The organism is Acetobacter ghanensis (assembly GCF_001499675.1).
Taxonomy (GTDB): domain Bacteria; phylum Pseudomonadota; class Alphaproteobacteria; order Acetobacterales; family Acetobacteraceae; genus Acetobacter; species Acetobacter ghanensis.
Window position 1 is genome coordinate 2,017,896 of sequence record NZ_LN609302.1, and the last position, 461,373, is coordinate 2,479,268.

A 461,373-nucleotide genomic window follows, 5' to 3' on the forward strand; every position below is an offset into this window, starting at 1 on the left:
AAGGAATGTCGTATGAAATGCGGCTCACGCTTAAATCGAACACACGGATGCAGTCTCCCCAGACCACAAACACAATACATAGGCAGGCACACACTAACCTCCCCACCAACGAAATGGCGTTAGTCGCTCACAAGAATCGTAAAACGCTCACTTACCTCTCAAAACCGAGGCGTTTTGGCCCCAAAAAGCTAACACAATTTATTACTCTAAATTTCTAACGCCATATTCGATAGCAGAGGTAACTGACTGCGCTGCCAACTCCCTTCGGCGGCAGTTACGCCCCATGCCGCCCTCATATTATCGCTCAATCCGGCACAATCGATAGCACCATACGAACAAGCCGTCAGATGCGGAAAACACTGCAATCGTGTGCCATAGTGCGCTCACGAGTAACGCTGCATTCCAGCATTGGTTTCCCTCACCTTACTTGCGGTCTTCCCTTATTTTAGCCACCTTTCCACTTTGTAAGGACAGTCCCAACACCATCCATTGGCGACATACCAAACATAATGCCGTGTCATTGCTTGGAAATAGTGTTTTCAGCCTGATTTTCTGCGGGAAAGATGATGCCTCAATCATGCCTGAGCAGACGCCCTGCCCCAAAGCGCTTCGTCCCCACCTCAATGGTGTCCGGTACACCTAATGACGGGGCCGACCGACCTTCCCGGTCTCATGATACTTTCATAAATCTGCAAAAAGACTATATACGCCTGACGTTCGACCTTCTGGGGGACGGACTAACTGCGCCGGTTGGCGCCGCCGCAATTTCTGATTTTCTTCGAATGGCCAACTGATGAACATTATGAACCCAGCCTCTGCACCCACCACGGAAGTCACGCTCCAGCCGCTTCCTTCCGCGTCTGGACAGCTCCGCCGTTACGGTGATTTTGCGACATTCCCGGATGCGCTGGATTATGCAGCACTGGGTAATGCCGGGTTCAACATCTATTCTGGCAAAGGCGTTCTGCTAGAAGCCTTGCCGTACAGTAAGCTGCGGGTACAGGCCATTGAGACAGCAAAACGCCTGCTGGGGATGGGATTGCAGGCGGGCGACCGTGTAGCCATTGTTGCGGAAAGCGACGGTGACTTCGCCCGTATCTTTTTTGGCTGCCAGTACGCAGGCCTTGTTGCGGCCCCCCTCCCCTCCCTGTCGCGTTTGGTGGCAAAGACGCTTATCTAAGCACCCTGCGCGGCATGATCACCAGTGCACAGGCCAGCGCTGTTGTTATTCCGGACATTATTGAAGGCTGGACGGATGATATTGTAAGCGGGCTCGGCCTCGTTTTTGCTGGCTCTCCCAGAGAGCTTATGGCTCGCCCCGTGCCCGATATGGAACTGAGTCCGGTTGACCCCGAGGCCCTCTCCTACCTTCAGTTTTCTTCTGGTAGCACCCGCTTCCCAATGGGTGTTTGCGTCTCGCAGCGTTCCGGCATGGCCAATGTTGCCGCCATTGCTCATGATGGGTTGCAGGTCAAAGAAACCGGCGACCGCTGCGTGAGCTGGCTGCCACTGTACCATGACATGGGGCTTGTTGGCTTCTTTCTGACCCCCATGACCTGCCAGCTGACGGTTGATCTACTGCCAACGCGTGAATTTGCACGCCGCCCGCATGTTTGGCTGGACCTTATTAGCCGCAACCGTGGCACCATCGCCTACAGCCCCTCTTTTGGCTACGAGCTTTGCGCCCGCCGCCCTGCCGCCGCTGGCCTTGACCTCTCCTGCTGGCGCGTAGCCGGTATTGGTGGCGATATGATCCGCGCCCACATTCTGCAAGAATTTGCGGAACGGTTTGCCCCTGCCGGATTTAGCGCAAAAGCCTTTGTAGCCAGCTACGGCATGGCCGAAGCCACACTTGCCATCAGCTTTGTGCCCCTCAATACGGGCATTGAAACAGATACGATTGACCTCCCTCTGCTGGAAAGCAAAGGGATTGCCCGCGCACCAACGTCCCCCTCCACCCCCAGCAGAACCTTTGTCATCTGCGGGAAGGTGCTGCCCGGACACGCCATGGAAGTGCGCGACCCGGACGGACAGGTACTCAAGGACCGTGAAATCGGCACCATTTATGTGCGTGGCCCAAGCCTTATGTCTGGCTACTTCCGTATGCCCGAAGAAACCTCGCAGGTTCTGGACAAGGACAAATGGCTGAACACGGGTGATCTGGGCTACATGCTGAATGGCCAGATTGTTGTCACCGGTCGCGCCAAAGACCTGATCATTATCAACGGCCGCAATATCTGGCCGCAGGATCTGGAATGGTCGGCCGAAACGCATATTCCAGCACTGCGCAGCCGCGACGTTGCTGTTTTCTCCTTGGAAAAAGACAACCATGAGGAAATTGTGGCGCTGATCCAGTGCCGCACAACCAACCCTGAAGCGCGCGAAGCCCTGCGCACAGAAACAGCAAGCCTCTTCCGCAGGCTGCATGGGGTTGATGTCTCGGTTGTTCTGGTTCCGCCTCACACGCTGCCGCAGACTTCCTCCGGCAAACTGACGCGCGCCAAGGCCCGTACGATGTACGTGAACGGAGCATTTGCCCAGCAGCCCGAAGTGGCCTGACAGGCATACCGTTCACCCCCTGTGAGGGAGAGGCTGGTCAAATCCGGTTTTTTCTCTCATAAGGCGGCCACAGCGGGCAGAAGCTCGGCTTGATATTACTGCCATAAAGGATGAAGGACCCAACATGAGCGAAACCGTTGAAAGCGTTTCCGCGCTGATCATCCAAAAGCTTCTTGCCAATCCCAAAGTCCCACGCGACATCGACGGCAACTGCAAGATCATGGAAGATCTGGCATTTGACTCTCTCGCAGTCATGAACTTTGTCATGGAAGTGGAAGACAGTCTGGACGTATCCGTCCCGCTCGACAAGCTGGCGGACATTCGCACGATCAATGACCTTGCCGCCTGCATTGTTGATCTGAAGAACAAAGGGTAAGCGTGCATGGCGTCTCTGTTTTCCAAATTTGAGGGCCTTGCGGGCGCTCTTGGCTCTGTTGTAGCGGCTGGTGGACGTAATCCTTTTGCCGTTGTGATTGAGAAGCCGATCTCATCCACTGTTGGGATTATCGAAGGGCGGGAAACCCTGCTGTTCGGCACCAACAACTATCTGGGCCTCAGCCAGTCGGAGCGGGCCATCAAGGCGGCGCAGGCAGCAGCGGCAACCTGTGGTGTTGGCACAACCGGCTCCCGCATTGCCAACGGAACGCAGTCTCTCCACCGCAGTCTGGAACGCCAGATCGCCGATTTTTTCAAACGGCGTGACGCCATGGTGTTCTCCACAGGGTACCAGGCCAATCTGGGCATGATATCGGCGCTGGCCGGGAAAGATGACTTTCTGCTGCTGGATGCAGATAGCCATGCCAGCATTTATGACGGCAGCCGCCTAAGCGCTGCACAGGTTATCCGCTTCCGCCACAACAGCCCGGATGATCTTTACAAGCGCCTCAAACGTCTGGATGCCCCCAACAGCGCCAAACTGATTGTTGTAGAGGGCATTTATTCCATGACGGGCAATGTTGCCCCCATGGCAGAGTTTGCCGCAGTCAAGCGGGAAACTGGCGCTTACCTGATGGTTGATGAAGCCCATTCCTTTGGTGTTCTGGGCGAGCATGGTCGTGGCGCGGCTGAAGCCGAAGGGGTGGAAGCCGATGTTGACTTTGTTGTCGGCACCTTCTCCAAAAGCCTTGGCACAGTCGGCGGCTACTGCGTTTCGGACCATCCGGAGCTGGAACTGGTTCGTCTGAACTGCCGCCCTTACATGTTTACCGCGTCACTCCCGCCTGAAGTTATTGCGGCTACAGGCGCAGCGCTTGAAGATATGATTGCGCACCCCGAACTGCGTCAGCAGCTTATGTCCAACGCAGCACATCTCCACGCGGGGTTCATGAAGCTGGGGCTGAACGCCAGCAAACGGGTCAGCCCGGTTATTGCCGTAACGCTGGATACGGTTGAGCAGGCCATTCCCATGTGGAACAGGCTTTTGAAGCTTGGCGTGTATGTCAACCTCAGCCTGCCACCTGCCACACCTGATTCACGCCCATTGCTGCGCTGCTCTGTTATGGCGACACACACGCCAGAACAAATTGATCAAGCCATTGCGGTATTTGGTCAGGCGGCTGTGGACTGTGGCGTGCCCCTACAGGCAAACGCCGCATAACCCTCTAACGCTGTTTAAAGGCCCCTTGCCGCCAGAGCTTCCACAGCACTGGCGGAGCCGCCAGAAGTGGATGCTTTTCCGCAAATGGACTAAGGGCTATTTCTATTCCGCTATGCCGCCTGACTTTCCATGCGGCATAGCGCGCACTCCCCTTGAATGTATAAACGGCCTTGATAAGCCGTAGAATATTGAGCGGACGCCCCAGACGGGCGCGCAAACGCCACTGATGCTGGGCTTTTGCCCTTTGGCTCTCCGCAATATCCGGGGCCACATTCCCCGCGTCCTGCACAAACGTTATGCCAGCAAGTTGCCAACAGGGTAGCAGGACGCGTTCATAATGGTCCTGATTGGCATCAACTATACCGCTACTCCGCCGACCGTTTTCAACCCGCAGTTCCGCTTTATAGGTGTTTGCGTATAGCGCGTTCCAGAACGCCGTAAGTGGCCCTCTGTCTGGCCCCAGCAGAGCCGCCCACCTTGCTGCCGTAACGTTGGCCCGCAGAATGCACTGCGTTATGGCATGACCAGCTTTTATATTCTGCTGCCAGACCAGACGCACAGGTTGGGAAAAGCGCGCCCAGACCGTGGTATTGAGCGTAGCAAAACCCGTTAACGTACGCAGTTGCGCCAAAGAAAGAATAGCAACCTTGGCCCGCATAGCGCGCCCCGCAACCTGCAACTCTTTATATTCAACATTGGGAGGCAGCACGGCATTGGCCAGGCAGGCTAGCCGGGAACGCGGCCAATCCGACTGCTTGCTTACAATAATGTAAAAATCGAGCAGCGTATCGTCATCAATCCCGCTCCGAAGGCCAGAGCCGTAAAACAGAACTCCCAGTGGCCGCACGGTCCCCAGCATCTGCTCCACAAACTGCGTCACCTCGGGGGCTACTGGTGTAGCCAGTTCATGCGCGAGCAAATGCATCAGCTGGTGCGTCGCCTCCCTGCGCATACTGCGTTCGGTCCCTGCCATTTGTTCAGCCATTACGCATAAAGAAAGGAAACAACTGGCCCCGCCTCAATGGTGAAGTCTTCGTCCTCTCCCGGCTCCAGAATTTCACCATCCAGCACAAACGCCTCGGCTGTGTGCATTTGGAGTGCCTGCACTGACCCACTCTGGTAAGCGGGCATCCGACGCAACCACTCAGGCGCTTTACCACGCAACAATGACCACACGGCCCTCATCAGAGAGGGCGGGTAAGCCGCCACATCCAGATAATGCATACCATGACATGCCGCGCCACCGGCCCGCCAGAACGGCCAGACACCATAGGGCAATGTGTTCAGAGCCGTGCAAAGCACCATAAAATGGTTCCGCACGTTACTGGCCTTGCCATCGTACTCCAGTCTGGCAGGCGCACCAGCCATCCAGCCATCACGCTGGCGCGGAAGCAGAAGTTGCATAACAGTCATAACCAAAGTTGCCACAACGGCCATGTCATGCGCATAGCGTTTAAGAACAGCCGGGTGGTGCGCAATGCTTATGCCACGGCCAAAAGCTCCCATTCCGCCAAAAAAGCCAAGCACATCTGCGCCATCATGCCCTTTACGCCGCACAACCAAAGGCCGCCGCTGTTTGACTTTGAGCATCGCCTGCCCCGAGCGCAATTCGGCCTGTAAAAAGCGCAAAGCCTCAGCCCCACGCTTGCCATAACCAACATCCGCAGCAATCAGGTTGGTATTGCCTGATGGAATAACTGCAACGGGCGGCCATTCGTCTTTTGGCCAGGCAGAAGCATGTAGGGCGCTCAGCACCTTGCCGACTGTGCCGTCCCCTCCGTCGACAACAATACAGGACACTCCACGCGTGCGCAGGTCCTCCACAGCAGCCTCTAGGGCCGCATGTGTGCTGGGTGCGTAAAACAGCATATTTGGCACAGCCTGAAGGCTTTGGAGGTAGTCCGGTCCGTTTTTCAGGTTTTTCCGGCTAAACGGATTGTAAATAAGGGCTAGATGGTCGGGCACGCAGGTACTCTATAATGCACATGTTGCAGGTCGGTGCTTTTGCCCCGGCTCGGCTCAGTGGTATAAAGAGCCGGAGCGCGCTTGTCACATATTGTACGCTGGCAGCGCTCCTGACTGGAGAACTAATTTTTTTGGCCAGCGTTCATATTGCCCATTTTTCCGACCCGCATCTGCCACTGACCAGCCTGCCTTCATGGCGGGAATGGCGCGTAAAGCGTGTTTTAAGCCTGTTCAGCTGGTTCTCCCGCCGCAGGCATCTGCACACGCCTCCGCCGCTGGAGCAGGTCATGCGCGATATTCATCAATTCCACCCGGATATGGTAGCCATTACGGGGGACATGACTAATCTGGGCCTCCTGTCCGAATTCCGGGCGGCGCAACGTTGGTTACAAGACCAGCATCTCCCTCCCACCCTGCTCGTACCCGGCAACCATGAAGCTCTGGTGCGTGAGCGGAGCGCCGAAAAACGCGCTCTATGGGCTCCCTGGCTCCATATGAGCGAGAACCAAAAAGCGCCCTCTGTTCTGATCCGGGATCATGTAGCACTCATTGGCCTGAACACGGCCGTCCCTTCTTTTCCTTTTCTGGCTACAGGACGCGCCGGGCGGGAACAGCTGGACCTTCTGGCCAAGACGCTGAAAAATCTTGGAGAGACTGGTTTATGCCGCATTGTGCTGCTACATCACCCTCCGGTCACCAGACTGGTGGACAAGCGTAAAGGGCTGACGGACCTGAACACCCTTCAGGACGTCCTGCGGCAGGAAGGGGCGGAACTGGTGCTGCATGGACATTCCCACCGCGCAACCTTCTGCACTATTCCGGGAACGCAGATTCCTGTTGTGGGAACAACCTCCGCTTCCCACATTGCAAATAGCCCGGAAAAAGCCGCAGGCTGGAACCGGATTACCATTACCGCCCTACCCGGCACATGGGGTATTGATGTGCAGCGCAGAGCACTTGGCACGGATGGTTTGATGCACAACTGTGAGACTGGCGGCGTTTACACACTCAATCGCCATTTACCGAAAACCACAGTATGACACCCTCCATGCTGAACGTGCCTGTTTTACGCCGCATTGCCCAGCGGTTCATGCCGACAACGCTTGACCGTTACCTGATCAATCAGGTCATCCCACCGTTTGCCATCGCGCTGGCTGTGGTCATGACGGCGCTTTTGCTTGAGCGGCTGCTTGTTCTGTTTAATCTGCTGGCAGCGGGCAACAACAAACTCGGGACGTTTGTTGAACTTCTGACTGCGCTGCTGCCCCATTATCTGGGACTTGCCATACCGGCAGCACTCTGCGTGTCGGTCTTTGCCGTCATGCGGCGCATGAGCCAGAATGAGGAAATTGACGCAGCCAACAGCAGTGGCCTTTCCCTACTGCGAATTACACGCCCCTATATCCAGTTAGGGGTCGTTCTGGGGGTCGTCTCCTTTTTGCTTTACGGGTTTATCCAGCCCCACGCACGATACGATTTCCGGGCTGCTTTTTACTTTGCCAGTCACACCGGGTGGGCACCACGCCTGCAACCCCGGATGTTCGCCCGTCCATCGTCCGATCTGACCCTTGTGGCCGAGGATGTTACACAAAGCGGGTCGGAACTGAAGAATGTGTTTATTCACGACACATCAGAGCATCAGGAACGCAACATAACCGCCCATACAGGCCATATCCGCCTTGCTCCAGATGGAAGCACCGTACAGTTGGATCTGGAAGACGGAATTATGGTGTCTGATTCGGGGGATAAGGCCCCTACCCTGACCACGTTCCAGCACTCCACGCGCTACCTGACCCACGCGGCCCAGACTGCCCCGTTCAGAGAACGAGGCGAGGATGAGCGTGAGCTAACCTCACCAGAGCTGATCCGAAACCTCATCCACCGAAGCGGGAATATTGCACAGCCGCATATGTGGTCGGAGCTACACTTCCGCCTTGCCCGTAGTTTGACCATTCCATTTATTCCCCTGCTGGCAACAGCACTGGCCATGGCCCGCAAGCGCCAGCGCAACAATGCTGGCCTGCCTATTGCTTTTATTCTGATGGTCAGCTTCGACCACATCCTGCAATTCGGGCACAGCATGGTCGCAACCAAAAAACTGTCCGTGCTGATCATCTGGCTCCCCGCTTTGGTGTTTATCGCACTTTGTGTTGCGCTGCTTCTTTACCGTTCGGGTACATTTGACCTGTGGCGCGCCCGCGGAACAAAATCGACCGCAACCCGGCCGGCATGAAGAAAACCGTATCATGAGCAAGCCCTCCCCAAACTCACGTTACGTTCTGCTGCGCTACCTGTCGGGCGCTCTGCTTTTTCGTGTGGTGTTCTGCTGCTGTGTGCTGGTCAGTCTGCTGGAAATTCTGGCTTTGCTGGAGCAGACAACCCCTATTCTGCAACGCCACCTTGGTATTTCGGGCATTGTGAATTACGCGGCCATGCGGCTGCCATTCCTGCTGTCTGGCGCGCTCCCGCTTAGTGTACTCATCGGTGCGTTGCTGATGCTGACGCAAATGACCCTTGCCAGCGAAATGGCCATTCTTCGTGCAGCGGGTCTGTCCACCCTTGGGTTATACAAATACCTTGTCCCAGCAACGCTGCTCATCGGCATGGCGGGCATTGTTCTGGACGACCAGATAACCCCACGCTCCGAGCAGGCGCTGGCCGCATGGTGGAATCGGACGGACCCGGCGCCGGAGGATGGGCACTCCTTCTGGTTCCATGAGGGCAAAAACCTAACCTATGTGGACCACGTTGCTGATGGTGGGAACGTACTAGGCACCGTTAATGTGTACATACGGAATAACCAGAACATGCTGGTTAGAACCCTACATGCCCCTAGAGCCCATTATACCGGCGCTGATGGCTGGACCCTGTATGATGTGGACGGCCTGGATATTGACCTGAAAGACCAGAAAGTCGACCGCCTGCCCCGGCTGCCAGCCATGCCGTGGAACACGACTCTGTTCCCGCGGGACTTCATCCGGCTCTCCACGGGTAACGCGCCGCTCTCCACATCCACAATTATTGGCATGTTGCGCGGGCAGGTTCCCTCCGATTCAAGCCCCGGCTTTCTCAAGGCCGGACTGATGGAGCGGTTCCTCCGCCCGGCATCACTTCTGGTTCTGTTGTTGATCGCAATGCCAGTAATCTATATCCCTCCACGGACGGGGACACGCAGTTGGTTGCCAGTATGGTGTTTAGGGGCCGGGCTGCTGTTTATTGTTGTGCAGGGACTGTTGCGGGCCATGGGTAATGCCGGCCTGCTCCCGCCTCCGGTTGCAACAGTTCCCGCGTTGATCATTTTTACATTGGGAGCACTGACTGTGCTTCTGAGGAACGAAACACGATGAGCGGAACTCTGAACAACCCCTCCCTCAAAACTGGTCGCAGTTTTGATCTGGGCAAGATGGATCTCCGGCAGCTGTGGATCGCCTATCTGACGTATCCAACCATCCTGCTATACTTTGCCCTTGTTATTGCCAGCGCATTTGTTTCTGCCCATTTTTTTGCTGGCTGGCCTAAAACTCTGTTCGCCATGCTGGCCGTGGTGCTTGTGTATCCGGTTGTATGGTACCTGCTGCACCGCTACGTGCTGCATGGACGGCTACTGTACAAAATCAAATGGACCGCGGCTCTGTGGAAGCGCATCCATTTTGACCATCATCAGGACCCGCATCTGCTGGACGTCCTGTTTGGTGCGCCAGTCACCACCCTGCCTACCATTGCGGTCATCACGCTCCCCATTGGGTACCTCATTGGCGGTGCTGGCACGGCGGCAGCCGCATTTAGCACCGGCGTTGCCATTACCTGCATTTACGAATTCTTCCACTGCATCCAGCATCTGAACTACAAACCCCGTTCAGCCTGGATCCAGCGCATGAAAGCGCGCCATGTGCTGCACCACTTCCACGATGAAGATGGCAACTTTGGCATTACCAGCTTTGTTGTAGATCGGGCTCTTGGCTCTTACTATGTGGATGCAAAGGCACGCCCACGCAGCCCCACGGTGTTCAACCTTGGGTATGATGTTGCAGAAGCATCCCGTTACCCTTGGGTCATGGAACTGACCGGCGCTCCCCCGCGTGACCGGCCCGATGGTGCCCGCCCCGAGCAGAAACGCGCGGCATGACCGCCGCTTCCGCCATTACCGCTCTGGTTCTTGCCGGCACACGCCCCGGCAAACCAGATCCGGTTGCCGTAGCTGGAGGCGTTTCCCACAAGGCACTGCTCCCTATTGATGGCGTGCCCATGGTTGTACGGGTGGTTAACGCCCTACAGGCGGTGCCCGCCATTGGTCAGATTGTGGTTTGTCTGGAAGACCCGACTGTTCTGGACGGGGTTTTGCCCGCAAGTGTGCAGGTTGTTCCCTCCCGCCCGGAAGGACCAAGTGCAAGCGTGCTGGACAGCCTTGCCCGGCTAGGCACGCCCCTGCTGGTCACAACAGCGGATAATGCCCTGCTTCAACCCCAATGGGTGGAAGAACTACTCAATAAAGCTGCCGCTCAGACCGACCTTGCCGTTGGTGTGGCAACGCAGGCCGCCATCCAGCAGAGCGTGCCACAGACAAAGCGTACCTATATCCGCCTGACGGACATGGTGTTTTCGGGCTGTAACCTGTTCTACTTCAAAACCTCAGTTTCCGCCCGCGTTGCAGACCTATGGCGAAGCGTGGAAAAAAACCGCAAGCACCCCCTACGGGTCGCATGGACCCTTGGTCTAGGTATCCTGTTACGCGCAGTTCTGGGTAAGCTCTCCACTCAAGCGCTCTATGCCCGCATCTATGCCCTAACCAGCGCACGCGCCGAGTTGGTGCCACTCTCCGATGGGCGGGCTGCGGTAGATGTGGACAAGGAAGCCGATATTATTCTGGCTGAAAAACTGGCGCCGCTCCTTAAGGCGCAATACGGAGGCTGAGCCGGGTTTATCCCGGCTTTCATACTGGCATAATACGCGCCAGCAACGTTGGAATATCCTGCATGGCAGCGGCTTTTACTACCGCCTTATCTGCCAGTTCCGGTGCTCCGTATCCCCAACCAGCAAAGACAAACGGGCAACTGGCCGCCTGAGCCGCCAGGCAATCTGGCGGCATATCTCCCACCATAACACTACGTTCCGGGGCGCTACCTGCCTGCGCAATGGTGCCCAGCAGATGCCGCGCATCGGGCTTGCGGGCGGCAAAACTATCGCCTCCTCCCACAGCGGCAAACAAGTCCTCCAACCTGAAATCCGACAATATGCGGCGTGCGGCTTTTTCGGGCTTGTTGGTGCAAACCGCAAGCAGCCACCCCTGTGCCCGCAGGGTACGCAACGCGTCTTCCGTACCGGGAAACAGGCGGGACAACCGCGTGGCGCGTGGCGTGTAGGCCGCCATAAAACGGCTGACTGCCTCCTCGGTAGAAATCGGCATGACCTGAGCCCTGCCAGACTCTTCTGCTTTTTTATCCAGACTGGCCCTGAAGGCCCGCTCCACCAAAGCCTGCACTCCGTTCCCCACCATGCTGCGTACCTGCATATCAGACAGTAGCGGCAGGCCACACTGGGCCAGAATTTCGCAACAGCACTCCGCCAGATCAGGCAAGGAATCCAGCAAAGTCCCGTCCATATCGAACACGGCCAGACGTAATGCAGACATATTGTGCCCCCTCCCCGTAAACTTCAGAAAACTTTTATGATATTGGCATGGAGTTTTTCCATAGGCGAGACGTTTGACACATGCCGGAGCTTGGCTTACCGCATCAATCATGACGTCTGATCCCGCATTCCGTCCAGCCACCGCGGTTCTTCTAGCCGCCGGGCTAGGCACCCGTATGAAGTCCTCCCGGCCCAAGGCCCTGCAACATCTTGCTGGCGGGCCCATGCTGGCCCACCTGCTTAAAAATGCAGCAGAGGTATTTGACCGTCTGGTGGTCGTAATTGGGCCGGAAATGGCAGATGTGGCAGACGTTGCCGCCCCCTACCCTGTGGTCGTCCAGCACGAACGGCTGGGCACTGCCCACGCTGCCTTGCAGGCGGCTGACTGGTTTGGGGAAGGAGATGTTGCCGTTCTTTATGCCGACAATCCCCTTATTTCCGCACAAACACTGGCAGCTCTGCTGGAAGAACGACGCAAGCCCGATGTAGGGTTGGCCCTGCTAGCCATGCGCCCGGCAGACCCAGCCCGTTATGGCCGTGTTGTAACCAATGCAGGCAATGTGGAACGCATTGTGGAATGGTCGGACGCCACCCCGGAAGAACGCAGCATAGACCTGTGTAACGCAGGCGTTCTCTGCGCCGATGCGGCCGACTTCCGCCGGTGGCTTCAGGCTGTACGGAATGATAACGCCAAGGGAGAATTCTATCTGACGGATGTTGTGGATCTGGCCGTTGCCGAGCACGTGCAGGTCCGCGCAGTGGAAGCGGCAGAAGATGAACTACGCGGCGTTAACTCCCGCAGCGAACTGGCTCAGGCCGAGGCGGCTCTGCAAAAGCGGCTGCGTCAGAACGCCATGGACAACGGGGTTACGCTTGTTGCCCCGGAAACTGTCTTTTTATCCACCGACACGCAGCTTGCCGCGGACGTGCTGGTTGAACCCAATGTTGTTTTTGGCCCCGGCGTTATTGTGCATGAAGGTGCGGTCATTCGAGCTTTCAGCCATCTGGAAGGCTGCGAGGTGCACTCTGGCGCAATTATCGGCCCGTATGCACGCCTGCGACCAGAAACCTCCGTTGGCGAAAACGCACGGGTCGGCAATTTTGTCGAACTCAAAAGTGCAGAGCTTGGCGCGGGTGTTAAAGTTAACCATCTGTCCTATATAGGGAATACACAGGTAGGTTCACGCTCCAACATCGGAGCGGGAACCATTGTGTGCAATTACGATGGTGTTTTCAAACACACCACATCCATCGGCAAGAATACGTTTGTCGGCTCCAACTCCGTGCTGGTAGCACCGGTAGAGATAGGGGATAACGCCCTTATTGCCGCTGGCAGCACCATTACGGAGAATGTGCCGCCAGATGCACTGGCTCTGGCACGCGCACGCCAGACCACCAAACCAGAGCGTGGCAAACTGTTTAAGAACGCCCTGAAGGCAAAAAAGGAAAACGGCTAATGTGTGGAATATGCGGCGTTGTCGGGTTACGCCACGCAACTCCCATTGTGCTGGAAGGTCTACGACGGCTGGAATACCGTGGATATGACTCCGCTGGCATTGCCACGCTGGTCAATGGGCAGGTGGAACGGCGCAGGGCCGCAGGCAAGCTGGATAATCTGGCCAAATTGCTGGAACAGGACCCGCTGCCGGGTAAAACAGGCATTGGCCATACCCGCTGGGCCACCCACGGCGCCCCCACAACCTGCAATGCCCACCCTCATGGCACGTCCCGCGTAGCCATTGTGCATAACGGCATTATTGAAAACTTCGAAACCCTGCGTCTGGAACTTGAAGCCGCCGGACAGGTTTTTGAAACCGAAACCGACAGTGAAACCATTGCCCTGCTGGTGGACTACTATCTGCAACAGGGTCTCACCCCCAAGGATGCAGCTCTTAAGACGCTCAAACGTTTGGAAGGGGCATATGCCGTTGCCATGATCTTTGCCGGTCATGAAGGGCTTATGATCGGAGCATGTAACAATGCACCGCTGGCTGTCGGCTTTGGGGATGACGAACTGTTCCTTGGTTCGGACTCTCTGGCGCTGGCGCCGCTAACCCGCCGCATTACCTACATGGAAAATGGGGACTGCGTTGTCATTACCCCCAAAGGGGCGGAATTCATGACATTTGATGGCGCGCCGATTGAGCGCCCCATCCAGATTACCGCTCTGACGGCTGGCTCCATTGGCAAGGATGGCTACCGCCATTACATGGAAAAGGAACTGCACGAACACCCTCTGGTTATCGGGCAGACCCTCCAGCGCATGATCGACCCGGCAACACGCAAGGTCGTACTACCCGATATGCCGTTTGACCTGGCAACCGTGCCCCGCGCGGTCATTACCGCCTGCGGGTCGGCCTTTTATGCCGGTATGGTCGGCCGCTACTGGCTGGAAGAAATTGCACGTCTGCCGGTGGATATCGACGTCGCCAGCGAAATGCGCTACCGCAACCCGCCGCTAACCGCAGGGTCCTTGGGTCTGCTCATCTCCCAGTCGGGTGAAACCGCAGATACACTGGCAGCCCTGCGTAGCCTGCGTGAAAAAGCCATCCACATCCTCTCTGTGCTCAATGTTGAACACAGCACCATGGCGCGTGAGAGCGATGTGATGTTGGGGACGGTAGCAGGACCAGAAATTTCTGTGGCGTCAACCAAAGCCTTTACCGCACAGTTGACTGTACTGGCCTGCCTGACCATTGCCACGGCCCGCGCCAGAGGCAAGCTTGACCCCTTGGGTGAGGAAGAGCTGGTAGCCGCACTGATGGACCTGCCTAGCCGCGCAGCAGAAGTGTTCAACCAAGGGGACGCCATTCGGCGGATGGCCAGCATTGTGGCCGAAGCGCGGGACGTTCTTTACCTTGGTCGGGGCAGCATGTTCCCCGTAGCCATGGAAGGTGCGCTCAAGCTGAAAGAAATCTCCTACATTCATGCAGAAGCCTATGCAGCGGGGGAAATGAAGCACGGCCCCATTTCCCTGATCGACCGTACAGTGCCGATTGTTGCCAGCGTGCCGTCCACACCTCTGTTCGACAAAACTCTGTCCAACCTGCAGGAAGCCAAGGCCCGTGGCGGCCGCCTGCTGGTGTTTACCGATACAAAAGGAGCAGAGCGGGTTTCGGCCATTGCCGAGCAGATGGTTGTTCTACCGCATGTGCACGACTTTGTTGCGCCTATACTGCAAACCATCCCTGTGCAGATGCTGGCGTACGAAGTGGCCGTGTCCAAAGGCACCGATGTTGACCAGCCGCGCAATCTGGCAAAATCCGTAACGGTGGAATAACCGAACGTACAAAAACTGGCTGTGATCGTTATGACCACAGCCAGTCTTTGTGCACACACTTACGGAACCTGTTTGGGGGTCTCGTCCAACCGCAGGACAATATGCCCCATTTTTGGATGTTCAATTTCCATTCTAACAACTGACATCCCAATATTGGGGATGTTCTCAAACCACACCCGTCCGATCTGTGGTTGCCTGAGCTTGCTGAACTGCCCGTTGGCGGTAAAGCCCTTGACCTGCTGCAAAACAAAATTGCAGGTCACAGCCTCCTTCCCCCAAGCTTTTTCTGCCCCCGCAGGGGGGCGTCCTGCCCCCGTATTGCGCACTTCCAACGTGCTCAGCCGCAATCCGTCAAAAAGCTTCTGCGGCGCCTCCTGACAACGCTTCTGGGTTTGCAACTGGTGCAGCAAGCCAACAAGAACCGCCACAACATCCTGTGCGCCCGTCCTTTCCTCCTGCGTTACCTCTTCACGGCTTCCTCTGGGTGGCTCCTGCACGGTAATCTGAGGGACACCTGCCTGATACACCATGTGCAGATGACTCTGCTCGTGGTTGTAGGTCCCGGCACTGTCATACTGGTTTGGTTCGGCCAGCCCATTGGCAAAAAACTGTCCGGTTCCCTGCATCCGCATATCTGTTTGCACAAACAGGCCAAAAAAACCGGCAGTCTGAACCTGCGCAACCCCGCTATAGGCACTGTCTCCCAACCTGTAGGAAACATCGGCGGTCAGAACATGCAGCCCATGCACGTTAATAAGGTAACGCGCGGATGTCTGGGGTAAAACCTGCTCCGCCCGCACCTGTGGCGACAAAAAAGAGGGAGCTACGGGCAGCAGACCGCTCATCCATACAAAGGCAATGCCACACGCAATACGGCAGCGGAAGTTTGTCTGGCTCCTGCTACCCAGAACACCGGCAAAAAGCATTTTCTATTCCTGTCTGCCTGCTATGGAGGCTATCAACCCGCGCGGTATCCAAGCCGGAAGGAAACAGCCTCGGCCAACCGGGATGCAACTGCCCCCAGCCGCTCCACACTGTACCGCCCCAGTTCGGTCTGCGGCAGGCTGATGCCTATACCCGCCATGGCACGACCTGAATGGTCTTTGACGGCAGCACCAAAACACCACAGCCCGTCATGCACCTGCTCATCATCCACCGCGTAACCACGTTCCTTGATTTCACCAATCTCACGCACCAGCGTTGTCACGGAGCAGATACCGTTCGGTGTTAGCGGCTGCGGCCATGTTGTAACCGGATGTAGCGCCAGCCACTCCCGAAAAGATGCGTCATCCATACCAGCCAGTATGGCATTACCTGTGGCCGTAAATATGGCAGGTAGGCGCATACCGACCCGAAAAGAAGCCCCCAGCACGGTCGCGCTGTTACGGCAGGCCACATAAACAACCTCTGCCCCCTCCAGCATGGTGAGCGTGACGGTAAAGGACTCCAGATCGGAGCGAGTCTCCAGCACATGGTAGAACTCAGTCACCAGATCCCGCTTTTCCGTCACGTCTCCTGCCCAGTCGAGCAGACGTGTACCAAGCCGGTAGCCTTGGGTAGCTGTTTTTTCCAGCAGCCCCAGCTCCTGCATGACCGCCAGAAGGCCGTGGACCGTACTGCGCGGCAGATCAAGCTGTCTGGCCACATCGGCCGCCAACGGCGGCTTGCTGGAGTCCTTGACCAGATCAAGAATGCGAACGGCCCGGCGAAGAGCGGGAACCGTATCCTGCGATTTGGACATGTTATTCTTATTTTCCGTGTTGACAGGAGAGGCTCATATCTTCATATTCCACATACGGGATCGAGTTCAATATAATGAACAACAAAAAGCAGAACACGATCTTGCCGCGCACAAGATGTGGTGGAAGTCTGGCACAAGAACCCGGAACAGGGCAGCAGGCTTCCACCCACTACAGGCAGACTTCATAACATCTCGCTCCTTCTCCTGTGGTGCGCTACATTGGGTGCCTTTCCTGCCACAAAAGCAGCAAGAGGGCAGCACCTTGGTAACAAGCATTTACGATTTTACCCTACCCGCACTGGATGGCACCAGCATTGACCTGAGTGCGTATAAAGGACAGCCGATCCTGATTGTGAACACGGCTTCCAAATGCGGGTTTACCCCACAATACGAAGGATTGCAGGCTTTGTGGACGCAGTTCCGCAAAGCTGGGTTGGTTGTTATTGGCGTACCCAGCAATGATTTTGGGCAACAGGAACCCGGAACATCCGAGGAAATCGCCACATTCTGCCAAAAAAACTATGGCGTTGACTTTCCCATGGCCGCCCGCAGCCCGGTCAAGGGGGATGCAGCCATACCACTCTTTAAATGGCTGGATGGAGAACTGGGCTATCTGGCCCGGCCACGCTGGAACTTTTTCAAGTATTTAATCGGCCGCAATGGCCAGCCCGTTACGTGGTTTTCCTGCCTGACGTCCCCAACGTCCGCGCGTGTCCGCAACGCCGTTGAACGGGCTCTGCTTCCAGCCTGACAAACCCGAAAACAGAAACAGCGGCAAAGCCCCCTCTTAAACAAAGGGCTTGCCGCTTTTTTTGTTTTACCGAGGGACTAGCTTGCCATCCCGTAGGGTCACAACCCGGTCCATCCGCGGCAGGAGTTCTTCGTTATGGGTTGCCACCAATGCGGCCAACCCCCGCTGACGTACAGCCCCCAGCAAAGCAGCAAACACCGCATCCGCCGTGTGCACGTCTAGATTACCTGTTGGTTCATCCGCCAGCAGCAAAGACGGTGCATTGGCCAGAGCTCGCGCAATGGCCACACGCTGCTGCTCCCCACCCGAAAGCTTGCCCGGCAGGTGGTTGACACGATGAGCCAACCCAAACATGTCCAACAGCCGCTCGGCTTCCTGCCGGGCTGCGCGTTTGGATACGCCCGCTATCATCTGTGGCAGAACAACATTTTCCCGCGCGGTAAATTCACCGAGCAGGTGATGGAACTGGTAGACAAAACCAATTTCATCCCGCCGCAGGGCGGTGCGCCCGGCATCTGCCATGTTCCGGGTTGATTGTCCGCTAATAACAATATCACCCGCATCTGGCGTATCCAGCAGCCCTGCCAGATGCAGCAGCGTGGACTTACCGGTGCCAGATGGCGCAACAAGGGCCACAATCTCCCCCGCGTGCAGGGTAAAGTCAGCCCCCCGCAAAATGGGCAGCACGTCGTGCTCCCCACTCCGGTAGGTTTTTTGGACGCCTTGCAGGCGTAGCACCACATTATCACTCATGACGAAGCGCCTCGACCGGGTCCGTTTTGGCCGCACGCCATGCCGGATACAATGTTGCCAGAAGCGAGAGCAGCAGCGCCATGGCAATAACCTGCCCAACCTGCCCCCATTCCAGTTTGGCAGGCAGATGCTCGAGGTAATACACCTCCGGGTTAAACAGGTTTGTGCCCGTCAGGCTTTGCAGAAGCTGGCGAATACGCTCAATGTTCATACAGAACACAATGCCAAGCGCTGTGCCCGCCACAGTGCCGGTTACGCCGACCGAGGCGCCGCACATCAGAAAAATACGCATAATGGCACCACGGCTAGCTCCTATGGTGCGCAACACCGCAATATCCGCCGTTTTATCCTTCACCATCATAATGAGGGAAGAAATGACGTTAAACGCCGCCACAACAATGATCAGGGTCAGGATCAGGAACATAACATTCTGCTCCACCTGAACAGCGCCAAACAGGGCGTTATTTGCGGTTGTCCAGTCCAGCACGCGCAGACCGGGGTCATCCACCGCTTTAACAATAGCTAAAGTGACCGGGCGCACATGCTCCGCATCCTTTGTGGCCACCTGAATTTGCGTCACCTTGCCCGGCATCTGAAAATAGACCTGAGCCGCGTGCATGGGCAGGAACACAACGCTGGAATTATAGTCATTCACACCAGCATCAAAAATAGCGCTGACATGGTAGGACCGCACACGCGGCACAGTGCCAAATGCAGTTGCGGCCCCTTCGGGCGAGACCAGTGTGAGACGTGAGCCAATAGACAGGCCAGCCCGCTCCGCCATGGTTACACCCACCACAATGGAGTCATCTCCCTGACCAAACTGGTCGAGTGAGCCTGCCACCAGAGAACCGCTTACAGCCTTAAGGTCCTGCAAACCCTGCGCCGTAATGCCGTGCACAACGCCACCTGCGCTGTACGAACCAGCACTCAGCAGCACCTGCCCTTCTATAATGGGTGTAGCACTTAACACATTGGGGACGGAGCGCACTTCCTGCGCCACATCCTCATACTGCGAGATGGTGCGCCCTGCGCCATAAACGGTCAGATCCCCGTTCAGGCCCAGAATACGCCCCATAAGATCGGCCTGAAAACCGTTCATCACCGCCATGACAATGATAAGCGTTGCCACACCCAGAGCAATGCCAACCAGCGAGAAGATGGCGATGATGGAAACAAATCGCTCCCCTCGCCGCGCGCGAAGGTAGCGGCCAGCCACTGCACGCTCGAAAGGACCGAACATGATGGTCAGCCTGCCAGAACCAGAGCCAGCGCCTCATCCACGCTCAGCTCCTGCCGTTCACCCGTTGCACGGCGTTTGAGTTCCACCCGGCCTTCCTTCGCACTGCGTGGCCCCACAACAATCTGCCACGGATGACCCATTAGATCCGCATCCGCAAATTTGACCCCGGCACGCTCGGCACGATCATCATACAGGAAGTCTTCTGGCGCCTTGCTGTAAATCTGCTCGCATACGGCATCGCACAGCTCATCCCCCGATTTCAGGTTCAGAATGACTGCGCGGAAGGGCGCAACGGAATCTGGCCAGATAATGCCGTTGTCATCATGGCAGGCCTCAATAATGGCCCCGGCAAGACGCGAAACCCCAATGCCATAGGACCCCATTTCCGGGAAGAACTGCGCACCATCAGCACCGCTGACGCTCACACCCATGGATTCCGTGTATTTGGTGCCAAAGTAGAAAATATGCCCGACTTCAACTCCGCGGCCTTCCCGCCGCTGGGCTTCCGGCACAGCTTCCCACGCAGTGGCATCGTGCATCTCATCCGTAGCCGCATATGGCGTGGTAACACGGGTAAAGAACGCTTCCAGAGCCTCGGGGCTGTTGGTGTCCACGGGCTCATCTAGCCAATCCTGATCTTCCAGAGCGGCATCATAGAACACACCGCTCTCGCCCGTTGGGGCCAGAATCAGGAATTCGTGGCTCAGTTCACCACCAATCGGGCCTGTGTCAGCCCGCATGGGCACAGCCCGTACACCCAGACGCTGGAAGGTACGCAGGTAGGCCAGCATCATGCGGCGATATGTGGCCACGGCGGATGCGTAGTCTACATCGAAGCTATAGGCGTCTTTCATCAGGAATTCGCGGCCGCGCATCACACCAAAACGGGGGCGCATTTCATCGCGGAATTTCCACTGGATATGGTACAGAACCTGCGGCAGATCTTTGTAGGACTTGACCGTCTGCCCGAACAGGTCCGTCACCATTTCCTCATTGGTCGGCCCGTACAGCAGTTCACGTTTGTGGCGGTCCTGAATACGCAGCATTTCCGGGCCATAGGCATCGTAACGGCCTGAGCGGCGCCACAGATCGGCGGACTGCAAGGTTGGCATCAGCACTTCCTGTGCATCCACCCGGTCCTGCTCTTCCCGCACGATCTGGCTGATGTTGCGCAGCACCTTAAGCCCGGCAGGCAGCCAGGCATAAATGCCAGAAGCCGTCTGGCGGATCAGCCCTGCACGCAGCATGAGCCTGTGAGAGACGATCTGCGCCTCTGCCGGATTTTCCTTGAGGGTGGGAAGAAAGCTGCGCGAAAGACGCATGTGCATTCGGCCTTGTCAGTTGGCAGACCTCCGACAAAAAGAGGTGCGCCTGTGTTGTCTGTTATTGAGCTGTAAAACAGCCATGAACGAAAGAAAACCCGGCAGAACCGGGCTTTCTTGTTCGTATCGGTATGACGTCCCTTAAACGCGCAGCACGTGCACATCCACCAACGGACGTTTTTGCAGCTTCCGCCCCAGAGCGCGGCGCAGGGCCGTTTTGGCGGCCTCACGGAAAGCATCGTCTTCATTCCGCAGTTCGTCAGGGATGACGTCCAGCGCATTGGCGAACTCTTCACGCACCCGTACGCTTTCCAGATCATCCGGGTCCAGCAGGCCGGGAGCGCTCACCTTGGGGTCGCCAATCACAAAGCCTTCGTCATCCACCGCAAAGCTGCCGATAACAATGCCGTTGAACAGCATTTTACGGCGCGCAGCCAGCACGCCACCGTTCATGGGCAGCAGGCGGTTGCCGTCCAGCGCCAGACGGCCTGTGGGAGCGGTATCCACCACTTCCAGCTTACCGGGAGAAAGACGCAGAATATCGCCGTCTTCCAGTAGGATGGGAGCAATACCCATTTCCTGTGCCAGAGCGGCCTGTGCGGTCAGGTGCCGCCATTCGCCGTGCACTGGCACCACGTGCTGGGGCTTGAGCAGTTCGTACATCTTCTGCACATCACCACCCGTGGCATGGCCAGACACATGCACAAAGTGTTCGCGGTCGGTAATGACCTTAACACCGCGCTTTGCCAGATTATCCTGCACCGCCATAATGGCCCGTTCGTTCCCCGGGATCATACGGCTGGAGTAAATGACCGTATCCCCTTCCCCGAGGGAAATATTGGGGTGCACATCCATGGAAATGCGCGACAGGGCCGAGCGCGGCTCGCCCTGACTGCCCGTGATGATCATGAGCAGCTGGTCATCGGGGACATCGTTTACGTCCTGCTCGCTCAGGAACGGCAGCACGCCAGACAGATAACCACACTCACGCGCAGCCGTGTCCAGATTACGCAGGGAGCGCCCGACCAGCACGACAGTCCGCCCCGCGGCCTGCGCCGCCATGGCTATGGTTTCCACACGCGCCACGTTGGAAGCAAAGCATGTAACCGCAATGCGGCCCTTAAGGCTGGCCACCAGTTCGGTCATGCTCACACGCACTTCGGACTCGGAGCGCGAGGGGCCGGGCTTCATCACATTGGTGCTGTCACACACCAGAGCGAGCACCCCTTCCTTACCAATTTCGGCAAGGCGGTTCAGGTCCGTTGCCGGGCCAACCAGCGGTTCTGGGTCAAACTTCCAGTCCCCTGTGTGCACCACAACGCCTGCCGGAGTGCGCAGAACCATGGACTGGGCTTCTGGCACGGAGTGCGTAACGGGGACAAATTCAATATCGAACGGCCCCACATCAAAGCGGGCTCCGGGCATGATGACCCGAATAGGCACATCCACCAACCGTGCTTCCGCCAGCTTGCGGCGCAACACAGCCGCAGCAAACGGTGTAACGTAAATGGGGCATTGCAGCATGGGCCATACATGCGCCACGGCACCAATATGGTCTTCATGCGCGTGGGTAATAACAAGCCCGGCCAGCTTGTTCCGACGCTCGACGATAAAGGCGGGATCTGGCACCAGAATTTCCGCTTCTGGCGTATCATTCCCACTAAAACCAATACCGCAATCAATAGCCAGCCATGTATCGCCCAGACGATACAGGTTGAGGTTCATGCCGATCTCACCCGTTCCGCCCAAGGGCAGAAAGGCCAGATCGCCGTTCTGTTCAGTCATATTATCCAGTTATCCTTCAGCCAAAAAATCTCGTTCTACTGTCAGTTTCGGCAGGGGATTCCGCCCCGCCAGCAAGCGCAACCCATTAAGGGTCAGCATTGAATCCACATGGTCAAAGACCGTTGTTCCTTCAGAGAAGAGCGGAGCCAGACCACCTGTTGCGAGCACCTTCATGGAAGGCCCCACTTCACGGCGGATCCTCTCGACGATCCCCTCAATCAACCCGACATACCCCCAGAATACCCCTGAGCGCATGGCTGCAACTGTATTCCGCCCGATAGCGGACTCCCCCACCGGACGCCCTATACCAATCCGAGGAAGCCGGGCTGCGGCCTGATGCAATGCCTCGACCGACAGATTAATGCCGGGCGCAATAACACCGCCGCAATAACTTCCTTCCTGGTCCACCACATCGAACGTGGTGGCTGTTCCAAAATCAATCACTGTCAGCGGGCCGCCGTACGTATGGTGCGCGGCAAGCCCGTTGAGCAGACGGTCCACCCCCACTTCATCCGGGTTGTCCATCTTTATGGCAAATCCCCAGTCCAACCGGGCAGAAGCCAGCAGAGGCTCTACAGCAAACCACTGACGGCACAACGTGCGCAAATGGTAAAGGGCTGCGGGCACCACCGTGCCAATAACGGCCCCTTCAATATCATCCGGGGTCAGACCCTGCGACTTCAGCAGCGCCAGCAACCATACCCCATATTCGTCGGAAGTCCGCTGGGGCTGCATGGTAATCCGCCAGACACCACGCCACTTCTCGCCGTCGTGCACTGCAAACACAACATTGGTGTTTCCTGCGTCAATGACAAGTAGCACTCCTAAGCGCCCTTTTCCATAAGCAGAACATCCCCTGTTGCGATTGTCTTCATCCCACCTTCCGTGTTCAGCAGCAGCCGGCCATCTTCTGCCAGACCAGCAAAGTGCCCTTTCTCATAAGTAGTCCCGCCCTGAACGACAAGAGGGGTTCCCACAGGATGCGCCCTCTCCAACCACGCAGCGCGGATAGAGGCGAACCCCTTTTGCCGCCAAAGGCCATGCCATAGTGCCAGCCCGTCCAGCACATGCCGGGCCACGCTCTCCACATCTGGCACCGCACCACATTGCGCCAGACAGGCAACAGGGCGCGCAACCAGATTCTGGGCAGGAGCGGCGGCCAGATTGGCGCCAAGGCCAATAAGAACATAGCCCCCTTCCCGTTCGATCAGAATGCCGCCAACCTTCTGCCCATCAAGCAGAAGGTCATTGGGCCATTTGATCATCAGACGGGATTGAGCAGCGGGAACAGCACGCAACAGCCCATCGTAAAACCCTAGAGACGCCACAAAAGGCCAGCCGCCCAAGGCGTCTGGCCCAGCCTGCGCTGCCTCCAGCACAACGCTGAGGGCCAGCCCCTGCCCTCCGTCCAGCCATGTGCGGCCACGGCTGCCACGCCCTTTGGTCTGCCTGCGGGCCAAAACCGCCAGACCGGCGGCATCATGGCCCGAACGACAGGCATTCAGACAGTAATCAGAGGTCGATGGCAGCTCATCAAAACAGGAGAGCCGCCAAACATCACTTTGCCCGCTCATCCAGCCAGAGCAAGCGCGGCCTGATGCGCCACGGACATGAGTGGCCCAAGAACAAGGATAAAAGCAACTGTGGCAACACCCATCCCGCCCGAAACAAACAGCAGGCTAGGAGCAGGCCGGTCCAGCGTAGCGGCTGGCGCATCAAAATACATGACTTTTACAATCCGCAGATAATAATAGGCTCCCACTACGCTCGACAATGCGCCAATTGAGACCAGCACGTAAAGGCCAGATTGCCACGCTGCGGCAAAAACCATGAACTTGCCAAAAAAACCGGCCAGCGGCGGAGCCCCCACCATGCTGAACATAAACACCGCCAATGCCAGCGCCATACCCGGGTCGGAACGCCCCAGACCGGCCAGATCGGCAATGGAGTTAACCTCCCGCCCATTCCGCCGCATGGCGGTAATGCCGGCGAACACCCCAGCATTCATGACAAAATAAGCTGCCAGATAAATAAGCGTTGCCTGTGTGCCTGCGGTAGAGGCCGCGGCCAGCCCCATCATGGCATAACCCATATGCCCAATGGAGGAATACGCCATAAGCCGTTTGATATTGGTTTGCGGGATAGCAGCAAACGCCCCGTAAACCATGGACAGGACGGACACAGTCTCAATCAGGATCTGCCAGCGAGGCGCCATAGTTCCAAACGGCCCAGCCATGACACGCAGGAACAGGGCAAAAGCTGCAAACTTGGGTGCGCCCGCCATGTAGGCCGTCACAGGTGTTGGAGCACCCTGATACACATCCGGCGTCCACATATGGAACGGAACGGCGGAAAGCTTGAAGCAGAGCCCCACCACAACAAACACAATGCCAACCACAAGCCCCATGGGCGGCATGACCGAGGCCCGGACCGCATCCACCAGCCCGGTATATTCCATGGTCCCCGCATAGCCGTAGACAAGCGAAATCCCATACAGCAGCAAGCCAGAGGCCAGAGAGCCGAGAATAAAATACTTCATGCCCGCTTCGGACGAAAAGACATTATCCCGTTCCAGCGCACAGAGTATATAAATGGAGAGGGAAGACAGCTCGAGCCCGACAAACAACGTCATCAGATTAGCGGATGACGCCATGAGCATGGCACCCAGTGTGGAAAACAACATGAGCACGGGCGTTTCAAACGGCAACGTCTGGCGCTGACTGGTGCGGTAACTGACACACAGAGCCACAGCCACAAAACCACCCGCCAGAATCATCTCCTTCATGAACCGAGCAAAGCCGTCATTCACGAATGTTCCCGCATACCCGGCCCCGGAAGGGGAAAGCAGGACCAGAAAACCACAGACCAGAAAGGCAACAAGGCTAAGTATGGCAGCCGGAAAAAAACCTTCCCCTTTACGCTGGAGCACACCAGCCACCAGAATGATGATACCCGACAAGGCAAGAACAATTTCGGGCAGGGCTACAGTCCAGTTGAACACTGTCACACTCATTGCGCTGCACTCCGCAGAGAAGAGGAAGAGAACACGGTCGGAATGGCGTCAGTCATGTTCGATCACCCACACAACGCAACAGTCAGCAACACCACAAGGCCTGCCAGCATGGTAAAGGCATAAATGGCGATGGAACCGGTCTGGAGTTTGACAGCCTGCAAGGCACCGTCCCGCGTGGCCCGCACAACGTCCAGCGGCAGACCTTCCACAACGCCTTCGTCCCCTTCCTTCCACAGCACACGCGCCAGAGCAGTATAGGGTTTTACGAAAATTGTGTTGTACAGCTCATCAAAATACCACTTGTTGAGCAGGAACCTATAAACCGGCCCAAAAGACCGCGCCAACGCGGCGGGAATATGCGGTGCGCTCACATACAGCACAAAAGCCAGTGCAATACCCGCAAGCCCGGCAAGGCTGGGCAACAGGGCGATTGCCGATGGCACATGCTCGAACGCCTCCATAATGTGGTTGGTCGCACCATTAAAAATGGCACCGTTCCAGAACATGGCCTGATGAGCGCCAATATAAAACGGCGCCAGAAGCACACCGGCCAGCACAGCCCCTATGGAAAGCACCAAAAGCGGCACGGTCATAACTGCCGGGCTTTCATGCGCAGCATCGCGGGCACGAGCATCGTGCGGCTGACCATGAAAGACAAGAAACAAAAGCCGCCAGCTATAAAACGCCGTCAGGAATGCTGTAATAGTGCCCATGGCCCATGCATAATGGCTGAACGAGGCATTGGACGCCCATAGCGCGTTGAGAATGGCATCCTTGGACCAGTATCCGGCAAAAGGAAAAACCCCCGCCAGCGCTAGACTACCCAACCACATAACCCCATAGGTCACGGGCAGTTTTTTCCACAGACCGCCCATCCGAAACATGTTCTGCTCATCGTGCATCGCATGAATAACGGACCCTGCGGCCAAAAACAGAAGGGCTTTGAAAAACGCATGTGTCGTCAGGTGGAATACGGCGGCCTGATACGCCCCCACTCCTACAGCCGCAAACATGTAGCCTAGCTGCGAACAGGTGGAATAAGCGATGGTCCGCTTAATATCCGGCTGCACCATGCCGACAGTTGCCGCAAAAAAACAGGTGGTTGCGCCAATAAGAATAACAAAGATGCGCGTGCCCGGCGCAAACTCCAGCAATGGAGACATCCGCGCCATAAGGAATACACCCGCTGTTACCATTGTTGCCGCATGAATAAGAGCAGATACCGGCGTTGGCCCTTCCATGGCATCGGGCAGCCATGTGTGCAGGAACAACTGAGCCGATTTGCCCATAGCCCCGACAAACAGTAGAAAACAGATAACTTCCAGCATACGGAAAGACACACCACAAACCGTGTAGGGCGTATTCAGCACATCTGGCACGGCAGCAAAAATGGTGTCGTACTGCACAGAATGGAACAGCACGTAAATCAGACCAATGCCGACAAGAAAGAACAGGTCAGCCACACGGTTGACCACAAAGGCCTTGATGGCCGCAGCAGCTGCGGCCGGGCGGTCATACCAGTAGCCAATCAGCAGGTAACTGGCCAACCCCACACCCTCCCAGCCGAAGAAAAGCTGGATCAGATCATTGGAGGACACCAGCATGAGCATGGCGAAGGTGAAGAGCGAAAGGTAGGAGAAAAACCGGTAAGTCGGCATGCTCTCGTGGCTCATGTAACCAATGCTGTAGCAATGCACGAGCAGCGAAACGAGCAGCACCATTGCCGTCATGGTGACGGAGAGTGTGTCAAACCGCAGGGTCCATGTTGCATCAAACCCACCGGCATGAACCCACTGCGCCAACGGCACGCTGGTATGTGGAAAACCAGCCAGCCACGCGCCATACAGCGCACCAACACTGCACAAGGTCGCCACCGCCATGCAGGCAATGGTTATAACTTTGGCGAGCGTATCGCCCATAAACCGACCACCAAGCCCCGCAACAATGGCTCCCACCATGGGCGTAAGCACGGCAACGGAAAACAGGTTGAGTTCTGTTTGCATAACGCTGCTCATCCCTTCATCATCGTCACGTCTTCGACCTGGATGGAGCCGCGGTTACGGAAGTAAACCGTAACAATAGCCAGCCCAATGGCGGCTTCCGCTGCTGCAATGGTCAGCACAAACAACACCATGACCTGCCCCGACAGATCACCATGTGCGGCGGAAAACGCCACCAGATTAAGGTTGGCGGAAAGGAGGATCAGCTCCATGGACATGAGCAGAACAATAATGTTCTTGCGGTTCAGAAAGATACCGAACACCCCCAGAACCAGAAGTGCGGCGCTGACAAACAGGTAAGGTCCAAGCCCCACAGACGCGATTGCCGTATTCATGCGCCTTTCTCCTCAGTTTCCGTCTTTTCCGGTTCACCCGCACCATAGGAGCCGGGAACCGCAATTTCGTAATAGGAGCCTTTGGGGCGCAGGAAACCACCCTGCTCAAACACGTTTTCGCCAAGTGGCAGATTAACAAGCTCCAGCGTTTCTTCACGTGTGCGTGCATGCTGCCTGCCGATGTTCTGGCGGCGACCAGTTGGGGTGTCCCGCAGGGTCAGCACAATGGCCCCTATCATGGCGACCAGCAGCACCAGCCCGCAGGCCTGAAACAGCAGCACATAATGCGTGTAAATAACCGTGCCCAAAGCCGCAGTATTGGTCAGCCCCGGCGCCACAGCCAATGGCGCCACAACGCCAGCGGGCGCCATACGCCAGTTGCTGAAGGCCATAATTAGTTCAGCCAACAACACGCCACCAATACAGACACCTAACGGTGCATAACGCTGGAACCCTTCACGCAGGCGAGTGAAATCAATATCCAGCATCATCACCACGAAGAGGAAGAGAACCGCCACCGCCCCCACGTAAACAATGACCAGAAGCATGGCCAAAAACTCGGCACCAGCGACCAGAAACAGCCCCGCCGCGTTAAAGAAGCCAAGTATCAGGAACAAAACAGCATGAACCGGGTTGCGTGCGCTAATGACCATAGCGGCCGACAGCAGCAAGACCGATGCAAAAACGTAAAAAACGAGCTGTGCCATCATTGACCAACCTCCTGCCCAAACGTGGCCTGCATCGGTTCAGCGATACGGCGCATCGAGTTCTAGCCTCCGTGCAAGCAGAGACTCCCAACGGTCCCCATTCGCCAGCAGCTTGTTCTTGTCGTACATGAGTTCTTCACGGGTTTCCGTGGCAAATTCGTAGTTGGGACCTTCAACAATTGCATCCACTGGGCAGGCTTCCTCACACAGGCCGCAGTAAATGCACTTGGTCATGTCAATGTCGTAACGCGTGGTACGGCGGGAGCCATCATCACGCTCTTCGGCTTCAATGGTAATGGCCTCAGCCGGGCATGTGGCCTCACACAGCTTGCAGGCAATGCAGCGCTCTTCCCCATTGGGGTAGCGCCGCAGAGCGTGCTCCCCCCTGAAGCGGGGAGACAGCGGACCTTTCTCATAGGGGTAGTTCAGTGTGACCTTGGGCTGAAACATCATACGGAAGGTGGAGACCATGCCCGCGGCCAGTTCCTTGAGCAGAAAAGACCGCAATGTGGTGCCAAGAGCGCTCATGAATTTACCCCTCCCATGTGAGGCAGCAGACCTGTTGCCATAAGGAACCCGGCCGTGCCGATCATCCACAGCAGAGAGAAAGGCAGGAACACCTTCCACCCCAGCCGCATAAGCTGATCGTAGCGATAGCGCGGGAACGTGGCGCGCACCCAGATAAAGACAAACAGGCAGAACAGGATTTTAAAAATCAGCCAGAGCGGGCCGGGTATCCATGTCAGCGGCGCAATACCCAGAGGGGGCAGCCAGCCACCAAGGAACAGAATGCTGACCATGGAGGACATGAGGATCATGTTCGCGTATTCGCCCAGAAAGAACAGGCCGAAAGCGAGCGAGGAATATTCCACAAAAAAGCCCGCAACCAGTTCACTCTCCCCTTCGGGCAGATCAAACGGTGCACGGTTGGTTTCTGCCAGAGCGGAAATGAAGAAGACGATAAACATCGGGAACATGGGCAGGCAGAACCAGACATGCCGCTGCGCCAGCACAATATCGTTCAGGTTCAGGCTACCAACCGCCAGCAGGACGGACACAATGACAAGCCCGATGGAGACTTCGTAAGAAACCATCTGTGCCGCAGAGCGCAAACCGCCCAGAAAGGCGTAGCGGGAATTGGAGGCCCACCCGGCAATAAGCATTCCGTAAACCCCAAGAGAGGAAATGGCGAGCAGATACAGAATACCAACATTAATATTGGCAACTGCCAGACCATTCCCCGTGGGAATAACTGCCCATGCCGCCATGGCGAGCGAAAAGGTCAGAAATGGTGCAAACAGAAACAGTGCCCTGTTGGCTCCCGCTGGAATGACCGTTTCCTTCACAATCATCTTGATTGCATCAGCAAAAGCCTGCAACAGACCGAATGGCCCATTAACGTTTGGTCCACGCCGCCGCTGCATTGCGGCCATAACCTTGCGCTCCATAAGCGTAAGGTAGGCAACACCAATCAGCAGTGGCACCAGGACCGCCAGAGTTTCCAGCAGCATAAGCAGGATCTGGCCCACCAGGGTTTGGTAGAAAAAATGTGCCATTGCCCTTACTCCGCCGCTACCGCAGGCACCGTGCCATAAACTTTTGAACATTCAGCCATGGTCAGGCTGGCACGGCTTATGACATTGGTCTGGTAATAATTCTGAATAACCGGCTGCAACGGTGTTGCCATAAGCTCACCATCACGCGCACCGGCACGCTCAGCCGGGACACCTTCTGCCCCGGCCAGACGTGGCGCACTCTTGCCTGCTACGGCAAAAACCGGGTTAACCTGCGCCATATGCGCCCTGAGTTGCTCCAGCGAGTCATACGGCAGTGTATGCCCAACCACTTCGGAAAAAGCCCGAATAATCCGCCAATCTTCCCGTGCCTCACCCGGCGCAAATACGGCACGAAAAGCACGTTGCACACGCCCTGCCGTATTCACATACGTTCCGGGTTTTTCGGTATAGGCTGCTCCGGGTAAAATAATATCGGCCCGTTTTGCCGCCGCATCACCATGATGCCCCTGATAAACAACAAATGTTTCTGGCGGAATACGGTCCAACTGTACGTCATCCGCCCCCAGCAACCACAGAATTTCTACACTCCCGCGAAGCATACTGGCAGCATCGCACCCGTGCGCACCGGGCAAAAAGCCAAGGTCCAGCGCACCAACGCGCGACGCCGCCGTGTGCAGAATGTTCAAACCATTCCATTCCGGCGTGAGCGCTCCACAGGCATGAGCCAGCTCCCGGCAGGCTGCGTAAATTGCAGGGGCGTCCCTACGCGTCAGAGCGGCATGACCTAGGATGATCATGGGTTTCTGAGCATCTTTGAGAACGTCTGCAAAAGCGCTCTTCCCGCTCAGAATATCGGCCAGAGTATCTGGCCCGGCCCCCAACATACTGACGTCATACGTCATATCTGCCGTCGGCACGCCAATCATACCTATGGGAAAACCACCCCGACCGGCCTCTACAAATCGTTTGCGAATACGCGCATTCAGCACAGGTGCTTCGTGCCGGGGCATGGTGCCAACAAGCAGCAATGCATCCGCCTGATCAATCCCGCTGACATCGCTGTTAAACAGGTAGCCGGAGCGTGTCTCTGTGTCATACCACGCTCCATCCTGACGACAATCCAGATTAGGAGACCCCAAACTTTGCAAAAGGTCTTTCAATGCACAGAGGCTTTCTGCATCACACAGATCACCTGCAATCGCACCTATTTTATCGCCTGACACACCATCAAACCGCCTAGCGAGTGCAATCAGCGCATCTTTCCATGATACAGCGGAAATTTTTCCATGCACCCGAACCCATGGGCGGTCCAGACGCCTGCGCTTGAGACCATCAACTGAAAAACGACCTTTATCAGACAGCCATTCTTCATTAACCTCATCATTCACACGCGGAACAATCCGCATGACCTCGCCACCACGCGCCTGCACCTGAATATTGGTGCCCAGAGCATCCATAACATCAATACTATCGGTTTTCTTGTATTCCCATGACCGGGCATGAAAAGCCGATGGTTTGGCTGTTAAGGCACCAACAGGGCAAACATCTATCAGATTCCCCGAGAGTTCAGATGTCAGTGCTTTTTCTACATACGTCGTAATTTCGGCATTTTCACCACGGGAGACCATGCCCAACTCCGGCGTGCCCGCTACCTCCGTGCTAAAGCGCACACACCGTGTGCACTGGATGCAACGCGTCATAACGGTTTTGACCAGTGGCCCCAGATCCTTGTCCGTTACCGCCCGCTTGTCTTCCTTATAACGCGAGATACCGGAACCATAACCATAGGCCTGATCCTGAAGGTCACACTCCCCACCCTGATCGCAGATCGGACAGTCCAGTGGGTGATTGATCAGCAGAAATTCCATAACCGCCCGGCGGGCACGACGCACCACCTCGGTATCGGTAAAAATCTGCATCCCATCGGAAACAGGAAACCCACACGATGCCACTGGTTTGGGCGCACGCGCCACTTCCACCAGACACATGCGGCAGTTCCCCGCGACTGACAGACGTTCATGGTAACAAAAGCGCGGAATTTCTTTACCTGCGGCCTCACAGGCCTGCAACGCGCTGGAACCGGGAGGAACGTCTACCGGTGTGCCATCAACGATTACCCTGACCATTGCCGTTACTCCACTGCTGCCGGAACGCCACCGGCGGGAACCTGCACCAGCCCAGTACCGCCATGCGCCGCCTTGTACTGGCGGATACGCTCTTCCATTTCAGGACGAAAATGCCGGATAAGGCCCTGAATGGGCCATGCTGCGGCGTCTCCCAGCGCGCAGATTGTATGCCCCTCAACCTGCCGCGTAACCTGTTCCAGCATATCAATTTCATCAATCTCCGCCCGTCCTTCGACCATGCGGTTCATAATGCGCATCATCCAGCCGGTTCCTTCCCGGCATGGCGTGCACTGGCCACAACTTTCATGTTTGAAAAATTTAGAGAACCTTGCGATAGCTTTTATAATATCTGTTGACCTGTCCATCACAATCATACAGGCCGTGCCCAAACCTGACCGTTCTGCGCGCAGACTGTCATAGTCCATCAAAACCGTTTCACAGACGGATTTTGGTAAAAGAGGCACGGAACAGCCACCGGGAATGACCGCCAGCAGATTATCCCACCCACCACGCACGCCACCGCCATGTTTTTCTATGATCTCTTTAAGCGGCACACCCAGCTCTTCTTCAAACACACAGGGTGTGTTGACGTGGCCGGAAATAGCCATAAGTTTGGACCCGGCATTATTGGGCCGGCCAAGCCCCGCAAACCATGCGGCTCCCAGCCGCATAATGGTTGACGTAACGGCAATACTTTCCACATTGTTTACGGTTGTCGGGCACCCATAAAGCCCTACTCCGGCAGGGAACGGCGGCTTCATACGGGGTTGGCCTTTTTTACCTTCCAGGCTTTCCAGCAAGGCCGTTTCTTCACCGCAGATATAGGCACCCGCACCACGGTGGATACGGAAATCAAAATCCCAACCGCTGCCTGCTGCATTTTTTCCTAAAAGGCCAGCTGCATAGGCTTCATCAATCGCCGCCTGCAAACGTTCAGCTTCGCGGCAGAACTCCCCACGGATGTAAATGTAGGACGTGTGCGCTCCCATCGCAAAAGATGCGATCATGGCGCTTTCTATCAGCTTATGTGGCTCATGCCGCATAACTTCCCGGTCCTTGCAGGTACCGGGTTCGGATTCATCCCCATTGATGACCAGATAATGCGGCCGTCCATCGGACTGCTTGGGCATGAAGGACCACTTCAGCCCGGTGGGGAAACCCGCCCCACCGCGCCCACGCAAGCCAGATGCCTTCATTTCCGCAACAATGGCATCCCGGCCCTTGGCAATAATCTCTGCCGTATTGCTCCAATCACCCCGCTTGCGAGCCGCTTCCAGCCGCCAGTCATCCTGCCCATACAGATTGGTGAAGATCCGGTCCTTGTCAGCCAGCATGGCCGTCTCTCCTATTCCTTGTCCGCCGTGGAAGATGCCAGCAGCGTCTTACGGCCACCCTCAGGCGCAGAAACACTGCGGTTAATGGTTGGTCCCGGTGCCGGACGCCGTCCTGCCCGCAACGCCTCTATGACCGCAGCCGTGCGCTCGGCGTTCATATCTTCGTAAAAATCATCATCAACCTGAAGGATGGGAGCATTGGCGCACGCCCCAAGGCACTCCACCTCCGTCAGAGTAAAAAGCCCATCGGCGCTGGTTTCGCCAAAATGCTGAATCCCGGTCGCTTTCTGGCAGGCATCCACCACATCATCAGAACCGCGCAGCCAGCATGGCGTGGTCGTGCAAACCTGCAAATGGTAACGCCCGATGGGCCGCGTGTTGAACATGGTGTAAAAAGACGCCACCTCGTACACCCGGATAGGCGCCATACCCAGCCGCTGGGCAATAACATCCATGGCAACTACGGGCACCCACGCACTCCCGGTCAGGCGTCCCATCTGCCGCTGCGCAATGTACAACAGAGGCATAACAGCACTTGCCTTGCGTTCCTCAGGATATTTGCTGAGAACGCCCGTAATTTCCGCTTCTGATGCAGAATCGAATACAAAGCTGTCCGGCTGTTCAGCCGGTGTCCAGGCTGCGTTCATCGATCAACTTCCCCAAACACAAGATCAAGCGAGCCAATAATGGCCACCATGTCAGCCAACATGCCGCGGCGTGAGAGTTCATCTATGGCCTGTAGATGCGCAAAGCCCGTCGGACGGATCTTGCAGCGATATGGCCTGTTGCTGCCATCTGCCACCAGATAAACGCCAAATTCACCCTTGGGGCTTTCTACCGCCGTATAGGTCGAGCCCGCAGGCACATGGTACCCTTCGCTAAACAGCTTGAAATGGTGAATCAGTGCTTCCATAGAGCGCTTCATTTCCGCCCTCGGGGGCGGACTGAACTTGGGGTCCTGTACCTTGACGTCTCCGGGCTGCATCTGGCTCAGGCATTGCTCAATAATCCTGACGCTCTCACGCATTTCTGCAACACGCACGAGATAACGGTCATAGGAATCACCCTGCCGGGCAACAGGCACATTGAACTCAACCTTGTGGTAATTGTCGTAAGGCTGGTTACGGCGCAAATCCCACGGCACCCCAGATGCCCGCAAGCAGGGGCCACTAAACCCCCATGCCAATGCCTGCTCGGTTGTAAAAACACCAATACCAACAGTGCGCTGTTTCCAAATCCTGTTTTCCGTCAACAAGCCTTCCAGCTCGTCAATCCATGAAGGAAATTCCTTGGCCCATGCGCCAATGCGGTCTTCCAGACTTGTCGGAATATCGCGCGCGACACCGCCGGGCCGAAAATAATTGGCGTGGAACCGGGCACCCGATGCTGCTTCATAAAACTCCAGAAGCTTCTCGCGCTCTTCATATCCCCATAGGGCTGGTGTAACCGCCCCACAATCCAGACCCATGGCAGTCAGATTAAGAATATGGTTTAGAATACGGGTAATTTCCGCAAACATAACGCGCAGCCACTTGGCGCGTTCGGGAATATCAACCCCCAGTAGCTTTTCCGTTGCCAGAGCAAAAGCCTGCTCCTCACACATGGGAGAGACATAATCCAGACGGTCAAAATAAGGCAGCGCTTTCTGATACGTCTTATATTCTATAAGCTTTTCCGTACCGCGGTGCAAAAGACCGATATGGGGCACCGCACGCGCAACAAGCTCCCCCTCCATTTCTAGCACCAGTCGCAACACACCATGCGCGGAAGGATGCTGCGGGCCAAAATTAAGGGCATGGGAGTCAATTTCCACAACCTTATTTTCAACTTCCAAAGCTTTCTCTTCTGGCAAGAGACTTTGGGGAATATCGTCTCGCAGGACAGTTTGCGCAAAAGCGAGAGATTCCGTATTTTTTTGCTCTGTCATCAGCCGGACCTCTTCATACCTTGCCGCACTTCATGGGCTTTCTCATCCCCCGGTAGGGTCAGCATCCCCTCCCAAGGAGAAACAAAGTCGAAATCCCGGAAATCCTGTGTCAAAGAAACAGGTTCTTTCACGACCTGTCGGCGTTCGACGTCGTACCGAACTTCCTCATACCCTGTGAGCGGAAAGTCCTTGCGCAGGGGATGTCCTTCAAACCCATTATCGGTCAGAATTCTGCGCAAATCCGGCTGGCCAGAAAAGAGCACGCCGAACAGGTCGTAACATTCGCGCTCCCACCACGTTGCACATGGCCAAAGATGGTGCACAGAAGGCACGGTGCTATATTCATCCGTGCAAACCACAACACGGATACGACGGTTATACGTGACGGATAACAGGTTATAGACAACCTCGAACCGCTCTGGACGGGCAGGAAAATCCACACCACACAAATCCATCAACTGTTCAAACCTGTAACGCGGATCATCGCGCAAAAGGGTCAGAAACGGCAGCAGATGCTCCCGCGTTGTACGCACGACCAACTCCCCCTTTTCCACCGCCGCATAGGATACATGCGGCTGGGATGAAAGGAATGTGAACGCCAGAGAGCACAACTGCCCTTCCAGCCGGGCCTGCCTTGGGTTGGGAGAAAGATCAGCCACGGAGAATGGTCCCTGTCCGACGAATTTTTTTCTGGAGCAGCATAATGCCGTAAATCAGCGCCTCGGCGGTGGGTGGGCAGCCGGGCACATACACGTCCACTGGCACAATCCGGTCACACCCACGCACGACCGAGTAGGAATAATGGTAATAACCACCCCCGTTGGCGCACGAACCCATAGAAATAACCCAGCGCGGCTCCGCCATCTGCTCGTACAGACGCCGCAGCACTGGGGCCATCTTGTTGGTCAGCGTGCCAGCAACAATCATCACATCAGACTGCCGGGGCGATCCGCGGGGAATAATACCCATACGGTCCAGATCATACCGCGGCATATAGGCATGGATCATTTCCACCGCACAGCATGCCAGGCCGAAGGACATCGGCCACAAGCTCCCCGTCCTCCCCCAGTTGACCAGTTTATCCAAGCTGGCAACCACAAACCCTTTTTCCGCCAGAACACCCGTAATACCGCGCACCACGGCATCCTGCTCCGGCCCGGGGGGCAGAGCCTCCCTATTCCACATAATGGCGTTATCGTCGTGATGTGTGGTCATGCTGGCGCTCCCTCAATCCCAATCCAGCGCGCCTTTGCGCCATTCATACAAAAAGCCTATCCCCAGCACGGCCAGAAATCCCAGCATGGACAAAAAGCCGAATAGCCCGATCCGTCCAAGGCTGATGGCCCACGGGAACAGAAAGGCGACTTCCAGATCGAAAATAATGAAAAGAATGGCGACCAGATAAAAACGCACGTCAAAACGACGCCGCGCATCATCAAAAGGGCCAAACCCGCATTCATATGCTGTAAGTTTTTCAGGATAAGGTTTCTGGTGTCCGCTTAGCAGAGCCATGCCAAGCATGGCCGCGGCAATAACAACCGAGACACAACCAAAAATCAGGACCGGGGCGTAATCGCCTAGAACAGACTGCATGGAAAGTTCCTGCACGCATGAAAAGCTGCAAACAGCTCATTTGATGCAGTCACCCTAGACCCGCAACATACGGACGGCCATGCACGAACGCGTTGGGTCGTAGCCACTTTGTTGTGAGTAACGAATTTTTATCTGGGAAATAACGGTTAGCCTGCCTTGGGCAGGAAACCATTAACAGCAGGATTATAAATCCTGCCCTCAACATAAAATGTTGGGAATGGTGGGCGATGACGGGATCGAACCGCCGACCCTCTCGGTGTAAACGAGATGCTCTACCGCTAAGCTAATCGCCCGCGCCCTATGTGTCACAAAACAAAACGGCCGGCAACCCCTTTTTTCAAAGAAATTGCCGGCCGTTCTGAAAAAAATCTGAAAGCGGGGATTAGTTGCTTACCGCGTCCTTCAGTGCCTTGCCCGGCTTGAAGCGGACAGAGGTAGAAGCCGGAATATCAATTTCCTCGCCGGTACGGGGGTTACGGCCTTTGGCGGCCTTGCGGGTTGCCGTCACGAATGTGCCAAAGCCCACCAGACGCACTTCCTGCTTTTTGGACAGAGCTTTTTCAATCGCACCGAATACGGCGTCGACCACTTCTCCGGCCTTAGCCTTCGGCAGGTCAACGGCCTCTGCTACTGCTGAGACGAGCTCCTGCTTGTTAAGCGGCTTCTCCATCTTACGCCTTTCACTTTCTTTCAATTCATAGGAGCGGCGGGCGGGTTTCGTCCGCCTCTCCGCTGCCTGAACGCACTATGAAGCCGTTTTTTCCTACGTCAACCAAGCAAACGCAAACTTCGGACTTCTCGTGCATTTTGGTTAATGTGGCAGCACGGGAACCACGGTCTGCGTGCCATTTGCTGGCACGGGTTCGGGCACGTCTTCCCAATGAATCGGCTGGGGCTTGCTCACCAGCGCACGGGCCAAAACTTCGTCCACATGCGAAACGGGTACAATTTCCAGATTCTTCTTCACCGTGTCAGGAATTTCCGCCAGATCTTTCTCATTTTCCTGCGGAATAAAGACCGTACGGATACCCGAACGCAGAGCAGCCAACAGCTTTTCTTTCAGCCCGCCAATGGCCAGCACACGCCCCCTGAGTGTGATTTCACCCGTCATGGCCACATCACGACGGACTGGAATTCCAGTCAGAACACTTACCAGAGATGTCACCATTGCCACGCCGGCCGACGGGCCATCTTTAGGAGTCGCACCTTCGGGAACATGCACATGAAAACTGCGCTTATCGAAGATGGTCGGCACGATTCCAAAACTGGCAGCCCGACTCCGCACGAACGAGAACGCCGCAGAGATGCTCTCCTTCATCACGTCGCCCAGCTTACCGGTTTCCACGATACCGCCCTTGCCCGGAACCATAACGCTCTCAATGGTCAGGATTTCCCCTCCCACTTCGGTCCATGCCAGCCCGGTTACAACGCCCACCATATCCTCCGCTTCGGTCTCACCGTAACGGAAGCGCTGTACGCCTGCGTATTTTTCCAGATTCCGTGCGATGACAGAAACCTTTTTGGCTTTCCCGGTCACGATCTCCTTGACCGCCTTACGGGCCAACTTGGCCAGTTCCCGCTCCAGATTACGCACGCCTGCCTCACGCGTGTAGTAACGGATCAGGTCCCGCAGGGCTTCCTCGTTAATCGACCACTCACCGGGTTTGAGGTTATGGGCCTCAAGCTGCTTGCTGATCAGGTGACGTTTGGCGATTTCGACCTTTTCATCTTCCGTGTAACCGGATAGGCGAATGATCTCCATACGGTCCAGCAGAGGCTGCGGCATATCCAGACTATTGGCCGTTGTCACGAACATGACATCGGACAGGTCATAATCGACCTCCAGATAATGGTCCGCAAAGGTGCTGTTCTGCTCGGGGTCAAGCACCTCCAACAGGGCTGATGCCGGATCACCACGCCAGTCAGCGCCCAGCTTGTCAATTTCATCCAGCAGGAAGAGCGGGTTGGAAACCTTCGCCTTCTTCATTCCCTGAATGATCTTGCCGGGCATGGAGCCAATATACGTGCGACGGTGCCCACGAATTTCCGCTTCGTCCCGCACGCCACCCAACGACATGCGCACATAGTGACGCCCCGTTGCCTTGGCGATGGAGCGCGCAAGCGAGGTCTTACCAACCCCCGGCGGGCCGACAAGGCACAGGATCGGCCCCTTGAGCTTCTGGGAACGGCTCTGAACCGCCAGATACTCCAGAATACGTTCCTTAACTTTTTCCAGACCGTAGTGGTCGGCATCCAGAATATCTTCTGCTTCGACCAGATCGTGCCGCACCTTTGTCCGTTTTTTCCACGGGATGCTCAGAATCCAATCCAGATAGTTCCGCACAACGCCAGATTCGGCGGACATCATGCTCATGCCACGCAGCTTTTTCAGCTCGTTTACGGCTTTTTCGCGCGCTTCCTTGGAGAGCTTGGTCTTGGCGATCCGCTCTTCAATTTCGGCCGTTTCGTCCTTGCCGTCCTCACCTTCGCCAAGTTCTTTCTGAATCGCTTTGAGCTGCTCGTTCAGATAGTACTCGCGCTGTGTCTTTTCCATCTGGCGTTTGACACGGTTGCGGATTTTCTTTTCCACCTGAAGCACGTCAATTTCTGCTTCAATATGGCCGAAAACTTTTTCCAGCTGCCCCTGCACAGTCGGACATTCAAGAATTTCCTGCTTTTCGGAAATCTTGAGCGACAGATGACTGGTCACCGTATCCGCAAGCTTGGACAGATCATTAATCTGGTTCAGCGAGACCAGAACTTCGGACGCAATTTTTTTGTTGAGCTTCATATACTGCTCAAACTGCGACACGATGGACCGCCCTAGCGCCTCGGCCTCTGGGCCTATGGCGGATTCAGCAGGCATTTCCTCAATGTCGGCTTCAAAATGTCCGTTCACCTCATGCAGCGTTTTCACGCGCACACGGCGGACACCCTCCACCAGCACTTTGACCGTACCGTCAGGCAGCTTGAGCAGTTGCAGAATGGTGGACAGCGTCCCAACCCGATAAATGTCATCGGGGGTTGGGTCGTCTTGTGCCGCATCTTTCTGGGCTACCAGCAGAATATGCCGGTCGTCCTTTGTAACCGAGTCCAGCGCACGTACGGACTTTTCCCGCCCGACAAACAGCGGAACAATCATATGTGGGAACACCACAATATCACGCAACGGCAGAACCGCGACATGCGGACTTCTGGTATCGGATTCTGTTGCCGTGTTTTCAACCGCTGGAACAGACTGCTCGGACACGACCGGAGCAACCTGATCGCTCTTGCGCCTGCGCCGTGGTGCCGGTTTTTCGTTATCAGCCATCGTCATGACCTCCCGATAAGGACGATCGGTGCCGGGCACCCGTCTGGCGGCATACCCCTGCACTGAGGGAGGCATCTCCTCTAAAAGAGATACCCCTGTGATTCTCTTATGTTGTTATGCCCACAACCCGGAACAATAGGGCAGAGGCAAGAACAGCACGAACAGGTGACCCGCTCGTGCTGCTTACATCAAAACTCAGACCTGCTCAGGCAGACTGCTCTGCTGGCACGTCCTTCTTTTTGCCATAGACATAGACCGGACTGGTTTTGCCATCCGCCACCTCGCGGTTAACAACAACCTCTTCGACCGTATCAAGCCCAGGCAGATCAAACATGGTGGACATAAGGATACTTTCCAGAATGGAACGCAATCCTCGCGCCCCCGTCTTACGAACAATGGCCCGATCGGCAATGGCCTTGAGCGCATCATCCGTAAAGGTCAGCTGAACGTCTTCCATCTGGAACAGACGCTGGTACTGCTTGACCAGAGCATTTTTGGGTTCGGTCAAAATCTTGATCAGTGCGGCTTCATCCAGATCACCCAGCGTTGCCAGCACTGGTAGCCGCCCGATAAATTCTGGAATAAGGCCGAACTTCATCAGATCTTCTGGCTCAACATCATGCAGGATTTCTCCCATACGACGGTCGTCAAGAGAGCGCACATCCGCCCCAAAGCCGATACCAGTGCCCTTACCACGCGCAGAAATGATCTTATCCAGACCGGCAAAAGCACCGCCGCAGATAAAGAGCATGTTGGTCGTATCCACCTGCAGGAATTCCTGCTGCGGATGTTTACGCCCACCCTGCGGAGGTACAGAAGCAACCGTGCCTTCCATCAGTTTAAGCAGAGCCTGCTGCACGCCTTCGCCGCTGACATCACGCGTTATGGAAGGATTGTCCGACTTTTTGGAAATCTTGTCGATTTCATCAATGTAAACAATCCCGCGCTGCGCACGCTCCACATTGTAATCGGAAGCCTGAAGCAGCTTGAGAATGATGTTTTCGACATCTTCCCCCACATACCCTGCTTCTGTCAGGGTCGTGGCGTCAGCCATGGTAAACGGCACATCCAGAATACGTGCCAGTGTTTGTGCCAGCAACGTCTTGCCGGACCCTGTGGGGCCGATCAGCAGAATGTTGGACTTGGCAATTTCAACATCGCCAGCCTTGGTCACCTGCGACAGACGCTTGTAGTGGTTATGCACCGCTACAGAGAGGACCTTTTTGGCCTGCATCTGACCGATAACATAGTCGTCCAGAACCTTGCAGATTTCCTTGGGAGTAGGCACACCCTCGCGTGATTTGACCTGCATGGTCTTATTCTCTTCACGGATGATATCCATGCAGAGTTCGACGCATTCATCGCAGATAAACACGGTGGGGCCAGCAATAAGCTTGCGCACTTCATGCTGTGATTTGCCACAGAACGAGCAATACAGCGTGTTCTTGGAATCTCCGGACTTTGTACTCATCAGCCCACTCCCCCGATCATCCCAGGCCCCACAGAACCGAGAGCCGAGTCCCAGACCTTTTCTGCCTGCCTGAGGACAGACTGCCTCCTTATTGTAACAGGAAGCGTAAAGTATGCCAGATTAAGGATGGTTTTTATCCTTTTTACCTGTTTCCGCCGCTTTGTGGTGACTGATCACTTCATCCACAATACCAAAAGACTGGGCTTCCACTGCGGACATATAACTATCACGCTCAAGCTTCTGCTCGATTTCTTCCAGTGTACGGCCTGTATGTTCACGGTAGATTTCATTCAGCCGCTGACGGATAATAAGAATTTCCCGCGCCTGAATTTCTATGTCACTCGCCTGCCCCTGTGCGCCACCAGATGGCTGATGCACCATAACGCGAGCATTGGGGAGCGCAAACCTACGCCCTTTTTCACCACCGGCCAGCAGCAGGGACCCCATGGAGGCAGCCTGACCGATGCACACTGTGCTTACCGGACTGCGGATGTACTGCATGGTGTCGTAAATAGCCAGACCAGCGGACACAACGCCCCCGGGGCTATTGATGTAGAAGGAAATTTCCTTGGTCGGGTTCACACTTTCCAGATACAGAAGCTGCGCAGAAATGAGCGAAGCAACCTGATCATAGACCGGCCCGGTCAGGAAGATGATCCGTTCCTGCAGAAGGCGGGAATAGATATCAAAAGCCCGTTCACCGCGAGAGGTCTGTTCGACCACCACCGGCACCAGTGCATTGCTGAAAATCTCAACGGGATCACGATCCCTCATACCACTCATTCCCGTACAAAAAACTTAATCATCCCCTCCCTGCCTCTGCCATGGACAGAACCAGGGTCAGGCACACTGATTCAAGATAGAGATAAAGTGGCAAGATGCCACCCCAGAAAAGAAAAACAGCCCCAAAAAGAATGTCCCGCCAGTTCACACTGGCGGGACAGAGCCGTTTTATCAGATATTAGCTGGGGGAATATCTGATAGCTCTTCCAAACTCACGTCCTTGTCCGTGACCTTGGCAAGTTCAATCAGGTAATCAACGACCTTGTTTTCAAAGATCGGTCCACGCAGGGACTCAGCAGCCTGCGGATTCTTCTGGAAGAATTCGAACACCTGCTTTTCCTGACCGGGGTAGCGCATGGCTTCGGCCCGAACAGCACGTCCAAGTTCTTCCCCGCTGACGGAAATACCGTTCTTGCGGCCAATTTCAGCAAGCAGCAGACCAAGCCTTACGCGACGTTCCGCAATTTTGCGGTAATCGGAGCGCAGGGTTTCTTCGTCCTTGTCCTTGTCTTCGTCATCAAGCTGACCAGCCTTACGGTCGGCTTCCACGCGGCTCCAGATCTGCTCGAACTCGGCTTCCACCATTCCTTCCGGAGCGGGGAAGTCAGCCTTGCCGGAGAGGATATCCAGCAGGTCGCGCTTGATGCGCAGACGAGACATCTGGTCGTATTCGCCCTCGATCTGCTTACGCACCAGATCCTTGAGCTGTTCAAGGCTTTCAAAGCCCATCTTCTTGGCCAGCTCTTCGTCCACCGGGGCATCCACAGCCTTTTTCAGCTGGTTTACCTTAATGTCGAAGGTTGCTTCCTTACCGGCAAGCTCTTCCGCGCCGTAGTCTTCGGGGAAGGTCACGGTAATGACTTTTTCTTCACCCGGCTTCATGCCTTCAATCTGCTCTGCAAAGCCCGGAATAAAGCCTTCGCCGCCGATTTCGACATTCACGTCCTGAGCGGTGCCACCATCAAACGCAACGCCGTCCTGCTTACCCACAAAATCAATAGCGACAACGTCGCCCTTGGCTGCGGGACGCACTTCTTCGATCACTTCGAAAGTACGGCCACGCTTGGCAATGTCTTCCAGAACCTTGTTTACGGCTTCGTCACTAACAGGCGCCTTCAGGCGGGTCAGAGCAAGGTCGGACAGATCCGGCAGAGTGATTTCCGGCAGAATTTCGCTTTCCACCTTAAACTCGAGGTCCGCACCCTTGCCGTCCTGACCCGAAACCAGATCAACCTTGGGCTGACCGGCGGGACGCAGGCCGCGTTCTTCAAACACGGTGCGCATGGCGTCGGACACAGCCTGTTCCAGCACTTCGCCCCAAACGGCATCGCCATAACGCTGGCGCGCCAGAGAGACAGGCACCTTGCCCGGACGGAAGCCCGGCAGGTTCAGATTGCCAGCAACTTCCTTAAGGCGCGCATCACGCTTAGCCTCAAGCTCCGCAGCCGGAACTGTAACTGTGAAACCACGCTTCAGCCCTTCAGAAAGGGTCTCGGTAACCTGCATCGGCCAGGCCTTCCTCTCGGTACAAAAAATCAGTCACCCGCTGCAATGCGCCATTAAGGCGACGGCGGACTGCGGACGGGAGCATGAAAATCCATTGGTACGGGCGGAGGGACTTGAACCCCCACGACTTGCGTCACCAGAACCTAAATCTGGCGTGTCTACCAATTCCACCACGCCCGCGCACAAAACACTCACCGTCGGCAAGATGCGTGGACTTAGCCCAAAGTCCCGCACACGGCAAGCCACCGAAATGGATTTTGCGCAACAGGCATTACCCCTGCGCCTGTTCCGCTTTCTGCCGGGCCTGCCCCAGATGGCAATCCAAATCCTCCGCCACCGGCCACGGCCCAGACTGAAGACCCGCCTCCCCGTGCAGCCAGACACCTGCGCAAGCGGCCTCCCACGCGGGCATACCAGCTGCCAGCAAAGCCGCAATAACGCCGGACAGCGTATCCCCCGAACCAGCGGTTCCCAACGCGGAAGTCGCATGAATATTAATAGCCAGCCGGCCATCTGGCGCTGCGATCATGGTGGATGCCCCCTTAAGCACAACCACGGCATTAATCTGCCGAGCTGCCTGACGGACCTGCTCCGGCGGGTTGGCACCTACGGGACCAAATACACGCGCAAACTCCCCCGTATGCGGCGTGATGACCGAGACCCCACGCAGTTTATCCGGCTGACCAGTGCAGGCCGTCAGCGCCCCGGCATCGGCCAGCACACTCCGCCCCGACTCCAGCAGCATGGGCAGAGCATCCTGCACTTCCGCCTCGGTCAGCCCCGGCCCACACACCCATACATGCCTCCGCTGATCCTCCAGCAATGTCGCCAGTGGGGCCTCATCCACTATCAACCCCGGTTGACCCAACTTGTACGCTGGCGCGGCAGAGCCTGCTGCAACGCGCACAAGGCCAGCCCCTGCAGCCCGCGCGCCTGAGGCACACAACCGCGTTGCCCCCGGCATGGACTGCCCGGCGCAGATACTTACAACACCACGCGTGTATTTATTGCTCTGCGCCCCCAGAACCGGGAGCTTCCACAACCCCGGCTCATTTTGCCATGTGTTAGCAGGCACGGAGGCCAACACAGCGTCGGGCACACCAATATCCGCCAGAATCAGCCGCCCCAGCAAACCATGCGCTGGGTAAAGCAGATGCCCCGGCTTGTACCGGCAGAATGTAACCGTCATGGCGGCCTGCGGTGCGTAGCCACGCACCTGCCCGGTTGCGCCATCCAGCCCGGAAGGTATGTCGATTGCAACAATCCTGCGCGCTGCCTTCAATGTTTCAACGGGCAACCCGGTCACGTCCCGGCTAAGCCCGGCTCCAAACACCGCATCGACAACCAAATCCACCCGAGCGGCTTCTGCGGGAGCAAACGGCACACGGGGACCGGTAAATGCCGCCGCCGCGCGCCCTGCATCTGTATTAGCTTTAGGCGGCACAAGTTCAGCCACGGCAACAGGCCAGCCCATGGCGGCAAGGTACCGGGCGGCCACGTAACCATCTCCCCCGTTATTGCCTGGCCCGCACAGCACCAGCACACGTGCGGGCTGCTCATACCGGCGTATGGCCCGCGCAACTGCTCTACCGGCATGTTCCATCAAGACGGAAACAGGCACATTCACCGCGCTCAGACGGTCCACTTCCCCCATCTGCGCTGGGGTATAAAGGCTTAGGGATGATGGGGAACGAGGTTGCATGGCATGGCTCCGCACAGTCTGTGTGAATGACGTCAGGCACAATAGCCCCTTGCACCCGCCCCGTCCCCTTGGCAATCAGGCAGGCAGATACGCACCGCGCATGACGCTCCCCAAAAAGCAGCCTCATACGCCCTATCCCTGCCCAACCGTGCCAATGCGGAGACACCATGCCTCATTCCATCATCTGGAGCCTTGTTCTCGCTCTTCACCTTGTCAGCATCATCATGTGGGTTGGTGGTGGCGCCTATGCGGCCGTCATTCTGCGCCCCAGCCTGAACCTGCTGGACCAGACTCAGCGTAATTCCGTGCACCTGCAGACCATGGCCCGCTTTTTTAAGGGTTTGACCCATGCCATTCCCACAGCCCTGATTACCGGCTGGCTTCTGGTGCTGCATGAAGGGGGTTTCTCAAACGCACCGTGGACCACCAACATCATGCAGTTGCTGGGCATTATCATGGCTCTGCTGTTCGTGCGGATGTACATGGGCAGCTACCAGAAGCTGCGCCGGGCCATCCGCCCGCAGGCATCTGGCTTCGACTCGGTTCGTAAACAGGTGCTGGTTATTGTGGCGCTGGGAATCCTTGCCGTGCTCTCAGCCTGCCTCGGCCACCCTTTTATGTGAAGAAAGCAAGTATTCCTGCCAAAAACTTGATTTTAGGCAGAAAGACCTTTATCGGGACTAGCGCCTGAGTGGCTTTGAATTTCCATGGAACAACTGGCGAATGATCTGTGCCAGAACATGAGCAAAGCCACCAGTAAGCTGACAACGACAGACCTAGTTCCGAGAGCATATTGACAGCCAAGACAACCGCCCGCCCCCGCAAGACGACAACTCGCAGCCGGAAAAAGGCGGCGGTTCCCGCCAGTTCAGCCGTATTGGACGCACAGAGCGCAGAGGTGGAAGACACCGCGCCTCCTGCCGATGCAGATGCCCCGGTCGAGGCCAAGCCTGCTCCCAAAAAGCGCGCGCCCCGCCGCCGCTCCACTAAAGCCGATTCGGCTGTGGAACCTGTAGCGCCCCCCACTGCTGAAGAAGCCGTGGCCGAAGAAGCCGCTCCCCCCAAAAAAGCTGCCCCGAAAAAAACACGCGCTCCCTCCAGACGGCGCACAAAGGCTGAACCTGCTGTAGACGCTGCCCCTGCACCGGAAGCACAGGACGCATCCCCCGCAGAAAAACCTGATGCAGCACTTGTAGAGGTCACAGAACCCGCACCGGCCAAGACCGAGGCACCTGCAACACCTCCTGTGGAAGAAGAGCCGACCATCACCTTTGCGGATCTGGAGCTTTCCAAGCCCATTCTGCAAGCCATTGACGAGATGGGTTACAAGCACCCCACCCCCATTCAGGCACAGGCCATTCCTGCCGTGCTGATGGCGCGTGATGTGCTTGGCGTTGCCCAGACCGGAACCGGCAAAACTGCGTCCTTCACGCTGCCCATGCTGGAAATCCTGAGCGATTCCCGCGCACGGGCCCGCATGCCGCGTTCGCTCATTCTGGAGCCCACGCGTGAGCTGGCTCTGCAGGTTGCCGAGAACTTTGTGCAGTATGGCAAGCACCTCAAACTCAACCATGCCCTGCTCATCGGCGGCGAGAGCATGTCTGACCAGAAAGAAGTGCTCAACCGTGGCGTGGATGTGCTAATTGCAACCCCCGGCCGGTTGCTTGACCTGTTTGAACGGGGTGGCCTGCTCCTGAATCACACCAAAATTCTGGTCATTGATGAAGCTGACCGGATGCTGGATATGGGCTTTATCCCTGACATTGAAAAAATTGTCAGTCTGCTTCCCCCGACCCGGCAGACTCTGTTCTTCTCCGCCACAATGGCTCCGCCCATCCGTAAGCTCGCGGATGCGTTCCTGCATTCCCCCAAGGAAATTACGGTTGCGCGCCAGTCCTCCGTGGCTTCCACCATTACAACCGGTCTGGTCATTGTTGATGAGTACAGCAAGCGCGAAACACTGCGCCTGCTCCTTAACGACCCCACACTGCAGAACGCCATTGTGTTCTGCAACCGCAAGCGCGATGTGGATGTTCTGACCAAGTCTTTGACCAAGCATGGTTTTTCCGTCGGCGCGCTGCACGGGGACCTGCCTCAGTCCGTGCGTTTTTCCACGCTGGAAAAATTCAAGAATGGTGACCTGAAGGTGCTGGTCTGCTCGGATGTGGCGGCACGCGGTATTGATATTGGCGGCCTGTCGCATGTGTTCAACTTCGATCTGCCGTTCCATGCGGAGGATTACGTTCACCGTATTGGCCGCACAGGGCGCGCAGGGCGCGAAGGTCATGCCTTCAGCATCGCAACGCCTTATGACAAGACGCTGGTTGAAGCCATTGAAAACCTGACTGGCAAACCCATTCCTCGCCTGTCCATTGATGGTGTGCAACAACTGGAATGGTCGGAAGAAAAACGCCCCCGCGGTGGCCAGTCCCGCACTGGACAGAACCGCAAAGACAAAGCGGCTCCACAGCGTGAACGCGAGCCTGCGCGTACAACGCGCGAAGCGCCACAGGAACGCGAAGCAACGCGTGAGCGGGAACCCCAGCGTGCACCCCAGCAGCAGCCCGCAACACGGGGTCAGAACCACAAGGGAGGCCGCAACCAGCGTGATGAAATTCCGCCCGCACCCGCTGGCGAATTTACAGGGTTTGGTGACCAGACACCTGCCTTCATGCTGCTGCCCCGCCGCAACTCATCGCGCCCGGCCACGCCGGGAACGCTCGAAAACACCGAAACAGCGCAGGATGTGGCTCACGTTTCTGACGTGGCATCCTGACCTAAGGAAAATTTGTGTCTGACATACTGGAAGTCACCATCTCCCACCTTGCGACTCAGGGAGATGGTGCCGCACGCCTGCCTGACGGCCACACCGTATTTGTTGCAGACACACTCCCACAAGAGCGGGTTACTATCCGCCTGACATCCGGCGGACGCGGCCAACTGGTCGACATCCTGACCCCGTCTCCACACAGAACAACCCCGCCCTGCCCGTTGTTTGAGCGCTGTGGCGGCTGCACATTGCAGTATATGGACCTACCTGCCCTGCTTGAATGGAAGACGGGCCTTGTAGCCCATGCGCTGGAAAAAGCAGGGTTTGAGGTTCCCACCACAATCCAAAGCTATCAGGTCCCGCTCCATAGCCGCAGAAGAGCTGATCTGGCCGTACGCCGGACCGAGCAGGGCATTGTTATCGGCCTACATGCCAAAGGCAGTCAGGACGTAACAGACATGACAAGCTGTGCGGTGCTGCACCCAACTATTGTCGCCAGCCTGCCCGCTCTTCGGGCAACGCTACGCAGCCTGCGTGCTGTACACAAAGCTGCCGACCTGCACATCAACCTGCTGGATTCGGGGCTGGATATCCTGCTCAGCACCGATTCGCCGCTCATCGCTACAGACCGGCAACGCCTGACAGCTTTGGCAGAAGAGCTGGATATTCCCCGCATTAGCTGGCAACGGATGAAGACCACGGGTCAGTCGGAAACAGCCGTGCAGCGTGCCCCCGTCTTCCAGACGATTGCCGGGCACCAGCTTACACCGCCGCCGGGCGCTTTTTTACAGGCGACACCCCAAAGCGAATCCGCCATTCAGAACGCTGTTCTAGAGGCCCTGCCAGCACGTCTTGGCAAACGCGCAACCGTAATTGAGCTTTACGCAGGATGCGGTACGCTCAGCCTGCCCTTGGGCGAGCGTTGTCAGGTACAGGCTTACGAAGGGTACGAGCCGGCTCTGACCGCTCTTAAAAGTGTAGGCAAATCACGCATTACTTCCATCTGCCGAGACCTCAATCGCCAACCTGTCATGGGTAAGGACCTTGGTAAGGCAGAAGTTGTTGTGCTGGATCCACCCCACGCAGGGGCCAAGCTGCAAATGCGGCAGATTGCGCTGGGCAAGCCTGATTATGTTATTTACGTCAGCTGTAATCCGGTCGCCCTGAGTAACGATACAAGCCTACTGGCCTCTGCCGGATACAGACTGGAAACGGTTTCGGTCATTGACCAGTTTTTATGGTCAGCCGAAACCGAGGCAGTGTGCTGCTTTAAACGTGAAAGCTCTCGCCGCAGCCGCAACGCCCTTTCTCATTGGGGTTAATGAACACAAACCCCTCTTCCAGATCGCTCTCCCGGTAGTCCATTTCTGAACCGATGAGGAAGAGGGTGGCCTTACGGTCCACCAGCAGGGTGAGGCCCTGATCTTTTACAACCTCGTCCCCTTCCCCCGGCTGGGCCACAAACGCCATATCGTAGGCTTTGCCGGAGCACCCTTTGGTGGACACAGAAACACGCAGCAACTCACCTGCATGAGCCGTGGCATACAGATGCCGCAGGCGTGTTGCCGCAGCCTCTGTCAGACGCATAAGGGGTGGCAGTTCCCTTTTGGTCGATGAAATGGTCGCACTTTGTGACATGTCACTTCATCCTTTCCGTCAGAACATATTCAGAGCAAGGCGGGCCTCATCGCTCATACGCGACATGTCCCACGGTGGATCCCACACCACTTCCACTTCGGCCGATTTGACGCCGGGCACTTTTTCCACCGCGTCCTTAACCTGAATGGGAAGTTCCTGCGCACTGGGACAATTGGGGGCGGTCAGCGTCATTTCAATCCGCACGCGCCCGTCATCATACAGGTCGATGGCGTAAATCAGCCCCAGTTCGTAAATATTGACCGGAATTTCCGGGTCATGCACGGTTGCTATGGCCTCGATCACGGCATCTTCCGATGCAGGACCGGCGACCTTGCTCTCCGCCTCTCCGGTGCTGGGCTGGGCAGCATCGTCACCTTCTGGCGTCCACCCTTCCACCTTGGCAGCGGATGGTGCTTCCGTCTGGTCATGCCCTGCGTGCAGAACATTCTCAACCGGCAGGCTCTGCGCCTGTGATGATGCCTCTTTTTGCACCTGAACGCCTTCTTCAACCATCGACATGAGAAAAAGCCTCCTCCAGCGCAACCCAAGGCAGTTCTGCGCAGCGTATTCGTGCTTTGTGGGACCGTAGAGGCGCAAAAACCTCCAGAGGCCCCAAGGAAACAAGGTTATCTTCCGCACCAGCAGAAGACGGCGCACCTACCAGCAAAGCCTTAAACCGGTCGGACACCTGACGGGCCTGTGCAACAGTACTCCCCCGCAACCGTTCCGCCATAAGGTCCGCCGCAGCAGAACAGATGGCGCAACCACGGGTCTGATGCCTGATCTCCTGAATATGGTGCCCGTCCAGAGCAATATCCAGATGCGTTTTGTCCCCACAGAGTGGGTTACGACCATCCCCCTGCACATCCGGCGCATCCAGCCGTCCGGCGTGGCGTGGTGTGCGGGCACGGTCCACTATATGCCGGTCATACAGGGCATCACGCTCGGCTGCGGTGGTGTTCACACAAAAAAGTCCCTGATGCGCACCAACGTATCGGCCAGCACGTCAATTTCTTCTTTCTGGGTGTAAATACCAAAGCTGGCCCGTGCCGTGGCGGTCAGGCCCAAACGACGCATAAGGGGTTCGGCACAGTGGTGTCCGGCCCTTATGGCAATACCGTTGCGGTCCAACAGTGTTGCAATATCGTGCGGGTGCACATCGGCCATAGTGAAGGACACAACCCCACCCCGTACGCGCGGACTGCCGACAATGCTCAGCCCCGGCACTTCGGCAAGCCGCTGGAGCGCATGGGCCGTCAGCTCAGCTTCGTGCGCGGCAATGGCCTCAAACCCAATTTTGCTCACCCATTCTATGGCAGCACCCAGACCAATGGTTTCCACAATGGCCGGTGTTCCCGCCTCAAACTTGTGGGGCACATTGGCCCATGTGGAGCGCTCGAACGTTACGGTGGAGATCATATCCCCGCCGCCCAAAAAAGGAGGCATCTGCTCCAGCAGGTCCCGGCGAGCCCACAGCACGCCAATACCCGTGGGGCCATACAGTTTGTGCCCGGTAAAGGTGTAAAAATCCGCCCCCAGCGCCTGCACGTCCGTTTTGTGATGCACAACGGACTGGCTGCCATCAAACAACACCTGCGCACCAGCGGCATGGGCCAGATCTGCTATCTGCTTTGCTGGCGTTATGGTGCCCAGCACGTTGGACATGTGTGTAATGGCCACAAGGCCAACTTTACCGTCTGCCAGCAGAGCCTTGTACGCGTCCATGTCCAGATCGCCTGCATCGGTAATCGGGGCCACACGCAGCTCAATGCCAGCACGGTCACGCAGCATCTGCCACGGCACGAGGTTAGCGTGATGCTCCATCTGGGAGATCAGCACAGCCTGACCGGGCTTAAGCAATGCACCAAAGGAATGGGCCACCAGATTGATGGCTTCCGTGCTGTTGCGGGTAAACACAATTTCCTCGCGCGAGGGCGCGTTGAGGAAATCAGCTACCAGATCACGCACACCTTCATACGCCTCGGTCGTGCGTTCACTCATCCAGTGCAGACCGCGATGAATATTGGCATACTGGTGGCGCATGGTGTTGGCCATGCAGTCGATCACCGCATTGGGCTTCTGGGCCGATGCGGCGCTATCCAGAAAAACCAATGGGCGGTCATGCACCTTTTCCCCCAGAATGGGGAACTGCTGCCTAATGGCCTGCACATCCAGTTGTGGCGCGGTATGGGTTGTTGATGAGGTCATGCCACCTCTCCCTTATGCGCAAAGCGGGCCGCCATAACAGAACGGCAGAAAGTCTGGGCCGTTGCATCCACCACAAGAGCGATGGCCTCATCCAAAAACGCATCGATCAGAATCTGACGGGCTTCCTGCTCGGGTATGCCTCGGCTGCGCAGATAAAACAGTTGGTCATCATCCAGTGCGCCAACGGTCGCACCATGGCTGCACCGCACGTCATCCGCATAAATTTCCAGCTCCGGCTTGGCGTCAATCTCCGCATCGGGAGACAGCAGCAAAGCCTGATTCATCTGGTAGCCATCGGTTTTCTGGGCGATCTGCTCAACCAGCACTTTGCCCTGAAAAACACCGCGCGCGTGGCCATCCAGCACGTTGCGCACGGTCTGGCGGGATGTGCAGTCGGATGCCGCATGGGTAATGACGCTGGTAACATCCCCAACCTGATGCCCAGCCAACCGCTGCGCACCATTAACGTGGACAACAGCACGGGGGGCACTCAGACGGGCATGAACCTCGTGCCGCACAAGCTGGCCACCCAGCCCCAGCACAAAGCTGTCATACACACTCTGGTGGCCAACATGCGCATACAGGGTGCCAAGGCTGATGGCCTGCGCGCCCTCCGTCTGCAATGTTACGTGTTCCAGCGTTGCGTCATCTTCCACCCGAATATCCATAACGGGATTATGAAGATACGCCCCCTGCCCGGCCTGCACACAGATCAGCCGCAGCTTTGCATTCTTTTCCACGGCAATCGTGTGTCTGGGATGAAAGGATACAGGCTCCTCCCCCGCCACACCGAGGGAAATAAGCATGACATGCCCTGCATCCACCCCGGCTGGCACGCGCAACACCGCACCGTCTTCCGCCAGTGCCGTATTCAGGGCCACCAGCGGGTCCCGGTCAGGAGCCGCCTGCAAACCGAACTGCGGTGTCTGGGCAAAAAAGGACAGGTCAACCTCATCCGGCAAAGCGCTGAACGCGGGCGCATGACGGCCGTTGACAAACACAATACGGGGCAGCGCTGCCATGGCCGGATGTGCCTGCAAGACGCCATCCAGCAGAGCACGAACCGCATTATCATCCACCTGCGCAGGCGGCGCTCCATAGTCCCGTTTACCCAGCGCGCGCAGAGCCGTGTACTTCCACGCCTCCGTCTTACGGTCGGGCAGACCTGTTCTGGCCAGAGCACCAACGGCGGATTGCCGCTCTGCTCCGGTAAGAGTGTTCAGCCTGTTGGCAAACAGCGCTAACGGGCCGGACATATCTTTGCTGAGTGCGTTCACGCCACCTCCGCCAGAAACTTGGTGTAACCTTCCTGATCAATCTGGCGGGCCAGTTCCGGCCCACCGGACAGGATGATCCGCCCACGCGCCATAACGTGAATACGGTCTGGCACCAGATAATCCAGCAGCTTCTGATGATGCGTGATCACCAGCGCCGAGAAGGTAGGAGCGCGCAGTCGGTTCACGCCTTCTGCCACAATGCGCAGGGCGTCCACGTCCAACCCACTGTCCGTTTCGTCCAGAATGGCGAAGGTCGGCTGGAGCAGGGTCATCTGCAACACTTCGTTGCGTTTTTTCTCACCGCCCGAAAAGCCGACATTCACATTGCGCTTGAGCATGTCCGGCGCCATGGAGAGGGACTTGGCTGCCTCGCGCGCCATTTTCAGGAACGCCACGGCGTCCAGTTCGTCCTGCCCGCGGGCGCGCCGCACGGCATTAACCGCGGTGCGCAGGAAGTTGGCGTTATTGACGCCCGGCAGTTCGATAGGAGACTGAAACGCCAGAAACAGGCCAGCAGCCGCACGTTCCTCCGGCTCCATGGCCAGCAGGTCCTGCCCGTGGAAGCTTGCCGTCCCCGCCGTAACCTCGTAGTCCTCGCGCCCGGCCAGAACATAGGACAGCGTGGATTTACCAGAGCCGTTAGGCCCCATGATGACATGCACTTCACCCGGCGGAATGCTCAGATCCACGCCACGCAGAATCTGCTTTTCCTGTCCGTCTGCGTCAATCTGCGCGCACAGGCCGGAAATTTCCAAAAACTGGCTCATACTCTGCTCTCCTTTAACCCACGCTGCCTTCAAGGCTGATCTGCAACAGTTTTTGCGCTTCCACGGCAAACTCCATGGGCAGTTCCTTCAGAACATCCCGGCAAAAACCGTTCACAATCAGGCCGACGGCGTCTTCCTCAGACAGGCCACGCTGGCGGCAGTAAAACAGTTGGTCTTCTGAAATTTTGGATGTTGTTGCTTCGTGCTCAATGCGCGCGTTCATGTTGCGGCTTTCAATGTAAGGCACGGTATGTGCCCCACACTGGTCGCCAATAAGCAGGCTGTCGCACTGGGTGAAATTGCGTGCACCAGATGCTTTGGGCTGCACCCGCACCAATCCACGATACGTGCTGTCTGACTGGCCCGCACTAATGGTCTTGGCAATAATGGTGGAGCGCGTATTGCGGCCCAGATGGATCATTTTGGTGCCGGTATCGGCCTGCTGGTGGTTATTGGTCACCGCAACGGAATAGAATTCCCCAACAGAGCCCTCGCCCTGCAGAATGCAGGAAGGATACTTCCACGTAATGGCGGACCCGGTTTCCACCTGCGTCCAGGATATTTTGGAGCGGGCACCACGGCATGCGCCGCGCTTGGTCACAAAATTATAAATCCCGCCACGCCCATTCTCATCACCGGGGTACCAGTTCTGCACCGTGGAGTATTTGATGGAGGCATCATCCATGGCCACCAGTTCCACCACTGCGGCATGGAGCTGATTCTCGTCCCGCATGGGGGCCGTGCAGCCCTCCAGATAGGAGACGGACGCGCCTTCCTCCGCCACAATCAATGTGCGTTCAAACTGCCCGGTATTTTTGGCATTGATGCGGAAATAGGTGGACAGCTCCATGGGGCAGCGTACCCCCTTGGGCACGTACACGAACGAACCATCCGTAAACACGGCAGAATTGAGGGCGGAGAAGAAATTATCACCCGCAGGCACAACCGTACCAAGGTACTGCCGCACGAGGTCTGGATGTTCCTTAACCGCCTCGGAGATCGGGCAAAAAATCACCCCCGCCTCTTCCAGCGTTTTGCGGAAGGTGGTGGCAACGGACACGCTATCAAACACGGCATCCACGGCAACTGGCGCGCGCTCGCCCTCGGGCACTTCCACACCGGCCAGCAAAGCCTGCTCATGCAGGGGGATACCCAATTTTTCGTAAGTCCGCAGCAGTTCTGGGTCTACTTCGTCCAAAGACTTGGGGCCGGGCTTCTTGCGCGGTGCTGCGTAGTAATGCGCGTCCTGATAGTCGATCGGTGGGTAGGCGACCTTGGCCCATTTGGGCTCCTGCATGGCCTGCCACGTTTTATAGGCAGCCAAACGCCATTCCAGCATCCATTCTGGCTCTTCCTTACGGCTGGAAATCAGACGGATAATGTCTTCATTCAGCCCTTTGGGAGCCATATCCATTTCAATATCGGTCTCAAAGCCCCATTTGTACGTGGACTGGCCCAGCTTTTCGACTGCTTCACGCGTTTGTGTGACTGCTGGCATTGTTCAGGCCCCTTCCCGCATTGTCTGGGTGGCATTGAGCTTATTGATCTGGGAGAGAACCGTGGAGCACGCCTCTTTTGGGCGCATACTCTCGAGCGAGATCCCTTCCAGCGTCGTCTGTATTGCCGTGTTGATAACATCCCAGCTACCGCACAGCCCGCAGGATAGCCCGGTATCGCACTCGCGCCCACCAACGCAGGCGGTCAGGGCAATCTGCCCATCCACTGCGGCAATCACACTGGCAACAGACATATCCGCCAAAGGCCGGGCCAGACGATAACCACCTTTTGCGCCACGCTGGGACAACACAAAACCATGCCCGGACAGAACCTTGAGCACCTTGGCAACCGTAGGTTCAGGCACACCGGTAATGGCAGCAAGAGCAGGAGACGTTACAACGCCTTCCTGTTCTCCCAGTTTCACAAGTATGACGATCGCATAGTCCGCCAGACGGGAAAGTTTCAGCATAATCCGGCTTTCACCTAATTAAAGACCTGAATGGTCCTGTTTCGGATACATGGCGAGAAGCGTTGCCAACGTCAACCCAAAACGTCCTGTTACAGGCGGACCATTCCTGCCTTCCTACGCATATGTGATCTGCATCCGTCCTGAACGGGTGCATTTATCCGAGCTTACGCCCATCCCTACGGCACAAGCTCTTCCATATCCGCTCAAGTGCCATGCACCCAGCAAGGCGGCTGTGCCTTACTGCGCGTTAATACCGAAGGTCAGTCTAAGAACAGCAAACAGAAGCGCCCCCACGGCAAACCCCACCAAGGTGCCGTTAAAGCGAATGAACTGGAGGTCCTTACCCACGCGTAGCTCCAGCTTTTCCGCAATTTCCACTGCATTCCAGCCAGAAACGACGCGGGCAATAAACTCGGACATCTGCTCGCGCACAAACGGCAAGGCCTTGCCTATTGTGCCATCAACCCGTGCCACTATGCGCTGGCGCAGCACGTCATCATTCCGCAGTTGCCCTGCCATGCGGGTCAGCACATCACGCAACAGGTTCGCCGTGCGGCCCTGCGGGTCTTCCACATCGGCCTCCACCATGCGACGAAACCGGAGCCAGATATCCGCCCACCAGCTCACAACACTTTCGTGCGACAAGACGGATGTTACAGCCTGCGTAAACTCCCGGCCGCGTTCGGGGTCTGTTTCTATGCGGTCGATCTGGAGTCTGACCCAACTGGTAAAGCCTTCACGCAGACTGGAATTTTCCGGATCGATTCGGTCCAACTCCTGCGCGGCAGCCGTCAGCACCTTGGTGGCGATGGACCCACCAATCGCCCACCCCAGAATACGCCCGCCCTGCTCGCGCACACGGTCCTCAATCATATCCCGCAGGGCGCCTTCCTTGGCCTTGAGGCCATCCTTGAGCTGACTCAGAAAGTAGGAGAGCACCTCCTGATGCCGGTCATCATCCACAAGGCTCCGCAAGGCTTTGGCGATAACGGGCGAGAGGTCACTCCCCCCCAGCAAACCGGGTATAATCCGACCAATGGCGTTACTGGCCCGGCCATCTTCCAGCCTATCCAGAAGCTGCGGCATGGACCGGGCCATGGCCCCCACCACCGCATCCTGCGTGGCCGGGTCCTCCAGCATGTTAGCTATAAACCCCGGAACATCCACCTTGGAGAGGACGCACTCCACCTCTTTGGCTGTAAAGACCTGACTGGCCACAAACCGCCCAAGGGCACGGGCAAGCCGGTCCTTTTGCGCAGGCAATATGGCCGTGTGTGGAATGGGCAGCCCCAAAGGGTGGCGGAACAGGGCGACCACAGCAAACCAGTCCGCTACCCCGCCCACAACACCCGCACGTGCACCGGCGCGCAGCATTTCCAGAAAAAAGCCATCCTCTACCCAGCCGGCGGCAGGGGCGGCATAGCCCAGAACCGTCACCCCTCCCATAACCACCAGCAGGCCTGTGGCTGCATTCTGGTATCGCCGAAGTGCCTGCCGGGCGGCGATGTCCCCTTCCTTATCGGTATGCGCTGTCATGCAGGTATGAATAGCACTCCACCCGCCCCACCCCAAGTGTGCGTGAGGCGGTTGCGCACAGAAAGCAGACATGGAAAGCTGCACATAAATTATTACCCTACCGTTTTGTTTCTTTTCCGATTCAATCCGCAAGGATATAGAGCGCGCATGAACACGGATTTTTCTTCCCTTCCTCCTCGCATCGGCAGCGTGCTCGCCTCCATTGCCAACACGTCGTCTGCCGGAACTCCGGCTGAGGGCACCAACCCCGTTATGGGCACGGCCCTGCGCCTGAGCGATGCGGTGGAAAGTGGGGCCATTACGTTTGAGGATGTGACCCAACTGGTGCACACCCTGCGCGATGAGGCCTTTCTGAGCCGCTCACGCCGCCTGCACCGCTACGTAGGAGGCGCCGCACTGGATACAGCGCAGGACAAACTGCGCCATGTTGCCGAGCAGATCTGCGCTGATCTGCCTGCCTCCTCGTTTGAGGCGTATCGCCAGCTTGTGTCTTCCATCCGTTTTGCGGCTGTTTTTACGGCCCATCCGACCTTTGCCCTGAGCAACCCGGTTTATGATGCTCTGGCAACAAGCGCCTCGCAGGAAGTCCCGCCTGAAACGGCACCATTTTTTACAACACACCGCCGCGCTGCGCCCCCAACGCTGGAAGAAGAATTTACTCTGGCGTCCCAAGCTATTACCCGCGCGCGGGACGCCATAGACCAGTTGAATGTGGCTCTGTTGACCACGGCCCAGAACACATGGCCCGACCAATGGAGCACGCTCTCCCCCTGCCCTGTCATTGCCACCAGTTGGGTTGGTTACGATACGGACGGACGGACGGATATCGGGTGGTGGGATACGCTACGCCTGCGTTTACGCATGAAGCTTTTCCAGCTTATGCGGCTGGAGCGCCAGATTGCCCATGAAGGAATTCTGGCCCCCGACCTGAGCAATACGCTGCATCGGGCCATAGACTGCGTTAAGGAACAGATCAGCGCTGTGCCCGCTGGTCCTTCGGACGGGCAAGCCGTAGCCCGCTTTGCGGAACTGATGGTTAACGGGCGCAAAACCGCCCTGAGCGCAGCATCGGACCTGAACGACCTATTGCAGGCCGCCATAGATGCTGCACCGCCTTCTGCGCAGGTGCCACTCGCCGTAGCCCGTGCTGGGTTTATGGCCCACGGCCTTGGATTGGCCCACACGCATGTGCGGCTCAACGCCAGCCAGATCCATAACTTTGTCCGCCAGAAGCTGAACCTTCTGGACGACCCGACCAATCTGGCCCAGCGCCGCGCCCTGCTCAACCGTGTTAACGAGGCGCTGGACGCGGTTACGCCCGTACCGGTGGACTTTGGAGCCCTTCTGAGCGACCCCTCCTCTGCCGGGCGCCTGATGATGACCATCGCCCAGATTGTCAAATACGTGGATTCCGCAACCCCTGTGCGCTTTCTGATTGCGGAAACCGAAACAGGCTACACCCTGCTGGCCGCACTGTGGATTGCCACCTACTTTGGCGTTGCGGACCGTATTGAAATTTCTCCCCTGTTCGAAACCGAGGATGCTCTGGTCAAAGGGGAACACATCGTTGAGGAAGCTCTCCGCTCCTCTGCATGGCGGGATTATGTGCGCCGCATGGGCCGGATATGCTTCCAGTTCGGCTATTCGGATTCGGGGCGCTATATCGGCCAGCTTGCCGCCTCCTACCAGATCGAACGCCTGCGCCTGCGCATTCATGACCTGCTGGTGCGTTGGGAACTGACCGATGTGGAAGTCGTGTTCTTTGATACGCATGGCGAGAGCATTGGTCGGGGTGCCCACCCGTTCCGCATGGCTGACCGGCTGGACTACCTCTCCCCCGCCCATGTGCGGAAACGTTTTGCAAGCAGCGGCATCCACTGCCGTGAGGAAACCGCTTTTCAGGGAGGAGACGGCTACCTGCTGTTTGGCAGCCCCGAACTGGCAACCGCCACACTGGCAACCATTGCTGAAAACCTGTTCCTGAGCGACCAGCAGAAAAGCGACCCGATTTACGACCACCCGGACTTTTCGGCCGACTTTTTCTCCAGCGTGATCGACACTATGAAAGGTCTGGTCGCAGACCCCGGCTATGCGGCTCTGCTGGGTGCTTTTGGCCCGGCCCTTATCGACCGTACAGGGTCGCGCCCCCCAGCCCGCCAGAGCGCCGAGGCCGCAACGCGCAGCCGGATTACGCACCCCAGCCAGCTCCGGGCCATTCCCAACAATGCCATTCTTCAGCAGTTAGGCTGGTGCGCCAATACGTTGCAGGGCCTTGGAGCTGCCGTCCAGCGGCACCCAGAAACATTTGAAACACTGAACACCTCCAGCCCGCGCTTTCATCGTGCGTTGGACTTTGCCCGCCATGCTCTTGCCTGCTCGGATGACAAGGTGCTCAAAAGTGTTGTGTGCATGCTGGACCCCGGCTTCTGGCTGGACCGCGCTTCGGAGGAAACTTCTCCCCAGAAGCAGAAAGCTTTTCTGGCCATTATGGGTGACCTTGAGCGCCTGAACCTTTCAGCCGAATTGCACACCATGTTCCGCCGCATTCAGGCAGACCACCTTGCCCTGCGCGAGGCATGGCAACACGCCCCCCGTACGGAACCGCGCATTCGCCTGCTTCATGCCATACGCATTATGCTGATCGAACGAATCTGGCTGCTGGCATGTCGCATTCCATTCTTCATGCCGCGTGGGGGCTTCAACCACGAAATGATGATGCAGCATATCCTGTGTCTGGATATTCCAACCGTCCTAAAGGAAATGAAGCATATTTTCCCCACCGGCACGGGACCATCAGATCTGGATTTTCATGAACCCCGAGGGCCGCGTGAGGAAGGCATTTACGTGCGTGAGCACCGGGACATCTTCACCCCTATGGGCGAAATGTTTGAACTCCTGCGCGAGATCAGCGTCGCGCTTATGCACGATATCGGAGCATTTGGTTAATTACCTCCGATCTTCCGCTGGCGGCGGATACTCCACACATTTGCCGCCAGACTGACTGGCGAAAACGCCACCAATAAAAACAGAAAGGAAGCGCTGTATTCAACAGCCCTTCCTTTCCCTCCCCATCAAAAAAATAAGCTGTAGTGCTCTGGCTCTGGCTCTGGCTCTGGCTCTGGCTCTGGCTCTGGCTCTGGCTCTGGCTCTGGCTCTGGCTCTGGCTCTGGCTCTGGCTCTGGCTTGCGCAACGCAATCTGGCAGGATGCACAACAAAAAAGCCGCTTCCCCGAAGGAAAGCGGCCTTAATGTTCTTTTCAACCCTAAAGCTGAAAGACTTATTTGGACTGTGCCATAATCTCGTCTGCCACGTTGCGCGGCACCGGATCGTAGTGATGGAACTGCATGGTGAAGGATGCACGACCCTTCGTCATGGAACGCAGATGAGAAATGTAACCAAACATTTCCTTCAGCGGCACATGTGCACGCACCATAACCGTGGAACCCGAGGTTTCCTGACTCTGGATCATACCACGACGACGGTTCAGGTCACCCACAACGTCACCAACGTGATCGTTCGGGGTAGTGATTTCCACGTCCATGATCGGTTCCAGAATAACCGGACCAGCGTTCTTCATACCGTCACGGAAGCAAGCCTTAGCCGCGATTTCGAACGCCAGAGCGGACGAGTCAACGTCATGGTACTTACCGTCGAGCAGCGTGAACTTAAAGTCCACCGTGGGGAACCCAGCCAGCACACCCGTGGAAGCCTGCATGCGGATACCTTTTTCAACCGCAGGAATATATTCCTTCGGAACGGTACCACCGACAACCTTGTTCTCAAACGTAATACCTTCGTTCCGTTCAACCGGTTCAAAGGCAATCTTCACTTCTGCGAACTGACCGGAACCACCAGACTGCTTCTTGTGGGTGTAGGTTTCCGTGTGCGGCTTGGAGATGGTTTCGCGGTATGCAACCTGAGGCGCACCCACGTTTGCATCCACACCATATTCACGACGCAGACGGTCGATAATGATGTCCAGATGCAGTTCACCCATACCGGACAGAATGGTCTGACCCGTTTCCTGATCGGTCTTGAGCTGCAGGGAGGGATCTTCACCAGCCAGCTTCTGCAGGGCCAGCGTCATCTTTTCCACTGCGTCCTTGGTTTTCGGCTCAACAGAAATGTCGATAACCGGAACCGGGAAGGACATACGTTCCAGAACAACCGGATCGGCAGGATCGGCCAGCGTATCACCCGTCTGGGAGTCTTTCAGACCAACAAAGGCAGCAATATCACCAGCATGAACTTCGCTCAGTTCAACGCGCTTGTCAGCGTGCATCTGGTAGATACGACCAATACGTTCCTTGTGGCCCTTGGTGGTGTTCAGAACGGTGTCACCGGTCTTGAGAACGCCACGATAGACGCGAACAAAGGTCAGCGTGCCGTATTTGTCGTTGATGATCTTGAACGCCAGACCAGCAAACTTGCCGTTGGGGTCAACCGGCAGGATGGGCTGAGCGGCTTCGTTTTCTTCTTCACCTTCCGGCGGAGCGCAACGAATACCTTCAACGTCGTTCGGAGCGGGCAGGTAGTCGATGATCCCATCGAGCAGCGGCTGCACACCCTTGTTCTTAAAGGCCGTACCACACAGAACCGGACGGAACTCGCCGGAAATGGCACCTTTTTTGATGCAGCGCTTCAGGGTTTCGACGGAAACGTCACCCTTTTCGAAGTATTCTTCCATGGCGGCTTCATCAACTGCCAGGGCCGTATCCAGCAGGTTCTGGCGTGCTTCTGCAGCCTTTTCCTTCAGGTCGGCAGGAATTTCTTCGTCGTGGAACTTCGCGCCCAGTTCACCACCTTCCCAGATGATGGCCTTCATTTCCACCAGATCGACAACGCCGAGGAACTGGTCTTCCGCACCAATCGGCAGCTGCAGGGGAATAGCAACGATGTCCAGCTTTTCCTTCAGCGTGTCGAATGCACGGTAGAAGTCAGCGCCAGTACGGTCGAGCTTGTTGATGAAGATAAGGCGGGGCACGTTGTAGCGGTCAGCCAGACGCCAGTTGGTTTCGGACTGCGGCTGAACACCGGCCACACCTTCAATAATGAACACGGCGCCATCGAGCACACGCAGCGAACGGTTCACTTCGATATTGAAGTCGATGTGTCCGGGGGTGTCGATGATGTTGATCCGGTGATCTTTCCAGTCACAGGTCACGGCGGCGGAGGTGATGGTAATACCACGCTCACGTTCCTGCGCCATGTAGTCCGTGGTGGTGTTGCCTTCGTGCACTTCACCAATCTTATGGGACACGCCGGTGTAGTACAGAATGCGTTCGGTCGTGGTTGTCTTACCAGCGTCAATATGCGCGGTGATACCGATATTACGGATCTTGGACAGATCAGATGTGGCGGACACGAAAACCTCCAGAAAACAGGTAAGGCGCGACAGGAAAACCCTCGCGCCTGTGGCCGCCGAACGCCGTAAATGCCACCTGAAAAAATATTTCTTCAGGAAGCCGGCTGCCGGACACCGGCCGATAGACAGAAGCGCCTGACAAGAAAAGGCAGACGCCTGAACCGCAGAAACCGGGCTCTGTCACCTAATGTGCCAGCCCCCGGTCCATACGGATAAACAAAGCCCTGAATCAGGCGCCAGCGGCGGCCTGCTTCTTGGCCTGCACGCGCAGCACGCGGCGCTTGATGACCTGTGCTTCCGTGGGGAGCTTGCGGTTAGGCGTGCTCAGCAGGAATGCATCCAGACCACCATTGTGCTCAATGGTGCGCAGGCCGCGCGTGCTAACACGCATACGGACAGCGGAGCCCAGAATTTCGGACGTCAGGGAAGCTTCCTGCAGGTTGGGCAGAAAGCGACGACGGGACTTGTTGTTGGCATGACTGACGTTGTTTCCGGTCAGCACGCCTTTGCCGGTGATCTGGCAACGACGGGACATTGTCTCATCCTTGTCTTAAACAAAAAAGGAACTAGAGGGCCGAGACAAATGCCCGGCGACCACATTCAGGATTGGCGCGGCTTATGACTTAGCCATCGCTTCCAGTCAAGGGTTGAGCTTAGGCTTTCTCGCTTTCATCACCACCATCGGCCATGACAGAGGCATGAACATCGCCCGAACGCACGCTTTGTGCGGCAGAGTCGAGAATGCGCAGAATGGTCTCCTTGTCCATGCTGCGCGCCATGACACCCAGCGATCCGCCAAGCAATGCCGAGGCCACAGCCAGTGGCGGGAACTTTTCGCTCCGCAGGTGGTCAATGGCGTGTTCGATCACCATTGCACACCGGGCGAGGTCTTCGGGCACTTCTGGCCGTGCGCCTGCGCCGGTTGCATTTTCTGCCTCTGGCGTGGCGTGTGCGTGCGTATCCGCCATGTTTTTACTCCTTCGTTTTTTGCAACATCCGCCGGATTCGGCAGGATGGCAACGACCTACTGGTCAGGCCTCCCCCGTGGCCTGTGCAGCCCACATGGCCGCGTACTGGCCCTGTGCGGCCAACAAATCGGCGTGTGTGCCGCGTTCCACTATCAGCCCCTGCCCCATGACCAGAATTTCGTCCGCATCCACAATGGTGGACAGTCGATGGGCGATAACAAGGGTGGTCCGCCGCGCCGAAACAGTCTTGAGGGCAGCCTGAATTTCTTTTTCCGTATGTGTGTCCAACGCGCTGGTAGCCTCGTCAAGCACAAGAACGCGTGGGTCTTTCAAAATCGTGCGGGCTATGGCGACCCTCTGCTTTTCCCCACCTGAAAGCTTTAACCCCCGTTCCCCCACCTGCGTTTCATACCCTTCGGGCAAGGTCATGATAAAATCATGTATCTGGGCCAGACGGGCCGCTTCCTCCACCTGTGCCGGAGATGCCCCCAAACGGCCATAGGCTATGTTGTAGCCTATGCTGTCGTTAAACAGCACGGTATCCTGCGGGACTACACCTATGGCCGCCCTGAGGTCTGCCTGCCGGTATGCGCGCACGTCATGCCCATCGACCAGCACAGCCCCCGACCACGTATCGTAAAAACGAAACAGCAGACGACTTATGGTCGATTTACCGGCCCCGGTACTGCCCACAATGGCAATCTTGTGGCCGGGCAGAACATCAAAGCTGACACCATGCAGAATTTCCCGGTCGGGACGGTAACCAAAATGCACGTCACGGAACGCAACCCGCGCAGGAGCGGACTCTGCCAGCCTTGTTGCTATAGGGAGCGGATTGGGCGGATCGGCCACCTCCACGCTCTCCTCCGTCAGGCTCAGCATATGCTCCAGATCCACCAGTGCCGTGCGGATTCCTGAATATACGGACCCCAGAAAATTGAGCGGCCCATAAAGCTGGAGCAGGTAGGTGTTGACCATAACAAACTCACCCACCGTAATCCGCCCCGTTTCCACATCATGCCCGCCAAGCAGCATGATAGCCGCCAGAGATATGGCAATAATGGCAGCCTGACCGAAGTTGAGCAGCCCCAGCGAGTACTGGGTCTTCATGGCGGCTTTTTCATACCGGGCTTGTGCATTATCGTAGCGTCTGGCTTCGTGCTCCTCATTGCCAAAATATTTTACAGTTTCATAATTCAGCAGGCTGTCCAGCGCCCGGCCGGATGCCTCGCTGTTGGTCTCGTTCATGCGGCGGCGAATACCCAGCCGCCATGACGTAAAGCGGACCGTAAACACAATGTAGGTCACGATCATCAGCGCAATCATGCCCACATAAGTCCAGTTAAACAGCCGCCAGATCACCACCATAACCAGCAACGCCTGCAAAATGGTGGGAGAGATGGACATCAGCATCCGCAGCAGCGTTTCCACCGCCTCGGTCCCACGCTCTATGGCCCGCGTTACCCCACCCGTGCGCCTGTCCAGATGAAAGCGCAGGGAGAGGCGGTGCATATGCTGGAAGCTGCGATAGGCCGCCTGCCGCGCCACCCTGAACCGTACAGGCGCAAACAGGGAATCCCTCAGGTTAGTCAGCGCGCCAGACACAAGGCGTACCAGCCCGTAACCAACAATCAGCAAAGCCGGAGCCATCCCCAAGCTATGGGGATGCACAAACCGGTCCACGACCTGGCTGTACACAATGGGCACAGCCAGCGTGGCCAGTTCACCTGCAACAAGAACCACCAGCACCAGCACAACACGCCAGCGCAGTCCTCTGTTTTCCTGCGGCCACAGATATGGCAGCAAACGGGCAAAGGTATAGGAAACCGGCCTGTTAAGTGGGCCTGACACTGCTCTACGGCGGGACATGCTTCCGGATGTGACACGTCAGACGGTTTTTGCAACCCCCCGGCACCTTGCCATGCCTGTTTTATGCCCCGATAACAACAGTCGTGTTTTGGCACAGCAAGACAGGACCATTGCCCTTATGCCCTCCGATGCAAGCCCGTTCCTCCGCCACCTGAAAAACTGCAACACTGCCACTCTTCCGGGAGGACGCGCCCCGCTTGCCCTTGGGGGGACTCCCTCCGGCTGGCTGACGCCAGAACTGTTTGCCCGTATGGAAAAGGCAGGCTTTGGCACACCCACCAAAGGGTTTGACATACCTAACCCCGCCGACCTTGAAGCCTTGGGAGAAACTCTGGCGCAGGAAGGGTTTTACAAATCCCACCACGAACTTTTTGACGTCTATCCGGATATGGACAGGCCTATTGTCGGGCGTATTGACCGTGGCGCCCTCCCCCTGTTCGGGTTTGTCGCCACAGGCGTGCATATGAACGGGCTGGTGCGTAAGGCTGATGGACTTTACCTGTGGACGGGCCGCCGGGCTGCCAACAAGCGACTGGACCCCTCCAAACTAGACCATCTGGTTGCAGGCGGTATGCCAGCAGGCCATACCCCGCGGGAGGCGCTGATTAAGGAAGCAGCGGAGGAGGCCAGCATTCCTGCCGATCTGGCTGAGCAGGCCGTGCAATCCGGGCGCCTTGTTTACGCGCTGGACCGGCCAGAAGGGCTACGCCGCGACATTCTGTACTGCTACGACCTGTACCTGCCTGAAAGTTTTGAGCCGAAGGCTGCGGATGGCGAGGTTGAATCCTTTGCCCTTCTGCCGTTGGCGGAAGCCTACCGCATTGTGCGTGATACGGATGAATTCAAGTTCAACGTCAATCTGGTGCTGATCGACCTGTTCTTGCGCACAGGGCTAATTGACCCAACCAGCGCGGAAGGCATGACCCTGCGGACCGGGCTGGACAAGGGGCTTTCCCCCGCCAGCCCCGGCCGAAGCAGTGTTTCAGGCTGAATACCGGGCATCGGCACAGGCGTTGGCTTCGGCCTCCGCCTCTTTCAGCCCGGCCAGCAGACGTTCACGGATTTCTTCCAGCCGCTTCTTGTCCGTAATTTTCAGCCCGAACAGGTCCTTAACGTAAAACACATCCACTGCCCGCACGCCGTAGGTGGTGATATGGGCAGAAGCGATCTGAAGGTTCTCGCGGCTCATGGCGGCCGTTACGTCATGCAGCAGGCCGGGCCGGTCGCGGCCGTTAACCTCGATCACCGTGTAGGTGTTGGACACACCATTATCCACCACCACGCGTGGCGGAACATGAATGGCCCGCATACGCAGCGGCATGTGGCCAAAGCCCGCCCGGGCTATTTCCGCCCCAATATCCAGGTGCCCGCTCAATCCCTGCTCAATCAGCGATGTCAGGCGCGCCAGACGATGCGTTTCCTCATAAGCCTGCCCTGATGTGTCCTGAATCCAGAAGGTATCCAGCGCCATGCCGTGGGTCATGGTATGAATGCGCGCATCCACAATGGACGCCCCGGCCAGTGCCAGCGCCCCCGCGATCTTGGAGAACAGGCCCGGCACGTCCACCGTATAAACGGTGACTTCTGTTACACCGCGCGCGGGCAGAGGCAGAACTTCAACCGTCAGCGGTGCCTTGCGTGCATCGGCATCGCGGATCAGGCGGGCGTGGCGGCTATGCGTCTCATAATCGAACGACAGCCAATACCCTGCATACCCCAGCCCCAGAAAGTGCTCGATGTCACGCGGTGGCACGCCTTCTTCACCCAGAATTTCGGCTGTTACATCCTTGGCATGGCGTACACGCACGTCCCGCTCTGTGGTGGACAAGCCACCGGCCAGAACTTCCGCCACACGTAGATACAGCTCGCGCAGCAACGTGGCCTTCCACGCATTCCATACGCGCGAGCTTACGGCGCGCATGTCCACAATGGTCAGCAGCAGCAAAAGGCGCAGCCGTTCGGGCGACTGCACAATATCTGCAACGTCCAGAATGGTTTTGGGGTCGTCAATATCCCGCTGGAAAGCCGTGTGGCTGAGCAGGAGGTGGTGCAGGACCAGCCACGAAACCGTTTCCGTCTCCTCGCCCGACATGCCTAGGCGGGGGCAGAGCTCAGCGGCAATTTCAGCCCCGATTTCCGAATGATCCCCACCACGCCCCTTCGCCACATCATGCAGCAGCACGGCCATATACAGCGCACGACGCGAATGCAGCCCTTTGATCAGCTCATAAGCAATGGGAATTTCGTCCGCCATACGCCCGGCGGCCACTTCGTCCAGAATACGAATGGCTTCCACCGTGTGCTCATCCACTGTGAACACATGGTAGGTATCAAACTGCATCTGCCCGACAATACGGGCCCAGTCGGGGATAAGGCGGCCAAAAATCCCCGTCTCGTTCAGAATATGCAGCCAGTAGGAATGGCCCGATGGCGGGTGACTACCGTAGGCTGCGGAGTACACAGGGGTATTTTCTTCCGCAGCCGGAGGGGCGGCAACGGCCCCAGCACGCCTGCGCGGACGCTCCTCCTCCGATGTATCTCCACACAGCAGATCCAAAAAGATCCGTGCGGCTTCGGGGTTGTCGCGCAATGTAATGGCGCGCCGCTCCCACCGGATAAGCTGGTGCCGCGCCAGAGGATGCAGCGGACGACGGCGTATGCGTGCCCAATCCAGAATCTGCATCATTTTAATGGGGTCCTGATCGAAAGATACGCCCCGATCAGGCAGAATCTGGCCATCCAGCAGAGTAAACCCGGCCTCACGCATGGCCTCGTCCGGCTTGGCCGCATTGGCGACCGGCCCCTGCGCCTGCCGTAGCACGGCAGGTTCGAGCACGTGGGTCAGACGCATGACCTCCCGCGCGGTCAGGAAGTAGTGGCGCATAAACCGCTCAACGCCGTTCTGGCGTCCATGGCGGGTATAGCCCATGCGCGCGCCAATAACTGGCTGCATATCAAACGTAAGGCGCTCTTCCGCCCGGCCTGCCACGTAGTGCAGATGCAGACGCACGGTCCACAGGAAGTCCCACGAGCGACGGGCGCGGGCTGCCTCCTGCTCCGTTAACAGGCCCATCCATATAAATTCGGGGGCAAGCAGATCCCGCACATGGCGTGTGCCAAAGGTGTTGCGGCACATCCAGTACAGGGTTTGCAGGTCCCGCAGGCCACCGCGCCCTTCCTTGATGTTGGGCTCGACCAGATAGGGGCTATCCCCAAACCGGCGGTGCCGCTCCAGCCGCTCACGCCGTTTGTCGTGGATAAAGCCCGCGGCTCCCGCCTCCACGCAGGAGAGGATGTAACGAGCCTCGAACATGGCGAATAGAGCCGTGTCCCCTTCCAGCAGCCGCGCATCCAGCAGCGCCGTACGGACCGTTGTATCCTTGGACGCCTCGGCAATACATTCCTCAATCGTGCGTGTGGCGTGCCCGACCTTAACGCCCAGATCCCACAGGAAATACAACACGTATTCGACCACAGGGTGCGCCCGCTCCCCGGCACCTTCCGCAATCAGGAACAGCAGATCAATATCGCTGAACGGAGCCAGCAATCCGCGCCCGTACCCCCCGGTTGCCGCAACGGCAAAACCGGACCGCCCGACCAGAACGGCAGATTCATCCGGTGTGGTTGCCCTTACCGCCAGATCAACAATGGCGCGCAGCATCACATCAGCAAAGGATGCAAGAGTCTTGGCTGCAGCAGCTCCCTTGAGTTCATACTGCTCAAAACGCTTGCGTATGTCCGCTTGGTAACGCCCCAGATGCCGACGGAAAATGGCAACGGCCTCATCCCGCTCAGGGATGGCCGCATCGTCAGGCGTGGCGTCTCTGAGCTCCCGCGTCAGGCACGCGGCAAGGGCTTCAGGCGTCAGGGTTGCCAGAACGGACATGTCGGTCTGCTGCCCGGCGGCAGGCTGTGCGGAAGAGGTGGGCATAGGGTTACGGGTTCAGCTCCTGAGGGTGATCGGGAATTAGGCGGAATCAGCTACTGGCGGGCTGGTCTGTCTCCTGCCCGGCCTGCTTGTGCAGATCGTACAGAATATCCAACGCGGCCCTTGGGGTCAGACTGTCCGGGTCAATCTCCATCAATCGTTTCTTTAGCGTATTTTCGCATGGTGGGGGTAATGTCTTCTGTGTGTCAAAAAGCGGTAGCGGTTCGGGTATGGTATTTTCAGCACGTTCAAGTTCCCGCAGCAGCCGACCGGCCCGCTCCACCACGGCCACAGGCACGCCAGCCAGACGCGCCACATGCACACCCCAGCTTTTTTTTGCTGATCCTGCAAGCACTTCGTGCAGGAAAACAATCTGCCCACGCCACTCCCGCACGGCCATTGTATGCAGGCACAAACGGGGAAGCGTATCGACCAGACGGGAGAGTTCGTGGAAGTGGGTTGCAAAAATTGCACGACAGCGCACCGTTGAATGCAGAGCCTCCAGCACGGACCATGCAATGGCCAGCCCGTCCAGCGTTGCCGTGCCACGCCCGATTTCATCCACCACCACAAGTGATCTTGGGCCAGCCTGATTGAGGATGGCGGCTGTTTCGGTCATTTCCACCATAAAGGTGGAGCGCCCGCGCGCCAGATCGTCCGATGCCCCCACGCGGGAGAAAAGCTGATCCACAACACCAATCTGCGCCCGGTCCGCCGCTACGGGAAAACCGCCCTGAGCCAGAATGACGGCCAGAGCCGTCTGCCGCAGAAAAGTGGATTTACCAGCCATGTTTGGCCCGGTTAGCAGCATAACGCGCCGTTCGGGCGCCAGCACGCAGCCATTGGGGGTAAAGCGCGCGCCCGGAGGCAGGGCTGCCTCCACCACAGGGTGGCGGCACCCTTCCAGATGGAAGGCCGTGTCATCACTCACCTCCGGCCTGCACCATGTGCCACCCGTGGCCAGAGACGCACAGGACTGCAACACGTCCAGCACAGCCAGAGCCTGTGCCAGTTCGGGCAGTTCACGCTCCGCCAGCACCTTGGCGGTCAGTTCCGCAAAAACCAGCTTTTCGCGCTGGGCTGCTTTTTCTGCCGCCTCCGTAATACGCACGTTCAGGCTGGCCAGCTCTTCCGTAGCAAACCGGGCCGTGCTGGCCGTGCCCTGCCGCAGAATAAGGTCCGGGTTGTCCTTGAGCCGCGCACTGGCGGCTACCGGCACCTCCATAACGTAACCAAGCTGGGCATGGTGACGGATCTTGAGGTTGGGCACCCCAAAGCGGGTTGCATAATCCGTCTGCAAAGCAGCAATCAGACGGCGGGAATTATCCCGCAATGTCCGATATTCATCCAGCTCCGCATCATACCCTTCGGCAATCACACCGCCATCGTCCAGACGGGCGGGGAGTTCCTCGGCTAGTGCTTTTTGCAATTCGGCTTCCAGCGCCTGTGCTGCACCCAACCAGCCTACGGCATGGGTCAGGAGGGTTGGCAGCACGCCCTGAGAGGCGGCTTCCGGCTGCGCCAGAATACGTGCGGCTTCCCGTGCGGCCCTCAGCCCGTCACGTATGCCTGCCATATCCCGCGGGAGCCCCCGCCCGAGGGAGAGCCTACCCAGCGCACGGGCTATGTCTGGGGCCTTCTTCAGCGCCTCACGCAGTGCTGCGCACCGGGCGGCATGGTCCTTGAGCCACCACCAGCCATCCTGCCGGGCGGCAATAGCGTCCACCTCAGTGAGCGGAGAAGCCAGCCATTCCGCCAGCATTCGCGCCCCAGCGGCACTGACCGTGCGATTGATAGCCGTAAACAGGGTGTGTTCCACCCCTCCGTCCCGCGCCCGTAAAATGTCCAGACTGGCGCGAGTGGCCGGGTCTATGCCCAGAACCCCGCTCTGACTTTGAGGGATGGGGTGCGCCAGACGGGGCAGCTTGCCTGCCTGACTGCGGCGCACATAGTCCACCGCCATGGCCGCTGCCAAACTTTCCTCGTCCGAAAACGTGCCAAAGGCTTCAATACTCGCCACATCAAAGGCGGTAGCCAGCCGCTGCCGGGCGGTGCCGGGCGCTGGCAATGTGGCCTCTGGCGCGCGCCTGCCCTCGTAGTCCCCCAACTCCACGTTTGATGTCGCCAGAATTTCCGCCGGGTCCAGACGCCCAAGCAGGGCTGGCAGGGCTTTGGTCGGCAGGCTGGCCGTCTCAAACAGGCCGGTGGACACATCAATCCACGCGGCTCCAAGCTGCTGCACGACTTCGCCTGCTTCGTCCTTCCTGCGCTTCCCTTTGGTAGCGCTCTCCAGCCAGACCAGGGCCAGCAGCAGGTTGGACCGCCCCGGCTCCAGCAGTTCATCCTCTGTCAGGGTTCCCGGTGTTACCACCCGCACAATGCCGCGTGCCAACGGCCCTTTGCTGGCGGGCCTACCCTTGCGGGGCGTCTCTGTCTGCTCTGCCACCGCCACCCGGAACCCGCGCCGGATAAGGCGGGAAAGATAGGCTGGAGCCGCAGCAACCGGCACGCCACACATAGGTATGGGCTCGCCACCGTGGTTGCCTCGGGCTGTCAGGGCAATATCCAGCGCAGCCGCGGCGGCTGTGGCGTCATCAAAAAACAGTTCGTAAAAATCACCCATCCGGAAGAACAGAAGGGCTTCGGGGTTTTCCGCCTTGAGTGTGAACCACTGCGCCATAGCTGGAGTGGCGCCATCGGGAGAGATACGTGTCATGCCTGCATCATAAAGCTACATTGTGTGGGAGCAACAGCCCGCCCCTTTACTCTTCTGCCGCCTGCGCCAGCCAATGCGCGGCAACTGCGAGTGGGTGCTGCCAGCTGGGTTTTTCCTCAACCGGAGCAGGCTGCCGAACGATCTGCACCGATGGGTACCACAAACTGCGCGCAAGCGCACCGGCTGGCTGAGCCTGAGCAATAGAGCCACGCGCCCAGCGCCAGTCCCCCCCATACCGGTCTAGCAGAAGGGTGGGCTTACCCAGTAAGCCTGCCAGATGCACGACCATGGTATCCACGCTCACCACCACATCCAGCCCGGCCACCAGCTTTGCTGTTGCCAGCAAATCCCCTTCCGGCAGAGGAGCTATGGGCATCGGCACTTCCAACAAATCCGCAGAGGGTTGCAGAGCCTGAAAACGCACGCCTTTCACCCCCGCCAGCGGAGCAAGCAATGCTGGTGCAATGGAGCGCCGTCGGTCAAACTGGTAACGCGGGTTGCCCGCCCAGCACAGCCCCACACGCAATTCTGCCTTCCTGCCCGGCATGATGTGCTCTGCAAAAAGAGCCGTATCCGGTTGCCATGCAAACGGCTTCACCACACCCAGCCTGTGGGGCAGGCTTAACAGACTGCAACAAACCTCCGCCTCGCCCACCTGTGCGGGCGTGCATAGCTGGACGCGCCCGGACCACACAGGCAGCGGGCAATTTACAAAGCTGCGCAGGGCCTCTGGCACCAGCAGCATAATCCGCGCCTTTTGCGCTGCCAGCCCAACGTAGCGCAGGAACTGCAAACTATCGCCCAGCCCCTGCTCGGCATAAAGCAGCACGGTTTTTGCTGTAACATCCCCGTCCCACTCAGGCAGGGAGGACACGCCAACAGGTGGGGGCAGCAGGTCCCTGCGGGCTTCAAACAGCGCCCAGCCTTCCACAAACCGACCGAGCGACAGGCAAAGGCTGGCAAGGTCCAGCGTAGCCCGCGCCTTGTCCTGCACAGTGGTAGCCCGCTGCATGGCCTGTTTGAACAGAACTTCGGCCTCCTGCGTGCGCCCAAGGTCCTGCAAAACCGTACCGTAATTGAGGGCAAGACGGGCATCCTGCTCTCTTAACCTGTAGGCGGCCCCCAACTCCCGCTCGGCCCCATGCAGCCTGCCCTGCGCCATCAGAACCAGCCCAAGGTTGGTGCGGGTTTCCGCCACATCCGGGGCCAGTGTGGCGGAAGCGTGCAAAATATTTTCCGCTTCCTCATACCGATGTTGAGCAAACAGGGCTGCACCGTGGTTTGCCAGCGCTTGGGGGTTATCTGGCATAGCGCGTGCCACGACACCAAAATGCGGCTCAGCCTGTGCCATGCGCCCCGCCTGTTCCAAAATCATGGCATGGAGGTTGTGCGCCATAACGGCATTCCCCTCTAGCGCAACGGCACGGGCTGAAACAGTTACGGCCTCCGCCACCCGGCCACAACGCGCCAGAAAAGCGGCGAGCGCCATATGCCGCTCCAGCTCCAGTGGACGTAGGGAGAGTGCTTTTTTCAATGCCCGTTCGGCATCAGGCAACCGCCCCATCTGCTCCATAATGCGTGCCATGGCATCATGCGCACGAGGGTCGGTTGGCGTGGACAGCACGGCCACATTGGCTGCTGCCCGAGCCTGCTCCACATGCCCCAGCTCCAGTAACGCCAGAGCTAGCGTGATATGAAAAAACGGTTCTGGTGCCAGCGCGACCGCCCGACCCGCCAAAGCGACCGCCGCCGTGGCGTTACCGCCTGCCCGCGCAACACACGCCATGGCGTGCCAGCCCTGCGCATCCTTCGGATTCAACCGCAGATGTGCGCGCAAAAGGGATTCGGCCTGTTCCGCATCCCCTTGCGCCAGCAGAGCCAATGCCGCCTCGGCCGGGGGCAACACGCTGGCGGGCGCTTCTTTTTTACCATCCATGCGACCTGTAGCACCCTCGTTTTGCAGCAAAACCCCGTATTAAGACGTGCCATTGCACGATCAGATACTTTTCGTCCGCCTGCATGATGCTGTACCATGACCCGCATGAATAAAGCCTATCTTTCCCTCGAACGCCACTTTGCGCGCCTGTCCTCCCTCAACGATGCCCTTGGTATTCTGGGGTGGGACAAGGAAGTCATGATGCCCTCTGGCGCAGCGGAGCGCCGGGCGGAAAATCTGGCCATGCTTGAAGGCCTGCGACACGAAATTCTGACCGCGCCGGTCATGGCCGACCTTCTGGCCGAAGCCGATGCGGGTGATGACGTATGGCGCGCCGCCAATCTGGAACAGATGCGCCGGCAGCACATACAGGCCACCGCCCTGCCGGGTGAACTGGTGGAAGCCAGCGCACAGGCCACCTCCCGCTGTGAGATGGCCTGGCGGACTGCGCGGGAAGAAAGTGACTTTAAAAGTCTGGAACCGCATCTGGCCGAGGTCCTGCGCCTGACCAAAGAAACAGCTGTGGCCACGGGCGAGGCCATGGGGCTGAATGTTTATGATGCCCTGCTGGATTCCTTCGACCCCGGCACGCGGCAGGCCGATATTGACCCTATTTTTACAGCTCTGGCCGCAGACCTGCCGGAACTGATTGGCGCAGTCATAGACAAGCAGAGCAGCCTGCCCGACACGCCAGCCCCCACAGGCCCATTCCCCATTGCCCGGCAGGAAGCCCTTGGACGCCGCCTGATGCAGCGGATGGGTTTTGACGTAACGCGCGGCAGGCTGGACGTTAGCGCGCACCCATTCTGCGGTGGCGCCACGCATGACGTACGCCTGACCACACGGTATGTAGAAAGCGACTTTATTCCCGCCATGATGGGCGTGCTACACGAGACAGGCCACGCCCTGTACGAAATGGGCCTCCCGGCCGAATGGGCCAGTCAACCTGTTGGCCAGTCCGGCGGTATGACACTGCATGAGAGCCAGTCCCTGCTGATGGAAATGCAGTTCTGCCGCTCCCTTACCTTTACAAACTGGCTGGCCCCGCAGGTCCGCGCAGCGTTTGACGTAGCCGACGGAACCGCAGGCTGGGATGCCGCCAGCCTGCACCGGCATCTAACACATGTTGAACCCGGCTTTATCCGCGTTGATGCAGATGAAGTCACATACCCTGCCCATATTCTTGTCCGTTACGAGCTGGAAAAAGCCCTGATATCCGGTGATCTGGCACTGGCTGACCTGCCTGCCGCGTTTAACGAGCGCCTGCACGCCCTGCTGGGGCTACATGTCCCAGATGACCGGCGCGGTTGTTTGCAGGATATTCACTGGCCTGCCGGGCTATTCGGCTACTTTCCCTGTTATGCCCTTGGCGCCATGACGGCGGCACAGTTGCGCAACGCCGCCTGCACGGCCAACCCGGCCATTATGCCCGCCATTGGTCAGGGAGACTTTGCGCCCCTTCTGGCCTGGCTGCGCCAGAACGTGCATGGCCGCGCCCGCAGCGCCACCATGCCGCAGATTGTGCAGGATGCGACCGGCAAACCGCTGGATGCCACCGCCTACCTGACCCACATCCGCCGCCGTTACCTTGAGCGCGCACCTGATGCCTGATCTGCCTTTGGCACCGACCAACCTGCCCGCCTCCAGTTCCACGGCACGGCCGCCCTGCGCAGAAGGCGTTTGTGTGGCCTCGCCATCGGGCGGAAACTCAGGCCACACTTTTATGCCTGAAGCCTCATCAACCGGATGCCTGCGCGCATGACCCTGTCTTTTTTTCGTCCGCTTTCCCTCCGCCGCCGCGCAACTTTTGGCCTGCTGGCAACCGTGCTGGCGCTGCCACTAGGGGCGCCCCCCTCATGGGCGCTGCACATGCCCAAGGTGGCGGAACTGCCAGCCAACGCGCTCCAGCCCTTCATGCAGTCCAACTCTCAGATATGGGATGCCATTCTCCCTCTGCCGGATGGACGTATGCTGCTGGAAGCCCCGGCATGGGTGGGTAATACAGGCCCGCAGCTTTTTGTGCGCAACACCAATGGGCAACTGGAACCGTGGCCCAACGCGGCATGGAACGCTACCGAGGGGGATGTAAACACCCGCTTTGTCGCCCTTGGTGGGCTGACCAGAACAGCAGATGGGCACATCTGGGTGTTGGATAGCGGCGTACCCAACCGCAAACAGCCCCCCGTAGCCGCCCCCAAGCTGATTGAAATTGACCCGACCGAAGGCACCGTGCTCAGAGTGGTGCCGGTGGAAGCCAGCGCCCTGCGGCAGGGGAGCATCCTCTCCGGCATTGCCGTGCATGGGAACACTGCCTACGTGCCGGATTCCGGGGTAGCCGGACTCTTGGTGATCGACACGGCATCCGCCAAGGCACAGCGCTTTTTAGACCACCACCCGGACCTTATCGCCAGCCGCCCCATTGTCACGCCCAACGGCCCTGTACGGGACAACACCGGGCGTTATGCCGCGGTTGACGCCAGCATGATTGCCGTCAGCCCCGATGGATCATGGCTTGTGCTTCAGGCTCCGGGGCAATACCTCTCCCGCGTCTCCACCTCCATCTTCACGGACCCGGATATAACCCCCGCCGCGTTTGAAGAAAGCGTGACACAGTGGTTCAAAACCCCCTCACTGGGCGGTATGACCATTGATAATGACGGAACTCTGTACTGGTCCGACATCACAACTTCCAGTATCCTCAGCTACACAACCGGGCGTGTTCCGCGCAGACTGATAACAGATCCACGCCTGCAATGGCCCACAACCCCCGGGCTGGACGGGCACGGCCATCTGTTTGTTTCCGCCAGCCAGATTGACCACAGCACGGCTTTTGGCGCCCCCGCAGCTTCCATTACATGGCCCATCACCATTTATGAGCTAACCCTGCCAACCACGCCACCGCCGGGCTAGGCACACCCTTAATTTATCGTACAAGGCCACTTCGCGGCATCTGTCATTCAGGATATAAACGCCCTCATGCGCTACATTTCCACACGCGGGAATGCTCCCGTTCTTTCCTTTTCCGATGTTCTGCTGACAGGCCTTGCCGAAGACGGCGGACTGTACCTGCCCGAAACGTGGCCCGAATTTTCGCTGGCCGACTGGCAGGCCATGCGTGCCCTGCCCTACCCGGAACTGGCCGCACGTATTCTGGCCCGGTTTGCAGCCCCGGATATTGATGAGGAAACGCTCAAAACCCTGTGTGCCAAGGCTTATGCGGGCTTTGACCATCCGGCCATTGTGCCGCTGACACAGGTTGAAGACGGGCTGTTTGTGCAGGAGCTGTTCCACGGCCCTACCCTTGCGTTCAAGGACATGGCCATGCAGGTGCTCGGCCAGCTTTTTGAACATGTGCTGACCCAGCGTGACGACCATGTGACCATTGTGGGCGCAACATCGGGCGATACCGGCTCCGCCGCCATTGAGGCCTGCCGTGGCCGCAAGCGCTTGTCCGTTATCATCCTGCACCCCAAAGGCCGCACGTCGGAAGTGCAGCGCAGGCAGATGACCACCGTGCGTGAACCCAACGTGACCAACCTTGCGGTTGAAGGCACGTTTGATGACTGTCAGGATCTGGTCAAAGGCCTGTTCGCGGATATTCCTTTCCGCCGGGAAATGCACCTGTCGGCCGTCAACTCCATCAACTGGGCCCGTATCGCCGCCCAGATTCCTTACTATGTGCACGCAGCTCTTGCGCTGGGCGCACCGGAGCGTGAAGTCTCCTTTGCTGTCCCCACGGGCAACTTTGGCAACATTCTGGCAGCTTGGGCCGCGCGCAAAAATGGGCCTGCCCATCCGCCAGCTCTGCGTAGGGTCCAATCGGAACGATATTCTGACCCGGTTCCTCAACGCCAATGACATGACCATCAAAGGGGTTGTGCCCAGCCTCTCCCCCTCCATGGACATTCAGGTTTCCTCCAACTTCGAACGCCTGCTGTTCGAACTGCTGGGCCGCGATGCAGCTGCCTGCGCGCGCACCATGACCGGCTTCCGCAGCACAGGCCACATGGATGTGCCCGAGGAAGTCTGGCAGAACGCCCGAACCCTGTTCTCCGGTCTGGCGCTGGATGATGCCCAGACGGAGGCGGAAATCCGTACCCTGCACCAACGTTCCAACTATATGGCCGACCCGCACAGCGCCATTGGCATTGCCGCCGGCCGCCGCTTCCGCCAGCCGGGTATTCCCATGGTAGCGGAAGCCACGGCTCACCCAGCCAAATTCCCGGACGCCATGGTGGCAGCCACGGGTATTCACCCCGCCCTGCCGCTCCATCTGGCTGACCTGTTTGAGCGTGAAGAGCGTTACCGCACAGTCCCCGCGACCGAAAACGCCATAAAGGATGCGGTTCGCGCGGCGGTACTGTCCAACGCCAGCTGATCCTACACCCTATCCCATTGCAGGGCTGCCCGCGAGGCAGCCCTGCTGTTTTTCAGGACGAGAATGACAGACCCCATCCAGCTGACCCGACTGCCCTCCGGCCTGACTGTTGTGACCGAACGCATGGACCGTGTGGAAACTGTTTCCTTCGGTGCCTATGTTTCTGCCGGAACCCGTAATGAAACTGCGGCCGAAAATGGGGTCTCCCATTTTCTGGAGCACATGGCCTTCAAAGGCACGGCCCGCCGCTCCGCCCTGCAAATTGCGGAAGAAATTGAGAACGTGGGCGGGCACATAAATGCCTATACCGCCCGCGAACAGACGGTCTTTTACGTCAAGCTGCTCAAGGAAAACATGGGGCTGGGGATCGACATTATTGGCGATATTCTGACCCATTCTACATTTGACGCAGCCGAACTGGAACGCGAACGCGGCGTGATCCTGCAAGAAATCGGTCAGGCGAACGACACCCCCGATGATGTAGTGTTTGACCATTTTCAGGAAACAGCATTCCCCAACCAGCCCATGGGCCGCCCCATTCTGGGCACGGAAGGGTTGATCCGGGATATGCGCCGGGACACGCTCATGTCCTACATGCGCACGCACTACAACCCGTCCAACATGGTCGTCGCGGCGGCTGGCAATCTGAACCACCATGAGGTTGTGCAGCAGGTGGAACGGCACTTTGCCGATCTGCCGACCACACAGGCCCCGGTCATGGACGCGGCACAGTATGCTGGTGGTGAATTCCGCCAGATCAAGGACCTGGATCAGGCCCATATTGTGCTCGGGTTCCCTTCCACCGGTTACCGTGACCCGGACTATTATGCCGCTCTTATCCTTTCCACCCTGCTAGGTGGTGGCATGTCCTCCCGCCTGTTTCAGGAAATCCGGGAAAAGCGCGGGCTGGTCTATTCCGTCTATTCCTTTAATGCACCGTTTGAAGGCGGTGGCGTGTTTGGCATTTATGCTGGCACGGGGGAAAAGGAATGTGCGGAGCTTATTCCAGTTACGCTGGAAGAACTTCGCAAGGTTCAGCTTTCCGTCAGTGCGGATGAACTGGCGCGCGCCCGTGCGCAGCTCAAGTCCTCCCTGCTCATGTCGTTGGAAAGCACGGGCAGCCGGTGCGAACAGATTGCGCGGCAGTTGCAGATTTTTGGCCGTATTATCCCCACGCAGGAAACGGTTGATCGGATAGAAGCTGTAACGCAGGAAGACATCTGCCGGACGGCAGCCCGTATTTTTGCTGGCACCCCCACGCTTGCAGCCCTTGGCCCCATCGGCCACATTCCTTCCCTGCAGAGCATCAAGGAGACACTGGCAGCATGACGCAACAGACCCTCGACCTTATTGCCGATCTGGTCAAACACGCTCGCTCCGCCGGAGCCGATGCCGCAGATGCCGTTTTTGTCAGCAGCACCGCTGTTGGAGCCGGTGTACGCAACGGCGTGACAGAAGAACTGGAACGCTCGGAAACAACCGATCTGGGTCTGAGGGTCTTTGTCGGCCGCAAGAACGCCATTGTCTCCACCACGACCCCCGACCGCGCTAAATTTGGCGCATTGGTGGATCAGGCGCTGGCCATGGCCCGTGTTCTACCCGATGACCAGTATGCAGGCCTTGCGCCGGGGGCGTTGCAAGGCACCGTCCTGACCAACGAACTGGAACTGGCAGACCCGGCCGAACCCGATACAGCCGCCCTGCTGGAGCGGGCCAAGGCGGGCGAAGACGCTGCCCTAGCCATAAAAGGTGTGACCAATAGCGCAGGCAGCAGTGCCTCCTGGGGGCGCACGGACATTACACTGGCAACGTCCGCCGGATTTGCGGGGACTTATAGCCGTACAAGCCATTCAAACTCGGTCTGCGTTCTGGCAGGCACGGGTGACGGTATGCAGCGTGATTACGACTACCACGGCACCGTCTGGCTTAAGGACCTGAAAGACGCAGCCACACTGGGCCACAGTGCCGGACAAAAAGCCGTTGCACGGCTAAACCCCGGCCGCCCGAAAACTGGCCATTACCCCGTCGTGTTCGACCCACGCGTTGCCGGGAGCTTTCTGGGCCATTTTGTGGGAGCCATTACAGGCACCGCCATTGCGCGGGGAACATCGTTCCTCAAAGACAAAATGGGGCAGCCCATTTTTGCTGACACAGTCAGTATTACTGACGACCCAACCCGCGCAAAGGGTCTGCGGTCCCGCCCATTTGATGGGGAAGGCATGGCAGTTGCTCCCCTCTCCCTCGTGCAGGGAGGCGTTCTGCAAAACTGGGTTCTGGATAGCCGCAGTGCACGCCAGCTTGGCCTGCAAAGCAATGCCCGCGCAGCCCGAGGCACGGCAAGCCCGCCCGGCCCATCTGCCAGCAACCTGTTTTTTGAACCCGGAACACTCAGCCCTACAGAGCTGATGGCGGACATAAAAGAGGGCCTCTACATTACAGAAATGATGGGTTCCTCCATTAATGGCCTAACGGGGGATTACAGCCGAGGCGCCTCCGGCTTTATGATTCGCAATGGCCAGATTGCCGAACCTGTGGCGGGCTTTACTCTGGCGGGAAATCTGCTGGAAATTTTTGCTTCCATCACATTGGCGAACGATCTGGTATTCCGTTTTGGCACTGACGCCCCCACATTACGAACAGATGCCCTGAATACCGCTGGGGCGTAACTGTTAGCCGGAGACAAAAAGCCTGTGAAATCACGTCTGCTGCGTTCTGTTCTGAGTGCGTTCCTAGGGGCCAGCCTACTGGCTGGGCCATTGGCCATGCAGGCCGATGCCCGGCCCGGTCAGGGCGGGTCCATGGGAAGCCGTGGCAGCCATACATGGAGTGCTCCCCCTGTTACGCGCACAACACCGTACAGCACAGCCCCCATGGAACGCTCCATTACGCCCCGGACCTCACCTGCAACGCCGGGCTATGGCGCATCCCAGATGGGAGCACCCTTTGCGCGCCCGATGGGCTACCCTAACCGCCACCCATTCCTGACCGGTCTTGCCGGAGGTTTTCTGGGAGCCGGGCTATTTGGCATGTTGAGCGGACACGGCTTTATGGGGGGGATGCACGGCTTCTTCAGCCTGTTGGGGCTGATGGTCCAGATTGCCTTGGTTGTTATGGTTGTTATGTGGCTGGTGCGCCGCTTTAGCCGAGGCAACTCGGGTGGCAACAGCTTTGGCATGGCTCCCTCGGGGGGGATGCCCGGTGTGGCCCCGGCCTCTCCCTCCCCCGGTGGAGCACCGATCCAGATCACCACGGCAGATTATCAGTCCTTCCAGCAGACGCTGATGGATATCCAAAGCGCATGGAACCAGCAGAACATTCCGGCCATGCAGCAGATGGCAACGCCGGAAATGGTCTCCTACTTCAACGAACAGCTCGCTGCGTTGGCAAGTCAGGGCGCGCGCAATGTTGTGTCTGACGTACGCTTCCTTCAGGGCGATCTGGCAGAAGCGTGGCGTGAAAACGGCATGGACTATGCCAGCGTTGCCATGCGCTACAGCCTGATAGATCTGACCACTAATGCTACAGGGCAGGTTATTGATGGCAGTTCGACCTCACCTGTCACTGTAACAGAGGTCTGGACCTTTGTTCGGCCCTCGCGCGGCGGCCGATGGTTACTCTCAGCTATTCAGCAGGCCCGCTGAATAGCCACACTCCCCGCCGAACAGGTCATAATAAAAAGCTCGCCATTCCAGTTGGAGTGGCGAGCTTTTTTAATACATGGAAGGCACGATGCTCCCGACAAATTATCTGGAACATCCACCCATCGGATTATGGATGGAACAGCGTTAAACCGAACATGATGACTGCCAGAAACAGCATGAACGCAACCATGCCACGTACACGCTGGCTCTGGCGCTTCTGCCGTTCCAGTTGTTCGGGTGTCTGGGTTATGGGCGCTGCGGTCATATCAGTGCATCCATAGCTGATAAAAGTGGTCGCCCAGAAGGCCACAGAACAGGAAGAAAAGGTAAGCCAGCGAGAAGCGGAACGAAATGCGGGCTGCTTTATCCCCATTCCGGCTGACACCGTTTTCGTCCTGCGGTTCCAGCAACACGCGCACGGCACAGGCGACAAAGCCAAGCCCCAGCACCACAGCTGTTACCGTATAAATCCACCCACTTGCCCCAACAAAGGATGGCACCAAAGATACAGCAAGCAGGACTAGCGTATATATAAAGATCTGCCAGCGTGTATGCCGTACCCCATGCACCACCGGCAGCATGGGAATACCCGCGCGCCCGTAGTCCTTGCAGGCATAAAGAGCCAGAGACCAAAAATGCGGTGGCGTCCAGAAGAACACAATACCGAACATGACGACCGGCATAACCGCCATATGGCCTGTAGCCGCAGCCCAACCGATCATGGGGGGGAAGGCCCCTGCCGCACCACCGATAACGATGTTCTGCGGCGTCGAGCGCTTGAGCCACATGGTGTAAATGACGGAATAAAAGAAAATGGAAAACGCCAGTATGGCGGCAGCCAGCGTGTTGGTGGCAATCCACATCAGGCAGACAGAAAGGCAGGCCAAGCCCACCCCATAGGCCAGTGCCTCGTTTTCTGGAATACGACCAGAAGGCACGGGCCGTGTAATGGTCCGCTGCATGACCGCGTCTATATCCCGGTCGTACCACATATTAATGGCCCCGGCAGCGCCCGAGGCCAAACAGATGCAGAATATGGTCACCATGCCTACAAACGGGTTCATATGCCCCGGTGCCATGAACATGCCCGCAGCACCCGTAAACACAACAAGCGAAATGACCCGAGGCTTAAGCAGTGCCACCCAGTCTCGCGCCTGTGTGCCAACCTGCTCCGTTTTAAAGCGGGGGCGTCTGGCCTGCGGGGCGGAAAGGCTTGCTTCGCTCATACGGAAGTCCTCCCGGCAGCCTGCATTTCTGCCACCCGCGCATTCCCAACCCTAACGGGGATATCACGCTGGAAACTAATCAACGCCGCCAACACAAAGACCAATGCCGCCGCACCATACAGGGCGCAACCCAGCACCTGCATACCAGAAACAAACAGGCAGAGCGTTGCCACAGTCGTCAGCGCAAAGTGCAGGTGCGCAAGTTTTTGGGGGTACCAGAACCCACAGGCCTCGCCTCGCCACAGGTAAAAACCACCACACACGGCATAAAGCGCACCAAGCTGCAAAGCAGGATGCAGGCCAGTACCCTGAACAAGCTGAACGAGCCAGCCACCGGCCACTACAGCCAGAAAACCCATGCCCCACAGCAGAGGCGTCCGCAGAGAAACACGCGCGCGCCACGTGCCAGCAAGCCACAGACCGGCGAGGCATACAGCGGAAAGCGAGCACAGACCCAGCAGAGTATTGCCAACCATCTGCGCGTTCAGGCTTTCCGCCCCATGCTCCAGACTACTTTTGGCCCATGCCACAACACCAGATGCTGCTGTTGCCGCCATGATATAAGCCACTGGGCGGGTTTGGACCTGCCCAATCCGGGCTGCCATTTCAAACACAATACCAAACCCGGCGAGCAGAACAATTAACCCGACTGGTGCAGCAAAATATTCAGCCCCAATGGCAGGGCTAACTGCTGGCCACAGCCATGTCCGCATGGTTGCTGCGGCAAAAACAGGCACTGTCAGCAACAGAACGGCAGCAGACAGCATTTCCCCCCACACAAAAGGTGAAAAAGAAGTCTGGTCCCGACTGTCGGCACAGCTATCAAAAATCGTAGTCAGCACGGTCATGGCGGACATAAGTGCGCCCAATGACCACAGAATATTTGCGAACCGGGCATCGGCCAGTGTGCAGGTCAAAACCGCTGCTACAGCAAGCAGGGCAACAGCCAGCAGGTTAAGCCGACCCAGCAACATGTGCTCGCGCCCCAAAGCGCGTGGCAACCAGAGGGTGCCAAAACCACTCACCAGTGCAGGCACCACAACATAAAGCAGCATCAATGCCGGATGAGCCTGCACCAACCGTGCCCCAAGGCCAGTCGCTGGTAACACGCCCATGCCCGCCAGCACGGAAACACCACCGCCCGCCAGGGCAGCCAGAGCGGCAAGCAACAGATAGGCTGTCCCGATGGCGGAATCCTGCCGTTGGCTCTGGGTTTTCTCAACTGTAGCAGATTGTGGGTAACGCCGGCTGTGAGCGGAGATCATGCTCCATGTTCCATATTCTGTGCAGGTGTGTGATGAAGAACTTTGAACCTGCTAGACAAAAAACGACCATATTCTAGCGTTTTTATTGCACGGAAACGACCCGCCAAGCCACGCATGTCTAGCGCCCCTGCCAAAACAGGAGCGCACATGTGTTTATTTTTCCGGCAGGTTTTCCAGCGTGACCAGCGTAAACAGGCCGAATGGCTGAACTGGCTGGATGTAGGCACGTGCAATATCTTCCTGCGGGAGCAGCGATTCCATTGCAAAATCCGGGTGCCAGCCGAGGGAGTGGGACGCACGCGCCATGGCGTGTTCCACCGCGCCACGCAGCCCACCGGGAGCCAGAAAGTGGTTTACAAACAGAATGTAACCACCCGGACGCACAACACGTTTGAGCTCACGCAGCAGTTTACGCGGATGCGGCACAACAGATGCCACGAACATGGCAACGGCCACATCAAAGGAATTATCCTCAAACGTGGTGTCTTCCGCATCCATTTCCAGCAGAGCGTTCACGTTTGTCAGATTGTCGCGCTTGACGCGTTCACGCGCCTTGGCCAGCATATCTGTTGAAAGGTCAATGCCCGTAATGGCTTTGTTTTTGGTATAGTGCGGCAGGGCAAGGCCGGTGCCGACGCCAACCTCCAGCACATTGTTGCCGGGCAGGCCATTAACGGCGTCCACCGCCCGCAGGCGCCCAAAACGGGAAATGCCGCCAAACGCCACGTCATAAACATTAGCCCAACGTCGATAGGCCTGTTTGACGGCCTCCGCATCAAGCGCAGAGCGCGATGGAGGAGGCACGGGGCTTTCCCCTCCGCCGGAGGGGTATTCTTGGAGAACGTCACTCATGTTCTCTCTCTGCCCGCTGACGGTCATTTCTTCAAGAGCCACTATACTCTCTTCCTTCCTGCTTGCAGCACACACCACAAAAGCGCCCTTGTGTGGCAGCATACTTTTTCCGGCATGGTGCCGCCCAACAGGCCCTGACAGCTCTTATTGGACAGACAACTTACGTTCAATACAATCCCATATGCTGGCGGCACCATTAATGCCATCAAACCGTTCCAGTTCCTGCAAACCGGTAGGTGACGTCACATTGATTTCCGTCAGATACTGCCCAATAACATCAATACCCACAAAAATCAGGCCGTGTTCTTTAAGAAACGGCCCAATCGCTTCACAAATCTCGCGGTCCCGCGCTGTCAGCTCCACTTTGCACGCAACGCCGCCCACATGCATGTTAGAGCGGTGGTCCTCCCCCGATGGCACACGGTTAATGGCACCTATCGGCTCTCCATCCACCAGAATAACGCGCTTGTCGCCTGCGGTCACCGCGGGTTCGTACCGCTGGATCATAAGCGGTTCGCGCGAGCGGGCAAAGTGCATTTCCAGCAGGGCATTCAAGTTCTGATCATCTGCCTTGATCCGGAAAACGCCGCTCCCGCCATTACCAAACAGCGGTTTGACAATAATATCTTTCCACTTAGCCCGGAATGCGCGAATCTGCTCGACATCCCATGTAACCAGCGTAGGCGGCATAAGCTGGGGAAAGTGCGTAACCAGCAGCTTTTCCGGGCTATCACGGACCCAGCGCGGGTCATTAACCACCAGAGCCTGATCCGGCCCTGTGCCATGAATGTGGTCGAGCATATGCGTGGCAGTAATATATGCCATGTCAAAAGGTGGGTCTTGGCGCATAAGCACCACATCCATCCCCCGCAAAGACTGGCGTGATGCCTCGCCAAAGGTTGCATGTCGTCCCTTTTCCCGGCGCACAGTTACGGGGCGCAGCAAGGCTGTAACATCGGTCCGCATGGGCTGCCCGGCCTCAACCGTTCCCTCGTCCAATGCGAGGGAACTGACTTCGTACACAAACAGACTGTGGCCCCGCGCCTGTGCTTCCAACATCAGGGCGAAGGTTGAATCTCCATCAATATTAACATGCTCAAGTGGGTCCATCTGGACCGCCACAAGCCGTGGAGAAGCCATAAACGGGGGTTCCTGTTCCTGCTGACAGAGCGATTATCCGCTATCCTGCCTTTTTTCAGATCAACACGCAAACGACATGCTTACCGCCCACCACCGGGAAGGTAGGCTGCATCATACATACTCCCCTCGGCTGAGCAGCGCAGCCGCACATGGAACAGCGCATAGGTATCGGCCACAACGCCCCTGCGTGCACGGGCCATATCCGGCAAAGTGTTCAGCACTTCAAAAACCGTTCATCTGGCAGCCCCTTCCGCCTGTGACTCTGCACCAGATAGGCGTCCAAACCACAGTGAGGGCGCGGCAGGTCAAACAGTTGCCAGCGTGGCTCAACCGCCAGAACCGAACGCGTTGGTGCATAAAACGCCAGTTCCGACGCCAAGCCATATTCGTCCGCCACCAGAGGGGCATCATTAGGCACAACAGCGGCAACAGACTGCGCAAAAGCTGGCCAGCCACCTAATTGCCTTAGCGTCATGTCCATATGTGGAGAAAGACGGAACGGCATGAAAGCGGCTTGCACGCATACAATACCCGCGAGCCCAATACCCACAAAACTGGCCGTTTTCCACCACGGCCATGTGACCCATGCGGCAGCCAGAGCCATAATGGGATACAGCACCACCGGCCAGTTAGCCTGTACCCGCGCCCCTAGTGCGTGCTGTACAAACACCCCCACAGGCAGCGCGATCATGCACAGCAGAAGCGAGAAAAAGCCATCTCGCCGCTTCCACAACAGCCAGACGCCACCCGCAAAAACGCAAAAACCAACGGAGTGGCCAGTCCGACCTGCCCACCCAGCAGTTCTCCCATAAAGGACACTGCACGCGCTGGATGCCAGTCCGCGACCCGCCCCCCTTGTTTGAAGAAGCTGGCCCATGCGTGGTGTGCGTTCCACCAGATAACAGGGCTAACACACACACCGGCCACAAAAGCCGCCCCCCAAGGCCAGGGTGTACGCAGCCACGCCCGCCCCTGCTTGGTGACGAACAGCCACAGCACAAGTCCTGCCACAGGCAATAGCACCGTATATTTGCTATCGAACCCCAACCCGGCCGCCAGCCCCACAAGCAGCCACATTCTGGGCCGTTGGCACACACAAACCTGCACCAGCGCCCAGAGCAGAAGCACCATAAACAGCAGCAACGGCGCATCTGGCGTCATGACCAGAGTGCCGAGCTGAATGGCCAATGTTCCATTGAGCAGAGCGCCTGCACGCAGCGCCCCCATACAGGCCAGAGCCTGATCACCCTGCTTTTGCAGCCAGCAATATGCAGCGTGAGCAATTAAGAGTGTGCCAAGGCTGGCAGAAACTGGACCTAGAAGACGCACCCCCTCGGCCGTATCGCCCGCAAGGAACATGCCAAGACGCACCCACACAGCCACCATGGGAGGGTGGTCCAGATAACCACTCGCGGGGGCTAGCGCCCATATGCGGTAATAAGCCTCATCAGGGGAAAGCGGAAGACTGGCCGCCAGCACAAGGCGCAGAAGGGTGAGAACAACAAGCCCCCCTCCCCAATATACCCAGAGTCTGGCCTGCCTACCCAAGGCTACCTTGGCCTCCAGATAAGGGTGGAGGACATGGTGTAATTCCACACCACGGCCAGCACGGCCCCCGCCAGACTGGCTTCATCCAGTCGGTAACTCTGCGCGTACATCATATGCGCCACCCCGACATTAGCCAGAGCGCCAATGGAGCAGACCAGCATAAACACCAGCAGACCCCATACACAGCGCTGCCCATGCAGACGTCGGTCCCGATAGGTGAAATTGTTATCCAGAACGAAGTTCACAATCATGGCCACAACGGTGCCCACGGCCTGCGCTACGGAGAAATGCACCCCAAAAAACCGAACCAGATGCATGACACCAAAATTGGTACCGACCCCCGCCAGCCCCACAAGGCAGAAGGCGACAAACCGCAAGGGCACCAGACCGTGAGAGAATTTTTCCAGCAGTAGAGCCACAAACTGGAGCATCACCAAGGTGTCCAGCTTGCTCTCACCCGCTACGCGGGGGCGGAACCCACAGGCAATTTCCTGCACTTTCAACGGTTTTGCCGATGACAGCAGCAGATCAAGCAAAATTTTAAACCCAGCGCCTGACAGGCGCGGCGCAATGGCGGCAAATGTTTCCTGCCGCACTGCAAAAAAGCCGCTCATTGGGTCCGTGAGTTTGACGGGCAGAAAACACTGGGCCAGCCAGATTCCTCCGTTGGACAAGGCATGCCGCCACGCATTGGCCAGCCCAGCATTGCTGCCGCCTTCCACATGCCGACTGCCAACGGCAACATCGCAGCCCCCGTCAGCCACAGCATCAATGAGCGCAACCAAGCGGGTTTCATCGTGCTGCTGGTCGCCATCCATCACCGCCACAACCTGCGCGGAGGATGAGAGAACGCCCTCAATAACCGCGCTGGACAGCCCCCTACGCCCAACACGACAAATGCCACGCACGTAGGACTTCTGCCTTGCCTGCGCGCGCACGGCCTCGGTTGTGCCATCGGGGGAGTTATCATCAACAAAAATAACTTCCCAGTGCCGCCCCTCCAGCGCTGTTTCCAGCTTGGCGACAAGCGGCGCTATATTGGCAACCTCATTGTAACACGGGACAATAATACTGATTGCGGGGCTACCAGCCGTCCCCCCACTGCCCTGCGCACCCGGTGCGGACATTACTCGTGCGTTCCTTCCCGCACGACCGGCAGCGGCACCCCTTCACGTTCCAGACTGGTCCGTATGGTCTGCAATGTCTGCACCCGAATAACATGGGCGGCTTCGGTCAACTGGCGGGTCAGTGCGTTTTCATGCGCGGCATCGCGTGCGATCAGGCGGACAAGAAAGTCCCCTCCACCCCGGATCATGTGGCACTCGCGCACTTCCGGCCATTCGGCAAGTTGCTGCTCAAACTCGGAAAGCACCGTTTCCTTCTGGCTATCCAGCCCGATGAGCGCAAAAAAGATGATTGGCCAGCCAAGGGCGGTGGCATCGGGCTGGGCATGATAGCCACGGATAACCCCCTCGTCCTCCAGCCGCCGGACGCGCCTGAGGCATGGAGGAGCGGAAATACCAACACGCCGTGCCAGTTCGACATTGGTCATGCGACCGTCATCCTGCAACTCGGCTACGATACGAAGATCAACAGCGTCCAGATCCGTCACCTTATCCGACCTATCCTGTGCAAGATGCAACTCCCTGAAAGAGGGGCGAGTATATGCCACGCTCCCCGCCATGCCGCAAACTCATCTCTTCAACACTTGCTCAACGCCAAGTCACCCGTCATATCCTCTTTTCAACACCATTCTGAACCATGCTTGCGCGGCATAACAACGTCCGCACTTCATTGCTTTGGGGAACTCTTCTGGCATGACCGAGACCATCACGACTGACCTGCTCGTTATTGGCGCAGGCCCGGCAGGCTACACCGCAGCCATTTATGCTGCGCGCGCCAACCTCTCCCCCGTTCTGGTCGCTGGCCTGCAACCGGGTGGGCAGCTGACCATTACAACAGACGTGGAAAACTACCCCGGTTTTGCCAAAGCTGTGCAGGGCCCATGGCTGATGGAGCAGATGGCCGAACAGGCCCAGAATGTTGGCACACGGATTGAATACGACATTATTACATCCGTGGATTTTGCCTCCGGCTCCCCTTTCCGCCTGACCGGGGATTCCGGCACCGTATATGTAGCAAAGGCGGTTATTATTGCGACGGGCGCACAGGCACGGTGGCTGGGCTTACCCAACGAAAAACGGCTACAGGGTGCGGGTGTTTCGGCCTGCGCAACGTGCGATGGCTTTTTCTATCGTGGCAAAAAGGTTGCCGTTGTCGGCGGCGGCAACACAGCGGTGGAAGAAGCCCTGTATCTTACACACCACGCATCCCACGTGACCCTGATCCACCGCCGCGACTCCCTGCGCGCCGAAAAAATCCTGCAGGACCGCCTGCTGAACCACCCCAAAATTTCGGTCATATGGGATAGCGAGGTGGCGGACATTCTCTCTTCAGGCACGCCGGAAGTGGTCTGCGGGGTGCGCCTGCGCAACATCAAGAACCAGAGTGAATCCACTGTCGAAACCGATGGGCTGTTCATTGCCATTGGACATGCCCCGACGACTGGCATCTTCAAAGGCCAGCTTACGCTCGACAACGAAGGGTATATTGAAACCGCTCCCGGAACGACCCGCACATCCGTCCCCGGCGTTTTTGCAGCTGGTGACGTACAGGATAAAATATACCGTCAGGCGGTTACCGCAGCGGGCACCGGCTGCATGGCAGCACTGGATGCGGAGCGGTATCTGGCAGAAGTGCCCAAAACGTAAAGCTGCCCATACCTTGACCACGTGCAGTAATTACTGCACGTAGTAGCTTCGAAAGCATGGTATTGTGCTTTTGTAATTTCAGTCAATTTAGCAGGAGGCGTGCGTGGACTGGGACAAACTCCGGGTTTTCCATGCCGTAGCGGAAGCCGGTTCCTTTACCCACGCGGGGGATGTGCTTAACCTAAGCCAGTCTGCCGTATCCAGACAGATTTCTGCTCTGGAAGATGTTCTTCAGGTACCCCTATTCCACCGTCATGCGCGTGGATTGATCCTGACTGAGCAAGGGGAAACCTTGCATAAAACAGTGCGGGAGGTGTTCTCCAAACTGGAGATGACACAGACCTTGCTGACGGAGAGCAAGGAAAAAGCCGCAGGCCGCCTACGGGTTACGACCACAACAGGTTTTGGTAATTGCTGGCTTATGCCACGACTCCATAAATTCATGGAAGCCAATCCTGAAATTGATATTTGCCTTATTCTGGAAGATAACGATCTGGACTTGGGTATGCGTGAGGCCGATGTGGCCGTACGAATGCACGCCCCCCGCCAGCCAGACCTGATCCAGCGGCATCTGGCAGACTTTAATCTGCCCATTTTTGCAGCCCCCCATTATATTGAACGCTATGGCATGCCTTCCAGCCTGGAAGACATCAAGAACCATCAACTGGTTCTGTTTGGGGAACATCATCCGCCGGTTGCCCACATCAACTGGCTGACCGAAGCGGGACAGGTTAGCAGCCACACACGCCCGGCCAGACTGGAAGTTAACAGCATGGCAGCCATGGCCTCCGCCATAGCAGCGGGTCTGGGCATTGGCTCCATTCCCTCTTATGCGGCAAGTAAATTCCCGGATCTGATTCAGATCCTGCCAGAAATTACGACCCCAACGGTTGATGCTTACTTTGTCTACCCAGAAGAACTGCGAAGCTCCAAACGCGTGGCAGTCTTCCGGGACTTCCTGATGAGCGAACTCGGCATTCGTTAAGCTAATACTGAGTTTTCATTTAATCCCGGCTGTTCCTTTTAACGAACATGCCGGGATTAAATGTATTCGCAGACTATACTTCATAAAAACAAGACTGATATTCCCAGAACACAACTCTTCCTGCGGAATAGAAATACGCCTCAGATATTTAATTGATACGCTTTTCGTCTCCGATGCCAGATCAATGCTGCATTGCAATAAAACAGTATTATTAATTCCAATTTATAAAATACAAGATGTTAATCAGAACATGGTCCGCGCATACGCCACCGTTTCAACATCTGTGTAATCATCAAGTGTGATTACCAAAAATATTACAGATAATTTATGCGAATTCATCCAAATACTCAAAAAATCAACTGTGACTTCTAACATTTTATACCTCTCAACCTCAATTTTGTTTTTTTGTATATTTGGTAGTTCACAAACATTAAATAATTGAGTATGGTTCTCATTATTCACACTGAATTTTAAAATTAGGCCTGTCATGAGTGAGATCCAGAACTATTCGCCTCTCCTAGATCTTGTATCCGAGATTGTGTCTGCACACGTCTCGAACAACCAGACGGACCCGGCTGCCATTCCGGTACTGATCAAGGACGTTTTCCAAGCTCTTAAAACGGCTGACCAGCCCCAGAGCGAACCGGAAAAGCTGCAGCCAGCTGTTCCCGTCAAGCGTTCGGTATTCCCGGACTATATCGTCTGCCTGGAAGACGGTAAAAAACTGAAGATGCTCAAACGCCATCTTCAGAGCGCCTACGGCATGTCCCCCGAGCAGTACCGCGAACGCTGGAACCTGCCTGCGGACTACCCGATGGTTGCCCCCAACTATGCGGAACGCCGCTCCACTCTGGCACGTGAAATCGGGCTGGGTCGCAAGATCCATGCAGCTGGGGATGAAGACGAAACGTCCGGTCGTGCAAAGCGCGGCAAAAAGGCAGCTACAGCCTAAGATAAATTCCTGTGTGCATCGCGGTCTGACCTCCGTGTCAGACCGTTGCGCATTTTTATCTTGACGACCTGCCATAGAGAACGGAATGCTTACATCTGTCTGACACAGAGACTAAGTCAGACCATCTACTCTACCCTAATCGGCAGGGGGCTCTATGACGCGGTCAGAACTTATTGCCATTCTAATAGAAAAAAACCCACACTTGCAGCTTAGAGAGGCAACGCTGCTGGTGAATACGGTTTTTGGCGGCATAACAAGCAGTCTGGCCGCGGGCAACCGCGTTGAGTTGCGTGGGTTTGGTGCTTTTTCTGTAAAAGAAAGAGAGCCACGCTTAGGCCGCAACCCCAAAACAGGGGAGCAGGTCAAAGTGAGCAAAAAGCTGGTGCCTTTCTTCAAAACAGGCAAAGAACTGCACCAGCGCCTTAACAAAACAGAATCGGCTTAACCCGCTTTTATTCGGCGTTACGCTTTACGGTCTGGGCTGCATAGTTAGCTGCCAGCCGCAAATCCTCTACAAATCGGGCATATTCACGCTGTTTACTGGCCTCATCTGGCAACCGTAGTAAATAAGACGGATGCACCGTTACCAACCCCTGCGTTTGTTCCTCCAGAGGGAAAAGACGGGAGCGGGTGCGAGAAATTGTAACCGGCTTTTGCAAAATACTCTGAGCCGCCGTGCCCCCTAACATCACCACCAGAGCAGGCCGAACCAGCCGACGCTCCGCATTCAACCATATGCGACAGGCGGCTATATGCTCGGCCTCGGGTTTCTGATGCAGGCGACGGCTGCCAGTCCATTTAAAATGAAAATGCTTGACCGCATTGGTCACGTAAACCTGCTCACGCTGTATTCCGGCATCACGCAAGGCGTCATCCAAGACCTGCCCTGCTGGCCCGACAAAAGGACGTCCCTGCTGATCTTCCTGATCTCCGGGCTGTTCCCCAACCAGCATAATTGGAGCGTGCTCCGCCCCCTCACCAAAAACCGTGCGGGATGCTGGTTGCCACAAAGCACAAGCGCGACAATCCATGGCCTCGGCCCCAAGCTCTGCAAGTGACTGTGCCGCTTCTACATCCTTAAGTTGGGGTGGCAGAACGCTTAATGCGTAACCACGCCATACGCCACTACCATCTGCCTGCCACGCAACTAATGCGGGATCGGGAATAGTCTCTGTTCCGGCCGCAAATCTTATACCGTTACCAGTCCATTCCATCCGCCTGTAAGGAGTCACAACCTGCCACGGCCGCGCGTTACGCCGCGAACAGTAGCTGGAATTGGCCTCAAGAATATAATGAGCGGGAGTATAAGGTAGTAACGCATTTGTTATCTGAGCACTAAAAGCCGAGAATGCTATGCGAAACTTGAGGGTATCTGCTCTAACGGCAGTCACAAGCTGCCTGAGTTGCTGCAAATCAGAGTCATGTCCATCGGTCAGAGCCAGCTCTTTGCGCGCCAGACGATAGACGATGCGGTACATCAGCGTAAACCGCTCTGGATCACTTGCCTGCAACGCCTGCCCCAATATACCGACAAAGCGACGGGAAAGATTCAAAACAGGCTGATCCGCTGACTGGCCTTCCTGCTGTATTGCGGACCAAGGCTGCTCCTGCTCCGTGGCCGCAACCCGCCATGTCAGGGCTTCTGGCGGAACATTCGCCTGCACAAAGTGCCGGGCTGCGTCCCGCCATGTTACAAAATCAACCTGATGAGCCAGAATAACCTCAGGCATGATTGGCCCCCTACCCCGCTTTACGCCTTAGTCGCCCTTGAAGGCGCTCCACCGTACCCGGCAAATCCACCACGCCCAGAACATGCAGGCAGACCGCATAAATTATGCCCCCCCCCATGACCATGCCAGCCAGCCAAAGTGCGCGGGTAATAAAGATGGCGGGCAGAACCACAACGGAGCCTAGCCCCCATACCGCCAACCCCATAAAGACAGATGCAATGCCCACCCGCGCCATGCGGGACAGGGAAGAGCCATGCAGTTGCAAAGCCTTTTTCCGTTTTAGCAGGAACACCAGAAAAGCCACGTTCACACAGGCAGTCACGCTACTGGCCAAAGGCGGCCCAACATGCGCCAGAGGCTTCATGAACAGCAGGTTCAGAATAAAATTCAGAACCAGAACCCCTATACCAACATACACAGGCGTACGAGTGTCCCCCCGCGCAAAAAACGCCGGGGACAGAACCTTGACCAAAATAAAAGCTGGTAACCCCATGGCATAAGCCCGCAAGGACTGGGCCGATAACAGCGCATCATGCTCGCTAAAAGAGCCATGCCCGAACAGCACAATCATAATCGGGCCGGACAGAACAAGCAGCCCCGCAACGGCAGGCAGGGTTAGCAACATCACATATTCCATGGAGCGGTTCTGAGCGGCATGTGCGCCTTCTACGTCTCCCGCACTTAAATGCTTCGTCAATACAGGCAGAAGCGTCGTACCTGCCGCGGCCCCCAGCACTCCCAGTGGCAACTGGTTAATCCGGTCTGCAAAATACATAAGCGACACGCTACCTGCTGGCAGCAAAGTCCCGATAATAGTGTCCACCGTGAGATTGATCTGCCCTACACCGCTACCGATCAGCCCCGGCACCATACGGCGCAACAAAAGACGAATACGCGGCGTTAACATGGGCCATAGCGGACAAAGACCGAACTGCGCCTTCTCACACGCCCAGGCAAGCAGCCCCAGTTGCACCACGCCAGAGGCGGTAACACCCCATGCCGCGGCGTAGGCCACACTTGGAAAAAAGGGAGAGGCTCCAACAATGGCCAGAATACCCACCACATTGAAGGCAAGATAAGCTGCGGAGGCCACCCCAAACCGATGCAGGCCGTTCAAGACCCCCGCCAGCAACGCTGCAGCGCAGATCATGACCAGATAGGGAAATGTGATGCGGCTCAGGCTGACCGCCAGAGCGTAACGATCTCCACTTTGTAAAAAACCCGGCGCAATCACCCGCAGCACCTGCGGCATGAAGATTTCACCCAGCACACACAGGAACACCAGCCACGCCAGCATAACGCCCAGTGCCCGGCGCGCAAACAGACGCGCTTCATCCCGGCCTTCCTGCACCATGACGGTAGAAAACATGGGCACAAAAGCCGCATTAAATGCGCCTTCACCAAACAGACGGCGGAACATGTTAGGAAGACGAAACGCCACCTGATAGGCATCCTGCAAGGGGCCGGCCCCCATAAAGGCTGCAAGAAGCTGGTCGCGTATGAGTCCTAGAATGCGGCTGAGCATGGTCCAGCCACCGACTGTCAGAAAATTTCTGAGCATGGGATATCCGCTTTAATGTGCAGGCAAGCAGCGGAACACTAGAGATAAATTCAGAAAAAGATACTGGCAAATCCGCCCCTAAGCAAAGAGCAGGCATACTGTGTGCGCCCTCATGCGCTATATTATTCACACGCAACACAGTATGCTGTGCTCAACGCATAATAGAGCGGTCTACACACAACAGGACCATTGGAAAGACACACCCCGCATGCCCACTACGCCTCCATCTTCGTTAGTGCCTGCTCACCAACGCTGCGGCATGATCAAGGCCAGCCAGCGCTCCAAGCGGGGACAGGAAATGGCACGCAGTCTTCTTGCGCTCTTTATTGTGGGTGTGGCCCTCTACACCATACAGGGTTTTCTGCCTGCTCTGGCATGGGGCGGTGTATTTGCCATAGCCACATGGCCGCTTTACTCCCGCGCCTGCCGTATGTGGCCCCATGCAGCAAGGGGCACGCTGCTGCCGCTTCTGTTTACGGCCATCATGGCACTGCTTTTTGTTATTCCACTCACACTCCTGACACTTGAAGCCATAGGAGAGGCCCAGAGCGCGCTGGAATGGGTGGACCATGCCCGCAAATTTGGTGTTCCCGTGCCGGACGTTATTCGGCAACTCCCCCTAGGGGCCACATCCATTGCGCATTTGTGGGAAACACACCTCTCCAACCCGCGTGATGTTTCCGGCCTGCTAGGAGCGCTGGATAATAAGGGCGTTATGGTCACGCGCGCTCTAGGTAGCCAGATTGCACATCGCGGCACGCTATTCTGTTTTTCCATCCTGACACTGTTTTTTCTTTACAAGGATGGTGTTTCCGTCATTCGCCAGTGCCGCGTTGCCTCCTGCCGGGCTTTTGGCCGCAGGGGGGAAAGCATTGCCCGCCAGATTGTTGCGTCCATCCACGGCTCCGTACAGGGGCTGGTGCTGGTTGGTATTGGTGAAGGTGTGCTGATGGGGCTTGTCTATCTTTTTGCCCACGCACCACACCCGGCCCTGTTTGGGGTCATTACGGCTGTAGCCGCCATGATTCCTTTTTGCGCCATGATTGCGATTGGCCTGGTCTCGCTCCTTATTCTCATTTCGGGAGCATCCGTAGCGGGCATCGTTACATTCTGCATTGGCGCTACGGTCATTTTTGTGGCTGACCATTTTGTACGCCCGACCCTGATTGGCGGCACAACAAAGCTGCCGTTCCTTTGGGTGTTGCTGGGCATTTTGGGTGGGGCAGAAATGTGGGGGCTAATCGGCCTGTTTATTGGGCCAGCCGCCATGGCAGCACTCAACCTGATCTGGCGGCGCTGGGCATACGGAAGCAATGCAGAAGTCTGAAAAGACTTTTGCACTTCCCCCCAAGGGTGGGGTTATTTAGCATTTTCTATTTGGAAAAAATATCGGGCAGGCGGGATTCGAACCCACGACCCCCAGTCCCCCAGACTGATGCGCTACCAGACTGCGCTACTGCCCGTTAAGTGTGGGTGGTGTTTAGCAGCCCCCTATGAAGGGCACAACCCACTCCACCTGTTTTTTTTATCTTTTTTACAATCAGGCCAAAATCTTGCGGCGCAATGCCTCAAGTTCAACCAGCACATCGCTCAGATCCGCACGCAAGCGAACATTCTGCCCCATGACCTGAACCAGAGCCTGTTCCAAACCGGCCTCTATTGCAGCTGGCAATTCAGCCACCACGGCTTCGACCTGCTCATAATCTGCCACAGCAGGCGCGTCCTCCACAGGAGCAACCTCGCTCTGGGCTACCGTCACGCCCTCATTTTCACCTTCCGGCGTATCCAACGGCTCGGTACGGGCCAAGGCTCCTTCCTGCAACAGGCGCTGTACACCTTTTACCGTGTAGCCCTGTTTATACAGAAGGTCTGCAATCTGGCTCAGCAGCACAACATCATCGGGTCTGTAGTAGCGGCGGCCTCCCCCTCTTTTCAGAGGGCGCACCTGATGGAACTGCGTCTCCCACAAACGTAGGGTATGTTGGGGAACATGCAGTTCATCTGCGACTTCACTAATGGTCCGAAAAGCTTCTGGCCCCTTCTCGAATCCAACCGACTCCGAAACTTCGGGAGAGGCGCCAAGCGTGTTTTGCTCGGATTCATAAGAAGATGAGGTGCCATTAATCGTCATATTCGACTCCCGGCTCTGTCTCCTCATGGTTGACCTCGGCCCTCAGCAACTGGCTGGACCGGAACACCAGTACGGAGCGGGGAAGAATCGGCACTTCCTCCCCTGTTTTGGGGTTACGCCCGCAGCGTTGCCCCTTTTTACGGACTGAGAACGTGCCAAAACCGCTGATTTTGACACTTTCGCCCCGTTCGAGCGCCTGCATGACTGTCTCCAGAACATCTTCTAGGAGCACAGACGACTCTTTACGAGACAACCCTACCTGCTGATAGATCTGCTCTATCAAAGATGCACGTGTGACAGTTTCCATGTGCAGAAAGGTAACACGCCTGTGCGGCGCGTCAATTCATTCACAATGATGTCACTTGTCTGTTATCGACTGATCACAGGCGGACCAGAACCGAACCCCACGTCAGACCGCCCCCAAGTGCTTCCATAAGCACCAGTTCACCCTTCTGAATCCGACCGTCACGCACGGCTTCATCAAGAGCAAGCGGAATGGATGCAGCGGAGGTGTTGGCGTGCCGGTCAACCGTGACAACAACACGCTCAGCAGGAAGGGCCAGCTTTTTGGCCACGCCTTCAATAATACGAATATTGGCCTGATGCGGTACAAGCCAGTCAACATCCGCGTAGGTCAGGCCTTCTGCGTTCAGCGCCTCATCGACAGAAGAAGACAGTTTAGCCACGGCGTGGCGGAACACATCCCGCCCGCTCATTTTCAAATGCCCACTTTTGTCCGGCTGCCCAACAGCGCCATCCACATACAGCAGATCGCCCGTTGTGCCATCGGAGTGCAGATGCGTGGACAGAATCCCGCGATCGCCGGATTCGTCAGAAGCGGAGAGCACAACGGCCCCTGCCCCATCACCGAACAGAACGCATGTGCCTCTGTCTTCCCAGTCCACAATGCGCGAATAAACTTCGCTACCAATGACTAGAGCGTGGCGCACCTGACCTGAACGAATAAAAGAATCCGCTGTTGCCAGAGCAAAAATAAAACCCGAACAGGCTGCGGCAATATCAAAACCGAAACCGTGGGTCATGCCCAACGCGGCCTGAATACGCACCGCCGTTGCGGGAAAAGCCTGATCCGGCGTGGATGTTGCAACCAGAACAACATCAATATCGTCCGCACTCAGGCCAGCGTAATCCAGCGCCCTGCGTGCGGCCTCGGTCCCCATGGTTGTTGCTGTGTCATGCGGTCCGGCAATGTGGCGACGCGTAATGCCGGTGCGGGTTCTGATCCAGTCATCCGATGTTTCAAGCCGGGTTGCCAGCTCTTCGTTCGTGACAACTCTTTCTGGCAGAAATCCACCAAAACCCACCAGAAGCGAACGTTTCGCCATGACCGTTCTTTCATTATCCGCCAGCACAGGCTGCTTACAGCCTTGCGCACGCAATACATTCGTCCCGTTTATTCAGGAAACCGGGAGGGCTGGTTCACATTCTTCCTCCACCTGCGGGCGCATCAACAACGCCCCCATATGAGAAAGGCGCTCACGAATGCTTTCGTTAAAACCATGCGTGACCATATCCATGGCCACATCGACTGCAGCGGCAAAACCCTCGGCATCCGTGCCGCCATGGGATTTGACCACCACACCATTCAGGCCCACAAAAACTGCGCCATTGTAACGACGGGGGTCCAGCCACTCCTTCATCCGCTCCAGTCCGGGACGGACAAGCAGATACCCCAACCGGGAAATAATCCCGCGCTGGAAGACCCGACGCAACAGGGTGGTTGCCATCTTCAGCACACCCTCGCCGGTTTTCAGAGCAACATTTCCAGTAAAACCGTCGGTTACAACCACATCTGTGGTGCCTGCGGTAATATCATGCCCTTCCACAAAACCATGGAACTGGGCAGCAAGAGGACTCTCGCGCAGCGTCTCGGCCGCCACACGCAGTTTTTCGTCCCCTTTTAATTCTTCCGCACCAATATTGAGCAGGCCAATTGTTGGTGCAGGCAAGCCAAGCACGGACTTGGCAAAGGCTTCGCCCATAACGGCGAATTCCACCAGATTGCGCCAGTCACAGGCAACATTGGCCCCCAAGTCCAGCATGACCACATCACCCTTGATTGTAGGGCTGATGGCCGCCATGGCCGGACGGGAAATACCCGGCAGGGTTTTGACCACAATCTTGGCTAAAGCCAGCATGGCGCCACTGTTGCCCGCAGACACAACCCCTTGGGCGCGTCCGCTAGCCACGGCGTCCATGGCAAGCCGCATGGAGGACTGACGCATCCGCAATGCGGATGTCGGCTTCATGTCCATGGAGATGGACACATCCGTATGCCAAACCGTGCATATGGACGCAGCCTTGGGATACTTCGCCAGCAAAGGTAGCAGGCGCGCTTCATCCCCGATCAGAAGCACCTTGATATTCCGGTGCCGTTCGGCGGCAACGGCAAGCCCGGCAACAACCACTTCTGGAGCCCCATCGCCCCCCATCCCGTCCACGGCAAGGTTGAACACCTCGTTAGGATCAGAAGGAAAACTTTCTGGAATCTCGGTCTTGCTCATGCCTGCTTCTCTGCCATGCCGCAGATGCCTTACCCCCATTATCCCGCGTGTTACGGATGCAACACGCGCTTTCGCGCCTGAAAAATCAGGCGCGAATGGCGACCTTGAGTGCCTTGCCTGCGGCAATCACTTCACGACCGTCATAATGACCACAATGACTGCAAACATTGTGAGGACGCTTCAGTTCGCCACAGTTGGAGCATTCAGCATGAGCTTCTGCGCGCAGAGCTTCATGGCTGCGACGCATGCCACGACGTGAAGGCGAGGTTTTCTTTTTGGGTACAGCCATAAGCCCAGCCCCTTCTCATAAAAATGGTTAGAACAACACGCCTGGTCACGCGTTAACGCACCCAGACGACATAACAGGTTTAACACCAGCACTGAGCCGCGGCCTCTAGCAGACAGCAAGCGTTTTCGCAAGCAATCCTAAAAGAAAACCCAGCAGATGGGCGATATGCGACTACGCACGCCCACCCCGCCAGCGTGCCAGACCGGCAAAGGGACTGGCTTTTTTCTCGCCCCCTTCCTCAAGACCCAACTGCTCGACCTCTTCCTCATCCATGATCAGGCCGGGAGGGAGAGCAACATCAGGCGCATGGGGATACGGCTCCAGATCCAGAGCAAACTGTTCAACCACAGCCTCGCCCAGATCAACGTTCTGCCCCTCATACGGAATTTCATCTATCGCGTCCATATCGGGGACCTCGGCCTCAACAAACTGTGCGGCCGGCACAAAGCGGACAACAAAAGACCCCGCCATAACGTCTTCGAACTCTTCCATGCTTACAACGCAGGTCTGCGTAAAGCGTGCCGCCAACGCCCCCTCGGCCGTTACAACACCTCGGCCGTCATCTTTCAGACGATAACGGCAGCGCAGCATGGCCACATCTTGCAGGCCAAGCCGCCGAGCGACCTTCTTACATTCATCCGGGGTGGCTTCCACCGTCATATCCGTTCCCAGTGTTCCGATTCGGCGCACGGCCAGAGGGCGAGAAAATTCTGGCTTTTCGGTCATGGAACTCTCCTGAAATGACGCTAAAACAAGCAAGCGGGATGGACCTGGAACAAAGCCTTGGCCACCACAGGGACAATCTACCACACAAGCCGGGCTTTATGGAGTAAGGACAACACTACAGGTGCATAAAGCTTGTTCTTTTTGCCATTCAGCAATTGACGCCCCGCGAGTGTTGGGGCATCCGACAGAAATGGCCGTTGCCAGTTGGATGACGATCATGGATCACAATCTTACGTTTGGGACACCCTGACCAGATGACGCCGCCACGCCAGAGCAAGATGATGCGCCTCAAAAGTGCCTGTGGGGCACTTGCCACAGTTCTTGTGCTGTCTGGCTGCCAGGTTTTTGGTCCCACGCCCACACCCAGAGGTTCCCTGCTTGAACCCGAGGAATACAGCCAGCTTGTTCCCGGCTCCAGCACCCGGGCAGATGCCATTGACCTGATGGGTTCCCCCACCACCAAAGGGGCATTTGACGATAACATCTGGATTTATATCTCCATGACCACCCATCTGGTGCCCATGGATTTTCCCGGCATCATCAAGCAGGACCTTGTTGTGCTCAAGTTCAACAACGCCGGAACGCTTGAAAGCATGCGCACGCTCAACCGCAAGGATGCCCTGCGCGTTGCCATGATCAACGAAATTACGCCAACACCGGGCACTAAGATCAACGCTCTTCAACAAATTCTGGGGAACGTGGGGCGTTATAACCCCATGCAGAACATGATGGGTTCTGGTGCGGCAGGTGGACAGGGCGGGATGTTTAACAACAGTTCCGGTCCGGGCCACTTCGGGTCGGGCAACTCTCTGTAACCAAATCCGGGTTGGAATTATCTGACGCCTAGTGCGGCAGATATAGCCTTACACGCAGACCGCCTTCTGGGGCATTCTGTAATTCCATTTCCCCACCGTGGGCGCGCACGATGTCCCGCGCAATGGTCAGGCCCAGACCTGTGCCCCCGCCATGCCCGCTTTCAAAGGCGCGTAGGACCTGCGCCCTGCGGTCTGGCGGAATGCCCGGACCATCATCATCCACCAGAATGCACACCCCGCCGGCAACACCCCGCGCCGTCAGCACCACGCTGGCACCATGCCTGCGGGCATTATCAAACAGGTTACTCAGGGTCCGTCGCATGGCGTCCGGGCGCATATGGGCGTGTAAACCCGGCTCCACGACCAACGCGCGAACATGCACATTGGCACGCCGGGCTGCTGCCACCACGTCCTCCAAGAAAGGCTGCATGGCAACCTGCTGAACGCTCTCTGAACCTTCCCCCCGAGCGAAGGAAAGATAGCTGTCGATCATCTGTTCCATTTCTGCAATGTCACCGATCATCTCGTCCAGATCCTCGGTCATATCCTTGGCACAGATGGTGCCTTCCCGCGGCATCATGGCCAGAGAAAGCCGCAGGCGGGTCAATGGGGTCCGCAGATCGTGCGAGACACCGGCCAGAACGCCCGTACGCTGTGCAACAAAGCGGCTTATCCTGTCCTGCATTCGGTTAAAGGCCACAGCTGCCTTACGCACCTCCTGCGCGCCTGCAGGGCGTATAGGGCCAATATCCCGCCCCATACCAAACTGCTCCGCCGCCAGCGCCAGTTGGCGGATGGCTCGCACCTGATTGCGCATGAACAGCCCGGCAATAATGAACAGCAGTAACGAACTGCCAACAGCCCACGCCACAAACAGCCATATCTGCCCCATATCCAGCCGTTTTCTGGGCGTATCTATCTCCAGCACACCATCGGGCAACTGAATGTAGATCCGCACGGTGCGATGGAAATGCCGCCAGCTAATAAAAAACGGGTAGCTAATAGCCTCCCGCAGGGCATGTACAAGGTCATCATCCATGGGCCCCAGCACATGGGTGGACCCCACGCGGGACAATTTTTCACCCGGTCGCCAGATTTCTATAAGCTGAAGCTGCTCACGCGCCTGCGCAACAAACCACTCCTTATCCGCCGGGTTTTTAAGCCGCTCCAACGCGTTGAGGGACAAAACAATTTCCGCCGTAACCGAGCCGGTAAGCCGCCGGGATACGACTTTGAGAAAATTGCCGTAATACAACTCAAGCGCGATTCCCTGCGTAATCAGCAAAGGGAAAAGCACAATCAGCAATGAGCGTCCCAGAAGGGAGCGCGGCAGCACACGCCTGATGGCTTTTTCCATCCGGAATGCACTCCACCGCCCACGCAAAAAACGACGAAAACTCTTCCGGTCGGTCATCCGCTACAGGCCCGGCTTCAACACGTATCCACGCCCACGCACCGTATGCAAAAAGCGCGGCTCACGCGGGTCCGGCTCTATGCAACGGCGCAGGCGGGTCACCTGCACATCCACCGCACGCTCGCCTATTTCGGTCATATCCATCGCCTTGGCAATATCCTCACGCGTGAATGTCTCATTCGGTTTGCGTGCCAGAACGGACAGCAGGGCTGCCTCCCCCCCGGTCAGATGGATATTCCCATCAGGGCCGGTAAGGAGGAGCCTGACGGGGTCAAATTCCTTGTCACCCAAGCGGACAATGCGCAGGTTGTCCGTTGGGGGTGGGGGCTGATGCCGCCTGAGGTGGGCCTTGAGCCGCAACAGCAGTTCCTTGGGCTCAAACGGCTTGCCCAGATAGTCATCCGCGCCAGCTTCCAGCCCAGTAATGCGGTCCTCCGGCTCGCCCCGTGCGGTCAGGAGCAGAATGGGCAGGTCTTGGCCCGCATCGCGCAGCGCACGGGTTAGCTCCAACCCGTTCTCACCCGGCATGGTAACATCCAACACAAGGGCGTCGGGCTGAATACCTTCCAGCGTATGGCGCGCTTCGGCCGCATTGGCAGCAACGCTGACCCGGAACCCGTGCTCAAACAGATAACGTTGCAGCAGACGCCGCAGGCGTGGGTCATCATCCACCACCATAACATGCGATGCCACCTCAGTTTCCGTGCCTGTCATCTGCTCAGACATGTTACCGCCCTTCCCTGCGCCCTGCGCTCTCTTCCGTCAGCAAAGCACGACTGTGCTCGGACAGCATCCCGCTTATAACCCGCCTGAACCCCTCTACCGCAGGGCCACCGGCCTCCCGGTAGGCGGCAACCAGCCTTTGCCGAATTACAGCAAACAGGCGAGCTTCCGCCGCCTTGCCCGTGGGGCTTAAAAACAGCAGTTTTTGCCTTCTATCCTGCCGGCCAACCCTGCTTTCCAGATATGCGCGTGCATCCAGTTCCTGCAACGTGCGCCCCAAACTCTGCTTGGTCACACCCAGAATATCCTGCAAGCGGCTAACCGGAATACCGGGGCTAAACGCCAGCACCTGCAAAACCCGGTAATGCGCACGCCCCAGACCATCCTCCTCCAACACGGGTGCTACAGCCTCCGCCATGTCCCGCGCAGCCAGAAACATGAGCGTCTGCGCCAGTCTCAGACTCTCCTCACGCAGGAACAGCAGGTCAGACCCCGCACGTTCATGAGGGGACGGCGGCATCACCATCGGGCGTCTTACCGGGCAGCAGCCGAGGCTGCGGGCGTAAATATGCCAGTACCAAAACGGGCCTTTATGCGGCCTATACGCAGGACATCCGCCAGTCGACGATCCACAAACGCCTCAAACCCGGCCACATCGCTGCCGCGCGCCAGCCAGTACAGGAAGACCGAAGCATACAGACTGCCAAGGGTCAGCCGTTTACTCACATAGGTTAGACCCGTGGCATCATCCTGCGCGGCCTGCCATATGGCGTTCACCGTACGCAGCCATGCCCGCCGGAACGCCTTTTGTCCCTTAATGGATAAAAACACCGCCATGCCTCGGACCGCGGCAGCGCGCCGTTTTTCATCCGGCGGAAGGCGCAGCAATATGGCCTGCCGCACCCGCTGGCTGAGGCGCGGCTCATCCGTGTCCAGCATGGCTTCGATCATGGTTCGGTCACACAGATCCGACCACGCCTCCACCATTTCCACCACTCCAGAGGGAAAAAGTAGGTCCGCATCCGGCCCCGCAACGGATTTGAGCGTCTCCATGCTCCAGCCGCGCTCGCCTGCCACCGCAGCCAGTTTCCGCAAAGCTGCATCCCGGTCCTCATCACGCTCCATCGGAGCGGGCATGACGCCCACGGCCAGCGTTGCCACCGCCAGAGAAAGAGCCTGTTCCAATTTTTCCGGCAGTATGCTCATGCTTTTACCCCATACCGTACAATTTCCGCAGCAAACCCAAAGCGCGCCATGTCTGTCATACGCATGGGATAGAGGATTCCGTCGAGATGATCCATTTCATGCTGCATAACATTAGCGCAAAAGCCAGAAGCCACACCTTCTACCCGCTCGCCATGCTCATTCCACCCGCTATACCGCACACGGCGATAACGCGGCACCTCTCCCCTTAATCCGGGAATGGACAGGCAGCCTTCAAAACGAGGCACCATCTCCGCACCATCGGGCTCCAGAACCGGGTTAATCAACGCCTGCACCGGACGGGGCGGGTCATCCTCCCCCTCACTCCGCGCAAGAGGCACTGAATAAAGAAAAAGCCGCAGCGACGCATAAACCTGCGGCGCCGCCAGCCCCACGCCACCACTCTCTGCCAGGGTTTCGCGCATATTTTGCAGCAGATCCCTGATCTGGGGAGCGTTGATGTCTTCCACCTCTGCCGCTTTTTGCAGCAGGATCGGGTGCCCCATACGGGCAATTGCAAGAACCGACATGCTGTACTGCTTTCCTGTTTTTTGCACATCCACAATAAAACACACGGAAGTGCGGGGCTGATACGCAAGAACGAATTGTATCTTGTCTTAAGGCCGTGTTATAGAGACCGCCAACAGTGGAATCGGCAGCCCGGAAGGGTAACGCAGATCTCCTTCCTTTATGGCTTCCCAAAAACCGGTTTGCCGGATTTTTTTTGAACAGGGGTTAGTGACCAAGTGCACGTTCTAGTCCGTGACAACAATGTCGATCAGGCTCTTAAAGCGCTCAAGAAAAAAATGCAGCGCGAAGGCATCTTCCGTGAAATGAAACTGCGTCGGCACTTTGAAAAGCCGTCCGAACGCAAAGCGCGTGAAGCGGCAGAAGCCGTGCGTCGCGCACGCAAAATGGAACGGAAGCGTCTGGAACGCGAAGGCTTCTAATTCAGCCTCCTCCTGTTTTGCAGGCTTAAAGGTCGGTTACCACTTGGTACCGGCCTTTTTGTTTGTCTGCACGTCAGCACCAAACATCTGCCCTTGGCGGGAAAACAGGCATAAAAAAAAAGCCACCACACTCATACGTGTAGTGGCTTTTTTAACGACTGATGGGCTCGCGCTTAGTTGCTCTGGAGCTTGTCCAGTTCGCGCACAATGGCTTCGCCCATAACGGACGTACCAACGCGGGCCATACCTTCCGCCATAATGTCCGCTGTACGCAGACCGCTGGCCAGAACATTAGAGACTGCCTGCTCGATCATATCTGCCTCCGTCTGGAGGTTCAGCGAATAACGCAGCAGCATGGCAAAGGAGAGGATCTGAGCAATTGGGTTGGCAATGCCCTGCCCTGCAATATCCGGCGCGCTCCCGTGGATGGGTTCATACAGAGCCGGACGGCGACCATCAGCCTGTTCTGCCCCCAAGGTTGCGGATGGCAGCATACCAAGGCTGCCAGTCAGCATGGATGCCAGATCAGACAGAATGTCACCAAACAGGTTGCCGGTCACCAATACGTCAAACTGACGCGGGTTACGCACCAACTGCATGGCGCAGTTATCGGCCAGCATGTGAGAAAGTTCGACATCCGGGAATTCACGGGCGTGCACATCGGTCACGACCTCTTTCCACAGCAGGCCGCTTTCCATCACGTTGCATTTTTCCACCGAGCATACGCGGTTGTCACGCTTGCGAGCCAGATCGAATGCAACGCGGGCCACGCGCTGAATTTCCGATGTGGTGTACACTTCAGTGTTAATGCCGCGCTTGGAGCCATCGGGCAGGGTTTCAATCCCACGCGGGTCACCAAAGTAAATGCCACCCACCGTTTCGCGCACGATCATGATATCCAGACCGCGCACCACATCTGGCTTGAGTGTGCTGGAGTCCACCAGTGCATCAAACACTTTGGCAGGCCGCAGATTAGCGAACAGCCCCAGCTCCTGACGCAGCTTGAGAATGGCAACTTCAGGGCGCTTGTCAAAGCCTACATGCCCCCATTTGGGGTCCCCGACCGAGCCAAACAGAACAGCATCCGCCGCCCATGCCTTCTCAATCACTTCATCACGAATAGGCACGCCATATTCCGCCAGAGACGCGCCACCCACCAAGTCCTCGGTCAGGTCAAACCTGAGGCCACGCTTCTGTTCCAGCCATGCCATAATGCGGCCGACTTCCCGCATAACTTCCGGGCCAATGCCATCTCCGGGCAGGACAAGGAGTTTAACGGGCTGCTTCTGTTCAGTCATGGCGATGCTCCGTATGGATATGTTCAGTCAAAATGAATGGTCGGCAGCCAGGATTTTTCCTGATCCAGCCTTTTTTCATAAGTTGTAATGCTGGCTTCGCGCTGGAGGGTCTGGCCAATATCATCCAGACCTTCGAGCAACAGATGCTTGCGAAAAGCGTCTATCTCGAAGGGGACTTCCTCACCATTCGGGCGAATAACAACCTGACGCGGCAGATCAACCGTCAGACGAGCGTTGCTGCCCATCTGGGCATCGCCCATCAGTTCATCGCAGATTTCCCGCGGCAGTCGAATGGGAAGAATGCCGTTCTTGAAGCAGTTGTTGAAGAAAATATCAGCAAAAGACGGCGCAATAACGCAGCGGATACCAAAGTCCAGCAACGCCCACGGCGCATGTTCACGCGAGGACCCGCAACCAAGATTGTCATACGTAATCAGAATTTCGGCTTTGCGCCACGGCTGCTTGTTCAGCACAAAATCCGGATTTTCCTTGCCATCCGGCAGGTAGCGCATGGCATCAAACGCGTGCTTACCCAAGCCCGTGCGCTGCGTGGTTTTAAGAAAGCGGGCCGGAATAATCTTGTCTGTATCAATATTGGCTTCCGGCAGAGCCGCGGCAATAGCAGACAGCGTGACGAACTTTTCCATTATGCCAGTTCCCTCACATCGGTCAGGCAGCCTGTAACGGCAGCGGCGGCCGCCATGGCTGGGGAGAGCAGATGCGTGCGCCCACCCGGCCCCTGCCGCCCTTCAAAGTTACGGTTGGAGGTGGATGCGCAGCGCTGGCCGGGGGTCAGGCGGTCCGGGTTCATGCCAAGGCACATGGAGCACCCTGCCTCACGCCATTCAAAACCTGCATCCAGAAAAATACGGTCCAGACCTTCTTCTTCAGCCTGCCGTTTAACGTTGCCCGAACCGGGCACAATCATGGCCCGCACACCCGGAGCAACCTTGCGCCCAGCGGCAATCTGGGCCGCCATGCGCAAATCCTCAATCCGGCTGTTCGTGCAGGAGCCAATAAACACTACATCCACAGGCGTACCGGCAATTTTCTGCCCTGCTTCAAGGCCCATATAGTCCAGCATACGCTGCATCTGGGCTTTGACCGCTTCATCCGTTTCCTGCGCCGGGTCGGGCACCGTATCCGTAATGGAAAGAACCGTTTCCGGGCTAGTGCCCCATGTCAACGTCGGGCCAATATCCTCGGCGCGCAGGGTCACTTCCCGGTCAAAGTGGGCACCATCATCCGATGCGAGCGTCTTCCAATATGCAACCGCCTGCTCAAACGCTTCTCCCTTAGGGGCGAATGGGCGATTACGCACATATTCGAAGGTTGTTTCATCCGGGGCTACAAGCCCAGCGCGGGCACCAGCCTCGATTGCCATGTTGCAGATGGTCATACGGCCAGCCATGTCCAGCCCGCGAATGGCCGAACCAGCAAATTCAATAACGTGGCCTGTGCCGCCTGCCGTGCCAATATGACCAATAATAGCCAGCATAATGTCCTTGGCGGACACACCAGCACCCAGCGTACCTTCCACATTGACGCGCATGTTTTTGGCAGGCCGTTGCAGAATGGTCTGCGTCGCCATGACGTGTTCGACCTCGGACGTGCCAATACCAAACGCCAGCGAGCCAAGGGCCCCATGCGTGGAAGTATGCGAGTCACCACACACAATGGTCATACCCGGCAGGGAAATACCCTGTTCCGGCCCAACCACATGCACAATACCCTGATTGGCGGACAGGAGCGGAAAGTAAGGAACACCAAATTCCTTTACATTACGTTCCAGCGTTTCAATCTGGTTACGGCTGTCCTCTTCCTCAATCGGCTGACTACGGTCAGAGGTGGGCACGTTGTGGTCCACAACAGCCACGGTTCTATCCGGGTGGCGCAGTTTGCGCCCGGCCAGACGCAGGCCTTCAAATGCCTGGGGACTGGTCACCTCATGCACGAGGTGGCGGTCGATATAAAGAATGGAGGTGCCGTCTGGAAGAGTTTCCACGACATGATCGTCCCAGATCTTGTCGAACAACGTACGCGCAGCCATGCGCATCCTCCTTACCTTTATATCTGTGCGAACAGCCTGAACACTCTGCTGCCTGCACCCTGTTTTATCAGAAAGACCCGACTGGCCACAGACCAGTCGGGTTCACACAAGCCATGTCTGGCATCGTGCCCAAAAGCCTTCCGGCTTTTAGCCTGCTGCTGCCGGAGCAACAACTTCACGCGGGCGTTCTGCAATACGGGCAGACTTACCGCTGCGGCCACGCAGGTAGTACAGCTTTGCGCGACGCACTTTACCACGACGCACAACCTTAATTTCGGCTACGGTCGGAGCGTACAGCGGGAACACGCGTTCCACGCCTTCACCGTTGGAAATCTTGCGCACCGTGAAGTTGCTGTTCAGGCCCTTGTTGGAGCGGGCAATGACCACGCCTTCGAATGCCTGAAGACGAACGCGCTCGCCTTCCTTAACACGCACGGAAACACGCACGGTGTCACCGGCATCAAAAACGGGCACTGCGCGTGCGGCTGTCAGACGTTCAATTTCTGCAGCTTCGTACTGCTGAATAATGTTCATGTCGGTATCCTTCTCAAACCCCTAGGTCTGCCTGTGCGGCCCCGCCCACAGCTGCAGCCCTGTTTCCATTCTTGCGAGCCAGCCAGGCAGACCACAGATCCGGCCTTCTTTCCCGCGTTGTCTCTTCAGCCCGTTCCTGACGCCACTGTGCTATGGCAGCATGATTACCCGAAAGCAGAACTTCGGGGACCTCATGCCCCTCCCATACAGCCGGACGGGTATAATGCGGATATTCGAGCAGCCCATCGGAAAAACTTTCCTCAACGCCACTCTGGTCACTCCCCATTACACCGGGAAGCAGACGAACACACGCATCCAGCAAAACCAGAGCCGCAGTCTCTCCACCAGAAAGGACATAATCCCCGATGGAAACCTGCTCGACACCCCGCGCCTGCAAAAAGCGCTCGTCTACTCCTTCAAACCGGCCACACAGCAGCATAACGCCCGGTCCGGCGGCATAACGCCGCACATCGGCCTGCGCCAGCGGACGCCCCCGCGGAGTAAGATACACACGCGGTATATTGGCAGCGGCCTGCGTTGCGGCAAGTGCCGCATCAGCCACATCCGGACGGATGACCATGCCTGCGCCACCACCAAACGGGGTATCATCCACGGCGCGATGGCGCCCCAGACCATGTTCCCGCAGGTTTTCGGTACGGCAGGTCCACACCCCATTCTCCAGCGCACGCCCCGCAAGGGACAGCCCCAAAGGCCCCGGAAACATTTCCGGGAAGAGTGTAACAACAGTGGCCTGCCAGCTCATGCTGGCACCCCATTCTGCCGTTTGCCGACGCCACGCCCTTCTTCCCCCGAGACTTCCTCGGGACGAACAACAACAATGGTCCGCTCATCCAGCCTGACTTCCGGCACGCAGGCCTTGGTAAAGGGGACAAGAGAGCCATCGCTCAGTTCAAGGCTGGCACCAGCACCGTAATCATGGACCATGATAACACGCCCCAGAGAAAGACCTTTTTCGAACGCTTCCATACCGATCAGATCAGCATGGTAGAATTCTTCTTCCTCTGGTTCCGGCAGGCTGGAGCGCGGCACATACAGGCGGGTATTAACCAACGCCTGCGCCACAGTCCGGTCCGCCAGAGGTTTGCCATCAGCATCCCTAATCTCGGCAACGCCATCCGCACCGCACCAACGCAGGGACCAGCGGTGGCCCTGCCCGTCCAGCAGACCCTCATACTGTTCCAGCGTAGCAGGGTCGGCCGCATAGGAATGCACGCGCACAAGGCCACGCACTCCATGCGGTTTACCCACAACACCAATCAGGATGAGGTCAGGCTGCATAACTGGCTCTGATCAGTTCAGGCTGTGGCTTCTGCTGCTTTAGCGGCAGCGGCTGCACGTTCCTGTGCCTTCTTCTTGGGAGCAGATTTTTTGGGCTGCTCGCTGAAGCTCGGCTTCGCAATAAGACCGGCATTACCGAGGAAGCGGGCAACACGATCGGTCGGCTGCGCACCCTGGGAGAGCCAGTGCGTGATGCGTTCGTTAACCAGACGCACGCGTTCAGCGTGGTCGGACGGCAGCATCGGGTTGTAGGCGCCCACTTTCTCAATAAAGCGGCCATCACGCGGGCTGCGGCTATCTGCCACAACAATGTGGTAGTAAGGACGCTTCTTGGCACCAGCGCGGGCAAGACGAATTTTAACACTCATTCGGAATACTCCAGACCGAAAAACAAAACCCGGAAAACTTAGGCAGAAACAGGCCGCATTAGCGGAAGGGAGAACCACCGGGACCACCCGGCGGGCCTCCACCCATTCCCTTAGGCATGAGCGCAGACATTCCCTGGCGCATGAGACCTTTCACGCCCAGTTTGTTAAAACGCTTCATCATTGTGGACATCATATCGAACTGCTTGAGCAGCTTATTGACGTCCTGAACTGTTGTTCCCGACCCTGCGGCAATACGCTTTTTGCGCGAGGCCTTGATGATCCCCGGCGCACGACGTTCGCCACGGGTCATGGAACCGATAATGGCAAGGTGCTTTTTAAGGACGGACGTATCAAGGTCCTTGTCCCCCAGCGCTTCCTTGACCTTACCCATACCCGGCAACATTCCCAGAATACCGGAAATGGAACCAAGCTTGTTGATCTGGCGGATCTGGGATGCGTAGTCATCCAGATCGAACTTGCCAGCCATCATGCGCTGGGCCAGACGCTCACCTTCTTCATGGTCAAGCGTATCAGCCGCTTTTTCCACAAGACCGGCAATATCACCCAGACCCAGAATACGGCCAGCCACACGCTCGGGATGGAACTCATCCAGCGCGTCCAGCTTTTCACCCGAGCCGGTCAGCTTGATGGGTGCGCCGGTAATAGCCTTCATGGACAGGGCCGCACCACCGCGCGCATCACCATCCATACGGGTCATGACCACACCGGTCACACCCACGGCCTCGTTAAACGCCTTGGCGGTGTTTACCGCGTCCTGCCCGGTCATGGCGTCCACAACCAGCAGCGTTTCCGCCGGGTGTGTTACGTCCCTGATCTGGCGGACTTCCTCCATCAGCGCTTCGTCAATGGACAGACGACCCGCTGTATCGAGGATGACGACGTCATATCCTTCCTTACGCCCGACATCGAGCGCACGCTGGGCAATTTCTACCGGCGCCTGACCCGCAATAATGGGCAGGGAGGTTACACCCGCCTGCTGAGCAAGCTGAGCCAACTGCAACTGGGCCGCGGGACGCTGCGTATCGAGCGAGGCCAGCAGCACCTTCTTGCGCTCACGCGTAGCAAGGCGCAGGGCCAGCTTACCCGATGTTGTGGTTTTACCAGAGCCCTGAAGCCCGACCATAAGCACCGGCACGGGTGGGATGGCGTTCAGGTTAAGGGGGGCAACGCCTGCGCCGCCCAAGGCATCAATCAGCGCATCGTTAACAATTTTAGCAACGGCCTGACCAGGGGAAATGCTCTCCAGCACCTCCTGCCCAACTGCACGTTCCTTAACCTTGTTAACAAAGTCCTTAACAACGGGCAGCGCCACGTCCGCATCCAGCATAGCCAGACGGACTTCGCGCATGGCCTCCATCACATCGGCTTCAGACAGCGCGCCACGTTTGGCGAGACCATCAAAAACCCCGGAAAGCTTGCCTGAAAGAGCTTCGAACAAGTGCAACACACCCCATAACGAGACGCGCCACTGCGCGAACACTCGCGGAGTGGCGGTCCTGATTTGTAACAGGGCTTACGGTACGACCGGGCCCTGAGTCAAGGAACTTCTGTCTTTTACTTCTTCTGGCTGTCTGAGGAAACCTGCTGCTCTGGATGCTGCAATGCGTTCAGCTGGCTGAGCAGGTCATGAATCCGCCGCTGCCGGTCACGCATCTGAGCGAGCTGGTCCGGCGTCAGCACATCATGAATCCGGCTGGCGGTCTGCAAATGCCGCGCCTCCCGCTCTGCCCGCAGGGCCGCCATTTTCTGCTGTACCTGAGCAATTTTGTCCTGATCAAGCGGCCCCGGAGCGGTCAGCAGGTCCTCAATCTGGGCATGAAGGTTTTCAAACTCTTCCTGCGTGTCCTGCGCCTGATCCTGATCATGCGCTTCCTTCAGAATCGTTGTGATCTGGTTGCGCTGCTTGCGGCTCAGGTCCAGCCCGTCCAGTGCATTACCGCCCGGCCCGCCGAACGTGGACCCCACGCCCATGCCACCGCCCCAGCCACCCGGCCCAGCCGCATGCGCCGACAGACCAGAGAGAGAAAGCCCCGCGACCATTGCCGCAGCCAGTACACCATTGCTGATCTTCATGACCTGATTACTCTCCTGAAAAAACAGATACCTCTGTTTGATGTGACCAGAAAAACCATGAAACTCCAAGCCCCCGAACACCTTAGCACCCTTGCGCGCATGGCATTCTGGCACCCGATGCTCAGGGCCGCTTTATAAACGCCTCAAACCGGGCTGCTGTTTCCAGCTCCTGCTGCATACGGGCAATGCGATCCGTCACCTCGGTGTCCTGCCCCCACACAGCCATCTGCTGGCGCTCATCAATTGTTGCGCAGGCAACCAGCTCCTCTACTGTGGCGGCCCCCTCCAACAGCGCCAGCCCAAGCACCAGACTCCCCAAGGCGGGAACAGCTACACCCAGAACGGCCATCTGCGCATCCGTCAGACCCTGCATAACCACCCGGAGCGCCTGCAATGCCTCTGCAGACTGGCAGATGGGCATAACCCCCCGCGTGGTCTGGAATGTCACGCCATAGGTTTTGCCAAGCCATGCCAACCAAGGGTCCCACAGAGCGGCCTGTTCTGCTGCAAGCTTGCTGCTTGCGCCATCCCGGTAGCAGATCAGGTCACTATTGGCGTAAGCCAGCAGGCTTTCCAGAACCCCGGCACGCGCTTGTGGAATACGCTCCAGCATGGACCCGGCAATACCCGTTAGCGGCAGATCGTCCGGCGTAAAATACCCGTCCGCATTCTGCCCCGCAGCATCCCATTCGGCTGCCAGCGCCTCAGCTAGCGCACGCGAGGGCACACACAGCGCCGTCTTGCCGGGTAGGCGCACGCTACGCCCATCCAACTGCACGGCAAAACCGCCCTCCTGCTGCACAATTTCCACCTGCTTCCAGAAGCGTTTGCGCCCGGCTGGCGCCCGCCCGGGCAGACCTGTTGCGCTCCCGCTCACCGGAACAGCCCCAGACCGTGCAGCATGTTCATAATCTTTTCCTCTTTACTGGCTTTTTTCTGGACCGTTGCAGGGTTGGGGCCATCAGCCCCTTCCCGCGCCGTGGCAAGGAGGGCCGTGCAGGAAGTTCCCTCGTCCGAGCCACTACCACCTATGGTAATGCCGAACCGCCCATCATTCGCCGATGCCATACTGACCTGCGGATTTGCCCACGGACCTGTAACATGGAGGGAGGATGAGGCAGACGCGCCCCCCAGCAACACCTGCGGCGCCAGTTGCATGTTCAGCTCATGCGTCCCGAGTGTAACACTCCCCTGCCCACGCAGGTGCAGAAAATCGCTCTCCAGCCCCAGTTGATCAATATGGGCCACACCGTCCGCAAACTGCGTGTGCACACCAAAGCAGCGGATGGGCATCTGCCCTTTGACCGGCACCTGCGGCCCAAGCATACGGCGTAAAAGAGCGCTGCCTATGCTACCATCCACCACAGACGCACCCAGATGCCCCGTCAGGCTGTTGCTACGGGCTGCTGCCGTGTCCCCCTGCGCTGATAGCGCCCCTACAAGCTGGACAGTCCCCTGCATATCCGGGGCAACGTGCAACCAGCTCTGCACCACAGCCAAAGGCAGGAACACGGAACGGGCAGAAGCCTCCACCTGCGGCTGCCCGCCGGACAGATCATAAACAAGGCGCGCCACCTGCTGCTGGCCATTGCCCACGGCATGAATGGGGTCCAGCGCCAGTCGGCCATTGCCAATGGCAACATGCGTTTGCACCTGCGACCATGCCACACCCTGCCAGTTCATGGCCTGAACCTGCACATCTCCGCTCATGGTTACGCCATGCAGCACATCGGCCAATGTGTGGTTTTTAAACAGCGGCTGGGTTTTGTCGCTCTCCACATGGCCCGTTACCGTCAGGCCAGATACATCCGGCCATTGCGCACCAAATGCCAGATGGTCCAGCCTGCCCTGCACATCCAGCGCGGAATGTGCGGCGCTGACCGTGCCCTTGGCCTGCACTGCCGTATCGCCCTGCGTCAACGCCAGATCGACCGGCGCTTCGGCTTGAGCCTGCATCTGCATAAGCTGTTGCAGACTTCCGGCCGTTCCATTCAGGCCAACCGGCTGCGTACCCATCTGACCATCCACATGCAGGCTCAGAGGGTCTTCTGGTGTAGCGGCATCCACCACTACACGCGTAAGTGCCGCCTGTGGCAGCCAATGTGCCAGATCGACCCGGCCCGTACGCACATGCAGGCTCTGAACCTGCGGTGCATCCCCCCGACCACCCACTGTCAGATCCACCGAGAGATTTTGCCCATCCGGCAGGCTGGCATGAGGGAAAAAGACATTCAGGTCCTGCAACTGCCCAACAGACCCGCCGAGATGCAGATTGTACACGCGTTCATCACGCGGGGCGTTAATCACACCATCCAGATGAGCCATGCCAATGGAATGCCCATTCTGGGTCAGGTTCAGCCGCAGTTGCATGGGCAGTTGGGCACCCAGCGGCCAGAATGGGCCTGTCTGCCCGGTCAGGCTAAAGCGCCCAGCCCCTTTTTCGCCCTGAATGTCCAGATCAGGGGCCGTGCCATCCAGCCCGCGCACACGTGCCCGGCTCAAACCGAATGTGCCCGAACGATGGGTTAACGCATCGTCCCACTGCACATTGGCCTGCAAAACCGTCAGGTCGGATACGCCCACATTCCAGTGCATCTGCGGCGCAACGGATTGGGATGTGCTACCCCCCTGTTCCGTCGTGGTGGGAGGGGTGAGCAGCCAGTCCGCCCGGCCATCACTCAGGCGGCGCAATGTCACCTTTGGGCCAATAACGCTGACATTTTCAAACGCGATACGGTGAGAAAATAGCGGCATGATGGAAAGCCGGGCACGCACCTGCTTGACCGCCAGCGCATCCGGGCCGCCATCCTCCACGCCGGACAGACGCACATTCTGCGCCTCCACCCACGGGAAGGGCAGCACCCACACATGCAGCGTGCCGATGCTCAGATGACGCCCCGTGCTCTGTTGCACGGCATCACTCAGCCGGGTTTTGAGCCACGTTGCATCCTGCGTTGCGGAAAAAATCGTCCCGCCACCAGCCGCCAGAACCACAACACCCGCAAGCAGGCCGATTTTCCACTTAAACCGCATATTCCCTTTTCTCCCGCGCTGTATCCGTTGTCGCTCAACCGCCCTTGCGCGCAGGGGGAGGCGTTGTTCCGGGGATGAAGCCGAGCGCACGGAAGGTCTCACGCATATGCGGCGGCAGTTCAGCGCTCACAACCAGCCGACCACCCGCGGGGTGCGGCATATCCAGCTCCCGCGCATGGAGGTGCAACTGGTCCGTAAAGCCGGAAGGATGCGCCAACGCCCCACCATATTTGGGATCGCCCAGAATAGGCGTGCCAAGGGATTCGCAATGCACGCGCAACTGGTGCGTACGCCCGGTGAGGGGGGAAAGCCCAAGCCACGAGAACTTGCGGGCAGCCGAATCCAATACTTCGTATACCGTGCGGGCGGACTGGGCGTCCTCATCCTTACGGTCTGCGGCTACAGTAATGGCTCCCGGACCAGCCCCGAGGCGGGCCAGAGGCTGGTCGATCTCGCCCGACAGCGGGTCCGGCCGACCGACAACAACAGCCCAGTATGTTTTTTTTACATCCCGCCCACGGAAGGAGGCCGCAAGCTTGGCAGCCACACCCGGCGTTCTGGCCAGCAGCAGCAGGCCCGATGTATCGCGGTCAATCCGGTGGACCAGCCTTGGGCGCGGGTCTTCGGGGTTTTCGCGCAACCCATCGAGCATCATGTCCACATGGCGGGTAATGCCCGGACCACCCTGCACGGCAAGGCCGGAGGGCTTGTTGAGCACAATCAGGTGCTTGTCCTGATAGACGACCATGCGCTGAATTTCGCGCACCAGCTTGTCGTCCAGCGGGCGCGGCACATCGCGCGAGGGCTTGGCCGCCATGGGAATGGGGGGCACGCGCACGCTCTGCCCCGGCTCCAGCCGGGTGGAGGCCTCCACCCGTTTGCCCTCTACGCGAATCTGGCCTGTACGGCACAGTTTCTGGAGCGCACCCTGGGTAAGATGCGGGTAATGACGGCGGAAATAACGGTCGAGGCGGATGCCGGCCTCGTCCTCGCTCACGGTAAGATTGACAACACTCATGCGCTGATATTCACGACTGGCGCCGTTCCCGCAAGCGGGACCATGTATCCAGCCGATGTTTAACCTCCCGTTCGTAGCCTCTACCCGTTGGATTATAGAAGGTCTGGCGGCGCATGCCATCGGGGAAATAATTCTGCCCCGAGAAGCCTTCTTCCGTATCGTGGTCGTATTCGTAGCCCTTGCCGTAGCCAATATCCTGCATCAGCCGCGTGGGCGCGTTGAGAATATGGGCTGGCGGCATAAGGCTGCCCGTGGCTTTAGCTGCGCGGCGGGCCACGTTATATGCCTTGTAGGCTGCGTTGGATTTGGGGGCGGTGGCCAGATGCACCACAAGCTGGGCCAGTGCCAGTTCGCCCTCGGGGGAGCCTAAGCGTTCATACGTCTCCCACGCGGCCACTGCCAACGGGAGCGCGTTGGGGTCAGCCATGCCTACGTCCTCGGTGGCAAAGCGGGTCAGACGCCGGGCGAGATAACGCGGGTCTTCCCCCCCTTCCAGCATCCGGGCAAACCAGTACAGCGCGGCATCGGGGTCCGAACCACGGAGCGATTTGTGCAGGGCGGAAATAAGGTTGTAATGCTCCTCCCTGTCCCGGTCATACAGGACGGCCCTTTTGGCCAGCAGACGGGCCAGAGCCTGCGCATCCAGCGGCTTGGTGTTTTTCAGGCTCAGAACCTGCTCAACCATGTTCAGCAGGTAGCGGCCATCCCCATCTGCCATGGCGCGCAATGTGGCCCGGCCATCCTCCGTCAGCGGCAGGGGATGCCCCGTTTCTTCCTCCGCTCTGGCCAGCAGGGCTTCAAGTGCCGGGTCATCCAGCCGATTGAGCACCATAACCTGACAGCGCGAGAGCAGGGCCGAGTTCAGGGCAAAGGAGGGATTTTCGGTCGTGGCGCCAACCAGCACAACGGTGCCATCCTCCACCACAGGCAAAAAGCCATCCTGCTGCGCGCGGTTGAAGCGATGAATTTCATCCACAAACAAAAGCGTGCCCACACCGCCCTGAGCAAGCTTACGGGCGGAATCGAACGCTTTTTTAAGGTCCGCCACGCCCGAAAACACGGCCGAAATCTGCATAAACCGCAACCCGGCGGCCTGTGCCAGCAGGCGGGCTATAGTGGTTTTACCCACGCCCGGCCCACCCCACAAAATCAGGCTGGGCAGCGTGCCCCGTTCGAGCATGAGCGTAAGCGTGCCCTCCGGCCCAAGCAGATGCCCCTGCCCCACCACATCGGCCAGACAGGTTGGGCGCAAACGGTCCGCCAGCGGCTGGGTTGGCGTGGGCCTGCCGCCAGAGCGTGCGGGCGCGTGCCCACCTGCGGGGGCTGCTGCGCCAAACAGATCATCCCCCGTCATGCTGCTTGATGCCGTGTGCTCATGGCATTCATACCCCCGGTCTCTCAAAATCGGCCCTGTTCGCATTATATCGCCATGCGCTGCGTGCTTTTCCAGTAGGGTGGCTATTCTTCCGGCTGTGCGGGCAGGTCAAACATGCTGGCGGGAATATCCGCCCCCGGATGCACATCAAACAGGGTAACCCGTGTCTCGCGCCCCTGCGCATCCAGCACACTCCACGACCGCAGGGCCAGTGGGGTTTCGTAAAAAACCAGTGTCAGGCTGCCATCTCCGGGGGAGGCCGTGCGCACCAGCCTGACTGCAACCAGCCCGGCCTCGTGCCGGAACGCGGTAATTGTTACCCCGTCTGACAAACTGACATGCTGGGCCAGCAGCAGCCCAAGGGGAGTGCGGTCCATGGGGATAACCGTGGTCTGGTCCAGTTGGCTGTCGCGGAACACAACCTTGCCCTGACAGGCTACCAGCAGCAACGGAGAAGGCGGGTCATACGCCAGCCGCATCTGCCCCGGTCGCTTCATCCACACCGTGCCGGTTGTGCGTTTGCCCTCCGCATCTATCTGCTGGATACGGGCCTGAAATGTGAGCGAACGGTTGAGCGCCTGCTCGATCTTAGCGACCCATGCCCGGTCAGCGGATGAAAGGTGCGCGGGCACGACGGAGGAAGACGTGGCTTCCGTTTCCGCCGCATTGCCTGCCTCCTGCGCGCACGCAACCCCTGTGGACAGGACCAGACCGGCACTCAATGCTGCAACAGCGCGAAAAACAATGTTCATAAACGTGGCATCTCACTTTGTAGGGCCAGCAAAAAACGCAACGACCTCAGACAGCCAGCAGACCAACAGCCAGAGCCAGCGCAATGGTCAGGCCAATTTCCCGGTTGGAGCGGAACTGCGCAAGGCACAATGCCGGACGGGACGGGTCAACCGCCGCAGCCTGACGCCAGAAGAGCACGGCAGGCAACAGCAGAGCGGGCCAGAACAACTCCCCAGCCCCCGCCAGCAGACCGGCCACAACCAGCAGCAGCACCGTAAGCCCGTAACACACACCAATAAAGGAGCGCGCACGGCCAACCATAAGGCGCGAGGTAGACTTAACGCCTATGCGGGCGTCATCCTCCATGTCCTGAAAACCGTAGATCGTATCAAACCCAAGCTGCCAGACAATCGTGGCAGCATAAAGAGCGGCCTGTGCCCATGCCAGATGCCCGGCCGCTGCGGCATACCCCATGGGTGCACCGAAGCCGAACGTAAACCCCATGACAAGTTGCGGCCACCACGTAAAGCGCTTGGCCAACGGGTAAAGCGCCACCAGCACCAGCGAAGACACGCCCAGCAGCCAGGACAGGCTGTTAAGCTGTACCAACACGCCCAACCCAAGAGCCAGCAGCACTATAAGGAACGCCGCAGCCTGCCCCATACTCAACGCGCCCGAAGCCAGCGGCCGCCCCGCTGTGCGCGCAACCTGCCGGTCAATATCGCGGTCCCACATATCGTTTACCACGCAGCCCGCCGCCCGCATGACCAGACTGCCAATGCCAAACAGCACAATGAGCCGCACACGCTCCAGCGGTGCAACCCCCTGCGGCAGCAGAATGCCCCATACGCCGGGTAACCACAGCAACCATGTGCCAACGGGCCGATCAAGCCGCGCCAGTAATGCGTAGGCCTGAAGGGAGGGAGGGAGGCGGGCAATCCATCCCGTAACCCGGATGTCGGTATGGCTGGGAGAAGCAGACACGATTCTGATAAGGCCTCTGGTCAATGGTAACGGGCACCGTCAATTCCCCCTCCCTATGCCACAAACTGGCGCTGTCCATAACCTCCTGCCCGCCACGCCTTTGCAAGACCGGGTGTTTCGTGCGTAAACCGACGCAGTTCCTCCGTTATGTGACTAGCCGCAGGATATATGACCGGCATGAATGGCCTCTCCCGCCTCCCCCGCCTGTATGTTGACCCCACCCTTCTGCCCGAAGCGCACGAAGGAGCCCCCTGCCCCATTCTGCCCGATCAGGCCCGTTACCTTGGCACTGTCCTGCGCAAAAAAGCGGGCGATCAGGTGCGTGTTTTCCATGCTGGCATGGGCGAATGGCTGGCCAGCATTGCCGGAATCCGCAAGGACCGTGGCAGTTTTACGTTGGAACGCCAGCTCCGCCCCCCGCACGCCTGCCCGCCACTCCGTCTGGCCTTTGCCCTGCTCAAGCGGGATGCCACCGATCTGGTCCTGCGCATGGGGACGGAACTGGGGGTGACCGAGTTTCTGCCCCTTGTAACGGAGCGCACCAACACACATCGCATCAACCCCGACCGGCTCCACGCCATAGCCCTTGAGGCCGCCGAACAGTGCGAGCGACTGGACATACCCACCGTTGCCGAGGTGCAGACCCTGCCCACACTTTTGGGCAACTGGCCACAACACACAACACTGTTTGCCGCTATTGAGCGGCTGGACGAACGGCCAGCCTCTGGCCCACAGGCACCGCCCCCTGTCGCACAAGGCGACGGACTCCTGATTGGACCAGAAGGTGGGTTGAGTGATGCCGAGTGCCAAACCCTGCTCCAGCGCACCTTTGTAGCCCCGATTTCCCTTGGTTCGCTTGTGTTACGGGCCGATACCGCCGTGGTTGCCGGGCTTGCACTGCTGGGCCACAGCTTGCGCTCTGGCACTGTTTCATCACAATAAGGCATTGCCTCCTGTCTTGCCCCGCAACCGCAAGGCTGTTTTTTTTGGGATACAGAAAACCTCATGTCCAACCCCGGTGCCTCTGACGAAACGCCTGTCCGTTCCATTTCTCAGCTTGCCGAACTGCTTGCACAGGGCTGCAAACCGCGTGATGCGTGGCGCATAGGCACCGAGCACGAAAAATTCGGTTTTGTGCGCCCTGAAGCCACTGTGGGCGAGAACGCACCGCAGGCGGACCACGCGGCTTACGCATCACCGCCCTACGCCCCACAGGGCATAGAAAGCCTGCTGCGCAACCTCCATAAATCCGAACCGGATGACTGGACCTCCGTGCTGGATAACGGCCACATTATTGGCCTTAAAGGTCAGGGTGAAGCCGCGGGCGCTGCTATTTCCCTCGAACCGGCGGGGCAGTTTGAGCTTTCTGGCGCGCCCCTGCGCACCCTGCATGAAACAGCGGAAGAACTGGCCCGCCATTTTGATGCCGTGCGCCCGCTGGCGCGCAAGCTGGGGCTGGGTTTTTCTCCCTTGGGCTTCCACCCCACTGCCACGCGCGCGCAACAGCCGTGGATGCCCAAAACACGCTACGGCATTATGCGGGACTACATGCCCAAGGTCGGCACCCTTGGGCTGGACATGATGCAGCGCACCTGCACCGTGCAGGTTAATCTGGACTTTGGCTCCGAGCAGGACATGGTGCGCAAAATGCAGGTCTCCATGGCGCTGCAACCTGTGGCCACCGCCCTGTTTGCCAACTCTCCGTTTGTGGAGGGCAAGCCCAACAACTTCCTGTCCAACCGTGCGCGGGTCTGGACCGATACGGACAATGCCCGCTCGGGTATGCCTGCCTGTGTGTTTGAAAAAGACTTCAGCTTTGAACGCTATGTGGAATGGGCGCTGGATGTGCCCATGTACTTCATCATGCGGGATGGCAAAATGCGGAACGTGGCAGGCCGCTCCTTCCGCGCATGGATGCAGGGCGACCGGCAGGACGGGCTGGAAGATGTCACCCCGACTCTGGGGGATTTTGAGGACCACCTGACAACCGCCTTCCCCGATGTGCGGCTCAAACAGTTTATTGAAATGCGCGGAGCCGATGCCGGTTCGCCCGAAATGATGATGGCCCTGCCCGCTCTATGGACCGGCCTGCTCTATGACGATGCTGCGCTTGAAGCCGCATGGGAGCTGGTCCGCACCCACCCGTGGGAAGATTACATCAAACTGCGCGAACTCGTCCCCATGATGGGGCTGGATACGCCGTGGGGTGAAGGGACGGTCCGTGATCTGGCGGCCCATATGCTGTCCATCGCCATGGATGGTTTGCAGAACCGCGATATGGTGGACGAGCACAGCCAGACGAGTGAGTGGGTGTACCTTGCTCCGCTTACCGCACTGGCCGCAGGTGCCCCCACACAGGCCGAACACTGGCTGGAACGTTATTATGGCCCGTGGATGGGAGATGCCTCGCGCATTTTCCTCGAAAGCGAGATCTGACTACAGCAGAGACAGGAGCCTCTGTTCCAGTCTGGCGGACTGGACAGACGCCCTGAGTTGCACCCGTGCGCTCTGCCGTGCGGCCTGCCCCATGCCGGTGCGTACCCCCGGACTCAGCACATGAGCCAGCGCGCTGGCCAGTGCCTGCGCGTCACCCGCAGGCACAACCATACCGCCCCCATCCAGCATGGCTGCATCCAGCCCGGCCTCGGTTGAGGCCACAACGGGTACACCACACATCATGGCTTCGGCTGCAACGCTAGGCAGGCCCTCGTGGTCCCCATTTGCGGCCCGCACGCTGGGCACAACAAGAGCTACGGCGTGCTCAAGCTGCTGGCGCAGTTGCGCCGGAGACAGCAACCCGCAAAACAGACATGGTCCAGCCCCTGCGCCTGTTGCTCCATACTGGCCCGCATTGGCCCGTCCCCCGCCAGCACAACCGGCGGCGTCATGCCCTGCGCGGCCAGAATACGCAGGGCATCCAGCAGGACCGGAAGGCCCTTTTTTTCCACAAACCGTCCGGCAAAGACCAGTCGGTCAAAAGGCCCGCGCGCCTGCGCCACATCTTCCGTGCCAATAGCCAGCACTTCCAGCTTACTGGCAGGCACTCCCCGCTCGATGAGCTTGGCCCGCACACCATCGGATACGCATAAAAACACAGCGCAGTAATCCAGCAGCGCGCGCCACCGACGCTGAAAAATGGGAGCGGGAAAAACACGTTGGTAATGCCGGTCCTTGAAGGCATCCCCACCATGAAACGTAACAGCCAGCGGCAGCCCCAGCTGCTTGGCTATGGGCAGCGCCAACGCGCCCCCCGCCCAAATTGGGCATGTACCACAACGGGCGATAGGTCAGCCACAGCGCGGCCAGCCCCCCACCCCATCTGCCTGAACGCCAGCCGCTGGAGTGGCCCCAACATGCGGCCTTCCCCAACAATGCGCATGGCGCTGGCAATATCCGCCGGAGGGTTGTCCCTATGGCAGCCGACCCAGTAAGGCAGAAGGGAATTGAACGCCATATACTGGCGGCGCATGAAGGCCTTTTCGGAGGCAGGTAAAATCCTGTCCCGGTAAACAAGGCACGTCTTCATGGCATACTCCCTTGGCTGCTGGCGCTTTTGGGCATCCTATGCCGGGCGCCGGACCAGCAGGCGGCTTGCACTCAGCATTGCGGCAAAAAATGCCACACATCCGGCTACAAACAGGCAGTCACGGTTGGCGGCATCCCCCAGCAGGGTAAAAAAGGCGGCCACACCCATGGCGCCAACCGTCTGCCCGGCCTGCCGCGCGACCTGCACCATACCGCTCGCACCACCAGACCTATGCAAAGGGGCGGCCACCATCATCGCCCTGTTATTGGGCGGCTGAAAACACCCAAAGCCCCAACCGGCCAGAGCTGTACGCCACGCAATATCCCATAATGCAGGATGGGCAGGCAGCTGCCAGAGCAGGAAAAACCCCGTAGCCGTTAGCCCCAGCCCTATGGAGGACAAAACCCCCGCTGAAATGCGGTCGGCCACACGGCGAATAACCGGGGCTGAAAGCATAATGCCTATGGGCCACGGCGTAATAAGCAACCCTGTTTCCGCCGAACTTAGCCCCAGCGCGTCATGCAGGGTAAAAGGCATGGAAACAATGTAGAAGTTGGAAGCAATAAAACCACAGAACCCAGTACTGAACGCCACCGCAAAGTCTGGGCGACGCAAAAGGTCCACAGGCAAAATGGGGTGTGTAAGATGGGCCTCCCGCCGCATAAGCCATGCCCCAGCCAGCAAACCACAGGCCAGCAGCAGGAGCGATGCCGCCCAGTTCTGGGCATGGGCCAAACCATCGCCCCCCATAATACACGCGCCAAAAGCCACAACGCACAGCACACTGCCCGTTATATCTGGCATACGGGGCGCACGGGGCGTGTTGGGCAGGGCGTAAAACGCCATACCAAGGGCAGCCGCCCCCAAAGGCAGGTTAATCCAGAACAGCCACGGCCATGAGGCAAAGGTTAAAATACCCGCAGCGGCCGTTGGCCCCAAGGCCACACCCAACGCCACAACAAGGCCGTTAAGTGCCATGCCCCGCCCAATTTCGGCCTGAGGGTAAATAAACCTGACCAGCGCGATATTCACACTCATGATGCAGGCGCCGCCAATGCCCTGCAACACCCGTGCCCCGGCTAGAACGGGCAGACTGGTCGCCGTGGCGCACAGCAGTGATGCCACCATAAAAAGCAGGATACCCGCCCTGCACAGGCGCGCAAAACCGACCCGACTGCCAAGGGCCGCCAATGGCAGAAGGGAAACAAGGCTTGCCATCTGATACGCATTAACAATCCAGATGGAAGATGAGGATGATGCCCTCAGATCCTTTGCAATGTCAGGCAGAGCCACATTGGCAATGGCGTAATCCAGCAGAGCCAGAAAAACAGAAAGGGAAACGGCCAGCATGGCCCAGTTTCTGGCCGCCCCTTGCAGGCCGTCGAGGGATGGGGGGCTAACTGGCGGCTGCTGCGGGGGCGTCATACTAGGCTCTGGCTCCTTGTTGGGGGCACCATACTACCTGTGACAGACCTGTTGGCCCTTAACCGGCCCGCAGCAGATACCCTTTTTGTGCTAACCCTGACCTGTTGCGGTCAGTTATTCGCATAAGGGTTTTTGGTACCACGCGTTTGCAGTCGGATAGGCACACCCGGCAGGTCAAACGTCTCACGCAGGCCATTAACCAGATAGCGCTTGTAATCATCTGGCATCTGTTCGGCTCTGGTGCCGAACACAACAAAGGTCGGCGGGCGAGACTTAACCTGCGTCATGTACCGCAGCTTGAGCCGCCGGCCATCCACCAACGGTGGCTGATGGCGTTCCAGCATTTCCTCAAACCAGCGGTTCAGCGCACCTGTAGGTACACGGGCGTTCCACACCATCCACGCATCCCGCACGGCTGGCAGCAGTTTTTGCACGGCCGAACCCGTCAGCGCCGAAAACGTGACAACCGGCACGCCACGCATCTGGGCCAGAGAAATGCTCAACCGGTCCAGAATGGCTTTGCGTGTGGCCGTGCGGTCTTCCACCGCGTCCCACTTGTTCAGCGCCAGAACACAAGCACGCCCTTCACGCTCGATCAGACGGGCAATCTGGAGGTCCTGCTCATGCACACCAAGGGTTGCATCCAGTACCAGAACAGCCACTTCAGCCATTTTCAACGCCTCGATAGAGGCGGAAACCGACATTTTCTCCAACGCTTCATCAATACGGGCCTTTTTGCGCAGGCCTGCCGTATCCACAATTTCGAACGTATCGTCGCCATCATGCAGGGTTACAGCAATGGAATCACGCGTAAGCCCCGGTTCTGGCCCGGTAATCATGCGTTCCTCACCCAACAGGGTATTCAGCAATGTGGACTTACCTGCGTTGGGGCGACCTACAATGGCCACCTTGAGCGGCCCTGTGGGACGAATTTCTTCCTCCTCCGAGGCCTCTGGCTCGGGTGCCCATTCGTCCACTTCTTCTTCCACCTTATCGGCGGGTAGACGCTCGGCAATTTCCCACATCAGGTCGGTCACGCCTTCGCCATGCTCAGCGGACAGACCCAGCGGATCCCCCAGCCCCAGCCTGTAGGCCTCCAGCGCAGCCGCCGTGCCCTGACGCCCTTCCGCCTTATTGGCAATCAACAGGACCGGGCGGTTCTGGCGGCGTATCCACTGGGCAAAGTGCTCATCCGCCGGGGTAACGCCCGCACGGGCATCAATACAGAACAGAATAAGGTCTGCGTCCTGCACAGCACTTTCGGACGAGGCGCGCATACGGCCAAACAGGGTATCTGGCGCGGCCTCTTCCAACCCTGCCGTGTCAATCAGCCGCACGTGGCGGCCACGGACCAGCGCTACACCTTCCTTACGGTCACGGGTGACACCGGGCGTATCTGCCACAAGCGCCTGCCTGCGCCCGACCAAGCGGTTGAAAAGGGTGGATTTACCCACATTCGGGCGACCGGCAATAACAACAACCGGAAGGTCCCCCGTTGGTACGGGCGGGAGGGGGCGCATAGGCCTACGACGTTCAACCATAAGAGATCAGGTTTCCGTCATTTGTTACGATAAGCATCTGGTTGTCCACAACAATGGGCGGCACGAAGGAAACGGCCTCCATTGCATCAATAGAGATAATTGCCCCGGTTTTCGGGTCAATACGGACCATGCCATTTTCTGGCAGAGTACTCAGGCACACAAGCTGGCCACCCGCCATGATGGGGCCAAACCAGGTGACGATGTCCTTGCTTTCCTTAATCTTGCGGAAACGGCGAAGCTGGACAATCCAGCGCACATGGCCCGAAAGACGGTCAATACACGCAACCTGCTGGTCAAGGGTCACAACGTACAGCCAGTCCCCCACGCACAGAATACTGTTCTGCCCGGCGACGGAGCGTTCCCACACACGGCGGCCTGTACGAATATCCACCGCAGCCAGAACCTGCGCCATGCTGATGGCGTAAACAACGCTCCCAACAATAACCGGCAGGCCACGGACACAGTTGAGGTTGAGCGTACTGGCCTGCGCGCCAACGTTGCCGAGCATTTCGCTCCACACCACCTCGCCACTTTCTGCACGGAAGGCAATCAGATCCCCGCCGCCAAAGCCCGCCACGACAACACCATTGGCATAGGCCGGAGCGGCCTGACCAAATACGGTTGTTTCGGCCGCTGTTGCGGCATAGGTCCAGATCTGGCGGCCGGTGGCGGCATCCAGCGCAAAGAAGCGTTCATCAATGGTGCCAAAATAGACGCGGCCTTCTGCAATGGTCGGGGCAGAACGGCCCGGCGTACCAATGTCGGTCCGCCATTTGACCTTGCCGGTCGCAGCGTACACGGCAATGGTCTGCGAAATACCATCCACAATATACAGAACGTCACCATCCACCCCGATACCACCGCCGGTATTGCTGGAGTAGGACTTTTTGGGGCGCGGGTTAAACGTCCACACATGGCGCATGGCGGGCCATGTAAAGGCACGCACGATACCCTGCGCATCCATAATAAACAGGCGGCCATTATGCACCAGCGGTACACAGGACAGCATACCACGCCCAAGGGAACCAAGTGCGGCCCAAGCCATGAAGTCCGGCTGGGAAATACCCGCACCAATGGAGTGCTTCCAGCGGCGGTTAAGGCCGCCCCATGCGTAGTTGCTACCCGTATGCTCGGGCACCCGCCCATTGATCGGCCATTCAGAAACCGTAATTGGCGCTGGCAGCGTAATGGGGGTGTGGTCTTCCTTATCCACCATCAGCCCGGCGCCAGAAGACAGCACATCTGTCCGGTGCCCAGCTAGCAGGGGCTTCTTGTCGTCATCATCATCACCACAAGCGGCCAGTATGGGGGCCAGAGCCGCACCTGCCAGCAGGCTCCTGCGGGGCAGGCCGGACCGGACAACGGCGCCAATGTGTGTCTTGCTGCTCATGGTTTTATCCTGCTGACGGATCAAGGGCCTGCATCATATCCTGCGCCCGGTTGCGCACACCTGAAGGTGTTTCGGCCGAGTCCACAAGGGCAGACAGTTTTTTACGGGCATCATCCTTATGCCCTTCACGCACATCCAGAACGGCCAGAGCTTCCGCCGCAAGGCCATTCCAGACCTTGCCCTGCCCGCTCAATAGCGTAAGCCGGGAGCGCAGGGTTGGAATATCGCCCGTATCAAGCTGGTGCTGGCACCACAGCAGGGTTGCCACGCTCCGCAGTCCGGGGTCGGCTTCTGGGTCATCCTGCACGGCGTTCCATGCGGCCAGAGCGGCCTTGGTGTCTCCACGGGCTGCCTGCACGGCGGCTTCCTGCATCCGGGCCAGTGTTGCAACGCCCCGATCACCCGAGGAAGCCAGCTTTTGCAAAGAGTCCAGACCGCTTTGCGCCTTACCCGTAAGCACGATGGGGTCGCTCCCCACCTGATCGGGAAGATGGTCCGTCTGGCGCAGAGCGGCCAGATACGTGCCTGTTGCTGCCTGATCCAGAGCCTTGTGCTGTGCGACCTTCCATGACCACACGCCAGCGCCTGCCACCACAGCCACCACAACGGCAACTGCTGCGCCAGCGTAACGCCGGGCGACCGCACGCATGCGTTCAGCCTTCAGCTCTTCGTCAACTTCCCGGTAAATATCCTCTGCCACGATCCGGCCCGTTCCTGTTCCTGCCAATGCACACCTGTCCGCTATGGGCATATCTGCCCCAGCCGGACGCATCATACAAGGCGCAGCATGTGTGTTGTGCGCCTGTTATACCGCCTTCCGGGGCAACAGGCAGCACCTCAAAAGCAGAAAAGCGCCTTAGTGGGCCGCTTTTTGCAGCTTTGCGCCACCAGCCTTGAGGGCTGATGTCAACTGGGTAAAGTTTGCACCAATGCGCTGCTGCACGGCGGTGCTTCCCTCGTGAATATGGGCAATCTTGTCCCGCGCGTCGTTACTGATTGCGGTTTCTTCTTTGACCGCAGCCTTGGAGACGCAGGCGTGATAGGTCCGGGCAGCTTTTTCGTACGCGCTGACCTTATCCACGCTGGCGTTATATTTTTCCACGCTGGACACATCGACCGCAGGCGCTTCCGGCTCCGTACCACAGGCCGAAGGCACCCAGACCCGCTGCTCCGCCGCATGGGCCGGAACACACGCCACCACAGCAGCCAACCCCATAATGGAAGCCAGCAAAAACCCTTTCTGCACCATTGCAAACACCCTTATTGTCCAAACAGCGGACCCAAACCACATGCCAGCCCCATATGAGCTGACCACCTTGCAGTTCAACACGTTATCTTCTGGCATACGCGCGGCAAATGTCCATATCCCCTGTGCTTGGAAAAGACGTAAAGAGCCAGTATAGCCCCTTGGTATGCGCATTCTTTTTATTACGGCCACACGTCTGGGGGATGCGGTTCTTTCCACCGGCATTCTCAACGCTCTTCTGCAACAGTGGCCCAAGGCCCGCATAACTGTTGCCTGTGGACCTGTTGCCGCCGGACTATTCCGCCATATGCCCGGACTCGACCAGGTTCTGGTCATGCGCAAGCGCACGTATGACCGGCACTGGCTGGACCTGTGGAAAGCCTGCGTTCCCACCCGGTGGGATATGACGGTAGATTTACGTGGCTCCATCATCACTTTTTTCCTCCGCTCTGGCCGTCGGTTGGTCATGCGTGGGGGGCGCAGACCCGGACGGAGGGTTGAGCATCTGGGGGCGGTTTTGGGTCTTTCCCCCGCGCCATTGCCGACTGTGTGGCTGAATGCGGCGGACCAGCAGGTGGCTGCACGTATTATTCCTCCATCATCCAGCAGCGCGCCGATTATTGCCCTTGGCCCCACCGCCAACTGGAGCGGTAAAATCTGGCCCACAGCGCATTATGCTCCGTTATGGCAACAGCTTGCCGCGGCCTATCCCTCTGCCCGTCCCGCCATTTTTTATGGTCCCGGCCCGCAGGAAGCGGCACTGGCACAACCTGTGCTGGAAGCCCTCCCCCATGCCATAGACGCCGGCGGACGGTTTGAACTGACGGAAACCGCCGCCATGCTGGCCCGTTGCGCCCTGTATATCGGCAACGATTCAGGATTAATGCATCTGGCTGCGGCGGCGGGCACCCCCACCTTGGGGCTATTTGGCCCCTCCCGTGCATCGGAATATGCACCGAGTGGCAGGGTGACGCGTTGGGTAGAAGCCCCCGGACCGGAAGGCCATGCCCCCATTGCCGCATTAAGCGTGGAGCGTGTGGCCAGTGCGGCTCTGGCGCTCCTGCGCGAAACCCAGCCCTGACCATGCCGCCACTGGCCCGGCAGTATGCTCCGGTCTAGAGTTTTGCATCTTTGGCCTGTCCTTGCTGTAGGAAAGACGAACCATGCCAATGCCAGCCCCTTCCCACATTACCCGGCTTGAAGGCCGCACCATTATCAAACTCTCCGGACCAGACCGCGTACGGTTCCTGCAAGGGCTGGTTACGGCAGATATTGCTGCCCTCCAGCCCGGTCAGGCCACATGGTCTGCCTGCCTGACCCCACAGGGACGCTGGCAGGCAGATTTTTTTGCCGTATCCGACCCGGATGACACCTGCCTGCTGCTGGACTGCGCCACCGAACAGGCCGAGGCGCTGCGCACGCTGCTCCTGCGGTTTAAACTGCGCTCAGACGTGCAGATGGACCTGACCTCCCTCCCCGTTTACGCAGCATGGGGCAATGCCCCCAGCGTTGCCCTGCTGGAAAACGCCATAAGCGTGCACGACCCCAGACTACCCGCAGCGGGCTGGCGCCTGATTGCCCCGCCGATGGACACGGAACAGACCGCGACACAACTGGACTACGACCTCCACCGGCTGGCTCTTGGCCTGCCCGATGGGGTGCAGGACTGCGAACAGGGGCGCACACTCGCAGCAGAAGCCAATATGGACCTGCTGGGCGGCATTGCATGGAAAAAAGGATGCTACATGGGGCAGGAAGTGACCGCCCGCATGCACTACCGTACCCTGCTCAAACGCCGCCTTGTGCCCGTTGCCAGCACAGCACCGCTCCCTGCCCCCGGCACCCCGGTTTTGTACGAAGGGCAGGAAGTTGGCACGCTACGCTCCTCGCGCGATCATATTGGTCTGGCGCTGATCAAAGTGGATGTGGTGGACAAAACCCTGACATGCCTTGGCCATAACGTAGTTGCCCGCCCCCCGCATGGCTGCTACCTGCGCTGGGCAGCGCACCAGATGCACCCGCCACCACATCGGACTAGAGCCATGACCTACACCGCCCCCGACGCCCCAGTGCTTGACGCCATGCTCAGCAGGGTCAACTACGACGCCTCCGGCCTGATTGCCGCCATTGCCCAGCAGCATGACACGGGCGAAGTGCTGATGATTGCATGGATGAATGCCGAGGCCCTGCGTGAAACACTGCTGACCGGGCGTGTCTGCTACTATTCACGCAGCCGCCAGAGGCTGTGGCGCAAAGGGGAAACATCCGGCCAGATCCAGCACCTGCATGAAGCCCGGCTGGACTGCGATGCCGATGCCGTTCTGCTACTGGTTAACCAGATTGGCGTTGCCTGCCATACTGGCCGCAGAAGCTGTTTTTACCGCGCCTTCAGCCCGACCGGACTGGTGGAACTGACCAAGCCGGAAATTGACCCGGCGGAGCTCTACCACACCCACGGCTAAGAGCGGGGCCGCCCTACGCCTTCCGCGCGGCCAGCAGGTCCATAACGGCGCGGGCCGCCGCATCGGCTGGCAAGGCGCCACCCGGCCCTTCCAGCCCATGCAGGACCGTGGCAAACGCGGCTTTTTGGGCCTGTGCCACGGTCGGGTTTTCAAACAACTTCTGCACTTCACGCGCCAAAACCTCCGGCGCACAATTTTCCTGCAACAGTTCTGGCACAATCTCTCGCCCAGCCAACAGGTTGACCATGGCAACATGCGGCACGCGGATCAGCCTGCGCGCCATAAATGCCGTAAGCGGGTTAACTCTGTACGTTACAGCCATGGGCACGCCCGCCAGCGCCAGCTCCAACGTGGACGTGCCCGATTTGGTGAGCGCCGCACCTGCCGCGGCAAACGCATCGTGCTTGTCCTGCACATCCGTCACAATAACCGGGCGGACCGGCCAGTTCCTTACCGCCTGTTCTACCGTTGCGGCCACAACGGGGGACACGGGCACAACAGGAACCACATCCGGCATACGGGTTTTGAGAAGTGCGAGCATCTGCCCGAATACCGGCAACAGGCGCGGCACCTCTGACCGACGGCTACCGGGCATAAGCACAAGGATGCGCGCCGCATCCGCCAACCCATGCGTTGCCCTAAACCGCCCAGCATCGCCATCCCGCGCGCCGGATTGCAGGACCGGATGCCCGACAAAACGGGTTTTTAACCCGTGCCTGCCAAAAAACGCCTCCTCAAACGGCAGCAGGCATAACAGTTCATCCCACAGGCCGGGGAATTTGCGCACCCTCTTTTGCCGCCATGCCCAAACCTGCGGCGCCACGTAATGCACGCGCAAAATACCCATGCCAGCAATCCGCCTGAGCAGGCACAGGGCAAAACCGGGGCTGTCTATGGTTATGACCAGATCGGGCCTGTGTGCCGCTATATCGTCCACCGCCTGATTAAGCCTGCGTGAAAGCTGGCGCACACGGGGCAGAATTTCCACCAGCCCCATAACCGCCAGTTCCCGCATGGGAAAAAGGCTTTCAAACCCCTCCGCCTCCATCCGCACGCCCCCTACACCCGCAAAACGGATATGCGGGTCCAGCGCACGCAGCGCCTGAATCAGGCGGGCACCCAGCACATCTCCACTCGCCTCTCCGGCCAGTATCCATATGAGGGGAGAAGAAGGGGAAAGACTGACCATATTCCTACACCTGAAACACAACAGGGACACGCCACCATTCCGGCCTGATGCGGGATGCGCAACCCGTGATACGCAAAGAAAAACCTTTCCGCACACAAAAAGTCCGGTTTATGGCTGGGGGCACCCAACAACCAACCCAGTGTACAGGATATCTTCTGCCTCGTGAGTGTTCAGCAGTATATGCGTGAATGGACGGAACAGCCCGTCCGTAACGTTCTGGCCGGCATGGTCGGCACTTTTGCCCTTATTCCCGAAGTTATTGCCTTTTCCTACGCGGCTGGGGTCGCGCCGGAAGTGGGGCTTTTTGCTTCCTTTGTCATCAGCATTGCCATTGCCATAACGGGCGGTCGGCCGGGCATGATCTCGGGCGCGGCCGGGTCGGTCGCACTGGTTGCAGCCGATCTGGTGCATGGGCATGGCCTGCAATATCTGCTGCTGGCGACCCTGCTGGCGGGTGCTTTTCAGGTTCTGTTTGGCCTGCTGCGCTTGCAGAACATGATGCGCTTTGTCTCACGCGAGGTGGAAACGGGCTTTGTTAACGCACTGGCCATTCTTATTTTTTCTGCCCAGATACCGCAGATGCTGCATGTTACATGGCACACTTACGCCCTTATTGCGGTCGGGCTGGCTATTGTTTACCTGCTGCCGCGGCTGAGCACGGCCATTCCCTCCCCCCTTATCTGCATTCTGGTGCTGACCGGGCTGAGCTATGCGTTCCCCATGCCTATTCACGTTGTGGCGGACCTTGGCGCGCTGCCCACCGGGCTGCCCTCCCTCACCCTGCCCCACATTCCGCTGACATGGGACACGTTCCAGATTGTGCTGCCCTACGCCTTTGCCATGGCCATGGTTGGCCTGCTGGAATCCCTTATGACCGCAGCCGTGGTGGATGAGCTGACAGACACGCACTCCAACAAACGCATGGAATGCACCGGGCTTGGTATTTCCAACATTTTTGTCGGACTGTTCGGCGGCATGGCAGGTTGCGGGATGATTGGCCAGACCGTGGGCAACCTGCGCTATGGTGGGCGTGGCCGCCTGTCCACCTTTACTGCCGGGGCTTTTCTACTTCTGCTACTGGTTGCCATGCACAGGTTTGTTGCGCAGGTGCCTGTGGCCGCCCTTGTTGCCATTATGATTATGGTGTCCGTCAGCACATTCTCATGGTCCTCACTGCGTGACGTGGTGCGCCACCCCAAGCTGGCCTCCACGGTTATGCTGGTCACTGTTGCTGTTGTTGTGCTGACGCATGACCTTGCCGCAGGCGTTGCCTGTGGTGTGCTGCTGAACGGGCTGTTCTTCTCGTTTCAGGTCATGAAGCTGGTGCAGGTCTCAACGCAGGACACAGCAGATGGCACAACCCGCACCTACACCGTGCACGGCCAGCTCTTTTTTGCCTCAAGCAGCGTGCTGACCGACGCCATAGATTTTCACGACACAGCCACAAACGTGGTGATTGATCTGGCAGATGCCCACCTGTGGGACATCAGCGCTGCCGATACTCTGGAAAAAACCGCAACACGGCTTGAAGAGCGCGGAAAGACCGTAAGCATCGTTCATGCCGATGCGCGTGCGGCCAAATTGCTGGCAGCACTGGGCCACCCCAACCTGCTGGCCTGAACACGGCAGGCCGCCCGCCCTTATGACGAGGTCGGGCGGCTGCTTTTTTGCATTTTGGGCACAAAACGTGTGGCCAGCACCGCCGCTGCAATAGCCGCATAAATAAACGGCTCTACATGCCAGACCTTAAAGGCGATGCTGTAGTGCACACAGGCCAGCACCATGGCCAGATAAACGGTTTTATGCAGCGGTGCCCACCGCTTACCCAGCCGCATAATGGACTTGCGTGTGGATGTTGCGGCCAGAACGCACAGAATAATAAATGCCAGCAGACCAAATATCAGGAAGGGGCGGGTCGTAAAGTCCGTCCAGATCAGGGCCGGGTCAAAACCGCGCGCCCAGGTCAGATAAAGGGTTATGTGCAGGGCCGCATAGGTAAACGCCAACAGCCCCAGCGGCCGACGATAGACAATAAGGTTGATCCTTGTAAAACGCCGCAGGGGCGTCACCATCAGGGAAATCAGCAGGAACCGGAAAGCATACCGCCCGAAGTCATGCAGGCACTCCCGGTAAGGTTTTGGCCCTAGCCAGCCCATCCATGCTTCTGCCAGATCAAACACGGCTGGCAACAAAAACAGACCGTAAAGCAGAACCTGCCGCGCCAATGGCGACAAAGTATTGCGCCGTGCGCGACCAGCAACTGGTGGAGCCATGACCTGCCCTTTTCCTGACTGAACGTTACCTTACCAACCCACGCACCCAAGCCATGCGCGTTAACCTTGGAAAGACTTTGTGCGTTATGTCCATAATACGCAAAAATAGGCAGGAGTCTCTGATATCATGACCACAGCAAAAACAATTGGCTTTATTGGTTTTGGCGCCATGGCCAGCCGTATGGCGGCCAACCTGAAAAAAGCAGGCTTTGCAGCAATTGCCTACACCCCATCTGGCAAGGGGGGAGATGAGAGCATTGCCTTCCTGCCCACACCGGCGGACGTTGCCAAAACAGCCGATCTTGTTCTTGTGTGTGTACCAGATGATGAGGCACTGGCCGCCAGCATGTACGGCCCGCAAGGGCTGCTGGCAGGTATGCCCGAAGGTAGCCTGCTGCTGAACACTAGCTCCGTCTCGCCCGAAGCCGCACAGGCACTGCTGGAAGCTGGGCAGAAGCAAAAGGTCAGCGTTGTGGACTGTCCGGTTTCGGGCAGCACGCCTGAGGCTGAGACCGCTAATCTGGTTGTGCTGGCTGGCGGGAGTGATGATGAACTGGCCCGCGCCAAACCTGTGTTTGACGCCATTGGCCGCCTGACCATCCACGCTGGTCCAGCAGGGAGTGGCGCGCGGCTTAAACTGGTCATTAACGGCATTATGGGGGCCGGGCTGGCCGCCGTGGCCGAAGGCATTGCCTACGGACTGGCAGCAGGGCTTGACCGCTCCATGCTGTTTGACGCGCTGGACAACATGGCGGTGATCTCCCCCCACCACAAGCGCAAGATCAAAATGGCCAAAGCGGGTGACTTCTCACCCCAGTTCCCAACCCGTCTGATGCAAAAGGACATGCGCCTGCTCATGGATGCCTGCGCCCGTCTGGCCGTGCCTGTGCCCACCATGGCAGCAGTCACGCAGGAACTCTCACTAACCCGCCGGGCCGCAGCCGATGCCGATTACTCGGCTCTGATTGGGGTTTTGGAAAACATTGTCGCCAACGACCCGTAAGGGTTTGCACACGCAAAACCCGTTTACCCCCGTTCAAACGCACGCAGGGCTTTAACGCCCTGCCACAAGACAGCAGCTCTGTCCCCCACTCCTCTGGGCTGGCCCGCCTGAGCGGAACCACGTGCCAGATCGCGCTTTGCCAGCACGGCAGGCAGCGCTGCGATCCTGACCGGTGCCGGGAGCCGGGGCCAGTCCAGTTCCGCCAGCCATGCCTGCCCCTGCTGGCGGAGTGCGCCTTCATTCGCAGGATAGATGAACCGCCCTGACTGCTGGATGGCAGGCCAATGCCGCAGCATGGCCCCTGCACCATATGCCATGCCGCAGGCCTCCAGCCTGTGCAGCAGGTCGTCATCCTCCACCCCAAGCACTTCACCAACAGCACGCTGCAAGGCTCCGGGACCATCCCGCATCACCCCCAACCACGTAGCCAGATCTCGCGAGCCGGTCAGTTCCATCTCGCAGGAGTGAACAAGCCGGAGCAGTGTTACCTGCCGGGCCTGCCCACGCTCGAGCATCTCCAGCACAAAAGGCGCCAGATCGTGCTCGGGTGGGCGCGTTTGTTCCAGCACCTCGCGCCACCATTGCAGCCGGACCAGCCCCGCCATGGGGCCTGCAACAGCTGCGGAGCGTGCAGGAGCCAGCGCGCGAATCAGCTCATTATGGAACGCCAGCAGCACCAACCCGCCCTGTTGTACGGATGCGGGCAAAAAACGCGTACAAAGCAGCCTGTCCACATCCCCCGCCGCCAGCCGCGCCAATGCCTGCATATCCGCCTGTGTTGGATGGTTTTTCATGGCTGTATCCTACTGCTCCGGCGTGGTGGCATGTTGCAAATTCCCGCTGTTTCATGCGTAATGCACATATAGCTTTCCTTACGGACTGCCGCGCCACCCCACCCCCACCAGCAGGGCAAGTTTCCGTGAGCGAGGGAAAGAGACGCGGGTTTGAACATCCGATCTCTGTGCCATCTGGCACGCCCATAGCTCTGGGACAGGCGCGTTTTACACACGCCCTGCTTTATACGACGGAGTTATGTCATGGCTTTTGAACTGCCAACCCTCCCCTACGCTCCCAACGCCCTTGCCGCCCGTGGCATGTGCCAGGAAACGCTCGAATTCCACCACGGCAAGCACCACCTGGCTTACGTAAACACCCTGAACACGCTGCTCGAAGGCAAGCCCGACCTTGCTGGCAAGTCTTTGGAAGAGATCATTCTTGCAGCACACGGCAAGGCTGACCTGACCGGCCTGTTCAATAATGCTGGCCAGCATTGGAACCACTCCTTCTTCTGGAACAGCCTGTCCACGACCGGTGGGGCTATGCCCGAAAAGCTGGGTGCCAAAATTACCTCAGACTTTGGTAGCATCGACACCTTCAAGGAAGAATTCCGCAAGGCCGCCATTTCCCAGTTCGGGTCTGGCTGGGCCTGGCTGGTGCTGGGCAAGGATGGCAAGCTGGCCATTACCAAAACCCCCAACGGCACCAACCCGCTGGCCGAAGGTCAGGGCAAGGCCCTGCTGACGGCTGACGTTTGGGAACACTCCTACTATCTGGACTTCCGCAACCGTCGCCCCGACTACATCACCAACTTCCTGGACAAGCTGGCAAACTATGAATTTGCCGAAGCCCAGCTGAACGCGGCCTAAGTTTACAGCCCCAAGCCCCAGCGGCTGGAGCAGGAAGGCGAAGCCCCTTTTGGGGTTTCGCCTTTTTTCATATCCGCCATTCCAACAGTGTGCAGCTTATGCACACATGCCTCTTGATTGTGCCCTCCCCCCTTCCAATCTTAGAATTGTCAACAAGGCAGACCCTGCCCTCCGTTGCCGCACAGCGGGACGGGGCAAGGCCTTCAGTCGCCTAAGATAAAGGGACAAGAGGGATATTATGGATATTGCAAAATTTACCGAACGCTCACGTGGTTTTCTGCAGGCAGCACAAACCATTGCACTGCGTGACTTCAACCAGCAGCTTACGTCCGAGCATCTGCTTAAGGCCATGCTGGATGATGAGGAAGGCGCTGCATCGGCCCTGATCCGCGCCGCGGGTGGCAACCCAGATGGCGCACGCGCTGCAAACGAGCAGGCTTTGGCCAAACTGCCCAAAGTACAGGGCAGTGGCGCGGGGCAACCGTCGGCAACACCCGATCTGGTGCGCACGCTGGATGCCGCCGAGCAGATTGCGCAAAAAGCGGGCGACAGCTTTGTCGCACAGGACCGCCTTCTGGTCGCGCTTGCCGCATCCGACAGCCCGGCCGGGCAGGCGCTCAAAACCAACGGCGCCACCCCCGAAGCTCTTGAAAAAGCCATTGCCACCATTCGCAAGGGACGCACAGTGACCAGCGAAAACGCCGAAGTCAATTTTGACGCGCTTAAAAAATATGCCCGTGACGTAACGGAAGTTGCACAACAGGGCAAACTGGACCCCGTGATTGGCCGTGATGAGGAAATCCGCCGCGCCATTCAGGTTCTGGCCCGCCGCAGCAAAAATAACCCGGTTCTGATTGGTGAACCCGGCGTGGGTAAGACCGCCATTGTGGAAGGTCTGGCCCAGCGGATTGTGAACGGCGATGTGCCCGAAGCGCTTAAAAACAAAAAGCTGCTCTCGCTCGACATGGGCGCGCTGGTTGCAGGTGCCAAATACCGTGGTGAGTTTGAAGAACGCCTGAAAGCGGTGCTGAAGGAAATTGAGTCCGCCGAAGGTCAGGTCATCCTGTTCATTGACGAAATGCACACATTGGTTGGCGCAGGCCGCACCGATGGGGCCATGGACGCATCCAACCTGATCAAGCCGGAACTGGCACGTGGCACGCTGCACTGCATTGGCGCCACCACGCTGGATGAATACCGCAAGTATATTGAAAAAGACGCCGCTCTGGCCCGCCGCTTCCAGCCTGTGTTTGTGGGTGAACCGTCGGTAGCGGACACCATTTCCATCCTGCGCGGGATCAAGGAAAAATACGAACTCCACCACGGCGTGCGCATTACCGATAGCGCACTGGTGGCGGCTGCCACCCTGTCCAACCGGTATATTACGGACCGCTTCCTGCCCGATAAGGCGATTGACCTGATCGACGAGGCAGCCAGCCGCCTGCGTATGCAGATCGACAGCAAACCCGAAGAACTGGACGAACTAGACCGCCGCATTATCCAGCTCAAAATTGAGCGTGAAGCCCTGCGCAAGGAAGATGATACGGCCAGTAAGGACCGGCTGGAAGCCGTTGAAGTTGAACTGGCTGATCTGGAAGAAAAATCCAACACGCTCAGTGCTGCATGGCACGCGGAAAAAGACCGTGTGAACGCGGTGCAGAAGTTGCAGGAACAGCTTGATCAGGCTCGTTCCGATGTGGAAGTGGCCCAGCGCAAGGGCGATCTGCAACGTGCATCTGAACTGATGTATGGCGTTATCCCCAACCTGCAAACCCAGATTGCCGAAGCCCAGAAAACGGAAGAAGAGGAAGCCAAAAGCGCCAACCTTGTCTCCGAAGCGGTAACGGATCAGGGCGTTGCCTCGGTTGTCTCACGCTGGACTGGCGTGCCGGTGGACCGCATGTTGGAAGGTGAACGCGCCAAACTGCTGCGGATGGAAGACGAACTGCGCAAGTCCGTTGTTGGGCAGGAACCCGCCCTGCGTGCCGTTGCCAATGCTGTGCGCCGTGCCCGCGCTGGCCTGCAGGACCCCAACGTCCGATCGGATCGTTCCTGTTCCTCGGCCCAACGGGGGTTGGCAAAACGGAGCTGACCAAAGCACTGGCTCGCTTCCTGTTTGATGATGACAAGGCCCTGCTGCGCATCGACATGAGCGAGTTCATGGAAAAGCACGCCGTGGCCCGCCTGATTGGTGCCCCTCCGGGTTACGTGGGTTACGAGGAAGGTGGTGTGCTGACCGAAGCCGTACGCCGCCGCCCCTATCAGGTCATCCTGTTTGATGAGGTGGAAAAGGCGCATGAAGATGTGTTCAACATCCTCCTGCAGGTGCTTGATGATGGCCGCCTGACGGATGGGCAGGGCCGTACTGTGGACTTCCGCAATACGCTCATTATCCTGACCAGCAACCTTGGCTCCGAATATCTAGCCAACCAGCCGGATGGGGATACACCAGCCATGGTGCAGGCTCAGGTCATGAAGGTGGTGCGCGAACACTTCCGCCCTGAATTCCTGAACCGTCTGGATGAGGTTATTCTCTTCTCGCGGCTTCAGCGGGCAGATATGGCCAAGATTGTGGATATTCAGGTCGCCCGTCTGCAAAAACTGCTCGAAGACCGCAAGATCACCCTGCACCTCGATAATCTGGCTGAAACATGGCTGGCGAACGAGGGGTATGACCCGGTTTATGGGGCACGTCCGCTTAAAAGGGTTATCCAGCGCAGCTTGCAGAACCCGCTGGCCGGGCAGTTGCTGGAAGGCACAATCCATGATGGAGAGACCGTCAATATCTCCGCCGATGGGGATGGCCTGCTGATTAATGGCAAAACCGCCGCTGAGCCCGAACTCGCTTACTAAGCAGACCCAATCTGGCCTGCTTGCTACGGCAGATAAAAAAACGGGAGGGCCCGCGCCTTCCCGTTTTTTATTATAGGAATAGGAACCAACACCATGTCCGAGCCTGAATGGCTTGTCTGGGCCAGAGAGGTTCAGGCCATCGCCCAAACAGGGCTGACCTTCACCAAGGACCCGTTTGACCGCGAACGGTATGAAATGCTGCGCCATATTGCGGCGCAGATGATGGCCAAAGGCAGTGCCGCCCCCATACAGCAGATTGAAAACCTGTTCAGCCAGCAAACCGGCTACGCTACCCCCAAGCTGGAAGTCCGCACTGGTGTGTTTGATGCCCAGAACCGGCTCCTGATGGTGCGTGAAGTGCTGGACCAGAACCGCTGGACCGTCCCCGGTGGGTGGGCGGATGTCAATCTGACCGCCTCGGAATCCGCCGCCAAGGAAGTGTGGGAAGAAACCGGCTACACGGTGCGGATTACGCGTCTGGCGATGGTGCTTGACCGGGCGCGACAGGGGCATGAACCGCCAGAAGCTTTTTCCATTACCAAAATGTTTTTTCTGGGAGAGCTAACCGGTGGCGCGCCTGCCACCAGCATTGAAACAAGCGAAGTCCGCTTTTTTGCCCGTAACGAGATCCCGCATGATCTTTCAACCGGGCGTATCTCCCGCAACCAGATCGACCGGTTGTTTGCCCATCATGCTGATCTAAGACTGATGACCGAATTTGACTGATAAAAAAATAACGGAGCGCGGTGTAAACCCCACTCCGTTATTTTTAAAACCTACTCCCCAAAGCCTGCATTCAGGCCAGTTGGGGCGTAATATGCTTGAACTGCCGCTCAAACCGGGCCCGGTCTTCCGCCAGAAGGCGAACGGTTATATCCGTATCTTCCTCCCGGTCATGGCGGTCAATCACCTCTCCATGCTGGTATAGCCATGCCAATGCTGCACCATCGGCCAGCGGCATGGCATAACGCACGACTTCCATACCTGAGGTAATGCGCTGGTCGATCCGGTCTAGCAGCCTATCAAGCCCATCGCCCGTTATGGCGGAAATAGCGACTGTCTCATCCCCCTGAGGGACCGCCATCTGTCCACCCAGAAGGTCAACCTTGTTCAGAACTTCAATCGTCCGGCTCGGCCAGTCCTGCTCCAACATGTTGTCCTTGGCCATGCTATCCAGCACACCCAGCACATCCCTTTTCTGCGCGGCACTGTCCGGATGTGCAATGTCCCGCACATGCAGGATAATGTCCGCCTCAGCCACTTCTTCCAACGTTGCACGGAAAGCGGCAATCAGCTCGGTTGGCAGATCACTGATAAAACCCACCGTGTCAGACAGGATAACCTGTCGGCCAGATGGCAGTTCAATAGCGCGCATGGTTGGGTCCAGCGTGGCAAACAACTGGTCCTGCGCATAAACCGTGGCCCCGGTCAGGGCATTGAACAGGGTGGATTTGCCCGCGTTGGTGTACCCCACAAGAGCCACAACAGGGAACGGAACCCGCTTGCGCGCCTGACGGTGCAGGCCACGCGTACGCCGCACCTGCTCCAGATCTTTTTTAAGCCGGACGATACGTTCGCCAATCATGCGGCGGTCAGCTTCGATCTGGGTTTCACCCGGACCACCCAAAAAGCCAAAACCACCACGCTGGCGTTCAAGATGGGTCCACAACCGGACCAGACGGGAGCGCTGATATTCCAGGTGGGCCAGTTCGACCTGCAACGTCCCTTCCCGCGTGGCAGCACGGGCACCAAAAATATCCAGAATAAGGCCAGTACGGTCGATAACCTTGCAACCGAACTCGGTTTCCAGATTACGCTGCTGGGCTGGGGTTAGCTTGGTGTCCACCACCAGCACGTCAATATTATCCGCTTTAACGGCAATTCTGAGGGAATCAATCTGCCCTTTGCCCAGCAATGTTGCCGAACGGCGGGTACGCAGCAAAAGAACGGCTTTACGGACAATAACCAGACCAATGGAGGCAGTCAGACCAACAGCTTCTTCCAGTCTGGCTTCTGCCGCCCTTACGTCCTGCCCGTGGGCAGAGCGCTCCCATGGCAGGATGACGGCAGCACGCGTTGCAACCGCCTTTTTCTTCTCAGTAAAACTCGTCGCCAAGAGATGGTTCCTTGTCCGCCTTTGCGCCCGCTCCGGTGGAGTCTGCAATATCTACGGGAATGCTGGGCATAACAGTGCTGATGGCATGTTTGTAAATAAGCTGGGTCTGCTCATCACGCCGGAGAAGCACTACCTGATCATCAAACCACGTAATAAAACCCTGAAGTTTGACACCGTTGACCAAAAATACGGTTACGGCCGCCCGAGAACGACGAATCTGGCCTAAAAATGCGTCCTGCACATTATGTGCACTCTCTTTTTCCACTGTGTGAGACCCTATCCCATATTATTTTTTTCTTGGAAGCCAGACCTAACGCTTTATCTGACTCGCAACAACTCACTGATCAGCCAGTGTTCCGTTCATCCGATGTTACACCAAGCTGCTTGAGTTTGCGATGCAAAGCGCTCCGCTCCATGCCCACAAACAGCGCTGTGCGACTTATGTTCCCTCCAAAACGCAATAATTGTGCCTGAAGGTACTGTGTCTCAAACAAATCGCGCGCTTCTCTCAGCGGCAGGCTCATCACATCGGTGGAGGCATCGAACTTCAGCAGGCCCGGGGCATTCTCCCCAATGGTGGCTGGCAGCATGTCTGCCCGGATCAGATCCTGGCTGCTACCGGGCTGCATAATAAGGACGCGTTCCATCAGGTTACGCAGTTCGCGCACATTGCCCGGCCAGTCATACGCCTGCAAAACAGCCACCGCATCGGGCGACAGATCGCGCGAGGGCAGCCCCGCCATTTCGGCCGCACGGTGCAGGAAGAGCGTGGCCAGCCCCGGAATATCATCCCGCCGCTCCTTGAGCGCAGGCATCCGCAAGGGGACCACCGCCAGACGGTAGTACAGGTCCTCCCTAAAGCGCCCGCCCACAACTTCAGCCTGAAGGTCGCGGTTGGTGGTGGCAAGCACACGCACATCCACCTTAACGCGGGACCCTCCGCCCAACCGCTCGAATGTCTGATCCTGTAGCGCGCGTACAATCTTGCCCTGTGTCTCCAGCGGCATGTCCGCCACCTCGTCCAGCAGCAGAGTGCCGCCATGCGCCCGCTCCAGCACCCCGGTGCGGCGGCCCACGCCATCAACCCCGCCTTCCAGCCCGAACAGTTCTTCCTCAAACCGACCGGGGGCCAATGTTGCACAATTCAGCGCCACAAACGGCCCATCTGCCCGGCGTGATCGGGCGTGGATCATACGGGCGGCCACTTCCTTGCCCGAACCCGGTCCACCACTAATCAACACGCGTGAGCCAGTGGGGGCCACTTTTTCAATCTGGTTGCGAATGGCAACAATCTGCGCGCTGTTGCCATACAGATCTGCATCCTGCCCGGCCCGGAGCCGCAGTTCCTCATTTTCCCGCGCGAGGCGTGATGCCTCCAGCGCGCGCCGAACAATGACGAGCAGCCGGTCTGCCTGAAAAGGTTTTTCTATAAAGTCATATGCGCCGTGCTGAAGAGCAGCCACAGCGGTTTCGATTGTGCCGTGGCCTGAAATCATAACCACGGGTACGGAGGCTTCCTCCGCCTTCATGGTTTGCAGAATTTCCAGCCCATCCATATCGGAGCCCTGCAACCACACATCCAGAATGACAAGAGACGGCCTTCGCGCCCTAAAGGCAGCCAGAGCAGCCTCGGAACTGGAGGCCACGCGGGCCTCATACCCCTCATCACACAGAATGCCTTCAATCAGCATCCGAATATCGGGTTCGTCATCAACGATCAGGATTTCATGCGCCATGGTCGTCTTTCACCGGCAAAACCAGAGTAGCCACAGTTCCCTTCTCTCCTGCTCTGTCTTCCAGACGGACCGTTCCACCATGATCTTCCATGATTTTTTTCACAATAGCCAATCCCAGCCCTGTTCCTTTGGCTTTGTGTGTCACATAAGGCTCCGTCAGACGGTTCCTGTCATCCGAGGGAAGACCCACCCCATTGTCAGCCACGACAATAGCAATGTTTTCCTCCTCCCGCACTATACGTACCCAGACGTCCCCCTTAAGGCCGCCCGCCTGTTCCGGTGCATCCACCTGCCGGGTAACCATGGCAATGGCGTCTGCCGCATTTTGCAACAGGTTGATCAGTGCCTGACTGATAAGCCGCCGGTCGCAACGGACCATTGGCCCATGCTCGGGCAAATCAAGGTGGTACTTAATCTCATGATGGGCATTACGTTGCAGGATGAGAACCTCCTGCGCAATACGTGAAAGGTTCTCATCCTTCATAATTGGCTGCGGCATCCGGGCAAAAGCCGAAAATTCGTCCACCATGCGCCCAATATCGCCGACCTGCCGCACAATTGTGTCCGCACACTGGGAGAACGTCTCGGGGTCTGACGTAATTTCCTTCAAGAAACGACGTTTGAGACGCTCGGCCGCAAGCTGGATGGGGGTGAGCGGATTCTTGATCTCGTGCGCAATACGGCGGGCCACATCCGCCCATGCGGCCTTACGCTGGGCCTGTTGCAGGGCGGTAATGTCATCAAAGGTCATGACATACCCTTCGGTCACCGTACCACGCAGTTCCGCCCCCACCCGCACCAGCAGGGTACGCTGGCTGGTGGCCAGACCGATCTGAATTTCCCGCGTAAAGACCGCCTCTGGGGAACGGGTAATTTCATCCAACAGTCCGGCAAATTCTGGCACACGCGTGGCCAGTGGCTCGCCAATAGCATCCGCCAGATTGGTCTGGAGCAGGACGCTGGCTGCACGGTTTGGCAGTTCAATCCGCTGCTCCACATCCAGCCCGATCACCCCGGCGGACACACCAGACAGAACGGCCTCCGTAAACCGTCTGCGTTCGTTGATCTGGCCATAAGCCCGCATCAGTTCCGAACGCTGGCTGTCCAGTTCCTCCGTCATGCGGTTAAACGCGCGGGACAGGCTGGCAACCTCATCGTCCCGGTCGGTTTCGGGCACATGGACGCGCAGATCGCCCTCACTCACCCTGCGGGCCGCCATGCTCAGCAGGCCAAGCGGGCGGGCAATCTGGTTGGCCAGCGCAAAGCCGATCAGGGCGGCAACCGCCAGCACCAGCAACGCCACCAGCACAAAGATCATGACGAAGGTGAGCTGAATTTTGGCTTTGTTGCTGTTCAGGTGTTTGTAGTCCGCCACCACATTTTCCGTTCTGTGCATATGCTCCAGAATGGAAGGGTCCACCAACCGGGTAATCACCAGCATAAGTGTGGGCGTCTGCGACAGTTCCACAACAGCGCGCACCGTGCGCTCGTCCGGAGAGTCCAGAATGGCCACATCGTTGGACCGCGCCATGAGTGTTGCTGCTGGCGGGGGAAGATCCTGCAAATACCCCGTGCGACTCATCAGCCCGCCAGCGGCAACAACGCGGTTGGTAATGGGGTCATACACAAGGGCTTCTGTCAGCCCACGCATGGTTGCCTGACTATCCAGCATCTGGGACAAGGCATCATGGTCCTGCAACAGTTCCATGCCGCTGGCGGCCAACTCGTTCTGTGCGCTCATGATGTAGTTGGACATCGAGAACGCATCTGTACGAATATTGGCGTTATGTTCCTGCAAATACCCGCGTGACGCCTGCAAGGCTTCGTTGAGTGCCGTATTGACCCGGTCTGAAAACCAGATCTGAATTCCGTAATGGAAAAACAGGGTGGCAAACACCCCCACAACCACGGTGGGAGCCACCGCCACAATACCAAACAGGGTTACAAGGCGCACATGCAGGCGCGTGCCCGCCAACCCCTTGCGATATTCCACCAGTATGGGCCAGCCACGTACCCCCATGGCCAGCAGAAGCAGAAGCAGAACCAGCGCATTCACAAAAAGTACCAGCGGTTCCACCAGCGCGTAATGCCCGAAGGACATCCCGCCCGAAAGTACAACAAAGGTTGCAAACACCAGACAAAGCGCCAGTGCGACGAGCGTTATGGCAACGCTCCTGCGTTCCAGCGCCCGCAAAAGCCATTGCAGGCGCGAGCGCGAAAACAGATGTCTCAGGGAGAACCGGGGTGCTTTAATCATGCCTGTGGCTAGACTACGCCACGCACGACGGGAATCTCAAGGTCGCGTATTTTTTTACGCAAGGTATTCCTATTCAGCCCCAACATAGCGGCGGCCTTGATCTGGTTGCCTCTTGTTTCTGTCAACGTCATCTGGATAAGGGGGCGTTCCACTTCGGCTATGATGCGGGCGTGCAGGTCATGCAACGGCATACCCTCCCGACCAGCGGCAAGGTAACGCGCAATATGGCGGGAGACGGACTCCACCAGAGGTTCCTCCGCCTGCCGTGTATCGGGCGCAAAGTCACTAGCCAGCGGTTCAGCCAGTTCGGCATCCACAACTTCCGCCGTAATGGTTTCCTGCGAATAAAGGGCAACAATCCGGCGGATCAGGTTTTCCAGTTCCCGCACATTGCCCGGCCAACGCCACGCCTGCAGGCGGGTCATGGCGTCCTCATCCAGTGTTCTGTAGCCACCGCCCGCTTCACGACATTGTGCCAGAAAATGCCGGGCCAGTAGCGGAATATCCTCCCGCCGCTCCCGCAGGGGGGGCAAACGCAGCGGCACCACGTTTAAGCGGTAGTACAGATCCTCGCGGAATGTACCGGCCTGAATGGCCTGCCGCAGGTCCCTATGGGTAGCCGCCACAATGCGTACATCTGCATGCAAGGGTGTGGACCCACCCACCGTTGTAAACTCGCCTTCCTGCAAAACACGGAGCAGACGGGTCTGGGCCTCCTGCGGCATATCGCCGATTTCGTCCAGAAAAAGCGTCCCGCCGGAAGCCTGCTCGAACCGTCCGGGCATACGGCCAAGGTTGCCTCCTCGCTCGTAGCCGAAGAGTTCGCTCTCAATCTGCTCTCGCGGGATGGCCGCCATATTAACGGCAATAAACGGCCCACTCCGGCGGCGTCCATACTCGTGCAAGGCACGGGCGACCAGCTCCTTGCCCGTACCACTTTCGCCCGTAATCATAACCGTAAGGTCCGATGTCGTCAGGCGGGCAATGCTGCGGTAGATCCCCTGCATGACCATGGATTGCCCAATAAGAGGCAGACGCTCTTCCGGCGTTTGGGGCGTGTTGGGTTTTTCCGCTTCCTGCACTGGCGTTGTCAGGGCACGGGCAACAACAGCCAGCAATTCCTTAAGATCAAATGGTTTGGCGAGATATTCAAACGCCCCGCGCTGCGTGGCCTTAACGGCTGTTGTCAACGTGGACTGCGCGCTCATGACAATAACCCGCAGATCGGGGCGGATCTGGCGGATACGCGTAACAAGTTCCAGCCCGTTCCCATCGGGCATGGCCACATCGGTAATAACCAGATCCCCTTCGCCCTCCTGCACCCACTGCCACAGGGTGGCGGCGTAGGGGGTTACCTGAACCTGATACCCCGCGCGGCCAAGTGCCTGCCCCAGCACGGTGCGAATGGATCGGTCATCATCAGCAACAAGAATGGTGGGCAGCGGTGTCATACGTTTTGGACCAGAGGAATAACAACAGGGAGAGGCTTATCAGGCGCAGGCGCCGTTCAGGTCAAGGGAGACCGGCCCTTTCTTCCGCCAACGGAAGAAAAAGGCTAATTTCCGTCCGGCCCGGTCGGCTTTCAACTTCCATCACCCCGCCGTGGTCATCCATCACTTTGCCCACCAGCGCCAGACCAAGCCCACTGCCATTCACTTTGGTGGAAACAAATGGCTCGAACAGATGCGGCCGGACTGTTTCTGAAATTCCCGGCCCCGTATCCCTTATGGTGACAACAAGCGGAAGGTGCCGCCACTGAGTAGTGCCCGGAGCCGTTACGCGGATACCGGGGCGGTAGCTGGTCATCAGGGTAATATCCCCTTCCTTGCCCGCCTCCCGTACAGCCTCCGCCGCGTTTTTGACCAGATTGAGGAGGACCTGCACCAGCCTGTCCCGATCCCCCCAGACATGGGGGAGCGACGGGTCATACTGCTCGATAATCCGCAGACCTTTGGCAAAGCCGTTGCTGGCCAGCAGCTTTACGTGTTCCAGCAGGCGATGGATGTTCAGGGCGCGGTAATCCATCTGCGCCTCCCCAAACATCCCCATCCGTTCGACCAGCGCGTCTATACGGTCCACTTCATCACAGATCAGGGTAGCAAGGTCACGGTCAGCATCGCTCACGGCCTGCTCAAGCAACTGGGCGGCCCCTTTTATGCCGGAAAGGGGGTTCCGCACCTCATGCGCCAGCATGGCCGCCATACCGGATACGCTGCGTGCCGCCGAACGATAAACCTGCTGCTGGTCCAACACCCGTGCCGTGGAAGGCTGATGGAACGTCAGCAAAATATGGTCCGGGTAATCCAGCACTTCCGCACCCTGCACGCTTACGCCCTCGTGGTGGAACCGCGGCGAGCTGAACAGCAGGTCATGCTCGGTCACGCTGCCACCCCGCTGGCGCAAATGGGCGAGCAGCAAAAAAATCGGGTGGTCGGAAGGGGCAATTTCCTCCATCCCGCCAGCCTTGATCTGTTGGCGGGACATGCCAAAAAACTCTTCCGCAGCCATGTTGACTGCAAGCACCGTATTGCCCGCCCCGACCTCCAACATAGGCACAGGCAGGCTGTCCAGTAGAAGCGCCGCGTCAGGCTCTGCCCTGTCTGGCGCTCTGGTGCTCACGCCGCGTGAGCCTGTTCTTGCTGCCGCGCCGTTTCCTGCCGGGAGGCCCGAGGCTCCCGCTCGGCTCCGGCCGCAATCTGCTGGTCATAGAAATCCGCAATCATGCGCACGGCTTCTTCTGGGGTTTCTACCCGATTGAAGGCCGCGCGGAATGCTGCGGAAGCCGGAAGGCCGGCCGAATACCATGACACATGCTTACGCGCCAGCCGCAGACCGGGCCGCTGGCCAAAATGCTCCAGCATCATGCCATAATGCTCCAGCACAATGGCTTTTTCCTGTTCCAGTGTGGGGTCAGGCATCTCCACCCCCGTGCGCAAGGCATGAGCAACCTGCGCCAGAAACCACGGGCGCCCATAGCAGCCACGGCCGATCATCACCCCATCAGCACCAGATTGCGCCAGCGCATTGCGGGCGTCTGCTACGGTCAGAATGTCTCCGTTCACAATAACGGGCAGGTCCACCGCATCTTTAACGTTGCGCACAAAGGCCCAGTCGGCTGTCCCGTTGTAGAACTGCTGGCGTGTGCGCCCATGCACCGTAATCATGCGGATACCCGCATCCTGCGCAATACGGGCCAGCACAGGGGCGTTGAGGTGGGCATGGTCCCACCCCATGCGCATTTTGAGCGTGACGGGAACAGAAACAGCCCGAACCACCGTTTGCAGCATACGCTGAGCGGCGGCCTCATCGCGCATCAGAGCCGAGCCTGCCATTTGCCCTACGGCGACTTTTTTAACCGGACAGCCAAAATTGATGTCAATCAGGTCGGCCCCACGGTCCACCGCAATGCGGGCGGCCTCGGCCATGGCATCCGGGTCGCAGCCAGCCAACTGCACGGCATTGGGGCCACCGGCATCGGCCACTTCCGCCATACGCAGCGTGGTGTCGTTCTCACGCACCATAGCCCATGAGGCAATCATTTCGGAAACAACAAGGCCGGCTCCAAGCCTGCGGGCCAACCGCCGGAATGGCAGGTCGGTCACACCGGACATGGGTGCCAGAATTACCGGCGTTTCAAGAACAACACCGCCCAGATCAATGGGACGCAGCAGAGGTTGCGTTTGCACAGTCATTTCCATTTGCCTACGAATTAGGCAGAAATACCGCTCCACGCCCCCCTGTGCAATGTTTTTCGTAGAGGTTGGGCCGTAAAAACCTTACGGCACCAGCACAGAAACCGTTGCCGCGCAGGCGATCCCTTCTTCCCGCCCGGTAAAGCCCAGACGTTCGGAGGTTGTCGCCTTAACGGAAATACGGTCCACGTCCACTTCCAGCAGTGCCGCCAGACGTTCCCGCATGGCTTGGGCATGGGGGCCAATCTTGGGGCGCTCGCAGATCAGGGTCAGGTCCGCGTTCACCAGCATCCCCCCACGGTCGCGAATACGCTGGCCTGCATGAATAAGGAAGCGCGCACTATCCGCATCCTTCCATTCATTCTGGCTGGGAGGAAAGTGGCGGCCAATATCGCCTTCCGCCAAAGCGCCATAAATGGCATCGCACAGCGCATGGATGCCCACATCGGCATCGGAATGCCCGGCAAGACCATGCGTATGGGGGATGGTAATCCCGCACATAATCAGTGGACGCCCCTCTTCAAAGGCATGCACATCGTACCCAAGGCCCACACGCGGCAGCAATGTGGGACCAATCAGCCTTTCAAGACGCACCAGATCAGCCTCGTATGTCAGTTTGATATTGTCTTCATCGCCGGGAACAAGGGCTACGCTAAACCCGGCATCTTCCAGCAATCTGGCGTCATCCGTCGCGTTTAGCGAAGCGGCTGCGCGGTGCAGGTCCAAAAACAGACCGAAGCGGAAGCCCTGTGGCGTTTGCGCACGGAACAGATGCTCCCGCGGGACTGTGCCATCAATCACACCGTCTTTTTCGCGCTTGAGCGTATCGGCAACGGGCACGGCAGGAATAGCGCCCGGATGCTCGGCCAGTGCGGCCACAACATTGCTGACCAGTTGGCCCGTCACATAAGGTCGGGCGCCATCATGCACCAGCACCAGGTCGGGCTTCTGCTCTGGGGGGAGCGCGTCCAGCGCCTCCAGCCCGGCGCGCACACTGGCCTGTCTGGTCTGCCCACCCTGTACTGGTGGCAGAACATCCAGACCGTCCAGCGCCTCGGCCAGCGAGGCCGGGTCTCCCACAGGCTGAATAGAGGTGACATGCGGCAGAAGAGCCTCTGCGGCATGACGGATAACGGGCTGACCGGCAAGCAGCACGTACTGCTTGGGTGTGGCGCACCCCGTGGTGGCGGCATAGCGGCTGCCTGTGCCGGCAGCCAGTAGAATGGCAGCTACTCGCATGTCCGAAGCAATGGAGCCACGCCCCTGCCCCGTCAAGCCTCAAAATGGCAGGAGAGACATCCCACCCTCAAATCGAAGCATACGGCGCTAACACCAACACGCCGCGCACTGGCGGCATGCGCCAGCACACCCGTCCGAAAAAAGACAGCACCGTGGTGGCGCCCCACAACAAAGAGCGCCCCACCAGCCAGAGGCAGGATGAGCGTCACAGGTTCAGGGTCTTGTCCGGCCCTGCTGTCTTTCTGGCGGAATAATACCTCAACTTAAAGAGCGGCATCCCCCGTCTCACGCGTGCGGATACGGATGACACGATCGAGTTCACTGACAAAAATTTTGCCATCCCCGATCTTGCCCGTATGGGCTGCATCCAGAATCGCTTCCAGAACCTGGTCAAGCAGGGCATCGCTCACAGCGACTTCCACCTTGATCTTGGGCAGGAAGCTGATCCGGTATTCAGCTCCACGGTAAATTTCCGTCTGCCCTTTCTGGCGACCAAACCCCTTGACCTCGGAAACAGTGATCCCCTGCACACCAAGCGGCGCAAGAGCCTCCCTGACATCATCGAGTTTAAAGGGCTTTATAATGGCGGTAATCAGCTTCATACTGCCTGCAACTCCCTGCTGCAAAACATTTCCATGACGTTACGATGTTGGCACAGTTAAATACCAATTGCCAAGAGCTTTGATGCACCTCAAAGCAAGACGGCTGGTTTTCCCTCAAAGGAGGGAGCATATAGGGGGCATGATCTTCAACAGCCTGTGCAGGCTTTTGGGTTTTATCGCCTGCCAGCAGTGTGAAACTTAAGGATAAAAACCGCATGCGCTCAATCTCCCCGGACGCCAAGCCAGAGAACGCCCACACCCATACCTCGCATCTTGCGGATGTGGACGTGTGCATTATCGGCGCAGGCCCCGTTGGCGCTGCTCTGGCGTGCCGCCTGGCCCGGGGCGGTATGCGCGTGGCCATTGTGGACAAGACCGCCCTCCCCCCGATGGAAAACCCGGATCTGGACGGACGCGCCTACGCCATTGCCGCTGGCCCCAAGGAATACCTTGAGAGCGCGGGCGTGTGGGATGCCCTGCCCGCCACGCCCTGCCCGATTGAGGAAATTCTGGTCACGGATGGCCGTCCGGGCGAACCGGCCTCGTCCCTTTTCTTGAATTCACGCGGGAGGATGCAACGCAGCCTTTTGGCTGGATGGTTGAGGCCCGCGCCCTGCGTGTGGCTTTGAACAGGTGCCTGGACGCCACCCCCGGCGTGACAGTGCTGGCCCCGGCCGAGGCAAAAATTACCCGCACAGCCCAAAGTGCTCATGTGCAGCTTAACGATGGCCGCAGCTTTCATGCCCGTCTGATTGTGGCAGCCGATGGCCGCCGCAGCCGCCTGCGGTCCGAAGCAGGTATCCCCCTGACCCGCCTGCCTTACGGGCAAACGGCCATTGTGTGCGCCATTGCCCATGAATTGCCGCATGACAACAGCGCACTGGAGCACTTCCTACCCGCTGGGCCATTTGCGCAGCTTCCCATGACCGGCACGGATGAGCACCCCTACATGTCCGCCATTGTGTGGAGCGACAAGGACGGCATCGCAGAGCGCTTTGCCGCCCTGCCGGATGATGCCTTTGCCCGGCAGGTTGAGCGCCGCATGGGCAACACCCGTCTGGGCCGCGTAACCCCTGTTGGACGGCGCTGGACATACCCTCTTTCCGCCCAGTATGCTGCACGTTACACGGATACGCGCATGATTCTGGTGGGTGACGCAGCGCACGGCATACATCCCATTGCGGGACAGGGGCTAAACCTTGGCTACCGGGACATTATTCATCTGACCCCCCTGCTGCTGGACATACACGCACAGGGCAAGGACCCCGGCACCCCCGCTGTTCTGGCGCGGTATCAGGCCTTGTGTCGCCCGGCCAATATGCTCATGCTGGCAGCAACAGATGCGCTGGACAGGCTGTTCAGTAACGACAACCCGGTCCTTCGTCTGGCGCGTGATCTGGGCATTGCGGGTGTGCACCGCCTTCCCGCCCTGCGGAAGGCCTTTGTAAAGCACGCCATGGGTTTGTAGTAACGGAGAAGCGGGGATGCAGGACGGTAATGTTGCCTCAGTCAGTTCCAGCCACTTTGAAGAAAGTAGCATGATGTGCGCGCCACAGCTTAACGTGCTGTGGCGGCAGATGACGCAACAGGCATGCAGTTGCCACGACCCGCTGGTGCGGGGTCTGCTGGCAACTGGCGTGCGCAGCCATTCCAGCTTTGCCTCAGCCCTTGCGGCCCTGATTGGCCGCAAACTGGGTGACAGATCTGTTGCTGCTGATGCTCTTTCAGAACTGGTGAAAGAGAGCTTTGACGCGGAACCGGATATTGTGTGCGCCGCAGCCGCGGACCTGCTGGCCATTCGGGAGCGGGACCCCGCCTGCCCGGACTTTGTAACGCCATTCCTGTTTTTTAAAGGCTACCATGCCGTTCAGACGTACCGGGTTGCCCGCTGGCTCTGGCTCTCTGGTCGGCGGCATCTGGCCCTGCATCTACAAAGCCGCGCCTCGGAACTGTTTGGTGTGGACATTCACCCTGCAGCCCGGCTTGGCCGCCGCATTCTGTTCGACCACGGCACCGGTATTGTGGTGGGAGAAACATCCATTATTGAGGACGATGTTTCCATCCTACAAAATGTTACCCTTGGCGGCACAGGCAAGCACTGTGGAGATCGCCACCCCAAGGTACGCCGTGGCGTGCTGATTGGCGCAGGCGCAAAAGTGTTGGGAAATATTGAAATTGGGGAAGGCGCCAAAATTGGTGCAGGCTCCATTGTGTTGGAACCCGTCCCCCCCTTTACCACGGTTGTTGGCAACCCGGCCCGCAAGGTTGGTGTGCGCCACAAAGGTATGCCCGCCCTCAATATGGACCAGACACTCCCCCCGATTGATTACATTATTTAATCATCAATCCGTGGTGGAGAGAGCATAAAGCACTCCACCACAGGCATTACGTTACAAACACCCTAATAGGGCCTAAACGCAAAAAAAGGCGGAGTTTTATCCCCCACCCTCGTAACAACTTAAAGCTATAAAAAATGGTGCGCCCTATTGGATTCGAACCAATGACCCACAGCTTAGAAGGCTGTTGCTCTATCCAACTGAGCTAAGGGCGCGGAATAGCCCCTTTCGCATAAGGGGAAAGAGGCTAAAAATCAATGCGTCCAGTTTTGGATACGCTTGTAACCAAAATTATCGGCGTAAACTTTGGGCCGACGCAGGCGTTCAGCAGGCTGCTCCACTTCGTAAGCAATCTGCTCACGTTGGGCATAAGCTTCTGCTGCTTCACACGTATCAAACATCAGGCGAAGTTGGGAGCGGGTATCTGCGCTGCCGGTCCACCCCATAAGGGCGTCCTGCTTACGTGGGGCACTTTGCCCATACTCAAACACCCACTGCCGGGTGCCTGCCAGACCAGACTGACCGGCTGGCTTGGACTGCTTATAAATACGCGCTGGCATGATGTGCCTCCCGCTTTATTTATGGTCGGGGCGCCCGGACTCGAACCGGGGGCCTCGTGTACCCAAAACACGCGCGCTACCAGGCTGCGCCACGCCCCGAACAAGCGGGAAACTAGGCGTCTATTTGCAAACTGGCAACCCTACCGCGCCAAAAAAATTACTCCGCACACTCTTTTTTGTTGCTGACCAGCGGCGGAACAAACAACGGAGCCGTATCCCACGGAAAAAGAACCCACGTATCCTGCGGGACTTCCGTAATAAACATATCGGTCAGGGGCTTACCGGCAGGTTTAGCATACAGGCAGGCAAAATAGGCTTTGGGCAGGCATTCACGCACAAAGCGCGCCGTTACGCCAGAATCGACCAGATCATCAATAATCAGGAACCCTTCCCCATCCCCTGCGGCTTCCGGGGCTTTGATAATCTGGGGGCGTCCCTTTTCTTCTTCATCATATGTCACGACGGAAATCGTTTCGATCAGCCGGCACCCCAACTCCCTTGCGGCAATGGCGGCGGGGATCAGACCGCCACGCGTTACGGCAACAATGCCTTTAAATGGCATTCTGGGCACAAGGGCCGCCGCCAGCGCTCGGGCATCCCGATGCAGTTGTTCCCATGTTACCGTGGCATAATGCACAGCCATAAACACAATCCTTTATGATCAACCTGCGATCAGGGCCCTGCCCCGCGCTCTTATGCGCCCTCTTTAGCAGGAAGATGTGCCAGTTCCTACAGAGTGTTGCGCACCCGCAATCACCCCTGTGTCACCATGGCTAGTGATTTATAAAAATATCCGTGGTCAGAAGAATGGGAGAAAAAACGGGTATTCAGTCATCATCCTCATGACCGGGAACATCCCCTATCCGCTCCAGATATTCAGGCTCTCCGTAATCGCCTATTTCCTCGTCCACCTGCATACGCACAACAACGGCACCTGCAACATGCAAGATACCAGAGCGGATTTTTTCAATCCGCCTCCGTGCATCATCCACATTCGGACACAGAATGGGGGTCCCTGCCCGTAAGACAGCCCCCTGCCGCACAAACGGCTGAAACACGATCCGCTCCGCCAAAGCCACGCTCGCCTCCCGCATACATTGTTCTTATTTTGTTCTAACCTATGTGCGCAGCAAAGCAAAGCGGATAATGCAGCCATCCGGTTACGGAATGGACTTACCTTTGCACCGTGCCCTCCGCAGCCAGATGCGGTAGCAACATGCCATATTGCTCCGCATAGCGTGCCGCGAACACATCCCGCTCCAGCCGTTCGCAATAGTCCAGATAACGGGTTAACGCTTTTTCCGCTCTGAGCGTACGGCCATACAGCCGTTTGTAATGCCGCCAAAGCATAAGCACGTTAACCGACCATGCATCGTAACTATGCTGCGTCACACGCTGCTTTATACTTGGAGGAAGCGCATCAAACGCCTGCCAGTCATTCCCATCATAGCGCCGCCAGACTTCATGCCGCAGAGTACGTTCATTTGTAGGAGGCAATGGCCGGGTCATTCTGCCTCGGCCTCCCTCCGCCATACGGGGAACGGGTCAGGCAGGTGGGCATATGCCTCGGGGTCAAACGACGTTACGGGCGCATCGGGCACGAGGCAGTCATTCAGAGCCGCCCGTATTGCAGCCTCATCCATATCCTCCGCGCCAATAAACACCATTTCCTGACGTCGGTCGCCATAAACCCGGTCCCACTTGGAGACCAGCATATCCTGCCACTCCTGATTATCTGGCCAATGCTGGGTAGGAATAGCCACCCACCAATAGCCAGCGGCCTCTGTCCGCACCAATGCACCAGCCTGCCCCAGCTCCCCCACCCAGTCCGGCCGGGTTGCCAGCCAGAAATATCCTTTACTCCGCACAACACCCGGCCATGCGTAGTCTATAAATTTCTTGAATTTTTCAGGAATAAACGGACGCCGCGCACGAAAAACAAAACTGCGAATGCCGTATTCCTCCGTCTCGGGAACATGACCCGCAAAACCGTAAAGCTCTTTGTACCAAAGCGGGTTTTTATGAGCCTTTTCATAATCAAAGCGGTGGGTATTCAAGACTCTCTCAAGCGGCACAACGGAATTGTCTGTTTCCAGAATATCTGCATCCGGATTCAGGCTTTTTATAATCTGCCGCGCTGCCACGCGCTCCTCGGGTGTGGCGCTGGAAACCTTGTTGAGCACAACAACATCTGCGAATTCAATCTGTTCAACCAGCAGAGAAACCAGCGCGCGGTCATCCTCCTCCCCCGCAATCTCACCACGATCTTTGAGAAAATCGGTTGAACTGTAATCTTTAAGCAGATTGGCAGCATCCACCACGGTAACCATTGTATCCAACCGTGCGATATCTGACAGGCTATTATCCGCCTCATCCCGGAACTCAAATGTTGCGGCTACAGGAAGCGGCTCTGCAATGCCGGTTGATTCGATAAGCAGATAATCAAACTGCCCTGCCTGAGCCAACCGGCGCACCTCTTGCAACAGGTCATCCCGCAGGGTGCAGCAGATACAACCATTGCTCATTTCCACCAGCTTTTCATCCGTGCGGGACAGATTGCCTCCGTTACGCACTAGATCCGCATCTATGTTCACGTCGCTCATATCGTTCACAATAACCGCGACCTTGTGCCCGGTCCGGTTATTGAGAATATGGTTGAGCAACGTTGTTTTTCCGGCACCCAGAAAACCGGACAGGACGGTAACAGGCAATCTGGTGGGCATGAGGGAACCTTACTGTTGCGAGAGTATGGCGTCACCATATATGTAATAATATAACATTACAATTATGCGCAGTAAAAAAAGGCTGCGCACCCTGTACGCAGCCTGCTCAGCCTCAAAAGGACATGCACGCCATGCCCTATGCCTCTTCCGTGCGTTAAGGGTTTGTAAGATGTGTATAGAGAATAGAGCAGCCAATGCCGATTAATGCGACGCCACCCAGGATTTCGGCGTAGCGGCCAATCCACACACTGGCATGGCGGCCGATAATAACGCCTAATGTGGCAACAACGGTTGTAACCCCCCCAATAACAAGGCAAGCCGCCAGAATATTAACCTGCATAACCCCCAGACTGACCCCTACAGCCGTAGCGTCTATACTGGTAGCCAATGCCGTTGTAACAAGCCCCAGCACCCCACGCTGATGCCGCGCTTCCATAACAGCCTGCTCTGAATCGTCCTGATCATCCTGCTTGAAGGCAAGCCGGATCATGTTGCAGCCAATAACCAGCAACAGGCCAAAAGCAATCCAATGATCGACGGCGGCAATCCATGTGCTGAGCGCCAACCCCAGAACCCAGCCGATAACCGGCGTTATGGCTTCAAAAAAACCAAAGACAGCGCCAATACGTACAGCATCATTCAAACGGGCGTTTTGCACTGCGGCCCCTTTGCCAATAGCAGCGGCAAAAGCATCAACAGACAGGCTGAGACCAAGAACACCCAGCGTGAAAATACCGGTCATGAGACATCCACGGGCCGCAAGAAACACAAACAGCAGATGGAACTCCCCCGGCCACATCTAGGGTATCCACTGCCGTTGGTCTTGCCTGGCGTTTTGAGACAAAACGCTGCCTTCACCATGGCCCGAAAGCCAAGCTTGTTGATGAAGGCCCCTCATAACAGAGGGTAACTACTCCCCAAGGACGGAGCGATGCCTACCAAGTGCGAAACGAGATTGCAACCCTTTGTTTATTCGCCATTCATCCACAGGCTTACCCACGCAAGCATCCTCAGAATCTGTGGATAACACGCAGGCCAAAGGGCAAGCTGGAGGCAAAAGAGGCCTGCCCCCAGCCTGTCTGGGTTTTAACGTGCCATACCGGAGGAAATAACGCCGCTCACCACACCGGCAATAACGCCACTGGTGATGCTGGTCAGCAGGTACTGGTCACCATACTGCATCCAACGGTAGCCGGAGGGAGGCGCGTACAGGCCGCGGTGGCTATGCCAATCATTAACGTACCAGCGACTGTTCACTGGCCCATCATACCGGTCCCCACGCTGCCAGCGGCGGTTCATGTCATAATTATCGGCATTAACGCCCGGACCGCCTCGCGCCCCACCACGACCGGGGCCGGGGCCTGCCTGTGGCCGGGGAGGATTATGCATACCCGCGTTCCCATGCGGCCCCTGCTCCCCACCGGAGCCACCACCCGGACCGCCCGGCCCCATGCCCTGCGCATAGGCAGAAGACCCTACCAGTAAAAAGCCATTAAGCATAACGGCGACAAGGAGCTTTGTGTTCACCTGTTCTGTTCCTTTTGGATCCAAGCCATGTATGGCTTTTCACGCTGAGTCTTGGTTAATTTTGCGGCACCATTGTGGCATCTGCCCCGGCCTATAAACATGACGTGACCGGCAATGGTTCCCTCCCCCCAACACATTGCCATGCCTCATCTTTTTTAAAAAACATTTCTCCAACCACACCAATTCCATGGCGTGTTTGACACGGATATGGGTTTAATGCCCAAAAATGATATTGCAAGTTATTCTCATTTCTATATAGCTCCGACCAAAATTTCCACCGTGTGAGTCCTATAATGAGTTTCCGTGCACTCTGCCTGAACACACTCTGCCTTTCGAGCCTGCTTTGCGGGCTTGGGTCAGGCGTCTTCTCGCCGTCTTCCGCCCTTGCTGAAGAAGGATTGCCCAAGCACGAAACCACGCAGCCGACCTCCAGCGCAAAGGCCGAGACCAAACACCCCAAACAGATACCATCTGATCAAAAACAGGCCGCTTCCAACATAAACGATCCCAAACGAGAGGATCTGGTTGTAACGGCCTCGCGCACAAACCGGATGTATGTCTCCAGCGGTGGGGATCTGGGGGCATTGGGGAATAAAAAAGGCCTTGATGTACCGTTTAATATCCGCAGCTATAATTCCAGCCTCATTCTGAACCAGCAGGCGCAGACACTCGGTGACGTTCTGCTCAATGACCCGACAGTGCGCACAACAACGGGGTATGGCAATTACGCCCAGCTGTTCCAGATCCGTGGCTTTACGCTGTATGGCGATGATATTGCCATAGACGGGCTTTACGGCGTTACACCCCGCCAGCTTGTTTCTCCCCAGCTCTATGAATCTGTACAAGTCCTGAACGGAGCAAGCGCTTTTTTGAACGGAGCAGCCCCCGGAGGCTCCGCCATTGGGGGGAATGTTAACCTTATTCCCAAACGCGCAGGCGCTACGGACATAACCCGCATTACCGGGGATTATACCAGCAGCGGGCAAGGTGGTGGCGCGTTTGACGTAAGCCGCAGGTTTGGCACGGACCGGGCTTATGGCTTCCGCTTCAATGCCGCTGGCATGGATGGAGATACGCCCATTCGTGGTGAACGCCGTGCGGATATTGCACTGGGCGGCGCCTTTGACTGGCATAATGACGACACGCGCATCAACATGAGCATGAATTACCAAAAACAGCAGGTTTTTGGTGGGCGCAGCGCCATTATTGTATCCAGCCTTGCGGCAGGTATGCCTGTTCCACGGGCCACCTCCCCTTCAGCCAACTGGGGGCAGCGCTGGGCCTATACAGACCTGTCCTATCTGTTCGGCACGCTGAACCTTGAGCACGACTTTGGAAAACACATTACTGTTTACGGAAAGTTTGGTGCGCAGGGCGGAAATGAAATGGGCGATTATGCCACAACCACGCTCAGCAATTCTCATACGGGTGATGGTAGCGTCGGCGCGATGGCAACAGCCTATAATGTGATGAACGAAGCCACACAGGCTGGCGTGCGTGCCCACGTGAACACAGGCTTTATCAAGCACGAAATCAACGCCGGTGGCTCCGCCATCTGGCAGGAGGCAGATGCAGCCTACGCCATGGACCTGAGCAGCGCAGCAGGCAACATCTACCACCCCACGCAGTTCACACCGAACGAAAGCTTTACGGGAGGCAGCCTAAGCCACCCCGGTCGCACGGCATGGAACAAGCTCTACAGCCTCTTCCTATCCGATACGATGACATTCTGGCATGACCGAATTGCTCTAACGGGGGGCTTCCGTTACCAGAATATCCTATCCGATGGATATGACTACAATACAGGTTCGCAGTTAACACACTATAGTTCTGGCGCCTTTTCCCCAGTCATTGGGCTTGTTATTCACCCGGTCAAGCATTTTGCTCTGTATTTCAACCGTATTCAGGGCCTTTCCGCAGGCACAACGGTAGGGTCAACCTATGTGAATGCTGGGCAGGTTTTTGCCCCCTATGAGAGCACCCAGTACGAAGTCGGCGCAAAATATGACATTGGGCGTTTTTCCGCCGGTGTTGCATTTTACCAGACCTCCATGCCTTACGGCATGAGCGAACCCTACAAAAACACCAGTCAGGTCATCTACACGCAGGACGGCAAACAACGGAACCGCGGCATGGAGTTGACCTTTAATGGGGAAATTATCCGGGGGTTGCGCTTCAATGGCGGCCTTACACTTATTGACGCCAAGCAGATGCGCACGTCCGACAATGAGTATAACGGCAAAACCGCCATTGGTATTCCAAACTACACCATCAACGGCAATCTGGAATACGATGTACCTTTCCTCAAAGGGTTGACCTTGGTTGGGCGGGTTGTCAGCACCGGCAAGCAGCAGTTCAACAATGCCAACACGGCGCATCTTTCTGCATGGTCCCGGTTTGATCTGGGTGCGCGTTATACCTTCCTTGTTCGCAACAAGGCTCTGACAGCGCGCTTTGAGGTCGATAACGTGGGCAACCAGCGTTACTGGGCCTCTGTTTACCAAAGCTACCTGACTATGGGTGACCCGGAAACATTCAAGTTCTCCGTAAGCGCTGACCTTTAAAAGCCCATGACTTCAGCCCCGGTGCGGACGAACCAATAGCCACGCCGGGGCAAGACTAGCCTCCCCCAAAATGACCAGAACCGTTGCGCATACACATTCACCCCTGTACTAACGGTGCATGACGTTTCAGATTCCTAACAATATCGTCATATATACATATTTGCTTTATCTGTTCTTTAATTAATACTTAAATAGCATTCTCAATTCACATAACCTTCTTACAGCCCCATAAAAACCGAATTGAAACATTAAATTATATTCTGTATTTTGCGAAAAAATTTATAGTCAAAAGAGATTATTTTGCTCCACTCCCTTACGTCCCGGATCGTTTTTGTCGGTTCCATCGTCAGCGTTAATCTCATCTGTCTTTCCGGGCTGCTCCTCTCGGCTTCCAACAGCATGATCGCGAGCTTTGAGTGGAACAGCCATAAGCAGAAAATTACCGAAATCGTATCCGAAACTCTCTCCGACCTGCGGGAAGCGCAAGCCGAAGAGCGGGGCTACCTGCTGACTACGGACCCCTCCTTTGCCAAGGATTTTGATGACCGCGTGGCATCGGCCCTCTCCAAGGTCAACATTCTGGAGCAACTGGTACAGGACAACCCTGTCCAGCACGAACGCGCCCAAAGCCTGCAAATTGCAACCAACGAACGCATTGACACCCTGACAAAACAAATTGCGCTCGCACGTCAGGGCCGGTTTGATGAGGCCAGATCCCGCGTTGTCATTGGTCAAGGCCGGGTGGACATGGCCATTATTGTCCAAAAAGCCGATGAAATCCGCCAGACAGAACAAGAGCTGCTTATTGCGCGGGAGGCCACAGCCCGGGCGCATGTTAACTGGAACCGCAAGCTGGTCATTGGCGGCTGCCTGATTATTGTGCTGTTGGTGAATGGCCTGCTGTTCATTGTGCTCAATGGTATGCGCCGCTCCATCAGCCTGATTGTGCACGCCATGTCTGACTTTGGTAATGGCAACAGAACCGTGCGCGTTAACGAACAGATGGGCTGCACCGAGTTTGACATGCTGGCCCAAGGTTACAACACCATGGCCGACCGGCTTGACGCCGCCATGCAGGCGCAGGAAGCCAGCGACCTCAAACTGCACAAAGCCAATACAGAACTCAAACGTAACAACGAAGCCATGGAACTGCTGGGCGAAATGGCGCACCGCCTCCAGGCTGCCCGCACGAGTGAAGAACTCGCAGCCATTATTTGCGCCTTTGTACCCCGTGTGCTGCCCGGCATACCCGGCGCTCTTTACACCCACAACCACACCACAAACCAGCTTGAACGCATTGCACAGTGGGGCAACGCCTCCGTTGGCTGTGACAGCCTACTCCCATCCGACTGCTGGGCATTGCGCCTTGGGCAGAGCCACTCCGTCTCCACCCCCGGTGGTGATGTGACATGCCAACATGTTGCCTGCGATGTAAGCACGTACCACTGCGAACCCCTATTTGCGAGCGGTGAGGTCGTGGGCCTTCTTTATTTGCAAAGCACTGTGGAGGAGGAAAACCGCTTCCGCCTTGTTGCTCTGGTGGAAAACATTGCCTCTGCTCTGGTCAACCAGAACCTGCAAAAAGACCTGCGTGACCAAACCATTCATGACCCGCTAACAGGTCTGTTCAACCGCAGGTACATGGAAGAAAGCCTGAAAGCCGAGATCGCCACCGCCACACGGGATGACACAGCCCTAGGCCTGATTATGGCCGACATTGACCACTTCAAACATATTAATGATGAATTTGGTCATGACGCTGGGGACATGGTTCTGCGCACCATTGCCTGCGAAATCCAGAATTCTTTTCGTAGTCATGATATTGTCTGCCGGTTTGGGGGCGAGGAATTTCTGATTATCACCACCTCTCACCCACTGGAGACCCTGATCCAGCGGACAGAAAGCCTACGGAGCAGCCTGTCTAAACTGGAACTCCACTATAACGGACAGTCGCTTGGCAAAACCACCATGTCCTTCGGCATTGCAATGTGGGACAAAGCACTCCACCACACGGCATCCGACATTATCCGCCAAGCCGACGCGGCCCTTTATCAGGCCAAAAAAGATGGCCGGAACCGCATTGTGGTCGCCTGAACGACTGTTTTCTACACCCTACAATCCAGACACTGGGCGATGCCAAGGGGCAACATTTTATAACCCCTTGATCTCCTACGCCAACCAACCCACTCTATGGTTAAAGCCATCATGGCATCCTGTGCGAGGCTTCATCTGCGGCCCAACACACGGCATTGCATGGGATAATTGAGAACGTAGGACAAAACCATGAACCTTCCGGATATTCTTAAACACCGCCATACAACCAAAGCATACGACAAAAACCGTAAAATACCGGCTCCGGTTGTGGTGCAACTTCTGGAAGCCCTGCGTTACAGTCCTTCCTCCGTTAACTCCCAACCATGGCATTTTTTTGTTGCGGACAATGATGAAGGCAAGGCCCGGATTGCCAAGGCAACCAGCGGCCCCTGCGCCTTTAATGCCCCAAGGGTTATGAATGCGTCACACGTTATTGTCCTGAGTGCACGCACCTCCCTGCCGCCAGAATATCTCGAAACACTTGCGGATCAGGAGCAGGCTGACGGACGCTATGCGGATGAAGAGGCGCGCGCTCAGGCCCACAAAGGGCGGGCCTTCTTTGTTGGGCTGCATGAACAGGCGGGAGATGTTGCAACGTGGTCCCAAAAACAGACCTATATTGCTCAGGGTTTTCTGCTTTTATCCGCAGCACTTCTTGGCGTGGATGCGACCCCCATGGAGGGTTTTGACGCCGCCATTCTCAGCGAAGAACTGGGGCTGAAAGAGCAAGGTCTGGCACCCGCCGTTATTGTTGCACTCGGCTATCATTCCGATGCGGATTTTAACGCCAAGCTTCCCAAATCACGCCTACCTGAAAAAGCTGTTTTCTCACATCTCTAGAGCAGAGCATCCTCTTCCCGGCCATGTCTTTACGGCTGGGAGGGGGACTTATTCCCCCTGACTACGACCCACCGTTTTCGTGCAGTGGATCCTCATTAATTTTCATTCTTTTGACAATATGAGCAAGCTCACGCGCGTAAGCTGTGCGGACATTGGTTACGGCTTTGTCCACCCGCTCCTTGGGGTGCTTCTGGCATTCATCACGAATAGCTTTGGATAAACCCTTGGTCACCTCATCTGGCGGCCGGGACTCTATCATTTTATCTCCCGAGTAATCACCATGCTCGGAGTTGAGGTAGTCTATACAAATACCATTGGCGTTGTTGGTTGTTTTCTCCATCAACGCTTTATAATCCCCGTCCTCTTCATTCTCCTGCGCCATGGCGGGAACTGCGCTGAAGGCAAGCAAACTACCTGCAACAAGAAGAAACAGTTGTTTACGCATTGTTCTCGCTTTCCATCTTTCTGACCGCATGGCGCACGACTACGGGAGCATAACCATGATCTGAGCCTGCCAACCGCGTTGCGCAAGACCCGACGGAAATGAAAAAAGCGTGTGTTAACCGCTACAAGATGCGAGCAATGCTGTTTATAACCTCTCGCCAATCAAGATAGCGCTTGAAAACCAACTCACAAATACGCCCCTTACAGCAGGAATAGTTAAATCCTACCATAACCTTCAAGGCTCGCTTTACTCATAACGGAGTAGCCCAGCGCGTAAATTTCTCACGATATTTTTTGAAAAACATAAGATAAATTCACATTATATACATAATGAGTGTGAAAATTATCCAGTCAGCCATTCTTCCGCTCTTCAGATGACGACCAGACAAAACGGTTTGACCTGAACCATCAAAATTAATCACCCTGTATAACCAGAGCTTCAAGGCTCTCCCTAGCAACGACTTGCCTCAACCGTTGCCATTTTAAGCCCGGCATCTGGCGGCATACCTTCCGTTACCCACACGTAGGAAGATTTTACCTGCTCGTTACCCACATAAATGCGCTCTCATTCAGAACAAGATCAGAGCGCGCGCTAAAAACAGGGGAAACAAAACGCAGTAAGACCTGAAAATCCAAGCCTATGCCGATATGTGGGAGTTTCTGGAAAGCCCAATGGCGGAAGGGGTGGGATTCGAACCCACGGTACGCTCTCACGCACGCCGGTTTTCAAGACCGGTGCCTTAAACCGCTCGGCCACCCTTCCTTACCTGCGGAGACGCACGCCTTATAAACAGGACGCAATGGGTTTGTCCAGCGGGCAAAACAGGAGAGTTCCGCCCTCCACGCTTGCCCTCCACGCCGTGGAACTGTACAAGCCCCAAACAGAATAGCCATTCCTCTCAGGAACGAAGTATGAAACAACAGGCAAACCTGATCCGCGCCGGTCAGGTCATTGAGCATGATGGCCGTCGGTGGACGGTACTGAAGCAGCAGATCATCACCCCCGGCAAGGGCGGTGCGTTCATCCAGGTTGAAATGCGGGATCTCAAGACCGGCAACAAAACCAACGAACGCTGGCGCACGGCTGACACGGTTGAACGTCTGATGACCGAAGACCGCGAATATCTGTATTCCTACACAGATGGCGAACTGCTGGTTCTGATGGACCCCGAAACGTTTGAACAGCTCTCGGTCCCGACCGAACTGCTGGGCGATCAGGCTCCCTTCATTCAGGACAACATGACCATCAACCTGCGTCTGGTTGAAGGCGACCCGGTTGGCATTGACCTGCCGCCGCACGTAACGCTGGAAGTGGTGGAAGCGGACCCGGTTGTAAAAGGCCAGACCGCCAGTTCCTCCTACAAGCCCGCCATGCTGTCCAATGGTGTCAAAACCATGGTGCCGCCGTTTATTGAAGCGGGTGAGCGTATTGTGGTCCGCACGGAAGACGGTTCTTACGTCGAACGCGCCAAGGACTGATTTTTCCAGGTTTTTTCTCTCCAGAGCAGGACTTAATTACAGTGGCCATGCGTCTCTCCCCCGTCATGATGGTGATGCAAACCGCAGCCCAGAAGGCGGCCAAGCGTCTCCTGCGCGATTTTAACGAAGTCGAGCAGCTTCAGGTAAGCATCAAGGGGCCGGGTGACTTTGTTTCCCAGGCGGACCTGCGTGCAGAACAGACCCTGCGCGAAGAACTGGAACGGGCCCGCCCGGGCTACGCCTTCCTTATGGAAGAATCCGGTGAGTCCGGCAGTGATAACTGGACATGGCGCTGGATTGTGGACCCGCTCGATGGCACGTCCAACTTCCTGCACGGCGTTCCGCACTGGGCCATCTCCATTGGTCTGCAGCGCCGGTTGCCCGATGGCAAGATCGAGCTGGCCGCTGCTCTGGTTTACAACCCGGCAGCGGGCGAAATGTTCTGGGCCGAAAAAGGCAGCGGGGCTTATCTGAACGAACGGCGTATTCGTGTTTCCGCCCGCCGGGACATGCACGAATCCCTGTTTGCAACAGGTATCCCCTTTGCCAAGGTTCCTGCCCGCCAGCGCCTGCCGTTTGCCCGCGTTCTGGGCAACCTGATGCCCCGCGTTGCCGGTGTGCGCCGCTTTGGTGCTGCTGCACTGGATCTGGCGTGGGTCGCGGCCGGTCGTTATGAAGGGTATTGGGAATTCGGCATCAAACCGTGGGACTGTGCGGCAGGTGTTCTGATCGTGCGTGAAGCGGGCGGTCAGGTGACTGACCCGGATGGCGGTGATCTGGATGACCTGCCCGATGATGTGATGATCGTTGCGGGCAATGGACACATGCACGGCAAACTGCTTGAAATTGTTGCCGACAGCCTGAAAAATACGGACTGAGTTCCCACACAACACCAGACACCGGGCTACGCACTGTTGGTGAGAGACGCAGAATGACCCAACCTTTGCCGCCTCTCACCAGCGGCGTACCGGTAACTGACAAAACAGATCAAACCACAACAACGGACTGTCCGGCCTGCCACGACCATAAAGCGTCCCTCTCCTTCAGCAAGGACGGCTACGACCTATTCCGCTGCCCGGACTGCGACTTTCTGTTTGTTCATCCATACCCCAGCAACGCCACGCTTATAGACTTTTACGAAACGACATACCGTGGCGCATCCTCCGAATTCTATCCAAAATCCTTCAGCCGTCGGTGGCGGGGCTGGTGGCGGAGCCTCCAGTTCATTCGCTACGTAAGAGGCCGGGATGTTCTGGATCTGGGATGTGGCGGCGGCTTTATGGTCGAGGCTTTTAACCGGCTCGGTGCTCGTGCGTCCGGCCTTGATATCAGCCAGAACAGCATTGCCTATGCGCGGCAGCTTGTGCCTCAAAGCCAGTTTTATTGTGAGGACCTGACGACCTTTCGCAAACGGAATCTGACATTTGACTTTGTGTTCAGTTCCGAAGTGCTGGAGCACCTCCCCGGCCCTACAGAATTTATGGAAACACTTGCCGCCATAACCAGACCCAATGGGTATGTGTATGTTTCCGCGCCAGATATAGGGCACCCGGCCGTGCCCCAGAACCTTCCATCATGGTCAGACATCTGCCCGCCTGAACATTTGCAGTTCTTCAACCACAACAATCTTCTTATGGTTTTCAGGCAATATGGTTTTGTCATGGAAAAAACCATGAAGAGCCGCACACCAGCACATTCGGTCATTTTCCGGCGCGCCTGCTCTTAATGGTCACAGTTGCTGCTCTGCTCTGGCATTTGCCGCAAGAATAGCTCATGTAACGTAAACCATGCAGCCATCTTTTCCCTCTGCCCACGAAGCACCAGCCCTTGTCTCCTATCAGGGGCGGTTTTCGCTCCTGACCGAAGATGGTGAACTGCTGACATTAACGGCAGGAGAGGTGCGGGAACGGCTGCACACCATGCCCTGCCCACTGGTCGTGTATGCGCCAGCCCTCGCCCGCAAACTGGACCTGCCTCCCACAGGCCAACCCGCACCGTGGCTGGACCTGCTTGAGCTTTTTACGTTTGTTTATCCTGCCCGCCCTGTAGCCCCCACACCACGGGGCCTTGCACTGGCCCTAGGACTGGACGAACAAAGCATAGGCCAAGCCGAGGCCGACCTGCTTCCCAGCCTGCTGTCCATCATGTTGGGTGATCTGGCGCGGCAGGCCAAAGCAGGGCAGATAGAACTGCTTGCCGCGTTTACCGTCCGGCTTGGTCAGGCAGGATGGCTGTGGAGCGGCACCGTAGCAGAAACCATAGACCTACATTCCCGCCTGAACAGTCACGGCAAGTTGGCGGAGGAGGCCACACAACCCGCAGATGCCCTGCGCGTCTGGCGTTACCTACCCAAATGGGAGGAAGCCGCCCAACGCCCTCCACCCTCATCCCACCCCATAAGTCCGGCGGAAGCGCGAGAACGACTAACCAGTATTCTGGGCAGCGATGCCGAAATCCGATCCGGGCAGGCCGATTTTGCTAGTGTCTCAACCGAGGCTTTTGCGCCCCGTACTGTGCGGGGGGACCCGTCCATTGTGCTGGCAGAAGCAGGAACCGGAACGGGCAAAACCCTAGGCTACATTGCTCCGGCCAGTTTGTGGGCAGAGCGGAACGATGGCGCGGTGTGGATCAGCACCTATACACGCCATCTGCAACGCCAGATTGAGCAGGAAACAAAACGCCTCTACCCCGACACCACAACGCACCGTCAGCATGTGGTGCTGCGCAAAGGGCGCGAGAACTACCTGTGCCTGCTGAATATGGAAGAGGCCGTAAACACTGCGACCTCCCGCCCTGCTGGCATTACCATTGCCCTGTGTATGCTAGCACGCTGGGCCACCGCCACAGCAGATGGAGACCTGTTTGGCGGAGACCTCCCCGGCTGGTTTGGGGACCTGTTTGGCCACGGCAACCTAGCAGGTGTTGCCGACCGTAGAGGTGAGTGCATACACGGCGCATGTGCCCATTATCAGCGTTGCTTTGTGGAACACTCTATCCGCCGGGCACACGATGCCTCGCTGGTTATTGCCAACCATGCTCTAGTCATGACGCAGGCCGCCTATGCCCAAGCAGGCATGAGCGATGATGACGAATCTGATGCCGATAGCAACACCCCATCCCGCTATGTCTTTGACGAAGGTCACCACTTAGCCGACGCGGCGGACAGTGCTTTTTCCGCCGAGCTTTCCGGGTTGGAAACAGCCGAACTCCGCCGTTGGCTACTGGGGGCAGAAGGCCGCCGCTCCCGCGCAAGAGGACTTAAGCGCAGGCTGGATGATCTGGTCGTAGGCCACCCCAAGCTGGAAAATCCGCTGGATGCCGCCCTGCTGGCTGCTACCGCTCTGCCCGCTCCGGGTTGGTCCACCCGTCTGGGACCGGACAATATCAATACCCCACCTCCCCCCGACCCGGCGGACCTGAGCAGCCTGTTCCCGCCGGAACCTCCGGCTGAACAACCAGTGATGGAAAACCCGACAGAGGCGTTCCTGCGTTTGCTGCGCCAGCAGGTTATGGCCCGCACGGCCGAGGGTGGCAAACAGTCCATTCATACGGCTATGGAATGTGACCTGCACCCTCTGGTGCCAGAAATGGCAGAATCTGGCCAACAACTTGCCCGTGCCCTTGGTCGCATTGTGGAGCCCCTGCGCACCTTGGCAGAACGCCTACATGCCCGGCTTGAAGACGACGCCGATGCGCTGGATGCCACCACACGGGGGCGCATAGAGGCCATGACCCGCGCCCTACGCCGCCGCGCCATATCCCGCCTTGATGCGTGGATTACCATGCTTGCCGCGCTGGACCAGCCGCCTGAGCCGGGCAGCACGCCTGCGCATGTGCATTTTATCCGTCTGGAACGGCGCGAAAAACAGCGCATGAACGAATATGATGTTGGGCTGTACCGCCACTGGCTGGACCCGACCATTCCTTTTGCCGGGATTATGGCCGTGCCCGCGCAGGGTATGCTCATGACCTCCGCCACCCTACGGGACCAGCAGGGCGGCACAAACGATAGTGATGAAGCAGAAATTGCGTGGGAGGCGGCGGAAGCCCGTACGGGGGCCAACCACTTCCCCTCCCCGGCCCTACGTGCCAGCCTCGCCAGCCCGTTTGATTACGCGCGGCAGACACGTGCGTTTATTGTCACGGATGTGGACAACAGCAGTATTGTGGATTTGTCCGCCGCGTTCCGCACGCTTTTCCAGTCATCCGGCGGTGGTGGGCTTGGCCTGTTTACCGCCATATCCCGCCTACGCGGAGTGTATGACCGTATAGCCCCAACGCTGGAGCAGGAAGGATTGCCCCTTTACGCCCAGCATGTGGACGCGATGGACAACAACACGCTGGTCGATATTTTCCGCACCGAGGAACATGCCTGCCTGCTTGGCACAGACGCCATGCGGGATGGGGTGGATGTGCCGGGCAATGCCCTGCGTCTGGTTGTGTTTGAGCGCGTGCCATGGCCCCGGCCGGATATTCTTCACCGTGAGCGGCGTATTCATTTATCAGGTGGAGACCCAAAAGGGTTTGATGACCGCATAGCCCGGCTGCGGCTGCGGCAGGCTTTCGGCCGGCTGATTCGCCGACAGTCAGACCGGGGGGTGTTTGTCCTGCTGGACCGGCGCACACCCACACGCCTGTTAAGCGCCTTCCCCAATGGGGTGGCCGTAGAACGGTGTGGCCTGGCGCAAACAGCGCGCCAGATCACCGCCTTTCTGGCAGAGCAGGGCAGCCAGACATGACCACCCCGACCCCACGACCGCTTTAGAGCGGCTTGAGGTTGGTAGCAGCCTGCTTGCCGCGTTCCTCCACCATGTCGTAGGACAGTTTCTGCCCATCATTCAACGCGCGCAGACCGGCTGCCTGTACAGCGGTAATATGCACAAACACGTCTTTTCCTCCATCATCGGGGGCAATAAAACCAAACCCTTTGGTGGCGTTGAACCATTTAACGGTACCTGTCGACATGAGCGAAGTCATCCTTATTTCGGCCAGTTACTCCTCCAGCACACGACGTGCCACGAGGAGAAAAACCATTCTCCCCCATGACCGGGGCTGCTTGTCAATCAGAATTGAGATCGCACCCTAATTTCATCTCCCTCTCAGAGCTTACGGATTGAGGGTACTTTTAAGGAACGCGATGCTGCGTTCCTGTGCCTGCAAAAAGGCCTGAGCGTTGTAAGATGCGCGCTCCTCACAGCCAAAACCATGCTCCGCGCCATCGTAAACATACAGTTCGAGCTCTGGATGAGCCGCACGAATGGCAGCAACATCAGTGTGGGGGATACTGGTATCCTGCTCACCAAAATGTAATTGCACGGGGCAGCGCGGAGTCTCGTTACAGTGGGCGGCAATGCCGCCACCGTACCAGCTTACCGCTGCTGCAAAATCATCCGTGTGGGTTGCGGCCTCCCACGCCAGAGTCCCACCCCAGCAGTATCCGATAACCCCGACTTTGCGGGCATTCAGGGCTTTGGCTGCGGCCTGAATATCCAGCAGGGTCTTGGCCAATGGAATTTGCGCACGCAGGGCCAGCCCTTTCTGCACACCATCGGTTGTATAATCCAACTCCACATCCCGCTCCACGCGGTCAAACAGAGCGGGCGCGATGACATGAAAGCCAGCCTGCGCAAAACGGTCGCAAACCTTGCGGATATGGTGGTTCACGCCAAAAATTTCCTGCAGCACCACAAGCGCATACGGATGCGCGCTCCGCTCTGTTTCCCATGCAGCAAAATGGTGCCCGTCCGCGGCCTGAAGTGTCCGAATCTGTCCCATGTTCAATCTCCTTGTCTGGGATGAAGTTAAAACAAAAAGAAACTGTTCCCCATTCCTTGACTCACCCTATGGGCATACCTACTTTCTGCCTTGGCACTCCTGATAGCGGAGTGCTAACGCGACGCGGCGTTATGTTACGCGCGGTTCAAACGGGTGGCGTTGCTTTCTGACAAAGGGCGCCATCACAGCAAATGAATGTGGAGTGATCCATAATGACGAAGTTTCGTCCCTTACACGACCGGGTAGTTGTACGTCGCCTTGAAGGTGAACAGAAGACTGCTGGTGGCATCATCATTCCTGACACGGCAAAAGAAAAGCCGATGGAAGGCGAAGTGGTCGCAGTGGGTGCGGGTGCCCGTAACGAGCAGGGTCAGGTTGTGGCGCTTGATGTCAAGGCCGGTGACCGCGTTCTGTTCGGCAAGTGGTCCGGCACGGAAGTGAAGATCGACGGCGAAGAGCTGCTGATCATGAAGGAAAGCGACATTCTGGGCATTGTTGCAGCCTGATCCGCTCTGATCCGACCGTAAATTTACAAAAGATCTTCACAGGAGAAATTCAATGGCTGCCAAAGACGTAAAGTTTGGTGCAGACGCACGCCAGCGCATGCTGCGCGGTGTGGACATTCTGGCTGATGCCGTAAAGGTAACGCTGGGTCCCAAAGGCCGTAACGTTGTTCTGGACAAGAGCTTCGGCGCACCGCGCATCACCAAGGACGGCGTTTCCGTCGCCAAGGAAATCGAACTGGCTGATAAGTTCGAAAACATGGGCGCACAGATGCTGCGCGAAGTGGCCTCCAAGACCAATGATGTGGCTGGTGACGGCACCACGACTGCAACCGTGCTGGCTCAGGCCATTGTGCGCGAAGGCCTGAAGGCTGTTGCAGCTGGCATGAACCCGATGGACCTCAAACGCGGCGTGGACAAGGCCGTTTCTGTGGTTATCGAGGAACTGAAGAAGAACGCCAAAAAGGTTACCACCCCGGCGGAAACCGCTCAGGTTGGTACCATCTCTGCCAACGGTGAATCCGAAATCGGCAAGATGATCTCCGAAGCCATGCAGAAAGTTGGCTCCGAAGGCGTTATCACCGTTGAAGAAGCCAAGCACTTCCAGACCGAACTGGACGTGGTTGAAGGCATGCAGTTCGACCGTGGCTACATCTCTCCGTACTTCGTGACGAACCCGGAAAAGATGACGGCCGATCTGGAAAACCCCTACATCCTGATCCATGAAAAGAAGCTGTCTTCTCTTCAGCCGATCCTGCCGCTGCTGGAATCCGTTGTTCAGTCCGGCCGTCCGCTGCTGATCATTGCGGAAGATGTTGATGGCGAAGCGCTGGCAACCCTGGTTGTCAACAAGCTGCGCGGTGGCCTCAAGATTGCTGCTGTCAAGGCTCCGGGCTTCGGTGACCGCCGCAAAGCCATGCTGGAAGACATCGCTATCCTGACCGGTGGTCAGGTCATCAGCGAAGACCTCGGCATTAAGCTGGAAACGGTTACGCTGAACATGCTTGGCACCGCCAAGAAAGTTCACATCGACAAAGAAAACACGACCATTGTTGACGGTGCTGGCAACAGCGACGACATCAAGGGCCGCGTCAAGCAGATCCGTGCGCAGATCGAAGAAACGTCCTCTGACTACGACCGCGAAAAGCTGCAGGAACGTCTGGCCAAACTGGCTGGCGGTGTTGCCGTGATCCGCGTTGGTGGTTCCACGGAAGTGGAAGTGAAAGAACGCAAGGACCGCGTGGACGACGCTCTGCACGCAACCCGCGCTGCGGTTGAAGAAGGCATTGTTCCCGGTGGTGGCACGGCTCTGGCCCGCGCAACCAAGGCTCTTGCCAACCTGCACTACCACAACGACGACCAGCGCGTTGGTGGCAGCATCATCCTGCGCGCCCTGCAGGCTCCTCTGCGCCAGATCGCCCTGAATGCGGGTGAAGACGGTGCTGTGGTTGCCAACAAGGTGCTGGAAAACGACAACTACAACTTCGGGTTCGACGCACAGGCTGGCGAATACAAGAACCTGGTTGAAGCTGGTATTATTGACCCGGCCAAGGTTGTCCGTACTGCTCTGCAGGATGCAGCCTCCGTTGCTGGTCTGCTGATCACCACGGAAGCCATGGTTGCAGAACGCCCTGAAAAGAAGGCTGCCCCTGCTGGCGGTCCTGACATGGGCGGCATGGGTGGCATGGACTTCTAAGTCACCCAGACCGGATTTTGAGGGTGTTGGGGTAACTGGCTCGTCCAGAAGCCCCAACCTCCTACAAAATACGCTTAAGGGCGTGCCGACCTCCGGGTGGGCACGCCCTTTTTGCTTTTTGGGGCATTATGCCGCCCGTAAACAGCACCCCTGCTTTTTTGATGGCTTTTTTAGGACATAATCCGGATTGTGAAACAATTCGGCATCAAACCGGATTGCCTCTTTAGTCATTTCGGAATAGATACGATAAGATTAGGCCCATCGCTCCTTACACGAATCTGGCGAGCGTCAATGGCTGCGTATTTTAAGGAGAACGCATCATCATGTCAGCGCGACCCTTCCTAGCTGTCAATCCGGCGAGAGGTCCTGCCATTCGCAAGACTGCGGCTGTTCTGACAGCCTGTCTTGTAGCCGCTCTTGGCTGCACACAGGCTTATGCCGCAGATGCCCCCCCACCCATAGATACGGGCGATACGGCATGGATGCTCACCAGCACCGCACTTGTGCTGATGATGACCATTCCCGGCCTTGCGCTGTTCTATGCAGGCATGGTGCGTAAGAAAAACGTGCTGGCCACGCTTATGCAGTCCTTTGCACTGTGTTGCATCATGTCCATTGTGTGGATGGTCGCGGGATACTCCCTCGCCTTCACGACCGGGTCGCCGTGGATTGGCGGATTCTCCCGCCTGTTTCTCAACGGCATTGGCGCACATATCCACAACGGGGCCGATGTTGGCTTTACCATTGGTGCGGACTCCCCCAACGCATCAACCATGACCATCCCTGAGAGCATCTTCATGATGTTCCAGATGACCTTCGCCATCATTACCCCCGCGCTGATCTCCGGCGCGTATGCCGAGCGCATGAAGTTCAGCGCCATGTGCGTGTTCTCCATCCTGTGGTCCCTCATCGTGTATGCCCCCATTGCCCACTGGGTCTGGAGCCCGATTGGCTGGCTGGCCGGGCTTGGCACGGCTGACTTTGCCGGTGGCACGGTTGTGCATATTAACGCCGGTGTGGCCGGGCTGGTCTGCGCTCTGGTGCTTGGCCGCCGCAAAGGCTACGGGCAGGATGACCTCTCCCCCTTCAACCTGACATACGCTGTTATTGGTGCGGCTCTGCTGTGGGTTGGCTGGTTCGGCTTTAACGCAGGTTCGGCTGTTGGTGCTAACGGGCGTGCAGGCATGGCCATGGCAGCTACCCAGATTGCCGCTGCCGGTGCTGGTGTCTCCTGGATGCTGGTTGAATGGCTGCGTTCGGGCAAACCGACCGTTCTGGGTGTGATCTCCGGTGCTGTTGGTGGGCTGGTTGCCATTACCCCTGCCGCTGGCTTTGTGCTGCCGGGCAGTGCGCTGGTTATTGGCCTGATTACCGGCGTTGTCTGCTACTGGGGCGCCACCTCCCTGAAGCACATGATGGGCTATGATGACAGTCTGGATGCCTTTGGCGTGCACGGCGTGGGTGGTATTGTTGGGGCTCTGCTGACCGGTCTGCTGGCTTATGGTCCGCTCTCCGCCACGGATTCCAACCCCACTGGCATTGTTGGCTCCCTGCACCAGCTGATGATCCAGACCGAAGCGGTTATCGTGACAATCGTATGGTGTGGTATCGCGTCCTTTATCATCCTCAAGGTTATTGATCTGGTGATCGGGCTGCGCGTAACGGCTGATCAGGAACTGGAAGGGCTGGATATGTCCCTGCATGGTGAGCGGATCAACAACTGATCCCCTTCACCTGACCCTTCTGCAAAAAGCCTCCGTGCCATAAACACGGAGGCTTTTTTTATGGGTGGCAGCCACGCGCCACCATGCAAACCATGCTATGCCTCAGCTATGGCCATATCGATCCTTCCCGCGCTGTCCCTCTCTGAATCCGAACTGGAGGTCAGTTACATTCTGGCATCCGGCCCCGGTGGGCAGAACGTCAACAAGGTCGCCACAGCCGCGCAACTGCGGTTTGATGCCGCACGCTCTCCCTCCCTGCCAGAACGGGTGCGGTCACGCCTGTTGGAGCTGGCGGGGTCCAGAGCCACGCGGGACGGCGTGATTGTGATTACGGCAAGGCGTTTTCGCACACAGCAGCGCAACCGCGAGGATGCGATTGAGCGGCTTGCCGCCCTGATCCGTGAGGCCGCGCACCGTCCGGCTTTTCGGGTTGCCACACGGCCCGGTCGGGCAGCCCGCCAGCGCAGGCTGGACGGCAAGGCCCACCGTGCCAACATCAAACGCGGCCGCTCCGTCCGGTTTGATGACTAACCCTCTGGCTATCAACGACTGTTCTTCCCCACGCCGCTACGCTGCACCTTTTGCCTATTAATTTTTGAATACCCGCAAAAAGCCATCAGCCGTTCATTCCTCGGTCATGACCTTTCATGATACTGGTAGCATGTTGGCAGCATGGGGCTGCCGCTCAACCGTCCTCTTTGCATGAGGTATATTCATGACAGTTGTTGCCCGCGCCGGACTGGCCGCCGTGCTGCTTGGCTGCGCCACAGCCTTTTCCCTTCCCAGCGCTCACGCCATGACGGTGAAAGAGTGCCACGAGAAGTTTAAGGAAGCTAAAGCTGCCAATACCCTCAAGGGGCAGTCCTTCAAAGAGTTCAAAGCCAGCTCGTGTGACGCATCCTCAGATGCCGCAACACCTGCGGCCGCTGCCCCAACCAAAGCAGCCCCAGCCAGTGCGGAAGCCGCCACCCCGGCCAAAACCGCGGCCACATCTGTAGCAGAGGCATCCAATGCCACGCTGCCCACAGCCATTGCCCCGCAATACGCCAAGCTCACACCCGGCAAGGCACGTATGAAAACCTGCCTTGACCAGTACAACAGCAACAAGGCCAGCAACGCCAATGGCGGGCTGAAATGGATTGAAAAAGGCGGTGGTTACTATAGCGTTTGCAACAAGCGCCTGAAGGGCGAATAAAACCCCGACCAACCGGAGCGGAGGGCATATCAGCGCCCACCCGCTCCGGCCTTCTAACGGGTGTTACGCCCCGTTGATGGCATGACGTAAAGCGTATGTGTGCGGTATGATATCCACACTTTATGCGCTGCAAACCAGTCTGACCCCAGCAGCATATCCACTGTGTCCTGCACTGGGGCTACCGTCAGCACTGGTGCTTTTTCCTGCTCCTGCCCAATCTGCATCAGACCGAACTTGTGCCAGTGGTACGGCTGCTGGTGGCCATCCACCCCCGTCGTCAGCCCTCCGGGGTCGGTTGCCAGCACATGCTGCGTCACCCCCATCCGTTCGGCCGCATGGGTGGAAACAATACAGGAGCGCGCACCACTATCCACCAGAGCCTGAAGGGCATGACCATCCAGTTCCACCCGGGCAATAACGCGCTCCCCAGCGTTCTGCAGGGGGACTGCCCGGTAAATATAGCGCCATCCTTCCGGGCCTGAACAATCGCTCCCTCCTGCCGTCCAGAAGGAAAGCGTGCCCTGCGCCACATCAAACTCCACGTCGTAACGGGAGAGCATGTCCCCTCCCACCAACCCTTCCACTGGCGGGTCGGTTCTCGGTACGGCTGGTAGGGCATCCACGGGGATGGAAACAGGCCCCAGTTCAAGCTGCGCGATTTTAAAGGACTGCACCACAGCGTTGGGAACAATGCGCCCAATACCCCCGGTTCCGTGCACAATGGTATGCATGGAGCGGTCCAGTTGCGTATCAAACAGAGACGCGGCCTCGGGCGAGAGTAGGCTCCCCTCTGACCCGGTATCCACAATCATGCGTGCAATATGCCCGTTGAGGCTGACCGGAATGTTCAAAAAACCCAGATCATTCCGCAAAGGCACCCGCGCCACCAGACGGTGGCAGGACTGGGCATTGGCGGCCCCCAAGGTTACCGCCAGACTTGCCGCTACAACCGCGCAGCACAGCCAACCCTGTTTAGGCCGCAGCATAAGCCATAAAGGCGTCATGCCAGCTCCCGCGCAAAACGGTCCGTGGCGTTAAGCAGGGCTGTTAGAATACCGGGCTCAAACAGAGCATGACCGGCTGCATCAATTAACTGGAAGTCAGCCTCGGGCCATGCCTTATGCAGGTCCCATGCCGTGCGCACCGGGGTTGCCATATCATACCGCCCTTGCACGATAACGGTTGGAATATGGCGAATACGCGCCACATTGGCGATAAGCTGCCCTTCTTCCAGCCAGCCTCCATGAACAAAGTAGTGGTTCTCTATGCGCGAAAACGCCAAGGCGTAATCTGCTTCATCATGCTGATGTTCCATTTCCGGGCAGGGCAGCAGGGTGAGCGTACGCCCTTCCCACAGGCTCCATGCCCGTGCGGCCTCCAGCCGCTCCTCCCTGTTGTCAGAAATCAGGCGTTTGCGATAAGCGCCCATCATATCCGCCCGCTCGGCCGGTGGAATGGGCGCCAGAAAGTCCTCCCATTTATCGGGGAACAACCATGATGCACCCCCCTGATAGTACCAGAGCAGTTCAGCTTTACGCAGGGTGAAAATACCCCGCAGCATAAGCGCACTCACACGCTCTGGGTGCGTCTGCGCGTATGCAAGGGCCAGCGTGGAGCCCCATGAGCCGCCAAACACTGCCCATTTTTCTACCCCGCACAAAACCCGCAGGCGCTCAATATCGGCCACCAGATGCCATGTTGTATTGGCCTCGAGCGAGGCATGAGGTCGTGAGCGGCCACACCCGCGCTGGTCAAACAGCACAATGCGATACCGCGATGGGTCAAACAACTGGCGTTGCGCGGCGGAGCACCCGCCCCCCGGCCCGCCATGCAAAAACACAACCGGAATGCCATCGGGGTTACCACACTGCTCCCAGTAAACCTGATGCCCCTCGCCTGTATCCATATAACCATGGGCATAGGGTTCTATTTCTGGCCATGGGGTGCGGTGTGTGTTGGTTGTCATAACCCTCAACCTTCTTTTTTATGGGTGTTGCGCTCCATTTGCGCACGCGGATGCGCACGCGTCCAGACATCCAGCAGGTGCGCCTCGTCCGCCAGCGTGTAACGCTGCGTGGTGGAGAGGCTGGCATGGCCCAGAAGTTCCTGAATAACCCGCAAATCCGCCCCGCCTTCCATAAGGTGTGTTGCAAAGGAATGGCGTAGCGCATGGGGCGTTACGTGGTCGGGCAACCCGTTGCTGATCCGCCATGTCCGCATGGCCTTTTGCGCTATGGCAGGTTGCAGGCGCCCCCCCCTGACCCCAACAAAAAGCGGGCTATCCGGTGCGGGGGCCGGGTGCCGTTTGCGCCATGCTTCCAGCGCCACGCGCACGGCCGGCAGAACAGGCACCAGCCGCTCCTTCCCCCCTTTGCCATGAATACGCAGCACACCGCTGCCGCTTACCGTTTGCAGGTCTGCAATATTCAGGTTCAGCGCTTCGGAAATACGCAGGCCACAGCCATACAGCAGCAAAAAGAGCGTGGCGTTACGCTGCTCCTCCATGGGGGTTAGGGCCATGCTGGCTATATCCTCTGGGGCCGCCAGTGCATCCTCCCGCCCCAACGGGCGGGGCAATGTTTTTTTGGTGCGTGGCAGACGTAGGAGGGAAACCGCAGGATTCTCCACCCCCTCCCGCCGTGCCAGATATTTAAAGAACGACCGCAGGGCGGAAACACGCCGCGCACGGGTGCGGGCGGCCTGATCGGGCGAGCTTTTCCTAACCGTCATTTTGCCCGCCTGCGCCTGCTCATGCGCAAGCCATGCCCGGAGATCCCGCAGGGTTATACCGCCAAGCCCGTGCATATCCGGCAGACCGCCCAGATGCGTGGTCATAAACGCCAGAAACCGAGCCAGATCCCCCCGGTAGGCATCTATGGTCAAAACGGATGCCCGTTTTTCCACGGCCATCCATTCCAGAAATTTTTGCACCGCATCTTCGGCCGTCATACCCGCTGTAACCCCTGTTGCATCCGCTGCCTTTACGTTCAGGCAAAAAGCCCGGCAGGCAACCCCTGTTCTTTACGCGCCTGCACGCTTAAACAGAACAACATGGCAGCGGCTCCTCCTCCCTCTCATGCTTTTGGCTCTAGCTCAGGCCTGCCCACTACCGGGGGGCAACGTGTGCCCGTGCTGCTACCCATGCCATTTGCAGGACCGTTTGATTACAAAGCTCCGGCCAGCATGGCGCTTCAACCGGGCGACATTGTGACCGTGCCGTTGGGCAACCGGCGCGAAACCGGCGTGGTGTGGGATGCCAGCAGCACCCTCCCCCCGACCTCGCCCGCCCGCCATCGGGCAAAACAGTCGCGGATAACCGCCTGCGGGCTGTAGCGGACCGGTTGGAACTCCCTCCCCTTAACGCGGAACTACGCCGGTTTGTGGACTGGGTAGCCGCCTATACACTCTCCCCCCCGGCATGGTGCTGGCCATGACCCTGCGCCTGCACATGAAGGGGGCTGCCCCCACCCCGGCCACAGGCTGGGTCGCACAGCCTGTAGCCCCTGCCGAACTCCGCATAACCCCGGCGCGCCAAAAAGTGCTGACTCTTATGCAGGATGACACCCCGCGCACCACAACCGATATTGCCAGCGCGGCAGGGGTTAGTGCTGGCGTGGTCAAGGGGTTGGCCGATGCGGGCGCGTTACGCCCGGTTCTGCTGGAACCTGAACGCCCCTTTGCCCAACCTGACCCCATGCACCAGCCCCCCGTGCTGGAAGGTGCCCAGCAGGAGGCGGCAACCGCCCTGCGCCAGAGCGTACAGAACAGGTGTTTTTCCGTTACCCTGCTGGAAGGGGTAACCGGGTCCGGCAAAACGGAAATTTATCTGGAAGCCATAGCGGCCTGTCTGGAACAAGGGCAGCAAGCTCTGATCCTCCTGCCCGAAATCGCCCTTTCCGCCCAATGGATGGACCGCTTTGCGCGCCGCTTTGGTGTGCGCCCCGCCGTGTGGCACTCCGAAATCGGGCAAAAGGCCCGCCGTCTCACATGGCTGGGTGCGGCAGATGGCAGCGCCAGAGTCGTGGTGGGGGCACGCTCCGCCCTGTTCCTGCCGTTTTGCAACCCCGGCCTGATTATTGTGGATGAAGAGCACGAATCCCTCTTCAAGCAGGAAGAAGGCGTCATCTACAACGCGCGGGATATGGCGGTGGTGCGCGGCAGACTGGCGGGGTTTCCCGTTGTGGTAGTATCCGCAACTCCAAGCTTGGAAACATTGGCCAATGCCGAGGCCGGGCGCTACCAACGCCTTGTGTTGCCCACCCGCCACGGCGGGGCCTCCCTGCCACAAACCCACCTGCTGGACATGCGCGAGGCCCCCCCACCGCGCGGGCTGTTCCTCTCCCCCAAACTGGTGGAAGACATTGCGGAAACACTGGCGCGGGAGGAGCAGGCCATGCTCTTCCTCAACCGGCGCGGATATGCCCCCCTCACGCTCTGCCGTACCTGCGGCCACCGCATGGAATGCCCGCACTGCACTGCATGGCTGGTGGAACACCGCAACCGCCACGTGCTGACCTGCCATTACTGCGACCATACGGAACCCATGCCCCCCGTATGCCCCAGTTGCAAAAGCGAACACAGCCTGACCGCCATTGGACCGGGTATTGAACGTATAACCGAGGAGGCGCGGCAGCTCTTCCCCGATGCGCGCATCCTCGTTATGTCAAGCGACACGCTGGGCGGACCTGCCGCCACAGCCGAGGCCGTGGCCAAAATTGCCCGCCGGGAAGTGGATCTGATTATTGGCACCCAGATTGTTGCCAAAGGCTGGCATTTTCCGCACCTGACCCTTGTTGGCATTGTAGATGCTGATCTGGGGCTAGGCGGTGCGGACCTGCGGGCGGGGGAGCGCACCATCCAGCTTTTGCATCAGGTTGCGGGGCGTGCGGGCCGGGCCTCTGCACCGGGGCGGGTTATTCTGCAAAGTTTTTCGCCAGAACACCCGGTTATGCAGGCCCTGCTCTCGGGCAATTTTGACGCATTCATGGAGCAGGAGGCCGAGCAGCGCCGCCCCGGATTCTGGCCGCCTTACGGACGGCTGGCTGCATTAATTATCAGCGCGGATACCCCACAGGCCGCGGATGAGGCCGCCGCTCAGTTTGGCCGCATGGCCCCTTATGGGGAGGGTATTCAGGTCTTGGGGCCAGCACCGGCCCCTCTGGCGGTGCTCCGTGGGCGGCACCGCCGCCGCCTGTTGCTGCGCACGTGGCGCAACATTGCGGTGCAGCCTATTCTGCACCGCTGGCTGGGTATGGTCCAGCTTAGCAGGCATGTGCGGGTCGAGGTGGATATAGACCCCGTCTCTTTCCTCTAACGCCTGCTATCTGGCCTATGAACACTTAGTCCCCAGCAGGCTTGGCGGAGCTGGTCAGCACGGTGGAAATGGTGTCCCGCAGGACCATAACCCGCACGTTGGGAGCAATTTCCACTTCAACTTCGCTCGACTCTTCCTTGGTGCGCTGCACAACGCCCACGATGCCACCAGCGGTTACAACCCGGTCGCCACGACGCAGAGCCTTAAGCTCTGTTTTGAGCTGCTTCTGGCGCTGCTGCTGCGGGCGAATGAGCAGGAAATACATAATGGCGAAAACAGCAACAAACGGCAGAAAGGACATAAGCCCTGAAGCACCGCCAGAGCCTCCGGCTGTTTGGGCGTAAGCAGCAGGAATAAGGAAATCGGACATAAGGTTACAGACCTTCAACAATGGCTGGTTGCGAAAACAGAAGAAGTGACCATAATTTTCAATCCTCCCGCGTCAAGCACCCATGCGGACGAAAGACCACCAGACTAACATTAAACAAGGAATAAAACTGATGGAGCAGACCCTGCAGCCAACATTAGAGCGTATTGCCGCGGCTCTGGAGCGCCTGTCTCCTCCTCCTGCAACGCTGGACGGTGTGGATAAGGCGGATGCTTTTGTCTGGCTGCCTGAGCGCGGACGCCTGCACCCCATCCCCCATGTGGCGCATGTTCCGGTTGACCTGTTGCAGGGGGTAGACCTGCAACGGCGGATACTGCTGGAGAACACATACCACTTTGCCAACGGCCTGTCCGCCAATAACGCCATGTTGTGGGGCGCACGCGGCATGGGCAAATCCTCGCTGGTTAAGGGGGCACATGCACTGGTCAACCAGGTGGATGGCAAACCCTGCGCACCGGGTGCCGGACGTGTGGCACTGATAGAAATCCAGCGCGAAGATCTGTCCACCCTGCCCCTGCTGCTGGGTCTGCTGCGCGAAAATTCACGCCGGTTTATTCTGTTTTGTGATGACCTGTCCTTCGAGAAGGAAGACCGGGACTACAAAGCCCTCAAATCCGTGCTCGATGGTGGCATTGCGGGACGGCCGGACAATGTTCTGTTCTACGCCACCTCCAACCGCCGCCACCTGATGCCGCGCGATATGATAGAGAACGAACGTTCAACCGCCATCAACCCCTCCGAGGCAACGGAGGAAAAAGTCTCCCTTTCCGACCGGTTTGGCCTGTGGCTTGGCTTCCATGCCTGCGAGCAGGATACCTACGCCGATATGGTCAAGACCTATGCCCACGAACGCAACCTGCCCATAAGCGACGATGCGCTACTGGCCCGCGCCAATGAATGGTCCATCACACGGGGGAGCCGCTCCGGCCGGGTGGCCTACCAGTTCATAGAAGCGCTGACGGCCGAACTGGCTGCTCATTAATTTGCCAAAGTTGCCCCTAATAGTCTTGCATCCAACAGGGCTATGAGTTGAGATAGCATTCGCAAATGGCGGCATCGACCTGATGCCGCGGGGGCCCCTTGATTCGAGGCGAAATGAACCAGACTGTACCGCCCAATTCTGACGATACGTCCTTTGATGCTGAGACACGTTCCAGCGCAACAGATATACGCAGGGTACGCTCCAACCCCGACTACTGGTACCCAGTCGCCTGGTCGCGCGAGCTTAAACCCGGCAAGACCATTGGCACCCGCTATGCAGGCACGCCCATAGCACTAGTACGCCCGGTGGAAGGCTCCGTTTTTGCGCTGGAGGACCGTTGCGCCCACCGGCAGGTTCCCCTGAGCAAGGGGGTTGTTTCTGGCAGTTCGGTCAAATGCTGCTACCACGGCTGGGCCTATGGCCGCTCCGGCCGGTGTATTGACGTGCCGTATCTGGGCAAGGGCAAGCTGCCCAACGGGGTGCGCACCTTCCCCTGCCGCGAGCAGAACGGCATGATCTTTATTTTTCCCGGTGATCCGGAAAAAGCCGACAGCGTGCCGCTGGCCCCGCATCTGGCCAAGGCGGATAACCCCGCCTACAAAACTCGCTATTTTGGCCGCACCGTTGGCTGCCACTACAGCTTCATGCATGAAAACCTGATGGATATGAACCACCAGTTCATGCACTCCAAACAGATGGGGCAGATGAAGCCCCGCTTTCTGGGCCAGAAGCGTGAGCCGGGGCTGGTGGAAGCCCGCTACAGCTTTGCCCGCACAAGCGGCAAGCAGCCTTTTGGCGAGGCGCTGATTTTTGGTGAACGCCGCGATGCATCGGAAAAATTCCAGCACCGCGATGTTATGACCATCCGCACGGAATACCCCTACCAGACCCTACGCATCCAGACCGGGGATGAAGACCCAGTGATGGATCTGTGGATTGTGTACACACCCCAGAGTGCTGATGAACTGACCAACAGGACCTTTGGTCTGCTCTCGGTCAAGCGCCCCAAAATTCCCGGTATTCTGGACATGGCATGGCCTCTGCTCGTCGCCTTTACCGAGCGGATTTTTGCCGAAGACCGCGAGATTGTTGAACTGGAACAGAACGCATGGCGCGAACTGGGCGGGGACCACAATGTGGAAGTCTTCCCCGTTATTAACGCGCTAAGGGCTCTGCTGGTCGAATGTGGCATTCCCCCTGCCAGCGAGTCTCATGCCTGACACCGGACCTCTGTTACTGGATGCGGGCCCCTGCCGTTTACGCCCGCTCCACCCGGATGATGCAACCACCCTGCACCACCTTGTCAACGACTGGGAGGTGGTGCGTATGCTCAGCCGCCTGCCTTTTCCCTATCCGCGGGATCTGGCGGACAGTTGGATTGCGTCCACCTGCCAGATGCAAGCAGATGGAGAGGGCTATCATTTTGCCATAACCTCGCCCGATGGTGTTTTTATGGGCTGTATCGGGGTGCGCATTCACACCCTGCCGCAGGTCGGGCGTGTTGGCATACTGGGCTACTGGATAGGCCGCCCTTACTGGGGGCAGGGCATTGCCACCCATGCGGCTACCCGCATGACGCGCTGGGCACTGGCACATCTTGATATTACAGCGCTGCACGCCACCGCCGCACAGGATAACCCAGCTTCCATCCGCGTGCTTGAACATGCGGGTTTCCGCCATTGCGGCACGGACCGGCAGATGTTTACCGCACGAGGGACGGAACTGCCTGTTGCCAGAATGGAAGTAAACCGGACTGATCTGGATATGACCACTGCCCCCTCCCCCCCCCATGCACCGCGCAAGCTTGTGCTGGTCTCCGCCGCAGCGCTGATAAATGCACAGGGCCATATTCTGCTGGCACGGCGGCCAGAGGGCAAAAGCATGGCAGGGCTATGGGAATTCCCCGGTGGTAAGGTTGAAGCGGGCGAAACCCCCGAAGCAGCCCTCATCCGCGAACTACATGAGGAACTGGGGCTGGACATGGCCCGCGCTTGTCTGGCGCCTTTTACGTTTGCCTCGCACGCATACCCGACCTTTGACCTGCTGATGCCGCTATATATCTGCCGCCGCTGGCAGGGCACCCCCACCCCGCGTGAAGGACAGAAACTGGCATGGGTTGCCCCGGCAGACCTGCGGACTTACGCCATGCCGGAGGCTGACCTGCCCTTTATTCCGCTCCTTCAGGATCTATTGTAGCCACAAACCACAGATCGGGATTGTGGAATGCAGGCTGGGGGAGACTAAAATACATTCTTGACGAATGATAAGCTCTGGCCCTAACCAGAAAACAGAATGTTTCCACCCGGAGACCTTCCCTCGTGATTTGTTAGGCCGGCTTGCGACGAGGTAAAAGAAACGCGCTAAAGAGGCTTTGACGGCGTGCATCATCCGACGTCATGGTTTCCACGGTCAATTTGAGAGACTAAGCCCTGCGGACAGACGCAAGTCCTGCGCCTGCCCCCATGGTTTGGATCAGGCACGAAAGAACCGGATACTAGTCCCATGAGTGATAACCAGACTTCCTTCTCCAAGGCGTGGCGCCCTGCCACACGTCAGCTCCATGCCGGTCTGGAGCGCACCGAATATGGCGAAACAAGCGAAGCGCTCTTCCTGACCTCCGGTTTTGTGTATGACAATGCCGAACAGGCCGCCAAAACCTTTAAAGGCGAAGTCACACACTACCAGTACAGCCGTTTTGGCAACCCCACGACCGCCGCCCTTGAACGCCGTCTGGCGGATCTGGAAGGTGCTGAAGCCTGCGTAACCACGGCAACGGGTATGGGAGCGGTGTCCTCCGCGCTGCTCTCCCACGTAACGGCTGGCGGCCGTGTTGTGGCATCTCGCGCGCTGTTTGGGTCCTGCCACTGGATTGTTAACCATCTGCTCCCCCGCTATGGCGTGGAAACCGTGTTTGTAGATGGTGGCAATCTGGCTGAATGGGACGAAGCCCTGTCCGTCCCCACAGATGCCGTGCTGTTGGAAAGCCCGTCCAACCCGATGCTCGATATTCTCGACATTGCGGCCATTTCCGAGCGTGCCCACAAGGCAGGCGCTATTGTTATTGTAGATAACGTGTTTGCCTCCCCCATCTTCCAGAAGCCACTGGAGCTTGGGGCGGATGTGGTGGTCTATTCCTGTACCAAACACATTGATGGTCAGGGTCGGGTTCTGGGCGGTGCCGTGCTGGGCCGCAAGGACTGGATAACCGAGACCCTTCAGCCCTTCACACGCAATACGGGCAATGCTCTCTCACCCTTCAACGCATGGGTCATGCTCAAAGGGCTGGAAACGCTCTCCCTGCGCGTGGAAGCCATGGCCCGCAATGCGGCTGCGGTGGCGGATTATCTGGCATCGGCTCCGGGCATCAAAATGGTGCGTTACCCCGGCCGCAAGGACCACCCGCAATACGAACTGGCCCAGCGCCAGATGAGTGGCAGCGGCACCCTTGTGGCGTTTGAAGTGGATGGCGGAGAAAAAGCCGCCTTCGCATTTATGGATGCGCTCAAACTGATCGCCATCTCCAACAATCTGGGCGATTCCCGCTCTCTGGTCACTCACCCGGCCACGACCACTCATTCCAAGATCAGCCCGGAAGAACGGGCAGCTCTTGGCATTACGGATGGCGCAATCCGCTTTTCCGTCGGGCTGGAAGACAGCGCCGACCTTATTGACGATCTTGCGCGGGGCGTTGCGGCTCTCAAAGGCCTGTAAAACACCGCGCAGCCAGCGTGTACTGCGCACCACCTCCGGCTTTAACGGAGGTGGGCACCCTCCTGAGCAGGGGCGACCTCCTGCCCAAGGAGGGTTATGCTGCTTGGCACAACAGACATGTTCATGATACTGGCACGCTCTTCACGCCGTATGCGAACCCGGCGCACGGTACGGCTGGTCAGGCCGAACCTTTTTCCATTTTGCAGGAGCTGGAGACCCATGGCCGACTGGGCCGTTGCCCCCCTTCCACAATCCCCGGAAGACGCTCTGAACGAACTGTTTTCGCCACTTCCCGTGTACGAAGCCATAACTGATGGCATTCGTGTGCAGGTGCAGGTCTTCTGGCTGTCTGACCAGTCGGAGCCTGATGAGCACTGTTACTGCTGGGTTTACCGTATCCGCATTGGCAACGACAGCAACAAGCCGGTGCAGCTGCTCGAACGGACATGGCATATTACCGACACATCCGGCCGGACAGAACACGTGCATGGACAGGGCGTTGTAGGCGAGCAACCCATTATTCAACCCGGCACACTGTATGAATATACATCCGGCGCGTCCCTTTCCACGCCCGGTGGGTTTATGCACGGGTCTTACCTGTTGCAGACCACCACGGACAGGACCCGGTTTGATGCCGCCATTCCCGCCTTTAGTCTGGACAGCCCTTTCCAGAACCACCAGCTCCAATAATTCCAAAGCAGGAGACCGGCATGAGCGTGCCTGAGCCCAACACCGACCGCCCTACCCAACAAGAGGCCGAACAGGCCGTGCGTACACTACTGCGCTGGGCGGGCGATGACCCAACGCGTGAAGGTCTGCTGGACACACCAGCCCGTGTTGCCCGGGCCTATACCGACTTTTTTTCGGGATACGCAATCGACCCTGCCAACCTGCTGCGCCGGACTTTTTCCGAAGTAGATGGGTATGACGAGATTGTGCTGCTGCGTGACATCCGCTTTGAGAGCCACTGCGAACACCATCTAGCTCCCATTATCGGGCGGGCGCATGTTGCTTATCTGCCGCGCCAACGGGTTGTGGGTATTTCCAAACTGGCACGCGTGGTGGATGCCTATGCCCGCCGCCTCCAGATTCAGGAACGGATGACAGCCCAGATTGCCAACACCATTAATGATGAGCTGGAACCGCATGGCGTGGCCGTCATTATTGAATCCGCGCACGAATGCATGACCACCCGCGGTGTGCACAAGCCCGGCGTCTCCATGGTCACCAGCACCATGCTGGGCGTGTTCCGTAATAACTCCGACACGCGGCGTGAGCTGATGGCCATGCTCAACCGCCCGGCTGTAAGCGACTACTAACAACCATCACCCCGCCCCCCGTTTATAACAGGGGGCGGAAAAACAGCTTAAATACTGACGTTGGCACCCAGAACTTTCAAAAACTGGGCCAGCCATGCCGGATGCGCAGGCCATGCGGGGGCACTAACCAGTTCACCATCCGTTACGGCATCCGTTACCGCAATGTCGGCATAGGTTCCGCCAGCCAGTTCCACTTCAGGCTTGCAGGCCGGATAGGCCGAAACCTTGCGCCCCTTGATCACACCGGCAGCCGCCAGCAACTGTGCGCCGTGGCAGATGGCCGCCATAGGCCGGTCCGCAAAGGCCCGCACAATCTCCAGCACCCGTGGATTCAGCCGCAGATACTCTGGTGCACGCCCGCCGGGCACAATCAGCCCCAGATATTCGTCCGTATCAATGGCATCAAAATCCGCAGTTAGCGTAAAGGCATGGCCCGGTTTTTCGCTATAGGTCTGCGCGCCCTCAAAGTCATGAATGGCCGTCAGAACCTTGTCCCCCGCCTTTTTGTCCGGGCAGACCACATCCACCTTGTATCCCAGCATGGACAATGCCTGATAGGGGACCATAATTTCGTAGTCTTCTACGTAGTCACCTGCCAGCATCAGCAGTTTTACATCATCAGTCATGGTGCGTGTCCTCCTTCAGTCCTTCCCGCAGGCGGGGCATCAGTTCCACAAAGTTGCAGGGCCGGTGGCGACTGTCGAGCTGAAAAACCAGAATATCGTCCCAACCATCCTTAACCGCACCGGTGGACCCCGGGAGCGCAAACAGGTATGTTCCTCCCGCTACACCCGCCACAGCACGGGACTGGATGGTGGATGTGCCTATTTTTTGGTAAGACAGCATACGGAAGAGCTCACCAAACCCTTCTATCCGCTTTTCCATAACGCGCTCAAATGCTTCGGGCGTCACATCCCGTCCGGTTACGCCCGTACCACCGTTGGTAATCACAACATCCACCAGCGGGTCTGCTATCCATGCGCTGAGCTGTGCGGCAATTCTGTCCGTATCGTCAGAGACAATGGCGCGGGCGGCAACGCTGTGCCCGGCACCTTCGATCCGCGCCACCAGTGCGGCCCCGGATGTGTCCGTTTCCAGCGTGCGCGAATCCGAAACAGTCATCACCGCAATACGCACAGGCAAAAACGGTCGGTTCGTATCAATCTTGGACATGGCTGACTGTTATATCTCCGCAAGTGTGATGCAAAAACGCATCAGAGGAATGAATAATAGCCGTCTAACGCAGAAAATAACCAAACAATGGCAACCTTTTGCCTTCAACGGCATAAAAAAACATTTAAGGATTGGGGTTGTTACACCCCGATAAACCATGATTGATCTTGGGCCTCGCGCACAAAGACCAATCCAAAGACAACAAAATTGGGATCATGACCAAACGTATTTTTTTCCTTTTCGCGCCTTCTGGCTTTTTGCCTTCCTTGTCCCCTTGCTGGCTGCGGCCATTCCTGCGCGGGCTCAGCTCCTGCCCGGGGGCAACAGTTCCATTGGTCTTTTACCCAGTCTTGAAGTCGATAACGAGGCCAATCTGGTCGAAGATCCCGGCCCCCTGTTTTCCGCCCCCTATGGCAAGGATCATTTTTTTGGCAATTGGGGCGGTGCGCAGCCCTGGCTGCTCAGCCACGGTATCCATATTCTGGCCGATGTGCATGAGGAACTGGCAGGCAACTTCCGCGGTGGGCGCAAGCAGGGCGTGACCAATGCGGGTCAGGTTGGCGTTGAACTGGATGTGGACTGGGGCAAGCTGACCAATACGGACCTGTTCAAGAACTTCTGGACCCATATGATGGTCGTTAACGGCCATGGGCGGAACCTGAGCACGGATTATATTGGGGACTCCATTGGCGGCGTGCAGCAGATTTATGGCGCACGTGGTAACGTGGTGGCGCACCTTGTTTACCTGTATGCCGAGCACTCCTTTTTGCATAACCATCTGGATGTGAGTGCTGGCTGGATTCCGCCGGGCAGCTTTTTTGCCGCTTCTCCCCTGTTCTGCATGTACATGAACGTGGCCATGTGCGGTAACCCCGCCCCCACCAAATACACCGAAGGCGCGCGGGACTGGCCATCGGGCAACCTTGGGTTTGTTGTGCGTGCCATGCCAACCAGCGAGACCTATATTATGGGCGCGCTGTTTGCCGTTTCCCCCCAGCCTTCAACGGTGGCATTTCCGGCTGGGCATGGGCGCAGGATGGTCTGGGCAAGTTCTCCTCCCCCGTGGAAATCGGCTGGCTGCCCAAATTTGGCAAAAACCATCTGAACGGGCACTACAAGGCCGGCTTTGGTTACGACAACTCCAGCTACCCGGACCTGCTTGAAGACGTACACGGCAACGCGTGGATTGAGAGCGGAATGCCCAAACGCTACCGCGCAGGCCGTGCCAGCGCATGGGTCATGGCCGACCAGATGCTGGTCCGCAATGGTGATGGCCCGACCAATGGCCTGATCGCCCTTGCAGGCTGGATGTGGTCAGACGGGCATACCACTGCCATGTCCCACCATATCTGGGCGGGCATGGTGGAAACTGGTGCTGCATGGGGCCGCCCGATGGACAGCGTGGGCGCAATGTACCAGTGGGAACTTATGAGCCGCGCCTCCACCTTGCAGCAGGAAGCCGCCGTCAATACGGGCGTGGCCTTCCCCTCCAACCAGTGGGGCACCGTATGGGGCATTCAGTCGCATGAGAACATTTACGAAGTGTTCTATAACGCTCACGTAGCCCCCGGCATTTCGTTGCAGCCGGACTTCCAGTACATCAACCGCCCCGGTGGCAGCACCGTCTTCCACGATGCGGCGGTTATGGGGCTTCAGTTCAACGCCGTTCTGTAATTAACGCGGCGACGTAAACTGTTCCATCGGGCGCAGGCTCAACAGCCTGCCCCGCAAGGGCGCAAACTGCTCGGCATGGCAGGTCAGCAACACAATCTGCAGGCGTGTTGCGGCCTCGGCCAGCACATCAAACAGGGTTTCCAGACGCTGAGAGTCTGAAAAAGTCAGCGCGTCATCCAGAACCAGAATGGCAGGCGCACCGCGTTTGTGCAGCAACTCCGCAAAACCCAGCCGCACCAGCACGGCAATCTGCTCCCTTGTGCCATCAGACAGATCCTTGACCTCCTCCGCCCTCTGGCGGGTCAGTCCGGTTAAGGTGAACTGGGTGTCCATTTCCAGCGTAACACCATGGAAAAGGGCGGAAAAAGCAGGCTGCATGGCCTGCACCAAGGGGGCCAGATACCGCTCGGTCTGTGTGGTTTCTGCCTTGAGCAGCGTGCCTTCCAACAGGGCTAGAGCTGCTCTTTCCCGCTCACATGCCGCCTGCTCGCCAGCAAGCTGTTCGGCATGGCGCTCGGCGTTGGCCAGTTGTTCATCCAGCCCCTCACCTTCCGCCTGACGGATACGCGTTTCCCGCTCACGCTTATCCATGGACAGGCTCTTGGCCTGCTCACGCATTCTGTCCATATCCTGCTCGCGGCGTGCAATGCCCTGCTCCACCACGGCCAACGGCGCTTGATTCTGCTTTGTCTGGGCAATACGGGCCAGTTCGGCCTGTGCCTGCTGTTTTTCCTGCACACTCCGGGTGGCGCGGGCTGCCAGTTCCGGCTCGGGTTCGTGCTCAAGCCATGCCGCCAGTTCACGCTGATAACGCTGAAGGTCCGCGTGCTGCTGACCTGCCTGGGCAAGAGCCTGCTCCAGCCGGGTATGCGCGGCATGGCGCTGGCTTAAGGCATCCTGCTCCTCCTGCCGGGCGGTATCTGCTGCCTCGCCTGCATCCTGCTCCAGCTGGCTTGCCTGCTCCACATCCATGGGCGGGCAGGCATTCTCCTCCTGCGCTTCTGCCTGTTCCTGCGCAAAAAGGGCTTCCTGCTCGTTAAGCTTCTGCCGTTGCATAGCCAGCGCATCTGCCACGGCACTGACATCCGGCACAGATAGCAGCGTTACGCACACAGCACTGGCCTCCGCCACCTCCCGCTCTGCCTGTTTGCGCGCATCATGCAGGCTTTCCGCCTGCTCCACGCTCTGGCAACCGGCCTCCTGCAACAGTGCGTCCAATGCGGCCTGCGCCTGTGCCAGTGCCGTATGCAATGCTTCGCGCTGTTCTGTTGCCGGGGTTATGGTAAAGCGCCCCACGCCATCCACCACCAGTTCTGCCTTGTTGGTCAGTAACTGTGGTCCCGTTGGGCAGGGCTGGCCGTTCAACCACACTGTGCCGGCCGCATCTGGCTGCAAATCGGCCACAAACCGCGTTGCCTGCGCCTGCATCCGTGCCTCGGCCTCCTGCACAGCCTGCATGGCCTTGGCGACCCGACGCATAAAGGCAGCATCCACCCGCATGACCCGCAAGGCAGCCTGTGCTTTTTCCAACCTAGCCCACGCCGTTTGAGCGCGGGCAAAAACCGTACGCTCATGCTCCAGCGCCTGCTGGCTCCGGGCCAGTGTGGCACGCCGCATTGCCCCGGCCATAACCGCTCGGGCCAGTTTGTGCTGGTTGGTAGCAGCGACCAGTCTGGCCTGTGCCTCCACCAGCCTTTGGTCCGCCACCTGCGCCAGACGTGTCAGTTCCGCCTGCTCTACCTGTGCGTGTGCCAGGGCCTGCTCAAGCCGCGTAATTTCCCCTCTATGCGCCTGACGGCGTTCCCGATCCGCCTGAACAGCCTGCAACTTGAGGTCCGCCTCACGCAGCAACGCCTGTGCAACCTGCTCCTCCGCGGCCAGCCCAAGCAGTTGGTCGCGCGTTTGCCTCAGGCCTGTCAGTTCCTGCTCCGCCTGCCGACGCCGCTCCGGGCTTTCGCTCTCAAGCAGCATACGCCGGGTCTGCTCCAGCGCTCTGATATCCTCGGCCAGCGCATCCTTGCGGGCATGAAGGCGGGCAACCTGCTCCCGCGCGGCCTCGCTCTCCTCCTGCACCTGCCGCAAGCGGCCTGTTATGCGGCCTGTTGCGGTCTGATGCTGGGCAAGCTGTTTGCGCACAAGCGCCAGCATGGCACTGGCCTCCGCCGTGCCAGTTACGCCCTGTATGGTCTGTTGCAGGCAGCTTTGCAGGCTTGTACGCCCCGCCCCAAGCAGAGGTGGCTGGGCAAAACTTTCGCCCTGCGCAACCAGCAATGCATTCCACAACCCGGCAGCCTCGCCCTTGCCCACTTTTTCCAGCTCGAACAGAGCTTGCAGCTGTTCCTCTGCCTCATCACCATCAAAGCGTTCTGGCCCGAGATCGAGGCGTGCGAGCTTGCCATTGCCAAACTTTTTTTCCAGCCAGCAGCTTCTGCCATTCCACTCAAAGGCAACGCCAACATGGGGCGACCCTCCGCCGTAGGGGAACAGGTCCTTAACCGGCTGGGCCTTGGAACTGTAGCGCAGTGTCAGCGCTGCCCTGAGCGCCATGAGCACCGTGGATTTACCCGCCTCATTGGGAGCGGCCAGAATGTTCAGCCCTGGCCCCAGCCCTTCAACACGGATGGGGGATGTAAACCGGCGTATGGCTTCGATCTGGATATCCGTCAGAATCATGCTGCCGTCCTCCGCACTTCCCCCCAGAGCAGAAAGAGCCTTTGCAACGCCTCCTGCGCCACGGCAGCCTCCGCACCTCCGGCCTGCACCTGCGCCAGCAGGGCCTCCGCAGTCTCACGCACAGGGCCGGATGCCCCCAGCATATCCAAGTCATCCGGTCCAGCGGCCAGCCCCGGTGTGCCAGACAGGCGCAGGCAGGTGACAGCACTCCGCAGCCTGCGCTCGATCAGATTTTCGTAAAGTGCCAGATCATCCACACCCAACATGCCAGACACCTCCAGCCATGCCAGAATAGTATCAGGCTGTTCGGGCGCTATGGCCCGCACGCGGTGTTCCAGCGCCTCTATGTCCGTCCCGCTGGTCAACACCACGTTTTCGAACTTACGCCAGACAAACCGGCCCGTTCTGTGCCTGCTCAGGCGCGGGGGGGCTGTGGGGCCATCAAACGCCACCACCACACATTCCCCACCACCAGCGCCACCTGTGCCAAAACGGTCCACCTCCGGCGTACCGGAATAAACCGTGCGGTCATTGATCTGGCAAAAACCATGCCAGTCCCCCATGGCCAGATAGGCAAGCCCGGCCTGTGCTGCCCGGTCAATGGCAATAGGGTTGTGCTGGGCCTCCTCCCCATTGCCAAAACCCACGACCGAGCCATGAGCAACCCCTATGCGCAATGCGCCCTCGGGTGTTGTAGCCTCGTCCATATAGGATGTGAGGTCCGACAGGGTGTGCCGCCGTTGCAAAATGGCGGGCAGCAGCCACGCATTATGTGCAGCATCCAGCATGACCGGCTCCGGCTGGAGGTGGAGCCTTACATTATCCGGCACGGCGTTATCGCGCAGCAGGCGGGTCCATACCCCCTGCGGGGTATGGGCATCGTGGTTACCGGGGATAAGATGCCAAGTAATGTCCGCAAACTGGCGCATACGCTCCATTGGCTGGCGCAGTGTGCGCTCGGAGGGCGTTTCGTGTTCATACACATCGCCTGCCACCAGTACGTGCGCCGCTCCCTCCTGCCGGGCCAGCGTGCCTATGCGTTGGATAACATTCAGCCGCTCCGCCTGAAGCGCGCCCAATGCCTCGTCGTCCACAAAACTGAAGGTCCGGCCAATCTGCCAGTCGGAGGTATGAACAATTTTCATACACACAGTTGTGCCTGTTCAGCCAATAGCTCGACAAGACGGAATATGGCATGATGCCACACGCCCAGCACACTCCCCGTAACAAAAGGGCAGCCTGCACCGCAGAGTTGATTAGCCACATTATAGTTTGCAGGCTTATGCTTCAGGTCTGATACGCGCAAGACGCAATGCCAGACTATGGGCAGAACTTTCCTCAAACATTATATTTTATTTTAATATACGTCCGTCGATCTGGATTCGGGGGCAATTCTACCTCAGTGGCCACAGCAAAAGCAGAACCGGAATGACCGCTGAGAAAACAGCTTTTATGCACAGAGCCGGATGGAAGGGGTGGTTTCTCCAGCTTCCCCCTTCTGTCTTTTCTCCGGGCTGGTTTCTGTTCTGCCTGCGCACGTGGCTGTCCGCCGTGCTGGCTCTGAGCACGGCATTCTGGCTCCAGCTTTCCTCCCCCGGCACTGCGGCTGTTACGGTCATGATTCTGGCGCAGCCATTGCGGGGGCAGGTTCTCTCCAAAGCGCTCTACCGTCTAGCGGGCACCATTATTGGTGCGTTTGTCGCCCTTTTTCTGACGGCCTGCTTCAATCAGGAACGCGGGGTTTTTCTGGGCGGGGTGGCCCTGTGGCTAACGCTGTGCACCATCGTTGGCACGCTGGAGCGCGACTTTCGTGCTTATGCCGCCATGCTCTCGGGCTATACGGTCGCCATTGTGGGGATCAGTTGCATTGATAACCCGGCAGGTATTTTTGATGTAACAGTCAACCGCGTGTCCTGCATTGTGGTGGGCATTGCCTCCACCGCTGCAATCAACGACATTTTTGGCTCCCCCACAGCATTTGAAAAACTGACCGCCAACCTGCGCCGTACATCGGACATGGTGCGCCGTATTGCCAAGGATGCACTGGCAGGCCACAGCATTCCCGACAGCATGGGCTGCGCGGGCATTGCCGGCGAAATTATTGCCCTGACCTCGCAGGTCTCCTTTGCCAAGACCGAACTGGCCGATGCCCGGCTGCGGCTGGCAGGAGCCCGGTCCGCCATGGTGGCGCTGCTGGAAATGCTGTCGTGCAGTCAGGCCATCTCCCTCGTTATCCGCAAGGGGGAGGTTTCTGACACAGTGCTCAAGCACATCCGCGATTCGTTTGGCGATGGCACCCCGGTCGATTCCCCTGCGCAGGCCGTCCATGATCTGGAAGATCTGGCGCGCGAAGCCCACGAGAACGAACTTTTCCTTGGCCCTACGCTGGATGAGGCATGGCTGATTGAGCGTTCCATGGCGCTTCTGTCTGACGCACGCTGGGCGGTGGACGGCATAGATGCGTTTGAACACGGCCAGCGCGCCCGCACACAGGCCCCCGAACTGAAAATTGACCAGCATGATGATGTGATTGCCGCATTGCTGAATGGCCTGCGCACGCTCATCGGTTTTTCCGTTGCGGCGGGGCTGTGCATCATTTCCGATATTCCGGCCACATACTCGGCCCTGTCTCAGGTCGCTATCATCCTGACCCTTGCCGCCACCACTTATAACGTGCGCGGTTTTGGCATGGGGGCACTTCTGGGCACACCGCTGGCCATTTTTGTGGCGGCTGTGCTCAACTTTGGCGTCTTGCCCAAAGGGGCGGATATGCCCTTTTTGGCCATGGCCATTATCCCCGTTATTTTTGGCGGCTGCCTGCTGCTCATGCACCCCAGAACGGCTACTATCGGGTTTAATGCCGGGGTGTTCTTTTTTGTTATTCTGGGTGTGGCAGACCAGCAGAATTACGAGCCATCGGCCTTTATAGACCGCAATGTGCTCTACCTGTTTGCGGCGATCATGATCTTTATTTCGCTCGTGCTGCTGCTACCCCCCTCCGCATCACGGCGGCGGTTCCGGGTGGGCATTACCATCGGGCATGACCTGCTGCTCCAGTTTGAAGGTCATGGGGAGCAGGCAGGCTCGGCCCTGATCAGCCGCCACTATGACCGGCTATGCCGTATTCTGGAATGGAACCGCTACCTGCCGGCCAACAAGGCGCGCGATCGTGTTTTTACCCGTCTGGCCAGCCTGGATACGCTTAACCTTGAGCTCGCCCGTGCCCGCCGCCACCTGCAACGCGCGGCCACCATTCCCGCCATTCGGCTGGATGCGGAATCTGCCTACCGTTCCACCATTATTTACAACGTGGATGCCGCTCTGGTGCGCATGAAGCACAAGGCCCGCATTCTGCTTGACCATGCCATTGCCCTGCCACATGGGCAGATGGCCACAGCCCTTGCGGCCGTTTCCGCCATGGTGGGCGCCATTCGCCTGCTGGAGCACAACCGCTCCGCCCTGCACCTGTATGACCTGCTGCCCGTGCCAGACCAACAGTGGAAGGCCCGCTAAGATGATGCAACTGCAACCTGTTCTGGATATTGGCGGCCTGCTGGTCTCGTCCTTTGTGGTCCATGCGGGGCTGGCCATTGCCACCCTGCTTGTACTGAACCCGCTTTTAGCCAAGGTGCGCGCCCGCCGTGTGGTGTGGAACCTGCCGCTGGCCGAATTTGGCATTCTTATCGGCCTTATCGGCCTTTACACCATCCTGCTGTGAAAGGGCTTTTCCGCCGTGTTTGAACGTGCGCGCCGCCTTCTGCAATTTGTCACAACCGGCATTATTCTGGCCATTGCGGCCGTAGTCTGCTTTGTGCTGTGGGATTACTATACCGCCGCCCCGTGGACCCGTAACGGGCAGGTACGTGTGCAGGTGGCCGATATTGCGCCCCGTGTCTCGGGCCAGATCATCGACATCAAGGTCCGTGATAACCAGTTCGTCCATGCTGGCGATGTTCTGTATGACATCGACCCGTTTGACTTTAAGGTCGCCGTGGCCTCCGCAACCGCTCTGGTCAACGAGCGACAGGCCGACATGGTGCTGAAGGCAACGCAGGAATACCGGCGTAACAACCTGACCGATGCGGCAGCCTCCCGCGAGGAAAAACAGGTGTTCCAAGCCACGGCGGAAGTTGCCAAAGCCCAATACGCCTCGGCCATGGCCGCGCTCTCGCAAGCCAACATCAATCTGGACCGAACCCATGTCCGCAGCACCGTAACAGGTTACATCACCAACCTGATCATGCGGGTGGGGGACTATGCTACGGCGGGCAAACCCAACATTCAGGTTATTGACGCCTCATCCTACTGGGTGGACGGGTATTTTGAGGAAACCAAGATCCGCTCCATTCATATTGGCGACCGCGCCCGGCTGGACCTTATGGGGTACCGCCAGCCCATGTGGGGGCATGTCATCAGCATTACCCGCGGGATTGCTACACCCAACGCCACACCGTCCACGCAGGGCCTCCCCTCGGTGGACCCGGTTTATACATGGGTACGTCTGGCGCAGCGTATTCCCGTTCGGGTGCAGATTGACAGTATTCCCCCCGGCACACAGCTTGCCGCAGGCATGACAACCACCGTGACCATTGTGGGCAGCAAGGGCAAACGCGCGCATGATACCCTGACCGAGGCATTGGACAGGCTACATGACGCCCTTATGGGGGGCACGGGCGGAAGCGGAACGCGGCATTAGGATAGAGTATGGACGCCTGCCCCCCATGCTGGCACAAACGCAGGTATGCTCCATTTTTCTGCCCGTCCCCTTTTTGCCCTTTTGCTCTGCGCCACCAGCCTGTGCCTGACCTCCAACGCCTTTGCGCATGAAATACCCGGCAAGCGGGTACAGGTCAGCGCGCCGTGCCTGAGCGCCCTGCATGTTGTGGCAGACAAAACTGTATCCGCAGCAATTAACATTCCGGGGGAGCAACCCGCTGGCCTGCAAAGCGCCACCGCCCCGGACGGCACCATAACCCTGACACAGGCAGGATGCCCGAGCGGCCAGAGCCTTGAGCTGCACACCCCCCCAGCCATGCCGGTTGCCATTGACAGCCCACAGGCCACACGCATTGTTATTGATGACCGTACCGGCCTGCTGTCCATTCACTCCGGCTCCGGCGCCATAGATGTTGGCAAAAGCGGGCCGATTGATCTGGCCTCTGAATCGTCCGGCCCTATCAGCATAAGCACATTGGTCAGTTCGGCACGGCTGCGCTCCACCTCATCGGCCCCCATTGCCATCCAGCAGGTTAATGCTCCGGCACTGGCCGTGTATCTGGCCGGAACAGCCAGCCTGACCGCACCTTCGGGCACGCTCAAGGCTCTGGATATCAACAATGCAGGCACGGGCAACGCCACCTTTGGCGGCACAACGGTTGTAGCCGCCCTGCATGTGCAGAACACAGGCAACATCAGCGTACGCAAGGCAACCGGCACCGTGGCGACCGAGCGGGACGGCAGAGGGCGGATAGACATTAACATACCCGCAGAAGCCTCCACGCAGCAGAACGGGCACGACTGAGCCGCCCATTCTCCAACAAAGCCAGAGGAGCCCTGCCGGTGTCGATCTGTCGGCTGTTCATCATGCGCCCCGTTGGCACAACCCTTATGGCGGTTGCGTTTATGGTGGCCGGGCTTTTTGCCTACCGCGCCATGCCGGTGGCCGATCTGCCCAATATTTCCGTCCCCGTCATTTACGTTATTGCCTCCCAGCCCGGCAGTTCCCCCCAGCAACTGGCGAGTGCTGTCACCACCCCACTGGAGCGACGACTGGGCCAGATTGCGGGCGTTAGCAGTATGCGCTCCGACACAACGGATTCCAGCGCGTTCATTCTGCTGTTTTTTGATAACAACCGGGACATTAACGGGGCCGCGCGCGACGTGGAGGCCGCCTTACGTGCCGCACGGGCAGACATGCCCCATACGCTGCTGGACCAACCCCAGTATTACAAGGCCAACCCGTCCGACAGCCCGATTATGGTTGCGGCCCTTACCTCCACCACACGCAGCGTTACAACCCTGCGCGATCTAGGGGAAACGCGCCTTAAACCCATGCTGGCCGGGGTCCATGGAGTTGGCTGGGTGGATATTGTCGGCTCCGACAAACCCGCCATCCGTGTGGAGATCAACCCGCAACTGCTTTACCAATATGGCATCGGGTTTGAGGATGTGCGCTCGGCCCTTGCCTCGGCCAATGCCAACACCCCAAAAGGTTTTATAGAAACCGGAGGGCAGCGCCTGATGCTGGAAACCAACGATCAGGCCCACAGCCCCGAACAATACCGCGATCTGGTTATTGGCTACCGCAACAACCGCCCTGTGCGGTTGAACAGTGTTGCCACCGTCCGCTCCGGGCCACAGAACGAACGCACAGCGGGGTGGTATAACAACCAGCCTGCCGTGCTGGCCATTATTCGTGCACAACCCGGCACCAATGTTATTGAAGTCACTGACGCCATACGTGCCCGTGCGGCCCTTTTGCGCAATGCGCTCCCCGCGGATGTAGGGTTTACACTGGTCTCGGACCGTTCAATTTCCATCCGTGGCGCGCTGGAAGACACGCAGGAAACGCTGCTTGGCTCCGTCCTGCTTGTGGTGCTGGTTGTGCTGGCCTTCCTGCGGAGTTGGCGGTCTACCTTTATTCCTGCGGTTACAGTTCCTGTCTCGCTGGCTGGTTCGCTAGCGGTTATGCACATGCTTGGCTTTTCGCTGGATACGCTCTCGCTCATGGCGTTGACCATTGCGACCGGCTTTGTGGTGGATGATGCCATTGTGGTGGTGGAAAACATTGCCCGCCACATGGAAGAAGGCATGGACCGTATGCGGGCAACACTGCTGGGCGCGCAGGAAATTGCCTTTACCATTCTCTCCATCACCATTTCGCTTGTTGCCGTCTTTCTGCCCCTGCTGCTGATGGGGGGCATTGCGGGCAAAATCTTTTTTGAATTCGCCATGACACTGACCATCGCGGTCTCTGTGTCCTTCTTTCTGGCCATTTCCCTTACACCTATGATGTGCGCGCATTTTCTGGCAGTGCACCCAACCGCCACCGGGCCGGATACGGCTGCGGCCTCCACCAACCCGTTTGTGCGCGCAGCCCATCTGCTGGCCGATGGAACAGACCACGCACTGGCGTGGATGATGCGCATCTATCAACGCACACTGGATGGCGCTTTACGCCACCCGTGGCTTACTCTGCTCTCCCTGCCCCTGACCTTTGCCGCGACCATCGGGCTAATCTTCATCATCCCCAAAACCATTCTGCCTGCGGAGGATATAGCCCTCCTGCAAGGCTACCTGAGTGTGGACCAGACCTCCTCCTTTTCCGCCATGTCCACCAAAACCCGCAAGGTACTGGACGCCATGCAGGCGGCTCCGGGTGTAGAGGGCGTCATCGGCTTTACGGGGGAAGATGCCGCAAACGAGGCGGAAGTATATGCCCAGCTCAAACCCAAGAGCCAGCGCACGCAAACGCCAGAGGCCATTGCCAGCGGCATTCAGCAGGCCGTGCGTACCATACCGGGGCTTACGGCCAGTATTTCCAACGCAGGCGACATTAACGGCGGTGGCCAGCGTGTGCATGAAGGGGCTTACAGCTTTGTTTTTCGCAGCGAGAACGAAGCCGATATTGAGCAATGGGTGCCACGGGTAACCGAGGCCCTGCGCAAGAGCACCATTCTAAACGGGGTTAACAGCCACACCACCGGGCATGGCATGGCGCTCCACGTTCTGATTAACCGTGACAATGCCGCCCGCTACCAGATTACACCGCAGCTTATTGGCAACGCCCTGTACGATGCGTATGGTCAGCGCACGGCCTCCAACATTTCCACACCGCTGACGACCTATTACGTCATCATGGAGGTGCAAAAACAGTTCCGTGATAACCCGGAAATGCTGAGAACCCTTTGGGTCTCCACCGCTGGCGGCACCGCCTCCGGCGCTGTTGCCTCCAACACCATACGGGTTCGCAAACCAACTGACGCCGCCGACACACGGAGTGACAACCTCTCCGAACTCTCCTTCCGTAACGCCATTGCCAACAGGCTGGCTGGTGGCGGGGCTGGCGCATCCAACGGCTCTGCCGTTTCCTCCACCGCCGAGACAATGGTGCCCCTGCCCACGGTCTCCCGTATTGTCAGCGCCCCAACGCCGCTTCAGGTCAGCCACGAGAACGGGTTCGTTTCCGGCGCACTCTCCTTCGACCTTGCCGCCGGCCATTCCCTGAGTGAAGCAGAAGCCGAAATACGCAAAACCATGCGTGACCTGCACACGCCAGAAAGCCTGAAGGGGGATTTTTCGGGCGAGGCAGGGGATCTGCATAAGGATCTGGTCAACGAACTGCTGGTGTTTGTGGCCGCCATTGCCACCATGTACATCACTCTGGGTATTCTGTACGAAAGCTACATCCAGCCGCTGACCATTCTTTCCACCCTGCCATCCGCCGCTTTTGGTGCGGTGCTCACCCTCTGGCTGGCAGGGCAGCCGTTCTCGCTCATCAGCATGATTGCCGTCATCATGCTGGTGGGGATTGTCAAAAAGAATGCGATCCTGATGATCGACTTTGCCATCCATGCCGAACGGACACAGAACCTCCCCCCACATGAGGCCATAAAAACAGCGTGCCTGACCCGCTTCCGCCCCATACTCATGACCACCATGGCCGCAGCCTTTGCCGCCATCCCCATGATTGTGGGCCGTGGGTATGGAGCAGAGCTACGCCTGCCTCTTGGCATTGCCATTCTGGGCGGGCTGGCCACCAGCCAGTTGCTAACCCTGTATTCCACGCCTGTTGTCTATCTGTTCATGCATCGGATGGCGGGATGGGCCGAAAAAAGCGCAACATGGCTCCGGCACCGGCTGACACGCAGCAGAACAGCACGGCCAGATGCCGCACCATAACGGTTGCTCCGGTTGCATGGCCTTTCTGCTCAAAAGCTTTTAAAACACCGTTTGAACACCACCCTGACCAAGGAAATATTGATTATGTCCGATGCAATGCCTGACCGCCTTTCCGTTAACCCCAACAGCGAATTCTACAACGAATCCCTGCTCGAACGCGGCGTTGGCGTGCGCTTTAAGGGCGTGGAAAAAACCAATGTTGAAGAATATTGCGTGAGTGAAGGCTGGGTGCGGGTTGCCGTTGGCAAGACGGTTGACCGCCGTGGCAACCCCCTGACCATGAAACTCAACGGCCCGGTTGAAGTTTGGCTTAAGGACTGACCTTCCGCCAAAGCATGGCACACTGACAATTAAATACTTTATTTAATTGTCAGTGTTTGGAATAGTGTCACGCATAATTCAAGGCAGACCAAGAGGGAACACACGTCATGACCCAAACAGCACCCAGCATGGAACCCGACCTGAAACACACCATTGTTATCGTTGGTGGTGGCTCCGCTGGCATTGCCGTTGCAGCACGCCTGCTGCGCGACCGCCCTACACTGGACATTGCCATTATTGACCCCGCGACCACACACGCTTACCAGCCGGGCTGGACGCTGGTCGGCGCCGGGGTCATGAAACTGCGTGACACGCTGGAACAGGAAGGCGGCGTTATTCCCAAAGGGTGCAAATGGCTGCGTGCCGCTGTTAGCACCTTCCAGCCTGACGACAACACCGTAACGCTGGAAGACGGACGCACCGTTGGATACAACCGCCTTATTGTCTGCCCCGGCCTGCAACTGGACTGGGACAAGATTGAAGGGCTGCGCGAAACACTGGGCCGCAACGGTGTGTGCTCCAACTACTCCAAGGACACGGTGGAATATACGTGGACCTGCATCCAGTCCCTTGCTGGTGGCACAGCGCTGTTCACCCAGCCGCCCATGCCAATCAAATGCGCTGGCGCACCGCAGAAAATTGCCTACCTTGCCTCCGACCACTGGCGCAAACAGGGCACGCTCAACCGCACCAATGTGGACTTCTGCCTTGCCGGTGATGCCCTGTTTGGTGTGGCGTACTTCCGCCCGGCCCTCCAGCAGGCCGTTGATTATTACGGCATTAACCTGCGCTACAAACACAACCTGGTTGCGGTCAATGGCCCCGAACGTAAGGCGACGTTTGCAGTAACCGGCCCGGACGGCAAAGTGACCAAGGTGGTTAAGGAGTTTGATATGCTCCACGTAACACCACCCCAGAGTGCACCGGACTTTGTAAAGAAAAGTCCGCTGGCGGATGCCGCTGGCTGGCTGGATGTTAATGCCTCCACGCTACAGCATACCAAATACCCGACTGTTTTTGGCATTGGGGATGTCATGAACACCTCCAACGCCAAGACCATGGCCGCCGCACGTGCACAGACCCCACTTGTTGCCCAAAACGTGCTGGCCTCGCTTGATGGCCGTCCGCTTACCGGGCAGTACGATGGATATGGCGCATGCCCGCTGACTGTATCCTACGGCAAAATCGTGCTGGCCGAGTTCCTTTACGGTGGCAAGCCCGCTCCCAGCTTTCCCTACGACCAGCGCAAGCCCAGCCGGTTTGCATGGTTCCTTAAAACCACCGTCTTCCCACATGTTTATTGGGACATGATGCTGAAGGGGCGCGATATTGAAGTGCCGCACCACCCTGAATGGACCAAAAGCTGATCTTTTTGCCATCAGAGCACTGCTTACAAAAAACCTCCCCGTTCTGCGGGAGGTTTTTTTATGTTCAGGCAAAGGCGGGAATGCTTCCGCTGGCTTACACGCCGCCAGCTTCCAACGCTGCGGGTTTTCCCTGCAAAAATGTTAAAAGGCAGTAGCGGCTTCCCCGCGTTACATCCATTGCCTCATGCAGCAAGGAGGCGGAAAAAATAACGCCACATCCGGTTTCCGGCTTATATTTCCTATCGTTATATTCCGGAAAGCGAAGCTGCCCGCCTTCAAAATCCTCGGAATTGAGATTTACCGAAAGTGCGAACTGCCTGAATTTGGTAGCAGGTGCGTTATTGTCCCTATGTCTTCTAAAATATCCACCCGAACTATCATAACGCGATATGAGTATCCGATCGACAAAAGCTGCTTCAAAATTAAACGCTTTTTTCAGATCAGGCAGGCAGATATCAACAATACAGTCAATAATTGAGGATTTTAACCTATTACTATCCTCAACAAGAAAATCCGTTCTTATTTTTTATTTTTATCGACCTTAAAAACAGCATTCCCATTTTTATCAACGCTTGCCATACCCCCAACCGTCTGCACGGAATTTTCAAATTCGTGCATAAGCGTTTGGCAGAAGCTGCGGTCAAACACGTTGGGGGAAAATATAACAGGCGCATCCCGTTCCGCATGAGTCTGCGTAGCGCGCAGGGCATTGATTAGAGCGTCAAAGCAGCCTGCCAAGTTACTGTCATCTATGCTGACAGCCTGCACCACTCTGTTTGCTCTGTCTGTCAAAAGAACATCATGGTTGCTGAAAAAATCTGGATTTTTATCCAGCCCCAGAACCATGGTGGGAGAACCATCAAAAAACGTATTATAGCAGCCACGATCCTGATTATTCAGGTTGACCATCACGATAAGGCACGCGCTTTGTTCTTTTAAAAAAGCGCTTTTATTCCTTAAAAAATGACAGAATTTTTCTGCTTCTGCAAAAGACCTACTCCCCACAAAGCATAGCAGGGCGGGTACCCCAATCTGATCTTCCGATGAAAAAAAATTATCTTCCTGATTAAGCCCATACCATATGGGAAGATAAGACCCCGCGCGCATAAAAATCGTCCTAATATATTTTTCTGAATTTCCCCATTATATCGCAAAATATAGAGGCTCAATGCACGCCCAATGCGCTGCATTCCAGCCATGCAATGGCAAATCTCAAAGTAATATCTGGACCTCTTAATGCAAAAAGGGCGGCTGGATGACCCAGCCGCCCCAAAATTGGCAGAGTGCCTTATACCTCGTCATCCGGTCGCTTGGGCAACAAGGCTGGTACAAACACCAGAGTACCCAACAACGTGCAGGCCAGAGAAAGCAGAAGCAGCCGCCCCATGCTGGCCGTACCCGGATGATGAGAAAGGGCAAGAGAGCCAAAAGCCGTGCCCGTGGTTAGCGCGGAAAACAGCACCGCCCGCGCGGTAGGAGAAGCCAGCGGATACTTCACCCCATCCCGCCAGTTCATGACGAAATAGATGTTAAAGGAAACCCCAACCCCAAGCAGCAATGGCAGCGCAATAATATTGGCAAAGTTAAGGGTCTCTGGCAGCAGCACCACCAGAATGACCGTCATCAGAGCGGAAAGCAGCAGGGGGGCAAGCACAAGCGCCATATCCTTGATCCGGCGCAGAGCAATAATGAGGATAATGGCGATCATGACCACAGCGGCGCCGGCGGCCTGTTCAAACGCACGCACGATGGAGCGCGCGCTTTCCACAATATCCACGGCTGTACCAGCCATGTTCGGCTCGACCTTTTGCAACGAACCAACAAACTTGCGCAGTGCACCGGAGCTGCTCATCACCCCTTTAGGATGCACTTCCACAAGGGCACGACCGTCTGGCAGCAGGTAGTCGTTTGCAATCACCGGCGGCACATCATGGAGGGTAACAGGACCAGCCTGAAGCATGTTCTGCAACTGAGCCAGCTCTGGCGGCAAAAAGCGTACCAATGCCGTGTTGGCTGCCAGAATGGTCTCATCTGGAGCAGTCGCCAAACGGGCAAGAGCACCCTGAATCCGGCGTAGCGGGTCATTGGCCGGCAGCTTGTCCTGCACCTCGCCCAGAGCCTTGGCCGTGCTGGCGGCAGATGCCCGCAGAGCTGCCGCATCCGGGGCCGGTTTGGGGTGCGGTACAATCAGGGTTGGCAGCAACATGGAGGCCGCATCCTGAATAAGGGCTAGTTTTTCGGGCTGCTGCGTAGGCACATAAGAGCCGAGCCACATCACATCATGCACATCCGGCAGTTCGTCCAGACGGTCTGCTTCCTTCTGCGCTTCATCCAGAGACTTAACCAGCAGTTCCGCACTGTAAGGCGATGTCTGCGGGTTATTGATGAGCAGGCTAAGGGCCCGCATCCCTTCGGAATTGGGGTTTTTAGTATGGAGCGGGTCTCCATCAAATTGCAGGGCGGGCACAAGTGCTAGCCCAACAACCGCAACCACACCAAAGAACGCCAGCAACCATTTGCGATGATGCCGGATTTTAACGTCCACAGGCTTCATCCACGCATACCCCATGCTGGGGCAGTTAAGCGGCGGATGGCAGATGCGCAGCAGAGCGGGCAGCAAGGTTGTGGTGCAGACAAACGCCACCAGCATCCCAATGCCTGCAATCAGCCCCAACTGGGCCACGCCCAGAAAAGCGGTGGGCGTAAACGCCAAAAAGCCCGCGGAAGTGGCAAGCGAAGCAACAAGAATCTGATGCCCGGTTTCCTCCCCTGTCATCCGCAGGGCTTCGTACATGCCCTCCTTACCTGTAGCCGTAGGGCTTTGCGCCCGGAACCTCACAGAAAACTGGATGGCAAAGTCAACCGCGATCCCCACAAACAGAATGGCAAACGCGACAGAAATAAGGTTGAGCGTGCCCACGGCCACAGCGGCAAAACCCGTGGTCAGCAGCAGCCCCACAACCAGCGTAACAACAATAGGCAACACCACGCGCCATGAGCGCACAGCAAGCGTAAGCCATAGCGTAACCAGCAGCAGGGAGCCCACAAGCCCAGCCACCATGCCCTCGGCCACGGTTGCAAACTCTTCGTCATCAAGCTGCACCTGACCAGTCAGATACACCTTGGCATGGCCATTCCGCACAAATTCAAGAGACTTTATGGCCTCCCGCATGGCATCCGCCGCCGCGCCACCGGGCTGGAAGGAACCATAGTCCAGAATAGGCTTGGTCATCACAAACTGGTAACGGCCTGCAAGGTCAGACAACTGGCCACCCAGCAAGCGCTGCCAGGACATGAGGTCCGCCTTGCCATTCGCCGCGTTTTCCAACGTGTTGGCAAAGCCGGTAAGCGGAGCCTGAAAACCAGCCAGATTAGCCTGCCCCGTCTTGACCCCCTCCGCAATAAGCGAGAGCGCGCCAAACAGCCCCCGTGCAGATGGGTCCTGCGCAAGGGCGGACAAAAAGGGCTGGGCGGCGATGGTGTCGTTCAGAATACCCGCCAGCGGCTTGGGCTCCAGAAACATAAGCCCGTTGCGCTCAAGGTACGGGTTGGCATCTGGCCTGTTGGCAAAGGAAAAGTGCTGATGGTCAGCACTCAGCCGTTCTGCCAGTTGGCGCGCTGTCTCCTGCCCTTCTTCCGGCAGGTCAGCCTCCACCACGGCCACCAGAAGGTTCTCCTTCTGTGGGAACAGACGCCCCATCTCATCGGACCGCTGCTTCCACTCCAGCCGGGGCGAGAGCATTTTGCTCGTATCCGTCGTAACGCCCAGCTGGGTCATGCCCGCATAAACGCCCGCGCCAGACAGCACGCAGAAAAGTGCCACGACCAGCCACGCATGGCGCGCACAAAGGGTGATAAATCGACCTATGGATGCAAAGAGCATGATAAACGACAGGATCCTAGAAAAGTCATGGCGTCAGGCACAAAACCGCCTTGGTTTGCCTAACAGCTTCGCACGACGCAAGGGACGATATACGCAGAGCACTCTTCTTTTACCGCCCGGAGTGAGGAAAATGGGACTTTTCCGCCCCATTGCCGGGGGAGGCCCATGCGTGTTCCAGCCACTGCCACAGCACAAGCGAGGGGAGACCCCATGCAATTTCCCGTAGCCGCTTGATGAGTGAGAGCGCAATGGCAACGGGGGGCGCAATGCCAAACAGGCCACCCACCACAACATAGCCCCCTTCCGACACACCCAAGGCACCGGGTACGGCAAAGCCTGCGGATTTGGCGGCTTCCCCTACGCCCTCAATCACAAAGCCAGTCGCCAGAGAGCAGTCATGCCCCATAAAATGCAGGATCAGGCACACTTCCACCGCACCAAGCGCCCACGCTGAAAACTGAATAAGCAGGCAGGCCACAGCATTGCCACGGGTCTTGTAGAGCCCCAGCACTTCCTGATGAATACCGCGAATACCCTCAACCCCGCCCCAGCCTAGATGGGCGGCTATCCGCTCAAGCAGTTTTTCCACCACGGCAACAGCACCAAGCCATTGGCTGGCAAAGACGGCAACGCCAATAATGGCCAGCACCAGAGCGCTTTCCAGCAGTCTGTCCGTCACAGGAGAACGCTGGACCAGCACCAGCAGCAAAAGCAGCCCCGCCACGGTGAACAGCACCTGACTGAGCAGTTCAATCGTAAGGTCACAAATTGTTGCCGCTGCGGCGCGGCGCAAACCCAGACCACGGCGGCCCAGCAGGCGGCTGGAGACAACTTCCCCGCCGACCTGCGCCACGGGGAGCAGATTATTCACCCCTTCCCGCACGCAGCGCAGAATAAAAAAATCACGCAGGGGCAGATGCGGAGGCAGGTCCCGCCGGGCAATAATGCGCCACGCCTGCGCGGAAAGGGAAACCTGAATACCGTGAAAGAAAATGGCGGCAAGGATTCCCCAGCCGCCAGTTACGACAAGCGCAAAAATGGCATGCACGCCAAAGCGCGACAACATCCACAACGTCAGGCCCAGCCCCAGAATACCGGCCACAAGAGTGATGCGCTTCATGCGGTCTCCCTTTCCATGCCAGAGGCTGCGCTTACACTGGCATGTTACTCTATTTATCCCTCCCTGATCTGGCGCAGGAGAGCAAGAGATTCCACGCACGCGGCCGCAGCTTCACGCCCTTTATTATGCACATCGTCCGAAGAACGCACAGTGGCCTGTTCTTCCGTATAGGTGGTTAGAATACCAAACGCGACCGGCACTTCCGTGGCAAGGCTGGCCTGCATGATGCCAATGGTCGCCCCCAGACTGATAAATTCAAAATGGGCCGTGTCCCCTTTTACCACGCAACCAAGGCAGATAACGCCCTCGTAGCGCCCGCTTTTGGCCAGCGCCTGCGCCAGCAGGGGCATTTCGAACGCACCCGGTGCGGCAAACACATCGGCATCGGATACGGTGATGCCGTGCTCACCCAGCCACGCCAAGGCGCCATCTCGCAGGCCACCCGTTACAGTTTCATTAAATCGGCTAACAACCAGCGCCAGACGGGGAGCGGGAGAAAGAGCCTTGAGGTCAGGCAAATTGACGGGGGAACGTGTACCCATAAGTCCTGTTATCCTTAATAAACGCGTCTTTTTAACAAAAATTCAGGCCGGAACAGACTGTGCAGCCGGTGCTACGGCATCGCAACTCAGGTGGTGGCCCATGCGCTTGCGCTTGGCCTGAAGGTAAGCGCGGTTGAACGTATTGGCCGGAATTTCCAGCCCGAGTCTTTTCCGCACCACAAACCCCCGGCTCTCCAAGGCACGAACCTTGTCCGGGTTGTTGGTCAGCAGGTCGAGTTGCCCCACACCAAGGCTACGCAGAATACCAGCCGCAGCCCGCCAGTCTCGCGCATCGGTGGCAAAACCAAGCCTGTGGTTGGCCTCTACCGTATCCAGCCCTGCATCCTGTAGCTCGTAAGCCCGGATCTTGTTCACAAGGCCAATACCGCGCCCCTCATGCCCACGCACATAAACCAGCACGCCACACTCGGCCTGCCCAATGGCGCGCAACGCCGCCTGAAGCTGGGAGCCACAGTCACACCGCAAGGACCCCAGCGCATCCCCCGTGACACACTCTGAATGCAGGCGCACCAACGGCACTGGCCCCGTGGGGCTAACATCCCCTTTGACCAGAGCCACGTGCTCAACACCGTTGTCATCCTTAAACGCATGGATGACCAGATCATCCCCGCCATAAACACTGGGCAGCGCCGCCTCGGCCAGATCGGGCACCGGCTTTTCCTGCGTGGCACCTGCTGCGGGCTGGGCCTGCTGTTCCAGCGGGGTTAGCCCGTGCGCTGCAATCCACTCGGCCAGTTCCGCAATGGAGATAATGGGCATGTCATGCTGCCGGGCGAACACATCCAACTGCGGGCGGCGGGCCATTGTGCCGTCCTCATTCAGAATTTCGCAGATCACGGCGGCGGGCTTGAGGCCAGCCAAACGCAACAGGTCAATGGACCCCTCTGTATGGCCAATACGCGCCAGCACGCCACCGGGGTCCGCCCGCAAAGGGAATATGTGGCCCGGCGTAGCAATATCTGCCGCGCAGGCACCATCTGCCGTGGCGACACGCACCGTCTGAGCACGATCCGCTGCGGAAATGCCAGTACTGACACCTTCTCGCGCCTCAATGGAGACTGTGAACGCGGTGCCATATTGCGCGGTGTTGTCGCTCTGGCGCACCATCATGGGCAATTCCAGTTGCGCAATCCGCTCGGCAGTAAGCGGCAGACACACCAGACCACGGGCATGGGTGATCATGAAGTTCATGGCCTGCGGGGTCATAAACTCGGCCGCCATGACAAGGTCGCCCTCGTTTTCGCGGTCTTCATCATCCACCATCACAACCATACGGCCTGCCCGTACGGCATTGACCGCACGCAACAAACGGTCCGAAGGCTGGGGGGACACTGTCTGCCCCTCTGTCATTTTGCCTGACATTGTGCCTCCACATATTTTGCAATGATATCCACTTCCACATTCACGGCATCCCCCACACTGAGTGTGCCCAGCGTGGTATGGTCCCATGTATGGGGAATAATCATGAGGGCGATGCGGAACACACCGTCATGCACCGCGCCGACCTCGTTCAGGGTCAGGCTGATCCCGTCCAGCGCGACCGAGCCTTTTTCCACCATGTAGCGGCGCAGTTCGGCTAGCACATCAAACTCAACCCGCCGGGCCTCCCCCGATGGAGACGCGCCAACAAACCGGGCCAGTCCGTCCACATGCCCCTGCACAATATGGCCGGACAAGCGGGTGGATGGTGTGACCGCACGTTCCAGATTAACCCGTGCCCCCGCCTTAAGGCGGCCCAGCATGGTGCGGTCCAGAGTCTCGCTGCTCACAAAAAAGCGGACAGGCCCATCCTGCGCCGGAGCAACCGCGGTCAGGCACACGCCATTAACGGCTATACTCTCCCCCTCCGCCACATCCGTAAGCCCGGTCTCCACTTCCAGCATCAGGGACTGCGCGCCCTGCTCCGCCTTAAGGACCTGACCGAGAGATTCTATAATACCGGAAAACATGCCTGCTCCTGCGTGCATCGTGCCCATTCTGGAAAAAGAGAAAGGGGGGAGATGTCGTGTCGGGTTGAAACAGAAAAATGGTCGCTGCCCTGTGCATCCTGCCGGATGGTCAGCCAGTCATCCCACAGCCCTTGCGTATACATGGCGCGCAGCAGAGCGGGGCCAGCCTCTACCATAACCCACAAGGCTGGCGTGCTGGTCAGCAGGGCGGGCAGTTCCTTGCAATCGGGGCAGAACAGAACGTCAAAACGCTGCTCTGCCTGTGCCAGCCAATGGGCTGGCACGTTGCGTTGCGCCCCACACACCACAAGCACACGCCGCCGGTCGGGGTGGTCTGGCACATGCCTTACGGTAAAGCCCGGCAGGTCCGCCCGGACTGTGCCTGTACCTGTAACAATGCCATCGGTTACGCGCCGCAGGGCATGAGCAAAATGGAGAGATTGCGGGGTTGTAAAGGTTGTGCAGCCAGCAGGTGGCACCATGGAGCCCTGCGCATTAACCGCCTGTTTGACCGTAATCCACGGCCGTCCATGCGTCATACGCCATGCAAATGGAGCCAGCAGCGCACGGCACCGCGTAGCCCACAGGCCCCCATTGGGCGCGTGAGCAAGCCAGCGGACGGTTCGCCCCTGACCTTGCAGATATGCAGCCCCACCGCCCTGCACATGCGGGTTAGGGTCGGCGCAGCCAATCCATATTGTTTGCACGGGAGTGGACAGCAGAGCCTGCGTGCAGGGCGGTGTGCGGCCTGTATGGTTACAGGGTTCCAGCGTGACCACGGCAGTATGCACCCGGTCCACCACACCCAGAGCACGCGCCTGCTCTACGGCAAGGCGCTCTGCATGTAGTTCTCCCGCCCGATGATGTGCCGCAATGACCAGCACATTCCCCTGCGCGTCCAGCAGAACACACCCAACAGCCGGGTTAGGCGCTGTCTGCCCGACAAACCGCCATGCCTCGGACACGGCCAGATCAAACGCCGCGCCAACACACTCCGGCACCGGGTGGGAGAAGGATTGTGGAATGCTGTTCACCCTGCTCTCTTCTGTCCATACCTGCTCGTTACAGACGGACTCAGGGCGTCAAAGAGGGGTGCCCGCTCCTTGCATCCACCGGGACTCCGGCGTGACGGACAAGAAACGAGTCTCTCTTTTTCCGTTCTCTTTCATCCGGACTGTGACCGTCGGCCCCGGAATTGCACCGGATCTGCTGACCCTGCCGAAGCAGGCGCTCGCGGGCTTGAGGCAGCGCACTGCCTCTTTACCGCCGGTAGGGAATTACACCCTGCCCTGAGAACGTCGCACCCGCACAACTGCGGCTGCTTCTCAACATGATGGGGGTAACACCCACGGGTTGCAAGGGCAAAACGCTTCACTTCTTGTTATGGCTCATGTGAGCGCACCTGATAGCTGAGCACAAACAGACCCTGACCGACCCCGTCCCCCCTTGCCTAACATTCCGGCACTGTTATGAGAGGGGGCAGATAATTTGGAAGCAAAGCCGGATAACCGGCAGTGCTCTCCTTGCTACAACCCAGACTCAGGCAGGTTTCCCTTGCACGCCCTCTGCGCCTTTCATCCCGTTGTGTTCCCATTGTATGTTGGAATGACATCAGCCTCCATGGACCAGCCATGACCCAGCCAGACCCGGCAACCAAAGCCCCCCAGACCTCCCCCGCCATGACCGGCCTTGCCGGCTGGGTGGAGGCACGCCTGCCTGTTATTTCCACCTTCCGGGCTGAATACATTGACTTCCGCCTTCCCCGAAATCTGAACGGATTGTGGAATTTTGGCGCCATTCTTACGGTTGTGCTGCTGCTTATGCTGGCGACCGGCATTTTTCTGGCCATGAACTACACCCCCACTAATGCGGGGGCCTTTCTTTCGGTCGAAGCCATAGACCGGCAGCTTGCCGGGGGGTGGCTGCTGCGGGCCATGCACATGACCGGGGCCAACCTGTTTTTGGCTGCGCTATATGTGCACCTGTTCCGTGGCCTGTACTACGGCTCCTACAAAGCCCCGCGTGAACTGCTGTGGCTGACCGGCCTTGTGCTGCTGGTTATGGTTATGGCCACCGCTTTTGCCGGTTACATGCTGCCCTGGGGCCAGATGTCCTACTGGGGGGCGGATGTGATTACCAAGGCCGTGGGTGCCGTACCCGGTATTGGTCCAGCACTTGAGCACATTATGGAAGGGGGGGACCATCTGGGCGATGTGTTCCTGCACCGCTTTTTTGTGCTGCACTTCCTGCTGGCATTTCTGGTTGTCGGCGTTGTCGGGATTCACGTTACCATTGTGCATGTCTGCGGTTCCAACAACCCGTTGGGTATTGAGCCACGTTCGCCCAAAGATACGGTCCCTTTTTACCCCTATTACATCAGCAAGGATCTGGTCGGGCTTATTCTGTTTGCCATGGTGTTTGCCGCTCTGATGTTTTTCTGGCCCAACGTGCTGATTGAGGCAGACAATTACACGCCAGCAGACCCTATGCACACACCGGCGGATATTGAGCCGGAATGGTATTTCCTACCTTTTTACGGCCTGCTCCAGTCTGTCCCTTCCAAATTCGGGGGGCTGCTGGCTTCTGCTGCGTCTCTGCTCATCCTCTTTGCCCTCCCGTGGCTGGACCGTTCCCCCGTGCGTTCCATGCGCTTTCGGCCTCTGTGCCGTATTGGCCTGTTTGGGCTGGTGGCTGCATTTATCCTGCTTGCTGCTGCCGGTAAGCACCATGCACAGGGTGGGTGGCTGATTGTGGCGCGTCTGGCGGGTATTTATTACTTCAGCTACTTTATCGTCCTGCTCCCCCTTGCCTCCCGCAAGGAAAAAACATTGCCTCTCCCCTCCTCCATTGCCGCCACTCAGGGAGACCACTGATGCGGGGTTCATTCTTTCTTCCCGCCTTTGGCCTGCTGGCCTCCCTTGGGTTTTCCGGTGTGGCGCTAGCCAGCGAGCCGGACAAGGCGCCGCCTCATCAGGCATGGAGTTTTGATGGCCCCTTAGGGCATTATGATCAGGGCAGTCTGCAACGGGGTTTTCTGGTTTTCCAGCGCGTCTGCTCCACGTGCCACGGTATGCGCGATGTGTCCTATAACGATCTGGCCGGAATTGGGCTGACCCAACAGCAGATTGCGGAAACAGCCAAAGCCAAGCCTCAGGCCGATGCGCCCGATGCCGCAGGCCGCCCAACCATGCGCCCCGGCCTGCCGGACGACCATCTGCACTCCCCTTTCCCCAGCGATGCCGCCGCTGCTGCCATGATGGGAGGCGTGGCCCCACCCGACCAGTCCCGACTGGCAATGACACACCCCGGCGGGGCTGACTGGCTCTACGCTTTTCTGACCGGCTACCGTATGCCGCCGCCAGCCGATGCGCCCATCGTGCCGGGCAAATTTTATAATGACTGGGCCACAGGGCACATGATTGGCATGCCCCCGCCCCTTATGAATGGTATGATCCAGTATCCTGATGGTACACCGGCTACGGTGGAACAACAGGCGCGCGACATTACAACTTTTCTGGTCTGGGCGTCCGATCCGCACCGCAATGAGCGCCATAGCATTGGCAAGGCCGTTATGGCTTATCTGGCCGTATTGCTGGTGCTGGCCATTGCATGGAAGCGCAAAATCTGGAAACGCCTGAAAACGCAGTAAAGAACAGAAAGCACGTACAAATCATGACACGCGAGACTGACACAACACCAGCTCCCGAACAGGCCCCCGGCCGCCGTGACTTTCTGGGTATGGTCACCACGGCTGGCACGGTCACAGGCATGGCTGCCTGCGCCATTCCATTTGTGGAAAGCCTACAACCACAAGACAGTGCTGCTGCCCACCTCCCCGTTGATGTGGATATTTCCCGCCTTGCTCCGGGCCAGCAGATGGTGGCCGTATGGCAGGGCAAACCTGTTTTTATTATCCGCCGCACGCCGGAGGAACTGGCAAGCCTGCAAAACGCCAGCCTGACTGCACAGCTTAAGGATGCTGATTCCAGCGCCAACCAGCAGCCCGGCTATGCCCGCAACTGGCATCGCTCCGTAGCGCCGGAATACGGTGTGTATGTTGGCATCTGTACCCATCTGGGCTGCGTACCGTCCTACACACCCCCGCAGGGTAGCGGGCCGGAAGCCTCTGGCGGATATGGCTGCCCCTGCCACGGCTCCAAATTCGATCTGGCAGGGCGCGTGCAAAAAGGTGCTCCCGCACCGTACAACCTGCCCGTTCCCCCTTACTCCATGCCCTCCGCCACGGTTATCCGGCTGGGCGAAAACCCCAAGGGCGAGACATTCGACTTTTCCACCATTGAGCAGATCTAACGCTGCATGACTTCCCAACCTGCCAGACCCCACTCTGGCAGGTTTTTTTTACAACAAATCCACCTTACTGCGCACAGGACCTCACACTTCCAGTGTGAAATGCTTTTGCCCAAAAGCAACTTATCAACCACAACAGACTACGCCATGCTCCGGGCATAAAACCGGCCATCCAGTCCGGCTTCATACACAGGGAACAGTTGATATGTCCGGCATTGTTGTTGTCTATCACTCAGGTTATGGCCACACACGCAAAGTGGCAGAACATCTTGCCCAAGGGGCCAGAGCAACGTTGATTGCCATTGATGAAAATGGCGATGTGCCAGAAAGTGCATGGGATGCACTGGCAGAAGCCAAAACCATTGTCTTTGGCGCGCCTACCTATATGGGAGGTGCCAGCTGGCAGTTCAAAAAATTCGCCGACGCCTCCTCCAAAATCTGGTTCATGCGCGGCTGGCAGAACAAACTGTTTGCAGGCTTTACCAACAGCGCAAGCCCGGCTGGCGACAAGGGTGTGACCCTGACATGGATGCAAACTCTGGCAGGGCAGCACGGGGGTATCTGGATCAGCCTTGGCATGCTGCCTTCCAACACAAAAGCCGCAAAAAACACGGACCTGAATGCACTGGGTGGCTCCACTGGCCTACTGGTGCAAAGCCCGTCTGACGCCAGCGTGGACGAAATTCCACAAGGCGGACTGGACACGGCAACTGCATTCGGTGTGCGCATAGCTGAAATTACGGAACGCTTTGCATAAAACGTTCCTCTTTACTGTTATAACGCACAAAATTATTCCCAAATACATCAATATTCCAAATATATAGACATCAGATTGGGCGGGTTTCACGTAACTGTGATGCCCGCCTTTTTATATTTTGTTTTATTTTGATTCCGGAACATTAAGCCCCGCCCTCGTCAACCACCTTGGCAGCACATATAAGCATAAAAACCGTGCAGGAATCTCAGCAATGAATCTGTCCAAAAAACAATCAGGTATTGCTTTTGCTCTCAGCGTTGCTTCCATTCTGGCGGGAGCGCCCATCAAATCAGCCAAAGCGCAGGTTCACCCTTTTTCCACTTTTTCAAGCGGCGGCTCAGACCTGTCTCACTGGCTGTCAGACGTTACCCTGACCGGGCAGATTGAAGGCGGCATTATGGCCAACCCGGCCCGGCCCAACCCCGGCTACAACTTTGGTGACTTTCTGGCCGACCACGCCAATCAGGTCCAGCTGAATCAGGCAGAGTTCACACTCTCCAAAGCCATTGATGCCAGCAAAAACACGTATCAGATCGGCTTCACGCTGGAAGGCCTCTATGGTTCCGATGCGCGGTACTACCATCTGGTTGGCATATCTGATCAGGAATGGAAGGCCCGCTACCAGCTTATTCCTGCTCAAGCGCATGTTGATGTGCACCTGCCGTGGCTGACATCTGGCGGGCTGGACATGCAGGCCGGTATTCTCCAAGCCCCTATGGGCGTGGAAGGGTTAGACCCCGCATCCCGCGCCTTCTACACGCTGGCTTACACGTCTGAATATTCCGTACCCTTCCAGCATGTGGGGGCCATGTTCAACTGGCACGTCACCCCCATGCTGGATATTACATTCGGCATTGATACTGGTAACCAGACAACTTTTGGTAGTTCGGACAACAACAATGCACCTGCCGGGTATTTTGGCTTCAATCTGAACAATCTGGCTGGCGGCAAACTCCGCATTGTCGAACTCAGCCGTGTCGGGCCGGAAAATGTCTGGCAGAGTGTGGGTCATTACGAAGCCAACCATGCCCAACGCTTCTGGAACGACATCAACGCCACATATCAGGTTAATGACGACCTGAGCCTGACGGCTGAATTCAACTATCTGCATGATGAGGGCATCCGGGGCATTGGAGCCCGCGGCCAGTTTGCTGGAGCCGATGCGGAGAGCTTTGTCTCCTTCCTGAGCTATAAGATCAACAAGGACTTCACCTTCAACTATCGTGGTGAAATCTATCGTGACAATAACAACATGATGGTCGGCACCTTTATTGGCAATAATTCTTACATGAATGCTATTGCCGGGCGTTCCCCCTCTACCCTTATGGCCGGTCCCGGTGGGCATGGCACCACGTATGGCGCTCTGTCCCTCAACGTCGCTTACCGCCCAGACCTTGGGCACCATGTTCGTGTCTTCCAACTCCGCCCAGAAATCCGCTTTGACCGTTCGCTTAACGACACGTCACCCTTCAATGGTGGTCGTAACAACGGGATGTTCACTTTTGGTGGCGATGCGGTTATTGGATTCTGACTACCCAGTTACTTTCGGCAGTTTTTAAATCAGCCATACGGGCACCCTTGCAACACCCTAGGCAAAGGTGCCCTTAGGAAAACAGGAACGTGTTGCATTCTGACATTTCTCCAGTTCCTGACTTACCAATAAAATTTTCCTCTCTTCGTTAACAAACGTCTTATCTTCAGCTTTATTTTTTACATTTTCATGATTGATGGAATGCGTTTCCACCTAATGCTCTGCTCTTTTATGTGTGCAATAAGAGAGTAGTCTGTATCGCTCACCGCCAGAAGCAGCACTCACTCCCAAGGCAACAGTAAAGCGGCCTCCTTCCCTCGTTCAATGCAAACTTGCCGGTGTAATCTGCCCTTCTTGGCCGCAGAGACAGCGCTGTGTTTGGCCGCCTTCATCCAACGCAAATACAGGCAATAAAATAAACCCGACACAATGTATCTTTTTTACAACACCCCCATTTCCCGCACTAATTCTCTAGAAATATCGAAAATTCATAATGTTAAAAAAATTTTATACTTGGTTTGCATAACTGCCACTCAGTTTTGGTATTGCTAATGATTCGTATTTACACCTAATGACGCAACTGCGAATCATAATCATTTATTGCAGGCCAGTTTGACATGGGCACCTATCCTATCCGTCGTTATCTTAACCCGGCTCCTTTAGCGGTTGGCTTGGCCATGAGCTGCAACATTTTACCCGCATTAGCTGATGAAACTCAGCCACAGCAGGACCCCATCAAACATAGGCATGATACAGAAAACACCAGCAAACAAGCCAATACCGAGGGGCGGGCCAGCCTTGCCAATGCCAAAGGCAAGGGGCCAGAAACCATTAGAAAAAAAGATGGTACCGAAGTCGAACAATGGACTGTTGTCGCCTCCCCCATGAACACCCTGCGTTCCTCCATCGGCTTTAGCCGTATGCAGGACGATGTGTTGCACACACCGCAGACCATTAACGTGGTCCCCCAAATTCTGATGCAACAGCAGAATGTAAAATCTCTGGATGAAGCTCTTAAAAACGTACCGGGCATTACCGCCTCGGTCGGTGAGGGCGAAGGTGGGATGTCGGGGGATCAGTTTCTGATCCGTGGCTTTGCGGCTCAGAACGATATTTACGAAAATGGGCTTCGGGACTTTGGTGTTTATACAAGAGACAGTTTTGATTACGACCATATCACTGTCATCAAAGGTCCATCCTCTCAGGTTTTCGGTAATGGCACTACGGGCGGCGCCATCAACATTTCAACCAAAACTCCTTTTGCAGGCAACCATGTTAATGCCAGCTTTTCTGGCGGAAGTGGTGCGTATTATCGCGGCACTCTGGACTTCAATCATAAGATTACAGACACCATTGCTGTCCGCCTGACAGCCATGGGGAATGAAAACAACGTCGTGGGGCGAGATTATATTTACTCTCACCGCTGGGGTATTGCGCCATCCATTATTTTCGGTCTTGGAAAAAAAGTTAACTACACTTTGGAATACTTCCATCAGACCGATAACAGAATTCCTGATTATGGTGTGCCCGTTGTAACCAAACCCGGCACGGCATATGGCAAACCTGTAACGGAATACGGCGTTAAGCGCACCAACTGGTATGGCACCACCTATGATCAGGACGACACCTCAACAGACATGCTAACAGGCCGCCTGCACTGGGAAGTCAACAAACATGTGACTGTTTATAACGATACGCGGGGTGGTCTTTACAGTCGGTATTACTCAGCATCGCAGGAAGCCTGCGGGACGGCCTGCACCAATGCCTTTTTCTCGTCTAACCCGGCCAGCGCAATGGTCTCGCGCAATGGCGGGCTGGGTGGCCCTAACCCTTACCAGCAGAATGACTGGTCTGTTCAGAACGTTGCTTCTGTTGTCGCCAATTTTAACACTGGAAAAATCAAGCACCAAATTATTGGTGGCGTGGATATTGAACACATTTACGACCGCCGCCGTAATTATGCTTATGCCAGCACACGCCCCGGCACCAGCCTGCTTAACCCCTCCATGTATGTTCCTGGCCTTGTCCTTTGCGGCGCAGGAGAATGCTCCAGCAATCTCACCAACATGCCTAATGGCGTTGGGAAGAAGGAGTGGAAAACAGGGGATGCAACGGATGTAGGCGCTTTCCTTTCTGACCAAGTCTGGTTTACCCCTTGGTTCTCTGTCAAAGCAGGGTTCCGCTGGGACCACTGGGACAGTCATTACAATGCCACAGGGGGCGACACCTCAACCGCAGACACGCACCTTGGGCAAAAGCAGGATACGTTCAACCCCAACGTCAGTCTGATGTATACGCCCAATGATCATACCATGGTCTATTTCAACTGGGCGGAATCCACCACACCATTGGGCCTATATGTTGCCAATAGTTCGGAACCCCTGACCCCAAAAAATCAGAAATTTGCCCCAGAACGCAGCAGACTTTATGAGCTCGGTGCAAAATACTCTGCATTCCATGACCGAATTGGCTTTACCGCATCCATCTTCCGTCTGGAAAAAGGGAACTCGCTGCTCACGGACCCAAGCACTGGGAGCGTAAGCTCCTCGGGTGATACGCAACGCAACCAGGGTATTGAGCTCAGCGTCTCCGGTCAGATTGTAAAAAACTGGAACATGATCGCGACCTATGCGCGCTACGACAGCCTGACCACAGGCGGCACCGCTGCCGATATTGGCAAGCAGGTGCAGTATGTGCCGCGCAATCAGGCGACAGTCTGGACCACTTATGAAATTGCGCCCAAAAAAGCCTATAACCTGCTATTTGGCGGCGGCGTAACGTGGCGTGAAGGTGTGTTTCTGGATACTGCCAATACCGCACGTGTTCCTGCCAACGTAGAGTTTGATGCTGTTGTATCCCACCACTTCGATGACCATTGGAAAGTGAGCATGAACGGCTACAACCTTGCCAACCGCCTGAACTACGGCAACCTGTTTTCCAACCGTGTAACGCCCTCCATTGGCCGGGCCTTCCTGTTCAATCTGGCGGCATCCTATTAACGAAACGGCATCTTGATGGGCAGACACACTTCCTTTCTGGGTCGCATGATAGGCAGAAGAACGCAAAAAAAACGTCCGGCCCCTCCCCCATTGCCGGACCATGTGCAGGCCATCTACCAGAAGGCGGCTAACGGCCACCTTCTGGAACAGGTTCTGTGGGGCAAAATCCTGCTTAACAGCGTTTTTGTACCTTCAGACCCGGCACAGGCTTTCTCGTGGTTTTCCATAGCCGCCCAAACGGGTTATGGACCAGCCCTCAATATGCTCGGACGTTGTTACCACTTTGGGTGGGGCGTTGAAGAAAACCTGCCTGAAGCGGCTGATTATTACGCAAAGGCCGCAGCCGCAGGAGATGAATGGGGCCGTTATAATCTGGCCATTCTGCATATGCGCGGGCTGGGTATGGCGCGTAATTTAGCAAAGGCGTTCCAGCTTTTTCAGATCGGCGCTCATAATGGACATGCCAAGTCCATGAACATTATGGCCCGCTTTTATGAAGAAGGTTGGGTGGTCAAAAAAAATCAGACCACGGCTTTTGAGTGGTATCGTCGCTCTGCGGAAAAAGGTGACTATCGTGGTTGCCATAACTACGCGACTATTCTGGCCGAGCGTGGGCAACTGCCAGAAGCTCTGGATTGGTGGCAGCAAGCCCTACCAGATGCAACGTCAGACATTCTGTTGGCCATGCAGCATACTTTATCTACTTTTGACCACCCTAGGGCTCATCTCCTTCTATTAGAGATAAAAGAGCGATTACAAACTATTCAGAACACCGAAACCAAAAAATACGACGAATAAAACGAGTTTAAGAACATCTTGGTGTTCTGGATGGCATTTCATCCCTCTTTAGCCTGTCCTCACCAGTATAAATGAACAACATCGCCTCGTCAGGATAGAAACATGTTAGTACACATTCCCGCTTTACTCACGCCTGATGAACTAGCTTACTGCCGGACAACCCTCATCAATGCACAGTGGGGCGATGGGCGAGAAACAGCAGGGCAACAGTCCGCAAAAGTCAAAAATAACTTGCAGCTACCTAGAAATTCCAAACCCTGCCTTGAGTTGGGGCAGATCGTATTACGCGCACTCGGGCGCAATGCCATATTCAACAGTGCTGTGCTCCCTTACCGGGTTAGCCCTCCCCTGTTCAACCGATATGAAAACGGGATGAGTTTTGGTGCTCATGTTGACAACGCTATTCGCGGCATTTGGGCTGGAGAGGTTCATACACGTATTCGAACTGATGTTTCTTCCACACTCTTTTTCTCAGATCCGGATGAATACGATGGGGGCGAGCTGGTCATTCATTCCAATGGGAATGAGCAGGCCATTAAACTCCCTGCTGGTGACATGGTGTTGTATTCAACCACTGTGCTGCATAACGTTACACCAGTAACACGAGGAAGTCGGCTCGCAGCGTTCTTCTGGTCTCAGTCAATGATTGCGGAAGAAAGCAGAAGACAGATCATGTTTGATCTGGACATACAGGTCACATCTTTGCGCGATCGGCTGGGAGATGAGGACCCAGCGGTTCTCTCCTTGACCAACATTTATCATAATATGATGCGCCAATGGTGCCTTCTATAATAGTCCGTTACCAGCAGTGTTTGACGGCTCCTAGTATGACTAACCAATAAACGGGCCTTCACTCCGCCTTTAGATGAACACATGACAATCCCTAACAACTGGGTTACTGTTCTGCCTGCCAACAATTCCCTTCACAGAATAAAAAAGAAATATCTTACAATATAAATAAATCATGACCAAATATATAAAACAGCATGAGGGCACAAAAAAAATACACCAGCAACAAAACTCTCATATATGAATTATATTCGTATGAATTTTTTATTTTTAATATCTCATTCAATTCGAAAAATATCTCTCGTATAATCCAATATTTCTTTGAGTATTGAGCCCCCCTCCCGGCGAGATCATTTTCTAAAGCCTAGAGAATGGCTAACCATCACCCAAAAAGGCCGAAAGATTTGACTGATTGCGCACAGAAGTTTGTTTCTCGATAAAATTTATTAGTGTGTACTATGCTGGCGTCGTCAGGAATTTTAGAAGGGTATGTGCGAATGTCTTCATACGGTCTGAAAATTAGGAATATTCTGATTTATGCAACCGTGTTTTTTGCAGGGGCAGCTGTGGGAAGATTACTGATGATGCGGATAATATCCGACCCAATCTGGAATGGGATGGAACCATAAAACCGATTGTAAGATGAGATATCGAACGCATCGGCAAAACTGTGCTCATAACGCCCGCCGTTGTCCCGGAAGAACCACCAATCTGGGGCAGCCTCCCAGAAGCAAACTATCCGCGCGCCAAGCCAACACAACTCTGGCCTCCATCCATGATGACTGTAATATTCTGTACAAATATTAGAAAATTATGAAATAGCGATACAGAATAATATGATTTATATTTTAACAAACAAGTTCCCGTTGAAATTTACAAAGAAACCGAACCCAGCATCCCACCACAGCATAAAATGACGCCCCGATCTCTTTTTTAGACTGATCCAATAGGTAAGGAATTTATTCTAAATATATTCTTTTCCCGCCAATGCGGCCTTAGACGCGACCGACATGATGAAACCTTACAACCCACGGCATTCCGATTCTGGTGAATGCTGTTGGTTAGATCAATTCCCTCATGTTCAGTAAATTGATACAAGCATTACGCATTTTGTCTTATTACCCGGGTGCATAGCATTCATGAATGATACGACACTCATTAAAAATGCAACCTGCCAGACTACGGCTTCGCAGACGATAAGCCCTTACCCTTGGACTGACATTACCCATCCACACCGCCAGACAGCTGCCATTGCAGCACTCGAGCACATTTCCCGCCTCATCATTTAAGCGGCATATTGAGGAAAGCTTGAGGCATCGGCTGTCCGTTCTGTTTATCACACAGTGGGACGCCAAAAATTTTGTTCTGAAAAATCAACCTCTTAGGTTGTGTGGCGGAGAGGGAGGGATTCGAACCCTCGGTACGATTGCTCGCACAACGGTTTTCGAGACCGCCCCATTCGACCGCTCTGGCACCTCTCCGTGGAGATGCGTTATAGGTGTGCTTGGGCAATTACGCAAGCATTCATCCATTCTTCACACAGCCCTGCTCAACTCCAGCCCAAAAGCTGCTTTTGCCACCTAGTTGCAAGTGGCGTCATAGCAACAAAATCCAAACGGAGACCGGTGCGGGCAACGTGGAATGGTCAAAATATGTGTCTGACATCCATATTAAGTGAGCTTTCTTACCTTTATTCATGCCCTTACTCAGGGGCTTGCGTCTTGACGCTGGCGGTTATCTGGCGCAAGTCAGCGGGCGATCTTGTGTCTTTACTAATGCTGAATGGTATGGGGGTCCCTACATGACGTATGCCGCCCGGCGCACCTCCCGCCTGAGCTAAGAGGCATAACTGTGCTGACCATTCCAGCGTGTACATCTTTTTTTGAAATGACAGACCATCAGGAACGCCTTCAGATCATGACCATGGGCCATCAGGACGTGCTGAAAGAACATACACCTGACAAGTCTGCGCAGCGCACGTTCAAGGTGGTCTTTCTCCTGATCGCCCAACCCCATCAGACGCTGCACTCCCTGCCCATCGCGTTTGAAATGGCCGCACGGCACCCCAACGTGGAAGTACACGTAACCTGCCTGACCCAGCGCCATCTTGACTATGTACGCTCACTTGGCAGGCTCTACCCCTCTGCCAAGGTTGTGTACGAACTGCTGCCCATTCCCTTCTGGCTGAAAAAACTGATCGAACACCACGGCCCCGGCCCGTTTGAAAAACTGGCCTCCCTGTTTTTCAGCCGCCATTACTTTGACCAGTTCCAGGCCATTGTCGTGCCTGAGCGCACGTCGCTTTACCTCAAGCGCATGGGCGTTACAAAACCGCGTTATATCTGGACAAGACATGGTGCAGGTGACCGGGCCATTGGGTTTGCCAAGGATATTAAACGGTTCGACTTTGTGCTATTATCTGGCAAAAAGGTTGAAGAAAGACTACTGGAACGTCGGCTTATAAAGCCCGGCAACTATTACATGGGCTCCTACGCCAAATTCGACATTGTCGAGCGCCTGCAAAAGCAGCCGCGCCGCCTGTTTGATAACGACAAGCCGATTGTACTGTATAACCCCCACTTCTCACGCAATCTCACATCGTGGTACCATTTTGGTGAGGCGATCCTGAACTACTTTGCCAATCAGGACCGCTATAACCTGATTTGCGCCCCTCATTACCGGCTGTTCAACAGCCACCAGAAAAAGGGCAAGGCGCTGATCAAACGCTATGCCCAGCATTCCAACATCCTGATCGACATCGGCAGCACCAGCAGCATAGACATGACCTACACCATGGCGGCCGACCTTTATCTGGGCGATGTCAGCAGTCAGGTTGCCGAATTCCTTATCCGCCCCCGGCCCTGCATTTTCCTGAATGCACACCATGCGGCATGGCAGAACAACAAGGATTACCGCTTCTGGACATTGGGACAGGTTATTGACAACCCGGCAGACCTGAAGACCGCCCTCCCCCTTGCCTTTGCCCGGCAAAGCGAATTTGCGGACCAGCAGCGCGCCTACGTGGCGGAAACTTTCGAACACTATGACCAAGGCCCCACCTCCCCCGGAGCAGCCGACGCCATAGTGCGCTTTTTGCAAAAATCTGCCTGAGGTCTGGCAGACCGACCATAGGTGAGGGGCTTCCTCCCTCGCCTATTTGTCCGATCTGTGCAAAACTTACGGCAATGAAAATCGCATATGTCATAAACTCTGTCGAAGGCGGTGGCGCGGCCTCACCTGTTCCTGCCATAACAAAAGTTATGCGGGATGCGGGGCACCATGTGGAAGTGTTCGCCTTGACCCGCCGGGACGGTCTGGCCATTGAGCCAATGCATAATGCGGGCCTTACACTGCACATCCGCCCCGGCACGCGTAAAGACCACGGACCGGCACTCCGTTGGCTAAACGGGCAGATGCGCGCCTACAAACCTGACGTCATATGGACATCGCTCAGCCGCGCGACATTACTCGGCCAGATTGTGGGCCAGTGGCGGCATATTCCGGTTGTAAGCTGGCAACATTCCGCACGCCTCAAACCATTTAATGCCTATCTGCTCCGGCGCTTTAAAAACAAAACCGCACTCTGGGTTGCAGATTCATCCTGCGTGGCCGAACAGACCCGAAATACGCTGGGCGTTACAGCCAAGCACCTTGTGGAGTGGCCTATTTTCCGCGCGGATGCAGACTTCCCAACAGCTACACCGTGGCAACCGGGCACTACTGTGCGCATTGGCACGCTCGGGCGCCTCCACCCGGTCAAAGGTTACGATACTCTTTGCGCGGCCATTGCCAAGCTTCAGTCCCATACAGACCTCCCTCCATTTGAAGTGCTGATTGCGGGGGAAGGCGAAGAACGCACCAAACTGGAAGGGCTGATTGCCCAGAATAACCTGCCAGTACGTATTCTGGGCCATGTCAAAAATCCGTCTGAATTTCTGGCGCATCTGCATTTGTACGTGCAGCCATCTTTATGGGAAGGGTTCTGTCTGGCAGCGCACGAAGCCATGCTGGCGGCTCTGCCCGTTATTGCCTCCCGCGCGGGAGAAATGCCTTCCACCATTACACCACAGACCGGACGCATTGTTCCCCCGCAGGATGTGGACGCTCTAGCCAGTGCATTGCACGCCCTGCTCAAGCACCCTGAGCATCTGGCCAGCATGGGCCAGCAGGCCCGCAGCAACGTACTTGCCCGCTTTGGAGCGCAGCATTTTGACCAAACGGGGCGCGCCATCCTTGCACGTGTCGAACAGATTGTTGCAAGCAGGCAGTAAAACTATCTGGCACAACCCAGTAAAGCCCGGCCGATTATACCCGGCCAGCCTTCATTTTATTTTCCACGGCTGTAATATACATTTGTGCGCCAACGTTAATACGAAATCTGGCAACACGCGCTTCTACCAAATGCGTAATATCCGGTTTCTTCCGTAAAGCCTGAACAAGACCATCCGCCAAGGCCTGCGGGTTATTGGGGGGTACAACAGTGCCACAGACCCCATCATAAAAAATATCATGCACGGCAGGGGTACAATCCGTTGTCACCACATAGCGCCCCGCCTCCAGCGCCTCTAGCAGAACAGCACCATAGCCCTCCCGACGGGAGGAAAGAACAAAAATGGCGTTCTGGTCCAGATATGGGCGAATATTATCCACATACCCAACCAGCTGGACGGATTTTTCTAGCTTATGTTCCTGCACCAGCTGCTCCAACGCTGACCTGTCCTCACCCTCCCCACAAATGGTGAGTTGCGCCTGCGGGAGGCTGCGCAGCACCTGCGCAAAAGCCTTGATGAGAACATCAAACCCTTTCTGCTCCGTCAGGCGGCCCGCAGCCAGAACCGAAAGTGTGGAAGGTGGCGGCGTAGGCGGCACGCTCTTTTCTTCCAACGCGGGCAGCGGAATGACCACTGTATCTGCCCTTTGTAAAAGTGCATTACTCTCCTGCGCACTCTGCTGATCCATTGCCACGACAAGATCGCTCTTTTTCAGCAAATAGCGCATACGCAGGTTAAAGAGCGCCTGCGCAAACCTAGAGCGACCGGGTTTGTAAATAAGAGAGCTAATTTGCGTTACCAGAACAGGCCGCCGGGGCAAGGGCAAGCGGGCGAGTTCATGCGTAACAAACCAGTGGTAGTTCCCCGGAATATAACAGAAGTCCACAGGATGAGACCCAAAGTACCCCCGCGCCAGCCGCCCAAGCCGATACATACTCCCATACCGGCGCGACAAGGAGGGAGATGCACAGACTACCCTGATCCTGTCAGACAACAGGCTGCGCATTTCCCCGACAAGGGAGGCGCAGAAGACGGTGACAGCAAACCCGTGCTCGGCCCAGTAATTTGCAAGCCTGATGGCTATTCTTTCCGCCCCACCAAATTTGAAATCGTGAATAACAATGCCAATGCTTGATACTGCGCACTGCTTCATACCCGCCTCCTTGGCATCTTTTTCAAACATCAAGAAGATGCAGCCATTTTTCTATAATACTATTGCGGGAAAACGCATTAGCCCGCGTTTGGGCTGCGGTAGAAAAGCTACGGCGGAGGTCCCTGTCATCCATCAGTTTTAATACATCCTGTGCAAAACAGGCTGTATCACCATCAGGCACAAGAAACCCTGTCTGTCCTGACACAATGATTTCCGTAGGCCCTGTTTCGCAATCGAACGAAACAATCGGTATTCCTGCTGCGCAGGCCTCCAACAAAACCATAGGCAGCCCCTCATACCGTGAGGTGGAAACCAGAATACCCGTACGGGCATACACGACACTCACGTCTTTTTGCGCTGGCAAAAACTGAACATTAACAAGAGGTGCTGCCTGCTCCTCCAGTTTTTTCAAATCCGGTCCGCTCCCTATAATCTGGAGAACCCAACCTTTGGCTCGCACATCCTGCGTTATTCTGCTCCATGCTTCCAAAAGCCGGTCAAATCCCTTTTGGGGGGTCAAACGGCCAATGGCGACAACACTCCGTGCATCCGGGTCATAGTGCACAGGGGGCAAGGCTGGAACCATATTGGGAATACAGACCAGTTCAGCTTTTGGAGTCATGTTTTTACGCCAAAGCGTAATATCCCGTTTTGTCAGGGTTACAACCGTATCTGCCCAGCGTGCGGCAATCTGCCGCCCCCATTTGCGCTTGCGCTTACCCAGATCAACATTGCAATTAAAGTGTTCCCACACAATGCAACGAATGCCAGCCAGCTTGCAGGCCGCAACACCATAAAAAGCATGTGTGCTTTCCACGACCACCAGAACATCCAGACGCAATGCCCGGATCTGCCTGTAGCAACGCCAGACCAGACGTGCCCAGCCACTGACCATGGAAACGTGTTTGTTGAAAAGGGATACAGTCTGCACCCTCTGATCCAGCCCATAAACTGCTGGACCTTGAGAATAAAGTTCAATCAGGGCTACGCTGGTATGGTCGGCCAGCCCGTTCATGACGGCACAGGCGGTCCGCTCGGTCCCCCCCAGGCCATTAATGTGCTGAATAAGAAACCCTACACGCATACCAAGCCGACCTTACGCACCCACCACAAAGTGCGCACCCTGCGGCCACGCAGCCTCTGCAATAATTACAAATGCGTTTTAATATCATCTATTTGGTCGTCAGGCCAATCCCTGTTGTGCACGCAGCACACAGGCAGCGGCAACATACGGGGCCACGCGCAAGAATGCTCCAGTGTAGAAAACAGGCTTAGGCGCGACGTGCATCCGTGCCAGACAGCAATAGGGACAAATAATGTCTGCCGCCATATGCAAGATGGAATGGCCGCACAGTTGCCGCCAACTTCTCACACGCAGGGGGCGGTTCAGCCTGCAGACGCAATATGGCGGCAGCCATGGCGCACGGGTCCCCAACCGACACGGCCTCCCCCACCCACGGCGCTCTCATCAGATCTTTTAATGCAGGGGTGCAACGGGTGCTAACAATCTGGCGCCCGGCGGCCAGCGCCTCGACCAGCACAGCACCATAACTCTCTGCGTGGGATGACAGGACAAACAGACGACATGCATCCAGCCACGGACGAATACTCGCAACATATCCAGGCAACACTACGTTATCCTGCAACCCAAGCATATTAATCAGCTTTTGCAGGTTGTCCCGCTCTGGCCCCTCCCCGCAAATGGTCAAACGTATTGCAGGGTGCGTTTTTTTAACCAGAGCAATGGCCTTGATAAGGATGTCAAACCCCTTGATCGGCACCAGCCTGCCTGCCGCCAGAATATCCAGCACACCGTCCGGCACGGGCTTTAGCTCCGGCTCATCCCACACGACCGGTAGGGGAATGGCCTGCACATCATGCCGTATCAGCACCGCCTGCGCATCATGCGCCAGTGCACGGCTAACAGCCACAACGTGGTCACTCTTCCGCAGCAAAAAGCGCATACGCATATTATATAGCCACTGCCCGAAGGCTTTTCTCCCCTGCCTGAAAATAGGCGAGCTGATCTGGGAGACAATAATCGGCCTTATCCCGCTTGGTAACTGCGCCAAACGCCGGGCAACCGGCCAATGCCCATTACCCGGCACATAACAGGCCTGAACCGGATGAGCCCGAAAGTACTGCCGGGCGGCACACGCCGTCTTTTCTCCCAAATGTTTATCCGAAACAGAAGCAGGCACGGATGCGGTGTGAACAGGAATGCTGGGGCATAGCAGATCCCGCATCTCACCTTCATTGCGGCCTGCAAATACAGAAACAGCAAACCCCAGACTACTCCAGTAATTTGCCAGCCCTATGGCAACACGCTCACTACCGCCCAGCCTGAAATCCCTTAAAACAACACCTATTTTGTAGCATATGTTGTTTTCAAATAAATTAAGCGCAAACATATTTATTTTTCACAAAAATACTTCTCTACAAAACATGCATTATTTATGGATGTTTTAATGTAATTATAAACCTAAAAGACGTCATATAATCCACACACACCCAAATCAATGATATAAAATTATTTTTAACCAAACGTCACAAATAGATATTATTTATGAAAAAATACTTACTTTCTCGAACAAAAATGAAAGAGGGTTATTTATATGAAATTTATATTTCAGAGCGATCATATCCAATATTTTTAACTGAATGCGCCGTTGTTGATTTTGATTTTTACTCACAACACGCGCAAGATACCAATACCCCACCCCGAATACCGTGCGTCAATTTCCACTCACCACCAATTGGTGTAAAAGCCAGCCTTCAAGCTTTTGTGTGAGATTGCATGGACCACAGCCCTCATTCTGTTTTTGCGCGTATTCTGGGGAATACAGGCATCCTCATCGGTAGCCGCGTGGTCAATGCCGTGTGCAGTTTTGTGTATGTTGCATGGGCCGCACAGGCGCTGGGGTTGCAGAATTTTGGCATTATGCTGCTCGTCACCACATTTGCCGCCATGGTCTGCGATGTAACACACCTGCAATCGTGGCAGTCCCTGTTACACTACGGCACCAGCTACTTTGAAAAAAAGCAGTTCGACCGCTTTAACGACGTGCTCATATTCTGCATTCGGGCCGACTTTATAAGCGGGCTGGTGGGAATGCTGGCCGGACTAGCAGGCGTTGCACTTCTGGGTGGCAGCTTTATGGGGTGGAGCAAGCACATCCAGTTTGATGCCGCTTTGTGTATGCTTACTATTCTGTGCATGAACACCGGCTGGTCCACTGGAATGCTCCGGTTGTGCAACCGCTTCAAGCTTGTTCCTGTTTATGAATTTCTGACCACCTGTGTGCGCACCGCAGGCACGGGCATTGGTTTTTTCTGCCATTTTGGCATTGGCTACTTTCTACTGGTCTGGTCATTAACCCAGTTGACCATGTTCGTGTCCTGTAGCTGTGCTGGCATTTACCTTGTTAAAAAGCATATTGGCCACTTTCCGTCCCTGTCCCGCATTCTTGGCACCAGAACACGCATTCCCGACATCTGGTCCTATACGGTCAAAACAAGCATCAATCAGGTTCTGGAATCTTTCTTCTCGCAAGGCGCCACGCTCCTCATCGGGGGCCGACTGGGGGCGAGTGAGGCCGCCGTTTACAAAGTGGCGCGGCAGATTAGCAATGGTCTGGCCAAACCGGCCCAGTTAATGATCCCGACACTGTACCCCGAATTCATCCGTATGCGTGACGCGCAGGACTGGAAAGGCATACGGAGCGTTATTCTTAAAATATTTGGTATTATCATTGCCTTTTCGCTCATCTCCCTCATCCTCACGGCAACGGTTGGCAACCGCCTGTTTTCCTACATGCTGCATGATGTATGGCCAGAGCAGCAGACCATACTCCTGTTGCTTGTCGGTGGGTCTTTGCTGGACATCTGCCTTATTCCACTTGAGCCCTTTCTGGTCATGGTTGGCAGAATATCCATTCTCCTGCGCTGGCGGGTTATTGTGATGTGCCTCTACTTCCCATTGCTTTTTGTGTTCATGGGAGTTGGTGGCATTAAAGGCGCATCGCTCGAAACACTTCTGGCTTCGCTGATGATGTTTGTTGTCTGCGCGCTGCCCGTCCTGCGCCTGTTGAACCGGAAAGTCGCGCAGACACCCCACATGCAATAAACCACCACACCAGACATATATGACAGACCACGCCTGAAAGACGGGAACAGCAGGCCAAACAAGGAAGGATGACGTTTATGGGACTGCGCAAAGACATCTGGCGCGTTGGCATTGTCAACAGCCCCATGCATACCATTCTGGAGCGCGGATCGCTTGAGGATATGCCAGTTGTCTGGACGCCTCCCATGCGTCGTTTCTGCTTCCGTGCCGACCCATTTGGCCTCTGGCGCGATGGCAAACTGCATGTCTTTGTAGAAGATTACGACTACCGCGTACGCGTTGGCTCCATAGATGTTTTTATCTACGATGCAGCCTTCAACCTGCTGGAACAGCGCAAGGCGCTCCAAACGCCGTGGCACCTCTCCTACCCCTATGTCTTTGAGGCCGAGGGGGAAACCTGGATGCTACCAGAGGCCCACCATTCCGGCCGTCTTACGCTTTATCGCAGCGTCCGCTTCCCGGACCAGTGGGAGGAAGCCGCGGTGATCCCCCTTGGTGAAGACATTGCCGTGGACGCCACCCCTTTCTTTCATGATGGCTTGTGGTGGCTGTTTTACACCCCGGCCATGCGGCCCCAGCCCGGTACGGTCGAACTCCACCTTGCCTACTGCCCCCACCCTGCTTGGCCCGCGGACGCGCCACCACGCCAATCCGGTGCGGCTGGACAGCGCCAGCACCCGCCCCGGCGGCACACCCTGCGTGCTTAATGGCAAGGTGGTTCTGCCCGTGCAGGACTGCACCTATACCTATGGTGGCGCCATACGCCCCCTGACCTTTGATGAATTGACACCAGAACGGGTCCGTACGCACGCGGGGTCTCCCATTCGTCGCCCCGCCAGCTACGCACCTTATACAGAGGGCATGCATACGCTTGCGGCTGTTGGCGATGTCACACTGATTGACACAAAATATACAGACCTTTCTGCCCGAGGCATCGGGTTGCAGGCATGGCGGGAAGTGAAAAAACTCTCCCGCAAGGTCCTCTCCCAAAGCCAACAAAAGGGCTAGCCAACCGTCTGACTGTCTTTGTGTGACCTGTTTGCATGGGCAGCGAGGTCATTATGCTCTGGCACGCTCATATCCATCGCCCATGCGCAAGTTCTTGTTGACGTGGAGACGAGTCTGCCAGTAAAAGCCCCGCTGATCCACGCAGATGGAAGCATGTCGTGCAAAGTCGCGACCAAAGAATAAAAAGCGAGCTGATCTTTCGCCTGTGCCAGCGGTGCCGCGAGGGTCAAGAGATCGGAAAGAGAGACAGTTTATGTTCGCAGTTATCCGCACCGGCGGCAAACAGTACCGGGTTGAGCCCAACATGGTGCTGAAGGTTGAAAAGCTGGAAGTCGAAGCCGGCTCCACAATCACCTTTGATGACGTTCTGGCCGTTGGTGGCGAGAGCGGCACAACCATTGGCGCTCCCACTGTTGCTGGCGCAAAGGTGACGGCAACCGTCATCGCTCAGGACCGCCTCAAGAAGGTCATCATCTTCAAGAAGCGCCGTCGGCAGAACAGCCGCCGCAAAAACGGCCACCGTCAGCCGGTTACCGTTCTGCGCATTCAGGAAATCAACGCTGCCTGATTCCCCCAACAGGGAATAACAGACAGGTTACGACCACGGAGGACTTAGGTCATGGCACAAAAAAAAGCTGGCGGTTCATCCCGTAACGGACGCGATAGCGCCGGACGCCGCCTTGGTGTTAAAAAGTTTGGTGGCGAGCAGGTTATTGCTGGCAACATCATCATTCGCCAGCGTGGCACAAAAGTAAAAGCAGGCGTGAACGTTGGCGTTGGCCGCGACCACACCCTGTTTGCTCTGGTTGACGGCAACGTGCGTTTTGAACGCCGTGCAGAAGGCCGCGTCCACGTTTCTGTTGATGCGCTGCCCCTCGCAGCCGAATAATCGGGCTGGTTTTTCCAGCCTACGTTTTCTAGCGTAGCTGGAACGCAAAACAGGGCCGGGCCGGAAGGTTCGGCCCTTTTTCGTTCCGGGGCGGAAGGTATGTCATGAAGTTTCTAGATCAGGCTAAAATCTACGTTCGCTCAGGCGACGGTGGAGATGGTGTGACAGCCTTCCGTCGGGAAAAATACATTGAGTTCGGTGGCCCCGATGGTGGGAACGGCGGCCGTGGCGGCGATATTATTTTTGAAGCCGTACCCAACCTGAACACGCTGATCGATTTTCGCTACACCCAGCATTTCCGGGCCCGTAAGGGTGGTAACGGTGCAGGCTCCGACCGCACGGGCGCTGCCTCCCCCCCTATTGTCATCAAAGTGCCCATTGGCACCCAGATCATGGATGATGACCGCGAAACCCTTCTGGCGGATCTGGATGAAGCCGGTAAGCGCGTCACCCTCTGCCGTGGGGGCGATGGCGGCTACGGCAACGCAAACTACAAAAGCAGCACCAACCGCGCCCCCCGCCGCTCGGACAAAGGGTGGCCGGGTGAGGAACGCTGGGTATGGCTGCGCCTTAAGCTGATTGCGGATGTGGGCCTCGTTGGTCTGCCCAACGCAGGCAAATCCACCTTCCTGTCCGTTGTCTCTGCTGCCCGGCCAAAAATTGCGGATTATCCCTTTACCACCCTGCACCCCCAACTGGGTGTGGTGCGCCTGTCCATGACAGAAGAATTTGTGGTGGCGGACATTCCGGGCCTGATTGAAGGCGCGCATGAAGGCACAGGGCTGGGCGACCGCTTTTTGGGCCATGTGGAACGCTGCGCCGTGCTGCTGCATCTGATTGATGGTGCTGCGGGCAACGTGGTGGATGCGTGGCGCACCATTCGCCACGAGCTAGTCGCCTATGGCGGTGGGCTGGCCGAAAAGCCGGAAATCATCGCCCTGAACAAGAGCGATGCCATGACCCCGCGGGAGGCATCTGCCCGCCGTGCAGCCCTGCAAAAAGCAAGTGGCGCCCCTGTGGTCATGATTTCCGCCGCAACAAGACAGGGCGTTCCGGAGCTGTTACGTTTATTGCAGGACAAGGTGACCGCGGCCCGCCGGGAAGCAGACACCGAGTCCTAACCTGCCGATCTGACAATGCCATAGCTGGAGGGGGGCCTCCCCCAACGGATTAGTCCATGACCACAGACATTCCCTGCCCTTCTCTCCTACGTGCAAAACGGCTGGTTATTAAAATCGGCAGCGCACTGGTTGTGGACCCACAAAAAGCGGCTCCACGGCAGGAATGGCTGGCTAGTGTTGCGGCGGATATTGCTACCTTACGCAAACAGGGGGTGGCCGTTAGCGTTGTCTCCTCCGGGGCCATAGCTCTGGCCCGCCACACGCTGGGGCTAACGGGTGGTCCTTTGCGACTGGCCGAAAAACAGGCCGCAGCAGCGGTGGGCCAGATCAGCCTTGCGCAGGCATGGAGCCACGCCCTGTCCGCTCATGGGCTCACAGCCGCCCAACTACTGCTAACCCCCGAAGATACGGAAGACCGCAAACGTTACCTGAATGCCCGCGCAACCCTGAACACGCTGCTGGAACTCGGTTGTGTGCCGGTCATTAATGAGAATGACACCATCGCCACGGCCGAAATCCGGTTTGGTGACAATGACCGCCTTGCGGCCCGCGTTGCGCAGATGACCGACGCTGACCAGCTTGTCCTGCTTTCGGATATTGACGGGCTCTACACAGCCGACCCGCGCACCAACCCCAATGCGCAGCACCTGCCTGTTATTGAATGCCTGACGCCAGAAATTGAAGCTATGGGAGGTGAACCCCCCACCGGGCTACTCCTCTGGCGGTATGCGTACCAAACTGCTGGCCGCCAATATTGCCACCCGCTCCGGGTGTGCCATGGCCATTGCCATTGGCAAAACCATGCACCCGCTCCAAGCTCTGATGGATGGCGCACGCTGCTCGTGGTTTTTGCCGCAAACCAACGGTCATACAGGCCGCAAACAATGGATTGCAGGCAGCCTGAACCCCACGGGTGAAATTAAGGTTGATGCGGGTGCGGTCGATGCCCTGCGCAAAGGGGGCTCCTTGCTACCAGCGGGTGTGCTGGCCGTGCAGGGTAACTTTACACAAGGGGATCTGGTGGAAGTGGTGGACCCTAACGGGCGCATTCTCGCCCACGGGCTTGCCGCTTATGACGCAGAGGACGCACGCCGCATAGCCGGACACCACTCAAGCGAGACAGCCAGCATTCTGGGCTGGCAAGGTCGGGACGAGATCATCCACCGCGATGATCTCGTTATGGTCTGACCAGACTGGTATAACCAGTCCGCCCCGCAAACAGGCTTATGGTCTGTTGCGGGATGGAAAATGCAGCACGGGTTCCGCCCGCCCCGTATGGTCATCATACCGCGCATCAGACACAGGTGAGCGTGCAGGCGGTGCATCGTGCGAGAAGTCCGGCCTGTATGCGACCTGATTAGCATCCGGCGCCTTTTGGCGGCGCAGGATTTCCGCGCCACTTTCCACTTCCCCGGTATCGGCTTCATGCCACGGCATCCGCCGGGCGGGGGCAGGTTTATACGGGTCCGCTTCCATATGTGGGGTTGGTGGGGCTTCCTGCCGGGGTTCATATGCATCCGACACCCGTGGAGCGCGCAGCTCGGCAAAGACAGGCACACTGCGGGGAGAGTGGCTCTTTTCCGCCACAGGACGGCGCACCTCCTCCACCACGGGCCTGTTGTCTTTGCCTTCCTCCCGCCGGGCAAGGGGAAGCGGCCCTTCGGGCGTACCATTGGTCCACCCGGTGGCTGCCGCATTCCCCTGCATGGCGCGCGAGCGCATTTCCGCCTGAAGTTCCTCCAACTGGAGGGACAGTTCAGCCAGCCTGCTTTTGACGCCAAAAACAGCAAAAGGCATCATCATAAACGCAAGCCCGAACACAATGCCAACCGCCAGAACCAGCAACTGGCCCCAAAGCGGCATCCATTCGGGAAAAGACAATGTCATCATGAAAAGCCGTCCCGACCTTGTGTTGCGCCTGCGCGGATGATCTTACATGCCCAGAGCACGGCGGTAGATGTCCAGCAGGGTTTCCTGCTCTTCCACTTCCGACGGTTCCTGCTTGCGCAGACGAATAATCTGACGAATGACCTTTACATCAAACCCGGCTGATTTGGCCTCGGTAAAAATGTCTTTAATGTCACCGGCCAGCGCCTTACGCTCTTCTTCCAGCCGTTCAACCCGTTCGATAATGCTTCTCAGACGGTCTGCGGCAATGCCGCCTACTGCTGCGTCCTCTTGTTCGCCATCCATGTTCGGCTCCCTTTGTTGCGCATCGTATCTCAGGCTCATGAATCCGGGAGAACAAAACCCGTATCCTGCCGGTTACCAAAGGCGCGGGCTTATCGTGCCGCGTGCATGTGGTCAATGATCACACAGCATTCTAACCCTTGCAAACACGTCTTGAGCCTTCCATAAGCTGAACAGATTTTATGCGTTGTGGCACGTCAACGCGCGTCAACACCCAGTATTGGCGGCGGCCTTGCCATCCACCCTTGCGGGAATGTGTTCTTATGGCTCTTGTCAATCACACGGGACCTTTTGACTTTGTCATTTTTGGCGCGACGGGTGACCTGTCCCGCCGAAAACTGCTCCCCTCTTTTCTGCGCCGTTTCCATGCGCAAGAATTCAGCGATGACGTGCAGATCATCTGTATTGCCAGAACCGCGCTGACCACGGACCAGTTCCGCGAGCAGGTTGAGACGGCCCTGCGCGAATTTGCCCCTGAAACAGCGCAGGATGAACAGACCCTGCACCATTTTTTGGGCCTGCTGACCTATGTGACGCTGGATGCCAGCAAGCCGGGGGAAGACTGGGAGGCTCTCAAACCTCTGCTGACCGATGCAGAGCGGCCGCGGGTTTTTTATCTGGCCACGGCTCCCTCCCTTTATTCTCCGCTGTGCGAGGCTCTCGCCAAACATAACCTCATTAGCCAGCACTCCCGCGTTGTGCTGGAAAAACCCATTGGCGTGGACCTGCACTCCGCAAGGGCCATTAACCACGGGGTTGGTCAGTTTTTCCCCGAAGAGTCCATTTACCGGATCGACCACTACCTTGGTAAAGAAGGGGTGCAGAACATTCTGGCCCTGCGCTTTGCCAACCCTGCACTGGAAAAACTGTGGTCGTCCGATGCCATAGCCCATGTGCAGATTACCGCAGCCGAGACAGTGGGCGTTGGCAGCCGTGGTCCTTATTATGATGGCTCAGGCGCACTGCGCGACATGGTCCAGAACCATCTGTTGCAAGTGTTGTGCATGGTCGCCATGGACGCCCCGGCCTCCCTCGGCTCCGATGACCTGCGAAACGAGAAGCTGAAAGTCCTTAATGCCCTGCGCCCCATGACCCCGGACATGGTGCGCCGCAACGTTATTCGTGGGCAGTATGTGGCAGGCGAGATCAAACGTCAGGACGTTCCCGGTTATAATGAGGACCTAGGCACCGGCCGCGCCAGCAATACGGAAACCTTTGTTGCCATCCGCACAAAAATTCGGACCGCCCGTTGGGGGCACACACCTTTTTACCTGCGGACAGGCAAGCGGCTGGCCAACAAGACGACCGAAATTGTCATCCAGTTCCGCCCGCAGGTCTGGCCGATCTTTACCAACATGCCCTCACCGGGGCGGCTGGTTATCCGCATTGCGCCGCATGAGGAACTCTCGTTTGTCATGGCGGTGCGCGACCCCGGTGCTGGCGGGTTCCGTGTGCGCAATGCAACGCTGGGTATGTCTTACGAAAACACGTTCCCCGTCACGTATCAGGATTCGTACGAGCGGCTGCTACTGGATGCCGTACGTGGAGACCCGGCCCTGTTCATCCGCCGTGATGAGGTTGAGGCCTCGTGGCAGTGGATCGAACCCATCCTCAACTCGTGGCGTCACGCCATGACACCGCTGGAGCCTTACCCCGCGGGGAGCTGGGGGCCTGCCTCCACCAGAGCCCTTCTGGCCCGTGATGGCGCACTGTGGCACGAAGATATGCTGACATGACAGACACCAACAAAACCCCTCCCTCCTCCATTGCCCCAAAACGTGGCCCCTTTGCCAAACGGACCCTGCGGCAGCACATCCTGCGCAGGCTGGCCATGGTGCTGCCCCTTACGCTGCTTATGATCGTACTGGCCAAAAGCGGCATACTGGAGCGCATGGTGGACCGGTACACGTTTTCTGCCCAAAGCTGGTACGATGATACGGCTCTGGTCCAGCACCTGCGCCTTAAGGTGACCCAGAACGGCATGACGCACGACCGGCCGGACTGCCTGCTGTTTGTGGTTAACGGCAACGACCAGCCCACAGCCTCGCGCATTGATGTCATGGAAAAAAGCACGGGAACATGCCCAGCCCCCAAAGGTGAGCTGAACAAACTGTTCACCCTCAAGGTGGACCGCATGAACAGGATTGTCTTTTCCGACCAAGGGTCGCCCGGCCAGTTCCACCCCATTCCCTAATTTTCGCGCAAGGCGTTACGGGCAGGCGGCAAAAGCCTTCCGTAACGCCCGCCCACCAAAGCGTAACGCCGCCTTGCCATGCGGCATGAAGGCATAAAAGTTCAGGAACGCATGAAGGGTGCCGGGGTAACAGCGGTACTGCACCGGCACCCCAGCCTTACTGAGCATCTGCGCGTAAGCCTGCCCCTCATCCCGCATGGGGTCGCATTCCGCCGTAACAATAACAGCCGGGGCCAGCCCGCTCAGGTCATCCGCCAGACCGGGCACAAACCGGGGGTGCGCCCAGTCCTCCTCCCGCTGGATGTATTGCGCGGCATACCACTCCATAGACCGGCGGGAGAGAAAATACCCCTGCGCATATGTCTGCTGCGAAGGCAGGTCATTCCGACCATAAATGGAGGGGTAATACAGCAATTGCAAAGCCGGGTTGGGGCAGGCTCCAGCCTTGCCATCCTGCGCCAGAACAGCGGCCAGATTACCCCCTGCACTATCCCCCGCAACCGCCACACGCCCACCCCAGTAACGGGCAGATGCGCGGGCAAGCCAGCTCAAGGTTGCATGGCAATCCTCCACCGCAGCGGGAAAAGGATGTTCGGGCGCCAACCTGTAATCTGGCAACAACACAGCTGCCCCCGATGCACGTGCCAGACGGCAGCATATGCCGTGGTGTGAATTCAGCCCACAATGCACAAACCCACCGCCATGCAGGTACAGAACAGCTCCGCGCACCCGCCCACGCGGAATATAAAGCCGGGCCGACAACGGCCCGACAGCCCCCGGCACCTGCAAGGACACAACACGACGCAACGGCAGGGAAGAAAGGCGTTGGGGAAAAGACGGCGTATCCATCGCCTTGCGCAAAGCACGCAAAAAATGCTGCTGCGCCTCCGCGTGTGCAGCATCCTGCGTGTCGGACGACCTAGCGGCTTCGGCCTCTGAGCGCGCGGCACTCCGGTCGGCGTGCTTCTTTTTTCGCTGCTCCTGCCATCGAATACCCCCTAGCAGCAGACGGGATGGCAGATTGGGCGAAAGCGGTCTGGAGACCGACGTGGGAACCGAAAAATCTGACATACCGGTATGATGTGCATTCTTGCCCCCTGCTGCCAAGACTGCTTTTGCACCACAAAGCCCTTGACCTGGGGCAACACCCAACGCAGGGGTCCGCAAGCCAGACGGTCGGACGGTCGCTGTTGTGCGTTTTTGCGTATGATGGAGGAAAGTCCGGGCTCCACGGGAAGAACGGTGCCGGTTAACGACCGGCGAGGGTGACCTTAGGGAAAGTGCCACAGAAAACAGACCGCCTTCCTGGTTCCGCATCATGGGAAACCATGGGACGGGCTGAAGGTAAGGGTGAAACGGTGCGGTAAGAGCGCACCGCTCCGCTGGTAACAGGGGAGGCACGGCAAACCCCACCGGGAGCAAGACCGAATAGGAACGGCAGAAACTTTAGGGTTTCGGGGGTTCTCCCGCCCCGTCGTTCGGGTTGGTCGCGTGAGGCATGTTGCAAGACATGTCCCAGAGGAATGATCGTCCAGGCCCTTTTGGGCTAGACAGAACCCGGCTTACAGACCGTCTGGCATTTACCCCCCTCCCCCTCTTTTATCCACACCCTTCATGGGCTTTTGCCTGCCCTTTTTACTACAAAAGAACATAACATGAACGAATAATGTCATCTTCACGTTCGATTCTTCTCGATCAATACATACGCTCCGCTCTTCGGCAAAGAATGAATACTTTATAAATGGCTGTTTTCTGCTGTTTTTTCTTCGCTTTTAATTTGCGTCCCATGCGGTCCCATGCTATCCCACGACAGACCATAAAACATGGTTGCGGCCCCGTGTTCCCCGCCCTCAGCGAACAGAAACCATTGGCTCAAAAGGACTTCTGAACTTCGTGAGTGTGTTCCTCGGCACGCATGAAAATCGATTCGACGCAAAAGGACGCGTCTCGATTCCGGCCGGGTTCCGCTCAGTTCTCAAGTCCCAGCAAAAGGAAGGCGACGCGCTGGTGATTCTCCGCCCCTCCCATACGCTGCCTTGCATTGAGGCGTGGCCCGCTGTGGCTTTTGCACGCCTGACCGAGCCACTGGACCGGCTGGACATGTTCTCTGACGAACATGATGACCTGGCCGCCGCCATTTATGCCGATGCCTACCCCATGGACCCCGACCGCGAAGGCCGCCTGATTCTGCCGGACTTCCTGCGCGAGCATGCAGGCCTGCAAGCCAGTGGCACCGCAGCCTTTATGGGTGTGGGCCGCATTTTTCAAATCTGGGAGCCAGAAGCCGCACGCCTGCGCCGGGCCGAAGCACGCCAGAAATCCCGCCGTGTCACCATTCCCGCGGCACCGCAAACCAGCCAGAGGGAAGATTAAGGCATGAACGCGCTCTCACTTCCCTCCGCCATTACGCCGCCCAGCAGCGGCCATGTGCCGGTTATGCTGGATGAAGTGCTGCATTACCTGACCCCCGCCAAGGGTGAGGCCATTCTGGACTGCACGTTTGGCGGCGGCAGCTATAGCTGCGCAATTCTGAACACAGCGGACTGTAATGTGTGGGCCATAGACCGTGACCCGGACGCCATTGCCCGCGGGCAGGCCCTGTGCGCAACGTTGGAAAAAGCCGAGGGCCACTCGCGCCTGCATATGCTGGCAGGCAGTTTTGGCCACATGGCCGAACTGGCGGAACAGGCCCATGCCCCCCTCTTTGATGGGATTGTCATGGATCTGGGCGTGTCCTCATTCCAGATTGATGAAGCCGAGCGTGGCTTCTCTTTCCGGTTTGACGGACCGCTGGACATGCGCATGGCCAAGCAGGGACGCAGCGCGGCGGACATCATCAACACAGCACCCGAAGCGGAACTGGCCGATATTTTCCATTTTTATGGAGAAGAACGCCACGCCCGCCGCGTAGCCCGCGCTGTTGTCGCCGCACGAACGGAAGCCCCGCTCCATACCACCTTGCAACTGGCCGAGGTTATTCGGGGCGTGGTGCCGCAGGACCGCTCGGGCATTGATTCCGCAACCCGCAGCTTTCAGGGCCTGCGCATTGCCGTGAATGATGAACTGGGCGAAATCGAACGTGGGCTGGAACAGGCTCTGACCTTGCTGAACGCAGGCGGGCGGCTTGTTGTGGTCTCCTTCCACTCGTTGGAAGATCGGCTGGTCAAACGCGCCATACAGCGCGCCCTTGGTAAGGATGTCAGCTTCTCGCGCCATGACCCGCGCGCATCCCTTGCTCCGGCGGCCCCCTCCGCGTTTGTCGCCCTTGCCAGCAAGGCCATCCGCCCGACCGATACCGAGTGCAGGGCCAACCCGCGCGCACGCAGCGCACGGCTCCGCGCCATAATGAAACGTCCTTCTCCATCCGCTTCTTTGACTAAAGGATTGAGTGCATGATCCCCCGCCCATTCACATGCTGCTGCGCTGTTCTGGCGATTGCATCGGGGTTCTTCCTTTATACAAAGAAGCACCAGACCACCCTGCTTGACCAGCAGATCTCCAGCATTGTGCAGGAGACCGAGCATGTCCGGGGACAGACAGCCATGCTCCGCACGGAGTGGGCGCTGGAAAACCAGCCCGAACGGCTGGCGGCACTGGTCAGCAAACACGCCGCTTACCTGCAGTCCATGGACCCATCGCAGTTTGTGCGCATGGCGGACTTAGTGCAGCACCTGCCTGATGTTGCCAAGGAAGCCACTCCTGTGGCCCAGTCCAGCACCCCAGCACAGGTTGTTGCACAGACCAGCAAAAGTTCTGTTGCTCCCGTGGCTATAACGGCAGTTAACACAGCTCAGCATCTGCCTCCCCCGCAGCCTGAGCACGAACGCCCCATTACCGTGGCCGATACAACTCCGGTTGTGGCGCGTCCGCTGCCCGTGCACACTGTCCGCCCACACCCCGTGGTTGTGGCGATGGAAGCGCCTACCCCGACGACCACCCATGTTCTGGCGCCCCCCACACCGCAGCCTGCCACAACGCATGAAGCACCAGCGACCCGCGCGGCTCTTGCCACGCACCGCCTGAATGTGGCGGCAACGGATGCCCCGCGCCCCGCCTTGCGGCAGAGCGTTGCCACAGCCAGCACGGATGATGCGGACACCGCCGCAGCAGCAACACGCCGCGTGGCCCTTGCGGCAACAGCCAGCCGGGCCGAGGCCATGGCCCCGCGCCGTCTGGCCCAGAATAGTGATGACATAGCGCCTGTGCGCCACCCTCTTCCTGTGGCAGCGGCAAGCTGGCACCCCGTTCGCCAGCACAGGGCCACAACGCCTGAGGGTTATATGGAAGCCCGCGCGACTTCCGGTTATACGAACGGGTCTCTGCTGAGTCGGGGTAGCGATGCGCTGCCTGCGCCTGTTCCTGTAACCAACTGATTGTCCCGGCTGAAAGTCCTCCTGATACAATATGGTCGTCCCCCCACGCCATGAGTCCGAAACAACACGCACAATTGGTGTAACGGGGGAAGACCTGCGTGCCCGCGCGCACAGGGAGCAGATGCACGTTCGGCTATTATGGGTTTCTGCCGGGTTTTGCCTGCTGTTTTCCTGTGTTGCCGTCAAACTGACCATTGCCACCGTGCTGCGCCCCATGGCGCCCGAGCAACGGCAGATTGCGCCGCAGGTCCCCAAAATTCCAAAAATCGACCCCAAGGGCAGTCTGGCTGGGGACTATGCGCTTCCACAGGTGCACCGTGCCTCCATTGTGGACCGCAATGGGCAGACACTCGCACTCTCCCTGCCGGTGGCGCAGGTTTACGCCAACCCGCAGGAGCTGATCGACCCGCAGGAGGTCGCGCATAAGCTCAAATCCGTCCTGCATGATCTGGACGAGCAGGAAACCGCCCAGCGCCTCGCCCGGCACAAGCAGTTTGTTTATGTTGCGCGTAACATCAGCCCGCAGCAGGAACTGGCCATTAACAACCTTGGCATCCCCGGCATTTATTTTGAGCCGGGGGAACAGCGGCACTACCCGCTTGGCCGCATGGCCGCCCAGATTATGGGTGCCGTGGATATTGACGATAACGGCATTGCCGGGGTTGAGCGTTTTTTCAACAAACGTCTGCTGGTGGACCGCAAGCCCCTCCGCCTGTCGCTCGACATTCGTGTGCAGTCCGCCGTGCGGGAAGAACTGGCTGCGGCCAAGGACACCTTTCAGGCCATTGGTGCGTGCGGCATTGTTATGGACGTCCGCACGGGCGAAATTATCGCCATGGTCAGCCTGCCTGACTATGACGCCAACGAGTTTTCCCACGCATCGAACGATGAGCGCTTCAACCGCGCCGTTACAGGGCTGTACGAACCGGGCTCCACCTTCAAGCTACAAACCACGGCTATGGGGCTGGAGACTGGCACCATCCATATATGGGACAGCTTTTCCTCCATTCCGCTCAAAATCGGTCGCTTTACCATCCGGGATATGAAGAACGACCATTTTGCCCCATGGTTATCCCTGCCAGAAGTCATGGCTTATTCCTCCAACCCGGCAGCGGCCCATATTGCGCTGGATGTTGGCGGAAAAAAACAGGCGGAATGGCTGCGTAACATGGGCTTTTTTGCCCCCGTCCCTGTGGAACTGCCCGAAGCCGCACGCCCGCTGGTTCCCCGCCAGTGGGGCCTTGCCACAACCATGACTGTCGGGTTTGGCCACGGTGTGGCCGAGCCGCCGCTGGCCATTGTGCGCGGCACGGCGGCTACAGTTAACGGCGGTATTCTGGTTGCCCCAACCCTGCTGGATCAGGAAAATCTGGATACGCCAGCCGCCAACACCTCCCCGGCTGACCAGTTCCAGCAAGGTGTGGAGGATGCAGCCCTGAGCCAGACATTGGCCACCCCCACCATGGGTACGGGCGCTCCCATGCCAGAAGCACCCATCATACCCCAAGGTGTGCGCGTTCTGTCCGAAAGTAATTCGGCCCTGCTGCGCAAGCTGCTCCGGCTGGACGTAACGCAGGGCACAGGTAAAACGGCTGAATCTCCAGGGTATTTTGTTGGTGGCAAAACCGGCACGGCAGAAAAAATTGGCCCGCATGGCGGGTACCTCAAGCACGTTAACATTTCCGCCTTCACCAGTATTTTCCCCATGAACGCACCGCGCTACGCGGTGTACGTCATGCTGGACAGCCCGCAGCCCACTCCGCAAACACACGGTTGGACCACAGCCGGGTGGAACGCGGCACCCACTGTCTCCCGCGTTATTTCTCGTATTGGTCCCATGTTGCAGATTTTCCCCGATCTGGAACATGCCAGCCAGATTGATGCCCAGCTTGCCATTCCCATGCACCCCGCTGTGCCGCGCGGGGTACGGCCATTGGGACCGGGGAACGACCCCGGAGACCCCCGCAAGCTGGAGGCCGAACACCGTGCGACCAAACAAGCCGCCAAGCGGGCGCAGGAGGCGGGCACACGCACACTGGCCATCCGCAAAAAAACCGCAGAGGAGAACATGGACGAATGAGCACACCACTCTCCACTCTGCTTCAAGCACTTAACCTGCCCGCCCATATGGGCGCAAACCCGCAAATAACAGCCATTACGGCCGATAGCAGGCAGGTCGGCCCCGGCATCATGTTTGCAGCCCTGCCCGGCACACGCTCCGATGGCCGTGCGTATATTGCAGCTGCCGTACAACAGGGAGCGGCGGCTATTCTTGCGCCGACTGGCACGGTCTGGCCGCAGGATGTGCCTGCCTGCCCGCTCATAACCTGCCCCAATCCCCGCCATGTTCTGGCCCTTGCGGCAACCGTGCTGGCGGGTGCCCAACCGGCCCATCTGGTTGCTGTAACGGGCACAAACGGCAAAACCAGCACGGCAGACTTCATCCGTCAGATATGGGCTTTGCAGGGCCACCGGGCGGCAGGTATTGGCACGCTGGGGCTGACCGGGGCCGAGGGAACAGGGGTGACTTTCCCGCCCCTCACCACGCCAGACCCGGTTGCGCTTGCCAATGGTCTGGCCGCACTGGAACGCGCGGGGGTGCATTACGCAGCGCTTGAGGCGTCCTCCCATGGGCTGGAACAGGGGCGGCTGGATGGGCTGCACCTTCAGGCTGCCGGATTTACCAACCTGACGCGTGACCATCTGGACTACCACGGCACCATGGATGCCTACCGGACGGCCAAGCTACGCCTGTTCGACACACTTTTACCCCAAGGGGCCATTGCCGCCGCCAATGCGGACATGGACCCCGCCACGCTGGATGCCCTGCACAGCATTGCCAACACACGCAACCTGCGCCTGCGGCTGACAGGCACCTACGGGACCACCCTGCGCCTGCTGGCCTGCCACGCGCTACCCGCTGGGCAGGAACTGCACGTAAGCTGCAACGGTCAGACAAAAACCATCCTACTCCCCCTGCCCGGTCGTTTTCAGGCTGATAATGCGCTGCTGGCGCTGGCTCTGGCCGTGCAGGATGAAGCGGCCTTGCCTGACGCACTAGAGCTTTTCCCCTCCCTGACCGGTGTGCGCGGGCGCATGGAACGGGCAGCGGTCCTGCCCAATGGGGCCAGCGCCTATGTGGACTATGCCCACACGCCCGATGCACTGGCTCGCCTACTGGCATCCCTCCGCCCCCATGCACACGGGCGGCTGGTTGTGGTGTTTGGCGCAGGCGGCGACAGAGACAAAGGCAAACGCCCCCTTATGGGGCAGGCAGCCACAAATGGTGCCGATATTGCCATAATTACGGATGATAACCCCCGCTCGGAAAACCCGGCGCAAATACGGGCCGAAGTGCGCGCAGGCGCACCCGCCGCGCGGGAAATAGGAGACCGCAGACAGGCCATAGAAGAGGCGCTGTCCATGCTTGGATCGGAGGATGTGCTGGTGGTGGCTGGCAAAGGCCATGAACAGGGGCAGATTATAGGCGATACCGTTCTGCCATTTGATGATGCGGCGGTCATTCGCGCTGTAACGGGGCAGTCATGAGCAACTTGTGGACACGCGCTGAACTGGAAGCCGCAACTGGCGGCCGGTTCCTTGACTGCGCTGGCCAGCCTACCACGGCAACGCCAGAAGGTGCGGTCAGCGGAATCTCCATCGACACCCGCACACTTCAGCCCGGTGACCTGTTTATTGCCCTCAAGGGCGATGCGAGCGATGGCCACGCCCATGTTCAGGCAGCACTAGACAAGGGAGCCGCCGCCGCCATGGTGCACAGGGCAGCAGGGCTGGCTGACCCACGTGTTCTGGTTGTGGCAGACACCATGCAGGGCCTACAGGACCTTGCCGTGGCAGCCCGCACCCGGTTTGCGGGCAAAGTTGTGGCCGTAACCGGCAGCGTTGGCAAAACCACCACCAAGGAAATGCTGCGCCTCTGCCTTGGCGCCAACGGCAAGACCCATGCAGCCGAGGCCTCCTACAACAACCACTGGGGCGTGCCTCTTACCCTTGCACGCCTGCCGCGTGATGCAGCGTTCTGCATTAGTGAAATTGGTATGAACCATCCGGGCGAGATTCTGCCGCTTGCCCACATGGTACGGCCGGATGTTGCACTCATTACCACCATAGGTTCCGCCCATCTGGGCCATATGGGGAGTCTGGACGCCATTGCTGCGGAAAAAGCCTCCCTTATCACCACACTACCAGCAGGTGGCATTGCCATTGTGCCGGATGATGCACACGGTGCGTCCTTTTTTGCCGCGGCTGCACAGCAGGCCAGCGCTAGCCTATGGACCGCAGGCGCAAACCCCAACAGCACGGCCCATATGAGTGCTCTGCACGCAGGGGCCGATGGCACACACTTTACGGCCAGCATTGCCGGGGTGGATGTGCCCGTGCATATCCCTGCTCCGGGTGTGCATCTGGCCCGCAATGCCCTCAGCGCACTGGCCGCCTGCGCAGCCCTGAATACCAACCTGCCCAAAGCCGCTGCGGCACTGGAAGCCTTTGCCCCCGGCAAGGGGCGGGGTGCCCTCAGCCGTATTGCCGGCGGGGCCGTAACCCTACTGGACGAAAGCTACAATGCATCATCCGCCTCCATTCGGGCGGCGTTGGATGTACTGCACCATATTCCGGCCAGCCGCCGCATTGCCGTTCTGGGCGATATGCGGGAGCTGGGCGATTTTGCCACGGCTGAACACACGGCCCTTGCCCAACCGGCAGCCGTTTCAGCCGATCTTGTTTTTTGCTGCGGACCCCACATGAAAAGCCTTTTTGATGCCCTGCCCCACGCCAGACAGGGCGCATGGGCAGACAATGCTGCCTCCCTTGCTCCTCTGGTCTGCGCCGCTCTGCGCACGGGGGATGCCGTTCTGGTCAAAGGAAGTCTGGGCAGCCGTATGCGTGACATTATTGCAGCCCTTGGAACCCTTGCCGCCGTGGAGCCCGCCTGAATGCTTTACCTGCTGGTCTCCCACGCCGTGCATGACGGGCACATCACACTGCTCAACCTGCTGCGTTATATTTCCTTCCGTGCGGGCTGCGCCTGCATGACCGCCCTTGGCATCAGCCTGCTGCTGGGCAGGCCGCTCATTACCATGCTGCGGCGCATACAGCGGTATGGGCAGCCCATTCGCGCCGTAGGGCCGGAACGGCATATTATTGAAAAAGCAGGCACCCCCACCATGGGAGGGATGCTGATCCTGATCTCGCTCACAATAGCCACGCTGCTATGGGGTAATCTGGAAAACGGGTTTGTCTGGGCGGTGCTCCTGACCACACTGGGCTTTGGCGTTATTGGCTTTGCGGATGACTACCGCAAACTCGCACGCCGCAATACGGATGGGCTGTCCAAACGGGCGCGACTTGGGTCGGAATTCGCCATTTCACTCATATGTGGTGCGTGGTTGCAGTATCTGATGCCACCCGAACTGGCCAACCATCTGGCTTTTCCCTTTGCGAAGGAACTCCTGCTGCCGCTGGGCCTGCTGTACCCGGTATTCGCCATGATCGTCATTACCGGGTTTGGTAACGCGGTAAACTTTACGGACGGGCTGGACGGGCTGGCTATTGGCCCCGTTGTTGTGGCGGCTCTGGTTTTTGCCATTCTGTCCTACGTTGTAGGTAACCATGTTTTTGCGGACTATCTGCAGGTTCATGCCGTGCCGGGCACGGGGGAACTGGCGGTATTCTGCGCAGCCCTTGTTGGTTCCGGGCTGGGTTTCCTCTGGTTTAACGCACCACCAGCCGCCGTCTTTATGGGGGATACGGGGTCCCTCTCCCTTGGTGGGGCACTCGGCTCCCTTGCCGTTGCCATCAAGCACGAGCTTGTTCTGTGCATTGTTGGCGGGCTGTTTGTGGTAGAAACCCTTTCCGTCATCATTCAGGTTTTCTGGTACAAACGCACGGGCCGCCGCGTGTTCCTGATGGCCCCCATTCACCATCATTTTGAAAAAAAGGGCTGGGCGGAACCCAAAATTGTCATCCGGTTCTGGATTGTCTCCATTGTGTTGGGCATGTGTGGTCTGGCCACACTGAAACTGCGATGAGCACATTTTCCCCCACATTGTTTGCCGTGAAACGTTTTGCCGTGCTGGGGCTTGGCCGTAACGGTCTGCCCGCGGTGCAGGCTCTTGCGGCCTGTGGCGCGCAGGTTCAGGCATGGGATGATGGTGAAGCCGGACGCCGTGGGCTGGCCGAAGCCCTTGCGCACATGCCGCCCGAACAGGCTGCCCGCGTTACATGCGCACCGCTGGAGACCCTCGAAGGGTTTGAGGCCCTCGTTCTTTCCCCCGGTATTCCGCACCATCTCCCACGTGTACACCCGGTTGCCGCCTTGGCCATTGCGGCTGGCGTTCCTATTCTGTCCGATGCGGAACTGCTTTACCGCGCTGTACGGGCTTCTGGCAGCAAGGCGCGGTTTGCAGGCATTACCGGCACGAACGGCAAATCCACCACAACCACTCTGCTGGCCCATATTCTGGAACAGGCTGGTCTGCCTGTTGCCGCAGGTGGCAACCTTGGCCCTGCGGCCCTTGCTTTACCCCTGCTACCGGATGACGGCGTCTATGTGCTGGAAATGTCGTCCTACATGCTGGAGCGGCTGGATACCCTGCGTTTTGATGCGGCCTGCCTGCTTAACCTCACCCCCGACCATCTGGACCGCCACGCGGGCATGGCGGGGTATGCACGGGCCAAACAACGTGTGTTTACAGGGCAAACGGCGCAGGATGTCGCCGTTATTGGCATAGATGACACGGACTGCAGCGGTATTGCTGCACAGCTTACCAAGGGAGAGGCGTCCTGCGTCACCGTTTCCGGCGCAAACCCGGCTGCCGACTATTACGGCAAAGATGGCGCAATCTGGCACACCCAGACCAAACTTGCCGCGCTAGGGCCTACGCTCCCCGGCACCCACAATGCCCAGAACGCGGCAGCGGCTCTGGCGATGGCCCGCTTCCTAGGTGTGGCGGACAGCATTGCCGCACAGGCCATTGCCTCCTTTACCGGTCTGCCACACCGGCAGAAGCTGGTAGAAACCTGCAACGGTGTTGCCTTTATAGACGACAGCAAAGCCACCAATGCCGATGCCTCGTCCCGCGCGCTGGGCTGCTACGACCGGCTGATCTGGATTGCTGGCGGCATGGCAAAGGAAGGCGGCATAGAACCACTTGCGCCCTATTTCGGCCGTATTGAACATGCTTTTCTGATCGGGCGGGATGCGGCGGAACTGGCGGCAACCCTCACACAGCATAACGTACCCCATACTCTGGCTGGCACACTGGAAAATGCGGTCCCGCAGGCTTACAATCTTGCGCAACAGACCCAAACACCCGTTATTCTGCTCTCTCCGGCCTGTGCCAGCTTTGACCAGTATGCCGGGTTCGAAACGCGTGGGCAGCATTTTCAGGCTCTGGCCCACGCAATTTGCGCGCAACAGATGAGCAGAACGGGGCAATAGAACAAGCATGGCCGGTTACTCCCGCACTGATGATTCGCCCTTTGGCCGCTGGTGGCGGAATGTGGACCGGACAACGCTGATCTGTACCTTTATTCTGATCGGGTTTGGCTACATTCTTATGCTTGCGGCCAGTCCCGCTGTGGCTGTGCGCATTGGCGCATCGCGCAACATGTTCATCTTCAAGCAGGTCATGTTCCTCAGCGTGGCCGGGCTGATTGTGACCGGTGTTTCCATGCTCTCGCGCCGGGCGGTGCTGCGGCTTTCGCTCATTGGGGGGGCACTCATGCTGGGGGCCACCATGCTCACCCTTGTGCATGGGATAGAAATTAAGGGTGCACGGCGCTGGATTGCGCTGCCACTTATGTCCCTCCAGCCATCGGAATTTCTCAAGCCGTGCTTTGCCGTGGTAACCGGGTGGCTGCTGACGGAGCGCCGGGTCTCGCGCTATTTTCCGGGGATGCTCATTGCGTTCGGCCTGTATGGCCTTATTCTGCTGCTGCTTAAATCCCAGCCCGATATTGGTATGCTTACGGTCATTACCGCCGTCTTTCTGGTCCAGTTATTTGTGGACGGGCTGAACCTGATTTTTGTTGGCTTTGGCTTTGCCTGCATGGTTGCTGCTGGCATTGCCGCGTTTTTTATCTTCCCGCATGTGCGCTCCCGCGTGGAACGGTTCATGCACCCCAATGTGGGCGACCATTACCAGATTGATACGGCCCTGCGCGCCTTTGGTAACGGCGGCCTGCTGGGCCGTGGCCCCGGTGAGGGCCGGGTCAAGGACCTGCTGCCCGACGCCCACGCGGACTTTGTGTTTGCCGTGGCGGGGGAGGAATACGGGCTTGTCATCTGCCTGCTGATCATCTGCATTTTTGCAGCGATTGTGGTGCGCACACTGCTGCGCCTGATTCGCGAGGATGACCCGTTTGTGGTCATTGCCACCACGGGGCTGCTGACAGGTTTTGGGTTACAGGCTTTTGTGAACATGGCTTCGACCTTGCATCTTATCCCCACCAAGGGCATGACGCTGCCATTCATTTCCTACGGGGGGTCTTCCGCCATGTCTGTTGCACTGGCCATTGGCATGGTGCTGGCCCTTACACGGCAACAACCCGGGGGCCTGCGCCCCGGTAACGGCTTTATCACCACTCTCAGACAATGGCGGTCAGTATGAAGTCCCGTACTATTGTGATCGCGGCCGGAGGCACTGGCGGTCATTTTTTCCCGGCCGAAGCTCTGGCTGATGCACTGGTTGCACGTGGCCACCATATTGTACTGATGACAGATGCCCGTGCTGGCAAACGCCCTAATGGCGTGTTTGCCAGCAACCCGCAGTTTGTTCTGCGTGGTGCTGGCGTAGCCGGGCGTGGCCCCGTGCGCGCCCTGCGTGCTGGCATAACGCTGCTTGCAAGCGCGTGGAAAGCCCGTGGCATACTGCAAGGCGTGCAGCCCGATGCCGTAGTCGGCTTTGGCGGCTATCCTTCCATCCCCCCTCTGCTGGGCGCGCGTCTGCTGGGCCGCAAACACCCGGCCCTGATCATCCATGAAGGCAACGCCGTACTGGGCAAGGCCAATGCCGTGCTCTCCCGCTTTGCCGATGTAATTGCCACCTCCTTCCCCACTGTTGCCAAGCTGCCCATGGGGGCCAGAACCGTGCTGACCGGTATGCCCGTCCGCCCAGCCATTGCCGCACTGGCTGGGGAGGAATGGTCCGCCCCACAGGACACCATCAATCTGCTGGTCTGGGGCGGCTCTCTGGGCGCACGTATTTTTTCGCAGGTTGTGCCCGCAGCCATTGCCCGCCTGCCAGCGGCCCTGCGCACGCGCATAAGCGTAACCCAGCAGGCGCGGGCCGATGATGTGGAGAGCGTGCGCAAGGCTTACGCCGATATTGGCGTAAACGCCCGTGTGGAGCCGTTTTTGAACGATGTGCCAGACCTGCTGCGCAAGGCGCATCTGGTCATCGGGCGTGCAGGCGGCTCCTCGGTGGCGGAAATTACAACTGCTGGCCGCCCTTCCCTGCTGGTTCCCCTACCCATTGCTGCCTCTGATGAGCAGACCGAAAACGCCCGGGCCATAACGGACGTGGGCGCAGGCTGGATGATCCGCCAGCCGGACTTTACCGCGCAGGCGCTGGCAACACGCCTGCAAGACCTTTTCACCGCTCCGGACGACCTTGCCCGTGCTGCTGCTGCCGCGGCAACACTGGCCCGCCCGGATGCCGCCCTCCGTCTGGCTGATATAGTAGAAGAATGCCTCCAACTTTCTCCTTCACCCGCCCATCCGCCCGCACTCGAGACGGAGACACGCACATGAGAGCCCTCCCCCTTTCCATCGGAACCATCCATTTTGTCGGCATTGGCGGCATTGGCATGTCCGGCATTGCAGAGGTGCTGTGCCTGCTGGGGTATTCCGTACAGGGCTCGGACATAGCGGAAAACGCCAATGTCAAACGCCTGCGGGCTGCAGGGATTCCGGTCACGATCGGGCATGATGCGGCCAATCTGGGCAATGCGCAGGTTGTAGTTATTTCCACCGCCGTCAAGCGCGACAACCCCGAGGTTGTCGCCGCACGCGCCAAGCTGATCCCCGTTGTGCGCCGGGCGGAAATGCTGGCCGAACTCATGCGCCTGCGCTGGTCCGTGGCCATTGGCGGCACGCATGGCAAAACCACCACCACCAGCCTTGTGGCTGCGGTGCTGGAAGCCGCAAAGCTGGACCCCACCGTAATCAACGGCGGTATTATTGAGGCCTACGGCACCAACACCCGCATGGGTAAGGGTGACTGGATGGTGGTGGAAGCGGATGAGAGCGATGGCTCGTTCCTGCGCCTACCCTCTGTTATTTCGGTCGTGACCAACATGGACCCCGAGCATCTGGACCACTGGGGCTCGGCCGAGGCTATGGAGGCAGCTTACGACCAGTTTGTCTCCAACGTGCCGTTCTATGGTTTTGCGGTGCTGTGCATAGACCACCCTGCCGTGCAGCAGATGATCCCGCGCCTTTCCGACCACCGGATTGTCACCTACGGCTTCTCCCCCCAGGCGGACGTGCGGGCCGAAAAGGTGATTACCGACAAGCTGGGAGCCACGTTTGAGGTCACGCTGACAGACCGCGTGACCCGCCGCACCCGCAAGGCCGGGCCTTTCCGCCTGCCCATGCTGGGCGCACATAATGTGCAGAACTCCCTTGCCGCCATTGCCGTGGCAACCGAGATGGACATCAGTGATGATGTTATTCGCTCCGGGCTGGCCAGCTTCCGTGGGGTCAAGCGCCGCTTTACCCGCACGGGGGAAGCAGGCGGCATTACCGTTATTGATGACTACGGCCACCACCCGGTGGAAATTGCAGCCGTGCTCAAGGCCGCGCGGCAGGCTGGTGCCAGCCGGGTTATTGCGGTCATGCAGCCCCACCGCTACTCCCGTCTGAGAACCCTGTTTGCTGATTTCTGCACCTGCATGAACGATGCGGACACGGTTATTGTCTCCGACGTGTATGCGGCTGGTGAGGAACCCCTGCCCGATGCCAGCCGCGACCGGCTGATAGAAGGCCTGCGTGAACGCGGACACCGGTCCGTTGTGCCACTTTCCAGCCCTGACCATCTGGCGGAAATGATTAACGCCATGGCCAAGCCGGGGGACTATGTTGTGTGTCTGGGTGCAGGCACCATCACCAACTGGGCGCAGGCCCTGCCTGCCCAGCTTGCAGCACTTCAGGCTGAACAGAAGGGCGGAAGCGCAGCATGACCGTCCCCCCCGCAACCACGCTGGACGACATGGTCCGCCACGCCTTTGCTGGCGCGCGCGGACGGGTGACCGCACAGGCCCTGCTGGGCGCACGGACGTGGTTCCGGGTAGGTGGTCCGGCGGAATGGCTGTTCCAGCCTGCGGATGCGGACGATCTGGCCGGCATGTTGCAACGCCTCTCGCCCGAACTGCCGGTTATCGCTCTGGGTGCGTGCTCCAATGTCATCATCCGTGATGGCGGGTTGGACGGCATTGTCGTGCGCATGGCGCGGGGCTTTGCCAACATTGCCGTAGAGGCAGATGGCCTTGTGGTGGGCAGCGCCTGTCTGGACGCAACGGTGGCGGAACACGCGGCGCAAGCAGGGCTTGCTGGGCTGGAGTTTCTGGCCGGTATTCCCGGTTCCATTGGTGGCGCCGTGCGCATGAATGCCGGTGCTTACGGGGCCGATATTGCCAGCGTGCTGGATTGGGCGGAAATTGTAACGCGGGATGGCAACATGCTCCGTCTGGGCAATGCCGACCTGCGCTTTGGCTACCGCCGTTCTGGCCTGCCTGAAGGCGCTATGGTCGTGCGCGCACGCCTGCGTGGCACGCCAGAAAACCCTGCTGAAATTGCGGCCCGCATTGCGGAAATCCGTACCGCGCGGGAGCAGTCCCAGCCCGTGCGCGCCCGCACCGGTGGGTCCACCTTCCGCAACCCGGACCCCGATGTTTCCAGCCGCAAAGCGTGGGAACTGATTGATGAGGCCGGATGCCGTGGCCTGCGCCAAGGGGATGCTCAGGTCAGTGAAAAACACTGCAACTTCCTGATCAATCTCGGCCACGCCACAGCCCATGATCTGGAAACTCTGGGGGGACGAAGTGCGCCAGCGCGTTGCCCAGCATTCCGGCGTGCACCTGCACTGGGAAATCAAACGCATTGGCCGAACGGAAGGAACCCCCGCATGAGCACCACCAAACGGATTACCGTGCTGATGGGTGGCATATCCTCCGAGCGGACGGTTAGCCTCTCCTCGGGGCAGGGGGTAGCGGAAGCCCTGCGCAGTCTAGGCCACACGGTCCACACGTTGGATGCCGGGGCAGACCTGCGAACACTTGTTACAGAGCTTGACGCGCAAAAGCCCGATGTCGTGTTCAACGCGCTCCATGGTCGCTTTGGCGAGGATGGCTGTATTCAGGGCATTCTGGACTGGATGGGCATTCCCTATACCCATTCTGGCGTCCGGGCCTCCGCCACGGCCATGGACAAGGCCGCCGCGCGCTCCGCCTTTTTATCCGCCGGCCTGCCGGTTGCCAAAGGACGGGTGATTGATATTGCCGAACTGAAGGCAGGTGACCCGCTCCCTGCCCCTTATGTTGTCAAACCCATTTGCGAAGGGTCTTCCGTCGGGGTTTCCATCGTCCGGCCCGGCGCCAACGTGCGCGAACGCATTGTGCAGGACTGGACCTTTGGCCCACAGGCTCTGGTGGAAGAATTTATTCCGGGGCGGGAAATTACCGTAGGCGTCATGGGGGACCGTGCCCTGACAGTGACGGACATTACCCCCACCGGCCAGGGTCACGACTTTTATGACTACGATGCCAAATACAATGCGGGCGGGTCACGCCATGTTCTTCCTGCCCAGATTGACCCAACCATTGCGCAGCAGGCGCTGGATGTTGCCGTGGCCGCCCACCGGGCGCTGGGCTGTTCCGGGGCATCCCGCTCGGACTTCCGGTTAGACGATACTGGCAGCGCCGCACCGCGCCTGATTTTGCTGGAAGTCAACACCCAGCCGGGCATGACCGCAACATCACTTCTGCCGGAACAGGCCGCCTATTGCGGCATAAGCTACCCGGAGCTGTGCAACTGGCTGGTTGAGCAGGCCGCCTGCCGCCAATGAAGCGCCCCGCCAGCCGCCCCTCCCGCACGGGACTGTTCCTTAAGCGCCAAAAACGTCTGCTGCGCCCCGTAGCCGGGTTTATGCTGCTGGCAGCCTTGGGTGCCGGGGTTTATCTGGCGGTGCCACTCCCAACCTTGCAAAAGCAGATAGCCCCCCTGCGGGACAAAATACTGGGCACGTCCGCTCTGCGCGTCACCAGTATTCGGATAGAAGGGGCTAACCTGACCAGCGACAGCGCCATTCGCAACGCACTGAACATTGCCGTGGGGGACCCTGTTCTGAACTTCAACGTCTCCCACGCGCGGGAGGCATTGAACGCCCTGCCTTTTGTTGACCACGTCAGCGTGGAACGCCACCTGTCGGGCGAAATTGACGTGCATATTACGGAGCGTCCGCCCTATGCGGTATGGCAGCATCAGGGGCATTTTATTCTAATCGACCGGCAGGGGCAAAAAGTGCCTGACCAGGGCAGTAACGACAAAGATGCAACGGCCTTTGCAAAACTGCCGCTGGTCGTAGGGGAAGGCGCGAATGAAAACGCAGCCGCCCTGATTGATGTGCTGCAACAGGAACCGGACGTTAAATCCCACGTTACGGCTGCCGTGCGCGTAAGCAACCGCCGCTGGAACCTCAGCCTAAAGGACGGCGCAACCGTACTCCTGCCCGAAGGGGAAGAAGCCCCGGCCATTCACCGCCTTGCCCGGTTAAATGCAAACACCCAACTTCTGGAACGCCCGGTGGTGCTGATTGACATGCGCCTGCCCGACCGGCTGACAATCCGGGAACGCCCGCCCGAATCCTCCTCCACGACCACACCGCAAGGGGGAGACGCGGCCAAAGGCAGCCCCTCCCCACACACAGCCCACCACACCTCGATGACCAAAGACCCAACCAGACCAACTCCGGAGGAAAGCCGAGATGAATGACCAAGCGCACTTCCCTGCTTCCCCCGAACTCAACTTGGCCAACCGCCTGCACAAAAAGCGGGCTCACGCACCGGCAGGTTCCATGCTCCGCATGAGTGGGGGGGACAGCTCCCTCCCTCTACCTCCCAGCGAGAAGAACAAGCGCCCGCACACATGGCGGAGCGGTTACAGCGCGGTGCTGGATATTGGGTCCACCAAAATTACCTGCCTGATTGGCAAGGGCGAACCCAACGGTATGCTCCGTGTGGCAGGCTATGGCTGGCGCCGCTCAGCCGGGGTCCGTAATGGCGCCATTACCGAGTTGCAGGAGGCGGAAGCCGCCATACGAGCAACTGTTGCGCAGGCCGAAAACATGGCCGAACGCACCATAGACAAAGTGGTGGTCAACCTGTCCTGCGGGCATCCTGCCAGCCGCCTGTTCAATGTACGCTGGCCCATTGGTGGCCGGGTTGTGACCGAGGCGGACATCCGCCGCGTTGTGACCGAAGGCCGCGTACAGGCTACCGTGCAGGGGCGTGAAGTCATTCACACCCTGCCCATCGACTTTACGGTAGATGATACAGAGGGTGTGTCCGACCCACGAGGCCACCTGTGCGAAACGCTCAAGGCCCGGCTGCATATTATTGATGCGGCAACCACAGCATTGCTGAACCTTGAAACCGTTTTAAACCGTGCCGAACTCCGCATGGAGGCACTGGTCTCCTCCCCGCTTGCATCTGGCCTGTCCGTGCTGGATGCAGATGAGCGGGACCTTGGCACAACGGTTGTGGACATGGGCGGCGGCACCACATCGTTTGCAGTCTTTGGCGAAAGTCAGATTCTGCATACGGCCCAGATTGGTGTTGGTGGCCTGCACGTTACGCGTGACATTGCACGCGGCCTTGGCACATCGCTCGACAATGCGGAACGGCTGAAAACCGTTTATGGCAGCGCCGATCTGGCGTCCGACGTAGAGGACGAAATTCTGACCGTGGAACTGCTGGGGAATGACGTACCCCACTTCGAGCAGATTTCCCGCGCGCAGCTTGGCCGCATCATTCGCCCCCGTATGGAAGAAACATTGGAACTTGTGCGCGAAAAAACTGGATGGCGCCGGCCTTGGCATGGCCGCCAGTGGCCGCATTGTGCTGACGGGTGGCGGCTCCCTGCTGGATGGAATCCGCCCTCTGGCGGAGCGCATTCTGGGTGTGCCGGTCAGTGTTGGCCGCCACTCCGGGCCCGGCTTTACGCGCTCGGTCCGGCTGGGTCGCCCCAAAAACATTGCAGGTCTGCCTGAAGATACCGCAGCCGCAGCAGGCTTTGCCACAGCGGCGGGCCTTCTGTTCTGGGCTGCCAGTGCGGAGCGCCCGTTCAGCGATGTGGAATTCCGTGAAGCTGCTCCAACTGGTTTTTTACAAAAACTGGTTGCTTTTATTCGTGAGAGGGTTTGATTTGCGCCGCAAAAGATTGGTAAACTATTTGCAATCTTATCCGCCACGCCATCGTTAACCCGCCGTAGTCCGGGAGAGACACATGACACTCAACCTAACCGTTCCACCCCAGACTCATGCTGATTTTTCACCCAAAATCACCGTTATCGGCGTTGGTGGTGGGGGAACGAACGCGGTTGACAACATGATTGCGTCCAACCTGGAAGGGGTAGAGTTTGTTGTAGCCAACACCGATGCGCAGAGTCTGGCCAAAAGTCTGGCCGACAGCCGCATCCAGCTTGGCCCGCACCTAACCCACGGCCTTGGCGCAGGTGCCAAGCCCGAAGTGGGCCGCGCTGCGGCGGAAGAAGCCGCGGACGAAATTGCCCGGTATCTGGACGGCGCGCACATGGTGTTCATCACCACAGGCATGGGTGGCGGCACGGGCACGGGGGCGGCTCCGGTTATTGCCCGTATGGCGCGTGAGCGGAACATTCTGACCATTGGCGTGGTCAGCAAACCCTTTGCTTACGAAGGCAAGCGCCGCGCCCGTGTGGCGGACGAAGGTATTCAGGAACTTCAGCAGTATGTTGATACGCTGATTGTCATCCCCAACCAGAATCTTTTCCGCATTGCCAATGAGCGCACCACCCTGCGTGAAGCCTACAAGCTGGCTGACGAAGTTTTGAACATGGGCGTGCGCGGCGTAACCGACCTGATGATGGAACGCGGTTACGTTAACCTCGACTTTGCCGATATCCGCAGCGTTATGGCGGAAATGGGCAAGGCCATGATGGGCACGGGCGAAGCCGAAGGTGAAAACCGCGCGGTGGAAGCCGCCGAGGCCGCCATTTCCAACCCACTGCTGGAAGACACCTGCATGGCCACCGCCAAGGGCCTGCTGGTCAATGTAACCGGTGGTGAAGACATGACCTTCTTTGAAGCGGAAGAAGCCTTTAACCGCATCTGCCGCGAAGTGCCCGAAGACGCCAACATGATCTTTGGTACGGTCATTGAAGAAAAAATGAGCGGGCGCATCCGTGTCTCCGTTGTGGCCACGGGTATTGACGTACCCTCCACCGGGTCCGAACGCCCCCATCTGACTGCCGTGGAAACCGAAGTTCAGCCGGAGCCACAGCAGCAGGCGACTCCCAACGCGCAGCCCAATATGGCCGCCGCCCCCGCTGCTGCACAGGCACCAGCAGCAGAACAGCCAGTCGGTGTGCAGCCGCAGGCCTATGCACCGCCTCCCGGCCATGCTGCCCCACCTGCACACAGTGTGCCGGGTCAGGTAGCCTCTGCGGCTCCGCAGCCCCGCCAGCCCGCTCCGGCCCCTGCACAGGCTCCGGCAGCCTCCAAACATGCCAACCTGTTTAGCGAACCGCCGCGCCCAACCGCCTACCCTGTGCAGGACCCCAACGCACGCAGCCTGTTTGGCCGTGTAACGGGAGCCTTCCGCCGCGCAACTACGCCAGAACCTCGGCAAGAACCTGTTGCGCAGTCTCACCCCACCATCAGTCAGGCTGAACAGGGTGCGCCTCGGCAGGGTGAAGGTGATAACGGGCTGGAAATTCCGACCTTTCTGCGCCGTTAAGCAGCACGCTGCTCACCCCAGCAATAGGGCTCTGGCCGTGTTGCTGGGCATGAAACAGATAGCAATAATCATTGACTCGCATCTGACCCAGACAGCCCCTAGCTTTACCGTGACGTAAGTTTCCATACGAACACGGGATGGTCGGGAACATGGACAATCTGTCAGGGGAGCCTACCCCGTATTCCAAATCTGCGGAGATTCTCCCAGCTACTATGCGACAGATGCGCACAACAAGCTCCCCCGCTCAGCATACCTTGCACCACGCCATTTCGGCCGTGGGCATTGGCTTGCATACAGGCCGCTCCATCAACCTGACCATGGAGCCAGCGCCAGCCGGGCATGGCATTGTCTTCCAGCGCACAGACTTGCCAGATGCAGCCCCTCTGCCCGCGCGGTATGATTATGTTGTGGAAACACGCCTGAACACGGTGCTGGGTGATAAAAACCACCCAGAAAACCGGGTTGCCACAGTTGAGCATCTGATGGCAGCATTGTGTGGCTGTGGCATAGATAACGCCCGTATTCTGGTAGATGGACCCGAAACCCCTGTTTTTGATGGTTCGGCCGCAGACTTTGTCTTCCTGCTGGACTGCGCAGGCCGCAAGACGCAGGACTTACCGCGCCGCGTCATACAGGTTATGGAACCTGTCCGGGTCGATTATAAAAATGCGTGGGTGGAACTGCTGCCCAATGATGGTCCAACCCCGCACCTTTCCATGAGCATTGATTTTCCCGCCAGCGCCATTGGCACGCAGAGCTTTGCGCTGGACCTTACGCCCACAACCTTCCGCAACGATCTGGCGCGCAACCGCACCTTTGCCATGCGGCAGGAAATTGAAGCCCTGCATCAGGCCGGGCTGGCACTCGGCGGGTCCCTGCTCAACGCCATTGTTGTGGATAATGACCATGTTCTTAACCCCACCGGCCTACGGTGCCCGGATGAGTTCATCCGGCACAAGATCATGGATGCGGTAGGGGATCTTTATATGGCGGGGGCTGTGCTTAATGCCCGTTTTCGCGGTTACCGCTCGGGCCATGCTCTTAACAACCAACTTCTTCACGCCCTGTTCGCACAAAGCTCAGCTTGGCAGGACACCACAAACCTGCAATCCGCATCGGCTGCGGCCTGACCAGCTTTTTATCTGACACATTCAATAATCGGCGTTTCTTTGCTTTTCTTGATCCGCTGGCATGCTATAAGATTTCGTCTCGATCTGAAGAGCCGGTATGTTTGATATTTCTATAAAAACACAGTCAATCCGTCGTCATCTGCCGTTCGTGCTCTCAGCTCTGATGCTGACGGGGCTTACCGGTTGCAGCCTCTTATCTGGCGATAAAAAAAAGCCGCCGTCTCCCAAGATCGCGCCGCCAGAAACGCTCTATAATAACGGCATTGATGCGCTGCGCACCCGCCGTTACGAACTGGCCTCCGCCGAGTTTGAAACCCTCCAGCAGAATTATCCGTATTCGGGCTACATCCCCAATTCGCAGCTGATGGAAGGGTACGCCTACTACCTCAAGACGAAGTACCCCGAGGCCGTGCAGCAGCTAAACCGCTTTATTAGCCTGCACCCCACCAGCACCGACTCTGCCTATGCCTACTACCTGCGCGCGCTGTGTTTTTATGAGCAGATAGCCGACGTGCAGCGTGACCAGCAGGGTACGGCAGAAGCCATGGATGCGCTGGAAGAAGTGGTAACACGCTTCCCCCAGAGCAAATATGCGCGCGATGCCCAGCTCAAGATTGATCTTTGCCGTGACCATCTGGCCGGGAAGGAAATGCTGGTTGGCCGCTACTACCAGCGCGAACGGAACTACGAAGGCGCAATCAACCGCTACCAGCGCGTTGTGCAGGACTTCCAGACCACAAACCATGTGCCCGAAGCACTGGAACGTATGGTGGAAGTCTACCTTGATCTGGGGTTAACGGATCAGGCGCGCAAATCCGCCACTGTTCTGGGTTACAATTACCCCGGCAGCCAGTGGTACAAATACGCGTATGACAAGCTTAAAAGTAACCATCTGCTTGACGGCAAACTCCCCGTTCCCGGCACGGTTGTAACCGCGCCAGCAGTTAAGCCTGTGGTAGAATCCCATACATCGGACACCCGCGATGAGCGGATGACCGCACCCGCCGCGCTACAACCCGCACCAGCGCAGCCTGCGCCCAAAACACCCGTAACCGCGCAACCTGTAACGGACCCCACCCCCGCCACCAAAAAGTAATGCGGGGCGTTCCATTTTTCTCTTGAATTAAGAACACAACGGGAACATACAGGAGGCAGTCCCTTCTGTAACGCAGCAGGGGCCTGTCTGTTCAGGCTATGGCAGGAGCAGGCGGTTTGTTCGGTCTGTTCCTCAGACTCCAGTCATTTCAGGTGTGAACCTAAAAGCCGGATGTCGCCATGCTGACTCATCTTTCCATCAGAGACGTTGTGTTGATTGAGGCGCTGGACCTTGCGCTCCACCCCGGCTTTACCGCCCTAACGGGGGAGACTGGGGCAGGTAAATCCATTCTGCTGGATAGTCTGGGTCTGGCTATGGGGGAGCGAGCCAATGCGGGGCTGGTGCGCGCAGGCGCGAATGAAGCCCGCGTAACCGCCTGTTTTGAAACACCAGCCAGCCACATGGTTTACGCCCAGTTGGAAGAACAGGGCATTCCTGCCGACAAAGGCGAACCGCTGGTTCTACGTCGCGTCATCTCGCGCGAGGGGCGCTCCCGCGCATGGATTAACGACCAGCCCGTTGGCCTGACCCTACTCCGCAGGATTGCCGCCCAGCTTATTGAAATTCAGGGCCAGCATGAACAGATGGGGCTGGCCGACGCCAGCACACACCGCGACCTGCTTGATGCTTACGGCATAAAACCCAAACAGCTAAAAACCGTGGCGCAGGCTTTTACCCTTTGGCAAGACCTGCGCCAGAATCTGGCAAGCGCCCAAAAAGCGTTGGCAGATGCCGCCCGCGAGGAAGAATGGCTCCGCCATACGGTGGACGAGCTCTCCTCCCTTGCACCTCAACCGGGAGAAGAAAGCCTACTCGCGCAGCAGCGCCACGCGCTTCAGCAAGCAGAACGGCGGGGAGAAGCCGTTGCCGCTGCCCTGTCCGAACTCACTCCGCGTGACCGCCGTTCCACTGCTCCCGCAGCGGCCCTGCGTGCAGCCAGCCGTGCTCTTTTGCGGCTGGTTCCCTCTTCCACCTCTGCGGACACCGCCACAGCCGAAGCTGACGTACTGGCAAACCGCACAACAGAAGCACTCAGCGCGCTGGAAAATGCAGAAAATGCCTTGGCCGAGGCCGAAAGCCTGCTCTCCCGCCTTATGGCGGATACCGAAGCCAATCCGCGCGAACTGGAAGATACGGAAGAACGGCTGTTTGCGCTCCGCTCCGTTGCCCGCAAACACAATGTGCTAGTGGATGAGCTGGCAGCCTTGCTTGATCAGCTCACCAGCCGCCTGAACGCGTTAGAAAATGGCGCGACCGAACTGGAAGGCCTGCGTCAAGCCACGGAAGAAGCCCGTCTTGCCTATATCCGTGCGGCGGAAAACCTGACAACCGCCCGCACGCAAGCCGCCCAAAAGATGGAGCAGGCCGTCACTGCCGAACTCAAACCCATTAAGCTGGAAAAAGCCCGCTTTCTAGCCGAAATTCAACCTCTGCCAGCAGAGCAATGGAGCCGCCACGGCATGGAGCAGGTGACGTTCCTTATTGCCGCCAACCCCGGCCAACCGCCCGGTCCTATTGCCAAGGTTGCATCGGGGGGCGAACTCTCCCGCCTGATGCTCGCCCTCAAGCTGGTTCTGGCTGGCCAGTCGGGCATTGGCACGCTCATTTTTGATGAGATTGATGCAGGCGTTGGCGGTGCAACAGCCGCCGCCATTGGCGAGCGCCTGCACCGGCTGGCCCTTAACGTGCAGGTTCTGGCTGTAACCCACAGTCCGCAGGTTGCCGCCAGTGCGGATGCGCACCTGCGTATTGGCAAACAGACGCGTAACGGGCAAACAGCAACCCACGCCACCCCGCTGGCCCAAACCGAACGCAGGGAAGAAATTGCACGCATGTTGGCGGGAGACACCATTACCGATGCAGCCCGCGCCGCTGCCGCCAGCCTGCTGGAACCTAAAAAATGACGACCAGAACAACCGCAATCGCAGAAATGAGCCTCCAGCAGGCCCGCGCCGAACTTGAAGAGCTGGCAGCCAGAATTGCCCACCATAATGCGGCCTATTACCGCCAAGATGCGCCAGAAATCAGCGATGCGGAGTACGACAGCCTACGCCAGCGCTATAATGCGCTGCTTGCCCAATTCCCGGATGCAGAGCCTGAAAACAGCGCCGCCAATGCGGTTGGCGCGGCACCTGATACGGCTTTTGGCAAACATGAGCACCTTGTGCCCATGCTCTCGCTCGATAACGTGTTTGACCGCGAAGAGTTTGAAAGTTTCATCAGCCGCGCCACCCGCTTTTTGGGGCTTGAGCAAAACGAGGCCGCAGCACTGCGTTTGGTCGGCGAACCCAAGATTGATGGCCTTTCCATCAGCCTGACATACGAGCACGGCGTGTTCATACGTGGCACAACGCGTGGCGATGGTGCTGAGGGAGAGGACGTCACAGCCAACCTGCGCACATTGCGCGACCTCCCGCTCAAACTGCCAGCCCCCTACCCTGACCTGATCGAAATTCGGGGGGAGGTCTTCCTTTCCAAGCGGGACTTCCTCGCTCTCAATGCTGCGCAGGAGGAGGCGGGCAAACGCCTGTTTGCCAACCCACGCAACGCAGCAGCTGGATCACTCCGCCAGCTTGACCCAAGCGTTACGGCCCAACGCCCGCTTTCTCTTTTTGCCTATGCGCAGGGGTTCTGCTCAAACAAAACGACCCGTAGCCATTGGACCTATCTGGAGCAGCTTCGGGCATGGGGCTTCCCTGTTAATCCGCTCTCTCGCCAGATTGAGGGCGCTGCCCATGCCGAGGCATTTTTTGAAGACGTCAGCCGCGAACGCGCAGACCTTGCCTATGATATTGACGGCGTTGTTTACAAAATTGATGACCTGTCCCTACAGGAGCGGCTGGGGTTTGCTGGCCGTGCCCCCCGTTGGGCCATTGCGTGGAAGTTCCCCGCAGAGCAGGCCACAACACGCCTGAACACCATAGAAATTCAGGTCGGTCGCACTGGCGCCCTGACCCCGGTTGCCCATCTGGAACCCGTTAATGTTGGCGGTGTTCTGGTAACCCGCGCCACCTTGCACAATGAGGATGAGATTAACCGCAAGGATGTGCGCGAAGGGGACATGGTGTTTGTCCAGCGTGCGGGCGATGTTATTCCGCAGGTGCTGGGCCTTGCTCCGCAGGGCGAGAATGCTGGCGCGCGCCAACCGGCCTTCCGCTTTCCCGACCACTGCCCGGCCTGTGGGGCGCTGGCGGTCCGGCCGGAAGGTGAGGTCGTTCGCCGCTGCACGGGCGGGCTGACCTGCCCCGCTCAAGCGGTGGAACGCCTGATCCACTTTGTCTCCCGCCTCGCCTTTGACATTGAAGGGCTGGGGGACCGCAGCATCCGCGAATTTTATGATGCCGGGCTGATCCGCACCCCGACCGATATTTTCCGGCTTAAAAACCACGCAGCGGAGCTGGAACAGCGCGATGGCTGGGGCGAGCAGTCCGTGCGCAATCTGCTTCAGGCCATAGAAGAGCGGCGCACAATCTCCCTCTCCCGTTTTATTTATGCGCTGGGTATCCGCCGTATTGGGGAGAGTAACGCCCGCCTGCTGGCCCGCCACTATGGCACCTACACCAACTGGCTGCGCCAGATGGAGGCCGCCACCATTATCGGTTCCGATGCCCGGCTGGAACTGGGGTCCATTACCGGCATTGGCAACGCCATAGCAACGGATGTGGTGGCCTTTGTGGCCGAACCGCATAACCAGACCACACTGGCCGAACTGAGCGCGGAACTGAATATTACCGAGGAAAGTGCGGCAAGTGGCGGCCCTCTGGCGGGCAAGACCATTGTGTTTACCGGCACGCTGGTCACCATGACCCGCCCAGAGGCCAAGGCGACCGCCGAACGCATGGGGGCCAAGGTATCCGACTCCGTCTCCAAAAAGACAGATCTGGTGGTGCTGGGCGAAAAAGCAGGGTCCAAAGCCAAAAAGGCCGCAGAGCTGAACATCCAGACCATGGATGAGGCAGAATGGAACGCCTTTTGCGCATCAAACGGATAGAAGGGCCGCAACGGCAGTTTTTTACCATTCCTGCATAAAAGAGAGATTGCCCGACAGCAAAATCTGCGCCATGCTGCCGGGCAACGAAGGGGTGGAGTTCGTCGTCCAAACCAAAAATAAAAATTCCGTGCCCAGTCCGGCTGCTGTTCCGGTATCCCCTGTTCCCATCCCCTCGGTCGGAACTTCAGCTCATCTGGCACAAAAGAATGAAGTGAACGGCAAAATGACCAAGTGGATCTACAGTTTCGGCGCGGGCCAAAGCGAAGGCAACGCCGGGATGCGCAATCTCCTCGGCGGCAAGGGCGCCAATCTGGCGGAAATGGCCAATATTGGCCTGCCGGTGCCCCCAGGATTTACCATTACCACTGAAGTCTGCACCGCCTTTTACGATAACGGACGGAAGTACCCGGCCGAGCTGGAAGCCCAGCTTGAAGCCGCTATGGGTCTGGTTGAAAAAGCCATGGGCCTGCGCTTTGGCGATGCCGAAAACCCCCTTCTGGTTTCTGTCCGTTCTGGTGCGCGTGTTTCCATGCCGGGTATGATGGACACGGTGCTCAACCTCGGTCTGAATGATGAGACGGTTGAAGGCCTTGTCCGCTCCTCTGGCGATGCCCGCTTTGCATGGGACAGCTACCGCCGCTTCATTCAGATGTACGGCTCTGTTGTGCTGGGTGTGCCGCACCACGAATTTGAAGACCTGCTGGAGCAGGTCAAGCGCGCCACCGGCAAGCTGGACGACACTGCCCTGACTGCGGAAGAATGGCAGGAAGTTGTTAAAAGCTACAAGCAGATCGTCCTCAAGGAAACGGGGTCCGCTTTCCCCGAAAATCCAAAGGACCAGCTCTGGGGCGCCATTGGAGCCGTCTTTGGCTCATGGATGAACCCGCGCGCCAACACCTACCGCAAGCTGCATGACATTCCCGCAAGCTGGGGCACGGCTGTTAACGTTCAGTCCATGGTGTTCGGCAACATGGGGGATGACTGTGCAACGGGCGTCTGCTTCACCCGCGACCCCTCCACGGGCGAAAACATCTTCTACGGTGAATACCTGATAAACGCACAGGGTGAAGACGTTGTGGCCGGTATCCGCACCCCGCAGCCCATGGCCGAAAGCCGTGCGGTTGAGGGCCAGGCCTCCATGGAAAAAGCGCTGCCTGCCGCTTATCAGGAACTGCTCAAGGTGCGTGACCTGCTGGAACGCCACTACCGTGACATGCAGGACATTGAATTTACGGTTCAGGCTAACAAGCTCTACCTGTTGCAGACCCGATCGGGTAAGCGCACGGCGGCAGCGGCCCTGCGCGTAGCCATTGATATGGCCAAGGAAGGCCTGATTACGCAGGAAGAAGCGGTAACACGCGTTCCTCCCGCATCGCTTGACCAGCTACTGCACCCTGTTCTGGACCCCAAGGCCGAACGCCAGCTGCTAACCCGTGGCCTGCCCGCATCGCCGGGTGCCGCCACCGGCATTATCGCCTTCTCTGCCGAGGATGTGGAAGACCGCGCCGCCAAGGGTGACGATGTTATTCTGGTGCGCATTGAAACCTCGCCTGAAGACGTGCACGGCATGCATGCAGCCCGTGGTGTGCTGACCACCCGTGGCGGTATGACCTCCCACGCAGCCGTTGTAGCCCGTGGCATGGGCCGCGTATGTGTGGCGGGTGCAGGCAGCATTGCGGTGGACTACAAGGCCCAGACCATGACTGTGGACGGCCACACGCTCAAAGCGGGTGACTGGATTACGCTGGATGGTGGTACGGGAGCTGTTTACAAGGGCCGCGTGCCCACCATTCCACCCACCCTGTCGGGCGATTTTGCAACGCTTATGGGATGGGCAGATGGCGTGCGCCGCCTTGGTGTGCGCGCCAATGCCGAAACCCCGGAAGATGCAGAAACCGCCCGCCGCTTTGGTGCGGAAGGCATTGGCCTGTGCCGGACCGAACACATGTTCTTTGGCCCGGACCGTATTGGCCATGTACGTCAGATGATTATGGCTGACGATGTGGCAACACGCGCCCGCGCCATTGAAGCCCTGCTGCCGTTCCAGCGTGGGGACTTTACGGAACTGTTCCGCATTATGGCGGGCCTGCCCGTTACCATCCGCCTGCTGGACCCGCCGCTGCATGAGTTCCTGCCGCATGGTGAGGCCGAACTGGCCGATGTTGCCAAGGCTCTGGGCAAGGATGTGGAAAGCCTGCGCGCACGTCGCTCGGCTCTGTCTGAATCCAACCCCATGCTTGGCCACCGTGGCTGCCGTCTGGGTATTACCTACCCGGAAATTTACGCCATGCAGGTGCGTGCCATTACCGAGGCCGCGCTGGATGTTGCCAAGGAAACCGGCAAGGCTGTGGACCCGGAAATCATGATCCCGCTGATTGGCACCAAGGCCGAGCTGGATCTGGTTCGCAAGTCCTGCGAAACCGTGATTGCCGATGTGCTTGAAGAACGCGGCACCCAGTTGTCCTACAAAATTGGCACCATGATTGAGCTGCCCCGTGCAGCTCTGACCGCCGACCAGATTGCCCAGAGTGCTGATTTCTTCTCCTTCGGCACAAACGATCTGACGCAGACAACGCTGGGCCTCTCGCGCGATGATGCTGGCTCCTTCCTGCCAGAATATGTGGAAAAAGGGCTGCTGCCGCAGGACCCCTTCATTTCCATTGACCGCGAAGGCGTAGGTGCGCTGGTGCGCATGGGTGTGGAAAAAGGCCGCGCATCCAAGCCGGATATCAAGCTTGGCATCTGTGGCGAACATGGTGGTGACCCGCTCTCCATTTCCTTCTTCGAGGAAGTCGGGCTGGATTACGTGTCCTGCTCACCCTTCCGCGTTCCGGTCGCCCGACTGGCCGCAGCACAGGCGGCACTTGCCGCACGCAATAACAAGGCTGTCAAAGCCTAAGGAAAGAGTGGCCGCCTCCCCCATAGGCGGCCATTTTTCAATCTGATATCATGCAAAAAATTCTTACTCTCCACCTCGTATCCGAGGCGACGGGGCAGACGCTTGATTCCGTTGCACGGGCCTGTATTGCCCAGTTCCCCAATACGGAAGTCAGACTGCGGCACTGGAACCTGATCCGCACCCAGATCCAGCTTCGGCGGGTTTTGCGGCATATTGCCAATAACCGTGGCCCGGTCATGTCCTCCCTGACCGACCCTATCCTTCAGGCGGATATGGAAGCAGGCTGTGCCAGCCTCCAGATCAGACTGTTGGACGTGCTGGACAATGCGCTGCACTTTCTGGCCGAAGAAACGGGGGAAGAAGCCACCCGCCACCCCGGCGGCCAATACATTATGGACGAGAACTACTACCAGCGCATTGAGGCCATGCACTACGTTCTGGCGCATGACGATGGGCAGGAAACCCGCGGGCTGAACAAGGCGGATGTGATTCTGGTGGGTGTTTCCCGCGTTTCCAAAACGCCAACATGCTTTTATCTGGCCAACCGGGGAATCAAGGCAGCCAATGTGCCGCTGGTTATGGGAATTGAACCGCCAGAAGCCCTGTTCAGCACCACCAAACCTGTTATTGGCCTGACCATTGACCCTGAACGGTTGATTGAAATTCGCCGTAATAGACTGAACCAGATGATACCGGGCAAATCCCGCCCAGAAGCTGTAACGGACTACGCTTATATTGATCTGGAAAAAGTGCAGGAGGAACTGCATTGGGCCAGACGTCTATGCCGCCGCCAGAACTGGCCGGTCATTGACGTAACACGCCGCTCTATTGAAGAGACATCGGCTTCCATTCTGGAACTGATCGCCACAACCTGAAAAAACCGCTCCCCATTGTTACCAACTACCGGGAAACAATGGGGAGCCGGATTAAGCTCGTGACGGTCTTAATCTGCCATTTCCGATGGTGTAAGCCGCTGCACCCGCACGGCCTGACCCTGCGCGTTGTAGTAAATCACGCTGCTCCCGCGCCGCTGGGCGTATCCATCCGGCTGGCCATCCTTGGTCCAGAACAGCAGACGGTTTGTATCCGGCTGCTCCACAACCCGGTCCCCCGGTGGCGTAAATCGGTATTTACTAAAGTCCTTATGCGCGCGAGGCAGGGGGAGCTTGCCTGCCAGATTGTGCATACTGGATGCACGGTGCGCGTCCGAATCATCATCATCCCCGCCATTCAGCGGGTCACCCTCAGCATGTGCGGGAACACCGGCCACAAGGGGCAGCGCCACTGCGCACAGACCGAACATGACTTTCCATTTTTTACGGAATACCGGCATCATGTCGGTGCTTCCTCCTTCATTCATGCCTCTGGCGGCAAGATTGACCAGTTACAGCTTAACGTAACACAAGTTAACGCCTGCTACCGCGTTACTCCTGTTACAAAAAACTGTCAGCCCCCTGTTTTGGCATAGGCAGGGCCAATACCATCCGACTTGCCCGCACTAGCGTGAAAGGAATAAGAAGCCCGCATGACAGAAACGTTGGTCAGCCCTTTTGAACTGGAACGGGACATTAAAAAAAGCCGCTTTCTTGCACGGGCGGCGCCCATAGCCAGCCCCGAAGAGGCCGAAGCGTTTATTGCCCGGATTGCCGCTGCCGAACCGGATGCCACCCACCATTGCTGGGCCTGGCAGTTTGGCCCCCATTGCCGCTGCCATGATGCGGGAGAACCATCGGGGACGGCAGGCCGCCCCATTTTGCAGGTCGTTGTGGCCCAAAAGCTGGACCGGGTCGCTATTGTTGTCTCGCGCTGGTTTGGGGGGATCAAGCTGGGTGCGGGCGGGCTGGTACGGGCTTATGCCGGAACGGCGGCCGAATGCCTGCGCGAAGCGCCAAAGGAAGAGTTGATTGAGCGCGTCAGGCTCGGCTTCCACTGCCCGTTTTCATTGTTGGGAATTGTTCAGGCCCGCTTGCCGGAATGGGGCGTAGAAGCGGAACATCCTGTTTTTGATGAAAATGGTGCACAGTTCCAACTGCTGCTACCGCAGGCACTTCAAGACGATGTGTGCCGCAAGATAACCGACCTGACCAGCGGTCAGGCCGATATACGTCTGATTGATTAACCCAAGATGGTCCAACCAGAGCCTAGCGGGGCGTAACCCAGCCGTTACCCGTAGAATCCCCCACTTGCCCGGTGCCAAATGGGCCAGAGCTCTGGTAAGCGGACCCATAGCGGGACAGGTCAGACCCTGTTACCGAATCCCTGTGCACCTTGGCCAGATGGTCCGGGTCATCCCCATGCTGGAATTCCATGGACGGGGCATCCTGATACCCCGGAGGCAGGCTCCGGTGCCCGTGTACGGTTTTTGATTCGGTCGATTTGGCCGAAGACCCCGTATCCATTGCGCCGCTCCCTTCGGAAAAGGAAACATCGTCATTGGGGGACATCAAAGGGTCCGCGTGGGCAACACCTGCTGCACCCATAAGGCTTGCGCCCATCAGAAGGCCGGACATTACGTTTACAAACGGTCTACGCAGCTGCGCCATTGCGCGTTACCCCGCAAGAAAAAAAGAAAAACACCCCGTTCTGGCCATTACACAAAACAGCCTTGCGGGTTTGATTACCGGCAACCCTTATCACACCAAAAGTGCAAAAATCCAAATTCTCTGGCCGATAGTGGAGCGGATGCCACACCATAGGCCAGAACATGGCTTGAGCCAGCAAACGCTATTTGCGTAATTTCTGCATTTTAGACATAAAGGCAGCCGCCTTTGGCAAATCAATGCCCAAGAGAGATTGTTTTTATCATTCTGCTTACCATTTGTGTGTAATCAGCCCAACTGAACAGGAACGCGTTATGAGTGCCACGCTCACCCAGCCCAACCCGACGTCTGAGACCTGGATGCCGGATAGCTGGCGTTCGTTTCCTTTCAAACAGATCCCCACCTACCCGGACGCCGCAGCACTCAAGGGTGTTGAAGACCGGCTGAGCAGCTACCCGCCGCTGGTCTTTGCCGGGGAGGTGCGCCGCCTGCGCAACCATCTGGCACAGGCTGCACAGGGCAAGGCCTTTGTCCTGCAGGGCGGCCCGTGCGCTGAAAGCTTTGGCGAGTTCAAGGCCGACATCGTGCGCGACACGTTCCGTGTTCTGCTGCAAATGGCTGTTGTGCTCACATTTGGCGCCAAAGTGCCGGTTATCAAGCTGGGCCGCATGGCTGGCCAGTTTGCCAAACCGCGCTCTTCCGACATGGAAACAGTGGACGGCGTAAGCCTGCCTTCCTACCGGGGGGACATCATCAACGGGCCGGAATTCACCCCCGAAGCCCGTATTCCTGACCCGGCCCGGATGGAAACAGGGTACTTCCAGTCCACTGGAATCCAGAACCTGCTGCGTGCCTTCTCCCGCGGGGGGTATGCCAACCTGCACGAGGTGCACCGCTGGAACCTTGGCTTTGTGGAACGCTCCCCGCTGGCCAACCGTTACCGCACCATGGCCGAACGCATTGGCGAAACACTCGCCTTCATGCAGGCCTGCGGGATTGATGCCGCTTCTTCCGCGCAGGTGGACGAAACCGAGTTCTACACCTCGCACGAGGCCCTGCTGCTGCCTTACGAGCAGGCTCTGACCCGCGTCGATTCCACATCGGGCGAATGGTATGACTGCTCCGCCCATTTCGTCTGGATCGGGGACCGTACCCGCCAGCCCGATGGCGCGCATGTGGAATTCCTGCGTGGGGTACGGAACCCCATTGGCATCAAGGTTGGCCCCACCACCAGCGTGGAAGATATTAAACGCCTGACCACCATCCTGAACCCCCAGAACGAGGCAGGCCGCATTACCCTGATCTCACGCATGGGGGCGCAGAAAATCGAACAGTTCCTGCCGCCGCTCATGCGCGCAGTCAAGGAAACGGGGCAGCTTGTGACGTGGATCAGCGACCCGATGCACGGCAACACCATTTCGACCGAGAACAAGGTCAAAACCCGTTCGTTCGATGCGGTCATGCAGGAAGTCAAAGGCTTCTTTGCCGTGTGTGCTGCCGAAGGCGTGCCCGCCGGTGGTGTGCATCTGGAAATGACAGGCCAGAACGTAACGGAATGCGTTGGTGGCGCCCAGCGCCTGACCGAAGCAGACCTTGGTGATCGTTACGAAACCTTCTGCGACCCGCGCCTGAACGCCGAGCAGTCTTTGGAACTGGCGTTCCTGATCGCGGAGGAGCTGACCGGCCGTAATTAAGGCCGCGCCGCTCTTTGCCTGATCACAGAAGCGGGGGTGGTCTTTACGCCACCCTCCATCACACCCATCATCTGTGTAGTGTATTTGGCAGAAAAGAGCATTTCAGCAATGACGCAATTTCCCCTTGGCGAAGCGGCTCCCGGTGTTACCGCTGCAAAGGCTTCCGCCGCCTTGCCTGATTCCGAAATTCAGGCCCGGACGGATTCCTACTTCAACCGGACGCGGCAGATTGTCGGCCACTTTGGGGATTGCGAGGTTACTTACGCCTTCTTTTTACGCTGCCCTGTTATTTCCGCCCCCGGCATTATGCTGGAATGGCTGAAAAATGTTATGGCCGCGCGGAATTGTGACTACTCGGTTGATGTCCTCCACCCGGAAGGGGAATGGGTCGGGGCTGGCGAGCCGCTTGTTTACATTACGGGGTCGTTCCTGCATCTGGCTGACCTGGAAACACTTCTTCTCCAAAAACTGGGCAGTTCCTGCGTTGCTGCCCTGCGCGCCTACCAGATGGCGCTCTCCCTACCCCAAACCCGTTTTCTGGCTATGGATGCGCGCCACTGCGCTGGTTACGAAATGCAGGAGCTTATGGCCTACGCAGCCTCCATTGGCGGCCGCGCTGCCCAAAAAGACGGTGCTGTAGGCTTTGTTGGCACCGCGAATGATGCCGTGTCCGGCTTTTTTGACACCACGCACGGTGCAGGCACCATGCCCCACGCCCTTATTGGCTATGCGGGCTCAACCGTGCGGGCGGCGGAAATGTTCCACGAGACATTCCCACATTCGGACCTTGTCGTGCTGGTGGACTACTTCGGGCAGGAAATTACGGACGCACTGGCCGTCTGCCAACAGTTTGAGGATCTGGCACAGGCGGGGCGCATTGCCGTGCGGCTGGATACGCATGGCGGGCGGTTTATGGAGGGGTTAAACCCGCAGGAATCCTACGCCGTGGTCAACCGCCACGCCCCGGAGGCCCTGCGCCGTTACCGCTCGGACAGGGAACTGCGCTACCTAATTGGCACCGGCGTTTCTGCCGCATCCATCTGGAAAATGCGTGAAGCACTGGATGAAGCCGGGTTTGACAAGGTGCGAATTATTGCCTCCTCCGGCTTTGGGGTGACCAAATGCGCCTGCATGGCCGATGCACACGCCCCCATAGATGTTGTTGGCACCGGGTCGTTCATTCCCGAAATATGGAACGAAACCTACGCCACAGCCGATATCATCTCTTACAATGGTGTTGAGCGGGTTAAAATTGGGCGCGAATTCCTGTTTGCCTCCGCCCGCAACCGAAAAGACAGCAAGGAAAATCCATGAGCGAAACCGAAGCCCCTCAGGAGCAGGGCTGGAAAGTCCGTATTCTGGACCTGTCCGGCGGTGCCGAAGATAATATTGTGGAAGAAGTTGGCGTTTTTCATGATCTTGCACACGCCAACGCCTTTGCCCGCGCCTATGTGCGCGACAGTGTGGAACGCTGCCGCACGCCCGGCGCCTCCGCCAAGGATGTGCTGAGCGTATGGATGAGCTTTGGCGAGGACGCTGTGGTGATTGATGCGCAGGAAGATGGCTGGCACTCGGCCAACGAACTGGATGACTTTACCGCAACCCCCGCTACCCCCATGGAGCGGGACTGGCGCACACTGGACCCTCGCCGCCTGATAGATGCTGAGGAAATCAGCCTAACCGCGGATGACAGTGATGAAGAAGACGCGGGTGATGAACCGTTCGACCCCGGCCTGCATAACCTGCATTAAGCACGCCACTCCACTGGCAGAGGCGTAAAACCCTACATGGCGTAACGGTTCTGCCTCTGCTTTCTGTTCTCTTCGTGCTAGCCTTTCCAGCCCATTCACGGCATAAGCCTCTGTTATGAAACTCCGCTTTGCGCCCAGCCCTACCGGCCTTCTCCATGTGGGCAATGCCCGCCTTGCCCTTGCCAACGCCCTGTTTGCCCGCCGCAATGGGGGCAAATTCCAACTGCGTATTGATGATACGGATACCGGTCGCTCCCGCGAGGAACTGGTAACGGCCATCCAGCAGGATCTGGAATGGATGGGCATTACGTGGGACGAGACCTTCCGCCAGACTCAGCGGCTGGACCGCTATGCCGCCGCCATTGAAAAGCTGAAGGCATCCGGCCACCTGTACCCCTGCTTTGAAAGCGAGCAGGAACTGGCCGCCAAGCGCGAAACCCAGATCCGCCAGCGCCGCGCCCCCGTGTATGACCGCGCCATGCTCAAAATGACCGAGCAGCAGCGCGCACAGGCCGAGGCTAACGGCAAGGTGCCTTACTGGCGCTTCAAACTCTCGGGCCGCATTGTGCGCTGGCGCGACCTTGTTATGGGGGATTGTCAGGTCAAGCTGCCATCCGTATCCGACCCTGTGCTGGTCAGGACCGACGGCACGGTGCTGTACACGCTGGCCTCGGTTGTGGATGATCTGGAAACAGGGATCAGCCACATTATCCGTGGGGAAGACCACGTAACCAACACGGGCGTGCAGATTGACATTGCCGAGGCTCTGGGCGCGCGCCCCGACCACTTCCGCTTTGCCCACCTGCCCCTGCTGCTGGACGAAAACGGCGGCAAGCTCTCCAAACGGTTTGATGCCTGCTCCCTGCGTACCCTGCGGCAGGATGGGGTAGAGGCGGAAGCCCTGATCTCCTACCTTGCGCGCCTTGGCAGCTCGGACGACCCGGCCTTGATGCCGTTTGATGCGCTGGCGCAGAGCTATGACCTGTCGCACATTTCGCGCTCCGCGGCTCGGTTTGATACACGCCAGTTGCTGGCCATGAACCACCGCCACCTTGCCCAGCTTCCCTTTGCTGCCGTAGCCGACAGATTGCCAAAAGGCGCAACAGAAGCCTTCTGGCTGGCTATTCGCAGCAATATCGACCTGCTATCCGAAGCAAAACTGTGGTTTCAGGTCGTCACTGGAGACATTATTCCTCCCGTGCAGGAAGAAGACGAAACGTTCCTGAAGGAAGCAGCAGACCTGCTGCCAGCCGAACCGTGGGATGTGGGAACGTGGAAGGCATGGACCACCGCCATCAAGGACAAAACAGGCCGGAGCGGTAAAGCCCTGTTCCACCCGCTGCGCGTTGCGCTGACGGGAGAAGAACACGGCCCGGAACTGCGTGACCTGCTCCCCCTTATTGGCCGTAAACGCACACTGGCCCGCCTGCTGCCATCCCACGCCTGAGGCAGTTGGCCGCAAACAATCCCAAAGGCAGCCAGCCCCGGCGGTAATGCGCCGGGGCCACATGGCGCACCCACAGGAACATCATCGTTAAGCCCGTGGCCGCAAACATGACTTGACCGTGTGCGATCTTGCCTTCCAATAGAGGCGTCCGCCATTTTTCTGTCAGTCTGGATTTTGTATGCGCCCTGTTCTGCACCGCCGTACATTGGGTTTGGGTCTGACCGCACTTTTGACCGCCCGCACCATTGGCCGGGCGAACGCCCAACCCGACCTGATGGACCGGCCTCCCCCTGAGTTGGAAGAGCTAAAATGGCACCCACCGTTAAGGGAGGCCATTCAGGCGCTCATCAACGCACACGGCCAATATTCCGAAACCTATAATGCCAACAGTCCCCCTTATGTGGTGATGGACTGGAACAACACCGCCATAGTAGGCGATGTGCAGCAAACGCTCTTTTTATTCATGCTGGAACACTTCTGTTTTCTTATGCCAGCCAGAAGGTTCCACAAGCTTATTCATGTACACGCTTCCAGCCATCCGCTCCCCGCACCATTTACAAACATTGCCGGCCAGCCTGTCTCTTTTCCCGACCTTGTGGATGATATTGTAGAAGATTACAGCGCACTGGCGGCCCGTTATGGGCATATGCCCCACCCCATTGCACGGGAAGAATTGCAAGATAACCCAGCCATGCTGGCGTTCCGTGCCCGTATGGCCTTCTGCCATCAGGCTGTGGCAGCCCTACACGGCCCAGATGCCGCCCAGCAATGGATGATCCGGCTGGTGGCCGAACAGGCCCAGACCGATGTGATTACCCTAAGCCGCGCAGCCAATGAATGGTGCCTTGGGGCATCCATTTCCACCCAAAAGTGGACCTGCCCGCCAACCCGGCCGGGCAAGGCTGGCCCCGTACAGGCAGACATAACCCAGATGCTGCGCCTGACGCCAGAAATGGGGAACCTGCTCCAGATTTTGCAGGAGCATGGCATAGACCCCATTATCTGCTCCTCCGCGCTGGAAGATCTGGTTGCACTTTTTGCGACATCGGCTGAATACGGCTACAATTTACGGCACGAACATGTTTTTGGTGCACGTCTGGTGGAGCGCAGGGGTATTATGGAACCGACCGAGGTTCCCCGTTACCCATTCCCTGCTGGAGTTGGTAAAACCGAGCTGATCCGCGTCCACTTTGAACAAAAAAGAAAACAGCCCCCTCTTATGATCTTTGCAGGGGAAAGCAGCAGCGCGGACCTTCTCAAATCTTTTCCCGACACATCGTTATGCTGCCTGATCAACCGCAAACAGTCTGAGGACATGCAGATTTTTTTGCGCGAGGCAGCACAACCCATCCCCCCCAGAGGCACCCGCAGGCTTTATTTACAGGGGCGGGATGAAAACACAGGGGAATGGCGTCCTCATGCCAGCAGCCTGCTACTAGGCAGCACAACGCCAACCCTGCCAACCTGACCCCCCCACAAAAGGCGCGTGGCCCGATTTATGCCCCCCATGAGCGGCGCGCCTTCCACCGGTTGAGCAACAGGGAATTGCTAACGACCGAGACCGAACTCATGGCCATGGCCGCCCCGGCAAAAACCGGGCTAAGCAAACCGAATGCCGCCAGTGGCAGGCCCAATATGTTGTAGATAAATGCAAAAAACAGGTTCTGCCTGATTTTGGATACCGTTGCCCGGGAGAGCGAGACAGCATCCACCAGTGCCGTTAACTGGCTCCGCACCAGCACAACATCCGCCGTTTCCAACGCAATATCGGCCCCGGCTCCAATAGCAAAACTAACATCAGCCAGTGCAAGGGCCGGAGCATCGTTTATACCATCCCCCACCATGCCCACACAGTGCTGGCCACCAGCCTTGAGCCGGGTGATCTGCGCGGCCTTGCCCTCCGGCAGCACACCGGCCACAACCTCATCTATCCTCACCTGCCGGGCCACGGCTTGTGCTGCCCGCTCATTATCCCCACTGAGCATCACCACACGCAGCCCCTCGCTCCGCAGAGCGGCAATAGCCATCTGGGCTTCTGGCCGGACCTGATCAGCCAGCCCAAAATACCCCACGACTCTCCCCCCAAGGGCCAAGGCGACAATGGTTTGCCCACGGGCCTGCCAGCCATCGGTTAACGTCCGGTCTATTGGGCAACCAATCTGTTGCATATAGGAAAGCGAGCCAAGCTGCGCATCTTTCTCTCCCATCCGGGCCTGCACACCACGCCCCGGTATGGCGTTAAAATCGGTTATGGTGGCAGGCACCGCCCCCTGTGCCGTGGCATACGCCACAATAGCGCGAGCCAGCGGATGTTCGGAACTCTGCTCCAGCGCATACGCCAGCCCCAGCACCGTATGTGGGTCCTCGCCCGGGGCAAGCTGCACCTGCACGACACCGGGCCGCCCTATGGTAAGGGTTCCTGTTTTGTCAGTGACCAGAATATCCATTTTGCGCGCCTGCTCCAGCGCATCCGCATTGCGGAACAGAATACCAGCCTGCGCACCAAGGCCCGTACCGACCATAATGGCCGTTGGTGTTGCCAACCCTAACGAGCAGGGGCAGGCAATAACCAGCACCGACACGGCATTAACCAGACTGGCGCCAAAATGCCCCGTAAGCGCCCACCCCACACCAAGGGCCAGCAAGGCCAGCACCAGCACCGCAGGCACAAATACCGCCGCCACACGGTCCGCCAGACGCTGCACACTGGCCTTGCTGCCCTGCGCCTGCTCCACCATACGCACAATGCCCGATAGAACGGTTTGCGCCCCCACTTTTGTGGCCTGCACACGCAAAGCGCCTGTCTGGTTCAAAGTACCCGCAAAAACGCGGTCGCCCGTGGTTTTGGTAACGGGGGCGCTCTCACCCGTTAGCATGGCTTCATCCAGATCAGACCGGCCATCCAGCACCGTGCCGTCCACGGCCACGCTCTCCCCCGGACGGACCATAAACACGTTGCCGGGCACAAGCTGCTCCACCGGCGTATCCACCCACTGGCCATTCTGCTCCACATGGGCAGTCCGGGGTTGCAGGTGCATAAGGCTTTGCATCCCCGCACTAGCGCGGGCTTTGGCGCGGGCCTCCAGCAGGCGACCAAGCAGAACAAGAGTCAGCACCAGCGCGCTGGTCTCAAAATAAACAGGCTGATCAAGGCCAAAAGCCATCACAACAGTGCTGAACACAAAAGCAATGCCTGTGCCCATAACCACCAGCACATCCATATTGGCGGCACCGGCCCGCAGCGCATGGAAGGCACCGCCATACAACGCGCGGCCACACCAGAGCTGCACCAGCCCAGCCAGCCCGAACTGACACCACAAGGGCAGCATAACGGTATGCTCACCCAGCAGCATACCCAGCATCTGGATGACAAAAGGCAAACTCAGCACGGCAGAAAGGAGGAAATTCCGCCACTCCCCCCGCCATTCCGCCTCGTGCTGCGCATTTTGCGCATCTGGCGCCTGCTGGTTGTACAGGCTTGCGCCGTATCCAGCCTTCTCCACACGGGCAATCAAATCTGCCGCATCCACTACGCCGGGCACAAAGCTGACATGGGCGCGCTCGGTAGCCAGATTGACCGATGCCTGAACCGATGGCAGGGCATTGAGCACTTTTTCCACCCTGTTTACGCAGGATGCGCATGTCAGCCCGGTCAGGGCCAGATCAACACTTGTGGTTTCGGGCGTAAAACCGGCATGACGCACGGCTTCCAGCACCGGGGGGAGTTGGGTTGCGAGGTCTTCCAGAGTGACCTGCGCCCGTGCCGTGGCAAAATTAACGGATGCCTGCACATCCTGCTGCCGATTGAGCACTTTTTCCAGCCGGGCGGCACAACTGGCACAGCTCATGCCCGCAACGGGAAAACTGATAATCTGGCTCATGCTCTTGTGGCTCCATGCCTACGGTCAAACACACCGGGCAAAACATGCTTATACGCCGGTCACGACACATCCGGACTGACCCATTCTCCTTGCCATATATGCCCCCTAGGGGTATATTCAAATCATGCGGTGCCTTTTTCTCTTTCGTGGGCCAATTTTGGGCTGCCTGCTTTTGCTGGCCAGCACGTTTGGCCTGTGGGCGCTGCACACCCCGGCTGTGGCGGCTACGCCCAGCATGGTCCATGCCACCATGCACCACGCGGAGCATGGTCCGGTTGCGGCTGCCGCCATGCACCACCACACAACGGCACTGGGCTGCCCATCCACCACAGCGGCGGTACACCACCTTATGCACCACCATGCAGCCTGCTGCATGACAGGCAATGCCCTGTCTGTTGTGGATATATCGGCTGGCACACTACCAGTAACCTTTTTGTGGCACACCCGCGCCAAGCCGGTTTTTGCCCATCAGACGGCCCTGCCCGACCGCCGGGCCGCTCCTCTGCTCCGTCCGCCCAAACTGCACACGGCCTGATAAATCCACCGGTGGCGTAAGCCCCCGCCTGATCAGCCATGCGGTCTGCCCTAAACGGACCGTGCAGAATGGACCAATACCATGCCCTTACCCTCACCCCATCGGGGAGGAGGCTTTGCGCGCCGCCAGTTCATAACTGGTGCGAGCGCCCTTGCCGCCCTGACCGGCCTGAGCCGCCTGCCACGCGCGCAGGCCGACACACCTTTTGGCACTCCCCTGCCCTCTGCCCCCCGTTCGGTTTTTGACCTGACCCTCCGCCCGCTTACGGTCAACATTGCAGGCAAAACCCAGACCGTACCGACCATGAACGGGAGTATGCCCGGCCCCACCCTACGCTGGCGGGAGGGGGATACCGTAACCCTGAACATCCATAACCATCTGGCTGAGGAATCATCCATCCACTGGCACGGCATCCGCTGCCCGGCCGACATGGATGGTGTACCGGGCCTGAGCTTTGCAGGCATTGGGCCGGGGCAAAGCTTTACCTACCGTTTTCCCGTCCGGCAGAGCGGCACTTACTGGTACCACAGCCATTCCAACATGCAGGAAGCACGCGGGCTCTACGGAGCCATCGTCATCGACCCACGTGACCCGCCTACCCAGACATGGGACCGGGACTACGTTGTGCTGCTCTCCGACTGGTCGGACGTGGCCCCGCACGACATTATCAGCAACCTTAAATTTCAAGACGATTACTATAACTTTCGGCAACGCACGGCTGTTTCTCTTATAAAGGACGCCAAGCGTGATGGCCTGTTACCCGCCGTAAAGAACCGCCTGCAATGGGCCGGCATGAACATGTCCGCCACCGATATTTCGGATGTGACCGGCATTATCTACACATATCTCATGAACGGCTGCACGCCGGACACCAACTGGACCGGGCTGTTCCGCCCTAATGAGCGGGTGCGGCTCCGCTTTATCAATGCGTCCGCCATGACGTTTTACGACATACGCATTCCCGGCCTGCAAATGGACGTGGTGCAGGCGGACGGGAACGATGTGGAACCTGTGCGGGTCGATGAATTCCGCATTGGTGTTGCCGAAACCTACGACTGTATCGTGCAGCCAAAAGACAACAGAGCCTACACCATTTTTGCCCAGACGGAGGACCGCACAGGCTATGCCCGTGGCACGCTGGCCCCGCAACCGGGCATGCACGCGGCCATCCCCCCCATGGACCCACGGCCAGTCCGCACCATGCTGGACATGGGCATGCCCGAAACCATGCACGACATGAAGGGCATGGACATGAAAGGGATGGATATGGGCAAAGACAACCAGCCCCCAGCCCATACGCCCCCCCTGAATGTTGAAAACCAGAATATTGCCGCCATGCCCACGAACCGGCTGGCCGACCCCGGAGACGGGCTACGCAACAACGGCCGCCGTGTGCTGACCTACGCCGACCTGCGTGCCCTACGCCCGGCGGAAGATACACGCCCCCCTTCGCGGGAGATCACACTCCATCTAACCGGCAACATGGAGCGCTACATCTGGGGGTTTGACGGCAAAAAGTTCTCCGAGGCAGACCCCATTCCCCTCCGACTGGGTGAACGGGTCCGCTTTACGCTCATCAATGACACCATGATGGAACACCCCGTTCATCTGCACGGTCTATGGAGCGAGCTGGAGAATGGACAGGGGGCTTACAACCCGGTCAAACACACCATTATTGTGCAGCCGGGCGCAAAGCTGAGCTACCTTGTCTCCGCCGATACACCGGGACTATGGGCCTACCACTGCCACCTGCTCTACCACATGGACCTTGGCATGTTCCGCACTGTGGTGGTGTCATGACCCGGCGTTACACCACCGCATATGCGGCGCTTGTGCTGACTCTGGCCTTCCACCAGCCTGCCTTTGCCGCCCCTGCACTGGCGGCACACAAGCACACCATGCCCGCAATGGATGGTATGGAGGACATGCCCGGCATGGATATGGGAGACGACATGGACATGACGGCTCCTCCCCCCGCCCATAAGGTTCAACACCCCATAACGGCTTCCCCCCATGCCGCGACAAGCAACAAGGTAACGGCGGGCAGCCTGCACGAACACACCCACGGCACTTTCCACACTAGCCTGCCAGCGCTGGCCCCCAGCAGTCAGTGGCCTTCGGCGCCACCGCCCATACCCAAAGTGCGTTACGTGCACGACATGCCGCCGGTTATGGACCACAACACGTATTTTCATGTTCTGATGGAACAGTTTGAAGGCCGCTATACAGCGGGTGACAGTCTGTTACGCTATTCCGGGCAAAGCTGGTTTGGCACAGATCATGACAAGCTGTGGATCAAGTCCGAGGGCACGGTGGACGGGCACCGCCATATGACCGATGGCGACCACGAATTTTTGTATGACCATGCCATTTCCACCTATTTTGACGTACAGGCCGGGGTACGGCTGGATCTGGATAGTGGTCCCACACGTGCATGGGGCGCGGTGGGGGTACAGGGGCTGGCGCTGTATTTTTTTGATGTGTCGGCAACAGCCTATTTCAACGCTCAGGGGGTCGCTGGCAAGCTGGAAGGCTCCTACGACCTGCTAATTACCAACCGGCTGATTTTGCAACCCCAAGCAGAGCTGAACTTTTATTCTCACACCGACGCGGAGCGCAATGTAAGCCGAGGTTTTTCCGACATTGATGCCGGGCTACGCCTGCGTTACGAATTCAAGCGCAAAATAGCCCCCTATATTGCCGTGACCTACGCTGGCCACTACGGCAACACAGCCAACCATACCAGCAACTGGCGGGGGTCAGCCGATAACGGGGCGGAGGACATCCGCTTTACCTTTGGTGTGCGCACATGGTTTTAACCATGTGCGTCGGCTAGACCTGCGCCATAACTTTTGCGTCCAACGGTCAGGCATTCTACACAGACGGCAAGATAACCACGGGCTGGAGCCGAGCCTTACACGGCACGGCACCAGCCCTTCCCCCTTACGCCGCCCTGTTTTTAAAACAACCAGCAGAATGCCCCATGTCCACAGACAAACCCGGTTGCCACGCCTGCACACCCAGCGCACCTGCCAGCAGGGAGCGGCACGTTACGCAACCAGACAAAACAGCCCTGATCAACCGCCTCAAACGGATTGAAGGGCAAATTGGCGGTATTCTCAACATGGTGCAGGATGACCGCTACTGCGTGGATATTCTAACCCAGCTTTCCGCCGTCAAATCCGCATTGGATGGGGTGAGTATTCAAATCCTGACTTCGCACGCCAAAGGTTGTGTACGCACAGCCGTAGCGGAAAATGGCGGAGAGGATGCGCTGGAAGAACTCATGGGCGTTATTCGCAAAATGATAAAGTAAGCACCCCAAAACACCCGGCTGGCCGCATACTGCCAACCACACAGACAATAAAAAAGGCTCCCCCACACAGTGTGGAGGAGCCTTTTTTGAATACGAAAACCCGTAAGGGTCGCAGTCTTAGTTCTTGGTTTTGTCAACCAGACGGGACTTAGCGATCCAGGGCATCATGCCACGCAGTTTTTCGCCAACGGCTTCAATCTGGTGGGCATCGTTACGTGCACGGGTAGCCTTGAAGAACACGTTGCCGGACTTGTTTTCCAGCACGAAGTTGCGCACGAAGGTGCCGTTCTGGATGTCCGTCAGGATGTCCTTCATGGCCTTCTTGCTTTCCGCCGTGATCACGCGCGGGCCAGACACATACTCACCATACTCAGCGGTGTTGGAGATGGAGTAGTTCATGTTGGCAATGCCGCCTTCGTAGATCAGGTCCACGATCAGCTTCATTTCGTGCAGGCATTCAAAGTATGCCATTTCCGGGGCGTAACCGCCTTCAACCAGCGTTTCAAAGCCAGCGCGGATCAGTTCGACCAGACCACCGCAAAGCACGGCCTGTTCACCAAACAGATCGGTTTCGACTTCTTCCTTGAAGGACGTTTCGATCGTGCCTGCACGGCCACCACCAATGGCGGATGCGTAGGACAGAGCAATGTCCAGAGCCTTGCCGGACTTGTCCTGTGCAATAGCCACCAGGCAGGGCACGCCGCCGCCACGCTGGTATTCGGAACGCACGGTGTGGCCGGGGCCTTTAGGCGCGATCAGGAACACGTCCAGATCAGGGCGGGCTTCGATCAGGCGGAAGTGGATGGACAGACCATGAGCAAAAGCCAGAGCAGCACCCTGCTTCAGGTTCTTTTCCAGAGATTCTTTGTACAGTGCGCCCTGACCTTCGTCGGGGGTCAGCACCATAACAACGTCTGCCCAGGCAGCAGCTTTGTCGGGCGTCATAACCGTAAAGCCAGCATTGCGGGCTTTTTCTGCTGCGGCAGAACCTTCGCGCAGGCCGATCACAACTTCAGAAACACCGCTGTCCTTCAGGTTGTTGGCATGGGCATGGCCCTGGCTGCCGTAACCGATAACGGCCACCTTTTTGGACTTGATCAGGTTAACGTCGGCGTCACGATCATAATACACGCGCATAGCCATTATACTTTTCTCCCTGTTGCCGGAGTCACTCCCCGGCGTTGCTGCCTGCTATACTTCAGAAGTTCTGAATTGTCTGCGGCCCACGGCAAATGGAGGCAACCCCGGTGCGGGACACCTCAACCAGCCCGAGCGGGCGCATCAGCTCAATAAAACTGTCCAGCTTGTCTGTAGAGCCGGTCAGTTCAAACACAAAGGAACTGGCGGTTGTATCCACCGCCCGTGCCCGGAATGCCTGTGCTATACGCAGGGCTTCCGTCCTTGGCTCCCCCGAAGACACAACTTTGACCAGAGCCATTTCCCGCGCAACGTATGGCCCTTCCGCCGTCAGGTTCACCACGCGCGAGACGGGCACAAGCCGCTCAAGCTGCGTTTTAACCTGCCGGATGGAAGACTGCGTGCCCGTGGTCACGATGTTAACGCGGGAGGTCTGGCCGTGTTCATCCACCGGAGCCACCGTCAGGCTCTGGATGTTGTAACCACGGCCCGAGAACAGCTCCACAATACGGGCAAGAGCCCCGCTCTCGTTATCAACCAGAAGGGAAATAACAGCGGAACCGGAAACTTCGACCTGCATATTCATGTTTCTCGCAATCAAAGCAGAATGGACAAGACAGAAATCAGAAACAGAACAGACCGGTTAAACCAGCATCTGCCCTTCCTTGCTGATCGTCGCCCCGCTTTCTTCCTGCTCCGGACCAAGGATCATCTGGTTATGGGCCGCCCCGGACGGAATCATGGGGAAGCAGTTTTCACCTTCTGCCACGCAGATATCCACAATAACCGGACCATCATGCTCCAGCGCCTGACGGATGGTCGCATCCAACTGGTCCAGACGGGTCACACGCAGGCCGGTTGCATGAAAACTTTCGGCCAGCTTTACAAAGTCCGGCAGAGCATCACTGTAGCTTTCCGAATAACGGGAACCGTGCAGTAGTTCCTGCCACTGGCGCACCATGCCCATGTAGTGGTTATTGATGATGAAGATTTTAACCGGCAGACGGTACTGCGCAATGGTCCCCAGTTCCTGAATGTTCATCAGGGTTGAGGCTTCGCCCGCAATATCCAGCACCAGCGCATCCGGGTGTGCAACCTGTGCACCAACGGCAGCAGGCAGACCATACCCCATGGTGCCCAGCCCGCCCGATGTCAGCCAGCGGTTGGGTTCATCAAACCGAAAGAACTGCGCCGCCCACATCTGATGTTGCCCCACCTCGGTGGAAACATAGGTGTCCCGCCCGGTCTGGCGTGCCAGTTCATAAACACGCTGGATGGCCTGCTGCGGCTTGATAACCGCATCTGGCGCCTGATCCTGCTTAAAGCGCAGGCAGTCCAGTGCACGCCACCCTTCAATCTGTGCCCACCAGGCATCCAGATCGGCTTTATGGGCATAGGCGGGCTGCTTTTCCCACTCTTCAATCATCATGCCAATAATCTGGCCAACGTCGCCCACAATGCCTTCGTTCACATGCACGATCTTGTTGATCTGGGAAGGATCAATATCGACATGAATTTTAAAAGAATTGGGAGAGAACGCATCCAGCCGCCCGGTTACCCGGTCATCAAACCGGCTCCCCAGCGCAATCAGCACATCGCAGTCGTGGGTTGCCAGATTGGCTTCGTACGTGCCGTGCATACCCAGCATACCGAGGAAGCGCCCGTCCGTTCCGGGAAAAGCGCCAAGCCCCATAAGCGTGGAAGTAATGGGGAACCCGGTCAGCTCCACCAGCTTGCGCAGGTTCTCGCTAGCCTGCGGGCCGGAGTTGATAACCCCACCCCCCGTATAAAACAGCGGGCGTTTGCCATTCTTCATAGCGGCCACAGCACGGGCAATGGCGGCACGGTCCGGCTCAGAAGTCATGCGGGTCGTGCGCGGGGTAACGGATTTTGCATCCGTATAGGGCGCATCCCCCACCGTTATATTCTTAGGCAGATCAATCAGCACTGGGCCGGGGCGACCAGAGCGGGCAATGGCAAAGGCCTCGTGCACCGCAGGCGCCAGATCTTCGGGCTTGCGCACCAGATAATTGTATTTGGTGACCGGGCGGGTAATGCCCGTTGTATCCGCTTCCTGAAACGCGTCATTCCCGATCAGGGCTGTTGGCACCTGCCCGGACAGGCAGACCAGCGGGATGGAATCCATCATGGCGTCCAGCAGGCCGGTCACCGCATTGGTGGCCCCCGGACCACTGGTTACCAGCACCACACCAACCTTACCGGTAGAACGGGCATAGGCTTCTGCCGCATGCACAGCTGCCTGCTCGTGCCGCACCAGCACATGGCGGATGTGGTTCTGCTTGAACAGGGCATCATAAATGGGAAGGACAGCGCCACCGGGGTAGCCAAAAATAACCTCCACGCCCTGTTCGACCAATGCGCGCAGAAGCACTTCCGCACCCGGCAGGGTTGCGGTTGTCTGAGCGTCCAGTGTGGTCGAGCCAGTATAGCGTGTCATAGCGTCCTCTCTTCCCGGAATTGGGAGCAGGCGGCCTGTTTAGGGCCCGATATGGGAGGCGTCAATCCCCATTAGAATAAAAGAAACAATTTCATCATATTTTCTTTCCGAAAATTGCTCGAAATCAGAAAAACAGGCATTAACTATGCTGGTCAGCCCCTCCGCAGTAAGCGGATGGTGTGCAAACCACGTTGCCTGCCGCTTGGTGTAACGCCCTGTGGCGGCAATGGCGTGGGCTGCGGCTTCTGCCTCCGTCATTTCCCCCCGCAACATGGCGGCCAGTTCGGGCACACCGTGGGCCCGCATGGCTGGCAGGTCCGGGTCCAGATTCTGTTGTAACAGAGCACGCACCTCCTCCACCGCACCCTGCTCCAGCATGGCGGAAAACCGCGCGGCTATGCGCGTACGCAGGTCTGCCCGGGGGGGATGCAACCGCACTGCCACAAAACGGCACGGAGCCGGTGGGAGGCCGGGCTGCGCCTGCCACCAGTCCAACCCGTGGCCAGTAGCCCGCCACACCTCCCACGCCCGTGCCACCCGCTGCGAATCTACTGGTTTAAGCCGCGCTGCCGTTTGCGGGTCCACCACCATAAGCCGGGCATGGACCGCAGGCGCACCTTCCACCGCAACAAGGGCCCGCGCCTCCTGCCGGATAGGCTCCGCACATTCGGGAATCTGGGCGAGTCCATCTGTCAGGGCGCGCATATACATGCCTGTGCCACCACACAGTATAGGCAGGCGGCCTGTGTTCCACGCCTCCTGCATGGCTGCCAGAGCCTGCTCGCGCCACCACGCCACACTACCTTTTTGCGCAGCAGGCAGCACACCGTAGAGCCTGTGCGGTACCAGTGCCTCATCCCGCGCATCGGGGCGGGCCGTCAACACGCGCAGCTCCCGATAAACCTGCATGGAATCCGCGTTAATAATGATGCCATTCAACGCCTGCGCCAGCCTGAGCGCTAACGCGGATTTGCCCGAGCAGGTTGGTCCCGCAATAACAAGGGCTGGCGGATATGGGGCGGACAGGCGGCCTGCATGGGAGGCGTCTGGGTGTTCGGCTTGCTTCATGCCCGTATTCCTGCCACACACCCAAGTGCCATGACGAGCCTTGTTCTGACCCTTGTTGCCCCCCGTGAGGCGACAACACTCGATACCGCCACCCTCTCCCTCGCGCGGGACGTAATCCGCGCCAATGGTGAGGCCGTAATCCTCTCTCCCGGAGAGGCGGTGGATATTCCATGCCCGGCCAGCGCGCGCACTGTGCTGCCCCAGCTACACGACCAGCTTGGCGGCAAGTTTGACGCCATTCTGACTCCAGCGGAAGGCCGCCGTAAAAAGCTGCTGGTCTCGGACATGGACAGCACCATTGTCGCCAATGAAACGTTGGATGATCTGGCAGCGCTGGCGGGAATCGGGGACAAGGTTGCCGCCATTACCGCCCGCTCCATGAATGGTGAGCTGGATTTTGCCACCTCCCTGCGTGAGCGCGTGGCCCTGCTCAAGGGCTTGCCTCTGAGCCTGCTGGAAAAAGCGTGGCAGGACGTCCGCCTGAACCCCGGCGCAGTAGAGCTTGTACGCACCATGCGTGCACATGGGGCTTATACGGCGCTCGTCTCTGGTGGCTTTACCTTCTTCACCTCCCGCGTGGCCGCACTTTGCGGGTTTGAGGAAAACCATGCCAACACCCTGCTGGCAGACAGCACCGGACACCTGACCGGCGCACCCGGCCTGCCTATTCTGGGCGCACAGACCAAGCTGGAACTATTGCAAAAGCTGACCACCCACCACGGGTTGGAAAACACCGCAACGCTGGCCATTGGCGATGGCGCAAATGACCTGCCCATGCTGCGTGCGGCAGGCCTTGGCATTGCCTTCCACGCCAAACCGGTTGTACGGCAGGCGGTGTCGGCACAGATCAACCTCACCTCGCTCCGCACCGCATTGTTCATGCAGGGTTATCCCGCGTCTGCTTTTGTTAGCGCATAAACCGCACACCGGACTGGACCGCACGGAAGGAAGTAAAACACCATGCAGTTTGACCCACGGGATATTTCAACCTACCCCATCGTGCGCGTCATCTGCGTTCTGCTGGGTGCAGGGCTGGTGCTTTACTGCTTCAACTTCTACCTCACCCTGCCGCAGGACACGCCAGAGCACGTTATGCGGCACGTAGCGGCGCTCATTGTTGGCACAATCCTGCTTTTGGGCAGCATCTGGATCTAGGTCTCTCCTAGTCTCCGGGTTGTCTTTTGCGTTGCGCACCCCTCCCCCTCAGGGTAGGGTCTGGCTTATGGTTCACGCATCACATCCCCTTATCCGGCAGCGCCTGCAACAGGCACATGGGCACCTTGCAAAAGTTATTGCCATGATAGACGAGGGCCGAAGCTGCTCGGATCTGGCGCAACAGCTTGAGGCCGTGGAAAGCACACTCCGCAAATCCAAGCGGATGCTGGTTCAGGACCACCTTGAACACTGCATCATAGACGCCATTGCAGCGGGTGAAATGAGCCGCGAGGACGCCCTGAAGGCCTTCTCCTCCCTAACCAAATACCTCTAACGGCGGAACGCTTCATGCTGCGTGTGCTGCACCACCGGACCTACCGCCACCTGTTTGGCGCACAGGTTGTTGCCCTGACAGGAACAGGCCTGGCCACCGTAGCCTTGGGGCTGCTGGCCTTCCAAGTAGCCGGAGAGCACGCAGGTGCGGTGCTGGGAACTGCACTGGCCATAAAAATGCTAGCCTATGTGGGGGTAGCCCCATTGGCGGCCGCCTTTGCGGACCTCCTACCGCGCCGCATGATGCTGGTGCTGCTGGACCTTGTGCGCTGCCTTGTTGCGGCCTGCCTGCCCTTTGTGAACACAGCGTGGGAAATTTACGTTCTTATCTTTGTGCTGCAATCCGCCTCTGCTGCGTTTACCCCCACATTCCAAGCCACCATTCCCGATATTCTGCCCGATGAGCAGGACTACACGGATGCCCTTTCCCTCTCCCGCATAGCGTATGACACGGAGAGTGTTCTCAGCCCGCTGCTGGCTGCGGCTCTGTTAGGGGTTATGTCTTTTCATGTTCTGTTTGTGGGCACGGCTATTGGCTTTTTGTGCTCCGCAGCCCTTGTGGTGTCCGTACGCCTGCCCAGCGCCCGCAAAGCGCCTCACCGTGGTGTTTACGAACGGACAACACGCGGCATTCGTCTGTACCTTGCAACGCCTCGGCTCCGTGGCCTGCTGGCTATTGATCTGGCCGTTGCGGCTGCGGCTTCCATTGTGCTGGTGAATACCGTTGTTTACGTGCAGGGTCATTTTGGATTGGGGCAAAGCGCTACAGCTCTGGCACTAGCCTGCTTTGGCGCTGGGTCCGTAGCGGCGGCACTTGGCCTGCCATGTATGCTGGCGTGTATTGCCGACCGCACTGTTATGCTGGCAGGCGCCACACTCCTATGCGCCGGGGCATTTATGGCCATATGGTTGCCCAGCTATGGCTGGCTGCTACCACTGTGGGCATTGCTGGGCGTTGGTTACTCGGTTGCACAAACACCATCGGGGCGTCTGCTACGCCGCTCTGGCGCACCGGAAGACCGACCTGCCCTGTTTGCGGCCCAGTTTTCACTCTCTCATGGGTGTTGGCTGCTGGCTTACCCGCTGGCGGGTAGCTTGGGGGCCACATTCGGCCTGCCCATTGCTGCGGGTGGGTTATGTGCACTAACCGTCATGGCCTCTTTACTGGCCCTCCGCATCTGGCCGGCGCATGACCCGGCAGATGCCCCAGCCGACATCCCCTCCGCCTGAGCATGGCCCATTAGGCAGCCCAATAGGAGGGCAAGCCTGTAACGTGTTGGTGTTACTTAAAAACCCAGCCTGTTGTGCATTTCGCCAACCAGTTCGGGCGTGTCATCAAGCGGGGTTACAAACCACGGTGCAGGCAGGCGGGTGGCATCCTCACCCAGCACACGCACACGCCCGGCCAGTTCCAGCTCTTCCACAAATTCTTGAATCCGGCGGGATTTACCCGGCAGCGGAAAAACCGTGACAGGCGCATGACCGGCCACGGATTCGGACATCATGGACACGCTATCAATGGTGACAAGCAGATTATCGGCACAGGCAATCAGCCCGATATAGGGGTTATCCCCTTCCCCATCCCACACAAAACCGCCTGCGGGTTCTATAATCTGCTTAAGGGCAGCCAACGCCTGCGGGTCTGTACGGCGGGAGGCCGTTACAATCAGGCTTCCGCCCTCGGCCTGCCGCGTTTGCACCAGCACATTGGCCAGTCTGCGGGCTTCCGCCTCCCCAAGATGAAAACGCCCGTTGGACCCCCCAACCAGTGCGGCCACCAGCGGACGGGGCAAATGGGCAAGCCGTGGCTCCCATGCCTGCTTGGCATGTTCCAGCTGCTCCTGCGTCAGACCGTGCAACGCGGTACGACCCAGCAACACATTGGGGCCGGAAATATCATCATGACGGCAGGCAATAATCAGATCAAAGCGGGAGAGAGACTGACGTGGATTCTGTATCTGCACCACGGGGCGAGAGGTGGAGCGCAGGGCTGCCCCAATGGCGCCACCCTTACCGCCAATGCTGATAACAACATCCGAACGCAAAAGATCGGCGTGGGACTCCAGCGTCTGCCCGCTGCTACCACGCAGGCAGGGACGCCCAAGCCAGCGAGGCCCAGCCAGCACCACACGCGCAACACGGCTGGGGCACACGGGCTGGAAAGTCCCGTCCCATCCAGCACGATGGGCCAGCCCCAATGCCTGCGAGCGCATACCGGCAAAATTCTCCCCCACAACAAAAGCATGGGGTGCCGTGTTGGTAAAAACCTCCTGAGGGTTTGAACCAGTTTGCGCACCTGCATACATTGCGCTCGCCATAACGCGCATTCCTCCGCTACACATCGGCCTCTGCAACCACGCGCTTTGCATGGTCCGCTTTGTCCTTGCAACCGGATTGCCTTTAAAAGCAAGGCACCTTGTACGCATTCCAGACCACGAGAAAGGCAACAGTATGTCCGCTAGCTTCAAGGAGACGGGTCTGTCCCCAGCCCTTTGCGCCAACGCACAACAGGCAGGTATGGCAGAACCGACCCCCATCCAGCTTGCTGCCATACCCGCCGCACTGGCCGGGCGGGACATTCTGGCCACAGCCCCCACCGGCACAGGCAAAGCGGCTGCTTACGTGCTGCCCATGCTGCACAGGCTGCTCAAGGCCCGCAAACCCCGCACGCTGCTGGTTATGGTCCCCACGCGTGAGCTGGTGCTGCAAACGGCCAAGGTTTTTAAAACATGTATGGGGGAGACTGGTAAAAACAGACCAGTTCCAAAGCCCCCCGTCTGCCCATTATCTGCCTTTTGGCGGCGCGGACCGGGATGAGCAGGCCATTGAACTGACCCATACCAGCGGGTACCCCCGTATTCTCATTGCCACACCCGGCCGCCTGCTGGACTTTATTGGTACAGGCACGTGTGACCTGTCCGACTGTTTTCAACTGGTCATGGACGAATGCGATCGCCTGTTCACGCACGAGTTTGAGGAGGAAACGCGGACCATCCTCAACTACCTGCCCACACCACGGCAGACACTGGCTTTTTCCGCCACCATGCCAGCCGCCTGCAAAACCATGCTGGCCAGCATTGTGCATAAGCCGATTGAACTCAGCGTGGAAAAGCCGCCGGAGGAACGCCCCGCCATCCGCCAAGGCGTTCTGTTTTTGGAAGACGACCAGAAAATCGCTTTCCTCAAAACCTTTTTTGGCCGGAGCCCCAAAACACGCAGCATCGTTTTTGTGCGCACCAAGGCCGAGGCGGATACTCTGGCAGCCACGCTTAAAAAAGCACGTCTGGCCGTGGCCCCCCTGCACGGAGACCTGACGCAGGACAAACGTACCAGCACAGTGGCCAGTTTTGGCGCGGGCCGTCTGTTTATTCTGGTCGCAACCGATGTGGCCGCACGTGGGCTGGATATTGCCTCCGTCACGCAGGTCATCAATTACGATGTGCCCGAACAGCCCGAAACCTACCTGCACCGCATTGGCCGTACGGGGCGTGCGGGCAAAAAAGGATCTGCCCTGACCCTTTGCTCCGGCGCCGAGCGCAAACGTTTGCGGCAGGTGGAAGTGGGCGCACAGGTCAAACTCCGTGTATTAAGCATGGAGCAGGCTCTGCCGTCCGCTACACCAACCGCCCCCCGGCAGGATAAGCCACGCACCCGACCAGCCCGCGCATAAGCACACACCTCGACCGGGGCAGGCCATGCCGTAACCTGCCCTCCGGTCAACGCGCATGGCATGGGAGGGATTGCAGCCAAACGCAACCCGAACCATACTCGGCAGTATGTGGTGCAGTTCTTTCCCTCCTCACCCATTCTGCCGCGCTTTAAACGCAACGCCCCGCAATAATGCACCGGGCCAGCCATGAGCTGTGCCTCCAAACGCCAGCACAGTGGCAAAAGCACTTACCGCTTTCGCACCTTGTCGGAAGTTCTGCCGCCTCCCCTCCCGGCTCTGCCCCATGCCGCACCAGAGGCACCGCCACCGGACCTGACACAATGGGTGCAGGGTAATTGTGGCATCAGAGGGGTGCATCATTTTGAAAGCCATAAACCCGGCCCACACATTGCCGTAACTGCGCTGATGCATGGGAACGAATACGCCGGAGCCCATGCCCTTGCGCAAATTCTGGCTACTCCACTCCAGCCAACGCTTGGTCGACTAAGCCTTATCTTCCTCAATCTGGAAGCCTATGCAGCGTTTGACCCACGCCGCCCCTCCCAGTTCCGCTTTGTTGAAGAGGATATGAACAGGCTGTGGATGCCTGAGTTGATCCGCTCTGCACATTCATCGGTGGAAATGCGCCGGGTGCGTGAACTGCTGCCCGTGATCGACACGGTGGATGTACTGCTGGACCTGCACAGCATGACATGGCCCTCCGCCACACTGCTGCTGACCAGCATGGCAGAACGCAACCTGCTTATGGCGAATACGCTAGCCTGCGGACAGGCCAAACCTCCGCAAGTTGTGCTGGATCAGGGGCACCCTGCAGGACCGCGACTCATTGATTATGAGCGGTTTTCCGACCCTACAGGCACTGCCCGCGCCTGCCTGCTGGAAGCAGGGCAACACTGGACCCGCTCCGCCACCGAACAAAGCCTGCTTACGGCCCGCATCTTTCTGGCCCAGCACGGCATGATTCCGCCTTTGCCTGTTCCTGCTCCCACGCACAGTTGCGTTCATGCCATGGTGACTGACTGCGTAGTGGCACAAACCGCAGGCTTTGCCTTTATCCGCTCCTTTATGGGAGGGGACATTATTGAACATGCAGGAACCCTGATTGCCATTGATGGGATGGATGAAATCCGCACCCCATATAACAACTGCATGTTGGTCATTCCTAACCTGCGCCCCCGCCGTGGGCACACAGCCGTGCGACTGGCGCGCGTTCTGTAAAACTACCCAGAGGTTCAGCGTCGTTTAAAGTCCGATGAAACGCCCCCGAACTGACAAAAAAAGGGCGCGGGAGTTATCTCCCACGCCCTTTTTAGGGTCACCCAATAAAAACGCGGATTAACGCGAATAAATGGGGAAGCGCGCGCACAGGGCTTTAACCCGTTCATGCACTGCTTTTTCGACTGCGGCATCACCCTCACCGCCAGAAGCGGCCAGTGCGGTCAGCACTTCGTCAATCATTTCACCAACCTGACGGAATTCTTCCTCACGGAAGCCGCGCGCCGTTGCAGCCGGGCTGCCCAGACGCACACCTGAGGTGATGGCAGGTTTTTCCGGGTCAAACGGAATGGCGTTCTTGTTGGCAGTAATACCCGCACGTTCCAGCGCCTGTTCAGCAGCCTTACCGGTCACCTTTTTGGGGCGCAGGTCAACGAGCAGCAGATGGGAATCCGTGCCACCCGTCACAATATCAAACCCACGCTCGACCAGCACTTCGGCCAGAACGGCGGCGTTCTTCTGCACTGCTTTCTGGTATTCTTTAAACTCGGGGCGCAGGGCTTCACCAAACGCCACGGCCTTGCCAGCAATAACATGCATGAGCGGGCCACCCTGCAGGCCGGGGAACACGGCGGAGTTGATCTTCTTGGCCAGTGCTTCGCCGTTGGTCAGGATCAGACCGCCACGGGGGCCACGCAGGGTTTTATGCGTGGTGGAGGTGACGATGTCTGCATATTCCAGCGGTTGGGGTACAGGCCAGCAGCCACCAGACCGGCAAAATGCGCCATATCCACCATCAGCAGCGCGCCCACTTCATCCGCAATACGGCGGAAACGGGCAAAGTCGATGATCCGCGGGTAAGCAGAACCACCAGCCACAATGATGGACGGCTTGTGCTCACGCGCCAGCGCTTCCATCTGCTCGTAGTCCAGAACACCGTCCTGCTGGCGTACGCCATACTGCACGGCATTGAACCACTTGCCAGAATAGTTGGGGGCGGCACCGTGGGTCAGATGGCCACCAGCAGCAAGGCTCATGCCCAGAACGGTGTCACCCGGCTTGCCCATAGCCATGAACGCGGCCTGATTGGCGTTTGCGCCCGAATGCGGCTGCACGTTGGCAAAAGCTGCACCAAACAGGGTTTTGGCACGTTCGATGGCCAGGGTTTCCACCTTGTCCACTTCCACGCAGCCACCATAATAGCGGCGGCCGGGGTAGCCTTCGGCGTATTTGTTGGTCAGCACACTGCCCTGTGCCTGCAAAACGGCCTCGGAGGCCATGTTTTCGCTGGCGATCAGCTCAATGCCATCCTGCTGGCGGGTCAGCTCGGCGGCAATGGCGGACGCAACGTCCGGATCCGTCTGGGTCAGGGGCGCATGAAAAAAACGGTCCAGATCCGTGTGGCTCATTCGGGTGTTCCCTCAAAATCAAACTGTCGTTTGGCAACATGCCTGCCGGGCGGCAGATGGCGGTCAATCGTTACAGGCCCAGCATACTCTGGTCAGACTATGCGCAAGGCCTGTTATATAGCAGACAGAAGCACTGGATGGTCTCTTACCCTGTTCCACGCCCGCCTGACAGGAGAAAAAATTCAACAAGGCAGAACCCTGCCCCTTGATGTCCTCCGCTTTTACACACAGCCCGCCGCCGGATAAACTGCAAACAACGCAGGATTTAAACCTTGGCCCGCAGTTGGGCCAGTATCGGCCGCCTGTAAATTTGCGCGCCACCGCCCCAACTTGCCCGCGCGGAGCTGATCTTTGCTGCACCGGGGTTGCATAACATGGGCAGGAGCGCATACTTCCGCCCGTCTTATTCACCCCTGTTTGTTCTGCCATTAACCGGGCCAGAAACCGACCCCATGGCAGACATCGTGCAAGGAGATCCCGCCCATGATGGCTGGTCGTTTCCCTTTGGCCCGCCCGCGCCGCAACCGGTATGACGATGCGACACGCCGCCTGGTTGCCGAAACCTCACTGGGCATCAGCAACCTGATCTGGCCGATTTTTTTCATGGAAGGCACAGACACCACAACCGAAGTGTCCTCCATGCCCGGCGCGCACCGTGTGACGCTCGACCGGCTTGCAAAGCATGTGGAACCTGCCGCCAAGCTCGGTATTCCCGCGCTTGCCCTGTTCCCCATTACTCCGGCTGAAGCACGGGATGAAACGGGGACAGAAGCCCTGAACCCGGACAACCTGATGTGCCGTGCAGCCCGGTTGCTCAAAAAAGAATTCCCCGACATGGCCCTGATCGGGGATGTGGCGCTAGACCCCTACACCTGCCACGGCCACGATGGCGTCATTGAAGATGGCTACGTGGTGAACGAAGCCTCCGTTCAGATCCTGTCCCAACAGGCCGTCAATCAGGCCTTGGCCGGGGTGGATATTATTGCCCCGTCCGACATGATGGATGGCCGCATTGGCACCATCCGGCAGGATCTGGATGTTAATGGTCTGGTTAATACCCGGATCATGTCCTACGCCGCCAAGTATGCCTCCGCCTTCTATGGCCCGTTCCGCGATGCGTTGGGTTCTGGCGGTCTGCTCAAAGGGGACAAAAAGACCTACCAGATGGACCCCGCCAATAGCGACGAGGCCCTGCGCGAAGTGGAGATGGACATAGCCGAAGGGGCCGATATGGTTATGGTCAAACCCGGCATGCCCTACTTGGACATTATCCGCCGCGTAAAAGATACGTTCAGCGTGCCGACTTTTGCGTATCAGGTCTCGGGAGAATATGCGATGTTGATGGCAGCCATCAACAATGGCTGGCTAGACCGCGACCGCGCCATAATGGAAAGCCTGATGGCCTTCCGCCGTGCTGGCGCCAATGGCGTACTCACGTATTTTGCCATTGAAGCCGCGCAGCATATCCGCGAACGGTCGGGCCTGTAACCACCAAGCCTGGCCCATGCCGGGCATAAGCGGGCTGGCTCTGGCTGGCCCGCCGTGCATCCGGGATTGCCGACCATGACATCTCCGCTGCGGAACCCGCAGTTTTTTTATACCACAACCCCACAACCATGCCCCTATCTGGGTGGGCGCATGGAACGCAAGATTTTGGCTGATCTGGCCGTCCCCGATGCAGACAGCCTGCATAGCCGCCTGTCCTGCGCAGGTTTCCGTCGCAGTCACACTCTGGCTTACGCGCCTCTGTGCGAGGGATGTTCGGCCTGCATTCCTATCCGCCTGCCCGTTGCGGATTTTACGCCCAGCCGCACCCAGAGGCGGGTATGGAACCGCAACACCGATCTGACCGCCACCCTGCTCCCCCCGACCGCAACGGGCGAACAGTACACGCTGTTCCGCCATTACCTGAACACCCGCCATGCGGACGGTGAAATGGCGAGCATGGGCCCGCGTGATTACCGGATTATGGTTGAAGAAACCACGGTCGATACCCAGATCATCGAATTCCGCACACCAGACCAAAAGCTGGTTGCCGTTAGCCTGACCGACACGTTGGATGATGGGCTTTCGGCCGTGTACAGCTTTTATGACCCCCAACTGCCTGCCCGGTCACTGGGGAGCTATGTTGTTCTTTTTCTGGTGCGGCAGACTTACCTGCTACGCCGTCCTTACCTGTATTTGGGCTACTGGATTCCGGGCAGCCCCAAAATGGCCTATAAAAGCAGCTTCCGCCCGGCGGAAATCCTGCGGCAGGATACATGGCAGGCACTGGACCTGTCTCAGCCAATCAACACTGACCGGGCTGAGCTCTTCCCCGAGGCTCCGTTGTTCTAGCCTGCCGCACCTGTTCCTGCATAAAATCAAGCCGTAAACCGGCCACCACAAGCCAAAAGGGCTTAGCCCTTTTTGTTCGCCCATGTGGGAGCCAGCTTGCCAACGGCCGCACGCTTGCCCAGCCAGTCCTGCAAATCCGCCATGGCGCGGCAACGCACCGTACCCGGCCAGACCAGCCCTTCCGCCGCTGTAAACACAACGGCCTGCCGCAACTTGTCCCCATCCGGATATTTCTGCAATGCCACACCAAGGCCACGCGTCATAACCGGAAGCTGATCAAGCGGGAAAATCAGGAACCGTCGGTTATCACCCAGCACTGCCACGTGGTCGCCCTGCGCGGGAATACACAGTTGGGCGGATTCCTCTCCCTTAAGGTTAAGCACCTGACGGCCAGACCGCTTTTCCGCCACCAGAGAGTCATCCTCCACCACCATGCCGCGTCCAGCACTGGAGGCAATAAGGCGTTTGCCGCCTTCCTCCAGCACAAACACCGCCAGCAATTCCTCATCGTTAGACAGGTCAATCAGCAGGCGCACAGGCTGGCCATCACCACGCCCGCGCGGCAGGTCCGCCCCTTTAACCGTAAAGGCCCGGCCATCGGTTGCAAAAAAGCACAGCCGGTCCGTACTCTGGCAGGGAATGGCCAGTTTGAGGCCATCACCTTCCTTGAACTTCTGGTTATCCAGATCAACGTTATGGCCCTTAACCGCACGGACCCACCCCTTCTGGGACAGGATCATGGTCAGGGGTTCACGCTCCACTGTTTCCACAACTGAAATATCGACGGGTTTGGGAGCGGCCAGAATGGTGCTGCGCCGGGGGCCAACACGCCCCTTACCAAACACCTTGACCATTTTATCCAGTTCTTGCCCGATCTGCTTCCAGCGCAGTTTTTCATCCCCCAGCAGGGCGAGTAGTCCGGCTTTTTCGGCCGAAAGTGCATCATGCTCCTTGCGGATTTCCATTTCCTCAAGGCGGCGCAAGCTGCGCAACCGCATGTTCAGCACAGACTCTGCCTGCATATCGGTCAAACCAAACGTTGCCATCAGGCTGGCCTTGGCGTCGTCTTCCTCACGGATAATGCGAATGACCTCATCCAGATTAAGGTAAACGATCAGAAAACCTGCAAGAATTTCCAGCCGTTTTTCCACGGCGGCCAACCGGTAACGGCTGCGGCGTTCCAGCACCTCGTGCCGGTGGTCCAGCCATGCCTGCAATACCTGCTTAAGCCCCATAACACCGGGCGAGCGGTCGGCTCCAAGCACGTTCATGTTCAGGGGGAAGCGGCTTTCCAGCGAGGTAGCCCTGAACAGGGTCTCCATCAGCACTTCCGGCTCAATGCCACGTGTTTTGGGTTCCAGAATCAGCCGGATTTCATCTGTACTTTCATCCCGGATGTCCCCCAGAAGCGGGAGTTTTTTCTGCTCCAGCAGATCGGCCACCTGCTCAATCAGGCGCGACTTCTGAACCTGATACGGTATTTCCGACACCACAATGTGCCATGTGCCAAACCGCCCCTGCTCCACGGCCCACCGCGCACGCATACGGAAGCCCCCACGCCCCGTTTCGTAAGCCTGCAAAATGGCCGAGGCATCCTCCACGATCAGCCCGCCTGTAGGAAAATCCGGGCCCGGCATAAGGGCCAGCAGGTCCTGCGTGGTAGAGGCTGGTTTACGCGCCAGCAAAGCCGCCGCGGCACACACTTCCGCCGCGTTATGGGGCGGGATGCTCGTTGCCATCCCCACGGCGATACCTGCCGCACCGTTAGCCAGAAGGTTGGGAAAAGCCGCTGGCAACACAATAGGTTCCTGCTCCTCACCATCATAGGTGGGGCGAAAATCCACTGCATCGCTCTCAATCCCGTCCAGCAGGGCCACGGCCACTTCCGTCAGGCGGGCCTCCGTGTACCGCATGGCAGCGGCGTTATCACCGTCGATCGAGCCAAAATTGCCCTGCCCTTCCACCAACGGATAACGGGCGGCAAATTCCTGCGCCAGACGCACCAGTGCTTCGTAAACAGAGGCATCGCCGTGAGGGTGGAACTTACCAATAACGTCCCCCACCACACGCGCGCATTTTTTAAAACCCGAGGCAGGGTCCAGCTTGAGCTGGTGCATGGCGTAAACCAGCCGCCTGTGTACAGGCTTAAGCCCGTCCCGCACATCTGGCAGCGAGCGCGACATGATGGTGGACAAAGCATAGGCCAGATAACGCTCACTGAGCGCATCTGCCAGTTTTGTCTCCTCAATATGACCTTCAAATGTCTCGTTCATGCTCGGCCCCAGAAAAAACGGTGCGATGTGTTACGGCCCAGACATACCGCTACATGCGCGGTTGTGCCAGCCTTGGTGCGCACATCATGCCGAGTTCTGCTCTGCCACCAGCTTTTCCACACGGGCCAGAAGCCTTTGCCGGGCAGCAGGTAAGGGCAAATGCCTCTGCCCAAACGCATCTCGCGCCAGAAAATACCCACTCAGCCGGAGGCCATTCAACCAGTCCTTCCAACCGCTGGCCTGTGTGGGGTCACATAGGAAGGCTGGCAATGGCAACAGCCGGTCCTTCCATTCCCCCGCCCCCTCCTCACTCACCGCACGTCCTGTACGGGGGGAGACATAGGCAAGCCCATGCGTCTGCCCGGTTACGGCACATGCGCTCAGATCAAGCCCAAAACCGAGCACGTTCAGCAGGGCCAGTTCCCACTCAATATAATTGGGAAGCCCCGTCTGCTCCGCAACGTCCGGGTCATACCCAATAAAGGAGAGAAGTTTGACGGTTGCGCCAAAAAAAGACGGGCATGGCTCACCTTCCGGCAAGGTGGCATCTGCCAGCACACAGGCAGACTGCATCATGGCCAAAGCCAGCGGCATACTCAGAATACGGGCGGCACATCCATACAGCACCTCGCCCGACACACGGCGGGGCGCGCTGTCATTCCGCTGCACAAAACGGGCCTTCACCACATTGCCCGGCTGCCATAGCGCCCGACCTGCCCGGCTGGCACCGCCATAGGCCAACGCCCGTACAAGCCCGTCGTCCTCGGTCAGCATATGGACGCGCGCACCCGTCTCACCCTGCGGACCCGCAAAAACAACAAGGGCGGGAGCCTCCCTTTCCAGAGAAGTCCCGCCCTTGTTCAACATGCAAAAGGTCCGAACTTAGACGCCGGAAACCTTGGCCACTTCCGCGGCAAAGTCATCGGCTTCCTTTTCAATGCCTTCGCCCAGATGGAAGCGGTCAAAACCAGCCAGCGTGACGCCTGCTTTTTTGACAACATCCTTCACGCGGCTTTCACCGTCATGCACCCAGACCTGTTCCAGCAGAACCACTTCTTCGTAGAACTTGCGGATACGGCCTTCGATCATCTTTTCGATGATGGCTTCGGGCTTGCCGGATGCACGGGCCTGTTCAATCAGAACAGCGCGTTCACGCTCGACTTCATCCTGGTTCAGGCTGTTCACATCCAGAGCGGACGGACGGGTTGCAGCAACGTGCATACCAACCTGACGGCCAAGCTGTTCAATGGCTTCGTCTGCCGTCGGCGCTTCAATAGCTGCCAGAACGCCAATCTTGCCCAGACCCGGACGCAGCGCACCATGAACATACGTTGCCACCACGCCAGACGGCACAGTGAACACGCGTGCACGACGCAGGGTCATGTTTTCGCCAATGGTTGCGATCAGGTGGGTCAGTTCGTCAGCAACGGTACGACCTGTTTCCAGCGTGGCAGCCTTAATGGCTTCCAGATCATCACCAACCTTGAGCGCAACTTTGGCAACGGATTCCACAAAGTTCTGGAAGGCTTCGTTACGGGCAACAAAGTCGGTTTCGGCGTTAACTTCCACCATGGCGGCAGCCTTGTCGCCAGAAGCAACGGCAACCAGACCTTCGGCAGCCACACGGCCAGACTTTTTGGCAGCAGCAGCAAGGCCCTTGGTGCGCAGCCAGTCAACGGCGGCTTCAATATCACCCTGCGCTTCGTTCAGCGCCTTTTTGCAATCCATCATGCCTGCGCCGGTTTTTTCGCGCAGTTCCTTGACCAGTGCAGCGGTAATTTCCGCCATATTCCTACTCCTTAGAAAACCGCAACGCGCCCCTTGCAGGGCGCGTGGCAGAACATTCCGTTGCCTGCAAAAAACAGGCACCTCATGCAGAAAAACAGCCCGGCTGAAACCGGGCTGTTTTTAAAGGCTTCAGCCTGCTGCCGGAGCTGCTTCTGCCACCGGAGCGGCTTCAAGAGCAGGCTCAACCGGCAGTTCTTCGGCGGCACCCACGTCATGGCCCGCTGCACCCAGCTCGGCGGAAATACCGTCCAGCACGGAAGCGGAGACGAGGTCGCAATACAGGCCAATGGCGCGAATGGCGTCATCGTTACCGGGGACCGGGTAGGTCACGCCGCGCGGGTCGGAGTTGCTGTCCAGAACCGCCACAACCGGGATACCCAGCTTGTTGGCTTCTTCAATAGCCAGCTTTTCCTTGTTCGTGTCGATCACGAACAGCACGTCGGGCAGACCACCCATTTCCTTGATACCACCAAGGGAGCGTTCCAGCTTGTCGCGCTGGCGGGTCAGTTCCAGCACTTCCTTCTTGGTCAGACCGGACGTTGCGCCTTCCAGCGTTTCTTCGATCTGGCGCAGGCGCTTGATGGAACCCTGAATGGTCTTCCAGTTGGTGAGCATACCGCCCAGCCAGCGATGGTTGACGTAGTACTGGCCGCAACGACGAGCAGCTTCAGCAATCGGGTCCTGCGCCGCACGCTTGGTGCCAACGAACAGAACGCGGCCACCACCGGCTACAACATCACGAATCGCCTTAAGGGCGCGGTCAAGCAGGCCAACGGTCTGCTGAAGGTCGATGATGTGAACCTGGTTACGCACGCCGAACAGGTACGGCGCCATGCGCGGGTTCCAACGGCGGGTGTGGTGACCAAAGTGAACACCAGCTTCAAGCAGCTGGCGCAGTGTAAAATCGGGCATCGCCATGGGGCGTATTCCTACCTAACTGGTTAAACCTCCGCGAGACACCACCCGGCCTGTTGGCTGGGCACCAGAGGTGTATGGCCTCGCGTGTGTTATACCCCGGCAAGCGCCGGGGCGGCTCTATATGGCGCTTTTTGGCTATGCAGGCAAGGCCAAAAAGCGCGCTTACTCCTACTTGATCGGTTGCGCGTAGCGGTTGGGCACCCCGCTGCGGGCCAGCAGGTCGCGCAGGCTTTTAACAACAGGGAACACTTCCACATTGTGGTCCCCGCCCAGCTCACGCCATGCGTTCTGTTCCATTTCCACAATTTCGCGGTCTTCTTCAAAGATGCGATGTGTGAACAGACCCAGAACCGGCCATGCAACATCCAGCAGGAAGGTCCATTTGGGCTTTTTAACGGACAGAAGACCAAACGCCTGAGTGACCTGCTGAGTTTCCCCCAACGGCAGGTAGCAGGCCCACAAGTCCATAATCAGATCGCCATCCTTATCGTGAATCTGGAGTGTCTGGTACGGATACGTGGTGCGGATGGACACCACTTCTTCTACCGGCTGCTCGCGGCCATCATCATGATGTTTGCCAAAAATCAGGGCTTCGGCCAGCGGCTGGTTGCCGCCCTTACGGGCAAAGCTGTAGCGCGCTTCCATAAAGTTGTCGCCCTTGTCCTGCCCCAGAAAACGGGCGGTGATGGACCCCATCTGGCGGCGGTGCAGGAACTGATGGTTCATGTCCATCAGGTTCTCATGCATGAACGTGTAATGGCACTTCAGGCGCGGGCTGAACTGGCGGGTCTTGTATTCGGGGTTCCCCACCTGTGCGATGTCGGGCACGGGCACCTTGTCGGCCAGATCCGGGTCACCGGGGAAGATAAAGATCAGGCCGCTTTTTTCACGGCAGGGATAGGCCTTAACCGGGCGGCCAACGCCTTCCTTGTTCAGGTAGGGCACGGTTACACATTTGCCCTGCTGGTCGAACGCCCAGCCATGATAACAGCACTTTACGCACCCTTTATCGTCCACAACGCCTTTGCTCAGCGGGACCTGACGGTGGGCGCAACGGTCTTCCAGCGCGTAAACCGGGCCATATTCAGGGCGTATCAGCGCAATGGGGTGGCCTGCAAAGCGCGCGGCAAATGCTTTGCCCGGACGCACCTTTCTGGACCATGCCACAGGGTACCAGAAGTTGGGGTCAACATCGATCTGCCTCAGATCATAACGGGGGGCATTAGCCCCATCCGTCGGCTGCTCCGTAGCTGTTGTTGCCTGTTGCATGGTGTCACCTCATCAGAATACCACAGACCGGCTCTTCCGATGCACATCATTCCGGCCTGAAAAGGACGGCGCACGATTGAGCATTCTACCCGGTCAGCACAAGCCCTTATCGTCGCATGTCTGCCCTCCAGACGAAAAGGACATAGATCAAACGTGTTCTATTCAATCTGCCGCAAACCACGCTCCAGCAGACTGGTTGTCGGTGCATCCTCCGGCAGTTCGTGCCCATCCAGCATCTGCACCACTCTGAGCGAGAGTGAATTGACGAGCCACACCCCACGCGCCTCATGCAGGTCGGCCGGGCTGAGCGTTGCCTCACGCACAAGGTTCCGCTCCAGCAAGATCTGGCGGGCGGTGCCTGCCAGAGCACCATCCGCCACTGGGGGCGTCACCACACCATTTTGCGTTGCAACCAGCAGATTACTAATGGTGCTTTCCGCCACCCGCCCCTGTGTATTGAGCAAAAGCGCATCCTGCGCCCCGGCACGCTGCGCCTCCTGCCGAGCCAGAATACCGGGCAGGTAATTCAGGCTTTTGATGTAAGATAGGGGGGATTGCTCATCCCGCCGGATCAGACGGCTGGTGACAACTTTTACATGAGAGACCGAAAACGCCCCCGGCACTGCCGTCAACAACACGGTGGGGTGAGCATGGGTGGGCGGCAACACCCCCCGTGGCCCCTGCCCCCGCGCCACGCTTAACCGCAACACGGCATCGTCCAGCCCACAGACGGTCAGCAGGGACTGCGCCGCATCGCGCACTGTGTCCGCTGTTGGCAAGGGCAGGTCCAACACCTTTCCGCCAGCCTCCAGCCGCGCCATATGCCGTGGCAGATTGACTATCTGCCCATCCACCGCGCGCATGGTCTCAAACAGCCCATCCCCTAGCGTAAACCCTCTATCCGCCGGACTTATGCGGGCCTCATCCTGCGCGCAGACTGCACCATCAAGCCAGACAAACGTCATATCCCCTCCGCAAAGGCTGCAAATGGCGCTAATTTAAGCCGCATTTCCTCATACTCCCTGCCAGGGTCAGACAGAATGGTAATACCCCCCCCGTACCCAACTGCAGTTGCCCCGCGTGAGCGACAAAACTGCGAATAACGACCGAGCTATCCATCCGCCCATCCACACCAATACAGAAAACGGTCCCGCAGTATGCTCCGCGGGGCGCGACTTCCAGTGCGTCAATAATCTCCATAGCCCGGTGTTTAGGCGCGCCAGTTACCGAACCGGGCGGCAAAGCCGCCAGCAGCAGATCGAACACATCTTTACCCGGCAGCAGGTGCCCCCGCACCTCGGAAACAAGGTGATGCACGTGTGCAAACCGCTCCACCGCCCACAATTCCGGCACATTAACGCTGCCAATACGGGCAACCTGCCCAATGTCATGGCGCATGAGGTCCACAATCATCAGATTTTCGGCGCGTTCTTTTTCGTCCTGAGCCAGTTGCTGCGCTAGAGACAGGTCCTCGCCCTCGGTCCTGCCTCGCGGGGCTGTGCCTTTTATGGGGCGCGTTGCGATGTGCCCATTGCAGTCCACCTGCAAAAAACGCTCAGGTGAACAGGAAAGAAGAGAAAAATCCTCCCCGCAAGATAAATATGCCCCAAACGGAGCAGGTGCGACCTGCCGCAGTCTACGGTACAAGCTCGCAGCCCCAACGCCTGCGGGCAAATTTGCACTATGCTGACAGGTGATGTTCACCTGAAAAATATCGCCCTGTGCTATATAGTTTTTCGCACACGCAACAGAATCGCAATAACCAGATCGGGGCTGGTCTGCTTGCAGGCGGAATGGCTTTACAGCAGGCATGGGTTGCTCATCCTGCGGTAGGGCGGACCATGCCGTCAGCGCTCTCTCCTGCACCTGCTGGGAGTTTATTCCCTCCCCATCCAGACCAGCCAGAACAACACACCGCTTTTCACGGTCCCACACATAGGCGTGGTCATAAAAAGCCGCAGCGAATATAGGCTCGTGATCATCTGCATGGCGAGAAGGAATAGCCTGCACCTTTAAGCCAAATGCGTAACTGGCCAACCCGACCCAACCACCGCAAAATGGCACATCGCCTTCTGGCAACGCTTGTGCAAACCCCTGTAGTGTTTTGCGCAGGAGGCCCAATGTCTGCTCTGGTGTACCCAATGCAACAGGCACACCATCAAGCTCCGCCCTGTTTGCAAAAACATGTAGGATATGCCGTGGTTTTTGGCAGAATATCCGCCACCGGTTGCGCCCGTCCAGCGTCCCACCGCTATCCAGAAAAGCACACCACGGCGCGTGCCCCCACATTGCCAGAACCGTATCCGGCTCCCGCCATGCAAGTGCGTGCGTCCACGCCACGGGTCAGACCTGCTCCACGCGAGAAATACCGACCAGTGTCCGCAGTTTTTGCCCAAGTAGAGGCGTCACCTTGTATCCCCCACGCAGACGGATTTCCACATCACAGCTTTCGGCCACACCGGGCAACAGAACAATTCGGCCTGCGCCCCCCTTCTGCTCGCTCAACACGGTTTGCAAGGCTGGCAATGCGTCTTCCTTTTCCAGCCATATCCGCATTTCGCTCTGCCCTTGGGCGGCGGCCTGTTCCAGTTCAACAATATCCGATGCAGTTATGCGCATGGCCTCGCCTTCCAGCTTCAGCTCAGCCGTAACCAGCACAGCACGCCCCGCTACCAGACTTTCGCGCACACGGCCCAGCACTTCGGAAAACACGGTGACTTCACACCCACCCGTGGCATCGGACAGGCGTACCCATGCCATTTTGTTCCCCGTGCGGGTCGGACGCTCCTTGCGGTCCACAACGCATCCGGCAATTTTAACACGGCCTACCCCAGCCTCTGCCGCAGCTAGCAGTTGAGAAGACCGGACGACCCCCAACTTACGCAGAACCGGGCCGTAGGAATCCAGCGGGTGGGCTGTCATATGGAAACCGATAGCCTCTGCTTCCATCGCCAGTTTTTCAAACTCTGGCCAATCCGGTCCATCGGCCAGACGCAGGGGTTCCTTCTCTCCCCCTCCGCCAAACAGACCAATCTGGCCAGAAGCGGCTTCCTGCGCCTGACTATGGGCACGACGCAGGAGCGCATCCGCAGAATGGAAGACACGGGCACGGTTTTTATCCAGACACTCAAATGCGCCAGCCTTGGCCAGATTTTCCACCTGCATACGGTTGATGTGTTTGGGGTCTATCCGCGTGGCGAAGTCCGCCAGATCGGTAAAAGGTTTGTCACCCCGCGTTGCCACCAGAGCTTCCATGGCGCTGAAACCGACTTTTTTTATAGCCGCCAGCGCGTAACGGATGCCGTATTTGCCATCGGGCATGACCTCGACGGAAAAATCTGCCTCCGACCGGTTAATGTCTGGCGGCAGCACGGCTATGCCCATACGCTCCGCTTCCTGCCGCAGGGCGGCCAGTTTTTCCGTCCGTTCCCGCGCGAGCGACATACATGCCGCAAGGAAGGCCACAGGGTGGTTGGCCTTCATCCACGCGGTCTGGTAGGAGACAAAAGCGTAAGCTGCAGCGTGGGATTTGTTAAACCCGTAATCCGCAAACTTGGCCATGAGGTCAAACACCTCTACGGCCTTGTCGTGGTCTATGCCGCGCCCGGTCGCGCCTTTGGTAAATATCTCGCGCTGGTGGTCCATTTCCGCACGGATCTTTTTACCCATGGCACGGCGGAGCAGGTCGGCCCCGCCCAGACTGTAGCCCGCCATCTTCTGGGCAATCTGCATAACCTGTTCCTGATAGACCATAATGCCGTAGGTCTCTTCAAGAATATCGCGGATTTCCTCATGCGGCGGCTCCCACGCCTCACCATGTTTCCGTCGGCAGTAATCGGGAATATTGGCCATGGGACCCGGGCGATACAGAGCCACGGCGGCAATAAGGTCTTCCAGCCGGGTTGGACGCATCTGCTTGAGAACATCCCGCATACCCGCGCCTTCAAACTGGAAGACGCCAGCCGTATCCCCCCGGCTGAGCATGTCGTATGTTGGGCCGTCATTTAAGGGTATGGTTGCCAGATCCACCTCCTGACCCATCTTGCGAATAAAATCCACACCACGTTTCAGAATAGTCAGAGTGGTCAGGCCCAGAAAGTCGAACTTGACCAGACCGGCCTGCTCAACAAACTTCATGTTATACTGGGTGACCAGTGTATCGCTCTTGGGGTCTCGGTACAGCGGCACCAGTTCCACCAGAGGCCGGTCCCCGATCACCACACCGGCGGCGTGAGTACTGGCGTGGCGGAACAGTCCTTCCAACTGCTGCGCAATTTCTAGCAGTCTGCGCAATGCCTCGTCGTTATCGCGCATTTCCTGCAATTTAGGTTCGCCTGCTATGGCTTCCTTAAGTGTTACAGGCTTGGCAGGGTTATTGGGAATAAGCTCGGCCACACGGTTGACCATACCGTAAGGCAAGCCCAGCACACGCCCCACGTCGCGCACGGCGGCACGGGCCTGCAACTTACCAAAGGTAATAATCTGCGCCACACGGTCTGCCCCGTATTCACGCCGCACATAAGCAATAACCTCGTCTCGCCGGTCCTGACAGAAGTCGATATCAAAGTCAGGCATGGACACGCGTTCGGGGTTCAGGAACCGTTCGAACAGCAGGTTGAAGGGAATGGGGTCAATGTCCGTGATGGTCAGCGCCCATGCGGCCAGCGAGCCTGCACCCGAACCACGCCCCGGCCCCACGGGAATATCATGCGCCTTGGCCCACTGGATAAAGTCGGCCACGATCATGAAGTAGCCGGGGAACCCCATTTTGGAGATAATATCCAGTTCGAATGTCAGCCGCTCGCGGTAACGCGTCTGCGTTGCCTCATCCAGTGTCATGGTGGACATACGGCGCTCCAGCCCTTCCCACGCCATGGCGCGCAGGGTCTGGTCCTCCGTCGCGCCCTCACGCACTTTGGGGCAGACGGGCAGCAGGGGTTTGCGCGTTTCCACCTTAATGGCGCAGCGGCGAGCAATTTCGAGCGTATTGTCACACGCATCGGGCAGATCCGCGAACAAGGCGCGCATCATTTCCGGCGGTTTAAACCAATGCTCCGGGGTAACGCGAAAACGGTCTTTTTCCGCCATTGTACGGCCCTGAGCAATACAGACCAGCGCATCATGCGCCTCGTACATTTCGGGCTTGGGGAAAAAACATTCGTTGGTTGCAACAAGGGGAAGGCCAAACTGGTCGGCCAGCGCCAGCACACCCGGTTCCACGGCTTTTTCCATCGCCAGACCGTGGCGATGCAACTCCACAATCAGCCGGTCGCCAAAGGCCTCCTGCATCTGGGCCAGCCAGCGCGTGGCCTCATCCTTCTGCCCTTCCGCCAGCATCTGAAAAACCGGACCGCGCGAACCGCCGGTCAGCAGCAGCAGCCCCTCCGCCCGCTCGCACAATACATCCAGACTAACAAACGGGTCCGAGGGGTCGGATGTCTTGAACCCTTCGGATGAAAGGAACTGAAGGTTAGCCAGCCCTACCTCATTCTGCGCCAGAAGAACGACCGGTTCGGCCGGTGCTCCGGGCTTGTCACTCCGGGCGGGCAGGCCAATCTGGCTGCCAATAATGGGCTGGATGCCACTTTTTGTGCAGTACTGCGAAAATTCAAGCGCACCGAACAGATTACCCGAATCGGCAATAGCCACGGCAGGCATCCGCATTTCCTGCGCCAGAGAGACAATTTCCGGCACCCGGATAGCACCCTGACTGAGCGAATAGGCAGAGTGCACACGAAGATGAACAAAATCAGCGTAGGACATGCGCCCTCTATAGCACAGCCAGCCCCCCTCTCCACCGATTGTCGTGACTTTAATCCTACCTGTTCCTACCCCCTGCCCGACCGGTTAGTTCCCTGCGGCTGGAACCCTGCGGCAAACGGCACTAGACTAGGGCTTTCCCTCCCTTTTGGGGCGCTCATCCCCCAGATGACCATCTGCTTTTCAGGATATTTCATGCGGATTATCAGATCCAGAACAGAACTGGCCGAACAGGTCGCCCAATGGCGCAAGGCGGGCGAAACCATTGGTACAGTGCCCACCATGGGTTCGCTCCACAATGGCCACCTTACTCTTGTCAACGCGCTGGACGGCAAGGCCACACGCCGAATTGTGACCATTTTTGTCAACCCGATCCAGTTCAACAATGCAGCAGACTTTCAGCTTTACCCGCGTGGGTTGGAAGCCGATGCCGCCCTGCTGGAAGCCACTGGCAAGGTTGATGTGCTGTATGCCCCTGATGAGACGGAAATGTACCCGCAGGGCTTTTCAACACGCATCATGGTTTCTGGCCTGGATAGCATGTTGTGCGGAGCAGACCGGCCCGGCCATTTTGATGGCGTTGCAACCGTGGTAACCAAGCTCCTGCTTCAGACCGGGGCAGACGTTGCCGCCTTTGGCGAGAAAGATTACCAGCAGCTCTGCCTGATCCGCCGCCTTGTGCGCGACCTTGACCTGCCGGTGAGCATCACGCCCGTACCGACCGTGCGCGAGGCTGATGGTTTAGCCCTTTCCTCCCGCAATCGCAGGCTGACACCGCAACAGCGCGAACAGGCCGTTCACCTGCCAGAAGCCCTTAAAACATGCCTTGCTAACATGCAGAGTGGCAAAACAGTTGCAGACTGTCTGAAAATTTGCCGCGAGAGCCTGAAAAACCACGGCTTTAACGTGCATTATCTCGAATTACGCACTGGCGATACGTTACAGGAAACCCATACCCCAACATCTGGCGCACGCCTGTTTGTTGCCGCAAGCTTGGGGGACATACGCCTGATAGACAACATGCCAGTTGTGTAAACATCTTTTATAAAACTGTTATTTTACACAAGGGAGACCATCATGAGCATCACCCGCCTTGAACCGGAAGAACGCCTAACCGGGGCTGTTATCCATAATGGCCTTGTTTATCTGGCTGGCCAGATTGCCGATGACGCCACATTAGATGCACAGGGGCAGATGGCGGATATTCTGCGCCAGGTCGATGCCCTTCTGACCAAAGCCGGAACAGATAAAAGCCGCCTGATTTCGGTTCAGATTTTTCTGGCCGACATGGCCGATATGGAAGGCATGAACCGGGCATGGGACGCATGGCTGGACAGGAACAACAAGCCAGCCCGCGCCACAGTGGAGGCCAGACTGGCCGACCCGTCATGGAAGGTGGAACTGACCGGCATTGCCGCCCTGCCCACCAAGGCCTAACCGTATAAGCCGCATGTTATTCTGCCCGATTGGCCATGCCATACGGGCAGACCATGCACACAAAAAACAGGCGAAAAGCCTGCGTCTATCGGAACAATCTTTGATTTTTTGAGGAGGAAGGTGGTGGCTCCCGAAGTAGGACTCGAACCTACGACCCAGCGATTAACAGTCGCTTGCTCTACCAACTGAGCTATTCGGGAACAATTATTTTTCAACCACTTAACAACGCTTTACGGCCCAACCTTATGTAAGGTTCAACCCTTCCGTGTTGTTGAATGGGTGTATAACGGCAACCCTTTGAGGGTGCAAGACCCTTTTTATATTACAAAACGTTAATTATTCTACACCCACAAAGCGCCATGCCCCGTGCGGGCTAAAGGCCTGTTCTTTTCCGTTTTTTTTCATTTTCTGCCCCCTTAATCGGGACACCTCCGCCAACACCGTGTAAGTAAGGAGCATGAGCGCACCTGTTTCCTCCCCAATTTCGCGCCGGGCCCTGCTATGGGGGGCCGGAGGGTGCGCAGTTGCGGGCGGCGTTGTTCTGCTTACCCGGCATCAGCACCCCCGTGCGCCACGCAAACAGCCCGATGGTGTTTACCGCAAGCTCAAGGTTGGCTGGCCGGAAGCCGCCATGTCCCCCGTGCTGGCCGCAGCACTGGAGAAGAACTTTTTTGCCCAGTACAATCTGGACGTGGACCCCCTGCCCAACATTCATAACGGACAGGACGCACTTACCGCGTTAATGCAGCAAAAAACCGCTTATGCGTTGGCTCCAGCCCTCACGTGGCTCCAGCATTTGCACGCGGGCCTGCCTGCACATCTGATTATGGGCGTACACTCCGGCAGCCGCCGCCTGCTGGTCCGCCGTAGTAGCGGCATTACACGGCTGGACCAGCTTATGGGCCGCACCATTGCAGTGCCCGACATGAATGCAGCGGACAAGCTGTTCTTCTGTATTATGATGCGGCGCAAGGGCATGGATGCGCTCAACAACATCAACTGGGTTGACCTGCCCTTACAGCAGATAGAGCAGGCCCTGCACGACCAGAAAATAGATGCTGTTGTCACGCATGATCCGGATGCGTGGATTTTGCTCCAGAACCATGCGGACCTGCTGTACGAACTGGTTGGCAGCGATACCGGGCATTACGCCGCACGCACCAGCCTTATTCTGGGTGTTGCTGACGCCGCGCAGGAAAATGACCCCACAGCTGCCACAGCACTGGTGCTTGCCCTCCGTGATGCCTCGCTATGGGTGAACACCCACAGGGATGATGCCGCCACCCTAATTACCGACAACGCAGCAGACCTGCCTGCCACAAGCGCACGCAACATGCTCCGGAACGAGCCAGTCATCCACCCGCTTCTGGGCCGCAGCCTGCGAGAACAGATTGCGCAGTACTGTGATGAACTCCAGCTTGTAGGCATGATGGCGGATGGAGAAGATTCCGCCGCACTGGCCCGCCGCTACACGCTGAACGTCCTGCACGACTAAGGCCCGCGGTCCGCCCCAAAAGCCACGACACTCACAATGGTAGAGGTCAGTCCCGCCGCGCCTTACGCGGCAGGCGCAGTTCGCTGGCCAAAACACCCAGTATAACCAGCGCTCCCCCCGCCAGCGCCCGAGCCGGCAGATAATCCCCCGCCAAACGCCCAACCAACCCGGCCCATACAGGCTCCCCGGCATAAATAAGCGTGGCCCGTGTGGGCGATACGGTTTTTTGCGCCCAGTTCATCACCAACTGGATAACAGCACTCATAACCCCAAGGCCCAGAGCGGGCCCCGCCCACCACCACGTAAAAGCCGGTACAGCTTCATGTGCTACAGGCATAGCGGCAAAAGCCAGCAACCCGGCCACCAGCAACTGCACAATAGCAACCCGAAAGCTGTTAATAGTCGGGGAGGCAAAACGGCTGATCAGCACAACTTCCATCGCAATGGCCAAAGCACTGACCAAGGTCACCACCTCGCCAAACTGAAGGTGCAGGCTGGCCACCGCCTGTGGTCCTGCAAGCAGAACAAGGCCAGAAAACGCAAACAGCACACCAAGCCAGACCATAAGATGCGGAGGCCTACGCAGAAAAAACCACTGCAAGAACGGCACAATCGGCACATACATGGCCGTAATAAAGGCGGATTGGCTGCTGGAAATACTGCCTAGCCCAACACTTTGCAGGGCATAACCAAAAAATATGGCAACCCCCACGGCAGCCCCTGCCCGCACCTCCTGCATGGTCAGGTCCAGCAACAGCCGCCTGAACAGAAGTATGGAAAGCAGGGCCGCCGTGGTAAAGCGCACCCCCACAAAAAACATGGCCCCCGTATAGCGCATGGCCGTATGCACAATAAGGAACGTAACGCCCCATAATACGGTAATGCAAACCAGAGCCACTTCCTCGCGCGAGAAGGTCCGAAATACTCTTTTGTCCCGCGCGAGCGGGGGCTGTTCAGGCACGTCTAGGCTCTCCCGGTCAGGTTGGGGGGACCAACCCTGTTATTGCAAACCGCCAACAAACCGGGCCATGCGCTGGCATGCCTCTGCCAGCACATCATCCGAGGTTGCACAGGACAGGCGCAAATAGGGCGACTGCCCAAAAGCGCTACCGGGCACCGTTGCCACAAACTCTTCTTCCAGCAGGGCTGTTGCAAAGTCGTGGTCGGTTGCTATCTGTCGGCCACCTGCCGTTGTCCGGCCTAAACAGGCCGCAACCCCCGGATAGGCGTAAAAAGCCCCTTCCGGCATGGCGCAGGTCAACCCCGGCACGGCACGCAGGGCCTGCACCACATTGCTGCGCCGACGGCTATATGTGGCCACCATGGTCTGCACAAGATCTGGCGGCCCATCCAGCGCGGCGGCAGCGGCGGCCTGCGCAATGGAGCACACACCCGAGGTGGCGTTACCCTGCACACCCCGCATGGCCGCAATAAGGTCTGCCGGGCCACCGGCAAACCCAACGCGCCAGCCGGTCATGGCATAGGCTTTGGACACACCGTTTAACGTAATGGTACGGTCCTTAAGGTCCGGCGCCACGGCGGCAATAGAGGCAGATGGCGTGCCATCAAACACCAGATGCTCATAAATTTCGTCCGACAGAATCCAGACATCGGGGTACGCACGCAGGACTTCGGCAATTTTTGCCAGATCTTCCGCCGGGCATATGGCTCCGGTTGGGTTGTTCGGAAAATTCAGCACAACCCAGCGCGTACGGGGGGTTAACGCCTGTGCCAGAACATCTGCCCGCAGCCGAAAACCATCTTCCTCCCGACATGGCGCAAACATCGGCGTTGCCCCAAACATACGGGCAATAAGGGGATAGCTGACCCAATAAGGGGTCGGCACTACCACCTCATCCCCTTCGTTCAGGGTTGCCATAAACGCGTTAAAGATGACCTGCTTGCCACCGTTGGAGACCATAATCTGCTCGGGCGTGTAGTCCAGCCCGTTCTCCCGCGTAAACTTGCGGGTAATGGCCGCCTTGAGGGCTGGCGTGCCATCCACGGGCGGATACTTGGTTTGCCCGTCCAGCGCGGCCTTATGCGCGGCCTCCACCACGGCGGGCGGGGTTGCAAAGTCCGGCTCCCCCAATGCGAGCGAAATAACAGGCCTGCCCTCAGCTTTGAGAGCCCGGGCACGCCGGGCCATTTCTATTGTTGCAGGGGCAGGCAGACCGTTCAGACGACGGGCAAAACTCCGGGTCATGATTTACAGCAGACCTTCGCAGAAACGCTGAATACGCGTGCAGGCGTCACGCAGGCTCTGCGTATCGGTTGCGTAGGAAATGCGCATATAGCCCGGATACATAAAGGCAGAGCCATGCACGGCGGCCACGCCTTCTTCCTCCAGCAGCGCGGTTACGAAATCTTCATCCGTATTCAGCACTTTTCCGCCCGGAGAGGTTTTTCCGAGGCATTTTTCAATGCATGGGAACACATAAAACGCCCCCTGTGGAACCGCACATTCCATGCCTTTGGCCTGATTGATCATGCTTACCACCATGTCGCGCCGCCCCTGATAGGTATCGACCATGGTCTGAATAAAGTCCTGCGGACCAGTCAGAGCTTCCACGGCCGCAGCCTGAGCAATGGAGCAGGTGTTGGAGGTGGACTGCCCCTGCAACTTGTTCATGGCTTTGGTCAGTTCCACCGGAGCGCCGGAAAAACCAATGCGCCAGCCGGTCATGGCATAAGCTTTGGACACGCCGTTCATGGTGACGGTGCGGCTGCGCAGACGCGGTTCCACTTCCACGAATGTTGCAGGGCGGAAGCCGTCGTACACCAGTTTGGCGTAAATATCGTCGGTAAAAATCCAGACATGCGGGTGGCGCAGCAGCACATCACACAGCGGGCGCAGGTCCTCGGCCGAATAGGCAACGCCAGTGGGGTTGCAGGGCGAATTGAGGAACAACCACTTGGTGCGCGGGGTAATGGCGGCTTCCAGTTCTTCCGCCTGTAGGCGAAAACCGTTTTCGCGCTTGCAGGGCACCACAACGGGCACACCTTCAGCCAGTGTGACAATATCCGGGTAGGAGACCCAGCACGGTGCCGGAATAATGGCCTCATCTCCCGGATTCAGCGTTGCCATCATCGCATTGTAAATGATCTGCTTGCCGCCGGTGGAAACAATAATTTCTTCCGGAGTGTAATCCAGTCCGCTGTCCAGCCGGAAGCGTTCTGCCACGGCCTTGCGCAGTTCAGGCGTGCCTGCCACATCCGTATAACGGGTCTGGCCTGCTGCAATGGCTTTTACCGCAGCCTGAGCAATGTTTTCCGGGGTGTTAAAGTCCGGCTCACCTGCGGAAAGGCTGATAATATTCCGCCCTTCTGCCTTCAAGGCGCGTGCACGCGTTGAAATGACAATTGTCTGGCTAGGACTGATCCGGTTCAGGCGGTCAGCAACAAGGCTCATGGTTTTCTTACTTTCCGACACAATATTTTAAGGCACCTGCTCCAGACGGAACCCAAAGCTCCGCCCTTAGCGCAGATGCGCGGCTCCGGCGGGCACAGTAATCCTCTTCCGGTCATGGCGGAACCGGAGATTCCACTTGCTCTATCTTTTTTGTTCTGCACGGCCCCTAACGCCTGCCCTGCACAAAGCTGGCGATGCAGCCCATTTACCCCAAAGGGTTGTCTTGGGATGCGGCTCCCTCAAATAGGGCTTTGTGGCATATCTGCGCCGCACTTAGCCCCTGTTCTCGCATGGCCCGAACAGACAACGCACCATCCCGCTTGGCCAGACGGCGACCCGTGGCATCGCACAAAAGAGGATGAAAGGCGTACGCGGGCACTGGCAAACCCAACAAGGTCTGCAACAGTCTGTGCAGGCTGGTAGCAGGGCGCAGGTCCTCGCCCCTTGTCACCAGCGTAACGCCCTGAGCGGCATCATCATACGTGGCGCAGAGATGGTAGGAGGCTGGCACATCTCGCCGCGCCAGCACCACATCGCCAAACAACTCTGGCTGACAAGTCACCGTGCCACATGCCAGATCATGATACGTTAACGGCCACGCTCTTCCGCTGTTGGTCTGCGCCCTGCGGGCCTGTGCCACCGCACGGGCCATATCCAACCGCAGCACGTAGGGGTCTCCCGCCTCCATCCGCCGCAACCGCTCCTGCGCATCAAGGTGGCGGCAACGACCGGGGTAAAGCAGGCTGCCATCGGGCGCAGTATGCGGGGCGGAGAACATGGCGGCACTCTCACGCATAATCTCCGACCGGGTGCAAAAACACGGATACAGCAACCCCATGCGCTCAAGCCTGCCCAGCGCACCACCATATTCCGCCATGCGGGTGGACTGGTACAGCACCGGGCCATCATGCACCAATCCAAGCCAGTGCAGGTCTTCCAGAATAGCTTGAGCATATGCGGGTTTGCAGCGCTGGGGGTCTATATCCTCCATCCGCACCAGCCATTGCCCAGCGGGGCGTGCAAAGCGCCGCCCAAACAGTGCAGATGCCACATGCCCCAGATGCAGCGCCCCCGTAGGGCTGGGCGCAAAGCGCGTGACCCAATTCGTTTTATAATGGTCATAGTTCTGTAATCGAATAGTCATAATGACCTTACCAAATGCACAAGATGGCCAAATACCCGTTACTATTCGCCTGCATTTTCTTGCCACACCCTTTTGTGTCTGCAATAGTCTTGGCGGTAATTATCTCGACGACGCACTTCTAACGGCGGTCGGATTGAGTTTTTTGACCCCCCTTGGAACTGTGTTCTCGTGCAAACGGGGAGACACGTCTTGGCGGATGGCAGTACTCTAAACTACCCAGCCCTTGTTCTGAACGCAGACTTCCGACCACTTTCCTACTTTCCACTCTCTCTGTGGCCTTGGCAGGATGCCATAAAAGCTGTGTGTCTGGACCGGGTTTCGGTCCTGAGTGAATATGACATGGAAGTGCACTCTCCCAATCAGGCCTTTCGCCTGCCGAGCGTGATTGCCCTTAAGGACTATGTGCCCGCAGCGCGCAAACCGGCGTTTACGCGGTTCAATGTTTTTTTGCGGGACAATTTTTCCTGCCAGTACTGCGGAGAGCGGCACCCAACGCAGGAACTAACGTTTGACCACGTTATTCCCCGTTGTAAGGGCGGACGCACAAGCTGGGAGAACGTTGTAACCGCCTGCGGCTGCTGCAACCTGCGCAAAGGTCCGCATATGCCCCACCATATTGGCATGTTGCCCCGCCGCACCCCCGTGCGCCCCACATCATGGGAGTTGCAGGAGAACGGACGCGCCTTCCCCCCCAACTACCTGCACAAAAGCTGGCGCGATTACCTGTACTGGGATGCAGAGCTGGAGGGATAACCCCTCCACCATGCCGGTTTAGCGGGTGTAGCTGTAGCCGTATTCATCCGCCAGTTTTTGCAGGTCGGGCGCGTTCTTCAGGTTAAGCGGCAGGGGTTTTGCCTTGCTCTCCCCCAGCACAAACCCGCCATTGCTCATACGCTGGCAGGTATTGGCTGCCAGCGGAAAACTCAGGAACATGGGACCAGCCATCTGCTTATGCAGGCAGGATACATCCGTATCCACCAAGGGTACCCGCCCAATTTCGGACGAACACCCGGCCAGCAGGAAGCCCCCCGCCGCCATAACCCCCAGAGCCAATTTGTTTGTTTTCTGCGTCACGGACCAGCTTACCTTTGTTGCCGCCTGTTGAGCGGGCTTTATGCCACCGGTTGCTCCGGTACCCTCATGGTGCCACGCCTGCCAGCCCACAACCAGAGAGCGCAGGTCACGCCCCCTTTCCGCTGGCTGCATGACACGCCTCGACCGGATTTAGCTGACTTCGTAACCTGCACCACGAATGGCGTCACGCAGGGAAGAAACACCAACACGCGCGGGGTCGTACGTTACCTTAACCTCGCCATTTGCCAGATTGACATCCGTACCATCTACACCGTCAATTGCGGCCAGCGCACGTTTTACGGACGAAACACAACCATCGCATGTCATTCCTTCGACCATAAAGCTTGCTGTCGTCTGGCTCATTGCGTCTGCATCCTTTTTGTCAAATTCCATATATGGCGTTTTTACACGTCATTCTGATTATTCCATAACGCAAGTCGGCTCTGATGCGAAACAATGATGTGCCCGCCATGTCTGCCGCAAAGCATGATATAAGGCCCATATGTCCGACTTTGCGCAAAACCTGCCATCTTCAGAACTGCCAACACCATCGTGGCAAAACAGCTTTTTGCACCGGCTGATGCTGGCCAGCCTGATTAATCAGATGGAAAACCACCTGCTGGCTGAAAGCAGTGCCACCCAAACGCTGGAACGCTGGCTGCGAGACCACAAACTGCTTGGCAAGCAGGAGACCTTGCGCGCAGAGCGGGAGCCGGATGCACAGCGCATCTGCCCGCCAGATATGGCCGCAGCGCTGGACCTGCCAACGCCCCATACCGCTCTAAATTACCGTAAGATCCGCTTAGTCAACCAAGGTCGCACTTATTCGGAAGCCGAAAACTGGTTTGTACCGCAACGACTAACCAAAACCATGACCGAAGCGCTGGAGCAGACCGACACCCCTTTTGGGCGTGTCGTCTCCCCCCTGCGGTTTACCCGCCAGCTTATCCGACGCGAAACCCTATGGTCGCCTCTGCCAGAATTATGGGAAATGCAGCCATACTGCCAGAACCAGGAGCAGGCGGAAGAATTACTCGCCCTTCCTGCTCATCTGTTCCGACATATTGCGCTGTTGCGCACCCATGAGGGCACACCATTCAGCCTTGTTGTGGAAACCTACACGCCGCAGTCTTTTGCTTTTGCACCACCAGCGGCACCCTAGCCTCAAGCTCGATGAGGGCTGCGTGGTGCAACCTGAACATGTGGGGCACACATGCTCAGGTCCAATAAGGCCTGAATTTTAGGCCTCTTCCCCCATGCGGGTCTTGTCCACAAAGGTTTCGGTCGCATCATCCAGCGCACGGGTTTTACGCCCACCCGGCCCGTGTACGTACAGGTCCTTGCGGTCAATCTTGTCCACGGCATCCGGCTGCATCGGCATAAGGTAACGTGCAGGGCGCTGATGGTCGGCAAGCTGAAGTTCGGGGTTGAACACCGAGTTGAACTTCCACAGCATTTTTACAAAGTTGGTCTGGCCATTTTTCAGCAGATTAACCGCAATGCCTGCTGTGTCCTTAAGCGCCTGCCAGCCCATGTGCTTGGTGTTCAGCACCTGCTGGGTCTTGACCAGTTCTTCATAGAACTCAGGCAAAGGCAACGTGGTCGGCAGCACGGCGTGCTGGATGTCAAACAGGCGGTAATCGCGCGTGGTCAGACGGCGCGCTTCCTTGTGCCAGATTTCCGTCCCCGGATAAGGGGTGGTAACGGAAATGTTCACAATATCCGGAATTTCCAGGCACCACTGGCGCACGGCTTCAAACCGCGCACGATCCCAAGACGGGTCAGCAATAATATTGATGGCCACAATCAGCCCCAGTGAGCGGGCGTATTCCAGCGCTTCAAAGTTTTTATCGAGTGAGACGCGCTTACGGAACTGCTTGAGCCCTTCCTCATCCACCGCTTCCATCCCGATGAAGATGTAGGACAGACCGATTTCGCTCCAGACCTTAAACACTTCCTTGTTACGCAGCAGCACGTCGGCGCGGGTTTCCAGATAGTATTCTTTTTTAATCCCGCGCTTTTTAATTTCGTTGGCAATGGCCATGCCATGCTCTTCGTGCACAAAGGCCACGTCATCCACAATAAAGATGCCGGGTTCCTTAATTTCCTCCAGCTCATCCGCAATAACCTGCGGGCTGGCGGTGCGGTAAGAGCGACCATAAAAGGTCCACGCCGAGCAGAACGTGCAGTCCCACGGGCAGCCACGGGCGAATTCAATGGATGCCGCCGGGTCCAGCGTGCCAATAAAGTATTTGTTGCGGTGGCGCAGCAGGTCACGCGCGGGGCGGACCTCATCCAGCGATTTAACAAAAATGGGCGGCGGGCCTTCCCCATCCAGCGTTACGGTGCCGGGCACCTGCAGAATATCGGTGCCATTCTGCACCGCATCCAGCAGCAGGCCGACCGTTGCATCGCCCTCACCTTTAAGGATGCAGTTTACTGACCCTTCGGAAAGTTCCAGCACATCCTTTGCGATGAACGAGACGGAGTGACCACCAATAAACTGGAAAACCTTCGGGAACCGGTAACGGGTTGCACGGCACAGATCGAGGATTTCGGGGACATTGGCCAGATAACTACCGGAAAAACACACGGCATCGGGCTGGAATTCCTCTACCAGCTTCCAGTAGTCTTCGTGCGTTTCAGCCTGAAGGTCGATAATCCGCACATCATGTCCGGCATTCCGCGCAGCGCCTGCCACCAGCTCCAGCCCCAACGGCTCCAGCCGCAGGAAAACCTTGGTGTACATCAGGGCGCTGGGATGAACCGCCAGAACTTTCATGACATTCCTTTCTGCCTACTGCGGGCCGGGAACGCGAACAGCATCCCACTCTGTACCCATAACGCTAAAGCATAAGAAACGATTATATAAGAAATAGAATTATCTTGCCCTACCCTTGCCGCCGGGTATCTCCCATGCGCAAGACGTTTACCTTGGGCTTTACCGCCATTCTGGCGGCCCCGACGTATGCACAGGGCACAACGCCGGGGTGTGACCTACCAGAATTAGGGCAGGATTTCCGTTTCTGCAAAGAAGAAGCGGATTTCGTTTGCTGCGTTCTCTGCGCTGTCGGAACCATGCACGGAGTTTGCTTCAATGCTTTCAGCAAACTGGGCGCGAATGGTGTGGGCTTCGGCCTTTTTGGGGTCGGTTGCGCCCATGACTTCACGGTTTTTGGCAACAGCGTTTTCGCCTTCAAGCACCTGCACCACAACCGGGCCGGAGATCATGAAGGACACGAGATCGTTATAAAAAGGGCGTTCCTTGTGCACGGCATAAAAAGCGCCAGCCACAGCGTGGGAAAGCTGCACGCGCTTCTGGGCGACAATGCGCAAGCCTGCATCTTCAAACACGGCGTTGATCTTGCCGGTCAGGTTGCGACGGGTTGCATCCGGCTTGATAATGGAAAGAGTACGTTCTTTAGCCATAAGGCCCTCCTTAGATAGAAACGCAGATATCCGCCTTGCTCTGGCGAACGTTCAGCGTTTCCATCTAGAGCATATCGGCGCTGGCTGGTAGGTACCACACAGAATGTAATGAACAATTCCAGAAGAAACGAGAGTTGCGTTGAGCCTGCTTGTCATCTCCAACCTTAGCCTGCGTATGGCTGGCCGTGTTCTGCTGGACCAGGCGAACCTTTCCATAGACCCCGGCCGCAAGGTGGGGCTGGTTGGGCGCAATGGTGCTGGCAAGTCCACCCTGCTGGCCGCCATTGCGGGGGATATTGCGCCCGACGGGGGGAGACATCCGCCTTTCGTCCCGCGCACGTATGGCGCGCGTTAAACAGGAAGCCCCGGCGGACGGGGCCAGCCTGTTGCAAACCGTTCTGGCGGGAGATACCGAACGCACGGCCCTTATGGCCGAGGCCGAACAGGCCACAGACCCCATGCGACTGGGCGAAATACACGAACGCCTGCGCGCTATTGGGGCAGACAGCGCACCCGCCCGTGCAGGCACCGTGCTGGCGGGGCTGGGCTTTAGTGCAGAGGCGCAGGAACGCCCTGTATCCGACTTTTCTGGCGGGTGGCGAATGCGTGTCTCGCTGGCCACGGCGCTGTTTTTAGAACCCGACCTGCTGCTACTGGACGAACCGACCAACCATCTGGACCTTGAGGCCACACTGTGGCTGGAAGACTGGCTACGCCGATTCGCCGGAGCGGCGCTCATTGTCAGCCATGATCGGGGACTACTGGATTCCTGCGTGGATGCCATTGCCCATCTGGCACGTGGCAAGCTGAGCCTGACCCCCGGCGGATACGAAAATTTTGTACGAATCCGTACAGAACAGGCTTTGCAACAAACCCGTCAGGCCGAAAAAATTGCCGCCCGGCGGGCACACATGCAGTCCTTTGTGGACCGCTTCCGCGCCAAGGCGACCAAGGCCAAACAGGCACAGGCCCGCCTGAAAGCGCTAGAAAAACTTCCCGTTATTGACGCCGTGGTGGAAGACGCCGCCACACATTTTGCCTTCCCCGAACCGGAGCAGCTTCCGCCCCCTATTCTGACCGTCAACCGCGCCAGTGTGGGGTATGAGGGCAAGCCGGTGCTCAGCAACCTCTCATTCCGGCTGGATATGGAAAGCCGCATTGCCCTGCTGGGTGCAAACGGCAACGGCAAGTCCACTCTGGCCAAGCTGATTGCAGGGCGGCTTGCAGCGCTAAGTGGTGATGTGGAGCGCAACCCACGCCTGAAAGTGGGATATTTTGCCCAGCATCAGGCCGAGGAGTTACGCCTTGAGCAAACACCCATTGACCATATGGCGCGTGCCCTCCCCAAAGCCACACCATCGGAAGTCCGCGCCCAGCTTGCCCGCTTCGGGCTGGATGCGGACAGGGCGGAAACAGCTGTAAAGGACCTGTCCGGCGGAGAAAAAGCCCGCCTTCTGCTGGCTCTGGCCACGCGGGATGCGCCACAACTGCTTATTCTGGACGAACCGACCAACCACCTCGACCTTGATGCGCGTGATGCGCTGATCCGCGCTCTGGCAGACTTTGAAGGAGCGGTGGTGCTGATTAGCCATGACCCACATCTGGTGGAACTGGTGGCAGACAGGCTGTGGCTGGTGGCGGATGGTCAGGTGGTGCCGTTTGAAGGGGACATGGGCGAATACCGCACATGGCTACTTGAGCGGAACCGGGCAACCAACCGCCCCAAGCAGGACAATACCGCCCAGCAAAGCCGCAAGGACGAACGGCGAGACCGGGCCGAAGCCCGCAAGGCGCTTGCCCCCCTCCGCAAGATTATTAAAGATGCGGAAGCCAAACTGGCCAAGCTGGCAACCGAACGCACAAAGCTGGAAGCCGCACTGGCCGACCCCGCCCTGTATGCCGAGGGCAAGGCTGCGGAAGTCACACGCCTAAACACGCGACTGGCCGCCATTGCCAAGGAAGAGGCCGAAGCGGAAGAACGCTGGCTGACCGCAGAGGCGGAAATGGAAGAGGCCGAAACCAGCGCCTCCTGAATATTCCCACCCCAAAAGCAGTTCCCCAAGGCCACCCTGCATATAAAAACAGGGGGCCTTGGGCCTATACCCCGTCAGGCAGACAGACTGGCTTTTCTGGCGTCCCGCTCCTCCACATGTAGCGAGAGCAGAAAAAGCAGCAGCCCAATGAGCGAGAGCCCCATACCGGCCCAGCCTGTAGACTCCAGCCCGAACCCCATAGCCAGCACCACCCCACCCAGCCATGCGCCAATGGCGTTGGCAAAGTTGAAGGCCGCGTGGTTCATGGAGGCCGCAAGCGTTTGCGCATCCGCCGCTACGTCCATCAGACGGACCTGCATGGCCGGACCAAGGGCAATCCCCCCACCCAGCATAAAAACAGCAAGAGCGGTCAGCCATACTGTGTGCGCCACAAGCGCAAACAGGCCCAGAGCCACCGCATTCCACAGGAAGGCAATAATGGTGGCCCATTTAAGGTTTCGGTCCATCAGGTAACCGCCACCCCATGCGCCCACACACATGCCCACACCCCAAAGGGCCTGAAAAAGCGGCACCCCCCAAAGCGGAACATGAGTAACATCCTGCAATGTAACGGAAAAATAGGTGTACACGCAGAACATGCCACCACAGCCGAACGCCACGGTGCCCATAACGTACCAGACCTGCTTGCGCGAAAACGCCCCCAGTTCGGACAAGGCCGAACGCGCCCTGTTGGGCGGGTCATAAGGCACCCAGGCCAGCACCATAAGGCAGCATATGGCCCCGATCACACCAATAAAAAGGTAGGACAAACGCCAGCCAAAGTAAGAACCGGCATAGGTTGCAAAGGGTGCGCCCACCACATTGGCTATGGTCAACCCGGCAAACACGCGCCCGACGGCACGCCCTCTATACCCCCGGTCCACCAACCCGGCCGCCACCAGTGCTGCAACCCCCATGAAGGAACCGTGAGGCAGACCCGTGATAAACCGCGCCAGGTCAAGCATACCCAGCGATCCCGCCAGAGTGCCTAACGCATTGGCCGCGGCAAACCATGCCATAAGCACAATAAGCAACTGCCTGCGGGACACCTGCGCCGCCATGATCGACACCAGAGGCGCCCCGACCACCACGCCCAGAGCATAGGCCGAGATGGCCTCCCCCGTGCGCGGAATACTGGCATGAAGGCTATCCGCCATCTGGGGCAGCAGCCCCATTGCTGCAAATTCCCCCGTGCCTATGGCAAAAGTCCCCACCGCCAGAGCGAGAAGAGCCTTGGAGGCGGCAGCCAACCCGCCGTCGTTCCCGCCAGACATGTCCGTTTGCACTCCTGAAAAACGTCAAAGAAATTTCTTCTCACATCCACGTACAAATGGATAAGAATACACAAAAAAGTAATGTAGTAGTGTGAGAGCAACGAACGGACAGCCGTTACACAGCCTCTCCTGATCCTGAAAGTGTTTTCTTGCATGCCATCTGACAGCAGTCCTCCTCGGCCTCCGGCAACCCCGCAGGATTCTCCCATTTTTGGGCCTGAACATATTGCCCGCATTTTGCGCCTGACCATTGGCGCCGTCAGCTTTGGCCTGCTGATCTGGCTCTTGGGCGATGTGATGATGGTTATTTTTGCCTCCGTGCTGTGCGCGGTGGTGCTGTATGGCCTGTCCAACATTCTGCGCCGCCATCTGGGGCTATCGCACGGGTGGGCGCTCTCCATTGTCGTTCTGGCTCTTTTGTCCAGCGCCGGACTCCTTGTGTGGAACAGTGGCCCGTCCATTGTCAGCGAGGCAATTCGTCTGCAGGAAGCCCTGCGCCAGCAGGAGGCCGCCCTGCGTGACAACTTGCAGGGTTCGCCTACCGGCCAGATGATTCTGAGCTATCTGCCCGCCTCCCTTGGGGGCCACCATACTGGCGGGGACAGCAGCCTTGCCTCGCTCGGCTCCCGCATTGCCGGGTCCATGACTGGTATTCTGGGGTCCGCCTTTGGCGCTATTGGCACGCTTGTCGTCATCCTCATTGCCGGGCTGTATTTTGCCATGTCTCCGGCTACGTACGCCAATGGCCTGCTGCGCCTTGTGCCCGAGGAGCGGCGGCCGATTATTCGCCAGTTGCTGCTACGCGCGGGGCAGACCCTGTGGGCATGGGTTGCCGGGCAGTCGCTGGACATGCTGGTGGTTGGCACGCTCTCAGGCATTGGTTTGTGGTTTATTGGCGTTCCTCTGGCTCTGGCGTTGGGTGTGCTGGCGGGGATGTGTAATTTCATTCCCTATATCGGGGCAATTATGGGTGCCGTACCTGCCCTGCTGCTTGCCCTCTCCCTTGGTACGCGGGAGACCATTATGGTGGCGGTGCTGTACAGCGTGATCCAGTTTTTTGAAGGGAACGTGCTGGCCCCGGTCATCCAGCGCCATGCAGTCCAGATGCCACCAGCACTGACCGTTCTCTCCCAGACCCTGTTTGGGGCTATTCTGGGCTTTCCCGGACTGATTTTTGCCTCGCCTCTCACGGCGGTTTTGCTGGCAATTCTCGATTCCCTGACAAAACCCCTAGCCGAAACAGACCGTATATGAAACATTTCCGCACAAACCCGTGACAAGAACATATATTTCTTGTAAGAATTTGGTAATCCGTTTGGGTAATTCGAGGTCTGTCTATGCGTGTTCTTCTTATAGAAGATGATCAAACGGTCCGTAATTTTGTCGCCAAAGGTCTGTCAGAAGCTGGGCATCTGGTAGAACAGGCAGCAGACGGCAAGCAGGGGCTCTCGCTCGCCTGCCAGGACAAGTTCGATGTGATCATCCTTGACCGCATGTTACCCGGCGGAGTGGAGGGGCTCCATATTCTGGAAACCCTGCGCCGCGAAGGAAACCTGACCCCGGTGCTTCTGCTGTCCGCTCTGGCGGATGTGGATGAAAAGGTGGCGGGCCTGAAAGCTGGCGGGGATGACTACGTTACCAAGCCTTTCTCCTTTTCCGAGCTACAGGCCCGGCTGGAAGCCCTTGTCCGCCGCAACCGGAACGAGGCCCAGCCGCTGACCAAGCTGAGCGTGGGCGATCTGGAGATTGACCTGCTCTCCCGCTCGGTCCGCAGAGGTGGGCAGAAAATTGACCTGCAACCGCGTGAATTCCGCCTTCTGGAATTTTTAATGCGGCATACCGGGCAAGTTGTAACCCGCACCATGCTGCTGGAAGGCGTGTGGGACTACCACTTTGACCCGCAGACCAACGTCATTGACGTCCATATTTCTCGTCTGCGCCAAAAAATAGACAAACCGTTTGACCGCGCTCTGGTGCACACCATACGCAACGCCGGTTACATGCTGCAGGAATGAGCAAGCTCCAACGGTTTATGCAGGCCAGCTTTCGTAAGGCCCTCATACAATCCGTTAGTCTTCGTTTTGGCATTGTTTACAGCGTTCTGTTCATCAGCTCCGCCATACTGTTCCTGTTTTTTGTATGGTGGGGCACTGTTGGTCTGCTTGACCAGCGCGTTCGCCATTCCATAGCGCTTGATGCCCACGCCTTGCTGACCGAGTGGACGCGCGAGGGCGCTCCCGGCTTAGAAGACCTGATTAACAACAGGCTTGCGCAGGATATAGACGATAACGCCCTTTATCTGTTGAGCGCGCCGGATGGCAAACTGCTGGCGGGCAACCTTGCCCACTGGCCTGTACGGCTTAAAAACTCCATAAACTGGCAGCGCCTGCCCGTCCTGCGCGACGGGCAGCTCAAGCTCGCCCAAGTGCGCATATGGACACTGGATGGCGACTACCGCCTGCTGATTGGGCGCGACATAAGTGCCCGAACCCAGATCCAGCGGATGTTGACTGACGCCATGGTCTGGACCTGCGTTATGGTCGGCCTGCTGGCCATTGGCGGGGGCTGGGTGGTGCGCACCCTGTTCAGGCGCATCATCCATTCCATTAACCGCACGACACTGGCCATTACACAGGGCGATATGACCCGTCGCATCCCTGTTTCTGGCACGGGGGACGAGTTGGACGATGTCGCCCTGACCATAAACCAGATGCTGGACCGGATCACCCGGCTGATGGATGGCGTCAAGCAGGTTTCCAACTCCATTGCACATGACCTGCGTACACCCATTGCCCGCGCCCGTGCCGAACTGGAGGACGCCTCCACCCACGCCACCAACGAGCAGGAACTCCGCGCCGCCATAGATCAAGCCGTCAGTAATCTGGATAACGTGACCGGCATTTGCGAAGCCCTGCTGCGCATTGCCCAGATTGAGGCCGGTGCCCGCCGCTCGGCCTTTGCCACGTTCGATTTGGTCACGACCCTGCGTGACATGGCTGAACTGTACGAAGCCGTGGCAGACGAGCAAGAACTGAAGCTGCTGACCGACCTGCCCGACCACCTGCCGTTCTGGGGCGATCAGGCCATGTTCCAGCAGGCTTTGGCCAATATTCTGGACAATGCCATCAAGTTCTCCCCTCCCCACGGTTCCATCCGCCTGAGCGCGCAGGAATGCCCTGCAAGCAAAACCAATGAGGGAGAGCAGAGCGCCCTTATTCGCATCCAAGTAGTGGATTGCGGCATTGGCATGAACAGCGCGGATATTGCGCGCGCATCGGAACGTTTTTTTCGGGCGGAGCGCGCACGCAATACCCCCGGTTCCGGCCTTGGACTGGCCCTTGTACAGGCCATTGTGGAACTGCATGGCGGAACCCTGCGCCTGAGCCACAACAATCCCGGTCTTGCCGTCACTATAGACGTGCCTGCCATACATGATTTTCCAGATGGAACTTAAAATATACGTAATGTCACAATGATGACTTAAAACTATTAACGTTAATAGATCGTTTGAAGCAGATAGTTTTGTTGAAATAACACGCAATTACGTTTCTTAGTCATCTCATGAAGCTCTGCTTGCCTCTTGCTCTGACCCTGGCCTTAGGGGGTGTTGTTACCGGTGGTTCTGTTACTCTTGCCAGTAACGAACCCCTGCCAACCGCGTTGCCCATTCGCTGGCCCTTGTTTCAGGGAACGTCCTCGTCTGCTCCTGTCATTGTCACATCTGACAGCCTCTCCTTCTGCCTTGAACTTGCCCATTTGGTAGATTCCTATTCGGACATGGAGACGTCTCCAGCCGTTACCAGCCTGAAAACAGATGGCATGACCCTTTGCAAACAAGGGCATGTCCGCTCTGGGCTTATACGTCTGCGTCGCGCCTTAATGAATGCAACAGGAGCACCATCGTGACTGTCCACTTATCCTTCCGGTCCGCAAGCCTGCTGGCACTGGCCATGACCTCCAGCGTGACGGGGCTGACCCACGCCACGACAGCCCACGCGGAAAGCAATGCGGACTCCTTTACCCGGTTGGAAATCCACGCCACGGGCACCACGCAGGCACCACCTGACAAGCTGAGCGCCAGCTTCCGAGTGGGAAGTCAGAACCAGAACGCCGCATCCGCCCAGACAAGCGTGAACGCTCTGGTTAAAAAAGCGACGGATGAAGCCGCCAAAAATGCGGACATCAAAGCCGCCGTGCTGCAATATTCCGTTTATGAAAACCGGCCAGACAAAGCCAAACCTTACTGGACAGCCAGCCAGAGCCTGAGCTTGTCCGCCACAGATGGTAAAAACCTTTTACCACTGGCAGGCCAGTTGCAAGCACAGGGCCTTATTCTGGAAGGGTTGAGTTGGTCCCTCTCGGACGAAAAACGTCAGGCCCTGTTTTTGGAAGCCGAAAAAAAGGCCGTCGTGGAACTTAAAAAACAGGCCGACACACTGGCCAGCGCACTTGGCCTGCACGTAGCCCGCTTTACACAGGTCAGCGTGTCCGACACAGCCTACCCGCATCCCATGCCCATGATGCTGCGTGCAGCGGCCGCTCCGAGCGATTCGATTGGGATTAGCCCATCCAGCACGGCAGAAAACCAGACCGTACGCGCTGACCTACGCGCCACTGTGCTCCTCTCCCCCTGAGAACGAGCCTCAGAACGGCACCAGCCTTCTATGCAGGGTTGTACGCACAACAATAAAAAAACCGCCCGAGGTCACCCCCGGGCGGTTTTTTTAATCTGTCCTGATGGACACGCTACTTAGCGCGGAGCCAGCACCATAATCATCTGGCGGTTTTCAAGGCGGGGCATCTGCTCCACCTTGGCCAGTTCATCAATTTCCGTCCGAATCCGTTCCAGGACCTTGATCCCCAGTTCCTGATGCGCCATTTCGCGCCCACGGAAACGCAGTGTGACCTTGACCTTGTCCCCGTCACCAATAAAGCTTTTTACAGACCGCATTTTAACCTGGTAGTCATTTTCGTCGATATTCGGACGAACCTTGACTTCCTTGATCTCAATAACTTTCTGTTTCTTCTTGGCTTCGTTGCGCTTTTTCTGCTGTTCGTACTTGAACTTGCCGTAGTCCAGAATTTTTACAACTGGCGGCTCAGCATTAGGACTTATTTCCAGCAGGTCCAGCCCAACACCATAGGCACGGGCAAGTGCATCGCGCACGGACATAACGCCCGCCATCTCACCTGTTTCATCAATCAGGCGAACCTGCGGCACACGAATTTCTTCATTCACACGCGGCCCTTCTTTGCTGGGCGCCGCGGGGTAAGGGGATCTGACTATGGTCGGCTCCTGTTATTCATTTCAAAACAAACAGAGGCACCGCAACCCGGTGCTCCTGCCTGCCATTAGTATGTGCGCAATTCTCCGCTGTTTATCAAGCGGTCCATGCAATAAATCAGGGGCATTGCAGCATTGCCACAAAAACCCATCCAGCTTCACGCTTTTTTGCGCAAATCCGGAGGCGTTGCTTCAAGGCTCAAACGGGCCAATGCCTCATCCACCGTCAACACCTCCTGTGCCTGCGAGCCAAGGCGGCGCATGGCTACGGTACCTTCCTCCGCCTCGCGCCGTCCAACAACCAGAATAACCGGCACACGCCCAACACTGTGCTCGCGCACTTTGGCGTTAATCTTGTCATTCCGCACGTCGGCTTCAACCATCAGACCGGCATTACGCAGGGTTGCAGCGACTTCCTGCGCATAGGGTGCGGCGTCACTCACAATAGAGGCCACAACAACCTGCACGGAGGCAAGCCACAGCGGGAAGCGGCCCGCGTGCTGCTCGATCAGAATACCAAGGAACCGCTCGAAAGACCCCAGAATGGCGCGGTGCAGCATAACCGGGCGATGCTTGGCCGAGTCCTCGCCCACATAGCTGGCATCCAGCCGTTCGGGCAGCACAAGGTCCACCTGCAAAGTGCCGCACTGCCAGTCACGGCCGATGGCGTCACGCAGTACGAATTCGAGCTTGGGACCGTAGAATGCCCCCTCACCCGGGTTATATTCATACTCTACGCCCGCAACGGTGCAGGCTTCCTTAAGCGCGGCTTCCGCCTTGTCCCACACAGCCTCGCTGCCTGCACGCTGTTCGGGGCGGTCTGCAAACTTGACGCGCACATGCTCGAACCCGAGGTCCTGATACACTTCATGCAGCATCTGCACGAACTGTACGGTTTCATCCGCAATCTGGTCCTCGGTGCAGAAGATATGCGCATCATCCTGCGTAAAGCCGCGCACGCGCATAAGCCCGTGCAGTGCGCCTGAGGGTTCGTAACGGTGGCAGGCCCCAAACTCGGCCATACGCAGCGGCAGTTCGCGGTAGGAGCGCAGGCCGTGGCGGAAAATCTGCACATGGCATGGGCAGTTCATGGGCTTGAGGGCTAGGGTTTTATCCTCGTCCTCCACCGTGGCCACAAACATGTGGTGGCGGTATTTATCCCAGTGGCCCGATGCCTCCCACAGCCCACGGTCCACAAGCTGCGGGGTCCGCACTTCCTGATACCCGTGGCGGGTCTGTGCGCGGCGCATATAGTCCTGCAACACGGAGTAAACGCGCCAGCCCTTGGCGTGCCAGAACACCTGCCCGACTGCTTCTTCCTGAAAATGGAACAGACCCATCTCCCGCCCGATGCGGCGGTGGTCGCGCTTTTCGGCTTCTTCAAGCTGGTGCAAGTATGCGTCCAGTTCCTTCTGGTCGCGCCATGCCGTGCCGTACACGCGGGTCAGCATGGGGTTGCGATGGTCCCCACGCCAGTATGCACCGGCCACCTTCATGAGTTTGAAGGCGGTTCCCACATCCTTGGTGGTCCGCAGATGCGGGCCACGACAAAGGTCCAGCCATTTACCCTGACGGTAAATAGAAATTTCTTCCGTTTCCGGCAGATCGCGGATCAGTTCGGCCTTGAACGATTCGCCGCGCTCTTCAAAAAACGCAATCGCCGCATCCCGCTGCCAGACTTCCCGCTCAAACGGTTCCGCTCTGGCCACGATCTCCTTCATCTTGGCTTCGATCGCAGCAAAGTCTTCCGGCGTGAACGGTTCGGCACGAAAAAAGTCGTAATAGAACCCGTGTTCGATGGACGGCCCGATGGTGACCTGCGTGCCGGGGAACAGCTCCTGCACGGCTTCCGCCAGCACATGGGCCGCATCATGGCGGATCAACTCCAGCGATTCCGGGTCTTTTTTGGTAATGAAGCGGATCTTGGCGTCCTGCTTGATGGTCTGGCGAATATCGCTCAGCTGACCATCCACTTCCATGGCCAGTGCCGCCTTGGCCAGCCCGGCACCAATGGATTCCGCCACCGTCGTGCCCGTGACTGGCCCGTCAAAACTACGAACAGAACCGTCAGGCAGAGTGATAGCGGGCATGGGTGCAAGCTCCAAAAGGAAGGGAGAATAAATACAAAGACTGTTTAATGGCGCTACCAGAGCGCGGCTGCAACCCTCTGGACCGAAAGGAATGCAAGATCACGCACCCAGAGCACCTCCACCTGCCCCGGCCTGTACCCCAAAGGGGCGGTACGGGCAGGCGTACTCTCGCGTGAAAACAGGACCAGACACCGGCACCCCATTTCCGCCGCCATGTGCATGGGGCCGGTATCATTCCCCACTGCACCCCATGCCCGCGCGGCAAGGCCTGCCACGTCCGGCAGGCTGGTCTGCCCGGTCAGATCCTGCGCCTGTGGGCAATGGTGCAGAATTTCCGCCGCCAGAGGTTTATCCTCCGCACTGCCAACAACAACCGGGGTAATCCCGCGTGCAACAAGGCGCGCCGCCAACTGGCCATAATGGTGCGCGGGCCACCGTTTGGCCGGACGGTGCGGAGCCGCACCGGGCACCAGCAGGGCGTAAGGCTGAGGCAGACGTGGCCCCGCCGCCTCCAGCCACGAAAGGTCGGGCCGCTCCACCGTAGCCACACCGGCCATACGCAACTGGTCACGCTGGCGAGGGCGGGTGTGCATGATGTTGCGCCACGGGTTGGCATGGGGCAACTGGGCCGCAGCCACATGTCCCGACCAGACTGGCCTGCCCGCAAGCCAGAAATACCGTGCCGTGCGGCCTGATGTTTGCAGGTCATACACCCGGTCATACCCACGCAGCTTACGGCGCACCGCCAGCACGCCAGCAAGGTCCGTCCACTTGGGGCGGGTATCCACCTCTACATTGTCAAACCACGGAGCAAGGCGTGCCAGCGCCACAAATGACTTGGTTGTCAGCAACGTAATGTGCGCCTTGGGGTGCGCGCGCCTTATGGCCTCGAACGGGCCAAAACTCTGCACAAAATCCCCCAGCGCTCCCAGCCGGATGACCAGAATACGCGCCGGTTCCTGCGCACCCCTCATGGAGAATCGGGGTCTGCCGCCATAACGGCCAGATCCTGCCGCGCCAGATCCGCCTCATGGCTATCGGGGGCCAGATCCAGCACCTGCTGCCAGTCCTGCTGCGCACCTGCGGCATCGCCCTTGCGCTCGCGGATAATGCCGCGTTCCAGCAGAGCCGCCGCGCAGTCGGGCGCAACAGCCAGAGCGTGCGTTACGTGCTGCATGGCAAGGTCCAGCCGCCCCATTTTACGCTCGGCTTCCGCCAGCAGCACATAGGCCTCCGGGGCTGCGTTGGGCTGGCGAGCCACAAGGGCTGTCAGCTCCTGCTCTGCCAGATCGGCCCTGTTCTGCGCCAGCACACTCCGGGCTCGGGTGACCAGCAATGCCTGATCATACGGTTGGATCGACAGGCCAAAATCCGCACTGGCCTGCGCTTTGGCTGGCACCCCGGCGGAAAGCCACGCCTCGGCGGCCTCTTCCTCCATTGTCGCACGCAGGGAGGGGGGAATACTGTCCCCTTTTTGTGCGGTCTGGTGTGCCAGCTCATCCAGTTCGCGGGCGGCTGTGTCCTCATCCCCGGCTTCCAGCAGGGCAAGGGCGTGGCAATGCCGGGCATCGTGCCCGCCGCCATGGTGCTGCCAGTCCAGAGCGTAATCCCGTGCGCCGTAGGGGTCATCCCCAATCATGGCCATGCAGGTGGTTACGGACCAGACCTGCTTTTTTCCCCCCGCCGCCTGCTGCGGATGGGCTGATGCCACACCCTCCATGGAAGATGAGGCGGCCAGAACAACAGCACCAGCCAGCACACAAGGGAGGGACCGACGCGCAGAGAAAACTGCTTTCATACATCATCCATAGCAAACTCAGGTCCGTAGCGGTCAAGCCTGAGCATATCCTGTTCAGAATATGGCACTTTTGCCCTCTTGCGTGATAATAGGGGCAACATGGCCAGTTTTTTACGCTCTCCAGTCATTTTGCAAATTCTGCCCGCCCTGCAACAGGGTGGCGTTGAACGGGGCACCCTGGAAATGGCAGAAGCCATTACACAGGCTGGAGGCAGGGCACTTGTCGCCAGCAGCGGTGGGCGCCTTGTCCCACTCCTGCACAGCCTTGGGGCTGAACATATTACCCTCCCCGACTGTGGCAGCCGCAACCCGGCGCATGTAATCCGCAATGCCCGTATGCTGGCCCGAATACTGACCGAGCACAACGTTGCTATCGTGCATGCCCGTTCCCGCATTCCCGCGTGGACCGCCAGAATGGCATGTCGGCGAACCCGGACATCGTTTGTCACCACATGGCATGGTGTGCACGCCAACACCGTTCCGGGTAAAAAACTGTATAATTCCGTGCTGGCCAGTGGGGACCGGGTTATTGCCATAAGTGAGCATATTGGCCGGATGCTGGAGCGTGATTACAAAGTACCCGTCAGCCGCCTACGGGTTATTCCGCGTGGAGCGGACATAAGCCAGTTCAGCCCAGAGGCCGTAAGTGGCCAGCGTATGCACCAGCTTGCCGAGCAGTGGGCCGTACCGGCCGGGTCGGCCATCATCCTCATGCCCGGCAGACTAACGGCATGGAAAGGCCAGACCCTTGTGCTGCAAGCTCTGGCCCAGTTGGAAGCCGCTCTGCCAGAACAACACTGGCACTGCGTATTCGCCGGGTCTGACAAGCCAGACGGGCGCTACGTGCAGGAGCTAACGCACCTCGCCCACACGCTTGGACTGGACGATAGAATCCGCTTTGCCGGTCATTGTGATGACATGCCCGCCGCCATGGCGCTGGCAACTATGGTGCTTGTGCCATCCCTCCGCCCCGAACCGTTTGGCCGCGTTGTGGTAGAGGCACAGGCCATGAGCCGACCCGTTATTGTCTCGCACCACGGTGCGGCGGTGGAAACAGTGGACAATGGCGTTACTGGCCTTTGCGTTCCCCCCGGCGATGCTGCGCATCTAGCCGATGCCATGTTTACCGTGCTGACCGCCCCCAAAACCACGCGGGCCGACATGGGCGCCGCCGCCCGGCAGACGGTCCTGACGCACTACACGACCGAAGCCATGCAGCACGCAACACTGGGCGTGTATGACGAGTTACTGGGGTCTCAACTGGCTCCGGCCTTTCTCCAGACCAAAAATGCGCCTGCCCTCTTTCAGGACCATGACCTTGCGGGGTAAGACAGAGCCTTCCTTCCTCCACCCACAGGGCAGAGCATGAGTGCCGCTACATCCCCCACGCAGCCCCTTTTTGCCCAGACGCCACGCAGGCTCGCCTTCGTAGCTGCCCCCACGCACGAAGCGCGCGGGGAGTTGGACAGGCTGGTTGCGCATTATGGCAACTGCCACCCCGGAGAAGCAGAAATTATTGTCTGCCTCGGGGGGGATGGCTTTATGCTCGAAACCCTGCGCGTGGTGTTGGAAACGCAACTAACTGCCCCCGTTTACGGCATGAACTGCGGCTCTGTGGGTTTTCTGATGAACCCGATGAACGAGGAAGATCTGCCCGACCGGCTACTGCACGCACAGGCGGCCACCCTGCACCCCCTGCGCATGAAGGCCACCACAAGCCATAACGAAACACATGAAGCCCTTGCGCTGAACGATGTGTACTTGTTCCGCCAAACCCGGCAGGCAGCCAAGCTGCGCATAGATGTGGATGGGCTTGTCCGTGTGCCTGAGTTGATCTGCGATGGGGCGCTACTGGCAACACCGGCGGGTTCCACAGCCTACAACCTTTCGGCCCACGGGCCTATTGTGCCGCTCTCGGGCAATCTGCTGCCGCTGACCCCCATATGCGCCTTCCGCCCCCGCCGCTGGCGCGGTGCCCTGCTGCCCTCAGCCGCCGATGTTGGCTTTACGGTTATGGAATCCGAAAAACGGCCCGTGGCCGCCGTGGCCGATTCGGTTGAGGTGCGCGATGTCATATCCGTTCAGGTCCGCGAGGACCGCAACCTGACCGTAACCCTGCTGTTTGATCCGGGGCAGACTCTCTCCGAACGTATTGCCGAAGAACAGTTCTCCGCATGATGGCGTATCTTTTTGCCACGTCTTGCCGGAATACTCCGTTTTATCCTTCCCCTCTTCTGGGCTAGTCTGCACCGTAATGACAAAAAAGTTCTCTCTTTCGTGCCGCCTTTCTCTGCTCTGCGCCGCAGGAATGCTGGGAGCAGGCACGGCCCATGCCCAGATTGTGACCAACTCGGAAGCACTGGACAGTCTGGCAGGCAGCACACCTCCGGCAGCGGCGACCCCACCACAACCACGCGCCCGCCACACAGCCCCCCGCACCACACAGCATCCACGTGCAGCACAACCTTCGGCAGCCAAAACCACACCGGCGGCTGCAACCCCAGCCACTACGGTTCCGGCAGCGCCCGCCACACAGCCACAGGCAGCCCCGGCAACCGTTGCCCAGCCCACAGCCAACCCGGTTTCCGCAACCGGCAGCAGCACAACGCAGGCGCAAACGCCCAATGTGCCACCAGCAGGCCAGCCAGTACGCCCTCCTCCGGCCCCAACTATTCCTGATGCGCCACCATCCCAACCTCAGTTGACCCCCGCGCCGTCTGATGTGGAGGTGCATCCCTTCCCCATTCCGCCGCAACCCGTTGTACAGGTGCAGGCACAGGGGACCGTTACCCCCATTCCCGGTGGTGTGCGCCTGACATTTGCCCCCGGATCAGCCGACCTTAACCCCGAGACGCATCAGGCCATTCTGGCCTTTGGGCAGAACCTTGCTTACAAGCCGCACGTCCGGGCACTGGTTAATGCCTTCAGCTCCGGCGCGCCGGATGACCCATCGCTCCCGCGCCGTATGGCCCTCGCACGCGGGCTGGCAGCACGGAGCGTGCTTATGAATGGGGGAACACCCTCAACGCGTATTTACGTGCGGGTCATTGGCCTGCCGCAAAATACCAAAGCGGGCGAGCCAGAAGATTATATAGACATCTACCAGTCTGACGCAGAACCATAACGCCAGCCCAAAGGCTGGCGTTAGCTCAGGCCATAACAGGGAACGCCTGCGTAAGAGGACTTGCAGAAAAGTACCTTGCAGGCATCGCGGCTTATCAGGCAGTTACGCGCCTGCTTTCTGCTCTTCCATACGAATACGGGCTTGTGTGGCAAGCTGGTCCACCTGTTCGTTCTCAGGAACACCAGAGTGGCCCTTGACCCAATGCCACGATACATCGTGCGGCTTGGCGGCATCCAGCAACCGCCGCCACAAATCCATGTTTGCAACCGGGTCCCCCGCGGCATTGCGCCAGTTCCGGCGCACCCAGCCCGTATGCCAGCGCGTAATACCATTCCGCACATATTCGCTATCGGTATGCAGGTTAACAACGCAGGGCTTTTTAAGAGCTTCCAGCGCTTCGGCTGCGGCGGTCAGCTCCATGCGGTTGTTGGTTGTTTCCAACTCGCCGCCAGAAAGCTCACGCTCAACGCCCTTGCAGCGCAGCAGAACGCCCCAGCCGCCCGGGCCGGGGTTGGGCCTACACCCGCCATCGGTCCAGATGTCCACATGCATCCGGTTTTCTGGGTTGGGGGAAGATGTTTCAGAGTCCATAACCACCCACACTTTGCGTCGCCAGATGGAACCGCAACCGTTTGAGGTAATCCAGCGGATTTTTAGGCGTTACCAGCGCGTCGGCCGGGGTGTGGATCCAGTCATAAAGCCGGGTCAGCAAAAAGCGCATGGCCGCACCCTGCGCCAGAACAGGCATGGCATTGCGCTCCACCTCTTCCAGCACACGGACCTCCTCATACCCCAGCAGCATCTGCCGGGCGAAGGTCACGTTGAATGCGCCATCGGGCTGGAAGCACCATGCGTTCAGGCAGATGGCCACATCAAAGGCCAGATAATCCGTGCAGGCAAAATAGAAATCAATCAGGCCCGACACGGTGTTGTTCAGAAAAAACACGTTGTCGGGGAACAGGTCGGCATGGATCTGCCCCCGCGGCAGGGGTGGATGACCTCCCTGCCCCGGCCAAGCGGGCACAATGCGGGCAAGAGCCTGCTCCAACTCGGCCTGTAGGCCTGCCTGCACCTTATCTGCCCCATTGGCGCAGCTTTGCAGTAACGGTGCCCATGCGCCCGGCCCCAGAGCATTGGGCCGCTCCGGCGCGTAGGAACGCCCGGCGGCGTGCAACTGGGCCAAAGCACGGCCAAGCGGGCGGCAATGCTCGCTCCGCACGGTGCGTGGCCAAACACCGGGTAAAAAGGTGGTAATGGCCGCTGGACGGCCCGCAAGGGTTTTGAGCGTCTGGCCCTGTTTGTCAGCCACAGGCTGCGGGCAGGTTACGCCCTCCCGCGCAAGGTGCTGCATCAGCCCCAAAAACCAGGGGAGTTCCAGAGCATTCACCCGTTTTTCGTACAATGTGAGAATAAAATCCCCACTGGTTGTACGAAGCTGGAAGTTGCTGTTCTCAACCCCCTCGGCAATACCACGGAACGCCACAAGGGACCCAATGGCAAAATCTGCCAGAAAGTCCCGGAGCGCCTCGTCGCTAACGTCCGTATAAACGGCCATGAACCACCTTTAGCCCAAGGGTGCAGGAAGGCGGAACGTCACGTTTTCTTCCTTCACAATCCGCTCTTCAATGCACAGCGTGTAACGCTTGGCCATTTCGGCCAGCATTTCCTGCACCAGAGCTTCTGGAGCAGATGCACCGGCCGTAATGCCCAGCGTACGCACGTCCTCCAGCACCGACCAGTCCAGCGCATCCAGCCGTGGCACCAGCAGGGCACGGGCAGCGCCCGACCGTTCCGCTACTTCACGCAGGCGCTGGGAGTTGGACGAGTTGGGCGAACCGATAACAATGACCAGATCGCATTCCGGCGCAATGGTCTTAACCGCTTCCTGACGGTTGGTGGTGGCGTAGCAGATGTCCTCACGCTTTGGCCCCTCAATTAGCGGGAAGCGCTCACGCAGGATGTCCACAATTTCCGCCGTATCATCGACCGAAAGGGTGGTCTGGGTAATAAACGCCAACATGCTGGGGTCAGCAGGCTGCACGCTGCGGGCTTCATCCGCATCGTTGATCAGGGTAACGGCACCGGCGGGCAGCTGGCCCATTGTGCCCACCACTTCCGGGTGACCGGCATGGCCGATCATCAGAATATGGCGGCTTTCTGGCCCACCGCCAGCGTAGTGGCGTTCGGCCTCGCGGTGGACCTTGGACACCAGCGGGCACGTTGCATCCAAATAAAGCAGATTGCGGCGCTCGGCTTCAGCCGGAACGGTTTTTGGCACGCCATGAGCGGAAAAAACAACGTGGCCATCTGCGGGAACTTCGTCCAGTTCCTCCACAAAGATGGCGCCCTGTGCTTCCAGCTCCTCTACGACGGTACGGTTATGAACAATCTCGTGTCGCACATAAACCGGCGCGCCATAGCGGCGAATGGCTTCTTCCACCACACGGATGGCACGGTCCACACCGGCACAGAACCCGCGAGGGCCTGCCAGAAGGACCTTGAGTGACCGGCCGTGCTGCGCATCCGCATTCTGGGTGGTAGTAAGGGTATCAGTTTGATCGGGCATGGTGTTCCCCAAAGTTGCAGCGGACTGTATAGAAGAAAACTGGCTATGAAGAAGCATATTGAAAACAGGCTATGCCCGAAACCCGGTAAAGGCCGTGGCAGTTGTGGCCTACGCAAAGGACGCATGTGATGCAACCCGTTTTGCAGCATCCAAGACGTGAAACACACGCTCGCAGGGGCGTGGCGGGTTGGTGCGTCACCCGTTTTTGTTCCTCCACCCCATAATGCCGGATCACTCCATGCCTCATGATCTTACCCGCCTGCGCTGCCTGCTTCCCCGCATAACCGCTTCCGGCGCACTGGCCATGGGCCTGATAAGCGCTTTGGCCGGTTGTGGTGGGGGAGAAAGCAGCTCGACGGATTTTGCGCCAGCCTGCCCCATTACGCACATTCCATCTGAAGCAGCGGACTATTACCTATATAAAGGAAATAGCACCAACTTCCGTGATCTGGTGGCGCGGGCCAGCATTGTCAAGCTGGAGGGGGACTGCTCCGCCGGTGGTCCCAAGGACCTGAAAACCCGAGTCGTACTACATATTACAGTGGAGCGCGGCCCTGCCTCATCCACCGATACGCTGACCCTGCCGTGGTTTATTGCCGTGCTGCATGGTGACCGCATTGTGAACAAACACGTCTTCCGCCACACCATTACCTTCCCGCCCAACCTTGCGACCTTTGATACGACAAGCAAGGTCATTACGATTGATCTGCCGATCCCACCGCGTAACGTCGATTCTGATTATCGATTCGAGGTTGGCTTCCAACTCAACAAAAACCAGTTGGGTTATAATCAGGCCCACCTCAAACCTGCCGCCTACCAGGCTTACTAAGGGAGAGCAGGTCCGCCTGCCATGGCGCCGGGCCTGCCTCTGTCACAGACCTTTTCGGTTGGACCGGTATAAAAGCATCCTTGTGCTGCTTTAACAGCGGCTTTGCGGGTAGGAGCTTTTATACCGTCTTCCCTTCCCCAGTTTTCTAGCGCACCGGACCTGCATCCGGCGGGAAGCGCGCGGCCTCAATGGCTGCGTTCTGACGGTCGGTCAGAGCCTGCTCATCAAAGCCTTCCACAATTTCGTGGAACAGTTCGTTCCAGTTCATCTTCACCTTCAGCCGCATGAAGACCGAACCAAGGCCAATGGCGGAACGGTCCACCAGCACAAATTCGCGCGGCAGGCGTACACCGCCCGTTTTCTGCAACCCTTCATGCACGCGGCTCAGCACCTCGCGCCCATGCTCCGGGTTGTTCTCCTCCTGAATGTAGCGCTCGCGATCATCCATAAGCGGGGCGTAAAGCAGGCTCGCCCATTCATTCAGCACACGCACCTTCTCGCGCGAGAGGTCCTTAAAGCCCCACGCCTCGTACGCGTGGGCCGCCATATCTTCGTTCTTGGTGCGCAGGGCGTTGTACAGGTCGATATTGCCCTTGATGAACGAAGGACGAAAAATACGGATTGCCCCAAAGTCCAGCAGGTTCAGCCCACCGTCTTCACGCAGGGTGAAGTTGCCCATATGCGGGTCCCCATGCACCACACCATACTGGTATAGGGGGACATACCAGCCACGGAACAGGGCACGAGCAATTTTCTTTTTCTGCTCGTCCGAAAGACCAGCCTTAATAGCGGCGTTCAGATTCTGGCCAACCACCCATTCCATGGTCAGCAGGCGGCGCGTACTTAGCTCGTCTACCGGCAACGGTACGGTTACTTCGGGGCAGTCCTTCAGAATAGCGTGATAGAGCCGCATATTGGCGGCCTCACGCCGGTAATCCAGCTCCTCCCGCAGGCGTTCGGCCAGTTCCTCCACCACATCATCTTGACGGATGGCATTGTCGAGCTTGTGGTAAACCCCAATGGCCATGCGGAACTGCTTGAGGTCCGCCTCCACTGCCGAGTTCATATCCGGGTACTGGAGCTTGCAGGCAACACGGCGGCCATCGGCCAGAATGGCCTGATGCACCTGCCCAAGGCTGGCCGCAGCGGCGGCTTCCTTACCAAAAGCCCGGAAGTTTTTCTCCCACCCGGCTCCCAGCTCCGCCATCATGCGGCGTCGTACAAAGTTCCAGCCCATAGGCGGTGCGTTGGACTGAAGCTGCGCCAGTTCGTCCGCATATTCCTCCGGCAGAGCACCCGGTATGGTAGCCAGAAGCTGGGCGGCTTTCATTAACGGGCCTTTCAGCCCTCCCAGAACGGACTTGAGGTCCTCGGCATGGGTCACCCCACCAGAGCGCAGGCCCATTTTATGCCCGGCCAGACGGGCGGCAATACCCCCCACCGTGCCGGTGGTCTGCACCATCCGCCGCAATTCGCCGAACATGCCGGAATTATCAAGGTCCCGCGCCATGGTTCAGTCCTGCTCCAACTGGTCGATAAAGCCGGAAATCACATCCAGCCCCTTACGCCAGAAGCCGGGGTCGGACGCATCCAGCCCGAAGGGGGCCAGCAGTTCCTTGTGGCGCAGCGTGCCGCCTGCTTCCAGTATGGCGATGTATTTGTCCTGAAAACCCGGAGCCCCTTCGTTGAACACCTTGTACAGCGCGTTCACCAGACAATCCCCGAATGCATAGGCATACACATAGAAAGGGGAATGGATGAAGTGCGGGATGTAAGCCCAGAACACGTCGTAATCAGGTGTGAAGTTAAAGGCCGGGCCAAGGCTCTCGGTCTGAACGGAGCGCCAGATTTCACCAATCCGTTCGGGCAGAAGCTCGCCTTTTTTCCGCTCGTCATGCACACGGGTTTCAAATTCGTAAAACGCAATCTGGCGCACCACGGTATTGAGCATATCCTCCACCTTGCCAGCCAGCAGCAGGCGACGGCGAACGGGGTCTTTTTCCGCATCCAGAAGGGACTGGAAGGTAAGCATCTCGCCAAACACACTGGCCGTTTCGGCCAGTGTGAGCGGCGTGTCAGACATCAGATAGCCCTGCTTGGCCGCCAGAACCTGATGCACACCGTGCCCAAGTTCGTGCGCCAGTGTCATCACATCCCGAATACGACCGTGGTAGTTGAGCAAGATGTAAGGGTGGGCCGAAGGAACCGTGGGGTGAGCAAATGCACCGGGGGACTTGCCCGGAGCCGGGGGAACGTCAATCCACGGGTTGGTCAGGAAGGTGTTGATCACCTTGCCCATGCGCGGATCAAACCCGTCATACGCCTTTTGCACAATATCCTTGGCTTCCGACCATGGAATTTTGCGGTCTTCACACCCCGGCAGGGGCGCGTTGCGGTCCCAGTGCTCCAGCTTGTCCAGCCCCATCCATTTGGCTTTAAGGCTATAATAGCGGTGCGACAGGCGTGGGTAATCGGTCCGCACGGCAGAGACCAGCGCATCCACCACGCCATCTTCCACCATGTTGGACAGATTGCGCGAGGAGGTGGGACGGGCAAAATGCCGCAGCCCGTCAGATATGGATTTGTCCTTGGCAAGCGTATTGGTAATGAGCGCAAACAGGCGGACATTGCCTTCAAACACCGCACCCACGGCCTTGCCTGCCCGCTCACGCACCGCGCGGTCGGTATCAGACAGGCGATTAAGCGCATCGCCCACCGTCATGGTCTGCCCGTCCACCGTAACCCGCAGGGCGGCTATGGTCTCATCAAACAGGCGGCACCATGCCTGCGCGCCGGTGACGGATTTTTCCAGCAGCACTTTTTCCACGTCATCGCCAAGCTGGTGCGGGCGATACATGCGCACATCACGCAGGTAAGGCTGCCAACGGGCCAGAGCGGGGTCCTGCAACTTGGCCTGAAGATCAGCCTCCTCCAGCCGGTTCAGTTCCAGCCCAAAGAACAGGAGGTTGGTGGAAATATCGGTCAGCCGCTCGTTAATGGACTGGCTGAAGCGACTGATGGACGCATTGGACGAATCCGCTGCGAACAGCAACGAGGCATAGGAGCCTGCACGGCCCAGTTTTTCCTCTATGTCCTCAAACTCGCTCATGGCCTGCGCCAGTTGCCCACCACTCAGGCTGCTCAGGCGGCCTTGATACAGCTTGGCAAAGCTCTGGGACGCCGCAGTGGCGGCCGATAGATCCGCCTCCAGCTTGGGGTCATCCATGCCTGCATAGAGGGCGGACAAATCCCAGCGCGGCAGGGTAGCAGCACTTGGGTCGGAGGCAGAGGCAGGTCCGGCTTCCGCCGCCATAAGCGGAAGTGACAGCGAACGGGGAAAATGCGCGGTATGTTCCATACCCCCACTCTACCGTGCAAATCCGCCAGAGGCGAGAGGCCTTACATGCAAAGACAAAGCAGCAGAACGGCAAAACGGGTGGGGGCTATAAACCCCCACCCGTTTTGCACAGGAACGCCAGACGGTAAGGTCAGCAGGCTCAGGCTGAGCGGGCCTGCTGCTCCCCTTCCACACTAAAGCCAATAATTTTGGCGTAGTCACGGGGCACGATCTGCCAGAACTGGGGCAGAACCTCATCCCACTTATGCAGCAGCATGGAGGCATAGGCCGAGCCTGTTTCCTCCACATGCCGCTCAACCAGAGCGCGCAGGTTTTCCGCCCATTTGGGGTCCGTTACACGGGACCACAGCAGGGCTTCGGGGTTAATGCGCTTGGTAAAGCTGTCGTTGCTGTCCAGTACAAAGGCCATACCGCCGGTAAAGCCCGCGCCAAAGTTGTCGCCCACTTCACCCAGCACCACAACGGTACCACCGGTCATGTATTCGCAGCAGTTGGAACCGCAGCCTTCAATAACCGCTGTCGCGCCGGAGTTACGCACGGCAAAGCGTTCGCCTGCCTGCCCTGCGGCATACAGCTCACCCGCCGTAGCCCCATACAGCACCGTGTTGCCAATAATGGCGTTCTGGTTGGACACCAGCGTGGAGGACGGAGACGGACGGACCGTAATGGTCGCGCCAGACAGGCCCTTACCCACGTAGTCGTTCGCATCGCCCAGCACTTCCAGCTTGAGGCCCTGCACCGCAAACGCCCCAAGGGACTGCCCGGCCGAACCACGCAGGCGCACGGTCAGGTGGCCCGGAGCCAGCGTTTTCATGCCGAACTGGCGCACGATAAGCGAGGAAATGCGCGTGCCAATGGCGCGCTGGGTGTTCTGCACGTTGTAGTGCAGCTGCATTTTCTCACCGTGGTCGAACAGCGGACGGGCATCGTTAATCATCTGCGCGTCCAGCGTGTCGGGCACCTCGTTACGGCCTTCAAGCGTGCAGTAACGGGCAAACGGCCCCGGATCTGCCTGCGAAAGCAGGGAGTTCAGATCCAGATCGTCCAGATAATCCGCCCCGCGGGAAACCTGACGCAGCAGGTCCGTGCGGCCGATAATCTCGTTCAATGTACGGAAGCCAAGGGAGGCCAGAATGTTCCGCACATCCTCCGCAATGAACGAGAACAGGTTGATCACCTTTTCCGGCGTGCCTTCAAACTTGGCGCGCATGGCCGGGTCCTGCGAGCACACGCCAACCGGGCAGGTGTTGGAGTGGCACTGGCGCACCATAATGCAGCCCATGGCCACAAGGCTGGCTGTGCCAATACCAAACTCTTCCGCACCCAGCATGGCGGCGATCACCACATCACGCCCGGTTTTGATGCCACCATCGGCACGCAGGCGCACGCGGTGGCGCAGACGGTTGAGCATAAGAACCTGATGCGTTTCCGCCAGCCCCAGCTCCCACGGCAGACCCGCGTATTTGATGGAGCTGACCGGGCTTGCACCCGTACCCCCGGAATGACCGGAAATAAGAATGGCGTCCGCCTTGGCCTTGGCCACACCTGCTGCAATGGTGCCAATGCCCGAACGGGCCACCAGTTTAACGGTTACGCTGGCATCGGGGTTGATCTGCTTAAGGTCATAAATAAGCTGGGCCAGATCCTCGATGGAATAAATATCGTGGTGCGGCGGCGGGGAGATCAGCGTGACCCCCGGCGTTGCATGGCGCAGCTTGGCAATAAGCTCGGTGACCTTGAAGCCGGGCAACTGCCCGCCCTCACCCGGCTTGGCACCCTGAGCCACTTTAATTTCCAGCTCACGGCAGTCGTTCAGATACTGCGCGGTCACCCCAAAGCGGCCAGATGCCACCTGTTTGATGGCGGAGGATGCGTTATCCCCGTTCGGGCGTGGCTTGGCGCGTGCCGGGTCTTCCCCGCCCTCACCGGAATCGGATTTTGCGCCAATCCGGTTCATGGCGATGGAAAGGGTTTCATGCGCTTCGGGGCTGAGTGCGCCGAGCGAAATAGCAGGCGAGATCAGGCGTTTGCGCAGCTGCGTAATGCTTTCCACCTCTTCCACCGGAATAGGCGTACGCCCTTCGCGGAAGTCGAGCAGGTCACGCAGGGCTACAGGCGGCTGAGCGCGCACGGCATCCGCATAACGCTGGTAGATGGTAAAGCTGTCTGTTGCCACCGCGGTCTGGAGCATATGGATCAGCCCGCCATCAAATGCGTGCTGCTCCCCACTACGGCGCAGTTTGTACAGCCCGCCAACCGGCAGGGTCAGCGCGGAAGCGGAACCCCAAGCCTGCTCGTGGAAGCTGAGCGTGTTGCGGGCAATACCCGACAGACCAATACCGGAAATGCGCGAAGGCATACCGGGGAAGAACTCCGCCGTAAGCGCGCGGGACAGGCCCACGGCTTCAAAATTGCAGCCACCACGGTAGGACGCCACAATGGAAATACCCATTTTGGACATGATCTTGAGCAGACCCTTGTCCACCGCCTTGCGGTAGCGCTCCATGCACTCACGCAGGCTGCGGCTGCCAAACAGGCCACGGCGATGGCGGTCGGCAATGCTTTCCTGCGCCAGATACGGGTTAACCGTTGTGGCACCCACACCAATGGTCACGGCAATGGCATGCACATCCAGCGCCGTGGACGTACGCACGTTGAGCGACGTGAAGGTACGCAGGGACGTGCGGACCAGATGGGTATGCACAGCACCCGTTGCCAGAATCATGGGGATGGAAGCGCGGTCGGGGGACTGGGCCTCATCCGTCAGGAATACATGGGTGCAGCCGCCGCGCACACTTTCCTCCGCCTCGCGGCGGATACGGGCAATGGCCTCACGCAGACCGGCCTCACCGTCCTTTGCGGGGAAGGTGCAGTCGATCACGCTGGCAGACGTACCGCAGAAGCCACGCAGGGCCTCATACTCGCCCGACGTCAGAACAGGGCTGGGCAACTGGAGCATGTCGCACTGTTCAGCCGACTGGTCCAGAATGTTGCCAAGGTTACCCAGACGCGTGGCAAGGCTCATCACCCCCGATTCACGCAGGCTGTCGATGGGCGGGTTGGTCACCTGGCTGAACATCTGGCGGAAATAATGCGACAGGCCACGGTAACGGGGCGAAAGCACGGCCAGAGGCGTGTCATCCCCCATGGAGCCAATGGCTTCGCTTGCATCTTCCACCATCGGATGCAGCAGGGTTTCCAGCTCTTCCAGCGTGGTGCCCACAGCCAGCTGGCGGCGGCGCAGTTCGTCCCCCGTGTAGTAAACCGGCTCGGTCACCTCGGAGCGAACAAGATGGCCGATCTTCTGGGTGCGCTTGATCCAGTCGGAGAAGTCCTGACGGGAGGACAGCTCATCGAGCAGTTCGCTGTTGCCGTAGAGTTTGGCCTCGTCCAGATCCACACCAATCATCTCGCCCGGGCCAAGGCGGCCACGGCTGACAATGGCGTTTTCGGGCACGCGCACCATACCGGTTTCGGAGCCCACAATCAGCAGGTTATCCGTGGTCACCGTATAACGCAGCGGGCGCAGGCCGGAGCGGTCCAGCCCGGCCACAACCCAGCGGCCATCGGTCGCGCACAGGGCGGCGGGGCCGTCCCACGGTTCCATAACCGCGTTGCAGTAGGTGAACATATCCCGGTGGGCGGGCTTCATGGACGCATTGCCACCAACGCTGGCCGGAATCATCAGCGCCTTGGCTGCTGGCGCGTCCCGCCCGGCAAAGGTCAGCAGTTCATACACGTTATCCAGCGTTGCCGTATCCGACCCACCAGCCTGCACCAGCGGTTTGATATCCGCCATCCACGGGTCAAGGTCCGGGTGGGACAGACGCGTTTCGTGGCTTTTCATCCAGTTGATGTTGCCCGAAATGGTGTTGATTTCACCATTATGGGCAAGGCGACGGAACGGCTGCGCCAGCTTCCATGTGGGGAAGGTGTTGGTGGAATAGCGCTGGTGGTAGATCGCAAACCGGCTGACAAACCGCTCATCCAGCAGGTCCGGATAGAACTCTGTCAGATGCTCGGCAAGGAACATGCCCTTGTAAATAAGCGAGCGGCAGGAGAGCGAGCAGATATACAGGTCAACCTGCGCGGCAATGGCGGCTTTTTCTATCCGGCGGCGAATGACGTACAGATCGCGCTCAAACGCTTCTTCTGTCTTGCCCGGCAAGTTGCGGATAAGGATCTGCTCAATTTCCGGCCGGGTTGCATTGGCTTTTTCACCAATGCAGGAGGTGTCGATCGGCACCTGACGCCAGCCATAAATGCCGTAACCAAAGGCCAGAATCTGGGTTTCGATAATCTGGCGGCACTGTTCCTGCGCCACAAAATCGGTCTTGGGCAGAAACACCTGCCCCACGGCAATCGGGCCATCGCTCGGGCGGTCACCCGTGCTGGTAATGGCATCGGCAAAAAATTCCTGCGGGATTTCTACATGAATGCCTGCGCCGTCACCCGTTTTACCGTCAGCATCAACCGCGCCGCGGTGCCAGATGGCCTTCAGGGCTGCAATACCGGCTTCCACCACTTCGCGCCGGCGCTTGCCGTCCAGTGCGGCCACAAGGCCCACACCACAGGAATCACGCTCGTCCGCCGGGTCGTACAGACCATCCAGCGCCTGCACGTTGGCGTCCCACGCCGTCAGAAACTCTTCACCGCTTTCAGCGGAAACAGTGTTCGAAAACTGTTCCATATCCATTATCCCTGCTCCGCCGTACGAGCCATTGCATCGGCCTTAATCCACTGGTGGATGCTCTGGGCGGCTTCCCGCCCATCCTTGATCGCCCACACGACCAGACTGGCCCCACGCACAATATCCCCTGCTGCAAATACGCCGGGCAGCGAGGTCATAAAGCTTTTCTGGTCCACCTTGAGCGTACCCCAGCGCGAGGTTGCCAGTGCGGGCTCATTCCACAGCTGCGGCAGGGGTTCAGGGTCAAAGCCCAGCGCCTTGATGACCAGATCAGCCTCAAGCGTGAAGGAAGACCCTTCCAGCGGTTCGACCGACTGGCGGCCGGAGGCATCGGGCAGGCCCAGCTTCATGCGGGATGCACGAACCCCTGTGACATGCGTATCACCAAGGAAGGCTTCGGGGGCGGCCAGCCATTCAAACTGTACGCCTTCTTCCTCTGCATTCTTCACTTCACGCGCGGAGCCGGGCATGTTGGCCTTGTCGCGCCGGTAGAGGCAGCGCACCGATTTGGCACCCTGACGAATGGCCGTACGCACACAGTCCATGGCCGTATCGCCACCACCCAGCACCACCACGTTTTTACCCGCGGCATCCAGCGCCTGCGCGTCTTCTGGCAGAGTATCCCCCAGCGAGCGGCGGTTGGAGGCGGTCAGGTAATCCAGCGCCTTTTCAATGCCCGCAAGCCCTGCGCCGGGGCCGCCAATCTCGCGCGATTTGTAAACGCCGGTCGCAATGAGCAACGCATTGTGCCGCCCGCGCAGTTCAGCAAAGGAGAGTTCCCCTTCCCCGCTGCCAATGCCCTGCCCCAGATGGAACACAACGCCGCCTTCTTCCAGCAGTTCATGCCGCCGGGACACAATGTGTTTTTCCAGCTTAAAGCCGGGAATGCCGTACACAAGCAGGCCACCCACGCGGTCGTACCGGTCATACACATGAACCTGATACCCTTCTGCGCGGAGCTGGTCAGCCGCTGCCAACCCTGCCGGGCCCGCGCCAACAATGCCCACGGATTCCTTACGCTCGCGCACGGGGCGAACCGGCTTGACCCAGCCGTTCTCGAACGCCGTATCGGTTACAAACCGCTCAACCGCACCGATTGTCACGCTTTCGAACCCCGGTTCGATCACGCAGTTCCCCTCGCACAGGCGGTCCTGCGGGCAGATGCGGCCACAAATCTCAGGAAACGTGTTGGTTGCGGAGGATACGCCATAGGCTTCCTCCAGCCGCCCCTGAGCAGTCAGCATCAGCCAGTCGGGGATGTTGTTCCCCAACGGGCAGTGGACGGAACAGAACGGCACACCACACTGCGAGCAGCGGCTTGCCTGCGTTGTGGCCTGCTCGGGCTTAAAGTCATTGTAAATTTCGTCAAAATCCGTCCGCCGCGCAGCCGCCGTGCGTTTTTCCGGCTGCTTTTGCGGAACGGAGACAAATTTCAGCATCTTGGTTGTCATACGCCATCCCCGGTGCAAGGGCGCGACAGACAGATCTCGCCCCCTAAAATCAAGCAGGAGGGAACGTGCACTTTATCCCTTCGGATAAAAAGACAGCATTGCTGACCTATTTTAATTTTAGGCCCAAAATGACGCCAAAACCTCTATTTTTTAAAAAATAAAAGGTCTCATTTCGGACCATATTTTATCTAACCTACCGCTGCGGAACAAAAACGCCAGATTGCCCACCGCCAGCCCTATACCGCTCCAAATAAAATGGTACACAGGCCCGCACGCTCTGCGGCACAATACCCAGCACCTCAAACCCCGATTCCGCAGGCGACACAACATTATCCTGCGAGAGCATGAGCAACTGGTCACGCGTTAGCATTTTGCCCGGCAGGCGTTCCAGAACAGCCGCCTGTAACCGCGCCACCACATCTGGCACGCGCACAATGGGCTTATTCCGCTGCGTCTGCTGCAAGGTAAAGGCGGCAATGTCCTGCATGGTCATGACCTCTGGACCACCCAACTGCCAGACACGACCAGCAAGGTCCGGCGTAGTGGCCAGACGCGCCACAACCTGCGCCACATCACCCACATAAACAGGCTGCACGCGCGTGGTTGCCCCATAAACCGGCATAAAGGGCGCATAGCGGGCCAAAGCCCCAAATAGATTAAAAAATTTATCTTCCGGCCCAAAGATAACAGAAGGACGAACAATGGAGGCATCCGGGCGATATTGCCGCACCAAAGCCTCCCCCGCTGCACGACTGCGCCCGTAAGCCGATGGCGCCGTATCCGACGCACCGAGCGCAGACATATGGACATAGCGGGCACCCCCCGCCTCCGCCGCCAACCGGGCAACACGCCCTGCGCCCTCCACATTGACCGCCTGCAAACTCTGCGAGGAGGAAGAAGACAGAACCGCTGCAAGATTAACCACAACCTCGGCCCCACGCACCACGCAGGCAACAGTGCTATCGTCCAGCACGGAGGCATAAAACGGCGCAACCTGCCCCACGCGCCCCATAGGCCGCAGCAAAGCCCCCAGATCTGGCCGCCTACTGGCAACCCGCACCATGTATCCGGCCTGCGCCAGACACTGCACAACGTATTGCCCTACAAAGCCGTTCCCACCCAGCACGGCAGCAATTCTGTTTCCACTCATGCCCGTATCCCTTTTAATACCCTGCGTTCTGCACGCCACACGCACTGTGTTGCATTCATTCCGAACAGGCCAGAGCAGGGGCTGACACAAATTCGTCAAAAAAAATCATTTTACCTGTTGACGCTAGCAGGCCTGCGGGGTAAATGCCTCTTCACCAGCCCAGAACACTCCGGGTTGCCATTTGAGCCCAGATGGCGGAATTGGTAGACGCGCAGGTTTCAGGTACCTGTGGCCGAAAGGTCGTGGAAGTTCGAGTCTTCTTCTGGGCACCAAATTCTTCTTCCAAAGAATTTACTAAGTCAAGCAGCCCCCGCAAGGGGGCTTCTGCTTTTTCAGGGCCCCGCAGCCTCACCAAGCCGCCGGGCATAGCAACATTCTAGCCCGCAAGCCCTGCCCCAGCCGATGCAAAATATAGATTAACTGCCCGGCACATAGCGCCCGCCACCATGGCCCTATGCCCCGCCTGCCGCAAAGCAGCCTCATCCAGCCGATTGGACATAAAGCCCATTTCCACCAGAACAGAAGGAATCTGGGCGGATTTGAGAACGGCAAACGCAGCATGGCGATGCGGATGCGTTAAAAGCTGCACGCGGGACTGAAAAGCCGTCACAACAGCCTGCGCCATGTGGGAAGACCCCTTGCGCGTTTCTTCCGTTACCAAACTGGCCAGAATACGCTGCACCTCGGGCGAGGCCCCATGCACCATGGGACCACCAAACCGGTCTGCGCTGTTTTCAGTCCGGGCCAGATCCGCCGTCTGGCTATCGGACGCGCCATGCGCATGGGTGTACACGCTTGCGCCCCTTACACTGGCATTGTGCAACGCATCCGCGTGCATGGAAATAAAGAGCGATGCACCATGCTGCTGGGCCATATCCACCCTGCCACCAAGCGGAATAAAATGGTCACTGGTACGTGTAAGCGCCACACGGTACCGCCCGGTCGCCAACAACTGACGCGAAAGCTCCTGTGCGGCAGCCTCAGCCACATGCTTTTCATATGTTCCAGAAAAACCAATGGCTCCGGGGTCCTTCCCCCCATGCCCAGGGTCCAGCATGACGAGCGGCTTGGGGGGCGCTGCCCGCCCAACCACGGCTGGCGCATGAACGGGCACCTTTTTGCCACCCGCAACAGTGCGTGCAAGGGCTGCCCCGCCACCGCAAGCCAGCACACCCCCAGCCACGGCACCAAGAGCCACGCCGGACAGGATATTTCTGCGCAGCATGGGTTGATGCGAGGATGATGGATGCAGCAGAAGCGTGTCCGACCGTACCTGGTCCGGCCTGTGCGGTGCCATAAAGCGCGCCTTCATACCTAGTTTTCTATGGTAACAAGTGTGCCCGAAAAATGGCAAAAAAATAACCACTCATTTACAGCCCAAAGCCTTTATTACGAATAGCTTGCAGTCTTGCGGTATTTGGGCCATGCTTAATGTGCATGGCATCTGGGCATGAGTGTACCTGCCGTGCGCCCTGCTTGTTTTTTCTTTTGGACGTTGTGTCTGCGCGGCATTATCCGCCACCACCTTACGCCCAAAAGCCTTAATTAAGCGATGACTGAAGGATACAAGACCATAGCTCGCCCCATTGCCCTGAGTATCTCGGCCAGACCACAGGCATCCGTATGCCTGCCGGGCACTGGCACGCGGCTACCAGCGGGCCTTGCAGGCACCTTCGGTTTTCCTGTTCACGCCTGTTTATATCCGCTGGAAGCGCCCCTGCTCCGTGCTGCGCCACGTTGGCAAAAGCGCCGCTCAGGCTGGCCACCAGCGCACCGGAGTTTTTCTTTTTATGTCAAAGCGGATGCTGATCGACGCAACACACGCAGAAGAAACGCGTGTTGTTGTGATGGATGGAAATAGACTTGAAGATTATGATGTTGAATCTGCTGCAAAAAAGCAGCTCAAAGGCAATATCTACCTAGCCCGCGTTATTCGCGTAGAGCCCAGCCTGCAGGCCGCCTTTGTTGAATATGGTGGCAACCGGCACGGCTTTCTTGCCTTTAGCGAAATCCACCCGGACTATTACCAGATTCCGGTTGCCGACCGTGAAAAGCTGCTGGCCCTGCAGGCGGAAGAAGAAAACCTGATGGAGGACGGCGCGGCCGACTCCGATGAGGACGATGCTTCCAGCAACGCTGACGACACCGAGCAGAACGAAGCCCGCAACACAGCGGATGCCGAAACACGCGAAGACGGTGAAGACCAGCAGGACACGCCTGAATACGTAAGCGGTGAGACCGACACCGGCGAAGAAGCCCTTATTCAGAAGCGCATTGCCCGCTTCCTGCGCAATTACCGTATTCAGGAAGTTATCCGCCGCCGTCAGGTTCTGCTGGTGCAGGTCGTTAAGGAAGAACGCGGCAACAAGGGTGCTGCGCTCACCACCTACGTCTCGCTCGCTGGCCGTTACTGCGTGCTTATGCCCAACGCCCTGCGTGGTGGTGGGGTTTCGCGCAAGATTACCTCCGTGGCCGACCGCCGCCGCCTGCGCGACATTGTGAGCAGCCTGAACCTGCCCCGCGGCATGGCCATGATTGTGCGGACCGCAGGTGCCCAGCGCCCCGGCCCCGAAATTACGCGGGACTGCGAATATCTGCTTCATCTATGGGACGACATTCGCGAGCATACGCTCCAGTCCATGGCTCCGGCTCTGATTTACGAGGAAGCCAGTCTGGTCAAACGCGCCATCCGCGATGTGTACACGCGGGATGTGAGCGAGATCGTGGTGGATGGTGAGAGCGGGTGGAAAGCAGCACGTGACTTCATGCGTATGCTCATGCCTCAGCACGCCGAAAAAGTGCGCCTGTGGAGCAAGGAGCACCAGCCCCTCTTCACCCACTACCACGTAGAAGGGCATCTGGATGCCATGTTCTCCCCGGTGGTGTCGCTCCGGTCGGGCGGGTATCTGGTTATCAACCAGACCGAAGCGCTGGTCGCCATTGACGTGAACTCCGGCAAGGCCACCAACCAGCGCAATATTGAAGAAACCGCCTTCCGCACCAATCAGGAAGCAGCGGATGAAGTGGCCCGCCAGCTCCGCCTGCGCGATCTGGCCGGGTTGATTGTCATTGACTTTATTGACATGGAATCCCGCCGCCACAACGCCACAATCGAACGCCGCCTCAAGGACGCGCTGCGCCATGACCGCGCCCGTATCCAGATCGGCTCCATATCGCACTTCGGGCTGTTGGAAATGTCCCGCCAGAGGCTCCGCCCCTCTGTGGCGGAAGCTGCCTTTACGGTTTGCCCGCACTGCAACGGTACCGGCATGACCCGCAGCGTGGAAAGCTCCGCACTGCATGTGCTGCGCTCCGTGGAAGAGGAAGGCGCACGCCGCCGTGCCTCCGCCATTACGGTGCATGTGGCGGCCGAAATTGCGTTCTACATCCTCAACAACAAACGGGACTGGCTGGCCAACATCGAGCAGCGCCACCAGATGGAAGTGCTGTTCTCCCCGGACAACACACTGCCTGCGCCGGAAATCCGCATTGAGCGGCGTGGTCATGCCCGCCCGGCACAGGCTGCCCAGCAGCAACTGCCGCCGGTTGAAAACGTGGACGTGGACACACCCGCAATTGCTGCGGCACCAACCGCCGACACGCCAGCGACGCCTGTTCCGGAAACAGCAGAAGCCGCTACGGGGGATGAAGAGCCACGTCGTCGCCGCCGCCGTCGCCGCCGTCGTGGGGGTAACGGGAATGGCAACGGCAACGCCGCGGCACAGGGCCAAAACGGCACATCTGCTCCGACGGAAGGCGCGGACGAGGCCGAAAACGCGGCACCTGCAACAGACGATGCCGCTCCGGCTGCACCCGTTGCCGCACAGCAGGACGCAGCGGATGGGCACCTTGTGCCCGGTCGCCGCAGGACCCGCCACTCCCGCGTGCAGCGCCAGAACACCGAATCGGCTACGGAGCAGCGCGTTACCATTGAGGAAGGCCCAACCCCCCGTCCGCAGCGCGCGGTATGGACAGGCCCAACCCCGGCCAACCCGTTTGGTGACGGACCAGACATTTTTGAACTGCTGGAAAACAGCGTGCAGACCAAATCTGCCCCTGCCCCCGCAGTCAAGGAAGTTGTCCGTACGGATGTGGTTGTCGAGGCCCCCGCTCCTGCTTCGCAGGCGGAAGCTCCGGCTGAGGTTGAGGCACCTGCGGCCCCTGCCAAGCCCACCCGCCGCCGCACAACACGCAAGACGGCTGCTGCCAAAAAGGCAGAAGCCCCAAGTGTGAGCGCCGAGGAAGCGCCGGAAGCAACACCCGAAGCCACCCCGAAGGCTGATACGGACGTCGCCGCCGAGGCCGCGCCCAAAAAGCCAACTCGCCGCCGTACAACGCGCAGCAAGGCCGCTGCGGCAGACACGGCAGCAGAAACGGTGCAGGATGCCCCCGAGGCCCCGCAAAGTGCTGAGCAGGCCGAACCCAAAAAGCCGACCCGCCGCCGCACAACGCGCAAGACCAGCAAGGACACCGCTCCTGCGGCCGAAGCCACAGCGGCACCTGCTGCTCCCACGGAAGAAAAGGCCGAGCCTCTGGTGCAGCCTATCGTGATTGAGGACAGCCCGCCCGCCACCCGCCGCCGCACGGGCTGGTGGAAACGCTAAAACCCGCATTGTATTCTGGGTGGGAGGCATTTCTTCCACCCAGAATACAGGCTGCCGGTTTTTCTTCCCGGCCACGTTGTGTTAGGAGAGCAGGCTGCATTTCAATGCCTTGCCTGCCGGAGTTTACATGAACCAGTCCCTTTCAGACCGCCAGACCGCCAACGCGCTTGGTTCGGGCCATGACGGACAAATGGTTCTGGCCCTACCCAAAGGGCGTATTCTCAAAGCCGTAACCCCCCTTATGGCAGGCACGGGCATGGCCCCTTCGGCCGATTGTCTGGGGGACAGCAGCCGCAAGCTGCGCTTTTCCACAGAAGACCCCGGTGTGGATATTGTGCGCGTCCGATCGTTTGACGTCGCCACGTTTGTTGCCGCTGGCGGTGCACAGGTTGGCATCTGCGGTTCCGACGTGCTGATGGAATTTGACTACCCCGAAATTTATGCACCGCTTGATCTGGGCATTGGGGCCTGCCGCATTGCCGTGGCCCAGCCTGCCCACCTGCCGCACGACCCGCAGGAATGGGCGCGCTGGTCGGAGGTGCGGGTCGCAACCAAGTACCCAGCCATCACCCGCCGCTTTTTTGCGGCACGCGGTATTAACGCAACCATTGTACACCTGCATGGGGCTATGGAACTGGCACCCATGCTTGGCCTTTCCCGCCTGATTGTGGACCTGGTGGACACGGGTTCCACCCTGCGCGCCAACGGGCTGAAAGAGGTTGAGACCATTGCTCAGGTTTCCAGCCGTCTGATCATCAACCGCACGGCGCTCAAAACCCGCCCCGACCAGATTGACGGCATTCTCTCCCGCTTCCGCAATGCGCTGGCGGGAACCACGACCGCTGCGGAATAATGTAAGGCAGATCGGATTCCATGAAACGGCTTGATACGCGTGATGCTGGTTTTGAAAGTGCTTTTAGCGCACTGCTAACCAACCGGGAGGAACAGGGGCAGGAAGTCACCGGCCCCGTTGCCAACATTCTGGCCTCTGTCCGCAAGGAGGGCGATGCTGCCCTCTGTGCATTGACCGAACGTTTTGACCGTCTGCCTGTAACACCGGAAAAACTGGCTTTTACCGCACAGGAAGTAGCGCAGGCCAAAGCACAGGTCAGCCCCGAACTGCTGGACGCGCTCGATGTCGCCGCCCAACGGATTGAGACCTTCCACCAAAAGCAGCTCCCATCGGACATGCGTTATACGGATGACGCGGGCATGACCTTGGGTCTGCGCTGGATTCCGCTGGATGCAGCAGGCCTGTACGTTCCCGGCGGCAAGGCAGCGTATCCGTCCTCCGTGCTGATGAACGCCATTCCCGCCAAGGTCGCAGGGGTCAAACGGCTGGCCATGTGCGTGCCAACGCCAGACGGGGTTATCAACCCGCTGGTTCTGGCCGCAGCCGACCGTGCCGGCGTGACCGAAATCTACCGTGTGGGTGGGGCACAGGCCGTGGGTGCCATGGCCTATGGCACACAGACCATCCGCCCCGTGGACCGTATTGTTGGCCCCGGCAACGCCTATGTGGCCGAAGCCAAACGGCAGGTCTTTGGCCATGTGGGGATTGATAGCATTGCAGGCCCGTCCGATGTGGTCGTCATTGCCGATTCGGGGTCTGACCCGCGCCTGATCGCACTCGACCTGTTGGCACAGGCCGAGCATGATGAACTGGCGCAGGCCACCCTGATTACCCCGGATGCAGCCTTTGCCGACACGGTTATACAGGCAGTCAAAGCCGAGCTTAAAGTGCTCACCCGTACAGCCATTGCCAGCGCCAGTTGGGAGCGCAATGGCGCTGTGCTGGTAGCGCGGGATCTGCTGGAGGCCGTGGAGCTTGCCAACCGTCTGGCCCCCGAACATCTGGAACTGATGGTGGATGAGCCAGAGGCTCTGTTTGCCCACGTACGTCACGCGGGAGCGGCATTCCTTGGCCGATTCTGCCCCGAAGCCGTGGGGGACTACGTAGGTGGCCCCAACCACGTTCTGCCCACATCACGCACAGCGCGCTTTGCCTCTGGCCTGTCGGTTTACGACTTTATGAAGCGCACCACTTTTCTTTCCGGTGGGCCAGACGCCCTGCGCCGGATTGGCCCTTCCGCCGTGGCTCTTGCCCATGCAGAAGGGCTGGAGGCCCACGCCCTTAGCGTTTCTGCCCGGCTGGATGCTCTGGCAGCGCAGACACCTAATGCTTGACCGCCAAGCGCCCCTCAACCATACCTTCTGACCAAACTTCCGTCAGTTTTAACATACACGAAGGATGCAATGTCTAAAGAAGACATGATCGAATTCAGCGGCACAGTTACAGAACTGCTGCCTAATGCCATGTTCCGCGTAAAGCTGGACAACGAACACGTTATTCTTGCCCATACCAGCGGCAAGATGCGCAAGAACCGTATTCGCGTTCTGGCAGGTGACCGGGTGAATGTGGAAATGACCCCTTATGACCTGTCCAAAGGTCGTATCACCTTCCGCTTCAAGTAAGCATGACGTCCTCTGACCAGTTACAAGCGGGGCGGAATATAGCCCCCCTTCTGGTTCTGGCATCCGCCTCGCCACGGCGTATTGCCCTGCTGGCGCAGATCGGGCTTGTGCCCGACCGCGTTCTGCCAGCCAATATTGACGAAACACCCGCCAAAGGTGAGGTCCCCCGGGTGTATGCCCAGCGTATGGCCGCCCAAAAAGCCCACGCCATTGCCAGCACACTAACGGAACCGGCTCTGGTTCTGGCTGCCGATACGGTTGTCGCTCTTGGCCGCCGCATCCTGCCCAAGGCGGAGGACCGGGACACGGCGCGCTACTGCCTTGAGCACCTGTCCGGCAGGCGGCATACGGTGCTGACATCCGTTGTGGTGGCACCCACCGCCAGTTGGGCACAGGGACGGCACGGGGCACGGTTGGTGGAAACCGCTGTGACCTTCTCCCGCCTCACGCCATATCAGATTGATGCCCTGCTGGATGCCGGAGACTGGTCTGGCAAGGCCGGTGGCTACGCTCTGCAAGGCCATGCCGCAGGCTTTATACGCGCCTTGTCCGGCAGTGCCTCGGCCGTTATTGGCCTCCCCCTGTTTGAAACAGCCCAACTGCTACGTGGGCAACCCGGTGGCTGGCTAGCGTGAGTCTGTTCCTGCGCATTGCCACCTTTCCGGGCGAAATGCGCATTGCCGTTACCAAAAACGATACGCTGCTGGATTTTGCCCTCTGGCGTCCAGCCGCGCCGGATATGGTAGGCAATGTGTACCATGCCCGCATAGAGGCGTTGACCCCCGGCATCGGCGGCGCGTTTGTAGCCCTTGGTGCCGACCAGAGCGGCTTTTTACCCCTCCAGAACGGTGCGCCCCAACTGACCGAAGGACAGGCCGTAACTGTGGAGGTCAGCCGCGCAGCGCAGGGTGGCAAAGGCGTGCGCCTGCGCCTGTTAGCTCCTGATGTTGCATCCGATAAAAAGGGGTTGATAACCCCCGGCCCCACGCCGCTGGCCCGTCTGGCCGCGCTATGGCCCACGGCAACAGTGGTGGTGGACACACCAGCCGCTGCGGCCCATATCCCGCCCTCCTTACGCGCAAGACGCGCACAGGGCTTTACTCCCTACCCCGAGGCCATCGCCGCTGCGTGTGATGCGCTGGAAGACCCCGTGGTGCCACTACCCGGCGGCATGGAAGCCACCATTACGCCCACCCCAGCCCTCATTGCGATTGATATGGACGCCCCGCCTGCGCAAACAGGCCGCCCCAAGCAGACAGCACAGTTTGCCGCCAACCGCGATGCCCTGCCCACGCTTATGCGCCAGATTCGGCTACGCAACCTGTCCGGCGCTATTCTAATAGACCCGGCTGGCCTTGCCACCCGCAAGCGTCAGGCCCTACTGGCTCCGGTTAACGAAGCCCTTAAACCGGACCCCCTCCACCCGCGTTGTCTGGGTGTCACAGGTCTGGGGCTGATCGAAATTGTGCGGGCGCGTATTTACCCATCCCTGCCCGAGCTGCTGAACAGTCCACATGGGCGCGCCCTGCGCGTGTTACGGCACATTCTGGCGCACGCTCCACACACACACCGGATTTGCGGTGGTTCTGGTATTATTCGGGCACTGGAGCAGGACCCCGAGGCCATGGCGGACTGTGGCCGCCAGCTTGGCAGACCGTTAAGCCTGCACACGGACCTTGCCCTGCCCGATTTTACATGGACGGTTCAGGATAAATGACGACCAAATCTGCAAAATGCCCGATCTGCGGCAAACCCTCCGCCCCCGAATACCGGCCCTTCTGCTCCCAGCGTTGCGCGGATGTGGACCTTGGCCGCTGGTTTGGTGGTGCCTACCGCATTCCGGGAGAGCCGGTTCCGAACGGGGAAAACGAAAAAGCTGAAATAAATGATGAAACATGACTTGATCTCATCAGCCAGCTGAGATAAATCCTCTCTCACACCGCAAGGTTGCGGTGCCCAAGTAGCTCAGTTGGTAGAGCATGCGACTGAAAATCGCAGTGTCACTGGTTCGATCCCGGTCTTGGGCACCATTTACTTGCCTCCTTTTCTGGCAGTAAAATAAAAACTCCCTAAAAAAATAAAACAGATTTTGGCAAAGCCAGACGTTGTTCCTGTATGCGTTCATACAGTGCTACGCCGGAGCCTTTTGTAAAATACGACCCGGATAAAGGCTGACCACGCTCAATCAGCCCGCTTTGTCTTTAGTAATGCGCGCTAGCGTGCCTAAAGATGCAAGCGCATATGGGTGCGCAGGTCATTACACCGCTTGGCATACTGCGATGCCTTGGATGCGGTGAAGTAATTGATCAGAAAAGCGCCGAGGAGCGAACCGAATGACACAACGGTCAGAAGTTCCCCCATAAACAGAATGGGCGCATCGTAATGCAGGGCAGAATACCAGAGCAGGCCAATGCTGAGCACCGCCCCACAAAAACCCAGAACCCCGGTTGATTTGAGCAGGGAATCCTCAATGCTTTCAAAGGCCGAGGTCTCACGCCACAGGTCAAACAGCTTGCGGTCCACTTCGTCCACCGCGTCAGTATGTGCCTTAATTTCGGCTTCCGTGCGTTTATGTGGATTTTTCCGATGAATATCCAGCTCCTGCCGCGCCTTGGCAAACACGCGCCGCCGCTCCTTAATGGCGGGCAGACTGATGTCCACAAAGCTGAGAATGGCGACATTGAGCCCCGCGGAAAGCTGTACAACAGCCTGAAAGTCACCCCACGTCACGCTCATTCTTCCAGCACCTCAACCAGACACGCCAGTGTTATCCGGCCCCTTTCTTATAAAGGCGGCAACGTGAAATAAAGAGGGCTGGCGGCATGACGGTCATGCCCTTCCGCCTTGCATAGGGCCATAAGGGCTAGGCCGCCCCCTATGGCAGGGGAGCAGTCCGATACAATGAAACACGCAGGCCACCATGCGGCACAGGGGCCTCTGGCGGTAAAAACGGCAGACCGGTTGCATGGGCCAGTTTGGCCTCGGTTGTGACAATCCCCACGCGCCAGCCAGAAAAATGTGTCAGCAACGTCTGCCCCAATGCGCGGTAAAGCGGGATTAGACTCTGCTTGTCACCAATCCGGGTGCCGTATGGTGGGTTGGCTATAACCAACCCGGCCGGCCCCGGCGGTGGCCGCAACGCACTCACCGTTGCCTGTGTGAACGCTACATAGTCCTGCACACCGGCCCGTTCCGCATTAGCCTGGCTCATGGCCACAGCCCCCGCATCCCGGTCGCTTCCGTAAAAGCGGTATTCTGGCGTGCGCTGGCTTTTTACCGCGCGCATCTGCTGCCATGCCTGCTCATCAAACGTTGCCAGCAGTTCAAAGGCAAAGTGGCGGGCACGCCCGGGGTTAAGGCGCGCGGCTATTTCGACGGCTTCAATAACAAACGTGCCAGACCCACACATGGGGTCCAGCACAGGCTCCTGCCCATTATAACCACACTGTTGCAGGAACAGCGCCGCCATTGTCTCACGCAGGGGGGCACGGTTAACGGCCTGTTTGTAACCCCGCCGGTGCAACAGGTCGCCCGATGTATCCACACTCAGGGTGCATATGTTCTGCTCAATCCGCGCCTTGACCACGACCGGGGCGTCATCCGCCTGTTGGGCGCCCAATGTCTGGGTAATCGCTTTGGTAATCCGTTCCGCGGCAGCCCCGGCATGGTACACGCGCGAAGCAGCGCAGCTTGCCTCCACCCTGAACGGCACATCTGCCCGCAGGATGGTCTGCCACGGCACCCGGCACGCCCGTTTGTCCAGCTGGGACAGGTGCACAACGGGAAAAGACGCAATACGGGCAAGGACCCGGCTGGTGCCCCGCACCCACAGATTGGCGCGCCACACCTGCGGCCATCCGCCGCGTATGACCACCCCACCGGGCACCGCGACAGGCTGCTTGAAGCCCTTGAGCCGCACCTCCGCACACAGAGCGGATTCCAGGCCCGGTACGGTTGCCAGAAATATCTCGAAGTCCTTGTCTTTCGTCATGACGCCTCAATGGCAGGAAGCCAGCCAGACGGCAACTTTATCCTCCTCCGCTCCACCATCTGGCCTGCGCCCAACGGGTGTTGAGGTACTGCCAAACCCGTGTATAATTGTTGCCAAACCGAACGATATAAGCAGGAGCTTTTCATGAAAAAAACCATTCTGGCTGTGCTGGCAGCAACTGCGGGCCTGTCTGGCCTGGCAGGGAACGCACACGCAGCAGCCGATGGTGCACAGCTGTTCTCCACCCATTGCGCCATGTGCCACCAGAGCACGGGTGATGGTGTGCCGGGGCAGTTCCCTCCGCTCAAAGGCCGCATCAACCAGATTGCAGCCACCCCGGAAGGCAAGAACTACGTCATGCATGTCCTGCTTAATGGTCTGGCAGGCAGCCTGAAGGCAGGCAACACATCCTACATGGGTTACATGCCCTCCATGGCCGCCATGTCGGATGAGGACATTGCTGCCCTTCTGACCTATGTTTCCACCCTGTCGGGCGATGCCTCGGCCCCGGCCTTTACTGCGGATGAAGTCAAAAGCGCCCGCGCCACACCCCTGCAGCCGGGTCAGGTTCTGGAAGAACGCAATACGCTCAACACAGCACACCCGCTGCCATAAGCCGCCCTTACGGTCGGACCAGACAGCAAAAAAGCCTCCCGCACAGTGTTGCGGGAGGCTTTTTTATTGGGCACCCGGCACAACCTGTTGCCGGGTGTTCAACACAACGGGGCTTACTGCGCGGTATAGCCGCCATCAATAACCAGTTCACTTCCGGTCATGAATTTGGATTCGTCCGACGCCAAAAACAGAATGCCATAAGCAATATCATTCGGTTCACCCAGATGGCCGAGCGGATGCAGGTCCACCAGTTTCTGCCGGGCTTCTGCCGCATCTTTGGTCAGCCCCTGCACCATAGGGGTCCAGATGTAACCCGGATGCACGGAGTTAACCCGGATTTTGTAACCCGACTTGGCACAGTGCAGAGCTGCGGACTTGGTAAACAGGCGCACGCCCCCTTTGCTGGCATTGTAGGCGGCCAATGTGGGGTCGCCCACCAGCCCTTCAATGGAGGACAGGTTGATAATGGAGCCAGCGCCAACTTTTTTCATGGCTTCAACAGCATATTTGGTGCCAAGGAACACGCTGTTCAGGTTAATGGACTGCACGCGCTGCCAGTCTTCCAGACTGGTGCTTTCCACCGTGCCGTTATAGGCAATACCGGCATTGTTTACGGCTACATCCAGCTTGCCGAACGTCTTTTCCGCAACGGCTATGGCATTCTGCCAGTCTGCTTCCTGCGTGACATTGAGTTTAACAAACAGAGCCTCGCCCCCAGCGGCCTTAATTTCGGCAACTGTGTTCTGCCCTGCTTCTTCCTGCAAGTCGGCTACCACAACCTTAGCGCCTTCCTTGGCCAGCAGAATTGCCGTGGCCTTGCCAATACCATTGGCCGCCCCGGTTACAATGGCCACTTTTCCTGCAACGCGCGTCATCATCTGACTCCTTGGTTTGTTCTACCGATCATTACAAACGCAAAGCAAAGCCTTTGGCCTTGATGCCCGTCAAAAAAGTCCACTCTTCTTTTTATTCTCACAAAAACGGACATCCGCTCCCGCCATCAGGCCGGATCTTTGCAGGCCTTCCATGCCGCAAGCGCCCTCTGCCGTGCAGCGCTATGGTCCACTATGGGGCTGGGGTAACCAGTAGGCTGCAAAAGCGTAGCCTGCCACGGGGTATGAATGTCCGGGCCAGACACACCCGCCAACTCGGGCACCCATGTGCGAATATAATCCCCATCGGGGTCAAACTTCTGCGATTGCAGAATGGGGTTCATAATCCGAAAGAATGGGGCCGCTTCAACCCCCGTACCTGCGTTCCACTGCCAGTTCATAGGGTTACTGGCGGGGTCATAATCCACCAGCGTATGGGCAAACCAGCGTTCGCCCTCCCGCCAGTCGATCAACAGATGTTTGACCAGAAAAGACGCCACCACCATGCGCACCCGATTGTGCATAAGGCCCGTTTGCCAGAGCTGGCGCATACCCGCATCCACCAGCGGGTAACCTGTTTGCCCTTTTTTCCAGCGCGCTAGTCCCTTGGGGTCGTCCCGCCAAGGCATGGCGTCAAACTCTGGTTTGAGGTTGCGCGTGCTCAGATCCGGATATGACCAGAGCAAAGACCACGCAAACTCGCGCCATCCGATCTCGGACAGGAACTTAACCCCACTACTCCCCGCATCGGCTGCGGTAACGGCGTGCCATATCTGGCCCGGCGTCATCTGCCCCGTACGCAAAAAGGGCGAGAGTTCGGATGTTGCATCCCTTATGGGAAAATCCCTGTTCTGCTCATACGCTTGCAGGGCATGGGCGATAAAATCCTGCAACTGTTCGTGGGCTTCCCGCTCCGAAAACACATGGTATGACGCCATGGCCGCGCCCCATGCTGGCAGTTTCTGCCCCATTGTAGGGGCTAAAACCTGCCTGTCTGGCAGGGCGGAACAAGAGGCAAACACCATGCCTGCCGGTGCGGGCAATGGCGCGGGATAATGCGCATTGGCGCAGGCCGCCCGCCAGAATGCCCCAAAAACCTGAAAAGGCTGCCCCGCCTTACTACGCACAGTCCATGGCTCATGCAGCAGGCTGCCAGGGGTGCTGTGCACATCCACCCCCATTTGCTTTAGCTGGGCTTTAATCCGTGTATCCGTAGCTTTGCCCACGGGGTCATACCGCCGGTTCCAGAACACCTGCCGGCAACCAGTCTGGCTGACCAGTTCCGGCAGAAGCTGCTCCGGGTCTGCGGCAAAAACGTGGAGTTGCCCACCCTGTGCCCGCAAAGCCTGATCCAGCGCCTCCATACTTTTAGCACGCCACCAGTCCAGCGCTGTGGTGCACGGTTGGCCTGCGAGCTGCATAGACACACACAAAATAGGCTGACCGCTCCGGGCCGCCTGTGTCAGAGCCAGATTATCGGCCAGTCGCAGGTCGTCGCGGAACCAGACCAGAACAGGGGGTAGGCTGTTCTTGCTCATTGTTACTCTACTTACCGGTGCACCTGTGCCGTCTTAGTTCACCGGGCCATCGGACAGGCGCACAAGCACCTTGACCGGGTCGCCGTTATCATCCGGCCCTACGTAAAAGTCCCGCCACGTATTGCGCGAGAAGATCCATGTTTTGGCCAGATTAACCCCAAGGGAGTGGCTCTTGCAGCTTGAACTGCCGTCTCCTCCCTGACCACCAGCGCACTGCGGGGAGTTCCCGCCTTTGGCGGGCAGATACACGTTGGTTTCCAGCACTGCGGTGCGTCCGTTCAGGCGGATTGTCCCTTCGACCCCCACCTTGTTACTGACCTCAATGGGTGCACCGGCTGGTGGCGGCGGGCCCTGCACCACCACATCGGAAAAATTGGCAGGGTTGACCGAACACACTTCGGACGAAGCCGTGCTGATTGTGCGTTCCACACCATTAATGGTGACCACCACATGCACATCAATAATATAAACCGGGCCAGACACGCACAGCGTGCTCTCCCCATCGTTCGCAGAGTAGGGGGAACGGGTCTCGGGGGCGGCTTCGGCCCTATGGGCCGTTAGAGACAAGGCAAAGGGGGCAAGAAAAAGACAGGATGCCATCACAAAAAGTCTTTGCTTCATCACCACTGCCAACACCCTTTATCCATCATTTGTAAAAAAGCAGCCTTTATGCTGCTCCCAATCTGGCATGAATGGCCAAAAATAAACAGCCTGTCTCGGCCTCCAATACAAAGGAGCCTGTTGGGGCCAAAACAGACCAGCGCACCCTACCCCAAAAACAGGGCATTGCCGCTTACACATTGAAATATAAGGGAATTTTTTAGGATGGTGGACCCGACGCGATTCGAACGCGTGACCTTTGCCTTCGGAGGGCAACGCTCTATCCAGCTGAGCTACGGGTCCCTTGGCCCTTCTCCTAGCCCAAAGCGGGGGGCGTTGCCAAGCCTTTATCTTTAACCTGCGACAACTTACCCACTAGCAGCCAGACCACCCTGATCCGCAAGGTGTAACGTGGTCTATTTATGGCGCGGCGGCACCGTCCAGCCGGGCGGGCAGAAACCATGCCGGGTCACCCGTTGCTGTGCCCCGCTCCCCTGCACCCTGCGCCATCCACGCAGCAGCCGCCAGATCGCCCCCCGATGGCAAAAACCGCTCCGGGTGGCTTATCCAGCTTGCAATATCGTTTAAGGCGGCCACCCCGTTCCGGTCACGCAGCAGCAGATGGTGCCCACCCGTTACAAGGTCCAACCGGACATGTGCAGGCAACACCCGCCACACCTGAGCCATGGCTTGCGGAGGCACAAGCTGGTCCTGATCTCCATAAAGGCAAAGAACAGGGCCATGCAGGTGTGGGGCCACGTGGGCTGCCCTACGCATCAGCATGACCAGCCCGCGCAGGGCTTCCAGCCGCGTTTCACGCAGGGTTAGCGGGTCATAATACAGGCGGATAAGAGCTGCGCGGTTATCGCTCGCCACCACATGCACCGGCAATTCCCGCCCTGTCACAAGCCGTTTGGGAAAAACCTTTGCCAGCACATCCAGCGGAATATCCGCCCCCCATCCAAGGTCCCACACCGCAGGAGCGAGCAGTATGGTCCCCGCCACATGGGGCGCAAAAGGGTCTGCCATAAGCGCCATAAGAATAGCACCGCCCATGCTCTCCCCCATAAGGTAAAGCGGCACATCGGGGTGTTCATGCTCAATCTGAGCGGCTTCTTCCCGCACATCAGCCACCAGACGCGCGCTCCCGGCCCAGCCGCCACGCATGGGGGCGCCCCCAAACCCGCGCACATCAGGCGCAACCAATGTAACCCCCTGCCCGGCAAGGTTGGGGGCGGAAGATTCCCATGCGTCCCGGCTATCATTAAAACCATGCAGAGCCAGCACCACAGCCCGTTCCGGGCCATGCGCCTGCCAGACACGAGCGGGAATAGCCGCGCCATCCCGCAAGGAAAACACAAGGTCGGGAGGAACAAGGCGGCCTGCCGCAGCATACCGTGCAGGGGGAACTGGCACTGGCTGGGGAATGGCCGTACACCCCACAAGCAAAACCAGCAGGCATACCAGCGCCATCCACCCCCGGCTTCTGCGGCGCAGGAGGGCGTTGCTCACGCGTATGGGAAAAGAGGCATACTGCACAACCACGGTTGGAATGCGTATCATCCCACCTGACTTTACGCCACACCTCTACGCGCCAATCTGGAAAGGCCCAGCTTCATGCTCATCCAACCGGCAAACCCCATTCCACGCCCCCGTCTGGGCCATGTGGAGACCATTCTGGTGGACCAACGCAAAATTGCCTGCGATGGCGGGTTAGGCCCGTTAGGTCACCCCCGCGTCTGGCTTAAAATTGGCGGTCACCAAACCGTCTGCCCCTACTGCTCGCGCCTGTTCGTGCTTCAGCCGGGTGCGGCAACCGACTCCGGGCACTGAATCCAGCATTGGGTGGACGATCCATTTCCCACAGGGGCATGGTTTGCGTATGCTGCGGCTTTTAGCCTCTACCCGAGTTGAAAGCTGACGTTGATGCGCCGCCCTGCCCGCTCCGCCACACTGCCCTCCTGCCCCTCGGTCCATCAAGCTGCAAGGCGTGGTGCCTATGGGGCCTTGCGGCTTGGGCGCTTTGGGTTGGCCGGGTTACTGGCCTGCCTGTGGCAAACCACCGCGGGCCTTTCTCCCCACACGGTGCAGGCGGCGGAAAGTGCGCCAGTTGTCAGCCCCCGCAGCACCGCAACCCTGATTACGGAATCCGATACAGCACGTGCGGACCGCCCCCTGCATGTTGCACTGCGCCTGCGCCTTAAACCGGGCTGGCACACCTACTGGCTCAACCCCGGAGATGCGGGAGACCCTGTTACCCTCAACGTAACAGCAACCGGTGCACTGCTGGGGAATAGCCAGAACATTACGTGGCCGACCCCGGAACGCATAAGAGATGCGTCCTTGATGTCCTACGCCTATACGGGCGACGTTGTGCTGCCGGTTACTCTCCCCCTGCAAGCGAACACTACGGATAATAAAGAGGAACAGACCACCCTGCGCGCGCAAGCCAGTTGGCTGGTTTGCGAACAGGCCTGTATTCCCGAGGAAGGCACGTTCAGCCTAACGCTGCCAACCGGGGCACCTCATCCCTCTGCCCAAGCCCCTCTGTTTGCGCAGGCCGCACAGCACACACCCGTACCCTCCCCTTACCCGGTCACAATCAGCCCCGATGGAACCCTGCTTGTGCAGGGCGCGGAACTGACCCCGCAATCCGTCGCCAGCGCGTGGTTCATGCCACAGGAACGGGGGCAGATCGCAGAGGCCGCACCACAAGCACTGGCCTTTACCCCCCAAGGGTTCACCCTACGCCTGAGCACTGCGGACAGCTTTGTCAAAGACAAGCCATTTGCCGGGATTCTGGTACTACGAGACCCCGCCGGGGCAGAACATGCACTGAGCGTACAGGCTACCCCCCAGCCCAACAGCCCAGCAAAAACGGCCACCAGTCAGCCCTCCGTCCCGGCATTGCAGCCTGATGTGCAGAACACCTCCGCCACCACTCATGATGCCAGTGGCCTGCTCCGCCTGATTGTGCTTGGGCTTCTTGGCGGACTGGTGCTGAACCTGATGCCATGTGTTTTTCCCATTCTGGCCATGAAGGCGCTTGCCGTGGCCCGCATGGGGCAAAGCGAACGCAAGCACCAAAAGCAAAGTGCCATAGCCTATGCCGGCGGCGTTATTGGAGGTTTTACTACGCTTGGGGCACTGGTTATGGGGCTGCGGCTTGGAGGGGCTGCAACGGGTTGGGGGTTCCAGTTCCAGTCCACCGTATTTGTGGGCATGATGACGTGGCTGCTGTTTGCCATGGCGCTTAACCTGCTGGGCGTGTTTGCGTTTTTACCTCCGTCCTTTGGTGCATCTCCCCCCCACAGGCACGGGCTTGCGCATGATGTGCTGACCGGCTTGCTGGCTGTGGTCGTGGCATCGCCTTGCACAGCGCCGTTTATGGGGGTTGCCATTGCTGGCGCATTGGCCGGACCACCGTTAAGCGGGCTGGTTATTTTTGCAGCCCTTGGCGCCGGGCTGGCCGCACCCTACGTGCTGCTGGCCTTTAGCCCCGGCCTTGCTGGCCACCTGCCCCGCCCCGGTGCATGGATGGACTATTTGCGCCAGTTTCTGGCTTTTCCGCTGCTTGGCACCTGCGTGTGGCTCCTCTGGGTTGCCACGGTAGAAGGGGGTGCCACCACCATGTTGCTACTGTGCTCTGGCATGGTGTTTCTGGCTTTTGCCGCATGGATTTATGGCATTGCCCAAAAACGCCAGCTCCATGCAGGCCATAGCCGGGCCTGCACCGCGCTATACGGCGTTGCCCTGCTGGGGCTGCTGGGCGCCATGGCGCTGCTCCTACCCTGCAACAGCAAACAGGCCAACAGGCTGACGCCACCCCCATTCCACCTAAAGGCACCGAGGCTTTCTCGCCCGAGCGCCTGAACGCCCTACACGCTGCGGGTAAGCCTGTATTTGTGGATATGACGGCAGCCTGGTGCATTACCTGCCTTGTGAACGAGCGCGTAGCCCTGAACACCGAGGCCACCCAAACCGCCATGGCCCGCTACGGCGTAACTGTTCTGCGGGGGGACTGGACGCGACGAGACCCCACCATAACCACCTTTTTGCACGCCCACGGGCGCGATGGTGTGCCTTTTTATCTGTTTGTTCCCGCACATGGGCCTGCGGTGGTGCTTCCGCAAATTCTTACACAGGGTCTGGTTATCAGCACCATAACACCCCAGCCCTGACCACACGGGGCCTAGGGCACCTGCTTTTTCATCCGCCTTTAATGCGTAGTGGATGAAAACAGGTTGATGACCAGAACACCTGCAAGAATAAGCGCAATGCCTGCAATGGCCGGGGCATCAAGCGTCTGTTTTAAAAACACCGTCCCAATGAGGGATATGAGCACAATCCCCACGCCGGACCACAGGGCATACACAACCCCCGCAGGCATGGTTTTGAGCGGGATGGACAGGCAGTAAAAAGCACACCCATAAGCCAGCAGGCTCATAACAACAGGTAGCCACCGCGCAAACCCCTGCGAAGCTGCCAGACACGCCGTGCCAATAACCTCGGCAACTATGGCAATGCCCAGCAGCAAAAAGGGTTTGTGCATCATGCCCCTATACTCTGGGGCATGGGGAGCGGACTGTTACGCAATGCGCGCAAGACCGCCCATATAAGGCCGCAGGACCTCCGGCACGGTAATGGAGCCGTCCTCATTCTGATAATTTTCCATAACGGCAATCAGTGTGCGCCCTACAGCCAGACCGGAGCCATTAAGCGTATGGACAAAGGCAGGCACACCACCCGCTTGCGCCCGATACCGGGCATTCATGCGGCGAGCCTGAAAATCACGCGTGTTGGAACAGGACGAAATTTCGCGCCATGCGTCCTGCCCCGGCAACCATGCTTCCAGATCAAAGGTCTTGGCGGCCCCAAAACCCGTATCCCCAGCGCAGAGCAGCATACGGCGGTAAGGAATGTTCAGTTTTTCCAAAACGGTTTCCGCGCAGCGGGTCATGCGTTCGTGTTCGGCATCACTTTCTTCCGGCGTGGAAATCGTCACCATTTCCACTTTTTCAAACTGATGCTGGCGCAGCATACCACGCACGTCCCGCCCGGATGCCCCGGCCTCGCTCCTAAAGCACTGGCTCAGCGCAGTCATCCGCAGGGGCAGAGCCGCTCGGTCCAGAATATCCCCCGCGACAGAGGCGGTCAGCGGCACTTCGGCCGTGGGAATAAGCCAGCGCCCATCCTCGGTTTTAAAGGACTGGTCGGCAAATTTGGGCAGCTTGTCCGTGCCGTACATGGCGTCATCATTCACCAGTACGGGCACCTGCATTTCCATGTAGTCATGTTCGCCCACATGCAGGTCCAGCATAAACTGGCCCAATGCGCGCTCCAGCCGCGCCAGTGCACCACGCAGCACCACAAAACGGGAGCCGGAGAGCTTGGCCGCCGTGGCAAAATCCATCTGCCCCAGTGCTTCACCCAGCTCAAAATGCTGCTTGGGCGCAAAGGTGAAGTCAGGCTTGGTACCCCATGTGTGCTGCACCACGTTTGCGGTTTCGTCCGGGCCGTTGGGCACGCTTGCATCCAGCCGGTTCGGCAGCGTTGCCAGCAAAGCGGTGGTCTGGCCGCCCAGCACGTCCACCTTTTCCTTCAACCCGTCCATATCAGCACGTAGGGCGGCCCCTTCAGCCTCCAGTGCTGCGGTATCGCCTCCCGAACGTTTGAGGGTCCCGATCTCACGCGCGAGGGTTTTGCTCCGTGTCTGCTTGTCCTGCAGAAGGGTCTGGGCCTGCCGTTTTTCCTCATCCCACGCCAGAAGCTGCGCAGAGACCGGCTCCATGCCCCTGCGGGCCAGATCGGCATCAAACGCGGTGGGGTCGGCCCTTAGGGCACGGATGTCATGCATGGATCAGGGAACCTCCTGTTCGGGGTTGGTCTTGGGGTCGGGCGTCTCCACAACCGGGCGTTTAGGCTCGATAACGCGGGCGCACAGAATGGAAATTTCGTAAAGCAGTATCAGCGGCACGGCCAGACCGAACTGGGTAATGGGGTCGGGCGGCATAAAGATGGCCCCCAGCACAAATGCCCCCACAATGGCGTAACGACGGAACTTGCGCAGCATGGCGGAGGTGACAATACCCACACGTGCAAGCAGGCTGAGCACCACCGGCAGCTCAAACGCAATGCCAAACGCCATGATCATCTTCATGACCAGTGACAGATATTCCGACACCTTGGCCTGAAGCTCGATCTGCACCTGCTCCCCCCCGGCCCCCGGCGTCTGAAAAGACACAAAGAACCGCCATGCCACGGGGAAGATGAAGTAGTAGGCCAGCGCCGCCCCAGCCACAAACAACACCGGCGTTGCCACAAGAAACGGTGCAAACACCCGCTTTTCGGACCGGTAAAGCCCCGGTGCAATGAACATCCACGCCTGAATGGCCACAATGGGGAAGGACAGGAACGCCGCGCCAAACAACGCCACACGGATATAGGTAAAAAACGCCTCGTACAGCGCCGTATAGATCAGATGGGGCTGCTCGCCCCGCTGGCGCATAATCTCACCCAGTGGGCGGGCCAGAAACAGGTAAATATCGCCCGCATAATGGTAGCACAGGGCAAAACACACAATAAACGCAGCCCCCGACCACAGCAGGCGGCGGCGGAGTTCAAGCAGATGCTCCAGCAGGGGCATCGGCTCATCGTGAATTGGGTCTTCCTGATAAGGTCCGTTATCGCTCATGCCTGCTGATCCGCCGTCGTACTACCTGTTCCATCCTGTTGCGCCTGCTCCGTAGCCCCGTCCCCTCCAACGGGTTCCGTAGAGGGAGCCGTGGCAGGTTGCGCCATACCGGGCGGGTCCACCCGAACGGAAATAAGGCTGGGAGCCACGCTATGGCCTGCATGAACAAGACGCACGGGGGGCAGAATGGCTGGGGGGTGCAGCCGGTCCTGCTCTCGCAGAATGCGGCGCACAATCATGGGGGGCAGTTCGGGCGGGGCACTCTCCACCTCCCGGTCATAGGCTGTGTCCTGCCATACCGGAGCGGAGCCATACAGCCCGCTCCCCACAGCGTCGGGGGTATAATCGGTGGTGGAAGAGGCTGGGCTTGTGGAGCGCGGAACCGCATCCAGCGCTCTGGGTCCTGCGGGCACAAACTGGTCGGCAAGCGGTGGGGGCGTTACGGCTTTGCTCAGCGTTCCGTCACTGTCCAGCGCCTTCATAATCCGGCCGCGCACGTTCAGGTTCTTCAGGTCCCGCACATGGTCACGCACTTCCGACAGGTCCGCCTCACGCACGACCTCATCCAGATGGGACTGGAACTCACTGGCCAGTGCACGGGCTTTTTTTATACCTTTTGCAAGGCCGCGAATGGCAACTGGCAGATCCTTCGGGCCAATGACAATAAGCGCCACTGCGCCAATCAGGGCAAATTCCGACCATGCAAAATCAAACATAAGCAGCCCCGTTCACGCCCACCCCGTGCGCCCCACAACGCATTCCTTGCAACTCAGATGGCGTGAGCATCTCTATCACGGACCCTCCGGAGCGGAAACCGCAACCTGCGCAACCTCCCCATCCGCCGCAATGCTGGCACTGGGGGCCTCAGCCTCCACGGCAGCGTCCTGATTTTGCCCTTCATCAGCGTTAAAGGGAATTGCCGACTGCCCCGTACCCAGATCAGCCGGGTTCTGGGGAATATCGACCATAAGTTCTTCCCTGCGTGGCAGGTCGGAGAGCGCACGCAGGCCAAAATGGCGCAGGAAGTCCGGCGTGGTGCCCCACAGAACGGGCCGCCCCGGCACCTCCTTGCGCCCACGCGGGGCAATCAGTTCCGCCTCGATCAGGGTATCGAGCACGTTCTGCCCAAGGCTTACGCCTCGAATTTCCTCTATTTCCACGCGGGTACAGGGCTGGTGGTAGGCAATAATGGCCAGTGTTTCCATGACCGCGCGGGGCAGCCGCCTTGGCCGCTCCAGCACACGGGTCAGCAAAGGCGCCAGATCGGGTGCCGTGCGGAACTGCCAGCCCCCTGCCACTTCCACTGGGAATACGCCCTTGCCCTCATAGCGCTGCACAAGAGCCGCCAGCACCGCTGCCACAAAAGCCCCCAGATCCTCTTCCCCCGCAGGCATGATCTGCCTGCCCTCCAGCAGGTCTGCAAGACGGCGGGCGCTTACCGGCTCGGTAGAGGCAAAAATAAGCGCTTCGGCCAGCCTTACGGCCTCTTCCGGCACGGGCTGGGGTGTGGGTTCGGGGGTGCTGGTCATGCGTCCTGCCTCTCTTCTCCACCATGCTGAGGAGCACTTTCTGCCGCATCGGGCTGGAGTGCTTCATCCCCTGTCGGCTCAGTCTGTTCATGCGGGCGCAGCATGATCTGACCAAAGGTTTCATCCTGCCGCAGTTCCAGCCGCCCTGTTTTGGCCTAGTTCCAGCCCTGCTATCAGGGTTCCTGCCATGGCTGCGCGGCGCTGGCGCAGGGCATCCTCGCCCTCCATCTGTTCGGGCAGTGTCTCGGGCAGAAATGCATCCAGCGTGCTCCAGCCCGGTGGCGTTTCCCCCAACAGGCGTGTCAGCCTGCTCAACGCATCCTGCACGGTCCAGAACCGAATGGTGCGGGGTGCGTAAATACGCCTGCGTGCAGTCCGCCTGACAGCGGCAAGGTAGGCCCGCATGAGCTGCTGCATATCCAGCGCCAGCCCGGAGCGGTCCACCTCTACCAGATCTTCAGGCAGGCCACGGGCAAACACATCCCGCCCAAGGCGCGGGCGGGCATCCAGCCAGCGGGCCAGTTCCCCCATGCAGGCGAGTTCAATAAGCCGCTCCTGCAACAGCTCAGCGGCTTCCTCCCCCTCTATCGCCAGTTCATCATCAGCGGGGAGCAGCAGACGGGATTTAAGCCATGCCAGCCATGCCGCCATAACCAACCAGTCAGCCGCCAGTTCCAGCCTGACACGGCGGGCATTTTCCACCACCGCCAGATACTGCTCAACCAGTTGCAGGATGGAAATACGGGCAAGGTCCACCTTTTGCGCCCGCGCCAGATCAAGCAGAAGGTCCATTGGACCTTCAAACCCCTCCAGCCGCAAAAGCGGAACACGTGGCACCTGCCCGTCCGCCACATCCTGCGGCGGGGGAGCGGGCTGGTCTGCTGGCGTGTGGGCGGGTGCGGGGTGTGTTACCTCCCCCGCCGGGTTGTGGGATACGGATTCCATCGGGCGTTCCACGGCGTGCGTCAGGGACGCACCACCATGCAGGCCATACCGCGCTCACGCACGGATGTGCAGAAGTCCCGCGCATCCGCCACAGCACCAAACCCCTGCACGCGCAGGCGGTAGAACGTTGCGTTGTTCTGCTCGGTCCGGACAAACGCCGGTGTAACATCTCCAAACAGGGTGGGGTAACGGGTCTTCAGCCGTGCCCATTCCTTCTGGGCTTCTGCCTCGGTCTGCAAGGCCGCCAACTGGACCTGATACTTGCCACCCGTGCTGTGGGCTGCCGTCGCCACTTTTTTGGCCGCAGGCTTGGCAACTGGGGTAGCTTCTTCCTCGCTGTCTGAAACATCATCCGTTGGAACGGGGGCTTCCTTGGGCTGCTCCGAAGCTGCGCCGGCATCCGCCGTCTCAGTGCCCTGCGCAGGCAGGTCGGAAGATGGCACGGGTTTGAGCGCCCCGCCCTCTGCCTCCGGTGCGGTCGCGGCTGGCGGTGCGCCCGGTACCGTTGCATCGGCCACAGGCGCACCAGCAGGCCCACCGGGGGCAGCGTGAGCGGCTGCGGCGTCCGGTGGGCCACCATACTGAGCGGCTAGCGCGGCGGGGTTGGGTTTTTCTGGCGCAGGAACAGGATGCCCCGGCTGGTTGGCATCTGCTTCGGGCAGAGCCAAGGTATCCAACTGCATCCCACCCGGATCAACCGGCTTGGTGCGCATGGCAACAGGCGGTGGCCCCATAACGGGAATGCCGCTCTGATGGTGGCCCAGCACTGCCCAGCCACCAATACCCAGAACCAGCAGACCGCCCAGCCCGGCCGCACCATAGGCCAGCCGCCGCGTACCGGACTCGCTCCCCAAAAAACCGGTGACCATGTCCAGCAGCTTATTCCCTGCCGCGGCACCACCTGCTGTGGGGCGGGGGGAAGGCTTGTCGTCATAATCCATGCTCATGCGCTCCCGCGCACGGCTGATGCGATCTTCTACCGTAGAGTTCTGACGGTCTTCATCACTCATCAGCGCATTTCCTCCACTGGGTCCACACCCATAACGGCCAGACCGGAGCGAATGACCACGGCCGTAGCCGCAACAAGGGCCAGACGCGCACGTGTGGCGTCCACAGCACCAGCCTGCAGGAACCTCAGGGACGCATCATCACGCCCACGGTTCCACAGCGCATGAAAATCGCCCGCCAGTTCGGCCAGATAGAACGCAATACGGTGCGGCTCACGCGCAAGGGCAGCGGCTTCCACCATACGGGGCCACTCCGCCAGACGGCGCACCAGCGCCATTTCCGCATCAGATGTCAGGCTATCCAGCGCCGCACCAGCCAGAGCTGCGTTATCAACCGCGCCATACACCCCTTCCTCCGCAGCACTGCGCAGCACGGAGCGGCAGCGGGCATGGGCATACTGCACGTAAAACACGGGGTTATCGCGCTGCTGGGCCACCACAAGGTCCAGATCAAACTCCATCTGGGCATCGCTCTTGCGGGTCAGCATGGTAAAGCGCACCGCGTCCCGCCCGACCTCATCAATCAGGTCCCGCAGGGTGACAAACGTGCCAGCGCGCTTGGACATTTTGACCGGCTGGCCATCACGCAGAATATGCACGATCTGGCACAGCAGCACTTCCAGCGGCACGGCGTCCCCCGTAAGGGCTTTGACTGCGGCCTTCATGCGTTTGACGTAGCCGCCATGGTCCGCGCCCCACACGTCAATCATGACCTGTGCACCACGGGCCACCTTGTCCATGTGGTAGCCAATGTCGTTGGCAAAGTAGGTGTTTGTGCCGTCCGACTTACGCAGCGGGCGGTCCACATCATCCCCAAAGCTGGTGGAACGGAACAGAAGCTGTTCGCGTTCTTCCCAGTCTTCAGGCAGCTTGCCTTTGGGGGGCTCCAGCACGCCATTGTACAGCAGGTCGGCTTTGGCCAGCTGGTCTATGGCCGCATCGGTCACGCCACGGGCCAGCACATCCGCTTCGGACGAAAACACATCATGGTGCACGCCAAGGGCTGCAAGGTCTTCCTTGATGGCGCTGAGCATATGGGTCACGGCAAAGCCGCGCACGGTTTCCAGCCATGTGGCGGCAGGGGCAGGCAGAGGCGCGCCATCCACATCCACTTCGGCCAGCTTGTTCCCAAACTCCGCCGCCAGTGCCTCACCTACCGGAATAAGATATTCGCCCTGATATTGCAGGCCACCCGGAGCAAGGGCCGAAAAATCGTCCTGCGTCATTTTGGTGCCCAGCACCTGCAGGTAACGCCAGTAGGCAGCCCATGCCAGCGCCTTGACCTGATTGCCTGCGTCGTTGATGTAAAATTCCTTGGTCACATCAAACCCGGCCTTGGCCATAAGGTTGGCCAGCGCATCGCCCACCACGGCACCGCGGCAATGGCCAACATGCATGGGGCCAGTGGGGTTGGCGGACACATATTCCACATTCACCCGCACGCCCTTGCCCGCCGTGGACTGGCCATAGGTCTCACCCACATTCAGCACCACAGGCAGCACAGCCCGCAGTACGGCAGGGTCCAGGGTAATATTGACAAAGCCCGGCCCGGCAGCGGCCACGGCAGCAATGCCTTCCACCTTCTGCAAGGCGGCTACAAGGTCAGCCGCAATATCGGCTGGTTTGCGACGCGCGGCCTTGGCCAGCAGCAGAGCGGCGTTGGTGGCCATGTCCCCATGAGCGGGGTCACGCGTGGGGGTCAGCTCCACACGGGCCAGCGTTTCCTCAGGCACGTCGGGCAGCAGTTCCCGCACAATGGCCAGAACATGATGACGGTAACGCTGAAAAACACACTCGGACATAGACCACTTAACCCCGTAATAAAGTGCAGCAAACGCGTTTATCAGCCTGCAACAGACAAGTCCGTCAACCGCCTATGTTCTTCCATGGCGTATCGATCGGTCATGGAAGCCACGTAATCCGCCACGGTGCGGTGCACAGCCCCTTCATCTTTCTCCTTAACACGCTGCTGCCATTCGGCTGGCAACAGGTTGGGCGACTCCGTAAGTGTGGTGAACAGCTCCCCCGTTACGTGCCGGGCCTTGTGGGTCATTCGGTTGACCCGCCAGTGCCGGTACAGCTTGGCGAACAGGAATTTGCGAATACCCTTGTTGGCCTCCTCCATAGCCATGCCAAAGGCTACAACAGGTGCATTGGCGGCGCGAATATCCTCCACGCTTTTTGGCGCAAGATCCGCCAGCCGCTCCCGCGTGCAGACCAACACATCCGTCACCAGAGCATGAATAACGCGGCGCACCATTTCGTGCCGGATGCGCTGGTGGGTGCGGGTATCGGACTTGGGCAGGTCTGCTGCCAGCGTTCGGGCTTCGGCCAGCGCCTGCCCCACCAGCGGTACGTCCACCAGATCATCCAGTGAGAGCAGGCCGGATTTAACGCCATCGTCCAGATCATGCCCGTGGTAGGCAATATCATCCGCCAGAGCGGCCACCTGTGCCTCGGCCGAGGCATAACCGCCCAGATCCAGCGGAAACAGCGCATCCACCTCCGCCAGACGGGGAGAAGGCCTGCGCACGGGGCCATTGTGCTTGGCCAGCCCTTCCAGCGTTTCCCATGTCAGGTTCAGGCCATCAAACGCCAGATAGCGCCGCTCCAGCAGCATGACCTGCCGTAATGCCTGCGCGTTGTGGTCAAACCCGCCGTGGCGTTGCATGTGCGCGGCAAGGGCATCCTCCCCCGCATGGCCAAAAGGGGTGTGTCCAAGGTCATGCGCCAAGGCCACGGCCTCGGTCAGATCCTCATCCAGCCGCAGGTATCGGGCCATCGAGCGGGCCACCTGCGCCACTTCGAGCGAATGGGTCAGCCGGGTGCGAAAAAAATCGCCCTCGTGGTTGATGAACACCTGCGTCTTATATTGCAGGCGGCGGAAGCCGGAGGAATGCACCACCCGGTCCCGGTCCCGCTGCCAAGGCGAACGGGTAAGAGATTCCGGCTCCGCGTGCAGCCTTCTGCCCCGTCCCTCGGCAGGTTGCACGGCATAGGGCATGAGCGCATCGCGTTGTGTGGCCTGTAGCATTACGCACCTCCTGCTTGTCCGGGTGGCACAATGCCCACGGACCATGCCCTGCCGATCTTAGGCCATTGGAGGAAAGTTGACCATTGGAGGCGTCTTTCCCCTTCAAACCTGCACGCGGGCAGATTATCTATGAAGCATGACACAGCCAGCCCCCACTTTTTCCGTCTCGGATTCCGCGGCCAGCCGCATTGCCAGCGTGGTTGCCAAAAAGCAGGCCACCGCCCCCACACCGCAGGCCGCACCTGTTGCGCTGCGCGTATCGGTTGAGGCGGGAGGCTGCAACGGGTTCCAATACCTATTTACGCTCACCGCGGCGGATGACATCAAAGGGGATGATGTGCGCATAGAAAAGAACGGCGCACTGGTGGTGGTGGACCCCACAAGTCTGGACCTGCTGGCAGGAGCAGAGCTGGAATTTGCGGACAAGCTGATGGGCGCGCATTTTTCCATCACCAACCCCAATGCAGCCTCCTCCTGCGGGTGCGGTACGAGCTTTTCGCTGGCATGAAAATTGCAACATGGAACGTGAACTCGGTCCGCCAACGGCAGGATCTGGTTTTGGACTGGCTGGCGCGCGAGCAGCCTGACGTGCTGATGATGCAGGAAATCAAGTGCGAAACGAACCTGTTTCCCACTGCGGTTTTTGAGCAGGCTGGGTATGGCTGCGCCGTGGTGGGGCAAAAGTCCTATAACGGGGTTGCCACGCTGGTACGCGGCACGTTTGACATCACCACCGACCATCTGCCCGGCTTTACCGACCCTGCCGCCCGCTATGTAGAAGTGCGCACAAAAGGGCTGGTGCTAGGCAACCTGTACCTGCCCAACGGCAATTCCGGCGGGGAGCAGGGCTATGCGACCAAACTGAACTTTCTGGACGCACTGGCAGCCCGCGCAGAGCACTTCATGCAGCAAGATACCGACTTTGTGCTGGCTGGGGATTACAACATCTGCCCCACACCAGAGGACTGCGCGCCCGGTGCCCTTGGGCCGGAAGATGCGCTTGTGCGCCCCCAAAGCCGGGCTGCGTGGCGGCGCCTGCGCTGGCTGGGGCTGACGGATGCCCTACGCGCCCTGCACCCCAATGGCGCGGCCTATACCTTCTGGGACTATCAGGCCGGAGCATGGCAGCGTGACTGCGGGTTGCGGATTGACCACATGCTCCTTTCCCCCCGCGTGGCCGAGCACCTGCAAACCGCTCGCCCGGACCGGGACGAACGCGGCATGGAGCGCCCGTCCGACCATGTGCCGCTTATTGTCACGCTGGATGACGGGTTAACCCCCGCCCCATAATTCCGACGGGGCGGCACCTGCCTGTTGCCGGATAAGGAATACCGTTGTCTTTTTTCATCCGTCTGGCGCGGTCCGAGGAGGCCTTGGCCCTCCCCGCGCTGGAACGCTCCGCTGCACAGGCTTTTTGCAGCGTGCCCGACTTAGCCCGACTGGGGGAGGGAGACGTCCTGCCCGTTGCCACCCACCTTGCCAGCATTGCGCAGGCAACCTGCTGGATTGCGGTTGACGGTCACGGACGGGCTGTAGGGTTCTTAACCGCACAGCGCTATGGCCGTGATCTGCATATTCAGGAAATGTCGGTTATGCTGGCGGCACAGGGGCAGGGTCTTGGCCGCCGTCTGCTTATGGTGGCCTGTGACCACGCACAGGCGACTGGGCTGTTACGTCTGACGTTAACAACCTTTGTGGCTGTTCCGTGGAACGCGCCTTTTTATGCCAGAGCTGGCTTTTGCATCATCCCTCCCCCCATGCTGGACCAACGACTGGCAGCCCTGCTGCGGGAGGAAGAAAACAGCCTTGCTGGCGGCGCACGCTGCGCCATGCAGTACAATCTGGCGCAGCGCGGTTAAAACTGTTTCAAAATTATACACTTACAGAGGCCGGCCCTCCCTGCGCAATCACACTAGCGTGAGATATGGCCGCGCATCCCTCTTAACCGGTCGGATACCCTTGCACGTTTGTTATTTTTCATCACACTGAAGGCGCTCTGACGCACCGCACGTACATGCGATGTGTGGCTGCGTTTTGTGCACCCCACACCCAATGCCAAGGAGACACATCATGGCCTGGAACGCACCAAAAGTGACGGAAATTCCGTTGGGCGCAGAAATCAACAGCTATGTCTGCGGTCAGAAGAAATAAGAGAGGGCCATCCCTCTCTCAGCCGTCAGGCGGAGCTGGCCCCAACCGGCTTTCCCCCTGACGGCTTTTTTGTTTAGAAAGCGCCTTATGCTTGATATTGTTGTCCTTGGCGCAGCCGCTGGTGGCGGTTTTCCGCAATGGAACTCCAACGCCCCCGCTTGCCGCCGCGCCCGCGCGGGTGACCCCGCAGCCCCTGCCCGTACACAGGCGTCCATCGCCGTAAGTGGTGACGGGGTATCGTGGTATGTGCTTAACGCCTCCCCGGACCTGCGCACCCAGATCAACCAGACTCCAGACATGCACCCCCGCACGGGCCTGCGCTCCACCCCCATTGCAGGTGTGGTGCTGACCAGTGGGGAAATTGACGCCATTACGGGCCTGCTGACCCTGCGTGAGCGCCAGCCTTTCCAGCTTTATGCCACACAACCCGTGCTGGACCAGCTGGACGCCAACCCCATTTTTAATGCGCTTGACCGCACACTGGTGCCCCGCCTGCGCATGGTGCTGGACCAGCCCATTACGCTGGAACCGCCCAACTTCCGCATCACGCCGTTTTCCGTTCCCGGCAAAGTGCCGCTCTATGCCGAAAAAGCGGAAAACCCGGCCGAGATCATGAATAATGGCGAGACCATCGGGCTGGAAATAACCGATGGCACATCCCGCGCCCTGTTCATTCCCGGTTGCGCGATGATGACGGATGACCTGCGCGCCCACCTGCGGGGGGCCGATGCCGTATTTTTTGACGGCACACTCTGGACGGATGATGAAATGGTGCGTGCGGGACTTGGCAGCAAAACAGGCCACCGCATGGGCCATATGTCCCTCGCGGACCAGCCCGATGGCACCTTTGCCGCGTTTGCGGGGCTTGACGTCAAACGCAAGATCCTCATCCACATCAACAATTCCAACCCGGTTCTGCTGGCGGACAGCCCCGAGCGCAAACAGGCCGAAGCCGCAGGCTGGGACGTGGCCTTTGATGGCATGAAGGTAAGATTATGACCGACCGTATTCTCACCCCCGATGAGCTGGAAGCCGCCCTACGGGCCATTGGCGCAGAGCGCTACCACAACCTGCACCCCTTCCACCGTGCCCTGCATGACGGAAAGCTGAACAAGGGGCAGGTTCAGGCTTGGGCGCTGAACCGCTATTATTATCAGGCCAGCATTCCCGCCAAGGATGCCTCCCTTCTGGCCCGCCTGCCCACCACGGAGCTGCGGCGTGAATGGCGGCGCAGGCTGGAAGACCATGACGGCACACAGCCCGGCACGGGCGGTGTTGCCCGCTGGCTCAAACTGACCGATGGCCTTGGGCTGGACCGTGCCTATGTGGAATCGCTCGACGGCCTGCTGCCGGGTACGCGCTTTGCGGTGGAAGCCTACGTGCAGTTTGTGCGCGAACGCTCCATTCTGGAAGCCATTGCCTCCTCCCTGACCGAGCTGTTCTCTCCCACCATTATCAGCGAACGTGTTGCGGGGATGCTCAGCAACTATGATTTTGTCACGGAAGAAACCCTCGCCTACTTCAAGCCGCGTTTAACGCAGGCCCCGCAGGATTCCGCCTTTGCGCTGGCTTACGTTAAGAAACACGCCCGTACGGCCGAACAGCAGAAGGCGGTGCTGGACGCCCTTAAGTTCAAATGCAATGTCCTGTGGTCCATGCTGGATGCGCTGGATTACGCCTACGTTGTACCCGCGCGCATTCCCCCCGGCGCATTCCGCCCGGACCCGCAGGCATGACAGGGGCCACAGGCCATACTGTGACAGAAAGCTGTGTGCCGCGTTTTGCGCGCGGCACACGCCTGCAATACGACCGCGTGCGCGAGGTCTGGTTCATTCAGGCCCCCGAACGCGCTTTTCATGCAGACCCCATTGCCGCGGAAGTGCTGCAACTGGTGGATGGGTCACGCACACTGGCCGCAATCATTGACCTGCTTGCCCAAAAGTTTGAGGCACCACGCACCGTTATTGCGCATGACGTGCTGGCTCTGGTAGCCGAACTGGCCGCCAAACAGATTCTGCTGCACACATGAGCAGCCCTCCCCCCCCATGAGCCTGCTGGCGGAGCTAACCCACCGCTGCCCGCTGCAATGCCCTTACTGTTCCAACCCCCTTATGCTGGACCCCAGAACGCAGGAACTGGGCACGGCAGAATGGTGCCGTGTGCTGGACGAAGCCGCGCAGATGGGTGTGTTACAGGTGCATTTTTCGGGCGGGGAACCCATGGCCCGGCCCGACCTGCCAGACCTTGTACGCCACGCTGCCAAAGCTGGGCTGTATTCCAACCTGATAACCTCTGGTGTGCTCATCCGCCCGGACACCCTGCAAGTGCTGGCGGATGCAGGGCTAGACCATATCCAGTTGTCGTTTCAGGACGTAGAGGCCGCCAGCGCGGACCGCATTGCCAACATGGCCGGTGCACACGCCAAAAAGCTGGAAGCGGCCCGTCTGATCAAGGCCGAGGGCCTGCCGCTTACGCTCAACTTTGTCATCCACCGCCAGAACGCCGAGCGCGTACCCGCCATGCTGGAACTGGCAGAGCAGCTAGGCGCACGGCGCGTGGAAATTGCCCATACCCAATACTACGGCTGGGGTTTGCTCAACCGTGACGCCCTTCTGCCCGACCGGGCACAGATAGAGGCGACATCCGAGGCTGTTCAGGCTGCTCGCACCCGGTTGGCAGGGCGCATGAGCATAGACTTTGTAACGCCAGATTATTACGAGGACCGGCCCAAACCCTGCATGGGCGGCTGGGGCCAGCGGTTTTTAAACGTTACCCCAACAGGCCGGGTTCTGCCCTGCCATGCGGCGGAAAGTATTCCCAACGTCTCCTTCCCCTCCGTGCGGGACAGCTCCCTGACCGCCATATGGGAAGATGCCCCCATCTTTACCCTGTTCCGTGGCACGGAGTGGATGCCAGAACCATGCCAGTCCTGCGCCTTTAAGGAGGAAGACTGGGGTGGGTGCCGCTGTCAGGCTCTTGCACTGGCGGGCAAGGCCGATGCCGCAGACCCGGTCTGCCACATGGCCCCCGATCATGACCGGGTGGTGCAGGCCATAGCCCAGCGCCCTGCAACCCCGCCGCCATTCCGCTACCGACGGTTTGGAAACGCCTGATCTCCACTCACTTTATAAAAAAACATCAGCCCCCATCCGACCAAGGCAGCCTACGCCATGCACCACCCAGCCGAACACCATAACCTTGGCAAAGGTATTGCCTGCGGTATTGGCGCGGGAGCCTTGTGGGGGCTGGTTTTTCTGGCTCCCGAACTGATCAGGAATTTTACCCCGCTGGAAATGGCTGGGGGCCGCTACGTGCTGTATGGCCTGTTTGCCGCCGCCATGGTGGCGCCCCGCTGGCGGATTTTAAGCCACACCGTAACACTACGCACATGGTGGACGCTCAACTGGCTCTCGTTCGCAGGGAATACGGCCTATTACATTCTGCTCTCCAGCGCAGTCAAAAATGGGGGCATTACCAGCACAACGCTGGTCATTGGCTTTTTGCCCGTGCTGGTCACGCTAGTTGGCAGTCGGGACAAGGGCGCCCTGCCCTTCCGCCAGCTTCTTCCTTCCATTCTGCTGTGCCTGACTGGCGCAGGCTGCATTGGCTGGCAGGCCTTGCATACCCATGTGCAAACCGTGGCCCGCGCTCCACTTTTTGGCCTGCTCTGCGCTGTGGCGGCCCTTGGTTCATGGACGCTCTATGCTGTGGGAAACAGCCGCGCCCTTGTGCGCCAACGACACTTTTCCGCCCATGACTGGAACCTGCTGACCGGCCTTGCAACCGGTGCGCAAAACAGCGTGCTGCTACCCCTTGCCTTAATTCTGGACACCACACCGCACAGTATGGGCCAATGGCGCAATTTTGCACTGGTCAGTGCTGCCGTGGCGCTACTGGCCTCCCTTGGCGGCAATGCGTTGTGGAACAGAATGAACCAACTCCTGCCGCTCACACTGGTGGGGCAGATGATCCTGTTCGAAACCCTGTTCTCACTCTGCTATGGGTTTTTGTGGGAACAACGCCTGCCAACCGGCGCCGAGGCTCTGGCCTTTGGCTGCGTTGTGCTGGGCGTGTTGCTGTGTGTACACGCCCACCGCAAGCCCACCACGCAGGCCGTCGGCCGCTCCATTGCCTAAACCGGCCAACACCAGTGGTTAAAGGGGCTGCTATTTCTATTACCCGAGGCATGTATTAGGTTGCCCCATTCTAACCACGGGGATGACCATGAGCGACGAACTTAAATGCCCACAATGCGGGTGTGAGCACATCTATCAGGACGGCGGGCTGTGGGTTTGCCCCGAATGTGCGCATGAATGGAACGAGTTCTCCACCGGCAATCCTGAAGCCGAGACGAACGAAATCCGCGATGCCAACGGCAATGTGCTGGCTGATGGGGACACCATTACCGTCACCAAGGACCTGAAGGTCAAAGGCTCCTCTTTGGTGGTTAAAAGCGGCACCAAGGTCAAGAACATCAAACTGGTCGATGGCACGGACGGCCACAACATTGCCTGCAAAATTAGCGGCATCGGGGCCATGAACCTGAAGTCGGAATTTGTAAAAAAATCCTGATTATTCGTATGGGTCTGGTGTTTTCAACAACACCAGACCTATGGGTTACGTTTTAAGCCCCCACCCCAAATTCCATAATATCACAAGACATGTTCAGCCCTTGCGGGCGTTGATCTTGTCCTGCGTTCTGGTTGCAAAATCGCTGGCATCATGCCGCTCGTGCAACTGGCTGGCGGGGTCCCCGAATGTGCGGTTGACCATTCGCCCACGCTGCACCGCAGGGCGCTCCAGCAATGTTTTGGCCCAACGCTGGACATGCGGGTAATCCTGCACACTCAAAAATTCAGCCGCATTATACAGCCAGCCTTCCACCAGCCAGCCATACCACGGGAAAATAGCCATATCCGCAATGGTGTAATCATTCCCGGCCACATAGGGGCTTTCAGCCAGCCTGCGGTTCAGCACATCCAGCTGGCGCTTGGTCTCCATCGCAAAACGGTCAATGGCATATTCTATTTTCTGTGGTGCATAGGCATAAAAATGCCCGAACCCACCCCCAACATATGGAGCGCTCCCCATCTGCCAGAACAGCCAGTTCAGGCATTCGGTCCGGCCTTTAATATCCTTGGGAATAAAAGCGCCAAATTTTTCGGCCAGATACAGCAAGATGGACCCGGATTCAAAAATACGGATCGGCTCTGGCCCACTATGGTCCACCATGGCCGGAATTTTTGAATTGGGGTTAACGTCCACAAACCCGCTACCGAACTGGTCCCCCTCGCCAATACGGATCAGCCACGCATCGTAATCGGCCCCCTTGTGGCCCAGCGCCAGCAGTTCCTCCAGCATGGTCGTTACCTTGACGCCATTGGGCGTTGCCAGAGAGTAAAGCTGGAGCGGGTGCTTACCTACGGGCAGCACCTTGTTGTGCGTGGGGCCTGCAATAGGGCGGTTGGTACTGGCAAATGCACCCCCACCGCCCTTGTTCCATACCCATACCTTTGGGGGAGAATACTCCGTCATTGCACGCGTGCTCCCTGCAATTCTATTCCGTGCCCGATTATGGGCAGCCCTACGGAGCTGTGGGCCTTCCAACACAAAGGTAGGGAGTGCCTCTGTTTTTGCCAGTCCTTTTTGCTGCGCTCCATAAAAGCTGATGCTGACAGGCCGAAAACAAAACAGCCTGCCCCCACAAAGGGGCAGGCTGCATGGCGGCGCACATAAGTAAAAAGGCTCAGGCAGCCTTTTTACGATTGGCCTTGAAAATACCGGATGTGAACTCCCACGCCCGGCCAACATCGCGGATAACCTTGGCAATGGCAGGGGTGGTGGTCGGACGCAGCAGACGTGAATCGTAACCAGCAAAACGCCGGTCATCTTCTTCCAGACACAGGTCCATAAAGTCAGGCAGGCTGATCTGGATGTTTGTCACTTCCTTGGTACCGGTAACGGTAAAGTTGTTGTCCTGCGTGTGGACCTGCCCGCTATCGTCCACCGTGCGGGCAAGGCTCATACGTTCGTAAGCCAGAAAGCCCCAGACAGCCCATACCTTTGCCTCAAAGAACGGGCGGCGCCACCACGGCATAACCGCGCGGTACCAAGCCAGCCAGTTGGCAAACAGCAGAATGTGGCGGCATTCTTCCTGCATGATCGGCTCAAACGTATCGGTCAGTTCTTCGGGGAAGAAGCCAGAACGCTTGGCCAGTTCAAACATGCCAAAAGCAAAAAAGCTGTCCACGCATTCCGAAAAGCCGGTGACCAGATACGCCCATTCCACGTCCTTCGGCTCCACATACGGGGGCTCGGGGGCCATGGGAATGTTGTAGGCCGCAACCATTTTGGACAGCACTTCCTTGTGCCGGTTTTCTTCCCACGCATTGCGCGAGATGGCGTCCTTAACATCCGGGTCGGTTACAAGGCTGGCATAGGCCGCCATGCGCAGGCGCGCCTTGCCCTCGGTCTGCACGGCAATGTCCCAGATTGGCAGGGACGTGACACGGTGCAGCGTTTCCGGATCCAGCTTGGGCCAGTCAATGACCGATGGCTTGTAAGGGTTGAACGTATCGCGGAACATCTGCGCCAATGCGCGCTTGTGTTCATCCGACCCCGGTTTGAGCGGCCCGCGGACGGGGCTCAGCCAATGGCGCGCGCGGAAATCCGCTTCGGCCACAGCCTCGGCATTAGGCGGGGCCGGAAGGTCATCCATACTTTCCGGCAGACGGGAGTAAATATCGCTCAGAGAACCCATGTGAGGAACCCGTTTTCTGGGGACCTCCCCTTTTTGCAACCGGCCCTGACTGGCTGGAACGTTGGAAGGTCCAATAAACCTAAAACATACCGCCACCCCCATACCGGAGAATGGCGGCCATGCCCCCCGTTTAGTGCAGATCAGTCAGCTTAGAAATGATCTTGGTCACTAAACCGTAATCTATCGCCTCTTTTGCAGACATCCAGTAATTACGGTCCGTGTCCTTGACGACCTTTTCGTAAGGCTGCCCGGTTTCACGTGCAAAAAGGTGATTCAAACGCTCCCGCATTTTGATGATTTCGCGGGCTTCAATATCAATATCCGTTGCCGGGCCACGCACACCGCCCATGGGCTGGTGGAGCAAAAAGCGCGTGTTGGGCAGGCAGAATCGGCGGTGCTTATGACCGGCGGCAAAAATAAGCGCACCAGCAGACGCCACCCAGCCTGTACCGATCATGTTGACCGGGGCAATCGAATCGACAAAGCGGATCATGTCATGGATCGTGTCGCCACTTTCCACGTGCCCGCCGGGAGAGTTGACGTACACATCAATCGGCTTGTCGGATTCACCAGCCAGCGCAAGCAGACGGCCGGTTACATCGCGGGCCACCTTGTCATTGATGCCACCAAAAATAAGCACCTTACGCTGCTTGAACAGCTTGTGCTCCAGCTCGCCCTGCGGCGCGCCAGAGGATTTGCTTTCCTCTTTTTCGGGAGTTTCCGGGGTTTCCGGCTCATCGTCCAGCCTGATGGCGTTACGGGAGAAAATGCCCGTCATTGCTGTCTCCGCACATTGTTCCGTATCAGTGTTCATTCCCTTATCCTGCGCTGCCCGAACGTGCCTGCCAAGGGGCAATCATACGCTCTCTCGCCACGGTGGAGGGAAAAGGGTAAGGTGCGGCACAATTTATGTCAGGTTTTTGGAGTATCCACCCCGCCATGCAGCAGCCCCCCCTGGAGCAGAAGCCGACCAGCCGGAAAACCGCCACCCGGCCTGCCCGCTTTGTACAGGCTGCCAGCATGGCCGCGCTTCTGGCCTCCGGTGGGCTGGTAGCGGGCTGCCAGCACCGCGATGCCGTGGACACCACTCTGGACTGGATGCGGAGCATGAAAGGTGGCGCCATTGCCGAGCAGCGCCCCCCGCCGCCGGGCCGTTATGACCCCTACCCCAGCGTAGGGCTGACCCCCACACAGGCACCAGAGGTCCCCTCCCCCGAGGCCCGTGCACTGCTGAGCGAACAGCTCACCCGCAACCGCAACCTGACCTACCGGACCGTGGCCGCCAATGGCACGATGATCCCTGATATCCCCCCACCACCGGGATCATCCGGCAAGACCGCCACCACACAACAAGCGATACCCGATGGGGCCAATGGCGCAGTTATGGATGCGGCGGATACCGCGCCCCAACCCGTGCGCAACACCCTGCGCAGTGCAACACCACCCCTGTTCGCCGACCAGAATGGAGCCGTAGCCCCCACCCCGGCGGAAGAAGCCGAAGTGGCCATGCCCGAATTCCACGAAAAGGCAGCCATCCCCGAGACACCCCCGCAGGACATTCCTCAAATCCCGGAGGCTCCGCCAACAGCCCCCAGCTTTCCCGGTTTTGATGTCCCAACGGATGCGCACCTCGCGGATGCTCCCCGGCCCAATTATGACCTGACGGACATCAAAGGCACGGCCTTCCACTTTGTGCCCCAGTCTGACCAGCTTTCCAGCGGGCAGGAACCCGCACTGGACAAGATCATACAAAAATGGCCGAAAGGCCCGCTGACCATACGCGGGTTTGGTGATGCCGCATCCCTAAGCGCGCAAGACCAGTCCTACGCCGTGCGTCTTGGCCTGTTGCGCGCCCAACGCCTTGCCACGGAACTGACAGCACGGGGCGTACCAGCCAGCGCCATTACCGTAAGGGGCGATGCGTTTGGAACAGGGGCCAAGGTGGTCACGCCGCCTTGAGCAGGCAGGCAGCCTAATTGCCGGGGTAAAAATGAGCCTGCGTAACGGTTTTGCATCCAGAGGAGTTGCCTGTTCCGTTTTGGCGATTACTATGCTCACTCCTTTAATCCAACAGGGGCCATGCCCCTTTCCTTTTCAGAGCACCCAAAGTCCATGACCGAAGAGTTCCATCGCATCCGCCGCCTGCCGCCATACGTGTTTGCTTCTGTCAATCAGGCCAAGGCAGCAGCGCGCGCACGGGGCGAGGATATTATTGACCTCGGCATGGGCAACCCGGATACGCCCACCCCGCCCCATATTGTGAACAAGCTGATTGAAACGGTGAACGACCCGCGCTCGCACCGTTACTCCGTCAGCCGTGGCATTCCCGGCCTGCGCAAGGCCGTGGCGGGGTATTATGACCGGCGCTTTAACGTCAAGCTCAACCCGGATAGCGAGGTCATTGTCACCCTTGGTTCCAAGGAAGGGCTGGCCAACCTTGCCTCCGCCATTACCAGCCCGGGGGACACCATTCTGGTGCCCAACCCGTCCTACCCCATTCACCAGTTCGGGTTCATTATTGCGGGCGCGTCCGTGCGCTCCATTCCCGCCACCCCGAACGAGGACATGCTGCGTGCGCTGGAACGTGCGGTGCGCCACTCCGTGCCCAAACCCACGGCGCTGATTGTCAACTTCCCCTCCAACCCCACGGCGTATCTGGCTGATCTGGATTTTTACAAGGAACTGGTCGCCTTTGCCCGGCGTGAGGAAATCTGGATTCTCTCCGACCTTGCCTATGCCGAAATCTATTTTGGCGATCTGGTGCCCCCGTCCATTCTGGCCGTGCCGGGAGCCAAGGACATCGCGGTGGAGTTTACCTCCCTGTCCAAAACCTATTCCATGGCGGGCTGGCGCGTGGGCTTTGCCGCGGGGAACGAACGGCTGATTGCCGCCTTGACGCGCATCAAATCCTACCTCGATTACGGGGCCTTCACCCCCATTCAGGTTGCGGCTGTTACCGCTCTGAACGGACCGCAGGACTGCGTGGCCGACCTGCGCAACCTGTACAAGGAACGGCGCGATGTGCTGATCAAGGGCCTACATTCCGCCGGGTGGGACGTCCCCTCCCCCGAAGGGTCCATGTTTGCATGGGCCCCTATTCCCGAACCTTTCCGCGAGATGGGGAGCGTTGCCTTTTCCAAACTTCTGCTGGAGGAAGCCGGCGTTGCCGTGGCCCCCGGCCTTGGCTTTGGCGAATACGGCGATGACCACGTCCGCATCGGGCTGGTTGAAAACACGCACCGCCTGCGGCAGGCGCTGCGCTCCATCAAAGGCTTTATGGCGGCGCATGGCGTCAAGGCCCCTCCCTCCTCCAACCCAGCCCAAAAACCGGAGTCTGTTGCACCGTGACATCCTGTTCCTCTTCTTCCCCTCTTCGTCTTGGCATTGCCGGGCTCGGCACGGTTGGCGCGGGCGTTATCAAACTGCTGCGGGCCAACGCGGACCTGCTGAGCGCACGGGCGGGCCGCCCGCTGGAGGTTGTGGCCGTAAGCGCGCGTGACCGCACGCGCGACCGCGGCGTGGATGTGTCCGGCCTGCGCTGGTATGACAACGCTGCCGATCTGGTAACCGACCCCGATGTAGACGTGGTGGTGGAACTGATTGGCGGGGCAGAAGGCACAGCCCGCACACTGGTGGAAGCCGCCCTTAAAGCTGGCAAACCAGTCGTAACCGCCAACAAGGCGCTGCTGGCCCTGCATGGCACCGACCTTGCCCGCCTGAGTGCAGACAACAACGCCCCGCTCCTGTTTGAGGCCGCTGTGGCTGGCGGTATTCCCGCCATTAAAACCGTGCGTGAAGGGCTGGCAGCGGACCGCCTGCTGCGCGTGGGCGGTATTCTTAACGGCACCTGCAATTACATCCTCACTGTCATGCGCGAGACGGGCAAGGACTTTGCAACAGTGCTCAAGGATGCGCAGGACCTCGGCTACGCTGAAGCCGACCCCTCCACCGATGTGGACGGGCTGGATGCAGCGCACAAGCTGACCATTCTGGCAGGGCTTGCCTTTGGCCAGCCGGTTGCATTTGACAGCGTGCATGTTGAAGGCATCCGCCGCATTGGCGCAGTGGACCAGACCTTTGCTCGTGCCCTTGGCTACCGGATCAAACTGCTGGGGCTTGCCAGCATGACCGACGCCGGGTTGCAGGCGCGCGTAACGCCCTGCCTTGTGCCCCAACACGCCCCCCTTGCGCAGGTGGATGGCGTGTTCAACGCCGTTGTGGCCGAAGGCGAGTTTGTTGGCCGAATCATGATCGAAGGGCGCGGGGCTGGTGCAGGCCCCACGGCCAGCGCTGTGACGGCCGATTTGGTGGATATTGCCCGTGGGCACACCATTGCCGTGTGGGGCGTACAGACCAGCACCCTGCCCGCACTACGGGCCTGCCCCATATCCAGCGGGCAAGGCGCGTTTTATCTGCGCCTGATGGTGGAAGACCGCCCCGGCGTTATTGCCGACATTACTGCCATACTGCGTGATTGCGGCGTATCCCTACGCAGCATGCTCCAGCATCCGGCAGAAAATGAGAGCACGCCTTATGTTCCCCTTGTTCTGGTCACACATCAGACATCTGAGGCGGCTATGCAGGACGCTGTCACCCGGATTGACGCCCTGAATGTTGTGACAGACTCCACAGTCGTGATCCGGATTGAGGCTGCCTGATTCAACCAGCCAGCCCCGCCCTGACCGACCGATTGTGTAATTAAGGATCCCGCTTTCTCATGTCTGATTCCATTGGCCCTTCTCCTTTCGTTGTTTCTGACCGCAATCTGGCTCTCGAGCTGGTACGCGTAACCGAAGCAGCGGCCCTTGCCTCTGCCCGCTGGACGGGCCGTGGCCGCAAGAACGACGCAGATGGTGCTGCGGTGGAAGCCATGCGCATTGCCTTTGACACCGTGGCCATTGATGGCACCGTGGTTATTGGGGAGGGCGAAATGGACGAAGCGCCCATGCTCTATATTGGCGAGAAAGTGGGCTCCGGCGGCCCGGCCATGGATATTGCCGTAGACCCGCTGGAAGGCACCAACCTGTGCGCCAAGGACATGCCAAACGCCATTACGGTGGTCGCACTGGCCGAACGCGGCAACTTCCTGCACGCCCCCGACGTGTATATGGACAAGATTGTGGTTGGCCCCAACCTGCCCGAAGGCGTTGTGGACCTTGAAAACACGATTGAAACCAACCTGAAGAACCTTGCCAAAGCCAAAGGCAAAAGCGTGCAGGACCTGCTGCTTTGCACGCTCGACCGTGAACGGCATGAAGAAATGATTACCCGCGCCCGTGCTGCCGGTGCCCGTGTGCGCCTGCTGAGCGATGGCGACGTTGCCGGTGGCATTGCCGCCTGCCTGGAAAGCAGCCAAGTGGATATTTACGTAGGCTCCGGCGGTGCGCCAGAAGGCGTGCTGACGGCCGCCGCCGTACGCTGCGTGGAAGGGCAGATGCAGGGCCGCCTGCTGTTTGAGGATGACACCCAGCGCGCCCGTGCCCAAAAAATGAACCCCGGCAAAAACCCGGACCGCAAGCTGGACCTGCACGATATGGCGGCAGGTTCCGTGCTGTTCTCCGCCACGGGGGTCACGACTGGCGCATTGCTGCGTGGTGTGCGGCAGTATCCGCATCAGGCCGTCACCCACTCGCTAGTCATGCGCTCCAAGTCCGGTACGTCCCGCTTTATTGAGGGGCACCACAACTTCAAAACCAAAACATGGACGCCACAATAACGGGCGTTCCTTAACCTCATGCTCCCAACCACCACACCAGATGGCGCGCCGGCGCCGGACCCAACTGCCACGCCCGCTGTGCTCAATGTGGAATGCAGCGTAAATGGTCGGCGCTGGTCATGGCGGGAGGGAGCAGATAACCCCACCACCAACCGGCTTGGGGCCGCACTGGCCCAGCAGCTTGGCATCCCCGAAATTGTGGGGCGTCTGCTGGCCATGCGCGGTGTTGCGCCAGAACATGCGCCCCATTTTCTGGCCCCTACCCTGCGCGCCCTTCTCCCCGACCCGTCCAGCCTGACAGATATGGACAAGGCCGCCGCGCGCATGGCCCAAGCCGTGCAGGCGGGTGAGACCATTGGCATTTTTGGCGACTACGATGTGGACGGAGCCTGTGCCAGCGCGGTTCTGGCGGCTTTTTTTGAACAGCTTGGCTGTTCCGTTCTCACCCACATTCCCGACCGGATGACCGAAGGGTATGGCCCCAATCTGCCCGCACTGGATAATCTGGTAGCGCAAGGGGCCACACTGCTGATCTGCGTGGATTGTGGCACGGCCTCCGCCGCCATTCTTAACCAGTTGGCAGGCAAGGCCGATGTGGTGGTGCTTGACCACCACAAGTCGGAAGATGTGCTGCCAGACATTCTGGCCACGGTTAACCCCAACCGCCCGGACTGCTCCTCTGGCCTTGGTCATATCTGCGCGGCAGCTCTTAGCTTTCTGGCCACTGTCGCTACACGGCGCACCCTGCGCCAGAATGGTTTTTTCAACGGCAATCAGCCCGAACCCGACCTACGCCACCTGCTGGATCTGGTGGCCTTGGCCACTGTGTGTGACGTTATGCCGCTACAGGGGGTTAACCGCCTGTTTGTTTCGGAAGGGCTTAAAATCATGGCGGGCCGCCAGCGGGTAGGTGTTGCCGCCCTGCTGGAAATTGCTGGCGTGACCAAAGCCCCCGATGCTTTTTCCTGCGGGTTTGCACTGGGGCCGCGCATTAATGCCGGGGGGCGCATTGCCGAGGCCGCTCTTGGCCTGCGCCTGCTGCGCTGCCCGGACCCGCACGAAGCGCGCCAGATGGCCGAACGGCTGGATGCGGTTAACCGCCGCAGGCAGGATGTGGAGTCCGATATTCTGGAACGCGCCATGGAGCAGGCAGCGGAGCAGAAAGCCGCAGGGCACGGCGTTATTCTGCTGGCAGGCAAGGACTGGCACCCCGGCGTTGTCGGTATTGTGGCGGGCCGCATAAAGGAGCGCTTTAACCGCCCCGCTCTTGTTGGCGCACAGCAGGAGGACGGCAGCATAAAAGGCTCTGGCCGCTCTGTTGTTGGGCTGGATCTTGGCACGGTCATTATTGCCGCCCGTCAGGCCAATATTCTCAAAACTGGTGGCGGGCACGCCATGGCGGCCGGGTTCTCGCTCGAAGCGGATAAACTGGCGGATTTTCACGCCTTCCTCAACGCACGCCTGCCTCAGGCCGCCACCCTGCCAGATACTGTGGACCTGACGATAGATGCGGTTGTAGCTGTTACAGGTGCCACGGCCGAACTGGCGACCGACATGGCCGCCCTTGCCCCGTTTGGCGCAGGCAACCCCGAACCCCTTATTGCCCTGCCCAACGTCCATATTGTGCGCACGGACCGCATAGGGCGGGACAGCAATACCCTGCGGGTGCTGGTCAGAGCCAGCAATGGCACAAGACTAAAGGCGCTGCTGTTCAAGGCAGACGGCAACCCACTGGCTCAAATTCTGGAAGACACTACACGCCCCCCCGTCCATCTGGCAGGCTACCTGCGGGCAGAAAGCTGGAATGGACGCACGGACGCCACGTTTTTTGTGCAGGATGTCGCCCACGCCTGACGGTGTCCTCCGGCTTACGCCAGAGGCGGAACCTTGCAGATTGGGGGAAGGTTATTCCCCCAAAGTCGCATTGCGGCGGGCCGCGACTTCCTTCTTCATCGCTTCCTGCACTTTTTCAAACGCACGCACTTCAATCTGGCGCACCCGCTCGCGGGAGATGCCGTAGTCATGCGCCAGTTCTTCCAGCGTTGCAGGGTCGTCCTTCAGGCGGCGTTCGGTAAAAATGCGGCGTTCGCGGTCATTCAGGGCTTCCAGCGCGGTGGCCAGTAGCGCCTTGCGGCCCGACATTTCCTCATTTTCAGCGTAAACTTCTTCCTGATTAACGTGGTCATCCACCAGCCGGTCCTGCCACTCATTTTCCTGATCGGCCTTGAGGGGGGCGTTCAGGCTATGGTCTGGCGCGGCCATGCGGCGGTTCATATCCACCACATCCTGCTCGGACACGCCAAGGGTTGTGGCAATCTTGTTAACCTGTTCTGGCTTCAGGTCCCCGTCCTCAATGGCCTGCATCTGGCCTTTGAGGCGCCGCAGGTTGAAGAACAGTTTTTTCTGAGCAGCGGTTGTGCCCATTTTGACCAAGGACCAGCTATGCAGAATGTATTCCTGAATAGCGGCCCGAATCCACCACATGGCGTATGTGGCCAGCCGGAAGCCTTTTTCGGGGTCAAAGCGGCGCACGGCCTGCATCATACCCACGTTGCCTTCGCTGATCAGTTCGTTAATTGGCAGGCCATAACCACGGTAGCCCATGGCAATTTTGGCCACCAGTCGCAGGTGCGACGTAACCAGCCTGTGGGCAGCCTTGACGTCGCCTTTTTCACGCCATTTGCGCGAGAGGGTCAGCTCTTCTTCTGGCGTCAGTAGAGGATATTTACGAATTTCCTGAAGGTACCTTGAAAGATTGCCTTCAGGCCCAACATCAATGACGGAGGCCATGACTTGAGTACTCCTTCCTGAGCTGGAAACTCCCACGGATGCGTTTGGTTCCTGTTCCGTCAACAGGCGCATCCACTAGTGCAGCGGCGAGTTCCAGTACCCGATGGAAAAATATGACGGCCTTTTGCCTCTGCCCTCGGCATGAGCAACAGATGCCAAAAGCCCCTTCCCGCTTTACGGAAAATTGAGCGGTATGGAAGCAAGAGGGTGCGCCCGAAAAATGCACCCTGTCAAGAAAACAGGTGCGCATGGTAGCCAAACTGCCACAGTTTGGGGACTGGAGCGGTCCTCTTTCCAGCAGACTCGGAGCCCGCACCCTACGCGTTACGATTCGCTCAGAGCCTGTTCCAGTTCCTGCATATCCGAGGGCATGGGGGTTTCGAACAGCAGTTTTTCCCCCGTTCTGGGGTGCGTAAAGCCAAGTCGGGCCGCATGGAGCGCCTGCCGGGGGAAGTCCAGCCCGCTGGCTTTGGCAGCCGGAGGCAGGCCGCGCGCGGCGGCTGGCACACGGCGGAGGTAGAGCGGGTCCCCCATAAGCGGGTGGCCATTGGCCGAAAAATGGACCCGAATCTGGTGTGTGCGCCCCGTTGCCAGTTTACATGCCACCAGCGCAGCAGAGGCGCTAAAGACCTTGAGTGTGCGGTAATGGGTTAAGGCCCATTTGCCGCCGTGGGTTGTTAACGCCATGCGCTTACGGTCGCGCTTGTCGCGGCCAATAGCGCCTTCGTAATCCCCTTCCGCCGGGGTTGGCACGCCCCAGCAGAACGCCAGATAGGCGCGGTCTATCCGTCGGGCGGCAAAATCTTCCGACAGGGCCAGATGCGCTGGCTCCGTCTTGGCCACCACCATAACGCCGGATGTATCCTTATCCAGCCTGTGCACAATACCCGGCCTACGTTCCCCCCCAATGCCTTGCAGGCTGCTGCCACAATGGGCGATCAGGCCGTTAACCAGCGTGCCTGTCTCGTTCCCCGGAGCGGGGTGCACAACCAGCCCGGCAGGCTTGTCCAGCACAATCAGGTCATCATCCTCGTAGAGGATGTTAAAATCCATGGCTTCGCCCTGTGGTGTGGCAGGGGCCGCAGCGGGCAGGTCCAGAACCAGCACCATACCGGGTTTGACCGGCATGGCGGGCTCACGCATGACCGCACCATTGCACAGCAGGTTGCCGCCTTCGATCAGACCTTTGATGCGTGAGCGCGAGGGCGCGCCGGGGCAAAGTGACAAAAACCTGTCCACCCGCTCCCCCGCCTGAGCCGCATCCACCGTAAAGGCAAGGGTTGTCCCGTGCGAGGGGGCAAAACCGGGCTGTAAACCGCCCTGTGCTGGAACTGTCTGTGCCAAAACCCGTCTGTCTCACTCAACACTGCTGGAGAATTGCGCGTACAAAGCCTGCTCATGCGGCGGGCGTCAAGCCAGAGCCGTTGCACCTAGCTTACGCGACCTGCCCACGTTAAGTGCCTTTTCCCACACATCGACTGCCAAGCCCCCTTGCCCTGCGCCATATACGGCGGGATAGTGCGCGAACATGACGCGCCACCACCTTACAACCATTACGCAGGCTTATCAGACCGCCATGCGCCGCCATACTGTTGTACTGGCCGTGCTGGGCGTGGTTCTTGCCCTCTCCATTCTGGCTGACTGCGCCATAGGGCCTGCGGCCTTTTCCCCCACCACCTTGCTCCGCGCCATCGTAACGCCTTCCGGCGTGGATGAGCAGACAAGCCTGATTGTATGGCAGATCCGCCTACCCTACGCCCTTATGGCCACCTGCGTGGGTGGCGCACTTGGGCTAGCGGGGGCAGAAATGCAGACTATTCTGGCCAACCCGCTGGCTAGCCCGTTTACTCTTGGCCTGTCTGCCGCAGGCGCATTTGGAGCGTCACTCGCCATTGTACTGGGCTGGCACGTGCAGCCTGTGCCCGATATGTGGCTCATTGCGGGGTGCGCCTTTGTGTGTTCCGCCCTGTCCGTCTGGCTTCTTAATCTGCTTATCCGGCTGCGTCAGGCCAGTACGGGCACGGTTATTCTATGCGGTGTTGCGCTTGTTTTTTCCTTTCAGGCGCTGGTTTCCCTCATGCAGTTTGTGGCGACAGAAGACGCGTTGCAAAACCTTGTCTTCTGGACGCTTGGCAGCCTGACCCGCGCATCCTGGCAGACACTCGGCCTGCTGGCCGGGGCGTTTGGCGTGTATTTTTTCCCCCTCTACCTTCCGGGGCTGCGTGGCCGCTGACCACACTCCGCATGGGGGAGACCGGGCCGCAAGCCTTGGCGTGGATGTGCCCCGCCTACGCCGGGCCTCCCTGCTGCGCATTAGTCTTTTGTGCGCGCTGGCCGTGGCCTTTGTGGGCGTTATTGGCTTTATCGGGCTGGTGGCCCCGCATATTGCCCGCCGCCTTGTGGGGGAAGACCACCGCTTTTACCTGCCTGCCAGTATGCTGGGCGGCGCGCTCATTCTCTCCGTTGCGGCCCTCGTGGCACGTATACTGGTGCCGGGCGTGGTAGTGCCCACCGGCATTGTGACCGCGCTGGTGGGCATACCGTTTTTTCTGGTCATTGTGCTGCGCCGTGAGGGAAATGGAGCATGACCCACACTCCAGCCGAAGGTCTGCATGTCCATAAGCTGAGCGTGCATTACGGCCGCAAACCTGTGTTGAACAATGTGAGTGCTGGCCCTTTTCCACATGGCAAGGTCTGTGCGGTCCTTGGCCCTAATGGAAGTGGCAAATCCACTCTGCTGCGCGCTATGGGCGGACTGTTGCGCGCAACGGGCAGCGTAACGCTGGATGGAACAGACCTAAGCAGCTTGCCGCTGGCCCAACGGGCACAACATTGCCTGTATCTGCCCCAAGCCCTGCCCGAACCCGTACGCCTGAGTGTGCTGGACGCCATGCTGGCTGCCCGCCACGCTACTGGCAAACAGGGGCGCACAAGCACGATCGAAGACATAGATGCAGCCATGGCCTGCCTGCACGATGTCGGCATAGCCCACCTTGCCACACAAAGCCTGCACGAACTCTCTGGCGGACAACGCCAGTTAGCCGGGCTGGCGCAGGCCCTTGGCCGCAAACCCCGCGCCCTGCTGCTGGATGAACCACTAAGCGCGCTTGACCCCTATTACCAGCAGACCGTCATGGCGCTTCTCCAGCGCGAGACAGCGCAGCGTAATTTGGTGACTATTCTTGTGCTGCATGACCTGAATATTGCACTCAACCAATGTGATCTGGCCTGCCTTTTGCACAATGGGCAGATTCTGGCCTACGGCAAACCTGCGGATGTTCTGACATCAGACCACCTGCGCACGGTTTACCGCATTCATGCGCAGGTAGATGAGGGGCAGAATGGTCAACGCTTTATTAGCACCACGGGCGTCGGCTAAACTTGGCCTGCGTTCAGGCCTCACACCCCAAGGCGGCGGCGCCAGCCAGAGCACAGGCTTCGTCCATGTCGGCACTAGCTCCCCCTACACCAACGGCGCCCAGCAAGGTGCCGTCCCGCAGCAATGGCACAGCACCTTTTGCATAAATCATGTTCTGGCCTTCAAGCTCTGCAATCCTGTTCATCACAACTGAGGTTGGAGGAATAGCGCCACTCTGGCAGCGTGTAGCGGCCGCCGTAAGCGCCTTGCCCTGACACCCGTAAATACTGGCCCAGTTTGACTGGTCCATACGCGCAAAAGCCACCAGCCTGCCCCCTGCATCGCAAACAGCAACACACACAGCAATTTCCAGTTCGGTGGCTTTGGATAATGCAGCCTGCAAAGCACACTGTGCCTGCTCGTAGGTCAACGTCATTCTTTATTCCTTACTGTCAAATAGCATCGGCCCCGTGCCCCAGCACATGCAAGGCCCATACAAACCCGGCCAGACTATCGGCCCCGGAGCTGTAACCGTGCTGGATAACCGCACCTAACAACCTCAGACGCACATCCTGCTTTTGGTCTGGCATGTCATTCAGCAACAGGCTTCGCCAGTCCTCGCTGACATGACCCTGCGCCGCTGAGACGAGAAAAGCATAGGAAAGCGTTGTTGTTTTCCCCTTTGCCGAATCCACAATGCTTTCACACACAGTATCGGGCATAGGCAAGACCTGATGTGCGGCAAGCATGACCCCGCATAAAAAGTCATCCCCCGCGGGGGTCAGGCCGCGCCCCAAACCAACACATGCGCTGGCTCCTGCAAAAATCCTGTCCCTGTCTTGCCTTATCAAACCCATAGCCAGTTGCGTGCCATCCCAACCCGGCATATCCAGCCTTGTGGGGTTATCCGCAACAGCCGCCAGATAGTCTGACTGATGCGTCAGTTTTTTTACATCCTGCAAAAGGAGCGCATATGTTTGGATATTTTGCCATGACACGTGCGCCTTCCCCACAAAGGAAGGCCATGTGGTGGCACCCTGCAACCGTATACTCCACTCCCCCAGTTGCAGCGTCTGGCCATCGCACCACATGGGGCCATGTTCCTCCATGACCGGCGGCCATGAAGCCAACATGAGCGTATAGGGCGTCATACACTCAGATGGGGGGGAAAGGATAAGCATGGTGCCTACATCCCCCTCCCCACCAGCAGATAAACATGACGTGCAAACGTGGCCAGCAGGCGGACTGGCTGCTTATGGCGCCCGGCCAGAGCTTGTGTAGCAAATGCTGCAATACGTTGAGGCCGGACCTCCATCATGCCGCAGGATTTGCCCCTACAGAAGCCGGGGTGGGAGTGGCCTGGTCTGGCACAATCCACGTTCCCGCTTTGCCTTCCACAATCTGGCTGATTTCGGTCAAGGAGCCAATGGCGGCACATTTGCCCGTCTTGCGGACAAAATTCACGGCGGCTTCTATCTTGGGTCCCATGGATCCCTTGGAGAAAGCTTCCGTCATCAGGTCCTGTGGCGTGACCTTTTGCAAAAGGCGCTGGTCTGGCGTGTCATACGCCTCGTAAACGCCGGACACGTCGGTCGCGATAATAAACAGGTCAGCCGGAATATGGGTGGCCAGCAAGCTGGATGCGCGGTCCTTGTCTATAACGGCTTCCACCCCTTCCATCCTGTTGTCTCCGGTATCCACTACGGGAATACCGCCACCACCGGCGCAGATAACAACGGCCCCGTTTTCCAGCAGCCAGCGAATGGGCCTGTGCCAGAGAATCCGCTTGGGCTGGGGGGATGGCATAACACGCCGCCACTTGCGCCCGTCCTGCCGAAACAGCCAGCCGTTCTGGGCCGTCAGCCCCTCAACCTGCTCCTGCTCAAACGTGGGACCTATGAATTTGCTTGGGTCCGAAAATTCAGGGTCATCCCGATCAACTTCCACGCGGGTCAGGATGGTTGCAATGGGCACATCATAACCGAGAATATTGCCCAGTTCCTGCTCCAGCATGTAGCCGATCATGCCCTCGGTCGCAGCACCCATAATATCGAAAGGATAACCTTTCGCTCCTTTAAATGCTTCTGACTGCATGGCCAGCAGGCCAACCTGCGGGCCATTGCCGTGGGTCAGAATAACCTGATGCTCCCGCGCAACAGGGGCAAGGGACTGCGCGGCGGCGCGGGCATTGCGCCATTGCGTATCCATGCTCAGCGGTTCACCGCGTTGCATCAGGGCATTTCCCCCCAGTGCTATCACCAGTTTCATGACTGTACCTTACTTTCGCGATGTTCCGATATGAACCAAGAGTTCACATAATGCACAATAGTTTTTATATAACAACAAAATTTGGCGCGACATGCCTTTTCGCTTTGAAATTAAGCCTCTGGAACAACCGCCCCAGAGCATAAAATGATCACTCCGCACACTTTTGTTTTTTCTGCCAGAAGCTTAGTTTTCTTCCGCAGAGAAACCGCTATAACCCCCCACAGAAACCAACATACCTGCACCGCAGAACAGGTATGGAAACCCACGTCGCGCAGAGATATACAAAACCTTTCTGTAACGATATTTTAAGAATCAGGATGCGTTTGTGAGCAATTCCAGTTTGGAAACAGCCGAAAAACCTAAAGGTCTTGTTGGCTCCCTGGCTTATGGTCTGAACATCATCATGGCGTTTGACAGAGCCAACCCACGTATGACCCTGTCTCAGGTTTCGGAAAAAACCGGCATGGATCGCGCCGGGGCACGCCGCTACCTGCTTACATTGGTTCATCTTGGTTTTGTGGTGCAGGATGGCCGCCTTTTTCAGCTCACCCCCAAGGTTATGGAACTAGGATACGCCTATCTATCCTCCGTTCCTCTGGCGGATAAGGCGCAGTATTATCTGGACCGCATACGCGACCAGACCGGATTCCCTGTTGCACTGGGCATTCGCGATGGGTTGGATGTTGTGCATATCGCCTCCGCCAACAGTGATGAGTTCAGCTCCCCCGCATTAACAATCGGGCGTCGCTTCCCCATAGCCTATGCCTCCGCCGGGCGCTGTATTCTGGCTATGATGGACAAAGCGGACCGGGACACCCTGCTCAAGGAAATCAAACTTGAGCCGATGTCTGAAAAGAGCATCAACACCATGGCGGCCCTACGCAAGCAGCTCCAGCTTGTTCGTAAACAGGGCTACGCGGTGGTTGATCAGGAAATGCAGATTGGCGTGCGGTCTCTGGCTGTACCCATCCTCAATGCACGGGGCCAGATTACGGCCAGTTTCAACACCTTTACATTTAGCGGTATTGTTCCAACGGAAAAACTGATTTCCGATGCGCTGCCAGCCATACAGGCCGCAGCAGAAGAACTGCGCGCAACACTTATTTAAGTCTAGTTCCCTGACCGGGTACATCTGGTCAGGGCCATATAGCGTTCCTTCCCGACAGGCATAAGGCCAGCCCCCAAAGGGGGCTCCGTGCATGAACAGCGCCGCCTTGCCGTAGTTGGTGTGTTTAACGCTTCCCCCCATATTCCCTTGTTTTCAGGCGTCTTAAGTCTGGCGTTACAGCACCGCTAGACGCCTGCGCATCCAAAAAGTTTTGACTCCGATACAATTCCCCCTTGCAATCATACGGCCAAATGTTTCAAATTCGCACATATGTTCACATTAAGAACTTTAGTGAGAATGAAACCATTGAAACAGCTTCGCATAGGGGTGCATTACGAACCCTCCAACATCGACCCACATCTGGGGGCTGCGGAGCTGGCCTTGCAGATGACAAATGGTGTTTTTGATACACTGGTCCACAAGACAGCCGAGGGAGACTACCTGCCCGGTCTGGCTGAGAGCTTTTGTATTTCGGACGACCAGTGTTGCTACACGTTCCATCTTCGTCGTGATGTGCTGTTCCATGATGGCACTCCGTTCAATGCGCAGGCTGTTATGGCCTCGCTGGAACGAGCACGTGACCCGGCCAACAAATCTCAACTCGCAGGCAGCCTGTTAGGCAGCTACCAAACATGCCGCATTGTGCATGACCACTGCATCGAAATAACTCTGGAACAGCCTTATGCGCTGTTCCTCGATGCCCTTAGTCAGGCGTGGCTGGCGCCAATGTCCGTTAAAGCCATGCAGGAGAATGGTCCGGGTTTTATCCGTCATCCTGTTGGCACAGGCCCATTCTGTTTTGACCGCTGGGTGGCTGGGGACTGTCTGGTTATCCGGCGCAACCCGGCTTACGCATGGGCTCCCTCCCTTGTTGCGAACAAGGGCGCTCCTGTGGTGGACGAAATTGTTTTTAAATTTATTCCAGATGATAAAAAACGCAGTGAAGCGTTTATAAATAACGAAGTTGATCTTATTTTCTTCGCCAATCCAGAAGATGCTGCCACCTTGCGCGGGCAGGACAATACGACTGTTACCGTCTGGCCCATTCGCGGTATTCCCGTCAGCTTAATGCTGAACATCCAACGTGCGCCAACCAACAACCTGGCTGTACGGCAGGCCCTAAGCTACGCCATAGACCGCGATGCTCTGGTGGCAGAAGTGTTGAAAGGGGAATTCAGCCGCGCCTATGGTCCGGTCTCCCAAGCGACACTTGGTTATAACCCGGAAGTCCAGACTTTTTACCCTTACAACCCCGATCTGGCCGCCGAACTTCTGGAACAACAGGGATGGAAACTTGCAGATGACGGAAAGCGCTATTGCAATGGCATCCCCCTGCATGTTGTTTTTTACGCGCTCCCCGTCAACTTCTATCCAGAATTCGGGGCGTTCATAAAGCGGCAGCTTGCGCCTCTGGGCATTACGGTTGACGTTGAACTCTGCTCCCCTCCCGCATGGATTCAGGCCGGGATGCAAGGTCTGCACAACATGATTCCGCAGGGCAAATACGCAAGCTCTTCGCAGCTTCTGGGGTTTGTCTATCATTCACGCCATAGCGGTATGGGCGGCTACGGGTGGAGCAAACGCGGCCCAGATGATTACCCGGAGATTGATAGCCTGATTGACCGCGCGGAAACCTGCCTGAACAAGGCAGAATATATTCCGCTCTTCAATCAGGTTCAGCAGATTGTCATGCAGGAGGCATTGGCCATTCCCCTGCACTGCAACGCCAATATTGTTGCCGCGCGCAACACGGTTAGCGGCATCCAGTTTGACGCCATTGGGGCTTACCCCCTGTTCCATGACACCGATATCCAGAAAAGTGAGACCTGATTGATGGCATCCAGAATTGTCATCCGCCCGCGCGAATATCATGACTCTGTACGTCTGATGCGCGCATCCGAGGCCATTCGGCAGGAAGCCGGCGTGAGAGAGGCCATGGCCATGATGGCCACCGCCAACAACAAGAAAATTCTTGATACCTCCGGCCTGCTGACGGACGAAGTCAAAGCCGCCAACCCGGATGATCTGATTATTGCTGTGGTAGCGGAGAGCGAAGCCGAGGCAGAAAATGCCATTTCTGCGGCTCAGGATTTTTTGAACCAGAAGGTACAGAGCGGGCAACAAACTCTCATCCCCCGCTCTATTGATGCCGCATGTGCCACACAGCCCGCCATTAATCTGGCCTGTATTTCTGTCCCCGGAATTTATGCGTATCGGGAGGTCAAGCGCGCGCTGGAGCTTAATCTGAACGTCTTTTTGTTCAGCGATAATGTAAGCCGCGCGGATGAACGCAAGCTCAAGGAACTGGCAAAAGAAAAAAACCGCCTGTTGATGGGGCCAGATTGCGGCACGGCCTTAATCAACGGTATCGGACTGGGCTTTGCCAATGCTGTCCGCCGCGGGCGCGTTGGTCTTGTTGCGGCATCTGGCACCGGCACGCAGGAAATTTCCTCCCTGCTGGACTGGCTGGGCTGCGGCGTCAGTCAGGCCATTGGCACCGGCGGGCGCGACCTCCAGCAGGACATCGGCGGCCTGACCATGTTGCAGGGGCTGGCCATGCTGGCCGAGGATGCGGAAACAGACGTTATTGTTGTCACATCCAAACCGCCCAGCCCGGACATTGCAGATACCATTGTCAACTTTTGCGCCAAATTGGACAAACCTGTTGTCATCAACTTTGTCGGGCAGAACAGCACGGGGCAGAACGGTAACATCACGTTCACCAGCACACTGGCCCAGACAGCCCTGACCGCAGGCCGCCTGATTGACCCGACCTGCGAACTGCCGCAACTGGCGAACGCTACAAAAGACCAGTTTGTGCAAAATGCCAAGGCAGCCCGCGGCCCCTCCCAGCGTTACCTGCGGGGTTTGTATGCTGGCGGCACGCTCTGTTACGAGGCCCTGTTCCTGCTGCGCGAACAACTGGGGGGCATTTACTCCAACCTCGAACACGGCGCTTTTGAGCTGAAAGACCTGTTCAGCAGCAAGGAACATACAATTATCGATCTGGGGGATGACGCCTATACCGAAGGGCGCGCGCACCCCATGATAGACCCAACACTCAGAAACCAGCGGATTTTACAAGAAGCACAGGACCCCGAGGTCGCCGTGCTGCTGCTGGACCTTGTTATTGGGTACGGTGCGCACGAAAACCCCGCCGCACAACTGGCGCAGACTCTTGTGCAGGCCCGCGAGATTGCACGGGCCGATGGGCGCGAGTTGCCCGTCATCGTAACCATCTGCGGCACCAAAAATGATGTGCAGAATTACGACCAGCAGGCCGCACAACTCCGGGACGCAGATATTCTGGTTGCTGGCAACAATGCAGAGGCCGTGCTGCTGGCAGGCCGTTACATGGAGACAATCAATGTCTGACCCTCAGAACCCCCTGCTGTCCGGGCAGCCCCTATGCGTGGTGAACGTGGGCATCGACCTGTTTGCCGAAACTCTCAGGCAGCAGTCCGTCGAGGTTGTTCAGGTATTGTGGACACCACCAGCCACGCAGGATGAAGACCTGATGAACCTGCTTGACGACCTGATCTGACACCCCTGACCCTGCGGAAGAAAACCATGTCCAGCCTAAAAACACTGATTGAAGACGCCAATGCAAAAACGCTGGATATTATCCTGCGTGGCAAACCCCAGCTTGTTGACGTAGCTCCCGCGCTGGAGGTTGTGCCGGGTATGCTGCCCAACCTGATCATGCATTCCGGCCCTGCCATTGCATGGGATGATATGTGCGGCCCCCACAAACAGGGCATTATTGGCGCAGCCCTGTGGGAAGGGCTGGCCAGCACGCCGGAAGAGGCCGAACGCCGTATCCGTGCAGGAGAAATCCTGACCGCACCTTGCCACAACCATGTTTCGGTCGGAGCTGGTGCAGGCATTACCTCGGCCTCCACGCCGATGCTGATTGTGGAAAACACCACTTTTGGCAACCGCGCCTATAGCTGTATTTCCGAAGGTGGTGGGCTGCGCCTGCTGAAATGGGGCGCTTATGATGATACGGTTTTCCAAAACCTGACGTGGCAGGCCAAGGTTTTTGCGCCTGTTCTGAGCAAGGCTTTGCAGGCATCTGGCCCCATTGATATCCGCAACATCATCTCTCGCGCAGTGGAAATGGGGGATGAATGCCATAACCGCTCCATTGCCGCGACATCCCAGTTCCTTAAGGAAATGTACGGCCATCTGGTGGCACTGGACATGCCAGCGGAAGATGTGCGCAGCTCCATAAAATTCCTTGTAGATTCTGAGCATTTTCTTCTCCATGCCATTATGGCGGCAGCCAAGGCCATGCTGGTGCCAGCCGAAGGTATTGAATACAGCACCATTGTTACCGCAATGGCGCGAAATGGCGTGGAATTTGGCATCCGCGTAAGCGGACTGGGGGACCAGTGGTTTACCGCCCCAGCCAACCCGGTAACGGGCCTGTTTTTCCGCGCGGAATGGAATGATTCCAACGCTGCCCCCGACCTGGGCGACAGCGCCATTACCGAGACCGTTGGCCTTGGCGGCTTTATCCAACCCACGGCCCCTACCGTTACGCAGTATGTGCAAGGCTCCGTGCAGCAGGCCATTGCCAATACGCTGGAAATGCAGGAAATCTGCGCCACAACCAACCCGGATGTGCGTATTCCCGCCATGGACTTTGCCCCCGGCCCCATTGGCATAGACATTCGCAAAGTTATCCAGACCGGCATTCTCCCTTTGCTGGACACAGCCATAACCCACAAGGATGGTGGGCTGATTGGCGCGGGGGAAGTACGGGCTCCCATAGGATGTTTTGAAAAAGCTCTCAAAGCATTTGGGCAAAAACTGGGAGGGCAGACAGCATGACATCTCTGATCGAACGCATTGACGCCGCTAATCAGGAGGCATTCTCCCGTCTGGTTGCGGCCAAGCCGGTCTGGGTGGACGTGCGCCCGGCACTGGAAGTTCTGCCGGGCATGACCCGCCAGACCATCCTGCACGCCGGTCCGCCCATTGCATGGCAGGATATGTGCGGCCCGCAAAAAATGGGCGTCGTGCAGGCAGCCCTGCACGAAGGGCTGGCCGCCACAGAGGCCGAGGCCGAAGAGTTGATTATGGCTGGCAAGATCCTTGTCGCGCCGTGCCATGAACACGGAGCCGTTGGGGGCATGGCGGGCATTACCAGTGCCTCCAGCCCCATGGCCGTGGTGTATGACAGCGTGCATGAGCGGTATGGGTATTCACAACTTTTCCAAGGCCCTGCCGCCGGTCTGCTCAACCGGGATGATTATAACCGGGAAGCCCGCAAACGCTGGACATGGCTTGAGACCGTGCTGGGGCCGGTTCTGGGCAAAGCCATCCGCAGCACCAGCGGTATTCCCGTTAAACCCATGATCGCCCGCGCGCTAGAAATGGGGGACGAATGCCATAACCGCAACAGCGCGGGCAGCACCGTTATTTTAAACGCCCTGATCCTACCGCTTTATGAGACCTGCACGGACCCCGCACTTTTGCAGGAGGTTCTGGACTACCTCAAGGTCAACGAGCAGTTCTCGCTCTGCCTGTCCATGGCTGCGGGCAAGGCTATGGCGGATGCAACAAAAGGGATCCCATACAGCACCATGGTCTCCGCCATGTGCCGCAATGGTGTTAACTTTGGCATCAAGGTCAGCGGGCTGGGAGAACACTGGTTTACGGCCCCCGCCAACCGGATTGAAGGACTGTTCTTTTCTTCCGAATGGAGCGATGCTGATGCCGTGCCCGATATTGGCGATAGCAGTATTATGGAAACCATAGGTCTGGGCGGCCATGTTCAGGCCGCCGCGCCTGCGTTGCAGCAGTTTGTTAACGGTTCCTTTGCGCGTGCCACATCGGTTGTGGAGAGTATGCAGCTGATTACGCTTGGGCAGGTGGCGGAATTTAAAATCCCCAACATGAACTTTATCGGGGCTCCTACGGGCATAGATATCCGCAAGGTTGTGCAAACCAGCATTACACCCGTTATTGATACAGCCATTGCCCACAAAAAGGGCGGGGTCATTGGCGCCGGGCAAACCCGCGCACCGTTTGACTGCTTTGCACAGGCGCTACGCGCATTTGGCGCACAGTATAAACCGGCAACAGCCTAATACCATCTGGCATATTGCCTCCCTCCCCACCCGGGGGCGCAAGGGAGGCAATACAGATTAAACAACACCAGCCCAGCTATTGCGCCGCCAGTCGCTTACGGCAAAGGGCTCCCCTCCCGCATTCATTCCCGCACACGCAACAGCCCCAAAGCAGAGCGCACCGGGGGCGCGTTCCTCTATGGCGTGCCCCAAGGCGCGCAGTCCGGCCGCGGACGGGTGGTCACGCTCCATCAACAATTTGCCACCCTCGCTCCGCCAGCGGGGTGCGGCAATGGCGGTGGCAATATCTTCCCCCCGCCGCATAATCCGATCAATGACCTGCAACAGGGTTTGCACTTGTCCATCCGCACCAGGCGTTGCCAGCGCCATAACGCCACCAGCGGACCTGAGCAACGCCGGGGCCAACGTATGTACCGGCCTGCTGCCCGCAGCCCACGCATTGGGGCCGCTGGTAAAACCCCCTGCCCTATTGTTGAGCGTAATGCCCAGATCTGGAATCAGAAGGCCAGAGCCAAAGTCATCGAACACACTAACAAGGGAGGAAACAACCATGCCCTGACGGTCAGAAACCGAAACACCCGCAGTATGCAGGTAACCACGTGGCCCCCCACGTCTGGCGGCGTGGTCCGGATCGACCGGCAAGTGCACATCCAGCAACGCGGCTCCTTCCGCCGCGCGGTCCCGATAGCCAAAGGAGGCTTCCGTCAGCTCAACAGCAAGGTGGTCCGCCTGCACATCGCTCTGGGGGACCCAGTGCCCGAAGTTTTTGAGCGCCATACCCAGCAGCACACCCTGTGTGGGAGGAGGCTGTACAAACACCGTTGCCGCCCCCAAGCTGACGGACAAAGGAGCTGTTACATCCGTCTGGTGTGTAGCCAGGTCCTGCTCATCCAGCGTGCCGCCATACTCGGCCACACGGCGGGCCAGACTGGCGGCAATCTCTCCGGTATAAAAACAGTCCGGGCCATCCGTTACAAAGCGGCGCAGAAGGGCTGCCAGTTCCGGTTGCACAAACAGTTGCCCTGCCCGTAACCCCATTAACGACCATTCCCCCGCTCCATTGCGGAGCAGCCGGGGCGTATGCGCATGCACCACCTGCTCCAGCGCGGAGGACAGGTGAACGCCCTCCTCCGCCAGACGGATTGCCTTGTCCATAAGAGCAGAAAAAGGGAGCTTCCCCCAACGGCTATGCATACGCGCCCATGCACCGGCCAAACCGGGCACTGTAACGCTTTTAGCCCCTTCATCCGCACAATCCGTGGCTTTGTGGGGTAAGGCGCCTGCGCCACTTATGGCGTGTGTCTGAGCGCCATCCGCCACCAGCGCGAACAGGTCCCCCCCTATGCCACAGGCATCTGGCGCCACAACGCACAGAACAGCCTGCGCGGCGATGGCAGCATCCACAGCGCTGCCTCCACGCGCCAGCACATCCTGCCCTGCGGATACAGCCAGAGGATGTGCAGCGGAAACCGCTCCCCACGGGCCGGAAATAACCGGTCTGACGGGAGATGAAAAACCATCGGCAATATGCCAGTGCCCGTATGCCATGCCCTAGACCGCCGTATAACCGCCATCAACCACAAACGATGTGCCCGCCATGTAACGCCCGCCCGAGGACGCCAGCAGCAGAATAAGGGCTGCAACCTCATCTGGCGTACCATGGCGGCCCAAGGGAATCTGCCGGTCTATGACCTGACGTTTTTCCTCCGGATCACGCTGATAAGACCAGAAAGGGTCGTTAAACGGTGTTTCAATCCATCCGGGCAGAACACAGTTGATGCGAATACCCAAAGGCCCCAGTTCCGCGGTAAGGCTGCGCGCCAGCCCCGGCAGGGCGGCCTTTGTTGCCTGATAGGCCGACATCCCCGCGTGCCCCTTGATTGCCCCGGTCGAAGACGTAAAAATGACGCTGGGGTTATCAGATTTTGCCAAATATGGGGCCGCTGCCTGCGTAAAGAAAAACGGCATTTTAAGATTAAGGGCCACGGTTCGGTCCCACATCTCGTCCGTCCAGTCCTCCAGTGCGGCGGACATCATAACCGCAGCCGTCACCAGCAGCGTGTCCACACCACCAAAGTTTGCGACAGCCAGATTAACCGCCTCCTGCGGCACCCCCGGCTCCGCAAGGTCCCGCAAAAGGAACAGGCAAGCCCCCTTGGCGTCCTCTTCCACAACTGAGCGTGCTTCTTCCCGGTGGTCGATCAGGATGACATTGTCCCCCTGCGCCCGAAATTTTCTGACACAGGCACGACCAATACCCGTCGCCCCGCCTGCCACAATGACCGTTGCCATAATACGTATTTCCTTAGTGTTTGCCGTCTAGCGCAATGGGGAGAGATGTCAGCCCCCGCAGGCCGGGGTGCAGCCGGAGTGTGGATGGACCATCGGTTTCCAACCGGTTGACCTTTTCGGCCAGAGCACGGAAGAACACTTCGCCCTCCAGCCGCGCCATCATCTGGGCAACACAGGCATGGATGCCCGCACCATACCCGATCTGCTGGGTTATCCTGCGGGTAATATCAAACTTGTCCGGCTCATCCCACGCCAGAGGGTCGCGCCCGGCGGAGCCGATAAGCACCAGAATTTTCTGATGTTTGTCCAGCTTCTGGCCTTCAAACTCGAACGCCTCCGTAGTTGTGCGGAACAGGCTCTGCGAAGAGCTGTCATAGCGTGTGGCTTCCTCAAACGCCGCCCGCGCCAGAGATGGGTCTGCGCGCAGCAGGGCCCACTGCTCGGGATGTTCGGCCAGAGCACGCAGGCAAAGACCGATGGAATCAATGGTCGTATCCACCCCTGCGGACAAAAAGGAGCGCACCAGCAGTTTGGCCTCTGCGTGTGTAATTTCACCCGTATCGGCCGCAGCATAAATGGCCGCACCCAGCCCGTCTGGCGTCAGGGCTGTGCGCTCACAATGGGCATCAATCCACGCGCCGACCTCATCCGCGCGGGAGAGGAGCTGGTCATACCAAGGGGTGCGTGGCCCAAAAGCGCCAAACACCATGCCACCGTAAACCAGCATCATATCCCGATCGAGCGGGGGCATACCCACCGCATCGGGGAAAACCTTCATGGGGAAAGGAGAAACCAGTTCGGAAACGGCTTCTATACGCCCCCGTTCAATGGCGTTGTCGACCAGATTTTGCGCAACCCCTGTAAACTCGGTACGCATCTTCTGGAGAGCGCCGGGGGTGAAAAGCCGCATCAGCACCTTGCGCGTGCGGTCATGCGCAGGGGGGTCCACCTCCAGAATAATACTCGGCTGCCGCCAGTTCTTGTCCGTAAAGTAGTTGGTCAGGCCACCCCCGCCTGCATTGCTGAAGCGCTTCCAGTCCGTTAACACCGCCCGGACCTGCGCATAGTGCTGAACAACCCAGATGTTGTATTTTTCCAGCCAGACAATCGGCCCTAGGGCACGGAGTTGGGCATAATACCGAAACGGATCCGCACGAAACTCTTCGCTAAACGGGTCGATGTCAGAAACAATCCGTTTGTCAGTTATCGTGTTCATGAGCCTTGTCCCTTCATCATGGTTCTGTGTGCACGGGTGGCGTTTTCATCAATTTTCAGATCATTGGTCAGAGCAACGCCGTAATCAGACAGGGCGGCAGCCTGCGTAACCAAGCCGTCCAGAACGTCCTGCAACACAAGGTCCGGGTTGCGGTCGTACGGAGCGCCGTAGCCCCCTCCACCCGCCATGACGTGGCGGTAAACATCCCCGTCATTCAGGGTTAGCGGGGTAAGCGGCATGGCGGGCAAGGTCTGTTCCTGCCCCCCCACCACCAGCACATTGGAGGCTGCTGTGCCGGGCTGCCCGCCAAACAGGCCATGCGGCGGATATTTGACCTTGTCCGAGCGCACGCCAAAATAAATATTGTCCTGCAAAATCCGGTATTCCCGCACGATCCCCAGACCGCCGCGGTAACGCCCGGCCCCGGCCGTATCTGGCACAACGCCGTAGCGCTCGATGCGAATGGGGTAATCCGCCTCTATAATCTCGATAGGGACATTGGCCTGGTTAGAGGCCATGTGCGGCACACCGTCCTGCCCATCATGCTGGCTGGTGCCACCCCATACCCCCATCACACATTCGGAAAACACAAATGTGCGGCCATTATGTTGGCCACTAAAGCTGGGCAGAGTTGACCCACCGGCGCCATCGGCCGCCACACGGTCTGGCAGGCATGGGGCCAGTGCGCCAAACACGCAGTCCACAATGCGGTAACCCGTAATGCCACGACCGCCACATGCTGCGGGATAGGTGCAGTTCAGCACGGTGCCTTCCGGCGCAATAACCTTAATCGGGCGCGTATAACCGTGACAATTGGGAACATCCGCCCCCATAACCGACCGCAAGGCAGCATAAACATTGGATTTGCAAAAAGAAATTGGGGCGTTAATTCCCCCAGCTACCTGCGCGGACGTTCCGGTCCAGTCCGCCGTCACCTCATCGCCCTGCACATGCAGGGCTAGGCGGAAGACAATAGGCTCCCCGTTTTCACCCAGCCCATCAATGTGGTCTTCAAACTGGTAGGTTCCATCTGCAATACCGCGAATGGCGTCCCGCGCCAGTCGTTCTGCATAGTCATGCAGGGCAATGGTGTAGCGGCTCAGTTGCGCCCAGCCGTAACGGTGCAGCATATCCGCAAAGGCGCGGTCCCCCGCCTGCACTGCCGCACATTGTGCCGCAATGTCCCCCAAAACCAGATCCGGCGTACGCACGTTAGCGGCAATAATGGCATGGATGGCCTCATCCGCCACACCTTTGCGAAACAGCTTTAAAAATGGAAGGCGCAACCCTTCCTGATGAATACTGGTGGAACTAAGCGAATTACTCCCCGGCACAAGGCCGCCCACATCCACATGGTGGGCAATGGTCGCCGCCCACCCGCACAGTGCACCATCATGGAAAAGAGGTTTAACAACGTAAATATCGGGCAAATGCTGGCCGGATGCCAGATAGGGGTCATTGCCGACAAATACATCCCCTTCATCAATATTCCCCGCATACTGCGTGGTCAGATGCTGCATAGCGTCGTAAAAACTGCCCAAATGCATGGGGGTTGTCAGCCCCTGCGCAATATTCTGCCCCTGCGGGTCACACAGTGCCGTGGAAAAGTCCATGGCGTCCCGCACGATGGGAGAATGGGCCGTGCGCATGAGAATAATGGCCATCTCATCGGCTATGGCCTCAAAACCGTTTTTAATAATTTCCAGAAGCGCCAGATCACACTCAGCCATCACGCCTCTCCCTGCGTTATCTGGTCGATCACCACATTGTTGTAAACATCCCGCCATGCCTGCCAGTCTGGCGGCACAATGGTTGTTCCTTCATATTCCTCGATAATCAGCGGGCCTTTACGCGGCTGGTCGTCCAGCAGGTAACGGTGCAGCACCGGCGTAAGCAAAAGACCATACTCCGCACCAAAATAGGCCATGCGTGAGGTCTCCTCATACAAACTGCCCCCTGCGATGACCTTGCTGATTTTGGGCGCACGAGCGGGCGGGCGTGATGCAACAACGCGGATACTAACCAGCTCCATCTGCCCATTTTCATGCACATAGCCGTAGCTGCGTTTGTGTTCGGCCATAAAATCCTGCGCAGCCCCTGCCATGACAGAAGCTGAAATGGGGCCCGCTGGCAGCGCCACGCTGAGCTCATATCCCTGCCCGTGGTAACGAATCTGGGCAAAGCGGGTAATGGTCAGGCCGGTCTGATCTCCCATTTCGGACCGAATAGCCGTCTCCAGCGCAGTGTAGGCATGGTCCAGTTCCGCCATGCTGGCGGCGTCTTCTGGCAACGGAGCCGAAAAGGATATGGTCCGCCCCATTTCATAATCAGCAAAAAGCAGCCCGACTGCGCTGAAAACCCCAGCACCCGGCGGCACAATCACACGCCCGATGTTGAGTTCGCGCGCCAGTGGGGCGGCGTGCATGCCACCATTGCCGCCAAACGCCAGCAATGTGAAATCTCGCGGGTTGCGCCCCCGATAGGTGGAGACCGCCTTAACAGCCCGCATCATGGTTGCATTGGCAACACAATGCACCCCGTAGGCAGCATCCAGCAGACTCATATCGGCATGGTCGCAAACTGCGGCCTGCAACGCCTCCTTTGCCTTTTGCGCGTTAACCGGCACGGTGCCCGAGGCCAGAGCAACCGGGTTAAGGTAGCCCAGAACCAGGTTGGCGTCAGTCACGGTCGCCTGCGTGCCACCCCGATCATAACAGGCAGGGCCGGGCATGGCCCCCATGCTTTGCGGGCCAATTTTGAGCACACCGCCTGCATCCACCCGCACAACGCTGCCGCCCCCAGCGCCCACTTCGGACACATCAATAATGGGAAGCTTGAGGGCATAGCCGCCCCCTTTGGCCAAGGCGCTGGACATGGAAATACCCCCGCCCACCTCGTAATCATCCGTGGCGGTCAGTCGGCCATCCTGAATAAGGGACGCCTTGGCGGTTGTTCCGCCCATGTCAAAGGTAATAATATCGGCGTAGCCCGCAGCACACCCAAGGCGGGCCGCCCCCACAACGCCTGCGGCCGGGCCACTTTCCACCACCGTTGCAGGGCGCGCAATAACCTGAGAGACATCCAAAAGACCGCCGCTGGACTGCATCATCAACAGCCGACCATCAAAACCCGCATCCTGCAATGTCTGCACCAGACCTGTGAGGTACCGGCTTACAACCGGCCCCACATAGGCGTTGACGACCGTTGTGCTGGTCCGCTCGTATTCGCGCACTTCTGGCAGCACATCATGACTGATAGAAATAAAGCAGCCTTCGGGCAGTTCTTCACGCAGGATACGCTCAACCTGCTTTTCATGCGCGGGGTTAACGTAGCTGTGCAAAAAACACACGGCAACGGCCTCTACCCCAGTGGCCGCCAGCGCTCTGGCCGCATCACGCGCGCCCTGCTCATCCAGCGCCTGCACAACGCCACCGCGCGCATCCAGCCTTTCCCGCACTTCCAGCCGCAAACGCCTTGGCACCAAAGGGGCTGGCTTTTGGTAAAGTGGTTCATACAACCGTGGCACACGGATGCGCCGCAGTACCAGCACATCCCTGAATCCCTCTGTTGTTATCAGGGCCGTGCGCGCACCCTTTGCTTCCAAAATAGCATTGGTTGCAATAGTGGACGCATGGAGCAACTGCCCAAAACTGGATGCAGGCAGGTTAAGCTGGTCTGCAATCTGGCGCACCCCAGCCAGAATACCCTGAGCATAGTCCTGCGGGGTGGACGGCACCTTGGCCGTAACCAAAACCCCATCGGTGGACAGGCACGCCACATCGGTAAAAGTTCCGCCAATATCGGCAGCTATGCGATATTCTGTCTCCATCATTTGTCGCACCGGAAAGCTGAGAGCTTGTCTTCATCAATGGTAATGCCAAGGCCCGGAGCATCCAGCGGCAGAATGGCACCGTTGCTGACCTGCATGGGTTCGGCCAGAATATCGTCATCATAATAATGGCCAGCCACACGGTAGGGGTGCTGGCCTTTGGGCGCGCTAATTGCAATAACCGCACCAAGGGACACGGCGGGACGAGCCAGCGCAAAATGCACATTGGCGGCAGTGCCAATGGCGGATTCAATGGAGCCGTTCACATCGCACTGCATCAGCGATGCCGCAGCCAGATCCGCCACTTTGCAGGCTCCGGCAATGCCCCCAGCCTTAGCCAGATAGACCGAAATACAATCCGCCGCCCGTGCGGACAGCACATCCAATGCGTCGTTCACATCCCAGCAGCTTTCATCCGCTATGATCGGCACGGGGGATGCGGCAGTTACTTCCGCCATGTAGCGCAGACCTTCGGTCGGCTGTTCCACAAGGCTGACGCCTGCATCCACAAGGCGGCGCACCGTGGCGGTGGCTGTTTTGGCATGACCATAACCCTGGTTGGCATCCAGACGGAGCGTTACGCCATCTCCCAACCGTGCCCTTAATGCACCAATCAGGCGAATATCACGCTCGGCATCTGTTCCCCCTTTGATCTGGAGGCAGGAAACACCGTCCTCCACCGCCATAACGGCTTCTTCCAATGCGTCCGCCTCGGGCATAAGGCCGACCATGTGCGCAACTGGCACACTGTCCCTCACCTTGCCGCCCAACAGTTTATAAACTGGCAGCCCCACGCATTTGCCCCATGCGTCATACAGCGCGATGCTGACGGCACATTTGGCATAAACATTACCCACCGCCACGCGGTCCATAATCTGTGCAGCGCTGGTAACGGCCGTTACGTCCTGCCCCACCAGTGCTGGCGCAATAACCGTGCGAATAATGTTGATGACCGTGCCCAGCGTTTCGCCTCCGTGGCGCGCAAAGTCACCGCCCCAATCGGGCAGAGGTGTTGCTTCGCCATACCCGACAACGCCGTTTTCAGTTTCGATCCGAACCGCAACAAAATTTCCAAGTTCACCGAGCATCCCCGCCCAGCGGAAATCACGCCGAGTTGGCAGGGAAAAAGGGAAAGCCTCAACAGAAATAATCTTCAACGTACCATCTCCATAGTTGCAGACATAACTCAGGCAGAAACTGCCGCAGGAATTGCCATTATTTATTAATAATTTAGGTATTTTTTACTTTAATACCCACAAACACTCATGAACGAATATTTTTCGTGCAAAATATCAGTCATGGGGCAACCAATACTTTTCGGTAGGGGACAAGGGATGCCGCAACCACCATGACCGCACAGGAAAGCCCCCAGTAGGCAGACCAGTGTGTTAACGCCAGATAGATGGGCGGGGCCGTCAGACAGATAAGGGACGTCAACTGCCCCACAAGGCCGGACACAAACCCAATATCTTCCTGTTTGCTTACAAATGTTGGAAGCTGGGCCATAGTGCCCCCCGCCATGCCTCCAAAGGCCAGAAGCCAGCAGATAAGCGCCACAAGGGCCAGACCAAATGTGCCATTGGGAAAAAACAGGACAAAAAGAGACGCCAGACCAAAACAGACCAGTGTACGATACATAACTCTGTAATGGACCTTTTTGGTCAGGATGTGCCCGGTCACCACGCCACCGAGGATCATGGCAAAAATTTTGGCTCCTGCTATGCCACTATTGGACATGCCCAGTTCCACCCCATACACCCGCGCAAGGTAGGAAGGCGTAACAACACTCACGCCATAGGCAACCGCATTAGGCAAAGCCAGTGCAAAGGCCAGCCGGATAATGGCACTCTCTTTAAACAGAAGGCGCAGGCCGCCGGCACCCGCATTAACCTTGATCTGCGCTTTGCGGCGTGGAAGCAGAAACGCCAGGCAGGTTAGAGCCGCAAAAATGATGGCGTGCCACACAAAAGCATGTTGCCACACGTCGCCTGTTGTAAAAGGCACTGCCAGCAACAGCCCAAAAGCATACCCAACCGGCCCGTAAGTTGACCAGAACGACAAGGCGCGAGTCCGGGCATCCCCCTCCAGCCACGAGACGAGGGCAGAAGGACACGTGACCGTCAGCGCCCCAAAGGACGCCCCGGCCAGACACATGCCAGCATAAACCCAGACCCACCCCGTGGCCCAGCTCAGGCATACATCGCCCGCAATGGCCAGAATACCGGCCAACATCATACCAGCACGAATACCAATCCGGTCCACAAGGCGGCCTATGGGCACGCAGGCCAGCGCCGAAGGAACAGAAAACAGCGATATTGCAAACCCCGCTTTAGGGGCCGTCATGGACAGGTCATGCGTGACATGTGGCAGGAACGATACAAACACGCCAATACTGGCCATGGACGCCACAATCATGGCGTAACAGAACAGGACCAGCCAAACAGACGGTGCGTTATCGAGGAAAGGGCTGACATTCACAGGCTCTTTCATCTTAACCTTCCTCCAGCAAGCGGTTGTTCATAGAGCGCCCCAGCAGCACAAGGCGGTCGTAGTGCTCAATATCGACTTCCCCTTGTGTCCGACTGTCTAACTGGAACAGTTTGCGACTATGGGGGCGATACTGTGGCCAGTGTGGCAAATTTTCCCCATTGGGATCACCTGTTTTTGCAAAGTTCAGCCAGTATCCAGACACAAGATTCATAAGGTGTTCCTGCTCCGCACGCCGTTCTGGTTCCAAAAACGTATGGGTTTTCAAGGCAAAGCCTATTTCCGCACCATGGAAGGCTCCCAAAGCCTCTTTTCCCGCCTGCAGGTTTGCGGGGCGCGTGTACCGATAATCAAACCGGTAGGCAAAGCTTGGGACAAATCTGGACGCCACCATGGACAGGGCAATGCTGTTCCAGTTGAACACCACATCGCCAAAAATCTGATGCCCCATTGCTGCGGGTGTCTGGTAACCTTCGCTTTGCAGCACACGCATGACATCCGTGGCCTGCGTACCGTAAAAGCTGGACAGGGCAGCCTGTAGCCCATCCTGCCTGCCCTCACCCATTGGCGGGAAGACACTCCCTTCATCATGGTTATGCCCCGCCATAACTGGCACACGCGCACACTCGCCAGCCGCCATCATGGTGTATGGGTGCCGTGGCACCAGCCAACCATCCACCACAGGATAAAACTGCCAGCTAAACCCATAGGTTTCTATCAACTTATGGGCTGGCACCTGCCGCAGGTCCGCCAGTGTTGGCGCGCTGATCTTGCGGGCAAAAGCAGATCCGGCCTGTGCCATTTCCGCCATGGCGCCCAGAAGAATATAGGAGGAGGGTTTGCCCAAAGGTGCGCCACTTTGCGCAATAGCCCTATGGAACAACCCGCGGGACTGCGGCATGACCAGATGGTAGGCCACACTAAAAGCCCCGGCAGACTGCCCAAAAATGGTGACATTGCCCGGATCACCACCAAATCCGGCAATGTTGTCACGGACCCATTGCAAAGCCGCAATCTGGTCCATCAGCCCGTAATTGCCACACACACCATGCGGAGATTCCCGCGCAAGATCAGGGTGGGCAAAGCTCCCCAAAATACCGACGCGATAGTTGATGGAAACAAAAACAACATCTTCCGCCGCCAGACGGGCTCCATCGTACCGGGGATCTTCCGTTGCCCCCATAATAAACGCCCCACCGTATATCCACACCATAACAGGCCGCAGGCGCCCATCAGCAGGAGGAGCCCAAACATTCAGTGTCAGGCAGTCCTCGCTCATCTGGTCTGGCGTAAAATCCCCGGCAGACACAATGGGCGTGGAAGGCGCCCACGGGCTGGCGCCAAACTTGACCGCCTGCCGCACACCATGCCACGGGGTTACGGGCTGCGGTGGCTTCCACCGCAAGGCCCCCACCGGAGGCGCGGCATAGGGAATACCAAGCCAGGCCGTTACACCGGGCTGGGCCGTAGCGCGCCCGGCAACTGGCCCCGCAGTCGTCTGCCTGATGGGTTGGGCAGATGCACCCAACCCCACCAGAGCCGCTCCACCAGCCGCCATGAACGCCCTGCGTCTGATATGGCATTCCGTCATGAAAGCCTCCTGATAAGAAGATCAGAACCCGGCAGACACCGTTCCCATGGCCATGAATGGTGTTGAAACATAGTAGCTGGGTGCCCCACCGGCAGCGATTGTGCTCCCCCGCACGCCTGTTGTGGCATATGCGTTGGACTTGGCGCTGTAGGTTCCGGAAAGATAATGGTTATTAGCAAGGTTGATGATGTTCAAACGAATTTCCGGGTTTTTAAGCGGCCCAATATTGCGCAGACGATAACCAGCAGTCAGGTCGGCCTGCACGTAGGGGTCGATGGATGCATCGTTCATGAACGTGGAATACTGCCTGCCCACCCATTTGATCCCGACATTGCCGAACAGCTTGCCATCATCATAATCCAGACCAAAACCGAGCTGGTATTTGGGGGCGCCAATGGCCGTTTTTCCTTTAGTTGGCAGGTAGTCCTGACCAACCATAAGGTTGTTGTCCTGCTTGGCGTTCAGATATTCAGCCGACATATAGGGCCGGAAATGATGGATGGGTGCTGTCCCAATTTCGAAGTCAACACCACGGGCATGTTGGCCACCACCATTAAGCTGAGATGGTATCTGCTGGGTGCCGTTGTAAATGACCGTGCTGACAAGGCGGTTTGTAAAGTTGTAGTTAAAGAACGTCAGCCGCGCCATAACCTTGTCTGACGTATAACGATAGCCCAGTTCTTCCGAAATCGAGTATTCCGGCTTCAGCCCAGTGTTGGCCGCTTTGGTAATGGCGCCATTATACGTGCTGGGATAGAGGGCATTTGTTGTGGGCATTCTGAATGCCGTACTGCCGTTCATGAAAAACTGATGATGGGAATTGATAGCATACGTAATCCCCACATTTGGCAGAGGCTCAGCTGTATTGGTTTCCATGCGGCGTGGCGTGCCCGGCAGGGAGTCAACAGCAAGCCGGTTGACCATCGCCTCGCGGAAACCCGCGCTGATTTTCAGCCTGTCGTGCAAAAGAGATACCGTATCACCAAGGTACAGAACGTTGGTGGTCACGTAAGAATGGGACGCCATAAGATAGATGGGCTGACCATCGGACAGGGTGTAATAATGGCTGTCTCCCCACGCATTGAGCGGAGACCCGCTGGAGTCAAGCTTGCCATACTGCGAAAACAGGTTGTCGTTTTCGTATTGGAACCAGTACCCGAATGTCAGCGTATTATGCCGCGTGGCATAAACCAGGTTGGTATTGAAGCCCGAGCGGGATGTTTCCTCAATATAGGGTTCGTACACCATGGAGGAGCCGCCAATCTGGCCGTTTCCATTCAGGTCCACCTGATAGCTGGTCAGGCCGCTATACACCGCGTTTTCCGAGACCACACCACCAAAGCCCGTCGTGCCATAGTTGTAGTACGTATAGGGCGTGAAGTTGAAGGTTAGGAACTTGTTCAGCTTCAGCTTTGTCGGCAACGAAACCAGCAGGGCCTCATAGGGGTTCTGATGCAGTTTGTAGTATTTGGTGTTTGTGCCATTGCCGTAGTTCTTGCCATAGTTGTAGCTGGACCCGGCATCAAACTGCGCCTGCGTAGGGTACGCATAGTTGGAAATATTGAAGTTTCCGTAAGAGATTGTCAGCTTGGAGCGGCTTTCTGCCCCCCATTCCTTCAACAACCCAAGGTCAAAATGGGTTTTGGAATCATGCCCTGCGCCACGGGTGTGGTCGGCCTCTGTCTGGGAAACGGACATGAACATCCGCACGCCTGTGTGCCCGATATCGCCGGTATCCACCCGCACAAAGCCACGGGCCATGCTGTAGGAACCACCCGTTGCATCGGCCGTTACATGGAAATGGTGCGAAGGGTCACGCGTGAACATGGTGACAACACCACCAGAGGCGTTGACCGTTGGCGTTGTAATATCGGGAGCGCCCTGCTCAATCCGAACGCGTTCCTGGTTTTCGGTATCAGCCCATTCGGATGGGTTGACCTGACTGTTGTAGGAACTGGTGACGGGAATACCTTCGTAAACAAAGCCCATCTGGGAGGAATCAAGCCCACGCACGGAAAAGCCTGCCCCACCAAACTGCATACCAAACGGGTCGCCCGATGCCGCGTTTGCCCCCGGTGTCAGCTTCAGCAGCTGAAACGCTGATTGTGTGGGGGACTGCTTGGCAATAAAATCGCGCGAAACCGTACTGGCCGATTTCTCGCCGGTTTCCTTGGTAATCAGACCGCCGCCGAACTGCCGCCCGGTGACCCCCATGGCAGAAATTTCGCCCGAGCCATGAACTTCCAGATATTCGTTATTTTTACTTTGAGCCGCTGACTTTTTATGTGTGTTGGCGCTCTTGGTGGTTTCTGCTGCATTCGCCTGAATTAGGGGCATATGCGTTACCAGAGAGACACAGCCTGCCAACAAAAAGAACTTTCTACTGCAACGCATTTCCGATCCTCCGCCTTCCCATTAGGTGAAAACTATAGCCTGTCAGACACATGGGATTCGTACACTTAATTTCGAATCCGAAACATTATGAAACGTAACAAACTAAATATAGAAAAGGAAAATAATTTTGATATTATTAATTTAAATACACAATATGCTTTATTAGTAGCAAAAATAACACACAACAATTGTTAATTTTATTTATACTTTGCGGAATTCCATCGGTTTTCTCCGACTATTCCCAGTTTAAACCGACCTTAAAAGGCTCTTTAGGTCAAACTGAGTATCCTGAACCTGCTGGGCCGTTGGGTTAGCCCCTGCCGCCAAAAGCCTGCGGGCCAGCATATGCTGTGCTGGGGCATTCACCGTTTCAACCGCGCCCAGTCTTCCATCAGCATGAAAATGAAAGAAGGCCCCCTTCCCACCTTTGGGCGTATCGCGCGTGATGCACGCCATACCCGGTTGTATCATACCCGCAGTCTGGAATTTGCTTCCCAGCTGATCGGACCAGAACCATGGAATAGGTGCGTAGGTCTGAGGTTTTCCCATGATAACAGATGCCACAATACGCGCCTGATCCATGGCATTTTGCACACATTCCAACCGCATGGTCTGCCCTGCTGGACCCACGGGGAATCTGCTGCAATCTCCAATAGCAAAAACAGACGGGTCTGATGTTCTGAGGGCATGGTCAACCACAATCCCATCATCACACATCAGGCCAGCGGCTTTTGCCAGTTCCTGATTAGGCACAATACCAATGCCCAGAATGACCATGCCTACGGGGATAACCGTACCATTGGCCAGAACAACACCGGAGACAACGCCATTATGGTCCTCAATGGCGCTCACCCCACAACCAAGATGCAGGGTTGTGCCCGCCGCCACATGCATATCCGCGACAAGGCCGGAGAGTGCGGCAGACGCAGCACGCATCAGCAATCTGGGGCCCGCCTCCACAACATGGACTTCTTTTTTAAAATACACGCGTAATGTTGCAGCCAGTTCCAGCCCCACGTAACCGCCGCCAACCACCACGACCGCGCCGGACGTTGTCGCCGCGACCTTTGCAATCCTATCCGCATCCTGCACTGTGCGTAGAGAATACACATGCTCGGGCAGTTTTGCGCCAGACCACGGGCGGGGGCGGCTCCCCGTAGCAATAACCAGATGCTCATACGCCACAACACCACCATCGGCGAGCAGCACGGTTTTTGCCGCGGGATCTACAGCCTTTGCACCAACACCCCGCAACAGGGAAACATCTTCCTCTTTGTAAAAAGACTCGCCCTTTAAACAAAGATTCTCATAGTCCACGGTAGCGGTCATATACCCCTTGGACAAAGGCGGCCGGTGGTAGGGCAGCACATCCTCGTCGCTAATCAGCGTTACCTTCTTGCCGTACCCAGCTTCCCGCAGGGCTGCAGCGCAGGTAACACCTGCATGGGATGCGCCAATAATAACCGTGCCCGCGCCCATCAGAACTGCCGATCCGGGACTTCAACCACCATCCCGTCCAGACTGTCCTCAAATATAACCTGACAGGCCAGGCGGCTATTGGGGCGGCGTTCTGCTGCAACCCCTTCTAGCATATCGGCCTCTTCCGCCGTTGGTTCGGGTAGGGCTTGTGCGTGTTTTTCATCAATATAAACATGGCAGGTGGCGCACGCACAGGCCCCGCCACACTCCGCGTCAATCCCACGAATATTGGCTTGGATGGCAAGCTGCATGACACTGACACCACTTTTGGCATCCACTTTGCGAATGCCGCCATCACGCTGGTGAAAAATCAGTTCTGGCATACTCGGACGTTCCATAGCTTGAAAACCACATTGAAGCGACGGGTGGGCCGGAGCCCTTTTTGTCGCGATGTCAAAACGAACTTGCATACTTTCATCATTTCTTGCAAGCATAATGTTCGGATAAAGAAAATATGTTCGCAAAGAAAACAAATTCTCTGATCGCACACGCCACAGGAGACCCCAACCCATGATGAGCGCCGAACAAAATGCCCTGATAACCCGCATTACGCAGGATCAACCCGCGGGTAAGCTGCTACGCCATTACTGGCAGCCCGCGGCCCTTGCTGTGGAGCTGGAAGGCCAGCGCCCCATCCGCCCTGTAGAGCTTTTGGGCCAACACTTTGTGCTGTTCCGGGATGAGGACGGCAATCTGGGGATGCTCGACCGAGACTGCCCCCACCGCAATGCGGACCTAGCCTTTGGCCGTCTGGAAGATGGCGGGCTACGGTGCCCTTTTCATGGCTGGTTGTTTGACGTTAAAGGCCGATGCCTGCAAACCCCAGCCGAGCCCAAAGGCAGCACCCTTTGCAAGCGTATTCAGCAGAAATCCTACCCGGTTATTGAAAAAAGCGGCATTATCTTTGCCTATCTGGGCGAAGGTGAGCCGCCTGCATTCCCCGATCTGGACTGTTTTGTGGCTCCGGATGACTATGTGTTTGCCTTTAAAGGGTTAATTGACTGCAACTGGTTGCAGGCCCTTGAGGTTGGCATTGACCCCGCCCATGCCAGTTTCCTCCATCGTTTTTTTGAAGATGACGAACCCGAATCTGCCTATGGGCGGCAGTTCCGCGCCACATCGGCCGACAGCAATATTCCCATGACCCGCGTGCTGCGCGAGTTTGACTGCCCCGACATTGCCGTGGAAACAACGGATTATGGCCTACGCCTGATTACCACCCGCACCATGAACGAGGAAAATACCCATGTGCGGGTCACCAATGTTCTGTTCCCACAGGCTTTTGTTATTCCACTTTCCAGCGAAATGACCATTACCCAGTGGCACGTGCCGATTAACGATACGAGCTGCTACTGGTACGCCATCTTCACCAGCTTTTCCGGTCCGGTCAACAAGAAGCAGATGCGCGAACAACGCCTGAAGCTTTACACCCTGCCCGACTACCGCCCCCGTGTTGGCCGCGCCAATGACTATGGATTCGACCCCTACGAACAGGCCAGCAAAACCTACACCGGCATGGGGGATGACATTAACGTCCACGACCAATGGGCCATCGAATCGCAAGGGCATATACAGGACCGCACGCGCGAACATCTAGGCCAGACGGATAAGGGCATTATTGCCTACCGCCGCATGTTGATGAACGCCATCGACCGGGCACAGCGGGGGGAAACACCGCTTATGGTGCTCAACACCTCGCAAGCCACCCAGATTCAAGGCCCGGCCACCATGGACGGAGTCGGTCCGACCAACGGAACAGAGAACTACTGGAAAGACGTAGATGCCCGCCGCCGCAACGCCGCCCCATGGCGACAGGACGCGGCACAGGCGTAAGGAGCGCAACGATGGGCTTTGTTCAAAAACACGGGTTATGGACGCAAGAACAGCAACAGGCCGCTCTAGCAGTCAAACGCCAGATCCATGCGGACAATGTTGAGGTTATTCGCTTTTCCTTTCCCGATCAGCATGGAATCCTGCGTGGCAAAACACTGGTTGCCGATACGCTGGACAGCACATTTGCAAACGGTATTTCTCTGGCGTCTTCCCTGCTGCTCAAGGACACGGCCCACCGTACCGTCATTTCCATTTTCTCGGCTCAGAATGCGATCGGGGATACGGAAGTCCGTGGCTCGGCCGATATGTGCATGGTGCCAGACCCAACAACATTCAAAGTGCTGCCATGGGCCCCGCATACAGGCTGGATGCTGTGCGACCTGTATTACAGGGATGGTCGCAAGGTGCCCTATGCCACACGCCATATTTACAAAGATGCCCTAAGCCGTCTGGCTGAAACAGGCTATGAGCTGATGGCCGGGCTGGAGGTGGAATTCCACCTGACACGTATTGAAAACCCACGCCTCCAGCCAGACGACGCCGGGCAACCCGCCACCCCTCCGGACGTATCGCTAACACATAGGGGGTACAATTACCTGACGGAACTGAACTACGACCAGATAGACCCGATGATGGAGGTCATGCGCAAGGCGGTTCAGGGTCTTGGCCTTGGTCTGCACTCCCTTGAGGTCGAGTTTGGCCCCAGTCAGGTAGAAATGGTGTTCAAGGCGGATAAGGGCCTCAAACCTGCTGACGACATGATTTTGTTCCGCTCGGCTGTTAAACAGGTTTGCAGGCGGCATGGTTTTCATGCCAGTTTTATGTGTCGCCCACGCCTGCCCTCAGTTATGTCCAGCGGATGGCACCTGCACCAGTCCTTGTGCAATACGCAGGGGCAGAATGTTTTTATTCCCGCCAATGCGGATGAACCACTGTCTGCCACTGGCATGGAATGGCTGGGAGGACTTTTGAACAATGCCGGTGCCAGCACGGTTTTTTCAACCCCCACCATTAATGGATACAAGCGTTACCGTCCGTTTTCCCTAGCGCCAGACCGGGCCGCATGGGGTATAGACAACCGCGGTGTCATGCTGCGTGTGCTGGCAGGCCAAGGCGACAAAGCCTCTCGGATTGAAAACCGGGTGGGAGAACCCGCAGCCAATCCGTATCTTTACATGGCATCTCAGGTTATTTCCGGCATGGATGGCCTGCGCACCAAAGCACAGCCCGGACTGCCGGTGGACGCCCCATACGAGACACAGGCCCCCTTCCTCCCCACCACACTGGCACAGGCGGTCAATGCGCTGGACAAAAGTTCTGTCTTTCGGGCCGCCATGGGTGATACGTTCATCAACTATATCGTTGAAATCAAGCGTTCCGAAATAAAGCGCTATGAGCTGGAAGTCTCGGAATGGGAGCAACGAGAATATTTTGACATGTTCTGACCTCCCTCGCCCTCAATAACAACCGACCATCCCTTAGCAAGGCCCCCAACACACAGGAACCGGCATGAAAATTCTTCCTCTGGCCTCTTCCCTTCTGGCTGTTGCCACGGTTCTTTTGCCTGCACCAACCAGAGCCGCAGCGCCCGCCGCCTTTTATGACTGGACGGCACCCGTAACCGCTGCTCCCGGCACATTGCTCCGCAGCGAACCGCTTAAGGCTGACTGGCTTCCAAAAGATACGGGAAATGCCTACAAAATTCTGTACAGTTCGCGCAATGGCATGGCGGCGGATGGCAACGTGCCGGTTTCGGGCTATGTGCTTTTTCCTTCTGGCCCGGCACCCAAAGGGGGCTGGCCGCTGGTGATCTGGGCGCATGGCACAACAGGTGTGGCGGATGTGTGCGCCCCATCGTGGATGGGTCCCCGCCCCAGAGACCAGCTTTACCTGAATACGTGGCTCAAGCGCGGTTTTGCCATTGTTGCATCCGATTATCAGGGCTTAGGCACACCGGGAACACACCCTTACCTGCTGTACAGGCCCGAAGCCTACAGCCTGCTGGATGCGGCCCGTACGGTACTGGCCCAGCACAACTTTGCCCTACAAAACAAAATTATGATTGTTGGACAGTCACAAGGTGGGGGGGCCGCGCTCGCGGCAACATGGGCGTTTCCACAATATGCACCGGAACTGAAGGTTAAAGGCGCCGTGCTAACAGGGTTGGTAACGGCCATCCATCAGGATACCCCCGAACAGAACGAAAAGCGCTACACAACCGTGGATGCCATGGACCCGGCGTTTGCCACCCTACGGCTGGCAGGCACAGATCAGGCCATTCATCCCGAAACGGACCCAACGTCTCTTTTTTCCGAAAATGGAAAAAAAATGCTCGAAGTCGCTCGAACGGGCTGCCTGCATGACCTGTTTGATGAAGCCAAAAAACTGGGCATTAAAACGGGCAAGGAGCTTTTGGCTGCCGATATTACCGCATACGACCGTGACATGAGCCACTATTTTGAACTCCCCGATGGCCATGTGAGTGTTCCCGTGTTTTTGGGCACCGGTCTGGCCGATGGCATGGCGGGCACAACGGGGCAGTATGGTGCAGCACTCGCCCTGTGCCGGGCTGGCAGCACCGTGCAATGGCACACATATCCGGGTGTTACGCATAATGGAGCCGTCAATTACTCGCTGCCAGATTCAGCGCAGTTCACGCACGATGTCATGGCCGGGCGGCCCGTTGCCTCATCGTGCAACAACCTGACACCTCCAGGCCCCGTACAAAAACCTGCCCCCTACATTCCTTTCAACCAGTAATGGCGCATCATCAAAGGACAAGCAGCGCATGAACATCCCCCACTCAGCCCACACCGCAACGGAGCCTGATGGGTGGGCTGTGGACATTCTGCTCGCCCGCCCCGGCCATGACCAACCTTTGCTTAACCAGCGCATAACCACCCACAACGGGTTATTGTGCGCCCCGCAAGCCGAAGCACCCAACCCCTTGGGGGCCGGGCGGGTGGCTCTGCCAGCCTTTGCCAATGCTCATGACCATGGGCGGGGAGTGCCAACGCTCTCCGCTGGCATTCCCGATGGACCGTTGGAAATATGGCTGGCGCGGTTAGGTGTGGAACCACGGGTGCAGGCTTACATGAATGCGGCCTGTGCGTTCGCCAACATGGCCGAAGCGGGCATTGGCGCTGTTGTGCATTGCCACAACACGCAAAATGGGCGCGCTCTGCTAGCCGAGGCTCAGGGAGTGGCGCAGGCTGCGCATGATGTCGGCATCCGCGTGGCCTTTGCCGTGCCCTTTGCGGGTGAAAACGCACTGGCATATGGGCCTGACAGCCAGCTTGCCAAATGTTTTGCACACCCCGAACACTTCCCCCAGCTTGGTGCAACACGCTTCAAGCGCACGCTGGAGGAAGGGCTTGCCATTGTTGATGAACTGGCCAAGCTGGAAAGCCGCACTTTTAGTGTGCAGTATGGCCCTGTTGGCCCCCAGTGGGTTGACCGCAAAACGCTTGAAACCATAAGCGCCCGCTCGCAATCCACCGGCCGCCGGGTTCATATGCATTTTTTTGAAACCCGGTTGCAAAGGGAATGGGCCGATGCGCACTTCCCCGAAGGGATCGTCACCTATTTTGACCGGATTGGCCTCCTCTCCCCCCGCCTGACACTGGCCCATTGCTGCTGGCTGCGGGAACATGAGTTGGACCTGCTGGCACAGCGCGGTGTACTGGTCTCGTGCAATACGTCTTCCAACTTTCGGCTCTCTTCCGGGTTTCCACCAATAACAGGCCTGTTGCAGCGTAACATGACCTTTGGCATTGGCTTGGACGGCATGTCGCTCGAAGATGATGAGGACATCCTGCGCGAGACCCGCCTGCTCCGGGGGGTGGCCCAATCCCTCCGCCCCGGCGTGGACGGACTGGCGGACAAGGGGCAGTTTTTACCACAATGTTATGATGCCCTGCTGCGTGGCGGGCGCGAGGCCGTTGTCGGCAAGGATGGAGGCGGCATTGTGCAAGAAGGCGCACCGGCTGACTTTGTTATTGTGCGCACGGACCGGATTATGCGCCACAAAGTGCCCGATGCCGCACTCCCCGAACTGTTGCTGACACGCCTGACACGTCAGGATGTGGACACGCTGGTGGTGGACGGCAAAACCGTTGTCCAAAACGGGCATTGCACTGGCGTCTCCAAACCCGAACTTGAACACACACTGGATGAACTTGTTGGCGAAGCACTTACCCGAATAAGTGCCGACAAACCGGTTGTGAACACAAACTGGGAGGACGGCTTACGCCGCTTTTACCGCACGGGCGCACACCGCCAGCGCACGCCAGAACAGACATGACAGATATAAAGCGCTTATTCATTCTGCTTTGTGGGTATGAAATCCTGCCCAAATCCATTTCTGTCATGGGAGCGGACAACCGCTTTCTTCTCAGCGAGCCAATCTGCGCCTACCTGCTGGACACCACCCATGGGTGGGTGCTGCTTGATGCAGGAATGGACCCCAAGCATGTCCACGACCCATTACGGCTCCAGACGTATTTTGGGCAATACGGCATGGTGCCACCCGTTATAAAAAAACAGCATGATCTGGAAAGCCAACTGGCCACACTTGGTGTACGGCTTTCCGATATTGCCTGGATTATTCTCTCCCACCTGCATTTTGACCATGCAGGCTACATCAAACACTGCCCGCAAGCACGCGTATCCGTCCAGCGGCGGGAACATGCGGCGGCTCTTCAATCCACCTCCACCGCCTATATTGCAGAAGATTTTAACACACCCACCATACAGTGGGATCTCAGAGATGGGGACTGGGACGCTTTTGCAGGCCTGACCCTGCTGGATACCAGAGGCCATTCAGATGGCCACCAATCCGCCCTGCTCCGCCTGAAGCATACAGGTCCCCTGATCCTGACTTTTGACGCGGGCGATCTACGAGAGAACTTCACGCACAGCATTCCACCGGGGGTCTGCACGGACCAGAGTGCCGCGCTCCAGTCCATAAGGCGGCTGCAAGACCTTGCCCGGTCCGAGCAGGCCCAACTGATCCTTTTTCATGACCCGGAGGAAATACAGACCCTGCGCCTGTCGCCCGACCATTACGCCTGACCGGCCCACTCCGCCTACGTGCCGCAATATGTGTAGGGCACGACCTCATCGGGGGTGGGGGAGAACGTGTAGTGTTCCATACCCGGCTGCTCCACGTAGGGTGTGGCCAGCAGGTGCAGCATCTCGTTAAACGGTGCGTAATCCCCCTGTTGCACAGCGGCCTGAATCATGGCCTCCACCTTGTGGTTGCGGGGGATGTAGCACGGATTGACCCGCGCCATGCTCTGGGCACGGGCAACCCAGTTCGCCCCGCCCTCCTGCGCCAGACGCACACGCCACCGGGCCAACCACGGCCCAAAGGTTGGGGGCAGGCCTGCGGGGGCTACATCCTGCCCGGACAAAACCCCTGCGTGGCTCAAGGCGCGGAAGGCATTGGTCATATCCGCCTTTTCCCGCTCCATCAGGTCTAGCAGGTCCTTGAACAGGGTTTCGTCCTCATCCTGCTCACCTTCCAACCCAAGCTTGGCACGCATTCCGGCAAAATACGCGGCATGAAAATGCGTGTGGAACGTGGCCAGAACCTGCTGGGCTACGGTTACGGCGTCATCCTCCTCTTCCGCCAGCAGAGGCAACAGGGCCTCGGCAAAGCGGGTCAGGTTCCATAGGGCAATGGTCGGCTGGTTTGTGTAGGCATACCGCCCGCGCTCATCAATAAAGCTGAACACGGTAGTGGGCTTATACGTGTCCATAAAGGCGCAGGGGCCGTAATCTATTGTTTCGCCCGATATGGCCATGTTGTCGGTATTCATAACGCCATGAATAAAGCCAACCAGCATCCAACGGGCGACAAGGTCCGCCTGTGCAGCCACCACGCTTTGCAGGAACGCCACATAAGGCTGCGCGGCCTGTGCCGCTTGGGGGTAAAGGCGGGCTATGGCAAAGTCGGCCAGCACGCGCAGGCCTGCCACATCCTGCCGGGCAGCAAGATACTGGAACGTGCCAACCCGAATATGGCTGCGCGCCACACGTGCCAGAATAGCACCGGGCAACGGTGTTTCACGATAAACGCGCTCGCCTGTTTCCACCGCGGCCAGAGCACGGGTGGTGGCAATACCAAGGGCGGCCATGCTCTCACTCAGCAAATATTCGCGCAGAACGGGGCCAAGGGCAGCCCGGCCATCCCCCCTGCGGGAGAAGGGTGTAGGGCCGGAACCTTTTAGCTGGATTTCCCACAGCCTCCCCTCCCTGTCCGGCGCATCTCCCAGCAGCAGAGCGCGCCCATCCCCCAGTTGAGGAGAAAAATAGGCCAAACTGGTGCCCCGCATAAGCGGTGGCAACAGGGTCCACGCCTTGGGGCATCTGATTACCGGCCAGCATGGCCAGCCCCTGCGGGCCAGCCAGCCATGTGCTATCCAACCCTAGCGCATCGGCCAGAGGAACATTCAGCCGGATCAGCCTTGGAGCCGCTACAGGCGTAGCCTGTGTTGGGGCAAAAAAGCGGGATGGCAGCGTTGCGTAACTCTGCTGGATGGGAAGCTGGGGCATTCTACATTACGCCTTGCATATAAAGCCGTGGAGCCTACAGGCAGGTGCCAGCCCTGCCGCAGCCGCACAACACACAGAAACGGGCCACATGCACCGAAGTTTGCACCTGTCTGGCACAGACCCGGCGAACATGATAGGAAAGACCCCACCCGGATGACCGGACAGGCCGCGTTTTTGGCGCGACTGAACAACAGAATAAAAACCGTATATCGGAGCAACCAGGCCACTGGTCCAGACGCCAGCGCCGCGGAGACGCGAGAACACCATGACCACCGCATCTGACATCGCCTTCAAGATCACCCGTAAAACGGATGGCACGCCCGCCGCCGAGCGCGAAAGCCTGATAGCCAACCCGGGCTTTGGCCGCGCCTTTACCGATCATATGGCTGTTGTCACTTATACGGAAGGCAAAGGCTGGCATTCTGCGGAAATTCTGCCCCGCCAGCCGCTCATGCTCGACCCTGCCGCCTCTGTTCTGCACTACGCGCAGGAAATTTTTGAAGGCATGAAGGCTTACCGCGCCCCCAATGGTGGCGTGCAGCTCTTCCGCCCTGAAGCCAACGCCCGCCGGTTCCAGAAGTCTGCCGAGCGCATGGCCATGGCACAACTGCCCGAAGACCTGTTTTTGGAAGCCGTAACCCAGCTGGTGAAAATTGACCGTGACTGGGTGCCCGCACCTGAAGTGGGCACGCTTTACATCCGCCCGTTCATGATTGCGACGGAAGCAGCCCTTGGGGTCAAACCTGCCTCCGAGTTCAAGTTCATTGTTATTGCCTGCGCCGCTGGGGAATATTTCTCCAAGGATGCCGGTCCGGTTTCAGTCTGGGTGGAAACGGAAACCGTGCGCGCCTCCCGCGGGGGCACGGGCACTGCCAAATGCGGCGGCAACTACGCTGCCAGCCTGACCGCACAGATGGAAGGCAAGCACCACGGCTGCCAGCAGGTTCTGTTCCTGGATGCGGAAGAACGCCGCTGGCTGGAAGAAATGGGCGGCATGAACGTGATGATGGTGTTTGAAGACGGCACCCTGCTCACCCCGCCACTGGCTGGCGGCACCATCCTGCACGGCATTACCCGTGACAGCCTGCTGACACTGGCGCGCGATGCCGGGCTGACCGTAAAGGAAGAGCGCTACGCGCTTGACCAACTGTTTGCGGATGCCAAATCCGGCAAGCTCAAGGAAGTGTTTGCCTGCGGTACGGCGGCTGTTGTCTCCCCCATTGGGACATTCAAAAGCAAGACGGACCACTGCACCATCAACAACAACAAGGTGGGCGAGGTTACGGCAAAGCTGCGCCAGAGCCTGTGCGATATTCAGTTTGGCCGCGCGGCAGACCCGCACAACTGGATCTGCTCGGTGGCCTAAGCCCTCCCAGCATCCCACATCCCTCCACACACCCCGGGCCCGCTGCCGGGGTGTTTTCTTATCCACCCCGCTCTGTGGCGGACATGCTGGACAGACAGGCCCAAGCGGCATATCCCCAACACATGTTCGCTTTTTTATCCGCATCTTCCTGCACACGGGTCATCCAGCCATGACAGACACACCGCATCTGGTTCTCGTGGATGGCAGCGGCTTCATATTCCGCGCTTTTCATGCCCTCCCCCCCATGACCAACCCCGAGGGGGTGCCGGTCAATGCGGTTTATGGCTTTACCAACATGCTGGCCCGCCTGCTGCGCGACCATGTGGGCACACATCTGGCCGTGCTGTTTGATGCCAGCCGCCAGACCTTCCGCTCCGAGATTTACCCCCAGTACAAGGCCCACCGCCCCGAACCGCCGGAAGACCTGCGCCCCCAGTTTGGCCTGATCCGTGACGCCACACAGGCTTTTAATGTACCGGGCATAGAACTACCGGGCTGGGAAGCGGACGACCTGATTGCCTCCTACGCGGTGGCCATACGCAAGATGGGCGGCACCTGCACCATTATCTCGTCCGATAAGGACCTGATGCAGCTTGTCGGCCCCGGCGTGTGTATGCTGGACCCCATTAAACAAACCCCTATTGGCCCGGCGGAAGTGGAGACCAAGTTTGGTGTCCCGCCCGAAAAAGTGGTGGACGTACAGGCCCTTATGGGCGACCCGACGGATAACGTGCCCGGTGTGCCCGGCATTGGCCCCAAAACGGCCTCGGCGCTGATTAATGAATTCGGCACGCTGGAAAATGTTCTGGCCAGCGCCCCGGATATGAAAAAATCCAAAAAGCGGGAAATGCTGATCGAACATGCACAGGCGGCCCGCCTCTCGCTCCAACTGGTCACGCTGGCCACAGATGTGCCGCTGCCCGTGCCCGTGGAAGAGCTAACCACGCGTGAGCCGGACAAACTGGTGCTGGCTGACTGGCTGGATAGCATGGGCTTCCGCTCCGTTCTGTCCCGCATGGGTATGGGTGACCCTTCTGGCGCACAGGCCCACCGTGCGGCCCGTGCCTCGGCCCATGCCAGCGCTAACGGGCATACCGCACCCGCCGCCGAGGCAACCACGCCACCAGCCACCGGCCCCGCCGACCTGCTCAGCGCCCCATATGAGGGCTATGAGACCGTGCGTGACGCCCAAAGCCTGCAAAAATGGGTTAGTGCCGCGCAGGAAGCCGGACTGTGCGCCGTGGATACGGAAACTGACGGGCTGGACCCGTTAGCCGCCAACATTCTGGGCTTCTCGCTAGCCATTGCCCCCGGCAAAGCCTGCTACGTTCCCCTACGGCATGAGGGCACGCTGGAGGCCCTGACCGGCGAACAGCTTGATGCCACACAGGCACTGGACCTGTTGCGCCCTCTGCTGGCGGACAAGAGTGTTCTCAAGGTCTTCCAGAACGCCAAATTTGACCTGCTGGTGCTGGACCATGCAGGCATTGACCACGCCACCATTACCCCGGTGGATGACACAATGCTGATCTCCTACAGCCAGTCAGCCGGGCTGCATGGGCAGGGCATGGACGAACTCTCCGTCCTGCACCTCAACCACACGCCCATAACGTATGACAGCGTAACTGGCACGGGCCGCAACCGTATTCCCTTTGCCAAGGTGCCGGTGGAAAAAGCCACCACCTACGCCGCCGAGGATGCAGACGTAACCCTGCGCCTATGGCACATACTGCACCCCACCCTCCGCACCAACAAAGCGCTGGCCCTGTATGAGCAGGTCGAACGCCCACTGGTGCAGGTCCTTGCCAGTATGGAAAAAAGTGGCATTGCGGTGGACCGCGCGGAACTGACCCGCCTTTCCGCCGACTTTGAAAGCCGGATGAAGAACATGGAACAGGGCATTTACAGTGCCGCTGGCCGTGAATTCAACATTGCCTCCCCCCGCCAGCTTGGCGAAATCCTGTTTGACGAGATGGGGCTAAAGGGCGGCAAACGCGGCAAGGCGGGAGCCTGGAGCACGGATTCCTCCGTATTGCAGGACTTGGCTGACCAAGGCCATGACCTGCCGGTACGCGTGCTGGAATGGCGGCAGCTTGCCAAGCTCAAATCCACCTACACGGATGCCCTGCTCAAGCTGACCAGTAAGGAAAGCCGGGTCCATACGTCGTTCCAGATGGCCATTACCACCACGGGCCGCCTGTCCTCCTCCGACCCCAACCTCCAGAACATTCCTGTCCGCACGGAGGAAGGCACGCGTATCCGTCAGGCGTTTGTAGCTCCGGCCGGGCGCAAGCTGATCTCGGCCGACTATTCCCAGATCGAGCTGCGGCTACTGGCCGATGTGGCCAATATTCCCACCCTGCGTGAAGCCTTTGAACTGGGGCAGGACATTCACGCCCGCACCGCGTCCGAGGTGTTCAACATCCCGCTCGAAGGCATGGATGCCCTGACCCGCCGCCGCGCCAAGGCCATTAACTTTGGTATTATTTACGGCATTTCCGCTTTTGGTCTGGGCAAGCAGCTTGGTATTCCCGCAGGTGAGGCCAGAAGTTACATAGATGCCTACTTTGCCCGCTACCCCGGTATTCGGGACTATATGGAGCGGATTAAGGAAGAAGCCCGCACCAACGGGTATGTTATGACGCCCTTTGGCAGGCGCTGTTACGTACCCGGCATACACGAAAAAAGCGCTGTCCGCCGCCAGTATGCAGAAAGACAGGCCATTAACGCCCCCCTACAGGGCGGTGCGGCCGATATTATCAAACGTGCTATGGTCCGCCTGCCCAGCGCACTGGACAAAGCCGGGCTGGGCAGCACCCGTATGCTGCTACAGGTCCATGACGAACTACTGTTTGAGGTGGACGATGCGCAGGCGGAAGCCGTAGCCAAAACAGTCAAAGACATTATGGAAGCAGCGGCACAGCTCTCCGTGCCACTGGTGGTAGAAACAGGCATTGGCCAAAACTGGGCAGAGGCACATTAACCCATGACACCAGCGGGAAAACGCATTGTTCTGATCGGGGCTGGCATTCTGGCTCTGGCCGGGGTTGGCAGCTTTGTTGCAACCAACATCGCGCTCAAGCACAGCATTACGCTCAACTCCTACGGCAACCCGGTTGGTGGGTCTTTCCGGCTGATGGATTCCACCACCGGCACCATGACGGACAAAAGCTTTCAGGGCCGCTGGATGCTGGTGCTGTTTGGCGCCACCCATTGTGGGGATGATGCCTGCACCCCCGCCCTGCGCACCATGTCCGCCGCACTGGATGAGGTTGATCCGGGCAAGCGCAAAATGGTTATCATTTTTGTCAGCCTCGACCCCGACCGGGATGATGCCGAACGCCTGCGCCAGTATGGGGAAGGCATAAGCCCCCGTGTGGTGGCAGGTACGGCCGCACCTTTTGCACTGGCTGACCTTGCAAAGGAATACCATGCACCGGTTGAAAAAGTGTCCGACCCAGAATGGGAGTATGCTATGCGTATGTCCCCACAGTTTGTGGTTATGGACCCACAGACCCGTTACCGGGGCACCATTAATGCACAGGCAGACCAAGCCAGCATGACGGCCAGCCTGCGCCAGATTATGGCGTCGGACACCCCAACCCCGTAAGCCTTCTGCCCCTAACCACCCATTTTGAGTTCCGCAGGTCTGTTACGTGCCACCATGCCGCTGTTTGCATCCGTAAGCGCCTCGGTGCGCTTTTATGTCTCCCTGCTGGTAACAGGGCTTGTGTTTGTTGTGCTGGACGCAGGCTCTTACGTGTTACGCCATATTCTACCCGATGGCGCACGGCGTAGGCGGGTCGCACGGCGCTGGCTGTGCTTTATGGCGCGGTTGGCTGTGCGTTACCTGCACGCAGCGGGGATTCTGGACTGTGATATGGCAGCCCTTGGCGCCATTACCCAACGCCGGAACCTTGTGCTGGTCGCCAACCACCCCTCCCGGCTGGACAGCCTTATTCTGGCAGCGGCTCTCCCCCACATGGCCTGCGTAACCAAGGCCTCCATATGGGAACGCGGTGTGCTGGGCAGCACATTGCGCACGGCAGGGTACATACGGCATGATACATTGCTGAAAATTATTGGCCCTGCCTCACAATGTTTGCAGGAGGATTGCCAGCTTCTGCTGTTCCCCGAGGGCACACGGTCCCGCGCGGGGGCGGAACCGGGGCCTATTCAACCCGGCTTTGCCGCCATTGCCCAGCGGACGCGCTCTGCTGTGCAGGTTATACTGATCGAAACCACCTCCCCCTACCTGTCGCAGGGGTGGCCATTTTTAAAACGTCCTCCGCTGCCCATGCGCTACCGCATCAGGCTGGGGCCACACTTTGAAGCCCCCAAACGGGACGAGGCCAGCGGACGGGCCTTGATCGAAGCTGTTGAAAGCTGCTTCAGGTCCTCCCTGCAGGACAGAGAGAACCCGGAACACAGTTAGTAAATTTCAGGCACAATCATGTTTTCGGGTGTGGACTGACGTTCATAGTCAGCATGGTACACACGCGGAGGCAGTTCAACCTCTGGCCGGGTTACCGGCTGGTAGGGCACCTGTGCCAGAAGATGGGTAATGCAGTTCAGGCGTGCGCGCTTTTTGTCCACGGCCTGCACAACCCACCACGGTGCTTCTGGAATACTGGAACGTTCCAGCATGGTTTCCTTGGCTTTGGTATAGGCCTCCCAACGCCGACGGCTTTCCAGATCCATCGGGCTGAGCTTCCACTGTTTAAGCGGGTCTTCCATACGGGCACGGAAGCGGGCTTCCTGCTCATCATCCGTAATGGAGAACCAGTATTTTACAAGCTGGATACCGCTACGCACCAGCATACGCTCAAACTCCGGCACGGAACGATAGAATTCCTCGTATTCCTCATCCGAGCAGAACCCCATTACCCGCTCGACACCTGCGCGGTTATACCAGCTTCGGTCAAACAGAACGATCTCGCCCGCAGCGGGAAGCTGGGCAACATAACGCTGGAAATACCATTGCGTTTTTTCCCGGTCCGTTGGCGCGGGCAGTGCGGCCACACGGCAGATACGGGGATTAAGGCGCTGGGTTATACGTTTGATCGCCCCGCCCTTGCCTGCGGCGTCGCGCCCTTCAAACAGCACAACCAGACGGTGCCCTGTGTCCTTCACCCAGTCCTGCAAACGCACCAGTTCGCCCTGAAGGCGCACCAGTTCGCTAAAATAGGTGTGGCGGAAACCACGGTCCGCGGCTGATGTCTCGCCCCCCAGCCCTTCATCCTGCAATTCGAGTTCGATCTCTTCATCCAGATCGTCAATAATCTCCTGCCGCATCCGCTCACGTTCACGTTCGGCAGCAGAAAGGCTGTTCACATTGGCATCAGACATGCTCTTGCCTTCGTAATTTGGGAAAAACCGGGTCTGACGGGGTGCGGAACCACGCCAGACCGACTGTTTTTAGAAGATGTGGCGGAACACCACATACAGCACGCCGCTAATCAGCATGGCGGCAGGCAGGGTGGTAATCCATGCCATGCCCATGGCGCGCAGGGTGCCCCACTGCAAACCGCCACCACCAGCGGCCATTGTGCCAGCCACGCCGCTGGAGAGAATGTGCGTGGTAGAAACCGGCAGACCATACCCTTCCGCCAGACCAATGGTGCCCATAGCCACCAGTTCGGCCGATGCGCCCTGAGCGTAGGTCAGGTGGGTCTTGCCAATTTTTTCACCCACAGTCACCACAATGCGCTTCCAACCCACCATGGTGCCCAGCCCCAGAGCCAGCGCCACGGCAATTTTAACCCAGACAGGAATAAAGCGGGTGCCTGCGTTAAGCTGCTTCATAAACTTGGCCAGTTCGCCTTCTTCCTCAGCAGAGAAGGAGGTTGCCTTGCCCATGTTATGGATGGCTTCCGCTACCAGATACATGTCGGTACGCACGTTAGGCACGGTGGCAGCAGGAATTTCGTGCAGGGAGTGGTAGCCACTCACGGACTGCGCAATGTCAGCCGAAAGAACGGACAGGGCGGCATACACTTCCGGGCGGGCAATGGATTTGACGCGCAGCGCATCAGTCACCTGAGCGCGGGCTTCATCCGCTGTCGGCTGCTGGAGCATGGGCTGGGCGTGCACGTCAAACACATGTGCGGCCTGCTGGGCGGTTTCCACAAAGCCGGGCATCATGCTGTCTGGCATGGCGCGGTTAAGCGCATAAGCTGTGGGGGCTGCACCAATCAGGATCAGCATAATCAGGCCCATACCTTTCTGCCCGTCATTGCTGCCGTGGAAGAAGGAAACACCCGTGCAGGTGCCAATAAGCAGGCTGCGGATCCACAGCGGCGGCGGTGCGTCCCCTTCCGGCGCACGGTAGAGCGCGGCATTGCGCACCACAACACGCAGCACCATGAACAGACCAGCAGCAAGGATAAAGCCACACAGGGGGCTGAACAGCAGGGCGGAGAACACCTTTTTAACCTGCCCCCAGTCCACGCCATACAGCGCACTGCCAGAAGGCGACATAAGCTGGTTTGCAAGGCCCACACCCAAAATGGAGCCAACCAGAGCGTGGGACGAACTGTTGGGAATACCAAGTGCCCATGTTGCCAGGTTCCACACAATGGCGGACAGCAGCAGGGCAAAGATCATGGCATGGCCAGCGCCACTCCCGACCTGAAGGATCAGCTCAACCGGCAGCAGCGTTACAACGCTATACGCCACGGCACCGGAGGAGGTCAGAACCCCAAGCAGGTTCCACATACCCGACCAGACTACCGCAACCAGTGGCGGCAGGCTGTTGGTGTAAATAACGGTTGCGACCGCGTTGGCCGTGTCATGAAAACCGTTTACGAATTCGAAGCCCAGAGCAATCAGCAACGCCAGAGCCAGCAGGGCAAAGGCCCCGGTTGCTATGCCACTGGTACCAACCGCGTGCAGGTCAGCCAGCACGCTGTAACCAACAAACGCCAGAGCTGCTGCAACCACTCCCAAAAAGAACATGCGGAAAGCCTGATGCTCCCCTTTACGCATATTCGGACGTTCTCCAACCGGAGAACTCAGCATAGTATCTGACATAAACACACCCTGCGCAGAAAAAGATGACCGCAGGGTAAAACTTTTTTTACTCAAGGTTGCGTTAAGATATTATGAAAGAAAAATCCCTTTTACATCACAGGCATAAACCACCGCACTCCATTATTAGTGCGTTACTGCAACAAGTTTACCGTTCATTCTGCCTGATCCACTTTGTCTCCTGCGGAGGCTGCCATGTAGCCAGCCCATCCAGCAGGTCTGCGGGCTGATCAGCCACCTGCAACATGTCCCTATGCACGGGTTTGAGGAACCCTTCATCCACCACGTGGTCTAAAAATTCCCCCAGCGTGCTGTAAAACCCGTTTATATTCAGCACACCGCAGGGCTTGGCGTGGTTGCCCAGTTGCGTCCATGTCCAAACCTCAAACAGCTCTTCCAACGTGCCAATGCCGCCGGGCAGAGCAATAAACGCATCGGACAGGTCCGCCATAAGGGCTTTACGCGCGTGCATGGAACTCACAATCCGCAGGTCTTCCAACGCATGGTGCGCCACCTCCCGCTCTACCAGCGCCTGAGGAATAACGCCCGTAACCTGTCCGCCGCCTGCCAGCACCGCATTGGCCACGGTCCCCATAAGCCCGACAGACGCACCACCATAAACCAGCCCTATGCCACGCTGCGCCATAAGCAGCCCCAGTTGCTCGGCCGCGCGCAGGTAAGTGGTCCCACGACCGGAACTTGAACCACAAAAAACACAGATCCGGCGCACGGCAGGCACTCCTCAAACAGTTTTGTCAGTCTTCATCGTGCGCACCATACGGTTCCGTGCAACAGCACCCGGACCACACGGCTCCCCATTGGCTTGGGGTGTGCGGACACGCAACAGTGTTGGTTTTTTCACCCCCCTGTTGTGGGGTCAACCCTTTCCAAACCGCAACAAGTGGGAGTAGCCTGTCCCCCTCGTAAACACAGAGGCTTGATATAACAGAATAGTTTGCGCCAACGCCCACTCTGGACGCCCACGCAAGACCAATAAAAACAGAAAGATAACCAGCGTGCATCCTTCTACTGCCCCCCTTTCCAGTTCACATCAGCGGTTCCTTTACCTTCAGGTTCTGGTAGCCGTTACGGCAGGCATTCTTGTCGGCGCCCTGTTTCCATCGGTGGCAACACTGCTCAAACCGTTGGGCGACGGATTTGTAAAACTAATTAAAATGGTGATTGCGCCTGTTATTTTTCTGACCGTCAGCACCGGCATTGCGGGTATGGCGGACCTCAAGCAGACGGGCCGCGTGGCAGGCAAGGCCATGCTCTATTTTTTATGTTTTTCCACACTGGCGCTGGCCGTGGGTATGGTGGTCGCCAACATTGTGCGCCCCGGCGCGGGTATGCACATCCACCCGCAAAGTTTGGATACGGCCTCGGTCGAACAGTTTGTGCAGGCAGCACATGGCCACTCCTTTACCGACTTCCTGCTCCAGATCATTCCCTCCACCACCGCTGGGGCCTTTACTTCGGGCGAGATTTTGCAGGTGCTTCTGGTCGCCATTCTGTTTGGCATCAGCCTGGCGCAGATGGGGCAGGCCGGAGAAAGTGTGCTGAACCTGTTCCGCAGTCTGACGGAAATGGTGTTTGGCGTGGTCCGGCTGGTTATGTATCTGGCCCCGGTTGGCGCATTTGGGGCCATGGCTTTTACCGTTGGCAAGTTCGGCCTTGGGTCTATTGTGCACCTGCTTGGGCTGGTGCTGACCTTTTACTTTACGGCCGCCATATTTGTATTGGTCATTCTGGGAGTGGTTGCCCGGCTGGCGGGGTTCAGCATTCTGCGGTTGCTGGCTTTTCTTAAGGAAGAGCTGCTGATTGTTCTGGGCACCAGCTCATCCGAGTCCGCTTTGCCCGGCCTTATTTCCAAGCTGGAACAGGCCGGGTGTAAACCGGGCATTGTGGGACTGGTGGTGCCTATGGGGTATTCCTTCAACCTTGATGGCACCAATATCTACATGACCCTTGCCGCCCTGTTTATTGCGCAGGCAACGGACGTGCATCTGGGCTTTGGTGAGCAGCTTGCCCTGTTGCTGGTTGCCATGGTCAGTTCCAAGGGAGCTGCGGGGGTAACCGGGGCGGGCTTTATTACGCTTGCCGCTACCCTGTCTGTTGTGCCCAGTGTGCCTGTTGGGGGCATGGCCCTTATTCTGGGCATTGACCGCTTTATGTCTGAATGCCGCTCGTTGACCAACCTTGTCGGCAATGCCGTAGCGACCATTGTGGTCGCCCGGTGGGAAAACGCGCTGGATACGGAGCAACTCCAGAAGACCCTGCACGCTCCCAAGGCAGGAACACCCACCGTTTAAGCCTGCCCGCTCAGCAGGCCGTTACCGCTCCACCGCACGGGTGGAGTGGCAGGATCACGGTGAGGCCGGATATCAGTTTTCGGTCTGATCCTGTTGGGTTTTATGGTGTTTGTGCTTGGTGCCCTTGTGTTTGTCAGACTGGTAGGCATGTGCGCCGGTTGCCGTCTCGGCCGAAGTGACTGGCCTGTCATTGGGGGGAGGCTGGGTGCCGGGCTGTTCTGCCTCTGTCCGCGGGTTGTTCCACAGCTTTTGGGAGGGTTCCACCTGCTTGCCGTTTGAATCCAGCGCGGCGGGCGGCGGCTGCCCAACCTGAGACGCAGCGGAGTTAGCTGTTGGGGACGTAGCGGTATTGTCCTGCGCCAGAGCCGGTGTTGCCACCAGTGTTGCACCCAGCAAAAGAGAATAGACTTTTCCTGTCATACTCAACCTCTCTCATAATGTTATGTGAGCCTGTTGAGACAACGGACCAGTTTTGCCGTGGTTCCTTTATTTATTGCCTCACGCGGCATCCCCATTGCATAGCCGGGCTGCCAACTGGTTATGCCGCCCGACCAGACCGTGCAGGTCCAAGCGGGAAAAATATCCGTCCTGCACAAGAACATTCCCGTTAACCATGCTCATGGACACCTGCATGGGGGAGCAAAACACAAGGGCCGCCACCGGGTCGGTCTGTGCGCCTGCATGGGCCAGACCGCGCACATCAAACGCCACAATATCCGCCGCCATGCCTACGGCAATCTGGCCAATATCATCCCGCCCCAGCACGGCAGCGCCTCCACGCGTGGCCAACGCCAGCGCATCCCGCGCGCTCATCATGCCCGGTGTTTGCGCACTTTCGGGCAGCAGGCGGGAGAGTAGCATGGCCTGCCGGGTCTCACCCAACAGGCTGGCGCCATCGTTAGAGGCGGACCCATCCACCCCCAGCCCCACGCGCACCCCTTCCGCCTGCATCTGCCGGACAGGCGCTATACCGGAAGCCAGACGCATGTTGGAACAGGGGCAATGGGCAACGCCCGTTTGCGTGCGGCCAAAGCGGGCTATGCCATCCGCATCCAGCTTAACGCAGTGTGCGTGCCAGACATCAGCCCCCACCACCCCAGACCTTCCGCATATTCTGCCGGGGTTTGGCCAAAGCGTTCGCGGCTATAGCTGACATCATGGTCATTCTCGGCCAGATGGGTGTGCAGCATAGTGCCTGTGGCACGCGCTAGCTCCGCCATATCCCGCATCAGCTCACGGCTGACCGAAAAAGGAGAGCACGGCGCTCCCGCGACCCGCAACATCGCGAGGGGTTCCGGGTCATGGTACATCTCAATCAGGCGCTGTGTATCACGCAGAATGTCGGCTTCTCGCTCAACCAGCACATCGGGCGGCAGGCCGCCACTACTTTCCCCCACACTCATGGCACCTCGGCAGGCGTGGAAGCGCATACCCATGCTAAAGGCGGCCTCAATCTGGTCATCCAGACGGCACCCATTGGGAAAAAGGTAAAGATGGTCGCTTGTTGTGGTGCAGCCCGAAAGCAGCAGTTCCGCCATGGCTGTACGGGTGGAAACCTGCACCATCTCGGGCGTAAGGCCCGCCCATATTGGGTAAAGCGTTTTCAGCCAGCCAAACAGCGAGGCATCCTGTGCCTGCGGAATAACCCGTGTGAGGGACTGGTACATATGGTGGTGGGTGTTCACCATACCCGGCAGCACAACATGGCCTTGCAGGTCTATAACATGGTCAAAGTCCGATGGGGGCGCATGTTCACCCCCACCCAACGCCACAATCTGCCGTCCTTCAACCAGAACCCACCCATTTTCCAGTTCAGTGCGGGCATCATCCATGCACACCAGTCTGGTCATGTTTCTGAGCAAAGTACGGCGTGGCATATAAACTCCTCTTGTGCCCGGATACCCCGGGCACGTTAGCGAATAATCAGAACGATGTAGATACGGAACCAACCATGGTAAAGCGCGGCTCAACCATGAAGGAGTTGCCATAACCCGTGGCGCCCGGGTTGCTTCCGCTCCATACCATATGGGAGTTGACGTCATTCTTGGTGAAGACAGCCCCCATAGCACCGGTGCGCACAATAGATCCGGTCAGGTTGGTAAAGTTCAGCTTGAATGTGGGAGATTTAAGAAACCCGAACGGCTTGAAGTGATAGCCGAGCGAGAGCGTGTCCGTCACATAACCCGGAATGCGCTCATCACCCGCAACGGAGACAGACTGCGGGCCCGTGTAGTGGACGGCACCGTTCGCAAAAAATCCTTTGTAGGTATAGGTCAGACCAAAGTTTGCCATAACCCGTGGGGCCATAATGGCCTGCGTACCCTTGGAGTGGATCATGGTGTTGCTGTTCGTATCCAGCACATCACTATCCTGCGTGGCGTGCAGGTATTCAATAGAGGCATACGGGCTAAAGCCGTGGATGGATGTACCCGCAATCATAAAGTCAAACCCGCGCATGGTCTGATTGCCAATAGACATGGGGCTAAAGCTGTTCATACCCACATACTGGTCCACAATGCGGTTGCGCACATTGTAGTTGAACAGGGACATATCGATCATGACATATTTGTTGTGGTAGCGGTAACCCAGTTCTTCCTTGATGGAATACTGGTTTTTCAGCATTGGGCCACTTGCGCTCATCCACCCCATATCCGTAGCGCTGGGCTGGCGGTAATCCCCTTCCGCATTGACGTAAATCTGGCTGTTTTTGTCAATCTGGTAGCTGATGGAAAGCTGGGGGAGTGGCTCGGTCGTATTGTTGCCCGACCGGCCAGATGCCCAGTGCCCGCTCTCACCCGTCCAGCTCTTGTTCCATGCATTGGACATGACAAACTTGAACCCGGCGTTAATCAGCAACCGGTTGTTCAGATAGCGCGACTGGTTCTGCACGAACAGTGAGTGCAGCTCATACCCTGCTGTCTGGCCGAACATGGCGCCACCCACCTGATACTGCGCCCAGTTGGGGCTGGCCGCCGCGCCATTGGCCAGTGTTGTGCTGGTGGGGTACCCCTGAATGGTCTGGTTGTTTTCATACCAGTAACCAAAACTCAGGTGGTTGTGGGGGTCAATGTCGTAACCCATTTTGGCAACAACGCCGACCTGCCGTGCTTCGTTTTCCAAAAAGAAGCTGGTCATGTTGGTGCCCGCAGGCACGGCCCCGCCTGTGCTGTTATACGTGTACTGCCCAGATGTTGCGACACCACCCGGAGACGCATCCCACCCCTGCCCAAGGCTGAAGTATGGCTGCACGTCGAGGGACAGCTTTTTAGGCAGAACAATATGCACGGGCGCCGTCAGGAAGACCTGATTCCAATGGTCGTTATTGTTTTTCCAGTAGTTGACGTTGGACGGGTTGGCAGAGCGGCCATACCCCTCCCCTGTGTGCTTATATTTGTAAAACTGATCCGCAGTCGGATAGTTGTCGATCACAAAGTCTTCGGAGTTCCATGAGAGGAACAAGTGGGCGTTGGACCCGTTTTCCCAGTCCTTGCGCACGCCAAAGTCAATGTGTTTGCGCTGGTTGGTGCCTGCCCCCATCCAGCTCCGGTCATGCGTGTTGGAGAAAGAGAAGTAGCTCTTGATCCCGGTTTTGCCGATCTCGCCGGATTCCAGCCGGATAAACTCACGCGAGAGGTTGTTGGTGCCGTAGGAAAAATCAACCATGCCGCCCATTTTTTCGGATGGCAGGTGGGTGCGCGAATTCATCACCCCGCCAGCAGCCGACATGGTTGGCAGGTCACGCGCGGCACTGCCGGGGGTCACGCTGACTTCATCCAGGTTTTCGGAATCAATATCTTCCGTCATGTATTTGGCGGCGGCGGCCGGTGCGCCATCCACCATCAACGCCATATCCAGATCCGTCAGCCCGCGGGACTGGATGGAGCCACCCTGCATACCCGATGCGTCCGGGGTCATAATGTTCAGGCTGGGCAGGTTCTTGACCAGATCAAGAGCCGTGGAGGTGGGACTACGCATATTAATGTAGTCTTTTGTCACAGTCTGCACCGCATGGGGCGCCACTTCCTGCCGCATCATGCCGCCACCGCCGGAACGAGCCGTGCGATTGGACGCAACCGAAATTTCTTCCGCGCCGGAAGACTGGACCGAAGTATTGCCCGTCTTACTCCGCACATGCCGGGCAGACGCCTTGGCCGGAGCGTGCCCTGCCTTACCCACAACCGGTGCGCTCTGGTCCGCCGTAGCAGCAGATGCCTGCCCAATACCGGGCACACTGGCACAAAAACCTGCCACACTGGCAAGGCAGGTTAACGTTGCAAGGCGCTGACGATACGTCAGAGAAGAGCCGACAGACCGGCGCATGAAAAAAAATCGGGAAGGCATGGCGTAGTCTCCCAAAAAATCCTGAAGAAGAAGCAGGGGGCAAAAACGGCGGAAGCAGGCAGTATGCGCGGCGAACAGACCCTTGGGGTGCTTATGGGGTTAACTCTGAACACCGCCCAAAACGATACGATTCCGATATATAATTGCCAACGCCCTTTCTCACAAAAGAAAAAAAGCACTTTTCCATTGCTTTTTTCAGCACGGGGGCTGCGCTCAATTTTGCAACGCGAAATTGCTTTTTTTGCTTTTGAGAGAACGGACCAAACCCGTCTATAATTGTCACACAGCACCAGCCAGATGCTGGCACACTCCGGTATGGCCCCCTGCGCAAGGATGAAAAAAATCTCCACGCTTCCGCCCTTTTCCAAAGGCCAGCCACAGCCCGCCACAGTGGCATCCCGCCCGGTTAACCGGTGTGACCAGCTTGGCGCACACCCTTTTTCCGACACGCAGGATGGCCTTTTCCGCGCTTATCTGTCTGACGCCTATGCCGCCACCTGCAAACAGGTTGCCACATGGATGGGTGAGGCAGGCATGACCTGCCACACAGATGCCGCAGGCAACCTGATAGGCCGGTATGAAGGGGAAAAACCGGGTGCTCCCGCGCTGCTTATCGGGTCACATCTGGATACGGTGCGTAATGCAGGCCGGTATGACGGCACATTGGGCGTTATGCTGGGCATAGAAGTCGTCGCCCATTTTGCCGCACGGGGTGAACGCCTGCCTTTTGCGCTCGAAGTCATCGGGTTTGGGGATGAGGAAGGCTCGCGCTTTTCCGCATCCATGCTGACATCCCGCGCGGTAGCCGGCACGCTGGACGCCCTTCCCCTTTCCGCGGTCGATGCCAATGGCGCAACGCTGCATGATGTGCTGGTCCATAACGGGCTGGACCCTGCCCGCTATCTGGAGGCCGCCTACAAACCTCAGCAGGTTCTGGCTTACCTTGAAGCCCACATAGAACAGGGGCCGGTGCTGGAAGCCGCCAACATGAGTGTTGGTGTGGTTACGGCCATTGCCGCGCAATACCGCTTCCGCGTTTCCATTCAGGGGGTGGCAGGTCACGCAGGCACCATGCCCATGTCCTTGCGGCAGGATGCACTGGCCGCCGCAGCCGAGGCCATTCTTGCCATAGAACGCCTTGGCGCTGCCGGACCGGAAGATCTGGTGGCCACAGTTGGCCAACTGCATGTCGGACCGGGAGCAAGCAATGTGGTGCCGGGCGAGACAACCTTCAGTCTGGACATCCGCGCAGGCACGGCAGACGTGCGCGACCGGGCTGCCACCGCAATTTGCGCAGCGCTGAAGGACATTGCAAAAAAACGCAATGTAACCCTTAGCATAGAGCCCCAGAACGATCTGGCCGCCACCCCATGTGACCCGCAACTGACGGACCTGCTGGCCACATCTGTTACCCACGTTACCGGCCAGCCAGCACGCAGGCTGGTAAGCGGTGCCGGGCATGACGCCATGGTTATGGCGGCACTCACCCCGGTCTGTATGCTGTTCCTGCGTTGCAAAAAAGGGATCAGCCACAACCCGGCAGAAGCCGTGCGCCATGATGACGTGCACACGGCCCTACAGGTCATGCTTGAGTTCATACACGCCCTTGCCGCCAGCACGGCCTCAAAACCAACGGAGTTTTCTGCATGAGTTCCACTTTTTTCCGGCAGATTGACCCGCCCCAACGGATGTTGATGGGCCCCGGCCCCATTAACGCGCACCCCCGTGTGCTACGTGCCATGTCGGCCGATATGCTGGGCCAGTTTGACCCGGAAATGACAGAGTACATGAACGAAACCATGGCTCTTTACCGTCAGATTTTTATGACGCAGAACCAGTGGACTTTTCTGGTGGACGGCACGGCCCGTGCGGGCATTGAGGCGGCGCTGGTCTCTCTTGTAGAACCGGGAGATAAAATTCTTCTTGTCCGGGCCGGGCGTTTTGGCCTGCTACTGTCCGAAATAGCAGAACGTATTGGCGCACAGATCTGCACGCTGGACCTGCCTTGGGGGGAAGTGGCCACACTGGCGCAGATTGAAGAAGGGCTAAAAACCCACAGGCCAAAAGTGTTTGCCTGTATTCATGGGGACACCTCCACCACCATGGCGCAGCCTTTGGAAGGTGTTGGGGAACTCTGCCGCAAATACGGCGCTCTTTCCTACACGGATGTCACCGCAACACTGGGTGGCATGGCCATAAAAACAGACGTGTGGGGCATTGATGTGGTGTCTGGCGGATTGCAAAAGTGCATGGGAGGGCCACCCGGCTCCGCCCCCATAACCGTGTCCGACCGGGCGGCAGAGCATATTATGGCCCGCCGCCATGTGGAAGCGGGCATTCGCGCCGCCGGAGCTACGGATGGTAGCCGCGCGCGCATTCTGTCCAACTACTTCGATCTGGCCATGGTCATGGATTACTGGTCAGACAAACGCCTTAACCACCATACCGAGGCCACCACCATGCTCTACGGTGCGCGGGAAGCCGCGCGCATTGTGCTGGAAGAAGGGCTGGATGCGCGCTTTGCCCGCCATGCACAGGCCAGCTCGTGCCTTATTGCGGGCCTGCGCGCCATGAACCTGCGCATTTTTGGCGACGATGCACACCGCATGACCAACGTAACCGGTGTGTGGATCCCCGAAGGTGTGGATGGGGAGGCCATACGCACCCGTATGCGTGATGATTTTGGCATAGAAATCGGTACGGCTTTTGGCCCGCTGGCAGGCCGCATCTGGCGGATTGGCACCATGGGGTACAACGCCGTCAAGCATAAGGTATTGCTCACACTGGGAGCGCTGGAGGCCTGCCTTGCTGCACAGGGCCACACCCTGCCGCGCGGGGCCGCCGTGGATGCCGCACTGGCAGACTGGCCGTAAAACAGAGGACGGTAAGCGCATGACACTGGATGACGCCCAGACCATCCTCCAGCTTACACATTGCTCCGACCAGTACGAACAGGCACTGGCCGACAACAATGTGGATGCGCTGGACGCCCTGTTCTGGCAGGGGCCGCAGACCGTGCGTTACGGCGTGGGAGAAAACCTTTACGGTGCGGCAGAAATTGCCGCATTCCGCCGGAACCGCAAAGGCGGCTCCCCCCCACGCACCATGTTACGCCGCACCATAACCCCGCTTGGCACAGAGGCCGGGGTTGTCAGTCTGGAGTTCCGCCGCATCGGCTCCACCCGCACGGGCCGGCAGATGCAGACATGGATCAACACCCCCGATGGCTGGAAAATTCTGGCGGCGCATGTGTCCATCATGGCCGAACAGCCAGAAACCGAACGCCCAACGCTGTAAGGAAAGGAGCATGTTATGACCACGCCTCCCTTCTCTGATGAGGTTCTCGTTGCTGCCCGCGCTGCCGCCATGGATATTGAGCTGCCACCGGCCTGCATACCCGGCGTTATTAGCAACACCAGACTTTTGCAAAAATATGCCTCCCTTATAAGGGATTTTCCGCTTCCAGATACATGCGAACCAGCAGGGGAGTACACGCCATGACCCGGTTTGTCAGCGCCCTGAACATTGCGCAGGATATTCGCAGCGGCAAACGCAGTGCGGCGTCCGTTATGCAGGCAGTGCTTGCCACCATCCGCACGCAGGACAGCGCCATTCGCAGCGTGACCCACCTGTTTGCGGAGCAGGCCATGCAACAGGCCCACGCGGTAGATGCCCAACTGGCCCGCAAGGAACCCCTTCCGCCACTGGCTGGCGTGCCTTTTGGTGTCAAAGACCTGTTTGACATCAAAGGCCATGTCACCACTGCCGGGTCCATTGTGCTACGCAATACCCCCCCGGCAGCGCAGGACGCCGCCATTGTCGGCCGCCTGCGCGCAGCCGGGGCCATTCCCGTAGCAACGCTGAACATGGACGAATTTGCCTATGGTTTTGCAACGGATAACGCCCATTACGGCATAACCCGCAACCCGCACGACACAAGCCGTATGGCGGGTGGCTCCTCCGGCGGTTCTGCCGCAGCCGTTGCCGCCGGTTTTCTTCCGCTTACACTGGGGACAGACACTAACGGCTCCATCCGTGTACCGGCCTCCCTGTGCGGCGTATGGGGGCTTAAACCCACATTGGGCCGTCTGCCGCGTGAGGGTGCTTACCCTTTTTCCGCCAGTCTGGACGTTGTTGGCCATTTTGCCAGCACGCTGGATGACCTTCAGACCGCCTTTTACATTATGGCGGATACCGCGCCGGAGCCGGAGCCCCAAACCCTGCGGACCGCTTGCTTGGGGGGGTGGTTTGCACAAAACCTGACCCCCGCACTTGTCCGCCGCCATAAACCGCGTATGCCACCATCTGGGGCTATCGGGCACAGTTGAGCTCCCCCAAACCCCCACGGCCCGTGCGGCGTCCTTCCTGATTACAGCGTCCGAAGGGGGCACCCTGCACCTGCCCCGTCTGCGGACTGTGGCGGAGGAGTATGACCCAGCCACCCGCGACCGGCTACTGGCGGGCGCCATGTTGCCCGCCAGCACCTATGTGCAGGCACAGCGCTTCCGCCGCTGGTTCCGCCAGCAGGTCCATGCCCTGTTCGAACAGGTGGATGTGCTGATTGCACCTGCTGTAATGTGTGAGGCCCCCCGACTGGATGATCCCACCGTTATGGTTGGGGGCAAACCTGCCTCGGCCCGCGCCAACCTTGGCCTTTATACCCAACCGCTCAGCCTGCCCGGCCTCCCCGTGCTGTGCCTGCCGCTGGCCAACACAGGCACCCTGCCACTAGGTTTGCAGCTTGTTGCCGCTCCGGGGCGGGAGGCCGCGCTGTTCAGCCTTGCCCGCAAGCTGGAACAGGCCGGACTGGCAGGACGTTGCCCCCTGCCCGAACAGCAGGCCGCCTGAAACCAACTGGTGCTCTCTCGTTTTTTTGCGGACAACCATTGTGGTTCCGACAGAGTAAACGAGAGAGCAAACCCACACTGTTTTTTGGGTAGCAATACGGAACGTTGCAGCACGGCCCCACGGCCTCATTCGGCACCACTGTGCGAAGTCGCTACCGCTGCAAGCGGGGGCTTTGCATTACCCCTGTAATGCAAAGGGGGGATCATCCGCCTGTGTTGTTGTTCCAACCGTTTGGGGCATTGGGTGCAGCAATTTTTCCACCACCTCAGCCGCAACGAGAGCCGCTATGACCTCGGGGCGTTTATCACGCACGCCACGGTCTCCTATAGGGCAGACAAGTGCAGCCAGTTGTGTGGGAGTAACCCCTACTGCAAGCAGGGATTTTTCAAACCGCAGGCGCTTGGTGCGTGACCCAATCAGCCCCACATAAGCTAGGTTGGGTTGCTGGAGAGCTGCCTCCACAATAAGCGCATCCAATGTGTGGGACGGAGTAAGCACCAGCACGCCCGCACCGGGTGGGGCCGTTGCAAGCACATTCTGCCACGCAGAGGTCACGTGGACCTCTACTCCGTCTGGCACCGTGCCAAACTCCTCGGCCCTTGGGTCTATCCACACCAACCGGAGCGGAAGAGGAGCCAGTGCGTAAGCCAGTGCGCGCCCCACATGCCCCGCTCCGAACAAAAACAGGCTGGGCCGTGCTGCGGAAGCCCCGGCAAGCTGCTGCTCAAGCTGGGAGCATAAAGGCGGCGTCAACACCTCCAGCCGCACAGCCACACGCCCTCCACAACACTGGCTGACGTTTTTGCCACCCAGCACAATTTGCTGCTCACGCAGGGATTCCCCCGAATGCAGCATGGCGCGGGCATGTTGCTCGCACGCCAATTCCAACGCGCCGCCGCCAACAGTGCCAGCCACCACATGCTGGCCCACCAGCATAAAAGCCCCCTCCTCCCGCGGGGTGGAGCCACGCGTCAGGGTTACCCGTGCCACCACAAGCGGTTGCGGAGCCTGCCGCCACAGGCGGAGAAGGTTCTCAGGCGTGTACCTGCGCATTGGTCTCTCCCCCTTGCTGGCGCAGGCGTTCAGCCACACGCAATATCTGTTCAGGAGTAGCGGGAGCGTTCAACCCTGGGCAGGTGCGGTAATCATTCAAACTGGCCAGCGCATCGGAAATAGCGTGTAACACGGCCAGACCATGCACAAACGGAGGTTCCCCCACAGCCTTGGAGCGGAAGATGGTCTCCTCCCGGTTAGGCGCGTTCTCCAAGAGTTTAACGTTGAAAATGCGGGGGCGGTCAGAGCAGGCTGGAATTTTGTAGGTGCTGGGCGCATGTGTGCGCAAACGGCCTGCTGTATCCCAGAACAGTTCCTCCATGGTCAGCCAGCCAGCGCCCTGCACAAAGCCGCCCTCAATCTGGCCTATATCAATATCCGGGTTCAGAGACTGGCCAGCATCGTGCAGAATATCCACACGTTCAATACGGTTTTCACCCGTTAGCAGGTCCACAAGGACCTCCGCACAGGCTGCACCATATGCAAAGTAGTAAAACGGCCGCCCGCGCCCGGTCGCACCATCCCACGAAATTTTGGGTGTTTTGTAAAACCCCGTGGAAGACAGGGAAATACGCGCCATATAGGCCGCATTCACCAGCGTTGCGAATGGTATCACCTCAGCCCCCACCACCACGCCATCCGCTGTAAAGCGGATCTGCTCCGGCGCAACGTGCCACTTGTCTGCGGCAAAGGCGACCAGCCGGTCCTTGATCGTCCGCACGGCTGCCAGCACGGCCATACCGTTCAGGTCCGCGCCACTGGAGGCAGCCGTGGCGGACGTGTTGGGCACCTTGCCTGTTGTGGTGGCGGTAATGCGCACACGCTCCTTGGACAAACCAAATTCACGCATGGCAATCTGC

At 58.2% G+C, this 461,373-nt stretch carries 397 protein-coding genes, 11 tRNA genes, 1 other RNA gene, 16 pseudogenes and 3 riboswitches (1 of these 428 cut by a window edge); of the genes and pseudogenes, 198 read left to right on the forward strand and 227 right to left on the reverse strand.

Features of this window, described 5'->3' with window-relative positions; genetic code table 11:
* The first annotated feature begins 793 nt into the window (after positions 1-793).
* From AGA_RS09440 to spt, 3 genes and pseudogenes are all read left to right on the forward strand, one after another.
* Positions 794-2,559 (forward strand): annotated as a pseudogene (locus AGA_RS09440) (fatty acyl-AMP ligase).
* A 124-nt stretch (positions 2,560-2,683) separates the two neighbouring features.
* Complete coding sequence (locus tag AGA_RS09445) at positions 2,684-2,935, forward strand: acyl carrier protein (RefSeq protein ID WP_025826198.1); 252 nt, start codon at positions 2,684-2,686, stop codon at positions 2,933-2,935.
* Positions 2,936-2,941: 6 nt separating this feature from the next.
* Entirely contained in the window at positions 2,942-4,156 is a 1,215-nt protein-coding gene (gene spt, locus AGA_RS09450; RefSeq protein ID WP_059024034.1) for a serine palmitoyltransferase, read from the forward strand.
* Between the two features lie 4 nt (positions 4,157-4,160).
* Here the strand turns inward: spt and AGA_RS09455 are convergent, their stop codons facing one another.
* On the reverse strand, positions 4,161-5,129 hold the full coding sequence (locus tag AGA_RS09455) for a hypothetical protein (protein WP_408735965.1): 969 nt from the start codon (positions 5,127-5,129) through the stop codon (positions 4,161-4,163).
* Positions 5,130-5,140: 11 nt separating this feature from the next.
* Complete coding sequence (locus AGA_RS09460; protein ID WP_083503610.1) at positions 5,141-6,121, reverse strand: diacylglycerol/lipid kinase family protein; 981 nt, start codon at positions 6,119-6,121, stop codon at positions 5,141-5,143.
* A 131-nt stretch (positions 6,122-6,252) separates the two neighbouring features.
* On the opposite strand from AGA_RS09460, the gene AGA_RS09465 reads away from it, so the two are divergent.
* Genes AGA_RS09465 through AGA_RS09485 form a run of 5 tightly spaced genes read left to right on the forward strand, consistent with a single transcriptional unit; the run spans position 6,253 to position 11,032 of the window.
* A complete protein-coding gene (locus AGA_RS09465) occupies positions 6,253-7,161 on the forward strand; it encodes a metallophosphoesterase family protein (RefSeq protein ID WP_231945774.1) in 909 nt (302 codons plus the stop codon).
* The gene (locus tag AGA_RS09470; RefSeq protein ID WP_059024036.1) at positions 7,158-8,354 is read left to right on the forward strand and encodes an LptF/LptG family permease; all 1,197 of its coding nucleotides are present in this window, start codon (positions 7,158-7,160) and stop codon (positions 8,352-8,354) included. The genes AGA_RS09465 and AGA_RS09470 overlap by 4 nt, the downstream gene beginning before the upstream one ends.
* 13 nt (positions 8,355-8,367) lie before the next feature.
* Positions 8,368-9,468: an LptF/LptG family permease gene (locus AGA_RS09475; protein WP_059024038.1), complete on the forward strand. Its 1,101-nt coding sequence runs from the start codon at positions 8,368-8,370 to the stop codon at positions 9,466-9,468.
* Positions 9,465-10,247, forward strand: coding sequence for a sterol desaturase family protein (locus AGA_RS09480; protein ID WP_059024040.1), 783 nt, complete (start codon positions 9,465-9,467; stop codon positions 10,245-10,247). The genes AGA_RS09475 and AGA_RS09480 overlap by 4 nt, the downstream gene beginning before the upstream one ends.
* Positions 10,244-11,032 (forward strand): nucleotidyltransferase family protein, encoded by a 789-nt coding sequence (locus AGA_RS09485; protein ID WP_059024042.1) that lies wholly within the window; start codon positions 10,244-10,246, stop codon positions 11,030-11,032. Before AGA_RS09480 ends, AGA_RS09485 begins: the two co-directional genes overlap by 4 nt.
* A gap of 19 nt (positions 11,033-11,051) precedes the next feature.
* Here the strand turns inward: AGA_RS09485 and AGA_RS09490 are convergent, their stop codons facing one another.
* Positions 11,052-11,750 carry an HAD hydrolase-like protein gene (locus tag AGA_RS09490; RefSeq protein WP_059024803.1) on the reverse strand — a complete coding sequence of 233 codons (699 nt, stop codon included), beginning with the start codon at positions 11,748-11,750 and terminating at the stop codon, positions 11,052-11,054.
* 109 nt (positions 11,751-11,859) lie between these two features.
* Between AGA_RS09490 and glmU the strand changes: the two genes are divergently transcribed.
* Together glmU and glmS are read left to right on the forward strand one after the other, a co-directional pair.
* Complete coding sequence (gene glmU, locus AGA_RS09495; protein ID WP_059024044.1) at positions 11,860-13,206, forward strand: bifunctional UDP-N-acetylglucosamine diphosphorylase/glucosamine-1-phosphate N-acetyltransferase GlmU; 1,347 nt, start codon at positions 11,860-11,862, stop codon at positions 13,204-13,206.
* Positions 13,206-15,029, forward strand: coding sequence for a glutamine--fructose-6-phosphate transaminase (isomerizing) (glmS, locus tag AGA_RS09500; RefSeq protein WP_059024046.1), 1,824 nt, complete (start codon positions 13,206-13,208; stop codon positions 15,027-15,029). Before glmU ends, glmS begins: the two co-directional genes overlap by 1 nt.
* 59 nt (positions 15,030-15,088) lie before the next feature.
* Here the strand turns inward: glmS and AGA_RS09505 are convergent, their stop codons facing one another.
* Together AGA_RS09505 and AGA_RS09510 are read right to left on the reverse strand one after the other, a co-directional pair.
* Positions 15,089-15,955: a DUF3108 domain-containing protein gene (locus AGA_RS09505; protein WP_059024047.1), complete on the reverse strand. Its 867-nt coding sequence runs from the start codon at positions 15,953-15,955 to the stop codon at positions 15,089-15,091.
* Between the two features lie 32 nt (positions 15,956-15,987).
* The gene (locus AGA_RS09510) at positions 15,988-16,770 is read right to left on the reverse strand and encodes an IclR family transcriptional regulator (RefSeq protein WP_059024049.1); all 783 of its coding nucleotides are present in this window, start codon (positions 16,768-16,770) and stop codon (positions 15,988-15,990) included.
* A gap of 262 nt (positions 16,771-17,032) precedes the next feature.
* Here AGA_RS09510 and AGA_RS09515 point away from each other — a divergent pair, with 262 nt between their 5' ends.
* Complete coding sequence (locus AGA_RS09515) at positions 17,033-17,521, forward strand: glutathione peroxidase (RefSeq protein ID WP_059024051.1); 489 nt, start codon at positions 17,033-17,035, stop codon at positions 17,519-17,521.
* Between the two features lie 66 nt (positions 17,522-17,587).
* On the opposite strand, the gene AGA_RS09520 is transcribed toward AGA_RS09515, so the two are convergent.
* The 27 genes from AGA_RS09520 to AGA_RS09650 all read right to left on the reverse strand — a co-directional run bounded on the left by AGA_RS09520 (position 17,588) and on the right by AGA_RS09650 (position 45,951).
* On the reverse strand, positions 17,588-18,274 hold the full coding sequence (locus tag AGA_RS09520; RefSeq protein ID WP_059024053.1) for an ABC transporter ATP-binding protein: 687 nt from the start codon (positions 18,272-18,274) through the stop codon (positions 17,588-17,590).
* On the reverse strand, positions 18,267-19,517 hold the full coding sequence (locus AGA_RS09525; protein ID WP_059024055.1) for a lipoprotein-releasing ABC transporter permease subunit: 1,251 nt from the start codon (positions 19,515-19,517) through the stop codon (positions 18,267-18,269). The genes AGA_RS09520 and AGA_RS09525 overlap by 8 nt, the downstream gene beginning before the upstream one ends.
* Positions 19,518-19,522: 5 nt before the next feature.
* Positions 19,523-20,839: a proline--tRNA ligase gene (gene proS, locus AGA_RS09530; protein WP_059024057.1), complete on the reverse strand. Its 1,317-nt coding sequence runs from the start codon at positions 20,837-20,839 to the stop codon at positions 19,523-19,525.
* Between the two features lie 141 nt (positions 20,840-20,980).
* Positions 20,981-22,624 (reverse strand): ribonuclease J, encoded by a 1,644-nt coding sequence (locus AGA_RS09535; protein ID WP_059024059.1) that lies wholly within the window; start codon positions 22,622-22,624, stop codon positions 20,981-20,983.
* Between the two features lie 9 nt (positions 22,625-22,633).
* A complete protein-coding gene (locus AGA_RS09540; protein ID WP_059024061.1) occupies positions 22,634-23,446 on the reverse strand; it encodes a type III pantothenate kinase in 813 nt (270 codons plus the stop codon).
* Positions 23,447-23,448: 2 nt separating this feature from the next.
* Positions 23,449-24,198, reverse strand: a complete 750-nt coding sequence (locus AGA_RS09545; protein ID WP_059024063.1) for a biotin--[acetyl-CoA-carboxylase] ligase — start codon at positions 24,196-24,198, stop codon at positions 23,449-23,451.
* Complete coding sequence (gene nuoN, locus AGA_RS09550; RefSeq protein WP_059024066.1) at positions 24,195-25,637, reverse strand: NADH-quinone oxidoreductase subunit NuoN; 1,443 nt, start codon at positions 25,635-25,637, stop codon at positions 24,195-24,197. The genes AGA_RS09545 and nuoN overlap by 4 nt, the downstream gene beginning before the upstream one ends.
* Before the next feature lie 62 nt (positions 25,638-25,699).
* Complete coding sequence (nuoL, locus tag AGA_RS09555) at positions 25,700-27,640, reverse strand: NADH-quinone oxidoreductase subunit L (RefSeq protein ID WP_059024804.1); 1,941 nt, start codon at positions 27,638-27,640, stop codon at positions 25,700-25,702.
* Between the two features lie 8 nt (positions 27,641-27,648).
* Positions 27,649-27,972, reverse strand: coding sequence for an NADH-quinone oxidoreductase subunit NuoK (gene nuoK / locus AGA_RS09560; protein ID WP_059024068.1), 324 nt, complete (start codon positions 27,970-27,972; stop codon positions 27,649-27,651).
* Positions 27,969-28,682 carry an NADH-quinone oxidoreductase subunit J gene (locus AGA_RS09565; RefSeq protein WP_059024069.1) on the reverse strand — a complete coding sequence of 238 codons (714 nt, stop codon included), beginning with the start codon at positions 28,680-28,682 and terminating at the stop codon, positions 27,969-27,971. The genes nuoK and AGA_RS09565 overlap by 4 nt, the downstream gene beginning before the upstream one ends.
* Positions 28,683-28,718: 36 nt before the next feature.
* Entirely contained in the window at positions 28,719-29,207 is a 489-nt protein-coding gene (gene nuoI / locus AGA_RS09570; protein ID WP_059024071.1) for an NADH-quinone oxidoreductase subunit NuoI, read from the reverse strand.
* The gene (gene nuoH / locus AGA_RS09575) at positions 29,204-30,235 is read right to left on the reverse strand and encodes an NADH-quinone oxidoreductase subunit NuoH (RefSeq protein ID WP_059024073.1); all 1,032 of its coding nucleotides are present in this window, start codon (positions 30,233-30,235) and stop codon (positions 29,204-29,206) included. The genes nuoI and nuoH overlap by 4 nt, the downstream gene beginning before the upstream one ends.
* A 5-nt stretch (positions 30,236-30,240) precedes the next feature.
* Positions 30,241-32,322 carry an NADH-quinone oxidoreductase subunit NuoG gene (gene nuoG, locus AGA_RS09580; RefSeq protein ID WP_059024075.1) on the reverse strand — a complete coding sequence of 694 codons (2,082 nt, stop codon included), beginning with the start codon at positions 32,320-32,322 and terminating at the stop codon, positions 30,241-30,243.
* 5 nt (positions 32,323-32,327) lie between these two features.
* Positions 32,328-33,656 carry an NADH-quinone oxidoreductase subunit NuoF gene (gene nuoF, locus AGA_RS09585; protein ID WP_059024076.1) on the reverse strand — a complete coding sequence of 443 codons (1,329 nt, stop codon included), beginning with the start codon at positions 33,654-33,656 and terminating at the stop codon, positions 32,328-32,330.
* Between the two features lie 11 nt (positions 33,657-33,667).
* Positions 33,668-34,303: a complex I 24 kDa subunit family protein gene (locus AGA_RS09590; RefSeq protein ID WP_059024078.1), complete on the reverse strand. Its 636-nt coding sequence runs from the start codon at positions 34,301-34,303 to the stop codon at positions 33,668-33,670.
* Complete coding sequence (locus tag AGA_RS09595; RefSeq protein ID WP_059024080.1) at positions 34,300-35,583, reverse strand: NADH-quinone oxidoreductase subunit D; 1,284 nt, start codon at positions 35,581-35,583, stop codon at positions 34,300-34,302. Before AGA_RS09595 ends, AGA_RS09590 begins: the two co-directional genes overlap by 4 nt.
* Entirely contained in the window at positions 35,583-36,242 is a 660-nt protein-coding gene (locus tag AGA_RS09600; protein ID WP_059024082.1) for an NADH-quinone oxidoreductase subunit C, read from the reverse strand. The genes AGA_RS09595 and AGA_RS09600 overlap by 1 nt, the downstream gene beginning before the upstream one ends.
* Positions 36,235-36,798 (reverse strand): NuoB/complex I 20 kDa subunit family protein, encoded by a 564-nt coding sequence (locus AGA_RS09605; protein ID WP_059024084.1) that lies wholly within the window; start codon positions 36,796-36,798, stop codon positions 36,235-36,237. Before AGA_RS09605 ends, AGA_RS09600 begins: the two co-directional genes overlap by 8 nt.
* Before the next feature lie 12 nt (positions 36,799-36,810).
* Positions 36,811-37,176, reverse strand: a complete 366-nt coding sequence (locus tag AGA_RS09610) for an NADH-quinone oxidoreductase subunit A (RefSeq protein ID WP_059024086.1) — start codon at positions 37,174-37,176, stop codon at positions 36,811-36,813.
* Between the two features lie 218 nt (positions 37,177-37,394).
* Positions 37,395-37,469 (reverse strand) — tRNA-Val (locus AGA_RS09615).
* 89 nt (positions 37,470-37,558) lie between these two features.
* Positions 37,559-37,846, reverse strand: coding sequence for an HU family DNA-binding protein (locus tag AGA_RS09620; RefSeq protein ID WP_059024088.1), 288 nt, complete (start codon positions 37,844-37,846; stop codon positions 37,559-37,561).
* Between the two features lie 141 nt (positions 37,847-37,987).
* Complete coding sequence (gene lon / locus AGA_RS09625) at positions 37,988-40,489, reverse strand: endopeptidase La (protein ID WP_059024090.1); 2,502 nt, start codon at positions 40,487-40,489, stop codon at positions 37,988-37,990.
* Positions 40,490-40,694: 205 nt separating this feature from the next.
* A complete protein-coding gene (gene clpX / locus AGA_RS09630; protein WP_059024092.1) occupies positions 40,695-41,960 on the reverse strand; it encodes an ATP-dependent Clp protease ATP-binding subunit ClpX in 1,266 nt (421 codons plus the stop codon).
* Positions 41,961-42,080: 120 nt separating this feature from the next.
* Complete coding sequence (locus AGA_RS09635) at positions 42,081-42,743, reverse strand: ATP-dependent Clp protease proteolytic subunit (protein WP_172793735.1); 663 nt, start codon at positions 42,741-42,743, stop codon at positions 42,081-42,083.
* 171 nt (positions 42,744-42,914) lie between these two features.
* A complete protein-coding gene (gene tig / locus AGA_RS09640) occupies positions 42,915-44,249 on the reverse strand; it encodes a trigger factor (protein ID WP_059024094.1) in 1,335 nt (444 codons plus the stop codon).
* A gap of 95 nt (positions 44,250-44,344) precedes the next feature.
* Positions 44,345-44,429 (reverse strand) — tRNA-Leu (locus AGA_RS09645).
* A gap of 91 nt (positions 44,430-44,520) precedes the next feature.
* A complete protein-coding gene (locus AGA_RS09650; RefSeq protein WP_059024097.1) occupies positions 44,521-45,951 on the reverse strand; it encodes a bifunctional ADP-dependent NAD(P)H-hydrate dehydratase/NAD(P)H-hydrate epimerase in 1,431 nt (476 codons plus the stop codon).
* A gap of 167 nt (positions 45,952-46,118) precedes the next feature.
* Between AGA_RS09650 and AGA_RS09655 the strand changes: the two genes are divergently transcribed.
* From AGA_RS09655 to rlmD, 3 genes are all read left to right on the forward strand, one after another.
* Positions 46,119-46,574 carry a hypothetical protein gene (locus tag AGA_RS09655; protein WP_059024099.1) on the forward strand — a complete coding sequence of 152 codons (456 nt, stop codon included), beginning with the start codon at positions 46,119-46,121 and terminating at the stop codon, positions 46,572-46,574.
* A gap of 170 nt (positions 46,575-46,744) precedes the next feature.
* Positions 46,745-48,727, forward strand: coding sequence for a DEAD/DEAH box helicase (locus AGA_RS09660; RefSeq protein ID WP_059024101.1), 1,983 nt, complete (start codon positions 46,745-46,747; stop codon positions 48,725-48,727).
* A 14-nt stretch (positions 48,728-48,741) separates the two neighbouring features.
* Positions 48,742-50,043 carry a 23S rRNA (uracil(1939)-C(5))-methyltransferase RlmD gene (gene rlmD / locus AGA_RS09665; protein ID WP_059024103.1) on the forward strand — a complete coding sequence of 434 codons (1,302 nt, stop codon included), beginning with the start codon at positions 48,742-48,744 and terminating at the stop codon, positions 50,041-50,043.
* Here rlmD and AGA_RS09670 read toward each other — a convergent pair.
* The 9 genes from AGA_RS09670 to AGA_RS09710 form a co-directional block, all read right to left on the reverse strand.
* Positions 49,991-50,359 carry a HesB/IscA family protein gene (locus tag AGA_RS09670; RefSeq protein ID WP_059024104.1) on the reverse strand — a complete coding sequence of 123 codons (369 nt, stop codon included), beginning with the start codon at positions 50,357-50,359 and terminating at the stop codon, positions 49,991-49,993. The genes rlmD and AGA_RS09670 overlap by 53 nt on opposite strands.
* 18 nt (positions 50,360-50,377) lie before the next feature.
* The gene (locus AGA_RS09675; RefSeq protein WP_231945775.1) at positions 50,378-50,878 is read right to left on the reverse strand and encodes an SUF system Fe-S cluster assembly protein; all 501 of its coding nucleotides are present in this window, start codon (positions 50,876-50,878) and stop codon (positions 50,378-50,380) included.
* Positions 50,865-51,323, reverse strand: coding sequence for a Fe-S cluster assembly sulfur transfer protein SufU (gene sufU, locus AGA_RS09680; RefSeq protein WP_059024109.1), 459 nt, complete (start codon positions 51,321-51,323; stop codon positions 50,865-50,867). Before sufU ends, AGA_RS09675 begins: the two co-directional genes overlap by 14 nt.
* Entirely contained in the window at positions 51,320-52,567 is a 1,248-nt protein-coding gene (locus AGA_RS09685) for an aminotransferase class V-fold PLP-dependent enzyme (RefSeq protein WP_059024111.1), read from the reverse strand. The genes sufU and AGA_RS09685 overlap by 4 nt, the downstream gene beginning before the upstream one ends.
* Positions 52,564-53,823, reverse strand: coding sequence for a Fe-S cluster assembly protein SufD (gene sufD, locus AGA_RS09690; RefSeq protein WP_157065384.1), 1,260 nt, complete (start codon positions 53,821-53,823; stop codon positions 52,564-52,566). Before sufD ends, AGA_RS09685 begins: the two co-directional genes overlap by 4 nt.
* 17 nt (positions 53,824-53,840) lie before the next feature.
* Positions 53,841-54,611 carry a Fe-S cluster assembly ATPase SufC gene (gene sufC / locus AGA_RS09695; RefSeq protein WP_059024116.1) on the reverse strand — a complete coding sequence of 257 codons (771 nt, stop codon included), beginning with the start codon at positions 54,609-54,611 and terminating at the stop codon, positions 53,841-53,843.
* 13 nt (positions 54,612-54,624) lie between these two features.
* Positions 54,625-56,109 (reverse strand): Fe-S cluster assembly protein SufB, encoded by a 1,485-nt coding sequence (gene sufB, locus AGA_RS09700; protein ID WP_059024118.1) that lies wholly within the window; start codon positions 56,107-56,109, stop codon positions 54,625-54,627.
* 3 nt (positions 56,110-56,112) lie between these two features.
* Positions 56,113-56,577, reverse strand: a complete 465-nt coding sequence (locus AGA_RS09705) for an SUF system Fe-S cluster assembly regulator (protein ID WP_059024120.1) — start codon at positions 56,575-56,577, stop codon at positions 56,113-56,115.
* Between the two features lie 237 nt (positions 56,578-56,814).
* Positions 56,815-58,185 carry a DUF445 domain-containing protein gene (locus AGA_RS09710; RefSeq protein ID WP_231946131.1) on the reverse strand — a complete coding sequence of 457 codons (1,371 nt, stop codon included), beginning with the start codon at positions 58,183-58,185 and terminating at the stop codon, positions 56,815-56,817.
* Positions 58,186-58,260: 75 nt separating this feature from the next.
* On the opposite strand from AGA_RS09710, the gene AGA_RS09715 reads away from it, so the two are divergent.
* Positions 58,261-61,059: a phosphoenolpyruvate carboxylase gene (locus AGA_RS09715; RefSeq protein ID WP_059024124.1), complete on the forward strand. Its 2,799-nt coding sequence runs from the start codon at positions 58,261-58,263 to the stop codon at positions 61,057-61,059.
* A 332-nt stretch (positions 61,060-61,391) separates the two neighbouring features.
* On the opposite strand, the gene fusA is transcribed toward AGA_RS09715, so the two are convergent.
* The 4 genes from fusA to AGA_RS09735 all read right to left on the reverse strand — a co-directional run bounded on the left by fusA (position 61,392) and on the right by AGA_RS09735 (position 66,253).
* Positions 61,392-63,479 (reverse strand): elongation factor G, encoded by a 2,088-nt coding sequence (gene fusA / locus AGA_RS09720; protein WP_059024126.1) that lies wholly within the window; start codon positions 63,477-63,479, stop codon positions 61,392-61,394.
* Positions 63,480-63,708: 229 nt separating this feature from the next.
* On the reverse strand, positions 63,709-64,014 hold the full coding sequence (rpmB, locus tag AGA_RS09725) for a 50S ribosomal protein L28 (RefSeq protein ID WP_059024128.1): 306 nt from the start codon (positions 64,012-64,014) through the stop codon (positions 63,709-63,711).
* Positions 64,015-64,132: 118 nt separating this feature from the next.
* Entirely contained in the window at positions 64,133-64,447 is a 315-nt protein-coding gene (locus tag AGA_RS09730; protein ID WP_059024129.1) for a hypothetical protein, read from the reverse strand.
* Positions 64,448-64,510: 63 nt separating this feature from the next.
* Positions 64,511-66,253, reverse strand: a complete 1,743-nt coding sequence (locus AGA_RS09735) for an ABCB family ABC transporter ATP-binding protein/permease (RefSeq protein ID WP_059024806.1) — start codon at positions 66,251-66,253, stop codon at positions 64,511-64,513.
* 181 nt (positions 66,254-66,434) lie between these two features.
* Between AGA_RS09735 and AGA_RS09740 the strand changes: the two genes are divergently transcribed.
* Complete coding sequence (locus tag AGA_RS09740; RefSeq protein WP_059024807.1) at positions 66,435-67,307, forward strand: NUDIX hydrolase; 873 nt, start codon at positions 66,435-66,437, stop codon at positions 67,305-67,307.
* Here the strand turns inward: AGA_RS09740 and AGA_RS09745 are convergent.
* The 3 genes from AGA_RS09745 to AGA_RS09755 are packed head-to-tail and all read right to left on the reverse strand — an operon-like array spanning position 67,299 to position 74,896.
* Complete coding sequence (locus AGA_RS09745) at positions 67,299-70,247, reverse strand: [protein-PII] uridylyltransferase (RefSeq protein ID WP_059024131.1); 2,949 nt, start codon at positions 70,245-70,247, stop codon at positions 67,299-67,301. The genes AGA_RS09740 and AGA_RS09745 overlap by 9 nt on opposite strands.
* Before the next feature lie 46 nt (positions 70,248-70,293).
* Positions 70,294-72,960: a DNA mismatch repair protein MutS gene (mutS, locus tag AGA_RS09750; RefSeq protein ID WP_059024133.1), complete on the reverse strand. Its 2,667-nt coding sequence runs from the start codon at positions 72,958-72,960 to the stop codon at positions 70,294-70,296.
* Positions 72,961-73,006: 46 nt separating this feature from the next.
* The gene (locus AGA_RS09755) at positions 73,007-74,896 is read right to left on the reverse strand and encodes a tetratricopeptide repeat protein (protein ID WP_059024135.1); all 1,890 of its coding nucleotides are present in this window, start codon (positions 74,894-74,896) and stop codon (positions 73,007-73,009) included.
* Positions 74,897-75,001: 105 nt separating this feature from the next.
* Here AGA_RS09755 and AGA_RS09760 point away from each other — a divergent pair, with 105 nt between their 5' ends.
* The 7 genes from AGA_RS09760 (at position 75,002) to AGA_RS09785 (ending at position 82,915) form a co-directional block, all read left to right on the forward strand.
* Complete coding sequence (locus tag AGA_RS09760) at positions 75,002-76,507, forward strand: carboxypeptidase M32 (protein ID WP_059024808.1); 1,506 nt, start codon at positions 75,002-75,004, stop codon at positions 76,505-76,507.
* Between the two features lie 147 nt (positions 76,508-76,654).
* The gene (locus AGA_RS09765) at positions 76,655-77,806 is read left to right on the forward strand and encodes an L-dopachrome tautomerase-related protein (protein ID WP_083503686.1); all 1,152 of its coding nucleotides are present in this window, start codon (positions 76,655-76,657) and stop codon (positions 77,804-77,806) included.
* 66 nt (positions 77,807-77,872) lie between these two features.
* Positions 77,873-78,754, forward strand: coding sequence for a threonine synthase (thrC, locus tag AGA_RS14160; protein ID WP_231945777.1), 882 nt, complete (start codon positions 77,873-77,875; stop codon positions 78,752-78,754).
* Positions 78,678-79,274, forward strand: a complete 597-nt coding sequence (locus tag AGA_RS14165; protein ID WP_231945778.1) for a PALP domain-containing protein — start codon at positions 78,678-78,680, stop codon at positions 79,272-79,274. Before thrC ends, AGA_RS14165 begins: the two co-directional genes overlap by 77 nt.
* 63 nt (positions 79,275-79,337) lie before the next feature.
* A complete protein-coding gene (locus AGA_RS09775; protein ID WP_059024137.1) occupies positions 79,338-80,603 on the forward strand; it encodes a M16 family metallopeptidase in 1,266 nt (421 codons plus the stop codon).
* Entirely contained in the window at positions 80,600-81,940 is a 1,341-nt protein-coding gene (locus AGA_RS09780) for a TldD/PmbA family protein (protein WP_059024139.1), read from the forward strand. Before AGA_RS09775 ends, AGA_RS09780 begins: the two co-directional genes overlap by 4 nt.
* Before the next feature lie 24 nt (positions 81,941-81,964).
* Positions 81,965-82,915 carry a Tim44 domain-containing protein gene (locus tag AGA_RS09785; protein ID WP_059024141.1) on the forward strand — a complete coding sequence of 317 codons (951 nt, stop codon included), beginning with the start codon at positions 81,965-81,967 and terminating at the stop codon, positions 82,913-82,915.
* A gap of 127 nt (positions 82,916-83,042) precedes the next feature.
* Here the strand turns inward: AGA_RS09785 and AGA_RS13855 are convergent, their stop codons facing one another.
* The 10 genes from AGA_RS13855 to AGA_RS09820 form a co-directional block, all read right to left on the reverse strand.
* Positions 83,043-83,180 carry a hypothetical protein gene (locus AGA_RS13855; protein ID WP_172793736.1) on the reverse strand — a complete coding sequence of 46 codons (138 nt, stop codon included), beginning with the start codon at positions 83,178-83,180 and terminating at the stop codon, positions 83,043-83,045.
* A gap of 1 nt (position 83,181) precedes the next feature.
* On the reverse strand, positions 83,182-84,141 hold the full coding sequence (locus tag AGA_RS09790) for a heme o synthase (protein ID WP_059024143.1): 960 nt from the start codon (positions 84,139-84,141) through the stop codon (positions 83,182-83,184).
* Entirely contained in the window at positions 84,138-85,406 is a 1,269-nt protein-coding gene (locus AGA_RS09795) for a heme-copper oxidase family protein (RefSeq protein ID WP_059024144.1), read from the reverse strand. The genes AGA_RS09790 and AGA_RS09795 overlap by 4 nt, the downstream gene beginning before the upstream one ends.
* A gap of 153 nt (positions 85,407-85,559) precedes the next feature.
* The gene (locus AGA_RS09800; RefSeq protein ID WP_059024810.1) at positions 85,560-86,258 is read right to left on the reverse strand and encodes a class I SAM-dependent methyltransferase; all 699 of its coding nucleotides are present in this window, start codon (positions 86,256-86,258) and stop codon (positions 85,560-85,562) included.
* A 144-nt stretch (positions 86,259-86,402) separates the two neighbouring features.
* Positions 86,403-87,398, reverse strand: a complete 996-nt coding sequence (gene gshB / locus AGA_RS09805) for a glutathione synthase (RefSeq protein WP_059024146.1) — start codon at positions 87,396-87,398, stop codon at positions 86,403-86,405.
* A gap of 80 nt (positions 87,399-87,478) precedes the next feature.
* Entirely contained in the window at positions 87,479-87,619 is a 141-nt protein-coding gene (locus AGA_RS14170; RefSeq protein WP_231945779.1) for a hypothetical protein, read from the reverse strand.
* The gene (locus tag AGA_RS14175) at positions 87,613-88,089 is read right to left on the reverse strand and encodes a hypothetical protein (protein WP_231945780.1); all 477 of its coding nucleotides are present in this window, start codon (positions 88,087-88,089) and stop codon (positions 87,613-87,615) included. The genes AGA_RS14170 and AGA_RS14175 overlap by 7 nt, the downstream gene beginning before the upstream one ends.
* Positions 88,086-88,994 (reverse strand): glycosyltransferase family 39 protein, encoded by a 909-nt coding sequence (locus AGA_RS14180; protein WP_231945781.1) that lies wholly within the window; start codon positions 88,992-88,994, stop codon positions 88,086-88,088. Before AGA_RS14180 ends, AGA_RS14175 begins: the two co-directional genes overlap by 4 nt.
* Positions 88,949-90,073 (reverse strand): glycosyltransferase, encoded by a 1,125-nt coding sequence (locus AGA_RS09815; RefSeq protein WP_059024147.1) that lies wholly within the window; start codon positions 90,071-90,073, stop codon positions 88,949-88,951. Before AGA_RS09815 ends, AGA_RS14180 begins: the two co-directional genes overlap by 46 nt.
* Positions 90,073-90,630 (reverse strand): Lrp/AsnC family transcriptional regulator, encoded by a 558-nt coding sequence (locus AGA_RS09820; protein WP_083503613.1) that lies wholly within the window; start codon positions 90,628-90,630, stop codon positions 90,073-90,075. Before AGA_RS09820 ends, AGA_RS09815 begins: the two co-directional genes overlap by 1 nt.
* A gap of 133 nt (positions 90,631-90,763) precedes the next feature.
* On the opposite strand from AGA_RS09820, the gene trxB reads away from it, so the two are divergent.
* The 4 genes from trxB (at position 90,764) to AGA_RS09845 (ending at position 94,099) form a co-directional block, all read left to right on the forward strand.
* Positions 90,764-91,717, forward strand: coding sequence for a thioredoxin-disulfide reductase (gene trxB, locus AGA_RS09825; RefSeq protein WP_059024151.1), 954 nt, complete (start codon positions 90,764-90,766; stop codon positions 91,715-91,717).
* A gap of 103 nt (positions 91,718-91,820) precedes the next feature.
* Positions 91,821-92,702 (forward strand): LysR family transcriptional regulator, encoded by an 882-nt coding sequence (locus AGA_RS09830; protein ID WP_059024153.1) that lies wholly within the window; start codon positions 91,821-91,823, stop codon positions 92,700-92,702.
* Between the two features lie 487 nt (positions 92,703-93,189).
* Positions 93,190-93,654 (forward strand): MucR family transcriptional regulator, encoded by a 465-nt coding sequence (locus AGA_RS09840; RefSeq protein WP_059024156.1) that lies wholly within the window; start codon positions 93,190-93,192, stop codon positions 93,652-93,654.
* A gap of 154 nt (positions 93,655-93,808) precedes the next feature.
* Positions 93,809-94,099, forward strand: coding sequence for an integration host factor subunit beta (locus tag AGA_RS09845; RefSeq protein WP_059024158.1), 291 nt, complete (start codon positions 93,809-93,811; stop codon positions 94,097-94,099).
* A gap of 7 nt (positions 94,100-94,106) precedes the next feature.
* On the opposite strand, the gene AGA_RS09850 is transcribed toward AGA_RS09845, so the two are convergent.
* Positions 94,107-95,384, reverse strand: a complete 1,278-nt coding sequence (locus AGA_RS09850) for a UdgX family uracil-DNA binding protein (protein ID WP_059024160.1) — start codon at positions 95,382-95,384, stop codon at positions 94,107-94,109.
* A 10-nt stretch (positions 95,385-95,394) separates the two neighbouring features.
* The gene (gene murJ, locus AGA_RS09855; protein ID WP_059024162.1) at positions 95,395-96,945 is read right to left on the reverse strand and encodes a murein biosynthesis integral membrane protein MurJ; all 1,551 of its coding nucleotides are present in this window, start codon (positions 96,943-96,945) and stop codon (positions 95,395-95,397) included.
* A gap of 208 nt (positions 96,946-97,153) precedes the next feature.
* On the opposite strand from murJ, the gene AGA_RS09860 reads away from it, so the two are divergent.
* Positions 97,154-98,272, forward strand: a complete 1,119-nt coding sequence (locus AGA_RS09860) for an AI-2E family transporter (RefSeq protein WP_059024164.1) — start codon at positions 97,154-97,156, stop codon at positions 98,270-98,272.
* 62 nt (positions 98,273-98,334) lie between these two features.
* Here AGA_RS09860 and AGA_RS09865 read toward each other — a convergent pair.
* From AGA_RS09865 to AGA_RS09895, 7 genes are all read right to left on the reverse strand, one after another.
* Positions 98,335-98,408 (reverse strand) — tRNA-Pro (locus tag AGA_RS09865).
* Positions 98,409-98,485: 77 nt separating this feature from the next.
* On the reverse strand, positions 98,486-99,076 hold the full coding sequence (locus tag AGA_RS13485) for a MerR family transcriptional regulator (protein ID WP_083503614.1): 591 nt from the start codon (positions 99,074-99,076) through the stop codon (positions 98,486-98,488).
* On the reverse strand, positions 99,066-99,419 hold the full coding sequence (locus AGA_RS09875) for an integration host factor subunit alpha (RefSeq protein WP_264811541.1): 354 nt from the start codon (positions 99,417-99,419) through the stop codon (positions 99,066-99,068). The genes AGA_RS13485 and AGA_RS09875 overlap by 11 nt, the downstream gene beginning before the upstream one ends.
* Before the next feature lie 37 nt (positions 99,420-99,456).
* Entirely contained in the window at positions 99,457-100,422 is a 966-nt protein-coding gene (locus AGA_RS09880; RefSeq protein ID WP_059024811.1) for a beta-ketoacyl-ACP synthase III, read from the reverse strand.
* A 72-nt stretch (positions 100,423-100,494) separates the two neighbouring features.
* The gene (gene plsX, locus AGA_RS09885; protein WP_059024166.1) at positions 100,495-101,601 is read right to left on the reverse strand and encodes a phosphate acyltransferase PlsX; all 1,107 of its coding nucleotides are present in this window, start codon (positions 101,599-101,601) and stop codon (positions 100,495-100,497) included.
* An 85-nt stretch (positions 101,602-101,686) separates the two neighbouring features.
* Positions 101,687-101,890 (reverse strand): 50S ribosomal protein L32, encoded by a 204-nt coding sequence (gene rpmF / locus AGA_RS09890; protein ID WP_059024168.1) that lies wholly within the window; start codon positions 101,888-101,890, stop codon positions 101,687-101,689.
* A 171-nt stretch (positions 101,891-102,061) separates the two neighbouring features.
* Entirely contained in the window at positions 102,062-102,616 is a 555-nt protein-coding gene (locus tag AGA_RS09895) for a DUF177 domain-containing protein (protein ID WP_059024170.1), read from the reverse strand.
* A 254-nt stretch (positions 102,617-102,870) separates the two neighbouring features.
* Between AGA_RS09895 and AGA_RS09900 the strand changes: the two genes are divergently transcribed.
* The gene (locus AGA_RS09900; RefSeq protein ID WP_083503615.1) at positions 102,871-103,431 is read left to right on the forward strand and encodes an outer membrane protein assembly factor BamE; all 561 of its coding nucleotides are present in this window, start codon (positions 102,871-102,873) and stop codon (positions 103,429-103,431) included.
* A 28-nt stretch (positions 103,432-103,459) separates the two neighbouring features.
* Here AGA_RS09900 and AGA_RS09905 read toward each other — a convergent pair whose 3' ends face one another.
* Genes AGA_RS09905 through def form a run of 5 tightly spaced genes read right to left on the reverse strand, consistent with a single transcriptional unit; the run spans position 103,460 to position 107,301 of the window.
* A complete protein-coding gene (locus AGA_RS09905; protein WP_059024171.1) occupies positions 103,460-104,845 on the reverse strand; it encodes an ATP-binding protein in 1,386 nt (461 codons plus the stop codon).
* A 3-nt stretch (positions 104,846-104,848) separates the two neighbouring features.
* Entirely contained in the window at positions 104,849-105,571 is a 723-nt protein-coding gene (locus AGA_RS09910) for a response regulator (RefSeq protein WP_059024172.1), read from the reverse strand.
* Position 105,572: 1 nt separating this feature from the next.
* The gene (locus tag AGA_RS09915) at positions 105,573-106,094 is read right to left on the reverse strand and encodes a MarR family winged helix-turn-helix transcriptional regulator (protein WP_059024173.1); all 522 of its coding nucleotides are present in this window, start codon (positions 106,092-106,094) and stop codon (positions 105,573-105,575) included.
* An 8-nt stretch (positions 106,095-106,102) separates the two neighbouring features.
* The gene (locus AGA_RS09920) at positions 106,103-106,774 is read right to left on the reverse strand and encodes a ubiquinone biosynthesis protein COQ9 (RefSeq protein ID WP_059024174.1); all 672 of its coding nucleotides are present in this window, start codon (positions 106,772-106,774) and stop codon (positions 106,103-106,105) included.
* Positions 106,771-107,301, reverse strand: a complete 531-nt coding sequence (def, locus tag AGA_RS09925) for a peptide deformylase (RefSeq protein ID WP_059024813.1) — start codon at positions 107,299-107,301, stop codon at positions 106,771-106,773. Before def ends, AGA_RS09920 begins: the two co-directional genes overlap by 4 nt.
* Positions 107,302-107,517: 216 nt before the next feature.
* Here def and rpsU point away from each other — a divergent pair, with 216 nt between their 5' ends.
* On the forward strand, positions 107,518-107,721 hold the full coding sequence (gene rpsU, locus AGA_RS09930) for a 30S ribosomal protein S21 (protein WP_003623949.1): 204 nt from the start codon (positions 107,518-107,520) through the stop codon (positions 107,719-107,721).
* Between the two features lie 173 nt (positions 107,722-107,894).
* Here rpsU and leuB read toward each other — a convergent pair whose 3' ends face one another.
* The 15 genes from leuB to ubiA form a co-directional block, all read right to left on the reverse strand.
* A complete protein-coding gene (gene leuB / locus AGA_RS09935; RefSeq protein ID WP_059024175.1) occupies positions 107,895-109,019 on the reverse strand; it encodes a 3-isopropylmalate dehydrogenase in 1,125 nt (374 codons plus the stop codon).
* A 23-nt stretch (positions 109,020-109,042) separates the two neighbouring features.
* Positions 109,043-109,666 (reverse strand): 3-isopropylmalate dehydratase small subunit, encoded by a 624-nt coding sequence (gene leuD / locus AGA_RS09940; protein WP_059024176.1) that lies wholly within the window; start codon positions 109,664-109,666, stop codon positions 109,043-109,045.
* Positions 109,666-111,069: a 3-isopropylmalate dehydratase large subunit gene (gene leuC / locus AGA_RS09945; protein ID WP_059024814.1), complete on the reverse strand. Its 1,404-nt coding sequence runs from the start codon at positions 111,067-111,069 to the stop codon at positions 109,666-109,668. Before leuC ends, leuD begins: the two co-directional genes overlap by 1 nt.
* A gap of 147 nt (positions 111,070-111,216) precedes the next feature.
* Positions 111,217-111,603 carry a 50S ribosomal protein L19 gene (rplS, locus tag AGA_RS09950; protein ID WP_059024177.1) on the reverse strand — a complete coding sequence of 129 codons (387 nt, stop codon included), beginning with the start codon at positions 111,601-111,603 and terminating at the stop codon, positions 111,217-111,219.
* Positions 111,604-111,616: 13 nt separating this feature from the next.
* A complete protein-coding gene (trmD, locus tag AGA_RS09955; protein ID WP_059024178.1) occupies positions 111,617-112,366 on the reverse strand; it encodes a tRNA (guanosine(37)-N1)-methyltransferase TrmD in 750 nt (249 codons plus the stop codon).
* The gene (gene rimM, locus AGA_RS09960; protein ID WP_059024179.1) at positions 112,363-112,902 is read right to left on the reverse strand and encodes a ribosome maturation factor RimM; all 540 of its coding nucleotides are present in this window, start codon (positions 112,900-112,902) and stop codon (positions 112,363-112,365) included. The genes trmD and rimM overlap by 4 nt, the downstream gene beginning before the upstream one ends.
* Before the next feature lie 17 nt (positions 112,903-112,919).
* A complete protein-coding gene (rpsP, locus tag AGA_RS09965; RefSeq protein WP_059024180.1) occupies positions 112,920-113,270 on the reverse strand; it encodes a 30S ribosomal protein S16 in 351 nt (116 codons plus the stop codon).
* A 58-nt stretch (positions 113,271-113,328) separates the two neighbouring features.
* A complete protein-coding gene (gene ffh / locus AGA_RS09970) occupies positions 113,329-114,729 on the reverse strand; it encodes a signal recognition particle protein (protein ID WP_059024815.1) in 1,401 nt (466 codons plus the stop codon).
* Between the two features lie 116 nt (positions 114,730-114,845).
* Positions 114,846-115,364, reverse strand: a complete 519-nt coding sequence (locus AGA_RS09975) for a Spy/CpxP family protein refolding chaperone (protein WP_059024181.1) — start codon at positions 115,362-115,364, stop codon at positions 114,846-114,848.
* Positions 115,365-115,485: 121 nt separating this feature from the next.
* Complete coding sequence (locus AGA_RS09980; RefSeq protein WP_059024182.1) at positions 115,486-116,241, reverse strand: ATP12 family chaperone protein; 756 nt, start codon at positions 116,239-116,241, stop codon at positions 115,486-115,488.
* Positions 116,238-118,397 carry an AsmA family protein gene (locus tag AGA_RS09985; protein WP_059024183.1) on the reverse strand — a complete coding sequence of 720 codons (2,160 nt, stop codon included), beginning with the start codon at positions 118,395-118,397 and terminating at the stop codon, positions 116,238-116,240. Before AGA_RS09985 ends, AGA_RS09980 begins: the two co-directional genes overlap by 4 nt.
* 34 nt (positions 118,398-118,431) lie before the next feature.
* Complete coding sequence (locus AGA_RS09990; RefSeq protein WP_059024184.1) at positions 118,432-119,415, reverse strand: RluA family pseudouridine synthase; 984 nt, start codon at positions 119,413-119,415, stop codon at positions 118,432-118,434.
* Positions 119,416-119,425: 10 nt separating this feature from the next.
* Positions 119,426-120,769, reverse strand: a complete 1,344-nt coding sequence (locus tag AGA_RS09995) for a replication-associated recombination protein A (protein WP_059024185.1) — start codon at positions 120,767-120,769, stop codon at positions 119,426-119,428.
* Between the two features lie 104 nt (positions 120,770-120,873).
* The gene (locus AGA_RS10000) at positions 120,874-121,542 is read right to left on the reverse strand and encodes a LolA family protein (RefSeq protein WP_059024186.1); all 669 of its coding nucleotides are present in this window, start codon (positions 121,540-121,542) and stop codon (positions 120,874-120,876) included.
* Positions 121,543-121,588: 46 nt separating this feature from the next.
* Positions 121,589-122,506 carry a 4-hydroxybenzoate octaprenyltransferase gene (gene ubiA / locus AGA_RS10005; RefSeq protein WP_059024187.1) on the reverse strand — a complete coding sequence of 306 codons (918 nt, stop codon included), beginning with the start codon at positions 122,504-122,506 and terminating at the stop codon, positions 121,589-121,591.
* A gap of 177 nt (positions 122,507-122,683) precedes the next feature.
* On the opposite strand from ubiA, the gene AGA_RS10010 reads away from it, so the two are divergent.
* Together AGA_RS10010 and AGA_RS10015 are read left to right on the forward strand one after the other, a co-directional pair.
* Positions 122,684-123,448 carry a 16S rRNA (uracil(1498)-N(3))-methyltransferase gene (locus tag AGA_RS10010; RefSeq protein WP_059024816.1) on the forward strand — a complete coding sequence of 255 codons (765 nt, stop codon included), beginning with the start codon at positions 122,684-122,686 and terminating at the stop codon, positions 123,446-123,448.
* A gap of 63 nt (positions 123,449-123,511) precedes the next feature.
* Positions 123,512-124,942 carry a glutamate--cysteine ligase gene (locus AGA_RS10015; protein WP_059024188.1) on the forward strand — a complete coding sequence of 477 codons (1,431 nt, stop codon included), beginning with the start codon at positions 123,512-123,514 and terminating at the stop codon, positions 124,940-124,942.
* Here the strand turns inward: AGA_RS10015 and AGA_RS14190 are convergent.
* The 7 genes and pseudogenes from AGA_RS14190 to AGA_RS10045 form a co-directional block, all read right to left on the reverse strand.
* Positions 124,943-125,748: pseudogene (locus tag AGA_RS14190) on the reverse strand (glycosyltransferase).
* On the reverse strand, positions 125,733-126,032 hold the full coding sequence (locus AGA_RS14195) for a glycosyltransferase family protein (RefSeq protein WP_231945784.1): 300 nt from the start codon (positions 126,030-126,032) through the stop codon (positions 125,733-125,735). The pseudogene AGA_RS14190 and the gene AGA_RS14195 overlap by 16 nt, the downstream one beginning before the upstream one ends.
* A 36-nt stretch (positions 126,033-126,068) precedes the next feature.
* The gene (locus AGA_RS10025) at positions 126,069-127,457 is read right to left on the reverse strand and encodes an MFS transporter (RefSeq protein ID WP_059024189.1); all 1,389 of its coding nucleotides are present in this window, start codon (positions 127,455-127,457) and stop codon (positions 126,069-126,071) included.
* Between the two features lie 110 nt (positions 127,458-127,567).
* Positions 127,568-128,977: a ribosome biogenesis GTPase Der gene (gene der, locus AGA_RS10030; protein ID WP_059024190.1), complete on the reverse strand. Its 1,410-nt coding sequence runs from the start codon at positions 128,975-128,977 to the stop codon at positions 127,568-127,570.
* A gap of 13 nt (positions 128,978-128,990) precedes the next feature.
* Positions 128,991-130,388: a PQQ-binding-like beta-propeller repeat protein gene (locus tag AGA_RS10035; RefSeq protein WP_059024817.1), complete on the reverse strand. Its 1,398-nt coding sequence runs from the start codon at positions 130,386-130,388 to the stop codon at positions 128,991-128,993.
* A gap of 4 nt (positions 130,389-130,392) precedes the next feature.
* Positions 130,393-131,088 (reverse strand): tetratricopeptide repeat protein, encoded by a 696-nt coding sequence (locus tag AGA_RS10040; RefSeq protein WP_059024818.1) that lies wholly within the window; start codon positions 131,086-131,088, stop codon positions 130,393-130,395.
* A gap of 156 nt (positions 131,089-131,244) precedes the next feature.
* Positions 131,245-131,637: a hypothetical protein gene (locus tag AGA_RS10045; RefSeq protein ID WP_059024819.1), complete on the reverse strand. Its 393-nt coding sequence runs from the start codon at positions 131,635-131,637 to the stop codon at positions 131,245-131,247.
* 163 nt (positions 131,638-131,800) lie between these two features.
* On the opposite strand from AGA_RS10045, the gene AGA_RS10050 reads away from it, so the two are divergent.
* From AGA_RS10050 to hisI, 3 genes and pseudogenes are all read left to right on the forward strand, one after another.
* Complete coding sequence (locus AGA_RS10050; protein ID WP_059024191.1) at positions 131,801-132,715, forward strand: glycosyltransferase family 9 protein; 915 nt, start codon at positions 131,801-131,803, stop codon at positions 132,713-132,715.
* 88 nt (positions 132,716-132,803) lie between these two features.
* Positions 132,804-133,556: pseudogene (gene ygfZ / locus AGA_RS10055) on the forward strand (CAF17-like 4Fe-4S cluster assembly/insertion protein YgfZ); the annotation flags it as partial.
* Between the two features lie 120 nt (positions 133,557-133,676).
* Positions 133,677-134,096: a phosphoribosyl-AMP cyclohydrolase gene (hisI, locus tag AGA_RS10060; protein WP_059024820.1), complete on the forward strand. Its 420-nt coding sequence runs from the start codon at positions 133,677-133,679 to the stop codon at positions 134,094-134,096.
* A 13-nt stretch (positions 134,097-134,109) separates the two neighbouring features.
* Here the strand turns inward: hisI and lpxB are convergent, their stop codons facing one another.
* Complete coding sequence (lpxB, locus tag AGA_RS10065; protein WP_059024192.1) at positions 134,110-135,285, reverse strand: lipid-A-disaccharide synthase; 1,176 nt, start codon at positions 135,283-135,285, stop codon at positions 134,110-134,112.
* Positions 135,286-135,465: 180 nt separating this feature from the next.
* Here lpxB and AGA_RS10070 point away from each other — a divergent pair, with 180 nt between their 5' ends.
* The gene (locus AGA_RS10070; RefSeq protein WP_194299256.1) at positions 135,466-136,905 is read left to right on the forward strand and encodes a SulP family inorganic anion transporter; all 1,440 of its coding nucleotides are present in this window, start codon (positions 135,466-135,468) and stop codon (positions 136,903-136,905) included.
* Between the two features lie 20 nt (positions 136,906-136,925).
* Here the strand turns inward: AGA_RS10070 and AGA_RS10075 are convergent, their stop codons facing one another.
* Entirely contained in the window at positions 136,926-137,558 is a 633-nt protein-coding gene (locus AGA_RS10075; protein WP_059024194.1) for a protein-methionine-sulfoxide reductase heme-binding subunit MsrQ, read from the reverse strand.
* Between the two features lie 127 nt (positions 137,559-137,685).
* Between AGA_RS10075 and AGA_RS10080 the strand changes: the two genes are divergently transcribed.
* Entirely contained in the window at positions 137,686-138,561 is an 876-nt protein-coding gene (locus tag AGA_RS10080) for an NAD(P)-dependent oxidoreductase (RefSeq protein WP_059024195.1), read from the forward strand.
* Between the two features lie 23 nt (positions 138,562-138,584).
* On the opposite strand, the gene AGA_RS10085 is transcribed toward AGA_RS10080, so the two are convergent.
* Positions 138,585-139,355: a squalene/phytoene synthase family protein gene (locus tag AGA_RS10085; protein WP_059024196.1), complete on the reverse strand. Its 771-nt coding sequence runs from the start codon at positions 139,353-139,355 to the stop codon at positions 138,585-138,587.
* A gap of 243 nt (positions 139,356-139,598) precedes the next feature.
* On the opposite strand from AGA_RS10085, the gene AGA_RS10090 reads away from it, so the two are divergent.
* From AGA_RS10090 to AGA_RS10100, 3 genes and pseudogenes are all read left to right on the forward strand, one after another.
* Positions 139,599-140,207 carry a superoxide dismutase gene (locus AGA_RS10090; RefSeq protein ID WP_059024197.1) on the forward strand — a complete coding sequence of 203 codons (609 nt, stop codon included), beginning with the start codon at positions 139,599-139,601 and terminating at the stop codon, positions 140,205-140,207.
* Positions 140,208-140,445: 238 nt separating this feature from the next.
* A pseudogene (clpB, locus tag AGA_RS10095) lies at positions 140,446-143,060 on the forward strand (ATP-dependent chaperone ClpB).
* 93 nt (positions 143,061-143,153) lie between these two features.
* Positions 143,154-143,786: an NUDIX hydrolase gene (locus AGA_RS10100; protein ID WP_059024198.1), complete on the forward strand. Its 633-nt coding sequence runs from the start codon at positions 143,154-143,156 to the stop codon at positions 143,784-143,786.
* 70 nt (positions 143,787-143,856) lie between these two features.
* Here the strand turns inward: AGA_RS10100 and hflX are convergent, their stop codons facing one another.
* The 9 genes from hflX to AGA_RS10145 form a co-directional block, all read right to left on the reverse strand.
* Positions 143,857-145,176, reverse strand: a complete 1,320-nt coding sequence (gene hflX, locus AGA_RS10105; protein ID WP_059024199.1) for a GTPase HflX — start codon at positions 145,174-145,176, stop codon at positions 143,857-143,859.
* The gene (gene hfq, locus AGA_RS10110; protein ID WP_059024200.1) at positions 145,157-145,441 is read right to left on the reverse strand and encodes an RNA chaperone Hfq; all 285 of its coding nucleotides are present in this window, start codon (positions 145,439-145,441) and stop codon (positions 145,157-145,159) included. Before hfq ends, hflX begins: the two co-directional genes overlap by 20 nt.
* A 79-nt stretch (positions 145,442-145,520) precedes the next feature.
* Positions 145,521-146,912, reverse strand: coding sequence for a nitrogen assimilation response regulator NtrX (ntrX, locus tag AGA_RS10115; protein ID WP_059024201.1), 1,392 nt, complete (start codon positions 146,910-146,912; stop codon positions 145,521-145,523).
* Complete coding sequence (locus tag AGA_RS10120; RefSeq protein WP_083503688.1) at positions 146,902-149,166, reverse strand: sensor histidine kinase NtrY-like; 2,265 nt, start codon at positions 149,164-149,166, stop codon at positions 146,902-146,904. The genes ntrX and AGA_RS10120 overlap by 11 nt, the downstream gene beginning before the upstream one ends.
* Before the next feature lie 11 nt (positions 149,167-149,177).
* Positions 149,178-150,620 (reverse strand): nitrogen regulation protein NR(I), encoded by a 1,443-nt coding sequence (gene ntrC / locus AGA_RS10125; protein WP_059024203.1) that lies wholly within the window; start codon positions 150,618-150,620, stop codon positions 149,178-149,180.
* 61 nt (positions 150,621-150,681) lie between these two features.
* The gene (locus AGA_RS10130) at positions 150,682-151,719 is read right to left on the reverse strand and encodes a two-component system sensor histidine kinase NtrB (RefSeq protein WP_083503689.1); all 1,038 of its coding nucleotides are present in this window, start codon (positions 151,717-151,719) and stop codon (positions 150,682-150,684) included.
* 65 nt (positions 151,720-151,784) lie between these two features.
* Entirely contained in the window at positions 151,785-152,855 is a 1,071-nt protein-coding gene (dusB, locus tag AGA_RS10135) for a tRNA dihydrouridine synthase DusB (protein WP_172793737.1), read from the reverse strand.
* Between the two features lie 90 nt (positions 152,856-152,945).
* Positions 152,946-154,100: a 2-C-methyl-D-erythritol 2,4-cyclodiphosphate synthase gene (gene ispF / locus AGA_RS10140; protein ID WP_059024821.1), complete on the reverse strand. Its 1,155-nt coding sequence runs from the start codon at positions 154,098-154,100 to the stop codon at positions 152,946-152,948.
* Positions 154,101-154,363: 263 nt separating this feature from the next.
* On the reverse strand, positions 154,364-154,702 hold the full coding sequence (locus tag AGA_RS10145) for a P-II family nitrogen regulator (protein WP_059024206.1): 339 nt from the start codon (positions 154,700-154,702) through the stop codon (positions 154,364-154,366).
* A gap of 215 nt (positions 154,703-154,917) precedes the next feature.
* Here AGA_RS10145 and AGA_RS10150 point away from each other — a divergent pair.
* Both AGA_RS10150 and cysE read left to right on the forward strand, forming a co-directional pair.
* A pseudogene (locus AGA_RS10150) lies at positions 154,918-156,170 on the forward strand (UbiH/UbiF/VisC/COQ6 family ubiquinone biosynthesis hydroxylase).
* Between the two features lie 70 nt (positions 156,171-156,240).
* Positions 156,241-157,041 carry a serine O-acetyltransferase gene (cysE, locus tag AGA_RS10155; protein ID WP_231946132.1) on the forward strand — a complete coding sequence of 267 codons (801 nt, stop codon included), beginning with the start codon at positions 156,241-156,243 and terminating at the stop codon, positions 157,039-157,041.
* A gap of 135 nt (positions 157,042-157,176) precedes the next feature.
* Here the strand turns inward: cysE and AGA_RS10160 are convergent.
* The 9 genes from AGA_RS10160 to AGA_RS10200 all read right to left on the reverse strand — a co-directional run bounded on the left by AGA_RS10160 (position 157,177) and on the right by AGA_RS10200 (position 161,848).
* Positions 157,177-157,253, reverse strand: a tRNA-Arg gene (locus AGA_RS10160).
* A gap of 39 nt (positions 157,254-157,292) precedes the next feature.
* A complete protein-coding gene (locus tag AGA_RS10165; protein ID WP_059024208.1) occupies positions 157,293-157,598 on the reverse strand; it encodes an ETC complex I subunit in 306 nt (101 codons plus the stop codon).
* Between the two features lie 22 nt (positions 157,599-157,620).
* A tRNA-Pro gene (locus AGA_RS10170) sits at positions 157,621-157,697 on the reverse strand.
* 58 nt (positions 157,698-157,755) lie between these two features.
* Positions 157,756-158,241, reverse strand: a complete 486-nt coding sequence (gene gpt, locus AGA_RS10175) for a xanthine phosphoribosyltransferase (RefSeq protein ID WP_059024209.1) — start codon at positions 158,239-158,241, stop codon at positions 157,756-157,758.
* Between the two features lie 184 nt (positions 158,242-158,425).
* Positions 158,426-158,692 carry a hypothetical protein gene (locus AGA_RS10180; protein WP_194299245.1) on the reverse strand — a complete coding sequence of 89 codons (267 nt, stop codon included), beginning with the start codon at positions 158,690-158,692 and terminating at the stop codon, positions 158,426-158,428.
* 79 nt (positions 158,693-158,771) lie between these two features.
* Positions 158,772-159,107 (reverse strand): DUF6525 family protein, encoded by a 336-nt coding sequence (locus AGA_RS10185; RefSeq protein ID WP_157065342.1) that lies wholly within the window; start codon positions 159,105-159,107, stop codon positions 158,772-158,774.
* Positions 159,104-160,321 carry a zinc metallochaperone GTPase ZigA gene (zigA, locus tag AGA_RS10190; protein WP_059024211.1) on the reverse strand — a complete coding sequence of 406 codons (1,218 nt, stop codon included), beginning with the start codon at positions 160,319-160,321 and terminating at the stop codon, positions 159,104-159,106. The genes AGA_RS10185 and zigA overlap by 4 nt, the downstream gene beginning before the upstream one ends.
* A 154-nt stretch (positions 160,322-160,475) precedes the next feature.
* Positions 160,476-161,063, reverse strand: a complete 588-nt coding sequence (locus AGA_RS10195; protein ID WP_059024823.1) for a manganese efflux pump MntP — start codon at positions 161,061-161,063, stop codon at positions 160,476-160,478.
* Between the two features lie 87 nt (positions 161,064-161,150).
* A riboswitch (yybP-ykoY riboswitch) is annotated at positions 161,151-161,252 on the reverse strand.
* Positions 161,253-161,407: 155 nt separating this feature from the next.
* Positions 161,408-161,848 carry an RcnB family protein gene (locus tag AGA_RS10200; protein ID WP_059024212.1) on the reverse strand — a complete coding sequence of 147 codons (441 nt, stop codon included), beginning with the start codon at positions 161,846-161,848 and terminating at the stop codon, positions 161,408-161,410.
* 293 nt (positions 161,849-162,141) lie between these two features.
* Between AGA_RS10200 and AGA_RS10205 the strand changes: the two genes are divergently transcribed.
* The 3 genes from AGA_RS10205 (at position 162,142) to nfsB (ending at position 167,346) form a co-directional block, all read left to right on the forward strand.
* Positions 162,142-164,412 carry a TonB-dependent receptor gene (locus AGA_RS10205; protein WP_059024213.1) on the forward strand — a complete coding sequence of 757 codons (2,271 nt, stop codon included), beginning with the start codon at positions 162,142-162,144 and terminating at the stop codon, positions 164,410-164,412.
* 300 nt (positions 164,413-164,712) lie between these two features.
* Complete coding sequence (locus tag AGA_RS10210) at positions 164,713-166,506, forward strand: sensor domain-containing diguanylate cyclase (protein WP_157065343.1); 1,794 nt, start codon at positions 164,713-164,715, stop codon at positions 166,504-166,506.
* A 189-nt stretch (positions 166,507-166,695) separates the two neighbouring features.
* Entirely contained in the window at positions 166,696-167,346 is a 651-nt protein-coding gene (nfsB, locus tag AGA_RS10215; protein ID WP_059024215.1) for an oxygen-insensitive NAD(P)H nitroreductase, read from the forward strand.
* Between the two features lie 61 nt (positions 167,347-167,407).
* Here the strand turns inward: nfsB and AGA_RS10220 are convergent, their stop codons facing one another.
* Positions 167,408-167,791, reverse strand: coding sequence for a hypothetical protein (locus tag AGA_RS10220; RefSeq protein WP_231945786.1), 384 nt, complete (start codon positions 167,789-167,791; stop codon positions 167,408-167,410).
* Positions 167,792-168,463: 672 nt separating this feature from the next.
* Positions 168,464-168,553: transfer RNA gene (locus tag AGA_RS10225), tRNA-Ser, on the reverse strand.
* A 149-nt stretch (positions 168,554-168,702) separates the two neighbouring features.
* Between AGA_RS10225 and efp the strand changes: the two genes are divergently transcribed.
* From efp to AGA_RS10245, 4 genes are all read left to right on the forward strand, one after another.
* A complete protein-coding gene (gene efp / locus AGA_RS10230; protein ID WP_059024216.1) occupies positions 168,703-169,269 on the forward strand; it encodes an elongation factor P in 567 nt (188 codons plus the stop codon).
* A 47-nt stretch (positions 169,270-169,316) separates the two neighbouring features.
* Positions 169,317-170,147: an inositol monophosphatase family protein gene (locus AGA_RS10235; protein WP_172793763.1), complete on the forward strand. Its 831-nt coding sequence runs from the start codon at positions 169,317-169,319 to the stop codon at positions 170,145-170,147.
* Between the two features lie 53 nt (positions 170,148-170,200).
* Complete coding sequence (locus AGA_RS10240) at positions 170,201-170,995, forward strand: class I SAM-dependent methyltransferase (protein ID WP_083503617.1); 795 nt, start codon at positions 170,201-170,203, stop codon at positions 170,993-170,995.
* 61 nt (positions 170,996-171,056) lie between these two features.
* Entirely contained in the window at positions 171,057-174,008 is a 2,952-nt protein-coding gene (locus tag AGA_RS10245; RefSeq protein ID WP_059024219.1) for an ATP-dependent DNA helicase, read from the forward strand.
* A gap of 22 nt (positions 174,009-174,030) precedes the next feature.
* Here AGA_RS10245 and AGA_RS10250 read toward each other — a convergent pair whose 3' ends face one another.
* Both AGA_RS10250 and AGA_RS10255 read right to left on the reverse strand, forming a co-directional pair.
* Positions 174,031-174,234 (reverse strand): cold-shock protein, encoded by a 204-nt coding sequence (locus tag AGA_RS10250; RefSeq protein WP_025827469.1) that lies wholly within the window; start codon positions 174,232-174,234, stop codon positions 174,031-174,033.
* Between the two features lie 141 nt (positions 174,235-174,375).
* Positions 174,376-175,044, reverse strand: a complete 669-nt coding sequence (locus AGA_RS10255) for a dienelactone hydrolase family protein (protein ID WP_059024220.1) — start codon at positions 175,042-175,044, stop codon at positions 174,376-174,378.
* A gap of 212 nt (positions 175,045-175,256) precedes the next feature.
* Here AGA_RS10255 and groES point away from each other — a divergent pair, with 212 nt between their 5' ends.
* The 5 genes from groES (at position 175,257) to AGA_RS10280 (ending at position 180,162) form a co-directional block, all read left to right on the forward strand.
* On the forward strand, positions 175,257-175,550 hold the full coding sequence (gene groES / locus AGA_RS10260) for a co-chaperone GroES (RefSeq protein ID WP_059024221.1): 294 nt from the start codon (positions 175,257-175,259) through the stop codon (positions 175,548-175,550).
* A 52-nt stretch (positions 175,551-175,602) separates the two neighbouring features.
* On the forward strand, positions 175,603-177,243 hold the full coding sequence (gene groL, locus AGA_RS10265; RefSeq protein ID WP_059024222.1) for a chaperonin GroEL: 1,641 nt from the start codon (positions 175,603-175,605) through the stop codon (positions 177,241-177,243).
* Between the two features lie 323 nt (positions 177,244-177,566).
* Positions 177,567-178,967 (forward strand): ammonium transporter, encoded by a 1,401-nt coding sequence (locus AGA_RS10270; RefSeq protein WP_157065344.1) that lies wholly within the window; start codon positions 177,567-177,569, stop codon positions 178,965-178,967.
* Between the two features lie 108 nt (positions 178,968-179,075).
* Positions 179,076-179,498: an alternative ribosome rescue aminoacyl-tRNA hydrolase ArfB gene (gene arfB / locus AGA_RS10275; RefSeq protein ID WP_059024826.1), complete on the forward strand. Its 423-nt coding sequence runs from the start codon at positions 179,076-179,078 to the stop codon at positions 179,496-179,498.
* Positions 179,499-179,682: 184 nt separating this feature from the next.
* Positions 179,683-180,162 (forward strand): hypothetical protein, encoded by a 480-nt coding sequence (locus AGA_RS10280; RefSeq protein WP_059024223.1) that lies wholly within the window; start codon positions 179,683-179,685, stop codon positions 180,160-180,162.
* A 53-nt stretch (positions 180,163-180,215) separates the two neighbouring features.
* Here AGA_RS10280 and AGA_RS10285 read toward each other — a convergent pair whose 3' ends face one another.
* From AGA_RS10285 to AGA_RS10295, 3 genes are read right to left on the reverse strand one after another with little or no spacing between them, the layout of a single operon-like run.
* On the reverse strand, positions 180,216-181,166 hold the full coding sequence (locus AGA_RS10285; protein ID WP_231945787.1) for a retroviral-like aspartic protease family protein: 951 nt from the start codon (positions 181,164-181,166) through the stop codon (positions 180,216-180,218).
* Positions 181,163-182,128 (reverse strand): prolyl aminopeptidase, encoded by a 966-nt coding sequence (pip, locus tag AGA_RS10290; protein WP_059024224.1) that lies wholly within the window; start codon positions 182,126-182,128, stop codon positions 181,163-181,165. The genes AGA_RS10285 and pip overlap by 4 nt, the downstream gene beginning before the upstream one ends.
* A gap of 5 nt (positions 182,129-182,133) precedes the next feature.
* Positions 182,134-183,111, reverse strand: coding sequence for a tyrosine recombinase XerC (locus AGA_RS10295; protein ID WP_059024225.1), 978 nt, complete (start codon positions 183,109-183,111; stop codon positions 182,134-182,136).
* 192 nt (positions 183,112-183,303) lie between these two features.
* Between AGA_RS10295 and AGA_RS10300 the strand changes: the two are divergent.
* Positions 183,304-185,476: pseudogene (locus AGA_RS10300) on the forward strand (primosomal protein N').
* Positions 185,477-185,501: 25 nt separating this feature from the next.
* Here the strand turns inward: AGA_RS10300 and yajC are convergent.
* Complete coding sequence (gene yajC / locus AGA_RS10305; RefSeq protein ID WP_059024226.1) at positions 185,502-185,846, reverse strand: preprotein translocase subunit YajC; 345 nt, start codon at positions 185,844-185,846, stop codon at positions 185,502-185,504.
* A gap of 130 nt (positions 185,847-185,976) precedes the next feature.
* Between yajC and AGA_RS10310 the strand changes: the two genes are divergently transcribed.
* The 4 genes from AGA_RS10310 (at position 185,977) to metZ (ending at position 190,557) form a co-directional block, all read left to right on the forward strand.
* The gene (locus tag AGA_RS10310) at positions 185,977-186,846 is read left to right on the forward strand and encodes an ATP-binding protein (protein WP_059024227.1); all 870 of its coding nucleotides are present in this window, start codon (positions 185,977-185,979) and stop codon (positions 186,844-186,846) included.
* Between the two features lie 113 nt (positions 186,847-186,959).
* On the forward strand, positions 186,960-188,066 hold the full coding sequence (locus tag AGA_RS10315; protein ID WP_059024228.1) for an aromatic ring-hydroxylating oxygenase subunit alpha: 1,107 nt from the start codon (positions 186,960-186,962) through the stop codon (positions 188,064-188,066).
* Entirely contained in the window at positions 188,059-189,042 is a 984-nt protein-coding gene (mutT, locus tag AGA_RS14325) for an 8-oxo-dGTP diphosphatase MutT (protein WP_059024229.1), read from the forward strand. Before AGA_RS10315 ends, mutT begins: the two co-directional genes overlap by 8 nt.
* Before the next feature lie 109 nt (positions 189,043-189,151).
* A riboswitch (SAM riboswitch) is annotated at positions 189,152-189,231 on the forward strand.
* Between the two features lie 117 nt (positions 189,232-189,348).
* Complete coding sequence (gene metZ, locus AGA_RS10325) at positions 189,349-190,557, forward strand: O-succinylhomoserine sulfhydrylase (RefSeq protein ID WP_059024230.1); 1,209 nt, start codon at positions 189,349-189,351, stop codon at positions 190,555-190,557.
* Between the two features lie 41 nt (positions 190,558-190,598).
* Here metZ and AGA_RS10330 read toward each other — a convergent pair whose 3' ends face one another.
* Positions 190,599-190,778: a hypothetical protein gene (locus tag AGA_RS10330; protein WP_059024231.1), complete on the reverse strand. Its 180-nt coding sequence runs from the start codon at positions 190,776-190,778 to the stop codon at positions 190,599-190,601.
* Here AGA_RS10330 and apaG point away from each other — a divergent pair.
* Both apaG and folE read left to right on the forward strand, forming a co-directional pair.
* Positions 190,777-191,247 carry a Co2+/Mg2+ efflux protein ApaG gene (gene apaG / locus AGA_RS10335; protein WP_059024232.1) on the forward strand — a complete coding sequence of 157 codons (471 nt, stop codon included), beginning with the start codon at positions 190,777-190,779 and terminating at the stop codon, positions 191,245-191,247. The two genes, AGA_RS10330 and apaG, sit on opposite strands and share 2 nt — an antisense overlap.
* 20 nt (positions 191,248-191,267) lie before the next feature.
* Positions 191,268-191,876: a GTP cyclohydrolase I FolE gene (folE, locus tag AGA_RS10340; protein ID WP_059024233.1), complete on the forward strand. Its 609-nt coding sequence runs from the start codon at positions 191,268-191,270 to the stop codon at positions 191,874-191,876.
* A 47-nt stretch (positions 191,877-191,923) separates the two neighbouring features.
* Here the strand turns inward: folE and AGA_RS10345 are convergent, their stop codons facing one another.
* Both AGA_RS10345 and moaB read right to left on the reverse strand, forming a co-directional pair.
* Positions 191,924-192,502 carry a DJ-1/PfpI family protein gene (locus AGA_RS10345; protein WP_059024234.1) on the reverse strand — a complete coding sequence of 193 codons (579 nt, stop codon included), beginning with the start codon at positions 192,500-192,502 and terminating at the stop codon, positions 191,924-191,926.
* Positions 192,495-193,049 (reverse strand): molybdenum cofactor biosynthesis protein B, encoded by a 555-nt coding sequence (gene moaB / locus AGA_RS10350; protein WP_059024235.1) that lies wholly within the window; start codon positions 193,047-193,049, stop codon positions 192,495-192,497. Before moaB ends, AGA_RS10345 begins: the two co-directional genes overlap by 8 nt.
* 157 nt (positions 193,050-193,206) lie before the next feature.
* On the opposite strand from moaB, the pseudogene AGA_RS10355 reads away from it, so the two are divergent.
* A pseudogene (locus tag AGA_RS10355) lies at positions 193,207-194,723 on the forward strand (carbohydrate porin).
* Here AGA_RS10355 and AGA_RS10360 read toward each other — a convergent pair.
* Positions 194,724-197,396: an AAA family ATPase gene (locus tag AGA_RS10360; RefSeq protein ID WP_059024236.1), complete on the reverse strand. Its 2,673-nt coding sequence runs from the start codon at positions 197,394-197,396 to the stop codon at positions 194,724-194,726. It lies immediately after the preceding pseudogene.
* The gene (locus tag AGA_RS10365) at positions 197,393-198,541 is read right to left on the reverse strand and encodes a metallophosphoesterase family protein (RefSeq protein WP_059024237.1); all 1,149 of its coding nucleotides are present in this window, start codon (positions 198,539-198,541) and stop codon (positions 197,393-197,395) included. The genes AGA_RS10360 and AGA_RS10365 overlap by 4 nt, the downstream gene beginning before the upstream one ends.
* A 283-nt stretch (positions 198,542-198,824) precedes the next feature.
* On the opposite strand from AGA_RS10365, the gene AGA_RS10370 reads away from it, so the two are divergent.
* The 7 genes from AGA_RS10370 (at position 198,825) to AGA_RS10400 (ending at position 207,985) form a co-directional block, all read left to right on the forward strand.
* The gene (locus AGA_RS10370; RefSeq protein WP_059024238.1) at positions 198,825-200,909 is read left to right on the forward strand and encodes an FUSC family protein; all 2,085 of its coding nucleotides are present in this window, start codon (positions 198,825-198,827) and stop codon (positions 200,907-200,909) included.
* A gap of 4 nt (positions 200,910-200,913) precedes the next feature.
* Positions 200,914-201,114 (forward strand): DUF1656 domain-containing protein, encoded by a 201-nt coding sequence (locus tag AGA_RS10375; protein ID WP_059024828.1) that lies wholly within the window; start codon positions 200,914-200,916, stop codon positions 201,112-201,114.
* Between the two features lie 15 nt (positions 201,115-201,129).
* Positions 201,130-202,092 (forward strand): efflux RND transporter periplasmic adaptor subunit, encoded by a 963-nt coding sequence (locus AGA_RS10380; RefSeq protein WP_059024239.1) that lies wholly within the window; start codon positions 201,130-201,132, stop codon positions 202,090-202,092.
* 45 nt (positions 202,093-202,137) lie between these two features.
* Positions 202,138-202,917, forward strand: coding sequence for a hypothetical protein (locus AGA_RS10385; RefSeq protein WP_059024240.1), 780 nt, complete (start codon positions 202,138-202,140; stop codon positions 202,915-202,917).
* 38 nt (positions 202,918-202,955) lie between these two features.
* Positions 202,956-206,297 carry an efflux RND transporter permease subunit gene (locus tag AGA_RS10390; RefSeq protein ID WP_059024241.1) on the forward strand — a complete coding sequence of 1,114 codons (3,342 nt, stop codon included), beginning with the start codon at positions 202,956-202,958 and terminating at the stop codon, positions 206,295-206,297.
* 84 nt (positions 206,298-206,381) lie between these two features.
* On the forward strand, positions 206,382-206,618 hold the full coding sequence (locus AGA_RS10395; RefSeq protein ID WP_059024829.1) for a DUF3297 family protein: 237 nt from the start codon (positions 206,382-206,384) through the stop codon (positions 206,616-206,618).
* 107 nt (positions 206,619-206,725) lie between these two features.
* The gene (locus tag AGA_RS10400) at positions 206,726-207,985 is read left to right on the forward strand and encodes an NAD(P)/FAD-dependent oxidoreductase (RefSeq protein WP_059024242.1); all 1,260 of its coding nucleotides are present in this window, start codon (positions 206,726-206,728) and stop codon (positions 207,983-207,985) included.
* A 94-nt stretch (positions 207,986-208,079) separates the two neighbouring features.
* On the opposite strand, the gene AGA_RS14490 is transcribed toward AGA_RS10400, so the two are convergent.
* The 8 genes from AGA_RS14490 to ribD all read right to left on the reverse strand — a co-directional run bounded on the left by AGA_RS14490 (position 208,080) and on the right by ribD (position 216,534).
* Positions 208,080-208,508: a 2OG-Fe(II) oxygenase gene (locus AGA_RS14490; protein ID WP_083503618.1), complete on the reverse strand. Its 429-nt coding sequence runs from the start codon at positions 208,506-208,508 to the stop codon at positions 208,080-208,082.
* Positions 208,505-209,092 carry a hypothetical protein gene (locus tag AGA_RS10410; RefSeq protein ID WP_059024244.1) on the reverse strand — a complete coding sequence of 196 codons (588 nt, stop codon included), beginning with the start codon at positions 209,090-209,092 and terminating at the stop codon, positions 208,505-208,507. Before AGA_RS10410 ends, AGA_RS14490 begins: the two co-directional genes overlap by 4 nt.
* A 181-nt stretch (positions 209,093-209,273) precedes the next feature.
* Positions 209,274-211,868 carry an MMPL family transporter gene (locus AGA_RS10415; RefSeq protein WP_059024245.1) on the reverse strand — a complete coding sequence of 865 codons (2,595 nt, stop codon included), beginning with the start codon at positions 211,866-211,868 and terminating at the stop codon, positions 209,274-209,276.
* Between the two features lie 109 nt (positions 211,869-211,977).
* A complete protein-coding gene (locus AGA_RS10420) occupies positions 211,978-212,988 on the reverse strand; it encodes a lysylphosphatidylglycerol synthase domain-containing protein (RefSeq protein WP_059024246.1) in 1,011 nt (336 codons plus the stop codon).
* 53 nt (positions 212,989-213,041) lie between these two features.
* Complete coding sequence (ribH, locus tag AGA_RS10425) at positions 213,042-213,530, reverse strand: 6,7-dimethyl-8-ribityllumazine synthase (RefSeq protein ID WP_059024247.1); 489 nt, start codon at positions 213,528-213,530, stop codon at positions 213,042-213,044.
* 42 nt (positions 213,531-213,572) lie between these two features.
* Positions 213,573-214,913 carry a 3,4-dihydroxy-2-butanone-4-phosphate synthase gene (gene ribB, locus AGA_RS10430; protein ID WP_083503619.1) on the reverse strand — a complete coding sequence of 447 codons (1,341 nt, stop codon included), beginning with the start codon at positions 214,911-214,913 and terminating at the stop codon, positions 213,573-213,575.
* Positions 214,898-215,500 (reverse strand): riboflavin synthase, encoded by a 603-nt coding sequence (locus AGA_RS10435; protein ID WP_059024249.1) that lies wholly within the window; start codon positions 215,498-215,500, stop codon positions 214,898-214,900. Before AGA_RS10435 ends, ribB begins: the two co-directional genes overlap by 16 nt.
* The gene (gene ribD / locus AGA_RS10440) at positions 215,482-216,534 is read right to left on the reverse strand and encodes a bifunctional diaminohydroxyphosphoribosylaminopyrimidine deaminase/5-amino-6-(5-phosphoribosylamino)uracil reductase RibD (protein ID WP_231945789.1); all 1,053 of its coding nucleotides are present in this window, start codon (positions 216,532-216,534) and stop codon (positions 215,482-215,484) included. Before ribD ends, AGA_RS10435 begins: the two co-directional genes overlap by 19 nt.
* Positions 216,535-216,653: 119 nt before the next feature.
* Positions 216,654-216,801, reverse strand: a riboswitch (FMN riboswitch).
* Positions 216,802-217,131: 330 nt separating this feature from the next.
* On the opposite strand from ribD, the gene AGA_RS10445 reads away from it, so the two are divergent.
* The 8 genes from AGA_RS10445 to AGA_RS10480 all read left to right on the forward strand — a co-directional run bounded on the left by AGA_RS10445 (position 217,132) and on the right by AGA_RS10480 (position 226,685).
* Positions 217,132-218,373, forward strand: coding sequence for a cytochrome b (locus tag AGA_RS10445; protein WP_059024250.1), 1,242 nt, complete (start codon positions 217,132-217,134; stop codon positions 218,371-218,373).
* On the forward strand, positions 218,373-219,149 hold the full coding sequence (locus AGA_RS10450; protein ID WP_059024251.1) for a cytochrome c1: 777 nt from the start codon (positions 218,373-218,375) through the stop codon (positions 219,147-219,149). The genes AGA_RS10445 and AGA_RS10450 overlap by 1 nt, the downstream gene beginning before the upstream one ends.
* A gap of 23 nt (positions 219,150-219,172) precedes the next feature.
* Positions 219,173-219,811 carry a ubiquinol-cytochrome c reductase iron-sulfur subunit gene (petA, locus tag AGA_RS10455; protein ID WP_059024252.1) on the forward strand — a complete coding sequence of 213 codons (639 nt, stop codon included), beginning with the start codon at positions 219,173-219,175 and terminating at the stop codon, positions 219,809-219,811.
* Positions 219,812-220,013: 202 nt separating this feature from the next.
* Entirely contained in the window at positions 220,014-220,565 is a 552-nt protein-coding gene (locus AGA_RS10460; protein WP_059024253.1) for a flavodoxin family protein, read from the forward strand.
* Positions 220,566-220,776: 211 nt separating this feature from the next.
* Positions 220,777-222,096: an outer membrane beta-barrel protein gene (locus AGA_RS10465; RefSeq protein WP_059024254.1), complete on the forward strand. Its 1,320-nt coding sequence runs from the start codon at positions 220,777-220,779 to the stop codon at positions 222,094-222,096.
* 617 nt (positions 222,097-222,713) lie between these two features.
* Positions 222,714-225,095, forward strand: coding sequence for a TonB-dependent receptor (locus AGA_RS10470; RefSeq protein WP_059024255.1), 2,382 nt, complete (start codon positions 222,714-222,716; stop codon positions 225,093-225,095).
* Positions 225,096-225,140: 45 nt separating this feature from the next.
* Positions 225,141-225,893: a tetratricopeptide repeat protein gene (locus AGA_RS10475; protein WP_059024256.1), complete on the forward strand. Its 753-nt coding sequence runs from the start codon at positions 225,141-225,143 to the stop codon at positions 225,891-225,893.
* A gap of 102 nt (positions 225,894-225,995) precedes the next feature.
* On the forward strand, positions 225,996-226,685 hold the full coding sequence (locus AGA_RS10480; RefSeq protein WP_059024257.1) for a Fe2+-dependent dioxygenase: 690 nt from the start codon (positions 225,996-225,998) through the stop codon (positions 226,683-226,685).
* A gap of 1,388 nt (positions 226,686-228,073) precedes the next feature.
* On the opposite strand, the gene AGA_RS10490 is transcribed toward AGA_RS10480, so the two are convergent.
* Positions 228,074-228,163 (reverse strand) — tRNA-Ser (locus AGA_RS10490).
* A gap of 442 nt (positions 228,164-228,605) precedes the next feature.
* Here AGA_RS10490 and AGA_RS10495 point away from each other — a divergent pair.
* Both AGA_RS10495 and AGA_RS10500 read left to right on the forward strand, forming a co-directional pair.
* Positions 228,606-229,793 carry a CDP-glycerol glycerophosphotransferase family protein gene (locus AGA_RS10495; protein WP_059024831.1) on the forward strand — a complete coding sequence of 396 codons (1,188 nt, stop codon included), beginning with the start codon at positions 228,606-228,608 and terminating at the stop codon, positions 229,791-229,793.
* 74 nt (positions 229,794-229,867) lie between these two features.
* Positions 229,868-230,953: a glycosyltransferase gene (locus AGA_RS10500; RefSeq protein WP_059024259.1), complete on the forward strand. Its 1,086-nt coding sequence runs from the start codon at positions 229,868-229,870 to the stop codon at positions 230,951-230,953.
* A gap of 34 nt (positions 230,954-230,987) precedes the next feature.
* Here the strand turns inward: AGA_RS10500 and AGA_RS10505 are convergent, their stop codons facing one another.
* From AGA_RS10505 to AGA_RS10515, 3 genes are all read right to left on the reverse strand, one after another.
* Entirely contained in the window at positions 230,988-232,106 is a 1,119-nt protein-coding gene (locus tag AGA_RS10505; protein WP_172793738.1) for a glycosyltransferase, read from the reverse strand.
* Positions 232,107-232,128: 22 nt separating this feature from the next.
* Positions 232,129-233,190: a glycosyltransferase family 4 protein gene (locus AGA_RS10510; RefSeq protein WP_059024261.1), complete on the reverse strand. Its 1,062-nt coding sequence runs from the start codon at positions 233,188-233,190 to the stop codon at positions 232,129-232,131.
* Positions 233,191-233,377: 187 nt separating this feature from the next.
* Positions 233,378-234,517 carry a glycosyltransferase gene (locus AGA_RS10515; protein ID WP_059024262.1) on the reverse strand — a complete coding sequence of 380 codons (1,140 nt, stop codon included), beginning with the start codon at positions 234,515-234,517 and terminating at the stop codon, positions 233,378-233,380.
* A gap of 386 nt (positions 234,518-234,903) precedes the next feature.
* Between AGA_RS10515 and AGA_RS10520 the strand changes: the two genes are divergently transcribed.
* The 7 genes and pseudogenes from AGA_RS10520 (at position 234,904) to proB (ending at position 240,438) form a co-directional block, all read left to right on the forward strand.
* A complete protein-coding gene (locus AGA_RS10520) occupies positions 234,904-236,232 on the forward strand; it encodes a lipopolysaccharide biosynthesis protein (protein WP_083503620.1) in 1,329 nt (442 codons plus the stop codon).
* A 77-nt stretch (positions 236,233-236,309) separates the two neighbouring features.
* A complete protein-coding gene (locus tag AGA_RS10525) occupies positions 236,310-236,939 on the forward strand; it encodes a glucosamine inositolphosphorylceramide transferase family protein (RefSeq protein WP_197556476.1) in 630 nt (209 codons plus the stop codon).
* A complete protein-coding gene (locus AGA_RS13935) occupies positions 236,932-237,240 on the forward strand; it encodes a hypothetical protein (RefSeq protein WP_197556477.1) in 309 nt (102 codons plus the stop codon). The genes AGA_RS10525 and AGA_RS13935 overlap by 8 nt, the downstream gene beginning before the upstream one ends.
* Positions 237,241-237,493: 253 nt before the next feature.
* Positions 237,494-237,808, forward strand: coding sequence for a 50S ribosomal protein L21 (rplU, locus tag AGA_RS10530; RefSeq protein WP_025826492.1), 315 nt, complete (start codon positions 237,494-237,496; stop codon positions 237,806-237,808).
* A 51-nt stretch (positions 237,809-237,859) separates the two neighbouring features.
* A complete protein-coding gene (rpmA, locus tag AGA_RS10535; RefSeq protein WP_059024263.1) occupies positions 237,860-238,129 on the forward strand; it encodes a 50S ribosomal protein L27 in 270 nt (89 codons plus the stop codon).
* Positions 238,130-238,233: 104 nt separating this feature from the next.
* Positions 238,234-239,250, forward strand: a complete 1,017-nt coding sequence (gene obgE / locus AGA_RS10540) for a GTPase ObgE (RefSeq protein WP_059024264.1) — start codon at positions 238,234-238,236, stop codon at positions 239,248-239,250.
* A gap of 56 nt (positions 239,251-239,306) precedes the next feature.
* Positions 239,307-240,438 (forward strand): annotated as a pseudogene (proB, locus tag AGA_RS10545) (glutamate 5-kinase).
* 36 nt (positions 240,439-240,474) lie between these two features.
* Here proB and AGA_RS10550 read toward each other — a convergent pair.
* Together AGA_RS10550 and AGA_RS10555 are read right to left on the reverse strand one after the other, a co-directional pair.
* Positions 240,475-241,140 (reverse strand): hypothetical protein, encoded by a 666-nt coding sequence (locus tag AGA_RS10550; RefSeq protein ID WP_059024265.1) that lies wholly within the window; start codon positions 241,138-241,140, stop codon positions 240,475-240,477.
* A gap of 42 nt (positions 241,141-241,182) precedes the next feature.
* Complete coding sequence (locus AGA_RS10555; protein ID WP_059024266.1) at positions 241,183-241,443, reverse strand: DUF2312 domain-containing protein; 261 nt, start codon at positions 241,441-241,443, stop codon at positions 241,183-241,185.
* A 260-nt stretch (positions 241,444-241,703) separates the two neighbouring features.
* Between AGA_RS10555 and zwf the strand changes: the two genes are divergently transcribed.
* The gene (gene zwf, locus AGA_RS10560) at positions 241,704-243,176 is read left to right on the forward strand and encodes a glucose-6-phosphate dehydrogenase (RefSeq protein ID WP_059024267.1); all 1,473 of its coding nucleotides are present in this window, start codon (positions 241,704-241,706) and stop codon (positions 243,174-243,176) included.
* Positions 243,173-243,634: a hypothetical protein gene (locus tag AGA_RS10565; RefSeq protein WP_059024268.1), complete on the forward strand. Its 462-nt coding sequence runs from the start codon at positions 243,173-243,175 to the stop codon at positions 243,632-243,634. The genes zwf and AGA_RS10565 overlap by 4 nt, the downstream gene beginning before the upstream one ends.
* 15 nt (positions 243,635-243,649) lie before the next feature.
* On the opposite strand, the gene AGA_RS10570 is transcribed toward AGA_RS10565, so the two are convergent.
* Positions 243,650-244,705, reverse strand: a complete 1,056-nt coding sequence (locus AGA_RS10570) for an alpha/beta hydrolase (RefSeq protein ID WP_059024269.1) — start codon at positions 244,703-244,705, stop codon at positions 243,650-243,652.
* 97 nt (positions 244,706-244,802) lie between these two features.
* Here AGA_RS10570 and rnpB point away from each other — a divergent pair.
* From rnpB to AGA_RS10680, 23 genes and pseudogenes are all read left to right on the forward strand, one after another.
* An RNA gene (gene rnpB / locus AGA_RS12355) (RNase P RNA component class A) lies at positions 244,803-245,215 on the forward strand.
* 312 nt (positions 245,216-245,527) lie between these two features.
* The gene (gene mraZ, locus AGA_RS10575; protein ID WP_059024270.1) at positions 245,528-246,007 is read left to right on the forward strand and encodes a division/cell wall cluster transcriptional repressor MraZ; all 480 of its coding nucleotides are present in this window, start codon (positions 245,528-245,530) and stop codon (positions 246,005-246,007) included.
* Positions 246,008-246,010: 3 nt separating this feature from the next.
* On the forward strand, positions 246,011-247,030 hold the full coding sequence (gene rsmH / locus AGA_RS10580; RefSeq protein ID WP_059024271.1) for a 16S rRNA (cytosine(1402)-N(4))-methyltransferase RsmH: 1,020 nt from the start codon (positions 246,011-246,013) through the stop codon (positions 247,028-247,030).
* On the forward strand, positions 247,027-248,007 hold the full coding sequence (ftsL, locus tag AGA_RS10585) for a cell division protein FtsL (protein ID WP_059024272.1): 981 nt from the start codon (positions 247,027-247,029) through the stop codon (positions 248,005-248,007). The genes rsmH and ftsL overlap by 4 nt, the downstream gene beginning before the upstream one ends.
* 31 nt (positions 248,008-248,038) lie before the next feature.
* Entirely contained in the window at positions 248,039-250,087 is a 2,049-nt protein-coding gene (locus AGA_RS10590) for a peptidoglycan D,D-transpeptidase FtsI family protein (RefSeq protein WP_059024273.1), read from the forward strand.
* Positions 250,084-251,556: a UDP-N-acetylmuramoyl-L-alanyl-D-glutamate--2,6-diaminopimelate ligase gene (locus AGA_RS10595; protein WP_059024274.1), complete on the forward strand. Its 1,473-nt coding sequence runs from the start codon at positions 250,084-250,086 to the stop codon at positions 251,554-251,556. Before AGA_RS10590 ends, AGA_RS10595 begins: the two co-directional genes overlap by 4 nt.
* Positions 251,553-252,962 carry a UDP-N-acetylmuramoyl-tripeptide--D-alanyl-D-alanine ligase gene (locus AGA_RS10600; RefSeq protein ID WP_059024275.1) on the forward strand — a complete coding sequence of 470 codons (1,410 nt, stop codon included), beginning with the start codon at positions 251,553-251,555 and terminating at the stop codon, positions 252,960-252,962. Before AGA_RS10595 ends, AGA_RS10600 begins: the two co-directional genes overlap by 4 nt.
* A complete protein-coding gene (mraY, locus tag AGA_RS10605; protein ID WP_059024276.1) occupies positions 252,963-254,057 on the forward strand; it encodes a phospho-N-acetylmuramoyl-pentapeptide-transferase in 1,095 nt (364 codons plus the stop codon).
* Positions 254,054-255,469: a UDP-N-acetylmuramoyl-L-alanine--D-glutamate ligase gene (murD, locus tag AGA_RS10610; protein ID WP_059024277.1), complete on the forward strand. Its 1,416-nt coding sequence runs from the start codon at positions 254,054-254,056 to the stop codon at positions 255,467-255,469. Before mraY ends, murD begins: the two co-directional genes overlap by 4 nt.
* Before the next feature lie 7 nt (positions 255,470-255,476).
* Complete coding sequence (locus AGA_RS10615) at positions 255,477-256,640, forward strand: FtsW/RodA/SpoVE family cell cycle protein (protein WP_059024278.1); 1,164 nt, start codon at positions 255,477-255,479, stop codon at positions 256,638-256,640.
* The gene (murG, locus tag AGA_RS10620; protein WP_059024279.1) at positions 256,637-257,782 is read left to right on the forward strand and encodes an undecaprenyldiphospho-muramoylpentapeptide beta-N-acetylglucosaminyltransferase; all 1,146 of its coding nucleotides are present in this window, start codon (positions 256,637-256,639) and stop codon (positions 257,780-257,782) included. The genes AGA_RS10615 and murG overlap by 4 nt, the downstream gene beginning before the upstream one ends.
* Positions 257,779-259,212, forward strand: coding sequence for a UDP-N-acetylmuramate--L-alanine ligase (murC, locus tag AGA_RS10625; RefSeq protein WP_059024280.1), 1,434 nt, complete (start codon positions 257,779-257,781; stop codon positions 259,210-259,212). Before murG ends, murC begins: the two co-directional genes overlap by 4 nt.
* A pseudogene (murB, locus tag AGA_RS10630) lies at positions 259,209-260,160 on the forward strand (UDP-N-acetylmuramate dehydrogenase). Before murC ends, murB begins: the two are co-directional and overlap by 4 nt.
* The gene (locus AGA_RS10635) at positions 260,157-261,095 is read left to right on the forward strand and encodes a D-alanine--D-alanine ligase (protein ID WP_059024281.1); all 939 of its coding nucleotides are present in this window, start codon (positions 260,157-260,159) and stop codon (positions 261,093-261,095) included. The pseudogene murB and the gene AGA_RS10635 overlap by 4 nt, the downstream one beginning before the upstream one ends.
* Positions 261,092-262,021 carry a cell division protein FtsQ/DivIB gene (locus AGA_RS10640; RefSeq protein ID WP_083503622.1) on the forward strand — a complete coding sequence of 310 codons (930 nt, stop codon included), beginning with the start codon at positions 261,092-261,094 and terminating at the stop codon, positions 262,019-262,021. The genes AGA_RS10635 and AGA_RS10640 overlap by 4 nt, the downstream gene beginning before the upstream one ends.
* A pseudogene (gene ftsA, locus AGA_RS10645) lies at positions 262,014-263,451 on the forward strand (cell division protein FtsA). Before AGA_RS10640 ends, ftsA begins: the two are co-directional and overlap by 8 nt.
* Before the next feature lie 82 nt (positions 263,452-263,533).
* Complete coding sequence (gene ftsZ, locus AGA_RS10650; RefSeq protein WP_059024282.1) at positions 263,534-265,024, forward strand: cell division protein FtsZ; 1,491 nt, start codon at positions 263,534-263,536, stop codon at positions 265,022-265,024.
* Between the two features lie 149 nt (positions 265,025-265,173).
* Positions 265,174-266,154 carry a UDP-3-O-acyl-N-acetylglucosamine deacetylase gene (gene lpxC / locus AGA_RS10655; RefSeq protein WP_059024283.1) on the forward strand — a complete coding sequence of 327 codons (981 nt, stop codon included), beginning with the start codon at positions 265,174-265,176 and terminating at the stop codon, positions 266,152-266,154.
* A gap of 97 nt (positions 266,155-266,251) precedes the next feature.
* Entirely contained in the window at positions 266,252-267,250 is a 999-nt protein-coding gene (locus AGA_RS10660; protein ID WP_059024284.1) for an outer membrane protein assembly factor BamD, read from the forward strand.
* 179 nt (positions 267,251-267,429) lie between these two features.
* Positions 267,430-269,154 carry a DNA repair protein RecN gene (recN, locus tag AGA_RS10665; protein WP_059024285.1) on the forward strand — a complete coding sequence of 575 codons (1,725 nt, stop codon included), beginning with the start codon at positions 267,430-267,432 and terminating at the stop codon, positions 269,152-269,154.
* A gap of 26 nt (positions 269,155-269,180) precedes the next feature.
* Positions 269,181-271,241 carry an NAD-dependent DNA ligase LigA gene (gene ligA, locus AGA_RS10670; RefSeq protein ID WP_157065386.1) on the forward strand — a complete coding sequence of 687 codons (2,061 nt, stop codon included), beginning with the start codon at positions 269,181-269,183 and terminating at the stop codon, positions 271,239-271,241.
* Between the two features lie 223 nt (positions 271,242-271,464).
* On the forward strand, positions 271,465-274,140 hold the full coding sequence (gene ppdK / locus AGA_RS10675) for a pyruvate, phosphate dikinase (protein WP_059024832.1): 2,676 nt from the start codon (positions 271,465-271,467) through the stop codon (positions 274,138-274,140).
* Between the two features lie 50 nt (positions 274,141-274,190).
* On the forward strand, positions 274,191-275,015 hold the full coding sequence (locus tag AGA_RS10680; RefSeq protein WP_059024287.1) for a pyruvate, water dikinase regulatory protein: 825 nt from the start codon (positions 274,191-274,193) through the stop codon (positions 275,013-275,015).
* Positions 275,016-275,083: 68 nt separating this feature from the next.
* Here AGA_RS10680 and AGA_RS10685 read toward each other — a convergent pair whose 3' ends face one another.
* Positions 275,084-275,500, reverse strand: coding sequence for a hypothetical protein (locus AGA_RS10685; RefSeq protein ID WP_083503623.1), 417 nt, complete (start codon positions 275,498-275,500; stop codon positions 275,084-275,086).
* A gap of 165 nt (positions 275,501-275,665) precedes the next feature.
* On the opposite strand from AGA_RS10685, the gene AGA_RS10690 reads away from it, so the two are divergent.
* Positions 275,666-276,259 carry an IMPACT family protein gene (locus AGA_RS10690; protein ID WP_059024289.1) on the forward strand — a complete coding sequence of 198 codons (594 nt, stop codon included), beginning with the start codon at positions 275,666-275,668 and terminating at the stop codon, positions 276,257-276,259.
* Positions 276,260-276,281: 22 nt separating this feature from the next.
* On the opposite strand, the gene AGA_RS10695 is transcribed toward AGA_RS10690, so the two are convergent.
* The gene (locus AGA_RS10695; protein WP_059024290.1) at positions 276,282-276,683 is read right to left on the reverse strand and encodes a hypothetical protein; all 402 of its coding nucleotides are present in this window, start codon (positions 276,681-276,683) and stop codon (positions 276,282-276,284) included.
* A 311-nt stretch (positions 276,684-276,994) separates the two neighbouring features.
* On the opposite strand from AGA_RS10695, the gene AGA_RS10700 reads away from it, so the two are divergent.
* The 5 genes from AGA_RS10700 to AGA_RS10720 all read left to right on the forward strand — a co-directional run bounded on the left by AGA_RS10700 (position 276,995) and on the right by AGA_RS10720 (position 283,040).
* Positions 276,995-278,374 (forward strand): class II 3-deoxy-7-phosphoheptulonate synthase, encoded by a 1,380-nt coding sequence (locus tag AGA_RS10700; protein WP_059024291.1) that lies wholly within the window; start codon positions 276,995-276,997, stop codon positions 278,372-278,374.
* 108 nt (positions 278,375-278,482) lie between these two features.
* Positions 278,483-279,688 (forward strand): beta/alpha barrel domain-containing protein, encoded by a 1,206-nt coding sequence (locus tag AGA_RS10705; RefSeq protein WP_059024292.1) that lies wholly within the window; start codon positions 278,483-278,485, stop codon positions 279,686-279,688.
* The gene (locus tag AGA_RS10710; protein WP_059024293.1) at positions 279,685-280,125 is read left to right on the forward strand and encodes a hypothetical protein; all 441 of its coding nucleotides are present in this window, start codon (positions 279,685-279,687) and stop codon (positions 280,123-280,125) included. The genes AGA_RS10705 and AGA_RS10710 overlap by 4 nt, the downstream gene beginning before the upstream one ends.
* A 115-nt stretch (positions 280,126-280,240) precedes the next feature.
* A complete protein-coding gene (gltX, locus tag AGA_RS10715) occupies positions 280,241-281,572 on the forward strand; it encodes a glutamate--tRNA ligase (protein WP_059024294.1) in 1,332 nt (443 codons plus the stop codon).
* A gap of 178 nt (positions 281,573-281,750) precedes the next feature.
* Positions 281,751-283,040: a hypothetical protein gene (locus tag AGA_RS10720; protein WP_059024295.1), complete on the forward strand. Its 1,290-nt coding sequence runs from the start codon at positions 281,751-281,753 to the stop codon at positions 283,038-283,040.
* Positions 283,041-283,068: 28 nt separating this feature from the next.
* On the opposite strand, the gene AGA_RS10725 is transcribed toward AGA_RS10720, so the two are convergent.
* Entirely contained in the window at positions 283,069-285,453 is a 2,385-nt protein-coding gene (locus AGA_RS10725) for a heavy metal translocating P-type ATPase (protein WP_059024296.1), read from the reverse strand.
* A 124-nt stretch (positions 285,454-285,577) separates the two neighbouring features.
* On the opposite strand from AGA_RS10725, the gene AGA_RS10730 reads away from it, so the two are divergent.
* From AGA_RS10730 to AGA_RS10745, 4 genes are all read left to right on the forward strand, one after another.
* A complete protein-coding gene (locus AGA_RS10730; RefSeq protein ID WP_059024297.1) occupies positions 285,578-285,988 on the forward strand; it encodes a hypothetical protein in 411 nt (136 codons plus the stop codon).
* 81 nt (positions 285,989-286,069) lie between these two features.
* Positions 286,070-287,788: a copper resistance system multicopper oxidase gene (locus AGA_RS10735; RefSeq protein ID WP_059024298.1), complete on the forward strand. Its 1,719-nt coding sequence runs from the start codon at positions 286,070-286,072 to the stop codon at positions 287,786-287,788.
* Positions 287,785-288,807 (forward strand): copper resistance protein B, encoded by a 1,023-nt coding sequence (locus AGA_RS13495; RefSeq protein ID WP_373319891.1) that lies wholly within the window; start codon positions 287,785-287,787, stop codon positions 288,805-288,807. The genes AGA_RS10735 and AGA_RS13495 overlap by 4 nt, the downstream gene beginning before the upstream one ends.
* Positions 288,808-288,971: 164 nt before the next feature.
* Positions 288,972-289,304: a metal-sensitive transcriptional regulator gene (locus AGA_RS10745; protein ID WP_059024299.1), complete on the forward strand. Its 333-nt coding sequence runs from the start codon at positions 288,972-288,974 to the stop codon at positions 289,302-289,304.
* A 117-nt stretch (positions 289,305-289,421) separates the two neighbouring features.
* Here the strand turns inward: AGA_RS10745 and ilvC are convergent, their stop codons facing one another.
* The 4 genes from ilvC to miaA all read right to left on the reverse strand — a co-directional run bounded on the left by ilvC (position 289,422) and on the right by miaA (position 293,967).
* Complete coding sequence (ilvC, locus tag AGA_RS10750) at positions 289,422-290,441, reverse strand: ketol-acid reductoisomerase (RefSeq protein WP_059024834.1); 1,020 nt, start codon at positions 290,439-290,441, stop codon at positions 289,422-289,424.
* Positions 290,442-290,502: 61 nt separating this feature from the next.
* Positions 290,503-291,021, reverse strand: a complete 519-nt coding sequence (gene ilvN / locus AGA_RS10755) for an acetolactate synthase small subunit (protein ID WP_083503692.1) — start codon at positions 291,019-291,021, stop codon at positions 290,503-290,505.
* Between the two features lie 63 nt (positions 291,022-291,084).
* The gene (gene ilvB, locus AGA_RS10760; RefSeq protein ID WP_059024300.1) at positions 291,085-292,899 is read right to left on the reverse strand and encodes a biosynthetic-type acetolactate synthase large subunit; all 1,815 of its coding nucleotides are present in this window, start codon (positions 292,897-292,899) and stop codon (positions 291,085-291,087) included.
* Positions 292,900-292,938: 39 nt separating this feature from the next.
* Positions 292,939-293,967, reverse strand: a complete 1,029-nt coding sequence (miaA, locus tag AGA_RS10765; protein WP_059024301.1) for a tRNA (adenosine(37)-N6)-dimethylallyltransferase MiaA — start codon at positions 293,965-293,967, stop codon at positions 292,939-292,941.
* Positions 293,968-293,997: 30 nt separating this feature from the next.
* On the opposite strand from miaA, the gene serB reads away from it, so the two are divergent.
* The 4 genes from serB to AGA_RS10785 all read left to right on the forward strand — a co-directional run bounded on the left by serB (position 293,998) and on the right by AGA_RS10785 (position 296,685).
* Positions 293,998-294,885 (forward strand): phosphoserine phosphatase SerB, encoded by an 888-nt coding sequence (gene serB / locus AGA_RS10770; RefSeq protein ID WP_059024302.1) that lies wholly within the window; start codon positions 293,998-294,000, stop codon positions 294,883-294,885.
* 42 nt (positions 294,886-294,927) lie between these two features.
* On the forward strand, positions 294,928-295,122 hold the full coding sequence (locus tag AGA_RS10775; protein WP_059024303.1) for a hypothetical protein: 195 nt from the start codon (positions 294,928-294,930) through the stop codon (positions 295,120-295,122).
* A 67-nt stretch (positions 295,123-295,189) separates the two neighbouring features.
* Positions 295,190-295,456: a metal-sensing transcriptional repressor gene (locus tag AGA_RS10780; RefSeq protein WP_059024304.1), complete on the forward strand. Its 267-nt coding sequence runs from the start codon at positions 295,190-295,192 to the stop codon at positions 295,454-295,456.
* Positions 295,457-295,470: 14 nt separating this feature from the next.
* Complete coding sequence (locus AGA_RS10785; RefSeq protein ID WP_083503625.1) at positions 295,471-296,685, forward strand: MFS transporter; 1,215 nt, start codon at positions 295,471-295,473, stop codon at positions 296,683-296,685.
* A 56-nt stretch (positions 296,686-296,741) separates the two neighbouring features.
* Here the strand turns inward: AGA_RS10785 and AGA_RS10790 are convergent, their stop codons facing one another.
* Positions 296,742-297,773 carry a mitochondrial fission ELM1 family protein gene (locus AGA_RS10790; protein WP_059024835.1) on the reverse strand — a complete coding sequence of 344 codons (1,032 nt, stop codon included), beginning with the start codon at positions 297,771-297,773 and terminating at the stop codon, positions 296,742-296,744.
* A 49-nt stretch (positions 297,774-297,822) separates the two neighbouring features.
* Here AGA_RS10790 and AGA_RS14330 point away from each other — a divergent pair, with 49 nt between their 5' ends.
* The 3 genes from AGA_RS14330 (at position 297,823) to AGA_RS10800 (ending at position 300,343) form a co-directional block, all read left to right on the forward strand.
* Complete coding sequence (locus AGA_RS14330) at positions 297,823-298,272, forward strand: DEAD/DEAH box helicase (protein ID WP_269448042.1); 450 nt, start codon at positions 297,823-297,825, stop codon at positions 298,270-298,272.
* 13 nt (positions 298,273-298,285) lie between these two features.
* The gene (locus AGA_RS14215) at positions 298,286-299,125 is read left to right on the forward strand and encodes a helicase-related protein (protein WP_269448053.1); all 840 of its coding nucleotides are present in this window, start codon (positions 298,286-298,288) and stop codon (positions 299,123-299,125) included.
* 186 nt (positions 299,126-299,311) lie between these two features.
* Positions 299,312-300,343, forward strand: a complete 1,032-nt coding sequence (locus tag AGA_RS10800) for a M14 family metallopeptidase (protein WP_059024305.1) — start codon at positions 299,312-299,314, stop codon at positions 300,341-300,343.
* 117 nt (positions 300,344-300,460) lie between these two features.
* Here the strand turns inward: AGA_RS10800 and glyA are convergent.
* Positions 300,461-301,749 (reverse strand): annotated as a pseudogene (gene glyA / locus AGA_RS10805) (serine hydroxymethyltransferase).
* 483 nt (positions 301,750-302,232) lie between these two features.
* On the opposite strand from glyA, the gene hemB reads away from it, so the two are divergent.
* Both hemB and AGA_RS10815 read left to right on the forward strand, forming a co-directional pair.
* On the forward strand, positions 302,233-303,237 hold the full coding sequence (gene hemB, locus AGA_RS10810; protein ID WP_059024306.1) for a porphobilinogen synthase: 1,005 nt from the start codon (positions 302,233-302,235) through the stop codon (positions 303,235-303,237).
* Between the two features lie 75 nt (positions 303,238-303,312).
* Entirely contained in the window at positions 303,313-304,086 is a 774-nt protein-coding gene (locus tag AGA_RS10815) for an arginyltransferase (RefSeq protein WP_059024307.1), read from the forward strand.
* A gap of 62 nt (positions 304,087-304,148) precedes the next feature.
* On the opposite strand, the gene parC is transcribed toward AGA_RS10815, so the two are convergent.
* The 8 genes from parC to dnaE form a co-directional block, all read right to left on the reverse strand.
* Positions 304,149-306,359, reverse strand: a complete 2,211-nt coding sequence (parC, locus tag AGA_RS10820) for a DNA topoisomerase IV subunit A (RefSeq protein ID WP_059024308.1) — start codon at positions 306,357-306,359, stop codon at positions 304,149-304,151.
* 84 nt (positions 306,360-306,443) lie between these two features.
* Positions 306,444-307,202, reverse strand: coding sequence for a DNA repair protein RecO (gene recO / locus AGA_RS10825; RefSeq protein ID WP_059024836.1), 759 nt, complete (start codon positions 307,200-307,202; stop codon positions 306,444-306,446).
* Positions 307,203-307,241: 39 nt separating this feature from the next.
* Positions 307,242-308,147 carry a translation elongation factor Ts gene (gene tsf / locus AGA_RS10830; RefSeq protein ID WP_059024309.1) on the reverse strand — a complete coding sequence of 302 codons (906 nt, stop codon included), beginning with the start codon at positions 308,145-308,147 and terminating at the stop codon, positions 307,242-307,244.
* A 129-nt stretch (positions 308,148-308,276) separates the two neighbouring features.
* Positions 308,277-309,065, reverse strand: coding sequence for a 30S ribosomal protein S2 (gene rpsB, locus AGA_RS10835; protein ID WP_083503627.1), 789 nt, complete (start codon positions 309,063-309,065; stop codon positions 308,277-308,279).
* Between the two features lie 168 nt (positions 309,066-309,233).
* Positions 309,234-310,334, reverse strand: a complete 1,101-nt coding sequence (locus tag AGA_RS10840) for an aromatic ring-hydroxylating oxygenase subunit alpha (RefSeq protein WP_059024310.1) — start codon at positions 310,332-310,334, stop codon at positions 309,234-309,236.
* 158 nt (positions 310,335-310,492) lie between these two features.
* Entirely contained in the window at positions 310,493-311,299 is an 807-nt protein-coding gene (locus tag AGA_RS10845) for an aminotransferase class IV (protein WP_059024311.1), read from the reverse strand.
* A gap of 28 nt (positions 311,300-311,327) precedes the next feature.
* Entirely contained in the window at positions 311,328-312,674 is a 1,347-nt protein-coding gene (locus tag AGA_RS10850) for an anthranilate synthase component I family protein (protein ID WP_231945792.1), read from the reverse strand.
* Between the two features lie 3 nt (positions 312,675-312,677).
* Complete coding sequence (dnaE, locus tag AGA_RS10855; RefSeq protein WP_059024312.1) at positions 312,678-316,097, reverse strand: DNA polymerase III subunit alpha; 3,420 nt, start codon at positions 316,095-316,097, stop codon at positions 312,678-312,680.
* A gap of 192 nt (positions 316,098-316,289) precedes the next feature.
* Here dnaE and panC point away from each other — a divergent pair, with 192 nt between their 5' ends.
* Together panC and AGA_RS10865 are read left to right on the forward strand one after the other, a co-directional pair.
* Positions 316,290-317,129: a pantoate--beta-alanine ligase gene (gene panC / locus AGA_RS10860; RefSeq protein ID WP_059024313.1), complete on the forward strand. Its 840-nt coding sequence runs from the start codon at positions 316,290-316,292 to the stop codon at positions 317,127-317,129.
* A 42-nt stretch (positions 317,130-317,171) separates the two neighbouring features.
* Positions 317,172-317,531, forward strand: a complete 360-nt coding sequence (locus AGA_RS10865; RefSeq protein WP_059024314.1) for a RidA family protein — start codon at positions 317,172-317,174, stop codon at positions 317,529-317,531.
* Positions 317,532-317,655: 124 nt separating this feature from the next.
* Here AGA_RS10865 and AGA_RS10870 read toward each other — a convergent pair.
* Positions 317,656-317,731, reverse strand: a tRNA-Asn gene (locus tag AGA_RS10870).
* A 257-nt stretch (positions 317,732-317,988) separates the two neighbouring features.
* Here AGA_RS10870 and AGA_RS10875 point away from each other — a divergent pair.
* Positions 317,989-319,026 carry an ABC transporter substrate-binding protein gene (locus tag AGA_RS10875; protein ID WP_059024315.1) on the forward strand — a complete coding sequence of 346 codons (1,038 nt, stop codon included), beginning with the start codon at positions 317,989-317,991 and terminating at the stop codon, positions 319,024-319,026.
* A gap of 46 nt (positions 319,027-319,072) precedes the next feature.
* Here AGA_RS10875 and AGA_RS10880 read toward each other — a convergent pair whose 3' ends face one another.
* The 4 genes from AGA_RS10880 to gluQRS form a co-directional block, all read right to left on the reverse strand.
* A complete protein-coding gene (locus tag AGA_RS10880) occupies positions 319,073-319,987 on the reverse strand; it encodes a DMT family transporter (RefSeq protein ID WP_059024316.1) in 915 nt (304 codons plus the stop codon).
* 39 nt (positions 319,988-320,026) lie between these two features.
* Entirely contained in the window at positions 320,027-321,232 is a 1,206-nt protein-coding gene (locus AGA_RS10885; RefSeq protein WP_059024317.1) for a pyridoxal phosphate-dependent aminotransferase, read from the reverse strand.
* 3 nt (positions 321,233-321,235) lie between these two features.
* Entirely contained in the window at positions 321,236-322,438 is a 1,203-nt protein-coding gene (locus AGA_RS10890) for a pyridoxal phosphate-dependent aminotransferase (protein WP_059024318.1), read from the reverse strand.
* Between the two features lie 205 nt (positions 322,439-322,643).
* Entirely contained in the window at positions 322,644-323,582 is a 939-nt protein-coding gene (gluQRS, locus tag AGA_RS10895) for a tRNA glutamyl-Q(34) synthetase GluQRS (protein ID WP_059024319.1), read from the reverse strand.
* Positions 323,583-323,771: 189 nt separating this feature from the next.
* Between gluQRS and AGA_RS10900 the strand changes: the two genes are divergently transcribed.
* Positions 323,772-324,335 (forward strand): HNH endonuclease, encoded by a 564-nt coding sequence (locus AGA_RS10900; RefSeq protein ID WP_059024320.1) that lies wholly within the window; start codon positions 323,772-323,774, stop codon positions 324,333-324,335.
* Between the two features lie 18 nt (positions 324,336-324,353).
* On the opposite strand, the gene AGA_RS10905 is transcribed toward AGA_RS10900, so the two are convergent.
* Both AGA_RS10905 and AGA_RS10910 read right to left on the reverse strand, forming a co-directional pair.
* Positions 324,354-324,620 carry a hypothetical protein gene (locus tag AGA_RS10905; RefSeq protein ID WP_059024838.1) on the reverse strand — a complete coding sequence of 89 codons (267 nt, stop codon included), beginning with the start codon at positions 324,618-324,620 and terminating at the stop codon, positions 324,354-324,356.
* Between the two features lie 186 nt (positions 324,621-324,806).
* Positions 324,807-325,019: a heavy-metal-associated domain-containing protein gene (locus AGA_RS10910; protein ID WP_025826709.1), complete on the reverse strand. Its 213-nt coding sequence runs from the start codon at positions 325,017-325,019 to the stop codon at positions 324,807-324,809.
* A gap of 139 nt (positions 325,020-325,158) precedes the next feature.
* On the opposite strand from AGA_RS10910, the gene AGA_RS10915 reads away from it, so the two are divergent.
* Positions 325,159-325,818: a hypothetical protein gene (locus tag AGA_RS10915; protein WP_059024321.1), complete on the forward strand. Its 660-nt coding sequence runs from the start codon at positions 325,159-325,161 to the stop codon at positions 325,816-325,818.
* Positions 325,819-325,896: 78 nt separating this feature from the next.
* On the opposite strand, the gene hpnR is transcribed toward AGA_RS10915, so the two are convergent.
* Both hpnR and ndk read right to left on the reverse strand, forming a co-directional pair.
* On the reverse strand, positions 325,897-327,438 hold the full coding sequence (hpnR, locus tag AGA_RS10920; RefSeq protein ID WP_059024322.1) for a hopanoid C-3 methylase HpnR: 1,542 nt from the start codon (positions 327,436-327,438) through the stop codon (positions 325,897-325,899).
* 224 nt (positions 327,439-327,662) lie between these two features.
* A complete protein-coding gene (ndk, locus tag AGA_RS10925; protein ID WP_059024323.1) occupies positions 327,663-328,085 on the reverse strand; it encodes a nucleoside-diphosphate kinase in 423 nt (140 codons plus the stop codon).
* 139 nt (positions 328,086-328,224) lie between these two features.
* Here ndk and AGA_RS10930 point away from each other — a divergent pair.
* Positions 328,225-330,118, forward strand: a pseudogene (locus AGA_RS10930) (ATP-binding cassette domain-containing protein).
* 74 nt (positions 330,119-330,192) lie between these two features.
* Here the strand turns inward: AGA_RS10930 and AGA_RS10935 are convergent.
* Complete coding sequence (locus AGA_RS10935; protein WP_059024324.1) at positions 330,193-331,392, reverse strand: MFS transporter; 1,200 nt, start codon at positions 331,390-331,392, stop codon at positions 330,193-330,195.
* 153 nt (positions 331,393-331,545) lie between these two features.
* Between AGA_RS10935 and AGA_RS10940 the strand changes: the two genes are divergently transcribed.
* The 5 genes from AGA_RS10940 to AGA_RS10960 all read left to right on the forward strand — a co-directional run bounded on the left by AGA_RS10940 (position 331,546) and on the right by AGA_RS10960 (position 336,026).
* A complete protein-coding gene (locus tag AGA_RS10940; RefSeq protein WP_059024325.1) occupies positions 331,546-332,646 on the forward strand; it encodes an AI-2E family transporter in 1,101 nt (366 codons plus the stop codon).
* 83 nt (positions 332,647-332,729) lie between these two features.
* Positions 332,730-333,407, forward strand: a complete 678-nt coding sequence (locus tag AGA_RS10945; protein ID WP_059024326.1) for a winged helix-turn-helix domain-containing protein — start codon at positions 332,730-332,732, stop codon at positions 333,405-333,407.
* Entirely contained in the window at positions 333,404-334,846 is a 1,443-nt protein-coding gene (locus AGA_RS10950) for a HAMP domain-containing sensor histidine kinase (protein ID WP_059024327.1), read from the forward strand. The genes AGA_RS10945 and AGA_RS10950 overlap by 4 nt, the downstream gene beginning before the upstream one ends.
* Before the next feature lie 107 nt (positions 334,847-334,953).
* Positions 334,954-335,298, forward strand: a complete 345-nt coding sequence (locus AGA_RS10955; RefSeq protein ID WP_059024328.1) for a hypothetical protein — start codon at positions 334,954-334,956, stop codon at positions 335,296-335,298.
* Complete coding sequence (locus AGA_RS10960) at positions 335,295-336,026, forward strand: SIMPL domain-containing protein (protein WP_059024329.1); 732 nt, start codon at positions 335,295-335,297, stop codon at positions 336,024-336,026. The genes AGA_RS10955 and AGA_RS10960 overlap by 4 nt, the downstream gene beginning before the upstream one ends.
* A gap of 116 nt (positions 336,027-336,142) precedes the next feature.
* On the opposite strand, the gene infC is transcribed toward AGA_RS10960, so the two are convergent.
* The 4 genes from infC to AGA_RS10980 all read right to left on the reverse strand — a co-directional run bounded on the left by infC (position 336,143) and on the right by AGA_RS10980 (position 340,564).
* Entirely contained in the window at positions 336,143-336,679 is a 537-nt protein-coding gene (gene infC, locus AGA_RS10965; RefSeq protein ID WP_059024330.1) for a translation initiation factor IF-3, read from the reverse strand.
* Between the two features lie 155 nt (positions 336,680-336,834).
* The gene (gene thrS, locus AGA_RS10970; protein ID WP_059024839.1) at positions 336,835-338,766 is read right to left on the reverse strand and encodes a threonine--tRNA ligase; all 1,932 of its coding nucleotides are present in this window, start codon (positions 338,764-338,766) and stop codon (positions 336,835-336,837) included.
* A gap of 53 nt (positions 338,767-338,819) precedes the next feature.
* Complete coding sequence (locus tag AGA_RS10975) at positions 338,820-339,740, reverse strand: glycosyltransferase family 9 protein (RefSeq protein ID WP_059024331.1); 921 nt, start codon at positions 339,738-339,740, stop codon at positions 338,820-338,822.
* Positions 339,737-340,564 (reverse strand): tetratricopeptide repeat protein, encoded by an 828-nt coding sequence (locus AGA_RS10980; RefSeq protein WP_059024332.1) that lies wholly within the window; start codon positions 340,562-340,564, stop codon positions 339,737-339,739. The genes AGA_RS10975 and AGA_RS10980 overlap by 4 nt, the downstream gene beginning before the upstream one ends.
* Positions 340,565-340,663: 99 nt before the next feature.
* On the opposite strand from AGA_RS10980, the gene AGA_RS10985 reads away from it, so the two are divergent.
* The 3 genes from AGA_RS10985 to AGA_RS10995 all read left to right on the forward strand — a co-directional run bounded on the left by AGA_RS10985 (position 340,664) and on the right by AGA_RS10995 (position 343,688).
* Positions 340,664-341,893, forward strand: coding sequence for a glycosyltransferase family 4 protein (locus tag AGA_RS10985; protein ID WP_059024840.1), 1,230 nt, complete (start codon positions 340,664-340,666; stop codon positions 341,891-341,893).
* Between the two features lie 36 nt (positions 341,894-341,929).
* Entirely contained in the window at positions 341,930-342,742 is an 813-nt protein-coding gene (locus AGA_RS10990; protein WP_059024333.1) for an NAD kinase, read from the forward strand.
* Positions 342,743-342,818: 76 nt separating this feature from the next.
* A complete protein-coding gene (locus AGA_RS10995) occupies positions 342,819-343,688 on the forward strand; it encodes an OmpA family protein (protein WP_157065346.1) in 870 nt (289 codons plus the stop codon).
* A 102-nt stretch (positions 343,689-343,790) separates the two neighbouring features.
* On the opposite strand, the gene rnhA is transcribed toward AGA_RS10995, so the two are convergent.
* From rnhA to ispH, 3 genes are read right to left on the reverse strand one after another with little or no spacing between them, the layout of a single operon-like run.
* On the reverse strand, positions 343,791-344,279 hold the full coding sequence (rnhA, locus tag AGA_RS11000; protein ID WP_059024335.1) for a ribonuclease HI: 489 nt from the start codon (positions 344,277-344,279) through the stop codon (positions 343,791-343,793).
* Positions 344,269-345,243, reverse strand: coding sequence for a homoserine kinase (locus tag AGA_RS11005; protein ID WP_059024336.1), 975 nt, complete (start codon positions 345,241-345,243; stop codon positions 344,269-344,271). The genes rnhA and AGA_RS11005 overlap by 11 nt, the downstream gene beginning before the upstream one ends.
* A 9-nt stretch (positions 345,244-345,252) precedes the next feature.
* Positions 345,253-346,254 (reverse strand): 4-hydroxy-3-methylbut-2-enyl diphosphate reductase, encoded by a 1,002-nt coding sequence (gene ispH, locus AGA_RS11010; RefSeq protein WP_059024841.1) that lies wholly within the window; start codon positions 346,252-346,254, stop codon positions 345,253-345,255.
* A gap of 238 nt (positions 346,255-346,492) precedes the next feature.
* Between ispH and AGA_RS11015 the strand changes: the two genes are divergently transcribed.
* On the forward strand, positions 346,493-347,083 hold the full coding sequence (locus AGA_RS11015) for a hypothetical protein (RefSeq protein ID WP_231945793.1): 591 nt from the start codon (positions 346,493-346,495) through the stop codon (positions 347,081-347,083).
* Between the two features lie 145 nt (positions 347,084-347,228).
* On the opposite strand, the gene AGA_RS11020 is transcribed toward AGA_RS11015, so the two are convergent.
* The 5 genes from AGA_RS11020 to AGA_RS11040 all read right to left on the reverse strand — a co-directional run bounded on the left by AGA_RS11020 (position 347,229) and on the right by AGA_RS11040 (position 357,732).
* On the reverse strand, positions 347,229-348,593 hold the full coding sequence (locus tag AGA_RS11020; RefSeq protein ID WP_059024337.1) for an ABC1 kinase family protein: 1,365 nt from the start codon (positions 348,591-348,593) through the stop codon (positions 347,229-347,231).
* A 3-nt stretch (positions 348,594-348,596) separates the two neighbouring features.
* Entirely contained in the window at positions 348,597-350,441 is a 1,845-nt protein-coding gene (locus tag AGA_RS11025) for a M3 family oligoendopeptidase (protein ID WP_059024338.1), read from the reverse strand.
* Between the two features lie 139 nt (positions 350,442-350,580).
* Entirely contained in the window at positions 350,581-355,137 is a 4,557-nt protein-coding gene (gene gltB / locus AGA_RS11030; RefSeq protein ID WP_059024339.1) for a glutamate synthase large subunit, read from the reverse strand.
* The gene (locus tag AGA_RS11035) at positions 355,137-356,582 is read right to left on the reverse strand and encodes an NAD(P)-dependent oxidoreductase (RefSeq protein ID WP_059024340.1); all 1,446 of its coding nucleotides are present in this window, start codon (positions 356,580-356,582) and stop codon (positions 355,137-355,139) included. Before AGA_RS11035 ends, gltB begins: the two co-directional genes overlap by 1 nt.
* A 193-nt stretch (positions 356,583-356,775) precedes the next feature.
* Positions 356,776-357,732 carry a complex I NDUFA9 subunit family protein gene (locus AGA_RS11040; protein ID WP_059024341.1) on the reverse strand — a complete coding sequence of 319 codons (957 nt, stop codon included), beginning with the start codon at positions 357,730-357,732 and terminating at the stop codon, positions 356,776-356,778.
* A gap of 185 nt (positions 357,733-357,917) precedes the next feature.
* On the opposite strand from AGA_RS11040, the gene AGA_RS11045 reads away from it, so the two are divergent.
* Positions 357,918-358,004: transfer RNA gene (locus AGA_RS11045), tRNA-Leu, on the forward strand.
* Positions 358,005-358,108: 104 nt separating this feature from the next.
* On the opposite strand, the gene AGA_RS11050 is transcribed toward AGA_RS11045, so the two are convergent.
* Positions 358,109-358,957, reverse strand: coding sequence for an N-acetylmuramoyl-L-alanine amidase family protein (locus tag AGA_RS11050; RefSeq protein WP_059024843.1), 849 nt, complete (start codon positions 358,955-358,957; stop codon positions 358,109-358,111).
* Between the two features lie 565 nt (positions 358,958-359,522).
* Here AGA_RS11050 and AGA_RS11055 point away from each other — a divergent pair.
* The 8 genes from AGA_RS11055 to AGA_RS11090 all read left to right on the forward strand — a co-directional run bounded on the left by AGA_RS11055 (position 359,523) and on the right by AGA_RS11090 (position 366,841).
* Positions 359,523-362,336, forward strand: a complete 2,814-nt coding sequence (locus AGA_RS11055) for an Rne/Rng family ribonuclease (RefSeq protein WP_231946137.1) — start codon at positions 359,523-359,525, stop codon at positions 362,334-362,336.
* Positions 362,337-362,463: 127 nt separating this feature from the next.
* Positions 362,464-363,189 (forward strand): ATP phosphoribosyltransferase, encoded by a 726-nt coding sequence (gene hisG / locus AGA_RS11060; protein ID WP_059024343.1) that lies wholly within the window; start codon positions 362,464-362,466, stop codon positions 363,187-363,189.
* A gap of 20 nt (positions 363,190-363,209) precedes the next feature.
* Positions 363,210-364,523: a histidinol dehydrogenase gene (gene hisD / locus AGA_RS11065; RefSeq protein ID WP_059024344.1), complete on the forward strand. Its 1,314-nt coding sequence runs from the start codon at positions 363,210-363,212 to the stop codon at positions 364,521-364,523.
* Between the two features lie 69 nt (positions 364,524-364,592).
* Positions 364,593-364,811, forward strand: coding sequence for a translation initiation factor IF-1 (gene infA / locus AGA_RS11070; protein ID WP_003623225.1), 219 nt, complete (start codon positions 364,593-364,595; stop codon positions 364,809-364,811).
* Between the two features lie 2 nt (positions 364,812-364,813).
* The gene (locus AGA_RS11075) at positions 364,814-365,446 is read left to right on the forward strand and encodes a Maf family protein (protein ID WP_059024345.1); all 633 of its coding nucleotides are present in this window, start codon (positions 364,814-364,816) and stop codon (positions 365,444-365,446) included.
* A gap of 35 nt (positions 365,447-365,481) precedes the next feature.
* On the forward strand, positions 365,482-366,528 hold the full coding sequence (locus AGA_RS11080; protein WP_059024844.1) for a ribonuclease E/G: 1,047 nt from the start codon (positions 365,482-365,484) through the stop codon (positions 366,526-366,528).
* Positions 366,525-366,710, forward strand: coding sequence for a DNA gyrase inhibitor YacG (locus AGA_RS11085; RefSeq protein WP_059024346.1), 186 nt, complete (start codon positions 366,525-366,527; stop codon positions 366,708-366,710). Before AGA_RS11080 ends, AGA_RS11085 begins: the two co-directional genes overlap by 4 nt.
* A gap of 55 nt (positions 366,711-366,765) precedes the next feature.
* A tRNA-Phe gene (locus AGA_RS11090) sits at positions 366,766-366,841 on the forward strand.
* A 193-nt stretch (positions 366,842-367,034) separates the two neighbouring features.
* On the opposite strand, the gene AGA_RS11095 is transcribed toward AGA_RS11090, so the two are convergent.
* Complete coding sequence (locus tag AGA_RS11095; RefSeq protein ID WP_059024347.1) at positions 367,035-367,547, reverse strand: hypothetical protein; 513 nt, start codon at positions 367,545-367,547, stop codon at positions 367,035-367,037.
* Positions 367,548-367,686: 139 nt separating this feature from the next.
* Positions 367,687-368,802, reverse strand: coding sequence for a THUMP domain-containing class I SAM-dependent RNA methyltransferase (locus AGA_RS11100; protein ID WP_059024348.1), 1,116 nt, complete (start codon positions 368,800-368,802; stop codon positions 367,687-367,689).
* Between the two features lie 144 nt (positions 368,803-368,946).
* Here AGA_RS11100 and AGA_RS11105 point away from each other — a divergent pair, with 144 nt between their 5' ends.
* Positions 368,947-369,417 carry a c-type cytochrome gene (locus AGA_RS11105; protein WP_059024349.1) on the forward strand — a complete coding sequence of 157 codons (471 nt, stop codon included), beginning with the start codon at positions 368,947-368,949 and terminating at the stop codon, positions 369,415-369,417.
* Positions 369,418-369,530: 113 nt separating this feature from the next.
* Here the strand turns inward: AGA_RS11105 and AGA_RS11110 are convergent, their stop codons facing one another.
* From AGA_RS11110 to AGA_RS11130, 5 genes are all read right to left on the reverse strand, one after another.
* On the reverse strand, positions 369,531-370,292 hold the full coding sequence (locus tag AGA_RS11110) for an SDR family oxidoreductase (RefSeq protein ID WP_059024845.1): 762 nt from the start codon (positions 370,290-370,292) through the stop codon (positions 369,531-369,533).
* Between the two features lie 125 nt (positions 370,293-370,417).
* Positions 370,418-371,827: a cryptochrome/photolyase family protein gene (locus AGA_RS11115; protein WP_059024350.1), complete on the reverse strand. Its 1,410-nt coding sequence runs from the start codon at positions 371,825-371,827 to the stop codon at positions 370,418-370,420.
* 33 nt (positions 371,828-371,860) lie between these two features.
* Complete coding sequence (locus AGA_RS11120; RefSeq protein ID WP_157065348.1) at positions 371,861-372,427, reverse strand: hypothetical protein; 567 nt, start codon at positions 372,425-372,427, stop codon at positions 371,861-371,863.
* 226 nt (positions 372,428-372,653) lie between these two features.
* Positions 372,654-372,730 (reverse strand) — tRNA-Arg (locus AGA_RS11125).
* A 117-nt stretch (positions 372,731-372,847) separates the two neighbouring features.
* Positions 372,848-373,990 carry an alpha/beta fold hydrolase gene (locus AGA_RS11130; RefSeq protein ID WP_059024352.1) on the reverse strand — a complete coding sequence of 381 codons (1,143 nt, stop codon included), beginning with the start codon at positions 373,988-373,990 and terminating at the stop codon, positions 372,848-372,850.
* Positions 373,991-374,044: 54 nt separating this feature from the next.
* On the opposite strand from AGA_RS11130, the gene AGA_RS11135 reads away from it, so the two are divergent.
* The 3 genes from AGA_RS11135 (at position 374,045) to AGA_RS13860 (ending at position 376,608) form a co-directional block, all read left to right on the forward strand.
* A complete protein-coding gene (locus AGA_RS11135) occupies positions 374,045-374,260 on the forward strand; it encodes a zinc-finger domain-containing protein (protein WP_059024353.1) in 216 nt (71 codons plus the stop codon).
* A 93-nt stretch (positions 374,261-374,353) separates the two neighbouring features.
* On the forward strand, positions 374,354-376,300 hold the full coding sequence (locus tag AGA_RS11140) for a protein-disulfide reductase DsbD domain-containing protein (protein WP_157065349.1): 1,947 nt from the start codon (positions 374,354-374,356) through the stop codon (positions 376,298-376,300).
* A 38-nt stretch (positions 376,301-376,338) separates the two neighbouring features.
* Positions 376,339-376,608, forward strand: a complete 270-nt coding sequence (locus AGA_RS13860; RefSeq protein WP_172793739.1) for a thioredoxin family protein — start codon at positions 376,339-376,341, stop codon at positions 376,606-376,608.
* Between the two features lie 38 nt (positions 376,609-376,646).
* Here AGA_RS13860 and AGA_RS11145 read toward each other — a convergent pair whose 3' ends face one another.
* The 9 genes and pseudogenes from AGA_RS11145 to AGA_RS11185 all read right to left on the reverse strand — a co-directional run bounded on the left by AGA_RS11145 (position 376,647) and on the right by AGA_RS11185 (position 385,636).
* Positions 376,647-376,982, reverse strand: coding sequence for a DMT family transporter (locus AGA_RS11145; RefSeq protein WP_059024354.1), 336 nt, complete (start codon positions 376,980-376,982; stop codon positions 376,647-376,649).
* A 33-nt stretch (positions 376,983-377,015) separates the two neighbouring features.
* Complete coding sequence (serS, locus tag AGA_RS11150; RefSeq protein ID WP_059024355.1) at positions 377,016-378,284, reverse strand: serine--tRNA ligase; 1,269 nt, start codon at positions 378,282-378,284, stop codon at positions 377,016-377,018.
* A gap of 3 nt (positions 378,285-378,287) precedes the next feature.
* Positions 378,288-379,121, reverse strand: coding sequence for a twin-arginine translocase subunit TatC (gene tatC / locus AGA_RS11155; RefSeq protein WP_059024356.1), 834 nt, complete (start codon positions 379,119-379,121; stop codon positions 378,288-378,290).
* Complete coding sequence (gene tatB / locus AGA_RS11160; RefSeq protein WP_059024357.1) at positions 379,118-379,837, reverse strand: Sec-independent protein translocase protein TatB; 720 nt, start codon at positions 379,835-379,837, stop codon at positions 379,118-379,120. The genes tatC and tatB overlap by 4 nt, the downstream gene beginning before the upstream one ends.
* 75 nt (positions 379,838-379,912) lie before the next feature.
* Positions 379,913-380,650 (reverse strand): SMC-Scp complex subunit ScpB, encoded by a 738-nt coding sequence (gene scpB, locus AGA_RS11165; RefSeq protein ID WP_083503628.1) that lies wholly within the window; start codon positions 380,648-380,650, stop codon positions 379,913-379,915.
* Positions 380,647-381,595, reverse strand: a pseudogene (locus AGA_RS11170) (segregation and condensation protein A). The gene scpB and the pseudogene AGA_RS11170 overlap by 4 nt, the downstream one beginning before the upstream one ends.
* Before the next feature lie 20 nt (positions 381,596-381,615).
* Positions 381,616-382,605, reverse strand: a complete 990-nt coding sequence (locus tag AGA_RS11175) for an SPOR domain-containing protein (protein WP_059024358.1) — start codon at positions 382,603-382,605, stop codon at positions 381,616-381,618.
* Positions 382,605-384,404 carry an arginine--tRNA ligase gene (gene argS, locus AGA_RS11180; protein ID WP_059024359.1) on the reverse strand — a complete coding sequence of 600 codons (1,800 nt, stop codon included), beginning with the start codon at positions 384,402-384,404 and terminating at the stop codon, positions 382,605-382,607. Before argS ends, AGA_RS11175 begins: the two co-directional genes overlap by 1 nt.
* Before the next feature lie 41 nt (positions 384,405-384,445).
* Positions 384,446-385,636: a deoxyguanosinetriphosphate triphosphohydrolase gene (locus tag AGA_RS11185; protein ID WP_059024360.1), complete on the reverse strand. Its 1,191-nt coding sequence runs from the start codon at positions 385,634-385,636 to the stop codon at positions 384,446-384,448.
* Positions 385,637-385,772: 136 nt separating this feature from the next.
* On the opposite strand from AGA_RS11185, the gene AGA_RS11190 reads away from it, so the two are divergent.
* From AGA_RS11190 to AGA_RS11235, 10 genes are all read left to right on the forward strand, one after another.
* The gene (locus AGA_RS11190; protein ID WP_059024361.1) at positions 385,773-386,144 is read left to right on the forward strand and encodes a HesB/IscA family protein; all 372 of its coding nucleotides are present in this window, start codon (positions 385,773-385,775) and stop codon (positions 386,142-386,144) included.
* Complete coding sequence (locus tag AGA_RS11195) at positions 386,141-386,926, forward strand: exodeoxyribonuclease III (protein ID WP_059024362.1); 786 nt, start codon at positions 386,141-386,143, stop codon at positions 386,924-386,926. Before AGA_RS11190 ends, AGA_RS11195 begins: the two co-directional genes overlap by 4 nt.
* A gap of 44 nt (positions 386,927-386,970) precedes the next feature.
* Positions 386,971-387,495 (forward strand): GNAT family N-acetyltransferase, encoded by a 525-nt coding sequence (locus AGA_RS11200; RefSeq protein WP_059024363.1) that lies wholly within the window; start codon positions 386,971-386,973, stop codon positions 387,493-387,495.
* Between the two features lie 211 nt (positions 387,496-387,706).
* Positions 387,707-387,787 carry a pyrroloquinoline quinone precursor peptide PqqA gene (gene pqqA, locus AGA_RS13500; RefSeq protein WP_035370857.1) on the forward strand — a complete coding sequence of 27 codons (81 nt, stop codon included), beginning with the start codon at positions 387,707-387,709 and terminating at the stop codon, positions 387,785-387,787.
* A gap of 87 nt (positions 387,788-387,874) precedes the next feature.
* Entirely contained in the window at positions 387,875-388,786 is a 912-nt protein-coding gene (gene pqqB / locus AGA_RS11210) for a pyrroloquinoline quinone biosynthesis protein PqqB (RefSeq protein WP_059024365.1), read from the forward strand.
* The gene (gene pqqC, locus AGA_RS11215) at positions 388,783-389,523 is read left to right on the forward strand and encodes a pyrroloquinoline-quinone synthase PqqC (protein ID WP_059024366.1); all 741 of its coding nucleotides are present in this window, start codon (positions 388,783-388,785) and stop codon (positions 389,521-389,523) included. Before pqqB ends, pqqC begins: the two co-directional genes overlap by 4 nt.
* Positions 389,520-389,816, forward strand: a complete 297-nt coding sequence (gene pqqD, locus AGA_RS11220; protein WP_059024367.1) for a pyrroloquinoline quinone biosynthesis peptide chaperone PqqD — start codon at positions 389,520-389,522, stop codon at positions 389,814-389,816. The genes pqqC and pqqD overlap by 4 nt, the downstream gene beginning before the upstream one ends.
* Before the next feature lie 16 nt (positions 389,817-389,832).
* A complete protein-coding gene (gene pqqE / locus AGA_RS11225; RefSeq protein WP_059024368.1) occupies positions 389,833-390,900 on the forward strand; it encodes a pyrroloquinoline quinone biosynthesis protein PqqE in 1,068 nt (355 codons plus the stop codon).
* Positions 390,901-390,957: 57 nt separating this feature from the next.
* Positions 390,958-391,923, forward strand: coding sequence for a DMT family transporter (locus AGA_RS11230; RefSeq protein WP_059024369.1), 966 nt, complete (start codon positions 390,958-390,960; stop codon positions 391,921-391,923).
* 88 nt (positions 391,924-392,011) lie between these two features.
* Positions 392,012-392,359 carry a zinc ribbon domain-containing protein YjdM gene (locus AGA_RS11235; RefSeq protein ID WP_059024846.1) on the forward strand — a complete coding sequence of 116 codons (348 nt, stop codon included), beginning with the start codon at positions 392,012-392,014 and terminating at the stop codon, positions 392,357-392,359.
* A 93-nt stretch (positions 392,360-392,452) separates the two neighbouring features.
* Here the strand turns inward: AGA_RS11235 and yghU are convergent, their stop codons facing one another.
* The 3 genes from yghU to AGA_RS11250 form a co-directional block, all read right to left on the reverse strand.
* Complete coding sequence (gene yghU / locus AGA_RS11240; protein WP_059024370.1) at positions 392,453-393,322, reverse strand: glutathione-dependent disulfide-bond oxidoreductase; 870 nt, start codon at positions 393,320-393,322, stop codon at positions 392,453-392,455.
* 211 nt (positions 393,323-393,533) lie between these two features.
* The gene (locus AGA_RS11245) at positions 393,534-394,547 is read right to left on the reverse strand and encodes a ferritin family protein (protein ID WP_059024371.1); all 1,014 of its coding nucleotides are present in this window, start codon (positions 394,545-394,547) and stop codon (positions 393,534-393,536) included.
* Between the two features lie 130 nt (positions 394,548-394,677).
* Entirely contained in the window at positions 394,678-395,361 is a 684-nt protein-coding gene (locus tag AGA_RS11250) for an ATP-dependent Clp protease proteolytic subunit (RefSeq protein WP_172793740.1), read from the reverse strand.
* Positions 395,362-395,486: 125 nt separating this feature from the next.
* Between AGA_RS11250 and AGA_RS11255 the strand changes: the two genes are divergently transcribed.
* The 5 genes from AGA_RS11255 (at position 395,487) to recJ (ending at position 402,117) form a co-directional block, all read left to right on the forward strand.
* A complete protein-coding gene (locus tag AGA_RS11255; protein WP_231945794.1) occupies positions 395,487-396,506 on the forward strand; it encodes an OmpA family protein in 1,020 nt (339 codons plus the stop codon).
* Between the two features lie 153 nt (positions 396,507-396,659).
* The gene (locus AGA_RS11260) at positions 396,660-397,895 is read left to right on the forward strand and encodes an LL-diaminopimelate aminotransferase (RefSeq protein ID WP_059024847.1); all 1,236 of its coding nucleotides are present in this window, start codon (positions 396,660-396,662) and stop codon (positions 397,893-397,895) included.
* Positions 397,892-399,205: a homoserine dehydrogenase gene (locus AGA_RS11265; protein WP_059024373.1), complete on the forward strand. Its 1,314-nt coding sequence runs from the start codon at positions 397,892-397,894 to the stop codon at positions 399,203-399,205. The genes AGA_RS11260 and AGA_RS11265 overlap by 4 nt, the downstream gene beginning before the upstream one ends.
* Before the next feature lie 59 nt (positions 399,206-399,264).
* Entirely contained in the window at positions 399,265-400,263 is a 999-nt protein-coding gene (gene glpX, locus AGA_RS11270) for a class II fructose-bisphosphatase (RefSeq protein WP_059024374.1), read from the forward strand.
* A gap of 18 nt (positions 400,264-400,281) precedes the next feature.
* Complete coding sequence (gene recJ / locus AGA_RS11275; protein ID WP_059024375.1) at positions 400,282-402,117, forward strand: single-stranded-DNA-specific exonuclease RecJ; 1,836 nt, start codon at positions 400,282-400,284, stop codon at positions 402,115-402,117.
* A 51-nt stretch (positions 402,118-402,168) separates the two neighbouring features.
* On the opposite strand, the gene rpoH is transcribed toward recJ, so the two are convergent.
* A complete protein-coding gene (rpoH, locus tag AGA_RS11280; protein ID WP_059024376.1) occupies positions 402,169-403,053 on the reverse strand; it encodes an RNA polymerase sigma factor RpoH in 885 nt (294 codons plus the stop codon).
* Positions 403,054-403,377: 324 nt separating this feature from the next.
* Positions 403,378-404,319 (reverse strand): RluA family pseudouridine synthase, encoded by a 942-nt coding sequence (locus AGA_RS11285; RefSeq protein WP_059024848.1) that lies wholly within the window; start codon positions 404,317-404,319, stop codon positions 403,378-403,380.
* Positions 404,320-404,581: 262 nt separating this feature from the next.
* On the opposite strand from AGA_RS11285, the gene AGA_RS14335 reads away from it, so the two are divergent.
* The 3 genes from AGA_RS14335 to AGA_RS11295 are packed head-to-tail and all read left to right on the forward strand — an operon-like array spanning position 404,582 to position 406,432.
* Positions 404,582-405,286 carry a FecCD family ABC transporter permease gene (locus AGA_RS14335; protein ID WP_269448043.1) on the forward strand — a complete coding sequence of 235 codons (705 nt, stop codon included), beginning with the start codon at positions 404,582-404,584 and terminating at the stop codon, positions 405,284-405,286.
* Positions 405,276-405,641 carry a FecCD family ABC transporter permease gene (locus AGA_RS14340; protein ID WP_269448044.1) on the forward strand — a complete coding sequence of 122 codons (366 nt, stop codon included), beginning with the start codon at positions 405,276-405,278 and terminating at the stop codon, positions 405,639-405,641. The genes AGA_RS14335 and AGA_RS14340 overlap by 11 nt, the downstream gene beginning before the upstream one ends.
* Positions 405,638-406,432, forward strand: coding sequence for an ABC transporter ATP-binding protein (locus AGA_RS11295; RefSeq protein WP_059024377.1), 795 nt, complete (start codon positions 405,638-405,640; stop codon positions 406,430-406,432). The genes AGA_RS14340 and AGA_RS11295 overlap by 4 nt, the downstream gene beginning before the upstream one ends.
* 13 nt (positions 406,433-406,445) lie before the next feature.
* On the opposite strand, the gene AGA_RS11300 is transcribed toward AGA_RS11295, so the two are convergent.
* The 3 genes from AGA_RS11300 to arcC all read right to left on the reverse strand — a co-directional run bounded on the left by AGA_RS11300 (position 406,446) and on the right by arcC (position 408,679).
* Positions 406,446-406,847, reverse strand: a complete 402-nt coding sequence (locus tag AGA_RS11300; protein WP_059024378.1) for a GlcG/HbpS family heme-binding protein — start codon at positions 406,845-406,847, stop codon at positions 406,446-406,448.
* A gap of 16 nt (positions 406,848-406,863) precedes the next feature.
* Positions 406,864-407,592, reverse strand: a complete 729-nt coding sequence (locus tag AGA_RS11305) for a DUF2877 domain-containing protein (RefSeq protein ID WP_083503630.1) — start codon at positions 407,590-407,592, stop codon at positions 406,864-406,866.
* 133 nt (positions 407,593-407,725) lie between these two features.
* Positions 407,726-408,679 carry a carbamate kinase gene (gene arcC / locus AGA_RS11310; protein ID WP_059024380.1) on the reverse strand — a complete coding sequence of 318 codons (954 nt, stop codon included), beginning with the start codon at positions 408,677-408,679 and terminating at the stop codon, positions 407,726-407,728.
* Positions 408,680-409,004: 325 nt separating this feature from the next.
* Here arcC and AGA_RS11315 point away from each other — a divergent pair, with 325 nt between their 5' ends.
* From AGA_RS11315 to AGA_RS11335, 6 genes are all read left to right on the forward strand, one after another.
* Positions 409,005-409,787: an IclR family transcriptional regulator domain-containing protein gene (locus tag AGA_RS11315; RefSeq protein WP_059024381.1), complete on the forward strand. Its 783-nt coding sequence runs from the start codon at positions 409,005-409,007 to the stop codon at positions 409,785-409,787.
* Positions 409,788-410,084: 297 nt separating this feature from the next.
* On the forward strand, positions 410,085-411,617 hold the full coding sequence (locus AGA_RS11320) for an ABC transporter substrate-binding protein (protein ID WP_197556478.1): 1,533 nt from the start codon (positions 410,085-410,087) through the stop codon (positions 411,615-411,617).
* Positions 411,618-411,620: 3 nt separating this feature from the next.
* A complete protein-coding gene (gene fdrA, locus AGA_RS11325) occupies positions 411,621-413,162 on the forward strand; it encodes an acyl-CoA synthetase FdrA (RefSeq protein WP_059024382.1) in 1,542 nt (513 codons plus the stop codon).
* Entirely contained in the window at positions 413,155-413,331 is a 177-nt protein-coding gene (locus AGA_RS13865) for a hypothetical protein (protein WP_172793741.1), read from the forward strand. Before fdrA ends, AGA_RS13865 begins: the two co-directional genes overlap by 8 nt.
* Before the next feature lie 26 nt (positions 413,332-413,357).
* A complete protein-coding gene (locus AGA_RS11330) occupies positions 413,358-414,623 on the forward strand; it encodes a YlbE family protein (RefSeq protein ID WP_059024383.1) in 1,266 nt (421 codons plus the stop codon).
* Positions 414,620-415,885, forward strand: a complete 1,266-nt coding sequence (locus AGA_RS11335; RefSeq protein WP_059024384.1) for a YlbE family protein — start codon at positions 414,620-414,622, stop codon at positions 415,883-415,885. The genes AGA_RS11330 and AGA_RS11335 overlap by 4 nt, the downstream gene beginning before the upstream one ends.
* 57 nt (positions 415,886-415,942) lie before the next feature.
* Here AGA_RS11335 and AGA_RS11340 read toward each other — a convergent pair whose 3' ends face one another.
* The 11 genes from AGA_RS11340 to AGA_RS11390 all read right to left on the reverse strand — a co-directional run bounded on the left by AGA_RS11340 (position 415,943) and on the right by AGA_RS11390 (position 431,511).
* Positions 415,943-417,433 carry a gamma-glutamyltransferase gene (locus tag AGA_RS11340; RefSeq protein ID WP_059024385.1) on the reverse strand — a complete coding sequence of 497 codons (1,491 nt, stop codon included), beginning with the start codon at positions 417,431-417,433 and terminating at the stop codon, positions 415,943-415,945.
* A 3-nt stretch (positions 417,434-417,436) separates the two neighbouring features.
* Positions 417,437-418,177, reverse strand: a complete 741-nt coding sequence (locus AGA_RS11345; RefSeq protein ID WP_059024386.1) for an SDR family NAD(P)-dependent oxidoreductase — start codon at positions 418,175-418,177, stop codon at positions 417,437-417,439.
* Positions 418,178-418,190: 13 nt separating this feature from the next.
* Complete coding sequence (locus AGA_RS11350) at positions 418,191-419,393, reverse strand: cytochrome P450 (RefSeq protein WP_059024387.1); 1,203 nt, start codon at positions 419,391-419,393, stop codon at positions 418,191-418,193.
* On the reverse strand, positions 419,390-421,123 hold the full coding sequence (locus AGA_RS11355) for a hydantoinase B/oxoprolinase family protein (protein ID WP_059024388.1): 1,734 nt from the start codon (positions 421,121-421,123) through the stop codon (positions 419,390-419,392). The genes AGA_RS11350 and AGA_RS11355 overlap by 4 nt, the downstream gene beginning before the upstream one ends.
* Positions 421,123-423,225, reverse strand: a complete 2,103-nt coding sequence (locus AGA_RS11360; protein ID WP_059024389.1) for a hydantoinase/oxoprolinase family protein — start codon at positions 423,223-423,225, stop codon at positions 421,123-421,125. Before AGA_RS11360 ends, AGA_RS11355 begins: the two co-directional genes overlap by 1 nt.
* The gene (locus AGA_RS11365; RefSeq protein WP_059024390.1) at positions 423,222-424,379 is read right to left on the reverse strand and encodes a mandelate racemase/muconate lactonizing enzyme family protein; all 1,158 of its coding nucleotides are present in this window, start codon (positions 424,377-424,379) and stop codon (positions 423,222-423,224) included. Before AGA_RS11365 ends, AGA_RS11360 begins: the two co-directional genes overlap by 4 nt.
* A gap of 139 nt (positions 424,380-424,518) precedes the next feature.
* Positions 424,519-425,712, reverse strand: coding sequence for an MFS transporter (locus tag AGA_RS11370; protein ID WP_059024391.1), 1,194 nt, complete (start codon positions 425,710-425,712; stop codon positions 424,519-424,521).
* A gap of 1 nt (position 425,713) precedes the next feature.
* The gene (locus tag AGA_RS11375; RefSeq protein ID WP_059024392.1) at positions 425,714-427,300 is read right to left on the reverse strand and encodes a carboxylesterase/lipase family protein; all 1,587 of its coding nucleotides are present in this window, start codon (positions 427,298-427,300) and stop codon (positions 425,714-425,716) included.
* A gap of 21 nt (positions 427,301-427,321) precedes the next feature.
* The gene (locus AGA_RS11380; RefSeq protein WP_059024393.1) at positions 427,322-429,637 is read right to left on the reverse strand and encodes a TonB-dependent receptor; all 2,316 of its coding nucleotides are present in this window, start codon (positions 429,635-429,637) and stop codon (positions 427,322-427,324) included.
* 303 nt (positions 429,638-429,940) lie between these two features.
* Positions 429,941-431,173, reverse strand: coding sequence for an NAD(P)/FAD-dependent oxidoreductase (locus AGA_RS11385; protein ID WP_059024394.1), 1,233 nt, complete (start codon positions 431,171-431,173; stop codon positions 429,941-429,943).
* The gene (locus AGA_RS11390; RefSeq protein WP_231945795.1) at positions 431,173-431,511 is read right to left on the reverse strand and encodes a 2Fe-2S iron-sulfur cluster-binding protein; all 339 of its coding nucleotides are present in this window, start codon (positions 431,509-431,511) and stop codon (positions 431,173-431,175) included. The genes AGA_RS11385 and AGA_RS11390 overlap by 1 nt, the downstream gene beginning before the upstream one ends.
* Before the next feature lie 172 nt (positions 431,512-431,683).
* Between AGA_RS11390 and AGA_RS11395 the strand changes: the two genes are divergently transcribed.
* The 5 genes from AGA_RS11395 (at position 431,684) to AGA_RS11415 (ending at position 438,079) form a co-directional block, all read left to right on the forward strand.
* Entirely contained in the window at positions 431,684-433,006 is a 1,323-nt protein-coding gene (locus AGA_RS11395) for an aromatic ring-hydroxylating dioxygenase subunit alpha (protein ID WP_059024396.1), read from the forward strand.
* A gap of 11 nt (positions 433,007-433,017) precedes the next feature.
* The gene (locus tag AGA_RS11400) at positions 433,018-434,451 is read left to right on the forward strand and encodes a glutamine synthetase family protein (protein WP_059024397.1); all 1,434 of its coding nucleotides are present in this window, start codon (positions 433,018-433,020) and stop codon (positions 434,449-434,451) included.
* Positions 434,452-434,515: 64 nt separating this feature from the next.
* Positions 434,516-435,766 (forward strand): lipase family protein, encoded by a 1,251-nt coding sequence (locus tag AGA_RS11405; protein WP_083503632.1) that lies wholly within the window; start codon positions 434,516-434,518, stop codon positions 435,764-435,766.
* Positions 435,767-435,794: 28 nt separating this feature from the next.
* Positions 435,795-437,309 (forward strand): amidohydrolase family protein, encoded by a 1,515-nt coding sequence (locus tag AGA_RS11410; protein ID WP_059024398.1) that lies wholly within the window; start codon positions 435,795-435,797, stop codon positions 437,307-437,309.
* A complete protein-coding gene (locus tag AGA_RS11415) occupies positions 437,306-438,079 on the forward strand; it encodes an N-acyl homoserine lactonase family protein (protein WP_059024399.1) in 774 nt (257 codons plus the stop codon). The genes AGA_RS11410 and AGA_RS11415 overlap by 4 nt, the downstream gene beginning before the upstream one ends.
* Positions 438,080-438,093: 14 nt before the next feature.
* Here the strand turns inward: AGA_RS11415 and AGA_RS11420 are convergent.
* Positions 438,094-439,564: pseudogene (locus AGA_RS11420) on the reverse strand (protein adenylyltransferase SelO).
* 265 nt (positions 439,565-439,829) lie between these two features.
* Here AGA_RS11420 and AGA_RS11425 point away from each other — a divergent pair.
* The 4 genes from AGA_RS11425 to AGA_RS11440 all read left to right on the forward strand — a co-directional run bounded on the left by AGA_RS11425 (position 439,830) and on the right by AGA_RS11440 (position 445,365).
* Positions 439,830-440,930, forward strand: coding sequence for a branched-chain amino acid aminotransferase (locus AGA_RS11425; protein WP_059024400.1), 1,101 nt, complete (start codon positions 439,830-439,832; stop codon positions 440,928-440,930).
* 169 nt (positions 440,931-441,099) lie between these two features.
* A complete protein-coding gene (polA, locus tag AGA_RS11430; protein ID WP_059024401.1) occupies positions 441,100-443,913 on the forward strand; it encodes a DNA polymerase I in 2,814 nt (937 codons plus the stop codon).
* 3 nt (positions 443,914-443,916) lie between these two features.
* Positions 443,917-444,540, forward strand: coding sequence for an SCO family protein (locus AGA_RS11435; protein ID WP_059024402.1), 624 nt, complete (start codon positions 443,917-443,919; stop codon positions 444,538-444,540).
* Between the two features lie 54 nt (positions 444,541-444,594).
* Entirely contained in the window at positions 444,595-445,365 is a 771-nt protein-coding gene (locus tag AGA_RS11440) for a lysophospholipid acyltransferase family protein (protein ID WP_059024403.1), read from the forward strand.
* Here AGA_RS11440 and ppk2 read toward each other — a convergent pair.
* From ppk2 to AGA_RS11455, 3 genes are all read right to left on the reverse strand, one after another.
* Positions 445,362-446,279, reverse strand: coding sequence for a polyphosphate kinase 2 (ppk2, locus tag AGA_RS11445; protein ID WP_059024404.1), 918 nt, complete (start codon positions 446,277-446,279; stop codon positions 445,362-445,364). The genes AGA_RS11440 and ppk2 overlap by 4 nt on opposite strands.
* A 69-nt stretch (positions 446,280-446,348) precedes the next feature.
* Positions 446,349-447,962: an inorganic phosphate transporter gene (locus AGA_RS11450; RefSeq protein ID WP_059024851.1), complete on the reverse strand. Its 1,614-nt coding sequence runs from the start codon at positions 447,960-447,962 to the stop codon at positions 446,349-446,351.
* Positions 447,963-448,107: 145 nt separating this feature from the next.
* Positions 448,108-448,689 (reverse strand): LOG family protein, encoded by a 582-nt coding sequence (locus tag AGA_RS11455; RefSeq protein WP_083503695.1) that lies wholly within the window; start codon positions 448,687-448,689, stop codon positions 448,108-448,110.
* 286 nt (positions 448,690-448,975) lie between these two features.
* Between AGA_RS11455 and AGA_RS11460 the strand changes: the two genes are divergently transcribed.
* Positions 448,976-450,271 (forward strand): dicarboxylate/amino acid:cation symporter, encoded by a 1,296-nt coding sequence (locus tag AGA_RS11460; RefSeq protein ID WP_059024406.1) that lies wholly within the window; start codon positions 448,976-448,978, stop codon positions 450,269-450,271.
* A gap of 72 nt (positions 450,272-450,343) precedes the next feature.
* Here AGA_RS11460 and AGA_RS11465 read toward each other — a convergent pair whose 3' ends face one another.
* The 3 genes and pseudogenes from AGA_RS11465 to AGA_RS11475 form a co-directional block, all read right to left on the reverse strand.
* On the reverse strand, positions 450,344-450,691 hold the full coding sequence (locus AGA_RS11465) for a hypothetical protein (RefSeq protein WP_059024407.1): 348 nt from the start codon (positions 450,689-450,691) through the stop codon (positions 450,344-450,346).
* Positions 450,692-450,769: 78 nt separating this feature from the next.
* Positions 450,770-452,148 (reverse strand): annotated as a pseudogene (locus AGA_RS11470) (8-oxoguanine deaminase).
* 46 nt (positions 452,149-452,194) lie between these two features.
* Positions 452,195-454,612 (reverse strand): TonB-dependent receptor, encoded by a 2,418-nt coding sequence (locus tag AGA_RS11475; RefSeq protein WP_059024408.1) that lies wholly within the window; start codon positions 454,610-454,612, stop codon positions 452,195-452,197.
* A 63-nt stretch (positions 454,613-454,675) separates the two neighbouring features.
* On the opposite strand from AGA_RS11475, the gene AGA_RS11480 reads away from it, so the two are divergent.
* The 6 genes and pseudogenes from AGA_RS11480 to AGA_RS11505 all read left to right on the forward strand — a co-directional run bounded on the left by AGA_RS11480 (position 454,676) and on the right by AGA_RS11505 (position 459,460).
* Positions 454,676-454,888 carry a hypothetical protein gene (locus tag AGA_RS11480; protein ID WP_059024409.1) on the forward strand — a complete coding sequence of 71 codons (213 nt, stop codon included), beginning with the start codon at positions 454,676-454,678 and terminating at the stop codon, positions 454,886-454,888.
* 57 nt (positions 454,889-454,945) lie between these two features.
* Complete coding sequence (locus tag AGA_RS11485; RefSeq protein WP_231945798.1) at positions 454,946-456,262, forward strand: allantoate amidohydrolase; 1,317 nt, start codon at positions 454,946-454,948, stop codon at positions 456,260-456,262.
* Positions 456,259-457,485 (forward strand): pyridoxal-phosphate-dependent aminotransferase family protein, encoded by a 1,227-nt coding sequence (locus tag AGA_RS11490; RefSeq protein WP_059024410.1) that lies wholly within the window; start codon positions 456,259-456,261, stop codon positions 457,483-457,485. The genes AGA_RS11485 and AGA_RS11490 overlap by 4 nt, the downstream gene beginning before the upstream one ends.
* 19 nt (positions 457,486-457,504) lie before the next feature.
* Entirely contained in the window at positions 457,505-457,909 is a 405-nt protein-coding gene (gene hpxZ, locus AGA_RS11495; protein ID WP_059024853.1) for an oxalurate catabolism protein HpxZ, read from the forward strand.
* A gap of 15 nt (positions 457,910-457,924) precedes the next feature.
* On the forward strand, positions 457,925-458,113 hold the full coding sequence (locus tag AGA_RS11500; protein WP_059024411.1) for a DUF4089 domain-containing protein: 189 nt from the start codon (positions 457,925-457,927) through the stop codon (positions 458,111-458,113).
* Positions 458,110-459,460, forward strand: a pseudogene (locus tag AGA_RS11505) (AtzE family amidohydrolase). The gene AGA_RS11500 and the pseudogene AGA_RS11505 overlap by 4 nt, the downstream one beginning before the upstream one ends.
* A gap of 177 nt (positions 459,461-459,637) precedes the next feature.
* On the opposite strand, the gene xdhC reads toward AGA_RS11505, so the two are convergent.
* Positions 459,638-460,513 (reverse strand): xanthine dehydrogenase accessory protein XdhC, encoded by an 876-nt coding sequence (gene xdhC / locus AGA_RS11510; protein WP_059024412.1) that lies wholly within the window; start codon positions 460,511-460,513, stop codon positions 459,638-459,640.
* On the reverse strand, positions 460,494-461,373 hold the 3' end of the coding sequence (gene xdhB, locus AGA_RS11515) for a xanthine dehydrogenase molybdopterin binding subunit (protein ID WP_059024413.1). 1,499 nt of this gene lie beyond the right edge of the window; 880 of the gene's 2,379 nt are visible here — the last part of the coding sequence; its start codon lies beyond the right edge, outside the window; its stop codon occupies positions 460,494-460,496. Before xdhB ends, xdhC begins: the two co-directional genes overlap by 20 nt.

Bases quoted from the DNA above. Each gene is read 5' to 3' on its own strand.
- petA (WP_059024252.1), top strand. From the start codon at position 219,173: ATGACACGCGAGACTGACACAACACCAGCTCCCGAACAGGCCCCCGGC.
- glmS (WP_059024046.1), top strand. From the start codon at position 13,206: ATGTGTGGAATATGCGGCGTTGTCGGGTTACGCCACGCAACTCCCATT.
- AGA_RS09850 (WP_059024160.1), bottom strand. From the start codon at position 95,384: ATGCCTGAGGTTATTCTGGCTCATCAGGTTGATTTTGTAACATGGCGG.
- AGA_RS09590 (WP_059024078.1), bottom strand. From the start codon at position 34,303: ATGAACGCAGCCTGGACACCGGCTGAACAGCCGGACAGCTTTGTATTC.
- AGA_RS09595 (WP_059024080.1), bottom strand. From the start codon at position 35,583: ATGACAGAGCAAAAAAATACGGAATCTCTCGCTTTTGCGCAAACTGTC.
- AGA_RS09650 (WP_059024097.1), bottom strand. From the start codon at position 45,951: ATGCAACCTCGTTCCCCATCATCCCTAAGCCTTTATACCCCAGCGCAG.
- AGA_RS09545 (WP_059024063.1), bottom strand. From the start codon at position 24,198: ATGAGCGGGCAAAGTGATGTTTGGCGGCTCTCCTGTTTTGATGAGCTG.
- AGA_RS09610 (WP_059024086.1), bottom strand. From the start codon at position 37,176: ATGCAGTCTGTTCTAGGCGATTACGCCCCGGTCCTGATTTTTGGTTGT.
- AGA_RS09480 (WP_059024040.1), top strand. From the start codon at position 9,465: ATGAGCGGAACTCTGAACAACCCCTCCCTCAAAACTGGTCGCAGTTTT.
- nuoH (WP_059024073.1), bottom strand. From the start codon at position 30,235: ATGGCACATTTTTTCTACCAAACCCTGGTGGGCCAGATCCTGCTTATG.
- nuoL (WP_059024804.1), bottom strand. From the start codon at position 27,640: ATGCAAACAGAACTCAACCTGTTTTCCGTTGCCGTGCTTACGCCCATG.
- AGA_RS10285 (WP_231945787.1), bottom strand. From the start codon at position 181,166: ATGACGCCTTTATGGCTTATGCTGCGGCCTAAACAGGGTTGGCTGTGC.
- rpmF (WP_059024168.1), bottom strand. From the start codon at position 101,890: ATGGCTGTACCCAAAAAGAAAACCTCGCCTTCACGTCGTGGCATGCGT.
- AGA_RS10520 (WP_083503620.1), top strand. From the start codon at position 234,904: ATGGACCACAGCCCTCATTCTGTTTTTGCGCGTATTCTGGGGAATACA.
- sufD (WP_157065384.1), bottom strand. From the start codon at position 53,823: ATGTCCGGCCCGTTAGCGCTGTTTGCCAACAGGCTGAACACTCTTACC.
- AGA_RS14330 (WP_269448042.1), top strand. From the start codon at position 297,823: ATGGTCCGCTTTGTCCTTGCAACCGGATTGCCTTTAAAAGCAAGGCAC.
- AGA_RS11055 (WP_231946137.1), top strand. From the start codon at position 359,523: ATGTCAAAGCGGATGCTGATCGACGCAACACACGCAGAAGAAACGCGT.
- AGA_RS09985 (WP_059024183.1), bottom strand. From the start codon at position 118,397: ATGCGGTTTAAGTGGAAAATCGGCCTGCTTGCGGGTGTTGTGGTTCTG.
- ppdK (WP_059024832.1), top strand. From the start codon at position 271,465: ATGACCAAGTGGATCTACAGTTTCGGCGCGGGCCAAAGCGAAGGCAAC.
- AGA_RS11230 (WP_059024369.1), top strand. From the start codon at position 390,958: ATGCACCACCCAGCCGAACACCATAACCTTGGCAAAGGTATTGCCTGC.
- AGA_RS11480 (WP_059024409.1), top strand. From the start codon at position 454,676: ATGCGCGGCGAACAGACCCTTGGGGTGCTTATGGGGTTAACTCTGAAC.
- AGA_RS11105 (WP_059024349.1), top strand. From the start codon at position 368,947: ATGAAAAAAACCATTCTGGCTGTGCTGGCAGCAACTGCGGGCCTGTCT.
- miaA (WP_059024301.1), bottom strand. From the start codon at position 293,967: ATGAAGCAAGCCGAACACCCAGACGCCTCCCATGCAGGCCGCCTGTCC.
- AGA_RS10295 (WP_059024225.1), bottom strand. From the start codon at position 183,111: ATGACGGCCGAAGATGCGGTGCAAAAATTTCTGGAATGGATGGCCGTG.
- AGA_RS10660 (WP_059024284.1), top strand. From the start codon at position 266,252: ATGTTTGATATTTCTATAAAAACACAGTCAATCCGTCGTCATCTGCCG.
- AGA_RS10360 (WP_059024236.1), bottom strand. From the start codon at position 197,396: ATGATTCTGACGGATATCCAGATCGAAGCCATACGCCGGTTTACATCC.
- tatC (WP_059024356.1), bottom strand. From the start codon at position 379,121: ATGAGCGATAACGGACCTTATCAGGAAGACCCAATTCACGATGAGCCG.
- cysE (WP_231946132.1), top strand. From the start codon at position 156,241: ATGATGTGCGCGCCACAGCTTAACGTGCTGTGGCGGCAGATGACGCAA.
- AGA_RS11300 (WP_059024378.1), bottom strand. From the start codon at position 406,847: ATGACGTTGACCTACGAGCAGGCACAGTGTGCTTTGCAGGCTGCATTA.
- AGA_RS09635 (WP_172793735.1), bottom strand. From the start codon at position 42,743: ATGAGTGGTATGAGGGATCGTGATCCCGTTGAGATTTTCAGCAATGCA.
- AGA_RS11440 (WP_059024403.1), top strand. From the start codon at position 444,595: ATGCCGCTGTTTGCATCCGTAAGCGCCTCGGTGCGCTTTTATGTCTCC.
- AGA_RS10690 (WP_059024289.1), top strand. From the start codon at position 275,666: ATGACAGAAACGTTGGTCAGCCCTTTTGAACTGGAACGGGACATTAAA.
- ribH (WP_059024247.1), bottom strand. From the start codon at position 213,530: ATGGGTACACGTTCCCCCGTCAATTTGCCTGACCTCAAGGCTCTTTCT.
- pqqB (WP_059024365.1), top strand. From the start codon at position 387,875: ATGCTTGATATTGTTGTCCTTGGCGCAGCCGCTGGTGGCGGTTTTCCG.
- AGA_RS10705 (WP_059024292.1), top strand. From the start codon at position 278,483: ATGACGCAATTTCCCCTTGGCGAAGCGGCTCCCGGTGTTACCGCTGCA.
- AGA_RS10130 (WP_083503689.1), bottom strand. From the start codon at position 151,719: ATGTTGGAGGTCGGGGCGGGCAATACGGTGCTTGCAGTCAACATGGCT.
- serB (WP_059024302.1), top strand. From the start codon at position 293,998: ATGACGAGCCTTGTTCTGACCCTTGTTGCCCCCCGTGAGGCGACAACA.
- rimM (WP_059024179.1), bottom strand. From the start codon at position 112,902: ATGCAGCCTGACCTCATCCTGATTGGTGTTGTGGGTAAACCGCATGGA.
- AGA_RS10205 (WP_059024213.1), top strand. From the start codon at position 162,142: ATGAGTTTCCGTGCACTCTGCCTGAACACACTCTGCCTTTCGAGCCTG.
- AGA_RS10975 (WP_059024331.1), bottom strand. From the start codon at position 339,740: ATGAGGGGTGCGCAGGAACCGGCGCGTATTCTGGTCATCCGGCTGGGA.
- AGA_RS13855 (WP_172793736.1), bottom strand. From the start codon at position 83,180: ATGACCGCAGCGCCCATAACCCAGACACCCGAACAACTGGAACGGCAG.
- AGA_RS11475 (WP_059024408.1), bottom strand. From the start codon at position 454,612: ATGCCTTCCCGATTTTTTTTCATGCGCCGGTCTGTCGGCTCTTCTCTG.
- AGA_RS11100 (WP_059024348.1), bottom strand. From the start codon at position 368,802: ATGACGAAAGACAAGGACTTCGAGATATTTCTGGCAACCGTACCGGGC.
- gpt (WP_059024209.1), bottom strand. From the start codon at position 158,241: ATGGCTGTGCATTATGCCACGGTAACATGGGAACAACTGCATCGGGAT.
- ilvB (WP_059024300.1), bottom strand. From the start codon at position 292,899: ATGACACGCTATACTGGCTCGACCACACTGGACGCTCAGACAACCGCA.
- AGA_RS09470 (WP_059024036.1), top strand. From the start codon at position 7,158: ATGACACCCTCCATGCTGAACGTGCCTGTTTTACGCCGCATTGCCCAG.
- AGA_RS09905 (WP_059024171.1), bottom strand. From the start codon at position 104,845: ATGACCGACCGGAAGAGTTTTCGTCGTTTTTTGCGTGGGCGGTGGAGT.
- AGA_RS11255 (WP_231945794.1), top strand. From the start codon at position 395,487: ATGCAGCAGCCCCCCCTGGAGCAGAAGCCGACCAGCCGGAAAACCGCC.
- AGA_RS09675 (WP_231945775.1), bottom strand. From the start codon at position 50,878: ATGTCGATGGTTGAAGAAGGCGTTCAGGTGCAAAAAGAGGCATCATCA.
- murG (WP_059024279.1), top strand. From the start codon at position 256,637: ATGAAGTCCCGTACTATTGTGATCGCGGCCGGAGGCACTGGCGGTCAT.
- xdhC (WP_059024412.1), bottom strand. From the start codon at position 460,513: ATGCGCAGGTACACGCCTGAGAACCTTCTCCGCCTGTGGCGGCAGGCT.
- AGA_RS10985 (WP_059024840.1), top strand. From the start codon at position 340,664: ATGGCCAGTTTTTTACGCTCTCCAGTCATTTTGCAAATTCTGCCCGCC.
- AGA_RS09745 (WP_059024131.1), bottom strand. From the start codon at position 70,247: ATGCCCACCTCTTCCGCACAGCCTGCCGCCGGGCAGCAGACCGACATG.
- AGA_RS10495 (WP_059024831.1), top strand. From the start codon at position 228,606: ATGGGCCATCAGGACGTGCTGAAAGAACATACACCTGACAAGTCTGCG.
- AGA_RS11345 (WP_059024386.1), bottom strand. From the start codon at position 418,177: ATGGCAACGGTCATTGTGGCAGGCGGGGCGACGGGTATTGGTCGTGCC.
- AGA_RS09670 (WP_059024104.1), bottom strand. From the start codon at position 50,359: ATGTCACAAAGTGCGACCATTTCATCGACCAAAAGGGAACTGCCACCC.
- gluQRS (WP_059024319.1), bottom strand. From the start codon at position 323,582: ATGACTATTCGATTACAGAACTATGACCATTATAAAACGAATTGGGTC.
- AGA_RS11080 (WP_059024844.1), top strand. From the start codon at position 365,482: ATGCGCATTGCCGTTACCAAAAACGATACGCTGCTGGATTTTGCCCTC.
- ftsZ (WP_059024282.1), top strand. From the start codon at position 263,534: ATGACACTCAACCTAACCGTTCCACCCCAGACTCATGCTGATTTTTCA.
- AGA_RS09755 (WP_059024135.1), bottom strand. From the start codon at position 74,896: ATGGATGGTAAAAAAGAAGCGCCCGCCAGCGTGTTGCCCCCGGCCGAG.
- AGA_RS10980 (WP_059024332.1), bottom strand. From the start codon at position 340,564: ATGAAAGCAGTTTTCTCTGCGCGTCGGTCCCTCCCTTGTGTGCTGGCT.
- rsmH (WP_059024271.1), top strand. From the start codon at position 246,011: ATGAACGCGCTCTCACTTCCCTCCGCCATTACGCCGCCCAGCAGCGGC.
- AGA_RS10910 (WP_025826709.1), bottom strand. From the start codon at position 325,019: ATGAGCCAGACGACAGCAAGCTTTATGGTCGAAGGAATGACATGCGAT.
- AGA_RS10085 (WP_059024196.1), bottom strand. From the start codon at position 139,355: ATGAAAAACCATCCAACACAGGCGGATATGCAGGCATTGGCGCGGCTG.
- AGA_RS10595 (WP_059024274.1), top strand. From the start codon at position 250,084: ATGAGCACACCACTCTCCACTCTGCTTCAAGCACTTAACCTGCCCGCC.
- AGA_RS11245 (WP_059024371.1), bottom strand. From the start codon at position 394,547: ATGGGTTCTCTGAGCGATATTTACTCCCGTCTGCCGGAAAGTATGGAT.
- der (WP_059024190.1), bottom strand. From the start codon at position 128,977: ATGCGCCCCCTCCCGCCCGTACCAACGGGGGACCTTCCGGTTGTTGTT.
- pqqA (WP_035370857.1), top strand. From the start codon at position 387,707: ATGGCCTGGAACGCACCAAAAGTGACGGAAATTCCGTTGGGCGCAGAA.
- hisI (WP_059024820.1), top strand. From the start codon at position 133,677: ATGACCTACACCGCCCCCGACGCCCCAGTGCTTGACGCCATGCTCAGC.
- mutT (WP_059024229.1), top strand. From the start codon at position 188,059: ATGCCTGACACCGGACCTCTGTTACTGGATGCGGGCCCCTGCCGTTTA.
- AGA_RS09995 (WP_059024185.1), bottom strand. From the start codon at position 120,769: ATGACGGGGGATGATCTGTTTGGCGCAGCAGCCCCCGCAGGTGGGCAC.
- AGA_RS10395 (WP_059024829.1), top strand. From the start codon at position 206,382: ATGTCCGATGCAATGCCTGACCGCCTTTCCGTTAACCCCAACAGCGAA.
- proS (WP_059024057.1), bottom strand. From the start codon at position 20,839: ATGCGTCTTTCGCGCAGCTTTCTTCCCACCCTCAAGGAAAATCCGGCA.
- AGA_RS11120 (WP_157065348.1), bottom strand. From the start codon at position 372,427: ATGGCATCCTGTCTTTTTCTTGCCCCCTTTGCCTTGTCTCTAACGGCC.
- AGA_RS11400 (WP_059024397.1), top strand. From the start codon at position 433,018: ATGGGCTTTGTTCAAAAACACGGGTTATGGACGCAAGAACAGCAACAG.
- yghU (WP_059024370.1), bottom strand. From the start codon at position 393,322: ATGACGGAGTATTCTCCCCCAAAGGTATGGGTATGGAACAAGGGCGGT.
- pqqC (WP_059024366.1), top strand. From the start codon at position 388,783: ATGACCGACCGTATTCTCACCCCCGATGAGCTGGAAGCCGCCCTACGG.
- AGA_RS11340 (WP_059024385.1), bottom strand. From the start codon at position 417,433: ATGGCATACGGGCACTGGCATATTGCCGATGGTTTTTCATCTCCCGTC.
- tatB (WP_059024357.1), bottom strand. From the start codon at position 379,837: ATGTTTGATTTTGCATGGTCGGAATTTGCCCTGATTGGCGCAGTGGCG.
- AGA_RS10730 (WP_059024297.1), top strand. From the start codon at position 285,578: ATGCGGTGCCTTTTTCTCTTTCGTGGGCCAATTTTGGGCTGCCTGCTT.
- AGA_RS14165 (WP_231945778.1), top strand. From the start codon at position 78,678: ATGGGCCTGCCCATCCGCCAGCTCTGCGTAGGGTCCAATCGGAACGAT.
- AGA_RS10680 (WP_059024287.1), top strand. From the start codon at position 274,191: ATGCAAAAAATTCTTACTCTCCACCTCGTATCCGAGGCGACGGGGCAG.
- hpnR (WP_059024322.1), bottom strand. From the start codon at position 327,438: ATGAAAGTTCTGGCGGTTCATCCCAGCGCCCTGATGTACACCAAGGTT.
- AGA_RS10375 (WP_059024828.1), top strand. From the start codon at position 200,914: ATGCAACTGCAACCTGTTCTGGATATTGGCGGCCTGCTGGTCTCGTCC.
- AGA_RS10945 (WP_059024326.1), top strand. From the start codon at position 332,730: ATGCGTGTTCTTCTTATAGAAGATGATCAAACGGTCCGTAATTTTGTC.
- AGA_RS11110 (WP_059024845.1), bottom strand. From the start codon at position 370,292: ATGACGCGCGTTGCAGGAAAAGTGGCCATTGTAACCGGGGCGGCCAAT.
- tsf (WP_059024309.1), bottom strand. From the start codon at position 308,147: ATGGCGGAAATTACCGCTGCACTGGTCAAGGAACTGCGCGAAAAAACC.
- AGA_RS10955 (WP_059024328.1), top strand. From the start codon at position 334,954: ATGAAGCTCTGCTTGCCTCTTGCTCTGACCCTGGCCTTAGGGGGTGTT.
- AGA_RS10550 (WP_059024265.1), bottom strand. From the start codon at position 241,140: ATGATGACATTGTCTTTTCCCGAATGGATGCCGCTTTGGGGCCAGTTG.
- AGA_RS10450 (WP_059024251.1), top strand. From the start codon at position 218,373: ATGCGGGGTTCATTCTTTCTTCCCGCCTTTGGCCTGCTGGCCTCCCTT.
- AGA_RS11130 (WP_059024352.1), bottom strand. From the start codon at position 373,990: ATGATACGCATTCCAACCGTGGTTGTGCAGTATGCCTCTTTTCCCATA.
- AGA_RS09730 (WP_059024129.1), bottom strand. From the start codon at position 64,447: ATGGCGGATACGCACGCACACGCCACGCCAGAGGCAGAAAATGCAACC.
- AGA_RS11235 (WP_059024846.1), top strand. From the start codon at position 392,012: ATGAGCGACGAACTTAAATGCCCACAATGCGGGTGTGAGCACATCTAT.
- AGA_RS09490 (WP_059024803.1), bottom strand. From the start codon at position 11,750: ATGTCTGCATTACGTCTGGCCGTGTTCGATATGGACGGGACTTTGCTG.
- AGA_RS10915 (WP_059024321.1), top strand. From the start codon at position 325,159: ATGTCCGACTTTGCGCAAAACCTGCCATCTTCAGAACTGCCAACACCA.
- AGA_RS11320 (WP_197556478.1), top strand. From the start codon at position 410,085: ATGAAACCATTGAAACAGCTTCGCATAGGGGTGCATTACGAACCCTCC.
- nfsB (WP_059024215.1), top strand. From the start codon at position 166,696: ATGAACCTTCCGGATATTCTTAAACACCGCCATACAACCAAAGCATAC.
- AGA_RS11335 (WP_059024384.1), top strand. From the start codon at position 414,620: ATGACATCTCTGATCGAACGCATTGACGCCGCTAATCAGGAGGCATTC.
- AGA_RS10075 (WP_059024194.1), bottom strand. From the start codon at position 137,558: ATGGCTCCACCAGTTGCTGGTCGCGCACGGCGCAATACTTTGTCGCCA.
- rpoH (WP_059024376.1), bottom strand. From the start codon at position 403,053: ATGGCCTCCGTCATTGATGTTGGGCCTGAAGGCAATCTTTCAAGGTAC.
- AGA_RS11085 (WP_059024346.1), top strand. From the start codon at position 366,525: ATGACGACCAAATCTGCAAAATGCCCGATCTGCGGCAAACCCTCCGCC.
- AGA_RS11015 (WP_231945793.1), top strand. From the start codon at position 346,493: ATGCCTCATGATCTTACCCGCCTGCGCTGCCTGCTTCCCCGCATAACC.
- AGA_RS10080 (WP_059024195.1), top strand. From the start codon at position 137,686: ATGACCACAGCAAAAACAATTGGCTTTATTGGTTTTGGCGCCATGGCC.
- AGA_RS10745 (WP_059024299.1), top strand. From the start codon at position 288,972: ATGTCCACAGACAAACCCGGTTGCCACGCCTGCACACCCAGCGCACCT.
- AGA_RS10700 (WP_059024291.1), top strand. From the start codon at position 276,995: ATGAGTGCCACGCTCACCCAGCCCAACCCGACGTCTGAGACCTGGATG.
- recN (WP_059024285.1), top strand. From the start codon at position 267,430: ATGCTGACTCATCTTTCCATCAGAGACGTTGTGTTGATTGAGGCGCTG.
- ribB (WP_083503619.1), bottom strand. From the start codon at position 214,913: ATGTCAGGCAAAATGACAGAGGGGCAGACAGTGTCCCCCCAGCCTTCG.
- AGA_RS10865 (WP_059024314.1), top strand. From the start codon at position 317,172: ATGAGCATCACCCGCCTTGAACCGGAAGAACGCCTAACCGGGGCTGTT.
- AGA_RS10280 (WP_059024223.1), top strand. From the start codon at position 179,683: ATGACAGTTGTTGCCCGCGCCGGACTGGCCGCCGTGCTGCTTGGCTGC.
- AGA_RS10790 (WP_059024835.1), bottom strand. From the start codon at position 297,773: ATGGCGAGCGCAATGTATGCAGGTGCGCAAACTGGTTCAAACCCTCAG.
- obgE (WP_059024264.1), top strand. From the start codon at position 238,234: ATGAAGTTTCTAGATCAGGCTAAAATCTACGTTCGCTCAGGCGACGGT.
- AGA_RS10785 (WP_083503625.1), top strand. From the start codon at position 295,471: ATGCTGCGTGTGCTGCACCACCGGACCTACCGCCACCTGTTTGGCGCA.
- plsX (WP_059024166.1), bottom strand. From the start codon at position 101,601: ATGAGCAAGACCGAGATTCCAGAAAGTTTTCCTTCTGATCCTAACGAG.
- AGA_RS10435 (WP_059024249.1), bottom strand. From the start codon at position 215,500: ATGTTTTCCGGTATTATAGAATCTCTCGGTCAGGTCCTTAAGGCGGAG.
- AGA_RS09565 (WP_059024069.1), bottom strand. From the start codon at position 28,682: ATGATGGCACAGCTCGTTTTTTACGTTTTTGCATCGGTCTTGCTGCTG.
- AGA_RS11330 (WP_059024383.1), top strand. From the start codon at position 413,358: ATGTCCAGCCTAAAAACACTGATTGAAGACGCCAATGCAAAAACGCTG.
- AGA_RS11025 (WP_059024338.1), bottom strand. From the start codon at position 350,441: ATGGAACATACCGCGCATTTTCCCCGTTCGCTGTCACTTCCGCTTATG.
- AGA_RS09620 (WP_059024088.1), bottom strand. From the start codon at position 37,846: ATGGAGAAGCCGCTTAACAAGCAGGAGCTCGTCTCAGCAGTAGCAGAG.
- AGA_RS10505 (WP_172793738.1), bottom strand. From the start codon at position 232,106: ATGAAGCAGTGCGCAGTATCAAGCATTGGCATTGTTATTCACGATTTC.
- arfB (WP_059024826.1), top strand. From the start codon at position 179,076: ATGGCCATATCGATCCTTCCCGCGCTGTCCCTCTCTGAATCCGAACTG.
- AGA_RS10635 (WP_059024281.1), top strand. From the start codon at position 260,157: ATGAGCACCACCAAACGGATTACCGTGCTGATGGGTGGCATATCCTCC.
- AGA_RS10940 (WP_059024325.1), top strand. From the start codon at position 331,546: ATGCCATCTGACAGCAGTCCTCCTCGGCCTCCGGCAACCCCGCAGGAT.
- AGA_RS11435 (WP_059024402.1), top strand. From the start codon at position 443,917: ATGACACCAGCGGGAAAACGCATTGTTCTGATCGGGGCTGGCATTCTG.
- AGA_RS09820 (WP_083503613.1), bottom strand. From the start codon at position 90,630: ATGGCGGGGAGCGTGGCATATACTCGCCCCTCTTTCAGGGAGTTGCAT.
- AGA_RS11020 (WP_059024337.1), bottom strand. From the start codon at position 348,593: ATGGCGCGGGACCTTGATAATTCCGGCATGTTCGGCGAATTGCGGCGG.
- AGA_RS11185 (WP_059024360.1), bottom strand. From the start codon at position 385,636: ATGCTACAGGCCACACAACGCGATGCGCTCATGCCCTATGCCGTGCAA.
- AGA_RS10070 (WP_194299256.1), top strand. From the start codon at position 135,466: ATGCGTGAATGGACGGAACAGCCCGTCCGTAACGTTCTGGCCGGCATG.
- leuD (WP_059024176.1), bottom strand. From the start codon at position 109,666: ATGGAAAAGTTCGTCACGCTGTCTGCTATTGCCGCGGCTCTGCCGGAA.
- AGA_RS10695 (WP_059024290.1), bottom strand. From the start codon at position 276,683: ATGGCGCAGCTGCGTAGACCGTTTGTAAACGTAATGTCCGGCCTTCTG.
- AGA_RS10710 (WP_059024293.1), top strand. From the start codon at position 279,685: ATGAGCGAAACCGAAGCCCCTCAGGAGCAGGGCTGGAAAGTCCGTATT.
- murC (WP_059024280.1), top strand. From the start codon at position 257,779: ATGAGAGCCCTCCCCCTTTCCATCGGAACCATCCATTTTGTCGGCATT.
- AGA_RS11260 (WP_059024847.1), top strand. From the start codon at position 396,660: ATGACCGAAGAGTTCCATCGCATCCGCCGCCTGCCGCCATACGTGTTT.
- AGA_RS09880 (WP_059024811.1), bottom strand. From the start codon at position 100,422: ATGGCGAAACGTTCGCTTCTGGTGGGTTTTGGTGGATTTCTGCCAGAA.
- glmU (WP_059024044.1), top strand. From the start codon at position 11,860: ATGACGTCTGATCCCGCATTCCGTCCAGCCACCGCGGTTCTTCTAGCC.
- AGA_RS10470 (WP_059024255.1), top strand. From the start codon at position 222,714: ATGGGCACCTATCCTATCCGTCGTTATCTTAACCCGGCTCCTTTAGCG.
- AGA_RS10410 (WP_059024244.1), bottom strand. From the start codon at position 209,092: ATGCGCGCGGGGTCTTATCTTCCCATATGGTATGGGCTTAATCAGGAA.
- AGA_RS10415 (WP_059024245.1), bottom strand. From the start codon at position 211,868: ATGCTCTTTGCATCCATAGGTCGATTTATCACCCTTTGTGCGCGCCAT.
- lpxC (WP_059024283.1), top strand. From the start codon at position 265,174: ATGGACAATCTGTCAGGGGAGCCTACCCCGTATTCCAAATCTGCGGAG.
- ispF (WP_059024821.1), bottom strand. From the start codon at position 154,100: ATGCGAGTAGCTGCCATTCTACTGGCTGCCGGCACAGGCAGCCGCTAT.
- AGA_RS09815 (WP_059024147.1), bottom strand. From the start codon at position 90,073: ATGTCCGCACCGGGTGCGCAGGGCAGTGGGGGGACGGCTGGTAGCCCC.
- scpB (WP_083503628.1), bottom strand. From the start codon at position 380,650: ATGACCAGCACCCCCGAACCCACACCCCAGCCCGTGCCGGAAGAGGCC.
- AGA_RS14195 (WP_231945784.1), bottom strand. From the start codon at position 126,032: ATGAAGACGTGCCTTGTTTACCGGGACAGGATTTTACCTGCCTCCGAA.
- thrC (WP_231945777.1), top strand. From the start codon at position 77,873: ATGCGCTACATTTCCACACGCGGGAATGCTCCCGTTCTTTCCTTTTCC.
- AGA_RS09860 (WP_059024164.1), top strand. From the start codon at position 97,154: ATGCCCACTACGCCTCCATCTTCGTTAGTGCCTGCTCACCAACGCTGC.
- AGA_RS09705 (WP_059024120.1), bottom strand. From the start codon at position 56,577: ATGCTGAAACTTTCCCGTCTGGCGGACTATGCGATCGTCATACTTGTG.
- leuB (WP_059024175.1), bottom strand. From the start codon at position 109,019: ATGACTGAACAGAAGCAGCCCGTTAAACTCCTTGTCCTGCCCGGAGAT.
- AGA_RS11040 (WP_059024341.1), bottom strand. From the start codon at position 357,732: ATGAGTGGAAACAGAATTGCTGCCGTGCTGGGTGGGAACGGCTTTGTA.
- AGA_RS10195 (WP_059024823.1), bottom strand. From the start codon at position 161,063: ATGACCGGTATTTTCACGCTGGGTGTTCTTGGTCTCAGCCTGTCTGTT.
- AGA_RS09715 (WP_059024124.1), top strand. From the start codon at position 58,261: ATGAACACGGATTTTTCTTCCCTTCCTCCTCGCATCGGCAGCGTGCTC.
- AGA_RS09525 (WP_059024055.1), bottom strand. From the start codon at position 19,517: ATGTTCGGTCCTTTCGAGCGTGCAGTGGCTGGCCGCTACCTTCGCGCG.
- sufB (WP_059024118.1), bottom strand. From the start codon at position 56,109: ATGCCAGCAGTCACACAAACGCGTGAAGCAGTCGAAAAGCTGGGCCAG.
- AGA_RS10840 (WP_059024310.1), bottom strand. From the start codon at position 310,334: ATGCAACAGGCAACAACAGCTACGGAGCAGCCGACGGATGGGGCTAAT.
- AGA_RS13485 (WP_083503614.1), bottom strand. From the start codon at position 99,076: ATGACGATTAATGGCACCTCATCTTCTTATGAATCCGAGCAAAACACG.
- AGA_RS11035 (WP_059024340.1), bottom strand. From the start codon at position 356,582: ATGACAACCAAGATGCTGAAATTTGTCTCCGTTCCGCAAAAGCAGCCG.
- AGA_RS11115 (WP_059024350.1), bottom strand. From the start codon at position 371,827: ATGAGCAAGAACAGCCTACCCCCTGTTCTGGTCTGGTTCCGCGACGAC.
- infA (WP_003623225.1), top strand. From the start codon at position 364,593: ATGTCTAAAGAAGACATGATCGAATTCAGCGGCACAGTTACAGAACTG.
- AGA_RS10165 (WP_059024208.1), bottom strand. From the start codon at position 157,598: ATGCCAGCGCGTATTTATAAGCAGTCCAAGCCAGCCGGTCAGTCTGGT.
- AGA_RS09510 (WP_059024049.1), bottom strand. From the start codon at position 16,770: ATGTCCAAATCGCAGGATACGGTTCCCGCTCTTCGCCGGGCCGTTCGC.
- ispH (WP_059024841.1), bottom strand. From the start codon at position 346,254: ATGCCCGATCAAACTGATACCCTTACTACCACCCAGAATGCGGATGCG.
- AGA_RS09795 (WP_059024144.1), bottom strand. From the start codon at position 85,406: ATGATCTCCGCTCACAGCCGGCGTTACCCACAATCTGCTACAGTTGAG.
- spt (WP_059024034.1), top strand. From the start codon at position 2,942: ATGGCGTCTCTGTTTTCCAAATTTGAGGGCCTTGCGGGCGCTCTTGGC.
- hpxZ (WP_059024853.1), top strand. From the start codon at position 457,505: ATGACACTGGATGACGCCCAGACCATCCTCCAGCTTACACATTGCTCC.
- polA (WP_059024401.1), top strand. From the start codon at position 441,100: ATGACAGACACACCGCATCTGGTTCTCGTGGATGGCAGCGGCTTCATA.
- AGA_RS09800 (WP_059024810.1), bottom strand. From the start codon at position 86,258: ATGAGTGACGTTCTCCAAGAATACCCCTCCGGCGGAGGGGAAAGCCCC.
- fdrA (WP_059024382.1), top strand. From the start codon at position 411,621: ATGGCATCCAGAATTGTCATCCGCCCGCGCGAATATCATGACTCTGTA.
- lon (WP_059024090.1), bottom strand. From the start codon at position 40,489: ATGGCTGATAACGAAAAACCGGCACCACGGCGCAGGCGCAAGAGCGAT.
- AGA_RS10735 (WP_059024298.1), top strand. From the start codon at position 286,070: ATGCCCTTACCCTCACCCCATCGGGGAGGAGGCTTTGCGCGCCGCCAG.
- AGA_RS10590 (WP_059024273.1), top strand. From the start codon at position 248,039: ATGGTCGTCCCCCCACGCCATGAGTCCGAAACAACACGCACAATTGGT.
- AGA_RS10240 (WP_083503617.1), top strand. From the start codon at position 170,201: ATGACCCAACCTTTGCCGCCTCTCACCAGCGGCGTACCGGTAACTGAC.
- AGA_RS10400 (WP_059024242.1), top strand. From the start codon at position 206,726: ATGACCCAAACAGCACCCAGCATGGAACCCGACCTGAAACACACCATT.
- serS (WP_059024355.1), bottom strand. From the start codon at position 378,284: ATGCATGACATCCGTGCCCTAAGGGCCGACCCCACCGCGTTTGATGCC.
- gltB (WP_059024339.1), bottom strand. From the start codon at position 355,137: ATGGATATGGAACAGTTTTCGAACACTGTTTCCGCTGAAAGCGGTGAA.
- AGA_RS09520 (WP_059024053.1), bottom strand. From the start codon at position 18,274: ATGAGTGATAATGTGGTGCTACGCCTGCAAGGCGTCCAAAAAACCTAC.
- AGA_RS10250 (WP_025827469.1), bottom strand. From the start codon at position 174,234: ATGTCGACAGGTACCGTTAAATGGTTCAACGCCACCAAAGGGTTTGGT.
- AGA_RS09535 (WP_059024059.1), bottom strand. From the start codon at position 22,624: ATGACTGAACAGAACGGCGATCTGGCCTTTCTGCCCTTGGGCGGAACG.
- AGA_RS10775 (WP_059024303.1), top strand. From the start codon at position 294,928: ATGCAGTTTGACCCACGGGATATTTCAACCTACCCCATCGTGCGCGTC.
- argS (WP_059024359.1), bottom strand. From the start codon at position 384,404: ATGTCCGAGTGTGTTTTTCAGCGTTACCGTCATCATGTTCTGGCCATT.
- AGA_RS11485 (WP_231945798.1), top strand. From the start codon at position 454,946: ATGAAAAAAATCTCCACGCTTCCGCCCTTTTCCAAAGGCCAGCCACAG.
- AGA_RS10500 (WP_059024259.1), top strand. From the start codon at position 229,868: ATGAAAATCGCATATGTCATAAACTCTGTCGAAGGCGGTGGCGCGGCC.
- AGA_RS09790 (WP_059024143.1), bottom strand. From the start codon at position 84,141: ATGAGCGAAGCAAGCCTTTCCGCCCCGCAGGCCAGACGCCCCCGCTTT.
- AGA_RS11175 (WP_059024358.1), bottom strand. From the start codon at position 382,605: ATGAGTGATGAAGACCGTCAGAACTCTACGGTAGAAGATCGCATCAGC.
- zigA (WP_059024211.1), bottom strand. From the start codon at position 160,321: ATGCCCACCAGATTGCCTGTTACCGTCCTGTCCGGTTTTCTGGGTGCC.
- AGA_RS10720 (WP_059024295.1), top strand. From the start codon at position 281,751: ATGCGCCCTGTTCTGCACCGCCGTACATTGGGTTTGGGTCTGACCGCA.
- AGA_RS09760 (WP_059024808.1), top strand. From the start codon at position 75,002: ATGAATAAAGCCTATCTTTCCCTCGAACGCCACTTTGCGCGCCTGTCC.
- ntrX (WP_059024201.1), bottom strand. From the start codon at position 146,912: ATGGCGCATGAAATCCTGATCGTTGATGACGAACCCGATATTCGGATG.
- dnaE (WP_059024312.1), bottom strand. From the start codon at position 316,097: ATGTCCTACGCTGATTTTGTTCATCTTCGTGTGCACTCTGCCTATTCG.
- AGA_RS10815 (WP_059024307.1), top strand. From the start codon at position 303,313: ATGACATCTCCGCTGCGGAACCCGCAGTTTTTTTATACCACAACCCCA.
- AGA_RS09685 (WP_059024111.1), bottom strand. From the start codon at position 52,567: ATGACCTCATCAACAACCCATACCGCGCCACAACTGGATGTGCAGGCC.
- mutS (WP_059024133.1), bottom strand. From the start codon at position 72,960: ATGACACGTATCTCTCCCGATGGCGCCACTCCAGCTATGGCGCAGTGG.
- AGA_RS10220 (WP_231945786.1), bottom strand. From the start codon at position 167,791: ATGCGTAAACAACTGTTTCTTCTTGTTGCAGGTAGTTTGCTTGCCTTC.
- AGA_RS09895 (WP_059024170.1), bottom strand. From the start codon at position 102,616: ATGACCGAAAAGCCAGAATTTTCTCGCCCTCTGGCCGTGCGCCGAATC.
- nuoN (WP_059024066.1), bottom strand. From the start codon at position 25,637: ATGAGTGTGACAGTGTTCAACTGGACTGTAGCCCTGCCCGAAATTGTT.
- AGA_RS11305 (WP_083503630.1), bottom strand. From the start codon at position 407,592: ATGCTTATCCTTTCCCCCCCATCTGAGTGTATGACGCCCTATACGCTC.
- AGA_RS10600 (WP_059024275.1), top strand. From the start codon at position 251,553: ATGAGCAACTTGTGGACACGCGCTGAACTGGAAGCCGCAACTGGCGGC.
- AGA_RS10330 (WP_059024231.1), bottom strand. From the start codon at position 190,778: ATGGGTCTCCAGCTCCTGCAAAATGGAAAAAGGTTCGGCCTGACCAGC.
- AGA_RS10235 (WP_172793763.1), top strand. From the start codon at position 169,317: ATGCGTCTCTCCCCCGTCATGATGGTGATGCAAACCGCAGCCCAGAAG.
- AGA_RS10090 (WP_059024197.1), top strand. From the start codon at position 139,599: ATGGCTTTTGAACTGCCAACCCTCCCCTACGCTCCCAACGCCCTTGCC.
- AGA_RS10570 (WP_059024269.1), bottom strand. From the start codon at position 244,705: ATGTCAGATTTTTCGGTTCCCACGTCGGTCTCCAGACCGCTTTCGCCC.
- parC (WP_059024308.1), bottom strand. From the start codon at position 306,359: ATGAACGAGACATTTGAAGGTCATATTGAGGAGACAAAACTGGCAGAT.
- AGA_RS09605 (WP_059024084.1), bottom strand. From the start codon at position 36,798: ATGACCACACATCACGACGATAACGCCATTATGTGGAATAGGGAGGCT.
- AGA_RS10035 (WP_059024817.1), bottom strand. From the start codon at position 130,388: ATGAGCAGCAAGACACACATTGGCGCCGTTGTCCGGTCCGGCCTGCCC.
- AGA_RS09710 (WP_231946131.1), bottom strand. From the start codon at position 58,185: ATGTCTGCTTTCTGTGCGCAACCGCCTCACGCACACTTGGGGTGGGGC.
- AGA_RS10310 (WP_059024227.1), top strand. From the start codon at position 185,977: ATGGAGCAGACCCTGCAGCCAACATTAGAGCGTATTGCCGCGGCTCTG.
- apaG (WP_059024232.1), top strand. From the start codon at position 190,777: ATGGCCGACTGGGCCGTTGCCCCCCTTCCACAATCCCCGGAAGACGCT.
- AGA_RS11450 (WP_059024851.1), bottom strand. From the start codon at position 447,962: ATGTCAGATACTATGCTGAGTTCTCCGGTTGGAGAACGTCCGAATATG.
- AGA_RS10010 (WP_059024816.1), top strand. From the start codon at position 122,684: ATGAATGGCCTCTCCCGCCTCCCCCGCCTGTATGTTGACCCCACCCTT.
- ntrC (WP_059024203.1), bottom strand. From the start codon at position 150,620: ATGACACCGCTGCCCACCATTCTTGTTGCTGATGATGACCGATCCATT.
- AGA_RS11490 (WP_059024410.1), top strand. From the start codon at position 456,259: ATGAGTTCCACTTTTTTCCGGCAGATTGACCCGCCCCAACGGATGTTG.
- AGA_RS10890 (WP_059024318.1), bottom strand. From the start codon at position 322,438: ATGAGCCTTGTTGCTGACCGCCTGAACCGGATCAGTCCTAGCCAGACA.
- sufC (WP_059024116.1), bottom strand. From the start codon at position 54,611: ATGAGCCAGTTTTTGGAAATTTCCGGCCTGTGCGCGCAGATTGACGCA.
- AGA_RS10185 (WP_157065342.1), bottom strand. From the start codon at position 159,107: ATGACCCGGCCATTGCCTCCTACAAATGAACGTACTCTGCGGCATGAA.
- glpX (WP_059024374.1), top strand. From the start codon at position 399,265: ATGTCTGATTCCATTGGCCCTTCTCCTTTCGTTGTTTCTGACCGCAAT.
- AGA_RS10000 (WP_059024186.1), bottom strand. From the start codon at position 121,542: ATGAACATTGTTTTTCGCGCTGTTGCAGCATTGAGTGCCGGTCTGGTC.
- AGA_RS10255 (WP_059024220.1), bottom strand. From the start codon at position 175,044: ATGGGACAGATTCGGACACTTCAGGCCGCGGACGGGCACCATTTTGCT.
- ftsL (WP_059024272.1), top strand. From the start codon at position 247,027: ATGATCCCCCGCCCATTCACATGCTGCTGCGCTGTTCTGGCGATTGCA.
- AGA_RS10445 (WP_059024250.1), top strand. From the start codon at position 217,132: ATGACCCAGCCAGACCCGGCAACCAAAGCCCCCCAGACCTCCCCCGCC.
- zwf (WP_059024267.1), top strand. From the start codon at position 241,704: ATGGCTCTTGTCAATCACACGGGACCTTTTGACTTTGTCATTTTTGGC.
- AGA_RS09910 (WP_059024172.1), bottom strand. From the start codon at position 105,571: ATGTCTGAGCAGATGACAGGCACGGAAACTGAGGTGGCATCGCATGTT.
- AGA_RS10615 (WP_059024278.1), top strand. From the start codon at position 255,477: ATGGCCGGTTACTCCCGCACTGATGATTCGCCCTTTGGCCGCTGGTGG.
- AGA_RS10180 (WP_194299245.1), bottom strand. From the start codon at position 158,692: ATGCGGGAGGCGAGCGTGGCTTTGGCGGAGCGGATCGTGTTTCAGCCG.
- AGA_RS11395 (WP_059024396.1), top strand. From the start codon at position 431,684: ATGATGAGCGCCGAACAAAATGCCCTGATAACCCGCATTACGCAGGAT.
- mraY (WP_059024276.1), top strand. From the start codon at position 252,963: ATGCTTTACCTGCTGGTCTCCCACGCCGTGCATGACGGGCACATCACA.
- AGA_RS14175 (WP_231945780.1), bottom strand. From the start codon at position 88,089: ATGATCGCGCTGCCTGTGGGGGTGTTTGTACAGCACGCACTAGGGGCG.
- AGA_RS11005 (WP_059024336.1), bottom strand. From the start codon at position 345,243: ATGGCCGTTTATACGGACGTTAGCGACGAGGCGCTCCGGGACTTTCTG.
- ilvN (WP_083503692.1), bottom strand. From the start codon at position 291,021: ATGCAGGTCGAAGTTTCCGGTTCCGCTGTTATTTCCCTTCTGGTTGAT.
- AGA_RS09775 (WP_059024137.1), top strand. From the start codon at position 79,338: ATGACAGACCCCATCCAGCTGACCCGACTGCCCTCCGGCCTGACTGTT.
- AGA_RS11390 (WP_231945795.1), bottom strand. From the start codon at position 431,511: ATGGAACGTCCGAGTATGCCAGAACTGATTTTTCACCAGCGTGATGGC.
- AGA_RS10725 (WP_059024296.1), bottom strand. From the start codon at position 285,453: ATGAGCCAGATTATCAGTTTTCCCGTTGCGGGCATGAGCTGTGCCAGT.
- AGA_RS10480 (WP_059024257.1), top strand. From the start codon at position 225,996: ATGTTAGTACACATTCCCGCTTTACTCACGCCTGATGAACTAGCTTAC.
- AGA_RS11500 (WP_059024411.1), top strand. From the start codon at position 457,925: ATGACCACGCCTCCCTTCTCTGATGAGGTTCTCGTTGCTGCCCGCGCT.
- arcC (WP_059024380.1), bottom strand. From the start codon at position 408,679: ATGAAACTGGTGATAGCACTGGGGGGAAATGCCCTGATGCAACGCGGT.
- yajC (WP_059024226.1), bottom strand. From the start codon at position 185,846: ATGTCCGATTTCCTTATTCCTGCTGCTTACGCCCAAACAGCCGGAGGC.
- ppk2 (WP_059024404.1), bottom strand. From the start codon at position 446,279: ATGTCTGATGCCAATGTGAACAGCCTTTCTGCTGCCGAACGTGAACGT.
- AGA_RS13860 (WP_172793739.1), top strand. From the start codon at position 376,339: ATGACGGCAGCCTGGTGCATTACCTGCCTTGTGAACGAGCGCGTAGCC.
- AGA_RS09485 (WP_059024042.1), top strand. From the start codon at position 10,244: ATGACCGCCGCTTCCGCCATTACCGCTCTGGTTCTTGCCGGCACACGC.
- AGA_RS10420 (WP_059024246.1), bottom strand. From the start codon at position 212,988: ATGAAGCGCATCACTCTTGTGGCCGGTATTCTGGGGCTGGGCCTGACG.
- AGA_RS09455 (WP_408735965.1), bottom strand. From the start codon at position 5,129: ATGGCAGGGACCGAACGCAGTATGCGCAGGGAGGCGACGCACCAGCTG.
- AGA_RS10045 (WP_059024819.1), bottom strand. From the start codon at position 131,637: ATGGTGCAGAAAGGGTTTTTGCTGGCTTCCATTATGGGGTTGGCTGCT.
- AGA_RS11385 (WP_059024394.1), bottom strand. From the start codon at position 431,173: ATGGGCGCGGGCACGGTTATTATTGGCGCATCCCATGCAGGTGTTACC.
- nuoI (WP_059024071.1), bottom strand. From the start codon at position 29,207: ATGAGCGCTCTTGGCACCACATTGCGGTCTTTTCTGCTCAAGGAACTG.
- hisG (WP_059024343.1), top strand. From the start codon at position 362,464: ATGAACCAGTCCCTTTCAGACCGCCAGACCGCCAACGCGCTTGGTTCG.
- folE (WP_059024233.1), top strand. From the start codon at position 191,268: ATGAGCGTGCCTGAGCCCAACACCGACCGCCCTACCCAACAAGAGGCC.
- rplU (WP_025826492.1), top strand. From the start codon at position 237,494: ATGTTCGCAGTTATCCGCACCGGCGGCAAACAGTACCGGGTTGAGCCC.
- AGA_RS10640 (WP_083503622.1), top strand. From the start codon at position 261,092: ATGAAGCGCCCCGCCAGCCGCCCCTCCCGCACGGGACTGTTCCTTAAG.
- AGA_RS10315 (WP_059024228.1), top strand. From the start codon at position 186,960: ATGAACCAGACTGTACCGCCCAATTCTGACGATACGTCCTTTGATGCT.
- groES (WP_059024221.1), top strand. From the start codon at position 175,257: ATGACGAAGTTTCGTCCCTTACACGACCGGGTAGTTGTACGTCGCCTT.
- AGA_RS11425 (WP_059024400.1), top strand. From the start codon at position 439,830: ATGACCACCGCATCTGACATCGCCTTCAAGATCACCCGTAAAACGGAT.
- AGA_RS11250 (WP_172793740.1), bottom strand. From the start codon at position 395,361: ATGAACACTGATACGGAACAATGTGCGGAGACAGCAATGACGGGCATT.
- rplS (WP_059024177.1), bottom strand. From the start codon at position 111,603: ATGAACATTATTCAGCAGTACGAAGCTGCAGAAATTGAACGTCTGACA.
- AGA_RS11355 (WP_059024388.1), bottom strand. From the start codon at position 421,123: ATGGCTGAGTGTGATCTGGCGCTTCTGGAAATTATTAAAAACGGTTTT.
- AGA_RS11075 (WP_059024345.1), top strand. From the start codon at position 364,814: ATGACGTCCTCTGACCAGTTACAAGCGGGGCGGAATATAGCCCCCCTT.
- pip (WP_059024224.1), bottom strand. From the start codon at position 182,128: ATGACAACCAACACACACCGCACCCCATGGCCAGAAATAGAACCCTAT.
- AGA_RS10245 (WP_059024219.1), top strand. From the start codon at position 171,057: ATGCAGCCATCTTTTCCCTCTGCCCACGAAGCACCAGCCCTTGTCTCC.
- rpsP (WP_059024180.1), bottom strand. From the start codon at position 113,270: ATGAGTGTTAAAATTCGTCTTGCCCGCGCTGGTGCCAAGAAGCGTCCT.
- tig (WP_059024094.1), bottom strand. From the start codon at position 44,249: ATGCAGGTTACCGAGACCCTTTCTGAAGGGCTGAAGCGTGGTTTCACA.
- AGA_RS13495 (WP_373319891.1), top strand. From the start codon at position 287,785: ATGACCCGGCGTTACACCACCGCATATGCGGCGCTTGTGCTGACTCTG.
- AGA_RS11360 (WP_059024389.1), bottom strand. From the start codon at position 423,225: ATGATGGAGACAGAATATCGCATAGCTGCCGATATTGGCGGAACTTTT.
- AGA_RS10465 (WP_059024254.1), top strand. From the start codon at position 220,777: ATGAATCTGTCCAAAAAACAATCAGGTATTGCTTTTGCTCTCAGCGTT.
- rpsB (WP_083503627.1), bottom strand. From the start codon at position 309,065: ATGGCGATGCCCGATTTTACACTGCGCCAGCTGCTTGAAGCTGGTGTT.
- rpmB (WP_059024128.1), bottom strand. From the start codon at position 64,014: ATGTCCCGTCGTTGCCAGATCACCGGCAAAGGCGTGCTGACCGGAAAC.
- AGA_RS10995 (WP_157065346.1), top strand. From the start codon at position 342,819: ATGACAAAAAAGTTCTCTCTTTCGTGCCGCCTTTCTCTGCTCTGCGCC.
- AGA_RS10990 (WP_059024333.1), top strand. From the start codon at position 341,930: ATGAGTGCCGCTACATCCCCCACGCAGCCCCTTTTTGCCCAGACGCCA.
- AGA_RS10510 (WP_059024261.1), bottom strand. From the start codon at position 233,190: ATGCGTGTAGGGTTTCTTATTCAGCACATTAATGGCCTGGGGGGGACC.
- AGA_RS13865 (WP_172793741.1), top strand. From the start codon at position 413,155: ATGTCTGACCCTCAGAACCCCCTGCTGTCCGGGCAGCCCCTATGCGTG.
- AGA_RS10950 (WP_059024327.1), top strand. From the start codon at position 333,404: ATGAGCAAGCTCCAACGGTTTATGCAGGCCAGCTTTCGTAAGGCCCTC.
- hemB (WP_059024306.1), top strand. From the start codon at position 302,233: ATGATGGCTGGTCGTTTCCCTTTGGCCCGCCCGCGCCGCAACCGGTAT.
- def (WP_059024813.1), bottom strand. From the start codon at position 107,301: ATGTCGGTTCTTGCAATTGCCCGTATGGGGCACCCGATCCTGCTGCAA.
- AGA_RS09845 (WP_059024158.1), top strand. From the start codon at position 93,809: ATGACGCGGTCAGAACTTATTGCCATTCTAATAGAAAAAAACCCACAC.
- AGA_RS10935 (WP_059024324.1), bottom strand. From the start codon at position 331,392: ATGTCTGGCGGGAACGACGGCGGGTTGGCTGCCGCCTCCAAGGCTCTT.
- AGA_RS10050 (WP_059024191.1), top strand. From the start codon at position 131,801: ATGCGCATTCTTTTTATTACGGCCACACGTCTGGGGGATGCGGTTCTT.
- AGA_RS10025 (WP_059024189.1), bottom strand. From the start codon at position 127,457: ATGACGCCCCCGCAGCAGCCGCCAGTTAGCCCCCCATCCCTCGACGGC.
- AGA_RS10385 (WP_059024240.1), top strand. From the start codon at position 202,138: ATGCTCCATTTTTCTGCCCGTCCCCTTTTTGCCCTTTTGCTCTGCGCC.
- AGA_RS10565 (WP_059024268.1), top strand. From the start codon at position 243,173: ATGACAGACACCAACAAAACCCCTCCCTCCTCCATTGCCCCAAAACGT.
- AGA_RS10270 (WP_157065344.1), top strand. From the start codon at position 177,567: ATGTCAGCGCGACCCTTCCTAGCTGTCAATCCGGCGAGAGGTCCTGCC.
- AGA_RS09780 (WP_059024139.1), top strand. From the start codon at position 80,600: ATGACGCAACAGACCCTCGACCTTATTGCCGATCTGGTCAAACACGCT.
- AGA_RS11375 (WP_059024392.1), bottom strand. From the start codon at position 427,300: ATGACGGAATGCCATATCAGACGCAGGGCGTTCATGGCGGCTGGTGGA.
- AGA_RS11195 (WP_059024362.1), top strand. From the start codon at position 386,141: ATGAAAATTGCAACATGGAACGTGAACTCGGTCCGCCAACGGCAGGAT.
- AGA_RS14335 (WP_269448043.1), top strand. From the start codon at position 404,582: ATGACGCGCCACCACCTTACAACCATTACGCAGGCTTATCAGACCGCC.
- moaB (WP_059024235.1), bottom strand. From the start codon at position 193,049: ATGTCCAAGATTGATACGAACCGACCGTTTTTGCCTGTGCGTATTGCG.
- AGA_RS09975 (WP_059024181.1), bottom strand. From the start codon at position 115,364: ATGAAGATCAGCAATGGTGTACTGGCTGCGGCAATGGTCGCGGGGCTT.
- lpxB (WP_059024192.1), bottom strand. From the start codon at position 135,285: ATGGTCAGTCTTTCCCCTTCTTCTCCCCTCATATGGATACTGGCCGGA.
- AGA_RS10475 (WP_059024256.1), top strand. From the start codon at position 225,141: ATGATAGGCAGAAGAACGCAAAAAAAACGTCCGGCCCCTCCCCCATTG.
- AGA_RS10685 (WP_083503623.1), bottom strand. From the start codon at position 275,500: ATGAATGAAGGAGGAAGCACCGACATGATGCCGGTATTCCGTAAAAAA.
- panC (WP_059024313.1), top strand. From the start codon at position 316,290: ATGCGGATTATCAGATCCAGAACAGAACTGGCCGAACAGGTCGCCCAA.
- clpX (WP_059024092.1), bottom strand. From the start codon at position 41,960: ATGAGTACAAAGTCCGGAGATTCCAAGAACACGCTGTATTGCTCGTTC.
- AGA_RS11410 (WP_059024398.1), top strand. From the start codon at position 435,795: ATGAACATCCCCCACTCAGCCCACACCGCAACGGAGCCTGATGGGTGG.
- nuoK (WP_059024068.1), bottom strand. From the start codon at position 27,972: ATGAATACGGCAATCGCGTCTGTGGGGCTTGGACCTTACCTGTTTGTC.
- AGA_RS10345 (WP_059024234.1), bottom strand. From the start codon at position 192,502: ATGACTGATGATGTAAAACTGCTGATGCTGGCAGGTGACTACGTAGAA.
- AGA_RS10515 (WP_059024262.1), bottom strand. From the start codon at position 234,517: ATGTTTGCGCTTAATTTATTTGAAAACAACATATGCTACAAAATAGGT.
- gshB (WP_059024146.1), bottom strand. From the start codon at position 87,398: ATGGCTTCTCCACGGCTTGTGGCGGTCCAGATGGACCCACTTGAGCAT.
- AGA_RS11135 (WP_059024353.1), top strand. From the start codon at position 374,045: ATGCTCATCCAACCGGCAAACCCCATTCCACGCCCCCGTCTGGGCCAT.
- recJ (WP_059024375.1), top strand. From the start codon at position 400,282: ATGCTCCCAACCACCACACCAGATGGCGCGCCGGCGCCGGACCCAACT.
- nuoF (WP_059024076.1), bottom strand. From the start codon at position 33,656: ATGCTGGCTGACAAGGACCGGATCTTCACCAATCTGTATGGGCAGGAT.
- AGA_RS11350 (WP_059024387.1), bottom strand. From the start codon at position 419,393: ATGAACACGATAACTGACAAACGGATTGTTTCTGACATCGACCCGTTT.
- AGA_RS11140 (WP_157065349.1), top strand. From the start codon at position 374,354: ATGCGCCGCCCTGCCCGCTCCGCCACACTGCCCTCCTGCCCCTCGGTC.
- AGA_RS09445 (WP_025826198.1), top strand. From the start codon at position 2,684: ATGAGCGAAACCGTTGAAAGCGTTTCCGCGCTGATCATCCAAAAGCTT.
- hisD (WP_059024344.1), top strand. From the start codon at position 363,210: ATGAAACGGCTTGATACGCGTGATGCTGGTTTTGAAAGTGCTTTTAGC.
- AGA_RS11370 (WP_059024391.1), bottom strand. From the start codon at position 425,712: ATGAAAGAGCCTGTGAATGTCAGCCCTTTCCTCGATAACGCACCGTCT.
- AGA_RS10100 (WP_059024198.1), top strand. From the start codon at position 143,154: ATGTCCGAGCCTGAATGGCTTGTCTGGGCCAGAGAGGTTCAGGCCATC.
- AGA_RS10370 (WP_059024238.1), top strand. From the start codon at position 198,825: ATGACCGCTGAGAAAACAGCTTTTATGCACAGAGCCGGATGGAAGGGG.
- AGA_RS09900 (WP_083503615.1), top strand. From the start codon at position 102,871: ATGACGCCGCCACGCCAGAGCAAGATGATGCGCCTCAAAAGTGCCTGT.
- AGA_RS10905 (WP_059024838.1), bottom strand. From the start codon at position 324,620: ATGGCGGCGGGGGGCTTCCTGCTGGCCGGGTGTTCGTCCGAAATTGGG.
- AGA_RS11190 (WP_059024361.1), top strand. From the start codon at position 385,773: ATGACACAGCCAGCCCCCACTTTTTCCGTCTCGGATTCCGCGGCCAGC.
- AGA_RS10460 (WP_059024253.1), top strand. From the start codon at position 220,014: ATGTCCGGCATTGTTGTTGTCTATCACTCAGGTTATGGCCACACACGC.
- rpmA (WP_059024263.1), top strand. From the start codon at position 237,860: ATGGCACAAAAAAAAGCTGGCGGTTCATCCCGTAACGGACGCGATAGC.
- groL (WP_059024222.1), top strand. From the start codon at position 175,603: ATGGCTGCCAAAGACGTAAAGTTTGGTGCAGACGCACGCCAGCGCATG.
- trxB (WP_059024151.1), top strand. From the start codon at position 90,764: ATGACCGAGACCATCACGACTGACCTGCTCGTTATTGGCGCAGGCCCG.
- ndk (WP_059024323.1), bottom strand. From the start codon at position 328,085: ATGGCTAAAGAACGTACTCTTTCCATTATCAAGCCGGATGCAACCCGT.
- AGA_RS09475 (WP_059024038.1), top strand. From the start codon at position 8,368: ATGAGCAAGCCCTCCCCAAACTCACGTTACGTTCTGCTGCGCTACCTG.
- AGA_RS10015 (WP_059024188.1), top strand. From the start codon at position 123,512: ATGTCCAACCCCGGTGCCTCTGACGAAACGCCTGTCCGTTCCATTTCT.
- AGA_RS10780 (WP_059024304.1), top strand. From the start codon at position 295,190: ATGGTTCACGCATCACATCCCCTTATCCGGCAGCGCCTGCAACAGGCA.
- AGA_RS09765 (WP_083503686.1), top strand. From the start codon at position 76,655: ATGACCCTGTCTTTTTTTCGTCCGCTTTCCCTCCGCCGCCGCGCAACT.
- AGA_RS10365 (WP_059024237.1), bottom strand. From the start codon at position 198,541: ATGAAAATTGTTCATACCTCCGACTGGCAGATTGGCCGGACCTTCAGT.
- nuoG (WP_059024075.1), bottom strand. From the start codon at position 32,322: ATGGTCAGGGTAATCGTTGATGGCACACCGGTAGACGTTCCTCCCGGT.
- AGA_RS11295 (WP_059024377.1), top strand. From the start codon at position 405,638: ATGACCCACACTCCAGCCGAAGGTCTGCATGTCCATAAGCTGAGCGTG.
- trmD (WP_059024178.1), bottom strand. From the start codon at position 112,366: ATGAGCTGGCAGGCCACTGTTGTTACACTCTTCCCGGAAATGTTTCCG.
- AGA_RS10845 (WP_059024311.1), bottom strand. From the start codon at position 311,299: ATGACGTTTGTCTGGCTTGATGGTGCAGTCTGCGCGCAGGATGAGGCC.
- AGA_RS09840 (WP_059024156.1), top strand. From the start codon at position 93,190: ATGAGTGAGATCCAGAACTATTCGCCTCTCCTAGATCTTGTATCCGAG.
- AGA_RS10145 (WP_059024206.1), bottom strand. From the start codon at position 154,702: ATGAAGCTGATTACCGCCATTATAAAGCCCTTTAAACTCGATGATGTC.
- AGA_RS11050 (WP_059024843.1), bottom strand. From the start codon at position 358,957: ATGCTGCGCAGAAATATCCTGTCCGGCGTGGCTCTTGGTGCCGTGGCT.
- leuC (WP_059024814.1), bottom strand. From the start codon at position 111,069: ATGGCTGCGCGTACGTTGTTCGACAAGATCTGGGACGATCATGTCGTG.
- AGA_RS09920 (WP_059024174.1), bottom strand. From the start codon at position 106,774: ATGAGCATACTGCCGGAAAAATTGGAACAGGCTCTTTCTCTGGCGGTG.
- AGA_RS10885 (WP_059024317.1), bottom strand. From the start codon at position 321,232: ATGACCCGGAGTTTTGCCCGTCGTCTGAACGGTCTGCCTGCCCCTGCA.
- rnhA (WP_059024335.1), bottom strand. From the start codon at position 344,279: ATGGACTCTGAAACATCTTCCCCCAACCCAGAAAACCGGATGCATGTG.
- AGA_RS11415 (WP_059024399.1), top strand. From the start codon at position 437,306: ATGACAGATATAAAGCGCTTATTCATTCTGCTTTGTGGGTATGAAATC.
- AGA_RS09505 (WP_059024047.1), bottom strand. From the start codon at position 15,955: ATGCTTTTTGCCGGTGTTCTGGGTAGCAGGAGCCAGACAAACTTCCGC.
- thrS (WP_059024839.1), bottom strand. From the start codon at position 338,766: ATGCCCGCTATCACTCTGCCTGACGGTTCTGTTCGTAGTTTTGACGGG.
- AGA_RS09740 (WP_059024807.1), top strand. From the start codon at position 66,435: ATGCCCTCCGATGCAAGCCCGTTCCTCCGCCACCTGAAAAACTGCAAC.
- pqqE (WP_059024368.1), top strand. From the start codon at position 389,833: ATGAGCCTGCTGGCGGAGCTAACCCACCGCTGCCCGCTGCAATGCCCT.
- pqqD (WP_059024367.1), top strand. From the start codon at position 389,520: ATGACAGGGGCCACAGGCCATACTGTGACAGAAAGCTGTGTGCCGCGT.
- AGA_RS11095 (WP_059024347.1), bottom strand. From the start codon at position 367,547: ATGAGCGTGACGTGGGGTGACTTTCAGGCTGTTGTACAGCTTTCCGCG.
- AGA_RS09990 (WP_059024184.1), bottom strand. From the start codon at position 119,415: ATGAGTGTTGTCAATCTTACCGTGAGCGAGGACGAGGCCGGCATCCGC.
- AGA_RS10555 (WP_059024266.1), bottom strand. From the start codon at position 241,443: ATGGATGGCGAACAAGAGGACGCAGCAGTAGGCGGCATTGCCGCAGAC.
- AGA_RS11405 (WP_083503632.1), top strand. From the start codon at position 434,516: ATGAAAATTCTTCCTCTGGCCTCTTCCCTTCTGGCTGTTGCCACGGTT.
- ligA (WP_157065386.1), top strand. From the start codon at position 269,181: ATGAGCCTCCAGCAGGCCCGCGCCGAACTTGAAGAGCTGGCAGCCAGA.
- AGA_RS10875 (WP_059024315.1), top strand. From the start codon at position 317,989: ATGAGCGCACCTGTTTCCTCCCCAATTTCGCGCCGGGCCCTGCTATGG.
- AGA_RS11145 (WP_059024354.1), bottom strand. From the start codon at position 376,982: ATGATGCACAAACCCTTTTTGCTGCTGGGCATTGCCATAGTTGCCGAG.
- AGA_RS09915 (WP_059024173.1), bottom strand. From the start codon at position 106,094: ATGGTGATGCCGCCGTCCCCTCATGAACGTGCGGGGTCTGACCTGCTG.
- efp (WP_059024216.1), top strand. From the start codon at position 168,703: ATGAAACAACAGGCAAACCTGATCCGCGCCGGTCAGGTCATTGAGCAT.
- murD (WP_059024277.1), top strand. From the start codon at position 254,054: ATGAGCACATTTTCCCCCACATTGTTTGCCGTGAAACGTTTTGCCGTG.
- AGA_RS09655 (WP_059024099.1), top strand. From the start codon at position 46,119: ATGCCTCATTCCATCATCTGGAGCCTTGTTCTCGCTCTTCACCTTGTC.
- AGA_RS10525 (WP_197556476.1), top strand. From the start codon at position 236,310: ATGGGACTGCGCAAAGACATCTGGCGCGTTGGCATTGTCAACAGCCCC.
- AGA_RS11380 (WP_059024393.1), bottom strand. From the start codon at position 429,637: ATGCCCCTAATTCAGGCGAATGCAGCAGAAACCACCAAGAGCGCCAAC.
- ilvC (WP_059024834.1), bottom strand. From the start codon at position 290,441: ATGCGCGTGTATTATGATCGTGACGCCGACGTTAACCTGATCAAGTCC.
- AGA_RS11465 (WP_059024407.1), bottom strand. From the start codon at position 450,691: ATGACAGGAAAAGTCTATTCTCTTTTGCTGGGTGCAACACTGGTGGCA.
- AGA_RS10800 (WP_059024305.1), top strand. From the start codon at position 299,312: ATGAGCTGTGCCTCCAAACGCCAGCACAGTGGCAAAAGCACTTACCGC.
- metZ (WP_059024230.1), top strand. From the start codon at position 189,349: ATGAGTGATAACCAGACTTCCTTCTCCAAGGCGTGGCGCCCTGCCACA.
- murJ (WP_059024162.1), bottom strand. From the start codon at position 96,945: ATGCTCAGAAATTTTCTGACAGTCGGTGGCTGGACCATGCTCAGCCGC.
- gltX (WP_059024294.1), top strand. From the start codon at position 280,241: ATGAAACTCCGCTTTGCGCCCAGCCCTACCGGCCTTCTCCATGTGGGC.